The following is a 461,373-nucleotide window of genomic DNA, read 5'->3' as shown; positions in this document are numbered from 1 at the left end:
CGGCCCAGGCCATCACCTGAAAGTGAATCCCCAGCCCCAGCATCGAGCGCACCTGGCACTGCCAGTGCTCACCCGGTACGGCGCAAAGGCCGACCCACTGCGCATCTTCCATCAACCCGTAGCGCACGCCGTAACTGGCAGCCAGCCACAAAGCGAGAAACAGCAAGAGCAGCGCCGCCGGCAAGGTACGAGACATCCCGTTCTCCAATAGCAGTAATCGAAACAAGCCATGATCGCCCAAGGCCCGTTGTAAGGCAAAATCACAATCCTGCAGCTATGTTGCAGATAACAAGCACACCAAAGGCCACCGCACTTGGCAACTTTGCCAAGGCACTTGTGGTCCTAGCCTGCGTAGCGCAGTACCTTGCTCGCGTTCTTTCTGGGGGATTACATGCTTCGATATTGGCGCCTAGCCGCCCTTCTTGGCGGCCTGCTCATGACTGTGGCCGCTTCTGCGCGCGACATCGACGCCGCAACCTACGGCTTCCCCTTGACCAACCCGTTCGAGGCGACGATCGCCACGACGCCGCCCGATCAGCGCCCAACGCTGCCCAGCGACGACGAGATCGACCAGAGCGACTACAGCCTCAATTTGCGCCCGGAGCGTGAATTCACCCTGCCCGACAACTTCTGGGCAGTGAAAAAGCTCAAGTACCGCCTGGCTCGCCAGGACCATGAAGCGCCGCTGATCTTCATCATCGCCGGCACCGGCGCGCCGTATTCGAGCACCATCAACGAATACCTGAAAAAACTGTTCTACCAGGCCGGTTACCACGTGGTTCAGCTGTCGTCGCCGACCAGCTACGACTTCATGAGCGCCGCCTCGCGCTTCGCCACCCCGGGCATCAGCCGGGAAGACGCCGAAGACATGTACCGGGTGATGCAAGCCGTACGTGCCCAGCACCCGCGCCTGCCGATCAGCGAGTACTACCTCACCGGGTACAGCCTGGGCGCGCTGGACGCGGCGTTCGTCAGCCACCTGGATGAAACCCGTCGCAGCTTCAACTTCAAGCGTGTGCTGCTGCTCAACCCGCCGGTCAACCTGTACACCTCGATCAACAACCTCGACAAACTGGTGCAGACCCAGGTCAAAGGCATCGACCGCAGCACCACGTTCTATGAGCTTATGCTGGAAAAGCTCACCCGCTATTTCCAGGACAAGGGCTACATCGACCTCAACGAGGCCCTGCTGTATGACTTCCAGCAGTCGCGTCAGCACCTGTCCAACGAACAGATGGCAATGCTGATCGGCACCTCGTTCCGCTTCTCGGCGGCCGATATCGCCTTCACGTCGGACCTGATCAACCGGCGTGGCCTGATCATCCCGCCGAAGTACCCGATCACCGAGGGCAGCAGCCTCACGCCGTTCTTCAAGCGTGCCCTGCAGTGCGACTTCGACTGTTACATGACCGAGCAGGTGATCCCGATGTGGCGCGCCCGCACCGACGGCAACAGCATCCTGCAACTGGTCAACCAGGTGAGCCTGTACGCGCTGGAGGACTACCTGCGCGACAGCCCGAAAATCGCCGTGATGCACAATGCCGATGATGTCATCCTCGGCCCGGGCGATATCGGCTTCCTGCGCAAGGTGTTCGGCGAGCGCCTGACCCTTTACCCCCATGGCGGCCATTGCGGCAACCTCAACTACCGCGTCAACAGCGACGCCATGCTGGAGTTCTTCCGTGGTTAACAAATTCCTCTTCGCCACCGCCCTGCTGTTTGCCGGCAATGCCCTGGCCGCGGAAACCGCGCCGCGCACCAGCGTGATCGAGTCCGACCCTCAGGTAACCGCCGAACCCTTGGCCCCCGAAGCCGACGGCTTCATCGACCCGCTGCGCGAACTGAAATTCAACCCAGGCCTGGACCAGCGCGAATTCGAGCGCTCCACCCTGGCGGCGCTCAACATATACGACCCGCTGGAGTCGCTGAACCGGCGCATCTACCACTTCAATTACCGCCTGGACCAGTGGGTGCTGCTGCCGCTGGTGGATGGCTACCAGTACGTCACACCCAGGTTCGTGCGCACCGGGGTGAGCAATTTCTTCAATAACCTGGGCGATGTGCCGAACCTGTTCAACAGCGTGCTGCAGCTAAAGGCAAAGCGTTCGGCAGAGATCACCGCACGGCTGATGTTCAATACCATCATCGGTGTGGGTGGGCTATGGGACCCGGCGACCAAGATGGGCCTGCCGCGCCAGAGCGAGGATTTTGGCCAGACATTGGGGTTCTATGGCGTGCCTGATGGGCCGTACATCATGCTGCCGGTACTGGGGCCATCCAACTTGCGCGATACCACCGGGGTGGTGGTGGATTACGCCGGCGAACAGGCGATCAATTACCTGAATATGGCCGAGGTCAGCACCGATCATCCGGAAATTTTCCTGCTGCGCGCGGTGGACAAGCGCTACACCACCAAATTCCGCTACGGCCAGCTCAACTCGCCGTTCGAGTACGAGAAGGTTCGGTATGTGTATACCCAGTCGCGCAAGTTGCAGATTGCCGAATAATTTACTGCCTGCACAACCGCTGTAGGAGCGGCCTCGTGTCGCGAAAGGGCCGCACAGCGGCCCCAGGTTTTCAGCGGCGCTGCAACTATCGATGGGGCCGCTTTGCGGCCCTTTCGCGACACAAGGCCGCTCCTACGCGCCGTTCGCGTAGGTTCGGTTACACCCCCAGAAACTGCTCCAGCTCCCGCCGCTTGGCCAGCGCATCCCGCCGCCCCAGCTCGATCAGCTCGCTGCAATAGCTGGCTTCGAACAGCAAGTAGCTCAACACCCCAGCCCCGCTGGTCCGCGTCGCCCCCGGCCCGCGCAGGAACAAGCGCAGCGCCGCCGGCAGCTCGCGCCGATGCCGCGCGGCAATTTCGTCCAGCGGCTGGCTGGGCGCCACCACCAGCACCTCGATCGGCGCCAGGCCCAGGCGTCGCGCATCCAGGTGGGCCGGCAGCAGGCGGCTGAGGTGGTTCAAACGCTGCAACAGCTCGATATCGCCTTCCAGGCTGTCGATGAACGTGCTGTTAAGCATATGCCCAGCGATCTGCGCCAGGCTTGGCTGATGGCCACTGAACACGCGCTGGGTCGGCAGCGGCGGCGCTGGCCGCTGCGGGTTGCCGCTGACGCCGACCACCAGCACGCGGCTGGCCCCCAGGTGCAGGGCCGGGCTGATCGGCGCCGACTGGCGTACCGCGCCGTCGCCGTAATACTCGTCGCCGAGCCGAACCGGGGCGAACAGCAGCGGGATAGCCGAGCTGGCCAACAAGTGGTCAACGGTCAACGGCGTGGGCACGCCGAGGCGGCGGTGGCGTAGCCAGGCGTCAATGGTGCCGCGGCCCTGATAGAAGGTCACTGCCTGGCCAGACTCGTAGCCGAATGCGGTAACCGCCACCGCGCGCAGTTGCTCGCTGGCCAGGGCATGGGTAATGCCATCGAGGTCAATGTGCGACTGCAGCAAGCCGCGCAGCGGGCTGCTGTCGAGCAGGGCAACCGGTGCCTGGCCACCCAGCCCCAGCAGGCTGTGGCCGACAAAGCGGCTGGCCTGGCGGATTACACCGGGCCAGTCGCTGCGCAACACCAGGTGGCTGCCCAGGTTCTGCCAGAAGGTGGTGAGCCGTTGCACCGCCTCGCTGAAGCGCATTGCGCCACTGGCCAGGGTCACGGCATTGATGGCGCCGGCCGAGGTACCGACAATCACCGGGAAGGGGTTGGCAGCGCCGGCAGGCAGCAGCTCGGCGATGCCGGCCAGAACGCCAACCTGATAGGCGGCGCGGGCACCGCCGCCAGAGAGGATCAGGCCGGTGGTGGGGGGTGGGGCCATGTCTTGCTCCCTGCATCTTTTACTGCCAGTGCTGGCCTCATCGCCGGCAGGCCGGCGCCCACATGATCAGCGTTTTTTCTTTTCATACAGCCGCGGCGCACCTTCAGGCCGCGACTTGAAGCGCCGGTGCGCCCACAGGTATTGCTCGGGGCACTCGCGCAACACGCCTTCGATCCACTGGTTGATGCGCAGGCAATCGGCCTCTTCGCTTTCACCGGGGAAGCTCTCCAGCGGCGGGTGGATCACCAGGCGATAGCCACTGCCATCCTCCAGGCGCTTCTGGGTGAAGGGAATGACCTGTGCCTTGCCCAGGCGGGCGAACTTGGTGGTGGCGGTAACCGTCGCCGCCTGGATGCCGAACAACGGCACGAACAGGCTCTGCTTGGCGCCGTAGTCCTGGTCGGGCGCATACCAGATGGCGCGGCCGGCGCGCAGCAGTTTAAGCATGCCGCGCACGTCTTCACGCTCCACCGCCAGCGAATCGAGGTTGTGGCGCTCACGGCCGCTGCGCTGGATGAAGTCGAACAGCGGATTGCCATGCTCGCGGTACATGCCGTCGATGGTGTGCACCTGGCCCAGCAACGCGGCGCCGATCTCCAGGGTGGTGAAATGCACAGCCATGAGGATCGCGCCCTGCCCGGCCTGTTGCGCGGCTTGCAGGTGCTCGAGGCCCTCGATGTGCGCCAGGCGCGCCAGCCTGGCCTTGGGCCACCACCAGCTCATGGCCATTTCGAAGAAAGCGATGCCGGTGGAGGCGAAATTCGCCTTCAGCAAACGGCGCCGTTCGTCGACGGACATCTCGGGGAAACACAGTTCCAGGTTGCGTGCAGCGATGCGTCGGCGCTCACCGGCCACCCGGTACATCAGCGCGCCCAGGGCAGCGCCAAGCCACAACAGGGCGCGGTAGGGCAATTGCACCACCAGCCACAGCAGGCCCAGGCCCAGCCACAGGCCCCAGAACCTGGGGTGAAGGAAATAGGGACGAAAACGCGGGCGTTCCATTGAAGCTTCCGGTAAGTCAAAGGCCGAGCATTCTACATCGGATCGGCGCCGGTTGCGGCCAACCGGTCTTATCGTTATAAGTCAGGGCACTTTTTTCGCAACAAGCCGTCTATGCAGACCATGAGCCCAAACCACACACCCGACACCGCCTCCGTGTTCCAGCTCAAGGGCAGCATGCTCGCCATCACTGTGCTGGAGCTGGGGCGCAACGACCTTGAAGCCCTCGACCGCCAGCTGGCGGCGAAAGTGGCCCAAGCCCCCAATTTTTTCAGCAACACACCGTTGGTGCTGGCGCTGGACAAGCTGCCGGCCGACGAAGGGGCGATCGACCTGCCCGGGCTGATGCGCATCTGCCGTCACCACGGCCTGCGGACCCTGGCGATCCGTGCCAGCCGCATCGAGGACATCGCTGCCGCGATCGCCATCGACCTGCCGGTATTGCCGCCCTCCGGCGCCCGTGAGCGGCCGCTGGAGCCGGAGCCGGAAGTGAAAAAGCCCGAGCCGGCGCCCGCCGCAGAGCCGCAAATCCGCCCGACCCGGATCATCACCTCGCCTGTGCGTGGCGGCCAGCAGATCTATGCTCAGGGTGGCGACCTGGTGGTCACAGCCTCAGTCAGCCCGGGTGCGGAACTTCTTGCCGATGGCAACATCCATGTGTACGGCGCCATGCGCGGCCGCGCCCTGGCCGGCATCAAAGGCAACACCAAGGCCCGTATCTTCTGCCAGCAGATGACCGCCGAAATGGTCTCAATCGCTGGTCAGTACAAGGTCTGCGAGGACCTGCGCCGCGACCCGCTGTGGGGCGGCGGCGTGCAAGTCAGCCTGTCCGGTGACGTGTTGAACATCACCCGTCTTTAACGGATACTTGCGGTCATTTTTAGAGCAACTTTTTTACCTGTTGCCGTTTTTTGCATTTTGCTGGGACGCCTGTCCCGACTTATTTAGGGGTGAAACACCTTGGCCAAGATTCTCGTCGTTACTTCCGGCAAGGGGGGGGTGGGCAAGACCACCACCAGCGCCGCCATCGGCACCGGCCTCGCTCTGCGCGGCCACAAGACGGTCATCGTCGACTTCGACGTGGGGCTGCGTAACCTCGACCTGATCATGGGCTGCGAGCGCCGCGTGGTTTACGACTTCGTCAACGTGGTCAACGGTGAAGCCAACCTGCAGCAGGCCCTGATCAAGGACAAGCGCCTGGAGAACCTGTACGTGCTGGCCGCCAGCCAGACCCGCGACAAGGACGCGCTGACCCAGGAAGGCGTCGAAAAGGTACTGATGGACCTGAAAGAACAGTTCGAGTACGTCATCTGCGACTCGCCGGCGGGTATCGAGAAAGGCGCGCACCTGGCCATGTACTTCGCCGACGAAGCCATCGTCGTGACCAACCCTGAAGTGTCTTCGGTACGTGACTCCGACCGTATGCTGGGTATCCTGTCGAGCAAGTCGCGCCGCTCTGAAAACGGCGAAGAGCCGATCAAGGAGCACCTGCTGATCACCCGTTACCACCCCGAGCGTGTCGTCAAGGGCGAAATGCTGAGCGTGGCCGACGTGGAAGAGATCCTGTCGATCAAGCTCAAGGGTGTGATCCCGGAGTCGCAGGCGGTACTCAAGGCGTCCAACCAAGGTATCCCGGTCATTCTCGATGATCAGAGCGATGCGGGCCAAGCCTACAGCGATGCGGTCGACCGCCTGCTGGGCAAAGAGAAGCCGATGCGCTTCATCGATGTACAGAAGAAGGGATTCTTCGAGCGCATTTTCGGGAGCAAATAAACCATGAACCTTTTTGACTTCTTTCGTGGCAGACAGAAACAGACCAGTGCGTCGGTGGCGAAAGAGCGTCTACAGATCATCGTGGCGCATGAGCGCGGCCAGCGCAGCGAACCGGACTACCTGCCGGCACTGCAGAAAGAGCTGCTCGAGGTGATCCGCAAGTATGTGAACATCGGCAGCGATGATGTGCACATCGAACTGGAAAACCAGGGCAGTTGCTCGATCCTGGAGCTGAACATCACCCTGCCCGATCGCTGATACAGCGAACTGGCTTGATCATTGGGGCTGCTTTGCAGCCCGTTCGCGACACAAGGCCGCTCCTACAGAGAGCGGCCTTGTGTCGGGATCGGGCCGCAACGCGGCCCCAATGGTTTTCCCCGATTTGACCGAGAACCCGCAATGCCGCTGTCGAACGTCCAGATCCTTCATGAAGACGCCGCCATCCTGGTGGTCAACAAGCCGACCCTGCTGCTGTCGGTGCCAGGCCGCGCCGATGACAACAAGGACTGCCTGATCACCCGCCTGCAGGAAAACGGCTACCCGGATGCGCTGATCGTCCACCGCCTGGACTGGGAAACCTCCGGCATCATCCTGCTGGCCCGCGATGCCGACAGCCACCGCGAGCTGTCGCGCCAGTTCCACGACCGCGAGACCGAGAAGGCCTACACCGCCCTGTGCTGGGGCCAGCCGGCGCTGGACAGCGGCAGCATCGACCTGCCCCTGCGCTATGACCCGCCCACCAAGCCACGCCATGTGGTGGACCACGAGCAAGGCAAACACGCCCTGACCTTCTGGCGCATCCTCGAGCGTTGCGGCGACCACTGCCGGGTTGAGTTGACGCCGATCACCGGCCGTTCGCACCAGTTGCGCGTGCACATGCTGTCGATCGGGCACCCGCTGCTCGGTGACCGTTTGTATGCCAACCCCGAGGCACTGGCGGCACATGAGCGGTTGTGCCTGCATGCGGCAATGTTGAGCTTCACCCACCCGGTTTCCGGGGAGCGGCTGAAGTTCGAGTGCCCTGCACCTTTTTAAGCTGCAAGCTTCAAGCGACAAGCTGCAAGAAAAGCCAGAACAGACCGCGTTGCAGCTTGCTACGCGGCCTGCTCTTGCTTGAAGCTTGCAGCTTGCGGCTTGAAGCTCGAATTGGAGTGAGTTATGCGCGAAGCACTGAACACCGGCCTGATCGATTTTCTCAAGGCCTCCCCTACGCCCTTCCACGCCACCGCCAGCCTGGCCCTGCGCCTGGAGGCGGCCGGCTACCAGCGCCTGGACGAGCGTGACAGTTGGGCCACGGTGCCTGGCGGCCGCTACTACGTCACCCGCAACGACTCTTCGATCATCGCCATCAACCTGGGCAAACAAGCGCCGCTGCAGGGTGGCATTCGCATGGTCGGTGCGCACACCGACAGCCCGTGCCTGCGGGTCAAGCCGCAGCCGGAGCTGCAGCGCCAGGGTTTCCTGCAGTTGGGTGTGGAAGTCTACGGCGGCGCCCTGCTGGCGCCGTGGTTCGACCGTGACCTGTCGCTGGCCGGCCGCGTGACCTTCCGGCGTGATGGCAAGGTCGAAAGCCAGCTGATCGACTTCAAGCTGCCGATCGCTATCATTCCCAACCTGGCGATCCACCTCAACCGCACCGCCAACGAAGGCTGGCAGATCAACCCGCAGAACGAACTGCCGCCGATCCTGGCCCAGGTGGCCGGCGATGAGCGCATCGACTTCCGCGCCCTGCTCACCGAGCAGCTTGCCCGTGAACACCAGCTCAACGCCGACGTGGTGCTGGACTACGAGCTGAGCTTCTACGATACCCAGGACGCCGCACTGATCGGCCTGAACAGTGACTTCATCGCCGGGGCGCGCCTGGACAACCTGCTGTCGTGCTACGCCGGCCTGCAGGCGCTGCTGGCCGCTGACAGTGACGAAACCTGTGTGCTGGTGTGCAACGACCACGAAGAAGTCGGCAGCTGCTCGGCCTGTGGCGCCGACGGCCCGATGCTCGAGCAGACCCTGCAGCGCCTGCTGCCGGACGGCGACACTTATGTGCGCACCATCCAGCGTTCGCTCATGGTCTCGGCCGACAATGCCCACGGGGTGCACCCCAACTACGCCGACAAGCATGACGGCAACCACGGGCCCAAGCTCAATGCAGGGCCGGTGATCAAGGTCAACAACAACCAGCGCTACGCTACCAACAGCGAAACCGCGGGCTTCTTCCGCCACCTGTGCATGGCCGAAGAAGTGCCGGTGCAGAGCTTCGTGGTGCGCAGCGACATGGGTTGCGGCTCGACCATCGGTCCGATCACCGCTAGCCACCTGGGCGTGCGCACGGTCGATATCGGCCTGCCGACCTTTGCCATGCACTCGATCCGTGAGCTGTGCGGCAGCCATGATCTGGCGCACCTGGTGAAGGTATTGACCGCGTTCTACCGCAGCCGCGAACTGCCCTGACCGCCGGCAGTGCCCGCCCCTTCAGTGGGGGCGGGCGTTGCCGACTAAGACGCGGGGTTCAGCAGCGCTTCGAGGTCGAGGCGGCCTTCAGGGGCCCAGTTCATGTATTGCCAGAGGGAGAAGCCTTCGGGGAGGCTGCCAGATTCGCTTTGCGCACGAGCTAAAAGACCGGCTACCCGTTCACGTTCATCGGCTGGAAAATTGAGGCGTTCGACGTCGGTCAAGTTATCCAGATACTCAAGATATCCCTTGAACACGGGTCTTAGGTCGCCTGTGTTATAGGCATGGTCGCTGAGACGTGTGAAGAAAATATTGTCCAATGCTGTTTTTGCTCTAGCTGCCGCATAACGTTCCACTTCGGTATAACTGTTTTCATCCTGCTCGATTGCCACTAGATGAGCGCGGTCCAACCCCCAAAACGGGTTTTCCTCAAACTGAGTCTCCACCCCTGAGAGCTTTTCGATACCTACCAGATAATCCAGGGCTTGCCGGTGGCGTTCAGCCTGTTCAGGCGTGTAATTTTCTGGAGGCGGCTCATTCTTGAATTTTTCTTCTCCCCGTGTTCGATAGCTATAACTGATTCGATCCCCGAGCGACGGTGTTCCATAGATCCGTGCATGAAGTGCTCGAACCTCGTCCTTGTTTCTGGCGTCGTTAAGGGCCTCATCAGACAAACTCACCTTGCACCCTGGTTGTGCAGTACCCTCCTCCGACTTTGTGGGCGGTAGCAGAATGTTTTCCTGGCGTACGACAGGCGTGGCATTAACGCTGAAAATTTTCATGGGCGTTCCTCGGTGCTCATCGAGGGGCACCTTCACTGGCGCCCCGCGAGGTTCATTGAATAGTGAACCTCACCGTGTAGTGATAAGGCATTTGCGTTCCTATCCTTTCCATCTTCACCGTACAAGTTGCGCGCGATGACCCGATCGAAACAGCATCCTTTTTCCAGGTGGGTATATAGCGTGGTGGTGGCGCAGTATGCGATACGGAGAAACGACACTTTTTACTACCGGATGCGTACACAAAGCGCATGCCCGAAATTGAATCAGCAAAGCTTGTAACTAAAAACACTCTGTTCTGGCGGGCATTCACTTCACCCATGACCGGCTGTGACGTACCCGACATGTGCTCATAGGTGTAACTGGCTGCGGCACTTGTTTTATTATCGACAATCACCGTTGCCAAGTTATTCTCGGCATGGGCAGTAATGCTCAACCCTGCCACCGCCAACAACGATAAACTGTTGCGTACTGATTTTGCACTCATCGTCGAACCTTCTAAAAACCCCCACACGCCGTGGTGAATCTTATATCGGCCAAGGGATGCATTCCTGTGTAGGAAACTGGTCTGATAGACGCGTAGGAAATATGAACTTTTAACCCCACCGATTAAACATTATGTGATACAAGTCATTCCGCTTCGCCAGCTAGCCACTATGCTTAAAGCATCCCCCCGCACGTGCAGAAGGATCGCCCGTCATGTCCCCTTTCCTGTCCCTGTTCGTCCCCGTGTTCGGTTTCCTGATGCTGCTGACCATCGGCTTCAGCCTGCGTGAGCGCGACGTCGGTGTGCTGATGATGTGGATCGGCACCTTGGGCATCTTCGGCCTCACCTGCTGGAAGATCCTGGAGAAACTCCCCACATAAACCTCTACACTCGGCCAATCGTTTGACCTGAGGTAGATTTCCCGGTGCCAGCCCTCCTGCGTTGCCTTGCCCTGCTGCTGTTTCTGTTCATCTCCCCGGTACAAGCCGCCGGCCTGCCTGGCCTGCTTGGCTCCAGTGCGCCGGCCCAGCCAGAAGCCACCGAGCCCTTGGGCAAATCGCTGGACGAGGTGATCAAGAACCTGGAGAACGACCAGCAACGCGCCAAGCTGCTGGCCGACCTGAAAAAGCTGCGTGACGCCACCAAGCAGTCGCAACCTACCGCCGAACAGGGCGTGCTGGGCCTGATCGGCGGTGCGCTGCATGATTTCGAGAAGCAGTTCAGCGGCGACGCCAGCCCGTTCCAGCGGTGGGCGCTGGAAATCGACCAGGCCCAGGCGGAGCTGGCTGAACTGGTGGTGCCCGTGCACCAGTGGCCGGCGATCCTGTTCGGCTTTGCCGCGATCATCGCCGTGTGGAGCCTGCTGGCCTATGCATTCAACTGGATCGGCCACCGGGTGCGTGTGCGCTTCGGCCTGACAGAGGAGTTGCCGCAGCACCCGCGCACCTGGGACCTGGTGCGCTTCGCCCTGCGCAAGCTGGGGCCGTGGCTGGTGGCGCTGGTGTTCACGGTGTACCTGAGCTTTGCCCTGCCCTCCTCGCTCGGCAAGTCCATGGCCATGGTGTTGGCCTATGCGCTGGTGGTGGGCACCTGCTTCTCAGCCATCTGCGTGATCGCCTTCTCGCTGCTCGACGGCCCGCACCGCCACCGCGCGCTGCACATCCTGCGCCACCAGGCATTTCGGCCGCTGTGGCTGATCGGCAGCTTCGCCGCCTTTGGCGAAGCGATGAGCGACCCGCGCCTGACCGTCGCCCTTGGTACACACCTGGCGCACGCCCTGGCCACCCTGGCCAATGTGATTGCCGCGCTGTGCACCGGGCTGTTCATCCTGCGTTTCCGCCGCCCGATCGCCCACCTGATCCGCAACCAGCCCCTGTCGCGGCGCCTGACCCGGCGCACCCTGAGCGACACCATCGAAATCCTCGGCAGCTTCTGGTACATACCGGCGATGATCCTGGTGGCGATCTCGCTGTTCGCCACTTTCGTGTCGGCCGGCGACACCAGCACCGCGCTGCGCCAGTCACTGATGTGCACGGTGCTGGTGGTGGTGTGCATGGTGCTCAATGGCCTGGTGCGCCGCCACGCCGCCAACCCCAAGCGCGCCAACAAGCGGCAGGCGGTATACACAGAGCGCCTGCGCAACTTCGGTTATGTGCTGGTGCACCTGTTCATCTGGCTGGTGTTCATCGAACTGGGGCTGCGCGTTTGGGGCCAGTCGATGATCAGCTTCGCCGAAGGTGAGGGCCATGAAGTCAGCCTGCGCCTGCTGGGCCTGGCCGGCACGCTGATTGTCGCCTGGCTGGTGTGGATACTGGCCGACACGGCCGTGCACCACGCACTGGTGCGTTCACGCCGGGGCCTTGCCAATGCCCGGGCGCAAACCATGATGCCGCTGATCCGCAACGTGATGTTCGTGGTGATCTTCATCATTGCGCTGATCGTCGCCCTGGCCAACATGGGCATGAACGTCACGCCGCTGCTGGCCGGTGCCGGTGTGATCGGCCTGGCCATCGGTTTTGGCGCGCAGTCGCTGGTGGCCGACCTGATCACGGGCCTGTTCATCATCATCGAAGACTCCCTGGCCATCGACGACTATGTCGATGTGGGCGGCCACCTGGGCACCGTCGAAGGCCTGACCATCCGCACCGTGCGCCTGCGCGACATCGATGGCATCGTGCATACCATCCCGTTCAGCGAGATCAAGAGCATCAAGAACTACTCGCGCGAGTTCGGCTATGCGATCTTCCGTGTTGCCATCCCGCACAGCATGAACATCGACCAGGCCATCACGCTGATCCGCGAAGTGGGACAGAAACTGCGCAACGATCCACTGATGCGCCGCAATATCTGGTCACCCCTTGAGCTGCAAGGGGTGGAAAGTTTCGAGTCTGGTTCGGCGATTCTGCGGGCGCGCTTCAAGACCGCACCCATCAAGCAATGGGAAGTGTCGCGGGCGTTCAACCTGGCTTTGAAGCGCCAACTGGATGCAGCAGGGCTGGACCTGGCGACGCCACGCTTGTCGGTGCAGGTGGTGACGGCGGGCGGCGGCGCGATGGCAGAAGCCGGCGGGACTGCCGATTAGGCCCCAGCGATGGGCTGCACAGCAGCCCTTATCCCGCCTGGGCGCGGATGCGGATCGCATCATGCCGCCAATACTCAAGGTCACAGTCGATCAGGTGCCCATGCTGGTCACTGTTGACCCGGGTGATATGCAGCCCCGGGCTGCCGGTGGACACTTTCAAGGCTGCGGCCGCAGCCAAGGGTAACGCCGTGGGCAGGATTTCAAAGCATACCTGCCCATAGCGGATGCCATAGACCCGCCCATAAATCTCGGTCAACGACTGCGCAAGGTCATGTTCGAGGATGTCGGGGAAGTAGCGCGGGTTGAGGTAGTGCTCGGCATACAGCACCGCCCGCCCATCGATACGCCGCAACCGGCAGATGCGTATCACGCTGGACAGCGCCGGCAGGTGCAGACGCGCGCAAATGGCCGCCGATGCCGGTTGCAACCGGGCCGAAAGCAGTTCGGTACTGGCCTCCCGCCCCTGGTCCCGCACCATCGCGTGAAAGTGGCTACGCTCGATCAGGTCGTAGGTCAGCCGCTCGGGGGCGACGAACCAGCCGCGCCGCTCTTCGCGGTAGATCAGCCCTTGGGCTTCCAGTTGCACCAGGGCCTCGCGCAGGGTGATCCGCGTGGTATCGAACACCTCGCTGAGTTTGCGCTCGGCCGGCAGCTTGCCGCCCGGTGCCAGCAGGCCGTGCTCGATCTGCTCCTGCAAGGCATGGCAGATGGCTGTTACCGCACGCGGTGGCGTCGACTGCATCAAGGGTTACCTATCTGGACTAGTCCAGCCCCAGAACAGGGCACTTGGAGAATAGTGCAAGCCTAGGCAGGGCTGATGAACATGCTGTGACAAAGCAGCTGTACACACTTCATCAGAGCACTGCCAGATTCGGGCCAGGCCTTGGGAATCGGGGCTTGCGATCTGGTCTACGCTGTATTCGCAGGAGATGGCAGCACCTGCTTCAACCCTTCCCTTACATCAAATTGTCACGCAACCGGCCTACCTTGGCGCAAGGTTTGCTGACCTAGACCAAAGGTTCGCCAAGCAAGGCTTCACTCATAACAACGATCGCGCAAGGCACCCACCCAAAGGAGCTTCGGATGAAAAAGTTGTTCATGGCGTCACTGCTCGGTTCGGCCATGGCCCTGTGTACCTCGGCCATGGCCGCCGGCACCGACCTCAAGGCCCTGGAAGACGCTGCCCGCAAAGAAGGCACGATCAACAGCGTGGGCATGCCCGATGCCTGGGCCAACTGGAAAGGCACCTGGGAAGACCTGGCCAGCAAGTACGGCCTCAAGCACACCGACACCGACATGAGCTCGGCCCAGGAAATCGCCAAGTTCGATGCCGAGAAGGACAACGCCAGCGCCGATATCGGTGACGTCGGTGCCGCCTTCGGCCCGATTGCCGTGGCCAAGGGCGTGAGCCAGCCGTACAAGCCGAGCACCTGGGACCAGGTGCCGGACTGGGCCAAGGACAAGGATGGTCACTGGGCGCTGGCCTATACCGGCACCATCGCCTTCATCATCAACAAGGACCTGGTGAAGGAAGAAGAACGCCCTAAAACCTGGCACGACCTGGAAAAAGGCAAGTACAAGGTCGCCATCGGCGATGTCAGTACTGCGGCCCAGGCCGCCAACGGCGTGCTGGCCGCAGCCATCGCCTACAAGGGCGATGAGGGCAACGTCGCCCCGGGCCTTCATCTCTTCACCAAGCTGGCCCAGCAGAAGCGCCTGTCGCTTGCCAACCCGACCATCCAGACCCTGGAGAAAGGCGAGGTCGAAGTGGGCGTGGTATGGGACTTCAATGGCCTGAGCTACCGCGACCAGATCGACCCGAAACGCTTCGAAGTGCTGATCCCGTCGGACGGGTCGGTCATCTCCGGCTACACCACCATCATCAACAAATACGCCAAAAACCCCAATGCAGCGAAGCTTGCGCGTGAGTACATCTTCAGCGATGCCGGGCAGATCAACCTGGCCAAGGGGCATGCCCGGCCGATCCGCGCCGAGCACCTGAAACTGCCCGCAGACGTGCAGGCCAAGCTGCTGCCCAACGAGCAGTACGGCGCTGCACAGCCGATCAAGAACCCCGAGGTGTGGGAAGCGACCTCGAAAAAGCTGCCGCAGATGTGGCAGGAGCAAGTCATCATCGAGATGGAATGAAGAAGCTTCAAGTTTCAAGCTGCAAGCTGCAGGTACAAGCAGGTGATCGACATGCCGGCTTCTTCTTGCAGCTTGTAGCTTGAAGCTTGCAGCTCCACTGGGAGCCACCATGCAACACAACGTCATCCTGGTCCTGCTCGACGGCCTCAACCACCAGGTCGCGCATCACGCCATGGGCCACCTGCACGCTTACGTCGAAGCCGACCGTGCCGCGCTGTACCGCGTGGAATGCGAGCTGCCGTCGCTGTCCCGGCCGCTGTACGAGTGCATCCTCACCGGCGTGGCGCCGATCGACAGCGGTATCGTGCACAACAACATCAACCGCCTGTCCAACCAGCGCAGTGTGTTCCACTACGCCCGCGAGGCCAACCTGGGCACGGCTGCGGCGGCTTATCACTGGATGAGCGAGTTGTACAACCGCTCGCCCTTCGACCCGCAGCGCGACCGCCATACCCACGCGCCGAAGCTGCCGATCCAGCACGGCCTGTTCTATTGGGACGACCGCTACCCCGACTCGCACCTGCTGGCCGACGCCGAATACCTGCGCCGCCGCCATGCGCCGAACTTTTTGCTGGTGCACCCGATGAGCATCGACGACACCGGCCACCGCCACGGCCTGGACAGCAGCCAGTACCGCAACGCTGCGCGCAGCGCCGACATCCTGTTGGCCGACTACCTGCCGCGCTGGCTCGAAGAGGGCTACCAGGTACTGGTCACCGCCGACCACGGCATGAACAATGACCGTTCGCACAACGGCCTGCTGGCCGAAGAGCGCGAAGTGCCGCTGTTCGTGTTTGGCGACGCCTTCAGCCTCGACCCGGCCGCCAAGCCGCTGCAAACCGAGCTGTGTGGCACTATCTGCGAGTTGCTTGGCGCTGCCCACGACAAAACCGTCTGCCGGGAGTTGCTCAAGTGAATGCCGGCGCCCGCGGGCGCTACCTGGCCCTGCTCTGCCTGCTGCCGTTTGCTGTCTTCTTCATCATCTTCCAGATCGCCCCGCTGGCATGGGTGGCCATCAACAGCGTGCAGTCGGAAGCAGGCTGGGGGCTGGCCAACTTCAGCAAGGTGTTCGCCTCGAAGTTCTACCTGCAGGCATTGCAACGCAGCCTGGAAATCAGCTTCTGGTCGAGCCTGTTCGGCATCATCATCGCCACCCTCGGTGCTTACTCGCTGCGCCAGGTGGATTCGCGCCTGCGCGATTTCGTCAGCGCTTTCGCCAACATGACCAGCAATTTCGCCGGCGTGCCGCTGGCCTTCGCGTTCATCATCCTGCTCGGTTTCAACGGGGCGCTGACCCTGCTGCTCAAGCAGGTTGGCCTGCTGGAAGACTTCAGCATCTACTCCAAAAGCGGCCTGATCCTGGTCTACACCTACTTCCAGATCCCCCTGGGCGTACTGTTGCTCTACCCGGCCTTCGATGCCCTGCGCGAAGACTGGCGCGAATCGGCCGCGTTGCTGGGCGCCAGCCACTGGCAATACTGGCGGCACATCGGCCTGCCGGTGCTGACCCCGGCTCTGCTCGGCACCTTCGTGATTCTGCTGGCCAATGCCCTGGGCGCGTATGCCACGGTGTATGCCCTGACCACCGGCAACTTCAACGTGCTGCCGATCCGCATCGCCGGCCTGGTGGCCGGTGACATCAGCCTGGACCCCAACCTGGCCAGCGCGCTGGCCATGGTGCTGGTGGGCTTGATGACGGTGGTCACGGTCGTCCATCAATGGCTGCTGAAACGGAGCTACCATGCACGCTAACCGCTCAACCAGGCCCAGCGCCGGCAGCCTCTACCACCGCGCTGTGGTGTACCTGCTGTTTCTCATTCTGCTGCTACCACTGGCCGGCACCCTGCTCTACTCGCTGGCCACCAGCTGGTCAGCCAGCCTGCTGCCCAGCGGCCTGACCCTCAAGTGGTACGTGGCGCTGTGGGGCGAGCCGCGCTTTCTCGCGGCCTTCGGCCAGTCGCTGCTGGTATGCGTGGGCGCACTGCTGCTGTCGGTGGTGCTGATCCTGCCGCTGCTGTTCGTGGTGCACTACCACTTCCCCAAGCTCGACGCGCTGATGAACATCCTCATCCTGCTGCCGTTCGCGGTACCGCCGGTGGTGTCCTCGGTGGGCCTGCTGCAGCTTTACGGCAGCGGCCCTATGGCCATGGTCGGCACGCCGTGGATCCTGATCGGCTGCTACTTCACCATCGCCCTGCCGTTCATGTACCGGGCGATCACCAACAACCTGCAGGCGATCAACCTGCGCGACCTGATGGACGCCGCCCAGTTGCTCGGCGCCAGCACCTGGCAGGCGGCATTCCTGGTGGTGCTGCCCAACCTGCGCAAAGGCCTGATGGTGGCGCTGCTGCTGTCGTTCTCGTTCCTGTTCGGCGAGTTCGTGTTCGCCAACCTGCTGGTCGGCACGCGTTACGAGACCCTGCAGGTGTACCTGAACAACATGCGCAACAGCAGCGGCCACTTCAACAGCGCGCTGGTGATCTCGTACTTCGCCTTCGTGCTGGTACTGACCTGGGTCGCCAACCGCCTGAACAAGGACAAGACCTGACATGAGCTTCGTCAGCGTACAGAAACTGCACAAACGCTATGCCGGCACCCCCGTGTTCGAAAATATCGACTGCCAGATCGAGCGCGGCGAATTCGTCACCTTGCTCGGCCCTTCCGGCTGCGGCAAGTCCACCCTGCTGCGCTGCATCGCCGGGCTGACCCCGGTGGACGGCGGGCAGATTCTGCTCGACGGCCAGGACATCGTGCCGCTGAGCCCGCAAAAGCGCGGCATCGGCATGGTGTTCCAGAGCTATGCGCTGTTCCCCAACATGACAGTGGAGCAGAATGTCGCCTTTGGCCTGCGCATGCAGAAGGTCAAGGCCAGTGACATTCAAGTACGCGTGCGCGAGGCGCTGGAACTGGTGGAACTGGGCAGTTTTGCCGGGCGCTACCCGCACCAGCTGTCCGGCGGCCAGTGCCAGCGTGTGGCCCTGGCCCGCTCGCTGGTCACCCGCCCGCGCCTGCTGCTGCTCGACGAGCCGCTGTCGGCGCTGGATGCGCGTATTCGCAAGCACCTGCGCGAGCAGATCCGCGCCATCCAGCGCGAACTGGGGCTGACCACCATCTTCGTTACCCATGACCAGGAAGAGGCGCTGACGATGTCTGATCGCATCTTCCTGATGAACCAGGGGCGCATCGTGCAGAGCGGCGACGCCGAAACCCTGTACACGGCCCCGGTGGACCTGTTTGCCGCCGGTTTCATCGGCAACTACAACCTGCTCGACCCGGACAGTGCCAGCCGCCTGCTGCAACGCCCGGTGGCCAACCGCCTGGCGATTCGCCCCGAGTCGATCACCTTGAGCCGCAATGGCGAACTGGACGGGGAAGTGCGCAGTCACAGCCTGCTCGGCAATGTGATCCGCTACCGGGTACGGGTACGTGAAGTGGAGCTGGTGGTGGATGTGCTCAATCGCTCATCGGCCGACCTGCACGCGGACGGCCAGCGGGTATCCTTGTCGATCGACCCCACGGCGCTACGGGAAGTGGCCTAAGGAGATTCAACGCATGGCACTGGCAATTTTCGATCTCGACGAAACCCTGATCCATGGTGACTGCGCGTCGCTGTGGAGCGAGCAGATGGCAAGGCTGGGCTGGGTCGACGGCAAGGAGTTCCTGCGCCGCGACCATGCCCTGATGGAGGCCTACGGCAAAGGCCACTTGCAGATGGAAGAGTACATGGCCTTCAGCCTGGAACCGATTGCCGGGCGTACGCTGGAAGAGGTCGAGCACCTGGTCGAACCATGGGTGGAAGACGTCATCGAGCCGATCATTTTCGGTGATGCCTGCCGCTGCATCGCCGAACATCGCAAGCGTGGCGACCGCATCCTGATCATTTCCGCCTCGGGCACTCACCTGGTCGGGCCGATTGCGGCGCGGTTAGGGGTGGACGAGTACCTGGCGATCGAGCTGGAGGCTGTGAACGGGGTGTATACCGGGAAGACTCATGGGGTGCTGACTTACCGGGAGGGCAAGATCACCCGCCTGCTGGAATGGCTGGACCAGGAGCAGGAGAACCTGGAGGGGGCGAGCTTCTATTCCGATTCGCGCAACGACCTGCCGTTGTTGCTGAAGGTGGATCATCCGCATGTGGTGAACCCGGATGCGGTGTTGCGCGAGCATGCCGAGAAGAATGGCTGGCCGATACTGAGCTGGTCTTGAGGGCCATGGGGGCGCTTTGCGCCCCTTTCGCGACACAAGGCCGCTCCTACGGTAGGAGCGGCCTTGTGTCGCGATGGGCTGCAACGCAGCCCCGGCAATCTCACGCCAGGCTAGCGTCGATCACCATCACCAGCTTGCCCGACACCTGATTGCTCTCAAGCTCGGCATACGCTGCCTGGGCGAACTCGACCGGGTAGGTGTCCACCAACTGCGGCGACAAGCGCTTTTCGGTAAACAGCGGCCACACCTGCTGCTGCAGCTCGCGCAACAGCTCGGCCTTGAACCCGTCGTCACGGTTGCGCAAGGTGGAACCGGTGATTTCCAGGCGCTTGCCCAGCACCTGCGCCAGGTCCAGTTCAACCGTGCGCCCGCCCATCAGGCCGATGATCACCCAACGCCCGTCGCGTGCCAGCAGCTTGAGGTTGAGCTGCCCGTAACTGGCGCCCACCGGGTCAAGAATCACGTCGAACGGGCCCATGCCCTCCAGCGCTTCCAGGTTTTCGTTGCGCACCACTCCGCCCGTAGCGCCCAGGGCCTGGCAGTACGCCAGGCGCTCCTGCGAACCAACGCTGACGTACACCGGGTTGCCGAACGCCTTGCACAACTGAATGGCTGCCGAGCCGACACCGCTGGCACCGGCGTGTACCAGCACCTTCTCGCCGGCCTTCACCGCACCGAGCTGGAAAATGTTCAACCACGCGGTGGCGTAGACCTCGGGCAGTGCTGCTGCCTCGTGCAGGCTCAGGCCCTCGGGCACCGGCAGCACATGGCGGGCATCGACCACCACTTCCTCGGCCATGGCCCCGCTGGCCAGCAGCGCGCACACTCGGTCGCCTACCCGCCAGTCGGCGCCCGGCCCCACTTCTTCCACTACCCCGGCGCATTCCAGGCCCATGTATGGGCTGGCACCGGGTGGTGGCGGATAAAGACCCTTCATTTGCAACAGATCGGCCCGGTTCAGGCCCGCCGCAGCCACGCGAATGCGTACCTGGCCGGCATCCAGGGCCGGGCGCTCGGCCTCGACCCACTCCACATGTCCGTCTTCGCCTTGCAATGCCTTCACAGTGCCTCCATAGTTGATTGACATGACTGAGCCTGGGGTATCCACGCCCCTGGCTTTTTGCAGTATTTGTCCGGCTCCATGGAACCGGCAACGGAAAAGACGGCCTACTATGCGTGATCAATTGCCTCCACGTCGAATCAGCATGAAGCATTTCCTCCCAAGCACCGCCCTGGCCCTGATGATCGGCCTGGGCAGCCTCACGCTCGGCGGCAATGCGGCGGCCGCCAACAAATGGGACAGCCTGCAGCCGGACCGTGACGAAATCGTCGCCAGCCTCAACGTGGTTGAGTTGCTCAAACGTCACCATTACAGCAAGCCGCCGCTCGATGACGCCCGTTCGGTGATCATCTACGACAGCTACATCAAGCTGCTCGACCCAGCGCGCAGCTACTTCACTGCGGCCGACATCGCCGAGTTCGACAAGTGGAAGAGGCAGTTCGACGACTTCCTCAAAAGCGGCAACCTCGACCCTGGCTTCACCATCTACAAGCGCTACCTGGACCGCGTCAAGCAACGCCTGGACTTCGCCCTGGCCGAGCTGAACAAGGGCGTCGACAAGATGGACTTCACCGCCAAGGAAACCTTGCTGATCGACCGCAAGGACGCTCCGTGGCTGAAGAACCAGGCCGAGCTGGACGACCTGTGGCGCAAGCGCGTCAAGGACGAGGTGCTGCGCCAGAAGATCGCCGGCAAAGAGCCCAAGCAGATTCAGGAAACCCTGACCAAGCGTTACAAGAACCAGCTGTCGCGCCTGGACCAGACCCGTGCCGAAGACATCTTCCAGGCCTACATCAATACCTTCGCCCAGTCCTACGACCCGCACACCAACTACCTGTCGCCGGACAACGCCGAGAACTTCGACATCAACATGAGCCTGTCGCTCGAAGGCATCGGCGCGGTGCTGCAGAGCGACAATGATCAGGTCAAGATCGTGCGTCTGGTGCCAGCGGGCCCTGCGGCCAAGACCAAGCAGGTGGCCCCGGCCGACAAGATCATCGGCGTCGCCCAAGGCAACAAAGAAATGGTCGACGTGGTCGGCTGGCGCCTGGACGAAGTGGTCAAGCTGATTCGTGGCCCGAAAGGCTCGGTTGTGCGCCTGGAAATCATCCCGGCCAGCAATGCCCCGAGCGACCAGACCAGCAAAGTGGTGTCGATCACCCGTGAGGCGGTCAAGCTCGAAGAGCAGGCGGCCAAGAAGTCGGTGCTCAAGCTCAAGCAGGCTGGCCGTGACTACAAGCTGGGCATCATTGAAATCCCTGCCTTCTATCTGGACTTCAAGGCTTACCGGGCCGGGGACCCTGAGTACAAGAGCACCACGCGCGACGTGAAAAAGCTGCTCACCGAACTGCAAAAGGAAAAAGTCGACGGCGTGGTCATCGACCTGCGCAACAACGGCGGCGGTTCCCTGCAGGAAGCCACCGAGCTGACCAGCCTGTTCATCGAGAAGGGCCCCACGGTTCTGGTTCGCAACAGCGATGGCCGGGTTGACGTGCTAGAAGACGAAAATCCTGGCGCCTTCTACAAAGGCCCCTTGGTACTGCTGGTCAACCGCCTCTCGGCCTCGGCCTCGGAAATCTTCGCAGGCGCCATGCAGGATTACCACCGCGCCCTGATCATAGGCGGCCAGACCTTCGGCAAGGGCACCGTGCAAACCATCCAGCCGCTCAACCATGGCGAGCTGAAACTGACCCTGGCCAAGTTCTACCGGGTGTCCGGGCAGAGCACCCAGCATCAGGGCGTACTGCCAGACATCGATTACCCGTCGATCATCGACACCAAGGAAATCGGTGAAAGCGCCCTGCCCGAGGCCATGCCGTGGGACACCATCCGCCCGGTGGTCAAGCCGGCGGCCGACCCGTTCAAGCCCTTCCTGGCGCAGCTCAAGGCCCAGCATGAAGCGCGCAGCGACAAGGACGCGGAGTTCACCTATATCCGTGACCGCCTGGCACTGACCCAGAAGCTGATGAACGAGAAGACCGTCAGCCTCAACGAGCAGGACCGCCGTGCCCGCCATGATGAGATCGAGGCCAAACAGCTGGCGCTGGAAAACATCCGCCGCAAGGCCAAGGGTGAAGAGCCGCTGAAGGAACTGAAGAAAGAGGACGAGGACGCCCTGCCGACCGAGGATGAAAACACCAAGCCCGAAGACGACGCTTATCTGTCCGAGACGGGTCGCATCCTGATCGACTACCTGAGTGCCAGCACCAAGGTGGCCAAGCAGTAATCAGTCAGCGCTGATGTGAAACAGAAAGGGCCGGGCACCTCAGTGCCCGGCCCTTTCTGTTTCCGGAATATGGCGTTGTTGGAAGTTTGGCGGGGCAGCTCTATCGGCCTGCGACCGCCAACCACGGCGCCATCATCAGCCTGTCAGGCAATCTCCGGGTAGGCATACTCAAATACCCGCACCACTTCCGAAGCATGCCACGACGCTGCCTCCATGCCGTCGACCGGCCCGGAGAAGCGCCCAAGGCGCTCCACGCATTCGAAGAAACCGGTACGCGGCAGGCGGCTGGCGCCCTGGCTGATCACCAGCGAGCTGCGCAGCGGCTGCTCGGCACGGGCATCGAGCACCGCCAGGTATTCAAGCGCCGCAGTCAGCGTCTGCATGGCCGGGCTGGGCAATTGCAAACGCTCGATCAGCGCGCGGTAAGTCAGCAAATGCCGTTGACGGCGGGCCAGGTCAAGCTCATCCAGCAAGCTTTGCCAATGCTGACGACTGATCCTGACCTGGCTCATGACGGCTCGCTCCAGCCCGCCACACCCAAGTGCCAGGCCAGGGCACGGCGGATCGCCGCATCCGGCTGGCGTTCACCCGACTCGATCATCGCCAGGTAGGCGGGGCTGACACCCACATTTCGCGCCAATTGCTCTGGTGCGATGCCTTTGGCCTGACGCAGCTGCGCCACTTCGCTGAAGGCGGGCAAACTGGCACTTGTCGCACTGTGATCGTTGGTTTCGCCAAGCGCCTCGGCAGGCGCCTGACCGGCCGCCTTGAGCAGCGCCTGATACTGCTCCCAGGGAACGACTGCGTACTCGGGCTGACCGTCCCGGCTAATGACCTGAATACCCATTACAACCCCCTTACGTAGGATTACCGCATGTAATCCGTAGGCATAACCCTTATGCCAATTATATTACCAAGCCCGGGGGTCTGTGGGGATCTGCTCGGTTTCAGTGCGTTTTACGCTCCAGGCGCAAAGCTTCAGGGGTGTCGGGCAAGCGCTCGACCACGCGCAGGCGCTCGGGTGCCTGGCTGTCGCGCCAGGCCTTGAACCGTGCCAGCTCATCGGAGACGGTCTTCAGCACCCAGCCGAGCACGGCGATATCATCGAGAAAGCCTACACCCAACAGCCAGTCGGGGATCGCATCGATGGGGCTGACGAAGTACAGCAGGCCGGCGACGATGGTCACCAGTGCCTTGGGGCTGATCGCCCGGTACTCGCCACGCCACCAGGCCAGGCACAACGACTGCAAAAGCTTGATGTCTTCACGCAACTGGCCCAGGCGCGGGCCTTTGCGGGCCACGGCGAACAGCAAAGCCGGCAGGCGGCCACGGCTCAGCAGGCGCTCGGCCAAGGGCAGGAAGCGGGCGAAATTCCAGGGTGCGCTCATGTAGCCTCCAGCAGGGAGAGGTTATCCACATTTATTGTGGATAACCTTGTGAACAGGGCGAATTTTCTGACGGCAGGTGCCTGTAAAGCAAGGGCCCCGGTCAGATCGGGCGTTTTTTACACAGTCGTTTCAGAACCGCGAACGATTTGCGTCAGAAGCCTCCTGCTTCTTCACACTGCCCTTTCTCGGACAGCCTCCTGCCCACGAGGTTCGGCCCGATGCCTGATGCACAAACGACAACGCCCCGTTTAGACGGGGCGTTGTGCATTCCCAACCAGTATTACTTGGCTGGTGCTTCAGCCGGAGCTTCGGCAGGTGCCTGAGCTTCAGGCGCGTCGCCCTGCAGCTGGGCCGGGTCTTTGATGGCGATCAGTTCCAGGTCGAACACCAGGACCGAGTTGGCCGGGATCAGCGGGCTTGGGCTCTGTGCGCCATAGGCCAGCTCAGCCGGGATGAACAGTTTGTACTTCTCGCCAACGTGCATCAGTTGCAGGCCTTCAACCCAGCCTGGGATGACACCGCTGACCGGCAGGTCGATCGGGCTGCCACGCTCTACCGAGCTGTCGAACACCTTGCCATCGATCAGCTTGCCTTCGTAGTGGACAGTGACCACGTCGGTCGGTTTGGGCTGTGGGCCGTCGGCCTTCTTGACCACTTCGTACTGCAGGCCCGAAGCGGTGGTGACCACGCCTGGCTTCTTGGCGTTTTCTTCGAGGAACTTCTTGCCGGCGGAGGCGGCTTCTTCGCTGGCCTTGGCCAGGCGCTCCTCGGCGCGCTTCTGCAGCGAGGTGAAGGCTTCTACCAACTCTTCGTCCTTGATGCGCTGTTCTTTCTTGCCAACGGCGTCTTCGATGCCGAGGGCAACGGCTTTGGAATCAAGGTCTTCCATGCCTTCCTGAGCCAGGCTCTTGCCCATGTTCAGGCCGATACCGTAGGAGGCTTTCTGTGCCGGAGTTTTCAGCTCGGGGCTGCTGGCTTGTTGATCACAGCCAGCCAGTACCAGGCCTACCAGGGCAACCGCAGCCGCCAAACGATGCTGTTTCATGCTATTTCCTTGTTCATGCGCCATGTGGGCAATCAGGGTAAAGCCGCGAGCTTATCAGGCGGCCATTACCAATGGCTACCGGCATAAGAGCGGGTTTCATGGAGTAAGTTCACTCGACAACGCGCTGGCACACAACCTTACGGGCCTTTGGCCAGTATTGGCCACACGCACAGCCAGCGCCCCGGCAAAACTGGCTCTGCCAGCAACCAGCCCCACCCTGGCATTTCTGCCAGTAGCGCCCGACTTGAGCCTGGATTCCAATGAGCATCCGACGCGCAATGGCTGACAACGACGTAAGCCGCACGGCCCTGCGTTTACTCATTACCAAGGAAGAGTCATGAACATTTCACGAAAGCGTGTCCGTTCAACCCGTGAATCCCGTGAATCCCCAAGCTTGGCCTGCACATCCGTTGAGTTGCCGAAGGCCCCCATCGATCGTGACTACGGCATCGATGGGCTTGCCCACATCCTTGAAAAAATCGCCGGGTCACGGGCCGACAGCACTGCAATCATCAAAAGCATGGTCAGCGGTGGCCGCAGTTATGTAATTGGTGAAAGTTACAACCCCAACACAGAGGACGCCAAGGTTTTCGTGGCTTGCCTGAAAGACGACGGCATGCTGGATAATAGTTTCAACAACGATGGAATCTTCGATTTCAACAAAACTGCCAGCGCTGCCTACAAGTCCATCGAAAGCATCGTGGAGGATGATGAGGGCAATTTGCTGATTGCTGTTCTGATGAAGGGGCAATCAGCCAGCCACCTTTGGAAACTGAGTGCCAAGGGGCAACCGGACCTGACATTCGGGGAGGGCAAAGGTTACGTAGATACCCACGACTTGATCGATGGAGATTTGCTGCTGGAGCACCTGGCATTGGCGAAAGACCGCATTTTCGTCACAGCTTTGCGTCGCGGGCCGCAGATATTCGAACCGGTGGTGATTGGGCTGAACAGTAACGGCGCATTGCGCGAGGATTTTGGCGTCGGTGGCTTCCTTGACGTCAGCAAGCTGATTCCCCAGACCGACTCACACATCATCGACGGCATTGCCAGTTTCACGCCCCCCTCAGGTGCGCAGCACCTTGTATTGGCCTGGTATCTGGTGCGGGAGGACGATGCGTATAGCGTTACCACAGCCTTGACCACCGAAGGGAAAGTGGATAATGCCTTTGGCAAAAATGGCCACCACTGGTCCGATCCCTGGATCATCAATAATGGTTTTTCCGTAGACCGCGTTGCTAACCGGATCACTTTTTACGGGGAACTGTACGACCTCGATGAAGAAATCAGCCACCCGACTGTTTACCGAATCGACTATTCGGGCATGCCGGCCAAAGAGTTCAACGGCGGCGAAGCGTTGAAATTTGACCAGCCGGGCGGTTGGTATGCAGGAGTAGAGACAGGCGATGGCCTGGTCGGTTACGGTAGTTTCTACACTTATATGCTTGCCTTTAGCTTGACCTCGGCTGGCAAGTTTGACACCCGCTTCGTCCCTCCCTTCGGTTATGGCCAGGTGGGCGCTCAACCACCAGACGACGGCTTCTATACATCTAAATCGACGGTCACGCTCGATCCAGGCAATAAGCGCTTGTTGATCAATGGCCGTGACGAAGAGGCGCGAGGCTCAACTGTTCCTTCGGTGATCGCGGTGTCCTTGCGAACCGCTTGAGAACAGTTTGGGCATGAACCACACGAGCGTTTCTGGGCCAGGAACGCTCGCCTACAACGAAGCTTACGGGTACAACCGCTCGCGATATTGCCCCGCCACTTCCCGCAACACATCGCACACCCACTGCCCCGGCAGGCTCAGCGCCAACGCGGCATTGCGGCAGATGCCCACAGACCCGCCCGGTTCCCGCACCCCCAGATCAAGCTCGGCAAGTTCGCCGCGACGCAGGTCAAGCAGCACCGCATCACGCGGCGCCACCCACACGGCATCACTGCCCAGCAGGTAGCGCCGGCTCAAGGCCAGTGAAAGGGTCTCAAGGCGCTGTGCCGGCAGTTGAATGCCGCATTGCACGAACAGGCTGTCGGCGTGCTGGCGAATGGTAGTGCCCGGTGGTGGGAGCACCAGTGGATAACGGCCAACGCGGGCTCGGTCTACTTGCATGTTGGCCAGCAATGGGTGACCTGGGCGCACGACCAAAGCCATCGACTCGCTGTACAGATGTTCGAACGACAAACCCTGGATCTGCGGGCTATCGGTCATGCGCCCGACCACCAGTTCCAGTTCGCCCAGGCGCAACTGCCCGAGCAACTGTGCACTGGCGCCGGTCACCACGCTGATCAACAACGCCTCATGGCGTTGATGCAGGCGGCACAGCACCTCGGGCATCAGCAGGCCTTCGACGGTGGACAGCACGCCGATGCGCACCTGCGACGGTGCGCGCGCTTCACCGCGCAAGCTGCTCACGCCGTCGCGCAGGGCCTGTACGCTGGGCCCGGCGTAATGCATGAAGCGAGTTCCGGCCGGGGTCAGCTCGACGCCCTGGCGGCTGCGCTCGAACAAGCGCGTCTCGAGCAGGTCTTCAAGCTCCTTGAGGGTTTTGGAAATTGCCGGCTGGCTGATCGCCAGAATGTCGGCGGCCCTGGCCAGGCTGCCCTGCCGGGCAATCTCCAGGAAGCACAGCAGGTGGCGGTACTTGATGCGGGTGTCGAGGTTCATGCGCCAAGCTTACCGCATCGCCACCTGTGGCGTATCCGGGTCGCGCTGCTGGCGGCTGCTGCTGGCAGCTTGCGGCTTGCGGCTTGCGGCTTGCGGCTTTCAGATCGGGTGAATATCCATTCGCCATGGAGGCGCTGATTCACCTTTCCGCCATTACGGCGGGTTACTTTGGTCGTGGCCAAAGTAACCAAAACCGTCGGCTCCCATCATCCGGCCCCTACGCTGCGCTCCGGGGTTCCCTCGCTCCGGCCTTGCTCCCGGGAGGACCGCGCTGACGGCCCATCCATGGGCCGCAGCGCTTGACGGGCATCCATGCCCGTCACCTCCCTCCGCAAGACCTGCGCTCGGCCTCCTGAAGTCGCAATCGGCGGCGCCTGAGCTATCGCGCGCTTAGAAGCAAAAGCAAAAGCAAAGCAAGAGCAAGCGCAAGAGACAGGTAAGAGCCGGGATCAGGCCACTGCCACTTCCACAGCATCCCCGCTCATTCGTACCGGCCAGACACGTAACTGCTGGCCCGGATCTTCCAGGCACGCACCGCTGTGCAGGCTGAAGTGCTGTTTGTACAGCGGTGCTGCCACCACCAGCTCGCCTTGCAGGCTGCCCACCAGCCCGCGGCCAATGATGTTGGCTCCAGAGCGTGGGTCGCGGTTGTCGACCGCGTACAGGCTCTGCACCTGCCCAGGCAGGTAGAACAAGGCGACCTGGGTGCCATCGAGCCACACCACCACACCAGAGTCGGCGACCAGGTCATCGGTGTTGCAGACCGCTTGCCAGTTGGGTTGCTTTGCCACAGCAGCATTGGACAGGTTCATCACACAGCCTCCTCAATGGTAGGGATCAGGTGCAGGGGTGCAGCGGGGCGACGCTGTTCACGCTCGCGGACGAAGTGCACGTCCGGGTCGGCGCGTCGATCGTTGACGAACGTACGGAAGCGCTTGAGCTTTTCCGGGTCGTTGAGGGCGTTGGCCCATTCGCATTCGTACTGCTCGACCACATGCTGCATCTGCGCTTCCAGCTCGGCAGCCAGGCCCAGGCTGTCGTCGAGGATCACCTGCTTGAGGTAGTCCAGGCCGCCGTCCAGGCTTTCGCGCCATACCGACGTGCGCTGCAACTTGTCGGCGGTGCGGATGTAGAACATCAGCACGCGGTCGATCAGGCGCACCAGGGTCTCATCGTCCAGATCGGTGGCGAACAGTTCGGCATGCCGTGGGCGCATGCCGCCATTGCCACAGACGTAGAGGTTCCAGCCTTTGTCGGTGGCGATCACGCCGATGTCCTTGCTTTGCGCCTCGGCACATTCGCGGGTGCAGCCAGAGACCGCGAACTTGAGCTTGTGCGGGCTGCGCAGGCCCTTGTAGCGATCCTCCAGGCGCAGCGCCATGGCTACGCTGTCCTGCACACCGTAGCGGCACCAGGTGCTGCCTACGCAGGACTTCACCGTGCGGGTCGATTTGCCGTACGCGTGGCCAGTCTCGAAGCCGGCCTCGATCAGCTCGCCCCAGATCAGCGGCAGCTCGTGCAACTGGGCGCCGAACAGGTCGATGCGCTGGCCGCCGGTGATCTTGGTGTAAAGATCGTACTTCTTGGCCACCTGGCCGATCACGATCAGTTTGTCCGGGGTGATTTCACCGCCGGGAATGCGCGGCACCACCGAGTAGGTACCGTTTTTCTGCATGTTGGCCATGAAGGTGTCGTTGGTGTCCTGCAGCGGCACCAGCGCTGGGTCCATGATCGGCTGGTTCCAGCACGAAGCGAGGATGTTGCCCACCGCCGGCTTGCAGATGTCGCAGCCGACATGGCCCTTGCCATGGCGCGCCAGCAAATCGTTGAAGGTGCGTATGCCCCCCACCCGCACCAGCCCGTAAAGCTCCTGGCGGGTGTAGGCGAAGTGCTCGCACAGGCTCTTGTCCACGGTCACGCCACGGGCGGTGAGTTCATGCTCGAACACTTGCTTGAGCAGCGCCGCGCAGCCACCACAGCCGGTGGCCGCCTTGGTGCAGCCTTTGACCGCGGCAAGGTCGGCGCAACCACTGTCGATCGCTGCGCACACTGCGCCCTTGCTGACGTTGTGGCACGAGCAGATGGTCGCGCTGTCAGGCAGCGCATCGGCGCCCAGGGCCGGTGCGCCACCGCCTTGCGGCAAGATCAGCGCCGCCGGGTCGGCAGGCAGGGCGATGCCGTTCTGGGCGTATTGCAGCAGTGTGTCGTAGTAGCTGTTGTCGCCCACCAGCACCGCACCGAGCACGTGCTTGCCGCTGGCATCGACCACCAGCCGGCGATAGGCGGCGTTGGCCTCGTCGATGAAGCGGTAGCTGCGCGAGCCGGGCGTGGCGCCATGGGCGTCGCCGATGGAGCCGACATCGACGCCCAGCAGCTTGAGCTTGGTCGACATGTCGGCCCCGGTGAATTCCCCGGCCGCCTCGCCCAACAACAGCGCCGCCAGGTTGCGCGCCATGCTGTAGCCCGGAGCAACCAGGCCGAACACGCTGCCGTTCCACGAGGCGCATTCACCGATAGCGAAGATGCGTGGGTCGCTGGAGCGGCAGTGATTGTCGATCACCACGCCACCGCGCGCGGCGATCTCCAGGCCGCAGGCACGGCCCAGGGCGTCCTGCGGGCGGATGCCGGCAGAGAACACGACCAGGTCGGTTTCCAGGTGTTCGCCACCGTCGAAATTCATCCGGTAACGGTAGGCCTCACCATCGCTGATCGACTGGGTGGCTCGTGACAGATGCACGCCTACACCCAGGGCTTCGATCTGCGCCTTGAGCGCGGCGCCGCCTTCAGCATCCAGCTGCACCGGCATCAGCCGTGGGGCGAACTCCACCACGTGCGCTTGAAGGCCCAGGGACTTGAGGGCATTGGCCGCCTCAAGGCCCAGCAGACCGCCGCCAACCACTACTCCGCGGGTGGCATCAACGGCAGCGGCGCGTATGGCGTCGAGGTCATCGAGGTTGCGATAGACCAGTCGCGCGTTGCCGCTGGAACCCTCGATCGGGGGCACGAAGGGGTAGGAGCCGGTGGCCAGGATCAGATGGTCATACCCGTAGCGGCCTTCGGCGGTAACCACCTCACAGCGCTCGCGGTCGATTTGCAGCACCGCTTCACCCAGGTGCAGGTGCACCCCGTTGGCGCCATAGAAACCCTGCTCGCACAGGGCCAGGGTTTCGGCACAGCTGCCGCTGAAGTATTCAGACAGGTGCACGCGGTCGTAGGCGCGCTGGCGCTCCTCGCCGAACACGCGCAGCTCAAAGCGCGCCAGCGCGCCGCGCTCGACCAGTTGCTCGACGCAATGGTGGCCCACCATGCCGTTGCCGACGATGACCAGTCGCTCTCGTTGCCCGCTGCTCGCTGTTGCCTTCATAAGCCGATCCTCGATCAAAAAAAAAGCGCCTGGAGCCGAAGCTCCAGGCGCCTTTGCCTGTATTCATCACGGTGTGCCCCCGGTTGATCGCCGTTGATCAGTGGGGCTTGTTGTGTTGGAGATAAAGCACGGAATGTGCCAGTTATGTTGCCTGTTCCGGCCCTATCGCCGGCAAGCCGGCTCCCACAGGTGCAGCACAGGGATCGAGAGCAGCGGAGCCCTTGCAGGAGCCGGCTTGCCGGCGATAGGGCCAGCCCAAACCATGCACATTCAAGGTGCATTGCTCCCCATCCTGGAGCACTTCAGTAAACGTCGCGCCGATAACGCTTGGCCTTGCTCAACGCCTGCACATACGCATCGGCATCCACGCCCCCATGCTCGGCAATAATCTCGCGCAGCACCGCATCCACATCCTTGGCCATGCGCTGAGCATCACCACAGACATAGAAGTACGCCCCCGCCTCCAGCCACTGCCACACCTGCGCGCCCTGCTCACGCATCCGCTGCTGCACATAGATTTTTTCTGCCTGGTCGCGGGAAAACGCTGTATCCAGGCGCAGGTGTCCGCTCGCTTGCCAGGCCTGCAACTGCTCCTGGTAGTAAAAGTCGGTGGCTGCATATTGCTCGCCGAAGAACAGCCAGTTTTCCCCTTTTGCACCCCGCGCTTCACGCTCTTCGAGGAACGCACGAAACGGTGCGATGCCTGTACCGGGGCCAATCATGATCAGCGGTACATCATCGTCATCAGGCAGGCGGAAATGCCTGGAGGCCTGGGGGAAGATCGCCACCTTTACAGCCTGCCCCCGGTCAGCGAGGAAGCTTGAGCACACCCCTTTTCGCTGGCCATAACGCACGGTAGAGACGGTCAAATGCACCTGGCCAGGGTGGGCCAATGGGCTTGAGCTGATCGAGTACAGCCGCGGTTGCAAGGGTTTGAGCAGGTCGAGCCAGGTTGCCAGCGGAAGGTCCTGTGGGAACGCGCGCAGAACGTCAACCAACTGCCGGCCCCACAGCCAGTCCTGCAGTGCGGCCTTGCGTTCAGGCTGCAACAGGTGCCGCAGGTCCTCAGCCTGCAGGCTGAACACCTGCAGTTGCTGTGGGGTGACCCTGGCAATTTCCAGGTGCGACGCCAAGGCCTGAGCCAACGGCATGGGCGGCTGGCCCTTGAGTTCGACCTGGGCCTGGCCGTCCTGCTGCATGAGCGCCAGCAATTCCTCCACCAGCGCCGGGCAGTTGCGGGGCCACACGCCCAGCGCATCGCCCGCTGCATAGGTGAAGCCGCTGCCTGGAAGGTCGAACACCAGCTGGCGGGTTTCCTTGCTTGACCCGGGGCCACTGAGCAAGTTGTTTTCCAGCAGGGTGGCCGCCCACGGCCGTTGCTTGCTGTAGGGCGCAGCGAGTGCGGGCTCGTTGACCGGTAGCGCCACGGCAGCGCTGCCCAGCTCAGGCAACAGCGCGTCGAGCCAAGCGGCAAAGGCCTCATCGAAATCCGGTTCGCAATCGACGCGCGGCAGCAGGCGGCGCCCCCCCAATTCGGCCAGGCGCTGGTCGAGCTTGCGACCAAACCCACAGAACTGGGCGTAACTGGAGTCGCCCAGGGCCAGCACGGCATAAGGCAGCTCGGCGCAGTGGGCGCCCTCCTCGCCCTGCAGCGCCCGCCAGAACGCGGTGGCGCTGTCGGGCGCATCACCATCGCCGAAGGTGCTGGCAATCAGCAGCACACTGGCAGCACCTTGCAGCTGGCTTGGGCTGACCGCCTCCATGCAACTGAGCTGTACCTGCAGCCCTGCGCCGTGCAAACGCTCTGCGCAGCGCTCGGCCAGCGCCTCGCCATTGCCGGTCTGCGAGGCCCACAACACCTGATGTCGGGGCGGGCCGGGGGGCATGGCCAGCAGCACGCGGGCAGGCTCCGGGGCAAGGGTGGTGGTGCCAAGGTCGAGGGCATCGATGCGTTCGCCGGCAACCCGCTCAAGGGCCACGGCACAGTGCTTGAGGGCAGGCTGCAGCGACAGCGGGTCGACCGCATCGCAGGTCACGGCATTGATTGCCAGGTGCTCGCCGATCACATCGTTCCAGTGGAACGGCGCGAAGCAGTTGCCCGGCATGACCCGGTCGCTGACCCGCGCCGGCAGCACGGCCCGGCCACGGCGCGAGCGGATCGCCACCTGGTCCTTGTCCTGGATGCCCAGCCGTGCGGCATCCTCGGGATGGAGTTCGACAAAGGGGCCGGGCTCCAGCCTGTTCAGCGCCGGCACCTTGCCGGTCTTGGTCAGGGTATGCCATTGGTGTTGCACGCGGCCGGTATTGAGCACCAGCGGGTAATCGGCGTCCGGCAGCTCCGGCGCGGGCAGCCAGGGCCGGGCGAAGAAGCGGGCCTTGCCACTGGCTGTAGGGAACACCAGGGACGAGGGTGCGCCTTCATCGATGTAACGCACCGGGCTGCGGTCGTCCACGCGGCCCGGCGCGCAAGGCCACTGGTGTGGCTTGTCGCGCAGTTGCGCGTAGCCGACCCCACGCAGGTCGTAGCCGGTGAGCGGGTTGTAGAAGCGGCGGATTTCGTCATACACCGCTTCGGCGTCGGGGTAATCGAAGGCTTCGGCATAACCCATGGCACAGGCGACCCGAGCGATGATCTGCCAGTCCGGCAAGCTCTGGCCCGGTGCTGCCACGGCGCGAGGCATCAGTGTGAGGTTGCGTTCGCTGTTGATCATCACGCCCTCACCTTCAGCCCAGAGTGCGGCGGGCAGGAGAATGTCGGCGTAGGGGTTGGTTTCGGTGTCGAGAAAGGCATCCTGGGTAATCACAAGTTGCGCCTGGCGCAGGCCGTCGATCACCTGCTGGCGGTTGGCAACGCTGGCCACCGGGTTGCTGCAGATGATCCAGCAGGCCTTCACTTCACCCGTTTTCATCTGCTCGAACAGCGCTACCGTGCCCTCGCCGCTTTCTGCACGCAGACTGCCGTGGGCCAGGCCCCATTGCGCTTCGACAAAACTACGGTCGGCGTCGACCAGCGCAGAGCGTTGGCCCGGCAGCCCCGGCCCCATGTAGCCCATTTCACGGCCCCCCATGGCATTGGGCTGGCCGGTCAGCGAGAACGGCCCACTGCCGGGGCGGCAGATGGCGCCGGTGGCCAGGTGCAGGTTGCAGATCGCATTGGTATGCCAGGTGCCGTGCACGCTCTGGTTCAGGCCCATGGTCCAGCAGCTCATCCACTCACCCGCGCTGCCGATCAACGCGGCAGCCTGGCGGATTTCATCTTCTGCAAGGCCGGTGATGGCGGCGACGCGTTCAGGCGCGTAGTCCTCGAGGAAGGCTGCCAGCGCCTCCCAGCCCTCGGTGTGGCGAGCAATGAAAGCAGGGTTTGTCTGGCCATTGCGGTGCAGCAGATGCAGCAGGCCGTTGAGCAGGGCCAGGTCGCTACCGGGGCGCACTTGCAGGAACAGGTCGGCCTTGTCGGCGGTGGCGGTGCGCCGCGGATCGACAACGATCAGTTTCGCCCCCGCCTTTACCCGCTCGAGCAGACGCAGGAAGAGAATGGGGTGGCAGTCGGCCATGTTGGCACCGATCACCAGGAACACATCGGCACGCTCGAAGTCCTGGTAGCTGCCGGGCGGGCCATCGGCACCCAGCGAGAGTTTGTAGCCACTGCCGGCGCTGGCCATGCACAGCCGGGAATTGGACTCGATGTGGCGCGTGCGGATAAAGCCCTTGGCCAGTTTGTTGGCCAGGTACTGGGCCTCCAGCGACATCTGCCCGGAGACGTAAAGCGCTACGGCGTCCGGGCCATGCTGGTCGATGATGCCGCGCAGGCGCTCGGCAGCCTGGGTGATGGCCTGGTCCATGCTGCTGCGCGCCGGTTCATGGTCGCGTTGCTGGCGCACAAAGGCACTTTCCATGCGCCCGGCAGCGGTCAGGGGCAGGTGCGCGGTGAGGCCTTTGGTGCACAGACGGCCGAAGTTGCTCGGGTGCTGCTTGTCACCGCTGATCTTGTTGACCTTGCCGTCGGCCACGCTCATGACGATGCCGCAGCCTACGCCGCAATAGGGGCAGACGCTGCGTACTTCGGTGCTGGCCATGGGGCGGGTCTCCTGGTGCAAACGCAAAAGGCGCCGGCTGCCCCGGCTTGCTTGGCAAGCGAGGGCAACACGGCGCCTTTGTCGTGAAGGGTTGAAGGCGGTCGACGTTGACGGCCTTGATGGAGGTCTTTCAGCAATTGTTGGGCCAGCTGTGCCCTGGGGCCGCTTTGCGGCCCTTTCGCGGCACAAGGCCGCTCCTACATGCGGGGGCTACGTGCCGCGAACGGCGGCACAGCAGCCCCAAAACGGTGATCGACGCACCATCAGGTGGCAGCCGGGCGCCCCATGGCGCTATGCTGAAAGCTTTCCGCCTCAGAGCTACTTTGCACCCACATGTCCCAGGTGATCCTCAAGACCCCCGCCCAACTCGACCTGATGCGCAACGCCGGCCGTTTACTGGCCCAGGTCTTCGCCGACCTCGACACCTTCATCCGCCCCGGCGTGACCACGATGCAGATCAACGACCGTGCCGAGGCTTTCATCGTCGAGACCCTCAAGGCACGCCCGGCGAGCAAGGGCCAGTACGGTTTCCCCTACGCGCTCAATACCTCGGTGGACCACGTGGTCTGCCACGGCATGCCCAAGGCCGATGAGGTGTTGAGTGAAGGGTCGATCATCAACGTCGACATCACGCTGGAACAAGGCGGCTACATCGCCGACTCGTCGAAAATGTATTGCCTGGGCCCGGTCAGCGATGAGGCACGGCGCCTGGTCGACACCACCTATGAGGCTTTGTGGAAGGGGATTGAGCAGGTGCGCCCGGGGGCGACGCTTGGCGACATCGGCCACGCCGTCCAGGTCCATGCCGAGGCGGCGGGCTACAACGTGGTGCGCGAGTACTGCGGCCATGGCATTGGCCAGCAAATGCATGAAGGGCCAGAGGTGCTGCATTACGGCCAGCGCGGCATGGGGATGAAGCTGAAGCCGGGCATGGTGTTTACCATCGAGCCGATGATCAACCAGGGCGGGCGTGGCACGCGGACCTTGAAGGACGGGTGGACGGTGATTACCCGTGACCACACGCTGTCGGCGCAGTGGGAACATACCGTCGCGGTGACCGAGGATGGGGTCGAGGTGCTGACGCTACGCAAGGAAGAGCACGTGGGTTGAGCGCACGGCGCAGACACAAAAAAAGCGACCCTAAGGTCGCTTTTTTGTTACTTCCGGGTGTTCAGTGGGCCCTGGAAGTGGAATATGGCGCAGCGGACGGGACTCGAACCCGCGACCCCCGGCGTGACAGGCCGGTATTCTAACCGACTGAACTACCGCTGCGCTATTCATCGAGTGGTGGGTGATGACGGGATCGAACCGCCGACCCTCTGCTTGTAAGGCAGATGCTCTCCCGGCTGAGCTAATCACCCTTCGTCTCGGTGAGGCGCGCATTCTACGGAGCAAGCGCAAGCGTGGCAAGTCGTTGGGCTGTTTTTTTTAAAAAAAATCGAAAAGATTCAAACAGCACAAACAAAAAAAGCGACCCTAAGGTCGCTTCTTTTGTTACTTCCGGGTGTTCAGTGGGCCCTGGAAGTGGAATATGGCGCAGCGGACGGGACTCGAACCCGCGACCCCCGGCGTGACAGGCCGGTATTCTAACCGACTGAACTACCGCTGCGCTATACATCGAGTGGTGGGTGATGACGGGATCGAACCGCCGACCCTCTGCTTGTAAGGCAGATGCTCTCCCGGCTGAGCTAATCACCCTTCGTCTCGGTGTGGCGCGCATTCTACGGATGGACCGCCACCCTGGCAAGCACATTTTTCAACTTTTCTAAAAAAAATTCTCAGGCCTTTCAAAGACCTAGCGCCGTCTACGGTTTCTTTCTTTTATATGGCTGCTGGCCCAATGACAGGGCTGGCCTGGAACGGCTGCACGGAGAATAATGCCCCCCTTATGCATTAAGGAGAGACTAACCCTCATGTGGTTCAAGAACCTGCTGACCTACCGCCTGACCCAGGATGTCCCGTTCGAGGCTGAAGCACTGGAGGCCGCCCTGGCCAGCAAGCCGGCCCGCCCCTGCGCCAGCCAGGAGCTGACCACTTATGGTTTCGTCGCGCCGTTCGGCAAAGGCGAAGACGCTCCCCTGGTGCACGTCAGCGGCGAGTTCCTGCTGATTGCCGCGCGCAAGGAAGAACGCATCCTGCCAAGCAGCGTCGTAAACGATGCTGTCAAAGAGAAGGTCGAAGAGATCGAGACCGAGCAGATGCGCAAGGTCTATAAAAAGGAACGCGACCAGATCAAGGACGAGATCATCCAGGCCTTCTTGCCACGCGCGTTCATCCGCCGCTCGATGATCTTTGCCGCCATCGCCCCGCGCCTGGGCATGATCCTGGTCAACTCGGCCAGCGCCAAGCGCGCCGAAGACCTGCTGTCGACCCTGCGTGAGGTGATGGGCTCGCTGCCGGTGCGCCCTGCCACGGTGAAGATCGCGCCGACCGCGACCATGACCGACTGGGTCAAGTCGCAACAGGCTGCCGAAGGTTTCTATGTGCTGGATGAGTGCGAGTTGCGCGACACCGCTGAAGATGGCGGTATCGTGCGTTGCAAACGCCAGGATCTGACCGGCGAGGAAATCCAGCTGCACCTGAGCACCGGCAAAGTGGTTACCCAACTGGCCCTGGCCTGGCAGGACAAGCTGTCTTTCGTGCTCGACGACAAGATGGTGATCAAGCGCCTGAAGTTCGAGGAGTTGCTGCAGGAGCAGGCCGAACAGGATGGCGGCGATGAAGCGGCGCAGCAGTTCGATGCCAGCTTCCTGCTGATGATGATGACCTTCAGCGAATTCCTGCCGGTGCTGTTCGAAGCGCTGGGCGGCGAAGAGATTCCGCAAGGGGTCTGACGCAGCTTGGAGCTGCAAGCTGCAAGCTGCAAGAAAAATCAAAAGCGGTACCGCGGCGCCCAACACGACGCCGTACTGCTTGCAGCTTGCAGCTGCACTATCATGCCCACGGTGAGGACGACCTCACGACGCACTGCGTGACCACTCCGGGGACGGCCCCATCATTGAAACGATGGAGACTCACTCATGTCCTGGATCATCCTGTTCTTCGCCGGCCTGTTCGAAGTCGGCTGGGCTGTCGGCCTCAAATACACTGACGGTTTCACCCGCCCGCTTCCCACCGTGCTTACCGTCGGCGCCATGGTCATCAGCCTGGGCCTGCTGGGCCTGGCCATGAAAGAGCTGCCGCTGGGTACCGCCTATGCCATCTGGACCGGCGTTGGTGCCGTCGGCACAGTGATCGCCGGGATCATCCTGTTCGGTGAATCCATGGCCCTGGTGCGGCTGGTCAGTGTGGCGCTGATCGTTACCGGCCTGATCGGCCTGAAAGTCAGCGCCAGCTGACGGCTTACGCCTAACGCAGGTCGCCGCGCAAGCGGCTGACCTGCTCGCGCAGCAACTCAGGCTGCGCCACCTCCACCGGGATGGAAGCTCCGGCGACGATGGTCACCCGCGACCACAAGCGCTTGAAGAACCCCTTGCCCGGATCGCGGCTGAAGAAGCTGCCCCACAGCCCCTGCAGCGCCAAGGGAATCACCGGCACCGGGGTTTCTTGAAGAATGCGGCTGACACCACCGCGGAACACATCGATCTCGCCATCGCCGGTCAGCTTGCCTTCCGGGAAAATGCACACCACCTCCCCCGCCGCCAGGTACTCGGCGATACGGGCGAACGCGCGCTCGTAAGTGGCCTGGTCCTCATTGCGCCCGGCAATCGGGATGGCACCTGCGGTGCGGAACACGAAATTGAGCACCGGCAGGTTGTAGATCTTGTAGTACATCACGAACCGGATCGGGCGGCGGATCGCCCCGCCGAGCAGCAGCGCGTCAACGAATGACACATGGTTGCACACCAGCAGCGCTGCGCCTTCGTCGGGGATGCGTTCGAGGTCGCGATGCTCCACGCGGTACATCGAGTGGCTCAACAACCAGATCAAAAAGCGCATGGTGAACTCAGGCACGATCCTGAAGATATAAGCGTTGACCAGGATATTGAGCAGCGACACCACCAGGAACAGTTGCGGGATGCTCAGGTCCGCAAGGCCCAGCAGGACGATGGTGAGGAGCGCCGACACCACCATGAACAAGGCATTGAGAATATTGTTGGCCGCGATCACCCGGGCACGCTGGTCCTCGGCGGTGCGCGCCTGGATCAGCGCATACAGCGGCACGATATAGAAGCCGCCGAATACCCCAAGGCCGACGATCGACAACAGGATCCACCAGGCCTGGCTCATGCCCAGCAGGGTCAGCCAGTCATGCGGTGCTGCGCCGGCCGGCACATCACCGGAGTGCCACCACCAGAGCAGCCCGAACAACGTCAGGCCGAACGAACCGAAGGGCACCAGGCCGATCTCGACCTTGCGCCCACTGAGCCGCTCACACAATAACGAGCCCAGGGCGATACCCACAGAGAACAGGGTCAGCACTAGGGTCACCACCGTGCCGTCACCATGCAGCCAGTCCTTGGCATAGGCCGGGATCTGGGTCAGGTAAATGGCGCCGACGAACCAGAACCACGAGTTGCCGACGATAGAACGCGACACTGCCGGCGGTTGCCCCAGCCCCATGCGCAGGATCACCCACGACTGCTTGAAGATGTTCCAGTCCAGTGGCATTTGCGGTGACACGGCCGCCGCACGCGGGATCCAGCGGCTGGCCAAGTAACCCAGCACTGCGGTGCCCACCACCCCGCCCGCCACCACCGTGGCATAGCTGTCGCTGGCCATCATCACCCCGGCGCCGATGGTGCCGGCGAGAATGGCGAGGAAGGTGCCCATCTCCACCAGGCCGTTGCCACCCACCAACTCTTCTTCACGCAGGGCCTGGGGCAGGATCGAATACTTCACCGGGCCGAACAGCGCCGAATGAGTGCCCATGCCGAACAGCGCCACCAGCATCAGCAGCAGGTTATCGCTGACGAAGCCGAGCGCGCCGATGGCCATGATGGCAATTTCGGCCAGCTTGATCGCGCGGATCAAGGCGTCCTTGGCGAACTTCTCGCCAAACTGCCCGCCCAGAGCCGAAAACAGGAAGAACGGCAGGATGAACAGCAGCGCGCAGAGATTGACCCAGATCGAGCGGTCCCCGTCGCCAAGGCTGAGCTTGAACAGGATCGCCAGGATCAGCGACTGCTTGAACAGGTTGTCGTTGAAGGCACCCAGCGACTGAGTGATGAAAAACGGCAGGAAGCGCCGCTTGCCGAGCAAGGTGAATTGCGAGGAATGACTCATCGTCCTTGTTCCCTGAGGGGCTTTTGTCATTTGAGGCACGCAGGCCGCAATAAGCCACAAATTTGCACGGGAACGCCTGCTACTGGCAAGCCAGGCACGCCGGCACACCGCCCGCCGCGCCAAATGATGGCATTTTGACGCCAATCTTCTTGATATCAGTGTTCAGATTTTGTTACATCTGCCGATTAAACATATAGATGACTGTATCTAACAGAAGGAATGGACCTCCGGTCTCCTCCAACGCACAAGAAAAGGAGCTCAGCAGCATGCTTACCTGGATAGGCGACCTCAGGATCGCCCACAAACTCTTCCTCGGTTTCGGCCTGGTGCTGGGCCTGACCTTGCTCCAGTCGCTGATCAGCTGGGAAGGCATGGGCAGCCTGGTACGCCGCAGCGAGGTGGTCAGTGAGGTGTCGCGCCTCAACGATGCCTTGGGCGACCTGCGTGAGGCGCGCCTGCGCCACGCCATCGCCAATGGCGCAGAAAACGAAGGCAAGGCGTTACAGGGCGCGCTTGAAGCGTTCCAGACGCCGCTGGCGAAGCTGCGCGGGACCTTGGTCAAGCCACAGAGCCTGGCGTTGATCGACAAGGCCGAGCAGACCCTTCGCGGGTATGCCGCCAACCAGGCGCAGAGCTTCCAGTCGTACCAGAAAATGCGCGCTGCACAAAAGGAAATGGGCGCCCTTGCCACCCGTTCGTTCGCCAGCATCGAGACCATTCGCACCCAGGTACGCGCCCTGCCCGATGCCGAGCAACGCGTTGTACGCAGCGAAGCGATCAACCAGATCCGCGAGAACCTGATCCTGCTTCGCTACCACGTACGCGGCTACACCGGTAACACCAACGCCGACACCGAAAAACTGATGAACGCACAGATCGCCACCACGGTGAACGAGCTGCCAGGCCTGGTGGCGCGTTTCAATGGCAGCTTCGACGCACAGTTCAGCACCCTGAACCAACAGGTTCGCGCCTATGCCGAGGCGGTCGAAGCTTTCCGTGGTGAAGTGAGCAAGCTGGTCGAGTGCCGCAACGCCATGGCCAGCGACATAAACACACTCACAGGCCTGATCGGTGAACTGCTCGACGCCCAGGCAGTGTCGGTGGTCAGTGATAGCCAGTTCGCCAAGAACCTGCAGATCTTCACCACGCTGCTGGCGCTGCTCATGGGCATCTTCGCCGCGCTCATCATCGCCCGCCAGATAAGCGCTCCGCTGCAGCAGGCCTTGCGTGCCATGCAGCAGGTAGCCGCCGGAGACCTCAGCGAGCAACCGCACAGCCACCGCCGCGACGAAGTCGGCCAGTTGCAGAATGCCTTGCAGGGCATGACCGGCAACCTGCGCGATTTGATCGCGCAGGTGCGCGACGGTATTTCGCAGATTGCCAGTGCCACCGAAGAACTCTCGGCCATCACCGAGCAGACCAGCGCCGGCGCCAGCAGCCAGAAAGTGGAAACCGATCAGGTTGCCACGGCCATGCAGGAAATGGCCGCCACCGTACACGAAGTGGCGCGCAATGCCGGTGAGGCCTCGCAGGCCGCCAGTGCCACGGACGAGGAAGCACGCGAAGGGGAAAGTGTGGCCAACCGCGCCGTCGCGCAGATCGGCCGGCTGGCCAACCAGGTGGACGCCACAGGCCAAGCCATGGGCGCGCTACGCAACGAGAGCCAGCGTATCGGCAAGGTCATGGACGTTATCAAGGCAGTGGCGGAGCAGACCAACCTGCTGGCGCTCAATGCTGCGATCGAAGCAGCCCGCGCTGGCGAGGCTGGCCGTGGCTTTGCCGTGGTGGCCGATGAAGTGCGCAGCCTGGCGCAGCGTACCCAGGCGTCGACCCTGGAGATCGAGTCGGCCATCGGTAGCCTGGAGGAAGGCACCCGTTCAGTGAGCGAACTGATGGACGAAAGCCAGAGCCTGACCCAGAGCAGCGTGGCGCTGGTGCGTGAAGCCGGGGTAGCGCTGGAAGGCATAACCCAACGCGTTTCGGGGATTCAATCGATGAACCAGCAGATTGCTGCGGCGTCCGAGCAGCAGAGCGCGGTGGCCGAAGAGATCAGCCGTAGCGTGGTGACGGTGAGAGATATTTCCGAGCAGACGGCGCAGGCCAGCCAGCAGACGTCCGCCTCCAGTGTCGAGCTGGCGCGCCTGGGTGGGCAGTTGCAGCAGATGATCAGCCGGTTCCGGTTCTAGTCACTGCAACGACAGGCATGAAAAAACCGCAGCCAGGCTGCGGTTTTTTTCATGCTTTTGAACGTCAGAGCACGAAGGTCAGCAGCACATTGAACGCCAGCGCCGCCACGAAGCCGATGGGCGCCGCCTTGAACAGCAACTGCGGGAACAGCGACGTGCGGCTCTGCTCATTGTTGCAGGAGCCCAGAATCAGGCTGCCGCCGGAGGAGAACGGCGAGATCGAGGTGGCTTGCGCACCCGCAACGATGGCAATGAACAGGATCATGGGCTCGATACCCATGCTCTGTGCAATCGGCAGCACCATGGGGAACAGGGCCGGCGTCACGACGCCCAGGGTGCTGGAGAAGATGGACATGAATGCCGCCACCGCACCGAATACCACCGGCACCATGATTGGCGGGATGCTGGTGCCGATCCAGGAGGCGAGGATGTCGATGGTGCCGGCCTTGATCGCCACGGAAATCAGCATGCCCACACCACAGATCATGATCAGCGTGCCCCAGGGCACGGTCGCCATGGCCTTGCGTTCGTCACCGAGCTTGAGCAACAGGGCGATCACCGAGAACAGGCTGGCGATCAGGCCGATATCCACCTTGGCGTTGATGAAGGCTACCGTGGCATTGCCCGGCAGGGCGATGCTGGCCACAGGCGCAGCCAGTACCATCAGCATCATCGCCAGGGTCAGCCACAACGTGGTTCGCTGCTGGCTGTTGAGCGCCGCTGGCGCATCAACAGCAACGGCCGAAGCCTTCAACGCGCGGCCATGGCCGGTAAGGAAGACGAATACCCCGATCACCAGCAATGGGATGACCAAGGTGCTGACGAAGATACCGGCAGCGTTGATGAAGGCCTGGTTGTCACTCACGCCGGCGTTGGTCATCAGCCCACGGAAGATGATGCCGCTCTGGCTGGACATGAAGTTGGCCCCGCTGAGCGCGCCATAGTTCACGGCCATGCCGCCGACGATCAGGCTCATGCGGGTACGCTCGCACAGCAGCAGGGTAATCGGCGCCATGAACGCCAGCACGGTGTAGTACCCCGCCCCCATCGCGGCGATCACGGTGGCGGCGAAGAACACGGCGAACGGCAACAACTGCGGCACTGCCCGGCAGCGGTAGATAAGGTGCTCGGCCAGCTTCTCCAAGGTGCCATTGACCGTGGCGAAGCTATAGAACAGGCAGACCGAGAAGATCACGAAGAAGATCTTGAGCGGCCACAGGCCGATGACCTCCGAAGGGCTCAGGCCCATACCGAAACAACCGATCAGATAGGCAAAGGCGATGGCGAAAAGGCCGATGTTGATCTTGGTCTTGTAACCGAGGGCCACGGCGACGACGATGGCCGCGACGACGAGCATGCTCATCATGTTGAAAGTGTCCTGTTGTTATTGTGTAAGTATCAGCGCGAACGGTCGAAGCCGAACAGCTTCGCCGGGTTGATTCTCAGCACCTGGGCACGCTCGCCCGCATCGGGGAGCAGCGCTTCGAAGAAGGCATACTGATCGGCGTAGCTGGTCTGGCATTCGAACTGGGTATTGGGCCAGTCGCTACCCCACAGCAAGCGATCCAGGCCACCCGCCGCTTGCCGTATCCGCGCCAGCAGTACCTGCGCTTTGGCCAGATCGGTCTGGCTGCGATAACCGGCAGACAGTTTCAGCCACAGCTTCGGTTCGCCGAGCAGGTGAAGGAAGGTGCGGTGGCTGTCCTTTCGCGGGTCGATCCCTTCGCCAGGCAGACCAAAATGATCGACCACCACATCCACGCCACAGGCGAGGATCGCCGGCACGATCAATGCCAGGTCATCGAAACCACGCTGGATTTCCACCTGCCAGCCGCGCGCAGCCAGGCGTTTGAACAATGCGGTCCACTCGGGCCCGGCATAGTCTGCCAGGTGCTTGCCGATCAGGTTCAGGCGGATGCCCACCACCCCAACGTCACCCAGCGCATCCAGCTGCTGATCGCTGACCGTCGCATCGACGACCGCCACAGCGCGCAGGCGCTCAGGAAAACGGCGCAGGGCCTGGACCATGAAGCTGTTGTCGGTACCCAGAAAACTGGGCTGGATGAGGACGCCATGGGACAGGCCGTGCTGATCCAGGTGATCGAGGTACTGTTCGATCAGTGCATCGTAGTGCGGGCTATAGCGACGGTTGGCCACCATCGGCAAGTCTTGGCGAAAGATATGGGCATGGGTATCGACGCCGGTGATGGCGGGCAGAAAGGGGTTGGTCATGAAGCGAACCCTGGTCGATTGTTATGGCAGCTGAAGCGCTGTGTTGTTATACAAACATGCAGTCATATATATGAATATATGACCATATCTTCAGTCGACCGACTCTGTCAATCGAGCCCCGGGTGGTAAAGTAGTGCCAACTCATCAGCCATGGACCCTTCGCACAATGAGTAACGGGATTCTCGGACAAGACCCGCGCCTACCGCTTTATCAGCAAGTACGGGAAGAAATCCTCGCCAGGATCGCCGCCGGGCAATGGCTACCGGGTGCACCGATACCTACTGAAACGGAGCTGACCCGCCTCTACGGTGTCGCCATCGGCACTGTGCGCAAGGCGGTCGACACCTTGGTCAATGAAGGTCTGTTGTTGCGCAGCCAGGGCCGAGGCACCTTCGTGAGACGCCCTGACTTCGAGGGTTCACTGTTTCGGTTTTTCCGACAGGTGGATTCGACCGGCCAGCGCCTGGTGCCGATCAGCCGCATACTGGACAGGCAGTTGCGCGAGCCGCCGGCTGAAGTCAGCGCAGGCCTCGGGCTGGACAACGCAGAACAGGTCATCTGGCTCGAGCGCCTGCGCCTGGTAGATGGCCGCCCGCTGTTCCATGAGCAGATCTGGCTACCGGCTGCGCGTTTCATGGCCCTGCTGGATATTGATGCAGACGCCTTCGGCGACCTGCTCTACCCTTTCTACGAGTCCCACTGTGGCCAGTGCGTAGCCTCGGCCAAGGAAACACTGACAGTCGGTACTGCCGATTCCGCCAGTGCCGGCCACCTGGCAATCAGGGAAGGTGCGCCCGTGGTGGTCATTCAGCGCACGGCCCTGGGTTACGACCGCAACCCGCTGGAGTACCGCGTTTCCCAGGCAGCAGCAGAAGGCTTCCGCTACCAGATCGATATTTCGTGAGGCGATGCCGGGCATCGGCAAAGGTTCATGTGCCCTGGCCTGCGACGACGCGCCACTGCGACCATCGTCGGCGCTGACGAACCCCCGCCTGCGTGCCAGACTGACTGATCGGGACCGCGTTACTTTTTTTGCTCCGGAGTCTTCATGTCGTTGTCCAGCGGGCTGATCGCCCTGGTCGCCCTGGCCTACATGGCCGTCATGTTCGCCATCGCCTTCTACGGCGACCGCCGCAGCACACCATTGCCGCCTCGGCTGCGCGCCTGGGTGTATAGCCTGTCACTGGCGGTGTACTGCACCAGCTGGACTTTCTTCGGTGCGGTCGGCCAGGCGGCCGAGCAACTTTGGGCGTTCCTGCCGATCTACCTGGGCCCGATCCTGCTGCTGATCTTCGCACCCTGGGTGCTGCAGAAGATGGTGCTGATCAGCAAGCAGCAGAACATCACCTCGATCGCCGACTTCATCGCTGCGCGCTACGGCAAGTCGCAGACCCTGGCCGTAGTGGTGGCGCTGATCTGCCTGGTCGGGGTGCTGCCCTACATCGCTTTGCAGCTCAAAGGCATCGTGCTCGGTGTCAACCTGCTGATCGGCGCGAATGCCGACGCCACCGGCACCCGCGTACAGGACACCGCGCTGGTGGTGTCGCTGGTACTGGCGCTGTTCGCCATCGTCTTTGGCACGCGCAGCCTCGACGTGACCGAACACCACCGCGGCATGGTCCTTGCCATCGCGTTCGAGTCGCTGATCAAGTTGCTGGCCTTCCTCGCCGTCGGCGTGTTCGTGGTGTTCAACCTTTACGACGGGTTTGACGACCTGTTCACCCAGGCACGCCAGTCGGTGCTGCTGGACAGCTACTGGCAGGAGACGATCAACTGGCCATCGATGGTGGTGCAGACCGCCGTGGCGATGATGGCGATCATCTGCCTGCCCCGGCAGTTCCACGTGACCGTGGTGGAGAACATCGAGCCACAGGACATGCGCCTGGCGCGCTGGGTGTTCCCGATGTACCTGGCCCTGGCCGCGCTGTTCGTGGTGCCCATTGCCTTGGCCGGGCAAATGCTGCTGCCAGGTGCGGTGATTTCCGACTCCTTCGTGATCAGCCTGCCGTTGGCCGAAGCGCACCCGAGCCTGGCCTTGCTGGCCTTCATCGGCGGTGCCTCAGCCGCCACCGGCATGGTCATCGTCGAGGCCGTGGCGTTGTCGACCATGGTTTCCAATGACATGCTGCTGCCGTGGCTGTTGCGCCGCAATAACGCCGAGCGGCCCTTCGAGGTATTCCGCCACTGGATGCTGTCGGTGCGCCGGGTGACCATCGTGGTCATCCTGCTGCTGGCCTATGTCAGCTATCGCCTGCTTGGCTCTACCGCGAGCCTTGCAACCATCGGCCAGATTGCCTTCGCCGCCGTGACTCAACTCACTCCAGCCATGCTCGGTGCGCTGTACTGGAAGCAAGCCAACCGCCGTGGCGTGTTCGCCGGCCTCGCAGCGGGTATCTTCCTGTGGTTCTACACCCTGGTGCTGCCGATCGCCGCCCACAGCCTGGGCTGGTCGCTGCAGCTGTTCCCGGGCCTGGCGTGGCTGCACGGCAACCCGCTGGGCCTGCCGATCACGCCGCTCACACAGGGGGTGGTGCTGTCACTGGCGGGCAACTTCACCTTGTTCGCCTGGGTCTCGATGCTGTCACGCACGCGCGTGTCGGAACACTGGCAGGCCGGGCGCTTCATCGGCCAGCAGACCAGTGCCCGCCCCAACGGCAAACCGCTGCTGGCGGTGCAAATCGATGACCTGCTGACGCTGGCCTCACGCTTTGTCGGTGAGGAACGTGCCCGGCAAAGCTTCATCCGCTTTGCCTATCGCCAGGGCAAAGGCTTCAACCCCAACCAGAACGCTGACGGCGACTGGATCGAACACACCGAGCGCCTGCTCGCCGGGGTGCTCGGCAGCTCCTCGACCCGCGCAGTGGTCAAAGCGGCCATCGAAGGCCGCGACATGCAGCTTGAAGACGTCGTGCGAATCGCCGACGAAGCCAGCGAAGTGCTGCAGTTCAACCGCGCGCTGCTACAAGGCGCCATCGAGAACATCAACCAGGGCATCAGTGTGGTCGACCAGAACCTGCATCTGGTGGCCTGGAACCGCCGCTACCTGGAGCTGTTCAACTACCCCGACGGATTGATCAGCGTGGGCCGGCCGATCGCCGACATCATCCGCTACAACGCTGAACGCGGCCTGTGCGGCCCTGGCGAGGCACAGGTGCATGTGGCGCGGCGCCTGCACTGGATGCGCCAAGGCCGTGCGCATTCGTCCGAGCGGCTGTTCCCCAATGGCCGGGTGATTGAGCTGATCGGCAACCCGATGCCCGGGGGCGGTTTTGTCATGAGCTTCACCGACATCACCCCGTTCCGCGAGGCCGAACAGGCGTTGCGCGATGCCAACGAGCGCCTTGAACAACGGGTGGCCGAACGCACCCACGAGCTGTCGCAACTGAACCAGGCCCTGTCGGAGGCCAAAAGCCAGGCCGAAGCGGTCAGCAAGTCCAAGACCCGCTTCCTGGCAGCGGTCAGCCATGACCTGATGCAACCGCTCAACGCCGCGCGGCTGTTCTCCGCCGCCTTGTCGCAGCAGGCCGAGGGCATGAACGACGAGGCCCAACAGTTGGTGCAGCACATGGACAGCTCGCTGCGCTCGGCCGAAGAGCTGATCAGCGACCTGCTGGATATCTCGCGCCTGGAAAACGGCAAGATCACCCCGGACACCAAGCCGTTTGCCCTGAACGAGCTGTTCGATACGCTGGGTGCCGAGTTCAAGGTCCTGGCCGCCGAGAAGGGGCTGGAGTTCCGCCTGCGCGGTAGCCGCCTGCGCATCGACAGTGACATGAAACTGTTGCGCAGGGTGCTGCAGAACTTCCTTACCAATGCGCTGCGTTACGGCAAGAGCCCGATCCTGCTGGGCGCCCGGCGCCAGGGCGAACAGCTGTGGCTGGAAGTCTGGGACCGCGGCCCGGGCATCGCCGACGACAAGCTGCAGGTCATCTTCCAGGAATTCAAGCGCCTGGACAGCCACCAGACCCGCGCCGAAAAGGGCCTGGGGCTGGGCCTGGCGATTGCCGATGGCCTGTGCCGGGTGCTCGGCCACACGCTGCAGGTGCGCTCATGGCCCGGCAAAGGCACCGTGTTCCGCGTCAACGTACCGATCGCCCGCCAGGCGGTAACCGCGCCGAGCGCGCCGGTGGAGCAAGTCAGCCAGCCCCTGGCCGGGCTACAGGTACTGTGCATCGACAACGAAGACAGCATCCTGATCGGCATGAACAGCCTGCTCAGCCGTTGGGGCTGCCAGGTGTGGACAGCGCGCAACCGCGCCGACTGCGAGGCATTGCTGGCGCAGGGCATGCGCCCGCATCTGGCGCTGGTGGACTATCACCTGGATGACGGCGAAACCGGAACCGGGCTGATGGGCTGGCTACGCGCCCGCCTGGGCGAGCCGGTGCCTGGGGTGGTGATCAGCGCCGACGGCAGCAAGGAAACCTTGGCCACGGTTCATGCCGCCGGCCTCGATTACCTGGCCAAGCCGGTCAAGCCCGCGGCCTTGCGCGCACTGCTCAATCGCCATCTGAGCCTGGTTCAGTAACCGCCTCGTCCGGCAACCTTTCATCCGTCAGCGCCCGCTCCAGCAAGTCGGCCGGCAGGCTCTTGCTGGCACGGGCGCCGAGCAGCTTGAGCTGCTCACTGCGGCTGACCAGATTGCCACGCCCTTCACAGAGTTTGTTGCGCGCTGCGGCATAGGCCTTGTCGACCTGCTGCAGGCGATTGCCCAGCTCGTCAAGGTCCTGGATGAACAGCACGAACTTGTCATACAGCCAACCGGCGCGTTCGGCGATCTCGCGGGCGTTCTGCCCCTGGCGTTCTTGCTTCCATAAGCTGTCGATGACCCTCAGGGTAGCGAGCAAAGTGGTCGGGCTGACGATCACGATCTGCCGGTCGAAGGCCTCCTGGAACAGGTTCGGCTCGGCCTGCAGGGCTGCCGAGAACGCGGCCTCGATGGGCACGAACAACAGCACGAAATCCAGGCTGTGCAGGCCTTCCAGGCGGCTGTAGTCCTTGCTCGACAGCCCTTTCACGTGGCTGCGCAGCGACTGTACGTGCTGCTTGAGCGCGCTTTCATCATTGCTGCTGACGAACTGCTGGTAGGCAGTGAGGCTGACCTTGGCATCGACCACCACCTGCTTGTCACCCGGCAACATGATCAGTACGTCTGGCTGGAAGCGCTCGCCATCGGCGCTCTTGAGGCTGACCTGGGTCTGGTACTCGCGGCCCTTTTCCAGCCCGGCATGCTCCAGCACACGTTCGAGAATCAACTCACCCCAGTTGCCCTGGGTTTTCTGGCCCTTGAGCGCCTGGGTAAGGTTGGTGGCTTCGTCGGACAGGCGCAGGTTGAGTTGCTGCAGGCGCTCCAGTTCCTTGCCCAGCGAAAAGCGCTCACGGGCTTCCTGCTGGTAGCTTTCCTCGACACGCTTTTCGAAGGCCTGGATGCGCTCCTTGAGCGGGTCGAGCAACTGACCCAGGTGCTGCTGGCTGGTCTGGGCAAAACGCTGCTCGCGTTCGTCGAAGATCTTCGTGGCCAGCTCGGCGAACTGCGCACGCAGGGTATCGCGGGCTTCCTGCAGGTCTTCAAGGCGCTGCTGATGGCTATCCTGCTGCTCACGCAGCTCAGCTTCCAGGCGTGCTGCCTGGGCCTCCAGGCGACGCAGTTCAGCTTCCCGGTTGACGCGCTCGAGGTGCCAGGCGTGGGCGGCGTCACGGGCATTGTCGCGGTCAATCTGCAGCAGCTCGAGTTCGCGGCCCTGGGCGGCCAGTTGGGCCTGCTTGAGCGTGTTGGCTTCGCTCAGGTCACTGACCTCGTCCCGGCTGGCATCCAGTTGCGCCTGTAGGCCCGCCTGCGCCAGCAGGGCCCCATTGAGGCGCTCTTCTAGCAAGGCCCGCTCGCCTTGGCGGGCAGCCTGGCGGCGCTGCACATGCATGACCCAAACAAGGCAAGGCAAGGCGCCTGCCACCAAGCCCAGCACAATGCTGGTCAGATCCACTGCCATGCTTACCCCGAACAGTCTGTCGCAAATGAGGTGCAGCTTAACAGTCCGTTTGTTCCTGCGCCTGCCCAGGCTCACTGGCCTGGCAGAGCCGCGCATACTCCAGTTGCGCACGGCGGTCGCCGGCGCGCGCCGCCTGGCGCAGCAGTTCATGACCGATGCGCCTGTCACGGGAATTGCCGCAATCGCGGCAGAGCATCTGCCCCAACCGGCTCTGGGCCACTACCACGCCCTCCCGAGCCGGCTGTTTGAGCAGGCGTCCGGCCAGATGCTTGACCTGAGGCTTCTCGCCCAGGCGCGGGTTGTCCAGCAGCCATAGGGCCACTTTCAATGAAAAGCCTTTGGACGAAGGGGCTGATGAAGAAACAGCGGGTTCGGTGGGGGATTTACCGCGAAATTTCATGACAAACAGAGAAGGCAATTCGAAAGGCGCGTCACTCTACCCTTTTTTTCATGTCGTGGCCCGACGATTTTCTGAGTCCGGAAAGAAATTTCGATGATCTTTTCTTGACGTTCCCAAGTGGATGACCGGCGGGTCTGCCGCTGCCTGATGATTGTCGGACAGTTCTGTAATTTGCTGGCACTACCGTCCTAGAGCAAGCGCTCGGGACAATCCACAGTTCCTGTGGATAACTCGGTGGACAACCCCCCAAACCACCCCGCAAACCCGCGTGAAACGGGGCTTGCAGTCAAACTGACGATTTTTTCACCAGCAAAAAATAGTGTTTTTTTTCATTGACTTAAGGTACCAGTCAAGGCATTGGCAGGCTTAGCGGGGGGTGTCGCCAAGCTGTTACAAGTCACGCCTCGTATGTGAACAAGTGCACCGAAAACCTGCATTTGAATGCACGAAATTGGTACATCCAGCCGGTTGTGGGCCATTTGCCCCCTCTTCACACAACGCAAAAGAAACGCCATACTGCACGGCTTACCTGAAGAAATGTGACAAAGCTTGCAAAGTACCCAAGCTTCCGGTAAGGTGCGCCTCGTTAGTACCAAGCTGAAAGTCAATTCTGGCCAGAAGCGTCCTTGCAGGCCTGCTCCCCCCAAGAGCAACACTGCTGAAACCAGGACCGGCCCTTTCGATGATTCACTCACCAGCCTTGCGCTGTTCAGCACGAATCACGTGACAGATTGATCAGGATTCCATACCGATGGCCTAGAACCTTGGCCCCGGCATGCTGCCTGCCCTCTGAAGTACCTACCAGTCAGCCCAAGCGCCCACTTTATGATTGCGCCCCCTCTGGCTGCCCTGTTCCAGTCAGGTTCGTTCGTCCCTTAATAAAGGCGTCACTGGAACGTTTCTATCATGCACGGATCATAATCCCCGTGTTTAAAGCAGGAACATCCAACAATATGCAAACTCATCATCAAATTCAGGCTGCCATTGGCACCCTTTCCCAGGCCTTCTCGCCGTTGAAGTGCCTTATCACTGCCCCACGCAAGGGCAACTTCAGCTTCACCCTGGTGGACGAGCACGGCGTTGCCTGCCACACCGAACGCCTGTACCCAGAACAGTACAGCCGCTCGGAACCGCTGCAGGCCGTCATTGCCCGGACGCGCCAGTCGCTCACTGCGTGAGCGGCGAATACCGTAGCATTCAGCTGTTGAATGCAGTAAACGGTAAGCTACCTGATCGTTCTTGGCCTAATTGCCGCAGGGCATATAGCGCCGAACGTCAGGCAGCAATCGATTTAAAAACAGCCCTTTACACCACGATTATCACACTACACTTCAACTCGAGCGGCCCTTGCCGCTTCCGGCGGGCCTGATCACTCACCAGCTGCCAAGCTCCCACGCCCGTCGGCCCCTTACTGCTCGAGGGCATCATGGGTATTGCGGCGAATGAATTGTGTCAGTATGTGATTCGACCAACCTTGGTCTACCTCAATCGTCATTGCGCCAGTGCCGAAGCCCTTTTGCTGGGCATCGCGGCCAGCCAGTCGGCACTCGGTTCGGCGTTGCATGATCGCCGCGGCCATGGCCTGTACCGTATTGGCGAGCATCGCCATCGGGCGGTCTGGGACGATTTTCTCGCCCGTGACCCTGAGCTGGCCAGCCTGGTTCGCGGCCTGGCGAGCCAGCATGCCTTCCTGGGCGGCCCGCACCTGGAACTGGCAGTCAACCTGCGCTACTCCACCGCCATTGCCTGGATGCTGATCGAGGCTCAAGCCACACCCCTGCCTGCCGTTGACGACCTGCTAGGCCAGGCGCGAATCTGGCGCCAGATTTTTCACCCCCAAGGTCGTCTGCGCGACTTCACTCAGGCCTGGCATCTGTGTATTGCTCAGAAATTGCCGCAGGCATCTTAAGAAACGTCCTACAGCATTGCCGGAAAAAATGGAATTTTGGTCGGATTGTCCTACAAAACCGCTCTATCTCCTGCGATACAGGCTATGGCGCGGCGCGTGAATTGTTGGTAGCTTTTCGCCCCGGAGATCCCAAGGAGTTTCTAATAATGAAAAAAGTAATGCTCAAAACCTCCCTCGGCTTGGCCGTGGCTTTCGCTTCCAGCCATCTGTTCGCTGCCGGCTTTGCCCTCAATGAACAGAGCATCAGCAGCATGGGGACAGGTTTCGCGGGACGTTCTTCTTCTGCCGAAGATGCCAGTACCGTGTTTGGCAACCCGGCAGGCATGTCACGCCTCAAGCGCGAACAGTTCACCGTGGGCGGCGCAGCCGTCATCGCCAAAACCGATATCTCGGGCCCTGGAAGCAACCTCGGGGGGGAAACCGATGGTGACATGGTGCCTGTAGTCGGCGTGCCGATGGGTTACTACGTCAAACCCATCGATGATCACTGGAGCGTCGGTTTCGGCGTTTATGTACCGTTTGGCCTGGTAACCGACTACGGTAGCGACGATGCCGCGCGCTACTGGGGTAAAAAGAGCCACGTCGAAGTCGTCACCTTCCAGCCCACCGTCAGCTACGCCTTCAACGATAAAGTTTCGATCGGTTTCGGCCCGACCATCAACCGCATCAAGGGCGAACTGGGCTCGAGCCTGATCAACCCGTTCACCCCGGGCAGCAATGACGGTGAAGTGAAGATCAAGGGCGACGATACCGCCATCGGTTACAACATCGGTATCCTGGTGCAAGCCACAGACCGCACCCGCGTAGGCCTGACCTACCACTCCATGGTCGACTACAAGCTCGAAGGCAAGACCCGTGTCAGCACACCATTGATCGGCCCCTTCAACGGCGACAAGTTCGACGCCAGCCTTAAGATCAAGACACCGGAATCGGTCGACCTTTCGGTCACCCATGAGCTCGACGACCAATGGACCCTCTACGCGGGCAGCACCTGGACCCGCTGGAGCCGCCTGGAAGACATCACCGTGCAGAACGATGTTCCGGCACCGCTGGCAGGTTCGGCGTTCGAGACCATCAGCGAAGAGCAGAACTGGCATGACACCTGGGCCCACGCCATTGGCGCGTCCTACAAGGTGAACAAGGAGTGGGTGCTGCGCACCGGCTTTACCGTCGACCAGTCGCCAACCAACAACCACGACCGTTCACCACGCATCCCGACCGGCGATCGCAAGGTGTTCAGCCTGGGTGCGGGCTGGAGCCCGAACGACGACATGACCATCGACGTGGCCTACTCCTACCTGTGGGAGGAAGACACCAAGGTCAACCAGGTCAGCGCCAGCAAAGGCAGCTACCAGGCCAAGTACGAGAACAGCGCTCACGGTGTGGGTGCCTCCCTCACCTACCGCTTCTGATACGTACGGCTGTGTGAACGCCGCCCTTGTGGCTGATGCCAGTCAGTTAGCTTAATCAGGGCTGCTACGCAGCCCATCGCCGGCAAGCCAGCTCCCACAGGGGCCGCGCAGTTCTTGAGGTCTGCGCGGCCCCTGTGGGAGCTGGCTTGCCGGCGATGGCTGCAAATCACAAGCAAAGCAAAAACAAGAGCGCGGGGTTATGGCTGCGATGCAATCGCCTTCTCGATCGCCGCCTTGAACTCAGGATCATCCGGCTTGGTCAGGCTGGAGAAGTTGGCAATCACCTTGCCCTTGCGGTCAACCACGTACTTGTAAAAATTCCACTTCGGAGCACTGCTCTGCTCCGCCAGCCCCACGAACAGCGGGATCGCATCTTTGCCCCGTACCGACTGGGTCTTGGTCATGGTGAACGTCACGCCATAATTGGCATAACAGACCTTGGCCGTCTTCTCGCTGTCGGCATCTTCCTGCTTGAAATCGTTGGACGGTACGCCGAGCATTTCCAGCCCCTGCTCGTTGTACTCTTTGTAGGTACTCTCGAGCCCCTCGAACTGCGGCGCAAACCCGCAATAACTGGCTGTGTTGATCACCACCAACGGCTTGCCGCCAAAACGCTGGCAAAGGTCGACCTCACCCTTGCCACGCAACTCCGGCAGGCTGCCCTGCAGCAATGCCGGGCAATCCGCCGCCCAGGCAGAACCGGCAGCGAACATAACCAGCAACGGCATCATCAACCCATATGCACGCATCAAAAGACTCCTATGCAAGACGATCCTCGAACTTGCAGAGTAGCGCTTAACAAACACCCATGCCCAGTTGCATGAGGGCCATACCGCCCCGATGCCAGCCCCACCACGCCAGCACCAGCAGCAGCGCGCCCCCCAGGGCCAGCAACCCGCCAGCCAGGTAGCGGTTCATGCCGCGCGGGCCTGCAGACGGGCAACAGGCCGCTCACTCACCGGCCAATTGAGTGCTGCAGCCAGCAGACTGAGCAATATCGAAATCTGCCAGACAAGATCGTAATTGCCGGTACGGTCGTACACCACACCCCCAAGCCAACCGCCGAGGAAGGCACCCAGCTGATGGAACAGGAAGACAATGCCGCCCAGCATCGACAGGTTACGCACACCAAATAGCGTGGCCACGGTGCCGTTGGTCAACGGTACGGTCGAAAGCCACAGCAGGCCCATGGCAATGCCGAACAGATAGGCGCTGAACTGGGTCACCGGTGCCCAGAGGAACAGCACGATCACTATCGCACGCAACAGGTACAACGCCGTGAGCAGCCGCGGCTTGGACATGCGTCCACCCAGCCAGCCCGCCGTATAGGTACCTACGATGTTGAACAGCCCGACCAGCGCTAGCACGGTAGTACCGGTGGTTGCCGCCAGGTGCTGGTCGACCAGATAGGCTGGCAAGTGCACGCCGATGAATACCACCTGGAAGCCGCAGACGAAAAAGCCCAGCGCCAGCAGCCAGAAACCAGAGTGCGAGCAGGCTTCATGCAACGCCTGGCCCAACGTCTGTTCGCCACCGTGGGCAGGCAACGGGCGGTCACGCAGCAGCCCGACAAAGGGCACGATCAATGCCACCAGCAGGCCAAGCACCAGCAGCGCTGCCGACCAGCCAAGCCATTCGATCAGGCCCAGAGTGCCGGGCAGCATGGCAAACTGGCCGAACGAGCCTGCTGCGCTGGCAATGCCCATGGCCATGCTGCGTTTTTCAGCCGGTACCGCCCGGCCGACCACGCCCAGAATGACCGAGAACGAGGTGCCCGACAGGCCGATACCAATCAGCAGACCGGCACTGAGTGACAGCGACCAGGCCGAGTCGGCCGTACTCATCAGCAGCAAACCGGCGGTATACAAAATGCCGCCGATGATGACCACCCGCGCCGCGCCCAAGCGGTCGGCCAACGCGCCGGCAAACGGCTGCGCCAACCCCCAGATCAGGTTCTGCAGGGCGATGGCGAACGCGAATACCTCACGGCCCCAACCGAAATCGGCACTCATCGGCGCCAGGAACAAGCCGAAACCGTGCCGGACACCGAGGGACAACGCCAAGATCAACGCCGCCCCCGCCAGTACCCACCCGCTGGTTCGCCAAACCGAAGTCATTGTCGTTATCTCCAGCACATCATAAGGTTATGCGGGTATATACCCGCTTTGAATCAAACTGGATCAAGCCAGTTGCGCCAGCAAGCGCACCAACTGGTCGCGCTGCCCTTCACCCAATCGCTGCACCAACGCCTGCTGTGCCAGCTCCCAGGCTGGGTAAGCTGCTTGCAGGCGGCTCGCCCCCGCGTCCGTCAACAGCACAACACGGTTGCGCTGGTCGTCCCCCTCAGCCAAGGCCACCAAGCCTTCGGCCTCCAGCACCCTCAGGTTGCGGCCAAGGGTGCTACGCTCCAGGCCCATGGCTTCAGCCAGGGTGGTGATACTCGGCCGGTCGAGGCGCTGCAGATGGCGCAGCAGGGAAAACTGGGCGACATTAATGCCAAAACCAACGAGGGCTTCGTCGTAATGCCGGCTCACCCCACGGGCGGCGCGACGCAGATGGGTGCAGATGCATTCACTGGTCAACATGATTACGTGTATATACCCGCACTATGGATGTTGCAAGAAGTTTCAATTGTGCCAAGCAGCCACTCAAGTCGCTAACGCCAGCCCCAACACCACGGTGAGCTCCAGCAACTCCAGCATCGCCCCGGCAGTATCGCCGGTTGTCCCGCCCAACCGCTGACACATCAATCGTCGCAACCACAAGAACACGCCAAGCGCCAGCGCCATCGGCCAGATCGCGCTCCAGCCGCCCAGCAGCAGGCACAGCAGCAGACTGCCCAGCAGCACCCAGCCAGCAGTCTGGCGCGGCAGGTGCTCGGCCAGCGCCTGCCCCAGGCCGCCCGGGCGCACGTAGGGCGTACCAAGGAACAGGCCAAGCATCGCCGCACGCCCCACCACCGGCGCCAGCACCAGCAGCGCACCTGCGCCGCGCTCGACCAGCACCCACAACGCACAGAACTTGAGCAGCAACACCAGCACCAGGGTCACCACCGCAATCGGCCCGCTGCGCGGATCCTTCATGATCTTGAGCGTACGCTCGCGATCGCCGAACCCACCTAGCCAGGCATCAGCACTGTCTGCCAGGCCGTCCAGGTGCAGCGCACCGCTGAGCAGTACCCACAGCGTCAACAGCAACGCCGCGTGCAAAGGTGCCGGCGCGCCTTGCAACAGATGGCTGGCAAGCCACAGCAGCAGGCCGAACAGCAGGCCGACCAGTGGGTAGCACAGCAGTGAGCGCCCCATTTCGCGTGGTTCGGGCATCCCCGACAAGCGTACCGGCAGGCTGCTGAGGAACTGCAGGGCAATCCAGAACGGCAGCATCTCAGCCCACCTCTTCCAGTTGCCCATCTTCATGCAGCCGCAGGCCCATCAGCGCGCCGTGCCCCACTTCGACCTGCAGCAATTGCTCTTTGGGCAGACCACGGGCACGTGCCAACAGCAAGCGCATGACGCCACCGTGGGTGACCAGCAACACCCGCTTGCCGGCATGCTGCTGGTGCAGGCGGGCGACAGCACCCAGCACCCGCTCAGCGAAGGCACTGACGGCCTCACCGCCGGGCGGCGTGTAGCTGTAAGGATCGGCCCAGAAACGCCCGAGCTCATCCGCTTGCGTCTGCATGATCTGCAAGGCGCTGCGCCCTTCCCACTCACCGAAATGCAACTCTTGCAGATCGGCCTCGCGCTGCACCATCAAACCCAGCCGTTCACCCAGCTCATCGGCAAACCGCGCACAGCGCTGCAAGGGTGAGCTGACCAGTACGTCCCAAGCGGCGCGATCACCCAAGGCACTGCGCATCTGCGCCCAGCCCAGCTCGGTGAGAGCATCGTCCAGGCTGCCGCGCAAGCCGCCACCCTGTTCGGTTTCGCCGTGGCGCAGCAAGTCGAGGATCATACCGGGCGGTCCGCTACGGCTGCTTCGGCAAAGGTCGCCATCTGCCCGTGCAGCACGCAGGCCAGGCGCAACAGTGGCACCGCCAGCGCCGCACCGCTGCCCTCGCCCAGGCGCAGACCCAGGGCCAGCAGCGGCTCGGCCTGCAAGGCATCGAGCAACGCCTTGTGCCCTGGCTCGGCACCTTGGTGGGCAAACAGCAACCAGGCCCGGCACTGCGGGTTGAGGCGCACGGCTACCAGCGCGGCGACGCTGCAGATGAAACCGTCCACCAGCACTGCAATGCCCTGCTGTGCACAGGCCAGATAGGCGCCGGCCAGAGCGGCGATCTCAAAACCACCCACACAGCCCAGCGCCTGCAGCGGGTCGTCGGCACGCAGGCCATGCAGCACCAGGGCACGCTCGATCACTTCAGCCTTGTGGCGTACGCCAGCGGTGTCCAGGCCAGTGCCCGGGCCACTCAGCTCGCGCGCCGGGCAGCCCAGCAGCGTGCTGGCCAGCGCCGCAGCAGCCGTGGTGTTGCCGATGCCCATCTCGCCACCGATGAACAGCTGCGCGCCGCTCTGGGCAGCGCGCAGGACGCTGTCTCGGCCGGCTTGCAGGGCTGAGCGCAGCTGCACCTCGGTCATCGCCGGCTGGCGGGCGAAGTTGGCGGTACCGCTCCCCAGGCGCAGGTGGCGAACACCCGGCAATTCCAGATGTGGGTCGATGGTGCCGAGATCGACCACTTCCAGGCTTGCCTGCAGTTGGCGCGCCAGCACGCTGATCGCCGCGCCGCCGCCGACGAAATTGCGCAGCATCTGCCCGGTCACCGCCTGCGGATAGGCCGAAATACCCTCCTCGACCACGCCATGATCACCGGCGAAAATAGTGATGGCGACCTGATCCAGGTTCGGTCGTTCAACCCCCTGCAGCCCGGCCAGGTGCACTGCCAGGGCTTCCAGCTGGCCGAGCGATCCGGCAGGTTTGGTCAGCTGCTGTTGACGGGCGCGGGCCTGGTCCATGGCGGCGGTATCGAGAGGTTGGCAGGCGTCACGCCACCAGGTCGGGTTCATAGAGCAGGTCCTTTGAGCATCAGGGGCAGGCCGGCGACGGTGAATACCACCCGCTGGCAACGTTCGGCGACGGCCTGGTGCAGCCAGCCGGCCTGGTCGACATAGCGCCGGGTCAGCTCGCCCATGGGCACTACGCCCAGGCCGGTTTCATTGCTGACCAGAATGATCACGCCGGGCAATTGCACCAGGCAGTCGAGCAATGCATCGCGCTCTTGGGCCAGGCGCTGAACGTCATCGAGCATCAGCAGATTGGTCAGCCACAGGGTCAGGCAGTCCACCAGCAGGCAGCGCCCCTCAGCCGCTTCGGCACGCAGCACGCCAGCCAGGGCGAGCGGCTCTTCGATCAGCGCCCAATCGCTTGGCCGGCGCTGGCGGTGCAGGCGTACCCGTTCGTTCATTTCGCCATCCAGGGGTTCGCTGGTGGCGATATAGGTCACCGGCAGGCCGCTGTCGGCTGCCAATTGCTCGGCCAGGCGGCTCTTGCCCGAGCGGGCACCGCCGAGGATCAGGTTGCGCATGTCAGGCGACCCCACAAAGTTTTCGCAGATGCGCGGTGTCCAGGTGCTTTTCCACCAGGTCGGCCAGGCGCTCGATATCCCGCTCGCGCAGGGCCTCATAATCGATCTGCTGCACGTCCGCCAGGCCCGCCCAGCGCAGCAGCGCTGCGCACGACTGGCTGCCTTCGAACAGGCCATGCAGGTAAGTGGCGAGGATCTGCCCGTCGGCACTGATGGCGCCGTCGCTGCGGCCATCGGCCAGTTGCACGGCAGGGCGCTGCAGCGCAGGGCCTTGCGTGACGCCGGCATGGATCTCGTAACCGGCCACGGGCGACTGTTCGAGGCTCAAAGCCCCCGCCACGTTGCGCAACTGCTTCTGGGCCTCAAGCACCGTGGCGTAATCGAGCAGGCCCAGCCCCGGGCTGGACCCGGCAGGCCCCTCGAGGCCGAGCGGATCATGCACCTCACGGCCCAGCATCTGCAGGCCACCACAGATACCGATGAGCTTACCGCCGTAGCGCAGGTGCCGGGCGATGGCGGTGTCCCAACCGCGCTCGCGCAGTTGCGCCAGATCGCCACGCACGCTTTTGGAGCCAGGCAGGATGATCAGGTCGGCAGGCGGAATCGGCTGGCCAGGGCCGATGAACTGCAGGTCCACCTGGGGGTGCAGGCGCAACGGGTCGAAGTCGGTGTGGTTGCTGATGCGCGGCAGCACCGGCACGATCACCTTGAGCACGCGCTCATCCTTGGCCCCCTGGCGTACATCGATGCCGTCTTCGGCCTCCAGGTGCAGGTCGGTGACATAAGGCAGCACACCCAACACCGGCTTGCCCGTGCGCTGCTCCAGCCAGTCCAGGCCTGGCTGCAGCAGGGCGATGTCGCCACGGAAACGGTTGATGACGAAGCCCTTGACCCGGGCCTGCTCGGTCGGCGACAGCAGTTCCAGGGTACCGACCAGGTGGGCGAAGACGCCGCCGCGATTGATGTCGGCAACCAGAATCACCGGGCAGTCGACCGCTTCGGCAAAACCCATGTTGGCGATGTCACCCGCACGCAGGTTGATCTCGGCAGGCGAGCCCGCACCTTCGACCATCACCACCGGGTACTCGCCACTGAGGCGCTGATGGGAAGCCAGCACCGCCTGCATGGCGATAGCCTTGTAGTCGTGATAGGCCACCGCGTTCATGCTGGTGACCGCGCGGCCATGGATGATGACCTGGGCGCCGGTGTCACTGTTGGGCTTGAGCAGCACCGGGTTCATGTCGGTGTGCGGCGCCAGCCGGCAAGCCTGGGCCTGCACCGCCTGGGCGCGACCGATCTCGCCGCCGTCGGCAGTCACCGCGCTGTTGAGTGCCATGTTCTGCGGTTTGAACGGCACCACGGCCACCCCCTGGCGCAGCAGCCAACGGCACAGGGCGGTAACCAGCGTGCTCTTGCCGGCATCGGAGGTGGTGCCTTGCACCATGAGGGTGGTCATGCCGTTTCCTTCTGATAATCGGCCAGGGCCTGGGCCAGGCGCTGCTCTTCAGCGGCGCTGGCGGGCAGGCCCAGGCGCACGGCAGGTGGCTGTTCGAACAGGCGCACCAGGATGCCGCGGCGGGCAAGAAAGTCATGCAAGTGCGCTGCGTGCTCACAGCGTACGTACTGGAACAGGTCGCAACCACCCGCGGGTGTCAGGCCGGTGCTTTCCAGCAGCGTGGCAAGCCGTTGGCTGGCGTGGGCACAGCGCTCGATCTGCAGCGGGTGCGCTGCCAGGTTGGCGAAACACGCCTGGGCCAGCACCCGGGTCGGGCCGCTGACGGTCCATGGGCCAAGCAGGTCGGCCAGGCGCCGCAACAACGGCAGTTCGGCCGCCACGCAGCCCAGCCGCACACCCGCCAGGCCAAAGAACTTGCCGAACGAGCGCAGCACAATCAGCCCCGGCCGGTCGGCACAACCGACCACGCTGTGCTCGGGCGTGTTGTCCATGAAGGCTTCATCGACCACCAACCAGCCGCCACGCTCGGCCAAGCGGGCATGCCATGCAAGCAGGCGGTTGGGGGGCACGCGATGACCGGTCGGGTTGTTCGGGTTGACCAGCACCAGCACATCGAGGCTGTCCAGATACGCCTCGACCAGGCTTTCATCCAGCTCGATCAGCTGATGCCTGGCCCGTTGCCAGGCCTGCGGATGCTCGGCATAACACGGCGACAGCACCCCCACGCGACCGCTCGGGCGCAGATGCGGCAGGGCCTGGATCGCTGCTTGCGAGCCCGCTACCGGCAGCAACTGGCCAACACCGTAATACTGTCGGGCCGCCTCTTCGAGACCGTCTTCGGTCTCGGGCAGTCGCGCCCAGGCGTGCGCCGGGATCGGCGGCACCGGGTAAGCCCACGGCGCAATACCGCTGGACAGGTCGAGCCAGTCCTCCCGTGCAATCCCGTATTGCCGTACTGCCTTGAGCAGTCGGCCGCCATGTTCAAGCATTGCAGTAGGCTCCCACGCAGATCACCAGCAACCACAACCACACGCCACGCTGCACCAGGGCCCAGCCGCGCTCGATGGCACCGGCATCGGCCATCGGCCCTTCGCCCAGGCGCGGGCGCTCGTGCAGCTCGCCGTGATACACCGCCGGGCCACCGAGTTCGACACCCAGCGCACCGGCACCGGCCGCCATCACCGGCCCGGCGTTGGGGCTGTCCCACAACGGCCCCTGGTTGCGCCAGCAGGCCAGGGCCAGGCGGGTTTTGCCGAGCAAGGCGTAGGTCAGTGCCACCAGCCTTGCGGGAACATAGTTGAGTACATCGTCGATGCGCGCCGCGCACCACCCGAAGCGTTCAAAACGTTCATTGCGGTAGCCCCACATGGCATCCAGAGTATTGCTCAGGCGGTACAGGACCACGCCCGGAGCGCCGGCCACGATGAACCAGAACAGCGCGGCGAACACCGCATCGCTGCCGTTCTCCAGCACCGATTCGGTTGCGGCCCTGGCCACGGCCGGCTCATCGAGCTCGCGGGTCTCGCGGCTGACCAGGTAACCGACGCGGCGCCTCGCCTCCTCCAGATCACCCTGGCGCAAGGCACTGGCTACCGGCAGCACATGCTCGCCAAGGCTGCGCAGGCCCAGCGCGCAATACAGCGCCAGCACGTCTACCAGCCAGCCAATATAGGGCAGCCAGGAGAGAATCAGCGCCACCAGAGTCAAGGGCACCACTGCCAGGAACCAGGCACTCACGCCATGGCTGCGCCAACCGCGCCCACCGGCATTCAGGCGCTGCTCCAGGCTCGACGCCAGGTTACCGAAGGCCACCAGCGGATGGCGCCGCTGCGGCTCGCCGAACAATGCATCCAGGGCCACGCCGGCCACGGTCAGCAAGGCGACGCTCATGGGCGCTCTCCCCATTGGTTTTCATAGAGCATGTCGCTCAGGGGCCGTGCTTCGGCCCAGTTTTCCATCACCAGCATGGGTGCCGGATAGAATTCGGCGACAGGCCCCAGGCACAGCACCGCCACCGGTTTGGCACCGGCAGGCATCCCCAGCAGCGCGGCCAGTGCCTGTGGGTCGAACAGCGAGACCCAGCCCAGCCCCAGCCCTTCAGCGCGGGCCGCCAGCCACAGGTTCTGAATAGCGCAGGCGAGCGAGGCGAGGTCCATTTCGGGCAAGGTCCGGCGGCCGAAAATGTGAGGCTCGCGGTTATCCATCAACGCCGCCACCAACACTTCGGCGCAGTCGTTGATGCCTTCTACCTTGAGCTTCATGAAATCGCCGGTGCGCTCGCCCAAGGCGTGTGCAGTGCGCACCCGCTCCTCCTCCACCAACGCCTGAATACGCCCGCGCAGCTCACTCTGACTGATGCGAATGAAACGCCAAGGCTGCATCAGGCCAACGCTGGGGGCCTGGTGCGCGGCAGCGAGCAGGCGGCCGAGCACTTCAGGCGCAACGCTGCCGCCGGCGAAGTGGCGCATGTCGCGGCGCTCGCCGATTGCCCGGTAGACGGCCGCGCGTTCGGCATCACTGAAGGCGTGCTCGCTCATGGCCGCAACAGCGCTGCCGCCGCCTCAGGGTTGGAGGGGAAATAGAAGTGCACATAGGATGCAGTGAGCCGCCCAAGGCGATAGACCGCCTCGTTGCCGCGCCCGCCGTTGGGGCTCAGGCCGCGGGCAATGGGCTGCAGTTCGGTGCTGGTCAGCGAGTGGTGGTAGGTGTGGCCGCGCAGGGTGCCTTCGGGCAGTTCCACAGCCTGCAGGGCCAGCGCCGCCAGGCGTTTCTGCATGGTCGCCTCGCCGGGCAGCAGGCCAAGTAGCGCTGCACGCTCACCGGCCACATCGGTCAGGGCATCGAGCAGGTAAAGCATGCCGCCGCACTCGGCCAGCAACGGCTTGCCTGCCCCGTGGTGCGCACGGATCGCGGCGCACATCGGTGCGTTGGCGGCCAGCGCATGGTGATGCAGCTCAGGGTAGCCGCCCGGCAGGTACAGGCTGTCCACGACGGGCAGCTCGCGGTCGTGCAGCGGCGAGAAGAACGCCAGCTGTGCGCCCAGGTTGCGCAGCAGGTCGAGGTTGGCGCCGTAGGTGAAGGCAAACGCTTCGTCCCGGGCGATGCCAATGCGCACACCCGCCAGCGAGGCGGTGCAGGACGGTACGTCCGGCGCGGCGAATGCCACCGGCGGCGGCAATGCGGCATCGCAGCTGCTGCCCAGTGCTTGGGCGGCAGCGTCCAGGCGCGCATCCAGGTCATTCAGCTCGCTGGCCTGAACCAACCCCAAGTGGCGGCTGGGCAGCTCGATACCGCGCTCGCGCGACAGCCCGCCGTACCAGCGCAGGCCTTCGGTCAGGCTACCTTCGAGCAACTGCGCATGGCGCAGGCTGCCGACACGGTTGGCTAGCACGCCAGCGAACGGCAGGTCGGCCTGGTAGCGCGCCAGCCCCAGGGCCAGTGCACCAAAGGTCTGGGCCATGGCCGTACCATCGATCACGGCAAGAACCGGCACGCCGAAGTGGCGCGCCAGGTCGGCACTGGAAGGAGTGCCGTCGAACAGGCCCATAACGCCCTCGATCAGGATGAGGTCGGCCTCACCCGCAGCGTCCCACAGCAGGCGCCGGCTTTCCTGCGCACCGATCATCCACAAGTCGAGCTGGTACACCGGCGCCCCGCTGGCACGCTCGAGGATCATCGGGTCGAGAAAATCAGGCCCGCATTTGAATACACGGACCTTGCGCCCCAGGTTACGGTGCAAGCGGGCCAGAGCCGCGGTCACGGTGGTCTTGCCCTGGCCAGATGCCGGTGCTGCGATCAGAACGGCTGGGCAGTGGCGCGCCTGACTCACAGTTCGACGCCCTTCTGCGCGCGAATACCCGCCTGGAAGGCATGCTTGAGCATGCCCATCTCGGTGACGGTGTCGGCCAGCTCGACCATTTCGGGCTTGGCCGCGCGGCCAGTGACGATCACATGCTGCATGGGGGGACGCGCCTGGATGTCGCCTAGCACCTGATCGAGGTCGAGGTAGCCGTGCTTGAGGGCGATGTTCAGCTCGTCGAGCACCACGAACTGGACGCTCGGGTCCTGCAGCAGCTGGCGCGAAACCGCCCAGGCTGCCTCAGCAGCGGCGATGTCGCGCTGGCGGTCCTGGGTTTCCCAGGTAAAGCCTTCGCCCATCACGTGGTAGCGCACCTGCTCGGGGAAGCGCCGGAAGAACAGCTCCTCGCCGGTGCTGTTGCGGCCCTTGATGAACTGCACCACACCACACTGCATGCCATGGCCCAGGGCGCGGGCGAGCATGCCGAACGCCGAGCTGCTCTTGCCCTTGCCATTGCCGGTCAGCACCAGCAGCAGGCCGCACTCATTAGGGGAATTGGCGATGCGCTCGTCGATGATCGCCTTCTTGCGCTGCATGCGCGCCAGGTGGCGTTCGTCGCGTTCGGTGGTTTCGCTCATGGGGGTCTCCGCAGGCTGTCGCCCCGCAAAATACGGCGACAGGTCGATAGGCGGGCAGACGGAGAACGCGCAGGAGCCGTGGCCAGACGCCACGGTGCACCGCGCATCACCCTCCGTGATGCCGTTGGCAGTGACAGGCCGGTCTCCGGGCTCGTGAGCGGGCGTTAGCCCGGGCCTGCGCGCCTTCCCGGATACTGTCACCCAGTGGCCGTGCGCGGCTTTTGACTCACCTACCGTTGCGGGGGCAGCGCCGGACTCGCACCTTGCAGGCGCACACCGGCTTCCCAGTTTCACCCTGCCCAGACGGGCTGGCAGGGCACCTGAAACACGCGCGAAGGTTAGAGTGTTGCATCGGGAGCGTCAATCGAAGGGGGGGATTTGGCGGCGATCTTGTGTCGGTTTCATTGGGCCCATCGCCGGCAAACCGGCAATGGGGCCCTCAGCCTCAGCGACGAATCAGCGCCAGCACCGCATCGGTCACCTCGCGAGTGGTCGCCTTGCCTCCCAGGTCCGGGGTGTGCACACCACTTTCGGTCACGGCCTCGATGGCCGCCATCAGTTCACGAGCGGCGCCCTGCTCACCGAGGTGCTCAAGCATCATGACCGCCGTCCAGAAGGTCGCGATGGGGTTGGCCACGCCCTTGCCGGTGATATCGAACGCCGAACCGTGGATGGGCTCGAACATCGACGGGAAGTCACGGTTCGGGTTGAGGTTGGCTGTAGGCGCGATGCCCAGGCTGCCGGATAACGCGGCGGCCAGGTCCGAAAGAATGTCGGCATGCAGGTTGGTGGCAACCACGACATCCAGTTGCTCCGGCTTGAGGACCATGGTTGTGGTCACAGCGTCCACCAGCTCGCGAGTGGTGCGCACATCCGGATAGTCCTTGGCCACCTCTTCGAACACTTCATCCCACAGCACCATACCGTGGCGCTGTGCGTTGGACTTGGTCACCAGCGTCAGGTGCTTCGCCGGCCGCGTGCGGGCCAGATCGAAAGCAAAGCGGTGAATGCGCTCGATACCGACACGCGTGAACGTCGAGACCTCGGTCGCTACTTCGATCGGCAGGCCTTGATGGACACGACCGCCACTGCCGGAGTATTCCCCTTCGGAGTTCTCGCGCACGATCACCCAGTCGATAGCCTTACCCTTGGCCAATGGGCTGCTCACCCCTGGCAGCACGCGGGCGGGGCGCACATTGGCATACTGATCGAAGCCTTGGCAGATCGGCAGGCGCAGGCCCCACAGTGACACATGGTCCGGCACAGCCTGGCTGCCCACGGCACCGAAGAAAATCGCGTCGAAGCGCTTGAGTTGCTCCAGCCCGTCTTCTGGAATGTACTGACCTTCACGCAAGTAGCGTTCCGAGCCCCAATCGAAATGCTCGAAATCAATGGCGAAATTACCCCGTTTGGCAGCAAGCGCCTGTAGCACCTCGACCCCCGCCGCGATGACCTCGACGCCGATGCCATCACCCGCAATTGCCGCAATCTTGTAGCTGCTCATGTCTGGACTCCATTTCTTGTTGTGGCCCGCCGGGGTTGTGCTGGCGGGGATGAGCCGAGTATATGTAGTGAAGCCAGGGCAGCAGTTAACCCTGATTTACCTCTTAAGTAACCATGGGTTAATGATGAATCCGACACAGGACCTGGGCTTCTTCCACCTGTTGGCCAAGCAAGGCAGCCTGGCCGCAACCGCGCGTGAACTGGGCGTTACACCGCCAGCGGTGAGTAAACGTCTGGCTGCGCTGGAGGCACGCCTGGGGGTGCGCCTGGTCAACCGCACTACCCGCTCGATGAGCCTGACCGCCGAGGGTGAGCTGTACGTTGCCCACGCGGCGCGCATTCTTGCTCAGGTCGACGAAGTGGAGCAGCTGATCGGCAGGCACCGCGCCGAGCCCAAAGGCTTGATTCGGGTGAACGCCTCGCTGGGGTTCGGCCGCCGTTACATTGGCCCGGCATTGGCCGACTTCTATGCCCGCTACCCGGACATCGAAGTGCAGCTGGAGATCAGCGACCACCCGCTGGACCTGGCCAGCCACGGCTTTGACCTGGGGATTCGCTTCGGCACCTTGCCTGATGCATCCTTTCATGCCCGCAAGATCGCCTCCAACCGCCGCCTGCTGTGCGCCTCGCCGCTGTACCTGGAGAAGCACGGGGCGCCAACCAAGCTGTCGGACCTGGCCCGGCACAACTGCATTTTCCTGCGCCAGAACGAGTCGCCCTATGGGGTATGGACCTTCACCAATGGCGGCCGCACCCAGAACATCAAAGTACAGGGCGCACTCAGCTGCAACGACGGTGAAGTAGCACTGAACTGGGCACTGCAGGGCCATGGCATCCTGCTGCGCGCCGAGTGGGACATCGCCCGCTATGTGCGTAGCGGGCGTCTGAGGCTTTTACTGGAAGACCAGACCCCCACCCGCGCCGACGTCTATGCGGTTTACCCGCAGCAACTGCACTTGTCGGCACGGGTAAGGCGCCTGATCGACTTTCTGATCGAGCGGTTCGAGCGTATCGACCACCTTGAGCTGGAAGAGGTCAGCTGAACCGACTGCACAGGATTCATGGGCGACCTGATAGCGGTACGCAGGGTGCGAAGGCACCTTCGCACCTGGCCCAGATCAAGGGTTATGCGCCAGATGCCCTTGAGTGATCACCCGTTTTGCCTGCAGGTAGGCCTTGGACCAGTAACTGTTGGACAGGTAATCCAGACGTACAGTGCCGCCGGTGGACGGAGCATGCACGAAACGCCCTTCGCCCACGTAGATACCGGCGTGGCTCACCTGCGAGCCACCGCTGGTAGCGAAGAACACCAGGTCGCCCGACTGCAGTGAGTGGACATCCACGGTCGGAGCACGCATGACGATCATTTCTCGCGTGGAGCGAGGCAGGCTGATACCCGCCGCATCCCGGTAGACGTAGTTGATCAAGCCACTGCAATCGAAACCGGAATCGGGTGTGTTACCCCCCCAGCGATACGGCGTACCCACCAGGCCAATTGCGCGGATCAGCACGTCGTCGGCAACCGGGGACGCAGAGGGTTGGCTGTACGAGATCTGTGGCTGTACCACAGGCGCCGGTGCCGGGGCACGGCCGGAGCAGGCGGCAAGCAATGCCACCAGGGAAAGGAGTGCGAAGCGCGCCATCATCACCATGGCCAGAACGTCCTGTCTGAGATCGCTGGGCTGCAACCGAAAAGTGTTGAGAATTTAGATTAGACGCATTCTGTAAATGCGCACGGCGACAAGCTTTTTAAGCATCGTCGCCGCGGCAGGGTACATCATTTTGATATCAGTTGCGTGCGATATTGCTCGCTGGCGCCATGGCCAAGGCGCGCTTGGCTTCGATGAAGGTCTTGCTCCAGTAGCGATCACCGAGGTTGTCGATGCGCACACCACCGCTGCGGCGGCTGCTGGAGTGGATGAACTGGTTGTCACCCAGATAGATGCCGGCATGGCTGACACGGCCACGGCCATTGGTGCTGAAGAACAGCAGATCACCCGGCTTGAGCTTGTTGCGGGCAACCTTGGGCGCATCGACGTTGATCATTTCGCGGGTCGAGCGCGGCAGGTTCATGCCGGCCTCTTCGCGGAACAGATAGCCGATGAAACCGCTGCAATCGAAGCCGGACGCCTGCGAGGTACCCCCGAAGCGGTAACGGGTGCCGATCAGCGACATGCCGCGCTCAAGGATGCTGTCGGCCAATACTGGCAACTGGTAAGGCTTGCTGTTGCTGGAGAACGCCTGAAGGTCATCTTCAGTGGCCAGCTCTTCCTGCTCGCCGAAGACGGACGATACCGAAGCCTTGGCCTTGGGCGCCGACTGGGAGGCGACCGGGGTGTGATCCTGGGGCTGGGAAACAGGGCCTTGGGCCGCGCAACCAATCAGCAGGGTCACGAGTGCGAGGGGCACGAGGGGTGCGAAGCGCTTGAGCATGGGCACGACCGTGTCTGTAGTCCTTTAGAAGGGGGAAACTATGCCTTCTATCAGGATCATTTGCAAATTTTATCGAAGAAGATGTGACTTTTTCGTTTTGCCGCTCAAAGCCCCGTATTTACGGGCTTACCAGCCGAGCGTTTCTTTCAGGAACGGGATGGTCAGCTTGCGCTGCGCTTGCAACGAAGCCTGATCGAGCCGCTCGAGCAGGTCGAACAGTGCACTCATGCTGCGCGTACCCCGGGTGAGGATGAAATGGCCGACTTCGTCGGTCAGGTGCAGGCCACGGCGCGAGGCGCGCAATTGCAGCGCGCGCAACTTGTCTTCGTCAGACAGGCCGCGCATCTGGAACACCAGCGCAAGGGTCAGGCGGGACTTGAGGTCGGGCAGTCTGATCGGCAGCTCGCGCGGCGAAGCCGATGCCGCCAGCAGCAGGCGCCGGCCGCTGTCGCGCAGGCGGTTGAACAGATGGAACATCGCCTCTTCCCACTCCGCCTTGCCGGCAATCACGTGCAAGTCGTCGATGCACACCAGTTCGTACTGCGCCAGGTAATCGAGCAACCCGATGCCCCGTTCGAGCAACTGCGCCAGCGGCAGGTACACAGCGGCTTCGCCACGCTGCTGGAAGCGGTGTGTGGCGGCCTGCAACAGATGGCTACGGCCGACACCCTGCTTGCCCCACAGGTAGATGAGGCTCTCGGTCCAGCCGGCGTCGGCTTCGCACAGCCGCTCGACGTAGCCCAATGCCGCTGCATTGGCGCCCGGATAGTAGTTGATGAAGGTGGCGTCATCGCGCAGGCGCACACCCAGGGGCAACTGGATCGGTGGTTTCATGCTCGCGGGCGGTCGGGAGACCACAGGGGGCCTAGGGTGATCGGTGTGCAAAGTCTATACCCGCAACGCGGGGGGCACAATCGCGAAGGCACGGAGCACAAGCAAAATCAACGAGTTGCAAGGCAGTCTGGCCTAAAGATCCGGGTCGACCTCCCCCGCGTACATGTCCGAGTCCTTGTACAAGTCATGCACATGGCGCAGCAGCACCATGATCACTGCTGCCACCGGCAAGGCCAGCAGCACGCCGGTAAAGCCGAACAGTTCGCCCCCGGCAAGGATGGCGAAGATCACCGCCACCGGATGCAGGCCGATCCGGTCCCCCACCAGTAACGGTGTCAGCACCATGCCTTCCAGCGCCTGGCCGACCATGAACACTGCAACGATGCCCAGCATCGGGTACAGATCACCGCCAAACTGGAACAGCCCGGCCACCAGCGCCGCACCGATGCCAATGATGAAGCCCATGTAGGGCACGATGGCTGCCAGGCCGGCCAGCATGCCGATCAGCAGCCCCAGCTCCAGCCCCACCAGCATCAGCCCGGCGGAATAGATCACGCCGAGCGCCAGCATGACCATCAGTTGGCCACGCACGAAGGCCCCCAAGACCTCATGGCACTCTGCGGCCAGCCCGACCACCTGCGACTCGCGCTGGCGCGGCAGCAGGCTGCGCAACTTGGCCATCATCAGGTCCCAGTCGCGCAACAGATAGAAGCCCACCACCGGGATCAGCACGAAGTTCGCCAGCCAGGCCAGCAGCGCCAGGCTCGACGCGGTGGCTTGGGACAGCAGCATGCCGACGATGTCGGTGGTCTGGCCCATGTGCTCACTGACGGCGGCCTTGATCTTGTCGAACTTCCAGAACCCGTCGGCAAGGCCCAGGCGGCTCTGCACCCAGGGCAGCGCCACATGCTGCAACCAGTCGAGCATCTGCGGCGTCAGTTCGTACAGGCGCACCAGCTGCTTGGCCAGCATCGGGATCAGGATGAGCAGCAGAACCAGCAGGATCAAGGTAAACAGGCTGAATACCACCACTACTCCCCAAGTCCGCGACAGCCCCATACGCTCCAGGCGGTCGACCAGCGGATCGGCCAGATAGGCCAGCAGGATACCCACCAGGAAGGGTGAGAGGATGTTGTGCAAACCATAAAGAAGCAGGGCAATCAGTAGCGCGGCACCCAGCCAGATCCAACGGCGCATATCAGTCATGGTCGCTCTTCCTTACCAGCTAAAACGCAGGCCGTCGAACGGTTTGGGGGCTACGGCAGCCGTTGCAGGTTGCCCTGCCGCAGCCTCGGTTCCGACTGCAGGCGTAGCCGGGGACGGGACAGGAGGCGCCTGTTCAGCCGGGACCTCCTGCAACTTGGCCAGGCCCAGCTGCGCGCGCAACTGCTCAGCGTTGGCAGTGACGCCGTAGGTCAACGTCTTGCCATCGGCCATTTGCAGGCGTGGGCCGTAAGGTTCGAGAACGCGGTTCAGCTCGGCGTAGCGCTGCAGGTTCACGCCTTGCACCTGCACTTGCAACTGGCTGCTGGCGCCTGGCCGGGTCACGTAACGTGGCGCCAGGCGATTGCTGACGGCCAGCATCACGGCATCGGCCAATGCAGCCTGGTCGGCGCCTTCGGCGCTGCCTTGCTCGCGCTTGTCGCCCAGCCACAACTGCCATTTGCCTTGCCACTTGCCGTCGGCTTCAAGGGCGTGCACTGCCAACAGTGCGTCGGCGCCATAGCGCTCGGAGGCTTCGCGCAGTGGCGCCGGGTCGTTGCCTTCGAGCTGCTTGGCGTTGGCCACCAGTTGCTCCTGCAGGTCGGCCAGCGGCAGGCGCAATGGCAGGCCGCGGTGTTGGGCGGCACGGCGCAGGGACTGGGCGCTGGTCTGGCCATCGCCGACCAGACTGCTACCCTCGACACTGTCGTTGAGCCACCAGCCGAGGATCGACGGCCGGTTGCTGCCCCACAGCGCCAACCCGGCCTTGCGCAATGCCCGCTCGGTGCTGCCCGGGTCGAACTCGACCATCACCGACTCAGGCGGGCCGGCCTCGGTACCGACCTGGTTGATGATCTGTTGCGGGTCCTTGCGCAGTTCGGCCAGCGCAGGGGTTTGCGGCGCCTTGGGGTCGCCGGTCAGGCGCAGCACCAACGTATCGAGCGCCTTGGTGGTAGCTGCAGTGCGGGCTTCAGCGCCCTGCCCTTCGAGCGGTTCGCGCACCTGATAGAGCCCGGCAACGTTTTCGGCCTGGGCGGCAATACTGACCAAGGCAAGGCAGCCGGCTGACAGATAATTGAGAAGACGCATTGAGGATTCCTGTCCAGTCGAGCTTCAAGCTGCAAGCTTCAAGCTGTAAGAAAAAGCAGTCAGAACCCAAGCGCTTTCGCTTGCGACTTGGGGCTCGCTGCTTGCAGCTTATACAGAAGGAACTGCATCAACCACCCGCGAGCCTTTTTCAGCAATTTACTGCCCTGCCCGTCGGCCTGAGGATGGCCGCTGCACGGCAACCCTGATAAAATCGCGCGCCTTCACAGACCTCTGACGTTTCAGGCAGCCGCCGCTCCCCAGCCGGCCTTGGCCGTCACGGTCGTTTTTACGAATCCCTCCCTCTTAAAGGCCTGGATCAATGAGCAAGCAACCCTCCCTGAGCTACAAGGACGCCGGTGTAGACATCGACGCCGGCGAAGCACTGGTCGAACGCATCAAGGGCGTGGCAAAACGCACCGCACGCCCTGAAGTCATGGGTGGCCTGGGTGGCTTCGGCGCCCTCTGCGAGATCCCGGCCGGCTACAAGCAGCCGGTGCTGGTCTCCGGCACCGACGGCGTCGGCACCAAGCTGCGCCTGGCGCTGAACCTGAACAAGCACGACAGCATCGGCCAGGACCTGGTCGCCATGTGCGTCAATGACTTGGTGGTCTGCGGTGCCGAGCCGCTGTTCTTCCTCGACTATTACGCCACCGGCAAGCTCAACGTCGACGTCGCCGCGACCGTGGTCACCGGCATCGGCGCCGGCTGTGAACTGGCCGGCTGCTCCCTGGTTGGCGGCGAAACCGCCGAAATGCCGGGCATGTACGAAGGCGAAGACTACGACCTGGCCGGTTTCTGCGTCGGCGTGGTTGAAAAGGCCGAGATCATCGACGGCTCCAAGGTCGCTACAGGCGACGCGCTGATCGCCCTGCCGTCTTCCGGCCCGCACTCCAACGGCTACTCGCTGATCCGCAAGATCCTCGAAGTGTCGGCGACCGACATCGAGAACACCCAGCTCGACGGTAAGCCGCTGACCGACCTGCTGATGGCGCCGACCCGCATCTACGTCAAGCCACTGCTGCAACTGATCAAGCAGACCGGCGCAGTCAAGGCCATGGCCCACATCACCGGTGGCGGCCTGCTGGACAACATCCCGCGCGTTCTGCCGAAAAACGCCCAGGCCGTGGTTGACGTGGCCAGCTGGCAGCGCCCTGCGGTATTCGACTTCCTGCAGGAAAAAGGCAACGTCGATGAGCACGAGATGCACCGTGTACTGAACTGCGGCGTGGGCATGGTCATCTGCGTGGCGCAGGACCAGGTCGAAGCAGCACTGAATGTTCTGCGTGCAGAAGGCGAGCAGCCTTGGGTCATCGGCCGCATCGAACAAGCCGCTGAAGGCGCTGCCCAGGTCGAGCTGCAAAATCTCAAGGCACACTGATGCCGAGCAAGCCCTGCAATGTAGTGGTACTGCTGTCGGGTTCCGGCAGCAACCTGCAAGCCTTGATCGACAGCAGCCGTGGTGAACACAGCCCGGTACGCATCGCTGCGGTGATTTCCAACCGTGCCGACGCCTACGGCCTGCAACGCGCGGCGGCGGCGGGTATCGCCACCGCCGTACTGGACCACACCGGCTTCGACGGCCGTGAAGCCTTCGATGCGGCGCTGATGGCGCGCATCGACGGCTTCGCGCCCGACCTGGTGGTGCTGGCTGGTTTCATGCGTATCCTCAGTGGCGGCTTTGTGCGCCACTACCAGGGCCGCCTGCTCAACATCCACCCGTCGCTGCTGCCCAAATACAAGGGCCTGCATACCCACCGACGGGCCTTGGAGGCAGGCGATGCCGAGCACGGCTGCAGCGTACACTTCGTCACCGAGGAACTCGATGGCGGCCCTCTGGTCGTACAGGCTGTGGTACCGGTATCGTCAGGCGATAGTGCTGAAAGCCTGGCCCAGCGGGTACACCAACAGGAACACCAGATCTACCCGCTGGCAGTGCACTGGTTTGCCGAGGGGCGCTTGCGCCTGGGCGAACAGGGTGCATTACTGGACGGCCAGCCACTGCCGGCCAGTGGTCATTTGATCCGACCCTAGGAGAATTTATGCGTCGCGCCCTGCTCTTGGCTCTCGCCGTGCTCGCCCTGCCCCTCCAGGCAGCCGACCTCAAACCCTTCTCGGCCAGCTACACCGCTGACTGGAAGCAACTCCCCATGAGCGGCACTGCCGAGCGCAGCCTGGTCAAGAATGCCAACGGTACATGGGACCTTAATTTCAAGGCCTCCATGATGATCGCCAGCCTGACCGAGCAAAGCACCCTGCGCATGGACAACGACACCCTCCTGCCGCAGAAGTATCACTTCGAGCGTGGCGGCCTGGGCAAAGCCAAGAAAGTCGACCTCACCTTCGACTGGAACGGCAAGAAAGTCACCGGCAGCGATCGGGGCGATGCCGTCAGCCTGCCGCTCAACCGCGGCGTGCTGGACAAGTCCTCCTATCAGCTGGCGCTGCAGCATGATGTGGCAGCCGGCAAGAAAAGCATGACCTACCAGGTGGTCGATGGTGACGAGATCGACACCTACGACTTCCGCGTGCTGGGCACCGAGAAAGTCACCACCAAGACCGGCCAGGTCGAGGCGGTCAAGGTCGAGCGCGTGCGCGACCCGAGCCAGAGCAAGCGCATCACCGAGCTGTGGTTCGCCAAGGACTGGGACTACCTGCTGGTACAGCTGCGCCAGGTCGAGACCGATGGCAAGGAGTATGTGATCGTGCTGCAGGATGGTACGGTCGATGGCAAGTCGGTCAAAGGCAACTAAGCCGCAGCCCGTAAGATCCGTAGCCCCGCCCTGTGCGGGGCTTCTTTTTGTCTGGGCAACATGAAACTTGTTTCATGGCCATTTTATTTACTTAGGCTGCTAACAAACTCTATAAAAGAAGTGCGCGACATAATGTCGCAACCAACTGAACAGTGGAGTTTAACGATGACAGTCCAAGTAACCGAACGCGACGAATCGAAAATGTCCCACGAAGGCCTGGCCGCTGGCGTGCGGATCTGGGATGTGCACCAGCAAGGCGAATTGGTGGGGATGTTCCACAACGAACACGAAGCCCACCAGTACCGGGTAGAGCTTGAAGTGCTGGAAACCCAGCGCGCTGCGCAATGACCCACACAGTCTTTTGCTTTGGGGCCGCTTTGCGGCCCATCGCCGGCAAGCCAGCTCCTACAGGTACCGCGCAGGCCTCCAGTACTGCGAAATCCCTGTGGGAGTTGGCTTGCCGGCGGTCGACTGCGTAGCAGCCCCAATAGGCGTTACCGCTTAGGCGGGTTTCTTCATGCTTACCACATCAAGTCGTCAGGGATCTTGTACGCAGCGTACGGATCGTCCTCATCCGCTTCCTCGACATGGGTGTTGAGCAGCAAGATGCGATGAGGGTCGCGTTCCTGGATCTTCACCGCCGCCTCGCGTGGGATGACTTCGTACCCCCCACCAAACGACACGATCGCCAGCGCACCATTGCTCAGCTTGCTGCGCATCAGGGCGTTCACCGCAATGCGTTTGACCTTCTTGTCGTCGACGAAGTTGTAGTAGTCCTCGGTCGTGAGCTTGGGCAGACGGGTCGCCTCGATCAACTGCTTGATCTGCGCGGCACGGGCCTTCTGTTCGGCCTTTTCCTGCTGCTGACGGTTCAGTTCCTGGTCACGCTTGGCCTTCTCGGCCATGGCTTCCTTGGCCAGGCGCTGCTGGGTATCGTCGACTTCGACCTGGCCCTTGTGCTCCAGGCGTTTTTGTTTCTTTTGGGCCTTGTTGGCCTGGGAGACCTGCTTCTGGTTTACCAGACCGGCCTTGAGCAATTGATCGCGAAGGGAAAGACTCATGGATGTTCACTCACTTATTCAGCCACTCAGCCGCAGCTGGGCAGGTTCTTTTCCTGACGTTTGGCTTCCCCCCAAAGGGCGTCCAGTTCGTCAAGGTTACACGATTCGATGGGGCGACCGCTGTCGCGCAATGCCTGTTCGATAAAGCGGAAACGCCGTTCGAACTTGCGGTTGGCGCGACGCAGCGCATTTTCCGGGTCTTGCTTGAGATGGCGGGCCAAGTTGACGGCGGCGAACAGCAGGTCGCCGACTTCGTCCTCGAGTGCTTCGGCATCACCGTCGGCCATAGCCTGCAGCACTTCGTCGAGCTCCTCGCGAACCTTGTCCAGCACCGGCAATGCGTCTGGCCAGTCGAAACCGACTGTGGCGGCACGCTTTTGCAGTTTGGCCGCCCGCGACAGGGCAGGAAGTGCAGCCGGCACATCATCGAGCAGCGACAGCTGTTCGGGCTCGCTTTTCTCGGCACGCTCCTGGGCCTTGATTTCTTCCCAGCGTGACTTGACCTGGGCCTCGCTAAGACTGGGCGTATCCAGCGGTGCGTACAACTCGCCGGTGGGGAATACATGAGGGTGGCGGCGGATCAGCTTGCGGGTAATGGCATCGACCACACCGTCGAACTCGAAACGCCCCTCCTCCCGGGCCAGCTGGCTGTAGTAGACCACCTGGAACAGCAGATCACCCAGCTCACCCTGCAAGTGCTCGAAATCCCCGCGCTCGATGGTGTCGGCAACTTCGTAGGCCTCTTCGATGGTGTGTGCCACGATGCTGGCGTAGTTCTGCTTGAGGTCCCACGGGCAACCGTACTGCGGGTCGCGCAGCCGGGCCATGAGGTGCAGCAGGTCTTCGAGGGAATAGGTCATGTAAGCAGGTCCTTCGGCGGTGACTTCGTCGCGGGCGAGCCCACAAAGAAGCCACCGCAGTTTCAAGGGGTACGATTACGCCGCGTCTCGATGATGTTCGGCAACTGCGAAATCCTGCCCAACAGACGCCCCAGCGCATCCAGGCCCGGAATCTCGATGGTCAGCGACATCAACGCGGTGTTGTCTTCCTTGTTCGAGCGGGTGTTGACTGCCAGCACATTGATTTTCTCGTTGAGCAGCACCTGCGACACGTCACGCAGCAAACCTGGGCGGTCGTAGGCACGGATAACGATATCGACCGGGTAGGTCTGCACCGGTATCGGCCCCCAGCTGACCTGAATCATCCGCTCCGGCTCACGCCCAGCCAGCTGCAGCACCGAGGCACAGTCCTGGCGGTGAATGCTCACGCCGCGGCCCTGAGTGATGTAGCCGACGATGGCGTCGCCCGGTAGCGGCTGGCAGCAGCCGGCCATCTGTGTGAGCAGGTTACCGACGCCCTGGATCTGAATGTCGCCACGCTTGCCATTGCGCGGGCCGGTAGGCTTGCGCGGTACCAGCTCGATCTGCTCTATACGCTCGGGTTCGAGCAACTGCTGGGCAGCGTTGACCAAGTGCGCCAGGCGCAGGTCACCGGCACCGAGCGAGGCGAACATGTCCTCGGCGGTCTTGACGTTGGTCTTCTCGGCCAGGCGTTCGAAGTCTACCTGCGGCAGGCCCAGGCGGCTGAGTTCGCGCTCGAGCAGGGTCTTGCCGGCGGCGACGTTCTGATCGCGCGCCTGCAGCTTGAACCAGTGGACGATCTTGGCCCGGGCCCGTGACGTGGTGACATATCCCAGGTTGGAGTTCAGCCAGTCCCGGCTGGGGTTGCCGTGCTTGCTGGTGATGATCTCCACCTGCTCGCCGGTCTGCAGGCTGTAGTTGAGCGGCACGATGCGCCCATTGATTTTGGCGCCACGGCAGTTGTGGCCGATCTCGGTGTGCACGCGGTAGGCGAAGTCCAGCGGCGTGGCCCCCTTGGGCAGGTCGATGGCATGGCCGTCGGGGGTGAATACGTAGACCCGGTCCGGTTCGATATCGACCCGCAACTGCTCGGCCAGGCCACCGATGTCGCCCAGCTCCTCGTGCCATTCGAGCACCTGGCGCAGCCAGGAGATCTTTTCTTCGTAGTGATTGGAGCTGGGCTTGACGTCGGTGCCCTTATAGCGCCAGTGGGCGCAGACGCCAAGTTCGGCCTCTTCGTGCATGCCGTGGGTACGGATCTGCACTTCCAGTACCTTACCCTCGGGGCCGATCACGGCGGTGTGAAGCGAACGGTAGCCGTTCTCCTTGGGGTTGGCGATGTAGTCGTCGAACTCTTTGGGAATGTGCCGCCACAGGGTATGGACGATACCCAGCGCGGTATAACAGTCGCGCACTTCCGGTACCAGCACGCGCACCGCACGCACGTCGTAGATCTGGCTGAACTCCAGGCCTTTGCGCTGCATCTTGCGCCAGATCGAATAAATGTGTTTCGCCCGCCCGCTGATGTCGGCGTTGACCCCGGTGGCAAGCAGCTCGTTCTGCAGCTGGTTCATCACGTCACTGATGAAGCGCTCACGGTCCAGCCGGCGCTCGTGCAAAAGCTTGGCGATCTGCTTGTACTGATCGGGCTCCAGGTAGCGGAAGGACAGGTCTTCCAGCTCCCACTTGATGTGGCCGATGCCCAGACGATGGGCCAGCGGTGCATAGATGTCGAACACCTCACGCGCCACCCGCAGGCGTTTCTCGTCATCGGCGGACTTCACCGCACGGATCGCGCAGGTCCGCTCGGCAAGCTTGATCAGCGCCACGCGCACATCGTCGACCATCGCCACCAGCATCTTGCGCAGGTTCTCGACCTGCGCCTGCGAGCCCAGCACCAGCGACTGGCGGGGGCTGAGGCTGGCACTGATGGCAGCCATGCGCAGCACGCCGTCGATCAGCTTGGACACCACCGGGCCGAAACGCTGCCCGACCTCGGCCAGAGTCACCTTACCCTCACGCACGGAGCGGTAGATCACCGCCGCCACCAGCGAATCCTGATCGAGCTTGAGGTCGGCAAGGATTTCGGCGATTTCCAGGCCTGCCTGGAAACTGGAGGTACCATCGGCCCAGGAATGCTTGGCCGGGTTGCCCTTTTTCTCGATTTCCTGGGCGAACTCGCAGGCCTCTTCGAGTGCCACGCGATCCAATGCCGAATCGACGCTCACCACATGATCCAGCCATGCTTCGAGATTGATACTGCCGTCCGTATTGACCGGCTGGTGCACTCTCACCTGTACCATCTTTGTTTTACCTTTCCATACAGCGCGCCAATCGGAGCGCTGGCTATCACCGTGTGGCTCCCAGTCCATGGAAACCGCACCAAGGGGCCAGGTTTGCTAGCCCGCTTCGAATAACGCCATGGCCTCGACATGCGCCGTCTGAGGAAACATGTCGAGAATCCCGGCCCTTTTTAACCGGTACCCTTGGCCAACCAGTACCTGGGCGTCTCGCGCCAGCGTGGCCGGGTTGCATGATACATAAACCAGCCGCTTGGCCTTGAGGCGTGCGATGCCTTGCACCACCTCGAAAGCACCGTCGCGCGGTGGATCCAAGAGTACCGCAGAAAAGCCCTCGGCGGCCCATCCGGCGCCTGCCAAAGGCTGCGATAAATCGGCCTGAAAAAACCGTGCGTTATGCACATTGTTGTTTCTGGCATTGGCCGCAGCACGATCAACCATCGCCTGCACTCCTTCGACCGCCACCACTTCCCGCGCTTGGCGGGCCAGCGGCAGGGCGAAATTGCCCAGGCCACAGAACAGGTCGAGCACTCGCTCATCGGCCTGCGGAGCGAGCCAGGCCAGAGCCTGCTCGATCATTGCGGTGTTGACCTGGGCGTTGACCTGAACGAAATCGCCCGGGCGCCAGGCCAGCTCCAACTGCCAAGGCTGCAAGGTGAAGCCCAGCTTCGTGCCAGCATCCACCGGCGCCGGTTCACCTTCACCCTGCAGCCACAGCTGCGCCTTGGCCTCGTTGCAGAATGCCTGCAGACGCGCCAGGTCATCGGCCGGCAACGGTGCCACGTGGCGTACCAGTAGCGCTTCGGCCGTGCCGCTGAACAGCTCGACGTGGCCGATGGCCTGGGGCTTGCCCAACGAACGCAGCACGGTAGGCAGATGCCGCAGAATCGACTGCAAAGGCTGTACCAGCACGGCGCAGTCGTCGATGGCGACGATGTCCTGGCTGGCCTCGGCACGGAACCCTACCTCCAGCTGACGCGCTTTCACATCCCAGCGCACGGCTACACGTGCCCGACGCCGATAGCCGAATTCCGGCCCGCTCAATGGCGCCGCCCATTCTTGCGGTTGCACACCGGCAACCCGTTGCAGCTGTTCGGCCAGGGTACGTTGCTTGAGCGCCAGCTGCGCCTCATGCGGCAGGTGCTGCAAGTTGCAACCACCACAACGTTCGTAATGGCGGCACGGCGCCTGGCGGCGCTCGGGGCTGGCCTGCAGCACACGCTCCAGGCGAGCCTCGACTACCTTGCCACGGGCATTGAGCACCCGCGCCTCCACCGCCTCACCGGCCAGGGCGCCGCTGACGAACCAGGTGCGCCCGTCGTGGAAAGCGATGCCGCGGCCGTCACCGGCCAGGCGCTCGATCTCCAGGCGCTGCTTTTTGCCCACGGGGACCTGGGGCGTGCGGTTACCGCCGGCCGGCTGAAAGCGCAGGCCGCTGTTACTTTTCTTTCTGGACATTTAGCTCGGGTCGAACAGGCCGGTGGACAGGTAACGGTCGCCACGGTCGCAAATGATCGCGACCATTACCGCGTTTTCCACTTCACGGGACAGGCGCAGCATGGCTGCCACCGCACCACCGGAAGACACGCCGCAGAAAATGCCCTCTTCACGGGCAAGGCGACGCATGGTGTCCTCAGCTTCGTGTTGGGACATATCCATGACGCGGTCAACGCGGGTGGCATCGAAGATTTTCGGAAGGTACTGCTCGGGCCAGCGGCGAATGCCCGGAATGGCCGAGCCTTCCATCGGTTGCAGGCCAACGATCTGCACCGCCGGGTTCTGCTCCTTGAGGTACTGCGAGCAGCCCATGATGGTGCCGGTGGTGCCCATGGAACTGACGAAATGGGTAATGGTGCCTTGGGTCTGCTGCCAGATTTCCGGGCCGGTGCTGTTGTAGTGGGCAATCGGGTTGTCGCCGTTGGCGAACTGGTCCAGAACCAGGCCGCGCCCTTCGGCCTGCAGCCTCTCGGCCAGGTCGCGGGCGCCTTCCATCCCCTCTTCCTTCGTCACAAGGATCAACTCGGCACCGTAGGCAGTCATCGCTGCCTTGCGCTCTGCGGTGGAGTTGTCGGGCATGATCAGGATCATCTTGTAGCCCTTGATCGCTGCCGCCATGGCCAGGGCAATACCGGTATTGCCGGAGGTGGCTTCGATCAAGGTGTCGCCGGGCTTGATCTGACCGCGCAGCTCGGCACGGGCGATCATCGACAGGGCCGGGCGGTCCTTCACGGAGCCTGCTGGATTGTTACCTTCGAGCTTGAGCAGGAGGGTATTGCTGGTTTCTCCAGCGATGCGCTGCAGGCGAACCAGGGGCGTATTGCCGACGCAATCGGCGATGGTTGGGTACTGCAAGGTCATGGCGTATTTCACAATCCGGACGGCAGGGGCGCCTATCATACCGGCAAACCCTTCGCGGCCATATCACGCAATCTGTGGTGGGTATAGCTACAAGCTATAAGCGGCAAGCTTCAAGCAGTAGGTAGCGCCTGTGGCTGCGGGGTTTCCCGCGAGGGAGCGGGCAGATGTAGCGGCAAGCGCATGCAGAGCTTCAACCCGCGTTTGCCGTTCTCTGCCCACAGGGTTCCACCCTGGCGCTGGATCGCACTGCGGGCGATGCTCAGGCCCAGGCCGAAACCGCCGTCACCGGGGCGCGAGCCATCTAGCCGGGTGAAGGGGGCAAATATTCGCTCCAGATCATCGTTAGCCACGCCACCGCCTTGATCTTCCAGCCACAGGCGCCAATAGCCACCTTCACGCTGCCCGGCCAAGTGCACCAAGCCGTTTTCCGGGGAATGCCGGATGGCATTGCGCAGCATGTTTTCCAGCGCCTGGGCCAGATGATTCAGATTGCCCTGCACCCAGCAGTCGACTGGCAGCTCGCAGCGCAAGCGCTCGGGCGACCAGCCGCTTTCGTAACTGGCATCCTCCGCCAGCAGGTCCCACAGCGCCTGCACCTGGATCGGCTCAAGGTTCATCGGCGCACGCTCGGCATCCTGCCAGGCAAGCTGCAAGGTGTCCTCGACCAACTGCTGCATGCAGTCCACCTCGCGCCCAAGCCGCTCGCGCAGGCGCTGCAGGTCGGTTTCACCGTCGCAGGCCACGCGCAACCGGCTCAACGGTGTGCGCATTTCATGGGACAAGTCCCGCAGCAACTGCTGTTGCATCGCCACCGTGCCCTGCAGCCGCTCGGCCATCTGGTCGAAGGCCCGGGCCAACTCGCCCAGTTCGTCATGCCGGGCGATGGTGCGCGAATCCAGCCGTGCCGAGAGCTGGTCGGCACGCCAGGCATTGGCCTGCTCGCGCAACTGGTTGAGCGGCACGATCAGCATGCGGTACAGGCCGACGCACAGCAGCAAGGTGAACAAACCTGGAATGACACCGTTGGTCAACACCCGCCACAGCACCCGGTACTGGCCAGGGTTGAAACGCTCGGGCAACTCCATCACCAGCATGCCCTGCTCCGGCGCCCCCGGGAACGGTATGCGCAACCAGGGCTGGTCGATACTGCGCCGGCTCATGGGCCAGTCGACACCGCGCAGGCGCGTGAGGCGGTGCATGACATCGGGGCCGAGCGTGGCGCTGGCCAGGGGCTGCAGATTGATGTCGAGCACGCCTATCCAGCCACGCTCACGCCGGTGCATGGCCGCAACCCACTGGTCCAGGCCGGTGCGGCCACCACTGCGCCAGGCCGCTTCGGCCTCGCCGGCATAGTTGCGCAGCACTTGCCGGGCAGGCTCATCGAGAAAGGCATTCTGGGTTTCCATATGGCGGCCCCAGGTGTAACTCAGGCCGATCATCAGCAGGCAGAAGCCCACCAGCAGGATGGCCAGCTTCCAGAACAGCGAGTGACGGTCCAGCATGGCTTACTCTGCCTCGCCGGCGCTGAGCACGTAACCCTTGCCCCACACGGTGCGGATCTGCCGGTCCAGGTAGCCGATGCCCTTGAGCTTGCGGCGGATCTGGCTGACATGCATGTCCAGGCTGCGGTCATGCCGCGAATAGCCGCGTTGCAGCACCTGCTGGTAGAGAAAAGGCTTGCTCAGCACCTCGTCGACGTTACGGTTGAGGATATCGAACAGGCGATATTCGCTAGGGGTAAGGCCTGCCTGGCGGCCGCCGAAGCTGACATCGCAAAGGGTCTCGTCGAACCGCAGCTCGCCACAGGCAACACCCAAGGGCGGCTGATGGCGACGCTCAAGGGCGACACGGCGCAGGATGGCCTCGATGCGCACCTGCAGCTCGACTATGCTGAAAGGCTTGGGCAGGTAATCGTCGGCACCGAGCTGGAAGCCATTGATACGGTCCGCCTCGGCGCCCAGCGCCGACATCAGGATAACCGGCGTGGCGCTGCGTCGACGCAACTGGGCCAAGGCATCCAGGCCGTTGAGCCCAGGCAGCAGAATATCCATCAGGACCACGTCGAAGGCTTGGCGACCAGCGGTTTCCAAACCTTCCGCGCCGTTGCGGCACCAGGTCACCTGAAAGCCGCCTCGCTGCAGTTCTTCGTGCAGATAGGCACCCAGCACCGGATCATCCTCGATGGCGAGGATGCTGGAAGCATTAATAGTTACGGGATTCATTGGCAACTGCCACATATTCTCAATTACGCGATTATTGAGCATGCGTACGCCATAGGCAACTGCCCTGCGATCAGCGCCAGCGACCTGGCTGAAAACAGCTATATAAAGGGTGCATTAGGCAGGCAGGCGGAGTAACTTTCCGCTTTGGTCCGTTACCCCGGTAACGGCGTCCAGGCACATCACAGGAGGCGAGTGTGCTCGATCGTTTGGGAATCAGAAGCCGGGTACTGCTGCTGGCACTGCTGCCTGCCAGCTTGATGGCTCTGGTGCTGGGCAGCTATTTCACGTGGCTGCAGCAAGACCAGTTGCGCACTCAACTGCTGCAACGCGGCAAGATGATTGCCGAACAACTGGCACCCCTGGCAGCGCCCGCCATGGCCCGGCAGACGCCTGCGCAACTGGAGCGGATCGCTGCGCAAACGCTGGAGCAGGCCGATGTTCGCGCAGTGGCCTTCCTCGCTCCGGACCGCTCCCGCCTGGCCCACGCCGGCCCCAGCATGATCAACCAGGCGCCCAGCGGCGGCACGGGTACTCAACTGCTGGAACGCAGCGGCAACGATGCCACCCGCTACCTGATGCCGGTGTTCGGCCACCACCGCGACCTGGCCACCGAGGCCGTCCCGGCGGAAGCCGAGCGCCTGCTAGGTTGGGTCGAGATCGAGCTGTCGCACGATGGCATGCTGCTGCGCGGCTACCGCAACCTGTTCACCAGCATGCTGCTGATACTCGCTTGCCTGGTGCTCAGCGGCCTGTTGGCGATGCGCATGAGCCGCACCATCAATGACCCGATCGCGCGCATCAAGCATGCAGTCAACCAGCTCAAGGACGGCCACCTCGAAGAACGTCTTCCCGCCATGGGCAGCCACGAGCTGGACGAACTGGCCCGGGGCATCAACCGCATGGCAGAAACCCTGCACAGCGCCCATGAAGAACTACAGCACAGCATCGATCAGGCCACCGAGGATGTACGCCAGAACCTGGAAACCATCGAGATCCAGAACATCGAGCTGGACATGGCGCGCAAGGAGGCCCTGGAGGCGAGCCGCATCAAATCGGAATTCCTGGCCAACATGAGCCATGAGATCCGCACTCCGCTCAACGGTATCCTCGGCTTCACCCACCTGCTGCAGAAAAGCGAGCTGACCCCGCGCCAGCTGGACTATCTGAGCACCATCGAAAAATCGGCCGACAACCTGCTGGGGATCATCAACGAGATCCTCGACTTTTCCAAGATCGAGGCCGGCAAGCTGGTGCTCGACAGCATTCCGTTCAACCTGCGCGACTTGGTCCAGGACACCCTCACCATCTTGGCGCCCGCCGCCCACGCCAAGCAGCTGGAACTGCTCAGCCTGATCTACCGCGACACCCCGTCATCGCTGGTTGGCGACCCCCTGCGGCTCAAGCAGATCCTTACCAACCTGGTGAGCAATGCCATCAAGTTCACCCGCGAGGGCACCATCGTCGTGCGGGCGATGCTCGAGGACGAGCAACAAGACAACGCGCAATTGCGTATCAGCGTGCAGGACACCGGCATTGGCCTGTCGCCTCAAGATGTGCGCACGTTGTTCCAGGCGTTCAGCCAGGCCGACAATTCGCTGGCCCGCCAGCCGGGCGGCACCGGCCTGGGGCTGGTGATCTCCAAGCGCCTGATCGAGCAGATGGGCGGCGAGATCGGGGTCGATAGCACACCGGGCGAGGGTTCGCAGTTCTGGATCAGCCTGAGCCTGCCCAAGGCCCACGACGACAGCGAGGCGCAGTCGTCGCAGCCGCTGCTGGGGCGTCGTGCGGCGATCGTCGACGGGCATGACCTGGCACGCCAGGCTCTGGAGCACCAGTTGCAGGATTGCGGCCTGAGCGTGAGCCTGTTCGCCTCATATGAGCAACTGCTACAGGGTGTACAGGCGGGCTTCCAGGCCGGCATGCCCTTCGAGTTCGCGGTGTTGGGTGCCAACCTGGGCAATCTCACGCCCGAACAGCTGGGCCAATACCACCAGCAGCTGGAGCGTTACCACTGCCATTGCGTGGTTCTTTGCCCGACTACCGAGCAGGCGCTGTACCACCCTCACCTGCCTAATGGACACGGCCAACTGCTGTCCAAGCCGACCTGCACGCGCAAGCTGCGCCGCCTGCTGCTGGAGCTGCTGCAACCGCGCCGTACGCGGGGCGAACTGGCCCCGCCAACGCGCGGCCAGCGCCAGCCGAAAATCCTCTGCGTCGACGACAATGCGGCCAACCTGCTGCTGGTACAGACCCTGCTGGAAGACCTCGGCGCCGATGTGCTGGCGCTCGACAACGGCCATGCTGCGGTGCGGGCGGTACAGAGCGAACACTTCGACCTGGTGCTGATGGACGTGCAGATGCCAGGCATGGATGGCCGTGCCTGCACCGAGCAGATCCGCTTGTGGGAAAACACCCAGAGCGGCAGCCCTCTGCCGATCGTCGCCCTTACCGCTCACGCCATGGCCAACGAGAAACGTGCACTGCTGCACAGCGGCATGGACGACTACCTGACCAAACCGATCAGCGAGCGCCAGCTGGCCCAGGTGGTGATGAAATGGACCGGCCTGAGCCTGGGTGTCGGGCCACTGGAGCGCCTGGAGGAACAACAGGCCGAGGGCCAGGATCTACCGGTGCTCGACCCTGAGGAAGGCTTGCGCCTGGCGGCAGGCAAGCCGGATCTGGCGGCAGACATGCTGACCATGTTGCTGGCGTCGCTAGCGTCGGACCGTGAAGCCATTCGTGCTGCACGGGAGGCGCAGGACCACGGCGTACTGATCGAGCAGGTGCATCGGCTCAACGGTGCCTCGCGCTATTGCGGCGTGCCGCAGTTGCGTGCAGCCTGCCAGCGCAGCGAGACCTTGCTTAAACAGGAGCATCCGCAAGCGCAGCAGGCGCTCGACGAGCTGGATGGCGCAATTGTCCGGCTGGCGGAGCAGGCACGCCAGAACGCCTGACTTTCAGGGCCTCATCGCCGGCAAGCCGGCTCCCACAGGGTTCAGCAGCGCTGCGGATTGGGAGCCGGCTTGCCGGCGATGAGGCCGGTGCAGATCAACTTCCCTGTCCGCGCAGGTGGCTACAATCCCCCAACCACGATAAAGGAAGCCCGAGCATGCGCGCCCTGTTGTTCAGCAGCCAGCACTATGACCAGGAAAGCTTCACGCGGACCACTTGCGATAGCGCGCTGGAGCTGCACTTCCAGCCCGCCCGCCTGACCCTCGACACCGCAGCCCTGGCCCAAGGTTTCGAGGTGGTTTGCGCATTCATCAACGATGAGCTCGACGCCCAGGTATTGCAACGCCTTTGCGCTGGCGGGACGCGCCTGATCGCCCTGCGTTCGGCCGGCTACAACCATGTCGACCTGGCCGCCGCCAAAGCCCTGGGCCTGGCAGTGGTGCGCGTACCCGCGTATTCACCGTATGCCGTGGCCGAACATGCCGTGGCGCTGATCCTGGCCCTCAACCGGCGCCTGCACCGGGCCTACAACCGTACCCGCGAGGGCGACTTCACCCTGCATGGTCTGACCGGCTTCGACCTGCACGGCAAGACCGTCGGCGTGGTCGGTACCGGCCAGATCGGCGCCGCCTTCGCCCGGATCATGGCTGGCTTCGGTTGCCAGTTGCTGGCCTACGACCCCTACCCCAACCCTCAACTGCTGGCGCTGGGGGCGCGCTACGTTGAGCTGCCCGAACTGCTGCGTGAGGCGCGGATCATCAGCCTGCACTGCCCGCTCACCGAGCACACCCGGCACCTGATCAACCCGCAAAGCCTGGCCCAGTTGCAGCCCGGCGCCATGCTGATCAACACCGGTCGTGGAGCGCTGGTCGACACACCGGCCCTGATCGACGCCTTGAAAAGCGGCCAGCTCGGGTACCTGGGGCTGGATGTGTATGAAGAAGAAGCCCAGCTGTTCTTCGAGGACCGTTCTGACCTGCCGTTGCAGGATGATGTGCTGGCGCGGCTGCTCACGTTCCCCAACGTGATCGTCACTGCGCATCAGGCGTTCCTTACCCGCGAAGCGCTGGACGCCATTGCCGCGACCACGCTGGACAACATCAACCGCTGGGCGGCGGGTAATGCGCAGAATCTGGTCACAGGTTGATGCTAGGATACGCGGCATTTCTGGAGGACCCATGGTCGAGCACGATTTCCGCTACACACTTTTCAACCCGCAACACACTTTGATCGAGTGCCGCGCCTTGGTACCGGGCCGCTATCAGGTGACCGGTAACGGTGGCTCGATGCACAAGGGCGACACCCTGCTGGTCACCCTCAAGGGCAGCAAGGACTTGTCCATGCGCCTGACCGTAGAGAGCGTGCGCCACCTGATCAACCCGCGTGGCCAATGGGTGGCCGTGGCCAGCGGCCCGCTGTTCAACGAGCTGGAAATCCTCAACTGGCAGGCTGAGTGCGACAGCTGCGACGCCGTACTGGACTTCGAATTCGCCGTGGACGCCAAGTTGGGCAAGAAAGCCCGCCAGCCTGCTGCCAGTGCGCGCATCGCCGAGCTGGGCTGGGCCAGTCGTGGCGACAAGCACGTGTGCCCGCGTTGCCAGGAGAGCGCCGAGTGAAGAATCTGCTCACCGGCGCCCTGATTGCCACCGGCCTGCTCGGCTGCGCCGCCGAACCGTCGAAGCTGCAACTGGAACGCAGCTATGTGCTGGAGTGGATCGGTGAACGCCCGCTGATCGACTACAGCCACCTGACACTGACGCTGGCCAGCGATGGCCGCGCCTATGGCAATGCGGGCTGCAACCATTGGTTTGCACCGTACGCGCTGGACGGCGAGCACCTGAGCTTCGGCAAGGTCGGCAAGACCCGCAAGTTGTGCGCGCCGGCGTTGATGGAGCAGGAAAAGCGCTTCCTGCAGGCGCTGGAGACGGTGCAGCGCTGGGATGTTTCGCCCGTCGAGCAGATGCGCTTCTGGCCGGCCGAGGGCAAGCCGCTGCGGTTCTGGCCTGAGGAGGGCTAGCTGCAAGCTGCAAGAAAAAGCGGATCGGTGCACGGCCAGCTTGTTCTTGTAGCTTGAGGCTTGCAGCTTGCAGCTTGCAGCTTTCAAGCCCCCTTGAGCGCCTTGATCTTGGCTTGCAGCCCTTCGAGGGTCTGCTCACCCAGCAGCTGCTCACGCACCTTGCCCTTGTCATCGATGATGTAGGTCACCGGCAACGCCTCGCTGCGTGGCAGGTCATAGCGCTCGGCCGGGTCCTGCGCCAGCACGGTAAAGCCGATGCCCAAGGTATCGGCCGCCTGCTTCAACTCCTGCCCCTGCAGGCCATCGAAGTTCACCCCCACCACCTTGATGCCATCGGCCGCCCACTGCTTGGCTGCGGTGTTCAGTTCAGGCACCTCTGTACGGCACGGGCCGCACCATTCAGCCCAATAGTTGAGCACCAGCCAGTGCCCGTCGATCTGCTCTGCCTTCACCGTGTTGCCGTGCTGGTCCACGCCGTAGTCGGCACCGCAGCCACCGAGCAAAAGGCCTGCGGTGATGGCCAATACTGCTGCCAAACGCCTTGCCATGGGTCAATCCTTCTCGAAGTTTCAAGCGAATGGGTCAGTTCCTGCGGTTAGAATAGCCGCCACACCCAGCTGGATGCGACCCGACATGACTGACTTGACGCTCTATCATAACCCGCGCTGCTCGAAATCCCGCGCCGCACTGGAACTGCTCGAACAACGCGGCCTGACACCGACCATCGTGCGGTACCTCGAAACCCCGCCCGACGCTGCCACCCTCAAGGCTCTGCTTGGCAAGCTGGGCATCGGCCCGCGCCAACTGCTGCGCACCGGTGAAGACGAATACAAGGCACTCGAGCTGGCCAACCCGGCCTTGAGCGATGCGCAACTGATCGACGCCATGGCGCAGCACCCAAAGCTCATCGAGCGCCCCATCCTGGTTGCCGGTGACAAGGCGGTGATCGGCCGACCACCAGAGAAAGTGCTGGAGATCCTGCCGTGAGCGCGCCCTACATCCTGGTGCTGTATTACAGCCGACATGGCTCGACCAGCGAAATGGCCCGGCATATCGCCCGCGGCATCGAGCTGGCCGGCATGGAAGCGCGCCTGCGCACGGTGCCGGCGATTTCCACCGAGTGCGAAGCCGTGGCGCCAGACATTCCGGCCAGCGGCGCGCTGTACGCCACCCTGGACGACTTGCGCCACTGCGCAGGCCTGGTGCTGGGCAGCCCAACCCGCTTCGGCAACATGGCCGCACCGCTCAAGTACTTCCTCGATGGCACCAGCAGCCTGTGGCTGGGTGGTGAACTGGTTGGCAAGCCGGCTGGCGTGTTCACCTCCACCGCCAGCCTGCATGGCGGCCAGGAAACCACCCTGCTGTCGATGATGCTGCCCCTGATGCACCACGGCATGCTGGTAATGGGCCTGCCCTACAGCGAATCGGCGCTGCTCGAAACCCGCGGCGGCGGCACGCCTTACGGCGCCAGCCACCACGCCGGCGCAGACGGCAAACGTGAGCTGGATCAACACGAGATCACCCTTTGCCGCGCCTTGGGCCAACGCCTGGCAACCACGGCCAAGGCGCTGGAGGCCTCGCGTGGCTAAGAAGCCGAAGGTGTTGCCACAACTGGAGTGGCTGGCACCGCGCCTGCGCCTCACACGCGCCTTGAGCCTGGCGTTCTTTTTTGGCCTGATCGCATTGCTGGTGGTGAACAACCTGTGGTTCGCCAACCTGCACGGGGCGCGGGTCGAAGTGATCCTGGCGATCGAGCTTGTGCCACTGCTTTTGCTGCTGCCAGGCATGTTGCTGGGCAGCGCCCGGGCGCATGCCTGGACCTGCTTTGTGGTGAATATCTATTTCATCAAAGGGGTGCTGGCGGCGTTCGACCCGTCACGGGCAGTGTTCGGCTGGGTTGAGGTGCTGCTGAGCCTTGGGCTGTTCGTCAGCGGGCTGCTGTTCGTGCGATGGAAGTTCCAGCATGAACGGCGCATGGCAGGTGAAGGGCGTTGATTCCGGGGGCTGCTATCGCAGCCCCGGGCTTTTCAATGGTTGACGGTATGCGCCAGCATCACCGACAACTGGCACAGCGGCCGCCCGCTTTCGGCATGCCACTGGTTGAACGTCTGCTGCACCAGCGCCAGGTCGCGCTGGCTGGTCGGCTGCTTGTCGATCACCTTCTGTGCAATCAGCGCAGCGGCCATATCATCGGTGGGGATGAACGTGTCCTTGCCGACCATGCGCAAAAAGCGTGGTGCAGATAGCCCGCCCAGCTGGTTGCCATGCTTGGCCAGGTACTTCCACAACCCGACGATATCGGTCACCGGCCAATCGGCGATGAACGCACCAAAGCTGCCCTTCTCCTTCGCCACATCCAAGATCATCTGCGCATTGCGCGGCACGCTCTTGAGCTTGCCCAGGTGGCGGATGATGCGCTCGTCCTGCATCAACCGCTCCAGGTGCTCTGCGCCCATCAGTACGACCTTCTCCGGGTCGAAGCCGAAGAACACCTGCTCGAACGCCGGCCATTTGGCATCTACCAGGCTGTGCTTGAGCCCGGCGCGGAACACGCGCAAGGCCAGGGTCGACAGGTAGCGGTCGTTGCTGATGTCGCGCAGCTGCGCCGGCGTGCGCGGCTGCGGCAGGAAGGCCTCCAGGGCTTGGGCCGAGCCGAAGCGGTTCAGGCAATACTCATGCAACCACTGGTAATCGCGCATGGATCAGATGTTCAGTACATCGAGGAAACGCGGAGTGGCGCTTTCGTCGATCTTGAGGCTGGTGAAGTCGAACAGGTTGCGGTCGGCCAGCTGCGACGGGGCAACGTTCTGCAGGGCGCGGAAGATGCTCTCGGTACGGCCCGGGTGCTTGCGCTCCCACTCCACCAGCATGTCCTTGACCACCTGGCGCTGCAGGTTCTCCTGCGAACCGCACAGGTTGCAAGGGATGATGGGGAATTCCTTCATGTCCGAGTAGGCCTGGATGTCCTTTTCGCTGCAGTAGGCCAGCGGGCGGATAACCACGTTACGGCCGTCGTCGGCGCGCAGCTTGGGCGGCATGCCCTTGAGCGAGCCGTTGAAGAACATGTTGAGGAAGAAGGTCTCGACGATATCGTCGCGATGGTGCCCAAGGGCCATCTTGGTTGCGCCGATTTCGTCAGCGAAGGTGTACAGGGTACCTCGGCGCAGGCGCGAGCACAGCGAGCAGGTGGTTTTGCCCTCTGGCACCAGTTCCTTGACTACCGAGTAGGTGTCCTTCTCGACGATGTGGTACTCGACGCCCAGTTCTTTCAGGTAGGCCGGCAGCACATGCTCGGGGAAGCCCGGCTGCTTCTGGTCCATGTTCACCGCGACGATCTCGAACTTGATCGGCGCCACCTTCTGCAGGTGCAACAGAACATCGAGCATGGTGTAGCTGTCCTTGCCGCCGGACAGGCAGACCATGACCTTGTCGCCATCCTCGATCATGTTGTAGTCGGTGATAGCTTCGCCGGCGAGACGACGCAGGCGTTTTTGCAGTTTGTTCTGGTTGACCGAGAGGGTGCCCATAGCGCTTGGATCCGCGAGGTGTGACAAAAGCCGGCTATTTTACGCACAAACTACGCGCACCTGTAGGGATTCCGATAAAGACTTCAAGGGAATCAGCAGCCCTCCTTACAGCGCAATTTGCTCTAAAAAGCACAGTTTGTGCAGGGAACGGCTTCCTATACTGCGACATAAGGCCACATTACCGCTTGCATCGGTGCCCTGGCCTCGGGCCGCTTGCGCTCCATCTGGGGGGCGATTGGCAACAACGAGAGGAGTAACCGGCATGATTCATCACGTTGTGGGGCTGTTTACCCACCCCGACCAGGAATGGCGGGAGATACGCGGGGAAGACGAAAGCATAAGCCACATGTACCTGACGCACACGCTGATCCTGGCGGCGATACCCGCCGTTTCGGCATTCATTGGCACTACCCAGGTCGGCTGGGTGATCGGCGACCGGCCAGCGGTAATGTTGACGATGGAAAGCGCACTTTGGATGAGCATCATGTCCTACCTGGCGATGCTCGCCGGGGTCGCGGTAATGGGCGCTTTCATTCACTGGATGGCACGCACCTACGACGCCAACCCGTCCATGGCGCAATGCATCGCCTTTGCCACCTATACCGCCACCCCGCTGTTCCTCGGCGGCCTGGCAGCGCTTTACCCGCACCTGTGGCTGGGCATGCTGGTAGGGACCGCGGCCATTTGCTACACCGTTTACCTGCTGTACGTCGGTTTGCCGACATTCATGAACATACCGACCGATGAAGGCTTCCTGTTCTCCAGCTCGGTGCTGGCAGTGGGCCTGGTGGTACTGGTAGCGATCATGGCTGCGACCGTGATCATCTGGGGACTGGGCGTGGGGCCCGTCTATACCAACTAGCTTCGAAAACACCTAGATCCAACACTGGGGCATCAAACCGGAGGCCGCCGCAAGGCGGCTTCCGGCTGTGTGCTGACCGGTGGGCTCGGCAGCCTGCCGGTGCTTGCGGCATAATGCCCGGTCAGGAGAATTACCCCGCCATGCCCGAGCTGCTCAAACAACGCGTCGAAACCTGTTACCAGCAAGCCGAAACCTTTTTCAAGCGCCCCTTCCCGCGCCCGGAAGTCAGCTTCAAGCTGCGCGGGCAGAAGGCTGGCGTCGCCCACCTGCATGAGAACCTGCTGCGCTTCAACTTGCAGCTGTACCGCGAAAACCAGGAAGACTTTTTGCGCCAGACCGTGGCCCATGAAGTGGCGCACCTGGTGGCTCACCAACTGTTCGGGGACCGCATTCAGGCCCATGGCGAAGAGTGGCAGCTTATCATGCGCGGGGTGTATGAACTGCCGCCCAATCGCTGCCACAACTACGAAGTGCAGCGGCGGGTCGCGACCCGGTACATCTATCGCTGCCCATGCCCACAAGGTGAGTTTGCGTTTACCGCGCAGCGGCACAAGCTGGTGAGGCAGGGGCGGCGATACCTGTGCAAGCGGTGCAGGGAGACGCTGGTGTACAGCGGTGAGACTCGAGTTGAATGACAGCGAGCGCACCGATAGACCAGGCACAAAAAAGGCGACCCGAAGGTCGCCTTTCGCTTTACTGCATCAGGCTCAACGAGCCACGCCTTCAGCCACGCCCAGGTCGTCGGTCGGGCGGGTGTCAGCCAGCGGCGCACCACCGGAGGCCAGCTCCGACGCCAGCTTGTCGTTGTCCATCTCCTTGACCCACTTGGCCACCACCACGGTAGCAACAGCGTTGCCCACCAGGTTGGTCAGGGCGCGGGCTTCGGACATGAAGCGGTCGATACCCAGGATCAGCGCCAGGCCGGCAACCGGCAGATGGCCGACAGCCGACAGGGTAGCGGCGAGTACGATGAAGCCAGAACCGGTAACGCCGGCAGCACCTTTGGAAGCCACCAGCAGCACCAGCAGCAGGGTGATCTGGTGGGTGATGTCCATGGTGGTGTCGGTGGCCTGGGCGATGAACACTGCGGCCATGGTCAGGTAGATCGAGGTACCGTCCAGGTTGAACGAGTAACCGGTCGGGATCACCAGGCCAACCACCGACTTCTTGGCACCCAGGCGCTCCATCTTGGCCAGCATGCGTGGCAGCGCAGATTCCGAGGACGAGGTGCCCAGTACGATCAGCAGCTCTTCACGGATGTAGCGGATCAGCTTGAGCACGCTGAAGCCGTGCGCGCGGCAGATACCGCCCAGCACTACCAGCACGAACAGCAGGCAGGTGATGTAGAAGCAGGCCATCAGGTAGCCCAGCTGTACCAGCGAGCCAACACCGTACTGGCCGATGGTGAAGGCCATCGCACCGAAGGCACCGACCGGGGCCAGTTTCATGATCATGTTGATGATGTTGAACATGACATGGGCGAAGCGGTCGATCAGGTCCAGCAGCGGTTTGCCGTAGCTGCCCAGACGGTGCAGGGCAAAGCCGAAGATCACCGAGAACATCAGCACCTGCAGGATGTCGCCGTTGGCGAAGGCACCTACCACGGTGTTAGGGATGATGTTGAGCAGGAAACCGACGGTAGTCTGCTGCGCACCGGCGGCGGCGTAGGCGGCCACGCTGCTGGCGTTCAGAGTGCTGACGTCGATGTGCATGCCAGCGCCCGGTTTGACCACGTTGACGACGACAAGGCCGATGATCAGGGCGATGGTGGAAACGATCTCGAAATACAGAAGCGCGTAGCCGCCGGTCTTGCCGACCGACTTCATGTTCTGCATGCCGGCAATGCCGCTGACCACGGTACAGAAGATGATGGGCGCGATGACCATCTTGATCAGTTTGACGAAACCATCACCCAACGGCTTGAGGGCGACGCCGGTTTCTGGATAGAAGTGGCCGAGCAGGATGCCGATGGTGATGGCAACGATCACCTGGACATACAGAGATTTGTACAGCGGCTGACGTGTCGTCATGGCTAAATTTCCTCAAGTGTGCCTGCTTCACCCTTCCCAGGATGTCGGGGCACCTGAATCGCTAACCCTCCTGCACCCGGAGGGATTTGTCGTTGTGTTCGAGCTGCCTGGGCAGGCCTCTGCCAAGTCAGATAGCAAGGGCGATGCCAAAACGCCCATGAAGGGTGCAAAGGCCGTATTTGCTAGCGGGAAATGCCCAACGACAGGGCGAATTGCCTGAGGAAAGATGGCGGATTTCCGCCCGATGGCGGGATTTGTACAGGCACCTTGGCGGGAATCCGCCCTGCTTGTTGCGAGCGATGAGGCAGGAGCTGCCTGAACATCAATCAAGGTGAAAGGTGATCCGGAATGCCGCCCCGCCCAGCGGCGAATCACCCAGGCTCAGTTCAGCGTCATAGCTGTCGACGATATCTTTGACCACCGCAAGGCCAATCCCCTGCCCCGGATGCTGGCGGTCCAGGCGCTCGCCCCGCTCGAGAATCCGCTCACGCTGATCCGCCGGCACACCCGGCCCGTCATCTTCGATGCACAACGTCAGCCGCCCGGGAGCTTCCTGCAAGCTCACCCGCACCTGCCCCAGGCTCAGCCGGAAGGCGTTTTCCAAGAGGTTGCCCAACAACTCCAGCAGCGCGCCCTGCTCCATCGGCACTTGCGCCTGCGCCGGCACTTCAAGCAGCACCTCGACGCGCTTGTCGCGGTACACCTTGGCCAGGGTGCTGCACAGGCTGTCCAGCACCGGAAGCAACTGCACGCTGTGGCGCACCAGGCCACTCTTGCGCAGGCTGGCACGCTGCAACTGGTAGTCGATCTGCTGGCTCATGCGCTCGATCTGGCTCTGCAGCACCCGCGCCTGCTCGCGCTCGCTGACACGCTGCTGCATGCTCTCCCCCAAGCCCTGCAGCACCGCCAGCGGGGTCTTGAGGCTGTGCGCCAGGTCACCCAGCGAGTCACGGTAACGCTGGCGCTGTTCCCGCTCGCTGCGCAGCAGGCGGTTGAGCGAGCCGGTGAGGCGCAACAGCTCACGCGGGTGCTCGGCACTCAGCCCATCGCGCGCACCGGCCTCCACCTCGTCCAGCTCGCGGCTCAGCCGTCGCAACGAACGCAGGCCCCAGGTCAGGCCGGCCCAAAGCAGCACCAGCAACGCCAGCAAGGCCGCACCAAAGCCGAGGTAGAGCTTTTCTCGCAGGCCATCGAGGGTTTGCTGGTACTCACGCACCGGCTGCAGGGCAACGATGCTGTAGGCGGCGCTCTGGCCACCCAGCAGCTTTATTTCGACGTCGTAGACAAAGAATTCCTCGCCGTCATCCTGGTGCATGCGGGCGAACTCATTGCCGCGCCCATCGTAGCGCGGCTGGTAGTTGATGTGCTGGTCGGCGGTGGCCCGGGAACGCCAGACCAGCTTCCCTTCGCGGTTGAAGATGTAACCGAGCAAACCGGTATAAGGCAGGTTGTAACGCTCGTCCGGCAGCAGTGCGGGCATCTGCAGCTGGCCATGCTCGATGCGCGCCGACGAAATCAGCGTGGTCACGTCAGAAGCCAGGCGCTGCTCGATCGATTCCTGCAAGGCCAGGCTGAAGGCCTTCTGCAGGGCGGGCAGCAGCGCCAGCATGAACAGCACTGCCAGCACCGCTGCCGCGAGCATCAAGCGCACCCGCAGCGAACGAATCATCGGCAGCGCTCGGTGAACAGGTAGCCGAGCCCACGCACAGTGTCGATCGGCTTGAACCCGCGCGCACCTTCGAGCTTGCGACGCAGACGACCGACCAGCACCTCGATGACGTTGGGGTCACGCTCCTCATCGCCTGGATACAACTGTTCCATCAGGCGCTCCTTGGCCACCACCTGCTGGTGATGACGCATCAGATACTCAAGGATGCGGTATTCGTAGGCGGTCAGCGCCAGCGGCTGCTCATCCAGGGTCGCCTGCTTGCGGTTGAGGTCCAGCACCAAGGGGCCGGCGGCGATGGTCGACTGGGTGAAGCCGCTGGAGCGGCGCAGCAAGGCATTGAGGCGTGCCTCAAGCTCTTCGAACTGGAACGGCTTGACCAGGTAATCGTCGGCACCGGCGGCCAGGCCTTCGACCTTGTCCTGCCAGTTGCCGCGGGCGGTGAGAATCAGAATGGGAAAGGTCTTGGCCTGGGTACGCAGGCGGCCGATCAGCTCCAGGCCGCTCATGCCGGGCAGGCCGAGATCGATCACGGCCAGGTCGAAGTGGAATTGCTCGGCCTGGTACAGCGCTTCTTCGGCGTCAGCCACAGCCTGGACCACATGGCCGCTTTCGCCCAGGCGTGTATAGAGGTGGTGCCTTAACAGGGCTTCGTCCTCGACCACCAGCAGTTTCATGTGACGCTCCTTTCATGTATTGGCTGTACCGGCCTCATCGCCGGCAAGCCGGTTCCCACAGTGAACTCCACACACCTGAAAGCAGTGGAGACCCCGTGGAAAACGGCTTGCCGGCGATGAGGCCAGTAGAGGATAACTCGGCTCGCAGATCAGAACTTGTAGTTCGCCGACAGGTAAGTCTGAGCACTGCTGGTCAGGCGCAGGGTACCCTCTTTCGGCCCGCCGCTCGCCCCCACCTCGGTCGCTGCGTTGGTGCGCAGATAACGGTAACCCAGCTCAACCGAAGCTCGGTCGGTGATCTCCTGGATTACGCCGGCCTGCAGGCCGACTGCGTAGCCATAGTCGGTATCACGGCTGGCCCCTGGCGAGTCCTGGGTCAGCTTGGTCATGCCCAGGCTGCCACCACCGAACAGTTTGGTGGTATCGCCTACCGGCAGGAACAGGTCGTAGCTGCCCAGCAGGTTCTCCTGGCGCAGCTTCAGGCCGCTGTGGTCGCCCGAGACATTGTCGTAGGTCATGTAGTAGCGACCCTGGTCGTTGATCTTGCCCAGGCGCACGCCCCAGGTGTCATCCTTGCCGATGATGCCGTCGGCGTTCAGGTGGTCGGTGTTGCGTTGCAGCAGCCCGGACTTGCGTACCTTGTCGCTGGTCTGGCCGTAGGTCAGGCTGGCGAAGTTGTCGTCGGCGGCCTGGGCGGTGGTGATGCCAGCGGCACAGACGGCCATGGCGGCCAGCAGGGTATTGAAGGTTTTCATGGCGTTATACTCCAGTTGAATGCGCTGTTTCGGTCTGGAAGCTAGAGTAAGCAGAACGCCCTGAACCGCGGCTGAACCCTGGCTGAACCTGGGCTGAACGATACGTTTGCAAAACAAGGAGTAGTGAACATGCGTGCCCTGCTGGTTTTGACCCTGATGTGCAGCGCCGCTCTTGCCCAGGCGGCAGTAGTGACCCGCGAGATCCCCTACCAGGACGACGATGGCAACCGCCTGGTCGGCTACTACGCCTATGACGATGCACTGGAGGGCAAACGCCCGGGCATTGTCGTGGTGCATGAATGGTGGGGGCTTAACGACTACGCCAAGCGCCGTGCCCGTGACCTCGCGGCACTGGGCTACAAAGCGCTGGCCATCGACATGTACGGCGACGGCAAGCACACCGAGCACCCGCAGGATGCCCAGGCATTCATGGCCCAAGCGCTGAAGGACCCGGCCGCGGCGGCCGCACGCTTCGACGCAGGCCTTGAATTGCTGAAAAAGCAGCCGAACGTCAACAAGCACAAACTGGGTGCCGTAGGTTACTGCTTCGGTGGCAAGGTGGTACTGGACGCGGCACGGCGCGGCGAAAAGCTGGACGGCGTGGTGAGCTTCCATGGTGCGCTGGCCACCCAGACGCCGGCCAAGCCTGGCGTGGTAAGGGCCGACATCCTGGTGGAGCACGGTGCGGCGGACAGCATGGTCACTGATGAGCAGGTCGCCGCGTTCAAGGCTGAAATGGATGCGGCCAAGGTCAATTATCAGTTCGTCAGCATTGCCGGCGCCAAGCATGGCTTCACCAACCCGGATGCCGACCGCTTGAGCCACGGCGCCCATGGTGGGCCGGACATTGGCTACAACAAGGCCGCGGACGAGAGTTCGTGGGCGGACATGCAGGCGTTCTTCAAGAAAGCATTCGACTGAAGATTGCCGGGGCCGCTTCGCGGCCCATCTCCCACACAGCCACATCGGCTGGCACAATACCGCCATGAACAGATTGCCTTCCTGCTGTGCCCCGCTCCAGCACCACTGGCCCCTGCCCCGCCCGTTGCCCGGCGCGGTGCTGGTCAGTTGCGCCTTCGACCCCAGCCGCCTGGCCGCCGACGACTTCCAGCGTGCCGGTATCGAACCCAGCCCCAGCCTGCAACGCTCGGTGGCCAAGCGCCAGGCCGAGTATCTGGCCGGCCGGGTGTGCGCGCGCGCCGCGCTGCAACGCCTGAATGGCAGCGACCATGTGCCCGGCACCCATGAGGACCGCTCACCGATCTGGCCCCCGGGCATCCACGGTTCGATCACCCACGGCAAAGGCTGGGCCGCCGCCGTGGTTGCCGCGCAAGGCAGCTGTCGCGGCCTGGGGCTGGACCAGGAAGCACTGCTCGACGACGAGCGTGCCGAACGGCTGATGGGCGAAATCCTCACCCAGGCAGAGCTCGAGCGCCTGGACCGCAGCCAGTTGGGGCTGGCGGTTACCCTGACCTTTTCACTCAAGGAAAGCCTGTTCAAGACCCTCTACCCACTGACCCGGCAGCGCTTTTACTTCGAGCACGCCGAGATACTGCAGTGGTCACCTGAAGGCCTGGCACGCCTGCGTCTGCTCATCGACCTGTCGCCAGAATGGCGCCATGGCGCCGAGCTGGAAGGCCAATTCTGCATGCAGGACGGCCATCTGCTCAGCCTGGTCAGCGTCTAAGCCTTACAGCGGCGCCTGCTCGCGTGGCCAGTTGAGGCTGAAGCAGGCACCGCCCAGCGCTTCACTGCGCCCTACCGTGGCCCGGCCGGCGTGCCAGTAGATGATGCGCCGCACGATCGACAGGCCCAGGCCATGCCCTCCCGAAGCCCGGGTGCGGCTGTCATCGAGCCGGGTGAACGGCGTGAAGATACGGTCCCAGTAACCTTCGGGGATGCCCGGCCCGTCATCTTCCACTTCGATGCGGCAGCGCTGCTGGCCCAGCTGATAGCTCAGCCGTACTTCAGTCCGGGCATGGCGCAAGGCATTGCTGACCAGGTTCTGCAGCGCCCGATGCAGATAGCGCGGCTCGGCCTCGACCCAGGCATCTTCGCCATCCTGAAGCTCACAGGTACCGCGCACCAGCCTGACGCCGGCATTGAGCGGGGCCAGCTCTTCGATCACCCGGTCAAGCAAGGCATCCAGGTCGACGCGCTGGAACTGCAGGGCCGGCGCGCCCTGCTCCAAGCGGGCGTAGGTCAGCATCTCGTCGACCAGCTTGTCCAGGTCCTGGATATCGCCGTCCATGCCCGCCAGGTGCTTGGCCCGGGCCTGTTCGTTCGGCGCGCTTTCAATCATTTCCAGGCCAAAGCGCAAACGGGCCACCGGCGTGCGCAGCTCATGGGACACCGCCCGCACCAGTTCGCGCTGCATGTTCAACGAACGCTGCAGGTGTTCGGCCATGCCGTTGAACGCCGCCGCCAGGCGCCCCACCGAATCGGCATCGCCGGCGGGCACACGGGTTTCCAGGCTGCCCTGGGCGATGCGCGTGGCGGCCATTTCCAGGCCAGACACCCGCCGCTCCAGCTGACGCACCAGCAGATAGACCACCAGGCCAATCAGGCACAGGCCGAGGAACGCGATCAACACCAGCAATTGCGGCGGGTAGGGGTTGAGCTGGTACAGCGGGCCAATCTCCAGCACCCAGGGCGAGCCCGGCAAGCCTGCGAACACACGGATCGAATCGCCATCCTTGCCCAGCGCCATGACCGTGTCGCCCTCCTCAACCCGGCGCCGCTGGTCATCGTCCAGGCCGACCCGCTCCAGGCGCTGCAGGGCGATACCAAAACCGAACCCCTTGCTCTGCCTGATCTGCGCCAGGCGCTGTTGCTGTTCAGTGACGGGGTAACGCACCAGTTCATCAGCGAGCAAATAGAGCGTGGCCCGCGCCAGCTGCTCGCTGACCTGCTTGACCTCGGCCACCAGCAGCAGGTTTTCCTGGCCCACCTTGCGCAGCACCTGGGCGGCGTGCGGGCCGGTTTTCTGCACCACCACCAGGGCGCGATTGAGCCGCGCGCGCTGGCCGCCATCAAGGGTGCGCGCCGACAGGGGCAGCAAGTCCAGCGGCACGCCCAGCAAGCGCTCCCACATCAACAACGAGCGTTTGCGTTCGGTTTCATTCTGCTGAGCGAGGTTGTCAGCCATCAGGCTGAACGTGCCTTGGGCCAGGCGCTCGCGGTGCTGGGCGGCGCGCACTTCGTTGACCAGGTGCAGGCTGAGCACACCAAGCAGGGCCACCAGCACCAGCACCGCAAGCATGCCGCCGTAAATGCGCAGGAAGATCGAGTTGTTCATGGTGCATCGCCGACGAACAGGTAGCCTTTGCTGCGCAGGGTCTTGATAAGACGGGGGTGGATCGGATCGTCGCCGATCTTGGGGCGGATCTTGGAGATGCGCACGTCGATGGAGCGGTCCTGACCGTCGTAACCGACACCGCGCAAGGCGGTGAAGATCTGCTCACGCGACAGTACCCGCCCGGCGTTGCTGGCCAGCAGCCAGAGCAGGTCGAACTCGGCACCGGTAAGTTCGATCAGCTGTTCGCCGAGCCGGGCTTCGCGCAGGCGGTTGTCGATGCTCAGGGCACCAAAGGCCAGCTCTTGGGTTTTGCCTTGTGCCGGCTCGCTGCGCCGCAGCAGGGCCTGGATGCGTGCCAACAGCAAGCGTGGGCGCACCGGCTTGCACACGTAATCGTCAGCGCCAAGGTCCAGGCCCTGGACCTGGTCGAGCTCGTCGCTGCGGGCAGTGAGCATGAGGATGGGCCCTGCGTACTGGCCACGTACGCGGCGGCAGATGCTCAGGCCGTCTTCACCGGGCAGCATCAGGTCGAGGATGACCATGTCTGGCTGGCTGTCGACGATACGCCGGGCGGCGCGCGCACCATCGCCCTCCACTGCCACATCGAAACCGTTGGCCTGCAAGTATTCAGCCGTAAGCTCGGCGAGGCGCTGGTCGTCTTCGACGATCAGGATGCGGGGTACGGGTTGGTCCATGGCGTTTGCCTTGATTGTTGTTTTTGCGTTGCCTGTTCCGGCCCCATTGCCGGCATTGCCATCTTAACCAAAAGGCAACATCCCCTGCCGATACTACGTCCCGCGCCCGGCACTGCCAACATCACCGGAAACACCCCTGGACTGAACCGTTTTTTGTGCTAGGGTTCGCGCCCTGAAAAATCTGCACCGGGGCAACGAGCCGCAGAAAAATACTGCAAACCACTTGGTACAAGGCCTACAGCCAATACCCACTATTCACTCACAAAGTACGCACAACTTATCCACAGGCGCTCGCCTTGCAAAGCCCCCGATACCGCATTATCTTGTATCCCCAGCGCAGCGAACCACTAGATGTTGGGTTTCACACACCAACGCCAAGCATGAGTCAGCAGACAAATTCAAGCGATTTTTCTGCCTGAACTTATTGTGGTTTCAACAACCAAACCGCTCCAGCGGAGATGGAGAGCAACAGCTTTTGGGCTAGCCCCATAGCCTTTGACTTCGGCCAGGGAGCGGCATGTTCTTTGCCCCTTATTCCTGAGTCTGTCCCGAAGTCGGTACGCCCGAGCGGGCGGATGCGCGCGCATGACGCATCCCCGCCAGGGCCGTCGAACAAGTGGACGGAACGGTGGGCGCCCAAAAGGCGCCTGAACATATAGAAACTGTGGAGACACCCACCCATGCAAACCGACACAACTCGCGAGAACCCGCAGGCTTTGGCGCCGCAGGCCGCCGATTCCAACCAGGATCTGGCCGCGACCGCTCCGGGCCAGCTGCGCGTGATCAAGCGCAACGGCACTGTCGTCCCTTACACCGACGACAAGATCACCGTGGCCATCACCAAGGCGTTCCTCGCAGTTGAAGGTGGCACCGCCGCTGCCTCGTCGCGCATCCACGACACCGTCGCGCGCCTGACCGAGCAGGTCACCGCCACGTTCAAGCGTCGCATGCCATCGGGTGGCACCATTCACATCGAAGAAATCCAGGACCAGGTCGAACTGGCCCTGATGCGTGCCGGCGAGCAGAAAGTCGCCCGTGACTACGTGATCTACCGCGACCAGCGTGCCAAAGAGCGCGCTACCCGCGCCAACACCGACGCCGCAGTCGAGCCGCACCCAAGCATCCGCATCACCCTGGCCGACGGCAGCCTGGCGCCGCTGGACATGGCGCGCCTGAACACCATCATCAGCGAAGCCTGCGAAGGCCTGGCCGAAGTCGATGGCGACCTGATCCAGCGCGAAACCCTGAAGAACCTGTACGACGGCGTGGCCATCAAGGACGTCAACACCGCCCTGGTGATGACTGCCCGTACCCTGGTAGAGCGCGAGCCGAACTACTCGTTCGTCACTGCCCGCCTGCTGATGGACACCCTGCGTGCCGAAGGCCTGGGCTTCCTGAACGTTGCCGACAGCGCCACCCACCACGAGATGGCCGACCTGTACGCCAAGGCCCTGCCGGCCTACATCGCCAAGGGTGTCGAATTCGAGCTGCTGAACCCGGCCCTGGCCGACTTCGACCTGGAAAAACTGGGCAAGGCGATCAACCACGAGCGCGACCAGCAGTTCACCTACCTGGGCCTGCAGACCCTGTACGACCGCTACTTCATCCATAAGGATGGCGTACGCTTCGAACTACCGCAGGTGTTCTTCATGCGTGTGGCCATGGGCCTGGCGCTGGAAGAGAAAGACAAGGAAGCCCGTGCGATCGAGTTCTACAACCTGTTGTCGTCCTTCGACTACATGGCCTCGACCCCGACCTTGTTCAACGCCGGCACCCTGCGCCCGCAGCTGTCGAGCTGCTACCTGACCACCGTGCCGGACGACCTTTCGGGCATCTATCACGCGATCCACGACAACGCCATGCTGTCGAAATTCGCCGGTGGCCTGGGCAACGACTGGACTCCTGTGCGCGCACTGGGCTCCTACATCAAAGGCACCAACGGCAAATCCCAGGGTGTCGTACCCTTCCTGAAAGTGGTCAACGACACCGCTGTCGCCGTGAACCAGGGTGGCAAGCGCAAAGGCGCTGTCTGCGCCTACCTGGAAACCTGGCACCTGGACATCGAAGAATTCATCGAGCTGCGCAAGAACACCGGTGATGACCGTCGTCGTACCCACGACATGAACACCGCCAACTGGATCCCTGACCTGTTCATGAAGCGCGTCTTCGATGACGGCAAGTGGACCCTGTTCTCGCCATCGGAAGTGCCAGACCTGCACGACCTGACCGGCAAGGCCTTCGAAGAGCGCTACGAGTACTACGAAGCCCTGACCGAGTACAACAAGATCAAGGTGTTCAAGACCATCCAGGCCAAAGACCTGTGGCGCAAGATGCTGTCGATGCTGTTCGAGACCGGCCACCCATGGCTGACCTTCAAGGACCCGTGCAACCTGCGCTCGCCGCAGCAGCACGTGGGCGTGGTCCACAGCTCGAACCTGTGCACCGAGATCACCCTGAACACCAACAAGGACGAGATCGCGGTCTGCAACCTGGGCTCGATCAACCTGCCGAACCACATTGTCGACGGCAAGCTGGACACCGCCAAGCTGCAACGCACCGTGAACACCGCCGTGCGCATGCTCGACAACGTGATCGACATCAACTACTACTCGGTGCCGCAAGCGCGCAACTCGAACTTCAAGCACCGCCCGGTCGGCCTGGGCATCATGGGCTTCCAGGACGCGCTGTACCTGCAGCACATCCCGTACGGCTCCGACGCTGCCGTCGAGTTCGCCGACAAGTCGATGGAAGCGGTCAGCTACTTCGCGATCCAGGCGTCCTGCGACCTGGCCGATGAGCGTGGCGCGTACGAGACCTTCCAGGGTTCGCTGTGGTCCAAAGGCATCCTGCCGCTGGATTCGCAACAGATCCTGATCGAGGCCCGTGGCCAGAAGTACATCGACGTCAACCTGGAAGAAACCCTGGACTGGGCGCCGGTACGGGCCCGCGTACAGAAAGGCATCCGTAACTCGAACATCATGGCCATCGCGCCGACCGCGACCATCGCCAACATTACCGGCGTGTCGCAGTCCATCGAGCCGACCTACCAGAACCTGTACGTGAAATCGAACCTGTCGGGCGAGTTCACCGTGATCAACCCGTACCTGGTCCGCGACCTGAAAGCCCGCGGCCTGTGGGACTCGGTCATGATCAACGACCTGAAGTACTACGACGGTTCGGTGCAGCAGATCGAGCGTATTCCGCAGGAACTCAAAGACCTGTACGCCACCGCGTTCGAAGTCGAGACCAAGTGGATCGTCGATGCCGCCTCCCGTCGCCAGAAGTGGATCGACCAGGCGCAGTCGCTGAACCTGTACATCGCCGGCGCTTCGGGCAAGAAGCTGGACGTGACCTACCGCATGGCCTGGTACCGTGGCCTGAAAACCACCTACTACCTCCGTGCCCTGGCCGCGACCAGCACCGAGAAGTCGACCATCAACACCGGCAAGCTCAACGCCGTTTCCAGCGGCGGCGACAGCGCCCCGGCCCAGGCCGCAGGCCCGGCGCCAGTGCCGAAGGCTTGCGCGATCGACGAGCCGGACTGCGAAGCCTGCCAGTAAGGCCTGCTGATGCCGCAAGGGGTGCCCCAACGGGTGCTCCTCGCGGCATTTTCTTATCTGCGCAAGCGCAGCTTTTGTAGGAGCGGCCTTGTGTCGCGAAGGGGCTGCAAAGCAGTCCCGGAATCCTTGTAAAAATATTGGATTCCAGGGGCCGCCTTGCGGCCCTTTCGCGACACAAGGCCGCTCCTACAAAAATCGCGCCAACCCAACATCATGTATCGATAAAATAAAAAACCACAACATGTAGTGCCTCGCGCTATTTGCCGCTAAACTCCCTTCCCGTAAAAGACGACACGAGATACCGTGAACGGACGCGCGTAAAACCGGTCGAAAAATTACCCTCGCCCGCAAGACGCGCACCCCGATCGAAAGCGAATTCCGGTATACTCCGCCCCCTCTGAAAAGGGCACCTATTCAAGTCCCTGGCCCCTCCCCGAGGCCTGGCCAGGCACGAATCCAGATGTAACGAGAGTCAGCCTCTCGAGCTGTCCATTCGCCGTTACGGCCTTGCGTCAGGCATCACATTTTTAAAATCCAACCGGTTGCCCCAGGGCGACCCTCAAGCAGGAGCCAAACCATGCTGAGCTGGGACGAATTCGACAAAGAAGACGGCGAAGTAGCCGCCAAAGGCAACACCCCTGCGCAGGCCAACGCCGCCGCCACACTCGACAAGCTCGACAGCGCCGGCGGTGCCGCCGCCCTGGAAGCCCGTGCTGCCACCGCCGCCGACTCCGACGCAGTGAAGCGCGCCAAGGCCGCGCTGGACGCCCTAGACATCGCCGAAGGCCTGGCCGAGCTGGAAGGCTCCTCGGCCCGCGTCGCCGTTGACGAAAAGCGCATGATCAACTGCCGCGCCGACCTCAACCAGCTGGTGCCGTTCAAGTACGACTGGGCCTGGCAGAAGTACCTCGACGGCTGCGCCAACCACTGGATGCCGCAAGAGGTCAACATGACCGCCGACATCGCCCTGTGGAAGAGCCAGGACGGCCTGACCGAAGACGAGCGCCGCATCGTGATGCGCAACCTCGGCTTCTTCTCCACCGCCGACTCGCTGGTTGCCAACAACCTGGCCCTGGCCGTGTACCGCCTGATCACCAACCCGGAGTGCCGCCAGTACATCCTGCGCCAGGCGTTCGAAGAGGCGATCCACACCCACGCCTACCAGTACTGCATCGAATCGCTGGGCATGGATGAAGGCGAGATCTTCAACATGTACCACGAGATCCCGTCGGTCGCGAAGAAAGCCGCCTGGGGCCTGAAGTACACCCGCGCCATCTCCGACCCGGAGTTCAACACCGGCACCGTCGAAACCGACAAAGAGCTGCTGCGCAACCTGATCGCCTACTACTGCGTGCTGGAAGGCATCTTCTTCTATTGCGGCTTCACCCAGATCCTGTCCATGGGCCGCCGCAACAAGATGACCGGCGTAGCAGAGCAGTTCCAGTACATCCTGCGTGACGAGTCGATGCACCTGAACTTCGGTATCGACGTGATCAACCAGATCAAGATCGAAAACCCGCACCTGTGGGACGCGGCGATGAAGGAAGAAGCGACCCAGATGATCCTGCAAGGGACCCAGCTGGAGATCGAATACGCCCGTGACACCATGCCACGCGGCGTACTGGGCATGAACGCGGCGATGATGGAGGACTACCTCAAGTTCATCGCCAACCGTCGTTTGACCCAGATTGGTTTGAAGGAAGAGTACCCAGGGACTACCAACCCGTTCCCGTGGATGAGCGAGATCATGGACTTGAAGAAAGAGAAGAACTTCTTCGAGACCCGCGTGATCGAGTATCAGACTGGTGGGGCGTTGAGCTGGGACTGATTGTCCGGGCTGAACATGGAAAAGGCTGCCAATTGGCAGCCTTTTTTTTTACTAAGAGCTCTTGCGAAAGATTGCAGCCTGGGGAATGCGCGGTTCTTGAGGTCTGCGCTGGATCTGTGGAAGCTGGGTTGCCGGCGATGGGCTGCACAGCAGCCCTGATACGCTAACTGACTGGCATCAGCCTCCGGCCTGTCGACAGCTACCTGAGCAAAATCGAAGCCGGTACTCCAGCGTGGAGAAGCACAGCTATTTGACCGCACATCCCTTAGAACTCCCCAGCGCCCTACACCACGGAGTGTGGGTGCGGCTCAAGCGTATGTCACGGGGACGTCTGGAAAATGTGGTCGAAGCATACGCCTCTAAGCGACTTTAGTCGTAGTACCTCCTTAAGAAAATGTTGATGCCCGAGCTAGAGCGGCTATTACTTGAAACGCGCTGGTCAAGGCTGCCATTTCCCGAATTCATTGCGCCAGCAAGCGTTGACATCCCCACCGTCGCTTGATAAAAACCGATGACGTTGTACGACAACACATAACAAAAACAACAATCAGTGGACAGTCTCCCCATGTCGACCCCCATCGCGCTACACCCCAGCCTCTCGCCGCCCCTCATTCCAGCATGCACGGCCACCTAGTGCCGTAACCCTGTTTCACCCTACCCGGCCTTCACCGGCCCGTACCCACCCGCCCCTGCCGCAGGCCGCTTGCGCGTGCCCGGTGGACGGGCTGCCGCACCCTTTTGTGGAGCACAACAATAATGAAAATCTGCCATACCCTTCCCTTTGCCCTGCTGGGCGCCGGCATGATCGGGAGCTTGCCGGGCACCAGCGTGGCCGCAGGCTTCATCGAAGATTCCAAAGCCACGCTTGGCCTGCGCAACTTCTATATCAACCGCAACTTCACCAACCCCAGTAACCCGCAGAGCAAGGCCGAGGAGTGGACGCAAAGCTTCATCCTCGATGCACGCTCTGGGTTCACCGAAGGGCCGATCGGCTTCGGCGTGGATGTGCTGGGGATGTGGTCGGTGAAACTCGATGGCGGTGGCGGCACCTATGGCACTGCCCTGCTGCCGCGCCATGACGATGGGCGGCCGGCGGATGACTTCGGGCGCCTGGCTGTGGCGGGCAAGGCGCGGATTTCCAAGACTGAACTGAAAGTCGGCGAGTGGATGCCGGTGCTGCCGATCCTGCGTTCCGACGATGGCCGCTCGTTGCCACAGACCTTCCGCGGTGGGCAGGTCACCTCTAACGAAATCGCCGGGCTGACGCTGTACGGCGGGCAGTTCCGCGGCAACAGCCCGCGCAACGACGCCAGCATGGACGACATGAGCTACGGCGGCGGCCTGTCGGACCGTTTCAACTTCGTCGGTGGCGAATACAAGTTCAACCAGGACCGCACGCTGGTCGGGCTGTGGAACGCAGTGCTCAAGGACGTCTATGAGCAGCAGTACCTGCAACTGAGCCACAGCCAGCCGGTCGGCAGCTGGACCTTTGGCGCCAACCTCGGTTACTTCCATGGTGGCGAAGACGGCTCCGAAAAGGCCGGGCAGCTGGACAACAAGACCTATTCGGGGATGTTCTCGGCCAAGTATGGCGGCAACACGTTCTGGGTGGGCCTGCAGAAGGTCGATGGCGATACCTGGATGCGGGTCAACGGCACCAGCGGCGGCACCTTGGCCAACGACAGCTACAACTCCAGCTTCGACAATGCCAATGAGCGCTCCTGGCAGGTGCGTCATGACTTCAACTTCGTCACCGTTGGCGTGCCGGGGCTGACGCTGATGAACCGCTACATCAGCGGGCAGGACGTGCATACCGGGGCGGTGACCGACGGCAAGGAGTGGGTGCGGGAAACGGAGCTGGCCTATGTGATCCAGAGCGGGGCGTTCAAGGATTTGAGCGTCAAATGGCGCAACTCGTCGATTCGGCGCGACTACAGCAACAACGAATTCGATGAGAACCGGTTGATCTTCAACTACCCGCTGTCGCTGTTGTAACCCAGGCTGAGCCGTTCCCTGGAGCAACGGCCTTGTGTGGCAATTGCCTTGTGTAGGAGCGGCCTTGTGTCGCGAAAGGGCTGCGCAGCGGCCCCCGGCAATGGGGCCGCCTGCGAAGTTCTTGGGGCCGCTGCGCGCCCCTTTCGCGACACATGGCCGCTCCTACAGTTGACCACCAAACCAGGCGAAAGCCGCACACGCCTCATTGACAACTGCCAACCCCACTGCCAATAATCAACGCAGTCATACGACAACCTACAACAATTAACAAATAGAGCCGGCCATGACCACTACCCCCCTCAATCGCCTGCTGCTCACCGGAGCTGCAGGCGGCCTGGGCAAGGTCCTTCGCGAACGCCTGCAAGGCTACGCCGAGGTCCTGCGCCTTTCCGATATCAGCCCGATGGCACCTGCCGCGGGTCCGCATGAAGAGGTCGTGACCTGCGACCTGGCCGACAAGGCCGCCGTCCACGCACTGGTAGAAGGCGTCGACGCCATCCTCCATTTCGGCGGCGTATCCACCGAGCACTCCTTCGAGGACATCCTCGGCCCTAACATTTGCGGTGTGTTCCACGTTTACGAGGCGGCGCGCAAGCATGGGGTCAAGCGCATCATCTTCGCCAGCTCCAACCACACCATCGGTTTCTACCGCCAGGACGAGCGCATTGACGCTCACGCTCCACGCCGGCCCGACAGCTACTACGGGTTGTCCAAATGCTACGGCGAGGATATGGCCAGCTTTTACTTCGACCGCTATGGCATCGAGACCGTCAGCATCCGCATTGGCTCGTCCTTCCCCCAGCCACAGAACCCACGCATGTTGTGCACCTGGCTGAGCTACGACGACCTGGTCCAGCTCATCGAACGTGGGCTGAACACCCCAAACGTGGGCCACACCATTGTCTACGGCGCCTCCGACAACCGCACCGTATGGTGGGACAACCGCTATGCCGCGCACTTGGGCTACGTGCCTAAAGACACCTCCGAGGTGTTTCGCGAAGTGGTAGAGGCCCAGCCGGCACCTGCCGCCGATGACCCGAGCATGGTCTATCAGGGCGGCGCCTTCGCCGTTGCCGGACCGTTCAACTGATCCCCAGTGCTCCAGGAGGCCCGGCCATGAACTGCGAACTGATCGTCGACGCCCGCAACGGCACCGGCGAAAGCCCCGTGTGGCACCCCACCGAACAAGCCCTGTACTGGGTCGACATTCCTGCACGCCAGCTGCATCGCTGGCAGCCTGATGGTGACCATCAGACCTGGCAAGGCGACGAGATGCTCGCCTGCATCGCGCGCACTGAGCGGGGCTGGATCGCCGGCATGGAAAGCGGCATCTTCCAGCTTGAAACCAGGGCCGATGGCAGCCTTGCCAGCCACTTGCTCAGCACCGTCGACCATGCCCAGAGCGGCATGCGTTTCAACGATGGGCGCTGTGATCGCCAGGGCCGCTTCTGGGCCGGCACCATGTTGATGGACATGCAGCAAGGCGCCACGGTCGGCGCGCTGTACCGGCATGACGGCGAGGGCCAGTTACACCTGCAGCAGGACGGCATGATCGTGCCCAATGGCCTGGCCTTCAGCCCCGACGGCACACGCATGTACCTGTCGGACTCGCACCCCGACGTGCAGAAGATCTGGGTGTTCGACTACGACATCGACAGTGGCATACCCCACAACAAGCGGCTGTTCGTCGATATGCGCGCCTTCCCCGGTCGCCCGGACGGCGCTGCCATCGACCAGGACGGCTGCTACTGGATCTGCGGCAACGATGCCGGTCAGATACACCGGTTCACGCCGGATGGCCGCCTTGACCGCTCACTCAACGTGCCGGTGAAAAAGCCGGCGATGTGCGCCTTCGGCGGCGCCAACCTGGACACCTTGTTCGTCACCTCGATCCGCCCCGCAGGCATCGACCTCTGCGACCAGCCGCTGGCTGGTGGGGTATTTGCCTTCGAACTCGGCGTCAAAGGCCTGGAGGAACCTGCCTGCCGGGGCTGAACACCCGTACTGCCAACCACACTCGTACGCCCGAAACCGGATAATAAAAACCACGGAGTTTCATCATGACTTTCAAACGCAAGCTGCTTCTTGCTGCACTCCCGTTCGCCTTCAGCCTCTCCCTGCCAGCCCATGCGCTGGATATCAAATTCGCCGAGATCCACCCGGCCGGCTACCCGACCGTGGTCGCCGAGCAGAACATGGGCAAGAAGATCGAAGCCGCCAGCAATGGCGAGATCACCTTCAAGATGTTCCCCGGCGGCGTCCTGGGCTCGGAAAAGGAAGTCATCGAGCAGGCGCAGATCGGTGCCGTGCAGATGACCCGCGTCAGCCTGGGGATCGTGGGCCCGGTGGTGCCGGACGTGAACGTGTTCAACATGCCGTTCGTGTTCCGCGACCATGACCACATGCGCAAGATCATCGACGGCGATATCGGCCAGGAGATCCTCGACAAGATCACCAACTCCGAATTCAACCTGGTAGCCCTGGCGTGGATGGACGGCGGCTCGCGCAGCATCTACACCAAGAAGCCGGTGCGCAGCCTGGAAGACCTCAAGGGCATGAAGATCCGCGTGCAGGGCAACCCGCTGTTCATCGACATGATGAATGCCATGGGCGGCAACGGCATCGCCATGGATACCGGCGAGATCTTCAGCGCCCTGCAGACAGGGGTGATCGACGGCGCCGAAAACAACCCGCCAACACTGCTCGAGCACAACCACTACCAGAGCGCCAAGTACTTCACCCTCACCGGCCACCTGATCCTGCCGGAGCCGGTGGTGATGTCCAAGACCACTTGGAACAAGCTCACGCCTGAGCAGCAGGCGCTGGTGAAAAAGGTCGCGCGCGAAGCGCAGATGGAAGAGCGCGCGCTGTGGGATGCCAAGACTGCCGCCAGCGAAGAGAAGCTCAAGGCCGCTGGCGTGGAGTTCATCAGCGTCGACAAGAAACCGTTCTTCGAGGCTACCGCTTCGGTACGCGAGAAGTACGGTGCGCCGTACGCGGACCTGATGAAGCGTATCGACGCCGTCCAGTAATACCGGCCCCCTTCCAAGTTTGACCTCGGCAGTGCGGCGCCCGCCGCCCTGCCGCTTTGGTGATGCCTATGAAATCGCTTTTCCTTAGCGTGAACGACACGCTCTACCGCAGCTGCATCTGGGTCGCCGGCCTGTCGATCCTGGCCATGTCGCTGATCATTCCCTGGGGCATCTTTGCACGCTACGTGCTGGGTACGGGCTCCAACTGGCCTGAGCCGGTGTCGATCCTGCTGATGGTGGTGTTCACCTTCGTCGGTGCCGCCGCCAGCTACCGGGCCGGCGCGCACATGGCGGTGGGGATGATCACCGACCGCTTGCCACCGCTGCAGCGCCAACTGGTTGCACTGCTGGTGCAGCTGCTGATGGTCCTGGTGTGCGTGTTCATGACTTACTACGGCATCAAGCTGTGTATCACCACGTGGAACCAGTCGCTGGCTTCTTTGCCTGGGGTACGGGTGGGCATGACCTACGCGCCGATCCCGGTCGGTGGCGTGCTGACACTGATTTTTGTACTGGAAAAACTCCTGCTGGGCGATCAGAGCAACCGCAAGGCGGTTCGTTACGATCTGGCGGAAGAAAACGAAGGAGCTGCGTAAATGGATGCGTTCATTCTGTTGGGCAGTTTCATCGTGCTCATCCTGATCGGTATGCCGGTGGCCTTCGCCCTGGGCCTGTCGGCGCTGATCGGCGCCTGGTGGATCGACATTCCGCTGCAGGCGATGATGATTCAGATCGCCAGTGGGGTTAACAAGTTTTCACTGCTGGCCATTCCGTTCTTCGTGCTGGCTGGCGCAATCATGGCCGAAGGTGGCATGTCACGGCGGTTGGTGGCCTTCGCCGGGGTACTGGTGGGCTTCGTACGGGGCGGGTTGTCGCTGGTCAATATCATGGCCTCGACCTTCTTCGGCGCCATTTCCGGCTCGTCGGTGGCTGACACCGCGTCTGTAGGCTCGGTACTGATCCCCGAGATGGAGCGCAAGGGCTACCCGCGCGAGTTCTCCACGGCAGTGACCGTCAGCGGCTCGGTGCAGGCACTGCTCACACCACCCAGCCACAACTCGGTGCTGTACTCGCTGGCGGCGGGCGGCACAGTGTCGATCGGCTCGCTGTTCATTGCGGGGATCATGCCCGGCTTGCTGCTGAGCGCGGTGATGATGGGCCTGTGCCTGATTTTCGCCAAGAAACGCAACTACCCCAAAGGTGAAGTGATCCCGCTGCGTCAAGCGTTGAAGATCGCCGGCGAAGCACTGTGGGGCCTGATGGCGATGGTCATCATCCTCGGCGGTATTCTCTCGGGCGTGTTCACCGCCACCGAGTCAGCTGCCGTGGCAGTGGTCTGGTCGTTCTTCGTGACCATGTTCATTTACCGTGACTACAAGTGGCGGGACCTGCCCAAGCTGATGCACCGTACGGTACGGACCATCTCGATCGTGATGATCCTGATCGGCTTTGCCGCCAGCTTCGGCTACGTGATGACGCTGATGCAGATCCCGTCGAAGATCACCACAGTGTTCCTGACCCTGTCGGACAACCGCTACGTGATCCTGATGTGCATCAACTTCATGCTGTTGCTGCTGGGCACGGTGATGGACATGGCACCGCTGATCCTGATCCTGACGCCGATCCTGCTGCCAGTGATCACCGGCATAGGTGTGGACCCGGTGCACTTCGGCATGATCATGCTGGTGAACCTGGGTATCGGGTTGATCACCCCACCGGTGGGTGCGGTGCTGTTCGTCGGCTCGGCCATCGGCAAGGTGAGCATCGAATCGACGGTGAAGGCGCTGCTGCCGTTCTACCTGGCGCTGTTCCTGGTGCTCATTGCGGTCACCTACATTCCGGCCATCTCGCTGTGGCTGCCGAGCGTCGTGCTGTAACAGCGCTCATCCGGGGCCGCTGTGCGGCCCATCGCCGGCAAGCCGGTTGCCACAGGGACAGCGCCAATCCGAAGGCCAATGCCAAACCTGTGGGAGCTGGCTTGCCAGCGCTGGGCTGCGCAACAGCCCCCTGAACACACCTGCAAATGGATCATGCACATGGCTGTCGCTGCTTCTGTCTCCCTTTTCCCGCGCAAGCTGGCGGTCGCGCTACTGGCGCTGCTGGCCTGCTCGTTCGCCGGCAACCACATTGCCGCGCGCATCGCCTTCGATGACGACACCGGCGTACTGTTGGCCATCCTCTGTCGTTCCGGCATCACCTTCCTGGTGCTGGCCAGCCTGGTGCTGTGGCAGCGCCAGCCGTTGAGCCTGCCGGCTGGCACACGGCACTGGCAACTGCTGCTGGGCCTGCTGATCGCCACCCAGAGCCTGTGCCTGTACTCGGCCGTGGCGCGCATTCCGGTCGCCTTGGCGCTGCTGGTAGGCAACACCTTTCCGATGCTGCTGGCGCTGCTCACCTGGGCACTGGGTGGCGCTCGTCCGACCGGCCGCACCGTGCTGTTCATGGGGCTGATCCTGTGTGGCCTGGTGCTGGCGCTGGATGTGCCTGGGCGCCTGGCCGATAACGGTGAGGCCAACCCGCACTGGTTACTGGGCGTGGGCCTTTCGTTCTGCGCCGCCTGCGTGTTCGCCTGTGCGTTGTGGATCACCGACCACAAACTGGCTGCCGTTCGCGGCCCGGTGCGCAGCTTGCTGACCCTGCTGATCGTGTTCGCCAGCATGCTGGTGGCGGGGGCCAGCGGAGTGATGCCATCAGGGTTGTCGCTGCCGGCCAGCGCCAGCGGCTGGGCAGCCTTGGCCAGCCTGGTAGTGCTGTATGGCGTGGCCTTCACCTTGCTGTTCGTCTGCGTGCCACGGCTGAACATGGCGCAGAACGCGCCAGTGATGAATATCGAGCCGATCGCCACGTTGCTGCTGGGCTGGGCGTTGCTGGACCAGCGCCTGGGCACCTGGCAATTGATCGGCGCCGCCGTGGTGGTGTGCGGCATCGTGCTGCTGACCTACCGTCGGGCCAGCTGACCCGCTTTGTGAAAGGAGCCGCTGATGGCTGTCACCGAACTGCAGCTGCAAGACCGCCTGACCCGCCTGACCCTGGCGCCCGAGCTGGGCGCCAGCCTGATCAACTGGGAAGTGAAGGCGACCGGGCAGGCGCTGCTGCGCCATACCGATCAGGCAGCGCTGGCCAGCGGTACACCGCGCCAGCTGGGGTGCTACCCGTTGGCGCCCTGGTCCAACCGTATTGCCGAGGGTGGTTTTGCAAGGCCCGAGGGTTGGCTGGCCCTGACGCCCAACACCGCACACGACCCGTATCCGATTCATGGCACCGCCTGGCAGCAGGCCTGGCAGGTGGCCCATCACAGTGAGCGAAGTGCAAGGCTGACACTCCAGAGCAGCGTGCCGTTCGCCTATCGGGCGGTACTGGATGTGCATTTGCATGAAGGCTGCCTGAGGCTTGACCTGCATGTAACGCATCTGGATGAGCCCGCTACCTGGTACGGACTGGGGTTGCATCCTTACTTCCCGCGCTACCCTGACACCCGCTTGCAGGCAGCAGCGCAGCATGTGTGGCTGGCCGAAGATGGACGGTTGCCGTCGTACACGGCAGCGGTGCCTCAAGACTGGCGCTTCGATGCGCCGGCCTGCCTACCGAGCACCGTGGTCGACCATGCGTTCGGCGGGTGGGCCGGGAACTGCGTGATCGAACAGCCCAGCGCCGGTTATCGCCTGGCATGCAGCGCCAGCGGTGCCGAGCATTTCCTGCTGTTCTGCCCCCAGGACAAGCCGTTCTTCTGCTTTGAACCGGTCAGCCATCCGATCAATGCCCATCACCTGCCGGGGCAACCGGGTTTGCGCTTGTTGCGCCAGGGTGAAGCAATGAGCCTGGGGTTCAGCCTGGAGTACCAGGCGATCCAGACGGTTGTCAGCGAGCAACCGCAACCAGGCGAACCGAAGGCAGGATGACTTCAGTCGAGCCCTTGGGCCCGCAGCTCATGCGCCAGCATGTCGACGAACATGCGCACCTTGGCCGAGCCGTGCTTGCTTTCGCGGTGTAGCACATGGATCGGCCATGGGGCTTCCTCATAGTCGGCAAGGATCACCTGCAACTGCCCGCTGGCGATCTCGTCCACCACTTGGTAGGACAGCAGCCGGGCAATCCCCAGCCCGCCCAGCGCCGCTGCGATCGCACCGTCGTTGCTGGTCACGGTGAGCCTGGGTTTGATGCGCACCATGGTCGGTTCGTCCGTCACTCCGAAGCGCCAGCCGGCGCGCGGCGAGAGGTTGGTGGTGGCTATCACCGCATGCGCCGGCAAGTCCGAGGGGTGCTGCGGCACGCCTTGGCGTGCCAGGTATTCCGGCGAGGCGCAGAGCATGCGCCTGACCCTGCCCACGCGCAGGGCCTTGAGGCCGGAGTCAGGCAGCGGACCAATACGCACGGCAACGTCCATGCCCTCCTCGACCAAGTTGACGATGCGGTCGAGGAAGTAGGCGGATACGTCCACCTCGGGGTACTGCTGCAGATAACGCACGATGCTCGGCATGACGAATTTCTTGCCGAACAGGATGGGCGCGGTGACGGCCAGCTCGCCTTTGGGCGTGGCGTTGATGCCGGCGGCGGCTTCGTTGGCCTCAAAGATGCTGGCGAGGATGTGGCGGGTGTCCTCAAGATAGCGGCCACCCGCCTGGGTCAGGCGCACGCTGCGCGTGGTACGTAGCAGCAGTTTGACGCCGAGCATGTCCTCAAGCGCGCTGACAGCGCGGGTCACTGCAGCGGGCGAGATGTCCAGACGGCGGGCGGCAGCAGCGAAGCTTTCCAGCTCTCCTACCGCGACGAACACCTTCATCAGGTGAATCTGGTCCATGCCGGCTCCTGGGTACGGGGGTCGAGTGATTATCAGCCATCTGCAGGCAACATCAAATGTCCAGTACCAACGCCTGCCCGCCCTCCTGCGCTTTGCCCGGCACCGCGCAGCAGATCAGCACTGTCCCTGCTTCCGGCATCTCGGCAGGCGGGTTCGGGTAATGCACCTGCCCGCTCACCACCTTGGTCTTGCAGGTGCCGCACGAACCGCCCCGGCAGCTGAAGTCCGGCGACAACCCACGGGCTTCGGCAAGTTCCAGCAAGGTTCCACCGCCCGGTGCCCAGCGCGCCTCCTTGGCCGAGCTGGCAAAGTATACCGGCACTGGCTCGCTGGCAGCCGGTGGCTGCTGCAGCGTCGGCTGGTCGTCATCGGTATGACGCCTGAGTGTCGACGGGCCGAAGGCTTCTGCATGAATGCGCTTGTCCGGCACGTGTATGGCGCGTAACCCTTCATACAGGTCCTGGGTAAAGCTGGCCGGCCCACACAGGTAGAAGTCATAGTCATCCAGCGCCAGCTTCGCTTTCACCTGCTCGATCGCCAGGCGCCCGGCATGTTCATAGTCGCGTCCTGGTACTGCGTCGTCCTCCGGCTGGCTAAGGGAGCGATGCACACTCAACAGGCCACCTGCCCGCTCGGACAACGCGGCCAGCTCCTGCTGAAATGGCAAGTCAGCGAGGCGGCGGGCGCCGTGGAACAGATGAATTCGCCGCGACTGCTGCCGGGCCAACTGCTCGCGCAACATGGCGATCAGCGGGGTAATGCCCACGCCTGCACCAATCAGCACGATGGGCCTTGTACTGTCGCCGTCCAGGGTAAAACTGCCCATGGGCAGCCGCACGTCGAGCAGGTCGCCAACGCCGACCTGTTCGTGCAGATACCGCGAAGCCGCACCCTGGGCCTTGACGCTAATGCGCAGGTGGCCGTCCGATGGCGCGCAGGACAGGCTGTAGGTGCGAATCAACGGCGTGTCGCCACCCAGCGGGAGACGCACAGGAATGTGCTGGCCTGGGGCGAACGTTACCGGCCTGTCTGGCGCAAGGTAGAACGAGCGGATGTCTCGGCTCTCCTGCTCTACCCGCTCCACACGCCAGGTCAGCCATTGGCGCTGCCGTTCGCGCTGCTGCTGGCGCTGCTCGGCCTCAGCCCAGGTACCGGTCATCAGGCTGGTCGGTGCGTACTCCTGGAAGGCCCAGCGCAACGACACGCCAGCCCGGCGCAGCACGACCTGTTCGACCTGAAGCGTCCATAGCCGCTCGGCGCCCTCGAAGTCTTTGATCAGCGGGCTGTCGAGCAAAATATCAGTGCGCCCCGTCACTTGCAGCACGTTGCCGTTGCTGAAATCGACGAACAACAACCCTGCCTGCGGATTTTCCAACAGGTTGCCGAGGGTATTGAAGTGCAAGTTGCCGGCATAGTCGGGGATGGTCAGGCGGTTGCCGTCGACCTTGACGAACCCGGCACGGCCGCCGCGGTGCGAGACATCCACAGCGCGGTGGCCGTCTTCGTGGTCGATGTAGCTGGCGACAAAGAAGGTGTCTGCCTGCTCGATCATCGTCACTGCGTGGGCATCCAGTACGCTGGAGTCCAGCCTGCTCTGCGGCGGCTCATCGACACGCGTGTAAGCGCGCAACTGGATGTACTGGGGACAATTGCCGAAGGCATGCTCCACCGTCACCGCCAGCGGGCCACCGCCCCCTTGCTGGATAAGCCCGTTGATGCGGTTGCGCCGGCGGCTGTGCAGCTCGATGCCGAGCAGGCCGACAGCACCACCTGCGCCCAGGCCTGGCGTTGCCGGGTCGTCGCTGGCGAGGTGGGTGTCGATCAACAATTGCCGTGGGTCGGGCGAGCTGACGAACCCTTCGGGGCCTTCAAACAGCGTCGCCCAGGGTTTACCGTGGGCGTCCACGGCGCCAGCGACCAGGAAAGGCAATTGTCGGTAAAACTCGCGGTGCTGGTCGGGCATGTAGTCACGAATGACCTTCTGCCCGAACGCCTCCATGCGCTGCGCCACACCGGCCTGCTCCTGCAGCCGTTTTTCGCCAACGTGCCAGGGCGAGGGTCGAGGGTCAGGGGTTTGTTGCATGGCGGCGTTCCTCGGTTGGATTGCGGCTCAGACGTTGGCTTGCAGGCCCACGGCGGTACGTGGCATGGCAACGAAGCCGGGCAGCGCTTCGATGCGTGCCAGCCAGGCGCGTACGTTGGGGTACGGCTCCAGCGAGACGTTGCCCTCAGGGGCGTGGGCGATGTAGGAGTAGTTGGCCACATCAGCGATGGTCGGCTGGTCGCCCACCAGGAATGGCGACTCGGCCAGTTCGCGGTCCATCACCTTGAGCAAGGCGTGGGCGCGACCGATGACTTCGTCGGTATTGAATGAGGCGCCAAACACTGTAACCAGACGGGCAGCGGCCGGGCCGAAGGCGAGCGGCCCTGCGGCGGTGGTAAGCCAGCGTTGCACACGAGCGGCGCTGACCGGGTCATGGGGCAGCCAATGGCCGGCTTTGTCGTACGTGCTGGCCAGGTAGACGAGGATGGCGTTGGAGTCGGCAATGACAGTACCGTTGTCATCGATCACCGGTACCTGGCCGAGGGGGTTGAGGGCGAGGAATTCGGGCTGCTTGTGCGCGCCCTTGGCCAGATCCACGAACACCAGTTCGGTGGGCAGGTTCAGCAGCGACAGCATCAGCTCGATGCGATGGGCATGGCCGGACTTTGGGAAGTTGTAGAGTTTGATCATGGTCTGTGCTCCAGGGTCGGCACCGGCGTGGTGCTGGTGGAGCACATGCTGCGCTGAATCACTGAGTTGCAGAATCAGTGCTGGGGGAAGATCATAATTTCGCTATGCGAAATAATCGCTGGATTCCCAAGGGCCCTTGGGCGGGGCAGACCCAAAAGGGCCAGCCCCATCGGGTCAGTGGCGCTGCTGCTTCTGATACCGATACAAGCCCTTCGCAGCAGCAATCACGTGTGGCACGCAGGCCTGCAGCTCATCGAAACTCATGGTATCGAGCAGCTCAAAGTTATCCTCCAGCCCGTGCAGCGAAATAGCCTTGAGCAATTGATCCTGCTCCGGCGGAAGGTCGCTCCATTGCGCGATCTGGGTAGCGCGCATGTAGCCAAAGCACCATTCTTCCATGATGATCGCCGGCCCTTCCTCGCTTTCACTTTCTTCGAACACCGGCTCAAAGCCGTCGACATTTTCCGCAAGCTGTTCCGCCACCTGGTGGGCATAGCGCAGCATCAGTGCCGTATAGGCTTCTTCATGGGCAGGCTTCTTGAACTTCGGCACCTTGCCACCGGCGACCGCAGGCAACCACTGCTCGGGATTGATCCGGGAGGGCGAGCTGGCCAGGCCGGTGAAAAAGCCGTTGAGCTCGGCAAGGTTGAGGACCGAATAGTCGTTGCCGTAGGTGATCAGCAGGTCTTCGAGGCGGTCGAGTTCTTTTTCGCTGAGGGGGGGGAGCATGGTTGCACATCCTGAAAAGCAAAAGTGTGTGCACCCTATCACAGCGACGGGTCAAGGGCTGCCCACAGCCACAGAGCTGCGGGCATTTACCCTATCGGGGTAGCCAGGTGCACAGCGACGACTGTTGCCCCGTGCCGAGTAGCAACCACAACAATATTCGACACTTGCGCGGACAGAGTTGTCCGGCCATGTGTACGCCTTTGGACTGCAAGTCGATCTCGGCCCCCGCAAAACCGTAGGTGGCCCGAGCGGTGGTCCCACTTCCGGTGCGGGTAGCGACAATCACCGGCAGGTTCGGCGCCAGCTCACCCAACACATCGGACCAGGCGCTGGAAACGTGCCCGGCACCAAACCCGGATATGACCAGCCCCTCGAACCCAAAGGCCGCAACAGCCTGCAGCAAGGTTGTATCTGCATCCAGGCAAGCTTCCAGCAGCGCAACCCGATGCCCGACGCGTTCGGGGAGCGGTAGCACCATGCGCGGGCAAGGCGGTTGACGATAAACCGCCAAGCCTTCTACGAGTTCACCAACGGAACCACTGCCAGGCGACTCGAACGCGGCCATCGACAGGCTGGCAGTCTTGCGTACCCGTGTTGCGCAGTGGATCTGGTCGTTGATCACTACCAGCGCACCTCTTCCCCTGCTAGCGTGAGCCAGAGCTACCTGCGTCGCCGCCAGCAAATTGGCCGGCCCATCGCTCCCCGGCTGGCTGGGCGGGCGCATTGCACCGGTGAGCACAAGCGGTGCGTCGAAAGGCCAGAGCAGGTTGAAGAAGTACGCCGTCTCCTCCAGCGTATCAGTCCCCTGAGTGAGTATCACTGCCTGCGAGCCACCTTCAATTTCAGCGCGAGCCCAGGCCAGCACATCCAGAAGCATCACGAAGCTCAGTGAGGCACTAGGGACCAGACACAGCGTGGCCACTTCAAGGTGCGCCATTTCGCGCAAGTGAGGTAACAAGGCCAATTGCCTCTCACAGTCGAGACTTGGCGTCACCCCCCGCCCCGGTTCACCAGCCTGCATGCTGGCTGTTCCTCCCAGGCTGGCAATCGACAAGCGAGGCAAATTTTTAAACTCCGTCATACGCCAACCCCTGTAACAAGCCCGACCAGCGGCACGATACCTAATGTACTGATGGCCATGGACAGAACATTACCGATATAGCCATGCATATGACTCGGTAACCGTTGGCTGATGGCCACAGCCAACGGCGGTGCGATCAGCGCGCCCAATATTGCGCTGAGCATGACCACCTGCCAGCTACCGCCATGGGTCAGCACTGCGGCAGGAACAACCGACACAATGGGAATGTAGGTGGGATACCAGCCACGCGCTTGCCACTGACGACGCCACATCACTACACCAACCAATGAAGACAACCCCTGCCCGGCCACCAACTGAACAACCAGGTGCGAGCCATAGGCGGGTGCAGCGGGCGCTAGCATGTAGGCGGCCAGGACACCCAGCAAGAGCCCCAGACTGGCCAGTTCATTTCCGAAAAATGGCCCTTCGCTGAAATCGGCCAGAACTCGCCTGAGTGACCAGACCACGCCATAGTCCGGGTTTGGCGCAACAGCCTGCAACGTCTCGGGCCTGCGGCCGCGCTCGACCAGCGATGGAAAGCGCCTGCACAGCATGAAAGCCATCACGCTTGCTACAGCCATCCCGCTGACATTGCCGATCACAGTAGGCAACTGCAGGGGGTAGCACAGGTAATTGACCAGCAACAGGCTGGCTGGTGCTACCAGCAGTGCGCCCAGCACCGCACCGGTGATCGTCACCTGCCAGCCGCCACCAAACAGCAGAACCATGGCAGCAGGCAGCGAGACGAAGGCGACGAACGTGGGTTGCCAGGCGCCACTGGCCAAGGTCCAGCCCCACAAGGCATGACTGAGCAGCAAGCCAAGCAGCGAGCTGATGAAAACCCAGGGCCACAAGCCACTGCCATAACAGATGGCGAAGCCCTGGCAACGGTAGCCACGGATATAGGCCCAATGCGCGAGGCAAGCGCCGAGCAGCAAGCCGAGGGCGGGTAGTTCATGCTTGTAAAAAGTGACTTCGCTGATGTCTGCGACTATCCAGCGTAGGCGGCTCAGTGGCTGATCCAGTGTCGAGGTCCACTGTGCATAATCCGGCCATTGACCGAGCACCAGGCTGGCAGCCAGCAATACTGTCAGGCTGGCCAGCATCAACGCTGGGATCAATTGCTGAGGCGGAATGAGTTTAACCTTCATTTCCATCTCCTCAGCGTGGCATCGGTGCATGCATGCGATAGCCGAGCGTGGCGTCGTAAAGATCTGTACGCCGGTCTCGCGGCAAATCGTTGAGGCTGTTCCAGATTGGCGCCGAACGGGCTGCGCTGAGATCGACATCGGCATAGAGGATGGTTTCGTGATCTGCGCTGGCCGTTTCACCGATGGGCCATCCGTTGGTCCCGGCGATCAGCGAACAGCCCAGAAAACGGCCTCCCCGCTCGCTACCGATTCGGTTGGCGGCGGCGATATAGACATTGTTGACGTGTGCTGCCGTCATGGTGAGGTATGAAGCCATGCAACGTCCGGCAGCATCGAACAGCGGCGGTGGCGTCCATACCCAGTTGTTCAGGCTGCAGAGGATGTCGGCACCTTGCGCCGCCATCAGGCGTGGGACCTCGGGAAACCAGATATCCCAACAGATCAACAAACCTATACGTCCGATGGGCGTTTCGAAGACAGGGAAGCCCAGGTCGCCTGGGGTGAACCACAGCTTTTCGTGATTCCACAGGTGGGCCTTGCGATAATGCCCAAGCATCCCTTCAGGCCCGAGCAGCACTGCACTGTCATAGAGTTTCAGACCATCGCGTTCCGCGAAGCCTGCGGCCAGATAAACCTGATGTTCCTGCGCAAAGTCCGCCCACGCCTGGAGGCTGGGCCCGTCCTGTAGCGTCTGGGCATGAGCATAGGCTTCGGCACGCGACTGAAAGGTATAACCGGTGTTTGCCAGTTCAGGCAGCACAATCAGGTTGGCACCTTCGCGAGCAGCTCGCCGGGCCAGGGCCAACCCGTGTTTCAGGTTGCCATCGCGATTGTCTAGCCCAACCTGAGGGTCGTACTGAATGACGGCGATTTTTACCGGGCTTATGGGGAGGCATAGTTCGGACATGGCGGCTTCCTTTTTTGGTTGTTGTGGAAGAGCGCCAGTAAAACGGGGCCAGGCTGGGGAGCGACAGTCAGCGCACTCCCACAGACCTGTAGGAAAAACGAAGAATTTGGGTAAGAAGCGCGCTATGCGAGGGCCTTCAACCCCTTTGTCTACCGGACCTGGTAATGCGGGTAGTCATCAAGGGTGAAGCCACCATGGAACTTGGCTGATGTGCGATCACAGATGTTTATGACCGTATCGATCGCCGTGCGCAGACATGGCTCCGTCCAACCGGCATCAACAGAGAAGGACTCTCCAGCCAGATAAAGTCCCGAGGAGGTACTCAGTTCACGGTTGTATTTCATCAAGCCAACAGCGTCGTAATAGGTGCCTGCTCGATAAAGCTTTGCGCAGCCCAAGGCGTTTCTATCAGTCATCCATCGCTGTATACGAATGTTTCGAGTATCGATGTAAGGCGATATGGCTTCACCGATGTTGGAACAGCGCAACAGGATCCGATCAAGCTCGGTGATGCACTTTTGTACTAGCTCCTCATCAGAGAATGCTGCCAGTTTGGTGGCGTCGTCTTCCCAGGTGTAGCTGAGAAGGATGCAATCATCGGTGTAGCTATCGTTGTAGCGGTAGGCATATACATCGTGAACAAAGCTGTCGGTGATCAGGATTTGTGGCAAAGGAAATTGGCGATCGAGGAAGGCTTTCTTGAGCGGCGCGTAGACTTTGCAGCTGGTCTCCCAATGGGCATGCTTCCAGGCATCCATGATCGGTTGTGGCAAAGACTCCCGGCTGAAATCACTAAGCCGGATCTGAGTTTCAATCAACCAGGACGGCGTGGTCAGAATAACGCTGTCGAAATCATCGTGCAGCAACTGCTCTCGCTGTGAGTTGCTCCACTGCCAACGGTATTGGACTCGAATACGACCATCTGGCAGTTTCTGAAGACCGCACACCGAACTGTCAGTCAGCAGACCGTCATCACGTTGAGCAAGATGGTTATACAGTGACGCACCCCGAGTATCGATATCCATGAACAGCAGGCAGTCATCCATTGCTGCCAGACCAAGATAGGCCGGTGCCTGGAACATGAGCCCCTTGCTGTCAGGTACCGTCTCGACTCCCAGATACGGTGCGCCGAAAGGTTTGCCCTCCTGATCCACACGCCCATGAACCAACTGTAAGTGGCTGCTGAAGCCAAAGATTGCAGTACGCAGAGGGTACAGACAGCAGACATCATAGAATGCACCCCAGCTGCCATCACCGATACCTATCGCATAAAAGATCGCCGACTCATCCCTATCCATACCTAACCCGCCAAAGTCACCCGGGTTTGCTGGATCCCAGTGATCAAGAACAGGTTGATGGACCAATTCCCGAAATGAGAGCCGGTGATACCTTTCTACAATCGCAGACCACATCGACTCCCAACTTTGCGTGCCGTAGAAAGTGGCAACCTTTTCGGCGAACAGCTCTGCAAAGCGTGTCCATTTACCGTGAATGCGCTGCAGGGTGGCCGTAGGAGGAGGAGTATCTCCTTCTGGATTGCGCCAGATCAGAAGGGCCGGATCACTTTTTTCGTCAAGCTGACCTTCCCGCAGGTAGATCCCTGTGGCATTCACCCAAGGTGTACCAGGATTAGGAAAGTCTGAGAGGCGCAAATCGAATAAGTTGGCGTAGTAGGCCATCAGCGAACGTCCGTCCTTGGCAGGTTCTCCCGTCCTGTTGAAGAAAGGCATGCGCATTGCCCCCATTTCAAAAGGGGTAGTAGGCTGCTTGTAATTGCCGAGGTTATTCACCACTGTCAGGTGGCGGCCGCCAATACGCCGGGATTGCTCGATCAAGGTGATTTGGGTGAAGCCGCAACGCAGGAGCTCACGGGCAGCGGTCAAACCGGTAACACCAGCGCCGATGATGCAGATTCGATGGTCCGGTTGGACGGTACGCGCGATACCACCTTTTTGCTCAATCAGCCGGCGATAGTCAAAGCAAAGGTCTGGTGGATTCGGGAAGCGCGCAGCCCAAGGTTGCAAGGTTGAAAGAGGCTCAATGGCCAGGTTGGCGGGGTGATTGTATGACGATCCGATGGTCATGTTCTCGTGTTCTCCATGGGGGCTGAGAACCTGAGAATGGTGAATCGTGAGATCTGAGCGGTGGTTAATATATACGCCCCAACGAGCGCAGGCCCTGCTCTGTAGAGCCTTATCGCCGACAAACGCCCCACGTGCCAATCACTGGCCAAAGAGACCAGTGATATTCCCGTGGGAGCCGGCTTGCCGGCGATTGGGCCTTAAGGCTTACACCGCCAGCGCGCGCTCACGCAGCTCGCTGTTGAGAATGCGGTCGTTCTCGCTGTAGTCGACCGGGCAGTCGATCACGTGCACGCCCGGGGTCTTGATGCAGTGCTCGAGCAGCGGCAGCAAACCTTCGGCGCTTTCCACGCGGTGGCCATTGGCACCGTAGGCTTCGGCGTACTTGACGAAGTCCGGGTTGCCGTAGTCCAGGCCGAAATCGGTGAAGCCCATGTTGGCCTGCTTCCAGCGGATCATGCCGTAGCCGTCGTCACGCAGGATTACCACGGTAACGTGCATGCCCAGACGGACTGCGGTTTCCAGCTCTTGGCTGTTCATCATGAAGCCGCCGTCGCCACATACCGAGATCACCGGGCGGTCCGGGTACACCAGGTGCGCTGCCATGGCCGACGGCAGGCCGGCGCCCATGGTCGCCAGAGCGTTGTCGAGCAGTACGGTGTTGGGTTTGTGAGCCTTGTAGTTGCGCGCGAACCAGATCTTGTAGATGCCGTTGTCCAGGGCGACGATGCCTTCGGACGGCAGTACACGACGGATATCGGCAACCAGGCGCTGAGGGTAGACCGGGAAGCGGTCATCGTCGGCGCCTTCGGCGATCTGGGCCTCGTTGGCTTCACGAATCGCCATGAGGCGGGTGAAGTCCCAGTGCGAGGTGTCGCCCAGGCCTTCAGCGATCTGCCAGACGGCGTTGGCGATGTCGCCGATCACTTCAACCTGCGGGAAGTACACGGCGTCGACTTCGGCGGAACGGAAGTTGATATGGATGACTTCGGTGCCGCCACGGACCATGAAGAACGGCGGCTTCTCGATCACATCGTGGCCGATGTTGACGATCAGGTCGGCCGCTTCGATCGCACGGTGTACGAAATCACCGGACGACAGCGCAGCATTACCCAGGAAGCGCGGGCTGCGCTCGTCAACCACACCCTTGCCCAGCTGGGTGGTGACGAACGGGATACCGGTCTTATCGACCAGTTGCTTGAGGACCTTGGCGGTCATCTTGCGGTTGGCACCGGCACCGATCACCAGGATAGGGCTGCGTGCGGTGCGCAGTTTCTCGATGGCAGCTTCAATGGCCACGTGCTCGGCCAGCGGACGGCGGTGCAGGCTGCGCGGGATCGGCATGGCATCGGTCTGCTCGGCGGCGATGTCTTCCGGCAGCTCCAGGTGCACGGCGCCCGGTTTTTCTTCTTCGGCCAGGCGGAACGCTTCACGCATGCGCGAAGGGATGTTGTCGGCCGAGGCGAACTGGTGGGTGTACTTGGTGATGGGGTCCATCATGCCGCACACATCGATGATCTGGAAGCGGCCCTGCTTGGACTTCTTGATCGGCTTCTGGCCGGTAATCATCATCATCGGCATGCCGCCCAGGTAGGCGTACGCACTGGCAGTTACCAGGTTGGTAGCGCCGGGGCCCAGGGTCGACAGGCTTACGCCGGTCTTGCCGGTCAGGCGGCCATAGGTGGCTGCCATGAAGCCCGCAGACTGCTCATGGCGAGTCAGTACCAGCTTGATCTTCGACTTGCGCAGGGATTCCAGCAGGTCGAGGTTTTCCTCACCAGGAATGCCGAACACATACTCGACACCTTCGTTTTCCAGGCATTGCACAACGACATCGGCGGCCTTGGCCATCTTGCTTGTAACCTCAGTTGTATAGGACGGTGAAGGTCCAGAAATGCGCAGCACGGCACGCTGGCATCGCTATGTCCGGGCGCGAGGATGCCCCGAACCTAAGCCTTGACGCAGCTTGGGCAGGGCAAAGTCACGTAAATGAACAGGATTAATTGTCGCACCCTTCGGCGCGTTTGCGCAGGTGCGAGACGGACAAAACATCTTTGCCTGGAGAAAGGTGTGCGAATATCGGAAAGACAAAACCCCTACCTGCTCGCGCAGATAGGGGTTTTGCGAAATGAATCTTGACGATGACCTACTCTCACATGGGGAAACCCCACACTACCATCGGCGATGCATCGTTTCACTACTGAGTTCGGGATGGGATCAGGTGGTTCCAATGCTCTATGGTCGTCAAGAAATTCTGTAGCCAGAATGTCCAGATGGACAGCCCAGCGAATTCGGATATGCGATAGTTGTGAAGTTGCGAACTTTCGGTTCTTTCGTCTTCACCACCACAATCTGCAGAAGCAAATTGCTTGGGTGTTATATGGTCAAGCCTCACGGGCAATTAGTATTGGTTAGCTCAACGCCTCACAGCGCTTACACACCCAACCTATCAACGTCGTAGTCTTCGACGGCCCTTTAGGGGATTCAAGATCCCAGTGAGATCTCATCTTGAGGCAAGTTTCCCGCTTAGATGCTTTCAGCGGTTATCTCTTCCGAACATAGCTACCCGGCAATGCCACTGGCGTGACAACCGGAACACCAGAGGTTCGTCCACTCCGGTCCTCTCGTACTAGGAGCAGCCCCTCTCAAATCTCAAACGTCCACGGCAGATAGGGACCGAACTGTCTCACGACGTTCTAAACCCAGCTCGCGTACCACTTTAAATGGCGAACAGCCATACCCTTGGGACCGGCTTCAGCCCCAGGATGTGATGAGCCGACATCGAGGTGCCAAACACCGCCGTCGATATGAACTCTTGGGCGGTATCAGCCTGTTATCCCCGGAGTACCTTTTATCCGTTGAGCGATGGCCCTTCCATACAGAACCACCGGATCACTAAGACCTACTTTCGTACCTGCTCGACGTGTTTGTCTCGCAGTCAAGCGCGCTTTTGCCTTTATACTCTACGACCGATTTCCGACCGGTCTGAGCGCACCTTCGTACTCCTCCGTTACTCTTTGGGAGGAGACCGCCCCAGTCAAACTACCCACCATACACTGTCCTCGATCCGGATAACGGACCTGAGTTAGAACCTCAAAGTTGCCAGGGTGGTATTTCAAGGATGGCTCCATGAGAACTGGCGTCCCCACTTCAAAGCCTCCCACCTATCCTACACAAGCAAATTCAAAGTCCAGTGCAAAGCTATAGTAAAGGTTCACGGGGTCTTTCCGTCTAGCCGCGGATACACTGCATCTTCACAGCGATTTCAATTTCACTGAGTCTCGGGTGGAGACAGCGCCGCCATCGTTACGCCATTCGTGCAGGTCGGAACTTACCCGACAAGGAATTTCGCTACCTTAGGACCGTTATAGTTACGGCCGCCGTTTACCGGGGCTTCGATCAAGAGCTTCGCTTGCGCTAACCCCATCAATTAACCTTCCGGCACCGGGCAGGCGTCACACCCTATACGTCCACTTTCGTGTTTGCAGAGTGCTGTGTTTTTAATAAACAGTCGCAGCGGCCTGGTATCTTCGACCGGCATGAGCTTACGGAGCAAGTCCTTCACCCTCACCGGCGCACCTTCTCCCGAAGTTACGGTGCCATTTTGCCTAGTTCCTTCACCCGAGTTCTCTCAAGCGCCTTGGTATTCTCTACCTAACCACCTGTGTCGGTTTGGGGTACGGTTCCCAGTTATCTGAAGCTTAGGAGCTTTTCTTGGAAGCATGGCATCAACCACTTCGTCGCCTAAAGGCAACTCGTCATCAGCTCTCGGCCTTGAGATCCCGGATTTGCCTAAGATCTCGGCCTACCACCTTAAACTTGGACAACCAACGCCAAGCTGGCCTAGCCTTCTCCGTCCCTCCATCGCAATAACTGGAAGTACAGGAATATTAACCTGTTTTCCATCGACTACGCTTTTCAGCCTCGCCTTAGGGACCGACTAACCCTGCGTCGATTAACGTTGCGCAGGAAACCTTGGTCTTTCGGCGTGCGAGTTTTTCACTCGCATTGTCGTTACTCATGTCAGCATTCGCACTTCTGATACCTCCAGCAAGCTTCTCAACTCACCTTCACAGGCTTACAGAACGCTCCTCTACCGCATCACCAAAGGTGATACCCGTAGCTTCGGTGCATGGTTTGAGCCCCGTTACATCTTCCGCGCAGGCCGACTCGACTAGTGAGCTATTACGCTTTCTTTAAAGGGTGGCTGCTTCTAAGCCAACCTCCTAGCTGTCTAAGCCTTCCCACATCGTTTCCCACTTAACCATGACTTTGGGACCTTAGCTGACGGTCTGGGTTGTTTCCCTTTTCACGACGGACGTTAGCACCCGCCGTGTGTCTCCCATGCTCGGCACTTGTAGGTATTCGGAGTTTGCATCGGTTTGGTAAGTCGGGATGACCCCCTAGCCGAAACAGTGCTCTACCCCCTACAGTGATACATGAGGCGCTACCTAAATAGCTTTCGAGGAGAACCAGCTATCTCCGAGCTTGATTAGCCTTTCACTCCGATCCACAGGTCATCCGCTAACTTTTCAACGGTAGTCGGTTCGGTCCTCCAGTCAGTGTTACCTAACCTTCAACCTGCCCATGGATAGATCGCCCGGTTTCGGGTCTATACCCAGCGACTAAACGCCCTATTAAGACTCGCTTTCGCTACGCCTCCCCTATTCGGTTAAGCTCGCCACTGAATATAAGTCGCTGACCCATTATACAAAAGGTACGCAGTCACCTAACAAAGTAGGCTCCCACTGCTTGTACGCATACGGTTTCAGGTTCTATTTCACTCCCCTCTCCGGGGTTCTTTTCGCCTTTCCCTCACGGTACTGGTTCACTATCGGTCAGTCAGTAGTATTTAGCCTTGGAGGATGGTCCCCCCATATTCAGACAAAGTTTCTCGTGCTCCGTCCTACTCGATTTCATTGATAAGAGATTTTCGTGTACGGGGCTATCACCCACTATGGCCGCACTTTCCAGAGCGTTCCACTAATCTCAAACCAACTTAAGGGCTGGTCCCCGTTCGCTCGCCACTACTAAGGGAATCTCGGTTGATTTCTTTTCCTCAGGGTACTTAGATGTTTCAGTTCCCCTGGTTCGCCTCTTGCACCTATGTATTCAGTACAAGATACTCAGCTTATGCTGAGTGGGTTCCCCCATTCAGAGATCTCTGGATCACAGTCTGTTTGCCGACTCCCCAAAGCTTATCGCAGGCTACCACGTCTTTCATCGCCTCTGACTGCCAAGGCATCCACCGTATGCGCTTCTTCACTTGACCATATAACCCCAAGCAATCTGGTTATACTGTGAAGACGACATTCGCCGAAAATTCGCATGTTGCTCTTTCGAGCAGAACTCACAAATTTTACCTTAGCCTGATCACACACCAGTGAAAGTGCATGTCAGTCTATTTCTATCACATATCCGAATTTTTAAAGAACGATCTGACAAAAGTCAGAAATCAACATTCGATGCGAATGCTCATTTCTGAGTTTGATCAAGGTACAGCAGAAGTGGTGGAGCCAAGCGGGATCGAACCGCTGACCTCCTGCGTGCAAGGCAGGCGCTCTCCCAGCTGAGCTATGGCCCCGCATATTGGTAGGTCTGGGCAGATTTGAACTGCCGACCTCACCCTTATCAGGGGTGCGCTCTAACCAACTGAGCTACAGACCTATATAGGGTCTTGATCGTCTTCGACAATGAATCAAGCAATTCGTGTGGGAGCTCATCAGCAGGCTGATGTCGTCGATTAAGGAGGTGATCCAGCCGCAGGTTCCCCTACGGCTACCTTGTTACGACTTCACCCCAGTCATGAATCACACCGTGGTAACCGTCCTCCCGAAGGTTAGACTAGCTACTTCTGGTGCAACCCACTCCCATGGTGTGACGGGCGGTGTGTACAAGGCCCGGGAACGTATTCACCGCGACATTCTGATTCGCGATTACTAGCGATTCCGACTTCACGCAGTCGAGTTGCAGACTGCGATCCGGACTACGATCGGTTTTGTGAGATTAGCTCCACCTCGCGGCTTGGCAACCCTCTGTACCGACCATTGTAGCACGTGTGTAGCCCAGGCCGTAAGGGCCATGATGACTTGACGTCATCCCCACCTTCCTCCGGTTTGTCACCGGCAGTCTCCTTAGAGTGCCCACCATAACGTGCTGGTAACTAAGGACAAGGGTTGCGCTCGTTACGGGACTTAACCCAACATCTCACGACACGAGCTGACGACAGCCATGCAGCACCTGTGTCAGAGTTCCCGAAGGCACCAATCCATCTCTGGAAAGTTCTCTGCATGTCAAGGCCTGGTAAGGTTCTTCGCGTTGCTTCGAATTAAACCACATGCTCCACCGCTTGTGCGGGCCCCCGTCAATTCATTTGAGTTTTAACCTTGCGGCCGTACTCCCCAGGCGGTCAACTTAATGCGTTAGCTGCGCCACTAAAATCTCAAGGATTCCAACGGCTAGTTGACATCGTTTACGGCGTGGACTACCAGGGTATCTAATCCTGTTTGCTCCCCACGCTTTCGCACCTCAGTGTCAGTATCAGTCCAGGTGGTCGCCTTCGCCACTGGTGTTCCTTCCTATATCTACGCATTTCACCGCTACACAGGAAATTCCACCACCCTCTACCGTACTCTAGCTTGCCAGTTTTGGATGCAGTTCCCAGGTTGAGCCCGGGGCTTTCACATCCAACTTAACAAACCACCTACGCGCGCTTTACGCCCAGTAATTCCGATTAACGCTTGCACCCTCTGTATTACCGCGGCTGCTGGCACAGAGTTAGCCGGTGCTTATTCTGTCGGTAACGTCAAAACACTAACGTATTAGGTTAATGCCCTTCCTCCCAACTTAAAGTGCTTTACAATCCGAAGACCTTCTTCACACACGCGGCATGGCTGGATCAGGCTTTCGCCCATTGTCCAATATTCCCCACTGCTGCCTCCCGTAGGAGTCTGGACCGTGTCTCAGTTCCAGTGTGACTGATCATCCTCTCAGACCAGTTACGGATCGTCGCCTTGGTGAGCCATTACCTCACCAACTAGCTAATCCGACCTAGGCTCATCTGATAGCGCAAGGCCCGAAGGTCCCCTGCTTTCTCCCGTAGGACGTATGCGGTATTAGCGTTCCTTTCGAAACGTTGTCCCCCACTACCAGGCAGATTCCTAGGCATTACTCACCCGTCCGCCGCTGAATCAAGGAGCAAGCTCCCGTCATCCGCTCGACTTGCATGTGTTAGGCCTGCCGCCAGCGTTCAATCTGAGCCATGATCAAACTCTTCAGTTCAATACTGCTTGGGTTTTTAAGAAACCCTAAACTTGGCTCAGCAATCTCAAATGACTATGTGATTTCTCGCATGGTCACTTGTGATGCTGATAATCTTTATGACTATCAGTCCGTACTCACAAGCACCCACACGAATTGCTTGATTCGATTTGTTAAAGAGCGTTTGGTTAAGAGCTTTTCGTCTCAACCGAGGCGCGCATTCTACGCTTTCCTCATTTGCTGTCAAGCGTTTGTTTTGAAGTTTTTTTGAATCTGCTTTCTTTCAAAAGCCTTGAACTTCAACAACTTACCGCCTGCCTCGTTGCGTTCAACGCTGCGAGGAGGCGAATAATACGCGGTTTGAAATTGGAGTCAACACCTTGATCTAAAAAAACTTCAAGATGCATTTTGCAGCCGCCCGGCAACTTAATGCATGAACCATCGCTCTGTAGATAAACACTCCGTGGAGGGCAATGGCATGAGCGATGCGCAGAGCGAGAAGACCCCTGGCCTGTCGGCTGATGAAGAGAAAGAAGTCAGCCATAACCAACCCCCGAGGGCGGCGGTTCTGCACGAGATCATTCGCTACCAGGGCGACCAGGAACTGGAGCGCACCCTAGCGGCGCTTTGGTGGTCGGCCTTGGCTGCTGGCCTGACCATGGGCCTTTCATTCATGGCCATGGGGCTGTTCTACGCTCGCCTGCCGGAAGGTGAGAGTGCCCAGGTTGTAGCCAGCATTGGCTACAGCGCAGGCTTTCTTGCGGTGATCCTGGCGCGTCAACAACTGTTTACTGAAAACACCATCACAGCGGTGCTGCCGATCATGACAACGCCGACCTTCGCCAACCTCGGGCGCCTTTTGCGGCTGTGGGGCGTGGTGCTGGTCGGCAACCTGGCAGGCACATTGCTGGTCGCCTGGGTCATGCTCGAACTACCCATTTTCGACAGCAAGACGGATGTCGCCTTCCTCGAGATCGGCCGCAAGGTGATGGAGAACGATATCAGCCAGATGTTTGCCAAGGGCATTGTATCGGGTTGGATGATAGCGACCATGGTGTGGATGATCCCGTCCATGGAGCACGCCAAGATCTGGATCATCCTGATGATCACCTACCTAATGGCGCTGGGCGACTTCACTCACATCGTCGTAGGCTCGGTGGAGGTGTCCTATCTGGTCTGGGCAGGAGACGAAACCTGGCGCAGCTTCTGGCTTGAGTTTGCCCTGCCGACCTTGGCCGGGAATATCATTGGTGGCAGCTTCATTTTTGCCCTGATCAGCCACGCCCAGGTGCGCAGCGACAGCGGCAAGCCACCTTCGCAGCTATTGAAGGATGAAAAAAAGTCTTCATTCGGCAAGCAGGACAACAAGCAATGACCTTCAGCGCACCGCCGCAGCAGGTTCAGGCCCGCCAATGGAATCCACCATGAGCATCGTGAGAGGCAAGCCCACAGGCACAAAAAAACACGCGGTCATCCATAGGGGCCGCATCAACCGTGAATTGGCTTGCAAGGTCATTTTTCGTCAATGGCAGACTGTTGAACACTATTGACGTGAGTTGTGCGATAAACGGCGACTCAGCACAAGAACGACCACCATCATGGACAACCGCAGCGGCAAGGGACTTTCTTTCGTCAGGCGTATCTATCTGCCACGGGTGATCGGCCTTGGCATTGGGCTGTTCAGCGTCGCCGCAGCGGTCGCGCCACTTTCGCCCCCCACCTGGGCATGGTTGCTGCTGCTCTTCAACGGATTGCTCTGGCCCCATTTGGCCTATCAATGGGCACGGCGCTCGATTGCACCGTACCAGGCGGAACAGCGCAATCTGTTGCTGGACTCACTGATGGGTGGCTTCTGGACCGCAGCCATGCATTTCAACCCCCTGCCCTGCGTCACTGTGCTCTCGATGATGACCATGAACAATGTGGCCGCTGGCGGCAAGCGCTTGGTCCTGCGAGGGCTAATGGCACAACTGGTCGGTGTGCTGCTAGCCAGCGCATTGCTGGGCACAGGGTTACAGCTCGACGCTACACCACTGCAGATCTATGCCTGCCTGCCAATGCTGACACTCTATCCACTGGCCCTGGGTTGGGTGTGTTACCGCCTGGCGATCAAGCTCGCCGAGCACAAGCGCCGCCTTCGCGACCTGAGCCTGACCGACAGTCTGACCGGGCTGCTCAATCACGGTGCCTGGAAGGACCTGCTCCTGCTGCGCTTCCAGGCTTGCCAGAACTTGCAGATGCCATCAGTGATTGCCCTGATCGATATCGACCATTTCAAGACCATCAATGACACGTTCGGCCACGTGGTCGGCGATTGCGTGCTGCGAAAGATGAGCGATGAGCTCAGACGCAACCTGCGGGCGGGCGACCTGGCGGGGCGCTATGGTGGCGACGAATTTTGCGTGATTCTGCCCGATACCAGTGAGAGTGAGGCCAGGCAGGCCATGGAGCGTCTGCGCGAGCGCATCGTTTGCTACCGTGACCCACAACTGCCGCATTTGAAAATCAGCCTGAGTATCGGCATGTCATCCTTCCGGGCAGACCTCCAATCCCCCGAACACTGGCTGGAAAAGGCCGACAAGGCACTCTATTGCGCCAAGCGACGCGGTCGCGATCAGGTCAATTTCGAACATGACGAGACCACAACGCTTCAGCCCGCATCCCTGGCAGAATATCCTCGCTGACCGCCGTTGCGCTGTCAGCAGCGCAACGAGCGCTGCGCCAGAATTTCCGGCAGGTCAGTGCGCCGCAGATACTGGCGCAACGGTTCGCCAATATTCAGCCGATCGTCCACATGCTGCTCCAGCAGCAGCGACAGGCGCTGCCGACACAGCGCCATGCGCGCGTCCTGCTCCGACCGCCAGACGAATTCACTGCACGGGATGATGCTCTCGTCAGCCACGTCCATACCGAACGCGTCTTCGGAGAAACGCACGATATGGACGCCGCGTTTGCCATGAAAGCCGACAAAGCCTTTGAGCTGGTCGGCAGCACTGCAGATGTCCTGGGATGTGATGGCCATGTCGAAACCTCGCAAATGATTGGAAGTGACGCACGCCAGGCAGGCAACGGTCGCCTCTACTGGGCGACGCGCCAGGCCAGCCTAGCTCAATCGCAGGCTGTTTTGCCAAGGTTTTTCGCCACTGGCCCGAGCACCCCGCTAGACTGACGCCCTACCCTTTTCCGTCGCCAATTTTGGGACCGTTCATGACCAACGCCATCAGCACCGATATCGCCACTATCGGCCGCATCAGTGCGGTGCCCGCCATCCTTCAGGTCATCTGCGAATCCAGCGGCATGCGTTTCGCCGCCGTGGCACGGGTTACCGAATGCAACTGGACTGCCTGCGCCGTACTCGACAACCTGGGCTTTGGTCTTGAGGTGGGCGGAGAGCTTGAGGTGGCAACCACCCTGTGCCATGAGATTCGCAGCTCTCACCAGACCATCGTGATCGACAAAGCCAGCGAAGATGAGCGCTACTGCCAGCACCAGACGCCGCAGCGCTATCGCTTCGAAAGCTACATATCCGTGCCGGTGTTCCGAACAGATGGCCGCTTCTTCGGCACCATCTGTGCCCTGGACCCGAATCCGGCCTCGCTCAAAGGCCAAGCGATCCAGCCCATGATGGAGTCATTCGCCCGCTTGCTGGCCATCCAGATCGAGAGTGAGGAGAGCGTCCAGCACACCGAGCGCGCCCTGCGCGAGGAACGGGCGATGGCTGAAGTGCGCGAACAGTTCATCGCAGTGCTCGGCCATGATCTGCGCAATCCGCTGTTCGCCATCACCGCAGGCGCCGAACTGTTGACTCAGCGCCTGGACGACGACAAGAACCGCGCGATCGCCCGCCACATTCACACTTGCGGGCAGCGGGCTTCACAGCTGGTGCGCGACGTGCTGGATTTCGCCCGAGGCCGGCTCGGCAGCGGCATCCCATTGAACCTGCAGCCCTGCCCGGACCTGTCCGAAGGCCTCATGCATGTCGCTGCAGAACTGCAGCACGTACACCCACGGCGGCAGATCCTCCTTCAGGTCGATGATATCGGCGGCCTGTACTGTGACCGCGAACGGGTGACCCAGCTACTCTCCAACCTTATCGCCAACGCGCTGACCCATGGTGCGCCTGACGGGCCAGTGACGGTCAGGGCGGCGATTGCCGATGAGGAGTTCGTGCTTAGCGTGCACAACAACGGGCACCCCATCGCCCCACAAACCCTGAACCAATTGTTCCAGCCCTTCACCAGGCCGCTGTCTGCGGCGCCAAGACAGGGGCTTGGCCTTGGCCTTTATATAGCCAATCAGATTGCCCTGGCCCATGGCGGACGCATGGAGGTCATCTCCGATGAGCAGCGCGGTACGCTGTTCAGCTTTCACTTGCCGGCCGATGCACTGAGGCAGATGCCGGGGCCGTCGACAATCAGCCTGTAACGCATCGCCCATGATCACTCGGGCGAATCCTCGTGAACCTGCACACTGGCCGTCATCCCCGCGCTGAGGTTCATGCCTTCGGGAATGTCGTCCAGCCTGATGCGCACAGGTATCCGCTGGGCCAGCCTTACCCAGTTGAAGGTTGGCTCAACCTCCGGCAACAACTGGCTGTCCGGGTTACTGTTACTGTCGGTGATACCCCGGCTGATGCTTTCCACATGCCCCTGCATGGCCTCTCCTGCCCCCATCAGCCAGACCTTCACCGAATCGCCCACACGTATGCGCGGTAATTTGGTTTCCTCGAAATAGGCCTGAATAAAAAAGGTCGAGTCATCCACCAGGGCCATTACCGACTGGCCGGCGTTCACATAGTTGCCCTGAGCCAGGCGCAAATTTGTGATGTGCCCACTGCGGGGGGCTCGCACTTCGCTGCGCGCAAGGTTGATTTTCGCCACCTGTAACTGAGCTTGCGCTTCATGCAACTCACCGCGGGCAATGGCGGCATTGATTTGCGCGTTTTCGCGCAGCTCGGCGCTGATCGCCCCGGGCCCCAGAGCCGTGCGCCGCGCAGCTTCGCGCTCGCGCAGGTGCAACTGCTGGGTACGCGTTTCTGCCACCGCGGTGGCCTGATCGAATGCAGCCTGAAAGCGCTCACGATCTATGCTCATCAACAGGTCGCCAGCCTTGACCCGCTGGTTGTCCTGCACCTTGAGCTCACGCACCCAGCCGGACACGTCGGGCGCGATGACCACCACGTCGGCCCGCACCCGTGCATCACGCGTCCATGGGGTGAGCATGTAGTACTGCCAGAGCTTATAGCCGGCCAGAACGGCGATGGCGACCACGCAGAGGGTCACCAGGGTACGGACGACAGCACGCATCGAATCACTCCTTACAAAGGCCCCAGCAGGCGGACTACCAGGTAGAGCACACAAACGAACAGCGCTGTGTCGAACAGCGCTTCATGCCAGATCCAGCGCCCCAATGGCGTTGCTTGCACGACAAAGCGCAACAAACCGGTAAGCACCAGAGCCATCAACACGTAGATCAGAAAAGGGCTGAGCAGCACGCCGCCCAATGCCCACTCACGCAACCCCATGGGTTTCCTCCTGCCAGCGGCACCATTTGCTCCAGCTTTTCTGCAGCTGCAACACTGCCCCTTCGGCCAGGCGTAACGGATCACTGGACGGCAGGCGTTGCAGCGCCGCGATAAATCGCTCGCTGGCGGCATCCAGGCGCTGCCCTCGCCCGGCTGCAGGCCCGCTGGCCAAGACTGTTTCCAGTTGCTGCAGATATTCACGTTCGGCATCACCCAGCGGCGCCTGGGCGACTGCCAGGCACATGCGCAAATGCACCAGTTCGTCGCCGATGTCCAGGCCATGCAGGCCGTCGTCCCAACGCTTGCGTTCGGCCTCGCGCAGCTCGCCGGCGTGCCGTGCCAGTTGCATAAGACGGTCGGCCATGCGCCCGCCAAACCAGCTGTCGGCACCACGCAGGTCACGCCGGGTCAGGCGCACCAGGTCGCTTTGGGTCGCCGCGCGCAGGCGCCGGCCAAGCCAGGCAGGGTGGCGGAACACCAGCAGGCGAAACGCCATGACCGCCGCACCTACACCCACCAGCATGGCCAGGGCACTGTTGAGCATGCTCGCCACACCGAACTGCATGGCATTGAGCGGCGACACCAGTACGATGAAGTGCAGGCAATAAGAAGTCGCCGTGGCCCCGGTGCGCGGGTGAGCCATACCCAGAGCCCCAAAGAACAGAGGTACGCCCATGCCCAGGCAAAGCATGGCAAAACTGCTCCACTGCGGCAGGATGATCTGCCCCACCAGCAATGCCGTCGGGATCGCCAGCAGGATGCCACGCAAGAAGCTGAGCCCGATCTGCGCACCGTTTTCACGGCTGGCGAACAGGCTGCAGACCACACACGTCAACACCAGGCCACCGGGCGCAGAGGGCCAGGCGGTGGCAAGCCAGAAACCACTCATCACCAGAAATGCCAGCGCACTGCGTGAACCGAACAGCAACGCCAGCGACCAGTCGCGGTGGGCAGCCAGCCCCTGCGCAACATCCTTCGGCGCCCTGCCCACTTCGACATCATCGAGTGCCTGGGTGGCAGCCATGGCGTAGTCCAGTAGCAGGGTCATGCGCGCCAGGCAAAAATGCTCGGCAGAGCTGATCTGCTCATCATGCGCGGCGTCCCAGATGCGCTGACGCAACAACAACAGGCTCGGCTGATCGGGCTTGACCAACAGGGCGCGCACTTCTTCCAGCCATGGGCCAAGACGCAGGGCTTGCTGCTCATCCAGTTGCCGCCACTGGCGACGCACCGAGCGAGAGATCCGCAGCAGCACCATCAGTTTCTGGCTCAGGCCACGAATGGCCCTTGCCCGCTGGCGCCCACGCGGGCCCTCGAACCAGGCATGTTCGCGCTGGGTATCGATGGCAACGATACGCCCCAGGATCTCCAGCAGGCCTTCGCGCGCTTGGTCTTCACCGCCCAGCATGGCGCTGGCCGTCTGGAAGCCGCTGTGCCAGGCCTGGCGCGCCTGCCCGGCAAGTTGCTGCTCCACGCGCATCGGCCAGAGCAACGCGCTGGTGGCCGTTGCACAGAAGATCCCCAGGCAGATCTCGGTACAGCGCGCCACCGCCTGATCGAATACTTGCAGGGGCTTGTCGATTGCGGGCAAGGCAATGATTGCAGCGGTGTAGCCGGCCAGCACGAAGGCATAGGCCCAGGCGCTGCGCAGTTGGGTCGAGGCCGCGGTGCACAGGGCCAGCCACAACGCCAGCGTGATGAGAAAAAGCCATGGTGTCTGCGCGAAAAGGCCGATGAACAGCACTGACATGACGGTGCCGACCAAGGTCCCGGCCAAGCGAGCAAGGCCCTTCTGTATCACCATGCCCGACAGGGGTTGGGCCACGATGAACGCGGTCATCAGCGCCCAGGAGGGCTGCTCCAGCCCCCAGCGCATGGCCAGCCACAGGGCAAGGCCGCCGCCAAGCAGGGTTTTGATGGCGAATTTGATGGCGAGGCTGCCGGGTGCGAACAGGGCCTGGAGGGTGATGGGCACGAAACGGACCTTGCGGGGGATGATCTGGTAAACGATAGACAATGAAGGGAAGGATAATGCTGAAACAAGTAATTAGCTAGCTAATCATCTTTAGGCGCTGTCATATCAACCAATCAAGGCAAAAAAAATGGGCGACCGAAGTCGCCCTAAATGCCTTGCGTGCCCGTGAACCTGGAAGGTCAGCGCGGCTTGCGCTTGTTCGAGTCCTTCCAGATGAAAATGCCCAGACCGGCAAAGAACGCGAACATCAACCCGACCGTTACCACACCAGCGATAACCACATTGTCGAAGAACATGTTGGCCTCCCGATTCGTTTGCCGTTGTCCGATGGATGCAAGGTAACGAATACGGGGGACGGGGAAATTGATCGAGGTCAATGGTGCCCGGAGCCGGGCACGCGAGGCGGGTGCAGGGTTGACCTGCGTCAAGTTTCAGCGCTTCTTGGGCTTGCTCTTGGGCTTCTTTTTCTTCGCCTTGCCCAGCGGCATGGCTTGCTCGAACGCCTGACGCACTTCGTTCAGGCGCTTCTCCTTGAGGTCGTGCACACGCTTGGCACGTTCGGCATCGAAGTCGATGAGGTTGTCTTGGCTCATGGGTGGGCTCGAGGATCAACAGAGAATTGCATGATGCAGCCAGGCGTTGCTGATGACCAGCCCTGCGGCACAGGGCACCTAGACTTCGATATCCACCAGCAGGCCCTGGCGCGGCTGCTCGCCCATGAGCGGGGCCACAGGTACGGTGTTGTCGCCGTTGACTTCTTCACCCGGCAAGGCACTGTAGCGCTCGTCGTCACCCTGTTTATTACGCCGCTGCTGCCGGCGCTGCTCCTCACGCAGCAGCAAGACCTGCTCCTGCGGATCGCGTTGCTGCTTGAGGTCAATGGCGCTCTCGCCTGAGGCAGGCTGCGTGGGGACTACGGGCTTGATGTCCGGGGTCGGTTTGACCGGATCCTGTTGCGAGGTCACCGGGGCAGCACTGAGCGGAATGATCGGTGGCAGCATGAGAATTCTCCTGTGCCCACTGTATCGGCCGGTTGTCAGCCGCCTTGAGCTTTGGCGAGCAAGGTAGTGCGGCCGGCATCGGCGACGTCATGCCAGTATAGACAGCGGCTATGGGACTTCGTCGTCAGGGTCGCCATCACTTGGCGGGCTGGCCTCGCTCCAAGGGCGCTTGAAGACCTGCTGCCAGACCGCATTCATATGCTCGCGCAGCACTGGTGCCGCGTTCTTCAGCGAGGCACTGTCCTCGCGCTCACCGCCGATCGGCTCTTCGCCAGCCGGGGTGATCAGCGACTGCCCGGTGATGGTGTAACTGGCCTGGGCCTCACGCATCTCGATGGCAATGTCATGCGGATCGATGCCACCGCCACAGAACGAATGGCTGGCCACCGTCACCTCGGCGATGCCGTCCTTGTTCAGGTCACCTACATCGCTGACATCGTTGTAGAAATCGACATCGAGGTCCAGGCCAGGGCAGGTGGTTTCCTGCTCGATCTGCCAGCGCGGCTTGAACCCGTCGCCCTCGGTGGCTCGCCCGTACAGCGTGGCCTTGAGCACTACCTTGTCCACTTCCTGCTCGGACTCGGCATCCACCGCCTGGCCATCGCTGCGGCTGAGCACCAGCAGGCCTTCGCCGTCCCGGTCACGGAAATGCACGCTCTTGATCGGCGTCTGCACACCCAGCACCTCGAGCTGCTCGACCGGGATCGCCGGCAGGCTTTCGAAGTTTTTCTGCTCGCAAGCGGCCAGCAGCACGAGGCTACCCGCGGCCAAAGAGACGTTCAACCAGCGGTGCTTGAGCGGCATGGCGTGCGTAGCCCTCATCGGCAAGACAGTGTTCTGCGACGAAACAGCTAGACTCTTGGACTTCAACTCTATGGTCCGCCGGGCCTATCCGTTAACATAGCCGGCTTTTCATCGCGGGAGTTCAGGCAGTATGGCGCAGCAGTATCAACCGGGGCAACGCTGGATCAGTGACAGCGAAGCGGAGCTCGGCCTGGGGACCATTCTGGCCCAGGATGGCCGCTTGCTGACCGTGCTCTACCCGGCCACTGGCGACACCCGCCAGTATTCCCTGCGCAACGCGCCGCTGACCCGCGTGCGCTTCTCGCCAGGTGACCAGATCACCCACTTCGAAGGCTGGAAGCTGACGGTACGCGAAGTCGAGGACATCGACGGGCTGATGGTCTACCACGGCCTCGACGGCCAGAACCAGCCACGCACCCTGCCGGAAACCCAGCTGTCGAACTTCATCCAGTTCCGCCTGGCCAGCGACCGCCTGTTCGCCGGTCAGATCGACCCGCTGTCCTGGTTCAGCCTGCGGTACAACACGCTGCAGCACACCAGCAAGCAGGTACAGTCGTCGCTGTGGGGCCTGGGTGGCTGCCGCGCGCAGCCGATCGCCCACCAGTTGCACATCGCCCGTGAAGTAGCGGACCGCAGCGCACCTCGTGTACTGCTGGCCGACGAAGTGGGCCTGGGCAAAACCATCGAGGCTGGCCTGGTGATCCATCGCCAGTTGCTGACCGGGCGTGCCAACCGCGTGCTGATCCTGGTACCGGAAAACCTCCAGCATCAATGGCTGGTGGAAATGCGTCGGCGTTTCAACCTGCAGGTGGCACTGTTCGACGCCGAACGTTTCATTGAAAGCGACGCCAGCAACCCGTTCGAGGACGCCCAGTTGGCTCTGGTCGCCCTGGAGTGGCTGGTCGAGGATGAAAAGGCCCAGGACGCGCTGTTCGCCGCAGGCTGGGACCTGATGGTAGTCGATGAAGCCCACCACCTGGTGTGGCATGAAGACAAGGCCAGCACCGAATACAGCCTGGTCGAGCAACTGGCCCAGGTCATCCCGGGCGTACTGTTGCTCACCGCCACCCCCGAGCAGCTTGGTCAGGACAGTCACTTCGCGCGCCTGCGCCTGCTCGACCCCAATCGCTTCCACGACCTGGCAGCCTTCCGCGCCGAAAGCGAGCACTATCGCCCGGTGGCTGAAGCCGTACAGGAACTGCTTGACGAAGGGCGCCTGTCACCCAAGGCCCACGCCACCATTCAAGGTTTCCTGGGTGCCGAGGGCGAAGCCCTGCTGGCTGCAGTCAGCGATGGCGACAGCCAGGCCAGCGCCCGCCTGATCCGCGAACTGCTCGACCGCCATGGCACTGGCCGCGTCCTGTTCCGCAACACCCGAGCGGCCATCCAGGGTTTCCCGGAGCGCGAACTGCACCCTTACCCGCTGCCAATGCCGGAACAGTACCGCGACCTGCCAGCCGGCGAGCACGCCGAGCTGTATCCGGAAGTCGCGTTCCAGGCACAAGGTGAAGTCAGCGACGACGAGCGCTGGTGGCGTTTCGACCCTCGCGTCGACTGGCTGATCGACACCCTGAAGATGCTCAAGCGCACCAAGGTCCTGGTGATCTGCGCCCACGCCGAAACCGCCATGGACCTGGAGGACGCCCTGCGCGTGCGCTCCGGCATTCCAGCCTCGGTGTTCCATGAAGGCATGAGCATCCTGGAGCGCGACCGCGCCGCAGCCTACTTCGCCGACGAAGAGTTCGGCGCCCAGGTGCTTATCTGCTCCGAGATCGGCAGCGAAGGGCGCAACTTCCAGTTCGCCCACCACCTGGTGATGTTCGACCTGCCGGCCCACCCCGACCTGCTTGAGCAGCGCATCGGCCGCCTCGACCGGATCGGTCAGAAACACGTCATCCAGTTGCACATCCCCTACCTGCAGGAAGGCCCGCAAGAGCGCCTTTTCCAGTGGTACCACGAAGCACTCAACGCCTTCCTCAACACCTGCCCGACCGGCAACGCCCTGCAGCACCAGTTTGGCCCACGCCTGCTGCCGATGCTCGAAGGCGGGGACAGCAAGGCCTGGGATGCCCTGGTAGCAGAAGCCAAAGGCGAGCGTGAACGCCTGGAAGCAGAACTGCACAGCGGTCGCGACCGCCTGCTGGAGCTCAACTCCGGCGGTGCTGGCGAAGGCCAGGCGCTGGTCGAGGACATTCTTGAGCAGGACGACCAGTTCGCTCTGCCGATCTACATGGAAACCCTGTTCGATGCCTTCGGCATCGACAGCGAAGACCACTCGGAAAACGCCCTCATCCTCAAACCGAGCGAGAAGATGCTCGATGCCAGCTTCCCGCTGGGCGATGACGAAGGCGTCACCATCACCTACGACCGCGGCCAGGCGCTGTCGCGCGAAGACATGCAGTTCCTCACCTGGGAACACCCGATGGTGCAGGGCGGCATGGACTTGGTACTGTCCGGCTCGATGGGCAATACCGCCGTCGCGCTGATCAAGAACAAGGCGCTCAAGCCTGGCACCGTACTGCTTGAACTGCTGTTCGTCAGCGAGGTGGTGGCGCCGCGCAGCCTGCAATTAGGCCGCTACCTGCCGCCTGCGGCGCTGCGCTGCCTGCTCGATGCCAACGGCAACGACCTGGCCTCGCGCGTGGCCTTCGAAACGCTCAACGAGCAGCTCGAAAGCGTGCCTCGGGCCAGTGCCAACAAGTTCGTGCAGGCCCAGCGTGACGTGCTGGCCAAGCGCATCAGTGGCGGTGAAGCCAAGATCATGCCGACCCACGTCGAGCGTGTGGCAGAGGCGCAACGCCGCTTGGCCGCCGAAGCCGACGAAGAACTGGCGCGTCTGACCGCTCTGAAAGCCGTCAACCCGAGCGTACGCGACAGCGAAATCGACGCCCTGCGCAAGCAACGCGAAGATGGCCTGGCGATGCTCGAAAAGGCCGCCCTGCGCCTGGAGGCAATCCGCGTGCTGGTGGCTGGCTGAGACTCAATTGCAGCCATTGGGGAGGTGCTCAAGCACCTTCCCTCTCCTTTATGCTTCTGCGTTATCACCCCAATAACCAAATCGTTGCAATCAAAGAGCCATTACCCCGGAAGGTTTAAACACCCGTTCCTATACTCCTTTCTGGATAGTCTCCTTGGGGCTTGATTGGAGACCAGTGCGAACTCGACCATGGGGCAAGCAATGGAATGGCTGGGACTGCAACTGTTCTCCGATGTGCCGGCTAGCGGTAGCATCGTTATCGACTGCCGTCATGAACCACTACTGATACTGATCGCCTTCGCCGTGGCCAGCGCTGCCTGCTTTGCCACTCTGGACATGGCCGAGCGCCAATCCCATAGCGAACAACCGGCTGCACAGAGGCAATGGCGCATGCTGGGTGCCTGCTGTCTGGCCGGGGGGATCTGGGCGATGCATTTCATCAGCATGCTGGCGTTCAGGGCACCGCTGGAAATGCACTACGACGCCTCGCTGAGCGGCCTTTCGCTGCTGATTGCACTGGGTGTGGCCTGGATGGCGATGACCAGCCTCGATCGCGAGCGCATGGGGCCGCAACATTACCTGCAAAGCGCCATGCTGATCGGCCTGGGTATCATCCTCATGCATTTTGTCGGCATGGCGGCGCTGCAGACCGGGGCCAAGCAGTACTACCAAACCGAGCTGTTGCTGGCCAGCACGGCCATCGCCCTGCTGACCAGCCTGGCCGCACTGCTGATGGCCCGCTACTTCAGCAACGGAAGCGGCACTGTGCATCAAGCCCTGAAATATGGCGCGAGCCTGCTCATGGCAGGTGGCATCGTTGCCACCCATTTCACCGCAATGGCCGCGATGACGCTGGTCATTCCTGCCGACACCGCCCTGCGCTTGCCCTCAGCCGACAACAGCCTGCAACTGGGCCTGACCGTCGCCTTCATCACCCTACTGATCAGTGCAAGCAGCATCAGCGCTGCTTTGGCCGACAAAAAGCTGCAGAGCAAGGAACACGACCTGCGCAGGGTGAATATGCTGCTCAGCCAACTGGACCAGGCCCGCGCCTCTTTGCAGCAAGCCGCTCACTACGATGCACTGACCAGCCTGGTCAACCGTCGAGGTTTCAACCAGGTGTTCGCCGAACGTCTGGCCGAACAGAACCCCGAAGTGCACCGCCTGGCGGTGATGTTCCTAGACATCGACCATTTCAAACGGATCAACGACAGTCTCGGCCATGACGCCGGTGACCAACTGCTCAAGGTGATCGCCAGCCATATCAAAGCGGCCACACGCAGCCACGACCTGGTGGCACGCTTCGGCGGGGACGAGTTCTGCGTGGTTACCAGCCTCAATGGGCCTGACGAAGCTCGCCATCTGGCACAGCGCATCATGCAGCGCATGAAGGACCCCATCGACCTGGGCGGGCGGCGCATGGTCATGACCACCAGCATCGGCGTCAGCATTTACCCCGACGACGGCCTTACCGCTGAAGAGCTGCTCAAGCACGCCGACCTTGCCCTCTATCAATCCAAGGGCAGCGGGCGCAACAGCCTGCACTTTTTCAACAGCGGCCTGAAAAATCGCGCCACCCTTGAACTGCAACTGGAAGAAGAACTGCGCATCGCCTTGCTTGAAGAGCGTGGGCTGCGCGTGCATTACCAGCCCATCTACGATCTGCGTACCGGACAGGTAGCCAAGCTTGAAGCGCTGGTACGCTGGCAGCACCCGCAGCATGGGCTGCTGAGCCCGGACCGGTTCATCGGCATTGCCGAAGCCAACGGCCTGATCGTCGACCTGGACCTGTGGGTGTTGCGCCACGCCTGTGATGACCTGGCGCAGTTGCATCGCCATGGCTTCGCCGACCTCAAGCTCACGGTCAACTGCTCAGCGGTGACACTGGGCCATGACGGGTTGCCCAAAGAAGTGGAAATGGCACTGTTCCAAGCGGGCCTGGCACCTAGACACCTGGAACTTGAGGTCACCGAGAATGCCCTGATGGGTGACATCCAGCGCACGCTCAGCCTGCTCAAGCGAATTCGTGGCCAAGGTGTCAGCCTTTCGATCGATGACTTCGGCACAGGGTACTCGTCACTGGCTTACCTCAAGCGCCTGCCTCTGGACGTCCTCAAGATCGACCGTAGCTTCCTTCAGGACGTACCTGCCAGCCTGAAGGACCGTGAGATCGTGCAGGCGATCATCGCAATGGCCCATACCCTGCATCTTCAGGTGGTCAGCGAGGGTGTAGAAACTGTCGAGCAACATGAGTTTCTGGCCGCCAACGGCTGCGACTACCTGCAGGGCTACCTGCTTAGCCGGCCGGTACCGCTGGCGGACCTGCGGCCGATCCTGGAGCGGCTCGACCGCCAGGAAGAAGCCTTCAGTGCTTGTTGCGATACAGCTCTACCAGGGTCGCCGGATCTTTTTGCAGATAACCCTGGCTACCGTGCAGGCGCATCAATTGCGCGGCGAGACCACTGAGAGGGGTCGCCGTGCCCTGTTCGCGGGAGAACTTGACCGCACCGTCGAGGTCCTTGAGCAGCGTGCGTACGTGCCATTTCACCGGTTCGAAACGGCTTTCGGCCATCTGCGGTGCCAGGATCTGCAGCGGCCTGGAGTCGGCAAAACCACCGGCCAGGGCTTCGGCGATGAGTGTTGCGTCCACACCTGACTGCTCGGCCAACGCCACGACTTCAGCAATCACCAAGGCATTGCAGGCCACGATCATCTGATTGCAGGCCTTGGTCACCTGCCCCGCCCCCACCCCGCCCATGTGCGTGACCCGCTGGCCAAGGGTAAGCAACACCGGGCGCGCTCGCTCCAGGTCGGCAGCCTCGCCGCCGACCATGATCGCCAGGGTGCCGGCCTCGGCGCCTGGCGTGCCACCGGAGACGGGTGCATCCAGCCAAGCCATGCCACACAGGGCGGCCAGTTCGGCAGCCATCTCGCGGGTGGCGGTCGGTTCAAGGCTGGACAAGTCGACAAGCAGTTGCCCGCTGCGCCCTCCCTGGGCGATACCTTGCTCGCCGAAAACCACCTCGCGTACCACCGCCGTATCGGCCAGGCACAGCAGCACCATGTCGCTGCCACGGCACAACTCGGCAGGATCGGCAGCCAGCCGCGCGCCAGCCGCCACCAGCTCGGCACACTTGTCCGGGCTTCGGTTCCAGACGGTCAGCGGGTAACCTGCGGCCAGCAGGCGCCGACACATCGGCAGCCCCATCAGGCCAATCCCGGCGAATCCAAGCGAAGGCAGTTCAGTGCTCATAACGACTCCTGGCAAATCCGATAGTTATCCGGGCCGTACTACGGCCCCATTACGCATCCCGTAAACTGTTACCGCCACGCCGAATTGTTACCTACCTCTACCCCAGCTGAACGCCAGCGAGCACCACAAGGGTGCAGCTGCGCATTTTCGCGCACCAAAATCAAGCGGCGGGTTTAGCGCTCTTCACCTGAATCACGATGAACGGTGATACCACCACTGCCCAGATCTCTGGATCGCGGGTTTGCAGGTCGAGCGCCTGCTCGGCAGAGACCGGGCCGACGATGCCATCATTACGCCACTTGGCGAAGATTTCGCCGCGATTCTCGGCCATTACCTCGGCAACCGCGATCAGGTCCAGGCTGGGGTCGACCCAAATCAGGTCACCCTTTGCCCAGAAACGCTCCAATGCCTTCCACTCGATAGTTGCCGTCTCGCCGAGCAATTTGGCATAGAGGGTGCTTGTTTGATCAGTCATGGGTTTTTACCGCAATTATCGGCCAATAAAAATGGCCGGCATTTTTGCAGAAAAACCCGGTTTCAAATATGTAATTTGGTCGATTGGCCCAGAACTTGTGGGGTGGAGCCGAAGATGCAGGCAATCTAATGGCGCCTTTCTGTATCTTTGTGTCGATCATGCGACAACCCTTGAAACAGGCGCTTTTCGCCCGCTTTTCAAGCGCTCGGGCAGCGCTCTACACTGTACCGGTACAGTTCCGGGACATGTTCCGGGGGAAGGTGGGCATGCAGTGTGGCGTGGCCATACCGCACATCCCGCCCGGTCTGTAGCCCTGGCCGCCAGGACTATAAGAATTACAACAGAATGAGTGGAGCACTATGATCAAGATTTCCAAGCTGTTCGCCGCAATGGTACTGGCCGGGGTAGCCAGCCATTCGTTTGCCGCCGATACCATCAAGATCGGCATTGCCGGTCCGAAAACCGGTCCTGTGACCCAGTACGGCGACATGCAGTTCATCGGCGCAAAACAGGCCATCAAGGACATCAACGCCAAGGGCGGCGTCGATGGTAAAATGCTTGAAGCCAAGGAATACGACGACGCGTGCGACCCTAAACAGGCCGTGGCAGTCGCCAACAAAGTGGTCAACGACGGCGTCAAGTTCGTCATCGGCCACCTGTGCTCCAGCTCCACCCAGCCAGCGTCCGACATCTACGAAGACGAAGGCGTGATCATGATCACCCCGGCCGCCACCAGCCCGGAAATCACCGCCCGTGGCTACAAGCTGATCTTCCGCACCATCGGTCTGGACAGCGCCCAAGGCCCTGCGGCCGGCAACTACATCGCCGACCACGTCAAACCGAAGGTCGTTGCAGTGCTGCACGACAAGCAGCAGTACGGTGAAGGCATCGCCACCGCCGTCAAGCAGACCCTGGAAGGCAAAGGCACCAAGGTTGCCGTCTTCGAAGGCCTGAACGCCGGTGACAAGGACTTCTCCTCGATCATCCAGAAGCTCAAGCAAAACAACGTCGACTTCGTCTACTACGGCGGCTACCACCCAGAGCTGGGCCTGATCCTGCGCCAGGCTCAGGAAAAAGGCCTGAAAGCCAAGTTCATGGGGCCAGAAGGTGTAGGCAACGACTCGATCTCGCAGATCGCCCAGAACGCCTCCGAAGGCCTGCTGGTCACCCTGCCGAAGTCGTTCGACGCCGACCCTGAAAACAAGGCCATCGTCGATGCCATCAAGGCTGACGGCAAGGACCCGAGCGGTCCGTTCGTGTTCCCGGCCTACTCCGCCGTGGAGTTGATCGCCAAAGGCATCGAGGCCGCCAAGTCCGAAGACACCGACAAGGTGGCAGCCGCCATCCATGCCGGCTCCTTCAAGACCCCTACCGGCACGCTGTCGTACGACGAAAAAGGCGACCTCAAAGACTTCAAGTTCGTGGTCTACGAATGGCACTTCGGCAAGCCGAAGACCGAAGTCTCCCCTCAGTAACTGCGTGACTAAATAGCTGACCGTAAAAGCCCACTGTGCGAGCAGTGGGCTTTGTTTTACGAGGTTCATGGACCTGATTCCCGCGATCCGGGGGCCGGTCCACCTGAAAATCTTAAAACCGTCACCCGCGGTTTCCTGGCCTACCCCCGCCAGCGAAATGCAAATCAGGTTTTTAGGAGCGCTGTAATGCCTGAGATCTACCATTTCTTCCAACAACTGGTTAATGGATTGACCATCGGCAGCACCTATGCCTTGATCGCCATCGGTTACACGATGGTGTACGGCATTATTGGCATGATCAACTTCGCCCATGGCGAGGTGTACATGATCGGTTCCTACGTGGCCTTCATCGCCCTCGCGGGCCTGGCCATGATGGGTATCCATTCGCTGCCGATCCTGATGACCGTTGCCTTCGTCGCGACGATCTTCGTCACCAGCGCCTATGGCTACAGCATCGAACGGGTTGCCTACCGCCCCCTGCGCAACAGCAACCGTCTGATCCCGCTGATTTCCGCCATCGGCATGTCGATTTTCCTGCAGAACACCGTACTGCTGTCGCAGGATTCCAAGGACAAATCCATCCCCAACCTGATCCCCGGGAGCTTCTCCTTCGGGCCGGGCGGTGCTGAAGAAGTCCTGATCAGCTACATGCAGATCCTGGTGTTCGTGGTCACCCTGGTGGCCATGACCCTGCTGACCCTGTTCATCTCCCGCTCTCGCCTGGGGCGCGCCTGCCGCGCCTGCGCCGAGGACATCAAGATGGCCAACCTGCTGGGCATCAACACCAATAACATCATCGCCCTGACCTTCGTCATCGGTGCCGCGCTGGCGGCGGTGGCGGCTGTGCTGCTGAGCATGCAGTACGGCGTGATCAACCCCAACGCCGGTTTCCTGGTGGGCCTCAAGGCCTTCACGGCGGCGGTACTGGGCGGCATCGGCAGCATTCCGGGCGCGATGCTCGGTGGTCTGGTGCTGGGCGTGGCCGAAGCCTTTGGCGCCGACATCTTCGGCGACCAGTACAAGGACGTAGTGGCATTCGGCTTGTTGGTTCTTGTCCTGCTGTTCCGGCCGACCGGCATCCTCGGCCGCCCGGAGGTTGAAAAAGTATGAACAGAAATCTCAAACAGGCGTTTTTCAGCGCCTTGCTGGTGTGGGCCGTGGCCTTCCCGGTGCTGGGGCTGAAACTGAGCATCGATGGCATCAGCCTGGTGGTGCACAGCCAAGGCTCGTTCACCATCGGCATCATCGCCGCCTGCTCGGTGCTGATGTTCCTGCGCGTGCTGTTCGACAGGCAGTGGAGCTCGGTTATGGGCCGCCGCTCGGATCGCAAGCTGATCTCGCCTGCGGTAAGCAATTACCTGACCCTGCCCAAGACACAGCGCTGGATCATCATCGGGCTGATCGTGGTGGCGCTGGTGTGGCCGTTCTTCGGTTCACGCGGCGCGGTCGACATCGCCACGCTGATCCTGATCTACGTGTTGCTGGGCCTGGGCCTGAACATCGTGGTCGGCCTGGCTGGCCTGCTGGACCTGGGTTACGTCGGCTTCTACGCTGTCGGCGCTTACAGCTACGCGATGCTGTCGCACTACCTGGGCTGGAGCTTCTGGGTATGCCTGCCGATCGCCGGCCTGATGGCCGCCACCTTCGGCTTCCTGCTCGGCTTCCCGGTGCTGCGCCTGCGCGGTGACTACCTGGCGATCGTGACCCTGGGCTTCGGCGAGATCATCCGCCTGTTCCTGCGTAACCTGACCGACTGGACCGGCGGCCCCAACGGCATCAGCAACATCCCCAAACCGGAGCTCTTCGGCCTGACCTTCGAGCGTCGTGCTGCCGAGGGGATGCAAACCTTCCACGAGTACTTCGGGCTGCCGTACAACTCGATCAACAAGGTCATCTTCCTCTACCTGGTGGCCCTGCTGCTGGCACTGCTGGCGCTGTTCGTCATCAATCGCCTGCTGCGCATGCCGATCGGGCGAGCCTGGGAAGCGCTGCGTGAAGACGAGATCGCCTGCCGCGCGCTGGGTCTGAACCCGACCGTGATCAAGCTCTCGGCATTCACCCTGGGCGCCTGCTTCGCCGGTTTCGCCGGCAGCTTCTTCGCCGCCCGCCAAGGGTTGGTGACACCCGAGTCGTTCACTTTCATCGAGTCGGCGATCATCCTCGCCATCGTCGTGCTTGGCGGCATGGGCTCACAACTGGGCGTGATCCTCGCGGCCATCGTGATGATCCTGCTACCTGAGCTGATGCGTGAGTTCAGCGAATACCGGATGTTGATGTTCGGTGCGCTGATGGTGTTGATGATGATCTGGCGTCCGCAAGGCCTGCTGCCTATGCAACGACCACACATGGAGCTGCGTCGATGAGCCGCGAAATTCTGCAAGTCAGCGGCCTGAGCATGCGCTTCGGCGGCTTGTTGGCGGTCAACGGCGTGGCCCTGACCGTCAAGGAAAAACAGGTGGTGGCACTGATCGGCCCGAACGGCGCCGGCAAGACCACCGTGTTCAACTGCCTGACTGGTTTCTACAAACCCAGCGGCGGCACCATTCTGCTCGATGGCCAGCCTATCCAGGGCCTGGCTGGCCACCAGATCGCCCGCAAGGGCGTGGTGCGGACCTTCCAGAACGTGCGCCTGTTCAAAGAGATGACCGCGCTGGAAAACCTGCTGATCGCCCAGCACCGCCACCTCAACACCAACTTCTTCGCTGGCCTGTTCAAGACCCCAAGCTTCCGCCGCAGCGAGAAAGAGGCCTTGGAGCGTGCGCAGTACTGGCTGGATAAGGTCAACCTGACCGAGTTCGCCAACCGTACCGCCGGCACCCTCGCCTACGGCCAGCAACGCCGCCTGGAAATCGCCCGCTGCATGATGACCCAGCCGCGGATCATCATGCTGGACGAGCCGGCAGCGGGCCTGAACCCCAAAGAAACCGAGGACCTCAAGGCGTTGATCGCCTATCTGCGTGAGTCGCACAACGTCACCGTTCTGTTGATCGAACACGACATGAAGCTGGTGATGAGCATTTCCGACCATATCGTCGTCATCAACCAGGGCACGCCCCTGGCAAACGGCACACCGGAGGAAATTCGCGACAACCCTGACGTGATCAAAGCCTACCTGGGGGAAGCGTAAATGCTGAAGTTCGAGAACGTCTCCACCTTCTACGGCAAGATCCAGGCGTTGCACAGCGTCAACGTCGAGATCAATCAGGGTGAAATCGTCACCCTGATCGGCGCCAACGGTGCGGGCAAGTCAACCTTGCTGATGACCCTGTGCGGCTCGCCGCAGGCGCACAGCGGCAGCATCAAGTACCTGGGTGAAGAGCTGGTCGGCCAGCCTTCTTCGCACATCATGCGCAAGAGCATCGCCGTGGTCCCCGAAGGCCGCCGAGTGTTCGCCCGCTTGACCGTCGAGGAAAACCTCGCCATGGGCGGCTTCTTCACCGACAAGGGCGACTATCAAGAGCAACTGGACAAGGTCCTGCAGCTGTTCCCGAGGCTGAAAGAGCGTTATGTCCAGCGCGGCGGCACCATGTCCGGCGGCGAGCAGCAGATGCTGGCGATCGGCCGGGCGCTGATGAGCAAGCCCAAGCTGCTGCTGCTCGACGAGCCGTCGCTTGGCCTGGCGCCGATCATCATCCAGCAGATCTTCGACATCATCGAACAGTTACGCCGCGATGGCGTGACAGTGTTCCTGGTGGAACAGAACGCCAACCAGGCGTTGAAAGTCGCTGATCGGGCCTATGTGCTGGAGAATGGCCGGGTTGTAATGCAGGGCACGGGGGAGGCACTGCTGACCGACCCGAAAGTGCGTGACGCCTACCTGGGCGGTTGACTGGCAAAGGGCCTCGGGCTCATGCCAGTCAGTAAGCTTTACCAGGGCTGCTGCGCAGCCCATCGCCGGCAAGCCGGCTCCTGCAGGGTCTGCACTCTGACCTGTAGGAGCCGGCTTGCCGGCGATGGGCCGCAAAGCGGCCCCAAATCGCTTTCTCTTGTGATCAGCGCCTGGCATGGGTACCGTGACCTGCACTTCATGCAAGCATCCCGGAGCCCCGCCCCATGCGTCTCAGCCCTTCCCTGCTAATCACCGCCCTGCTGCCCCTGTTCGCCGGCTGCCAGATGCTGGCCGCCCCACCAAGCGATCCGAACATCGGCACTGTGCGCATGCAGGGCGAATTGAGCGCCGGCGGCGGCCAGTTGCTGTTCAAACCCTGCAACGAGTCCCGTCGCTTCGTGATCAAGGATGTGGCCGGCACCGGCATTTTGCAGGAAGCCGCGAATCTGGCCGACGACGCCGGTGACAAATTGTTCGCCGATGTGCGGGGGCGCCTGACCGGCAGCAAGCAGGCCGACAACGACGGCCAGCTCGAGGTACGCCGCCTGTACCGTCTGGAACCGTCCACCCGCGCCTGCGAAGACCCTAACTTCAAGCAACTGACCCTGCGCGCCAGCGGTCATGAGCCCGAGTGGGACGTCAAGGCCAGCGGCAAAGGCATGGTGCTCAACCGCATTGGCAAGGAACCATTGCCGCTGCCCTTTCTGGAAGAGGAAGTGCCCGGCGGCGGCCTGACCTTGACCAGCGAAGCCAACGGGCAGCATGTGGAACTGTGGGTTGCCCCGCAGCGTTGCGTCGATACTGCCACCGGTGCCGTGCGCCACCTGCGCGCCGAGCTGCGCATCGATGGCCAGACCCTGCAGGGCTGCGGCTACTACGGCGGTGCACGCGACAACTGATCGCCGGGCACTTTTATCCTGCCAGTCAGGGCGGCGAACAGCTTATACTTGGCGGTTTGTGTAAAGCCGCCGGCCGCCCATGGCCGGGATACTGGACCCTGCCATGCTACGAATCACCGAACTGAAGCTGCCCCTGGACCATCCCGACGAAGCGCTGCGCGAAGCCATTGTCCAGCGCCTGGGCATCCGCGATGAGCAACTGCTCAGCTTCAACCTGTTCAAGCGCAGCTACGATGCGCGCAAGAAGAACAGCGAACTGCTGTTCATCTACACCATCGACCTTGAAGCCAGCAACGAAGCAGAGCTACTAGGCAAGTTCGCTGACGATCGCAACATCAGCGTCGCGCCGGATGTCACCTACAAGTACGTTGGCCACGCCCCTGCCGACCTGCAAGAGCGCCCGATCGTGGTCGGTTTCGGCCCGTGTGGCATCTTCGCCGGCCTGCTGCTGGCTCAGATGGGCTTCAAGCCGATCATCCTCGAGCGTGGCAAGGAAGTGCGCCAGCGCACCAAGGACACCTGGGGCCTGTGGCGCAAGAGCGTGCTCAACCCCGAGTCCAACGTGCAGTTTGGCGAAGGCGGTGCCGGGACCTTCTCCGACGGCAAGCTGTACAGCCAGATCAAGGACCCGCTTCACCATGGCCGCAAAGTGCTCGAAGAGTTCGTCAAGGCCGGTGCACCGGACGAGATCCTCTACATCAACAAGCCGCACATCGGTACCTTCCGCCTGACCGGCATGGTCGAGCAAATGCGCCAGGACATCATCGCCATGGGCGGTGAAGTGCGCTTTCAGGAGAAGGTCACCGACCTGCTGATCGACGATGGCCAACTGAGCGGTGTGGTGTTGGAGAGCGGCGAGCAGCTGCAGTCGCGCCACGTGGTGCTTGCCCTGGGCCACAGCGCCCGTGACACCTTCCGCATGCTTCATGGTAAGGGCGTGTTCATGGAAGCCAAGCCGTTCTCGGTGGGCTTCCGTATCGAGCACCCACAAACGTTGATCGACAAGGCACGCCTTGGCAAGTATGCCGGCCACCCGAAACTGGGTGCCGCTGACTACAAGCTGGTGTACCACGCCAAGAATGGCCGCTCTGTGTACAGCTTCTGCATGTGCCCCGGCGGTACCGTGGTCGCTGCCACCAGCGAACCTGGCCGCGTCGTTACCAATGGCATGAGCCAGTATTCGCGTAACGAGCGCAACGCCAACTCCGGCATCGTGGTCGGTATCGACCCTGAGCGCGATTACCCGGGGGGCCCGCTGGCGGGTATCGAACTGCAGGAGCGCCTGGAGGCGCACGCCTATGTGATGGGCGGCAGCAACTACCAGGCACCTGCGCAGCTGGTCGGTGACTTCGTGGCCGGCAAACCGTCCACAGCGCTAGGCAGCGTCGAGCCGTCGTACAAGCCGGGCGTCACCCTGGGTGACCTGGCACCGAGCTTGCCGGACTTCGCCATCGAGGCCATCCGCGAGGCGCTGCCAGCCTTCGATCGACAGATCAAAGGCTACAACCTGCATGATGCAGTGCTGACCGGCATCGAAACACGCACCTCCTCGCCGCTGCGCATCACCCGCGGCGAGGATTACCAGAGCCTGAACGTGAAGGGGCTGTTCCCTGCAGGTGAAGGTGCCGGGTACGCCGGGGGCATTCTCTCGGCGGGTGTTGATGGCATTCGCATTGCAGAGGCCGTGGCGCGGGATATGCTCGGGCTGTAAGCCGGTCCCCGCAGAGACAGCGCTGAACCTGTGAACAGCGCTGCCCCGGGAGCCGGATTACCGGCGACAGGGCCAGGACAGGCAAATAAAAAACCCCGAACGGGCATGGCCAGTTCGGGGTTTTGTTTTTGCCGCGATCAGTGCGTAACGCGGCTGGTACCGTCGACAGTCATGATGCGCACACGCTCACCGACGCGGAAGATTTCGTTCTCCTGCACGGCCTGCACATAGGCGCGCATGCTGCCATCGTCCTCACGCACGGTGATTTCGACACCTTGGGTGCGGGTGATGCCTTCCTCGGCAGCTGAACCCGCCAGGCCACCGGCCACTGCACCGATTACCGCTGCAACGATACTGCCGCGGCCACCACCAATGGCGCTGCCGGCAACACCACCGACGATTGCGCCTGCACCGCCGCCGATAGGGGTTTTGGTGCCTTCGATCTTGACCGGACGCAGGGACTCGATAGTACCCATGCGCACGGTCTGCACGCGACGGGCTTCATCACGGGAGTAGCTGTCGCCGGTCAGGCTCGAAGCACAGCCGCCCAACAACAACGACATGGTGGTAAAGGTCGCCACCAGCAAAGCGGATTTACGCATGGGTAAAGTCTCCATAAGTCAGGTGTCCATTAGACGCTGCACCTCGACGGCTGTCACGGTAGCAAAGCCATAAAATTATTTCCGTTCAGCTACGGTACAGTCTCCGAGCCGGGCCTGGAAATCTAGACAGAGGATAGTCAGGGTTTACTGCATTGAAGTGGTGACAGCATGCACGGGGCTACCGAGCAGCCCCATGAACGTCAGGGAGCCAGGCGCTCGCGTGCCCATTGGCCATCGACCCACCGATAGTTCAGCCGGTCATGCAACCGGCTCGCCCGCCCTTGCCAGAACTCGATGCGCTCCGGCAGCAGGCGGTAACCTCCCCAATGCTCGGGGCAGTGGGGCTGGGTATCGGAGAACCGGGCCTCAGTGGCCTTCACCAGCCCTTCGAGCGCCTCACGGCTGGCAATCACCCGGCTTTGCGGGGAAGCCCAGGCCCCAAGGCGGCTACCCAGCGGGCGGACCTGGTAATAGTCATCCGACTCTTGGGGCGTAACCTTTTCCACACGCCCCTCAATGCGCACCTGACGCTCCAGCGCCGGCCAAAAGAAGGTCATGGCAGCGTAGGGGTTGGCCTGGAGTTGCTGGCCCTTGGCGCTGTCGTAGTTGGTGAAGAAGGTGAAACCTCGGTCGTCGAGCCCTTTGAGCAACAAGACGCGGCAATGGGGACGGCCATCACCGTCGACCGTGGCGAGGGTCATGGCATTGGCCTCCACCGGTGGCTGCTCGGTCTTTACCGCATCGGCGAACCATTGATGGAACAGAGCGAACGGCTCGCCCGGCGCCTGGGCTTCAGCCAGGCCATCACGGGTGTAGTCGCGGCGCATATCGGCCAGGGATTGGGTCATGGCTGCGTTTCCTTGACGATCAGTTGGTCTTCGCAGGGCTATTGGCGGCTACTTTTTTCTCGGCGGTAGCTTTCTTGGCTGCGGGCTTGGCCGGCGCAGCTTTCTTTTTGGCGGTGGTTTTAGCAGGTGCCTTGGCTTTGGCTACAGGCTTTTTGGCAGCAGGTTTGGCCGCAGCCTTGGCGGCTGGCTTGGTATCAGCTGCCTTGGTAGCGGGTGCCTTGGTGTCCTGGACAGCAACCATCGAGGCAGGTGCCGGCGCTGGCCGCTGATATTTAGCCATCAGGGCAAGCATGGTGTTCTGCGGTGTCAGCAGCATCTCCACGCGACGGTTCAGGGCACGGCCTTCAACGCTGTCGTTCGCTGCGCGTGGCATTTCCGAGCCCATGCCTTTGAGCGACAGGCGGTCACGCTTCAAGCCGCTCAAGCGGAAGATCGCCGACACGGAAGCGGCGCGCTCCAGGCTGAGCTTCTGGTTGGTAGCAGCAGCGCCGCTGGTGTCGGCGTGGCCCAGCACCAGCACGGCAGTCTTGGGGTCGCCTTCGACGGCTTTGGCCACACGGGTAATCGGGCCCAGGCTCATAGGCAGCAGCATGTTAGGACGATCAGGGTTGTAGGAGCTGTCAGCCGGGATGGTCACAACCAACACATTCTCACGGCGCTCCAACTCCAATTTGCTGTCCTTGATCGCTTCACGCAGTTTTGGCTCGTACTGGTCGAGCCAGGCCTGGGTGGCCTTTTCGTCGATTTTTGGTACAACCGGGCCCTTGGCCTGCTTGTCGTCACCGCCAAAGGGCCACCACCACCGGCTGGCGCTCTCGGACTTGGCATCGGCCTTGGCGACTTTTTCGGTGACGGCCTGCTTCACTTCCTGCTCGGCGACCTCGTCCGAACCGAATGGCCACCAGCTGCTGAGGCCGCCCTTCGAGGCATCTTGGGAATGGCTGGCGCAGCCGGTCATAGCGGTCAGGCACAGGGCGAGAGCTAAGGTTTTATGTGAAGACATCAGCGATACACCATGAAATAGAAAGAGATTTTGCCCACACACTTGAGGCGTTGGCATTGAGGATAGTCAAAGGGGTTGCGCAATACCCGCGTTACCCGATCAAAGGCAAGTACCAAGGACACGCACCAGTTGCTGGGCTCTTGGGTCCATGAGCACGTAAGGGCCGAGGGTATTGACCACGAAACCGAAAGCAACGTCGTGCTCGGGGTCGGCAAAACCGACCGAACCACCTGCGCCGGGATGCCCAAAGGCCCGCGCACCCAGGCCGAATGTGGCGTTGGCCACTGCGGGCTGGTCAAGCATGCAGCCAAGGCCGAAACGGGTCTGGGTCAGCAGGGTACGATCCTCGCCGATGCTGTGTTCACGCGTCAGTTCATCGAGCAATTCAGACTCGAGCAGGCTGCCGTCGAGCAGGCCGGCATAGAAACCCGCCAGGCTACGGGCATTGCCGTGACCGTTGGCCGCCGGTTGCTGCATGCGGCGCCACTCAGGCTTGTTGGTACTGGTGAGGATGGCCGGCGGGTTGGTGAACGCACGGGTAGACAACGCTTCGGGCTCACGCATGGTCACCTGCAGCAAGCGCTGGGCGGCAGCATCGCCGGCGTTGCCCTTGCCGCGTGCGATATGGGCCACGCGATGGAATTCTTCGTCTGCCAGGCCTACATGGAAGTCCAGCCCCAGCGGCCGCGCGGTACGCGCCACAATCGACTCCCCAGGGCCACGGCCATCGGCGCGACGGATCAACTCGCCGATCAGCCAGCCGTAGGTGATGGCGGCATAGCCGTGCGCTGTACCAGGCGTCCACCAAGGTGTCTCGGCGGCCAGCGCATCGACCATGGCTTGCCAGTCATACAGGGCCTCTGCTGGCAGCAGTTCGCGGATGGCGGGCAAACCCGCTCTGTGGCTGAGCAGTTGGCGCAGGGTGACGCTCTCTTTGCCTGCCTGGGCAAACTCGGGCCAGTAGCGCGCCACCGGAGCATCCAGCGCCAGCTTGCCTTCACCGACCAGCTGCAGCGCCGTGACGGCAGTGAAGGTCTTTGTGCAGGAGAAGAGATTGGCGATGGTATCGCTGTGCCAGGCCTGCTGGCCGTCTTTGTCGGCGCTGCCCGCCCAAAGGTCGATTACAGTCTCGCCACCGACCTGGATGCACAGCGCCGCGCCGCGCTCCTGGGGATCATCGAACAATGCCGCAAACGCTTCACGCACTGCCTCGAACTTCAGCTCATAGTGACCCTGGATCTGCACCCGCCCGTTCTCCGTTCGACCTTGCTGAAAAAGGGGTGCATTGTTTCAGTAGTTGGCGGTTTTGCCTACTGGGCAAGGCTGGATGATCACGCAGAAAAGCGCCCTTTTCAGGGCGCCTCGTCGGTTGGCGCCCCCGTGGTAGAGCCCCCTTCGTGCAACAGGCTGCTCAACTGACCAACGGCCTTCCGGTTACTCTTGCGCACCGCCTCGACAAAATCCGGATACGGCGTATCGGTGATCGCCACCAACCCAAGGTGCCCGTTTTCGCCATCGAGCAAACGCCCGCTGGCAGGCTGGTCGAGATATTGGAACCAGTGAGCGCCGACGATCATCGGCTGCGCCAATGCCGCCTTGAGGAAGTTGCCGTAGGCCGGGCCACGATCCTCTTCACGCGCCACTTCCACCGGCCCCGGCCAGAAAGGCCCACGGTCACGAGAACCGAACTGGAATTCGGACACCAGCACCGGCTTGTCCAGCTCCGCCAGCTGGGCGAAGTCGTAGCCGTCATCGGGTTTGAGGGTATAGAAGTTGAAGCTCAGCACATCGCAGAACTCGGCGCAGGCCTTGACCGCTTCGGGTGTGCTGACGGCAAAGCGCCCGCCCAGCAGAAGGTGGTTGGGCGCATGCCAGTTCAGCGAATCGGCGATGGTCTTGAAATAGGTTTCGGCGAACACCTGCTGGAAGTGCTGGTAATCGCGTTCGATCTCAGGGTGCTCGGGGTTGGGCAGCGGCGCCTCGAAGCCTGGGTCTTCCATCAATTCCCAGGCTTGCAGGTCAATGCCCCAGGCCTTGGACAGCCCCTGCTGGTTACGGTACTTGTCGCGCAGTTGCTTGAGGAAGGCACGCTTGGCCGGCACATCGGTTGTCAGACGCAGGGTGCCATAGGCAAGGCCGTAACGGGCCTTGGGGTCATTACCAGGCGCAGCCCAGGCCAGCTCGTTATCGGCAAAGTAACCGATCAGCCAAGGATCATCCCGGTGGTCACGGGCGGCGATGGCCACAGCACGCTCGGTGGCCATGGCGAAACGCGGATCGAACGGGTCGGGCATGCGCCCCCACCAGTCCATGCCTGTGCTGATGCTGGCATAGTCACCGACGATCGACAGCGGCAGGGTATAGGGCATGCGTTTGGCCTGGCCGAGTTCAGGGTCGCTCCAGTTGCCCAGGGTATTGAAGCCCCAGGCCTGCAAACGATCGAGCGTATGTGCCTGCCAACGAGCGGTATCCAGCGAAGGCGGCGGACAGGGCGCGGCAGGTTGCACCTCCCCCCCTGCCGGGCAAGGCTTGCCATGGGCGCGGTGGATGTTGGCCGCATAGAAGTCGAACCAGCGCCCCTTCTTGAAGTTGCGCCCCTGCGACGATGCATTGCCATCATCGTTGTTGCCCTCGCCATAAAAGGCGCCAAGTGCGTCACCTTCGCCCGGTAGCACACCAAACATCCCTTCGCGGCCGGCGACATAGGTACGCCCGCCATCGGCAGCCACTGCATTGACGCCCAACGAGTAAAACGGATGGCCATCGGGGGTTACCAGGTGCCAGCGGCCGTCACGTTTTTCCGTACGGAAGAAACCCTTGGCCTCGAACGCCGGCCCGGCAAGCAGGCCGCCGTAGCTGTCCAGCTGTTGCTTGTGATGCTCGGCCAGCCAGGCCTTGAGCTGTTGCAGCTCACGGTTGTCAGCAGCCTTCAGTTGTTCATCGTTGACCACCTTCTCGGGCCAGCGGCCGCGAGTGGACTGGCCGTAAGCGTCGATCAGTGCGTGGTAGGCCGCCTGGTAGGCAAGGTCATCGTCCTGGATACCGACCTTTTCGATCAGCAGGTTCTGCGCAACCTTGGGGCCGGGAATGCTCAAGCTGACGGATACCACCTGCTTGAGATCGACCTCACCGGCGCTGCTGGTCAGCAGCAACCGTTGCCCTTCATGGTTCCAGGGCATCGGTGGGCCGGCGCGCATGCCCTGGCTCAGAGGGGAGCTGGCCTTGAGCGGCACCATGACCGTCTGCGCAGGCCCTGCAGGCAGGTCGATACGGCTGGTCAGAGTACGGCCATCGCTGCCCAGCACCGTGACATCGACGGTCAGTGCCCAGTCCATGGCACTTTGCAGGCGCAAGGTCAGAAACTGCCCGGCCGACCAATCCCATGCACCACTCTGTGGGCTCAGCCGCAGGGTCGGCCGTTCAACCGGGTTGAACACCACCCGCCGCAACACCTCGCCTTCTGCGGTCTGTTCGGCGTTGTACTGCGGCATGCCGGCCCCTTCGGTCGCCACGTTGACGACCGAAGCCGGGCGCACGAAGCTGAACAGCGTCTGCTGCCCGGCCATTGCAGGCGTGCTGAGCAACAGGGTGAGAACAGCAGGCAAGGTGCGGCGGATCATAGGGCTCAGGCTCTCCTTCCAGGCCCTCATGGGCCCGCGACAGAGTGGTGGACAACGGGCCGGCACATCATGCTCCGGCCTTCAGGAAATCTCCCGCCGGAAGGGCGGCAGCGCATTGAGAATAGCCTTGCCGTAGCGTTGAGTGACCAGACGCCGGTCAAGCAAGGTAATGACGCCCCGGTCCTGCTCGGTACGCAGCAGGCGACCGCAGGCCTGAATCAGCTTCAACGATGCATCGGGCACGGCAATTTCCATGAAGGGGTTGCCACCGCGGGCCTCGATCCACTCGGCCAGTGCCGCCTCGACCGGATCGTCAGGCACGGCAAAGGGGATCTTGGCGATCACCACATGCTCGCAATAGGCACCAGGCAGGTCGACGCCCTCGGCGAAGCTGGCCAGACCGAACAGCACACTGTGCTGGCCATCATCGACCCGCGCCTTGTGCTTGTTCAGGGTTTCCTGCTTGGACAGGTTGCCCTGAATCAGCACCAGCTTGCGCCAGTCGCGGTCCAGGCCGTCGAAGACTTCCTGCATCTGTTTGCGCGAGGAGAACAGCACCAGCGCACCGCGGGCGTCTTCGACGATGTTCGGCAGCTCGCGGATGATCGCAGCGGTATGCGCCGCAGCATCGCGCGGGTCAGCCTTGAGGTCGGGCACCCGCAGCAGGCCGGCATCGCCATGCACGAACGGGCTGGGCACCACGCAGGTCACCGCATCGCGCGGTAGCCCCGAGCGCATGCGGAAGCGGTCGAACTTGCCCAGCGCGGTAAGCGTCGCCGAGGTTACCAGCGCGCCATGGGCAACGCTCCACAGGCTACGCCGCAGCATTTCGGCAGCCAGAATGGGGCTGGCGTTGACCTCGATGTCGAACAGCGCGCCGCTTTCGGCCAGGGTCAACCAGCGGGCCATGGGCGGGCTGTCTTGCGGGTCCTCGGCAGTGAAGGCGGTCCACAGCTCCCAATTGCCTTGGGCGCGGGTGACCAGGCTGCCGAACAAGGGGTACCACTCTTCGGCCTGATGGCTGGCAATACCGATGTTGACCTCGCCGTCCATGCCTTCCTTGAGCAGGTCGGCCAGACGGGTGAACAGGTCGTTGAGGCGAGCGAAGCCCTTTTTCAGCTCGATGCCGACTTCGCGGATCTGCTCGGGTACCACGCCGCCTTCGAAGCGATAGCGCGGGCGCTCTCGCCCCTCCACGTCTTCGCTGGGGCGAAAGTCGGCGACTTGCTCGCACAAGGTGAACATGAACTGTTGCTGGGTGCGGATTTCCCGCGCCAGCTCCGGCACCTGCTCGATCAGCTTGCCCAGATCGCCCGGCAACGGGTGCTGGGCCAGCAGTTTGGTCAGGTTCTTGGCAGTCTGCTCCAGCCAGTCGGCAGTGGAGCGCAAGCGCGAAAAGTGGGCGAAGTGGCCGATGGCCTTGTCGGGCAGGTGGTGACCTTCGTCGAACACATACATCGTGTCACGCGGGTCAGGCAGTACCGCGCCGCCACCCAGGGCCAGGTCGGCCAGGACCATGTCGTGGTTGGTGACGATCACATCGACCTTGCCCATGCCTTCGCGGGCCTTGTAGAACACGCACTGCTGGAAGTTCGGACAGTGGCGGCCTGTACATTGGCTGTGGTCGGTAGTCAGCCGCGCCCAGTCCTGGTCTTCCAGGGCCTCGGGCCAGCTGTCACGGTCGCCGTCCCAGCGATTGCCGGCGAGCTTCTCGATCATGCTGTTGAACAGCTTCTGGCTGCGCTCGTCGACCTCGATGTGAAAGCCCTCTTCCTCGAACAGCTGCGCAGTGGCCGATTGCGCATGGCCCTCCTGCAGCAGGATGTCGAGCTTGGACAGGCACAGGTAGCGGCCGCGGCCCTTGGCCAGGGCGAAGCTGAAGTTCAGGCCGCTGCTGCGCATGAGGTCGGGCAGGTCCTTGAAGACGATCTGCTCCTGCAGGGCCACGGTCGCGGTGGCGATTACCAGGCGCTTGCCAGCAGCCTTGGCGGCGGGGATTGCGGCCAGGCTATAGGCGACCGTCTTGCCGGTACCGGTACCCGCCTCGACCGCGACCACGGCAGGCTCGCCCGCGCGGCGGCCTTCATCGTCGCAGGCAATGTCGCCCAGGACCTTGGCCACTTCGGCGATCATCAGGCGCTGGCCATAACGCGGCTTGAGGCTCTTGGCTTCGAGAAAACGCGAGTAGGCGCCCTGGATGGTGGCTTTGAGTTCGTTGCTGATCATGGTCTGCAGGCGCCCGAAGGGCTGGATATATTTTCAGTGTTTCGCATGGGGCGGCTATCATACCCCGCTATTGCCCATTGTGCCGCATGGAGATCCGGATGCTTGCCTTTGCCCTCCCCTACACACTGCATGTACTGGCCGCCCTTGTGTGGGTCGGCGGCATGTTCTTCGCCTGGCTGGTGCTGCGCCCGGCAACGGTTGCAGCCCTTGAGGGGCCTGCCCGGCTTCGGCTCTGGGTGGAAGTTTTCCGACGCTTCTTCAGATGGGTCTGGCTGGCAGTAGCCATTCTGGCGATAAGTGGTATCGGCATGTTGCACATGCGCTTCAACGGTTTCGAGACAGCCCCCAGGTATGTACAGGTGATGATGGGGGGCGGGATCGCCATGTTCGCGCTGTTCATGCGTATCCAGGCGCTGTTGCTGCCTGAGCTGAAGGCTGCGGTGCAAGCCGAAGACTGGGCCGCAGGCGCCGCGGCGCTAGGCCGGATCCGGCGCATGGTGGGGGCCAACCTCCTGCTGGGGCTGGCGGTGGTGGCGGTAGCCAGTTCGCGGTTACCGGCATAGCAGCGCAGCGCCGTGGTCAGCCACGGCGCGTCAGCTCTGCCTGCCGCGGTATGGACATCACATGGAAAATACCCGTCAGCAGTATCTGCAAACGATCGAACCAGCGGTGGCTGCGCCCACGCAAGCTGCCGTTGAAAAACAGCACTTCCAGAACGTGCAGCCCCAGCAAGGCAATACCCGCAGCATTGATCAACAGATTGAACGGCAGGGGCTGTGGCAGCATCTGGTTGAACAGCACCACGCCCCAGAAAGCGATGGTCAGGGTTTTACCCACTCCCAAAATGAATTTCATCTGCCGCTCCCATCGCTGCTCAGTTAAGGTGCAGGTCCACCCGCCGGTTTTGCGCACGGCCTTGTTCGGTGTCGTTTTCTGCCACCGGCTCGCTAGCCCCGCGCCCCTCGCTCGTCACCTTCTGCGGTGCCAGGCCCTGGCTGATCAAATACTGTGCGACGCTGGCAGCGCGCCGCTCGGAGAGTGCCTGGTTGTAACTGTCGGACCCGACATTGTCGGTATGGCCGACTACCTTGATCCGCGATACACCCAGCTCGTTGAGCCTGGGCAACAGGCTTTGCAGCCGTTGCTGGCTACCCGCCGTCAAGTCGGCAGAGTCGAATGCGAACATCACCTGGCCCTGGTCGTCGAGGGAGATCACCTGGGGCTGGGGGTCGGGTGCAGGTTGGCTGGGCGGATACTGCGGCAGCGGGCAGCCCATGTGGTCGACCGCCGTGCCAGCAGGCGTGTCAGGGCAACGGTCACGGCGATCGAAGACACCATCCTCATCTTCATCCCCATCCTGGGCGTAACAGATCAGGCCGCCGGCGATCGCCCCCAGGGCGCCACCGCCTGCAGCCCAGCTCGAGCTTTCGATAGCGCCCAGGCCACCGCCGGCCAGCCCACCGAGCAGGCTGCAGATGGGCCAGGTCCGTTGATTGAGGGGCGCACTGCCGTCACTGTGGGTGGCGCAGCCTGCCAGCAGGCTGGAAACCACCAGCAACGGCAGCGCCGCCTTTGACATGACACTCATGATGAATGCTCCTGTGTCGTTGGCCGCAACCGGCCTACAGGAGTAAAGACGCGCCCGCGCCACTTCTCAAGGCGCGGGCGCACGCCGTCAGCGCTCGATCTTGATCTCGGTGCGACGGTTCATCGAACGCCCATCGGCTGTGGCGTTGTCCGCTACAGGCTGGGTTTCGCCGGCACCGACCACCGACACGAAGCTGGCGCGTGGTACACCGCTCTCGACCAGGTAATCGGTCACCGAGTGGGCACGGCGCTCGGACAGGTTCTGGTTGTAACTGTCGGAGCCAACGCTGTCGGTGTGGCCGGTGACGCTCAGACGAGCGCTCGGCGCTTCCTGCTTCAGGCGTGTGGAAATGGTGTTCAGGCGTTCCTTGTCGGCTGGGGTCAGGCGCGCAGAGTCGAACTCGAAGTGTACGTCTCGGATGACGATGACTTCCTCCTTCTGTACCACGACTTCCTCGACCACAGGCGCCGGCTCGGGCGGACAGCCATTGGCATCGACCTGCACACCACGCGGAGTACCTGGGCACTTGTCACGGCTGTCCGGCACGCCATCACCATCCTCGTCACCATCGCCGTTGGCCCAGCAATAACCAGCTGCCAGGCCACCACCCAGCAACGCACCCCAGCCAGCCCAGCTGGAGCTTTCGATGGCGCCCAGGGCAGCGCCGCCCACGCCCCCGACGGCAGCACACTTCGGCCAGTCGGTTTTCTGCAAACCTGCACAACCAGTCAACACACTGGTGAGCAGTACCAGGGGTATCGCTGTGCGTACTATGCTCATTTCGTAGCTTCTCCTAGGGGGAATCGGCATAAGGCCGATCCATGGGAGTAAAGACCGCGCTTCTCATCCCTGCCAGCAATAAGCCACGACACGGTCATACGGCGCTTTGCCCACGGCCGACAGCCCGTTAGTCTTGGAAGACCTGAACGAGGATTGGCAATGACCGACGGTTTTTCCCAACGTACACCCCAGCAGGCCCTGGCGGCCCTGCTGGAGCGTTTCACCCCGCAACGTCTGCTGCTGGTAGGCACGCGCTTTCCTGCCTTGGATGCGTTTGCCCAAGCACACCCGCAGGTGACGATCGAGACCTGCCAGCCAGGCGCGCTTGCAGCGCATGTTGCCGCACAGCGCTTCGACCTGGCATTGCTGGTGGATTGCCTGGAGCACTTGCCCAAACGCGCTGGCCTGGAACTGCTTGGCGGCATCCGCAACCTCAACGCCAGCCGTGTCGCCGTGCTGGCCGACATGCGCGCCTGTGGCTGGCAGGAGACCGATTTTTTTGCCCTGGCCCTGTCGGCCAGCGAGAAATTCCGCCGCGACGAGCAGGTCTTGAGCCTGTTCACCTATGATCTACATGACTACAAGCAGGTCCCCGACTGGCTCAACGCCAGGTTCTGGGCCAACCCTGAAAACTTCGGCAAGTACTGGTGGTGATGAATGAGTGTCTCGGTTTGCCCTTGTGGCAGCGGTAACCTGCTGGACGCCTGCTGCGGGCACTACCACGCCGGCACCCCGGCCCCGGATGCCCAGGCACTGATGCGCTCGCGCTACAGCGCCTACGTGCTCGGCCTGATCGATTACCTGGTAGCTACCACCTTGCCAGCCCAGCAGGCTGGCCTGGATCGTAACGCAATTGCGGCCTGGAGCGCCCAGAGCACCTGGCTTGGCCTGGAGGTGGAGAACGCCGAGGTGCTCGGTGGCCAGCCTGAACATGCCTTTGTCACGTTCACTGCGCGCTGGCACGATCTGGAGGGTGATCACCAGCACCGCGAGCGCTCCGCCTTCGTGCAGCATGACGGGCGCTGGTACTTCATCGACCCGACCGTCGAACTCAAGGCTGGCCGCAACGACCCCTGCCCCTGCAACAGCGGTCAGAAATTCAAGAAGTGCTGCGCCAGTTATTGGGGCAACCGAGCGTGATCGCCCTGGCCCGCCTGTTCCTGCTCAGCGCTCTGCTGACGTTGCTGGCGGGCTGCGCGATATGGGGTGACGATGACTGGCGCGCCCCGCAGGTGCACCTGGTCAAGGTCGAAACAGTCAAGGCACGCTTGCTGGAGCAGGAGTTCGTCTTGCACCTGCGTGTCGACAACCCTAATGACAGCCGCCTGTTCATTCGTAACCTGGCTTATTCGGTCTGGCTCAACGACCTGATGCTGGTGGAGGATCAGGCCAGTGTCTGGCGCAGCGTCGGCGGACATGCCCGGCGCACCTTCAAGATCACCGCGCGGACCAATCTTTGGCGCCAGCTCAAGCCGTTGGCCAAACTGCTCAAGAGCGAGCAGCCGCTGCACTACCGCCTGCAGGGCGAGCTCGAGACCGGGCTGCTTATCCACCGGGACCTGCACTTATCGCGCAGTGGTGAGATAATCCCCGGTGATTTCATACCGGAGTAACCCTGCAATGACTCAACAACCCCATGTTCATGGCCCCGACTGCAACCACGGACACGATCATCACCACGATCACGACCACGGCCATGTGCACGGCCCGCATTGCAATCACGGCCATCAGGAGCCGGTTCGCAATGCGTTGAAAGACGTCGGCCGCAACGACCCGTGCCCGTGTGGCAGCGAGAAGAAATTCAAGAAGTGCCACGGGGCCTGATCAAGCCGTAAACGGCAAGCTTCAAGCTGCAGGAAAAAGCAGGCCCGCACCTCATGCAGCTTGAAGCTACCGACCGCTGGTAAATAAAGCTTCACGGCACCTTGCACGGCGCCTGCGCGCTCACTACCTTAGCGCCATTCAAACCCCGCCACGCCTTGCAGGAGCCCTTGTCATGGCCGCCCCCGTCCTTCCTCCCTTCCGCCCGCGGTTCGCCACCGCTGCCACCCTGCTTGGCATGCTCGGGCTTGCCGGTTGCCAGATGGGCGGCTATCAGGACAGTGTGCCACCGACAACAGGCGTGCAGCCGCTCAAAGGCCTGGCGCAGAATGTTTCGGTACGCCGCAACGCCATGGGCGCACCGTTGATTGAAAGCAGTAGCTTCCATGATGCACTGTTCAGCCTCGGCTACGTCCACGCCGGCGACCGTATCGAGCAAATGCTCGCCATGCGCCTGCTGGCCCAGGGCCGCCTGGCGGAACTGGCTGGAAGCGAGGCGCTGGACATCGACCGCCTGATGCGCGCCGCCAACCTCAAGCACAGCGCCACCCAGCTGTACGCCGATGCTTCGCCCCGGCTCAAGCGCTTCTTCGAGGTCTACGCCCGCGGGGTCAACGCCTACCTGTTCCGCTACCGCGAAAAACTGCCGGGCAACCTCGCCAGCAGTGGCTACCGCCCGGAATACTGGAAGCCCGAAGATTCGGCGCTGATCTTCAGCCTGTATGCCTTCAGCCAGTCGGTGAACCTGCAGGAAGAACTCAGCGCCCTGACCCTGGCGCAAAAGGTCGGCAGCGATAAGCTGCCTTGGCTGCTGCCTGGCGCGCCAGACGACCCCCTTGCTGAAGCTGAGGCGGAAAAGCTGAAGGGTCTGAACCTGAGCAGCCAACTGCCGGGCCTGACTGCGCTGGCAGCCGCCAGCCAGAAACTCGCCGACCTCAACCTGCTCGGCAACCCCGGGTCGGCCAACCTGGCCCTGGGCCCGCAACGCAGCCGCAGCGGCAAAAGCCTGTTGGCCAGCGACAGCCGCGCAGCCTGGGCCCTGAGCCCGGTGCAGATCCACACCAGTAAGTACCAGGTTGCGGGCCTGTCGTTGCCAGGCCTTCCCATCGTCCTGGCCGGCTACAACGGCAAGCTGGCGTGGAGCAGCAGCGCGGTAATGGCCGACAACCAGGACCTGTTCCTTGAACGGCTGCGCCATCAGGGCAGCCAGGTCAGCTACCTGGCCGACGGCAAGTGGTTACCCGCTCGCGCACGCAGCGAAACCTTCTTCGTCCGTGGCCAACGCCCGCTGCGCGAAGTGATGTACGACACACGCCATGGCACCCTGCTCGCCCAGACCGGCAGCCCCAGCCTTGGTCTGGCCCTTAACTTACCGCAGCCCAAGGCTGATCGCAGCCTGGATGCGCTGTTCGACCTGACCCGAGCGCAAACTGTGGAACGCGCGTTTGACAGCACCCGCGAGGTCGCGGTTGCCGCACTCAACTTCGTGTTTGCCGAACCTGAGCATATTGGCTGGCAGGTCAGTGGCCGCTACCCGAACCGCCGTGAGGGCCAGGGCCTGCTGCCATCCCCGGGCTGGGAGGGTCGCTACGACTGGGACGGTTACGCCGACCCGATGCTGCACCCCTACGACCAGGACCCGCCGGCCGGCTGGATCGCCCATGCCAACCAGCGCAGCTTGCCACGCGGCTACGGCATGCAGCTGTCCAACACCTGGTATTACCCCGAACGCGCCGAACGCCTGGGCGAGCTGGCCGACAATGGCCGTCACGACAGCCGCAGCCTGATGGCCCTGCAGAACGACCAACAGACACCCCTGGCCGACAAGCTCAAGCAGATGTTCGACGCCCCTGGCATGGCCCAACCGCTCAAGCAAGCGATCGACACCCTGCCAGCCGCCCAGCGCGACAAGGCCCGCGACGCGCTGGCCCGCCTCAAGGCGTTCGATGGCCGCCTGAGCCCGGTATCAGCGGATGCCGCGCTGTATGAACTGTTCCTCCAGGAAGTGGCGCGCCAGACCTTCCTCGACGACCTCGGCCCGCAATCCAGCACTGCCTGGCAGGCGTTCGTCAGCAATGCGCGCCTGTCTTACTCGGCCCAGGCCGACCATCTGCTTGGCCGCGAAGACAGCCCGTTCTGGGATGACCGCACCACCGCGCAGAAGGAAGACAAACCGGCCATCCTGGCCCGGAGTCTGGCCGCTGCCGTGGATGCTGGTACAACCCAGCTAGGTACCGACCGCCGCGCCTGGCAATGGGGCAAATTGCACCAATATCGTTGGCCTGCCCCTGCTTACCACGGCCTGGGCGATGTGCTCAGCAGATCGCCACAGGCGGCTGGCGGTGACTTCAGCACCCTTGCCCTGACGCCTTATGCGTCGGGCAGCGATTTCGACACCCGCCTGCCGGCCTCGGCACGCATGATCGTCGACTTTGGCCAGGCAGAACCACTACAGGTACTGACCAGTACTGGACAATCCGGTAACCCGGCCAGTGCCCATTACAGCGATGGGCTCGATGCCTGGTTCAAGGGTCGGTTCATGAGCCTGCCAATACAGCCGCAGCATTTTACCCGGGCCTATGGCAACCAGCGGCTGACCCTGGTACCAGGACGATAGGTCCAGGGTTTCCATCTGCATCCCTTCAGCCTCGGCGCTTAGCATCCTTTCTTGCCGCGCTCGCTCAGACAGCGAGTGCGGTCAACCCATCAAAAAAGGATGTTCAGCATGAGCAAAGAAACCCTCACGATCGAAGTATCCTGGCCTGCATCGCTGGCCGTGCCGGAGGGCAGCACCATTGATATTCAGCTGTGGGTCGGTAACGACAAGGCAGGCTACAGCATGATCGACGGCGATTTCTCGACGCCAGCAAACGCGTCGCCAGCCACCCTCGAAATCGCTTACGACAGTGAAGACCTGCAGAGCCACGACGGCACCACCACCTGGGACTACTTCCATACCTCCCCACGGCTGGTGCATGGCGGCTTCATCAAGAACATCGCCTACGCCGAAAAAATCAGCGTGGCGCAGACCAAAGGCGCGGCCTGGAAAATGGCCCTGCGCTGAATAGCCCGCAGCCAGCCCTGACGTGCAGGGCTGGCTGCCAACACCACGCGAACTTCCACACCCCGCTGATGCTCTGAGCCTGTAAGCCCTCTTGCCAGGCATCACCATGGATCTCGTCATCGCCCGCCCCGAAGGCCTGTACTGCCCGCCCGGTGATTTTTACATCGACCCTTGGCGACCCGTTGAGCGCGCCATCATCACCCACGGCCATGGCGATCATGCCCGTCGTGGCAACACTCATTACCTGACCGCCGCCCCGGGGGCCGGCATCCTGCGCAGCCGCCTGGGCCAGGATATCGACCTACTGGCCCTGCCCTACGGCGAGCGTATCCGCCACCACGGCGTCACCCTGAGCCTGCACCCGGCCGGGCACGTACTGGGCTCGGCACAGGTGCGCCTGGAACATGAGGGCGAAGTCTGGGTTGCCTCCGGGGACTACAAAGTCGAGCCGGATGGCACCTGTACTCCGTTCGAGCCAGTGCGCTGTCACACATTCATCACCGAGTCGACCTTCGGCCTGCCCATCTACCGCTGGCCCAGCCAGGCACAGGTATTTGCGGGGGTGAATGAATGGTGGCGGGCCAATCGCGACCAAGGCAAGGCCAGCGTGCTGTTCTGCTATGCCTTCGGCAAGGCCCAACGAATACTTCATGGCCTGGATCCGAGCATCGGGCCGATCCTGGTACATGGCGCAGTAGAGCCGCTGAACCAGGTATACCGAGAGGGCGGAGTACACCTGCCACAAACCCTTTATGCCGGTGATATTCCCCGTAATGACCCGCTCATTCGCCAGGCCATCGTGTTGGCGCCCCCCTCTGCCGCCGGCAGCAGCTGGATGCGTCGCTTCGGCGATTACAGCGATGCCTTCGCCAGTGGCTGGATGCTGCTGCGCGGCACGCGACGCCGGCGCGGCGTAGACCGCGGCTTCGTCCTCTCCGACCATGCAGACTGGCCTGGGCTGCTATGGGCCATTGACCAGACCGGTGCCGAGCGGGTCATGGTCACCCACGGTTCGGTCAACGTGCTGGTACGCTACCTCAGCGAGCGTGGCCTCGATGCCCGTGCGTTCGTTACCGAGTACGGTGACGAAGACGACACACCAGCAACGGAGGCTGAGGCATGAAGGCCTTTGCCCAGCTCTACCTGCGCCTGGATGCCACCACCTCCAGCAATGGCAAACTGCAAGCATTGCGCGACTACTTTGCCGCAGCCCCCGCCGAGGATGCCGCCTGGGCTGTCTATTTCCTCTCCGGTGGCCGACCACGGCAGTTGGTGCCCACCCGGGTGCTACGCGAACTGGCAACGGCATTGGCCGGACTGCCGGGCTGGTTATTCGACGAAAGCTATCAGGCCGTGGGCGACCTGGCGGAGACCATCTCTCTGTTGCTGCCTGAAAACCAGCAAGGTAGCAAGAGCGGGCTGGCCCATTGGGTCGAAACCCATCTGCTCCCACTGCGTGGGCTGCCCGCCGAAGAGGTCCAGCAGCGCCTGCCGCCACTGTGGGCAGAGTTGGATCGCCCCAGCCTGATGCTGTGCCTGAAGCTGATCACCGGCAGCTTTCGCGTGGGCGTGTCCAAGCTGCTGGTCACCCGGGCACTGGCGCAGCTGGCCGGGCTGGATGCCAAACGCATAGCTCAGCGCCTGGTCGGCTATACCGACATCAGCCATCGCCCGACAGCCAACAGTTACCACAAGCTGATCGCCGCTGAATCGGCCGATGAACATAGCCAGCGCGGTGGCCAACCTTACCCGTTCTTCCTGGCGCATGCCCTGCAGGCCCCCCTCGAACAGTTCGACGCCCTGCTCGGCCCGCCCAGCGCCTGGCAGATCGAATGGAAGTGGGATGGCATCCGCGCACAAGTGGTCAAGCGCGATGGCCAGGTGTGGGTGTGGTCACGCGGCGAAGAGCTGGTCACCGACCGCTTCCCGGAGCTGCACGGCCTGGCGCAGAACCTTCCCGACGGCGTCGTGCTCGACGGTGAGATCCTGGTCTGGAAGCCTGATTCGGGCAACGACCAGGCACTGGCCGTACAACCTTTCGCGCTACTGCAGCAGCGCATTGGCCGCAAGACGCTGGGCAAGAAGCTGCTGGCCGATGCTCCGGTGGTACTACAGGCCTACGACTTGTTGGAGTGGCAAGGCGAGGACTGGCGTAATCACCCCCAACATGAGCGACGCCAGCAATTGCAGCGGCTCGTCGAAGACTACCCCTTGGCCCCAATACTGCTATCGCCTCTACTCGAAGGGAAGGATTGGCACGCGCTTGCCATCCAGCGCGACCGATCGCGCAGCCTGGGGGTCGAGGGTCTGATGCTCAAGCAGCGCGATGCGTTGTACGGGGTGGGCCGGACCAAGGACATGGGGGTGTGGTGGAAGTGGAAGATCGACCCGTTCAGCGTGGATGCGGTGCTGATCTATGCCCAGCGCGGCCACGGCCGGCGTGCCAGTCTTTACAGTGACTACACCTTCGCGGTCTGGAACGCGCCACCCGGCGCCCCCGAGCGTGCCTTGGTACCTTTTGCCAAGGCCTACTCGGGCCTGAGCGATGAAGAAATGCGCAAGGTCGATGCAATCATTCGCAAGACCACGGTGGAGACCTTCGGACCGGTGCGCAGCGTCAAGCCAACGCTGGTGTTCGAACTGGGGTTCGAGGGCATCGCCCTGTCAAAACGGCACAAGAGCGGGATAGCCGTGCGTTTTCCGCGCATGCTGCGCTGGCGCCTGGATAAGCCTGTGGAGGAGGCCGATGACCTGGCGACCTTGCAGGCGCTGCTCGCCTGAAGAAGTCAACACGGTGAAGCATACTGGCTAAAATTATGCTTCTATCTTTGTGCCGACCCGTGTCGCAGACCGTTTTCGCCACGCAGCCAGGATCACCATGCACCATTCGACACACGACCTGCTCTCGCCCGTACCAGGCATCATTCGCCAACTCCACAGCTTTCACTTCGGCCCGCGCGGTGGCGCCAAAGTGTATATACAGGCCTCGCTGCATGCCGATGAGCTGCCCGGCATGCTGGTGGCTTGGCACCTCAAGCGTCGCCTGGCCGAACTGGAGCAGCAAGGGCGCCTGCGCCGCGAAATAGTCCTGGTGCCGGTGGCCAATCCGGTAGGCCTCGAGCAAGTGATGCTGGACGCACCGCTGGGTCGTTTCGAATTACAGAGCGGCGAGAACTTCAACCGTAACTTCGTCGACCTTTCCGACACCATAGGCGATCAGGTAGAGGGCCATCTGAACCAGGACGCCGACCACAACCTTGAATTGATTCGCGAATACCTGCGCCGTGGCCTGGACGCACATCCGGCACACACCCCCCTGCAGTCTCAGCGCCTGACCCTGCAGCGGCTGGCCTGCGATGCCGACCTGATCCTGGACCTGCACTGCGACTTCGAGGCGGTAGAACACCTCTACACCACCCCGGAAGCCTGGCCTCAGGTAGAGCCGCTGGCCCGCTACCTTGGTGCGCAGGCCAGTTTGCTGGCCACCGACTCAGGCGGGCAGTCGTTCGACGAATGCTTCAGCCTGGTCTGGTGGCAGTTGCAGCAACGCTTCGGCAAGCGTTTCCCGATCCCTTTGGGTAGCGTGTCGGTAACTGTCGAGTTGCGAGGCCAGGCCGATGTCAGCCATGACCTGGCCAGCCATGACTGCCAGGCTATCCTCGATTACCTGATTCACGCCGGAGTAATCGAAGGCCCAGCAGTGCCCTTGCCACCCCTGCCCCGGGCTGCGACCCCGTTGGCCGCCGTCGAGCCGATATCGGCCCCGCTGGGCGGGCTGCTGGTGTATCACGCCCGCCCCGGTCAGTATCTGGAAGCCGGGCAACTGGTCGCTGAAGTCATCGACCCGCTCAGCGACCGGGTGACTGCCGTGCACAACCGTCAGCCTGGTCTGCTGTATGCCCGCAGCGTTCGGCGCATGGCCACGACGGGCATGGTCATCGCACATGTCGCCGGTGAACAGGTGTGTCGCAGCGGCTACCTGCTGGCCAACTGACCCAGTAAAACCAAACCACCGGGCCGGTGGTCAGTAGAAGCACAACCTTCGAAGGACCCGACGGCCCCATGCCAAGCCCTCCTGACATCGCCAATGCCTGGTTTCGCATGCGCGGCTGGAAGCCCTTCGCCTTCCAGCGCCAAGCCTGGGCCGCGGTCGGACGTGGCGAATCGGGGCTGCTACATGCCAGTACCGGCGCAGGCAAGACCTACGCACTCTGGCTGGCCGCACTGCGCACCTTCGCCAAGCCGGGCGCAGGGCGGCAGCCGGCGCCATTGCAGGTCTTGTGGATTACCCCCATGCGCGCGCTGGCGGCCGACACTGCACGTGCATTGCAAGCTCCGCTGGACGACCTTGGCCTGAACTGGAGTGTCGGCGTACGCAGCGGCGACACTGGCAGCGCCGAGCGCGCCCGGCAGGCCCGGCGCCTGCCGAGTACATTGATCACCACACCCGAGAGCCTGACCCTGCTATTGACGCGGGCGAAAGCCTGCGATGATTTCGCCAGCCTGCGCATGGTCGTGGTGGATGAATGGCACGAACTGCTCGGCAACAAACGCGGCGTACAGCTGCAATTGGCCCTGGCACGCTTGCGTCGCTGGCATCCGCAGCTAGTGACCTGGGGGCTATCTGCCACCTTGGGCAACCTGCCGCATGCGCTCGAGGTACTGGTGCCCAAGGGCGGCCGACTGATAAAGGGCCGCCAGGACAAGCGTCTGGTCGTCGATACGCTCCTGCCCGAGGCCATCGAACGTTTTCCCTGGGCCGGGCACATGGGGCTGAAGATGCTCGCTCAGGTTGCCCGTGAGCTCGACACCAGCGCCAGCAGCCTGGTATTCACCAACACCCGTGCCCAAGCCGAACTGTGGTACCAGGCCCTGCTGGACGCCCGTCCCGACTGGGCTGGGCAGATTGCCCTGCACCACGCCTCGCTGGCCCGCGCAACCCGCGACTGGGTGGAACTGAGCCTCAAGCAGGGCACGCTCAAGGCAGTGATCTGTACCTCCAGCCTGGACCTGGGTGTGGACTTTTTGCCTGTGGAACGGGTGTTGCAAATTGGCTCGGCCAAGGGCGTCGCCCGCCTGATGCAACGGGCCGGGCGCTCCGGGCACGCCCCGGGGCGCCAGTCACGGGTCACCCTGGTGCCGACTCACAGCCTGGAGCTGGTCGAGGCAGCAGCCGCTCGCAGTGCACTTACGGCGGGCCATATCGAGGCCCGTCGCTCCCCGCGGCTGTGCATGGATGTGCTGGTCCAGCACCTGGTCAGCATGGCGTTGGGCTGCGGCTTTCGCCCCGCTGAGCTACTCACCGAGGTACGCAGCACATGGGCTTTCTGCGATTTGCGCGACAGCCAGTGGCAGTGGGCACTGGACTTTGTTTGCCACGGCGGCAGCTCGCTCAGTGCCTACCCCGATTACCAGCGCGTCGAGGCCCACAGCGATGGCGTATGGCGGGTCGTCAGCGAGCGCTTGGCGCGGCGCCACCGCATGGGCATCGGCACCATCGTCAGCGACGCCAGCCTGCAGCTCAAGTATTGGAGCAAAGGCGGCGGCGGCAAGCATCTGGGCAGTGTCGAGGAAGCGTTTATCGCCCGCCTGCGTCCAGGCGACACCCTGGTATTCGCGGGCCGGATACTGGAGCTTGTGAGGGTGGAAAACATGACCGCCTATGTACGCCGAAGCAACGCCCGCAAAGCCGCCGTAGCCCGCTGGAATGGCGGGCGCATGCCGCTATCCAGCGAACTGGCCGATGCCCTGGTGGAAAAACTCGACGCCGCAGCCCGCGGCCATTTCGACGATCCGGAAATGCGCACGGTGCGGCCCTTGCTCGCACTCCAAGGCCAGTGGTCGGCCTTGCCTACCACGCAGACGCTGCTGGCCGAAACCCTTGTCACACGCCAAGGTTCACACTTGTTTGTCTACCCGTTTGCCGGGCGCATGGCCAATCTTGGTCTGGCCAACCTGATTGCCTGGCGGGTCAGCCGCAACCAGCCGCTATCGGTATCCATTGCCGTCAGCGACTACGGCTTCGAACTGCTTAGTCCAACCCCTGTCGACTGGGCAAGGTACCTGCCCGCAGCGATGTCCACCGAGCACTTGCTGGAAGATGTACTGGCCAGCCTGAACGCTAGTGAGATGGCCTTGCGGCGCTTTCGCGAAATCGCGCAGATCTCGGGGCTGGTGTTCGGCGGATACCCGGGCGCGCAGAAAAGCACCCGGCAGATCCAGGCTTCCAGCGGGCTGTTCTACGAGGTGTTTCGCAAGCATGACGCCGATAACCTACTGCTTGGCCAGGCGCGGGATGAGGTGCTGCGTGAGGAACTGGAGATCGAACGCTTGCAAGATCAACTGGCCAAGATGAGCAGGCTGCGCCTGGATGTGCGTGAACTGCAACGGCCCGGGCCACTGGCTTTCACGCTACTGGTCGAGGGCATGCGTGAGACCCTGACCACAGAGAAACTGGCCGATCGCATTGCGCGCATGGTCGCGGACCTTGAAAAAGCAGCGAGCAGGAAGGCATGAGTACGCACATCGCCATCGAGCATTGCGGGCAAACACTGTGGTTGATGCCGGACCGCGCGCTGTATTGGCCTGCCCGCCGCGCATTGCTGATCGCTGACGTGCATATCGGCAAAGCCGCCAGTTACCGCGCGCTGCATCAACCCGTGCCGCACGGCACCACCGAAACCACGCTCAAGCGCCTGGACGCCCTGCTGGCAGCCTGTGAGTGCGAGCAATTGATCATTCTTGGCGACTTCCTGCACGCCCGAACAGCACACGCGCCTGCCACGATGGCTCAGTTACAGGCCTGGAGAGAACAGCACGGCAGTTTGCGCATCGTGCTGGTACGCGGCAACCATGACCGCCATGCCGGTGATCCACCAGCCCAACTGGATGTTGAGGTTGAGGAAGAACCTTGGCTGTTGGCACCGTTCGCGCTCCAGCACGAACCGGTCGCCCACCCAGATCACCCCGTGCTCTGCGGCCATGTGCACCCGGTATTCATCCTGCGCGGCCGCGCTCGCCAGCGGCTCAGGCTGCCCTGCTTCGTGATGGACCAGCAAGTCAGCCTGTTACCGGCGTTCGGTGAGTTCACCGGAGGATGGAATGTCGAACCCAGGCAAGAGAGTCGCATCTACCTTGCGGGCACAGATCAAGTCTGGGCCCTGCAAGTCTGATCTCATCAAGCGTTCATGCCACCGGCGCAGGCGGAGGCTCGTCGGGCAGGGTTGGCTCACCCGGTTCCATGGGCGGCGTGTCGCCAGGTTGGGCCGGTTGCGGGGTGTCTGGGTCGGGCTGACCTGGTACGCCACCCAGATGCATCGGAGCAGGATGGGCCAGCAGGGACCACGCCAGCAAGCCGATCTGGTTGGGCTGCAGGACAGCCAGCTTCGCACTGATTGCGGGATCGAGTTTCATGGGCAACTCCTGACGAGGGCCGTCACACTTCATGCATGGCGGCACTGTTCACTAGCTTGGAGTACCAGAGCGAAAACTAATTCCCCGCGCTCGTCGGCTCAGGTGCGAGGCAGGGTGACGCCGCGCTGCCCCTGATACTTACCGCCACGGTCTTTGTAAGACACTTCGCATTCTTCATCGGATTCGAGGAAGAGCATCTGCGCCACGCCTTCGTTGGCATAGATCTTGGCCGGCAAGGTGGTGGTGTTGGAGAACTCCAGCGTCACATGGCCTTCCCACTCTGGCTCGAGCGGGGTGACGTTGACGATGATGCCGCAACGGGCATAGGTGCTCTTGCCCAGACAGATGGTCAGGACGTTGCGCGGAATGCGGAAGTATTCGACGGTGCGGGCCAGGGCAAAGGAGTTCGGCGGGATGATGCAGACATCGCTCTTGACGTCGACGAAGCTGCCGGCGTCAAAGTTCTTCGGGTCGACGGTGGCCGAATTGATGTTGGTGAACACCTTGAATTCGTCGGCGCAGCGCACGTCGTAACCGTAGCTGGAGACGCCGAACGAGATCACCCGGCTGTCGTGCTCGCCGCGCACCTGGCGCTCGACGAACGGTTCGATCATGCCGTGTTCCTGCGCCATGCGGCGAATCCACTTGTCCGATTTGATGCTCATGGCGGGGGTGTCCTGAGAGTTGCGAGGTGAAAAAACGAGAAGCGCATATTACCGGTCCCGGCGCTCAGGTTAAAGTTCCATGCCGCATCCCGCGTCAGATGGGGCTTGGCGTCCGCCGCCGATCTGAATTTCATCAAAGGCCATCTTGGTGATTGGCAGGTTGCGGAAAGTGGGTTAAGGTGACACCACTGTGCTGCACGTGACACCGAGAATCTCTAGTTTGATGCACGATCCTGATCGGCCCAACGCTGAATTTTCTGCTCTCTTTGCGCTCAGTCCCGGGCAGGGTTTTTCCTGACCGTTATCAACTTTGTCCAAGGAGACAGAAAAATGTCCAACCGTCAAAACGGTACTGTTAAGTGGTTCAACGACGAGAAAGGCTACGGCTTCATCACCCCTCAGTCGGGTGACGATCTGTTCGTACATTTCAAAGCCATCCAAGCTGACGGCTTCAAAACCCTGAAAGAAGGCCAGGCTGTTACTTTCGTCGCTACCCGCGGCCAGAAAGGCATGCAGGCTGAAGAAGTTCAAATCGCCTAAGTCGATTTAGCTTCCTCGCTTTCAAAAAAACCCGCCTTCCGGCGGGTTTTTTTATGGCCGCTTGCAGGAGCGCCCTTGCGGGACCGGCCGGAAAGGGCCGCAAAGCGGCCCCGGCATTTCATGCGGCGGGCCATGTCGCCCTTGGAGCTGCACCATCGCCAACATGCAGGCTGCGCAGGCTCCCCCCACTTATTCAATCCTCGCTGATGGTAATGCTCGGCATTGCCGGTGCTGCCGCTTCCTGCAGCACGATCCGCGCGCCAACCTGACGGGCGAGCTCCTGGTAAACCATGGCGATCTGGCTTTCCGGCTCGGCAATCGCCGTCGGCTTGCCGCTGTCAGCCTGCTCACGGATCAACATCGACAATGGTAGCGAGGCCAGCAATTCAACGCCGTACTGCGCAGCCAGCTTTTCGCCACCGCCTTCACCGAACAAATGTTCAGCATGGCCGCAGTTCGAGCAGATGTGCACCGCCATGTTCTCCACCACGCCGAGCACCGGGATGTTGACCTTGCGGAACATCTCCACACCCTTTTTGGCATCCAGCAGCGCCAGGTCCTGCGGCGTGGTGACGATCACAGAACCTGCGACCGGCACCTTCTGCGCCAGGGTCAGCTGGATATCACCGGTTCCAGGCGGCATGTCGATCACCAGGTAATCGAGGTCATCCCAGGCCGTCTGGGTCACCAGTTGCAGCAGCGCGCCGGACACCATCGGGCCACGCCAGACCATCGGCGTGTTGTCGTCGGTGAGGAACGCCATCGACATGACCTCCACGCCGTGCGCCTTGATCGGTACAAACCATTTCTGCTCGCGGATCTGCGGGCGCGTTCCTTCAGCGATACCGAACATCACCCCTTGGCTTGGGCCGTAGATATCCGCATCGAGAATGCCCACCCTCGCACCTTCGCGAGCCAGGGCCAGCGCCAGGTTGGCGGCCGTGGTCGACTTACCGACGCCCCCCTTGCCTGAAGCCACCGCAATGACGTTCTTGACGTTGGCCATGGCCGGCACCTGGGCCTGCGCCTTGTGCGCGGCGACCATGCAGTCGATCGTTACCTGGGCCGAGCTGACACCGTCAAGGTTCTCGATCGCGGTCTGCAGGACCTGCGCCCAGCCATTTTTGAACAAGCCGGCGGCATACCCCAGTTGCAGCTGCACAGCGACCTGCCCACCCTGGATGTCGATGGCACGCACACAGCCGGCGCTGACCGGGTCCTGGTTCAGATATGGGTCGGTGTACTGACGAAGCACGCCTTCGACGGCGGCACGGGTGACGGCACTCATGGAGGCTCCCATTGGCATACGATTAGTCGAACAGGCGCCTATCCTAACCCGTCAATCGTCAGCCGTTGCGTCCATGGGGTGAAATATATTCGCCAGCCCTTTATAGTGGCCGATCACCTTCAATTTACCCCGAGCCAGATAAGTAGCCGAGCCACCATGTCCGAGCCACGTCAGATTCTCGTCACCAGCGCCCTGCCCTATGCCAATGGGTCCATCCACCTTGGCCATATGCTCGAGTACATCCAGACGGATATGTGGGTACGTTTCCAGAAATTGCGCGGCAACCAGTGCATCTACGTCTGCGCCGATGACGCCCACGGTTCGGCCATCATGCTGCGCGCCGAAAAAGAAGGCATTACCCCCGAACAACTGATCGCCAACGTGCAGGCCGAGCACAGCAGCGACTTCGCCGATTTCCTGGTGGATTTCGACAATTTCCACTCCACCCACAGCGAAGAAAACCGCGAGCTCTCCAGCCTGATCTACTCGCGTTTGCGCGACGCCGGTCACATTGCCACACGCTCAGTCACCCAGTACTTCGACCCTGAAAAGGGCATGTTCCTGGCCGACCGCTTCATCAAGGGCACTTGCCCCAAGTGCGCGGCCGAAGACCAGTACGGCGACAACTGCGAGAAATGTGGCGCCACCTACGCCCCGACCGAACTGAAAAACCCGAAGTCGGCCATCTCCGGTGCCACCCCGGTGCTGCGCGACTCGCAGCATTTCTTCTTCAAGCTGCCGGACTTCCAGGCCATGCTGCAGCAGTGGACCCGCAGCGGCACCTTGCAGGATGCGGTGGCCAACAAGCTCGCCGAATGGCTGGACTCCGGGCTGCAGGAGTGGGACATCTCGCGTGATGCGCCGTACTTCGGTTTCGAGATCCCGGGCGAGCCTGGCAAGTACTTCTACGTCTGGCTGGATGCGCCGATCGGCTACATGGCCAGCTTCAAGAACCTGTGCGCGCGCCGCCCGGAGCTGGACTTCGATGCGTTCTGGAACAAAGACTCCAAGGCCGAGCTGTACCATTTCATCGGCAAGGACATCGTCAACTTCCATGCCCTGTTCTGGCCAGCCATGCTCGAAGGCGCGGGCCTGCGCAAGCCGACAGCGGTCAACGTGCACGGCTACCTGACCGTCAACGGCGCGAAGATGTCGAAATCGCGCGGCACATTCATCAAGGCCCGCACCTACCTGGATCACCTGCAGCCTGAATACCTACGCTACTACTACGCCGCCAAGCTCGGGCGCGGCGTCGATGACCTCGACCTGAACCTTGAGGACTTCGTGCAAAAGGTCAACTCAGACCTGGTCGGCAAAGTGGTCAACATCGCCAGCCGCTGCGCAGGCTTCATCCACAAAGGTAATGATGGAGTGATGGTTGCCGGCGACGCAGCCCCGGAGCTGACCGAGGCATTTCTGGCTGCTGCCCCGGGCATCGCCGAAGCCTACGAGGCCCGCGACTTTGGCCGTGCCATGCGCGAGATCATGGCCCTGGCTGACCGTGCCAATGCCTGGATCGCCGACAAAGCCCCCTGGTCGCTGGCCAAGCAGGAAGGCAAGCAGGACGAAGTACAGGCGATCTGCGCCCAGGGCATCAACTTGTTCCGCCAACTGATGATCTTCCTCAAACCGGTACTGCCGGTACTGGCTGCAGACGCCGAAGCATTCCTGAATGTCGCGCCGCTGACCTGGAGCGACCACCTTTCGCGCCTGGAAAACCACAAGCTCAACCCGTTCAAGCCCCTGATGAGCCGTATCGAACCGGCCAGGGTCGAGGCCATGATTGCCGCCAGCAAGGAAGACCTGCTGGCAGCCGAAGGCCAGGCCCAGGCGCCGGTCGGCAATGGCGAGCTGGCCAAGGACCCGCTGTCAGCAGAGATCGAATTCGACACCTTCGCTGCCGTCGACCTGCGCGTGGCGCTGATCGTCAAGGCCGAAGCGGTGCCGGGTGCCGACAAGCTGCTGCAACTGACCCTGGATATCGGTGACGAACAGCGCAATGTGTTCTCGGGCATCAAGTCGGCCTACCCCGATCCATCCAGGCTCGAAGGCCGCCTGACCATGATGGTTGCCAACCTCAAGCCACGGAAGATGCGCTTTGGTGTTTCCGAAGGCATGGTCATGGCAGCAGGCCCTGGCGGTGAAGAAATCTACCTGCTCAGCCCTGACAGTGGCGCAAAGCCAGGCCAGCGTATCAAGTAACCTCCCTCAGCCCCGGCCTCACCGCCGGGGCTTTTTCATCCCCCTTGCGCATTGCCGGACAGCGCAGGCGATTCACGGCTATCGTCATTTGCATGAACGACTATGTCCTGATTCTGATCAGCGCCGCACTGGTCAGCCACCTGCTTTTGCAAGAACAGGCTGCCTCCCGGCTGCGCGTACATGTGTGCGGCCTGGCCTGCGCGTTGTCGATAATGCTGGCAGTCACCGGCGGCCAACTGCTCGAACACCTGATCGTGGCGCCTTGGCAACTGCAGGACCTGCGCATGTTCCTGCTGCTGCCCTGGCAGGGGCTACTCGCGTGGGGCATCCCCCAGACGCTTGCCAGGCTGCGGCCGGAGTGGCCCACGCAGAGCCTCACGTGGCCGATACTGGGGAATGCCATGGTACTGGGCCTGACACTTCAGGTAATAGGTGAACAGGGTAAATGGCTGGCCACGCTGAGCTGGGGTGTTCTGGCCGGGCTTGGCTTCTGGCTGGCCTTGGAGTTGTTTGACGACCTCAGTCAGCGCAGCGGACACGCACAGGTGCCAGAAGCACTGCGCGGCCTACCCATCGCGCTGCTTGGTGCCGGTGTGATGGTTATGGCGCTCTCTGGCCTCAACGGAATATTCACGCAATGAGCCGGAACACGGCATCACCTGACCCGCGCCTGCGCGATGCCATGGGCCTGGTCCTGTTGGCCTGCCTGCCTGGCCTGGCGATTTCGTTCTGGCTGCTGGGTTGGGGCCTGCTCTGGAGCTTGGGGCTATGCGCATTCACTGCTGCTTGCTGCGAGGCGGCGGCACTGGCATTGCGCAAACAACCGGTCACAGCAGCACTAAGCGATGGTAGCGCCTTGGTCACCGCAGTGCTCCTGGCCCTCGCCCTGCCCACTGCGGCGCCCTGGTGGTTGCCGATGATCGCAGCAGGGATTGCCATAGGCTTGGGCAAGCAAGCCTTCGGTGGGGCCGGCCGTAACGTGTTCAACCCGGCGATGGTTGGGTACGCCTTCGTGCTGCTGAGCTTCCCATTGCAGATGAACCACTGGCCGGCGCAAGCGCCAGGCTTCAGCGATAGCCTGCAGTTGGTCTTTGCCAATGGCGAGCAGATCGATGCGTGGGCTGGACCTACCGTACTCGACGGCCTCAGGCACAACCATAGCCTGACCATAGATGAGCTGTTCGCCAGCCACCCAGGCTTCGGCAACTTTGGCGGCCACGGCGTCGAATGGGTCAATCTGGCGTTCCTGTCGGGTGGGCTATTTCTGTTGCAGCGCAAGGTGTTCAGTTGGCACGCGCCTGCAGGTTTGCTGGCGGGATTGTTTCTGTTCAGCCTGCTGGCCTGGAATGGCTCCGGCTCGGATTCCAATGGCTCACCGCTGCTGCACCTGCTCAGCGGCTCGACCATGCTGGCGGCATTTTTCATCGCCACGGAGCCTGTTTCCGGCCCAAAGACCGATGTAGCCAGGCTGCTGTTCGGGCTGAGCGCAGGGGCCTTGATCTACCTGATCCGGACTTGGGGTAGTTACCCCGACGGTACCGCTTTCGCCATCCTGCTGATGAACCTTGCGGTACCCTTTCTGGACCGTCTAGCCTTGAGGTATCGGCAGGTGAGGCCATGAGGCGCTCTGTGCGCAGCGCATTGCTACTGCTGGTAGTGGGCAGCCTGGCACTGGCGAGCACGCTGGCCTGGCAGCGCTGGACCCGCGCCCCTATCGCCGAGGCCGAGCAACAGTTTTACGCACGCCAGTTTATCTCGGTGCTGGCACCCCAGAGCTATGACAATCAGCCACTGAGCACCCCTGTGTCACTCCCCGCAGAGCAGCCGCCGCATAGCCGCATCATGGCCGCCTACCGTGCCAACCGCGGCACGACCGCCGTAGCCATTGTCCTGGTTAGCCAGGTACAGGGGTACGCCGCACCAATCCGGTTGACCATTGCCATAAGTGCGCAAGGTCGACTGATCGGCACGCAAGTGATCGAACAACAGGAAAGCCCCGGGCTGGGAGGACGCATCAGCGACCCACAAGTTAACTGGCTCGCGCAATTCGCCAACCGTCGCCTGGAGGATCGCTGGGCAATCAAGCGCGACCAGGGTGATTTCGACCAACTGGCCGGCGCGACGGTCACTTCGCGTGCGGTGATCGAGGCACAACAGGATGCCCTGCGCTACTTCGACCAACATCGCGCACTTCTGCTCGGAACACTCACCCATGACTAGGTTCTGGCTGCTGGTGGCAGGCCTTGCGCCTGTCCTCGGCGCCACACGCACGCTCACACAAGCCGCCGCCATCGGCGCCAGCATGCTGGTGCTAACAGTGCTTCACCAAGCCTTGCTGTCTCTTGTGCGCCCAAGGCTTGGCGGCGCCCTGTACACGCTGGCAAGCCTGTTACTGCTAGCGGCCCTTGCCAGCTGCCTGCAGATGGCATTGCGGGCCTGGGCGTTGCCGCTTGCCCTGGCGCTGGGTTACTTCCCGGTGCTGATTTGCCTGCAGTGCCTGGTTACAGACCACCTGTTGGTAGACAAGGACCGCTGGCGTCAACTTTGCCTACAGATGACCGGCCTGCTGGGCCTGTGCCTGTTGCTCGGCGTTATTCGTCAGTGGCTGACCGAGGGGCTGGGCATACCGCTGGCCAGTCTTGCTCCCGGCGTATTGATACTGCTCGGCGTGCTGCTGGCTTTGTACAATCGTCTACGCCCGGGCCCCGCCCCCTCACGTCGTCAAGGAAAGCGTTGACCCCATGAATGCCGCAAAACGCCTGGAGATCTTTCGCAGGCTGCACGAAGACAATCCCGACCCCAAGACAGAGCTGGCTTACACCACCCCTTTCGAATTACTCGTGGCCGTGACACTGTCGGCACAGTCCACCGACGTCGGCGTCAACAAGGCCACTGCCCGCCTGTTCCCCGTCGCTAACACCCCACACGCCATCCACGCACTCGGGGTAGAAGGCCTGAGCGAGTACATCAAGACCATCGGGCTGTATAACAGCAAGGCCAGGAATGTGATCGAAGCCTGTCGCTTGCTGATCGAACGGCATGGAGGCGAAGTTCCGCAAAACCGTGAAGCGCTAGAGGCACTGCCCGGTGTTGGCCGCAAGACCGCCAACGTGGTGCTCAATACAGCCTTCCGCCAGCCCACCATGGCGGTCGACACGCATATTTTCAGGGTCAGCAATCGCACCGGTATCGCACCGGGCAAGACGGTACTGGAAGTCGAGAAAAAACTGCTCAAGTTCGTACCCAAGGATTATCTGCTCGATGCCCATCACTGGCTCATCCTGCATGGGCGTTACGTATGCCAGGCACGCAAGCCACGTTGCGGCAGTTGCCGGATCGAGGATCTGTGCGAGTTCAAGCAGAAGACCTCGGACGATTGATTCAATAGCGACTTAATGCACGTCCCGATTGAAAAAATCTTTTTTACCAAACTTCGCTTTCTCGCTATAAGGACGGCCAACGGCCCTTGGCTTGGAGCGACTCATGAGTACCGATAAAGACGAACTGTCGATCGAAGAAGACTTTGCCACAGCTGAAGAAGACACCGAACCTCTGGTTGAAACCGCAAAGACCAACCTGAGCAAGCGTCGCACCATTGACAACCTCCTCGAAGAGCGGCGCCTCCAACGGCAACTCGCTGATTTCGACTACGATCTGTAACGACTGCCAGAAGCCTCCCGCAAGGAGGCTATCTGTATTGAGGGTCACGTAAGGCCATGCCGCCGGGCCAATTCGATCAAGTCCACCAACGAGTGGGCATTAAGCTTGAGCAGCAGGCGGGTCTTGTAGGTACTGACCGTCTTGTTGCTTAGGAACATGCTGTCCGCTATCTCCTTGTTGGACCTGCCCCGCGCCAGCTGCTGTAGCACCATCATTTCGCGTGCCGACAGGCGATCGACCATCTCCGTCTCGCTGGCTCCCCCAACCCGGCCGCGCGACTTGTGCAATGCCTGGTTGGGAAAATAACTGTAACCAGACAGCACAGCTTTGATCGCACTAAGCAGCTCGGTGAGCTCCTGTTGCTTGCACACGTACCCAGAAGCCCCTGCCTGCATGCAACGCATCGAGAAATGCCCCGGCGCCTGCGAGGTAAGCACCAGCACCCGACTGCCCGGGCTTGCCGAAGCCATACGGGCAATGACTTCCAACCCATCGAGCTTGGGAATGCCAATATCCAGCACCACGATATCGGGCAGGTACTCCCTGGTTAGCTGCAAAGCTGCCACGCCGTTGTCGGTTTCCGCGACCACATCGTATCCATGCCGCTCCATCAGCATGCGCACTGCCAAGCGTATGACAGGATGATCATCCACGATAAGGACTTTATTCATGCGATATCCATTCATTCATTATTTGCTTTGACGACGCGCCACAATAACCGAGCAGCAAGCATTGTGGCGCGCCCATTTCCCGCGCAAACACATGAATAGATGAACCTTACGTCGGTTTAGGAATTTTCCTACAACACGCAACTAATCATCCAATATGAATACCTGATTAGCCGCAGAAGCGCATTCCCACTTCCTCAAAACAGAGATAAAGATCTGCAGAAATCAAAAAACAATCCAATAGCCAAATAAAATCAGTTTCAGACATTCCGACATGCCGGGATCAATTTCACCCCCCGGAAACGGTGCATAATTTGGTTGAGCGGCTCGGTAGGGTATTGATTGGAAAAACGCAGGAGGCCAACATCATGGCTGCAAACCAACCCACCGCCCCAATGACGATCATCGCCATCTTTGCAGGCATCATCGAGGCCTCTGCACTGGCGACACTTCCGTTTCTCAGCGAAAAAAGCCAGAGCCTCTATACCTGGTTTTTAGTGGGCTTTCCGTTTTTTCTGACAGGCCTATTTTTCCTGACGCTCAACTTCAACTACAAATCACTTTACAAACCCGAAAGCACTTCCGGTGACGGTGCAACCAGTACGCCGCAGCCAACAACTACTGTTTTACCTGTTACCGTCCCGTCGGCCGGCCCCGTGCAAAACGCTCGACAACCATCATCCGAAGCAGAACCTGTAACTGTCATGCTCTCGGGCCCTGATGCGCAAAGAATGATCGAGCAACATGTAATGAGGACGCTTGCACAACCTCAAATTACAGGGGGCACCTGGATATACTGCAATCTGGACAAGCAGCAGTGTTTTCGCGTGTCGGTCTGTGAGTTACCGGAAAACGCGACACATCTGAGGAATTAACCGGCACACGATCTTGCAGACACCGGAAAACTTTTTCACGGATTGTCGGGCAGGTGGGTATTGGGAAGCGCATACAAAAACCCCGGCCAGAGCCGGGGTTCATGCAATACGCTTGAAGGCTTAGAGCAACGCGCGGCCTTTGTTGGCAGCGATTCGCATGCGCAGTGCATTGAGCTTGATGAAGCCCGCAGCATCGGCCTGGTTGTAGGCGCCGCCATCTTCTTCAAAGGTCGCGATGTTGGCATCGAACAGCGAGTCGTCCGACTTGCGGCCGACTACGGTGACATTGCCCTTGTACAGTTTCAGGCGCACAACGCCGTTCACGTTGACCTGCGAAGCGTCGATCATCTGCTGAAGCATCAGGCGCTCCGGGCTCCACCAGTAGCCGGTGTAGATCAGGCTGGCGTACTTGGGCATCAGCTCGTCTTTCAGGTGAGCGACTTCGCGGTCCAGGGTGATCGACTCGATGGCACGGTGAGCCCTGAGCATGATGGTACCGCCGGGGGTCTCGTAGCAACCGCGCGACTTCATGCCCACATAACGGTTTTCGACGATGTCCAGACGGCCGATACCGTTCGCACCGCCAATGCGGTTCAGGTCTGCCAGGACAGTGGCCGGGCTCTTCTCCACGCCATCGATGGCGACGATGTCACCATTGCGGTAGGTCAGTTCGATGTAGGTCGCCTGGTCCGGAGCATTCTCCGGCGAGACGCTCCAGCGCCACATGTCTTCTTCGTGCTCGGTCCAGGTATCTTCCAGCACACCGCCTTCGTAGGAGATATGCAGCAGGTTGGCATCCATCGAGTACGGCGACTTCTTCTTGCCGTGACGCTCGATCGGGATACCGTGCTTCTCGGCGTAGTCCATCAGCTTCTCGCGGGACAGCAGGTCCCACTCACGCCATGGGGCGATGACCTTGACGCCCGGCTTCAGTGCATAGGCACCCAGCTCGAAACGAACCTGGTCGTTGCCTTTGCCGGTGGCGCCGTGAGAAATGGCGTCAGCGCCGGTTTCGTTGGCGATTTCGATCAGGCGCTTGGCGATCAGCGGACGGGCGATGGAAGTACCCAGCAGGTACTCGCCTTCGTAGACGGTGTTGGCGCGGAACATCGGGAAGACGAAGTCACGCACGAATTCTTCACGCAGGTCGTCGATGTAGATCTCTTTGACGCCCATTGCCTGGGCTTTGGCGCGAGCCGGCTCGACTTCTTCGCCCTGACCCAGGTCAGCGGTGAACGTTACCACTTCGCAGTCGTAGGTATCCTGCAGCCACTTGAGAATCACCGAAGTATCAAGGCCGCCGGAATACGCCAGTACGACCTTTTTTACGTCCGCCATGCCATTACTCCACGGGGTTGTACGGAAAGGGATCGATTCTACCGGCGTTGCGGATAAATTTACAGTGGGGCGACAGCTTCTGACGACAAAGCGACAGTAACTGTCAAAGGGGCGACGCTCTGCAGCTTCAGGAAGACTTAGCGGCAGACGGCACAGGAGCTGCGCTAGCGGGGCCTGGCGCCGGCACCGTAGCGGGTGCGGTTGTGGGGGCCGGGTGCTGGGCAGGTTGGGCCGCAGGCTTCTCGATCGGCGCGACACGATCCAGTTCGATATTGACGCGCCGGTTGCGTGCGCGGTTTGCGGCGCTGTTGTTCTTCGCCAGAGGATAACGTTCGCCATGGAAGCGCACGGTAATCTGCTCTTCCGGCACCCCATGGGCCTTGAGGTAATCAGCAACGGCCAACGCACGGCGCCGCGAAGTATCACGGTTGGTCAAACGATTGCCACTGTTGTCCGAGTGGCCATTGAGCTCGATATGGTTGACCGTCGGATCGGCCTGCAAGTAATCCAGGATCACATCCAGTCGCGCCCGCGCCGCGGCATCCAGGTCGATACCTCCCCCTGGGAACCCCACCTGCGTCTGACGCACCTGGTCGTAGTTCATCGCCAACATCTTGCCAGCACACGCCTGATAATCACTCCACGCCTTGGCAAAGCTCACCGGCAGCACACGTACTTCGATCGGTCGCCCCGCCTCCCCGGTGTAGCTTCGCACCACCGTACTGCGGCCATCGAGCAGCCCATTGATCAAGCGGCTGGCCTGGCTTTGGGATGAACTGAACAACACACCATTGCGCGCCAGCCGCACCGCCCCCAGGTTGATATCGCCACGCCCCGGCTGCCAAGGGGCCGCAGCCGCCAGCAGCGTGGCGGAACCTGCGCCCAGCACATTACTACCAGAACGCAGCTGGAACACTGGTTGTTCACCCGCCCGGCGCACGAACTCACCACTGCCGAAACCGTCGATCGGCTGAATCAGGCGGCATTCGAACTGATCACCCTCGACTTTCCAGGCGATGTTTTCCATGCGGGTCTGGAAGGTCAATGCACCGGCCGGCAGGCTGGCGAACAGGGTCAACAGGGCTAGGTAACGCTGGCGCACGGGAGGCTCCACTAATTCTGACGGCTTACAGGCAGGCTATCGGACGCTTGCCGGAAAACTTGATAGCCGTGCTCGGGCGAGGGTTTTCCGGTAGCATTGGGGCCTGAGTTCGACCCGCCTGGAATCCCCAATGTCCGATCGCCTGACCCTCCTGCGTCCCGACGACTGGCACATCCATCTGCGCGATGGTGCCGTCCTGCCCCATACCGTTGGCGATGTGGCGCGTACTTTCGCCCGTGCCATCATCATGCCCAACCTGGTTCCACCGGTACGCAATGCCGACGAAGCCGGGGCCTACCGTGAGCGCATCCTCAATGCCCGTCCGGCCGGTAGCCGCTTCGAGCCATTGATGGTGCTTTACCTCACCGACCGCACCAGCCCCGAGGACATCCGCGCGGCCAAGGCCAGCGGCATCGTGTACGCCGCCAAGCTGTATCCGGCCGGCGCCACCACCAACTCCGATTCCGGCGTGACCAGCATCGACAATATCTTCCCGGCTATCGAAGCGCTGGCTGAGGTCGGCATGCCGTTGCTGGTGCATGGTGAAGTGACCCGCAGCGAGATCGACGTGTTCGACCGCGAAAAGCGCTTCATCGACGAACACATGCGTCGCCTGGTAGAGCGCTTCCCAACGCTGAAAGTGGTGTTCGAGCACATCACCACCGCCGATGCAGCTCAATTCGTCACCGAGGCGCCTGCCAACGTCGGTGCGACCATCACCGCACAGCATCTTTTGTACAACCGTAACCACATGCTGGTCGGCGGCATTCGACCGCACTTTTACTGCCTGCCGATTCTCAAGCGCAACACCCACCAGGTGGCGCTGCTGGACGCGGCCACCAGTGGCAACCCGAAGTTCTTCCTCGGCACTGACTCGGCACCCCACGCCCGCCACGCCAAAGAAGCCGCCTGTGGTTGTGCCGGTTGCTACACCGCGTACGCGGCCATCGAGATGTACGCCGAAGCCTTCGAACAGCGCAATGCGCTGGACAAACTGGAAGGTTTCGCCAGCCTGCATGGTCCGGCCTTCTACGGCCTGCCAGCAAATACCGACACGATAACCCTTGTCCGTGAAGAATGGACGGCCCCGGACAGCCTGCCGTTTGGCGAGCAGACCGTGATCCCGCTGCGCGCCGGTGAAAAACTGCGTTGGCGCCTGCTGGAGGACAACGCGTGAGCGAAGACCTCTACGAAGACGATCAGGACGGTCAAGCCGGCAGCGGCTCGCGCCACCCGATGGCCGAGCGCTTCCGTGGCTACCTGCCGGTAGTGGTGGATGTCGAGACCGGCGGCTTCAACAGCGCCACCGATGCCCTGCTGGAAATCGCTGCGGTGACGATCGGTATGGACGAGAAGGGTTTCCTGTTCCCGGAGCACACCTACTTCTACCGTGTGGAGCCGTTCGAGGGCGCCAATATCGAGGCTGCCGCGCTGGAGTTCACTGGTATCAAGCTGGACCACCCGCTGCGTATGGCGGTAAGCGAAGAAAACGCGCTGACCGACATCTTCCGCGGCGTGCGCAAGGCATTGAAAGCCAACGGCTGCAAGCGGGCGATCCTGGTCGGCCACAACAGCAGCTTCGACCTGGGCTTCCTGAATGCGGCGGTGACGCGCAACGATCTGAAGCGCAACCCGTTCCACCCGTTCTCCAGCTTCGACACCGCCACCCTGGCTGGCCTGGCGTACGGCCAGACCGTGCTCGCCAGGGCCTGCCAGAGCGCAGACATCGACTTCGACGGCCGTGAGGCGCACTCGGCACGTTACGACACCGAGAAGACAGCCGAACTCTTCTGCGGCATCGTCAACCGCTGGAAAGAGATGGGCGGCTGGCGCGATTTCAACGATTGAGGCGCCGCAGCTTCAAGCTTCAAGCTAAAAAAAACCGGCCACGAAGGCCGGTTTTTTTATGCGCTCGGCAATTACAGCTTGCCAGCGTTCTCGCTCAGGTAAGCAGCAACGCCTTCAGGCGAAGCGTTCATGCCCTTGTCGCCTTTCTTCCAGTTGGCCGGGCAGACTTCACCGTGCTCTTCGTGGAATTGCAGGGCATCGACCAGACGCAGAAGCTCGTCCATGTTACGGCCCAGCGGCAGGTCGTTGATGATCTGCGAACGGACAACGCCGTTGGTGTCGATCAGGAAGGCGCCACGGAAAGCCACGCCACCTTCGGACTCGACGTCGTAGGCCTTGCAGATTTCGTGGGTCATGTCGGCTGCCAGGGTGTATTTGACCTGGCCGATACCGCCATTGTTGACCGGGGTGTTACGCCAGGCGTTGTGGGTGAAGTGCGAGTCGATCGAAACGCCGATCACTTCAACATTGCGAGCCTGGAAATCCGGAATGCGGTTGTCCAGGGCGATCAGCTCGGACGGGCATACGAAGGTGAAGTCCAATGGGTAGAAGAACACCAGGCCGTACTTGCCCTTGATGGCCGAGGCCAGGTTGAAGCTGTCGACGATTTCGCCATTGCCCAGTACAGCCGGGACGGTGAAGTCGGGGGCTTTTTTGCCAACGAGTACGCTCATTGTAATCTCCTGATGAGGGTGAAGAACCGTTTGCCAGGCCAAGGCGGGCTTGCCCGACATCCAACAAAGGCCGACCATCATACACGGCTTCTGATGACAGGCCGAATCCAACCGCCGGTCGCTCAAGCACGGCACTTACAGAAAGTGTTTTGACAAGCATTCTCATTACCATTACTCTCCACCCATCGACTCAACCAGCGATGGTCCGACTTTATGTATGTGTGTCTTTGTGTCGGCGTGACCGACGGACAGATCCGCGATGCGATCTATGAAGGATGCTGCAGCTACAAGGACGTCAGAGCTGCGACCAATGTCGCCAGCCAATGTGGCAAATGCGCCTGCCTGGCCAAGCAGGTAGTCCGGGAGACCCTGACCGAGCTTCAGGTGAGCCAGCAAGCCACCCTGCCCTATCCGGTGGAATTTACTGCCGCCTGATATCGCCCTATTCGAAGAACCGGACCTCGTGTCCGGTTTTTTTATGCCTACAATTCAATAAGTTAGCGCCCCAACGCGGTTCACAAACATTCTTATTCCTATTAATTTTCACTTATTATTCAAGAACTTAGGTTTGACAGCCCTACTTATCAGGCTCAAACTTCCCTGTATTGGCACACTTCTCAGGGCAGGAACCCGCATGAAAGGCGACGTAAGCGTCATCCAGCATCTCAACAAGATCCTCGGAAACGAGCTGGTCGCGATCAACCAGTACTTCCTGCACGCGCGCATGTACGAAGATTGGGGCCTGAACAAACTCGGCAAGCACGAGTACAAGGAATCCATCGATGAGATGAAACACGCTGACAAGTTGATCAAGCGTATTCTCTTTCTCGAGGGCATCCCGAACGTACAGGACCTGGGCAAGCTGCTGATCGGCGAGCACACCAAGGAAATGCTTGAGTGCGACCTGAAGATCGAGCAGAAAGGCCTGATCGATCTCAAAGCCGCCATCGCCCACTGCGAAACTGTCGGCGACTTCGGCTCGCGTGAACTGCTTGAAGACATTCTCGAATCCGAAGAAGAACACATTGACTGGCTGGAAACTCAATTGAGCCTGATCGACAAGATCACCATCGAGAACTACCTGCAGTCTCAGATGGGCGAAGAGTAAATTTCGGCCCATAAAAAAACCCGCCATGAGCGGGTTTTTTTATGCTTGCCGAAAGATCAGGCTTCGGAAGCCTTGGCCTTGGCAGCGGCGTCCTTGATCAGCGTCTGCAGCTCACCGTTCTCGAACATCTCCAGCATGATATCGCTACCGCCGACCAGCTCGCCGGCTACCCACAGTTGCGGGAAGGTCGGCCAGTTGGCGTATTTGGGCAGGTTGGCGCGGATTTCCGGGTTCTGCAGGATATCCACGTAAGCAAACTTTTCGCCACAACCCATCACAGCTTGCGATGCCTTGGCCGAGAACCCGCATTGCGGGGCATTCGGCGAGCCCTTCATGTAAAGCAGAATGGTGTTGTTGGCAATCTGCTCTTTGATCGTTTCGATGATATCCATGGAACACCTCGTCTGAACTTTCCGACTCGATGGTCGGCACGGTGACGCATTGTATCGGAAACCTGAGCCTTGTGCTCGGCCTTGCCAGAGCTCACGCGGCGCTTACTTGTACGGGCACGCCATTGAGCGCCGCATTCCCGGAAACAGCATCACGCAGGCGCTCATCAGTCAGGTCGTTGGCACTGATGCCGGGTTGCGCCTGGGCGATCTGCATGTTGACGCCCCCGCGACCATGACCGAAGCCATGGGGCAGGCTGACCACGCCAGGCATCATGTCCTCGCAGGCCTGGACCTCGACTTCCAGGTCACCGGTGCGCGAGCGGATTCGTACCTGCTGGCCATCCTCCAACTGCCGCTGACGCATATCCTGCGGATGCATCAATAACTGATGACGTGGCTTGCCTTTGACCAAGCGATGGTAGTTGTGCATCCACGAATTGTTGCTGCGTACATGACGGCGGCCGATAAGCAGCAAATCACCCGTTACTGCCGGTACGAATTCGGCCAGACGGCGCAAGTCGTCCAGCACGACCTGGGGCGCCGCTTCCACGGCTTTGCTGGCAGTCGCCAAACGCCCTCGCAGGTTAGCGCCCAGGGGGCCCAGATCGAGGCCGTGCGGGTATTGATCAAGCGTTTCAAGCGACAGGTTGATGGGACTTTCGTCGCCATAGCGGCCCTTGCGCAAAGCCAGGTCGATCATCTGCGCAGGTGGGATGGTCGGTTTCAGTTCCAGTTCTGCACGCTTGGCAAAGGCTTGCGCCAGGCCAACGAAAATTTCCCAGTCGTGCAGGGCGCCTGCAGGCTTGGCCAGTATGGCCCGGTTGAAGCGGGTGACATTGCGCACAGCCAACAGGTTGAAGGTGCTGTCGTAATGGTCGTTTTCCAGTGCTGAAGTGGATGGCAGGATCAGATGGGCGTGACGGGTCGTCTCGTTGATGTACAGGTCGATGCTGAGCATGAACTCCAGCCCCTGCAGCGCCACATCCACCTGCCTGCCATTGGGTGTGGACAGCACCGGGTTACCAGCGACGGTGACCAGGGCCCGCACCTGCCCCTCGCCCGGCGTGAGCATTTCCTCGGCCATGGCCACAACGGGCAGCTCACCACCGTATTCGGGCAACCCCGACACGCGGCTCTGCCAGACATTGAAATGACCGCCCGAGGTGCTCGCGACCAGATCCACAGCAGGCTCGGTGCACAGCGCACCACCTTGACGATCCAGGTTGCCGGTTACCAGATTGATCACTTGCACCAGCCAGTGGCACAGGGTGCCGAAAGCTTGTGTCGATACGCCCATGCGGCCATAACAGACCGCCTTGTCTGCAGCGGCGAAATCCCGTGCCAACTGGCGAATGCTGGCAGCGTCGATCCCGCACTGGGCGCTCATGGCCTCGGCGGTGAACGGCTTGATCGCCGTGCGCACCTGCTCCAGGCCGCTGACCGGCAAATGCGAACCACGCGCCAGGCCTTCGTCGAATAGGGTATTGAGCAAACCGCACAGCAACGCTGCATCGCCGCCGGGGCGCACGAACAGGTGCCGGTCTGCCATGGCCGCGGTTTCACTGCGCCGCGGGTCCACCACAACCAGTTGCCCACCTCTCGCTTTCAAGGCCTTGAGGCGCTTTTCCACATCCGGCACGGTCATAATGCTGCCATTGGAGGCTAAAGGGTTGCCACCGAGGATCAGCATGAAATCGGTATGGTCGATGTCCGGGATCGGCAACAGCAGGCCATGGCCATACATCAGGTAGCTGGTCAGGTGCTGGGGCAACTGGTCCACCGAGGTGGCGGAAAAGCGGTTACGCGTCTTGAGCAGTCCCAGGAAGTAGTTGCTGTGGGTCATCAAGCCGTAGTTGTGCACGCTCGGGTTACCTTGGTAAACCGCCACCGCGTTGCGCCCATGTGCCTGCTGTATCGACCACAGCTTGTCAGCGGCCAGGGCAAAAGCCTCCTCCCAGCTGATGGCCTCCCATCGTTCACCAACCCGTCGATGCGGTTGGCGCAGACGGTCCGGGTCATCCTGGATATCCTGCAAAGCCACGGCCTTGGGGCAGATGTGACCACGGCTGAACGGGTCCTGGGGGTCGCCCTTGATTGCGCTGATGCGCGCGCCCCCGTCGATTTCATGACTAACTTCGATATTCAGCCCGCAGATCGCCTCACACAGGTGGCAGGCACGGTGATGCAGGGTCTTGGTCATGGCTGCCTCTGCCTCGCAATTGTCGAGCGTCGACTATGCCCCCTGCCCCCTGCACCCTGCCAGCGCGCTTCGCAGCGTGAATCTCCCGACATCAGGCGCACGATTTGCGACAGCCATTTGCCAAATTGCCAGCAAGCCGTGTACAACCTCTGTAGCAAATAAAAAACAGCGCAGGCTCAAGGGGTAATGACACCCTTTGCAACAGAGCCGCTGTTCCCCCTCTTGGTTTCAGGCGACATTTAATTATAGTATTGCGCCTTTCCCTATTTCGTCCGCCCCGTGCGGCTTACGCCGCAGGTCACTCCCGTTGTCAAAAAAACCATACGGTCGACCTGCATACCGTTGCAGATAAGGTAGTCAATCATGAGCGCTAGGCACTTTCTCTCCCTGCTGGATTTCACCACCGACGAATTGCTCGGTGTGATCCGCCGAGGCATCGAGCTGAAGGACCTGCGTAAGCGCGGCGTGCTGTTCGAACCGCTGAAAAACCGTGTCCTGGGCATGATCTTCGAGAAATCCTCCACCCGGACCCGGGTGTCGTTCGAAGCCGGCATGATCCAGCTCGGTGGCCAGGCTATCTTCCTGTCGCCACGCGACACACAACTGGGCCGGGGCGAACCGATCAGCGACAGCGCCATCGTGCTGTCGAGCATGGTCGATGCGGTGATGATCCGCACCCACGCGCACAGCACCCTCACCGAGTTCGCCGCCAATTCACGCGTACCGCTGATCAATGGCCTGTCCGATGAGTCGCACCCCTGCCAATTGCTGGCCGACATGCAGACGTTCCACGAGCACCGTGGCGCTATCCAGGGCAAGACCGTGGCCTGGATCGGCGATGGTTTCAATATGTGCAATTCGTACATCGAGGCTGCCCGCCAGTTCGATTTCCAACTGCGCATCGCCTGCCCGGAAGGTTATGACCCGGACCCACGCTTCATGGCACTGGGCGCAGATCGCGTACAGATCATCCGCGATCCGCGTGAAGCCGTACGTGGTGCGCACCTGGTGACCACCGATGTCTGGACTTCCATGGGCCAAGAAGAGGAAACTGCACGGCGTCTGGCGCATTTCGCGCCTTACCAGGTCAACCGCGAACTGCTTGACCTGGCGGCACCCGATGCCCTGTTCATGCACTGCCTGCCCGCCCATCGCGGCGAGGAAATCAGCCATGACCTGCTCGACGACCCCCGTTCGGTCGCGTGGGACCAGGCTGAAAACCGCCTGCATGCACAGAAGGCCCTACTCGAATTCCTTGTCGAACCGGCTTACCACCACGCATGAGTCCACCCCTACTGCTAAACCTGCGCAACCTCGCCTGCGGCTACGGCGACCAGCGCATCGTCCAGAACCTCAACCTGCACCTGAACGCAGGCGACATCGGTTGCCTGCTGGGTTCTTCGGGGTGCGGCAAGACCACCACCCTGCGCGCCATCGCCGGCTTCGAGCCGGTACACGAAGGTGAGATCCAGCTCGCGGGCGAAGTCATTTCCCGCGCCGGTTTCACCCTGTCCCCGGAGAAACGCCGCATAGGCATGGTGTTCCAGGACTATGCGCTTTTCCCGCACCTGACCGTGGCGCAAAACATCGCCTTCGGCATCGCCAAGCACCCATCCCAAGGGCATGTGGTCGAAGAAATGCTCGAGCTGGTCAAGCTCGGTGGCCTCGGCGGGCGGTATCCGCACGAGCTCTCAGGCGGCCAGCAACAGCGCGTGGCCCTGGCCCGGGCGCTGGCGCCCGAGCCACAATTGCTGCTGCTGGACGAGCCTTTTTCCAACCTGGACGTCGAATTGCGCCGCCGCCTGAGCCACGAGGTCCGTGACATCCTCAAAAGCCGGGGTACCAGTGCGATTCTGGTTACCCATGACCAGGAAGAAGCCTTCGCGGTCAGCGACCATGTGGGTGTGTTCAAGGAAGGCCGCCTGGAACAATGGGACACGCCCTACAACCTCTACCATGAGCCGCAGACACCATTCGTTGCCAGTTTCATCGGCCAGGGTTATTTCATCCGTGGTCAGATGAGCAGCCATGAGTCAGTCAACACCGAGCTCGGTGAACTGCGGGGTAACCGCGCCTACACCATGGCCCCCGGCAGCTCGGTAGACGTGCTGCTGCGCCCTGACGATATCGTTCCTGACGCGGACAGCGCACTGCGCGCAAACATCGTCGGCAAGAGTTTCCTGGGCGCATCGACACTGTATCGCCTGCAGTTGCCGACAGGCAGCCAGCTGGAAGCGATCTTCCCGAGCCATATCGATCATCAGGTAGGCGAGCAGGTCGGTATTACCGTCAAAGCTGACCACCTGGTGTTGTTCCCGGTACCCGGCAGCGTCGCGGCGCAGTTGCCGCGGCAGGAAAACGGGGTGCGCCGCTTCAGCTCGGCAACCTGATTCGGCAATGTGGGGCCGCAAGTCGGCCCCATGCCGGTCAACCCCGACCGATACCGGCGAAAGTGCCCTGGGTCTGCTCGGCAAGTACAGCTGCAGCCAGTTCCACTTCCAACCCCCGCCGCCCGGCACTGACATGGATGGTTGCAAAATTCCGCGCCGAATCGTCGATGAAGGTGCGCAGACGCTTTTTCTGTCCAAGCGGACTGATTCCACCCACCAGATAGCCTGTGGCACGCTGAGCTGCCGCGGGGTCAGCCATCTCGCATTTCTTCACGCCTGCGGCATGGGCAAGCGCCTTGAGGTCCAGCGTCCCCACAACAGGCACCACGGCAACCAACAACTCGCCCTTCTCACTGCTGGCCAACAAGGTCTTGAACACCTGCTGCGGTTCCAGCCCCAGTTTTTCAGCCGCCTCCAGCCCATAAGACGCCGATTTTGGATCGTGTTCATAACTGTGCACGCGATGTTGCGCGCGCGCCTTTTTCAAAAGATCGAGGGCCGGGGTCATGCAGTGCTCCGCTCCGAGACAATTCGGCGGCTACTTTAGGGCAAATCCTACACTCCAGCCAGTTCGCAGCTGACACGCCGCTCTAGCTCGGGATTCACACCCGCATTCAATGCTCAGATCGTGACCGACCGTTCACTTTCGACCTTTGACATAAGCGTTTCTTGTCTATATTTTTTCGTTTCTGAATAAATGGTGCACTTTTTAAGTGCATTCCTACCTGCGCCCGAAGTCAATGGGGATGGACGCCGGGCTTTGCTGTCGAGCGCTTAGCGCCTCACAACAAAAAAAAAGAGGTCATACATGACGACTGCTCTACGCGAACCTACGCTGTCCAGCCAGTGCCTGGCCGAATTCCTCGGCACGGCGCTGCTCATCTTTTTCGGCACAGGATGCGTCGCCGCCCTCAAGGTCGCGGGCGCCAGCTTTGGACTGTGGGAAATCAGCATCATCTGGGGCGTCGGCGTGAGCATGGCGATCTACCTCACCGCCGGTGTATCCGGTGCGCACCTGAACCCGGCCGTCAGCATCGCCCTTACCCTGTTCGCAAGCTTCGACAAACGCAAACTGCCGTTCTACATGCTGGCCCAGGTTTGCGGCGCCTTCTGCGGCGCGGCGCTGGTCTACACCCTCTATAGCAGCCTGTTCTTCGATTTCGAACAAGCCCACGCCATGCTGCGCGGCAGCAGCGAAAGCCTGGAACTGGCGGCGGTGTTCTCCACCTACCCGCACCCTTCGCTTTCCATCGCACAGGCGTTCCTGGTCGAAGTGGTGATCACTGCAATCTTGATGGCGGTCATCATGGCCCTGACCGACGACAACAACGGCCTGCCCCGTGGTGCGATGGCACCGCTGCTGATCGGCCTGTTGATCGCCGTGATCGGTAGCGCCATGGGCCCGCTGACCGGCTTTGCGATGAACCCGGCCCGCGATTTCGGGCCCAAACTGATGACCTTCCTGGCCGGCTGGGGCGAAATCGCCTTCACTGGCGGTCGGGACATCCCTTATTTCCTGGTTCCGGTGTTCGCACCGATCTTCGGCGCTTGCCTGGGTGCTGCGACCTATCGTGGCTTGATCGCCCGCAACCTGCCGACGGCGCAAAGCGCGAACCCAGAGACAAACGGCAATCGCCAGGGCGATACTCAAGCCAACTGATGCTGGCGCCCTGACCTCCTCATTTTGCAAGGCCTATGACCATGACAGATACCCAGGACAAGAACTACATCATCGCCCTGGACCAGGGCACCACTAGCTCGCGGGCCATCATCTTTGACCGCGACGCCAATGTGGTTGGCACCTCCCAGCGCGAGTTCGCCCAGCATTATCCGCAAGCCGGCTGGGTCGAGCATGACCCCATGGAGATCTTCGCCACACAGAGCGCGACTATGGTCGAAGCCTTGGCGCAGGCCGGCATCAGCCATGCGCAGGTTGCCGCACTGGGCATCACCAACCAGCGTGAAACTACAGTGGTGTGGGACAAGGAAACCGGGCGCCCGGTATACAACGCCATCGTCTGGCAGTGCCGCCGCAGTACAGAGATCTGCGCACAACTCAAGCGCGACGGGCATGAACAATACATTCGCGAGACCACCGGCCTGGTCACCGATCCGTATTTCTCCGGCACCAAGCTCAAGTGGATCCTCGACAATGTGGAGGGCGTACGTGAACGGGCCGAACGCGGCGAACTGTTGTTCGGTACCGTGGATACCTGGCTTATCTGGAAGTTTTCCGGCGGCAAGGTACACGTCACCGACTACACCAATGCCTCGCGCACGCTGATGTTCAACATCCACAGCCTGCAGTGGGATGAAACGCTGCTCGGCATTCTCGGCATCCCGCGCCAGATGCTGCCACAGGTCCGCCCCTCCTCCGAAGTCTACGGCCACACCAAGAGCGGCATAGCCATTGCCGGCATTGCCGGTGACCAGCAGTCCGCGCTGTTCGGCCAGATGTGCGTGGAACCCGGCCAGGCCAAGAACACCTACGGCACGGGTTGTTTCCTGTTGATGAACACGGGCGACAAAGCCGTAACCTCGTCCCACGGCCTGCTCACCACCATTGCCTGCGGACCACGTGGCGAAGTGGCCTATGCCCTGGAAGGCGCGGTGTTCAACGGTGGTTCCACCGTGCAATGGCTGCGCGACGAACTCAAGATCGTCAACGACGCCCTGGACACCGAGTACTTCGCCAGCAAGGTCAAGGACAGCAACGGGGTTTACCTGGTGCCCGCCTTCACCGGCCTGGGCGCACCGTACTGGGACCCTTACGCCCGCGGCGCGCTGTTCGGCCTGACGCGCGGCGTGAAAGTCGACCACATCATCCGCGCAGCGCTGGAGTCAATCGCCTACCAGACCCGCGACGTGCTGGACGCGATGCAGCAGGACTGCGGCCAACGCCTGTCCGAGTTGCGTGTCGACGGTGGCGCGGTGGCCAACAATTTCCTCATGCAGTTCCAGGCGGACATCCTCGGCACCTGCGTGGAGCGCCCGAAAATGCGCGAAACTACAGCTCTTGGCGCCGCTTACCTGGCCGGCCTGGCCTGTGGTTTCTGGAGTGGCCTGGACGAGTTGCGTGACAAGGCGATCATCGAGCGCGAATTCAGCCCGCAACTCGAGCAAGCGCAGAAGGAAAAACTGTACGCCGGCTGGCGCAAAGCCGTCGAGCGTACCCGCGACTGGGAAGATCACGAGGCCTGATCGCACTGGACAGGGGCTGCTTCGCGGCCCCCGTCAGCCCATGGCCCACTGGCCGTAGTCCCTTTCGTACGGCATCATTGCAGAATTTGTCCGGCAGCCCATAAGGACCGCCCATGAATCTGCCCCCACGCCAACAACAAATCCTCGAGCTGGTCCGCGAACGCGGCTACGTCAGCATCGAAGAAATGGCACAGTTGTTCGTCGTCACCCCGCAAACCATCCGTCGCGACATCAACCAGCTCGCCGAACTCAATCTGCTGCGCCGCTACCACGGTGGCGCCGCCTATGACTCGAGCATCGAGAACACTGCTTACGCCATGCGCGCCGACCAGATGCGTGATGAAAAACAGCGCATTGCCGACGCCGTGGCCCGGCAAATTCCCGACCATGCCTCGCTGTTCATCAACATCGGCACCACCACCGAATCCATTGCCCGGGCGCTGCTCAACCATAGCCACCTGAAGGTCATCACCAACAACCTGCACGTTGCTGCGATCCTTGCCGCCAAGGATGATTTCGAAGTATTGGTCGCAGGTGGCACTGTACGCCGTGACGGGGGCGTGGTCGGCCAGGCCAGCGTCGATTTCATCAGCCAGTTCAAGGTCGACTTCGCCTTGGTCGGCATCAGCGGTATCGATGAAGACGGCAGCCTGCTGGATTTCGACTACCAGGAAGTACGCGTTTCTCAGGCAATCATCGCCAACGCCCGTCAGGTCATCCTGGCTGCCGACTCCAGCAAATTCGGGCGCAACGCCATGGTACGGCTGGGCTCGATCAGCTTGGTCGACTGCCTGGTGACCGATCAGCCTCCATCACCTGCACTGGGTGAGCTGCTCAATCAGTACAAGATCCGGCTCGACGTGGTTTGAAACGCCAGCGGGTCTACAAGGGCCCGCCATTTTCGATATTGTTCACTTTCGTGCCATCTCATCAGTTTTTTCTATGAAGAGCGACTGGCGATGGGCGTTCTGTTGCGCTAGTATTTTCGGAAACGAACATTAATGTTCATATTCGCTGTGAACAGCCTCAGGAGGCCTTGCCCGTGTCCCAGCCCGTTTCGTCCCAGCCCCTACTTGCCGATTGCTATGATCTTGCCGTGATCGGCGGTGGCATCAATGGCGTGGGCATTGCTGCCGACGCCGCCGGGCGTGGCCTCAAGGTCTTCCTCTGCGAAAAGGACGACTTGGCCCAGCACACCTCCTCGGCCAGCAGCAAGCTGATCCATGGCGGCTTGCGCTACCTGGAACACTATGAATTCCGCCTTGTACGCGAGGCTCTGGCCGAGCGCGAAGTGCTATTGGCCAAGGCACCGCACATCGTCAAACCGATGCGTTTCGTGCTGCCGCACCGTCCGCACCTGCGCCCGGCCTGGATGATCCGTGCCGGCTTGTTCCTCTACGACCACCTGGGCAAGCGCAAGCGCCTGGGCGCGTCGCGCAGCCTGCGCTTTGGCCCGGGCTACCCGCTCAAGCCGGCCATCACCCGCGGTTTCGAATATGCAGACTGCGCGGTAGACGACGCCCGCCTGGTGGTGCTCAATGCCATGGCTGCACGCGAGCAAGGCGCGCACATTCATACCCGCACCCGCTGCCTGCGCGCAGAACGCGTCGATGGCCTGTGGCAGGTAGAGCTGCAGCATGCCGACGGCAGCCTGCAGACGATTCGCGCCCGTGCCTTGGTCAACGCCGCCGGTCCATGGGTCGCCAAGTTCATCAAGGATGACCTCAAACTCGATGCACCATACGGCATACGATTGATCCAGGGCAGCCACCTCATCGTGCCGCGCCTGTACGAGGGGGATCACGCCTACATCCTCCAGAACGAGGACCAACGCATTGTCTTCTGCATCCCGTACCTGGACCGCTTCACCCTGATCGGCACCACCGATCGCGAATACAGCGGCGATCCGGCCAAGGTGGCGATCACCGAGCAGGAAACCGACTATCTGCTCAAAGTGGTCAACGCACATTTCAATCATCAGTTGAGCGCCAGCGATATCCTGCACACCTACTCCGGCGTGCGTCCGCTGTGCAACGACGAATCGGACAACCCGTCTGCAGTCACGCGTGACTACACCCTCGCGCTGTCCGCAACCCAAGGCGAGGCGCCGTTGCTGTCGGTGTTTGGCGGCAAACTGACCACATACCGCAAACTTGCCGAGTCGGCCATGGCAGAGCTCAAACCGTTCTTCAGCCAAATGGGCCAGAGCTGGACTGCCAGTTCAGCGCTGCCCGGCGGTGAAGGCATGAGCACGCCCCAGAACCTGGTCGCCGAGCTGCTCTCCCAGCATCAATGGCTTGCACCGGATATCGCCAAGCGCTGGGCAGTGACCTACGGCAGCCGCACCTGGCAGCTGCTGAAGGGCGTTAATGGCCCTGACGATCTGGGCCAGGCGATCGGCGGTGGCTTGTTCACCCGTGAAGTTGATTACCTGCGCGAAACCGAGTGGGCCTTCAGTGCACAGGACATACTCTGGCGGCGTACCAAACTGGGCTTGTTCACCAGCGAGGGCGAGCAACGGGCACTGGCCGATTACCTTGCGCAAAGCGACGTTCGCAGCGACGCCGCCTGAATCTTGCACGGCGACCGCCTGGCGGTCGCCGGCTCTCAGACTTCCCGCTCGTATGCCTCTCTGGCCAGCTCCAGGTAAAGCGCACGCTCTTCGGCATTGAGGGCTGCCATCAATACGTCGGCACGTTCAAGGTAAAGCTGCTCGCCAGACTCGCCCGCCTCGCGCTCATACCCCTCCAGCTGCTCATGAAAAGGCGCAGCGAGCGCTTCAAAACGCTCTGGATAGCGATTGCGTGCATACCCTTGCCAAAACTCCCGCTGTGCCAGCGCATTGCTCAATACCTCGATATTCTCACCGGCAAGGACCTCCGCGCGGGCGCGCAGTATGCGTGTTCCTGTTACGCCGCTATGCTCGGGGTAATTCATATGCCGTGGCTGGGCCGGCAAGCCGAGCCTGTCAGCCAGGTTGACCCGATAGGCAAGGTAAACCTCAATGTCATCCACCACCGCGTAAGGATTCTGGCGCATTTCCTCAATATGCCGGGCGGCGATACTGTCTACCTGATCCAGACGATAGAGTGAGCGCCCCAACCGTAACAAGGTTGCTTCGGCGCGCTCTGTGCTGGCGTCTGCGCTATGCAAGGCGATGTGCGTTCTGACTTCCAGTTGGCTGAGTATGAGCAGCAGCTGATCCTCACAGGTTCTGGGGCCTCGCACTTGCCAGAAAACTGCCTCACGCACGTCGGTGTTGTCTGCGCAAAGTTCGAGGACCCGCCATACCCTGGCACGGTAGTAGCGCGGGTGGTCTTGAAAATCGTCAGAACCGGCAAAATCCGCCAGAAATCTGAACAGGTCTGCCGATTGCGGTTCCTCGGACAACCTCGTCCAGAGTTCTCTGCGCTGCGCTAGCAAGTCACCGGAAACGCTGCCCATCCATTGATTTTGCAGGTTGGTATCTGCGATGGCGTGGTGGTAAGAGCTGCGCCGATTCGCTGGGTAGTCATCACTGCTGCTGCGCGAAAGCAGTGACTCGCTTGCCTCGTCCAGCGGGTTGTCGTGTAACGACAGGCGCTGCAATCGACCATTCAGGCTGCGCAAATCACCGGTGACCTGGCGGATCTGGTTTTCACGAATATCCACAAGGCCCCTCCACGGCATCACGGCAGCTTCAGGCAAGGCTTGTAGCCCAGTGGCGCGTAACGATACTTCGCGCAAGTGGCGTAACCCGGAAAGGTCGGGGACCAGGCCCAGCGGGTTATAGGTCAGATCAAGCTGCTGCAGCATGGAAAGGCTTGCCAGCCGGAGGTTGCCCTGAGCATCGAAGGCTATCCGATTTCCTGCAAGATGCAGCCTGCGCAGACCGGTCAGGCGCTCCAGGCCCTCCGGTATGGTGATCAACTGATTGTCGCGTAGGTCGAGTTCACGAAGGCCGGTGAACCTGAGCAGGAAATCTTCATCAACTCGGTCAAGGCTCATGTTGCGCAACGTCAACCGCTGCACATGGGCGAACTCGAGGCCTGCTGGTAAATTCGGCAGGCTGCCTACCAACTCACCCTCGATATGCAGGCTGAAATCGTCACCTGCCAGGCCTGCCGTCTTGCGGCGCCAGGCGCGACGGATCTGGCTGGCCACGCGCTGTCGCCTGCGCCCATCCATGAAGCTCACGCGCTCACGCTGCCAGGCATCCAGCGCTTCGCGCAAGCTATCCAGCTGCTGCCGCAGCCTGCTGAGGTGGTCCCAGAGTCCGATGCGGCGCTCCATCAGGTCGCCCAGGTAAGCGTCAAGTTGCGCGTCCGTCAGGGTTGGGAAAATTTCATGTATCCCGCGGCGAATAGCCTGACGGCTACTTTCTCCACCTCCACTGAGTGCATAGCCGACACGGCCGTCGGCGAGGCGCTGCGGCGGGCGAAAGCGTTCTCCGATCGGCCGCAATCCCAGCAACTGCGCTGTCTTTTGCCGGTCAGCGCTAGCCACTTGAGCAACCCTGTTGCCTAGAGTGCGGGCATCTATCAGGCCATCCCCGAGCGCCACTTTCTGGCCCTCCTCAAGTGTCTGGATCAGGCAGGACAATAATCCTTGTCCAATTGTTGGTTGCGTAGCATCACTCAACTGGTAGCCCTGCTCGGTCTGAACAAGGCACCGGATCCGTGTCGCAGTGTTGCTCCCTACCGATGCAACCAACCGCCCCTTCGCTTCGCCCAGCCGCAGTTCAATGCGAACTGAAGCCGGCCAGGGCGCGAGCTCGTTGACCCACTTCAGAACCAGCCGCTGAGTAGCATCATTGATCGCGCCTTCGTGCTCGAACCCCAACAACGCACGATCCAGGCGACTCTCGCGCAAGATCCAACGAGCTCGCTCAGCCATTTCCAAAGGTATACGGCTGCTGGTCAGCAGCGCCTTGATCTGCTCACCACTGGCCTGTTCCAGGACGCTTTCAGCGCCGCGAACGGAAAGGCCGGGGAATGCCCTGATCAGCAACGCGCCAGCAGCAGAGGGCTGGTCTTGCCGAGCTGCCAGCTCACGCTCCAAGGCGGCCCCCTGCAGGTGCGGCTCCAGAGCATGGAGTTCGTGGCGCTCATGGGCATCGAGCAGGCGAGCGGGGGGAGCATCCCCCTGCAGATGCAGGTTGCGCAAGTGATCCTGCTCAAGCCCGGTGACGCGCAGTACAGTTTCGGCAGCTTGGTCTGATGTTTGCGCCCAGCGCCCACCAAAGCGTCGCAAAAGTGCCCCTCCACCGTCGATGTGGTGAGCCGAAGCGGGCCAGTCCGCCAGCCGGTATCGGCCCTCGCCCTCGTACAAGGGGGTGAGCGCATCGACAAAGGGGACGCGCTCCAGCACCCGGCCCACGCCTATCTGTGCGGCGCCGACCACCGTACCGACCGCCAGGTTCTCTGCCACACCGAACAGGTGATCCAATGCCCCCTGGCGGTCGCCAATGCGCCAATCGGCATAGCCTTTATACACTTCACTGACAACGTCCACCGCTGCCACTGCGAACATCACCTCGCCCAGTACCGGAACGAAAAGCGCAGCCAGGTTGAGCAGATCGAAGCCAGCGCTCTTGAGCACTTCCAGCCGCTGATGCCGCTCGATCGCAGTCTCGTCAGCGGTGGGCACTGCCAGGACTCTTGCGTCATCGAGCATCTTGTCGACCTGCTGGCCCCGCAGATAGGCGAACAAGGACGTATCGATCGAGAAATTGCGCCCATCCAGATCAACCGGCACCTTCGCAGTGCTCGCCCGGATCAGGCGCTCGAGGGTTGCCGTAAAGGTCGGTTTATCACGCTCACTGATGAATCGACGGAAAAAAGAACGGTAATGAGGCGCACGCAGCTGTTTGGCCAACGACTGATAGAAGGCAGCCCAGGTAGCGTACCTGGCGATCTGCCGATAGGGATCTTGCGGTATCCAGCTGATGATCCCCGACAGCGGCCCTCCGGCACTGTCGCGCATTTCGAAGACAATGGGCCCATGGATGCGTTTGCCCAACAGGTACAGTTGGCGAGGCGTGGCAATACCTGAGACCGCCGGCACGATGGGTTTGCTTGCGCACACAGGCAACAAACGCAGGTAGTCGGCATCGTCCAGCTCGGACTTGATCCTTGCCATACGCACCGCAACTTCCATCTTCGCGCGCAGATTTTCTTCGAGCAAGCGCTCCACCCCTGCGCGGGCAAAACCCTCTGGCGCGGGGGGTCTGCTTTTCGGAAACAGCCGCGCGCGCAACACTTGCTGATAGCGCCCTCCTATATCCAGCGTTCTGCAACAGCTGGCAAATGCTTCAAATGCCAGCGGCAGCTTACTGCCGTCAGCATTCTGCAGATGAGCACGGCGATGAATGGAGGGGAGCGTCTCGTCCTCGTGAAAGTTGTGCAGTGCCGCCGTCAGCAAGGGCTGCACGCTATGTAGCGTCCTCCACGGTGTATGCAGACGTGGCGCGGCACTAGGCAAAGGCACATCGTCCTCAATGTAGACTTGCATGTTGCGCACGTCTGCGTCGGCCAGGCCACTTTCTCGCAGCGCGCTCTCGAGCAGCGGCGTGGCAAAGGCCTCAAGGCTTGGCGTCTGCGCCAACATGTTTCTGACGCCTTCAGCAGCGGCCTGCTGATGACGCAACGCTCTGTGCAGGGTCAGAAGCAGGTCGACATCGGCAGACCTCAACCAGCCTGACAGCTGGCCAGCGATGAAGGCATCGACGGAATCGGAAGGAATCGAAATGGCGGACACGGTATGAGCTCCTGGTGATTAGCCAGCGAGCTCATCATTTGCTCCGCGCCCTTAGGTATTACTTAAATCTGGCGACAGGAGACTGCGGGAGCAATCGTTCGGATTGCCGAACACCATCCACCAACTCATTCGGCGTTCCGACCGATGGATAATGCGGAAAAACCTTCACAGAGGGTTCATGCCCAGGCTTTGCGCGGGGTTATGATCATTCGCAGAGCTTGGCACGACTCATGCTCTACACTTGGTAGCCGAATGCACTCGCTTCTTGCTGTATTCGTTGAACGAAAGAGTCCGCCAACGGCTCCATAAAAAAAACAAACACGTCGAGGAAAATTTGATGCGTATCGTTCGTCAATTGCTGGGCGCCGCCATCGCGGCTGCTGTGATCGCTTCGCCGGCCATGGCCGAAGAACTCACAGGCACCCTGAAGAAGATCAAGGAATCGGGCACCATCACCCTGGGCCACCGCGACTCCTCCATCCCGTTTTCCTACCTGGCCGGCAAACCCGAGCCCGTGGGCTACTCGCATGACATCCAGCTGGCTGTCGTCGAAGCCCTGAAGAAGCAACTGGGTACTGACATCAAAGTCCGTTACAACCTGGTCACTTCGCAAACCCGTATCCCGCTGGTGCAGAACGGCACCGTAGACCTGGAGTGCGGCTCCACCACCAACAACGTCGAGCGCCAGCAGCAGGTCGCCTTCTCGGTAGGTATCTTCGAAGTCGGCACGCGCCTGCTGACCAAGGTCAAGGATGGTCAACCCTCCTACAAAGACTTTACGGACCTGGGTGGCAAGAACGTGGTAACCACGGCCGGCACTACCTCCGAGCGTATCCTCAAGGCAATGAACGCCGACAAGCAGATGAAGATGAACGTGATTTCCGCCAAGGACCACGGTGAAGCCTTCAACATGCTCGAAAGCGGCCGTGCCGTGGCCTTCATGATGGACGACGCCCTGCTGGCCGGTGAGATGGCCAAAGCGCGCAAGCCTGCGGACTGGGTCATCACTGGCACACCACAATCTTACGAGATCTATGGCTGCATGATGCGCAAGGGTGACGATACCTTCAAGAAAGCCGTCGACGATGCCATCGTGGGCTATTTCAAGTCGGGCGAAGTCAACAAGAGCTACGACAAGTGGTTCCAGCAGCCGATTCCGCCAAAAGGCCTGAACCTTCAGTTCCCGATGAGCGATGAACTGAAAAAGCTGATCGCCGAGCCGACCGACAAGGCCGCAGACGAGAAGAAATCCTGATCCTCAGTTAGTGGCTTGGTGCGCAAGCGCACAAATCAACGCTGCAAGCCGCTCATTAGTGTCTAACCTTTGGTCCGAGGGCGCCAAGCGCCCCCGGATGCTCGAAGGTGCCCGTGAAACAACCGTCTGAGGGGAAATCCCGATGAATTACAACTGGGACTGGGGCGTGTTCTTCAAGTCCACCGGCGTGGGCAGCGAAACCTATCTGGACTGGTACATCACCGGCCTGGGCTGGACCATTGCCATCGCCATTGCCGCCTGGATCATCGCGCTGCTGCTGGGCTCGCTCCTTGGTGTCATGCGTACCGTGCCGAACCGCCTGGTATCGGGTATCGCCACCGCCTACGTGGAGCTGTTCCGCAACGTGCCTCTGCTGGTGCAACTGTTCATCTGGTACTTCCTGGTACCAGACCTGCTGCCTGAAGGCCTGCAGGAATGGTTCAAGCAGGACCTCAACCCGACCACCTCGGCATTGATCAGCGTGGTCATCTGCCTGGGCCTGTTCACCGCTGCGCGCGTCTGCGAACAGGTGCGCACCGGCATCCAGGCATTGCCGCGCGGCCAGGAAGCTGCAGCGCGCGCCATGGGCTTCAGCCTGCCACAGATCTATAACAACGTGCTCTTGCCACAAGCGTACCGGATCATCATCCCGCCGCTCACCTCCGAGTTCCTCAACGTGTTCAAGAACTCTTCGGTAGCCTCGCTGATCGGCCTGATGGAGCTGCTGGCACAGACCAAACAGACCGCAGAGTTTTCCGCCAACCTGTTCGAGGCGTTCACCCTGGCCACGCTGATCTACTTCACCCTGAATATGGGCTTGATGCTGCTAATGCGCCTGGTCGAGAAAAAAGTCGCCGTGCCTGGCCTGATTTCCGTGGGGGGCAAGTAAATGGAAATGGATTTCAGCGAAATCATCCCGGCCCTGCCCGCCCTCTGGGAAGGTATGGTCATGACCCTCAAGCTGATGGTCATGGGCGTGATCGGCGGTATCGTGCTGGGCACCCTCCTGGCATTGATGCGCTTGTCGTCGAACAAGTTGCTTTCGAACATCGCCGGTGCCTACGTCAACTACTTCCGCTCGATCCCGCTGCTGCTGGTGATCACATGGTTCTATCTGGCGGTGCCGTTCGTGCTGCGCTGGATCACCGGCGAGGACACCCCGGTGGGTGCCTTCACCTCCTGCGTGGTCGCCTTCATGATGTTCGAGGCCGCGTACTTCTGCGAAATCGTCCGCGCCGGCGTACAGTCGATCTCCAAAGGTCAGATGGGCGCGGCACAGGCACTGGGCATGAACTACGCCCAGACCATGCGCCTGATCATTCTGCCCCAGGCCTTCCGCAAGATGACCCCGCTGCTGCTGCAGCAGAGCATCATCCTGTTCCAGGACACCTCGCTGGTCTACACCGTGGGCCTGGTGGACTTCCTCAACTCGGCACGCTCCAACGGCGATATCATCGGGCGCTCCCATGAGTTCCTGATCTTCGCCGGGGTCGTCTACTTCCTCATCAGCTTCTCCGCTTCGTGGCTGGTCAAGCGCCTGCAAAAAAGGATCACCGTATGATTTCCATCAAGAACGTCAACAAGTGGTACGGCGACTTCCAGGTACTGACCGACTGCAGCACCGAGGTCAAGAAAGGTGAAGTGGTAGTGGTATGCGGCCCCTCGGGCTCGGGTAAATCAACGCTGATCAAGTGCGTAAATGCCTTGGAACCGTTCCAGAAAGGTGACGTCGTGGTCGATGGCACCTCGATTGCCGACCCCAAGACCAACCTGCCCAAGTTGCGTTCGCGGGTCGGTATGGTGTTCCAGCACTTCGAGCTGTTCCCGCACCTGACCATCACCGAGAACCTGACCATCGCCCAGCGCAAGGTACTGGGCCGCAGCGAAGCAGAGGCCACCAAGAAGGGCCTGGCCTTGCTCGAGCGGGTTGGTCTGAGCGCCCATGCCAAGAAGCACCCCGGCCAGCTCTCAGGTGGCCAGCAGCAACGTGTGGCGATCGCCCGCGCCCTGGCCATGGACCCGATTGTCATGCTGTTCGACGAACCGACCTCGGCGCTGGACCCGGAAATGGTCAGCGAGGTGCTGGATGTAATGGTGCAATTGGCCAACGAAGGCATGACCATGATGTGCGTGACCCACGAGATGGGCTTTGCCCGCAAGGTCGCCAACCGGGTCATCTTCATGGACAAGGGCAGCATCATCGAAGACTGCACCAAGGAAGAGTTCTTCGGTGACCAAGGTGCCCGCGACCAACGCACCCAGCACTTCCTCAGCAAGATCCTGCAACACTAAGCCGGCCACAGTATCCGCTGCCCCAGGCCCCACCGGGCAGCGGATGCTGGTCGTGACAAGGCCACTGTGATGAAATGCGACCCCTCGCTACTTCTCCCTGCCAAGCCTGCCGTGAAATCCCGCCTGATCCGCCAATTGCTGCTGCCGCCCCTGATCATCCTGCTGATGGTCGGGCTGGGCCTGGCTGGCTACCTGATCAGCGAAAGCAACGGCATACGCGCCCTGAGTGAAAACGGTGAGCGGCAGCTGGAGTTGCACGCGCGTACGGTCGAGAGCGAAATCAGCAAGTACACCTACCTGCCAAGCCTGCTGGAGTTGGAAGACAGCGTCTCGCACCTGCTCACCGACCCAGACGGCGGCTCACGCCAGGCCGTCAACGAATACCTCGAAGGCCTCAACCGCCGCAGCCGCAGCCGGGCTATCTTCGTCCTCGATACCAATGGCAGGGTACAGGCCACCAGCAACTGGCGCGATGCCGACTCGTTCCTCGGTGAAGACCTGTCCTTCCGCGCCTATTTCCAGACCGCAGTGCGCGGCGAGCCGGGCCGTTTCTACGGCATTGGCAGCACCACCGGCGAGGCCGGCTATTACCTGGCCCATGGCCTGGAAGAGCACGGCAAGATCATCGGCGTGGCGGTGATCAAGGTGCGCCTGGACACCTTGGAAGAGCGCTGGCAACGCGCCCGCCTGGAAGCGTTCGTCAGCGACGAAAACGGCATCATCATCCTCTCCAGCGACCCGGCGCGGCGCCTGAAGTCGGTGCGCCCCATGACACCGCAGATCAAGGAGCGCCTGGCGCGCAGCCTGCAATATTACTGGTGGCCGCTGAACGAGCTGCAACCGCTGGCCCGTGAGACGCTGGCCGATGGCGTAGAGAAGCTGACCTTCCCGGCCAACAGTGAAACCGCCCACGGCAAACCTCATGAGGTGGCCTACCTTGCGCAAACCCGGCGCCTGGTGGATACCCCCTGGCATTTCACCCTGCTCACTCCCCTGCAGGACCTGCGTCGCGAGTCGATGGTGCAAGGCATTCTGGTAGGCGTCGCGTTCGCCCTGCTGGCGATCCTGGGTATCGCCTGGAATGAGCGACGCAAGGTGATCGCGACCCGACTGGCTGCACGCGAAGCGCTCGAAGAAGCCAACAGTCAGTTGGAGCGGCGCATTGCCGAGCGCACCGCCGACCTGCGTGCCAGCAACGAAAGGCTCAAGGGGCAGATCCGCGAACGCCGTCACGCCGAACAGACCCTGCGCCACGCCCAGGACGAACTGGTTCAGGCCGGCAAATTGGCAGCCATCGGGCAGATGTCCACCAGCATCGCCCACGAGCTCAACCAGCCGCTAGCGGCGCTGCGGACACTGTCCGGCAACACCGTGCGCTTTCTCGAACGAGGCGCGCTGGACACCGCCAGTACCAACCTGCGCACCATGAACGAACTGATCGACCGCATGGGCCGCATCACCGCCAGCCTGCGTTCGTTCGCCCGGCGTGGCGACGACCACGGCCAGGCATCGCTGGCCAAGGCAGTAGAGGCCACCTTGCAGGTGCTGGCCACTCGCATCAGTGGCTGCCACCTGAAGCTGCACAGCCAGTTTGAAGACCTGCAACTGGCCATTGACCAGACCCGCCTGGAGCAGATTCTGGTCAACCTGATCGGTAACGCCCTGGACGCCATGGCTAGCCAGCCAGCACCTGAGCTGTGGCTGGAAGGCGAATTGCAGGGCGACAAGTATCGCCTGCGGGTACGCGACAATGGTCACGGCATTGATGACGAGGCGCGCAAGCACCTGTTCGAACCCTTCTTCACCACCAAACCGGGCGAACACGGCCTGGGCCTGGGCCTGACCCTGTCGGCGAGCCTTGCCGCCGCCGCCAAGGGCAGCCTCAACGTCGAGCACCCTGCCAGCGGCGGAACGGCCTTTGTTCTAGCCCTGCCGCTGGTGTCCCCCCCTAATGAATCGGCAGAGCTCCCATGAACCAAGCGCCTCTAACCGTCCTGATCGTCGAAGACGACCCGCATGTGCTGCTCGGCTGCCAGCAGGCGCTGGCCCTGGAAGACATCGCCTGCGAGGGTGTCGGTAGCGCCGAACAGGCGCTGGAACGGATCGGTGATGACTTCGCCGGTATCGTCGTCAGTGACATCCGCCTGCCGGGCATCGACGGCCTGGAACTGCTCAACCGCCTCAAGGCGCGCGACCGCAGCCTGCCGGTGGTACTGATTACCGGCCATGGCGATATCGACATGGCCGTCGGCGCCATGCGCAATGGTGCCTACGACTTCATGGAGAAACCCTTTTCGCCGGAACGCCTGGTCGACGTGGTGCGCCGCGCACTCGAACAGCGCGGGCTATCGCGCGAAGTGCTGGCCCTGCGCCGCCAGCTGGCCGAACAGAGCAGCCTGGAGGGCCGCATCATCGGCCGCTCGCCTGCCATGGAGCAACTGCGTGAGCTGATTGCCAACGTTGCCGACACCTCGGCAAACGTGCTGATCGAAGGCGAGACCGGCACTGGCAAAGAGCTGGTCGCCCGTTGCCTGCACGATTTCAGCCGGCGCCAGGGCCAGCCTTTTGTGGCGCTCAATTGTGGCGGCCTGCCGGAAAACCTGTTCGAAAGCGAGATCTTCGGCCACGAGGCCAATGCTTTCACCGGCGCGGGCAAGCGTCGTATCGGCAAGATCGAGCACGCCAACGGCGGTACCCTGTTCCTCGATGAAGTCGAGAGCATGCCGATCAACCTGCAGATCAAACTGCTGCGGGTATTACAGGAGCGCACCCTGGAACGCCTGGGCTCAAACCAGAGCATTGCAGTGGACTGCCGCGTGATCGCTGCGACCAAGGCCGACCTCGATTCGCTTGGCAAAAGCGGGCAGTTTCGCAGCGACTTGTACTACCGCCTTAACGTGGTGACCCTGGAGTTACCACCGTTGCGCGAACGCCGTGAAGACGTCCTGCAGCTGTTCGAACACTTCCTGCAGCAATCGGCACTACGCTTCGACCGTGAAGTGCCGACACTCGACAGCCAGACACTGTCGCGCCTGATGGCCCATGACTGGCCCGGCAATGTGCGTGAACTGCGCAACGTTGCAGAGCGCTATGCCCTGGGCCTGCCAGCGTTCAAGAAAGGCCCGAGCGGTGGCGCCAGCCAAGGGCTGGGCTTTGCCGAAGCGGTGGAGGCGTTCGAGCGCAACCTGCTCAGCGACGCCCTGCAACGCACGGGCGGCAACCTGAGCCAGGCCAGCCAGGAGCTGGGCATGGCCAAGACCACGCTGTTCGACAAAGTGAAAAAATACGGGCTGGGCTGAAAGGCTGTGAGAGGGGGCCTACGCCACTTTCATAACCCTGCGATATGTGTCACGCCCTCGCGATGTGATTGCAGGTAAGGCAGCACGGCCCCCAGCAACGGTGCCTTGAATGGCTCCTGGAAACGATGCGCCAGCCCCGGAATCAACCGCAGCTGACTACCGCGGATATGCGCCGCCAAGTGCACCCCATGCATCACCGGCAACAAAGGGTCAGCCGTACCATGCACCACCAATGTCGGTACGCGCAGCTGGTTGAGCAGTGCTACCCGGCTTGGCTCGGCCAGGATCGCCATGATCTGACGCTTGGCACCTTCAGGGTTGAACGCTCGGTCATAGGCCTGCGCAGCCTGCTGCAACAAAGCGGCCCGATCATCACGCACCTGGGGGCTGCCCAACGCCGCCAGCAGGTCGGCCTGCTGCTCGATGGCCACTTCCCGATTGGGCGCACTGCGCCGGGCCAGCAGTTGCACCAGCGCTGGGGCTGGCGCCGGCAGGCCGGCAGCGCCAGAGCTGGACATGACCAGTGTCAGGCTGCGCACCCGCTCCGGCGCCATCGCCGCCATGTGCTGAGCGATCATCCCGCCCATGCTGACCCCCAGAACATGGAATTGACCAATGCCTAACGCGTCCATCAGGCGCAGCCCGTCATCCGCCATGTCAGGCAGCGTATAGGGCGCGGCAACCGGCAGGCCGAACTTGTAGCGCAACAGCTCGATCGTGAGGTTGGCCGAGGGTGGCTGTTGGTTCCAGCGCGACAGGCCAACGTCACGGTTGTCATAGCGAATGACCCGAAAGCCTTGTCGACACAACGCCTCGACCACATCATCCGGCCAGTGGATCAGTTGCCCACCCAGGCCCATGACCAGCAGCAAAGCCGGGTCCCGTGGCGCGCCGACACTTTGGTAAACCAGGCTCAGATCGCCTGCTTCGGCCCGTTGAACCGGCACATGAGCATCACAACGCTGATCGGCGAAGCTCGCCGGCACGCTGACAAGGAACAAGAAAAAAAGCAAAAAAGCCCGCATGAAAGAAACACCAGAATGCAGATCCCCAGTAGAGCGCGAGTCTGATGAAATTCGTTCGGGCGCGCTGCCACAGTTCCGTGACAGTTTGATGAAGCCTGCCCAGTGGTCCGGCGCAAGGTCCAGTCGACAGCGGGACCAACATGAGAGAAACTCAACTCATTCGCTATTCACTCAAATTATGCTCTCGGAGTCAGCCGTGCTGGAGATCCGCCACCTGAAAACCCTTCATGCCCTGCGCGAGGCTGATAGCCTGGTGGAGGCCGCCGAACGTCTGCACCTGACCCAGTCGGCGCTGTCGCATCAGTTCAAGGAACTTGAAGAACGCCTGGGCCTGCCGCTGTTCGCACGCAAGACCAAACCTATCCGCTTCACCAGCGCCGGCCTGCGCTTGCTGCAACTGGCAGATGCCACCCTACCGCTGCTGCGCGGCGCAGAGCGTGACATCGCCCGCCTGGCCGGTGGTACTGCCGGGCGCCTGCACATGGCCATCGAATGCCATAGCTGCTTCCAATGGCTGATGCCCACCATCGACCAGTTCCGTGATGCCTGGCCGGAAGTGGAGCTGGACCTGGCTTCGGGCTTCGCATTCGCGCCGCTGCCCGCCCTCGCCCGTGGCGACCTGGACCTGGTAGTGACCTCCGACCCACTGGACCTTGCCGGCATCACTTACGTGCCGCTGTTCACCTACGAAGCCATGCTCGCCGTGGCCAACCAGCACCCACTGGCCAGCAAGCCTTACATCGTGCCCCAGGACCTGCTCGACCAGACGCTGATCACCTACCCAGTGGAGCGCGACCGGCTGGACATCTTCACCCGCTTCCTGGAGCCGGCCGACATCGAGCCGGCGGCCGTACGCACCTCGGAGCTGACCGTGATGATGATGCAACTGGTGGCCAGCGGCCGCGGTGTGTGTGGCATGCCGCACTGGGCGCTGCACGAGTACAGTTCGCGCGGTTATGTGAAGGGCAAGCGCCTGGGCGAGAAAGGCCTGTTCGCCACGCTCTATGCGGGAGTGCGCACCGACATGCTCGATGCCCCCTACATGCGCGACTTCCTGCTCACCGCCAAGGACACCTCGTTCGCCACACTCGATGGGGTCAGCGCGGTACGCTGAGGGCCTTGCGGTAGAGCGGCAGTATCAGGTCACGGGTCAGCGGCGCCAACTCAGGCATCGGAGCCTGGTCAGCGGCCAGCCAGATCACTTCCTCGATTTCCGCCGCCGGGACCACGGCCTCGGCGCTGTCGACCCGGAACAGCTCGGCCTGCACCTCAAAGCCGGGCTCGTTGGCGGCCGGTGCGGTGAAACGGCCCAGCGGGATGGCCCGAGCAGGGTCAATGCGCAACCCTAATTCCTCATGCAGTTCGCGCACCAGTGCGTCAAGCGGCGTTTCACCCGCATCGATCTTGCCCCCAGGCTGCATGAACGCCTGGGTACCACGTTTGCGTACCAGCAGGGTTCGACCCAGTGGGTCGATCAACAGGGCAGCGGCAATGCGGATAACGTTGGGCATGGTCAGGCTCACTCAGAAAAGCCCGTGAGGATCCCATGGAGCCCTGTCGCCGGCAAGCCGGCTTCACAGACGAACGGTCCCTTGCCAATCTGCCAGCGACCCTCCATAACCTTCTCATGAACCTGCCTGCCCATCAGCACCCGGTGCTGGAGCTGTTCCACCCCGCCATCGGCACCTGGTTCCGTCGCCATTTCGCCACGGTCACCGACGCCCAGGCCCGCGCCTGGCCGTTGATTCACGCACGCCAATCGATGCTGCTGGCCGCGCCCACCGGCTCGGGCAAAACCTTGAGCGCCTTTCTCGCGGTGCTCGACGAACTGTTCCGTCAAGGCCTTGAGCACGACGGCGAACTGCCCGCGCAAACCCAGATAGTCTACGTTTCACCGCTCAAGGCTCTGTCCAATGATATCCGCCTGAACCTGCAGGCGCCGCTCGAAGGCATCAGCCAGGCGCTGTTAGACCAGGGGCTGACGCCACCTCGTATCACTACTGCCGTGCGCACCGGCGATACGCCGCAAAAAGAACGCGCGGCCATGCGCAAGTTGGCCCCGCACATCCTCGTTACCACGCCTGAGTCGCTTTATGTGCTGATGGGGTCTGCCTCGGGCCGTGCTGGCCTGAGCGGCGTGCACACGGTGATCGTCGATGAGATTCACGCCTTGGCCGGCAACAAGCGCGGCGCCCACTTGGCACTGACGCTGGAGCGCCTCCAAGCGCTCACCGGGCAAGGGCTGCGGCGCATCGGCCTGTCCGCGACCCAGCGCCCGGTGGAGCGCGTGGCCGCGTTCCTGGCCGGTCACCAACGCCCTTGCGCAATCGTCGATATCGGCCACACCCGCCAGCGCGACCTTGCCCTTGAAGTGCCCCCCGTGCCCTTGGGCGCGGTCATGGCTACGGATGTGTGGAACCTGGTCTACGATCGCCTTGCAATTCTGGCCCGCGAACACCGCACCACGTTGGTGTTCGTCAACACTCGGCGCCTGGCCGAGCGCCTCACCCGCCACCTCAGCGACCGCCTTGGCAAAGAGGCCGTGGCCGCACACCACGGCAGCCTGGCCAAGGAGCTGCGCCTGGATGCGGAGCAGCGCCTGAAAAACGGCCAGTTGCAGGTGCTGGTAGCCACGGCTTCACTGGAGCTGGGCATCGATGTCGGTGATGTCGATCTGGTTTGCCAGATCGCCTCCCCAGGCTCCATCGCCGCCTTCTTGCAGCGGGTCGGCCGCTCCGGGCACCAGGTCGAAGGCATCCCCAAAGGGCGCCTGTTCGCCACCTCGCGGGATGATCTGATCGAGTGCACGGCACTGCTCGACTGTGTTCACCAGGGCGAGCTCGACCAGTTGCACATACCCCATGCGCCACTGGACGTACTGGCCCAGCAGATCGTCGCTGAAACCAGCAACCAGCCGTGGCAGGAACAGGCATTGTTCGACTGCCTGCGCCAGGCAACGCCCTACACCGAACTGGACACCAGGCATTACCAAGCCCTGCTAAGCATGCTCGCCGAGGGCTACAACGGGCGCCAAGGCATCCGCAGCGCCTACCTGCACCGCGACGCGGTGAGCGGTACCTTGCGCGGGCGCCGCGGTAGCCAACTGACCGCGCTCACCAGCGGCGGGACCATCCCCGAGACCGCCGACTATGCTGTGCTGCTGGAGCCGCAGGCGCTGAACATCGGAAGCGTCAACGAAGACTTTGCCGTGGAGAGCATTGCTGGCGACATCTTTCAGTTGGGCAACGCGTCCTATCGCATCATGCGGGTGGAACCCGGCCGGGTAAGGGTCGAAGACGCCCACGGCCTGCCGCCGACCATTCCATTCTGGCTCGGAGAAGCGCCGGGACGCAGTGATGAATTGTCCGCTGCCGTTGCCCGCCTGCAGGCACGTATCGATGAGCAACTGGGGCTTGGTAACGGCGCTTTCGCCCCAGTGCTGTCATGGCTGCAGAATACCTATGCGCTGGACGAGGCCTGCGCCAGCCAACTGCTCGATTACCTGGGGCGTACCCGTGAAGTGCTGGGCGCCCTGCCCTCGCAAGACACGCTGGTGATGGAGCGCTTCTTCGACGAGTCCGGCGGCACCCAGTTGATCATCCATTCACCCTACGGCAGCCGCATCAACCGCGCCTGGGGCCTGGCGCTGCGCAAACGCTTCTGCCGCACGTTCAATTTCGAATTGCAGGCGGCAGCCAGCGAGGACGCCATCGTGTTGTCACTGTCGACCAGCCACAGTTTCGAGCTGGACGAAGTCTGGCGCTACCTGTCCAGCCGCAACGCCGAGCACATTCTCATCCAGGCCCTGCTCGATGCGCCCTTGTTCGGGGTGCGCTGGCGTTGGAACGCCGCAGTGGCAATGGCCTTGCCTCGCTACGTCGGGGGACGCAAGGTCGCGCCGCAGATCCAGCGCATGAAAAGCGAAGACCTGATTGCCGCCGTGTTCCCCGACCAGATCGCCTGCCTGGAAAACATCGCCGGTGAACGGCAAATCCCGGATCACCCGCTGATCGAGCAGACCCTCGACGACTGCCTGCACGAAGCCATGGACAGCGAGGGCTGGCTGGCGCTGTTGAGGCGCATGGAAAGTGACCAGGTGCGCTTGCTGAGCCGCGACCTGCCGGCCCCCTCGCCGCTGGCCTCTGCCATCCTCAACGCCAGGCCTTACGCGTTCCTTGACGATGCCCCGCTGGAGGAGCGCCGAACCCAGGCGGTACTCAACCGACGCTGGAACGAGGTGCACAGTGGCGATGACCTGGGCGCGCTGGACGCCGATGCCATCAGCGCTGTCCAGGCAGAGGCCTGGCCGCAACCCGGCAACGCCGACGAGATGCACGAAGCCTTGATGACCCTGGGCGCGATCAGCCAGCACGAAGCCCAGGCGAACCCAACCTGGGGCTTGCTGCTCAGGCAACTGGCCAAGGCAGGCCGAGCGGCGCGCTTGCCCGACGAACACCTGTGGCTGGCCCGCGAGCGCCTGAGCCTGCTAAAAGCGCTGTATCCGGATGCACGCCTGGAGCCCGACCTCCACGTGCTCCCCGGCTTCGAACAGACCCTGGACCCGGACAGCGCTCTGAGCGAGCTGCTGCGCGCCCGCCTGAGCGGCCACGGCCCGCTGACCCTGGCGCAGATCGCCGCTCCACTGGGCAAGCCGCAGCCTGCCATCGAACAGGCACTGGCCCGCCTGGAAGCAGAGGGCTACGTGCTGCGTGGCCAGTTCAGCCCAGGTGAGGTCCAACGCCAATGGTGCGAACGCCACCTGTTGGCGCGCATCCATCGCTACACAGTCAAGCGCCTGCGCCGGGAGATCGAGCCGGTAAGCCTGCAGGACTTCATGCGCTTTATGTTTGACTGGCAGCACCTGGCGGCCGACGAAAAACTGCGTGGGCCGCAAGCCGTAGCTGAAGTGCTTGAGCAGTTGCAGGGGTTCCCTGCCGCGGCCGGCGCCTGGGAGGCAGAACTGCTGCCGGCACGGATCAAGGACTACAGCACTCACTGGCTCGACGAGGCGTGCCGCAGCGGGCAGTTCGCCTGGAGCCGCCTGGCGGGCAAGGTGTCGAGCAGTACGCTGGCGAGCACGCCACTGGTGCTGTTGCCACGTCAACACCTGGGCCTGTGGCGCAGCCTTGTGCCTGCGCCGGCTCTGGACGAGCTGAGCCCGCGTGCGCAACGTGTGCATGAAGTACTGCAGGCGCATGGCGCACTGTTCTTCGACGAACTGACCCAGCAAGCCCACTTGTTGCCCAGCGAGCTGGAAACGGCGTTACAGGAATTGGTCGGTTCCGGCCTTGCAAGTGCCGACAGCTTTACAGGGCTGCGTAGCCTGATCACCCCGGCGGCGAAACGCTCATCGCGCAACAGCCGGCGCGGCCATGCGCCGATTTCCACCAGCATGGCGCATGCCGGGCGCTGGGCGCTGTTACGCAGGGGCAATGCCGAAGTAGACGACGTGCAACGGCTGGAACACGTCGCCCGCACCCTGCTAAGACGCTACGGTGTGATCTGCTGGCGGCTGCTGGAGCGCGAAAGTGATGTGCTGCCACCTTGGCGTGAGCTGCTGCGCTGCTGCCACCGGCTTGAGGCACGCGGCGAGATTCGCGGCGGGCGCTTCATCGCCGGCTTGGCTGGGGAGCAGTTCGCCCTGCCGGAAGCGGTCGGGCTGCTGCGCCAGGTGCGCCGGCGCGAGATGGAGGGCGCGCTGGTGGTGGTCAGCGCCAGTGACCCGCTGAACCTGATCGGGTCGCTGCTGCCCGGAGCGAAGGTGCCGGCGGCCGGTGGCAATCGTGTGTTGTACCACGATGGCGTGCCGGTGGCAGTGCGAATTGCCAACCGGTACACCTACCTGGTGCAAGCGACGAATGAAGAGCAGCAACGGTGGCGGCAGAAACTGCTGCGCGAATGATTTTCGATACCCCGATTTTCATGTTCAGCGCCGCGCAACCGGGCTATGGTCGGGGTTTGCCCCAGGCCCTGAGCCTGACCGCGCCATCGTAAGGACCCCGTATGAGCCTGTCACTTCTCAGTCGCTATGCCGTGTTTGCCGCCTGTGTTCTGTTCACCGTGGCGAGCCTGCCGTTCCTGAACCATGAATGGCTGTGGCCGTTCACACTGATTACGGCCGTGCTCAGCCTGATCGGCTTGTTCGACCTGCTGCAGCAACGCCACGCGGTACGCCGCAACTACCCGATACTGGGCAACATCCGCTACCTGGTCGAGGGTATTCGCCCGGAGATCCGCCAGTACCTGCTGGAAGCCGACAGCGATGCCCTGCCCTTCTCCCGCGCCCAGCGCTCGCTGGTGTACGCGCGGGCCAAGAACGAAGCGTCGGACAAGCCCTTCGGTACGCTGATCGACGTGTACGAGTCTGGCTTCGAGTTCATCGGCCACTCCATGCGCCCGGCGCCGCTGGCCGACCCCGCAAGCTTCCGGATCATCATTGGCGGACCGCAGTGCAGCCAGCCCTATTCGGCATCGATCTTCAACATTTCCGCCATGAGCTTTGGCTCGCTGAGTGCCAATGCCATCCGCGCGCTCAACCAAGGGGCCAAGCTGGGCAACTTCCACCATGACACCGGCGAAGGCAGCATCAGCCCCTACCACCGCGAACACGGCGGCGACCTGGTGTGGGAGCTGGGCAGCGGCTACTTCGGCTGCCGCACAGCGGACGGGCGCTTCGACCCCGAACGTTTTGCCGCCCAGGCGCGCAGCCCGCAGGTGCGGATGATCGAGATCAAGATGAGCCAGGGCGCCAAGCCCGGCCACGGCGGCATCCTGCCCAAGCACAAGGTTACCCGGGAAATTGCCGAGACCCGCGGCATTCTCATGGGTGAGGACTGCATCTCGCCCTCTCGCCACAGCGCGTTCTCCAACCCCATCGAGATGATGCAGTTCATCGCCAGGCTGCGTGAGCTGTCGGGCGGCAAGCCGGTGGGCTTCAAGTTCTGCCTGGGCCACCCGTGGGAATTCATGGGCATCGCCAAGGCCATGCTGGAAACAGGCATCCTGCCCGACTTCATCGTGGTCGATGGCAAGGAAGGTGGTACCGGTGCCGCACCGGTGGAGTTCACCGACCATATCGGTGTGCCGCTACGCGAAGGGCTGCTGTTCGTGCACAACACCCTGGTCGGCCTGAACCTGCGCGACAAGATCAAGCTCGGCGCCAGCGGCAAGATCGTCAGCGCCTTCGACATCGCCAGCGTGCTGGCCATCGGTGCCGACTGGGCCAACTCTGCTCGCGGCTTCATGTTCGCCATCGGCTGCATCCAGTCGCAGAGTTGCCATACCAACAAATGCCCTACTGGCGTGGCCACACAAGACCCGTTGCGCCAGCGTGCGCTGGTGGTCCCGGACAAAGCCCAGCGGGTCGTGAACTTCCACCACAACACCTTGCGCGCCCTGGCAGAAATGCTCGCAGCCGCCGGCCTGGAACACCCCGCGCAACTGGAAGCCAAGCACTTGGTGCGGCGCGTGTCGGCTACCGAAATCAAGCTGTTCTCGCAGATGCATGTGTTTTTGAAACCGGGGGAGTTGCTGACTGGCGAGGTGGACGGGCAGTTCTATTCGCGGATGTGGCAGCTGGCGCGGGCGGACAGCTTTGAGCCGCACAGTGAGGTGGCGGCCTGATAGAACCCTGGGGCTGCTGCGCAGCCCTTTCGCGACACAAGGCCGCTCCTACCGGGATACGCTATCTGCTGTTGTGTCGCGAAAGGGCCGCAAAGCGGCCCCGACTATCTCACATCAGGAAGCGTTACCGGCTACACCCTGTAGTTCTTTCGGCGCCAGGCGGAACGCGTAGTACAGCACCGTCAGCAGCACCAGGAACGCCGGGCCAATATACAGAGCCACACGGGTATCCTCGAAGTACGCCATCAAGCCAACCACCAGCACCAGGAAGCCCAGCGCCAGGTAGGAGCTGAGCGGCCACAGCCACATGCGGTACTTCAAGCCCTTGCGCTCGGTGGCCGACAGCCCGGCGCGGAACTTGAGCTGCGCCAGCAGGATCATCACCCAGGTCCAGATCGCGCCGAAGGTAGCGATCGACGTCACCCAGACAAACACCTTCTCTGGCACCAGGTAGTTGGCCAGCACACCCAGCAGCAAGGCACCGATGGACAGCAGCAGCGCATTGCGTGGCACACCGTTTTTCGAAGTACGGGCAAAGACGGCCGGCGCCTGGCCATTTTGCGCCAGGCTGTAGAGCATGCGCCCGGTGCTGAAGATACCGCCGTTGCAGGACGACAGGGCGGCAGTGATCACCACGAAATTGATGATGCCGGCGGCAGTCTTGATACCCAGGCGCTCGAAGGTCATGACGAACGGGCTACCCTGGCTGCCGATTTCATTCCACGGGTAGATCGACAGGATCACGAACAAGGCACCTACGTAGAACAGCAGAATGCGCCAGAACACCGAGCCAATGGCCTGCGGGATGGTTTTTTGCGGGTTGCGGGCTTCGCCGGCAGTCAGGCCGATCATTTCCACGCCCAGGTAGGCGAACATCACCATCTGCAGCGACATCAGCACACCGGTCACGCCATTGGGCATGAACCCGCCATTGCTCCATAGGTTGGAGATACCGACTGCCACACCGTCGTTGCCCAGGCCGAAGGCGATGATGCCGATGCCGCCCAGGACCATGGCGATGATGGTGACGATCTTGATCAGGGCAAACCAGAATTCGAACTCGCCGAAAGCCTTGACCGCAACCAGGTTCACCGCGCCCATGCTGCCCAGCGCCGCCAGCGCCCAGATCCAGCGTGGCACGTCCGGGAACCAGATGCCCATGTAGATAGCCACGGCGGTGATTTCCGCGACGCAGGTCACCAGCCACAGGAACCAGTAGTTCCAACCGGTCAGAAAACCCGCCAACGGGCCAAGGTAGTCCTGGGCATAGCGGCTGAATGACCCGGCGACAGGGTTGTGCACGGCCATCTCGCCGAGGGCACGCATGATCACCAGGATCGCCAGGCCACCGATGATGTAGGAAAGCATGATCGCGGGGCCGGCCATCTCAATGGCTTTGGCCGAACCGAGGAAAAGACCGACGCCGATACAGGCGCCCAGCGCCATCAGACGAATGTGCCGTTCGCCCAGTTCACGCTTGAGCGGGCCGCCTTGTGCGGTCTCGCCATGGGCAGGGTGGTTGCCGACGGGCATAGCAATACAACCTCATTTTGTTATTGGATTAGACCTTCGTGCAGCGCCGGCCATGCCGATAGGCGTGGCGTTGGCTTGCCAGGCTGGCCTTGTGGGCCGGCCCGTGTGCCGGTGTAGAGCGGCCCGGCAGGGCGAAGGGGCCGAGCAGTATAGGAAGCTCGCTGTAGGGCTTTTCACTATAAATAACCAAAAATTTGGAGAGAAACCCGCAGGCCTATCGCTATCTCCTGCCTCACCCCAGCTACCCTAGCAACTTAGTTGTCCGAAGAAACCCACACCAAAGGCGCATATCCCACATGAGGTTTCTGCACTTTCTACAAATTTTTCACCTACTGCCTTCAACGTCTAAGCTTCAGACAAGCAAGACGAAAATACCTGGCCGGATTGAAGACTATGGGCGCACTGTGGCAATCGGAACCATCCAGAACGGAAGCACCCGAAACACCTCTGGCCGACACGCCGCAGCCAAAGTCCCCACGTCAGCGTCGGCTTTGGTGGCGGCTGATCCTGCTGATCCTGCTGGTGGCGATAATCGCCATCGGCTTTGCCGCCTATGACGAGTTCCGTACGTCCGACCTGCAGTCCCGCGAGTTCAGCAAGCTGGCAAGCACCCTTACCTATTCACTGCAGCCGGGGCCCAGTGACTCCATCGTCTACCCTGGCGAGGGACCGTTCGACAAACGCCTGGGCTATAGCGCGCTGGGCGAGTTCCTGCCGCGCCTGCTCAAGCGCGACTACCTGATCAGCGAGCAGGTAAGGTTTTCGCCTGCCTTGATGAACTACGTGGATCACGGCCTGTTCGCGCCCTACATCGAGAAAATCCAGGCCGGATTGTCGATCACCGATTGCCGCGGCGACACGCTGTACCAGTACAACTATCCGCAATATCTGTATCCGAACTTCGCCGCAATCCCTCCGGTGATGGTCAACAGCCTGCTGTTCATCGAAAACCGCGACCTGCTGGACCCGAAGGATCCGAAAAACAACCCGGCAGTCGATTGGCCGCGCTTCGCCAAGGCCGCCTACAGCCAGGTGGCCAAATACCTGGCCTTGCCCGGCCAGTCCGCCGGTGGCAGCACGCTGGCCACGCAGCTGGAGAAATACCGCCATTCACCGGACGGCCTGACTGTTTCCGGTACCGAAAAGATCCGCCAGATGATTTCCGCCAGCGTGCGCGCCTACCAGGGCGGGCCAGATACCACCGAGGCACGCCAGCGCATCGTGCGCGACTACCTCAACAGCGTGCCGCTGTCGGCGGTGCCCGGCCATGGTGAAGTGCATGGCATGGCCGAAGGCCTGCGTGTGTGGTACGGCGCCGATTTCGACCAGGTCAACCAGGCCCTCACCTCGACCGCGACAGACCCCGAAAGCATGGCCGCACGTGGTTTGGCATTGCGCCAAGTGCTGTCGTTGATGATCGCCCAGCGCCGCCCCTCGCATTATCTGACCAAGGGCCGCGTCGAACTGGCCGAGCTCACTGATTCGCACATCCGCGTGCTCGCTGCCAACGGCATCATCGAGCGCGCCCTGGCCGACGCGGCGTTGGCCAGCAAGGCGCTGTACCGCGACTGGGTGGCACAGCCAACCATCGTTCCGATCATCACCAACAAAGGCATCAGCCTGGCCCGCAACCGCCTGTCAGGCATGCTCAACCGCCCGCTGTATGACCTGGACCGCCTCGACCTCTCGGCAACGAGCACCTTGCAGGCCGATCTTCAGCTTCAGGTCAGCCAGTACCTGAAGAACCTCTCCGACCCTGAATTCGCTGCGCAGATCGGCCTGATCGGTGAGCGCCTGCTGACCAGCAAGACCACCGACCAGGTGCGCTACAGCTTCACCTTGTTCGAACGCACCGCCGATGGCTCAAGGGTGCGGGTGCAGACTGACAGCACCGACCAGCCCTTCGACATCAACGAAGGCAGCAAGCTTGAGCTGGGCTCAACGGCCAAGCTGCGAGTGCTCACCACCTATCTGCAGATCATCGCCGAACTGCACGACAAGTACGCCGGCATGCCAGCCGCAGAGCTGAAGAAGGTCGAGGTCGCCGAGCTCGATCGCATCACCCAATGGTCACTGGAATGGCTGGCGCTGAACAGCAAGAACCAGAGCCTGGATGCCATGCTCGACGCAGCCCTGGAGCGCAAGTACTCGGCCAATACCGGCGAAGCATTCTTCACCGGCGGCGGCATGCACGTGTTCAACAACTTCCGCAAGGAGGACAACAGCCGCAACCCGACCCTCAAGGAAGCCCTGCGCGAGTCGATAAACCTGCCCTTCATTCGCCTGATGCGCGACGTGGTGCGCTATGTGACCTACCAGCAGCCATTCAACCGCGTGCCGCTGCTCAAGGACGATTCGGACCCGCGCCGCCAGGAGTACCTGGCACGTTTTGCCGACAAGGAAGGCACCAGCTACCTGATGCGCTTCTGGCGGAAGTACCAGCGCAAAACCTCGCAGCAACGCCTGGATACCTTCCTCGACAGCATGCGCGTCACACCGCAGCGCCTGGCCGCAGTTCACCGCTATCTGTTCCCGGCAGCTGGCCAGGAAACCTTCAATGCATTTGTCCGCGCGCACATCAAGGAAGACAAGATCGCCCTGAGCAGACTTACCGATGGCCGTCTGGCAGAGATGTACGAGGCCTACGGCCCAGGCAAATATGACCTGCCTGATCAAGGCTATATCGCCAAGGTTCACCCGCTGGACCTGTGGCTGCTCGGCTACCTGCTGAAGAACCCGAGCGCCTCACTCACAGAGATGGTCAATGCCAGCCGCTTCGAGCGTCAGGAAGTCTATGGCTGGCTGTTCAAGAGCCGCCACCAGGGTGCCCGGGACAGCCGTATCCGCACCATGGTGGAAATCGAAGCCTTCCTCGATATCCACCAGCGCTGGAAGAGCGTGGGTTACCCCTTCGATCACCTGGTGCCGTCGCTGGCCACCGCCATCGGCAGCTCCGGCGACCGTCCTGCGGCTCTTTCCGAACTGGTCGGCATCATTCAGAACGACGGTGTGCGCCTGCCCACGCTGCGCATCGATACGCTGCACTTCGCCGCCGATACGCCCTACGAAACCAGGCTGAACAGCGACCCCGACCGTGGCCAGCGAATTCTTCCGGTAGCAGTGGCCCGGGCACTCAAAGGTGCCATGTCGCAAGTGGTCGACGCAGGTACGGCGCGGCGTATTTCCGGCAGCTTCAAGCTGCAGGACGGCACCCCGCTGGTGATGGGCGGCAAGACCGGCACAGGCGACAACCGCATCGAAAGCTTCGGCGCAGGTGGCCGGTTGATCGGCTCGCGCTCGCTGAACCGCACCGCCACCTTCGTGTTCTTCCTCGGCGACAACCACTTCGGCACGCTGACCGCCTTCGTGCCCGGGCGCTCCGCGGAGGCGTTCAAGTTCACCTCGGCGCTGCCTGTGCAGGTGCTCAAGGGGATGGCGCCCATCCTCATGCCGTACCTTGAACCTGGCAATCCGAACGCGTGCAAACCGCCGCAGGTTGCGATGCTCCCAAGTGACCCATCTAAAATTTAAATGATAATCATCGGCATTTGACCGCTTGTGTTTAGATATATCTTGAGTAATATCTTGCGATATATCTAAACACACGGAGCCTCACTGCCATGCGTGAACATTCCGCCCACGACCCTTTCGAACGCCGCCCCGGCCGGGGTGAACGCGGACCAAGGGTATTCGCTCCCGGCGACCTCAAACTGTTGATGCTGTCGCTGCTGGCCGAGCAACCTGGCCACGGCTATGACCTGATCCGCCAGATCGAGAACCTGTTCGATGGCAGCTACACGCCCAGCCCCGGGGTCATCTACCCCACCCTCAACTTTCTCGAGGAAGCAGAGCTGATCAGCGGCCAGGTGCAAGGTAGCAAACGCCTCTACGCCATTACCCAGGCCGGCCGTACCGCCTTGGCTGAACAAGCCGTGGCGCTGGACGGCGTGCGCATGCGCATCGAAGTCAGCAAGCGCGCCCTGCGTGGCCACGACCGTCCGCCAGAAATTCACGAAGCGGTCGGCAACCTGCGCCATGCCCTGCACATGCACAGCGGCCGCTGGGCGCCGGACGAAATCGAACGGGTCCGCACCCTGCTCAACGACACTGCCAAGGCCATCGCCGCCGGGCCGGCCGCCCCTGCTAAGGAGAACCTCCATGAGTGACACCATCCACCGCGTCAATCACGAAATCCGCCAGCGCCGCCTGCAGGTACTGCGGGTTACCGACCTCACCCCGCGCATGCGCCGCATCACCCTCGCGGGCTCCGAGCTGGAAGGCTTCACCAGCCTGGGCAGTGACGACCACATCAAACTGCTGTTCGCCGAAACCGCCGAACAACAGCAGGCCATCGACGCCCGCAATATGGGCCGCGACGGCGGAGCGCGGCCTACCATGCGCGAATACACGCCGCGGCGCATCGACCTGGTCAACCAAGAACTGGACATCGATTTCGTCCTGCACGGCGATGGCCCTGCATCAACCTGGGCTGCACAGGCTGAACCGGGGCAGACGCTGATCATTGCCGGGCCACGGGCTTCGATGGTGGTCCCGGATATCTTCGACAGCTACCTGCTCATTGGTGACGAAACAGCCATTCCGGCCATCGGGCGACGCCTTGAAGAACTGCCGGCAGGCCGGCGGGTGCTGGCGGTCATCCAGATCGAGGATGAGCAGGAGCGCCAACCTCTGCCGAGCAAGGCTGAAGTGGAAGTCATCTGGGTGAAGCGGGATGAGGATTTACTGGCGCTGGTGCAGGGGTTGAACTTGCCTGAGGGCAAGCTGTACAGCTGGGTGGCACTGGAGAAATCGCTGACCCGGCAGACCAAGGCGCTGCTGCTGGAGAAAGGTGCGCCGGAAGATGCCCTCAAAGCGGCTGCCTACTGGCGGGCAGAAGGGACAGCGGACGACGAGTGATGTGCGTCGTCAGGCCCGGTCCTTTCGCGGTTTTACCCGCGAAGGGGCCTGTACAGGCCGAGCAAGCCGCCGCCCGCGCCAGCGATCGAGCCCAAGTAGTACCAGCGCAATTGCCCAGAACCCCGCCAGTACGCCCAAGGCATTGAGCATGACCTGCCCGTAGCCAAGGCTTGCAACGTCGATGAACGGATACGGGTAGACCCCGATCTCACTCCCCCGCCACAGTGCGTAGCCGAAATACACCGCCGGGTACAGCGCCCACGGCCCCAGATGCCAGAGCCGCAAATGCCCCTTGGGCACGGCGAACCACCAATACACAACGTAAAGGGCCGGCATCACGTCGTGCAGCAGTTCGTCCGCCAGCCATTGCCAACCCTCGGGTTGCCACAGATGCCGCAGCAGCACGCTGTAGGCCAGTGCCACCAGCACGATGCTGGCGGCCACAGCGGAACTTACCGAGGGCGAAAGGAAGAAGCGTTTCGCGCCCGATTCTCGCCCGAACGCCGCATAGCTGAGCACCGTCGCCACCAAGGTATTGGTCAACACCGTGAAATAGCCGAACACATTGATCAGCCCGCCAATCAGGCTCGCCGCTTCCTGCCAGCGCGCCAGCAGCACCAGGTACACCTGCACAGCAAGGCCCAACCAGCCAAGCACTGCGGCCAGGGTCAGCCAGGGATGACGCGGCATCTCAGGCGTTGCGCTGCAGTTTCACGTAGAGCTGCTCGACTTTCTCCCGAGCCCAGGGCGTCTTGCGCAGGAAGGTCAGGCTCGACTTGATGCTCGGGTCGCTCTTGAAGCAGCGCACATCCACGCGCTCGGCCAGGCCCTGCCATTGGTAGTGCGCCACCAGCTCGGTGAGGATCTGCTCGAGGGTCTTGCCGTGCAGCGCGTTGTGGTTGGCCGTGCTCATGCCAGTACTCCCGCGGATAAAAAGATGCGCACATTACACGAGTGTAGTGAGGAAGGGGACGCAGCAGCACCAATACAAAAACCGCTGGCAAACGGTGAAACCTCTGTGCTGAAATAGTGATGTTATATAGTAACAATACAAAAGCCTCTGCCAAGGACCGCCACTCTCCATGTTGTGCTCTCCCCTACGCCTCTCCCCCCTCGCCGTCGCCCTCTGGCTAGCCTCATCACCCAGCCAGGCTGTGGAACTCGAACCCCAGATCATCACCGCCAACCCACTGGGCAACCGCGAGCTGGCTGCCCCCAGCACCGTGCTCGAAGGCGACGAGCTGCTGCAGCAACAGCACGGTAGCCTGGGCGAAACCCTCAACAAACAGCCCGGCGTCGCCTCCACCTGGTTTGGCCCAGGCGCCAGCCGCCCGGTGATTCGCGGCCTGGACGGTGACCGTATCCGCATCCTGCGTAACGGCGTCGGCGCCCTCGACGCCTCGGCGCTGTCGTACGACCATGCCGTGCCACTGGACCCGGTAACCGTCGAGCGCGTCGAAATCGTCCGTGGCCCCGCCGCCTTGCTCTACGGCGGCAACGCCATCGGTGGGGTGGTCAATACCTTCGACAACCGCATCCCCGACGCGCCCATCGAGGGCATTCACGGTGCCGGTGAACTGCGTTACGGCGGTGCCGATACCACGCGCAGCAGTGCCGGCAAGCTGGAAGCCGGTGACGGCACCTTCGCCCTGCACCTGGATGCCAACAGCCGCCAGTTCAACGACCTGCGCATCCCAGGCTACGCCCGCAGCTCGAAAGTGCGCGACGCTGATGAGCCCGGCAGCAAACACCGCCTGGAAAACAGCGACGGTCGCCAGGATGGCGGCGCAGTGGGCGGTTCCTACCATTGGGATCACGGCTATGCGGGCCTGTCCTACAGCCGCTACGACAGTAACTACGGCTCAGTGGCCGAGTCCGGTGTGCGCCTGGACATGAAGCAGGATCACTACGGCTTCGCCTCCGAACTGCGTGACCTCGAGGGCCCCTTCAGCTCGGTCAAGGTCGATGCCGGTTACACCGATTACGAGCACAGCGAAATCGAAGAAGGCGAAGTGCACACCACCTTCAAGAACAAGGGCTATGAGGCGCGTATCGAGGCCAGGCACCAACCGATCGGCCCGCTGGAAGGCGTGATCGGCGCCCAGGTCAGCCGCAACGAATTCTCGGCACTGGGTGAAGAAGCCTTCGTACCGCACACCGATACCGATAGCCTGGCGTTGTTCATGCTTGAGCAATGGCAGGCCACCGAACGCCTCAACCTGAGCCTGGGTGCGCGCCTGGAACACACCCGCGTCGACCCGGATGCCAAAGGCAACGAAAACTTCGTCGATGCCGACAGCGCCAGCAGCTTCAATGCCTTGAGCCTGTCTTCGGGGGCGGTGTACCAACTCGACCCGGTCTGGGCGCTCGCTGCCAACGTCGGTTACACCGAGCAAATTTGTGCCCCGACCTTCTACGAGCTTTACGCCAACGGCGCCCACGTCGCCACCGGGGCTTATGAAGTCGGTGATGCCAGCCTGAACAAGGAAAAAGCCATCTCCGCCGACCTGGCACTGCGCTTCGACAATGGCACCCACAAGGGCAGCGTCGGGGTGTTCTACAGCCATTTTCGCAACTACATCGGCCTGATCGGCACGGGCAACATGCGAGAGGGCCATGACCACGACCATGGCGACGATGATCATGACCACGATCACGACGATGGGGGTTTCCCTGAGTATCAGTACCAGGGTGTGCGGGCGCGTTTCTACGGCATCGAAGCCCAGGACCGTTGGCAGTTGGTCGAGAACCGCTACGGCAGTTTCGCTCTCGAGCTTTCGGGCGACTACACCCGAGCCAAGAACCTCGACAGCGGCGAGCCGCTGCCGCGCATTGCGCCTTTGCGGCTGAACAGCGGACTGGTCTGGGAGCTGGACCGCTGGCAGGCGCGCGTTGATGTGCAGCATGCCGCGTCGCAGCATCGCAAGCCGGCGAATGAAACCAGTACTGATGGTTACACCACCCTGGGAGCGAGTGTGGGGTATCGCTTCGATATCGGGCAGAGCCAGTGGCTGGCGTTCGTGCGCGGTGAGAACCTGACGGATCAGACCGTGCGTTACGCCAGTTCGATTCTGCGCGATATAGCACCGGCGCCGGGGCGTAGTGTGGAAGTAGGCCTGCGCACGACCTTCTGATCATCAAGGGGGCGCTGTGCGCCCCATTCGCCGGCAAGCCGGCTCCTACAAGGACCGTGCAGAGCTCAAGGGCACCGCTGAACCTGTGGGAGTCAGCTTAACGGCGACGGGCTGCAGAGCAACCCAACTCCCGCACTGTTACCCAGGCTGTAACAATCAACTGCGACAATTTGTCTTTTTTTCTTACAAGTTCCCCTATATCCTCCCCGCCGCAAGCTGAATCGCTTCACTCACCTTACCTGTCGCCATTTCCATCGAAGAGCTAGCTCATCGGTGCGCTTGCCGTTCTTTCGACAATCAAAAGATAGCGCTATCTCATGTTCTCACTGCCCAACATTCGCTACACCGGCACCGCTCTGATTGCCTTGACCGCCTGTTTTTCGTCCACAGCCAGCGCCAGTGAAATGTTCGCCAGCGACTCGCCATGGATGCTTGGTGACTGGGGCGGCACCCGCAGCGAGCTGCTGGAAAAAGGCTACGACTTCACCCTCGGCTACACCGGCGAGATGGGCAGCAACCTGCACGGCGGTTACGACCATGACCGCACCGCGCGGTACAGCGACCAGTTCACCTTCGGCAGCCACCTGGACCTGGAAAAAATCCTGGGCTGGCAAGACACCGAACTGCAGCTGACCATCACCGAACGCCATGGGGACAACATCAGCAACGACCGCATCAACGACCCGCGGGTCGGCGGCTTCACTTCGGCCCAGGAAGTCTGGGGCCGGGGTGAAACCTGGCGGCTGACCCAGATGTGGATCAGGCAGAAATACTTCGATGGCGCCCTGGACGTGAAATTCGGCCGCTTCGGTGAAGGCGAGGACTTCAACAGTTTCCCCTGCGACTTCCAGAACCTGGCCTTCTGCGGCTCGCAAGTAGGCAACTGGGTCGGAGGCATCTGGTACAACTGGCCCGTCAGCCAGTGGGCGCTACGTGTGCGCTACAACATCAACGACGCCCTCTATGCTCAGGTCGGGGTGTTCGAGCAGAACCCCTCCAACCTCGAATCCGGCAACGGTTTCAAACTCAGCGGCAGCGGTACCCAGGGTGCCGTAATACCGGTCGAACTGGTGTGGAGTCCGCAGGTCAATGGCCTGAAAGGGGAATATCGCGCCGGGTACTACTACAGTAATGCCAAGGCACAGGATGTTCTCAAGGACAGCAACGGCCAGCCGGCAGCCATCAGTGGCGCCGCCTACCGCAGCAGTTCGAGCAAGCACGGCCTTTGGATCGGCGCCCAGCAGCAGGTTACCTCGCTGGCCTCCGACCAGTCGCGCGGCCTGAGCCTGTTCGCCAATGCCACAGTGCACGACAAGAAGACCAATGCCATCGACAACTATGTGCAGGCAGGACTGGTATACAAGGGCCCCTTCGATGCCCGCGCCAAGGACGACATCGGTTTCGCCCTCGCTCGCGTGCACGTCAACCCCGCCTACCGCAAGAACGCCCGCCTGGCCAACCAGGCGGCAGGCCACTACGACTACGACAATCCGGGTTTCCTGCCCGTGCAGGACACCGAGTACAGCGCTGAACTCTATTACGGCATTCACCTGGCCGACTGGCTCACGGTGCGCCCGAACCTGCAGTACATCCGCCATCCGGGCGGGGTGTCGCAGGTGGACGACGCCCTGATCGGTGGCCTGAAGATCCAAAGCACTTTCTGACAACCCTTCACCTAACGGAGAACATACGATGAGCACTGACGGTGCCAAGAATGGAAGCCGCTGGCTACCGCGCCTGATGGGCGTACTGCTGTTGCTGATGGGCCTGGCCTTGCTGGCGGGCGGCATCAAGCTCAGCCAGCTCGGCGGGTCGCTGTATTACCTGATTGCCGGTATCGGCTTTGCCGTTTCGGGCGCACTGCTGCTGGCTCAGCGCCGACTTGCCCTGGGCCTGTACGGCCTTGTGCTGCTGGGCAGCACGGTATGGGCACTGCTGGAGGTGGGCCTGGACTGGTGGCAACTGGTGCCGCGCCTGGCCATCTGGTTCGCCATTGGCGTGGTACTGCTGCTGCCGTGGGCACGCCGCCCGCTGACCGGCCCGGCCAACAAGGCCAATACCGCCCTGCTCAGCCTTGCCGTGCTCGCCTCTGGCGCTTGCGCGCTGGGCAGCCAGTTCACCCACCCGGGCGAAGTGTTTGGCGAACTGGGCCGCGACAACAGCGAAATGGGCAGTGCCGCACCCGCCATGCCCGACGGCGACTGGCAAGCCTATGGCCGCACCGAGCATGGTGACCGTTATTCGCCGCTGCGCCAGATCACCCCGCAGAATGCCTACCGCCTGGAAGAAGCCTGGCGCATCCGCACCGGTGACCTGCCAACGGACAACGACCCGGTCGAGTTGACCAACGAAAACACCCCGCTGAAGGCCAACGGCATGCTCTACGCCTGCACCGCCCACAGCAAGGTGCTGGCCCTGGACCCGGACACCGGTGCCGAGATCTGGCGCTACGACCCGCAGATCAAGACCCCGGTGGGTACGTTCAAGGGCTTCGCCCACATGACCTGCCGCGGCGTTTCGTACTATGACGAGAACAGCTACGTCAGCCGCGATGGCAGCCCGGCGCCGAAGGTATCCGACGCAGGCCAAGCTGTCGCCCAAGCCTGCCCGCGCCGCCTCTACCTGCCGACCGCAGACGCCCGCCTGATCGCCATCAATGCCGACAACGGCAAAGTCTGCGAAGGCTTCGCCAACCAGGGCGCGATCGACCTGACTACCGGTATTGGCCCGTTCACAGCCGGCGGTTATTACTCCACCTCGCCGGTGGCGGTCACCCGCAGCCTGGTGATCATCGGCGGCCATGTCACCGACAACGAGTCGACCAACGAGCCTTCCGGCGTGATCCGCGCCTATGACGTGCACGATGGCCACCTGGTCTGGAACTGGGATAGCAACAACCCCGATGACACCCAGCCACTGGCCCCGGGCAAGACCTACAGCCGCAACTCGGCCAACATGTGGTCGTTGGCCAGTGTCGATGAAGACCTGGGCATGGTCTACCTGCCGCTGGGCAACCAGACACCCGACCAGTATGGCGCCAACCGTACCCCGGGTGCGGAGAAGTACAGCGCTGGCGTGGTCGCACTGGACCTTGCCACCGGCAAGGCGCGCTGGAACTACCAGTTCACCCACCACGACCTGTGGGACATGGACGTCGGCAGCCAGCCAACCTTGGTTCACCTGAAGACCAAGGAAGGCGTCAAGCCTGCGATCATCGTACCGACAAAGCAGGGCAGCCTGTACGTGCTCGACCGCCGCGACGGTAGCCCCATCGTGCCGATCCGTGAGATCCCGGTACCGCAAGGTGCGGTCAAGGGTGACCACACTGCACCGACCCAGGCCCGCTCCGACCTCAACCTGCTCGGCCCGGACCTGACCGAACAGGCCATGTGGGGTGCCACACCGTTCGACCAGATGCTGTGCCGCATCCAGTTCCGCGAACTGCGCTATGAGGGCCAGTACACTCCACCGTCCGAGCAAGGCTCGCTGGTCTACCCGGGCAACGTAGGTGTGTTCAACTGGGGCAGCGTCTCGGTCGACCCGGTGCGCCAACTGCTGTTCACCTCGCCCAACTACATGGCCTTCGTGTCGAAGATGGTACCGCGCGAACAGGTTGCCGCCGGCAGCAAGCGCGAAAGCGAAACCAGCGGCGTGCAGCCCAACACTGGCGCGCCTTACGCCGTGATCATGCACCCGTTCATGTCGCCGCTGGGCGTGCCGTGCCAGGCACCGGCCTGGGGTTACGTGGCGGCCATCGACCTGTTCACCAACAAAGTGGTGTGGAAGCGCAAGAACGGCACCACCCGTGACAGCACTCCGATACCGATCGGCATGCCGGTAGGTGTGCCGAGCATGGGCGGCTCGATCGTCACTGCTGGTGGTGTCGGCTTCCTCAGCGGCACTCTGGACCAGTACCTGCGCGCTTATGACGTGAACAACGGCAAGGAACTGTGGAAAGCCCGCCTGCCAGCGGGTGGCCAGGCCACGCCGATGACCTACACCGGCAAGGACGGCAAGCAGTACGTGCTGATCGTCGCCGGCGGCCACGGTTCGCTGGGCACCAAAATGGGCGATTACATCATCGCTTACAAACTCGCCGACTAAGCTACAAGCGGCAAGCTACAAGCTACAAGCGAAAGCGGGGCCTGAGAGGTCCCGCTTTTTTCTTGCAGCTTGAAGCTTGCGACTTGCAGCTTCTAGCTTGAAGCTTGAAACCCATTCCCCCGCGCCCCATCTAAGCACCATAGCCATTCACGCAGGTGCCCCATGAGCGACCAGCAGGATTTTCCGGAACAACCCGACGACAACAGCGATATCGAACACCTTGATGGTCAGGCCCAAACCGGCCATGGCCATGCCCTCGCCCTGCCCGGCCAACAATTGCCGGACAAGGTCTACGTGATTCCGATCCACAACCGCCCGTTCTTCCCAGCACAAGTCCTGCCGGTCATCGTCAACGAAGAGCCTTGGGCCGAGACCCTCGACCTGGTGGCCAAGACACCGGATCACTGCCTGGCGCTGTTCTTCATGGACACCCCCCCCGAAGATCACCGCCATTTCGACACCGCGGCCTTGCCGGAGTACGGCACCCTGGTCAAGGTGCACCATGCCAGCCGCGAAAACGGCAAACTGCAGTTCGTCGCCCAGGGCCTGACTCGGGTACGCATCCGCACCTGGCTCAAGCATCATCGCCCGCCCTATCTGGTCGAAGTCGAATACCCACGCCAGCCAAGCGAGCCGACCGACGAGGTCAAGGCCTACGGTATGGCCCTGATCAATGCGATCAAGGAACTGCTGCCGCTCAACCCGCTGTACAGCGAGGAGCTGAAGAACTACCTCAACCGCTTCAGTCCCAACGACCCATCGCCACTTACCGACTTTGCCGCCGCACTCACCTCGGCCACCGGCAACCAGTTGCAGGAAGTGCTCGATTGCGTGCCCATGCTCAAGCGTATGGAAAAAGTCCTGCCGATGCTGCGCAAAGAAGTCGAAGTCGCGCGCCTGCAGAATGAGATTTCGGCCGAGGTCAACCGGCAGATCGGCGAGCACCAGCGCGAATTCTTCCTCAAGGAACAACTCAAGGTCATCCAGCAGGAGCTTGGCCTGACCAAGGACGACCGCAGTGCCGACCTCGAACAGTTCCAACAGCGCCTGCAAGGCAAGACCCTGCCGGAGCAGGCAAAAAAACGCATCGATGAAGAAATGGCCAAGCTGGCCATTCTTGAAACCGGCTCTCCCGAATACGCCGTCACCCGCAACTATCTGGATTGGGCCAGTGCCCTGCCCTGGGGCGTGTATGGCAAGGACAAGCTCGACCTGAAGCATGCGCGCAAGGTGCTCGACCAGCATCACGCGGGCCTCGATGACATCAAGGAACGCATCTTGGAGTTCCTCGCCGTGGGCGCCTGGAAGGGCGAGATCAGTGGTTCGATCGTACTGCTGGTGGGCCCGCCTGGCGTGGGCAAGACCAGCATCGGCAAGTCCATCGCCGAATCGCTCGGCCGCCCGTTCTACCGGTTCAGCGTTGGCGGCATGCGCGACGAGGCCGAGATCAAGGGGCACCGACGCACCTATATCGGCGCCCAACCAGGCAAGCTGGTGCAGGCCCTGAAGGATGTCGAGGTGATGAACCCGGTGATCATGCTCGACGAGATCGACAAGATGGGCCAGAGCTATCAGGGCGACCCTGCCTCGGCGCTGCTGGAAACGCTGGACCCTGAACAGAACGTCGACTTCCTCGACCATTACCTGGACCTGCGCCTGGACTTGTCCAAGGTGCTGTTCGTGTGTACCGCCAACACGCTGGATTCGATCCCCGGCCCACTGCTCGACCGTATGGAAGTGATCCGCCTGTCCGGCTACATCACCGAAGAGAAACTGGCCATCGCCAAGCGTCACCTGTGGCCCAAACAGCTGGAAAAGGCCGGCGTGGCCAAGACGAGCCTGGCCATCAGCGATAGCGCCCTGCGCGCAGTGATCGAGGGCTATGCCCGCGAAGCCGGCGTACGCCAGCTGGAAAAACAGCTGGGCAAACTGGTGCGCAAGGCCGTGGTCAAGCTCTTGGAAGCCCCGGATGCCAAGCTCAAGATCGGCACCAAAGACCTGGAGGCCGCGCTCGGCATACCAGTGTTCCGCAGTGAACAGGTGCTGGCAGGCAAAGGCGTGATTACCGGCCTTGCCTGGACCAGCATGGGCGGCGCGACATTGCCGATCGAGGCAACCCGCATCCACACCCTGAATCGCGGCTTCAAGCTCACCGGCAAGCTGGGTGACGTGATGAAGGAATCTGCCGAAATCGCCTACAGCTACGTCAGCTCCAACCTCAAGCAATTTGGTGGTGATCCGGCTTTCTTCAACGAAGCCTTCATTCACCTGCACGTGCCAGAAGGCGCCACGCCCAAGGATGGTCCGAGCGCCGGTATCACCATGGCCAGCGCACTGCTGTCGCTGGCCCGTGACCAGGCACCGAAAAAAGGGGTGGCCATGACCGGCGAGCTGACCCTGACCGGGCAGGTGCTGCCGATTGGTGGCGTGCGGGAGAAGGTGATCGCAGCGCGGCGGCAGAAGATCTTCGAACTGATCCTGCCAGAGCCCAACCGCGGGGACTTCGAAGAATTGCCTGAGTACTTGCGTGAAGGGCTGACCGTGCACTTTGCCAAGCGCTTTGCCGACGTGGCTAAAGTGCTGTTCTGACCCGCAAAGGCCTCATCGCCGGCAAGCCGGCGATGAGGCCGGCACTGATAACACAAAACCCGTCTATCATCGGTTATCCTCAGGCCTTCGCCAGCCTCTGGAGCTACCATGACTGTCCCTCGTCTGCTCGTTCCCCTGAGCCTCGTCCTGCTTTCCGCTTGCGCCCAGCAGCCCAGGCAAACCGTCGAACTTGACGCTGAAAGCGAATGCCCCAAGCACCTTCAGGTCGGCCAGCCGCTCACCCTGACCCTGCCCAGTAATCCCTCTACCGGCTACCGCTGGCTGGTGCAGAACCCGGCCTCGAACATCTTGCGCAGCCTCGGCCCCGAGGTCTACAGCGCCCCCGAAGAAGCCGGCATCGTCGGCAGCGCGGGCATGTCCACCTGGCGCTTTGAAGCCCGTGCCGCAGGCGAAGGCCATCTGGTGCTGGTCTATCAGCAGCCTTGGGCCCCGGAAGTTCGGCCGGTACAGACCTTCGATTGCGCGGTTCGGGTCAACTGAACGCACAGCGCTGGTCAGCCGACCATGCATCCTTGGCGCGGTTTGGCTAGAATGCCGGCCCTGCCAATTGTCAGCCGCCTGGATTCACCGTGAGCAAACAACCCGACCGCCTTTTCGCCCAGCCTCTGGAGCAAGTTCCCGACTTCGTGTTCAACGAAGACGTGGTGCGCGTATTCCCGGACATGATCAAGCGCTCGGTGCCCGGTTACCCGACCATCGTCGAGAACCTTGGTGTGCTCGCGGCGCGCTTCGCCCAGCCCAATACCGCCCTGTATGACCTCGGCGCGTCGCTGGGCGCCGTTACCCAGTCGCTGCGCCGCCATGTGCGCAGCGAGGGCTGCCGGGTGATCGCGGTGGACAACTCCGCGGCCATGGTCGAACGTTGCCGCCAGTACCTCACCGCGCAGGACTCGATGTTCCAGGAACTGCTGCCGGTTCAGGTACTGGACGCCGACATACTGGCCCTGCCCTTCGAGCCCGCCTCGGTAGTGGCGATGAACTTCACCCTGCAGTTCATCGCCCCTGAACAGCGCCTGGCGTTGCTCAGCCGCATCCGTCAGGCATTGCTGCCCGGTGGCGCGCTGATCCTCTCGGAAAAACTGCATTTCGCCGATGACCAGGAGCAGAATCTGCTCAATGAACTGCACCTGGACTTCAAGCGTGCCAATGGCTACAGCGAACTGGAAATCGCCCAGAAGCGCAGCGCCATCGAAAACGTGATGAAGCCAGACACCCTGCACACCCACACCGAGCGCCTGCGCGCGGCGGGCTTCAGCAAGGTGGTGCCTTGGTTCCAATGCCTTAATTTCGCCTCGCTGATAGCCCTGCCATGATCGATCTGTCCCCCCTCGTCCGCCGCCTGGCGGGCACCCCACTGGCTTGCTGGTCGCAAGGCCTGCAAGCACAACTTCAAGCCAAGCTGGAGAAAGGCCACGGCGATCTCGAGCGCTGGCGCGGTGCGCTGGACGCCCTGCCGGCACTGCTTCCAAGCGAAATCGACCTGGTCGACGGCCTGCGCCTGGACTGTGACTGCGACGACGGCACCCGCGCGCAGATGCGCCAGGCCCTGATGGGCCTGTCGCCCTGGCGCAAAGGGCCGTTCGACCTGTTCGGCGTACATGTAGACACTGAATGGCGCTCGGACTGGAAGTGGTCGCGCGTGGCTCCGCACCTGGACCTGCAGGGCAAGCGTGTGCTCGATGTCGGTTGCGGCAACGGCTATTACCAATGGCGCATGCTCGGTGCAGGCGCCGACATGGTCATCGGGGTTGACCCCAACTGGCTGTTCTTCTGCCAGTTCCAGGCCGTGCAGCGGTATCTGCCCGACTTGCCGGCCTGGCACCTGCCGTTTGCACTGGAAGAGCTGCCAGCCAACCTGGAAGGTTTCGACACAGTGTTTTCCATGGGGGTGTTCTACCATCGCCGCTCCCCCATCGAGCACCTGCTGGCGCTCAAGGATTGCCTGGTCAAAGGGGGTGAGCTGGTACTGGAGACGCTGGTGGTCGAGGGCGACGAGCAGCAGGTACTGGTGCCCGAAGACCGCTACGCGCAGATGCGCAACGTCTGGTACCTGCCGTCTGTCCCGGCGTTGGAGCGCTGGTTGCGCCGTGCGGGTTTCAGCGATGTGCGCTGCGTGGATGTCAGTGTGACCAGCGTCGAGGAGCAGCGCAGCACCGAATGGATGCGCTACCAATCGCTGGGGGACTTCCTAGACCCGAACGACCACAGCAAGACCATTGAAGGGTTGCCCGCCCCACGCCGCGCAACGCTGTTAGCACGCAAATGAAAAGACCCCACCGGGACTGCGCAGCTCTTGAGGCCTGCGCTGTACCTGTGGGAGCCGGCTTGCCGGCGATGGGCCGCAAAGCGGCCCCAAATCGCATAACTGAATGGCATTAACCCATGGGCCGCCTGCGTACAGCAGCGCAGATGATCAGCGCGAAGCTGCGACGATCAGCGCTTTCATCTCTGCCACCGCCGCCTTGAAACCTACGAACAGCGCATGGGCCACCAAGGCATGGCCAATGTTCAATTCATTGATGCCCTTGATTGCCGCCACCGCCTCGACGTTGTGGTAATGCAGGCCATGGCCGGCATTGACAATCAGCCCCTGAGCAACGCCAAAAGCGACGCCATCGACGATCCGCTTGAGCTCCTCGGCAACTTCAGTCGGCGTTTGGGCATCAGCATAACGGCCGGTGTGCAGCTCGATGGCAGGGGCACCCACGCGGCGGGAGGCTTCGATCTGCCGCTCGTCGGCGTCGATGAACAGCGACACTTCAGCACCAGTGCGCGACAGGCGCTCTACCGCAGCCTTGATCCGTGCCTCCTGGCCAGCCACATCGAGGCCGCCCTCGGTGGTCAGTTCCTGGCGTGTTTCAGGTACCAGACAGATATGCGCCGGGCGAATCTTCTCGGCGAACGCCATCATCTCTTCAGTGACGCCCATCTCGAAGTTCATGCGGGTTTGCAGCACGTCCTTGAGCAGCACCACATCGCGCTCCTGGATGTGCCGGCGGTCTTCGCGCAAGTGCACGGTGATGCCATCGGCGCCTGCCTCTTCGGCATCCAGCGCGGCCTTGACCGGGTCCGGATAGCGTGTGCCACGGGCCTGGCGCAAGGTAGCCACGTGGTCGATGTTGACGCCGAGAAGCATGCGGTTGCTGTGAGTCACGAAAGGCTCTCCTGAAGATTTAGCCCCACAGCATACGACGTGCTCAGCGCTTGCGAAACAGTTCCCGGCTGACCAGCGGTTTTGGCCCCAGATGGACCGCCAACGCCTGACGCATCAGGCGCTTGGCCGCGAGCAGGGCACCAGGCGCATCCCAGTCGGCCTGGGCAAGGGCCAACAGTTCGGCACCATTGAACAAGCCGGGCTGAACCAGGTAAACGCGTTCAAGGCCGGCATCGACCTGCAAGCGGTACAGCCCGTCGGCTTCGATCGGCTCGTCGCTGACGTCGTGGTCAAGCGCAAAGGCGTAACCCAGGTCTTCCAGCAGGCGCCATTCGAAGGAGCGCAGCAGTGGCTCCAGAGGGCGCCCGGCCGCCAGGGCCTGCAAGGTCAGGGCGTAATGCTCGAAAAGTTCGGGTTGTGGTGCTTCGGCAGGTAGCAGGCGCATCAGCAGCTCATTGAGGTAAAGGCCGCTAAACAGTGCATCGCCGTGCAGCCAGGCGGCGATGCCCATGCTGTCCAGACGCCCGACGTTCTTAAGCTCACTGCGTCCTCGCAGTTCCACTTCCAGCGGCACGAACGGCCGCACCAGGCTGCCACCCTTGCCCCGTGCTCGGCGCAACACCGCGCGCACGCGCCCCTGCGGCGTGAAGAAGTCCACCAGCGCGCTGGTTTCCTTGTAGGCACGGCTATGCAGCACGTAGGCCGGCTGACCGACAGGTTGTTCCATGAAGTGTGGCCTGAAAGCAGAGCGGCCCGGAGAGATCCGGGCCGCTGGAAGGGTTACAGGTCGCCGTAGCCCAGCGAGCGCAGTGCGCGCTCGTCATCGGACCAGCCGCCTTTGACCTTGACCCAGAGGTTGAGCATGACCTTGGCGTCGAACAGGGTTTCCATGTCCTTGCGCGCATCGGAGCCAATGCGTTTGATGCGCTCGCCCTTGTCGCCAATGATGATCTTCTTCTGGCCGTCACGCTCGACCAGGATCAGCGCATGGATATGCAGCACATGGCCCTGCTGCTTGAACTCCTCGATCTCCACGGTGATCTGGTATGGCAACTCAGCACCCAGCTGGCGCATGATTTTCTCACGCACCAGTTCAGCGGCCAGGAAGCGGCTGCTGCGGTCGGTGATCTGGTCTTCCGGGAAGAAGTGATCGTTTTCCGGCAGGTGCTTGGCAATCAGCGCCTCGAGCGCTTCGAGGTTGTGCCCCTGCTGGGCAGAGATGGGTACGACTTCGGCATTGGGCAGTTGCTCCTGCAGCCACTGCAGGTGCGGGATCAGCTCTGCTTTCTCGTCCATGCGGTCGGTTTTGTTGACTGCAATGATCAGCGGGCCGGTCACGTACTGAACGCGTTCGAGCACCAGTTGGTCCTCATCGGTCCAGCGCGTACGGTCGACCACGAAGATCACCACATCGACGTCTTTCAGGGCCGCCGAGGCATTGCGGTTCATGTAGCGGTTCAAGGCCTTGTCGTTGGCCTTGTGCATGCCGGGGGTGTCGACGTAGATGGCCTGAACATCACCCTCGGTCTTGATGCCGAGCATGTTGTGGCGGGTAGTTTGTGGCTTGCGCGAGGTGATCGCCAGCTTCTGGCCTAGGATATGGTTGAGCAAGGTCGACTTGCCCACGTTGGGGCGGCCGACGATGGCCACGTAACCGCAGCGGGTCGGATTGTTCTCAGTCATTGCCATTCTCCACGCCCAGGGCGATCAATGCGGCGGCGGCGGCGACTTGCTCGGCAATACGCCGGCTAACGCCCTGGCCACGGCTCTTGTTGTTCAGCAGCACCACTTCGCATTCGACGAAGAAGGTACGGCAGTGCGGTTCGCCCTGGATGTCCACCACCTCGTAACGAGGCAGCTCACAGCTACGCGACTGCAGGAACTCCTGCAGGCGGGTTTTCGGGTCTTTGTTGGTGTCGACCAGGGTCAGGCTTTCGAACTCGTCAGTCAGCCAGGCCAACACACGCTCGCGAGCGGTCTGCATGTCGGCATCAAGGTAGATGGCGCCGATCAGGGCTTCGAGGGCATCGGCCAGGATCGACTCGCGGCGGAAACCGCCGCTCTTGAGTTCACCGGAACCCAGGCGCAGGTACTCACCCAGGTCGAAACCGCGAGCGAGCCGGGCCAGGGTCTCGCCCTTGACCAAGCGGGCACGCAAGCGCGACAGCTGGCCTTCGCGGGCCTGCGGGAAGCGCTCGAACAGCGCCTCGCCGGCCACGAAGTTGAGAATGGCATCACCGAGAAACTCCAGGCGCTCATTGTTGCGCCCGGCGTAGCTGCGATGGGTCAGGGCCAGCACCATCTGGTCCTGGTCTTTGAAGGTGTAACCGAGCTTGCGCTCGAGACGGGCAAGGGAAGCACTCATGCAGCCACCCGTTGGTTGTTCAACGCGTTGTTCAAATCAACATCCTGAAAGACTGTTTGGCTGTGGCCCGTCGCGGCGAGCAACGAATCTCTCGATCCCTGAGAACACAGCCTATGTCAGAAATGCATTCGGCGCTGTCTGCTGGACAGCGCCGAAGGGTATCAATGGATCAGGCCGACCCGCGACAGGTTGGGCAAGTGGCTGAGCTTTGGCTCTGGCCAGCTCATCCAGACCGCGAAGGCCTTGCCGACGATGTTCCGGTCCGGAACCATGCCGTGCAGTTCCTTAGGAATGTTCGGGTCATCCCAGTAACGGCTGTCGTTGGAGTTGTCGCGGTTATCGCCCATCATGAAGTAATGGCCGGCCGGCACGGTCCACTGCTGGTCCGGCGGCATGCGATAACGGGTCATTTCCTTGCGGATCAGGTGCTCGGCTTCGCCGAGTTTTTCCTTGAACAGTTCGGCGCTGCCCAGGGTACCTGGCTCGGCGCCAACCAGTTGCTCGGCAACCGGCTGGCCATTGACGAACAGCCGCTTGTCGCTGGTGTAGCGGATCTGGTCGCCAGGCAGGCCCACCACACGCTTGATGTAATTGACGTTCGGGTCGCTTGGGTAGCGGAACACCATCACATCACCGCGTTGCGGGTCACCCACCTCGATGACCTTCTTGTCGATCACCGGCAGGCGAATGCCGTACGAGAACTTGTTCACCAGGATGAAATCGCCCACTTCCAGGGTCGGTTTCATCGACCCCGAGGGGATCTGGAACGGCTCTACCAGGAACGAGCGCAGCACCAGTACGATGAACAGCACCGGGAAGAACGACTTACCGTACTCGACCAGCAGCGGTTCCTTGTTCAGGCGCTCGACCACGGCCATTTCTGGCTGAGTGACGCTACCCTGGTAGTTGGCGACTGCCGCTCGCCGGCGCGGGGCCAGGAACAGCAGGTCGATCAAGCCCAACAGACCGCAAACGGCTACGGCGATGACTAGCAACAGCGGAAAATTTAGCGACATAGGACCTAGCTATCCAACCTGAGCACGGCGAGGAAGGCTTCTTGTGGAATCTCCACGTTGCCCACCTGTTTCATGCGTTTCTTACCGGCCTTCTGCTTCTCCAGCAGCTTTTTCTTACGGCTGACGTCACCACCGTAGCACTTGGCCAGTACGTTCTTTCTGAGCGCCTTGACGGTTGTCCGCGCAATGATCTGGCCGCCAATGGCTGCCTGGATCGCCACATCGAACATCTGCCGAGGGATCAGTTCCTTCATCTTCTCGGTCAACGCACGGCCTTTGTAGGCCGCGTTGTCGCGGTGCACGATCAATGCCAGGGCATCGACCTTGTCGCCGTTGATCAGTACATCCAGCTTGACCAGGTTGGCCGACTGATAGCGATCGAAATGATAGTCCAGCGAAGCATAGCCGCGGCTGGTCGACTTGAGGCGGTCGAAGAAGTCCAGCACCACTTCGTTCATCGGCATGTCATAACGCACCTGCACCTGGCTGCCGAGGAACTGCATGTCGCGCTGTACGCCACGCTTCTCGATGCACAGGGTGATGACGTTGCCCAGATGTTCCTGCGGCACCAGGATGGTCGCGGTGACGATCGGCTCGCGGAAGTCGGTGACAGACGAAACATCAGGCAGCTTCGACGGGTTGTCGACAACGATGGTTTCGCCGGTCTTGAGTTCCAGCTCGTAGATCACGCTCGGAGCCGTGGTGATCAGGTCCAGGTCGTATTCGCGCTCCAGGCGCTCCTGGATGATCTCCATGTGCAGCATGCCCAGGAAGCCGCAACGGAAGCCGAAGCCCAGTGCATCGGAGCTTTCGGGCATGTACTGCAGCGACGAGTCGTTCAGGGTCAGCTTCTGCAGGGCGTCGCGGAAGTCCTCGAAATCGTCGGAGCTGACCGGGAACAGGCCGGCATAAACCTGCGGCTGGATCTTCTTGAAACCTGCCAGCATTTCGACTTCTGGGGTCGAGGACAGGGTCAGTGTGTCACCGACCGGCGCACCATGGATGTCCTTGATGCTGGCAATGATGAAACCTACTTCACCGGCTTTCAGATCAGCGGTCTGGGTATGTTTCGGGGTGAAGACACCCACGCTGTCGACCAGGTGCACCTTGCCGGTGGACTTGACCAGGATCTTGTCGCCCTTCTTGACGCGGCCCTGACGCACGCGCACCAACGAAACCACGCCCAGGTAGTTGTCGAACCAGGAGTCGATGATCAACGCCTGCAGCGGGGCATCGATCTCGCCCACAGGCGCCGGAATGGTGTGGACCAGGCGTTCAAGCACCTCGTCGACGCCCATGCCGCTCTTGGCACTGCACGCCACCGCGTCGGTGGCGTCGATGCCGATGATCTTCTCGATCTCGTCCTTGACCCGATCAGGGTCGGCCTGGGGCAGGTCCATCTTGTTCAGGACCGGCATGACCTCAAGGCCCTGCTCGATGGCGGTATAGCAGTTGGCCACGGACTGGGCTTCGACGCCCTGGCCTGCGTCCACCACCAGCAGCGCACCTTCACAGGCCGCCAGCGAACGCGAGACTTCATAGGTGAAGTCGACGTGGCCGGGGGTATCGATGAAGTTCAGCTGGTAGGTCTTGCCGTCCAGCGCCTTGTAGTGAAGCGTGACGCTGTGGGCCTTGATGGTGATCCCGCGTTCGCGCTCCAGGTCCATGGAATCCAGAACCTGAGCTTCCATTTCGCGTGCCGACAGGCCACCGCACATCTGGATGAAACGGTCGGCCAGCGTCGACTTGCCATGGTCGATGTGGGCGATGATGGAGAAATTGCGGATATGACTCAAATCACTCACGGGTCAACACTCGAAAAGGCTGCGAGCCGGACGCCCGCCGAAAAATAGCCGGGAATTGTACCTCAACCAGCAGGGATATGGGAGATTCCTCTGACGCACGATACAGGCTGACTCCCGCCAAGAATTGTGAACTCTCATGAAAAAGGGCAGCCGAAGCTGCCCTTTGCGACTGGCAAGCCGGCTTATTCAGCAAGCTTGAAGGTGATGAAGCTCGCCCGGCCCTGGCGCAGCACGCGCATGGAGACCGAACGGTTCTTCGGCAGGTCCTTGGCAATTTCGGTGAACTGCTTGGCCGAGGCGATCGCCTGGTTGTTCAAGTGGCTGATAACGTCACCCGGACGCAGGCCAATCATGGCTGCCGGGCCATCCTGGACTTCCTTGATGACAACGCCACCCTTGAGCTCCAGCGACTTCTTCTGCTCGGCGGTCAGGTCAGAGACGGAAACACCCAGGCGGTTGCTGCTGCGCTCTGCGCTGCCATCGGCACCCGTACCGGTACCGATATCGGCATCGTCATCAGGCATCGCACCAATGGTCACATCCAGGTTCTGGCGCTTGCCATTACGGATGATCTCAAGCTTGGCCTTGGCGCCAGCCTTCAGGGTACCTACCAGATGCGGCAGGTCGGCCGACATGACGATCGGCTGGCCGTTCATGCTCAGGATCACGTCGCCCACCTGCAGGCCGCTCTTGGCTGCTGGGCCATCTTCCAGCACCTGCGCCACCAGGGCGCCGGCCGGCTTGTCGAGGCCGAAGGATTCAGCCAGGTCCTTGTTGACCTCCTGAATGACCACGCCCAGCCAGCCGCGGCTGACCTTGCCGTCCTTCTTCAACTGGTTGGAGACATCGATCGCGACATCGATCGGGATGGCGAACGACAGCCCCATGAAACCACCCGAACGGGTGAAGATCTGCGAGTTGATACCCACTACTTCGCCATTCATGTTGAACAGCGGCCCGCCGGAGTTGCCCGGGTTGATGGCCACGTCGGTCTGAATGAAGGGCACGTAGGTGTCATTGGGCAGGGTGCGGCCCTTGGCACTGACGATACCCTTGGTCACCGAATGATCGAAACCGAACGGCGAACCGATGGCCAGTACCCACTCACCTACCTTGAGCTTCTCGGAGTCGCCCAGTTTGACGGTGGGCAGGTTCTTGCCGTCGACCTTGAGCAGGGCCACGTCGGTGCGTGGGTCGGTGCCGACCAGTTTGGCCTGCAGTTCGCTGCGATCCGACAGACGGACGATGATCTCGTCGGCATCGGCAACCACGTGATTGTTGGTCAGCACATAGCCGTCACTGGAAATGATGAAGCCTGAGCCCAGCGACTGGGCCTCGCGCTGGCGGTCACCACGGGGCGAACGCGGCTGTTGCGGCATGTTGCGCTCGAAGAACTCGCGGAACATCGGCGGCAAGCCTTCGAGGTCCGGCATCTGACCGGCAGCAATACGGCGGTCAGGCAGCTTTTGCTTGGTACTGATGTTGACGACGGCCGGCGAGGCCTGCTCGACCAAGGTGGTGAAGTCCGGCAGGGCCTCCTCGGCCTGGGCGCTCAGCACCTGGCCGAGCATCAGCACGGCGGCGAACATCGATAAGTAGGATTTCAAGCGTGGTATTGACATACGGCTCCCGTCACAACGAGCGTAGTTAGCGTAAGACCGCCTGCAAAAGCAGGAAAGGCCAGACTCCAAGAAGCCTGACCTATAGAAAATTTACAGATGGATTGCAAATGACAATGCTTTAATTTCATTTCAGCCGCATGTCCGTGCGCCTTGGCATGAGCCGAAAAAGGGCGCCATTACTGGCGCGCCTGAGCATCCTGTGGCCGCATCGACAATGCGACGCGCTCTGCAGTACCCAGCGGAATTTCGCCGACCACGGTGACCATCACCTTGCCCTTGGGCGTGTTCAGGCGACGTGAAACGGCCGAGGTAGGGCCCAGTTGAGTACGCACATCTGCACTGGCATCTTCCGTGACCGGCTCCAGAAATACCGAGAAGCGCGCCAGCCCGTCGTCGTACATCAGACTGCTGATAGTGCTATTGCGAGAAGGGTCACGCCGTACGGTACTGTTGATCAGCTCGAAACCCGGCGGCAACCAGTCCGAGCGCCAGCCTGCAACGGCCTCGGTCTTGGTGCTGGCCACACGCTCCACCGGTTTACAGGCGGCACTGGCCTTCAAATCGGCATCGGTAGGCAGGTCATCGGTATCAAGGCGCGTCATCTGGAAGCGTTCGAGCAACTGCCCCTTATCGTTGAGCATCAACGAGCGCAGCGGCAGACCGGTCTTGCTGTCCAAGTGCAATTCGAAAGCGTAGCGATGCTGGTCGCGAGGGGTAAGCGTGACAATGACCGCGTCGCGTCCGGCGACCCGTGCCTTGCCTGCTACAGCCAAATCGTACCAGCTCATCAATTTGAGGGGGTCAAGCATGCGCGGTGCGGCATCAGGCAAGTTGCTCACGCCACTAGCCAATGCACCACTGACACATTGCACCTTGCCGTCCACGCGCACGATTTCCTGGGCGGCACCGTCAAGCTGGAGCAGCCGCTCGCTGACCTTGCCGTCCTGAACCCGATGCCAGATGTCGTGGGAGGAAAAGCTGCCGTTTCGTTCGTAAACGAAGGAGCCCTGGTAACTCTGCTTTTGTTCGGCCTGTGCCAGCTTGTTCAACCATTCGCTTGCCTCAGGCGACGAATTGGCTGCCAACGCTGGCACCGTCATGCAACTGCCTACAAGCAGCGACAAGAGAGGTAGCGCGCGCATGATCCTCCTTACTTAGCGGTTTTCCAGGCTGGCGGCGCGGGCATACGGCAGGGCAGTTTCAGTACCCTTGAGCGCGGATTCCTGCGCATGCTGACGCAGGTACCCCGGCAGACGCTGATCCCAGCCAGCCTGGTTCTGCAGCACGCCATTGGCCATCGGCCCGGTCGGTTGCTCACTGCTTTCACTATAGCCTGCCAAAACAGCCGGGCCCTGAGTTTGTGGCATGCTCAGGCCTTGCTGGGCAGGTTGTTGCGCAGCCAGCTCAGCGCCGGTGATCTCGTCCTGGTTGTACATGCGCACGCCAGCCAGCACAGCAACGGTGACCGAGGCGGCAACGGCCAGGCGGCCAATACTGCGCCACGGGCCTTGCTTGACCTTGGCCGGTACGGCTTCGTCAGCCAGGGCGGCAGACACCGCCGAGGCGATATCCAGTTTCGGCAGCAACAGCTCCTTGTGCATCGCTGCGCGGGCAACCTGGTAACGCGACCAGGTGGCACGGGTTTCGGCATCGTCGACGGCGCTCAGCACCCGTCGCAATTCCAGTTCGTCCGCTTCGTTATCCATTACCGCGGACAGCGATTCCTGCAAAGCTTCACGACTCATGGCGGTTCCTCTCTTGGCTGTCGCCGCTGTCTCAGGTTTCCTGCAACAACGGCTGCAGGGCTTTGTCTATGGCCTCCCGAGCGCGGAAGATTCGAGAGCGCACGGTACCCACCGGACATTGCATGACACTGGCAATGTCTTCGTAACTCAACCCGTCGAACTCACGCAGGGTCAATGCCGTGCGCAAATCTTCAGGGAGTTGCTGGATTGTGCGATGGACTGTGCCTTCGATTTCATCCCGCAACAGGGAGCGCTCTGGGGACTCGAGATCCTTGAGACCATGATCGCCGTCGTAAAACTCCGCATCCTCGGAGCTCACATCGCTGTCTGGCGGCCGTCTTCCACGGGACACCAGATAGTTCTTCGCCGTGTTGATGGCGATGCGGTACAGCCAGGTATAAAACGCACTGTCACCGCGAAAATTGCCGAGCGCACGGTAGGCCTTGATAAAGGCTTCCTGCGCCACATCCTGGGCCTCGTGGGTATCGTGAACGAACCGCACGATCAACCCGAGAATCTTGTGCTGATACTTCAGCACCAACAGATCGAACGCTCGCCTGTCACCGCGCTGCACGCGCTCTACAAGCTGCTGATCCTCTTCCTGGGTTAGCATGAACACTCCTCAGTGAACTCGAAGGAGCGTTGCATCAGCCATCGTTCAGGCTTGCAAACATAGACTCGGGCTTTTCGCAAAAGTTCTCTCCTCCAAGCAAGTTTCCTGCGGCCCTTGACTGGCTCGCACGGAAGACGCGGCGCGGGCAAGGCCGGCAGCGTCGATAATCAGGTTTCGGATACGCAGGTGTCAGCCCGGATAGAGCCGCCGCCACGCGTCGCCGCGCGAAATGATGGCGCACGGGCAGCCTTCATAGGATTTCCAGCCATGTAGGAAAGTTCCCACGAAGATTGCCCTCACGTCGCAAGTGGCATGGAAATTGGCCACCGCAGGCTGCTATAAAGGCAACCCGGCCTCTATTCACGATAGTTTCACAATGCCATCTACGCGTGACTATTGTGCCGTGCCCCCTCTAAAGATTACTAGTGTCCCGACATGAGCCAACAATTCCAACATGATGTCCTGGTGATCGGCAGCGGCGCAGCCGGTCTCAGCCTGGCACTCAACCTTCCCGCCCACCTGCGCATCGCCGTACTGAGCAAGGGCGACCTGGCCAATGGCTCGACCTTCTGGGCCCAAGGTGGCGTGGCCGCGGTGCTGGACGACACCGATACCGTGCAGTCCCATGTCGAGGACACACTCAACGCCGGTGGCGGCCTTTGCCACGAAGACGCCGTGCGATTCACCGTCGAGCACAGCCGCGAAGCCATTGAGTGGCTGATCGAACAGGGCGTGCCCTTTACCCGCGATGAGCACTCCAGCGTTGACGATGGCGGGTTCGAATTTCACCTGACCCGTGAAGGCGGGCACAGCCACCGACGCATCATCCATGCTGCCGATGCCACGGGCGCGGCCATTTTCACCACGTTGCTTGAGCAAGCCCGCAAACGCCCTAACATCGAACTGCTTGAGCAACGTGTAGCGGTCGACCTGATTACCGAGCGGCGCCTGGGCTTGCCCGGCGAGCGATGCCTGGGCGCCTATGTGCTGAACCGCAACAGTGGTGAGGTGGATACCTTCGGAGCGCGCTTTACAGTGCTTGCCACCGGCGGTGCCGCCAAGGTCTACCTGTATACCAGCAACCCCGATGGCGCCTGCGGCGATGGCATCGCCATGGCCTGGCGCGCCGGCTGTCGGGTTGCCAATCTGGAATTCAACCAGTTCCATCCGACCTGCCTCTACCATCCGCAGGCCAAGAGTTTCCTCATCACTGAAGCCCTGCGCGGCGAAGGCGCCCTGCTGCGCCTGCCCAATGGTGAACGCTTCATGCCGCGCTTCGACCCACGCGAAGAACTCGCACCGCGCGACATCGTGGCCCGGGCCATCGACCATGAGATGAAGCGCCTGGGTGTGGACTGCGTCTACCTGGACATCACGCACAAGCCGGCTGACTTCATAAAAAGCCATTTCCCGACCGTCTATGAGCGCTGCCTGACCTTCGGTATCGACATCACCCGCCAGCCGATCCCGGTAGTGCCCGCCGCCCACTACACCTGTGGCGGGGTGGTGGTCGACGATCGCGGCCATACCGACGTACCGGGCCTGTACGCCATCGGCGAGACCAGCTTCACCGGCCTGCACGGCGCCAATCGCATGGCCAGCAACTCGCTGCTCGAGTGTTTCGTCTACGGCCGTTCCGCTGCCGCGGACATCGAGGCCCGTCTGGCGCAGATTGCCATGCCCAAAGCCCTGCCATGCTGGGATGCCAGCCAGGTCACCGACTCGGATGAGGATGTGATCATCGCGCACAACTGGGACGAACTGCGGCGGTTCATGTGGGACTACGTGGGCATCGTGCGCACGAGCAAGCGCCTGCAGCGTGCCGAGCATCGCGTGCGCCTGCTACTGGACGAAATCGACGAGTTCTACAGCAACTACAAGGTCAGCCGCGACCTGATCGAGCTGCGCAACCTGGCACAGGTGGCGGAGTTGATGATCCGCTCGGCGATGCAGCGCAAGGAAAGCCGCGGGTTGCATTACACCCTGGATTACCCCGGCATGTTGGCTGAGGCCAAGGACACCATACTGAGTCCGGCCTGAAGATCGGTACCCCTTCGCGGTTAAAACCGCAAAGGGGCGACCCGGCACCTGCCTAGCGGGTCGCGACCTCAGCCCACCTGCGCCGGCTGAATTTGAGCCGTACCCGCAGACGCCGATGCTGATCCGCCCCCAGGGCATCCCCGGCAACGCATTGGCTCTCGCACAGCCAGTGCCCAGGCCTTGCGAACCGCACTACCACCAGGCCCGGCAGCGCCACGCTGTCGCGACACAGTCGCACCGCCTGCCAGCCCCCCGCACGGCTGAAAAGCTGCCAGCCAGAAGCATCCCGACGCAGGCCAGTGACGGCTTGAGCATGGGTCAGCAGTATGCGTCGGGGGATCACCCACCCGGCATGGGCCAGACAAGCGACTGAGGCAGGAAGGGAAAACCACCAAGGCAGTGCACCCAGCCACAAGGCAAGCAACGCCAGCACATGGCAGATCAGGTAGGCCGTCAGCAGCAGGCGCGAGCCCTGCCAACGGCACTCGAAACACTCACTTGGGCTGGACACGGTCCAGAATGATGCGGACCATGCGCTGTAGCTCCGGGTCTTCGGACTCGGTACGCTCCATGAACCAGCCGAACATGTCCTGATCCTCACAGCTCAACAGGCGAACGTAGAGTTCGCGGTCGGCTTCGCTCAGGGTCGGGTAGACCTCCTGGGTGAAAGGCACCAGCAGTACGTCGAGTTCAAGCATGCCGCGGCGGCTGTGCCAGAAAAGCCGGTTGAGTTCAGTTTGTTCGACCATGGGGCCCTCCTCAAATGGGCGGCCAGTATACAGCCAGGCGCACGAAGCGGCACGAGGCGTTGGTCTAGTCACCTACCTATTTTGTTACTGGCGTTCTATGATGGCCGCCAGTCTTTAGCCACCGCGATCCCCCATGGCCGATTCCGCTTTCTACAGCCCTCTGTCCCACGAGGGCATCCTCGCCGTCCGCGGCTCCGACGCCGGCAAGTTCCTGCAGGGCCAGTTGACCTGCAACATCAACTACCTCAGCCCCGAGCAAGCAAGCCTGGGCGCCCGCTGCATGGTCAAGGGGCGCATGCAGTCGAGCTTCCGCATCCTGCCCGAAGGCAACGGCTACCTGCTGGCCATGGCCAGAGAACTGCTCGAGGCACAGCTGGCCGACCTGAAAAAATACGCCGTGTTTTCCAAGGCCACGCTCAGCGACGAAAGCGCCGCCTGGGCGCGTTTCGGCCTGCAGGGCGGTGATGCGGCGCTGCGGGCCTTGGGTTTGAAGGTGCCGACCAGCGCTGGCGCCACCGAACGCCATGAAGGCCTGATCGCCGTGGCCGTTTCTGAGGGTCGCGTGGAACTTTGGGTTCCGGCGGACGCCGCCGCCAGCGTGCGTGAAAAACTGGCAACCGCATTGCCTGAAGGGCCTCTCAACGACTGGCTGCTGGGGCAGATCCGTGCTGGCATCGGCCAGGTCATGGGCCCGACCCGTGAGCTGTTCATCCCGCAGATGATCAATTTGCAGGCGCTCGATGGCGTGAGTTTCAAAAAGGGCTGTTACACCGGCCAGGAAATCGTTGCGCGCATGCAGTACCTGGGCAAGCTCAAGCGACGTCAGTACCGCTTGCTGCTGGACCAGCAGGATATTCCTGCCCCGGGTGCGCAAATCTTCTCGCCGACCCATGGTTCATCGGTTGGCGAAGTGGTCATTGCGGCCACCACGGGCCAGAGCTGCGAACTGCTTGCGGTACTCGGTGCCGAGGCCGTGGAAGACGACAACCTGCACCTGGGCAGCCTGCAAGGCCCACGCCTGAGGGTTTCGAGCCTGCCTTACGAACTGGATCGCGACCGGGAAATCCAGCGCTGACCAGCCCGCCACCCCTGCTGTAGAGAAGTACATGAACAAGCTGGCCGAGATGGTTCAAGCACAGTTGCTGGCTGCCATCGCCAACGATGACCTGGTTCTGCCTACCCTTCCGGAAGTTGCCCTGAGCATCCGCGAGGCCGCCGAGGACACGGAAATCAGCGTTGCTGCCCTGAGCAAGGTGATTGGCCGCGATGCGGCCCTCTCCGCCCGCCTGATCAAGGTGGTGAACAGCCCACTGCTGCGGGCGGCGATCGAGGTCACCGACCTGCACACGGCCATCACCCGCCTGGGTATCAACTACAGCTGCAACCTGGCCATCGGCCTGGTGATTGAGCAGATCTTCCATGCACGCTCACCGGCAGTTGAGCAAAAATTAAGGGATATCTGGGCAAACAGCCTCGAAGTTGCGGGCATCAGCTATGAAATCTGCCGCCGCTTTACTCACCTCAAGCCTGACCAGGCCACCCTCGGCGGCCTGGTCAACCAGATCGGCGCGCTGCCAGTACTGATCTACGCCGAAGAGCACAATGAACTGCTCTCCGACCCGGTCTGCCTGCACTACGTGATCGAGCAGATCCAGCCTGTGCTGGGCGACAAGATCCTTTCGTCATGGGAATTCCCCGAGCAACTGGTGAATTTGCCAAGCCAGGTGCAGGACCTGGACCGGCGCACTGACAAAGTCGACTACATCGACGTGGTGCAGATTGCCCGCTGCCTAAGCCAGCGCGGACGCAGCAGACCGTTGGCGGCATTGCCCGCCTACCGGCACCTGGGGTTGCCGTTTGGCACGGAGCTGGAGATTGGCGAACTGCTGGAAGCGCGGAGCATGCTGCGCTAGCCAGCGCCCTGCCCGCCAAAGGTTCTACGCAGGCAAGAACTCAGTCAGCGATAAAACTCACACGTACTTTCAACCCCCCATTCTCACCGTCATGCAGACTGATCTGCGCCAGGTGCGCGCGACAGATCTCACCGACAATCGCCAACCCCAAGCCAGTCCCCTGGGCACTGCGGCGATAGAAACGCTCGAACACCCGTTCGCGCTCATCTTCGGGAATACCGGAACCATCATCTTCGACCTCCAGTACCGCTGGCGCCAAGACCCGCAAGATCACATTACCGCCCGCGGGAGTATGTGCCAGAGCGTTGTCCACCAGGTTGCTGAGCAACTCATTGAGCAAGGTCGGCTCCCCCTTGAGCCATACCGGCGCCGTGGCCTCCAGCGCCAAGGCCACACCCCGTTTATGTGCCAGGGGTGCCATGGCCATGCCCAGCTCGCGGGCCAGCTGGCTGAGGTCCAGGCGCTGAGCGCCACCTTCGGCGATTGCCCGAGCGCCATTCTCCACCCGTGCCAACGATAAAAGCTGGTTGGCCAGATGGGTCAGCCTGTCAGTGCCTTGGGCGGCAGACTCCAGCGTCTGGTGCCACTCTTCGGGCTGCTTCGAGCGCAAGCCCAATTCGACCCGTGCCTTGAGCGCTGCCAAAGGCGTGCGCAGTTCGTGGGCGGCCTCGGCAATGAACTGCGCCTGGCGCTCGAACTGCCCTCGCAAGCGTTCGGTGAAGTGATTCAAGGCACGCACCAGCGGGTCAAGCTCACGCTGCACCTGCACCAGCGGCAGCGCGCGCAGGTCATCCGGCTGGCGATCTTCCACGGCTTTGCGCAGACGCTCCAGCGGGCGCAGCGCCGCACTCACTGCGAACCAGACCATCCCCAATGCCCCCAGCGCCAGCATGCCCAGGCGCAGCAGGGTATCGGCCATCAGCCCGCGGGCCATCCTCACCCGCGCCTCCTCCGTCTCGGCCACACGAATTTCAGCCATGCCGTTCATGTTCGGCTCGCTGACCGCCTTGAGCAGACTGACCACGCGCACGTCCTGCCCGAGGTAGGTGGCGTTGTAGAAGCGCGCCAGCGCCGGGTAATCGTCGGTACGCGGTGTGCCCGGCGGGGGTGGCGGCAGGTTCTCGTAGCCCGAGATCAGTTTCTGGTTTATGTCCAGCACCTGGTAGTAAATGCGCCCGGCACTGTCGTAGGCAAACGTGTCCAGCGCCACGTAGGGCACGTCCGCGCTGAGCGTGCCGTCTCGCTGGGACAGGCCGGCAGCGATGGTCCGCGCCGATGCCAGCAAGGTCCGGTCATAGGCGGTATCGGCAGCCTCGCGGCCATTCCAGTAGGCGCTCAGGCCGCTGGCCAGCATCAGCACTACCAGCAACAGCGCCAGGTTGCCCAGCAAGCGCCCGCGCAGGCTGCCATTGTCACGCATCACGGTGCTCGAGCAGGTAGCCCAGGCCGCGGAACGTGACAATGGCCACCGACTGGCCGTCGAGCTTCTTGCGCAGGCGGTGGATGTAGATTTCGATGGCGTCGGGGCTGGCCTCTTCGTCCAGGCCGAAGACCTGGGCGGCCAATTGCTCCTTGCTCATCACTCGGCCGGGGCGTGCGATCAGCGCCTCGAGTACGCTCTGCTCACGGGAGGTCAGGGTCAGGTTGTCCTCGCCCAGGGCGAACCGCCGGGTATCAAGGTCATACACCAGCGGGCCGCAGCGCTGCTGGCGCTCACCACCGAGCACGCTACGCCGCAGCAAGGCCTTGACCCGTGCTTCCAGTTCGGTCAGCTCAAAGGGTTTCGCCAGATAATCATCGGCGCCAAGGTTCAGGCCATGCACCCGGTCCTTCACATCGCTGCGTGCAGTCAGCATCAGCACCGGCAGGGTCTTGCCGCGCCCGCGCAGGCGGGCCAGCACTTCAAAGCCGTCCATGCGTGGCAGGCCCACATCGAGCACGGCAACAGCATACTCCTCGCTGGCCAGGGCCAGATCGGCGGCCACGCCGTCATGCAGCACATCCACGGTCAAACCATGGCTCTTCAGGGCCTGGGCCACGCTTTCGGCCAGTTGTACGTGGTCTTCGACCAGCAGCACACGCATCGGATTCTCCCTGCTCGGGTGGGGCGGTGGCGCGGAGTGTACCGCTGTAGCCCGGTCTGTGAAGCCCCTTGTAACAAACCTTTCAGGCTGAAAGGTTAGCGAAAGGTTCGTTACCTAGCATCGCACCACGGTCGCCCCACGCGCCGAAATAAAGCACCAGCAAGGTGCAACGAATAAGAACAATAACGGAGTCATCCTTGATGCTGTCATCGCAGCCGCAGGCGTTCGCGCCTACCCGTTCCCTTTCCGCACGCCCGTACGCATACGCTTGCGCCTTTGCGCTTGCCGGCGTCGCCCCGATGAGCCAGGCCGCCTTCTTCGAAGACAGCACGGCAACCTTCGAAACCCGCAACATGTACTTCAACCGCGACTTCCGCGACGGCACCAGTGCGCAGCAATCCAAGCGCGAAGAGTGGGCTCAGGGCTTGATGCTCAACTTCGAGTCCGGCTACACCGACGGCCCCGTGGGCTTTGGCCTGGACGCGCTGGGCATGCTCGGCATCAAGCTCGATTCCAGTCCCGACCGCGCCGATACCGGCCTGCTGCCGACCCACGATGATGGCAAGGCCGCCGATGAGTACTCCAAGCTCGGCCTGACCGGCAAAGTGAAAGTGTCCGAGACCGAACTGAAAATCGGCACACTGATCCCCGAACTGCCGACCCTGCAGCCCAACGACGGGCGCATCCTGCCGCAGACCTTCGAGGGCGGCCTGGTCACGTCAAAAGAGATCAACAACCTCACCTTCACCGGCGGGCGCCTGGAGAAGGCCAAAGATCGCAATGACACCAACTGGGAAGACCTCGCTCTGAACAACAAGAATGGTCGCTTCGGCGGCACGTTCTCGGCAGACAACCTAGACCTGGCGGGCGTCGACTACCAGTTCACCGACCGCATCACCGGCAGCTACCACTTCGCCCAACTCGACGATATCTACCGCCAGCACTTCCTCGGCATGATCGCCACCCAGCCTTGGGGCCCAGGCACCTTCGGTGCCGACCTGCGCCTGGCAGTGAGCGACGATCAGGGCCAGGCCAAGGCCGGCAACATCGACAACACCACCGTCAACGGCATGTTCAGCTATGCCTTGGGCGGGCACAAGGTGAGCGCCGCCTACCAACACCTGTCAGGTGACAGCGCCTTCCCTTATGTCGATGGTGCCGACCCGTACCTGGTCAACTTCGTGCAGATCAACGACTTCGCCGGTGCCGACGAGCGCTCCTGGCAAGTGCGCTACGACTACAACTTCGCGGCGTTGGGCGTCCCCGGCCTGACCTTCATGACCCGCTACATCAACGGCGACAACGTCAGCCGCGCCGATGGCAGCGAGGGCAAGGAGTGGGAGCGCAATACCGAGTTCAAGTACGTGGTACAAAGCGGCCCGTTGAAAAACGTCGCCGTGCGCCTGCGCAACGCCACCTTCCGTTCGAACTTCGCCCGCGATGCCGACGAAGTGCGGCTGCTGGTGAGCTACAGCGTCGCCCTGTGGTAACCCATAACAACAACGCTCACGGAGATAGACGATGACCTTTTCACTGCGCCGCCTCGCCCTGGCTACCGGCTGCCTGCTGCTGGCCGGCAATGCCCTCGCCGCCGAACCCAAACGCCCCGAATGCATCGCCCCGGCCTCGCCCGGCGGCGGTTTCGACCTGACCTGCAAATTGGTGCAAAGCGCCCTTGTGCAGGAAAAGATCCTCAGCAAACCGATGCGCGTCACCTACATGCCAGGCGGTGTCGGCGCAGTGGCCTACAACGCCGTGGTAGCGCAGCGCCCGGGCGATGCCGGCACGCTGGTGGCGTGGTCCAGCGGCTCCTTGCTCAACCTGGCCCAGGGCAAGTTCGGCCGCTTCGACGAAAATGCCGTGAAATGGCTGGCGGCGGTCGGCACCAGCTACGGCGCCATTGCCGTGAAAAGCGATTCGCCCTACAAGACCCTCGATGACCTGGTCGCAGCGCTGAAGAAAGACCCGAGCAAGGTGGTGATCGGCTCCGGTGGCACCGTCGGTAGCCAGGACTGGATGCAGACTGCCCTGATCGCCAAGGCCGCCGGCATCAACCCCCGCGACCTGCGCTACGTGGCCCTGGAAGGGGGCGGTGAAATCGCCACCGCGCTGCTAGGTGGCCACATCCAGGTCGGCTCCACCGACATCTCCGACTCCATGCCACACATCCAGAGCGGCAACATGCGCATCCTTGCGGTGTTCTCGGAAAACCGCCTGGACGAGCCGGAGATGAAAGACATCCCCACCGCCAAGGAACAGGGTTACGACATCGTCTGGCCGGTGGTGCGCGGTTTCTACCTTGGGCCGAAAGTGAGCGATGAAGAGTACGCCTGGTGGAAGGACTCCTTCGACAAGATGCTTGCCTCTGAAGACTTCGCCAAGCTGCGTGACCAGCGCGAGCTGTTCCCGTTCGCCATGACAGGTGACGAACTGGACGGCTATGTGAAGAAGCAAGTGGCGGACTACAAGGCACTGGCCAAGGAATTCGGCCTGGTTCAGTAAGCCTGGGTGCCGATACTGGCCCCATCGCCGGCAAGCCGGCTCCCACAGCTACAGCGTTGCTCACACCGTGGGAGCCGGCTTACCGGCGAATAGGCCTGCACGGCCACTGCAACCTCAATGAGGATTCCCAATGATCCTGCAACGTATCTTCGCCCTGGCTTTGCTGGCGGTGTGCGCCGCCCTGGCCGTGATGGCCTGGCCCTACCAGGCGGCCTTTTCCTACGAACCGGTCGGCCCACGTGCCTACCCGCTGTTGATGCTTGGCCTGATGAGCCTGGGCCTGCTCTATCTCGCCATACGCCCCACGCCCATCGTGCACAAGGACGACGAGCCTGCGCTGGACCGCGCAACCCTGACCAAGATTACCGGCTGCGTCGGCCTGCTGCTGGTCTTCGCCAGCACCTTTGAAGCCTTGGGCTTCATCATCAGCGCCATCTTGGTTGGCATCCCTATGGCCCGCTTGTACGGCGGCCGCTGGTTGCACAGCACCCTGGTGGTGGTGGGCATGAGCCTGTTCCTCTACTGGCTGTTCGACCGCGTGATGGATGTGCCCCTGCCCCTCGGCCTGCTGAGCGTACTGGAGAACTGACAGATGGATACCTTGAGCTACCTGGGCCAGGGCTTCGGCGTCGCCCTGACCCCCTACAACCTGGTTACCGCCCTTTCGGGCACCCTCATCGGCACCGTGGTCGGCCTGCTGCCGGGCCTGGGCCCGATCAACGGCGTGGCGCTGCTGATCCCGATCGCATTCGCCCTCGGCCTGCCCCCAGAGTCGGCACTGATCCTGTTGGCAGCGGTGTACCTGGGCTGCGAATACGGCGGGCGGATTAGCTCGATCCTGCTGAATATCCCGGGCGAGGCCTCGACCGTGATGACCACCCTCGACGGCTACCCGATGGCCCGCAACGGCCTGGCTGGCGTTGCCCTGTCGCTGTCGGCGTGGAGTTCGTTCATTGGCGCACTCATCGCCACCTGCGGCATGGTGCTGTTCGCCCCGCTGCTGGCGAAATGGGCGATTGCCTTCGGGCCGGCGGAGTACTTCGTGCTGATGGTGTTCGCTATCGTTGCTTTGGGCGGCATGGCCGGGGACAAACCGCTGAAGACCTTCATCGCCGCACTGATCGGCCTGTTCCTGTCAGCGGTCGGTATCGACGCCAACAGCGGCGTATACCGCTTCACCGGTGATAGCGTGCATCTGGCCGACGGTATCCAGTTCGTGGTGCTGGTGCTGGGCCTGTTCTCGATCAGCGAAATCCTGCTGCTGCTGGAGAAGACTCATCATGGGCATCAAGCGGTCAAGGCCACAGGGCGCATGCTGTTCAACTTCAAGGAAGCGGCCTCGGTGTTCGTCGTCAACATCCGCTGCGGCCTGCTTGGGTTCATCATGGGCGTGCTGCCAGGTGCGGGAGCGACCTTGGCCAGCGCCGTGGCCTACATGAGCGAGAAGCGCATCGCTGGGGAAAGCGGCAAGTTCGGCAAGGGCGATGCCCGTGGCCTGGCTGCCCCGGAAACAGCCATCGGCGCATCCTGCTGCGGCGCGCTGGTACCAATGCTGACCTTGGGTGTTCCCGGGTCGGGCACCACGGCGGTGATGATCGGTGCACTGACCCTGTACAACATCACCCCCGGCCCCCTGCTGTTCGAACAGCAACCTGACATTGTCTGGGGGCTGATCGCTTCGCTGTTCGTCGCCAACATCATGCTGGTGATCCTGAACATCCCGATGATCCGCATCTTCACTCGCATCCTCGCCGTGCCGAACTGGGCGCTGGTGCCGGTAATCGCGATCATCACCGCGATCGGTGTATACGCGGTGCACGCCACCACCTTCGACCTGTTCCTGATGGTCGGCATCGGCATCATGGGCTACATCCTGCGCAAGCTGGACTTCCCGCTGTCGCCTATCCTGCTCGGCTTCATCCTGGGCGGCCTGATGGAGCAGAACCTGCGCCGTGCGCTGTCGATTTCCAATGGCGAGCTGGGCATTCTGTGGTCGAGCTCGATCAGCATGGGCATCTGGGTACTGGTGGTGTGCATGCTCTGCCTGCCGCTGTTGCGCATCTGGCGCAAGCGTAGCCTGCAGCGTCGGGCGATGGCCGATGCCTGATCGGTCGTTGCCGCTGTACTGGGCGACAGGGCTGGTCGGCCTGGCGGGCGGGTATCTCGCCAGCCTGGTCGGCTGGCCCTTGCCCTGGATGGTCGGCTCCTTGCTGGCGATCATCCTGGTGCGCTGCCTGACGCCCTGGCAACTTTCAGAAATCCCCAATGGCCGCAAATGCGGCCAATGCATCATCGGCTTGGGTATTGGCCTGCACTTCACCCCTGCCGTGATCGAACAGGTCGCAAGCCACTTCGTGCTGATCTTCTTTGCCGCATTGCTGACCACCGTTTCCAGCGTGGTTGGCGTGTGGTTGCTGCGGCGTACCGGCGAAGACCGTGCCACGGCATTTTTTGCCAGCATGCCCGGCGGCTCCGGGGAGATGGTCAACCTCGGCGCGCGTAACGGCGCGGTGCTCAGCCAGGTGGCTGCGGCGCAGAGCCTGCGTGTGCTGGCAGTGGTGCTGTGCGTACCGGCGCTGTTCAAATTCCTGATCGGCGACGGCGTGCCGCTCAATCATGCCGGCAGCGTGAGCTGGGGCTGGCTGGCGCTGATCGCACCGCTGGGTGTGGCGGTCGGTTTCGCCTGGCAGCGCTTGCGCCAGCCTAACCCCTGGCTGTTCGGGCCGTTGCTGGTAGCCTCCACGGTAAGCCTGGCGGGCAACCTGCAGATCGCCCTGCCCGACGGTGCCAGCCAGATCGGCCAATGGTTGATCGGCAGTGGCCTGGCCTGCCACTTCAATCGCGCATTCTTCCGCCGTGCTCCGTCGTTCTTGCTGCGCACGTTGCTCGCCACTGCGCTATGCATGCTGATCGCGGGCACTGCCGCCTGGGGGTTGAGCGTGATGACTGCGCTGGATCTGCGCTCGCTGACGCTGGGCATGATGCCGGGCGGCATTGCCGAGATGAGCCTGACCGCAGAGACATTGCAGCTGTCGGTGCCGTTGGTGACGGCGTTGCAGGTGATGCGCTTGCTGTTCGTGCTGTTTCTGGCCGAACCGCTGTTCAGATGCTGGGTGAAAGGCCAGCACTGAAAGCTTTGCAGGTGATCGCCGGCAAGCCGGCCACTGAGCACCGGCTCGCCCCTTAAAGCGGCGGTAACGCCCAGTTGATCGGCGCCAGGCCACGCTGTTCGAGGAAGCCGTTGGTCCGGCTGAAATGCCCGCAACCCAGGAACCCGCGGTACGCAGACAGTGGCGACGGGTGCACCGATTTCAGCACCAGGTGCTTGGTGCCATCGATCAGTTTCTGCTTGCTCTGGGCATGTGCGCCCCACAGCAGGAACACCACATTCGGGCACTGCTCGCTGACCACCTGGATGATCCGGTCGGTAAAGAATTCCCAGCCTTTCTTGGCATGCGAAGCGGCATTGGCGCGTTCGACGGTCATGGTCGTGTTGAGCAGCAGCACACCCTGCTCCGCCCAGCTCTGCAGATAACCATGGCTGGCAATGGGAATGTTCAGGTCGCGATGCAGTTCCTTGTAGATGTTGACCAGCGATGGCGGCGTCGGCACACCCGGCTGCACCGAAAAGCACAGGCCGTGTGCCTGGCCCGGACCGTGATAGGGGTCCTGGCCGAGGATGACGACTTTCACCTGCTCAAGCGGCGTGGAGTTGAGCGCATTGAAGATCATCGGGCCTGGCGGGTAGATTTCCTTGCCGGCGGCGTACTCCTGGCGCAGAAACTCACGCAGCTGGTGCATGTAGGGCTGGTCGAACTCGGCACGCAGGGCGTTTTTCCAGCCGGGTTCAAGTTTGATGCGATCGTCGTCAGTCATGAGGCCATCCGTAAACAATGGCGCGACACTAGGTAAGCCATCCCCCCTTGTCAATCGGTCCGACCTATGGCCTGCATGATCGCCCAGGCAAGCCATACTTGAGCGATGACTTGAACGAGGTAGTCCATGGCCATTCATTGCGAGGTACTCACCGGCGCCGATGGCGCCCGCATCGGCATTGCCACACTGGATGCGCCCAAGGCGCTCAATGCCCTGAACCTGCCGATGATCGAAGTGCTCGGCGAATACCTGCAAGACTGGGCCCGCGACCCGGGCGTTGTCTGTGTATTGCTGCGTGGCAACGGCGCCAAGGCCTTCTGCGCCGGTGGCGATGTACGGGCACTGGCCCAGGCCTGCCGCGATCACCCCGGCAGCGTGCCACCGCTGGCAGCCACGTTCTTTGCCGCCGAATACCGCCTCGACTATCTCCTGCACACCTACCCCAAGCCGGTGCTGTGCTGGGGCCACGGCCATGTGCTGGGGGGCGGCATGGGGCTGTTGCAGGGGGCCGGGGTACGCATAGTCACGCCTAGCAGCCGCCTGGCAATGCCAGAAATCAGCATTGGCCTCTACCCCGACGTGGGCGCCAGCTGGTTTCTTGCGCGCCTGCCGGGCAAGCTCGGGCTGTTTCTGGGGCTGACCGGCGCCCCCATCAATGCCCGGGACGCAATCGACCTGGGCCTGGCAGACCGCTTCTTTGGCGAGCATCAACAAGAAGGGCTTATCGAAGAATTGTTGCAACTGAACTGGCAAGAGCAGACCGACCTGCAGCTGAACAGCCTGCTCAAGGCGGAGCAGCACCGCGCCTATGCCGAACTGCCGGAGGCGCAATGGCTGCCTCGGCGCCAGATGATCGATGCGCTGCTCGATGTTGCAGACCCGGCGGCCGCGTGGCGTGCGCTGGAAGGGCTCAAGCAGCATGACGACCCATTGTTGGCTGATGCAGGCCAACGCCTGCAGGAGGGCTGCCCGCTCACGGCGCACCTGGTCTGGGAACAGATCCGTCGGGCCCGGCATCTGTCATTGGCCCAGGTATTCCAGATGGAATACAGCATGAGCCTCAATTGCTGCCGTCATCCCGAATTCAGCGAAGGCGTGCGCGCCCGCCTGCTGGACAAGGACAACCAACCACGCTGGCACTGGCCGGATGTTGCGCAAGTGCCGGCCGCCGTGGTCGAGGCCCATTTTGCGAAGGTATGGGAGGGGCGCCACCCCTTGGCCGATCTTGCCTGACCTGCGCCGCTCTGCGCCCCCGTCACCCGTTACCGTTGCCAGTTGCGATCACCACCGCGCCCACCATCCGGGCGGCGATCACGATCACCCCGTCCATTGGAGTGCCAACGGTCATTCTGGTACCGCCGGCTGTCATTGCGGTAATCATGCCGGTCGCGATCACGGCCGTAGTCATAACGCTGGCGATTGCCATAATCATGACGCGGGTTGCCATGCCACTGCTTCATCCCCGGCTGCGGGTGCGGACGGTATTGCGGCACGGGCGCAGGCCGGTAGTAACGCGGTGCCGGCTGGTAGTAATAGCGCGGTTGGGGGGCTACGTAATAGCGGTCATGGCGGTAATAACCCGGCGAGGCATACCGGTCAGCGGTGTAGTAATCGGTACGATAGTAACGGCCTCCCTCGTGGTAGGGCACGCAGGCGGTTGTCATCAGGCCCAACAGGGCGATCAACAGAATTCGATAGGACATGGCGGCCTCCTGGACCGCTGGGGTGCCCGTACAGCGGCGCTGCCGAGCGTCGAAGCCAAAGCGAACATCGACAAGGATTCAGACATTGCCGCCATCGTGCAGTGCCATTTGCGCAATAATTTGAAATAGCTTCGATACCCCAATAAACCTGCAGTCTTTTCCCGGCCATATCACTAGAATGAGCACCTCGATGATGCAAGCAGGCCGGCCGCAACCGTGCCTGCATTGAACACCCCGGACTAGTGTATGAATGACAGCCAGCGCTGCCCTGCCTGCGGCGCCCTCAACCAATGCACCCTGGCCGACCCGCGCACTGCGGCAGCAGCCTGCTGGTGCTACGCCGTGAGCATTGACCCCGCAGTTCTGAAGGCCCTGCCAACCGAGCTGCGCGACAAAGCCTGCCTCTGCCCGCGCTGCGCCGCAGGGGCGGCTCTGCCCGAGAACGCGCCCGCCCAGGTCGAGGCAGAAAAGCGCTAGACTGCGCGCCCCTCCCCTCGACGTCCTCGATGCCATGCGCCTTGACCGCTTCCTCGCCAACCTGCCCAGCTATAACCGCCAGCAAGTACGCCTGCTGCTGGTGCAGCGCCGCGTGCGGGTGGATGGCGAAACGGTAGCCGACCCACGGGCGGAAGTCCGCGAATTCAGTCGAATCGAGGTGGATGATCAACTGCTCCAGGCGGGGCGCCCGGCGCGCTACCTGATGCTGCACAAACCGGTCGGCTGCGTCAGCGCCACTCACGATTCACAGCATCGCACTGTACTCGACCTGCTGCCTGAGCCGTTGCGCGCGGACCTGCACATTGCCGGGCGGCTCGACTACAACACCACCGGGCTGATGATCCTGACCAACGACGGCCAATGGTCGCGGCGACTGACCCAGCCGGCGACCAAGCTGCCCAAGCACTATCTGGTGGAAACGGAAGATGAAATCGGCGCGCATTACATCGAAAAGTTTCGCGCAGGCTTCTATTTCGCCTTCGAAGACCTGACCACCCTCCCCGCGCAACTGGACATCCTCGGCCCGCGCACGGCGAGGCTGGCCATCATTGAAGGGCGGTATCACCAGGTCAAGCGCATGTTCGGGTACTTCGACAATAAGGTTGTAGGGTTGCACAGGGAAACCATGGGTGCGATACAGCTCGATCCAGGCTTGGCGCCAGGTGAGTTCCGGGCGCTAACGGCTGCGGAAATCGCCTCGGTCCAGACCGGTTGAGGCGCTGTACGGACGTCATACGACCGCCCGGCGACAAAAGTCACAATTTCACCCAGCCGGCACTTGCGTGATCCCCAACCCACTGCTTGACTCCTAACTTGTCGGTCCGCGCGTGACTCGTCAGTCACGCTGCGCGCCAAGACATCTTTTTGCCGGCTACCCAAGGCCTCGATGCCTTGGAGCACGGCAAATTGCCCGCCAAAAACAATACCGTCGACACATGTGCCAAGGATCGACACAGGGCCCGGTAATTCCTTCAGGCAAATGCCTACCTGTCATAAAGAACGTGCACCCTAGGTGACGCGAACACCCTTTTTGCGCCAGGAGTCGATGACATGAGGCCAGAAATCGCTGTACTTGATATCCAAGGTCAGTATCGGGTTTACACGGAGTTCCATCGCGCGGATGCAGCCGAGAAGACGATCATCCTGATCAATGGCTCGCTGGCCACCACGGCTTCGTTCGCCCAGACGGTGCGTAACCTGCACCCACAATTCAACGTCGTGCTGTACGACCAGCCCTACTCGGGCAAGTCCAAGGCGCACAACCGCCAGGAACGCCTGATCAGCAAAGAAGACGAGGCGCATATCCTGCTTGAGCTGATCGAGCACTTCCAGGCCGACCACGTGATGTCGTTCTCCTGGGGCGGTGCCTGCACCCTGCTGGCGCTGGCGCACCAGCCTCGTATAGTGAAAAAGGCGGTGGTCAGCTCGTTCTCGCCGGTGATCAACGAACCGATGCGCGACTACCTGAACCGTGGTTGCCAGTACCTGGCTGCCTGCGATCGCTACCAGGTCGGCAACCTGGTCAACGACACCATCGGCAAGCACCTGCCATCGCTGTTCAAGCGTTTCAACTACCGGCATGTCAGCAGCCTGGACAGCCACGAGTATGCGCAGATGCACTTCCACATCAACCAGGTGCTGCAGCATGACCTGGAACGGGCACTGCGAGGCGCGCGCAACATCGACATCCCGGTGCTGTTCATCAACGGCGACCGTGACGAGTACACCACCGCAGAAGACGCTCGCCAGTTCGGCAACCATGTCGGCAAGAGCCACTTCACGGTGATCCGTGATGCCGGGCACTTCCTGGACATGGAGAACAAGACGGCCTGCGAAGCCACCCGCAGCGCGTTGCTCGGCTTCCTCAAGCCGACCGTGCGCCAGGCACGGGCACGCACCCCGTTCAACGCCAGCCAAGAGCAGCATGCATGGGCCATCTGAGTGCATCGGCGCCCTGTAGCCATGGCCTGCAGGCTACGGGCGCCGACAGTTTTTTTCACCGGTTTATAACGAGGGCTTCTAATTCCGGGCAGGTTCTGGTAAAAAGTCGGGCGCAGACGCGGGTATAGTTTAATGGTAGAACAGTAGCTTCCCAAGCTTCCGACGAGGGTTCGATTCCCTCTACCCGCTCCACACCGCATTCTCGCATGGCGTTCAACCAACGTCATCGCTGCCCTTGAGGCGAAGATCATCCGCAAGCCGCCCTGCTTGCCGCCTTCAACAGCTCAGTACCCCAGCCTTTTCAGCAAACCCGACTCGCTTTCAGCCGGGCGATCATAAAAGCGCAGTAGCGCACCCGCCCTGTTGGTAAAGATCCCATCCACCCCTGCCTTCATGCTTGCGGCGAAGTCCTGCGCGTCATCGAGCGTATAGACGTGCACCAGCAGCCCGCGCTCATGGCTGGCCTGGTTCATCCATGGCTGAATGAGATCGGCATAGCTCTGTTCGCCCAGCTTGCTGCGCTTGGCAGAAGGCCCGGTACCGATCGCACCGCCCTGCTTGGCGAAATCCAGCCAGCGCAGGAACTCAGCCCGGCTCTTCGGTTGCTGGCGTGCATAAAAGGCGGCCTTGTCGCTTTCGCCTGAATCCGCGAAATCTTGTCCCGAGGCCGGTGCGATGGCCTTGGTACCCACCCACAGCAGCAGAATCTTCGGTACCTGCGGCATCGCCTCGTGCAGCAACGCCAGGCTGTTGCGATCGAATGTCTGCAGCACCACGCGCCCAGGCCGGTCGAGCCAGCCACGGGCCTCCAAGCGCTCTTCGAGCTGCTGTTCAATGCCTGGAAACTGGCTGGGAACCTTGGTCTCGATGTACAGACCGGGCTGGCGCTGCGGGTTGCCTTCGGCAATATCGATGACTTCGTCAAGGGTAAGGATCGAGAGTTTGGCGAACGATGCCCTGGCACGTGCCGGGTAGGCGCTGTTGAACCAGCTGCCGGCGTCCAGGGACTTGAGCTCGGCGAGGGTAAACGCACTCACCGGGCTGTGTTTGCGCTCGGGGAAACGCTCGGCGACATCGCTAGTACGTGACAGCTCATCATCGTGGACCACAACCAGCACGCCGTCACGCGTGCGCTGCAGGTCCAGTTCCAGGTAGTCGGCGCCCAACTCGCGGGCCAACAGGTAGGCGGGCCTGGTTGATTCCGGTGCGTGGTAAGAGGCGCCGCGGTGAGCGATCACGGCCGGGTATGGTATGTCGTGGGCTCCGGCGAGGGCTTTGCCGTCCGCTGCCAGGGCCACTGAGGCCGGCCCCAGAGATGCCAAGGCCAGCATCCCGATCAAACAATTGCGCATGTGAAGTCCTCTTTCATTCTGCGAACCTTGTCGTGGCTGTGGCGCAACCCTCGCACACATTGCATGACATGCTAAAGTCGCCACCGTTTCCCGCTCCAGCGAATGGACCCATCATGCCCGCACTAGACGCCCACCTCGCCACCTGGCAGGAACTCGCCCAACGCCACCCCTGCGATGCCCTGCTACTGGGCAACGGCGCCAGCCGCATGCTGTGGAAAACATTCGGCTATTTCTCGCTGTTCGAGGAGGCCCAGCGCGCCGGCCGCAAGAAAGGCCTGGCGATCAGCGACCAGGCCTTGTTCAAGTCCTTGGGCACCGAATTGTTCGAGCCGGTGCTGAGCACGCTGAACCAGACTGTGCGCGCCAATGCCGCCCTGGCGATCAACTCTACTGCGCCGCTGAACCGCTACTACTCGATCAAGGAAGCGCTGATCCACGCCGTGCGTACCGTGCACCTGCCATGGCCAAAGATGCCAGCGACAACCTTGGCATCGATCAACCAAGCCTTGCGCGGCTACCGCAGTGTCTATACCAGCAACTACGACCTGATCCTGCCTTGGGCAGTGCAGTACGCACCCCAGGGCTTCGCCACGCTGTTCGATGAACAAGGCTTCTTCGACGTACGCCGCACCCGCAGCGAAGGGACGCGTGTGCTGCATTTGCACGGCGGCCTGCACCTGCTCAAGCTGCCCGACGGTACCACCCGTCAGCGCAGCGCCGAAAGCGCCGAGCTGCTGGACGGCTTCGCCGTGAACATTCCGGGTGAAGTACCGCTGTTCGTCAACGAAGACCGTAGTGACGAAAAACTGCGCGCCATCCGCAACTCGGATTACCTGGCTTGGTGTCTGGGCCAGTTGGCACAGGAAAACCAGGGGCTATGCCTGTTCGGGCAGCACCTGGACAGCAGCGACCAGCATCTGCTCGACGCCATTCGCCAGGCGCGGCCGCGCCATCTTTCGATTGCCATAAGGCCGTTGAGCGAGGCTTCGGTGGTCAATCAGAAGCAGCACTTTGTGGACCGCTTTGGTGATCTGGCGGGGACAGCGCTGCATTTCTTTGATGCGGGTACGCATCCGTTGGGGTTGGCGGAGTACGCGGTTAAGATGCCAGTGCATGCAGAACACTGACAGGCGCTCGGGGACGAGCGCCACAGCCGACTTACGCTGAGATGGGGGGAATCAACCCGTCGTTGCGCAACAACGTCTCCAGGCAATGCTCCTGCACCCCATAAAACGCTTTCAGTTGCGCAATCTTCTCCAGCAGCGCTTGCGCCGCTACGGGCTGCTTGCGCTTCACCGCAAGAATCATCTTGTTCTTGTTGGTGTGCTCAAGCGAGATGAACTCGAACACCTTGGTCTCGTAACCACAGGCTTCCAGATACAGCGCGCGCAAGCTGTCGGTGAGCATCTCCGCCTGCTGCCCCAGATGCAGGCCATATTGCAGCATCGGCTGTAGCAAGCCCGGGCTGTGCAGTTGCGGGCGAATCTGCTTGTGACAGCACGGCGAGCACATGATGATCGCGGCGTTGCAACGGATTCCGGTGTGGATCGCGTAATCGGTAGCAATGTCGCAGGCATGCAGGGCGATCATCACCTCGATGGCCTCGGGTACTACGCTGCGTACGTCACCGCATTGAAACTCCAGGCCTGGGTGCTGCAGACGCGAAGCCGCTGCATTGCACAAATCGACCATGTCCTGACGCAGCTCCACCCCTGTCACCTGCGCTGCGCGGCCCAGGCTGTTGCTCAGATAGTCGTGCATGGCGAAGGTCAGGTAGCCCTTGCCTGAACCGAAATCGGCTACCCGAAGCACCTGGTCAGGCGGCACCGGCGCATTGGCCAGTGCGTGATCGAACACTTCCACGAATTTGTTGATCTGCTTCCACTTGCGCGACATGGACGGTATCAGGGCGCCTTGCGCGTCAGTCACGCCCAGATCGCGCAGGAAGGGCCGCGACAGTTCCAGGTAGCGCTTCTTCTCGCGGTCGTGGCCCGTGCCGGCAGCAGCCTCGCGCGGCGCCTGGGCACCGTGGCGCTGGAGCATCGGTTTGCCCTTCTTGCTGAAGGTCAGTTGCACTTCGCCGTCGGCGTCGAACAGGTGGGCGTTGCGAAAGCTCTGCCCCAGCAGCTCGGCGATCAGTGCCTGGGCCTGGTCCAGCGGCACGTTACGGGTGATGTCGCGGGTCTGGTGGCGGTAGACCAGCGACAGGTTGGGCTGCCCTTTTACCTGCACCGGCTTGGCGATGATCCGCTGCAGGGTCTGGTCGGCGCCGACATGGCGCGCCAGCACCAGTTTGACCAAAGTGTTGCCGTGCAAGACAGCGCTCAGCAGGTCGAGAAACTGGGCGCGCGCATCCGGCGCGGTAGAAGCGGAAGTACTGGCGGACATGGAAAACAGGTGCCTCGGATAGCGGTGAGCGCGTTGCGCAATGCCGCGCATTCTACGTTGATGCCTGGCTCAGGCGAAGGTTTTCGCGATGGGCGTGGTTCACTCTAGAATCACCAGACGGTTCGGCAGCTCGTTGCGTGCGTGGGTGCGCGGCACGTGCTCGCACAGCCGTTCACCGCAGGCGTCGATGCACTCGACAAAACCCTCCACGGTGCGGCCCTGGCGCACCTGCTCGGCAAAGCGGGCGCCAATCACTGCACGTGTGTCAGCATCGAGATAGCAATCGATACCTTGATCGACCAGGATCTCCACATGCAGCTCCACCTCGGCCACGAAGATCAGCACCCCGGCCCCCTTGGCCGTGCAATGCAGGTTCTGCTCGCGAAACTGTTGCCGGGCCAGGCGCGATGCCTGCCAGCGGCGCAGCGCAGGGGGGATCAACCAAGCGTTCAAGCGTGGGGCGCGTAGCAGCACACACAGGCCGATGAACAGCAGCACGTTGGCCACCAGCAGCCCGTGCCCTCCGGGCCAACCCAGCAGCAGTTGCATCAGGCCCGGCAACACCAGCGCCAGCACCGCGGCCCAGAACAGCGGAAGGTAAGCGTAATCATCGGCACGCCGAGCCAGCATGGTCACCAGCTCGGCATCGGTGCGCCGTTCCACGCGCGCTATGGCCTCAGCGATCTGGCGCTGCTCGTATTCGTCGAGGGGAGTCATGCCTTCGGTCTCTGATCGTTTTTATAGTTGTTGTCCCGGCACTCGGGTGATCCTCAGCGAGCGACATAATCAGGCATAATCCGCCGCTGGAATTAATGCCGGTAAATCGTACAACAATAGCCGCCTGAAAACTTCGGCCGCGCACGTATCACCGTGGATACGGCACAGGCCTCGACAACGGAATTCATGATGAAACTGTCTTTGCTGGGCCTGGCCTTGGGCCTTGCCAGTCAGGCGGCCCTCGCCGCCCCCACCGCCCCGCCCCTGCAGGACAAGCAGGCATTCATCGAGCATCTGATCAGCCAGATGACCGAGGCTGAAAAGATCGGCCAGCTGCGCCTGATCAGCATCGGCCCGGAGATGCCACGCGACAAGATCCGTGAAGAAATCGCGGCAGGCCGTATCGGCGGTACCTTCAACTCGCGCACAGCCCCTGAGAACCGGCCCATGCAGGACGCAGCCATGCGCAGCCGCCTGAAGATTCCGATGTTCTTCGCCTACGACACCATCCACGGCGAGCGCACCATTTTCCCGATCGGCCTGGGGCTGGCTGCCACCTGGGACATGGACGCCATCGCCAAGGTCGGCCGCACTTCAGCCATCGAAGCCGCCGCCGACGCTCTGGACATGACCTTTGCGCCCATGGTCGACATCGCCCGCGACCCTCGCTGGGGCCGCACCAGCGAGGGCTTCGGTGAGGACACCTACCTGACCTCGAGGATCGGCCAGGCGATGGTCCGCTCGTTCCAGGGCAGCAGCCCGGCCAACGCCGACAGCATCATGGCCATCGTCAAGCACTTCGCCCTGTATGGCGCGGTGGAAGGCGGGCGCGACTACAACACGGTCGATATGAGCCTGCCGAAGATGTACAACGACTACCTGCCGCCCTACCGCGCCGCGCTCGACGCCGGTGCCGGCGGGGTGATGGTGGCGCTGAACTCGATCAACGGCGTGCCGGCCACCTCCAATACCTGGCTGATGAACGACCTGTTGCGCAAGGAGTGGGGCTTCAAGGGCGTTACCATCAGTGACCACGGCGCCATCCAGGAGCTGATCCGCCACGGCGTGGCCCATGATGGTCGCGAAGCGGCCAAACTGGCGATCAAGGCCGGCATCGACATGAGCATGAACGACACCCTGTACGGCGAAGAGCTGCCCGGGCTGCTCAAGTCAGGCGAGGTCACCCAAGCCGAACTGGACCAGGCCGTGCGCGAAGTACTGGGCGCCAAGTACGAAATGGGCCTGTTCAAGGACCCGTACGTGCGTATCGGCAAGGCCGAAACCGACCTGAAGGATTACTACGGCGAAGACCGATTGCACCGTGACGCCGCGCGCGACGTGGCGCGCCGCAGCCTGGTGCTGCTGGAAAACCGCAAGCAGACCCTTCCGCTGAAAAAAGCCGGCACCATTGCCTTGGTCGGCCCGTTAGCCGATGCGCCGATCGACATGATGGGCAGCTGGGCTGCCGACGGTAAGCCGATGCACTCGGTCACCGTGCGCGAAGGCCTGCGCCGCGCCGTCGAGGGCAAGGCCAAGCTGGTCTATGCCAAAGGCTCCAACGTCACTGGCGACAAGGCGATCGTTGATTACTTGAACTTCCTCAACTTCGATGCCCCGGAAATCGTCGACGATCCGCGCCCGGCCGCGGTGCTGATCGATGAAGCGGTCAAGGCAGCGAAGCAGTCCGATGTAGTGGTGGCGGTGGTGGGTGAATCCCGTGGCATGTCCCACGAGTCGTCCAGCCGCACCACCCTGGAGATCCCGGCCAGCCAGCGCGAGCTGATCAAGGCCCTGAAAGCCACTGGCAAGCCGCTGGTACTGGTGCTGATGAACGGCCGGCCGCTTTCGATCGCCTGGGAACGCGAACAGGCCGATGCCATCCTGGAAACCTGGTTCGCTGGCACCGAGGGCGGCAATGCCATCGCCGACGTGCTATTCGGTGACTACAACCCTTCGGGCAAGCTGGCCATCACCTTCCCGCGTTCAGTCGGGCAGATCCCGATGTACTACAACCACACGCGCATTGGCCGCCCGTTCACCCCTGGCAAGCCGGGCAACTACACCTCACAGTACTTCGAAGAGCCAAACGGCCCGCTGTACCCGTTCGGTTACGGCTTGAGCTACAGCACCTTCGAGCTGTCGGGGCTCAACCTGTCACACAAGGACCTCAAGCGTGGCGAGACGCTGGAGGCCAAGGTGACGGTGAAGAACACCGGCAAAGTTGATGGCGAGACCGTGGTCCAGTTGTACCTGCAGGACGTAGCGGCATCCATGAGCCGCCCGGTCAAGGAACTTAAAAACTTCCAGAAAGTGATGCTCAAGGCAGGTGAGTCGCGGACCTTGGCCTTCCGCATCAGCGAAGAAGACCTGAAGTTCTTCAATGGGCAGCTGCAGCGGGTGGCTGAGCCTGGCGCGTTCAATGTCCAGGTCGGGCTGGACTCAGAGGCCGTGCAGCAAAAGAGCTTCGAACTGCTGTAACCGGTCTGCAAGCCTTACCGCCCTATCGCTGGCTTGACGGCGATAGGGCGGTACTTATACCCCCTTCATCCGGACCTGCCCCATGCAATTTTCCTTTCGCGCCCTGCGTTTGGGGCTGATCACCCTGCTGATCCTGGCCGGCACCGCGCTCAGTGCCGGCTGGGCCATGCAGCAGGCCAAGCGTCAAGCCATGGAGGATGACGCCCGCCGCGCCAGCCAACAGTTGGGGCTGTACGCTACGTCGCTGCATACCCTCATCGAACGCTATCGCGCCCTGCCCGCCGTCCTGGCGCTGGACCCGGAACTGATCCAGGCACTGCGCGGCCCGATCAGCGAGCAGGTACAGGATGCGCTCAACCGCAAGCTCGAACGAATCAATGGTGCAGCCAATTCCTCCACCCTGGAGCTGCTCGACCACACCGGGCTGGCCGTGGCGGCCAGCAACTGGCGCTTGCCCACCACCTACGTAGGCTCCAACTACGGCTTTCGTCCGTATTTCAAGCAAACCCGCAGCCAGGGCAGCGGCCGCTTCTATGCCGTGGGCGTGACCAGCGGCGTGCCGGGGTATTTCCTGTCCAGTGCAGTCACCGACGAACAAGGGCGCTTTCTCGGAGCCATGGTGGTCAAGCTGGAGTTTCCCGAACTTGAACGCGAGTGGCGCCAGGGCAGCGACATCCTGCTGGTCAGCGACGCACGCGGCATCACCTTCATCGCCAACCAGGACGGCTGGCGTTACCGCGAGCTGCAACCGCTCAGCGGGCCCGATCGGGCAGAGCTCGCCGAGACCCGCCAGTACGACAAGCAGCCGCTGGTACCGCTGCAGCATCAGGTGCTGACCCGTTTCGCCAGCAACAGCACCCTCAGCCGCGTGCAGGGGCCTGATGGGCCTGCCGAGTACCTGTGGGAAAGCCTGCCGCTGGAAAGTGAAAACTGGACCTTGCACCTGCTGCGCAAACCACAACTGGCCGCTGATGGCCGTAACGCAGCTTTGGGCGCAGCTGCCGCGTGGCTGAGTTTGGTGTTCGCCGCGCTGTTCGTCAGCCAGCGCCTGCGCCTGGCCCGCTTGCGCCAGCGCAGCCGCGAAGAGCTCAAGCGCCAGGTCGAGGAGCGCACCCGCGAACTGCGTACCGCCCAGGAGGGCCTGGTGCAGTCGGCCAAGCTGGCCGCACTGGGGCAGATGTCAGCGGCCATGGCCCACGAGATCAACCAGCCGCTGACGACCCAGCGCATGCAGCTGGAAACCCTGCGCCTGCTGCTTGATCACGGCCGCTACGACGAGGCACGCGCGGCGCTTGAACCGCTGGAACAGATGCTCACGCGCATGGCCGCGCTCACCAGCCATCTGAAAACCTTCGCCCGCAACAGCCCGGTCGGCCTGCGCGAGCGGCTGGACCTGGCGACCGTTGTCGATCAGGCCCTCCATCTGCTGGACACACGCATCCGCAGCGACGAGGTTGAAGTGGCCCTCTACCTGGCGCGCCCGGCATGGGTACGCGGCGATGCGATCCGCCTTGAGCAAGTGTTGATCAACCTGCTGCGCAACGCCCTCGACGCCATGGCCGACAAACGTTACAAACGCCTGGAAATCCGCATCGAACCCGAGCACGATCAATGGCGATTGAGCGTGCTCGACTCAGGCGGCGGGATTGCCGAGACCGACCTGGCCAGGGTGTTTGACCCCTTCTTCACCACCAAACCGGTGGGTGAAGGGCTCGGCCTGGGCCTGGCGATTTCCTATGGCATCATCCATGAGGCCGGCGGCCAGTTGCAGGCCGAAAACCTGCCAGGCGGTGCGCGCCTGAGCCTTACCCTGCCCCGCGACCTGGAGCCTGTATGTTGAATTCAGTGATCGTTGTCGATGATGAAGCCAGTATTCGCAGCGCCGTCGAGCAATGGTTGAACCTGTCCGGTTTCAACGTGCAGTTGTTCGCCCGCGCCGAGGACTGCCTGGCTCAGTTGCCCTGTCATTTTCCAGGGGTTGTCATCAGTGACGTGCGCATGCCGGGCATGGGCGGCTTGCAGCTGCTCGAGCGCCTGCAGGCCGATGATCCGGACCTGCCGGTCATTCTTCTGACCGGGCATGGCGATGTGCCGATGGCGGTCGAAGCCATGCGCAACGGCGCCTACGATTTCCTGGAAAAACCCTTCACCCCACAGCACCTGCTCGGGAGCCTGCGCCGCGCGCTGGAGAAGCGCCAGCTGGTGCTGGAGAACCGCCGCCTGCATGAGCAGGCAGACCTCAAATCGCGCCTGGAATCCACGCTTCTGGGTATGTCACAGGGCCTGCAGCTATTGCGTCGGCAGGTACTGGACCTGGCCAGCCTGCCGGTCAATGTACTTATCCGCGGCGAAACCGGCAGCGGCAAGGAACGCGTGGCCCGCTGCCTGCACGACTTCGGCCCGCGTGCCAGCAAGCCCTTCGTGGCGCTCAACTGTGCAGCCATCCCTGAATCGCTGTTCGAAGCCGAACTGTTCGGCCACGAAAGCGGTGCCTTTACCGGCGCCCAAGGCAAGCGCATCGGCAAGCTCGAATATGCCCACGGCGGCACGGTTTTCCTCGATGAAATCGAGAGCATGCCACTGGCCCAGCAGGCCAAGCTGCTGCGGGTGATCCAGGAGCAGAAGCTGGAAAGGCTGGGGGCCAATCAGAGCATCAGCGTCGACCTGCGAATTATCGCTGCCACCAAGCCCGACCTGCTCGAAGAGGCACGCGCCGGGCGTTTTCGCGAAGACCTGGCCTATCGCCTGAATGTCGCCGAACTACGCCTGGCACCGTTGCGCGAGCGGCGCGAGGACATCCCGCTGCTTTTCGAGCATTTCGCTCATGCCGCAGCACAGAAGCTCGGCCGCTCAGCCCCGCCGTTGTCGGGTATGCAACTGGCGCAGCTGCTGTCACATGACTGGCCGGGCAACGTGCGGGAGCTGGCCAATGCCGCCGAACGCCACGCGCTGGGCTTGGGTTCGCCGAGCCTTGACAGCTTGCCTGCAGGCCAGTCTTTGGTTGAGCAGATGGAAGCGTTCGAGGCGCAATGCCTGCGAGCGGCATTGCGCCTGCACAAAGGCGAAATCAAAGGCGTGATGCAAGACTTGCAACTGCCCAGGCGCACCCTCAACGAAAAGATGCAGCGCCATGGGCTGGTACGCGAGGATTTCGTTGTAAGGGAATGAGCGGAAATCCGCCTATTGGCTTATCTCAATAAGCAAAAATCCGCTCACTTTCACTCTTTTTCATAAGCTGCCCCTGCAGTTCATCACGTGCAAGCCCACGCCGATGAAACTGCGGGCGGCCAGCGGCAGCGCGGTTCCCATGGGCACGGCACGCCCGCGAAGGGCGCGACGCGCCCTCAAATGAATCACAACGCACCCGTTTGGCACACCTTCTGCAATCTCGCTGGCAAGCTGCGCTTCAGCGCGCTCCACAAAAACAACGAGAAGGTATCCCTGATGGATAACGCCACCTCCCTGCCAACCGGGGCAGCCGTCGCGCCCGCCGCAGAAAGAACCACCGCCAGCCGCCTCAAGTCGATTTTCAGCGGTTCCATCGGCAACATGGTCGAATGGTACGACTGGTACGTGTACGCCGCATTCTCGCTGTATTTCGCCAAGGCCTTCTTCCCGGCCGGCGATTCAACCGCACAACTGCTCAACACGGCCGCCATTTTCGCCGTGGGCTTCCTCATGCGCCCGATCGGTGGCTGGCTGATGGGCCTTTACGCCGACCGCAAGGGGCGCAAAGCCGCGCTGATGGCGTCTGTGCTGCTCATGTGCGCAGGCTCCCTGGTCATCGCCCTGACCCCGGGTTACGAAACCATCGGCGTCGCCGCCCCCGTCCTGCTGGTCATCGCCCGCCTGCTGCAGGGCCTGTCGGTAGGGGGTGAATATGGCACCTCGGCTACCTACCTCAGCGAAATGGCCAGCAAGGAGCGCCGTGGTTTCTTCTCCAGCTTCCAGTACGTGACCCTGATCTCCGGCCAGCTCATCGCCCTGGCGGTGCTGATCGTTCTGCAGCAGACGCTGACCACCGAGCAACTGTATGCCTGGGGCTGGCGCGTACCGTTCGTGATTGGCGCGCTGTGCGCGGTGGTCGCGCTGTACCTGCGCCGTGGCATGGAAGAAACCGCCTCGTTCACCAAGAAGGAAAAGGCCAAGGAAAGCCTGATGCGCACCCTGATGCGCCACCCCAAGGAACTGATGACCGTGGTCGGCCTGACCATGGGCGGCACCCTGGCCTTCTATACCTACACCACCTACATGCAGAAGTACCTGGTCAACACCGTAGGCATGAGCATCAGTGATTCGACCACCATCTCGGCGGCCACACTGTTCCTGTTCATGTGCCTGCAGCCGATCATCGGCGGCCTGTCGGACAAGATCGGCCGTCGCCCGATCCTGATTGCCTTCGGCGTGCTGGGCACCCTGTTCACCGTACCGATCCTCAGCACCCTGCACACCATTCAGACCTGGTGGGGCGCGTTCTTCCTGATCATGGCTGCGTTGATCATCGTCAGCGGTTACACCTCGATCAACGCCGTGGTCAAGGCCGAACTGTTCCCCACCGAGATTCGCGCCCTGGGCGTTGGTCTGCCTTACGCCCTGACCGTCTCGATCTTCGGCGGCACCGCAGAATACGTAGCCCTGTGGTTCAAGAGCGCCGGCATGGAGAGCGGTTTCTACTGGTACGTCACGGCGTGCATCGCTTGTTCACTGTTGGTGTATGCGACCATGAAGGACACCAAGCAGCATTCGCGGATTACTACTGACTGACAGTGATCCTGCGGTTTGAAAAGGGGCGCCCCAGTAACTGGGCGCCCCTTTTTTTTGGTTGCTCGCAAAGCCTTTGTGATGTCGCTGGTTGCATGGCTTGAGTGTTCTGGCGCCCTTGACACTCACCCGACAGCCCACCAAATCCCCGCCTTAACCCCGAATTAATACCGCTGCTGCATCCTGCGTAGGCTGGAGAGCCCAATTGCACTCCGGAACGCATCCCTGGCGTTGCCGGGCCGTACCAAGTGCGAAGTGACAATCGGCGCGCCAAGAAACATCTGATAATTCGATTATTTAACGCCAACTTTTGCGCTTTTTAATCAAATTGATCGGAGTAGCATTGGACTCATAGAAACAAACAACCTCTTGAACCCACCGGAGCAACCATCATGAAAAACAAACTGATCCTCACCCTGGCCCTCTCGGTTTTCGCCACTGGCGCCTTCGCCGAAGATGGCTTCGACCGCACCAACGCCCACAGCTTCGCAGCGGCCCAGAGCCAAGCAGCCACTTACGCTGAAGACGGTTTCGACCGTACCGGTGCACAACGCTTCGCCGAAGACGGCTTCGACCGCACTGGCGCACAACGCTTCGCCGAAGACGGCTTCGACCGCACTGGCGCACAACGCTTCGCCGAAGACGGCTTCGACCGCACCGGCGCACAACGCTTCGCCGAAGACGGCTTCGACCGCACCAACGCCCACCGCATCAGCTGATCCCTGATGCGTGCAACCAGCCCGGCCTCGGTCGGGCTTGATCATTTCCAGGCGGGCACAAGCTTGGCACACTAGGCGCCTCGTCCCCTCTGGAGGTAGGGCCACAAGCCCGACAGATGTACTACTACGAACCTGCCCAAGGCCACGGCCTGCCCCACGACCCGTTCAATGCCATCGTCGGCCCACGCCCGATCGGCTGGATCTCCTCCCAGGACCGCGAAGGCCGCTTGAACCTCGCGCCCTACAGTTTCTTCAACGCCTTCAACTACATCCCCCCGATCATCGGTTTCTGCAGCGTCGGGCGCAAAGACAGCCTGAACAATATCGAGCAGACCGGCGAGTTCGTCTGGAACCTGGCCACCCGCCCGCTGGCCGAAGCCATGAACCAGAGCTGCGCAGCCGTACCGGCAGAGGTGAACGAGTTCGACTTGAGCGGGTTGACGGCAACCCCGTCGAGCCTGGTGAAGGTACCCCGCGTGGGCGAAACCCCGGTGGCCTTCGAATGCAAGGTGAGCCAGATCGTCCAGCTCAAGCGGGCTGACCAGGAACATGTGCCGAGCTGGCTGATCCTCGGCGAGGTGGTGGCGGTGCACATCGCTGAGCACCTGCTCAAGGACGGTATCTACGACACCGCGGCCGCCGAGCCGATCTTGCGAGGCGGTGGCCCGGCGGACTACTTCGAGCTGGGCAACCTTTTCAAGATGAGAAGGCCGCAGGCCTGATCACCAGACCAACTCGCCTTCTTCACCAACGCCCTTGAGGCGTTCGAGCTCGGCGCAGGCGGCCTCGTCGGCCGCCATGGCGCTCTTGAACACCTGACCGCCGAGCACCTTGTGAAAACGCGGCGCACCGCCCATGCCCAGCGCCTTGACCGCGATGGCGGCGTGGTAACCGCCGCCTTCCACCGGGACCATCGCCGAAACCGCTTCGAAATGCGGGAACTCTTTACGTGCCATGTTGCAATCCGCGTCGTTGATCGAGGGGCGGCATTCTACCCCGCGCGGCGCGGCATTCAACCGAAGGTATGCAGATCCAGGCTGCTGACCACCTGGGCCTGCACCAGCTCGCCAAACACCTGCAAAGTCGGCGACTCGAAATAACCTGTCATCGCCTGCTGGTCACGCCAACTCCCGCTGAGCAGCCACAGATCGGCATCGGCCTGCGAGCGCTGTACGGTAAAGCTTAGGCAGCCAGGCGCGCTCAGCGACGGTTCGAGCAGGTCCCGCAGACGCGCGCCGAGCTCCGCCGAACGACCGCTGCTGGCACGGATGAAAGCCAAATGGGTGACCGGTTGTAGAAGGGCCATTGCACGATCTCCTTGGAGCAGACGGACGGGAAAACCAGGCTGCCAAGGTTAGTGGCGCGCCCGCGCGGCGCGTTAGGCCATTACTGCACGTCGATTGCCTGATCCTGCCGTGCGGCAGGATCAGGCAATCGACGTGCAGCTTTGGACTAGCGCCCGCCATTGCCCAAACCTATGCTGCGTCGGTCAGCAGAGGAAAGCCATCATGACCACCGCCCCGTCCATTGATCCGACCCTGGAAGTGCAGCGCCAGGAACTGGCCGAGCTGATCGGGCGCCATGCCGGCGAAGCCCACGGCCCCGCGTCGGCCATCGATGATCTGTACCTGGTGCGCTACACCGAGAACGTGCGCTCGGTGCCAACCCTGGCCCAGCCTGCCCTGTGCGTCCTCGCCCAAGGCAGCAAAAGCCTGTTTCTGGGCGACGAGCAGTATGCCTACGACCCGCTGCATTACATGGTGGTGTCGGTGACCCTGCCGCTCAGCGGTGCCAAGCTCGATGCCAGCCCGGAAAACCCCAGCCTGGGCCTGCGCCTGGACCTTGACCCGGCCGAGATCAGCCAGTTGATTGCCGAAAGCGGGCCGATGCTGGTACCCAATCTGCCCTCAGGTCGCGGCCTGTATGTGGAAAGGACAGATCCGCAACTGCTCGACGCACTGCTGCGCCTGATTCGCCTGCTGGACTCCCCGCGTGACATTGCCATGCTCGCGCCGCTGATCCGCCGGGAAATCCTTTACCGACTGCTGCGTGGTTCTCAGGGCTACCGCCTGTATGAAATTGCCCTGGCCAACAGCCAGACGCACCGGGTGTGCCAAGCCATCACCTGGCTCAATCAGAATTACCAGCAACCGCTGCGCATCGAGGATCTGGCTCGGGAGGTCAACCTCAGCACCTCGACCTTGCACCACAGGTTCAAGGCCGTGACCTCCATGAGCCCATTGCAGTACCAGAAGCAGTTGCGCCTGCAAGAGGCCCGCCGGCTGATGCTCAACGATGGGCTGGAGGCAGCGGTGGCGGGTTATCGGGTGGGTTATGAAAGCCCGTCGCAGTTCAGCCGCGAGTACAGCCGGCTGTATGGCGCGCCACCGATCCGGGATGTAGCGCGGTTGCGGGCTAGTGCCGGCTGATTGTTTGAATGGTCAGCCCTCTACCACTGCCTGCCACTGGTTCTGATCGACCTGGATCAACGTCGGCCCCTTGCGCTCTACAGCACGCCCCAGGGCCGCCTGCAGCTGCTGCACATCACCAACCTGTTCCGCTTCAGCCCCCAAAGCACGAGCCACGCCGATGAAGTCCGGGGTATGGATATCCACCCCGACCGGCTCGATGGCACGATTGACCATGTATTTCTTGATCTCTTCATAGCCCTGGTTATTCCACAGCAGCACGATCAGCGGCACCTGCGCCTCCACTGCACTGGCCAGCTCCGGCAAGGTGAACTGCAGCCCACCGTCCCCGATGAGGCAAACCGCCGGAGCACGCGCGGCCGGTTGCTCGGCGCTGCCCAGCCACGCCCCCATCGCCGCCGGCAGTGCATAACCCAAGGTGCCGTAACCGGTCGAGGCATTGAACCAGCGGCGTGGCTGATCCATATCCAAGGTCAGGTTGCCGGTGTACACAGGCTGAGTCGAATCGCCCACCAGGATGGCGTTGGGCAAGCGTTCCAGAATGCTGGTCAGCAGGCGGGTCTGGCTCAGGGTTGGCTGGTCCCAGGTAGCCCGCAGTGACGTGCGCAGGCGCTGCGCGCGTGCCGCCCCCCACGTGCCATCGCGGGCAGGCTGTGGCAGGTCGTGCAAGGCATCGAGCAATGCCTGTGCTGCCAGCTCGGCATCGGCGACCAGCGCCAGCTCCGGCAGGTAATTGCGCACGGTCTGGTCCGGATCGATGTCGATGCGCAGCAGTGCGCCGGGGATATCAAAGCCGCCCTTGAACGTCACGTCGTAGTCGGTTTCAGCCAGCTCGGTGCCAATCGCCAGCACTACATCAGCCTCAGCCACCAGCGCACGGGTGGCGACCAGCGACTGGGTCGACCCGATCTGCAACGGATGGTCAGAGGGCAGCAGGCCCTTGGCATTGATGGTCAGAGCCACAGGGGCCTGCAGGTACTCGGCCATGCGTGCCAGCGCAGAGCCAGCAGCCAATGCACCGCCGCCTGCCAGGATCAAAGGCTTGCGTGCCTTGGCCAGGCGTTCGGCCATCTGTGCCACAGCCTGCGGCGCGGCGCCCGCACGGCTGCTGCGTACAGGGCGCCCCGGTAGCAGGTGGTCAGCAGGTTCGACCAGCACATCCAGCGGAATCTCGATATGTACCGGACGCGGCCGGGCGCCATCGAACACCGCAAACGCGCGCGCCAGTAACTGCGGCAAGTCATCAGCACTCATCAAGGTTTGCGAGAAGGCGGCCACCCCAGCCACCAGGGCACTCTGGTTGGGTAGCTCGTGCAGCTTGCCACGGCCACCACCCAGCTGGCTTCGCGACTGCACGCTGGAAATCACCAGCATCGGGATCGAATCAGCGTAAGCCTGGCCCATGGCAGTGGTGATGTTGGTCATGCCCGGGCCGGTGATGATGAAACATACACCCGGCTTGCCACGGGTACGCGAGTAGCCATCAGCCATGAAGCCAGCGCCCTGCTCGTGACGTGGCGTGATATGACGGATGGACGAGCCCGCCAGCCCTCGGTAGAGCTCCACGGTATGTACGCCGGGGATGCCGAAGACATGGTCCACGCCATAACCTTCGAGGAGTTTGACCAGTACTTCGCCGCACGTTGCCATCGGTTTCACCTTGGATCTTGTTGGAATCTGTGCGTATTGGACCCAACCCAAGGCTATCGCCACAAGGCAAAAAAACACATACTAGCCATGTCCTTTAATCATGGCTTGCGACGATGAAACGCCTTCCGCCCCTCCCAGCCCTGCACACCTTTCTGGTCACCGCGCAGCATTGCAACTTCACCCGTGCCGCACAGCAGCTGCATATCACCCAGGGCGCCGTCAGCCGGCAGATCGCCGGGCTCGAAGAACACCTGGGTTATGCCTTGTTCCAGCGTCAGGCCCGCGGCCTGAGCCTGACGCGTGAAGGGCAGGACTGGCTGCCGCGCGTGCAACAGGTGTTCGCCTTGATCGAACAGGGTGTGCGCGAGGTGGGCGGGCGCAGCGCGACCTTGCAGCTCAAGGCGCCGACCTGCGTGATGCGCTGGCTGTTGCCGCGCCTGATGGAATGGCAGGCACTGCGCCCGGATGTGCCGGTAGAGCTGACCACCACGGTGCAACATGGCGTGGATTTTCGGCGCGAAGGGTTCGATGCGGCGGTGGTCTATGGCAGCTTGCCCAATCATGGGCTGCGGGTGCGCAAGCTGTTCGATGAGCAACTCACGCCGGTCTGCGCGCCATCGTTACTGGCTGGGCCTTTGCCACTGAAGCAGGTCGAGGACCTGGCGCGCCATATGCTGCTGCACCCATCGCGGGATGAGCACGACTGGCGCCTGTGGCTGCAAGCGGCCGGTGCGTCACTCGACCTGCACGGGCCGAAGCAGCACTTCGAGACGCTGGACATGGCCATGGCCATGGCATCCCAGGGCACTGGGGTTGCCATTGGCGATTGGGCATTGATTGGCGATGACCTGCGCGGCGGGCGTTTGTGCATGCCCTTCGGGTTGAAGGTGACCACCGGCAAAGCCTATTACCTGGCCTGCCAGTCCAAAAGCTTGCCAGCAGGGCTGGCCGAGCTGATGGACTGGCTGGAGGGCCGTGCCGAGGCTCAGTAACCGACGGTAAACCGCTGCCGCGAATGCGCCGGTTTCTCCAGCTCATCAAGCATGGCAATGGCGTAGTCGGCAAAGGTAATCCAGCTCTTGCCATCGGCGCCGATCAGCAGGTGGTCCTTGCCCAAGGTGTAATGCCCTGTCCGCTCCCCTTCGACGAACTCAGCCGACGGCGACAGGAAGGTCCAGTCCAGGTTCTGTTCCTGGCGCAGCACCTCAAGAAAGCGTACACCGGCGCTGGCCTCGGCCTTGTAAGCCTCCGGAAAGTCCGGGCTGTCGATGACCCGATGCCCGGAAGGCAACAGCAGGCTGCCGGCGCCCCCGACTACCAACAGGCGTTTGACGCCCGCACGCTTGACCGGCTCGATGATCGCATGCGGCTCGATGGTCGAAAAATGCGCAGCGCTCAGCACCGCATCCACACCCGCCAGCGCCTTCTGCAGCGCCGCGCTGTCCTTGACGTCGAGCGCCTGCACGGTCACGCCCGCGCGCCCCTGCAGTGTCGAAGGGTCGCGGGCAATGGCGAGCACACTGTGCCCGCGGCGCAACGCCTCTTCCAGCAGTTGGCTGCCAGCGCGGCCAGTAGCACCGATGATTGCGATCTTGCTCATGAGGAACACTCCTTCAGTTGAATGGAATTACCACTTCATCTCGCCCTTGGCGACCTTGGCACCGAGCTCCAGCGAGCTCTCGTCGGCCAGGCCCGGGTAACGCTTCTTCATTGCGGCGATCAGCCCATCGGCGTCTTTGGCCTTGGCCGCTTCAACATCGAACGCCTGGATGTAGCTCGCCGTGAAATGCACGGCATCGAGCGAATGATCGCTCTGCCCCAAGTAGTGGCCGGGCACGACAGTACGCGGTGACAGCTGCTCGATATGCTTGAGCGTGCCAAGCCAATCCGCATGCGACTTGGCTGACTGGGTATCGGCCATCCACACATGGATGTTTTCGGAGACCACCACCCCACCCACCACCGCCTTGATCGACGGAATCCAGACAAAACTGCGTTCACGTTGCGGGCCATCCAGCCCCATGACTTCGAGCGGCTGCCCCTCCAGCATCAGGCGATTGCCATCGAGCACCTGTGGCACCACCAGCCGCGCCGGTTTGTCGGAGCCCATCTGCGGCCCCCAGTAAGCCAGCTTGGCATCCATGGTCTGGCGGATATGGGCAACGGTGGCGGCCGAAGCAACCACGCTGGCCTCAGGGAAGGCCTGGGTCAGGGTGTCGAGGCCGAAGTAGTAGTCCGGGTCGCCATGGCTGATGTAGATGGTCGTCAGGTGTTTGCCGCCAGCACGCAGGCGTTGCACCAGCTGTTCGGCCTGGGCCTTGCCGAACTGGGCGTCGACCAGGATGGCGTCCTTTTCGCCACTGACGATTACCGAGCTGACCGGGAAGATGGCCTCATGGCCTGGGTTGTAAATGTCCAGTTGCAACGGCTCGGCAGCCTGGGCCTGGCCAGCCAGGGCGACACATGCCAGCACCAGGCTGCGCAAGGGAGTGAATATCGACATGCTCTTTGACCGTCCTCGAGAAGAATGATCAACAGCTTAATTGCCCGATCCGTGACAAAAAATGCGATGCTCGAACATAGTTTGTTTCTGAAATCGGGCAAATTATGGACCGTCTGAACGCGATGCGCGTTTTTGTCACCGTCGTCGACCTGGGCAGCCAGTCGGCTGCGGCCGATCAACTGCAGCTGTCCCGCCCTGTGGTCTCGCGCTACCTCGCCGAGCTGGAGGACTGGGTTGGCGCACGCTTGATGCAGCGCACCACGCGCAAATTGAGCCTGACCGCCGCTGGCCTGGAGACCCTGCCCCGCTGCCGGCATCTGCTGGAACTGGCCGGCGACCTGCAGGCCGCCGTGCAGCAACCGGCGGATGCGCCCCGTGGCGCCCTGCGCATCAGCGTCAGTACCTCATTCGGCCAGGCACAACTGGTGGATGCGGTAGCCGCGTATGTGCGCCGCTACCCTGGGGTGAAAGTCGAGCTGCAGATGCTTGATCGCACGGTCAACCTGGTGGACGAGCGCATCGACCTGGCCATCCGCACCAGCAACGACCTGGACCCTAACCTCATCGCCCGGCGCCTCACTGTATGCCGCTCAGTCGTCTGCGCGGCACCCGCCTACTTGCATGAGCATGGCACCCCGCAACGGGTCGAGGAGCTGAGCCAGCACAATTGCCTGACTCATGCCTACTTCGGCCACAGCGTCTGGCATTTCGAAGTGGGCGGCCAGCCGATCACTGTGCCGGTCGAAGGTAATATCAGTGCCAACGAGGCCATGACCCTGCAGAAGGCGGCACTGGCCGGTGCAGGGGTCGCCATGCTGCCGACTTACCAGGCTGCCGCGGCCATGCGTACAGGCGAGCTGGTGCGCCTGCTGCCTTATGCACGCCCGCAGGAGCTGAACCTGAATGCGGTGTACACATCACGCAAGCATATGCCGGCGACCTTGCGCACCATGCTGGATTTTCTGGCGCAGCGGTTCAGGGACGAACCGGAGTGGGATAAAGATTTGTTGTGAACTGCCGCGCAACCGGGCTGTTGCGTCAAGCGTCCACCGGTGATTGACCTATGCTTGAGGTATCACCTGTTTTTGCAACAGGAGGTGAGCACCATGGGCATCAAATCAAGAAGAGTCGCCCTTGTCATGGCATTGACTGCAGTCGCAGGGCTGTACGGCTCAGCCTGCTGGCGCGCAGAACTGCTACGCAACCAGCCAAGCTCGGCGGCCAGTTGCGAGCAGGCGCACTGCGTGCCGCATACGGCAACCTTGAGCGCCGTCCGTTAGGTTGAACGGCGCCAGGCCGGTCACTCATCAACGCTCATGTATTCCTTGGCCCAGCGGATGTAGTCCTCAGGCTGGGTGTAGGTGTGAGAGAGTTCGGTGGCCGTGAGGTTCTCCGACTTGTTCTGCTGGCCGCGCTGCAGGCGCAGGCAGTCATAAGTGGCCTTGATCGCGGCAAAGTAGGCGGCATGTCCATCGACCACGATCCGCACGCCAAGGCGCGCCAGGCGCTCATCGTCGTGCAGGTTGGGGTTGGCGTAGGTCACCAGCATCAGGGGCACGCTCAGGTGCCCGGCAATCTGCTCGAGTTGCTCGAAGTCTTTGACGCCCACCATGCAGATCGCGTCGGCACCGGCCTTCTGGTAGCTCTGGGTGCGCACGATGATTTCTTCGGTGCTGAGTACGCCAGCGTTGGTGCGGGCGATGATCGACAGCGACGAGTCGACCCGGGCCTCCAGCGCCGCACGGATCTTGCCAACCCCCTCCTCGACCGGGATCAGGTCGGTGGACTTGCGCCCGAACTGGGCCGGCAACAGCGTGTCTTCGATGGTCAGCGCAGCCACACCGGCGCGTTCCAGTTCGATGACCGTGCGCATGACATTCAGCGCATTGCCATAACCGTGGTCGGCATCGGCGAGCACCGGCAGCTGGGCCACACGGCCGATGCGGGTAGCCTGCTCGACGAACTCACTGAGTGTGATAAGGGCGAAGTCTGGTGCAGCCAGCACCTGCAGCGAAGCGACCGACCCGCCGAGAATGCCGACTTCGAAGCCCAGGTCAGCGGCAATACGCGCCGACATTGGGTCGAACACGGAGGCCGTGTGATAGCAGGAACCTGAAGCGAGCAGCTCGCGGAAGGCAAAACGCAAATCTTGATGGGAAGCCTTGGGCATGATCACTCCGCTTATACGTGAAATTGAACGGTTGCTACCGACCCCTGAATCGGGTCTACCTGACCTGTTCCAACCGTCGCCATCTGGGCGGTCATGCTCGACATGCAGGCAGAGGAATAAAAGGTGTGGGATACAGCGGCACTGGAATCCTGCGACATCATGCTGCACCAAGCTGGTGCAACCCGCGGATTCAAGGCTCTGCGGCACATGCACGATATCACGCGGCCATGCAGCACTGGATGAATGCGCCAATGCCGATCTTGCATGGGCGATGCAGATAGTACATAGGTAGCTACCTAAGTCGGGTTACACTCGCAGCATTGATGCCGACCCGTCCGCGGGCCAGCAAAGTCACCGCCGTCGCAAACAAGGTGCCCCCGTGACCGCCGCCCTCCCCCAGACCGCCCTGCGCAACGTACTCACCGCGTTGATGCTGGCCATTTTCCTTGGTGCCCTTGACCAGACCATCGTCGCGGTCTCACTGCCCGCCATCTCCGCCCAGTTCAATGACGTCGGGCTGCTGGCCTGGGTAATTTCGGGCTACATGGTGGCGATGACCGTGGCGGTCCCTATCTATGGCAAGCTGGGGGACCTGTATGGCCGCCGGCGCATGATACTTACCGGCATCAGCCTGTTCACACTGGCCTCCATCGCCTGCGCACTGGCCCAGGACATGCAGCAGCTGGTGCTGGCGCGGGTGCTGCAGGGCATCGGTGCGGGCGGAATGGTCTCGGTGAGCCAGGCGATCATCGGCGACTTCGTGCCGCCGCGCGAGCGTGGGCGCTATCAGGGCTATTTCAGCAGCATGTACGCCGCAGCCAGTGTTGCCGGGCCGGTACTGGGTGGGTGGCTGACCGAATACCTGTCGTGGCGCTGGGTGTTCTGGATCAACCTGCCCTTGGGCCTGGTCGCCCTGTGGGCCATCCATCGCGCCTTGGAGGGTATGCCCGTGCAACGCCGTCAGGCCCAGGTGGACTATCTGGGGGCGGTGTTGCTGATCCTTGGCCTGGGCAGCCTGCTGTTGGGCATTACCCTGGTCGGCCAAGGACATGCCTGGACTGCGCCTGCCGTAGTGGCCCTGTTCGCCTGTGCCGGGCTTGGCACAGCCTTGTTCATCGGGCATGAACGTCGTTGCCAGGAGCCGTTGCTGCCACTCGGACTGTTCGGTAACCGGGTTGCCGTGCTGTGCTGGGCGGTGATTTTCTTCGCCAGTTTCCAATCGATCTCTCTGACCATGCTGATGCCCCTGCGCTACCAGGGCATCACCGGGGCCGGGGCCGACAGCGCCGCGCTGCACCTGCTGCCCTTGGCCATCGGCCTGCCCATCGGTGCATTCACCGGCGGGCGCATGACCAGCTTCACTGGCCGCTATAAGCCGCAGATCCTCGCCGGTGCGTTGCTGATGCCGGTGGCGATCTTCGCCATGGCCATCACCCCACCGCAGTCGGGCGTACTCAGTGCGCTTTTCATGTTGTTCACAGGCATCGCCTGCGGGCTGCAGTTCCCGACATCGCTGGTAGGCACCCAGAGCGCAGTCGATAGCAAGGACATCGGCGTGGCCACCAGCACGACCAACCTGTTCCGCTCACTTGGCGGCGCCATGGGCGTGGCATGCATGTCCAGCGTACTGCTGGCACTGCTGCATCAGGGCGGGTTCGAATTGCTGGGTAATCCGTTGCTGGGGAGCCTGCAGGCGGGCGAAGCTAATCCTGCTACCCAGGCACGATTGCTGGAGACCTTCAGGCACCTGTTGCTGGGCAGCGCCACGGTGGCGCTGCTGGGGCTGGTGGCGGCAGTGGCATTGCCAGACCGGCAGTTGCGCGGGCGCTAGCGGAGCACCTTAGGTTTTAATCATCCCTTAATGCTCAGGGAAAACACTCCCTCACAATCCTTAACAAAGTGTCATTTGCGCAAAGCAGGGCTCAAGCGCAGCATATCCAGCCCGGTGTCCACCCATTTTTCGGCATCGCGCAGCAAATCGAAGCTGTCTGGCAGTAGCAACCAGCGCCCGATCAGGCCATCGACATAGGCAAACAGGGCCACGGCTGCCCGCTCTACATCAAGCCCGGCCGGCAACTGTTCACGGCGCACGGCATTGGCCAACGCCAGGGTAATGCCCTCGTGGCAATCCAGCACCGCGCTTTGGCGCTGCTGGCGAATTTCACACATGTCATCGGTGAACTCGCACTTGTGATGCAAGATCTCATTGATACGCCGGGTCCGGGCGTCGAGCACAAGCTCATTGAACACTTGCAGCAGCAGCTTGCGCATGCAGCCAAGCGGGTCCAGTTCGTCCTCGCTTTCACTGGCACGCGCCAAGTGGTCATGGGTCTCGTGCAGACTGTCGAGCAGCGCCTGCACCAACTCCGCCTTATTGTTGAAATGCCAGTAGATAGCACCGCGGGTCACGCCCGCCAGTTCGGCGATGTCAGCCAGGGTGGTTCGAGCAACCCCACGCTTGTAGAAAGCCTTTTCCGCCGCCTCGATGATCTGGGTTCGGGTTTCCTGGGCTTCTTCTTTGGTTCGACGGACCATGGCAGTACAACCTCATCTGGGCCCACAGGCACATTGCCTGTGGGGAATCCGCCGGGGTCACCTCTGAAGGGTGCCTCCGGATGGGCTAATCAAGGGGCCGGATAGTAGCCAAGTACTACCCAACGGTATTTACAAACAACCATGAATGTAAGTATATTCGTTAGTAAGCTATTTATCCACCTGATAGCATTTTTTCTGACAAGACTCTTCCATTACTCTTGAGCGTCTCCCTGCTCTAGCGACCCGAGGATCCTCATGCAATTCAAGCCAGCCGTTACCGCTCTGGTTTCCGCCGTCGCCCTGGCAACTCTGCTAAGTGGCTGTAAGAAAGAAGAAGCCGCGCCCGCAGCACAGGCTCCTCTGGTCGGCGTCGTGACAATCCAGCCCCAAGCCTTCACCCTGACGTCCGAGCTGCCGGGGCGCACCAGCGCCTATCGCGTGGCCGAAGTGCGCCCACAGGTCAATGGCATCATTCTCAAGCGCCTATTCAAAGAGGGCAGCGACGTCAAGGCCGGTCAGCAGCTGTACCAGATCGACCCTGCCGTATACGAGGCCACCCTGGCCAACGCCCAGGCCAACCTTCAGGCTACCCGCTCGCTGGCCGAGCGCTACAAGCAACTGATCGACGAACAGGCGGTGTCCAAGCAGGAATACGACGACGCCAATGCCAAACGATTGCAGGCCGAGGCCGCGCTCAAGAGTGCGCAGATCGATCTGCGCTATACCAAGGTACTGGCACCGATCAGTGGTCGTATCGGTCGCTCTTCGTTCACTGAAGGTGCACTGGTGAGCAATGGCCAGACCAATGCCATGGCCACCATCCAGCAACTCGACCCGATCTACGTCGATGTCACCCAGTCCACCGCCGAGTTGCTCAAACTGCGCCGTGACCTGGAAAGTGGCCAGCTGCAGAAGTCCGGCGACAACGCCGCGTCCGTCCAGCTGGTGCTGGAAGACGGCAGCCTGTTCAAGCAGGAAGGTCGCCTGGAGTTCTCCGAAGTGGCGGTCGACGAGACCACAGGTTCGGTGACCCTGCGCGCCATCTTCCCCAATCCTGACCACACCCTGCTGCCCGGCATGTTCGTGCACGCGCGGCTCAAGGCCGGGGTCAACAGCAATGCCATCCTGGCCCCGCAGCAAGGCGTGACCCGTGACCTCAAGGGTGCCCCCACCGCGCTGGTAGTCAACCAGGAGAATAAGGTCGAACTGCGCCAGCTCAAGGCCAGCCGCACCCTGGGTAGCGACTGGCTGATCGAGGAAGGCCTGAACCCGGGCGACCGCCTGATCACCGAGGGCCTGCAGTACGTGCGCCCGGGTGTCGAGGTCAAGGTCAGCGATGCCACCAACGTCAAGAAACCGGGCAGCCCTGATCAGGCCAGCGCGGCCAAAGCAGACGCCAAAGCGGAGTAAACCATGTCGAAGTTCTTTATCGATCGCCCGATCTTCGCCTGGGTGATCGCCTTGGTGATCATGCTGGTCGGCGCTCTGTCGATCCTGAAGCTGCCGATCAACCAGTACCCAAGCATCGCGCCGCCGGCCATCGCCATCTCCGTGACTTACCCGGGCGCCTCGGCGCAAACCGTGCAGGACACCGTGGTGCAGGTGATCGAGCAGCAGCTCAACGGTATCGACAACCTGCGTTATGTGTCCTCGGAGAGCAACTCCGACGGCAGCATGACCATCACCGCCACCTTCGAGCAGGGCACCAACCCTGATACCGCACAGGTCCAGGTACAGAACAAGCTGAACCTGGCCACCCCACTGCTGCCGCAGGAAGTGCAGCAGCAAGGTATCCGCGTCACCAAGGCAGTGAAGAACTTCCTGATGGTGATCGGCCTGGTGTCCGAAGACGGCAGCATGACCAAGGATGACCTGGCCAACTACATCGTTTCCAACATGCAGGACTCGATTTCGCGCACGGCAGGTGTCGGTGACTTCCAGGTGTTCGGTGCACAGTACGCCATGCGTATCTGGCTCGATCCGGCCAAGCTGAACAAGTTCCAGCTGACCCCGGTCGACGTCAGAACCGCGGTCGCCGCGCAGAACGTGCAGGTCTCGTCCGGCCAGCTCGGTGGCCTGCCTGCCATGCCGGGCACCCAGCTGAACGCCACCATCATCGGCAAGACCCGCCTGCAGACCGCCGAGCAGTTCGAAAATATCCTGCTCAAGGTCAACAGCGACGGTTCGCAGGTTCGCCTGCGCGATGTTGCCCAGGTCGGCCTGGGCGGCGAAAACTACGCCATCAGCGCCCAGTTCAACGGCAAGCCGGCCTCGGGCCTTGCGGTCAAGCTGGCGACCGGCGCCAACGCCCTGGATACCGCCACGGCCCTGCGCAAGACCATCAGCGACCTGGAGCCGTTCTTCCCGCCAGGGGTCAAGGCGGTGTTCCCGTATGACACCACGCCGGTGGTCACCGAATCGATCAGCGGGGTTATCCACACCCTGATCGAAGCCGTGGTCCTGGTATTCCTGGTGATGTACCTGTTCCTGCAGAACTTCCGCGCCACCATCATTACCACCATGACCGTACCGGTGGTATTGCTGGGTACCTTCGGCATCCTTGCCGCAGCGGGCTTCAGCATCAACACCCTGACCATGTTCGCCATGGTCCTGGCCATCGGCTTGCTGGTGGACGACGCCATCGTCGTGGTGGAGAACGTCGAACGGGTCATGTCCGAGGAAGGCTTGCCGCCCAAAGAGGCGACCAAGCGGTCGATGGAGCAGATCCAGGGCGCGCTGGTGGGTATCGCCCTGGTACTGTCGGCAGTGCTGCTGCCGATGGCCTTCTTCGGCGGCTCCACGGGTGTGATCTACCGTCAATTCTCCATCACCATCGTCTCGGCCATGGGCCTGTCGGTGCTGGTGGCGCTGATCTTCACCCCGGCGCTTTGCGCCACCATGCTCAAGCCACTTAAAAAGGGCGAGCACCATGTGGCCAAAAGTGGCTTCTTCGGCTGGTTCAACCGCAACTTCGACCGCAGCGTAAACGGCTACGAGCGCAGCGTTGGTACCATCCTGCGCAACAAGGTGCCGTTCCTGCTGGGCTACGCCTTGATTGTCGTGGGCATGATCTGGCTGTTCACCCGCATCCCTACCGCGTTCCTGCCTGAGGAAGACCAGGGCGTATTGTTCGCCCAGGTTCAGACCCCGGCCGGTTCCAGTGCCGAGCGCACCCAGGTGGTGATTGACCAGATGCGTGAGTACCTGCTCGAGGACGAAGCCGATACCGTATCGTCGGTGTTCACCGTCAACGGCTTCAACTTCGCCGGTCGCGGGCAAAGTTCGGGCATGGCGTTCATCATGCTCAAGCCGTGGGACGAACGCTCCAAGGAGAACAGCGTGTTCGGCCTGGCCGAGCGTGCCCAGCAGCACTTCTTCAGCTTCCGTGATGCGATGGTGTTCGCCTTTGCTCCACCTGCGGTACTGGAGTTGGGTAACGCCACCGGCTTCGACGTATTCCTCCAGGACCGTGGCGGTGTCGGCCATGCAAAACTGATGGAAGCGCGCAACCAGTTCCTGGCCAAGGCTGCCCAGAGCAAGGTGCTCAGCGCCGTGCGTCCGAACGGCCTGAACGATGAGCCGCAGTACCAGCTGACCATTGATGACGAACGTGCCAGCGCCCTGGGCGTGACCATCTCCGACATCAACAACACCCTGTCGATTGCCTTGGGTGCCAGCTACGTCAACGACTTCATCGACCGCGGCCGGGTCAAGAAGGTGTACATCCAGGGTGAACCAAACGCCCGGATGAGCCCGGAAGACCTGCAGAAGTGGTACGTGCGCAACGGTGCAGGCGAGATGGTACCGTTCTCCTCCTTCGCCACCGGTGAATGGACCTACGGTTCGCCCAAGCTGTCGCGCTACAACGGTGTCGAGGCGATGGAAATCCTCGGTGCACCGGCCCCAGGCTACAGTACCGGTGAAGCCATGGCCGAGGTGGAGCGTATCGCTGGCGAACTGCCGGACGGCATCGGCTACTCCTGGACCGGCATGTCCTACGAGGAAAAGCTCTCCGGCTCGCAAATGCCGGCACTGTTCGCCCTCTCGGTCCTGTTCGTGTTCCTGTGCCTGGCAGCACTGTATGAAAGCTGGTCGATCCCGATCGCCGTGGTGCTGGTAGTACCACTGGGCATCATCGGTGCATTGATCGCCACCAGCCTGCGTGGCCTGTCCAATGACGTGTACTTCCTGGTCGGTCTGTTGACCACCATCGGCCTGGCGGCGAAGAACGCGATCCTGATCGTGGAATTCGCCAAGGAACTGCACGAACAAGGCAAAAGCCTGTATGACGCAGCGATCGAGGCATGCCGCATGCGTCTGCGCCCGATCATCATGACCTCGCTGGCATTCATCCTCGGCGTGGTACCGTTGACCATTTCCAGCGGCGCTGGCGCGGGCAGCCAGCATGCCATCGGTACTGGGGTAATCGGCGGCATGATCAGTGCGACCGTGCTGGCCATCTTCTGGGTACCGTTGTTCTTCGTCGCAGTGTCGTCGCTGTTCGGCAGCAAAAAGCCGGAAAAGGACGCCACCCCTGAAACTCCACGCTATGAGGCTGGGCAATGACCAAGTCTTTGTTGTCCCTTGCAGTAACCGCTTTCATTCTCGGCGGCTGCTCGCTGATCCCTGACTACCAGACGCCGGAAGCACCGGTGGCTGCGCAGTGGCCGCAAGGCCCTGCGTACTCGCCGACCGAGTCGGCCGACGTGGCCGCCGCCGAACAGGGCTGGCGCCAGTTCTTCCACGACCCGGCACTGCAGCAGTTGATCCAGACTTCGCTGGTGAACAACCGCGACCTGCGCGTGGCGGCACTGAATCTTGACGCTTACCGCGCGCAGTACCGCATCCAGCGCGCCGACCTGTTCCCGGCGGTTTCGGCCACTGGCAGCGGCAGCCGCCAGCGCGTCCCGGCTGACATGTCGACCACCGGCGAAGCCAACATCACCAGCCAGTACTCGGCCACGCTAGGCGTCAGCGCCTATGAGCTGGACCTGTTCGGCCGCGTACGCAGCCTGACCGAGCAGGCCTTGGAAACCTACCTGTCCAGTGAGCAGGCGCGTCGCTCCACGCAGATCGCCCTGGTGGCCAGCGTGGCCAACGCCTACTACACCTGGCAGGCCGACCAGGCACTGTTCAAGCTGACCGAAGAGACGCTCAAGACCTACGAGGAAAGCTACAACCTGACCCGCCGCAGCAACGAAGTCGGTGTGGCTTCGGCGCTCGACCTCAGCCAGGCGCGCACCGCAGTGGAAGGGGCACGGGTCAAGTATTCGCAGTATCAGCGCCTTGTTGCCCAAGACCTCAACAGCCTGGCCGTGCTGGTGGGTACCGGCATCCCGGCCAACCTGCCCAAGCCGCTGGAGCTTGATGCCGACCAGCTGGCGGAAGTGCCGGCTGGCCTGCCGTCGGACATCCTCCAGCGCCGCCCTGACATCCAGGAGGCCGAACACCTGCTCAAGGCCGCCAACGCCAACATTGGCGCAGCGCGAGCAGCGTTCTTCCCGAGCATCAGCCTGACCGCCAACGCCGGCACCCTGAGCCCGGACATGGACGGGCTGTTCAAGGGGGGGTCGGGGACCTGGCTGTTCCAGCCGCAGATCAACCTGCCGATCTTCAACGCCGGCAGTCTGAAGGCGAGCCTGGACTACTCGAAGATTCAGAAAGACATCAACGTCGCCAAGTACGAAAAAACCATCCAGACCGCCTTCCAGGAAGTCTCCGATGGCCTGGCGGCACGCAAGACCTTCGAAGAGCAGTTGCAGGCGCAACGTGACCTGGTGCAGGCGAACCAGGATTACTACCGCCTGGCCGAACGCCGTTACCGCATCGGTATCGACAGCAACCTGACCTTCCTCGATGCCCAGCGCAACTTGTTCAGTGCACAGCAGTCACTGATCACCGATCGCCTGTCGCAGCTGACCAGCGAGGTCAACCTGTACAAAGCGCTCGGCGGTGGCTGGTACGAGCAGACCGGGCAGGCCAATCAGCAGGCATCGGCGGCAACACCGAAGAGCTGACTGTTCAGGTAAAAACAAAAAACCCACCCCTTGCGGTGGGTTTTTTGTTGCGCACGACACTGCCTGACAAACAATTAACCAACTGGAACATTCCGTTCGATTATCGCCCGCTTCCGCTTGCGACGAATTGCCTCACTGCCGCCCTCCCCGCACCATCCTCTCCAGCAACACGTTGCCAATTTGATCAAAAAACCCGCCCTGCAGGCCGCACTTTGCAGCGCACCGGTTCGCCAATAAAAACAAGAGATCCACGACAGATGAGCATTTCGCACCCCGCACGCCAGCTGCTGCCCGGCCTGTTGGCCATGTCCTGCGCCCTCCCCGCATTGGCCGCCGAAGGCGGTTTCATGGAGGACGCCAAGGCCACCCTCAACCTGCGCAACTTCTACATCAACCGCAACTTCGTCGACCCGGCTCACTCCCAGGCCAAGGGAGAGGAATGGACGCAAAGCTTCATCCTCGATGCCCGCTCCGGCTTCACCCAGGGCGTCGTAGGTTTCGGCGTGGATGTACTGGGCATGTATTCGGTCAAGCTCGACGGCGGAAAAGGCACCACCAATACCCACCTGCTACCGGTCCACGATGACGGCCGGCCCGCCGACGACTTCGGCCGCCTGGGCGTCGCACTAAAAGCCAAGCTGTCGGAAACCGAACTGAAAGTCGGCGAATGGATGCCCGTGCTGCCGATCCTGCGCTCGGATGACGGCCGCTCGCTGCCGCAGACCTTCCGCGGTGGCCAGCTCACCTCGAAAGAAATCGAGGGCCTGACCCTGTACGCCGGTCAGTTCCGCGCCAACAGCCCGCGCAACGACGCCAGCATGGAAGACATGTCGCTCAATGGCCGAGCGGCGTTCACCTCCGATCGTTTCAACTTCGGTGGTGGCGAATATACCTTCAACGACAAGCGCACGATGATCGGCCTGTGGGATGCCCAGCTCAAGGACATCTACCGTCAGCAATACATCAACCTGGTGCATAGCCAGCCCCTGGGCGAATGGACCCTGGGCGCCAACCTCGGCTATTTCATCGGCAAGGAAGACGGCGCCGAACGCGCAGGCCAGCTAGACAACCGCACGGCCTCGGCGATGCTCTCTGCACGCTACAAGGGCAACACCTTCTACGTCGGCCTGCAGAAAGTCAGCGGCGACGATGCCTGGTTGCGGGTCAACGGCACCAGCGGTGGCACCCTGGCCAACGACAGCTACAACTCCAGCTTCGACAATGCCAAGGAACGTTCCTGGCAGGTGCGCCATGACTTCAACTTCGTCACCGTCGGTATCCCCGGCCTGACCCTGATGAACCGCTACATCAAGGGTGACAATGTCACCTCTGGCAGCATCGACGACGGCAAGGAATGGGCGCGAGAAACCGAACTGGCCTACGTGGTGCAGTCGGGGTCATTCAAGGACCTTTCGGTGAAATGGCGCAACTCGACCATGCGCAGGGACTTCAGCACCAACGCGTTCGATGAGAACCGGTTGATCGTGAGTTACCCGCTGAACCTGTTGTGATCTCTTGGGCCATCAGCCATGCGGACTGGCACCATTCGCTAAGCTGATGATGGTGGTGCGCCAAAGGCTATCCTGAGCAGTATGAGTGGCCTGTGCCCGCCAACAGGGCGGCACAGGCTACCCCATGCAAACAGGCCACCCAGGGAGGAACAACAATGAAAAACCTCGTCGAACACCTGAGCCAATACGCCAGCTACCATCGCGACCCACGCAATATCGCTACCCACTTTGTCGGCATTCCGCTGATCGTGCTGGCCGTGACCATCCTGCTGTCGCGCCCGGGCTGGGACGTCGCCGGGGTCTGGCTGTCCCCTGCCCTGCTGGCAGCTGCGGCGTCGGTGTGGTTCTACCTGCGCCTGGACCTGCGTTTCGGGCTGGTGATGGGCTTGCTGCTGGGGCTGTGCCTATGGGTTGGGCAAGCACTGGCGCTGCAAAGCACCGCGCTGTGGCTCAGTGCTGGGGCAGGAGCATTTGTGGTGGGCTGGATCATCCAGTTCGTCGGGCATTATTACGAAGGCCGCAAGCCGGCGTTCGTCGACGATATCAGTGGGCTGATCATAGGGCCGCTGTTCGTGGTGGCGGAGGCGGCGTTCATGCTGGGAATGTGCCCGGCGCTCAAGCATGCAGTTGAGGCCAATGCCGGGCCGGTGGCGCTGCGCTCTGCGTAGGAGTGGCCTTGTGTCGCGAAAGGGCCGCAAAGCGGCCCCATCAATTTCAGCGACGCTGCAACCATCCTGGGGCCGCTTCGCAGCCCTTTCGCGACACAAGGCCGCTCCTACAGGTGCGTGAGCTTCACGACTGTTGGCGAGACTCTACACCCAACTCATCCCACACCGATTCTGCCAGGTGGAAGGTGGCATTGGCTGCTGGAATACCACAGTAGATAGCGCTCTGCATCAGCACTTCCTTGATCTCTTCACGGGTCACGCCGTTGTTGGCCGCCGCGCGCAGGTGCAACTTCAATTCATCGTTACGATTCATGCCGATCAACATTGCGATGGTGATCAGGCTGCGCGTATGCCGTGGCAGGCCCGGGCGTGTCCAGATATCACCCCAGGCATGGCGAGTGATCATTTCCTGGAACTCGCCATTGAAGTCGTTGAGTTTCTCCAGGCTGCGATCCACGTGGGCATCGCCGAGTACTGCGCGGCGTACTTGCATGCCGGCGTCGTAACGTTGTTTCTCATCCATGGCAGATTCCTCAGCGAGCCAGCAGGAAGTCAAGCACGCGAAGGCTGAACGCCTCGCCGATCTCGACATTGGACAGGTGCGCTGCCGGGAATTCGGCATAGGTGGCACCGATGATCGCGGCCTGCATGAAGCGGCCATGTTCCGGCGTGGTCACCACGTCCTCGGTACCGGCAACGACCAGCGTAGGCACCTGGATACGGCCGAGTTGCTCACGGTAATCGGCGTCGCGTACTGCCGCGCAGTTGGCTGCATAGCCCTGTGGAGAGGTCTGTGCGAGCATCTGGCAGATGCGCTGCGCCTGCTCAGGTTGAGCCTGGGCAAACGCGGGAGTAAACCAGCGAGCGATCGAGGCGTCGCGCAGGTCGGCCATGGCCTGCTGGCCGCCTTTGAGCACCATGTCGATGCGGGTATTCCACACTTCGTCATTGGCGATCTTGGCCGCGGTATTGCACAGGATCAGGCTGTGCAGACGCTCGCCCGCATTGATACCCAGCCACTGGCCGATCAGGCCACCCATGGACAGGCCGACGAAGTGGGCATGCCGGATATCCAGTGCATCGAGCAGTGCCAGCACATCGCCGCCCAGTTGCTCGATGCTGTATGGGCCGTCGGTGACCAGCGAAGCGCCGTGACCGCGAGTGTCGTAACGCAGTACACGCAAGTGCTCGCTCCACAGCGGAATCTGGCTGTCCCACATGCCCAGGTCGGTCCCCAGGGAGTTGGACAGCACCAGCACCGGGGCATCGTCCGGGCCATCGAGTCGATAGTTCAGTACGCCATCGGCCAGTTGCAAATGCGCCACAGCGGTCTCCTTCAGGCAGTGAAACGTTGATGTTCAGCCACGGCGCGCGCCACCCAGACGCGGGCCTGGCCAAGGTAATGGGCAGGGTCGAGCAGACGGTCTAGCTCTTGTTCAGTCAGTTCGGCAGTCACCTGCGGCTCGTCGCCCAGCACAGCGCGCAGATGTCGCTGTTCGGCCACGGCGCGCTGGCAGCATTGCTCGAGCAAGTGATGGGCGCGGTCGCGGCCAAGGCGCTGGGCCAGAACGATGCTCACCGCCTCGGCCAGCACCAGGCCTTGGGTCAGGTCGAGGTTGCGGCGCATGCGCTCGGCGTCCACCTCCATGCCTTCGACGATCACCTGGGCCTGACGCAAGGCGCCTGAAACCAGGCAGCAGATCTCCGGCAGTGTTTCCCACTCGGCATGCCACAGGCCGAGACTGCGCTCGTGCTCCTGGGGCATGGCTGCATAAAGTGTCGATAGCAGCCCCGGCACACGGGTGGCGGCACCGATCAGCACTGCTGCGCCCACCGGGTTGCGCTTGTGCGGCATGGTCGACGACCCACCCTTGCCAGGCGCGGAAGGCTCGAACACCTCGCCCGCCTCGGTCTGCATCAGCAGGCTGACATCGCGCCCCAACTTGCCCAGGCTACCGGCAATAAGGCCCAGCACCGAGGCGAATTCCACCAGGCGGTCGCGCTGGGTGTGCCAGGGTTGCTCGGGCAAGGTCAGTTCCAACTGTGCGGCCAGGCCCTCGGCGACCGGTAGTGCTTTGCTGCCCAAGGCCGCCAAGCTGCCGGAGGCGCCACCGAACTGCAGTACCAACAAGCGCGGACGCAGCTCCTGCAGCCGTTGACGGTGGCGCGTAACGGCGCCCAGTATGCCGGCCAGCTTCATGCCCAGAGTCACCGGGGTGGCGTGCTGCAGCCATGTACGTCCCACCAGCGGTGTGTCGGCGTGCAGCAGGGCCTGGCGCGACAAGGTTTCGGCCAGCGTGGCGAGGTCAGCCTCGATCAGCGCCAGTGCATCACGCAACTGCAGCACCAGCCCGGTATCCATCGCGTCCTGGCTGGTGGCGCCCAAGTGCACATAGCGTTCGGCCTCAGGAACACCACTGGCGATCACCTTGCCCAGCGCCTTGACCAGCGGGATTGCCGAGTTGCCTGCCGTGGCAATGGCATCGGCGAGCGCGCGAACGTCAAAGCGCTCGGCCTGGCAGGCCGCCTCGATGGCCGCTACCGCGCTGTGCGGCACCAGGCCGGCAGCAGCCTCGGCACGGGCCAGGGCAGCTTCGAAATCGAGCATGCCCTGCAGACGGCCGCGGTCAGAAAAGATCTCGCGCATGGCCGGGGCGGTGAAATAGGCGTCGAACAGTAGGTTGCTCATGCAACGTCCTTAATCATCATGGTGCAGGTACGCCGCCTGTTTAGGCAGACGCAGGCTGAACAGGAACGCGATTGCCATCATCGCCGTCACGTACCAGTAAAAGGTGTTCTCCATACCCAGGCTTTTCAAGCCCAGGGCCACATACTCGGCCGAGCCGCCGAACATTGCGTTGGCTACCGCGTAAGCCAGGCCTACACCAAGCGCACGCACCTGCGGCGGGAACATCTCGGCCTTCACCAGGCCACTGATCGAGGTGTAGAAACTGACGATGCACAGTGCCAGGGTCACCAGTACGAAGGCCATGAACGGGCTGCTGACGGTCTTCAACGCCATCAGCAACGGCACGGTGAACAGCGTCCCCAAGGCACCGAACAGCAGCATCGAGTTACGTCGCCCGATACGGTCGGAGAGCATGCCGAAGAACGGCTGCATCACCATGTACAGGAACAAGGCGCCGGTCATCACGAAGCTGGCGTTCTTCGCGGTCATGCCCGCAGTGTTGACCAGGTACTTCTGCATGTACGTAGTGAAGGTATAGAAGATCAGCGAGCCACCGGCGGTATAGCCGAGCACGGTGATGAAGGCAGCCGTGTGGTTGCGGAACAGGCCTTTGATGGAGCCAGCGTCCTTGTCCTTGCGGGTTTCGGCGCTGCTGGTCTCGTGCAGCGAGCGGCGCAGCATCAGCGAGATCAGCGCAGCAATGGAACCGACCACGAACGGAATGCGCCAGCCCCAGGCGCGCAGTTCGTCTTCGGTCAGCAATTGTTGGAGGATCACCACCACCAGCACGGCAAGCAGTTGGCCACCGATCAGCGTGACGTACTGGAAGGAAGCAAAGAAGCCGCGCTGGCCGCGCAGCGCTACTTCACTCATGTAGGTCGCGGTAGTGCCGTACTCACCGCCTACCGACAGGCCCTGGATCAAACGGGCCAGCAACAGCAGCGCCGGGGCCCAGGTGCCAATGCTCGAGTAGGTGGGTAAACAGGCAATCATCAAGGAGCCGAAGCACATCATCAGCACCGAGATCATCAGGGAATTCTTGCGGCCATGGCGGTCCGCCAGGCGACCGAAGATCCAGCCACCGATAGGCCGCATCAGGAAGCCAGCGGCGAACACGCCAGCGGTATTGAGCAATTGAACAGTGGGGTCGTCAGAGGGGAAGAAGGCCGGGGCAAAATAGATTGCACAGAAGGCGTAGACATAGAAGTCGAACCATTCCACCAGGTTGCCTGAAGAGGCACCGACGATGGCGAAGATGCGCTTACTGCGCTCTTCGCCGGTGTAATAGGTTGAGGTCATGACGGCTTTACTCCTGGAGTGTGCTAAGTAGGTCTAGACATACTTAGTAACACACTCGTTCCGCTTCTGGGCTGGCTATTGGCCTTGTGTCTCATAAGTCCGGCCTCTTCGCGGGACAAGCCCGCTCTCACAAGAGAGGCGTGGTCCCCTGTGGGAACGGGCTTGTCCCGCGAAAAGGCCGGGACAGGTCAAACCCGCTCGATGGCCAACGCCAGACCTTGGCCAACACCGACACACATGGTCGCCAAGCCCTTGCGCCCACCGCTCTTCTCCAGTTGGTGCAGTGCGGTCAGCACCAGGCGCGCACCACTCATGCCCAGCGGGTGGCCCAGGGCAATTGCACCGCCGTTGGGGTTCACCTGCGGCGCATCATCGGCCACGCCCAGCTCACGCAGCACCGCCAGGCCTTGGCTGGCAAACGCTTCGTTGAGCTCGATCACATCGAAATCGCTCATGGCCACACCCAGGCGCTCGGTCAGCTTGCGCACCGCCGGTACCGGGCCAATGCCCATTACCCGTGGTGCGACACCGCCGCTGGCCATCCCCAGAACACGGGCACGCGGGGTCAGGCCGTGCTTCTTCACCGCTTCAGCCGAGGCCAGGATCAGTGCAGCAGCACCGTCGTTCACGCCCGAGGCATTGCCAGCGGTGACCGTCTTATCCGGGCCGTTGACCGGCCTGAGCTTGGTCAGTGCCTCGAGGGTGGTTTCCGGGCGCAGATGCTCATCTCGCTCGACGATGGTTTCGCCCTTCTTGTGGGCGATACGCACAGGCACGATTTCTTCGGCGAAGAAGCCGGCAGCCTGTGCTGCTGCGGCCTTCTGTTGGCTGCGCAGGGCGAATGCATCCTGGTCGGCACGCGAAACCTGGTAATCGTCTGCGACGTTATCAGCGGTTTCAGGCATGGAATCCACACCGTACTGGCTCTTCATCAGCGGGTTGATGAAGCGCCAGCCGATGGTCGTGTCTTCAAGCTTCATGTTGCGCGAGTAAGCGCTCTCGGCTTTGCCCATGACAAACGGCGCGCGCGACATGGACTCGACGCCGCCGGCAATGGCCAGCTCCATCTCGCCGCTGGCAATGGCACGGAATGCAGTACCGATGGCGTCCATACCCGAGGCGCACAGCCGGTTCAGGGTAACGCCCGGAATACTCTCGGGCAGGCCCGCCAGCAGAAGGGCCATGCGTGCCACGTTGCGGTTATCTTCACCGGCCTGGTTGGCACAGCCAAAAAACACTTCGTCGACCTGATCCCACTGCACACCCGGGTTGCGCTCGATCAGCGCCTTGAGCGGTACAGCGGCCAGATCATCGGCACGCACGCCGGCCAGGGCGCCGCCGAAGCGGCCGATGGGGGTGCGGATAGCGTCACAGATAAATACGTCGCGCATCAAGCTTCTCCTGCCAGTGGGCCATGGGCCTCGGCGGTGCGGGTTTCAAAGTCACGCAGCGCACCCAGGTCGACCTCGGTTCAGGGTGCTACGTTGGGCTCAGATTAAGGAGAGTGGCGGGTCGCTGACAATCCGATAATCGACTATCCGTGCGTTTATCGAACATATTGTCACCTAGCCATCCCTTTCCCAAGGGGCCGCAACGCGGCCCGTCAGCGCAGGCTCAGGTCGCGTCGGCGTGGCTCACCAGGCCTTTCACGATCACGCCTACCGTGGCCAGCGCAGCTGGCACCAGCAATGCCGTCAGCACCTGCTCGAAGTTCCAGCCCAGGCCAAGCAGGGTCGCACCACTCCAGGCGCCGAGGATCGCGCCAAAGCGGCCGATGCCGAGCATCCAGGAAACACCGGTGGCACGCGCTTGGGTCGGATAGAACCGCGCCGCCAGCGAAGGCATGGCCGATTGCGCGCCGTTCACACACATCCCGGCTACCAGCACCAGAGTGGCAAGCACGGTAATGTTGCCCAGGCTCTGCCCTACCGCATAAGCGAACACGCCAGCCAGCAAGTAGAAGATACCGATGACCTTGTGCGGGTTGTAACGGTCCATGGCCCAGCCTACTGCCACGGCACTGAGTACGCCACCGAACTGGAACAGCGCACCGATGAACGCGGCCTGCTCCATGCTTGCGCCGCTGTCACGCATCAGCGTCGGCAGCCAGCTGGTCAGCAGGTAGACGATGACCAGGCCCATGAAGTAGGTCAGCCACAGCAGCATCGTCCCCAGGCCATAGGCGCCGGAGAAGATCACTGCGAACACGTTGCGCGCGGCCACAGCCTTCTGTTCCGGCACACTGAAGCTGGCTGCCTGCGCAACGACGGCCGGTGCAATCGGCGCCAGGGTCTTGCGCACCTTGTCGGTACCGCGGTTGCGTACAACCAGAAAGCGTGCCGACTCAGGCAGCCAGACCATCAGCACCACAACCAGCAGCAGCGGCAGCACACCGCCCACCACCAACAGGCTATGCCAGCCGTAGGCCGGGATCATCTTCGCGGAAATGAACCCACCACCGGCCATGCCCAGGTTGAAACCGCAGAACATGCTGGTCACCAACAGCGACTTGAGGCGCTCCGGGGTGTATTCGGAAAGCAGCGTGGTGGCATTGGGCATGCCGGCACCCAGCCCGAGGCCGGTCAGAAAGCGCAGCATCAGCAACTGGTCGACGTTGCTGGCGTAGGCCGAGGCCAGGCTGAAACCACCGAACACCAATACCGCACCTACCAGCACGACCTTGCGGCCAAAGCGGTCGGCCAGCGGCCCAGACCCCAAGGCACCGAACACCATCCCGATCAATGCGGCGCTCATCACCGGGCCAAGGCTGGCGCGGTCGATGCCCCATTCCTGGGACAATGCCGGAGCGATAAAGCCCATGGCCGCAGTATCCAGACCATCGAGGAAGACAATCAGGAAGCAAAGGATCACCGCGCGCCATTGATAGCGCGACAGCGGTTGTTCATTGATGAATGATTGAACGTCGAGGCAGTTCCCGACAGATTGTGGCTTGTTCATTGTTGTTATCCAGAAATTGGGCACAGTCGAGCCACTGCACAAGGGCAACCGGTACAGGGTTCAAAGTCGATGAAATGCGGCCTGATTCAGCCTGGATACAACGGAACTGCGTGCGGGTGCGGCCGCAGCAGCAAAGTGACAGTGGTCATGGTGTGCGCCTCTTGTGTTTTTCTTGTTCGGTCGGCACAGCCGACCGCTGCGAGAGACATTAATCAGCCAATGGAGGGCGCGCAATTCGTCCAGAGCGACACTGTGCGTTTATCGAACAGGAAACGGTTGGCATGTTCGATAACAGTGCACAGCGGCACGACGGGCTGTACGTGTTTCAGCCAAACAACTGATGGCAAAGATCGCGACTGGATGCCAGCAGGATCGGTAAGAACCGCTGTTCCAGCTCGCTTCGGCTCACACGCCCCACATGGGTACTGACATTCAACGCCGCAAGTACCTGCCCGGAAGCATCATAGATCGGCACAGCAATCGAGCGCAGCCCCTGCTCCAGTTCCTGGTCGACTACGCACCAGCCCTGCTCACGCACCTGCTGAATACAAGCGAACAGCGACTCCGGATCATGCAAGGTACGGCTGGTGCGAGCCTTGAGGTCGGCGCGGTCGAGGTACTCGCGCAAGCTGGTGTCGTCCATCGCTGCCAACAGAATGCGCCCCATCGACGTGCAGTAGGCCGGCAGCCGCCCACCGACTGACAGATCGACCGATATCAACCGCTCCACAGTGGCCGAGCGGGCTATATAAAGAATATCGTCGCCTTCGAGGGTGGCCATGTTGGCAGCCTCGTGCAATTGATCGCTGATGCGGTCCAGATAGGGCTGGGCCGACATCGCCAGGGGCGTCGACGAAAGGTAGGCATGGCCGAGGGTCAGCACCTTGGGCAGCAGCGAATAGGTACGCCCGTCGGTCGTGGCGTAGCCGAGCTTGATCAGCGTATGCAGGCAACGACGCACCGCCGCTCGTGGGATCTCGGTGCGGTGGCTGATCTGAGCGATGGTCAGATGGCGCTTGCGCTCCTGAAATGCCTGGATCACGGCAAGGCCCCGCGCCAGCGAGGTCATGAAGTCCGGGTCACCAGTAAATGCCTGAATACGCTTGGCTGGGGAGGCCACGATCGGCGGCGCCAAGGCAGGGGCGCTCGGGCGTACCGACTCCGGGCTGGCAGATTCGTTGGCCGGGATTTCGTCACTCATCGCTCACCTCAAAAAATTCGCTGCTTCGTGCGATTATCGAACAAACGGCCGATAATCGCAATTGACCGCTGACACGTTTACTTATACCTTTCTACTGCCACTTGTGGCTTCTTTGGAGAGACTGGTCAGGTACCCACCGTAGAAGTCCCCAGGCAACGGCCTCGTCTTTGTGCGAGGCCGTTTTTATTTCCCTGCCTGGTATCTGAACAGCAGCGAACTTTCCATGCGCCGGCCGTTCAAACTTTGCACAAGCAGCCATTACCTGCAACTTGAACGACGGTTGTAAGGGCTGGGTAAATAACACTGTCTGGCGTTTTATCGATTGCTATAATCCAGTCGGCTGGCCCGGATCCGCATTCGGGCAAGGCACTTACGGCCTGACCCTTATCCGACGACCAGCACGCCCTGTGCATGGGCAACGTGCACGTGCACGCACTACCGGCCACTTTTTACATTCAGGTACTACTGTGACGAAAGATGAACTGCGCGCGGAACTGGAGCGCCAGGCTGAACGTTACAAGGAAGTTTACGGTGGTGAAGTCACCACTTACGCCGCTCAACCGGAACCGGAGCGCAAACCTTGGCGCAAACGGGCCACGGTCCAGGATCAGGCCTTCAACCAGGAACTGGAAAAGATGGAGAAAGAGTTGCGCAACGAAGACACCTGAGCCGTTTGCCGCGGGCAATTGCATTGGCGGTCGAGGCCGGCGCTCGCGGGACCGATCGTTACCGACAGGCCGAGTATGAAATGGAATTACACAAATTTCATACAGTCGTTTGAATCATGAATAGCCATTCCCGTTTACAGGAATACGGCGAAATTCGGCGTTTTTTGTGATTTTTAGCGAAACCTTCTACGCATTACTCCGTGGACGACAACGCTTGGAAGTCGATCAAAAGACTGCCATCGGTCAGCTGCGGGTGCATCGATTGCCAAGGTTTTCTGGCATAATCCCGCCCCCCAAATGACCGCCAGACAACCTTCATGATCGATTTATTCAGCGGACTGGATGCCTGGGTATTGGTGAGCCTGCTGCTCGCCCTGACCTTCGTGCTCGCATTCGAGTTCATCAATGGCTTTCATGACACCGCCAACGCGGTAGCCACCGTCATCTATACCAAAGCCATGCCACCACACCTGGCCGTGTTCTTCTCCGGGGTGTTCAACTTCCTTGGCGTTCTGCTGGGCGGTGTCGGGGTGGCTTACGCCATCGTTCACCTGCTGCCGGTCGAGCTGCTGATCAATGTGAACACCGGGCATGGCCTGGCCATGGTCTTCTCGTTGCTGGCTGCGGCCATCACCTGGAACCTGGGCACCTGGTATTTCGGCATCCCGGCCTCGAGTTCGCACACCCTGATCGGTTCGATCCTTGGCGTGGGCCTGGCCAATGCCCTGATCAGCGACATTCCCTTGGGTGACGGCGTCAACTGGCAGAAGGCGATCGACATCGCCATGTCACTGGTCATTTCGCCCATGGCCGGCTTTGCTGTCGCTGCGCTGTTGCTGCTCGGCCTGAAATGGTGGCGCCCGCTGTCGAAGATGCACAAGACACCGGAACAGCGCCGCAAGCTCGACGACAAGAAGCATCCACCCTTCTGGAACCGCCTGGTGTTGGTGATTTCGGCAATGGGCGTGAGCTTCGTACACGGCTCCAACGATGGCCAGAAAGGCATCGGCCTGATCATGCTGGTACTGATCGGCATTGTTCCGGCCAAGTTCGTGCTCGACCTGAACAGCACTACCTACCAGATCGAGCGCACCCGCGACGCAACGATGCACCTGAGCCAGTTCTACCAGCGCAACGCCGCCACCCTGGGCGAGTTCCTGGCACTGGGCAAGGCACAGGCCAGCGACCTCCCGGAGCAGTTCAGTTGCAACCCGCAGCAGACCGAGCCCACCATCGCAGCATTGCAATCCTCGCTGCAGGGCGTGACCGATTACCGTGCCCTGGAAGCCGACAAGCGCGTGGAAGTGCGCCGCTACCTGCTCTGCCTGGATGACACGGCGAAAAAGGTCGGCAAGCTGCCGGGGCTGGATGCACGTGAAAAGGCCGACCTCGACAAGTTGCGCAAGGACCTCACCGCCACCACCGAATATGCCCCGTTCTGGGTAATCGTTGCCGTCGCCCTGGCTCTGGGCCTGGGCACCATGGTCGGCTGGAAACGCGTGGTACTGACCGTAGGCGAGAAGATCGGCAAACAGGGCATGACCTATGCCCAGGGCATGTCGGCCCAGATCACCGCAGCATGCGCCATTGGCATGGCCAACGTGTTCGCCCTGCCGGTTTCGACCACCCACGTGCTGTCGTCCGGCGTGGCCGGCACCATGGTTGCCAACAAGAGCGGCCTGCAAGGCGGCACAGTAAAAACCATCCTGCTGGCCTGGGTATTGACCCTGCCGGCGACGATGGGCCTGGCGGCTGGCTTGTTCTGGCTGGCATCCAAGGCTATCGGCTGAGCCATAACAGTGCCGTGAAAAGGGCCGCTTTGCGGCCCATCGCCGGCAAGCCGACTCCCACAGGTACAGCGCAGCCCTCAAGAGCTGCGCGGTCCCTGTGAATGCTAACGCTTCTTGCCCCCGAGCAACGACCCCATCAACCCCCGCACCAGTTGGCGCCCCAACTGATTGGCCGCCTGACGAACCGCGGACTTGATCGCCTGCCCCGCCGCGCTCTGCAAGAAATCCCCGGCCTTGTCGACCAAGCTGTCTTCATCCGCCTTGGGCACCGGTACCGGCTCTACCGCCTCACCTTTGCGCCGGGCCAGCATTTCATACGCCGACTCCCGGTCAATCGGCTTGTCATAGCGCCCCGCCAGCGGTGACGCTGCTATCAGCGCACTACGCTCGGCCACACTCAACGGCCCGATTCGCGATTGCGGCGGCGCAATCAACACCCGCTGAACCATCGCCGGCGTCCCCCTTTCTTCAAGCGTACCCACCAGAGCCTCGCCAATCCCCAGCTCGGTCAGCACTGCCAGAGTGTCGAATGCCGGATTGGGGCGGAAGCCGTCTGCCACGGCCCGCAGCGATTTTTGCTCTTTGGCGGTAAAGGCCCGTAGCCCATGCTGTATGCGCAACCCCAATTGGGCCAGAACGCTGTCGGGCAGATCGCCCGGCGACTGGGTGACAAAGAATACCCCCACGCCCTTGGAGCGAATGAGCCTAACCACCTGTTCCAAGCGATCCTGCAGAGCTTTCGGGGTACCGTTGAACAGTAGGTGCGCTTCGTCGAAAAACAGCGCAAGCACCGGCTTGTCGGCATCGCCTCGCTCCGGCAATTGCTCGAACAGCTCGGCCAGCAGCCACAGCAGGAAGGTGGCGTATACCTTCGGGGCCTCATGCACCAACCGGCTGGCATCGAGCAGATGAATTCGCCCACGACCATCAGCGTCCGTGCGCAATAGGTCCTCCAGTTGCAATGCCGGCTCACCGAACAGCGCTTCGGCGCCCTGCTGCTCCAGCGTTGCCAAACGACGCAAGAGTGCCTGGGTCGAGGCCGTGGTCATAAGCGCACTGTCTTCGCCCAGCAACTGGGGATTGTCTTTAAGGTGTGCCAGCAGCGCCTTGAGGTCCTTGAGATCGAGCAGCAGCAACCCGTCACGGTCGGCCACCTTGAATGCGGCATACAACGCAGCCTGCTGGCTGTCGGTCAGCTCTAGCAGATTGCCAAGCAACAGCGGCCCCATCTCACTAAGAGTAGTGCGCAGCGGGTGGCCGGACTGCCCGGCGATATCCCATAGGCTCAACGGATAGGCCTGCGCCTTGTACCCCAACCAGGGCATGCCGGCGATGCGCTCGGCCACCTTGCCCTGGGGCGCTCCAGCCGCACCGACACCGCACAGGTCTCCTTTGACATCGGCAGCGAACACTGCCACGCCGGCATCACTGAATATTTCCGCCAGGTGCTGCAAGGTTACGGTCTTGCCGGTACCGGTGGCACCGGCGACCAACCCATGGCGGTTAGCCAGGCGCATGGCTTGATGCACAGGCTGGCCATCTGGGCCGGCACCTAAAACTATGGTCGAAGTTTCCGACATCTTTTTAATCCTCTGCTCAAGCTTGCCCACCCACCAGCCGATAGCTCTGGATGATATTCGCCTTTGAAGACAGAACACCCCTGAAAGGACTTTCGGGATGTTGCACTGTTTTAAGCGGTACTCGTGCGAACGCCCGATAAAAACCTTAGCGGAACCGATCACGCCATGAACAAAAGCCTTCGTTTCAGCCACAAGATTCTTTTGGCCGCATCACTGATCGTGATACTCGCCTTCAGCCTGTTCACGCTCTACAACGACTATCTCCAGCGTAATGCCATCCGTGAAAACCTGGAGAATTATCTTGCTGAAATGGGCACATCCACTTCGAACAACATTCGCAACCTGTTCGAAGGCCGTATCAAACTGGTTGAAAACCTGGCGCAAAACATCGCCCAGCAACCTGCCATCGCAGAAACGCTGATGGGCCAAAGCGCCCTGACTTCAAGCTTCCTGACCGTCTACCTGGGCAAGGTCGACGGTGGCTTCAGCGTGCGCCCCGACTCGAAGATGCCTGATGGCTACGACCCACGCACTCGCCCCTGGTACAAGGATGGCATGAGCGCCCCGGGCGCCATCCTCACCGAGCCCTACATCGACATGACCACCAACCAGATGGTCATCGGCATCCTCAGCAAAGTGTCCACGAGTGTCGGCGTGGTCGGTGGCGACCTGGCCCTGGACGGCCTGGTGCAGATCATCAACTCGCTGAATTTCGGCGGCATGGGCTACGCCTTTTTGGTCAACGACCAAGGCAAGATTCTGGTGCACCCGGACAAGTCGCTGGTCATGAAATCGTTGTCGGACCTGTTCCCGCAGCACACGCCGAAACTGACCGGCGAGCTCACTGAAATCGAGGCCGATGGCCAGACCCGCCTGCTGTCCTTCACCCCGATCAAGGGCCTGCCATCGGCCAACTGGCACATCGGCCTGTCGGTGGACAAGGACAAAGCCTTTGCCATGCTCAGCAACTTCCGTACTTCGGCGGTCATCGCCACTGTGGTGGCGGTTGTGATCATCATCGGTTTGCTGGGCCTGCTGATCCGCGTGCTGATGCAACCCTTGCTCACCATGACCCGCGCCATGGAAGACATCGCCGAAGGTGAAGGCGATCTGACCAAACGCCTGAAAATCCACCAACATGATGAGTTCGGCATCCTCGGCACCGCCTTCAACCGCTTCGTCGAGCGCATCCACGGCTCGATCCGTGAGGTGTCCTCGGCCACCGAGCAGGTCAACGAAGTGGCGCTACGCGTGATCAGCGCCTCCAACTCGTCGATGACCAACTCGGACGAGCAGTCCAACCGCACCAACAGCGTTGCCGCGGCCATCAATGAACTGGGTGCCGCCGCCCAGGAAATCGCCGGCAATGCCGCCCAGGCCTCGCAGCATGCAAGCTCTGCACGGCTGCTGGCTGAAGAAGGTCAGCAGGTAGTGACGCGCAATATCGAGGCGATGAATCGCCTGTCGGACCTGATCGTCACCTCCAGCGCGCACATCGAGACGCTCAACAGCAAGACGGTGAACATCGGCCAGATCCTCGAAGTGATCACCAGTATCTCCCAGCAGACCAACCTGCTGGCGCTGAACGCCGCCATCGAAGCCGCACGGGCTGGAGAAGCCGGGCGCGGTTTTGCCGTGGTCGCAGACGAAGTGCGTAACCTGGCGCACCGTACCCAGGAGTCGGCGCAACAGGTACAGGCGATGATCGAGGAACTGCAGGTTGGTGCGCGCGAGTCGGTCGATACCATGGGCCAGAGCCAGCGCCACAGCCAAGACAGCATGGCGATCGCCAACCAGGCGGGTGAGCGACTGGACAGCGTGACCGTGCGCATCGGTGAAATCGACGGCATGAACCAGTCGGTGGCCACTGCAACCGAAGAGCAGACAGCCGTGGTCGACTCGATCAACATGGACATCAATGAGATCAACATGCTCAACCAGGAAGGGGTCGAGAACCTGCAAGCTACCCTGCGTGCGTGCTCGGACCTGGAGCAGCAGGCCACCCGCCTCAAACAGCTGGTAGGCAGCTTCCGCATCTAGCCGCAAGCTGCAAGCTGCAAGTAAAAGCGGGTATGGCGCCACCTTTTGCTTGTAGCTTGTAGCTTGCAGCTCCCACCCAACCCAACCGAACAAACTATCCTTCAGGTAGGTCAACCTTAGGCGCGTCATCCCCGGCCTGTTACAGCCCGATGACGGACCAAAAGTCGATCCCGGAGGGATGCTGATCGTGCACATCGCTGACATCACCATGTTCTACGCCCCGGCCAGCGGCGGCGTACGCACTTATCTTGATGCCAAACACCACCGTCTCGACGCCATTGAGGGCGTACGCCACAGCCTGTTGATTCCCGGAGCCAGCGCTCGCCAGGAAGACGGCATCTATCAGGTTCCGGCTCCACCCCTGCCGTTCGGCAAAGGCTACCGCTTCCCGGTGCGGCTGGCCCCCTGGTGCAATGTACTGCGCGGCCTCAAGCCCGACCTCATCGAGGTGGGTGACCCCTACCTGACCGCCTGGGCGGCCCTTGAGGCGCGGCGTCAGCTGGATGTACCCGTGATCGGTTTCTATCACTCCGACTTGCCGCTGCTGGTCAGCAACCGTATGGGCAACTGGTTCACGCCAAATGTCGAAGCCTATGTCAGCAAGCTGTACGGAAATTTCGACCGAGTGCTGGCGCCCAGCCAGGTGATGGCCGACAAACTTCGCCGCCTGGGCGTGCGCGATGTCCATGTGCAGCGCCTGGGCGTCGATCTGGCCACGTTCAACCCGCAACACCGTGACCCGCAACTGCGCGCCGAACTGGGTATCCCCGATACCACCCGCCTGCTGATCTTCGCCGGCCGTGGCTCGCGGGAAAAAAACCTGCCCGTGCTACTCGATTGCATACAGCGCCTTGGCCGCCCTTACCACCTGTTGCTGGTGGGCTCGAACATGCCAGCCAACGTCCCTGACAACGTCAGCGTGATCAATCACTTCTGCGCGCCACAGGACGTCGCCAGGCTGGTGGCCAGCGCAGACCTGCTGGTGCATGCCGGCGACCAGGAAACCTTCGGCCTGGTCATCCTTGAAGCAATGGCCAGCGCCACTCCCGTGGTGGCCGTGCACGCCGGGGCCTTCGGCGAGATCGTCAATGAGCAGTGCGGGCGCCTGTGCCGGGCAAACGATGGGCAGGCCATGGCCACTGCAGTGCGTGAGGTGTTCGAAGCCGGCGTGCGCAAGCTCGGGGCCCAGGCCCGCTGCCATGTGGAGCAGCATTATTCATGGGATAATGTCGTCGCCGGTCTGCTGCAGCACTATCAAGCGGTGCTTGGCCATCAACCGCAGGTACGCGCCCATGCTTGAGCCCAGCGCCGCGCCGGGCAGCCTGATGCTTGTGCTGCACGACATCTCGCCCGAGACCTGGCCGGACTACCAGCCCTTCGTTCAGGCGGTCGATGAAATGGGCCATGTACCCATGACCTGGCTGGTAGTGCCGAACTTCCATCACCGCAACCCGCTGGCAGGCTCCCCCGCATTCTGCCGCTTGCTCGAACGACGCCTGGCGCGTGGCGATGAACTTGCGCTGCATGGCTTGTATCACACCGACGATGGGCCATCGCCGAGCAGCCTGCGTGAGTACTTCATGCGCCGCCTGTACACCCATGAAGGCGAGTTCTATGCCTTGAACCAAGCGCAGGCCATGCAACGCCTGGAGGCCGGCCTTGAAGTCTTCGCCCGGCAAGGCTGGCCCGTCGCCGGTTTCGTCGCCCCGGCCTGGCTGATGAGCCAAGGGACCCGCCAGGCCCTGAGCCAACTGCCGTTGCGCTACACCAGCACCCCGCAGCACCTCTATCGTTTGCCCGACTTCGCCGCGTTCAATGCCCCTGGCTTGGTCTGGAGTGCCCGTAGCGCCTGGCGCCGCCGTGTGTCGCAGACGGTCTGTGACTGGCAGTGCAGGCGCTGGCGCAACGCTGAAACCCTTCGCCTTGGGCTGCATCCGGTGGATATGCGCCACCGCTCGTCACGAGATTACTGGCTGCGAACGCTGGACAAGCTGCTGATGCAAGGGCGCGAACCCCTGACCAAGTCGGCCTGGCTACAGCGCCAGGCAAACGGATGAACCGTCTGGGCTGGCTGGCCATGGCTCTGGTGATGGCCATGGTGATACCGGCCCTGCTGGGGGGGAGCGAAATGCTGCCCAGGATCAAGGCCTTCGACCTCGGCCTGATGCTGACTCTGCTGGGCATAATCCTGCTGTGCTGGGTAATCAATGCCGTGCGCCTGCGTCTGCTGCTTGGCCAGCAGGGAACAAAGCTTGGACATCTACGCAGCCTCGGCGTAGTGATGGCCACCGAATTCGCCATTTGCACCACCCCAGGCGGCAGCGGTGGGCCGCTGACACTCATGGCGTTGCTGGCGCGTGACCGTATCGGCCCGGCACGCAGCGGCGCGGTGTTTGCCATGGATCAGTTGAACGACCTGCTGTTCTTCTTCTGTGCCATGCTGGCAATAGCCGGTTATGCACTGTTCCACACCCTTGGCCGCAGCCAGCAGGACATGCTGCTGGGCAGCGCCCTGCTGCTGTGCTCGGCACTGGTGGCAATTTTGGCGCTGCTACGTTATCGACGGACGGTGATGCGCTTCAATGGGCGGCTTTTGCAGCGCATGAGGATAGCGCCGGCGCGCAAACGGCGCTGGGCACGCAAGGTGTTGCATTTCATCGATGCCTTGGCACAGACCTGGCGGCTCCCCAAAAGCACACTAGCGTTTGTGTTTACCCTCACCTGCGCGCACTGGAGCCTGCGCTACAGCGTGCTGTACCTGGTATTGCGAGGCTTGGGCGTGGAGTTGTCGTGGATTCCGAGCTTTCTGGTGCAGATGCTCTCGCTCAGCGCCGGGCAGTTCAGCCTGCTGCCGGGCGGAGCCGGGGCCGCCGAGCTGACATCGGCCAGCCTGTTGACGCCCTTGGTGGGCAGCTCCACAGCTGCCGCAGCGATCCTGATCTGGCGAGCGGTCACTTTCTATTTTTATCTGCTGGCCGGTGGGCCGGTGTTTGTCTGCCTGCTAGCGCGCCCCCTGCTGGAGCGCTGGCGGCGTCAGGCGGGTTGAGTTGGCGCCAGAGCTCGGCGGCGCCGGGGAAATCGGTGCCGTCCTGTTCGCTCAGGGCGTCGGGGTCGTAGCGGGAAAGGCAGCCTTCACCGAGGATGGGCGGTGCTGATGCGGTGGGTTTGTTGCGTGCGCTGGGCATGTGAGATCCCCTGCATAGCCGGGGCTGCGCTGCAGCCCCAAAGCCGGTATCAATCGAACACGACAGTCTTGTTGCCGTGCACCAGCACGCGGTCTTCCAAGTGATAGCGCAGGCCACGGGCAAGCACCATCTTCTCGACGTCGCGGCCGAAGCGGACCATGTCCTCGATGCTGTCGGCATGGCTCACGCGTACCACGTCCTGCTCGATGATCGGGCCGGCGTCCAGCTCTTCAGTCACGTAGTGGCAAGTCGCACCAATCAGCTTCACCCCACGCAGGGCGGCCTGATGGTAAGGCTTGGCGCCGACGAACGACGGCAGGAAGCTGTGGTGGATGTTGATGACTTTTTCGGCGTAATCCTGGCACAGCTGCGGTGGCAGGATTTGCATGTAACGCGCAAGCACCACCACATCAGCCGCATGCTCCTGAACCAGGCGCGACACTTCAGCAAACGCAGGCGCCTTGTCTTTCGGGTCGACCGGTACATGGAAGAACGGGATGCCGTGCCACTCGACCATGCTGCGCAGGTCGTTGTGGTTGGAAATCACGCAAGGGATCTCGCAATCCAGTTCATCGGTGTGCCAGCGATGCAACAGATCAGCCAGGCAGTGGGATTCGCGGCTCGCCATCAGCACCACACGCTTTTTCTGAGCCGAGTCAGTAATGCGCCAGGCCATGGAAAACTCTTCGGCGATGGGCGAGAAGGCTTCACGGAAAGCCTCGATACCGAATGGCAGCGATTCGGCGCGGATTTCATGGCGCATGAAGAACCAGCCGCTCTGCTCATCGGAGTGGTGGCTCGCTTCGTTGATCCAGCCATTGTACAAAGCCAGGAAATTACTGACTTTCGCCACGATACCAACACGGTCGGGGCAAGCGATCACCAGACGATAGGTGCGCATGAATAAGACTCCAGAACTTCGCAAAGGCGCTCATTCTAGCGGCACGCCCGGAAAAACGCAGTAATCATTGCACCCCGCCACCGCCGCCTCCTCGCTTACACGCAAGCAGCGGCACGCAGCAACAGCGAGGGCGAAACATGACGAATTACGGGGGCTAATGTAAATATTTTTTTAACCTTGAGATATTTTGTCACAGCCACATAAACAGTTGACGAACTGATTAATAGGTTTACTTGAGAGTTTCGCCTGTCTATTATTGCTCCACACATTCCGAACACGCATTAAGGAACACTCCATGTCCCTGATCAACGAATACCGCGCCACCGAAGAAGCCATCAAGGAACTTCAGGCCCGCCTGGCCAACCTGTCGCAGGATGACAAGCTGAAAAAAGAACTGGAGTTCGAAGGCAAACTGCGCACACTGATGGGCGAATACTCCAAATCGCTGCGCGACGTCATTGCCCTGCTCGACCCAGAATCGAAACTGAGCAAAGGGCCACGTGGCGCAGTCAAGACCACCGCCACCAAACGTGCGCGCAAGGTCAAGCAATACAAGAACCCGCACAATGGTGAAGTGATCGAAACCAAAGGCGGCAACCACAAAACCCTGAAAGAGTGGAAAGCCAAATGGGGTGGCGACGTGGTTGAAAGCTGGGCGACCCTGCTGGACTGATTGTCCGCTTGATCGCTGTACTGCTTAAAACAAGAACGCCGGCACGATGCCGGCGTTTTTGTTTACCTGTACAAAACCACTCAAAAATTGATGGCAAATTGCTCGGCCAGTTGTCGGGCATGCGCCTGCCAGGCATCCAATACCTGCCGCCCTGCCTCGTCCGCGTTGGCCCAGGCGCTTTGGCGTGCCTGCTCGAAGTCACCAAGCGTGTTCGGCGCACCCCATTGCGGATCGCTCAATCGCTGCTGGCAGAAACCATACCAGCGTTGCCGCTCTTCGCTATTCAAGGTCTCCGGGAAGTTGCGCGCCCGATACCGGAATAACAACTCGGGCATGCGCGGGTCATCGAACATCCAGTGGCCTTGCCCCAACTGTGCAGGGTCCAGCGTTCTTACTTGTTCGCACAGCCGGCGATCGCGGTCGCCGAGAAACCCTTCATACAATTGCTGTTCCGGATCTTCACTCGGGACAAAGTCTTCCTTGCCGTAAATGTGTTCCAGCTTGTGTTGCCAAGCGTTCTGTTGATTGGCCAACTCTTCAGCGCGTGATTGTACGAGCGCCAAATCGATACCGAGCCGTTGCTGATCGGCCGCGCGCAATACCGAGAGCGGGGCCACTACCGGGCAGCGATTGATCTGCACCAACTTCAGCGGTATGGGTAATTGCCCGTCAGACAATTCCTCACGGCGGGTGTACAAGCGTTCCCGAATTACCTCGGCACTTTCCCTTAATAAGGGTAGGGTTTCCTGTTGCAGGTCGCACACAATCAGCGCGTTGCGATTACGTGGGTGCCAGGCCAAAGGCAAGACCACCCCCAGATAACTGCGCGCCGCCGAGAAGCGCCCCGATATATGCACCAACGGCTGCAGCAGACGGATTTGCTCCATCACTTTGTGCTTGCTGCGCAACTGGAACAGCCACTCATACAACTTGGGTTGCTTGTGCCGGATCAAGCGTGCCAGAGCGATGGTAGCCCGCACGTCGGAAAGTGCCTCGTGTGCATGCCCATGATCGATGCCATTGGCCTTGCTGAGCAGTTCAAGACGCAGGCTGGTGCGCCCGTCCTGTTGCGGCCAGACGATGCCTTCAGGGCGAAGGGCATAAGCAGTGCGTACCACATCGATCAAGTCCCAGCGGCTATTGCCGCCCTGCCACTCCCGGGCATACGGGTCGAAGAAGTTGCGGTACAGGCTGTAGCGGGTAACTTCGTCGTCGAAGCGCAAGGTGTTGTAACCGGCGCCGCAGGTCCCGGGGAGGGCCAGTTGCGCATGCACCCGAGTCATGAACTCGGCTTCGCCCAGGCCTTGGCTGGCCAGTTGCTGCGGGGTGATGCCTGTAACCAGGCAGGCCGCCGGGTGCGGCAGGATATCGTCGCTAGGGCGGCAATAAAGACTGATCGGCTCGTCGATCTCATTGAGCTCGAAGTCGGTGCGCACACCGGCAACCTGCAACGGCCTGTCGCAGCGGGGGTTGATACCGGTGGTTTCGTAGTCGTGCCAGAAAATGCTTGAGGTCACGGGGACGTCCTGATCAAAGGTCGCCCCGATTCTAACGGACGCGGCCTCAGACGGAAGCGTTGGCCGGATGGAAACTGAAATAGACGCGCAATGAACGCACGAAATCATCGTACTCGCGCGGCGCCTGCAGCAGCATGAAGCCCGAATCGTAATGGCCTGGCGTCTGGTCCTCACGGCACCACAGGCAACTGGCGGTCAGGTTGATGAACTGAACGCCGCCACCGGGCAGCGGCAGGCGTAACTGTAGCTCGAAGTCGGGCCCCACCAGCACCGGCAGCTGGCTGATCAACATCAAGCCATCTTCCGAGGCATTGCCCAACTGCCCGATCGGCTGATCGGTAAAGCGGTTGAAGACCCTCAGTACGCAAGGTAACTGATGGCGTTCGATATGACGCTGATTGAACATGGTCACAATTGCAGTCCGTACCCGATGCCAGGAATACGAGGTACTGGCGGTTGTTGTAACAACTGAGTTACAGGTTAGCGCAGCGCATGCGGCAAATCCCGTGAAATAAACGATACCTTCGTGTTAACGCCAAGGAGAGGTACTCACCGGGTTGGCCATCGCAGCCTCGCCAGCGCGGTAGTGGCCCAGCTTCTCCAGGGTCTGCAGTCGCGCCTTGGCCCGGTATGCATACTCGTTGCGCGGATATTGCTGGATCAGGTACTCATAGGTCTGCGCAGCGTCCACGAAAAGCTTCTGGCGCTCCAGGCACTGGCCACGCAGCAACGACACTTCCGGATGGATGAACGGCCGCGCGCGGCTGGTACGGTCGACTTGTGACAGCTCGAGCATGACCCGTTGGCAATCGCCACGGTCGTACGCACGATAGGCGTTGTTCAGATGGTGGTCCATGGACCAGCGGGTACAGCCGACGGCGCTGGCCGCCAGGGCGAAAACGATCAGGGCTCGCATGGGGATCTCCTTTAATAAAGAGTATATCGGCGTGCCGGTATATTTCTTCAGCTTGCAACTTGCAGCTTGCAACTGCCCTACCTTACCCGCCTGCAGGTAGTGCAACGGAACAATGACTACAGCGCGATTCAGGAGTAGCCTTTCGCTGCGCTTCACTATAGGAGTCTGTGCATGACCATCCGCCGTACCAAAATCGTCGCCACCCTCGGCCCCGCCAGCAACTCGCCGCAAGTGATCGAACAGCTGATCCTCGCCGGCCTGGACGTGGCACGCCTGAACTTTTCCCACGGCACCCCGGACGAGCACAAGGCGCGCGCCCGCCTGATCCGTGAAATCGCTGCCAAGAACGGCCGCCATGTCGCATTGCTGGGCGACCTGCAGGGTCCGAAGATCCGCATCGCCAAGTTCAGCAACAAGCGCATCGAACTGAAAATCGGTGACAAGTTCACCTTCTCCACCGCCCACCCGCTCACCGAAGGCAACCAGGACATCGTCGGTATCGACTATCCCGACCTGGTCAAGGACTGCGGCGTTGGCGACGAACTGCTGCTCGACGACGGCCGTGTGGTCATGCGCGTCGAGACCGCTACCGCTGATGCGCTGCACTGCGTGGTGATCATCGGTGGCCCGCTGTCAGACCACAAAGGCATCAACCGCAAAGGTGGCGGCCTGACCGCGCCGGCCCTGACCGAGAAAGACAAGGCCGACATCAAGCTGGCCGCGGAAATGGACCTGGACTACCTGGCCGTGTCCTTCCCGCGTGACGCCAGCGACATGGAGTATGCCCGCAAGCTACGCGACGAGTCCGGCGGCAGCGCCTGGCTGGTGGCCAAGATCGAGCGTGCCGAAGCCGTTGCCGACGACGAAACCCTCGACAAGCTGATCGCCGCCTCCGATGCCGTGATGGTTGCCCGTGGCGACCTGGGCGTGGAAATCGGCGACGCTGAGCTGATCGCTATCCAGAAGAAGATCATTCAGCACGCTCGCCGCAACAACAAGGCGGTGATCGTGGCGACCCAGATGATGGAGTCGATGATCCAGAACCCGATGCCGACCCGCGCCGAAGTGTCCGACGTGGCCAACGCCGTGCTGGACAACACCGATGCGGTGATGCTGTCGGCCGAAAGCGCCGCCGGTTCCTACCCGATCGAAGCGGTCCAAGCCATGGCGCGCATCTGCTTGGGCGCTGAAAAGCACCCGACCAGCCAGAAGTCCAGCCACCGTCTGCACACCACCTTCGAGCGCTGCGACGAGAGCATCGCCCTGGCGGCAATGTACACTGCCAACCACTTCCCCGGCGTCAAGGCGATCATCGCCCTCACCGAAAGTGGCTACACCCCGCTGATCATGTCGCGCCTGCGCTCGCACGTACCGATCTACGCACTGTCGCCGCACCGCGCTACCCAGGCACGTGCGTCGATGTTCCGCGGCGTCTACCCGATCGCGTTCGACCCGGCTTCGCTGCCGGCCGACAAGGTCAGCCAGGCGGCAGTCGACGAACTGCTCAAGCGTGGCCTGGTGGAGCAAGGCGACTGGGTGATCCTGACCAAGGGCGACAGCTACCACACCATCGGTGGTACCAACGGCATGAAGATCCTGCATGTCGGTGATCCGCTGGTCGGCTGATCTGCCTCAACCGGCGCCGCTCTGCGGCGCCGGTTCAATCACTGCACACCGTCTTCAGGCATGCTCGACGAACACATCGGCAAATACCTGATTCCTCGGTACCCCCGCAATGAAAAGCCGCCGCGCGAAACGCTCTACACTTCCCGGCGAGCCACACACCAACGCGATAGTCTGCCGCGATGATGGCCGCAATGTCGCCAGCGCTGCATCCAGCTGATCCGCCAGTACCTGCTCGACACTCACGCCTTCGATGTGCATCAACGGCTCAGCCAGGTAATGCCCTGCGTTATCATGCGCCACATGCATCACTCTGATTTCCCCCCGATGCCCCTGCCGCAACGCCTCGCGCAAGATGCCCCACAACGGTGCAAGCCCGGTACCTGCCGCCAGCAGCCACAGCGCTTGCGCCTGCCAGTCCAGGTCGTAATACAGCGCCCCACCCCGCAGTTCCCCCAAGCGCAACGTATCGCCAACCTGCAGCCCACGGGCCTTGTCGCAAAAGGCGCCCGGGCGCTGGCAGTCGATATGGAACTCCAGGAACTCATCTTCGCCCGGCAGGCTTGCCAAGGAATAGGGCCGGGCCACCGGACCGTTCCACAGCACCACATGCTGACCGGCCTGATAACGCAATGCCCGCTCCGGCCGCAGGCGCAAGCGCAGCACATCACCCGACCAGTCCAGCGCACAGACCTGTGCAGGAATGCCGTCCTGCAGAGGGTCGAACACCGCTACGCGCAGGTCGTCAATCACCCGGCACTGGCATGCCAGCCGCCAGCCCTGTGCGTGTTTTTCCAGCGCCAGGGCCTCGGGCATTGCATCGGCGGGTTGCCCGTCCAGGCAATGCACCAGGCAGGCGTGACAGCTACCTGCACGGCAGCTGTAGGGCACATTCAGCCCCGCGTCGTTCAGGGCATCGAGCAGATTGCTGCCGGTGGGCACCGTCCAGCGGCGCTCGCCCACACAGAGTTCAGGCATGGTCATCACTTCTCCGGCTATACATCGCCACTCTAAGGCAAGCCGGCATCGGCAGCAAAAAGGATGCCCATCGCCTGCCGACCATGGTCCAGACCACACGCAGGTGTTTCGCAGGCACAGGCGCGCTATACTGCCGCGCCTTTTTGCGTCGGCCTGACCTGTCGACGCCTTGCCAGGCGTTTCGACACGCAGGTGTGCAGTGTCGGAAGGCCTTTACGAATGTTCCCGTCTTTAAGAGGAGCGCGCTGCATGACCGTGATCAAGCAAGACGACCTGATTCAGAGCGTCGCCGACGCCCTGCAATTCATTTCGTACTACCACCCCGTCGATTTCATCCAGGCGATGCACGAGGCCTACCTGCGTGAAGAGTCGCCTGCCGCGCGCGACTCCATCGCCCAGATCCTGATCAACTCGCGCATGTGCGCCACCGGCCACCGCCCGATCTGCCAGGATACCGGTATCGTCACCGTATTCGTGCGCGTCGGCATGGACGTGCGCTGGGACGGCGCCACCCTGAGCGTCGACGACATGATCAACGAAGGTGTGCGTCGCGCCTACAACCTGCCTGAAAACGTTCTGCGTGCCTCGATCCTGGCCGACCCGGCCGGTGCCCGCAAGAACACCAAGGACAACACTCCAGCCGTCATCCACTACTCGATCGTCCCAGGCGACAAGGTCGAAGTCGATGTGGCAGCCAAAGGCGGCGGCTCGGAAAACAAGTCGAAGATGGCCATGCTCAACCCGTCCGACTCGATCGTCGACTGGGTCCTGAAGACCGTCCCGACCATGGGTGCCGGCTGGTGCCCGCCTGGCATGCTCGGCATCGGCATCGGCGGTACCGCCGAAAAAGCCGCGGTCATGGCCAAGGAAGTGTTGATGGAGTCCATCGACATCCATGAACTCAAAGCCCGTGGCCCGCAGAACCGCCTCGAAGAGATCCGCCTGGAGCTGTTCGAGAAGGTCAACCAGCTGGGTATCGGCGCCCAGGGTCTTGGTGGCCTGACCACCGTGCTCGACGTCAAGATCATGGACTACCCGACCCACGCCGCATCCCTGCCGGTGTGCATGATCCCCAACTGCGCCGCCACCCGTCACGCGCACTTCGTGCTCGACGGTTCCGGCCCGGCCGAGCTGGAAGCCCCGTCGCTGGACGCCTACCCGGAAATCGTCTGGGAAGCCGGCCCGAGTGCCCGCCGCGTCAACCTCGACGACATCACCCCGGAAGAAGTGGCCAGCTGGAAGCCGGGCGAGACCATCCTGCTCAACGGCAAGATGCTCACCGGCCGCGATGCCGCGCACAAGCGCATGGTCGAGATGCTCAACCGTGGTGAAACACTGCCGGTTGACCTGAAAGGCCGCTTCATCTACTACGTCGGCCCGGTCGACCCGGTCGGTGACGAAGTGGTAGGCCCGGCTGGCCCGACCACCGCCACCCGGATGGACAAGTTCACCCGCCAGATCCTTGAACAAACCGGCCTGCTGGGCATGATCGGCAAGTCCGAACGTGGCCCGACCGCCATTGAAGCGATCAAGGACAACAAGGCCGTGTACCTGATGGCCGTCGGTGGCGCTGCCTACCTGGTGGCCCAGGCGATCCGCAAGTCCAAGGTTCTGGCCTTCGCCGAACTGGGCATGGAAGCGATCTACGAGTTCGAAGTCAAAGACATGCCAGTCACCGTCGCGGTGGACAGCAACGGTGAGTCGGTGCACATCACCGGCCCTGCGCTGTGGCAGAGCAAGATCGCCGAAAGCCTGGCGGTAGAAGTCAAGTAATCGGTATTGGGGCCGCTTTGCGGCCCCATTCACGCAATCCGCTCGAACTGCTCAGGCCAATCGCGCCTGGTAAATACCTGCCCCTGCTCCCTCACCCGCCGGACCGCTCCCAGATCCACATCGCATACCAGCCACTGGCTGCCCGCAAGGCTCAGCGTTTCACTTTCACAAACCACCCCATTGCCCGGCATGCCATGATCCGGCGGCACGAACAATCCCGCACGCCCAATGTTCTCATCCAGCGCCGGTGACCACTGTGCCAACCCCACGGTCGGGCTCTGTAACACCGCAATCTGGTTTTCCAGCGCACGCGCCTGAATTCCGATGCGCACGCGGTGGTAGCCGGCCTCGGTATCGGTACAACTGGGTGCCAGAATCAGGTCGGCACCCGCTTCGGCCAAGTGCCGCGCCAGCATCGGGAACTCATTGTCATAGCAGATCAGGATGCCCAGGCGACCGAGGCCCGTATCGAACACCCTCAGCCCCTGGCCCGCGGTAATGCCCCATTGTTCACGCTCGAAACGGGTCATCATGAGTTTGTCCTGATGCCCCAGCACACCCTCAGGGCCGAATAGCCAGGCTCGGTTGCGGTAGTGCCCATCATTGTCCAGTACCGGTAGGCTACCCGGCTGCAGGTAGACACCCAAGCGCCGGGCGATATCTTCGCACAGCTCCAACCAGGGCTCGATCAACGGCTGGACACCGGCAATGGAGGCTTTGAGGTCGCCGCGCTGGTCGGCAGGCAACTGGCCACTGAGCACCAGGCCGGCGTATTCGGGCAACAACAACAGTTGAGCGCCCGCCTCCGCCGCCTCGGCGCATACGCGTTGCAGGTGCCCGGCATAAGCATCCCAGGTTTCATGCAACTCGATGGCGTACTGGCAGGCCGCCACACGGATCATATCGGCAGTTCCTTGAGCCAGAACGACATGATCTTGTTGCTGCTTTCCGGCTCGTCCAGGTCGCGCCAGGCGTAATGAGTGCGCAGGGACGGGTCATGCAGGAAGCCCCGGTTTCGCCAAAACCCGTGCAATGGCTTGTAGTTGGCAGGCCGCCTGGGATGCACGCCAGGGCGCTCGACGGTGCAGAACGCGCAATAATCGAATTCGGCCAGCTTGTGCGCATAGGACTCGCGCTCGATGAAGAAGCGTACACCCAGGCCTTGGCCACGGTATTCGGGCAGTACCAGCGATTCGCCAAAGTAGTACACACTGGCGGGGTCGCGCCCCTGCGCCAGGAACGGCTGCTGGAACTGGGACGCAACATCCACCAGCGGCACGCCGGTCGAGGCGCCAACCACCTGGCCCTTGTCCAGGGCCAGCACTACCAGGCTGCGGCCCGAGCGAGCATAGGCTGCCAGGTACTCGGATTCATACTCCAGCGTGCCGTCATAGAGATAGGGGAACTCGCGGAAAACGGTCAGGCGCAGGCGAGCGAGGTCATCGATGTAAGGCGCGATAGCGGCGCCGTGCAACAGGCGTATTTCCATGCTTGGCGGTCGTTTTGTCGATGTGGATGACGCGCTCGGCTAAGCCGGGCTTGAGGGGAAACCCTATCATCCGAACCAATGCTCCACCTTTTCCCTACACGACAGGAACTGTTCCATGACCGCTACCGAACTGGTAAATGCTTACTACGCAGCCTTCAATGCCGGGGACATGCCTGCCTTCCTTTCATTGCTCAGCGAAGACGTGATTCACGACATCAACCAGGGCGAGCGGCAAATGGGCAAGGCCAGGTTTGCCGCGTTCATGCACAAGATGAACCGCTGCTACCGCGAGCGCCTGGCCGATATTGTGGTGATGCAGAATACCGACGGCAGCCGGGCGGCGGCCGAGTTCACCGTACATGGCGAGTACCTGGCCGATGATGAGGGGTTGCCAGCGGCCAACGGGCAGACCTACGTGCTACCGGCAGGCGCCTTCTTCTACATTCACTGCGGGAAAATTGCCCGGGTAAGCAACTACTACAACCTCAATGACTGGGTTGAGCAGGTGGGTTGAACCCACTGGCCCTAGCGCCGGCAAGCCGGCGACGAGGCCAGCTCAGCTGATACGCGTCCCCAGCACCTTGAGGAAGGCCGCAAGCCATGCCGGGTGTGCCGGCCACGCTGGAGCTGTCACCAGGTTGCCATCCACGTGAGCCTGGTCCACGGCGATGTCGATGAACTTCCCCCCTGCCAGACGTACCTCCGGCGCACACGCCGGATACGCACTGCACTCACGCCCTTCCAGCACGCCAGCCGCCGCCAGCAACTGCGCACCATGGCAAACCGCCGCAATCGGCTTGCCGGCCTGGTCGAAAGCTTTGACCAGCGCCAGCACACGCTCATCCAGGCGCAAGTACTCCGGAGCTCGGCCACCAGGGATCAGCAAGGCGTCGTAGCTTTCGGCACGGACCTGGACGAAATCATGGTTCAGGGCAAAGTTGTGTCCAGGCTTCTCGCTGTAGGTCTGCTCGCCTTCAAAATCGTGGATCGCCGTGCGCACCGTCTGGCCCGCGATTTTCTCCGGGCACACCGCATGCACCGTGTGGCCCACCATGCTCAAGGCCTGGAAAGGCACCATCGCCTCGTAGTCCTCGACGTAGTCGCCCACCAGCATGAGAATCTTTTTCGCGGTCATCGCATCCACTCCTTCGGTAGTTTGGGGAACAACCACTGCACGATAGTCTGCTTCAGTCACGACGGTCGAGCAGGTTGACCACCAGGCGGTCCATCCAGCCCCACATCCGCTGCTTCAAACGACGCCACAGTGGCCGTGCGTGCCAGTGGTCAAGATCGACTTCTTCACTGAGGGCGAAATCGCGCTCGAAGCTGGCGATCACGGCCGCGGTCAGCGGCGGGTCTAATGCCTCGACATTGGCCTCTAGGTTGAAGCGCAGGTTCCAGTGATCGAAGTTGCAGGAGCCGACGCTGACCCAATCATCCACCAGCGCCATCTTCAGATGCAGGAAGCAGGGTTGGTATTCGTAGATCCGTACGCCGGCGCGCAACAATCGAGGGTAGTAGCGATGGCCAGCGTAACGCACAGACGGATGATCGGTTCGCGGACCGGTGAGCAGCAGGCGTACATCGACACCCTTGCCTGCCGCCCGGCGCAGCGAACGGCGCACGCTCCAGGTTGGCAGAAAGTAAGGTGTGGCCAGCCAGACCCGCTGTTTACCGCTGTTGAGCGCGCGCACCAGCGAATGCAAGATGTCACGGTGCTGGCGGGCGTCGGCATAGGCCACGCGGCCCATGCCCTGGCCTTGCACCGGCACCTTGGGCAGGCGCGGCAGGCCGAAGCCTTCAGCGGGGCGCCAGGCAGTACGGCGGTTGTTGGCCTGCCACTGGCGGTTGAACAGCAGCTGCCAATCGCTGACCACCGGGCCTTGCATCTGCACCATCACCTCATGCCACTCGCTGGTCGCTTCACCCGGCGTCCAGAACTCATCGGTGACACCGGTACCACCTACCACCGCCAAGCGTTCGTCAACCAGCAGCAGCTTGCGATGGTCGCGATACAGATTACGCAGGCCGCGGCGCCAGCGCAGGCGGTTGTACCAGCGCAGGTACACACCGGCATCCAGCAGGCGTTGGCGCAAAACCGAATTGAAAGCGAGCGAGCCGTAGTCATCGAACAGGCACCGCACGCGTACACCGCGCCGGGCCGCCTGCTCCAGTGCCTCGACCACAGCCTCGGCGCAGGCACCGGCCTCGACCAGGTACAACTCAAGATCGACCTGGGCTTGAGCACCCACGATCGCCTGGAGCATGCGTGGAAAGAATGCGGGGCCGTCGATCAGCAGTTCGAACTGGTTGCCATCGCGCCAGGGAAAGACCGGCCCCGGCATGTCAGCGGGCGTTGAAAATCAGCACCGCATTGACCGGTACCGTCGGGTTGATGGATTTGAGCTTGGCGAACTTGCGCAAGGTTTCCAAGCCGGGCAGCAGGCCGAAATCGTGGGCGTGCAGTATCAACGGCTCAAGGGTCACCACCTGGAAGCGCCGCGCATCGAGGCGGGTTGCCAGCAACAAGGCGTTGTAGCTGTGCGACTGGCCATGCAACGTAACGGTCAGCGGCAGGCGCAATTCGATCTGCGCGCCGTCGGCCAGGTCGTTTATCGGCCGCAGGTCGAGCTGGGCCTTGACCGTCGCTTCGGCAAAGCGACCGACCTCGAACAGGTCCTCACGCATGCGCTCGTCCCGTAGCGGGATACCACTGCTCACCGAATCCATCTCGATACGCAGCCCGGCTGCGCCTTTGCGGTCGACGGTGCCATGCAGTACCAGAAAACGATGGACCTCGGCCGTATCGCCGTTCTTGCCGGTGACGAATGAAAGGCGTGAGGATTCACCATCGAGGTGCCAATTGGCGTGGGCGGGCAGGCACAGAGCCAGCAATAGGACGGGTAAAAGACGGGGCAGCTTGAACATGAGAGATCTCGTGAAACCAGACCGCCAACCTTACCCGGCCGTCTTCATGGCAGCAAGCGGCAGCCAACCTGCGCGCCCTGCCATGCCGCCTGATTGCGCTGGCCCAGCCCTGCAGCACTGACCAGACGCTGCTGGCTATCCTCCTCCAGCATGCTCAACGGCAACCACTGCGCTACATAACCCCGACAATAGGCGCGGTCCAAGCCCATGACAAAACGGCAGGAGCAATACTCCTTGGCCGAATAAGCCGAAAGAATACCCGGGAAATCCGCCAATGCCTGGCGTTCCAGCCAGGCCCAGCCCAGTAAGGCAACCATCACCAGCCCCAGCAGGCGCTTCATGCACCCTCCTTGGCCAGCGCTGTCAGCACACGCTTTAGCAGTTCGTTATGGCTGTAACTGCCATCACGGTCATCGGCGTAGCGGACGATGACCAGCTTGCGGGTCGGCAGTATGTAAAGGGCCTGGCCCCAGTGGCCGAGGGCGGCATAGGTGTCTGCCGGCGCGTCAGGCCAAGGCAAAGTACTGCCCGGCAGTGGCTGGTTGAGCCACCAGTGGCCACCCGGGTTGGCTTCGCCGGGCAGCGGTGTGGCCTGCCTGAACAGGGTACGATTGAAGGCAACCCAGCTTGCCGGCAGCAACTGACGGGCACCCCAGCGCCCTTCACGCTGCATCAACAGGCCGATGCGCGCCAGGTCGCGGGCACTGAGGTAGAGGTAGGAGGAGCCAACGAAGGTGCCACGGCCATCGCGCTCCCAAACGGCGCTGTGAATGCCCAGCGGGGTGAACAGCGCCTGCCAGGGGTAGTCAGGGTAAGAACTGCCCTTGAGCATGCCGCGCAATGCGGCGGCCAGGACATTGCTGTCGCCACTCGAATAAATGAATCGCTGCCCGGGCTTTTCGGCAACGGGCCTTGCAGCAGTATAAGCCGCCATGTCATGGCGCCCGCGGGTATAGAGCATGGCCACCACCGAGGATTTCAGCGGTGCGTATTCGTAGTCCTCCTGCCAGGCCAGGCCACTGGCCCAATGCAACAGATCGGCCAGACGCACGTCGGGGTGTGCTTGCATGGGTGGGTAAAAGCGGGCCGCAGGGTCCTGCAGCTGAAAACGGCCCTCACCTTGGGCCACGCCCAGCACTGTCGCCAGCACGCTTTTGCTCACCGACCAAGTCAGGTGGGCGGTTTTCGCGGTGGTAGGCGCGGCATACCGTTCGTGCAGGATACGGCCGTCGCGAATGATCAGCAGGGCGTCGCTGCGAATGCCGCTGCGCTTGGTGGCGTTGCGTTCAGGGAAGGCATAGCTGTCGACAGCCTGCCAGTCGATGGCCGTGATGTCGGCCTGCCAATCCGGTAGGGGCCAATCCTCAGCCCTGGCCGAACCGACGGCCACCGCCAGGATCATCAACCCTGTCTTCAACATAAACGCCTCTTGGGGTCGCAAGGCGACCCGGGTTTTCAACGGATCAGGCGATCCTGGCAGGCGTTCATGACAATCCGGCAGCCTCCCAAGCCTTGGCCAAGCGCTTTTCCCGAGCAGCCGTCGCCAGCGCCATCACCCCTTGATCCCGCTGCCATAGCTGCGCCCATTGCGCCGGTCCGGCCGACAGCGCTTTGTCGATGGCCCCCTTCAGTGCCTGAAACTGCGCAAACAAGCCCCCCAGCAACAAATGGCAGCCGACACTGTCGGCGCACTGGCGGCTGGCCTCGGCGCAGCCGGCCAACAAGGCAATCAGGCGCAACCGCAGTTCCTGTTGCCAGGTGCATTCCTGCGCTACGCCATACAACCAGGCAACCATCGCCGCCAGCACGTACAAATCTTCCAGTGAGCGAAACGGTTTAACGTACGCATCCCAACCATCACCGGCCAACAACTCGCAGGCAGCCTGGCGCAGCTGCAGGCGCCCGTGGCCGACCTCAGGCATCAATGGCAGGGTCGGCAACGCCTCCAGAGTCACCCCTGGCTCACCCGGATAAACCACCCCCAGGCTCAGGCGCGGTGCTTCACCCTGCCCTTCGCTGCGCGCCGCCACCAGCAGCCATTCGGCGTCAAGCCCGGCGGTCACGAAGTCCTTGCTGCCGGTCAGGCGCAAACCCTCCAGGCGCGTCTGCATGTCCGCAGGGCGCACGCTACGCCGCTCGGTGGCGCATAACGCGCCGAGACTGGCAGGGGCGCTAGGCCACAGCATGCGAAAGGCGGCCTGGTAGCCAATGAGAAACGCCAGGCCGGGTGTGGCCATGGCGCGCCCAGCCAGCACCGCCAGCTCGAACGGGGCGCACCCACCGAGGCGCTCGAGCTGCGCGGCATATGTCTCACCCAAAGTACCGGCCAGAGGCTGGCGAAAAGGATCGTTGAGTCGTTGCAACCAGGCCATCGGACGCTCCTCTCATAAGCGCTTTTCAGGGCGTGTCACGCAAGCATCACCAAAGGTTCACAGGGGTGACACCGCGGCTACCTAGGCTGACTTTGCACAACAAAGCCGGCCGGCCGCAACCCTTCATGGCTGGCTTAGGGAGACTCGCAATGACTCGGACAGCTCGCTCTGGCGACAACAGCACTGAACGCCGTCTGCAAGCCGAACGCCTGGTCGGCGCCGCGGCCCTGCAGGAAGCACAGGCCCTGCGCTACAAAGTGTTCAGCGCAGAATTCAAGGCCAGGCTCAAGGGCGCTGAACTGGGCCTGGACATGGATGACTACGACGTACATTGCCAGCACATCGGTGTACGCGACCTGAGCACCGGCGAACTGGTCGCCACCACCCGTCTACTCGATCATGAGGCCGCCAGCAGCCTGGGGCGCTTCTACAGCGAAGAAGAATTCAGCCTGCATGGCCTGCTGCAACTGCAGGGCCCAATCCTCGAACTGGGCCGCACCTGCGTCGACCCCGACTACCGCAACGGCGGCACCATCGCCGTGCTCTGGGGCGAGCTGGCCGAAGTACTCAACGAGGGCCGCTACAGCTACCTGATGGGCTGCGCGAGCATCCCCATGCAGGATGGCGGGGTCCAGGCTCATGCCATCATGCAACGCCTGCGTGAGCGCTACCTGTGCAACGAACACCTGCGTGCGGAGCCGAAGAACCCGCTGCCCACTCTGGCCCTCCCGAACAATGTCATCGCCGAAATGCCGCCGCTGCTGAAGGCCTACATGCGCCTGGGTGCGAAGATCTGCGGTGAACCCTGTTGGGATGAGGACTTCCAGGTTGCCGACGTGTTCATCCTGCTCAAGCGTGATGACCTCTGCCCACGTTACGCCCGCCACTTCAAGGCAGCGGTCTGATGCGTAAACTGCGGGTGTTCGCCCGCCTCGCAAGGCTGTTGCTGGTGCTGCTCTTCGGCATGCTCATGGCCAGCGTGATCGCCATCGGTGAACGCATGGGCATGAAGGCCTCCAGCGAGCGTCGCCAGCGCTGGACCTGCCTGTTCATGAAACGCCTGGTCGCTGCCCTGCCCTTCGACGTGCGGGTAATCGGTGAACTGCCCAAACGGCCGATGTTGTGGGTCAGCAACCACGTGTCCTGGACCGATATCCCGCTGCTCGGCATGCTGCTGCCGCTGTCGTTTCTGTCCAAGGCCGAAGTCCGCCACTGGCCCGTGGCTGGCTGGCTGGCAGAGAAAGCCGGCACATTGTTCATCCGTCGCGGCGGCGGCGACAGCCAGCGCTTGCGTGAACAGATCAGCGCACAACTGGGCGACGCCAGGCCGCTGCTGATCTTCCCCGAGGGCACCACTACCGACGGGCGCCAGTTGCGGACCTTCCATGGGCGTTTGCTGGCAGGCGCCATCGATCAAGGTGTGGCGGTGCAGCCTGTTGCCATTGAGTACCTGCGCAACGGCGAGGCTGACCTGGTTGCGCCGTTCATTGGTGATGATGACCTCGTGTCACACCTGATGCGGCTATTCGCCGAGCCGCGGGCTGAGGTGTGCATCCACCTGTTGCAGCCGATCAGCAGCGTGGAAAAAGAACGCGCAGCGTTGGCATTTCAGGCGCAGCAGGCTATCCACATGGCGTTGTTCGGGGTTGGCGAAGTCGAGGTAGCGGCGCGCCGGCAGGCCCGGGCTGCTTGATGCTTGATTGGCAGCACACCGCTATCTGCCAGACCTCTGTGCCGCGGCAAACGTCTGCAACTGCGGATAGAACTCACGGAAATCAGCCAGCAACGGCTCGTACAAGTGCTCAAGCTCCGCCATCACTCCCATCATGCCCTCAGGTCGGGACAAGCGTCGCCCAATGCCGTTGAAGACCTGCTCCAGGGTGGAAAAATTGCCATACGCCCCCAGCCAGTCATCTGCGGCCATCAAGGGCGCAATGCGTGCCAGCCGCCCTGGCAACTCGGGCTCGGCCAGCAACACGCGATAGAACGCACCGGTAAACTGCTCCAGCGACTGTTCGGCATAGTCGCCCCAGTGCTGCGCCAGGCAATGGTCGAAGAACACATCCACAATGATCCCGGCATAGCGGCGCCGCTCCCGGGGGAACCGCGCCAGCGCCGCCAACACCAACGGGTGCTGATCGGTATAGCTGTCGATGTGCCGATGCAGCCGAATGGCGGCCTCCAGCGTCGGCGCAAAGCGCCCCTCCAGCGAGCCTTTGACAAAATCGCCATACAGGCTGCCAAGCAGTTGTTGCGGCGCCGGGCCGCCCAGGTGCAGGTGTGCGAGGTAGTTCATGGGCGCAGTTTAGCACTGCTCATACGTATATCGTTATAACGCGATATAACGATTCGCGCTCAGCTCAGAACCACTTCATATTTCTATATCGCGAAATACCGATTTATATTTCGCCATATCGCGATATACCGCTACACCACGAGCCCCACACCATGCCTCTCGATCTCGACGACATAATAAAAGCCCTGGCCCACCCGGTCCGGCGAGAAATCCTCAACTGGCTCAAAGACCCGGCAGCGCACTTTCCCGCCCAGCATCACAGCACCGAACACGGTGTCTGTGCCGGGCAGATCGATCAACGCTGCGGCCTGTCGCAGTCGACCGTTTCTGCCCACCTGGCGACGTTGCAGCGCGCAGGCCTGATCAGCAGCCAGAAGGTCGGCCAGTGGCATTTTTTCAAACGCAACGAAGCCACCATCCAGGCGTTCCTCGAACAACTGCGCCAAGCGCTTTGACAAGGCAGGTAACCCGTTATGACCACGCTTTTCGATCCGATCACACTGGGCGATGTGCAACTGCCCAACCGCATCATCATGGCGCCGCTGACCCGCTGCCGCGCCGACGAAGGCCGGGTGCCCAACGCGCTGATGGCCGAGTACTACGTGCAGCGCGCCAGCGCCGGGCTGATCCTCAGTGAAGCGACCTCGGTCACTCCCATGGGCGTGGGCTACCCTGATACGCCAGGCATCTGGAACGACCAGCAGGTACGCGGCTGGAACAACGTGACCAAGGCCGTGCATGGCGCGGGCGGTCGTATATTCTTGCAACTCTGGCATGTCGGCCGCATTTCCCACCCCAGCTATTTGAACGGTGAACTGCCGGTGGCTCCCAGCGCCATCCAGCCCAAGGGCCATGTCAGCCTGGTGCGCCCGATCACCGAATACCCGACTCCACGGGCCTTGGAAAGCGAAGAGATCGCCGACATCGTCGAGGCTTACCGCAGTGGCGCAGAGAACGCCAAGGCTGCCGGTTTCGATGGCGTGGAAATCCACGGTGCCAACGGCTATCTGCTCGACCAGTTCCTGCAGAGCAGCACCAACAAGCGCACCGACCGCTACGGTGGTTCACTGGAAAACCGTGCCCGCCTGCTGCTGGAAGTGACAGACGCAGCCATCGGCGTGTGGGGCGCAGGCCGTGTCGGCGTGCACCTTGCGCCGCGCGCAGACTCCCATGACATGGGTGATGCCGACCGCGCCGAGACCTTCTCCTATGTAGCGCGGGAACTGGGCAAGCGGGGTATCGCCTTCATCTGCTCTCGGGAGAAGGAAGCCGATGACAGTATCGGCCCGCTGATCAAAGCAGCGTTTGGTGGCCCTTACATCGTCAACGAGCGGTTCGACAAGGCCAGTGCCAATGCCGCGCTGGCCAGTGGCAAGGCGGATGCGGTGGCGTTCGGTGTGCCGTTCATTGCCAACCCGGACCTGCCGGCACGGCTGGCGGCCGATGCGCCGCTGAACCAAGCGCACCCGGAAACCTTCTATGCAAAAGGGCCGGTGGGGTACATCGATTACCCGCGGTTGTAAGTAAGATCGCCGGGGCCGCTTTGCGGCCCTTCGCGACACAAGGCCGCCCCGACAGTCGACCGCTCAATTTCGTGTAGGAGCGGCCTTGTGTCGCGAAAGGAGGGCGAAGCCCTCCCCAAAGGCCCTAAGGCCTCAAGGCCGAGCATTGATCTGCTGCTGCAAATTCTGAATCTGGCTCTGCAGAGTATTGAAATTACGCGTGGTCTGCCCACGAAACGCATCGAACTCCTGCACCGAAGCGCCACTTGCTGCCGCCGTAGCCGGGCGATTGTCTACCTGGCTCTTCAACACCAGCACGTCCTGCTCCAGGCTCTCGATCGCCGCTTTCGGGTTGCCCTGCTTCTTCAGAGCGGCCACCTCCTCACTAAGGCTCTTGAGCTGCCCATCAAGCTTGCCGCCATCCACCTGGCCCGACTTCAACGCCGCCAGCTCCGCATTCACCGCCTTCAACTGCGCCTGTAACTGGGTTTGCAGTTCAGTTACCGCCTTTTGCTGCTCGCGGGTATCGGCCAGCACCTGCTCCAGACGTTTGCCCAGATCACCCGCCTGCCCGGCTACTCCCTGCTGCTGCTTGCTCTGCTCGGCCAGGCTGGCCTGCAGTTGGCGGATCTGCAGCTTGAGCGCCTCGCTGCCGGTGCTGGTAGAGCTCTCAGTGGCAGCGACCTTGCCACTGATCGCCTGCAAGCGTCCCGCTGCTTCCTCGCTGATGCGCGCAAAGCTTTCCTGAGTGGCCACCAGTTGCTGCTCCATCAGCGAGATTTGCTGAAAGCTCCACCAGCCGAGCCCGGCCAGCGCTATGAACGCAGCACCCAGCAATGCCCACAGAGGGCCCGTACTGGCGGGCCTGACGGCCTTCTGGCGGTTGCGCGACACACGCGCCGGCAACAGTTCGTCATCATCCGGAGTGCCGGCACGCAGGGTTGGCACATCATCAAAATCGTCGTGGGCATCGTTACGCATGGATAGTTTCAACCGCGGTAGTAGCAAAGAGGCATGAGTATAAACCGCTCAAGCGGCGCACTGATGACCATCATCCTGGCGCCTGGTTCACTGGCCAATGGGCTGGTGCTTCCACCACGCGCAAAATTCATCCAGCGCCGTCCACAGGCTGACCTTGGGCTGATAGTCCAGATACTGCCGGGCGCGGCTGATATCCAGGGTGAAATCGCGGTTCATCACTTGCATCCCCAAGCGCGTGAGGGTGGGCTGGGGTCGCCCGGGCCAGAGCATGCAAGCGGCCTCGTTCAGCGCCGCCATGCTGTAGGCCAGGCCGTAGGCGCGATAACGGGTTACCTGCGGCAACTGCATCTGGCGCATTACGTAATTGACCACATCCCACAATGGCAACGGTTGGCCATTACTGATGTTGTAAGCCTGCCCTAACGCGCGATCATCGGCGAACAGCGCGCCAAGCAGTGCCTCATTGAGATTGTGCACGCTGGTGAAATCGACTTTGTTCAGGCCGTTGCCGATGATCGCCACACGGCCCTTGCGCTGCATCTGCATCAGCCGCGGGAAAATACTGGCATCACCGGCTCCTGTTACAAAGCGCGGGCGCAGCGCCAGAACTTCAAGCCCGAACTCCTGGGCGCCGAAGACCTTTTGTTCAGCAAGGTGTTTGGTCTGCGCGTAATGATGGTGAAAGCGGCGCGGCACCTGGTCTTCGCGGATATCCAGGCGCGAACGGCCATTGAAGTAGATCGAGGGCGACGAAAGGTGCACCAGGCGACGAACATGCTCCTTCAGGCAGCCCTCGACCACGTTCTCGGTGACCACCACATTGCCCTGGTAAAAATCCTGATAGCGCCCCCAGGTGCCCACCGCCCCCGCGCAATGCACCACCGCCTCCACGCCCTGGCACAGGCGCCGGGCCAGTTCGGCGTCACCGAGGTCGCCGGGGATGAACTGCGCACCGCGCTTGACCAGGTGCTCGACGCCCTCGGCGCGTCGGCCGCTGACCCGCACATCCAGGCCTTGCTCCAGGGCAAAGCGCGCAAAGCGCCCGCCGATGAAGCCGCTCGCGCCAGTGACCAGAATTCGCATGTAACACTCCGCCTCAGATTTCAGATGCAACAGACGCCGGCCGTCACTACAAGGGCACCAGCCAACGCTGTGCCGTGTGCCGCAGGTGTTCGGTCAGTTGCGCGAGCAGTTGCCCGCCGTTGCGCCAATGATGCCAGTACAGCGGCACGTCGATGGGGGTATCGGCACAAATTTCCACCAGTCGCCCACCGCTCAACTGCTCACGGGCCTGCAACTCAGGCACCAGGCCCCAGCCCAGGCCGGCTTCGGTCATGCGCAGGAAGCCTTCGGACGACGGGCAAAGGTGGTGCAGGAAGCCATCCTCGATGCCTAGAGAAGCAAGGTATCGGTGCTGCAGAAAATCGTCCGGGCCGTAGACGATAGCCGGCGTGCGGGCCAGGCGCCGGGCCTCGAAGCCCAGTGGGAAATAACGTGCCATGAATGCAGGGCTGGCCAGCGCCCGGTAGCGCATGGCGCCCAGCGGCATGCTGCGGGCGCCGGCCACCGGCCGCTCACTGCCGCACAGGCAGGCCGCCACCTCCCCGGCACGCATGCGCTTCAGGCCGACTTCCTGGTCTTCCACCACAAGGTCCGTGAGTACCTGCTGCTCGGCGCAGAACGAACCCACCGCGCCTGCCCACCAGGTCGCGAGGCTATCAGCGTTGAGCGCAATGCGCAGACGCTCTGGCATGCCTTCCTCATCCAGTGCCGGTACCTGGCGCTGCAGGTCACGTTCGAGCAGCCGCACCTGCTGCACATGGTTGAGCAACTGGCGCCCTACCTCGGTCGGGTTCGGTGGCGCGGCGCGCACCAGCACCGGCTGGCCGACCCGCGCTTCGAGCAGCTTGATGCGCTGTGAAATAGCCGATTGCGACAGCCCCAGCACCTGCGCTGCACGTTCGAAACCACCTTGCTCGATCACTGCAGCGAGCGCGGCCAGCAGCTTATAGTCGAACATCGATTTTCCTAATGACGGATCAGCATTATTTGTTTTTCTTATACAGGGTCGCTCCCCACAATAGCCAGCATCTTCTCTGGAGTATCTGCCATGTGGCAAAGCTATCTGAACGGCATGCTGGTGGCCTTCGGCCTGATCATGGCCATTGGCGCACAGAACGCCTTCGTCCTGGCGCAGAGCCTGCGTCGTGAACACCACCTCCCGGTGGCAGCACTGTGCATCGTCTGCGACGCATTGCTGGTAGCCGCCGGGGTGTTCGGCCTGGCCACGGTGCTGGCGCATAATCCGACGCTGCTGGCGATTGCTCGCTGGGGTGGCGCGGTGTTTCTGCTCTGGTATGGCGCCAAGGCGCTGCGCAGTGCATGCTCCAAACAGAGCCTGCAGCATCAGCAAGGCCAAGGCATGCGCTCGCGGCGTGCGGTGCTGCTCAGTGCACTGGCCGTTACCCTCCTGAACCCGCATGTGTACCTGGACACTGTGTTGCTGATCGGCTCCCTAGGCGCCCAGCAGACAGTGCCGGGCGCCTATGTGGCAGGGGCCGCCAGCGCTTCGCTGCTATGGTTCTCGACTTTGGCGATCGGTGCTGCATGGCTGGCGCCCTGGCTGGCCCGCCCGGCCACTTGGCGGATGCTCGACCTGATGGTGGCAGTGATGATGTTCGCCGTGGCGGCGCAGTTGATCTTTACTTGAGCTGCAAGCTTGAAGCTTGCATCGGAGCGCCACCCGTCGGCGGCAGGCAACCGCTCTGGAACCTCTATTCCCTATCTTTGTTGCGTGGTTATGCGTCGGGGCTGGTGCTATGATCCAGCCCTTGCGTCGCAAAGAGTACAAACTCGCTGACGCACATAGGGCCGCCCGTGATCGGCCTTGCGCAAACCGCGAACTAGACCTGAATCAGGAGATCCACCATGGCTTTTGAATTGCCGCCGCTGCCGTACGCCCACGATGCCCTGCAGCCGCACATCTCCAAGGAAACCCTGGAGTATCACCACGACAAGCACCACAACACCTACGTCGTGAACCTGAACAACCTGGTCCCAGGCACCGAATTCGAAGGCAAGACCCTGGAAGAGATCGTCAAGAGCTCTTCGGGCGGCATCTTCAACAACGCCGCTCAAGTCTGGAACCACACCTTCTACTGGAACTGCCTGTCGCCAAACGGCGGTGGCCAGCCTACCGGTGCACTGGCTGAAGCCATCAACGCCGCGTTCGGTTCCTTCGACAAGTTCAAGGAAGAGTTCACCAAGACTTCGGTTGGCACCTTCGGTTCCGGCTGGGGCTGGCTGGTCAAGAAAGCCGACGGCTCCCTGGCCCTGGCCAGCACCATCGGTGCCGGCTGCCCGCTGACCAGCGGCGACACCCCGCTGCTGACCTGCGACGTCTGGGAACATGCTTACTACATCGACTACCGCAACCTGCGTCCGAAGTACGTCGAAGCATTCTGGAACCTGGTCAACTGGGCCTTCGTTGCCGAGCAGTTCGAAGGCAAGACCTTCAAGGCCTGATTGCTGGCGCCTTGAACAAGAAACCCGGCCATGCGCCGGGTTTTTTTATGGCCAGTGACGACATCACAGACTCCCAATGAACAGTTTTCCCGGCGGCTCTTGCTCCCCCCGCATAGCGCGCTAACATCAAACGTCTGAAAGTTCGCTACAGCGCACTCAAGTTGCAGGGTCAGGCAACCGATACATTGCTCAGGGCAGCCCCATCGGCCGATAGTGTATCGCCAAGGTTAATGGCAAAATGATGTCATGCGCATGGATTAAGGAAACCCCCATTGAAGCTGGAATTGCGGAACAGCTTATCGGTCAAGTTGCTCAGGGTCGTGCTCCTTTCGGCGCTGGCGGTCGGTGTCGTTCTTAGCTGCGCGCAGATCGTTTATGACACCTACAAGACCCGCCAGACTGTCGACAGCGACGCCCAGCGCATCCTCGATATGTTCCGCGACCCCTCGACCCAGGCGGTCTACAGCCTTGACCGGGAAATGGGCATGCAGGTCATGGAAGGCCTGTTCCAGGACGAGTCTGTTCGCCAGGCTTCCATCGGCCACCCCAATGAAACCATGCTCGCCGAGAAGTCCCGCCCGCTGCAGGACTCTCCCGTACGCTGGCTAACCGACCTGCTCCTTGGCCAGGAACGCACCTACACCACTCAATTGGTCGGCCGCGGCCCCTACAGCGAGTACTACGGTGACCTGAGCATCACCCTGGACACTGCCGCCTACGGTGAAGGATTCCTGCTCAACGCCATCATCATCTTCATTTCCGGCGTGCTGCGCGCCTTGGCCATGGGCCTGGTGCTGTACCTGGTCTACCACTGGCTGCTGACCAAACCGCTGTCGAAAATCATCGAGCACCTCACCCAGATCAACCCTGACCGCCCCAGCCAGCACCAGATCCCGCTACTCAAAGGCCATGAAAAAAACGAACTGGGCATCTGGGTCAATACAGCCAACCAGTTGCTGGCCTCGATCGAGCGCAATACCCATCTGCGCCACGAAGCCGAAAACAGCCTGCAACGCATGGCCCAATACGACTTCCTGACCGGCCTGCCGAACCGCCAGCAGCTACAGGCACAGCTCGACAAGATCCTTACAGACGGCTGCCGCCTGCAGCATCGCGTCGCCGTACTGTGCGTGGGCCTGGATGACTTCAAAGGCATAAACGAGCAGTTCAGCTATCAGGTCGGCGACCAATTGCTGCTCGCCCTGGCTGACCGCCTGCGCGCCCACAGTGGCCGCCTGGGGGCGCTGGCGCGCCTGGGAGGCGACCAGTTCGCCCTGGTGCAGGCCAATATCGAACAGCCCTACGAGGCCGCAGAACTGGCGCAGAGCATCCTCGATGACCTGGAGGCGCCGTTCGACCTGGATCACCAGCAGATTCGCCTGCGCGCCACCATCGGCATCACACTATTCCCCGAAGACGGCGACAGCACCGAGAAGCTGCTGCAAAAGGCTGAGCAGACCATGACCTTGGCCAAGGCCCGCTCGCGCAACCGCTATCAGTTCTACATCGCCAGCGTCGACAGCGAGATGCGTCGGCGCCGTGAACTGGAAAAGGACCTGCGCGAGGCGCTGTCGCGCAACCAGCTATTCCTTGTCTACCAGCCGCAGATCAGCTACCGCGATCACCGCGTGGTCGGTGTCGAAGCCTTGCTGCGCTGGCAGCATCCTGAACTTGGCATGGTCCCGCCGGACCAGTTCATCCCGCTGGCCGAACAGAACGGCAACATCATCCCCATCGGCGAGTGGGTACTCGACCAGGCCTGCAGGCAACTGCGCGAATGGCACGATCTTGGCTTCAGCGAACTGCGCATGGCAGTCAACCTGTCCACCGTGCAACTGCATCACAACGAACTTCCGCGTGTGGTCAACAATCTGCTGCAGGCTTACCGTCTGCCACCGCGCAGCCTGGAACTGGAGGTGACCGAAACCGGCCTGATGGAAGATATCAGCACCGCCGCCCAGCATCTGCTCAGCCTGCGCCGCTCCGGGGCGATGATCGCCATTGACGACTTTGGCACCGGTTACTCGTCGCTCAGTTACCTCAAGTCGCTGCCACTGGACAAGATCAAGATCGACAAGAGCTTCGTCCAGGACCTGTTGGATGACGATGATGATGCCACCATCGTTCGGGCAATTATCCAGTTGGGCAAGAGCCTGGGCATGCAGGTGATCGCCGAGGGCGTAGAGACGTCCGAGCAGGAAGCCTACATCATCGCCCAAGGCTGCCACGAAGGTCAGGGCTATCACTACAGCAAGCCACTGTCGGCACGCGAGCTGACCAGTTTCCTGCGTCAGGCCCAGCGCAATCAGGTTTCTGCGTTATAACCCCTGCCCCTGCTGGTTCCAGGCCGTTGCCGGCAATTACATAATTGCGCCCCCACCCCTTTACAGCAAATGCAAATCTTTCGCATGATGTTGTAGTTTTACGTGCCACGGCGCACTGTCCAACCACACGACGCAGGGAAACCAATAATGATTCGTATGCCTCTGGCCTCCGCCAGTCTGCTGGCCATCGCCATCGCTCTCGCCGGTTGCGGTGAAAGCAAGGACGACAAGGCCGCCGCACCGCAAGCTGCGGCACCTGCTGCTGCGAGCACCGCGGCCGCAGCACCGGCTGCTGTCGACGAAGCGGCCGGCAAGGCCGTGGTCAAGCATTACACCGAGATGGTCTACGCCGTTTACAGCGACTCGCTGAGCACCGCCAAGTCCCTGCAAAGCGCCATCGATGCATTCCTCGCCAAGCCCAACGACGACACCCTCAAAGCTGCCAAAGAAGCCTGGGCTGCAGCACGCGTACCGTACCTGCAGAGCGAAGCCTTCCGCTTCGGCAACACCATCATCGACGACTGGGAAGGCCAGGTGAACGCCTGGCCGCTTGACGAAGGCCTGATCGACTACGTCGACAAGAGTTACGAACATGCTCTGGGCAACCCGGCTGCAAGCTCCAACATCATCGCCAACACCGAGATCCAGGTCGGTGAGGAGAAGGTCGACGTCAAGGACATCACCCCTGAGAAGCTGGCCAGCCTGAATGAACTGGGCGGCTCCGAAGCCAACGTCGCCACTGGCTACCACGCCATCGAATTCCTGCTCTGGGGCCAGGACCTCAACGGTACCGGCCCGGGCGCAGGCAACCGCCCTGCTTCCGACTACCTCGAGGGTAAAGGCGCCACCGGCGGCCACAACGAGCGTCGCCGCGCCTACCTGAAGTCGGTCACCGAGCTGCTGGTCAAAGACCTTGAAGAAATGGTCGGCAACTGGGCCCCGAACGTAGCCGACAACTACCGCGCCACGCTGGAAGCCGAGCCCGCCACCGACGGCCTGCGCAAGATGCTGTTCGGTATGGGCAGCCTGTCGCTGGGCGAACTGGCTGGCGAGCGCATGAAGGTCTCGCTGGAAGCCAACTCGCCGGAAGACGAGCAGGACTGTTTCAGCGACAACACCCACTACTCGCACTTCTACGACGCCAAGGGCATCCGCAACGTCTACCTGGGCGAGTATACCCGCGCCGACGGTACCAAGCTGACCGGCCCGAGCCTGTCGTCGCTGGTGGCCAAGGCCGACCCGGCTGCCGACGCTACCCTCAAGGCCGACCTGGAAGCGACCGAGGCGAAGCTTCAGGTAATTGTCGACCACGCGCTCAAAGGCGAGCACTACGACCAACTGATCGCTGCCGACAACGCGGCCGGCAACCAGGTCGTGCGTGATGCCATTGCCTCCCTGGTCAAGCAGACCGGCGCGATCGAGCAGGCTGCGGGCAAGCTGGGCATTGCCAACCTGAACCCGGACACTGCCGATCACGAGTTCTGATTCGGCATTGGCAGGCAAAAGGCTAACGCCAGTCAGTTAGCGTTAGTAGGGCTGCTACGCAGCCCATCGCCGGCGAGCCAGCTCCTACCGGGACCGCGCAGTTCTTGAGTTCTGCGCTGTACCTGTGGGAGCTGGCTTGCCTGCGGCAGGGCCGAAACTGACACCAGTTTCATCCAGCAATTGCAAATTCCTCTTATTCAAACATTCTCAGCCTGCTAAGCTTGCACGCCGGTTTTTCGCCCAAGCCCAGGATTTTTCATGTCCTTGTCGCTGTCCCGACTCTCCCCTCTGCTGCTGGCCCTTGCCCTTGCCGCCTGTGACGACGCCCCGCGTTTCACTCAGGCAGAGCCTGGCGAAGCGCTGTCCGGTGGCCAGGCGACTGTCCAGCGCAGTGACCGCAATGCCTTTTCCCTGCCCTCGGCCAACCTGTCGCCCGAGCGCCGCCTGGACTTTGCCGTAGGCAACAGCTTTTTCCGCAACCCCTGGGTGATCGCTCCGTCCACCACCACTGCACGCGATGGCCTGGGCCCACTGTTCAATACCAACGCCTGCCAGAACTGCCACGTACGCGATGGCCGCGGCCATCCGCCAGAGCCTGGCGACAGCAATGCGGTGTCGATGCTGGTGCGGCTGTCGATCCCTGACCAGCCTTATCTGGCAAAAGAAATCGAGCGCCTGGGCGTGGTTCCGGAGCCTGTCTATGGCACCCAGTTACAGGACATGGCCAACCCTGGCGTGGCCCCGGAGGGCAAGGTGCGCGTGACTTACGATAATCAGACCGTCACCTTCAGGGACGGCCATCAGGTCGAACTGCGTCGCCCTACCCTGCAAATCACCCAGCTCGGCTATGGGCCGATGCACCCTGACACCCGGTTCTCTGCACGCGTGGCACCGCCCATGATCGGCCTGGGCCTGCTCGAAGCCATTCCCGAAGCTCAGATTCTGGCCAACGAAGACCCCGACGATCGCAACCGCGACGGTATTCGCGGCCGGGCCAACCGGGTTTGGGACGACGCCCAGGGCAAGACAGTGGTCGGTCGCTTCGGCTGGAAGGCCGGGCAACCGAACGTCAAACAGCAGAACGTGCACGCCTTTGCCGGTGACATGGGTTTGACCAGCACCCTGCAACCCCGGGACGACTGCACCCCGGCGCAGCTCGATTGCCTTGCAGCCCCCAATGGCGACGGCGCCGAGGGCGAAAAGGAAGTCAGCGACAACATCCTGCGCCTGGTCACTTTTTACACCCGCAACCTGGGCGTGCCAGCCCGGCGCGATGTCGGCGCCCCGCAAGTGCTGGCCGGCAAGAGCCTGTTCTACCAGGCCGGCTGCCAGGGTTGCCACACCCCGAAGTTCACCACTGCCGCCGACGCCACCGAGCCAGAGCTGGCCGGGCAAGTGATCCGCCCCTACAGCGACCTACTGCTGCACGACATGGGCCCGGGCCTTGCCGACGATCGCACCGAATTTGCCGCCAACGGCCAGGACTGGCGAACCCCACCGCTGTGGGGCATCGGCCTGAGTCCAGCGGTCAGTGGCCACACCCAGTACTTGCATGATGGCCGCGCCCGCAACCTGCTCGAGGCTGTGCTCTGGCACGGCGGCGAAGCGCAGGCAGCGCGCGATCATGTTTTGACCTTCAATGCCGAGCAGCGCGCTGCGTTGCTGGCCTTCCTGAACTCACTTTAAAGCGCAAGGAGCCGGGCATGTTCCGACCCAAACTGTTGTTCACCAGCCTCGCCGCACTCGCTCTCGGTGCCTGCTCGCCGCAGGACCCGCAGGCGGTGACGTCCGCCGCCATCGCCAAGCAGGTGATCCTGCCGACCTACAGCCGCTGGGTCGAAGCCGACCGGCAACTCGCCGCCAGCGCCCTGGCCTACTGCGAGGGCAAAGAGAGCCTGGACACCGCGCGCGCTGATTTCCTCAACGCGCAAAAAGCCTGGGCCGAGCTGCAGCCGCTGCTGGTCGGTCCGCTGGCCGAGGGCAACCGCGCCTGGCAGGTGCAGTTCTGGCCCGACAAGAAGAACCTGGTCGGTCGCCAGGTCGAGCAGTTGGTCAATGGCGACAAGCCGATCGACGCCCAAACCCTGGGCAAGTCCAGCGTCGTGGTCCGCGGCCTGTCGGCCTACGAATACATCCTGTTCGACAGCAAGCCGGATGTCGCCACCGCCGAACAGAAAGCCCGCTACTGCCCGCTGCTGGTTGCCATTGGTGAGCACCAGAAGGCCTTGGCTGAAGAGATCCTGAAAGGCTGGAACAGCACCGACGGCATGCTCTCGCAAATGACCAAGTTCCCCAACCAGCGCTATGCCGACTCGCACGAGGCGATCGCCGACCTGCTACGTGCACAGGTGACTGCGCTGGATACCCTCAAGAAGAAGCTCGGCGCACCGATGGGCCGCCAGAGCAAAGGCATTGCGCAGCCACTGCAGGCCGAAGCCTGGCGCAGCCACGCCTCGCTGAGAAGCCTGGAAGCCAGCCTCAAGGCCGCCCAGGCGGTCTGGGTCGGGGTCGACAACCAGGGCCTGCGCGGCTTGCTGGGCAGCGACCAGAAAGCCCTGGCGCAAAAGATCGACGACGCCTACGCTACCTCGCTGAAACTGCTGACCGATAACCAGAAGACCCTGGGCGAGTTGCTGGCTGACGAAGATGGCATGCAGCGCCTCAACCAGATCTACGACAGCCTCAACGTCGTTCACCGCCTGCACGAAGGCGAACTGGCCAAGGCGTTGAACATCCAGCTGGGCTTCAATGCCAACGACGGTGACTGATCATGCTGCGACGCCAGGCACTCAAAATCGGTAGCGTTCTGCTCAGCGCCCTGACCTTGGGAGGCTGGAGCCTGATGCGCAACAAAGGCAGCGATCCTTTGCTGCTGTCGGCGCGTGACGATGGCGACGGCAAGCACTATGCCGTCGGCTTCCGTCTGGACGGCACCCAGGTGTTCAGCACCCAGGTGGCCCAGCGTTGCCATGCCATCATCAACCATCCAGAACTGCCGATCGCCCTGTTCGTCGCCCGCCGTCCCGGTACCGAAAGCTACCTGATCAACCTGCGCGACGGGCGCTTGTTGCAGACCGTCTCGTCGCAGCCTGACCGGCATTTTTACGGCCACGCCGTGATTCATAAAGGCGGCGAATGGCTGTACGCCACCGAGAATGACACTACAGATCCCGGGCGTGGCGTACTAGGCGTGTACCGCTTCGAAGGTGAACGCCTGGTACATACCGGCGAGATCCCCACCCACGGCGTCGGCCCTCATGAAGTGGCATGGCTGCCCGATGGCGAGACCCTGATCGTGGCCAATGGCGGTATCCGGACCGAGGCCGAAAGCCGGGTCGAGATGAACCTCAACGCCATGGAGCCGAGCCTGGTGTTGATGCGTCGCGACGGCACCTTGATCAGCAAGGAAACCCTGGCCCAGCAGATGAACAGCGTGCGCCACCTGGCAGTGGGTAGCGATGGCACCATCGCCGCATGCCAGCAGTTCATGGGCGATGCCGATGAAACTGCCGAGCTGCTGGCAATCAAGCGCCCAGGCGAGCCGTTCAAGGCTTTCCCGGTGCCAGAGCGCCAGTTGCAAGCCATGGCCCAGTACACTGCCAGCGTCGCCATCCACAGCGACCTGCGCCTGGTGGCACTGACGGCGCCGCGGGCCAACCGCCTGTTCGTCTGGGACCTGGACAGTGGCGCAGTCAGGCTGGATGCGCCGATGCCGGACTGTGCCGGGGTCGGGGCGGTGAAGGATGGTTTTGTCGTGACGTCCGGGCAGGGACGTTGCCGTTTCTATGATTTTCGCAAGCAGGAACTGATCGGCCAGCCGATGGATTTGCCTTCCGGTTTCTGGGACAACCACCTGCACCTGGTCTGATCAAGACTGCGCGCTCCTACGGGGGCGCAATCCATTTCCCCTCAATCGAAAAACAGTCAATACTTCCCCCATCCGCACGTGGGCAGGACTGCCCGTTGTCGTGTCAAAACCAATAACAACCTCGCATCCAAGGAACCGGACTTATGCTGCGCCGCCGCATGCTCATCATGTTGGCCGTCGTTCTGCTGATCGTGTTGGCCCTGGGGGGCTACAAGGCCTTCTCGATCTACCAGCAGATCCAGATGTTCACTGCCCCCAAGCCCCCCATCACCGTGGCGGCGGCCATGGCCGAGCAACGCCCGTGGCAGCAGCGCCTGCCCGCGGTCGGCAGCCTCAAGGCCCTGCAGGGTGTCGAGTTGAGCCTCGAGGTGGAAGGCATCGTCCAATCCCTGCACTTCGACTCCGGTCAGAAGGTCAAAGCCGGGCAACTGCTGCTCAAGCTCAATGACGATCAGGAAACAGCCCTGCTGGGGACCGCCCAAGCCGACCTGGGGTTGGCCAAAGTGGACTTCGGCCGCGGCAGTCAGCTGGTGGGGGATTCGGCCATTTCTCGTGGTGAATATGACCGCCTTACCGCGCAATACCGGCGCAACCAGGCAGTGGTCGACCAGCTCAAGGCCTCGAAAACCAAGAAGAGCATCAGTGCCCCGTTCAGCGGCACGATCGGCATCCGCCAGGTGGATGTGGGTGATTACCTGGCGGCCGGCTCGGTGATCGCTACCCTGCAGGACCTTTCCAGCCTTTACGTCGATTTCAACGTACCGGAGCAGGCACTGCCCCAGCTGAGCCTCGGCCAGCAGGTACAGGTGCAGGTGGCGGCCTACCCTGGCCAGACCTTCCCTGCCAGCCTCAGCGCCATCAACCCCAAGGTTGAAGAGAGCACGCGCAACCTGCTGGTGCGCGCGACCATGGCCAATCCCGATGGCAAGCTGTTGCCGGGCATGTTCGCCAACCTGCTGGTCCTCCTGCCTGACCCGCGCCCACAGGTGGTGGTCCCCGAAAGCGCCATCACCTACACGCTGTATGGCAATTCCGTGTATGTCGCCACGCCGAAGAAAGACAAGGACGGTAACCCCGAGCGGGACGACAGTGGCCAGCCGCAGCTCAGCGCCGAACAGCGCAGCGTGCAGACTGGCGAGCGACGCGATGGTGTGGTGGTAATCAGCAAAGGGCTCGCAGCGGGCGAACAGGTGGTCACCGCCGGCCAACTAAAGCTGAGCCCTGGCGCGGTTATCCGCATCGGCCAGGACGCAGCGCTCGAGCCCGAACAAGGCGCCCCGCGCGCGGACTGACCAGGAGGCAGGCATGGCGTTCACCGACCCGTTCATCCGCCGCCCGGTGCTGGCCAGCGTGGTCAGCCTGCTGATCCTCCTGCTGGGTTTTCAGGCCTGGAACAAGCTGCAGATCCGCCAGTACCCGCAGATGGAAAACGCCCTGATCACGGTGACCACCGCCTACCCGGGAGCCAATGCCGAAACCATCCAGGGCTACATCACCCAACCGCTGCAGCAGAGCCTTGCCAGCGCCGAAGGCATCGACTACATGACCTCGGTGAGCCGGCAGAACTTCTCGATCATCTCCATCTATGCGCGTATCGGCGCCGACAGCGACCGCCTGTTCACCGAATTGCTGGCCAAGGCCAACGAAGTACGCAACCAGCTGCCGCAAGACGCAGAAGACCCGGTATTGAGCAAAGAAGCCGCAGATGCCTCGGCGCTGATGTACATCAGCTTTTACAGCAAGGAAATGAGCAACCCGCAGATCACCGACTACCTGTCACGGGTCATCCAGCCGAAACTTGCAACCTTGCCGGGCATGGCCGAGGCCGAGATCCTCGGCAACCAGGTGTTCGCCATGCGCATCTGGATCGACCCGGTCAAACTGGCAGCATTCGGCCTTGCCGCCACTGACGTGACCAGCGCCGTACGCCGCTACAACTTTCTCGCCGCCGCTGGTGAGGTGAAGGGCGAATACGTGGTCACCAGCATCAACGCCAACACCGAACTGAAGTCGGCCGAGGCTTTTGCCGCATTGCCCCTCAAGACCTCCGGCGACAGCCGGGTCTTGCTCGGTGATGTGGCACGGGTCGAGATGGGAGCGGAAAATTACGACACCGTCAGCTCGTTCGATGGCACGCCTTCGGTCTACATCGGCATCAAGGCCACCCCGGCCGCCAACCCGCTGGAGGTGATCAAGGAAGTACGCCGCATCATGCCGGAGCTGGAAAGCCAGTTGCCGTCCGCGCTCAAGGGGTCGATTGCCTATGACGCCACGCTGTTCATCCAGGCCTCGATCGACGAAGTGGTCAAGACCCTTGGCGAAGCGGTGCTGATCGTCATCGTGGTGGTATTTTTATTCCTCGGCGCACTGCGCTCGGTACTGATCCCGGTGGTGACCATCCCACTGTCGATGATCGGGGTGCTGTTCTTCATGCAGATGATGGGCTATTCGCTCAACCTGCTAACCCTGCTGGCAATGGTACTGGCCATCGGCCTGGTAGTGGACGATGCCATCGTCGTGGTGGAAAACATCCACCGGCACATGGAAGAAGGCAAATCGCCGTTGGACGCCGCGCTGGAAGGTGCGCGAGAAATCGCCATGCCAGTGGTGTCGATGACCATCACCCTGGCCGCGGTTTACGCACCTATCGGCTTCCTGACCGGGCTCACCGGCGCCTTGTTCAAGGAGTTCGCCCTGACCCTGGCAGGGGCGGTGATCATCTCTGGCGTCGTCGCCCTTACCCTGTCGCCGATGATGTGTGCCCTGCTGTTGCGTCGGGAGCACAATGCCAGCGGGCTGGCCCATCGCCTTGACGTGCTGTTCGAGCGGATCAAGGGCCGCTACCAGCGCCTGCTGCACAGCACCCTGAACAGCCGCCCGGTGGTGCTGGTTTTCGCTGTGATCATCCTGTGCCTGATCCCGGTGCTGCTCAAGTTCACCCAGAACGAGCTGGCACCGAACGAGGATCAGGGGGTCATCTTCATGATCAGCAGCTCGCCACAACCAGCCAACCTCGACTACCTCAATGCCTACACCGACCAGTTCACCCCACTGTTCAAGGCGTTCCCCGAATACTACTCGTCGTTCCAGATCAACGGATTCAGCGGCGTGCAGAGCGGCATCGGAGGTTTCCTGCTCAAGCCTTGGAACGAGCGCGACCGCACGCAAATGGAGTTGCTGCCCCTGGTACAGGCCAAACTCGACAACATCAGCGGCCTGCAGATCTTCGGGTTCAACCTGCCGTCACTGCCAGGCACCGGCGAAGGCCTGCCGTTCCAGTTCGTCATCAATACCGCAGGTGGTTACCCGGCGCTGCTGGAGGTTGCCCAGCGGGTCAAGGAACGCGCCCAGGCATCGGGCAAATTTGCCTTCCTCGACATCGACCTGGCGTTCGACAAGCCCGAGGTGGTGGTCGACATCGACCGCGCCAAGGCTGCGCAGATGGGTGTATCCATGGACGTCCTTGGCGGCACCTTGGCGACCTTGCTGGGCGAGGGGGAAATCAACCGTTTCACTCTCGAAGGCCGCAGCTACAAAGTCATCGCCCAGGTCGAACGGCCCTACCGCGACAACGCCGGCTGGCTCAACAGCTATTACGTCAAGAACGACCAGGGCCAACTGCTGCCACTGTCGACCCTGATCACCCTTAGCGACCGAGCACGCCCGCGCCAGCTCAACCAGTTCCAGCAACTGAATTCGGCGATCATCCAAGGTGTGCCTTTGGTCAGTATCGGCGAGGCCTTGCAGACGGTACGGGATATTGCTGCCGAGCAGGCGCCGGAAGGTTTCTCCTTCGACTATGCCGGCGCGGCACGGCAGTACATACAGGAAGGCAGTGCGCTGTGGGTGACTTTCGGCCTGGCGCTGGCGATCATCTTCCTGGTACTGGCGGCACAGTTTGAAAGCTTCCGCGACCCGCTGGTGATTCTGGTGACGGTACCGCTGTCGATCTGCGGGGCGCTGTTGCCGCTGTTCCTAGGTGTCTCCAGCATGAACATCTACACCCAGGTCGGGTTGGTGACGCTGATCGGGCTGATCAGCAAGCACGGTATCCTGATCGTCGAGTTCGCCAACCAGTTGCGTGAGGAAAAAGGGCTGAGCGCAAGGGACGCTATCGAGGAAGCTGCGGCCATTCGCCTACGCCCGGTGCTGATGACCACCGCCGCAATGGTATTTGGCATGGTGCCGCTGATTCTGGCGACCGGGGCCGGGGCGGTGAGCCGTTTTGACATCGGTACGGTGATTGCGACGGGAATGTCGATCGGGACCTTGTTTACCTTGTTTGTGCTGCCGTGTATTTACACCCTGTTGGCGCACAAGACAGCGCCGACGGAACCTGTTGTTGCATGAGCTGGCCAACTCGAGAAAGCAAAGGCCCCGCAATAGCGGGGCCTCTTGGTCTAAAAGCAGGCTTAGCCTACAGGCCGCAAGCCTTGCCGCAGCCCGAACAGAAGCAACAGCAAATCTTGGTCCGGCTGGGCCTGAATCTGCTGCTTCACGTCCCTGGGCAACGCGCATTGTTCTGCCTGTTCAGCCTTGCTGAACACCACGGGCCGCGGCTCTTCCCAGGCAGCGACCGCCACGGTGGTCACAGCCAAGCCGGCTATCAGAAACAAAGCTCGAGCGATTTCTAGTTTCATTACCCTAACCCTTTGACAGCGCTGCCAAACGCCATCTGGTAAAAGTAGAGCAATGATTGCCATTCCGCGTCATTTAGCGACGAATGGCGGCGCAACTGACGCAGGTCATTACCCGCCGCGCGCTGGCAGCTGATACGGCGGCGGCACTTCTCCAGATCGAGCAATGCCACTTCAACACTAGCCTGTTCGCCCTCGCCGATCACCTTGACGAAGACGTGCTTGCCATACAGGCAACCATGCTGCCAATGGCCCAGGTGCATGCGTGCCAGGTTGTCAGCCAACTCCTTGAGCATGCGTTCATGCACCACTTGCGGGTAATGCTCGCGCGCCCCTTGGGCATGCCAGGCATCGAGTTCGATGAAACCATCGAGCGCTTCGCTGACCAGCAGTGCACGCCATTGGCGGTCGGCATCGCGCTCGGCCCCGCAAAATACAATGCGCGGGACACGCACGCCCAATTGCTCGAAGCTGTTCAGCGCGTCGAGCTCACGCAGCACCGTCGGCCTGCCGAATGGGTGCAACAGGCTGCGGTAGATGTGCCCGACCTGGCGCTTGGCATACAGCAACTTGCCATCGGCATCGTTAAGGCGTTGCACGCCACTTTCACCACCACGGCGCTGATTCGGTTCCTCGACCCATTCGCCCTGCTGACGCCAGTAATAATCGAAGCGTGACTCCCCGCTTTGGGCTACAGCCATCAAACACTACCCCTTACGCAATACATAGACCCGCCACATGGCATAGAACGGCAGGAAATCGAGGCGTTCCTGGATTCTGAAGCCGGCGGCCTTGAATTCTTCTTCGACTGTCTCTGCCGGTAACACGAAACGATTCTGGTAGCTGCCCGGCTCCGCTTTGGCACTGCGCCGTAGCTCGAGCTTTTGACGCCGCCAGGCCTTGAAGTTTCCATCCACCCACAATGACAGGATTACGCTGTCCCGGCTAACCCTTTGAAACTCCGAAAGAATCGTTTTCCTGTGGACCGCCTCGCCGATATGGTGAAACAAGCGCATGCAGAAAATGCTGTCGACCGAGTTGTCCGGCAAGTCGATGGCGAACGCTGACGTTTGCAAAGGGCGTACCCGCGCTACCACCTCTGGCGGTTGTGCCGCACAGGCTGTCTCGATCATTGCCTCGGAATTGTCGGCACCGATGATCACCCTGTTGGGTTTTTCTGCCAGCAGCGGCCAGAAACGGCCCGCGCCGCAAGGCAGGTCCAGCACCAACCCCGGTTCTCCGGCCAGCGCCAAGGCGCGACGGGCCAATTGCTCATCGCGCTTATGGGAAAGGCGACGTGCCAGACCATCTTGGTGCTTGAGAAAATACTCCCGAGCATGCTGCTGGTCGTACTTCTTGGAAAATTCGAGTTTGATAGGGCTACGCATTGGGCATCTCCTGGCTCCATTGCAAGCACCTTAAGGAACACGGCGTAGGAAACAGGTCATACCAATGTGAAAAAAGTGTTATCCCTAAAGGAATATAGCCCAGCAATTTACTCGCACAGCTTTGACGGATCGGACTTTTCAGCGCTTTGGCTCAAGTCCACCTGAAAGCGGCAACCATGGGGGGCTGTAGAGGTCAGCGTAACGCGCCATCCCTGATCGTCACAGATCCGTTGTACCAGCGATAAGCCAAGGCCCAGACCTTCGCCACGTCGCTCATCACCACGCACGAAGGGTTTGAACATCGCTTCGCGCTGCTCCTCCGGAATGCCGACCCCGCTGTCTTCGACGCTGAACCCATTGGCTTCAAGACTCAGGCGGATGTAACCACTGTCGGTGTAGTGCGCAGCGTTGCGCAAAAGGTTGCCCATCACCGATTGCAGGAACGTCGCGTTATACAGCAGCGGTCCTGCACTGACGCGGCCATCGAAGTACAGCGTCAGCCCTTTCTGCTCGATGGTATCGCGCCATACGCCAATCAGATCGTCGGCCACCTCGCGCAGCGTCGCTTGGGAGGCCACGGCACCCTGGTCACGCTGGGCACGGGCGAGCATCAGGAAGGTTTTGACCAACTCACGCATTTCTTCGGTAGCCCGGGCGATGCGCTCAACCTGGCTACGTGAGCGGCTATCCAGACTGGGGTTTTCGATCAACAGCTCGCAGGAGGTGGCCAGAACCATCAGCGGCGTGCGCAATTCGTGGCTGACATCACTGGTGAACAGACGCTCGCGGGTCAGTGCATCGCGCAAACGGCCAAGCGTATCGTCGAAGGCCACTGCTAGCTGGCCGACTTCATCGGCTGCGTAATCGGGTGCCAAGGGCGGTGCCAGGCCAAGCAGCTGATCACGATGGCGTACTTGCCGCGCCAGGCGGATCACCGGTGCCATCACTCGTCGCGCCAGCAGCCAGCCGAGAAACACTGCCAGGACCAGGCTGAGCACAAAACCCACCACGACGACGGCGAACAGTACCCGTTCGCGCTCTTCGAAATCGCTCTGGTCCTGCAGCAATACGTAATGTCGGCCGTCTACGATTTCCACCATTGCGTGGTAGGAAAGCTGGTCACGGAATACCTCATGAAAGCCTGCATCGAGGTGGCGCAAGTCTTTTGGCAGCTCGAAGTCATCGCGCCCACCGCTGAAGTAGAACAACTGGTCAGGGCGCGGCCGATGGCTCCAGTCACTGATGCTGTCCATACGCAACAGACGCTGCAGGTCGCCGCCCAGCACCGAGGAGATCAAGCGCTCTTCAACCAGATGGACAGTGGCGACGATACCGAAGGCGAACGCCCCAGCCACCAGCGCGCTCATCAGCGCAAACGCGATGATGATGCGCTGCGCCAGGCTTTGCTTAAACTCCATCGCGACCCTCGGCGAGGCGATAGCCGACGCCATGGACGGTATGCAGCAACGGCTTTTCGAACGGTTTGTCGATTACTTGGCGCAGCTGGTGTACATGGCTGCGCAAGCTGTCGCTGTCGGGGCAATCATCACCCCACAACGCCTCTTCCAGTACCTCGCGGCGCAACACGTGGGGGCTTTTCTGCATCAGCACGGCGAGCAGCTTGAGGCCGACAGGGTTGAGCTTGAGCAAGCGCCCCTGGCGGGTGACTTCGAGGGTATCAAGGTCGTAGCTCAGGTCGGCAACCTGCAGGGTGCGCCGCCCGCCACCCTGGGCGCGACGCAGCACGGCTTCGATGCGCGCGGCGAGTTCGGACAGGGCGAACGGTTTGAGCAGGTAATCGTCGGCGCCGGAGCGGAAGCCCTGCAGGCGGTCGTCGAGTTGGTCGCGGGCGGTCAGCATGATCACTGGCGTATCGCGACGGGCATCCTCGCGCAGGCGCTTGCACAGGGTGTAACCGTCGATTCCAGGCAGCATGATATCGAGCACGATAAGGTCGTAATGCTCGGTGGCAGCCAGGTGCAAACCTGACAGGCCGTCCTGGGCGCAGTCGACGGTGTAGCCCTTCATGCCCAGATAATCAGCCAGGTTGGCAAGGATATCGCGGTTGTCTTCAACCAAAAGAATGCGCATCGGGTTCTCCTGTGCGGCGCTTCGCTGTGGTGCGCGGCAGGCGCAGCTTAAGGCCATCGCCCGGACAGTGCCAGTGCTGGTAGAAATTCAGCGAAGTTGACGCAAACGAAAAAGCCCCGATTCTCACGAATCGGGGCTTTTTCCTGTTACAGGGGGGTGAGGCTGGCTTACATCATGCCGCCCATACCGCCCATGCCGCCCATGTCTGGCATGCCGCCAGCTGGCTTGTCTTCCGGCAGATCTGCAACCATGGCTTCGGTGGTGATCATCAGACCGCCGATCGAAGCAGCTGCTTGCAGGGCCGAACGGGTGACCTTGGCTGGGTCAAGGATACCCATCTCGATCATGTCGCCGTATTCGCCGGTAGCAGCGTTGTAGCCGTAGTTACCCGAACCTTGCTTGACCTTGTCGGCCACAACGCTTGGCTCATCGCCGGCGTTGGCAGTGATCTGGCGCAGCGGCGCTTCAACAGCGCGACGCAGCAGGGCGATACCGACGTTCTGGTCTTCGTTGTCGCCTTTGAGGTCGACAATGGCGGCCAGAGCGCGAACCAGGGCAACACCACCGCCAGGCACCACGCCTTCTTCGACGGCTGCACGGGTAGCGTGCAGGGCGTCTTCAACGCGGGCTTTCTTCTCTTTCATTTCAACTTCGGTGCCAGCACCGACCTTGATCACGGCAACACCGCCAGCCAGCTTAGCCAGGCGCTCTTGCAGCTTCTCACGGTCGTAGTCCGAAGAGGTTTCTTCGATCTGGGCACGGATCTGCTTGACGCGTGCTTCGATGTCGGCGTCAACGCCAGCACCGTCGATGATGGTGGTGTTTTCCTTGGACAGGATAACGCGCTTGGCGTTACCCAGGTGCTCCAGGGTAGTGGTTTCCAGGGTCAGGCCGATTTCTTCGGAGATCACCTGGCCGCCGGTCAGGACGGCGATGTCCTGCAGCATGGCCTTGCGACGGTCGCCAAAACCTGGTGCCTTGACTGCAGCAACCTTGACGATACCGCGCATGTTGTTGACGACCAGGGTAGCCAGAGCTTCGCCTTCGACGTCTTCAGCAACGATCAGCAGTGGGCGGCCGGCCTTGGCAACGGCTTCCAGAACTGGCAGCAGCTCACGAATGTTGGAGATTTTCTTGTCAACCAGCAGCAGCAGCGGGCTTTCCAGCTCGGCAACCATGGTGTCCGGCTTGTTGACGAAGTAAGGCGACAGGTAGCCGCGATCGAACTGCATGCCTTCTACGACGGACAGTTCGTTTTCCAGGCCCGAGCCTTCTTCAACGGTGATCACGCCTTCTTTGCCGACTTTTTCCATGGCTTCAGCGATGATTTCGCCGATGGAGTTGTCGGAGTTGGCGGAGATGGTGCCAACCTGAGCGATTGCCTTGGAGTCGGCGCATGGCTTGGACAGGTTTTTCAGCTCGGCGACGACGGCAGCGGTGGCCTTGTCGATGCCGCGCTTGAGGTCCATCGGGTTCATGCCGGCAGCGACGGCCTTCAGGCCTTCGTTGACGATGGCCTGAGCCAGAACGGTCGCGGTGGTGGTGCCGTCACCGGCAGCATCGTTGGCCTTGGAAGCGACTTCCTTGACCAACTGGGCGCCCATGTTCTCGAAGGCGTCTTTGAGCTCGATTTCTTTGGCGACGGAAACGCCGTCCTTGGTGATGGTCGGCGCGCCGAAGCTCTTGGCCAGAACCACGTTGCGGCCTTTCGGGCCCAGGGTCGCTTTTACCGCGTCAGCCAGAACGTTGACGCCAACCAGCATTTTTTTACGGGCGGAATCGCCGAATTTTACGTCTTTAGCAGCCATGATCGTTTAATCCTTGAAATTCTTTGGAGTAACGGGAAGTCGGGGAAATCAGCCTTCGACAACGGCGAGGATTTCGTTCTCGCTCATTACCAGCAGGTCTTCGCCATCGACTTTCACGGTGTTGCTGCCCGAGTAAGGGCCGAAAACCACTTTGTCACCCACTTTGACGGCCAGCGCACGTACTTCGCCGTTGTCCAGGATGCGACCGGTGCCGACGGCGACAACTTCGCCACGGTTTGGTTTTTCAGCGGCCGAACCCGGCAGGACGATACCGCCAGCGGTTTTCGATTCTTCTTCGCTGCGACGGATGACTACGCGGTCATGCAGAGGACGAAGCTTCATTGTCGATCTCTCCCAATTTGTGGTTTTCATCGGCCGGTGTCGACACCGGCGGGTTGATGCTGTCCGGCGTTGCCGGGGGTGGCCCGCGACGGGCGAACCACCTGTGTATTGTCTGGTGTTGCCACCAGAAACCTTGCGGTGACCACATACATGAGGCCGGCATGATCAATTACAAGGCTTGCTACAGAAATTTTTTCAACGAGCAGAAAAGCTTGGGGCCGCAAAGCGGCCCCAGGATGTCTACTTGTCGCGACGCTCGTATTCGCCTTCGATCACATTGGGCCGGTGGCCGCTGTCGCGCGGCTGTGCCTGAAAGGGGTCATCCTGAAACGCCCGCTGGCGCATGGCCTGGGCCTCGGCACGCTGACGCATCTTGCGCGCGGCAAGGTGGCGGGTGAAGGGCAGCAGGCAGAGCAGGCCCAGCACGTCACTGATGAAGCCCGGGAGCAGCAGCAGGCCACCACCCACCGCCAGCATCAGGCCCTGGAACATGTCCTCGGCGGGCAGTTCGCCACGCTGCAGGCTCTCACGGGCACGCAAGGCGGTGGCCAGGCCAGCCACACGCATTACCAGCACACCCAAAGCGGAACCTGCGATGATCAACAGCAACGCCGGGAAGAAACCGATGGCTGCGCTGACCTTGACGAAGACGAACAACTCCAGCACAGGGAAAAGCAGAAACAGCAGTAGAAAAACACGCATCAAGGATTCCTCGACGGAAGACTATCTTCCTTTAAGACCATCAGATGGATGCGTGCGCTCGGTTTTTCAAGCTTCGATTTCTGTCGCGGCCGGCCATTGGTCGGCGCGCGCCAGCAAAACCAAGGCTTCGCGAACTTGTGTCGGCGTATTGCAATTGCTTGGGAAAGCTAGCCAATGGATACCTTGGCCTATGCGCAGGTGCATGCCTTCGCTGTCGATGCCAACCATCTGTGCTGGCGCGCTGCACGGCAAGTCGCTCAGTTCGACGTAGTGAGCGATGGCGTTGGCATGGTCGCTGTTCATGTGCTCGATCATGCTGGCCTCCGCCTTGCCGGCGAAGGGGTTGGCCAACGTCACCTGGTCGAGCCAGTGGATCGCACCGAAGCCACCTATGTAACGATGGCGCACCGGCTGAAGCACCCAGAAATCGAAATCGTGCGCCTTGTGATAGTTGGCGGCATCGGGGAAGTAACGGTAATAGCGTTCGGCAGCGGCGTCGACGGTAGCCTCATCGACCAGTTTGTGGGCCTCGGCCATGATGGTCAGGCGGCCAACGGCCTGCACATCCTCGGCTTCCCGCTCCCCCACCAGCAAGGAGCACTTCGGGTCTTTCTGCAGGTTGTGGGTGTGCTGGGCGATGCGACTGATGAGGATCAGCGGGTTGCCCTCGGCATCCAGGCAGTAAGGTACCACCGACCCGAACGGGAAGCCGGGCATGGACTTGGAATGGGTCGAGAGTACACCGCGGTACTCCTTGAGCAGCAGTTCCCGGGCGGGGCGGATGGCCTTTTGACTCACGTCTGACTCCTCGACAGGTAGCTATTGGGTTGCAAGCTACCTGTTAGCTTCAAGCTTCAAGCTGCAAGCTGCAAGCTGCAAGAAAAAGCAGGAGCGAGGCGCCCTGCCACTAGCTTTCGCTTGCAGCTTGAAGCTGACCTATCACCAGGTCACACCGAAGCCTGCGGTATAGCGCGTTTTGTCCAGGTCACTCTCACGCGTGCCAGTGATGATGTCTTTTTCTGCCTTGAGGTTGAGCGAGGCCCATTCGGTCACTTTGTAGCGCAGGCCCACCTCGGCATCCAGCGAATAGTCGGCAACGCCCCCCAAAGGCTTGGCGAACTCGCCATTGGTGAACAGCTGGACATTCTTGCCGATCAGGTAACGGGTGTAGTCCCACTTCACAGCTGCCGAGTAGAAGTTGTCCTTGCCGCCATCCTGGTATTCGAAGTCGGTGCGGTTGATCAGTGAGCCAAGCGAGAACGCGCCCAGTTCGTCATCCCAGAACTGGTAACCGGGGCCGGTACCCACGGTGCGCTGGCGCGCCAGATCCTCGATGTGATCACGCTTGTACTCAAGACGCCCCTGCCAGAACCACTTCTCGGTGATGAAGCGATCGAGCGCGTACTCTGCGCTCCAGTTGTTGGCCGTGGTGACGTCGTCCTTGGTCTCGCGGTTGTACTCACCTTCAGCGTTGTGCCGCCAGCGGCCATGGCGGGCCGTGGTCTTGAAGCCGATGTCATAGTCGTCGGTATCGTTCTCGGCACGTTTGTAGTCCAGCGCGGCATCGACATTACCTTTCCACACCAGGTCCTCGACCACAGGCTTGGGCTTCATGATCTGCTCGATGCTGGCAAGTTCTACAGTCTTGGGCGTCTCACCGTTGGCCAGGGTCACCTTGCCAGGCTCGGCGGCCTTCAACGACTTGGCCCGTTCGCCGTTGTAGGCGTCCTGCTTGACCAGCAGCTCCTGGTCGCTCTCCAGGGTCTGGACCTGTTTCCAGTCCAGCGAGACAGAACCACCGTATGGGGTCTCCAGCAGCAGCTTGCCACCGTCAAAGACGCGAATCTTACCGCTCAACCGGTCCCCGTTCTTCATCCACACGGTGTCGGCGAACGCAGGAGCAGCGCACAGGGAAGCGGTCAACAGGCACAACAAGGATCTAGAATGCATAAGCGGGGTACGGGTTCGATTAGACGAAAAAGCCGGGCATTATCCGGATGCCGACGACCAGAGCAAGGAATGACCCACCATAATGCTGTTGAGTTCAATACACATTTGCCGTGACCACTGGTCCGGTTTCACTAGAGGCCAGGGCTGCCGGGATGTCTGAGGGACATGGGCACGCGCTGGAAACGCCCGAGGCCCGACGAACGGCGCTGTATTCCGTGCTGGGCCAGGTGCCAGAAGGCAAGGTGGTCAGCTACGGCCAGCTCGCCGAATTGGCAGGGCTTGGCCGAGCGGCACGTTGGGTTGGAAAGACCCTTGGTCAGCTCCCTGCGGACACCCGTCTACCGTGGCACCGTGTACTGGGTGCCGGCGGTCGTCTGAGCCTGGCGCTGGGGACTCCTTCGGGTGATGAACAAAGGGCGCGACTGCGTGCGGAGGGCGTGAATGTAGCCAATAATCGTGTGGATATGATGCGTCATGGCTGGCGCCCAATGGAGCACAGCGGTTAGAGTGCGCGTTTTGTTTTCGCAAACTTGAGGCAGATGTTGGCCCATGCCCCGTAAAACCTGGCGCGCTGCGCTCGCTGCCTATGCCAGCCCGTCAACCCTGGTGCTTCTGCTGCTCGGCTTTGCTGCCGGTCTGCCCTATATGCTGGTGTTTTCGACCCTGTCGGTGTGGCTGCGCGAAGCTGGCGTGGCGCGCGAAACCATTGGCTATGCCAGCCTGATCGGCCTTGCCTATGCCTTCAAATGGGTATGGTCGCCGCTGCTCGATCAGTGGCGGTTGCCACTGCTGGGTGGGCTGGGTCGCCGGCGCTCGTGGCTGTTGCTGTCACAGGCACTGGTGGTGATCGGCCTGGTGGGCATGAGCCTGTGTGACCCTCAGCAACATCTGTCGTGGCTGATCGCTTTGGCCGTGCTGGTCGCGTTCGCGTCTGCCACCCAGGACATCGCCGTCGATGCCTATCGCCTGGAGATCGCCGACGATCAACGCCAGGCCGCCCTGGCCGCAAGCTACATGGCCGGTTACCGGATCGCTGCGCTGCTCGCCACCGCTGGCGCTCTGTTCTTTGCCGAATGGTTCGGCTCCACCGGTTTCAGCTACTTGCACAAAGCCTGGGCCGGCACTTACGTACTGTTCGGCGTGATGATGCTGCCTGCGCTGTTTACCACGCTGGTGATGCGCGAACCTCCCGTGCCATTGCGCACCCAGTTGTCGGCAGCGCGCTACGGGCTTATTCACCAGCTGGCCTCGGTGTTTGTGCTTATCATCCTGCTGGTGTCGGTACCGGCAAGCTTCACCCAGCTGTTCAACACCGACTGGGCCAGCGTCATCTTCGGCAATGCCACACCACTGGACCTGCTGCTCGAAGACCGCGCCTTCCTGCGTCTTATCCTCTATGTGCTGCTGAGCTGGGCGTGCCTGTCGAGCATGGGCCGTCGCGGCCTGGCGCCAGTGCTGACGCCAGTCAACGACTTCATCACCCGCTATCGCTGGCAGGCCCTGCTGCTGCTGGGCCTGATCGCCACCTATCGGATGTCGGACACGGTGATGGGCGTCATGGCCAACGTGTTCTACATCGACATGGGCTTCACCAAGGATCAGATTGCCAGCGTCAGCAAGATCTTCGGCCTGATCATGACCTTGGTGGGCGCAGGTGCAGGTGGGCTGCTGATCGTGCGTTTCGGCATACTGCCGATACTGTTCATCGGCGGGGCGGCCTCGGCGGGCACCAACATCCTTTTCCTGATGCTGGCCGACATGGGTCCGAACCTTCAAATGCTGGTGGTGACCATTTCGCTGGACAACTTCAGCTCGGGCCTGGCGACATCGGCATTCGTCGCCTACCTGTCGAGCCTGACCAACCTGAAGTTCTCGGCCACGCAATATGCCCTTCTAAGCTCGATCATGCTGCTGTTGCCACGCCTGATCGGCGGCTATTCGGGGGTGATTGTCGAGAAGTTCGGTTATCACGACTTCTTCCTGATCACGGCACTGCTGGGTGTACCGACCTTGATCCTGATCGCCTTGCAATGGCGACAGGAAGCGGGCCGCGGGAAACAGGCACCGGTGGAGAACTCGGCGACCGAGCAGCCCTGAGGGGGCCAGTACAATCGCTACTGAGCGACAGCCCCCTCATCAGGCCGGCTACCTACCACAAACCACAGCGGCCAGAGCGCCAGCGCCCCCGCTACGCCTGCCGCCAGGGCAAAGTGCATCAAGCTCGCACCTGCTCCGATCATCGCCATCAGCGCTCCACCCAAACCCAGCAAGGCAATGGTGATCATCCCCAGCATCGCAGACACCAAACCTTTGCTCTGATCGCTGGAGAACAGCGTCATGCGGTACAGCACCGCATTGGCTACGCCCAGGCCCAGGGCATACAGCGACATGCCCGCCACCACGCTGGTCACGGTGGGCCAGTACCAGGTGGCAAGCACCATCAGGCACAAACCTGCCAGGTATGGCCACAGCGCACCGCGCACCAGCGCCGGCAACGGATAGCGGTCAGCGATACGGTTGATGATCAGGTTGCCGAGGATCAGCCCTCCGAATACCGGCAACTGCCACAGGGCGTATTCCATCGTGCTGAGCCCCTCATCGTGGATAAGCAACACGGGTGAGAGGCCGATCCAGCCGATCAGCGGCAGCCCCACCAGGCCCAAAGCCGCGCTGCCGGCGACGAAACGCCGGTTGGCCAGCAGCTGGCCATAGCCCGCCAGTAGCGGCAGCAGCTGGATCGGCGTGAACGCCAGGCGTGAGCCGTCACGCCGCTCCACGCCCAAGGTCTCGGGCATCAAGCGGTAGAGCAGGCCCCACACCAACACAGCGCCAACGGCGAACGCCACGAACAGCCAGCGCCAGTCCAGCCATTGCAACATCAGGGTACCCACCAGCGGGCCGAGCAGTGGCGACAGCAAGGCAATATTGGCCAGCAATGCCATCATCCGCACCGCATCGGCCTCGCTGAACGCTTCGTTCAAGGCCGGGTAGCTGACTGTCACCACAAAACCCAGGCCGATACCCTGCAATAGCCGCAGCAGGTTGAAAAGGCCAATGTCCTGCACCCAATAGGTGGCCAGGCAAGCCGCACCAAAGAGCGCGCAACCGGCCAGCAGCAGCGGACGACGGCCATAACGGTCGGCCAGCGGGCCGATCAGCCACTGCAGTACCACACCACCGAGCAGGTACAGGTTCAACGCGTGCGGGATGTATTCGGGGCTGGCGTTCAGATGGTCGACCACCACCGGCATGGCCGGCATGACGGCGTCGCTGGCCAGGTAGGTCAGCAGTTCGAACAAGGCCAGGGTCAGGCCGAACAACAGGGCTCTGAGAGGGGTGATGTACAGCAATGGTTTCATGGTGGATATCGGTGCTGAGGCAGGTGGGGTCAGGCTATATGCCAGAAATGACGCGGCTTGGCTGTGAACAAGTGTAACGACAAGGGGCCGCTGCGCGCCCCAATCGCCGGCATGCCGGCTCTCACAAGCTCACTGCAAGCATCAGGCGCAGTGCATTACCTGTGGGAGCCGGCTTGCCGGCGATTGGGCCGCACAGCGGCCCCCATGTTGCAACCCCAGCGTTACTGCGCGGCAGGCTCCTGAACCACACGAATCACCCGCTGCGGGAAAGGAATGTCGATTCCTTCAGCCTTCAGGCGATCACGCGCATGTTCATTGAGCATGAACATCACATCCCAGTAATCGCTGGTCTTGGTCCACAGGCGCAGCGAGACGGTGATCGAACTGTCCCCCAGGGTCGACACCACGGCCTGCGGCGCCGGGTCAGGCAGCACGCGAGGGTCCTGCGCAAGCTCCAGCAATACGTTGCGCGCCTTCTGCAGGTCGGCCTCGTAATCCACCCCCACGTCGAACACCACCTTGCGCGTCGGCTGGCGGTTGGTGTTGGTGATGATGCCGTTGGACAGGCTGCCGTTAGGCATGATCACTGTCTTGTTGTCACCAGTGCGCAACACAGTATGGAAGATCTGAATGCTGTCTACTGTTCCCGCCACACCCTGCGCCTCGATCCAGTCGCCGATGCGGAACGGGCGGAACATCAGGATCAGCACGCCGCCGGCGAAATTCGCCAGGCTGCCCTGCAAGGCCAGGCCGATGGCCAGGCCGGCGGCACCAATGGCAGCGACGAAAGAGGTGGTTTCGATGCCGATCATCGACGCCACGCTGACCAGCAGCAGCACCTTCAGCACGATGTTGGCCAAGGTGCTGATGAAGCCCTGCAGCGCCAGGTCGGCGTTACGCAGACCCACCAGTTTGCCCAGGCGGGCGCTGACCTTGTTGATGATCCACCAGCCGACCGCCAGGGTCAGCAGTGCCAGCAGCACACGGCTGCCGTACTCCATGATCAAAGGGATCCAGGTCTGCGATTGGCGGACCAGCTGATCGACTTCAGCGTTCAAATCCATGTTCATCTCCTGATGCCGAACGGCAAGTACGCGGTAAAACCGGCCACCAAAATATCAGCGGCCATGGCCCCCATGGACATCATTGCGCCATCGGGGTTCCTGGCAACACCAGGATCAGTCGCGGAAGTTGTTGAACTGCAGCGGCATGTCGAACTCTTTGGCGCGCAAGGCAGCAATGGCCTCTTGCAGGTCATCACGCTTCTTGCCGGTCACGCGCACCTGCTCACCCTGGATGGCAGCCTGGACCTTGAGCTTGGCATCCTTGATGTGGGCGACGATCTTCTTGGCCAGCTCTTTGTCGATGCCTTCGCGGAACTTGGCTTCCTGCTTCATTTCCTTGCCCGAGGCGTAGGCGTCTTTGGTTTCCAGGCATTTCACGTCGATCTTGCGCTTGACCAGCGCCAGGCGCAGGATCTCGATCATCGCTTCGAGCTGGAACTCAGCCTCGGCAGTCAGCAGCACGGTCTGTTCCTTTTCCTTGAACTCGAAGCTGCCCTTGCCTTTGAGGTCGTAACGACGGTCGAGCTCCTTGATGGCGTTTTCGACGGCGTTCTGCACTTCGTGCTTGTCCAGTTCCGATACCACGTCGAACGAAGGCATGGTTGTTCTCCATAAAATAAAAGCGCGCTCAGTCTGAAGATGGAGCGCGTCGGGGTTTGAAGGTTAAAATGCGGGCTTATTATAACGGGTTGCGAAACGCAGATGAGCAGCACCTGGCATATTCTCGGCGCCGGTAGCCTCGGCACCCTCTGGGCTTGCCGGCTGGCACGTGCCGGTAAGGCGGTGCGCCTGATTCTGCGCGATCGTCAGCGGTTGCAGGCCTATGAACAGGCTGGCGGCGTGACACTGGTCGAACAGGATCACGCCAACCTTTACGCGATCCCTGCCGAAACAGCCGATTCCAACGGGCCGGTGCACCGCCTGCTGGTGGCTTGCAAGGCCTACGACGCAGCACCTGCGATAGCACGGCTGGCCCCGCGCCTGGCCGCTGGCGCCGAACTCGTGCTGCTGCAGAACGGGCTGGGTAGCCAGGACGAAGTCGCCGATCAGGTACCGCAGGCCCGCTGCATCTTCGCCTCCAGCACCGAGGGCGCGTTCCGCGAGGATGACTGGCGGGTACGCTTTGCCGGCCATGGTTTCAACTGGCTGGGCGACCCGGCCAACCCCGCGGCACCAGAGTGGTTCGACGAGCTCCATGACGCCAGCATCCCGGCTGAGTGGACCGTGGACATACTCACCCGCCTGTGGCGCAAGCTTGCGCTCAATTGCGCGATCAATCCGCTGACCGTGCTGCACGACTGCCAGAACGGCGGGCTGCTGGGGCATCTGAGCGAAGTCGATGGATTGATTGCAGAACTCGGCGCACTGCTGGGCCGGTGTGGCCAACCCGAAGCCGCCGATAATCTGGGCGAAGAAGTACAACGGGTGATTCTCGCCACGTCAGCCAACTACTCTTCCATGTATCAGGATGTGCGCGCAGGCCGGCGTACGGAGGTGCATTACCTGCTAGGCCATGCCTGCCGCGCAGCCGCGCGCCATGGCATGGTGCTGCCTGGGCTGGAACGCCTGCACCAGCGGCTGGTCGATAACCTGCGTGCACGTGGCTTGCCAAGCGCCTGACGCGCCCTTTCAACCGGATACGGACATTGCCTAGCCCATGACCTTGCGCCAACGCCTGGAAAACCTCCCGGTCGGGCAGAAGCTGCTGGCCGCCCTGATGGTGCTGCTGGTGACCATCCTGCTGGTGGCCAACCTGACGTTCATCAGTGCCGCCTACTGGATCACCCAGGAGAGCATGGCGCCGCAAGCGTTGCAGACCATCGGCCGCCTGGTCGCCAACCCTCAGCTGGCAGCACGCGCCGGCGAATCCCAGGACACTGCCACGGCGCTACTCAAAGAGCTGGACAGCTATACGCCACTGCGCGCTGCGGCGGTCTATGGTGGCGATGGTCGCATGCTGGCCCAGTTGCAACATGGCGACCCGCTGGCCCTGCCCAAGCGCTATCGAAACATCGACGGCTGGCGCTTGATGGAATTTCGCAGCACCCTACTGATCCGCATCCCCCGTGATGCCCGCCCGCCTGCACACCTGCTGCTGGTGGCCAGCAGCGAGCTGCCAACCGCGTTCTATACCGGGACCCTGAGCGCCAGCCTGGCGATTCTGGTGTTCAGCATCCTGCTATGGCTGGTCATCGCCCGGCAGATCAAGCGTCTGATCACGCAGCCGATCAATCAGCTCGAAGAGCTCAGCCGCCAGGTCACCCGCGAAGAAAGCTACGCGCTGCGAGCCAAAAAGGGCAACGACGATGAGATCGGCAGCCTCGCCGACGCCTTCAACACCATGCTTTCGCGCATCGAGGCGCGCGAGCAGCAACTCAAGCGCACCCGCGACGAATTCCAGGACGCTTACGATCAGGCCCAGGGCCTGGCAGAGGAAACTCGCCATACCAACCGCAAGCTGGAACTGGAAGTCCAGGTGCGCAGCAAGATCGAAAAAAAGCTCACGGGCTTTCAGAATTACCTCAACAGCATCATCGACTCCATGCCCTCGGCTCTGATTGCCCTCGACGAGCAGCTCTATGTCACACAGTGGAATCACGAAGCCACGGTGCTCTCCGGCACGCCGCTGGACGAAGCGCTGAACCAGCCGATCTTCATCGCTTTCGAACCGCTCAAGCCGTTTCTGCCGCAGCTAAAGGAAACCGTGGAGAAACACCGCGTCGCCAAGATCGAGCGGGTGACCTGGGCCAAAGGCGAGGACCTGCGCCATTACGCCCTGACGTTCTATCCACTGATGGGTGGCGGTGGCCGCGGCGTGGTCATCCGCATCGACGACATCACCCAGCGCCTGTCGCTGGAGGAGATGATGGTGCAATCTGAGAAGATGCTCTCGGTAGGAGGCTTGGCGGCCGGCATGGCGCACGAAATCAACAACCCGCTGGGCGCGATCCTGCACAACGTGCAGAACATCCGCAGGCGACTGTCGCCGGAGCTGCCACGCAATCAGGAGCAAGCCGACGAGCTAGGCATCGACCTGCCCAGCGTCAATCGCTACCTGGAAAGCCGTGAAGTACCGCAACTGCTCGACGGCATTCAGCAGGCCGGCGCCCGGGCGGCCAAGATCGTCACCCATATGCTCAGTTTCAGCCGCCGCAGCAACCGCCAACTGGCGCCATGCGACCTGCCGGCATTGATCGACCAGGCCGTGGAAATCGCCGGTAACGACTTTGACCTGACCATCGGTTTCGATTTCAAGGGCCAAGCCATTGTCCGCCAGTTCGATCCCAACCTGGGGCCGGTGCCGTGCACCGCCAACGAGCTGGAGCAAGTGCTGCTGAACCTGCTGAAAAATGCCGCCCAGGCCATTCACCAACGGCCGCAGCCCAGCGAGCCAGGGCGGATCACCCTGCGTACCCGGCTCAGCCCGCCATGGGCCGAAATCCAGGTGGAGGACAACGGCGTCGGGATGCCCGAAGCGGTCCGCAAGCGCACCTTCGAGCCCTTCTTCACCACCAAGGAAATCGGCCAGGGCACCGGGCTCGGGTTGTCGGTTTCATACTTCATCATCACCAATAACCACAAGGGGCAGATGGAAGTGCAGTCCACGCCCGGCCAGGGCACCTGCTTCACCCTGCGCCTGCCCCTCGGCCAGCCGTCGGCAACGGCCGTGAACCAGACGGAGACATGACATGGGCTATCGCCTGTCGAAGATTTACACCCGCACCGGCGACACAGGTGAAACCGGCCTGGGCGATGGGCGCAGAGTGCCCAAGGACCATCCGCGGATCGAGGCAATTGGCGAGGTGGACAGCCTCAACAGCCAGCTTGGGCTGTTGCTGGCCGGCCTTGCAGAGCAAGGCCTGGATGAGGTCAGCGAGGTTCTGGCGCCTTGCCAACACCGCCTGTTCGACCTCGGTGGCGAGCTGGCGATGCCCAGTTACAAGGCATTGAACGAGGCCGAGGTGGAACGGCTTGAGGCCGCCATCGATGGGTGGAACGAGGAACTGGGGCCGTTGACGAACTTTATCCTGCCCAGTGGATCTGCGCTGATCGCCCAAGCGCACGTCTGCAGAAGCCTGGCGCGCAGTGCGGAGCGCCGCTGCCAACAACTGAATGCAGTTGAGCCCCTGGAAGGTGTGGGGCTGGCGTATATCAATCGCCTTTCCGATCTGCTGTTTGTGGCGGCGCGGATCATCGGGCGGCGGCAGGGGATTGCCGAAGTGTTGTGGCAGGCTGCGCCCAAGCCAGCAGGCTGACCGCAAGGGGCTGCTTGGCAGCCCCCTCCGACAGCCGCGTCAGGCCTCAGGCCAAAAGGCCCGAATCCCGGCAACACCTTGCGCCCCGGCTTTCCAAGCACGCTCACGCTCGTCTGGCCCAATGCCACCGAGCAGGAACACCGGCTTGCCGAACCCGGCAATCAAGCGCTGTGCCTCATCCCAACCCAGCGGCGAGGCCTCAGGATGCGTCTGCGTCAGTTGCACTGGCGAGAGCGTCACGAAATCCACGCCCATCTGCTCAGCCAGTGCCAGCTCTTCAGCACTGTGACAGGACGCTGCCAGCCAACGATCTTTAGGGAAAGGCCGGCCCTTGGCGGCGTATTTGCGCAGTTGCGCAGCCGTCAGGTGCCAGCCTGCTGCGGGGAAGTCGCCCAACCACTCCAGCGGCCCCTTTAGCATCAACTGTGCCTTGCCCGCACATAGCCCCACCGCATCCACCGCCACATCGCGGTACTTGGGATCGTACATGTCCGGCGCGCGCAACTGGATCAGGCGGATGCCGCCGGCGACAGCCCTCTGGATGCCCTTGAGCATCTCGGGCACGTCCAGGCCCTCCGGGGTGATCAGGTACTGATCAGGCAGGCGCGCGGCGGCCACGATCGGCTTGTTGGCCTCGGGGAACTCATACTGTGGCAAGTCCCTCGGCGACACCCAGGCCAGCGGCTGGCCTTCAGCGCCGTGGGGCTCACCGGCGAACGCTTCGACCTCACGGACATCGAGCAACACCTGTTTGTCCGGGTAGTCGTGGCTGACCTTGATCAGCGCCCGTGAACGGGTCACTTCGATACCCAGCTCTTCGCGAAGCTCCCTAGCCAGCGCCGCTTCGACGCTTTCGCCCTCCTCCACCTTGCCGCCAGGGAATTCCCACAGGCCACCCTGATGCTGGCTGTCGGCCCGTCGGGCAATGAGGATACGGCCGTCTGTACCGCGAATGACCGCTGCTGCTACATGAATCCGTTTCACCCTTCACGCTCCGCCAGGCCTGCTTGCTGCCAGGCCTTGAAGGCCGGCCATTGGTAAATGGTTTCGATATAGCTCGCAGCCTGCGCTGGCACCTCTACACGGTAAGTACGCAGGCGCACGGCAACCGGGGCAAAGAAGGCATCGACCAGGGTCGGCTTGCCGAACAGGAACGGACCGCTGTCCTTGGCCACCAGACGGCATTCGGACCATAGCGCGACGATACGGTCGATATCCACCTGCACATCCAGCGGGATGTTTTCCAGCGCCTCGTCCCGGGACAGATCGAACGGCATGGCGCCACGCAGGGCGAAGAAACCGCTGTGCATCTGCGCGCAGGCCGAGCGGGCCTGGGCACGGGCTGCAACATCGACAGGCCACAGGTGGGCCTCGGGGTGGCGCTCGTTAAGGTATTCAGCGATGGCCAGGGAGTCGGCGATAACCCCGTGCTCGGTCTTGAGCAGCGGCACCTTGCCGGTGGAGGAGAATGCGAGAAGGCGCTGACGGGTGTCGGGCTGCTTGAGTTTGATCAGGGTTTCTTCATAGGGAACGCCAGCCAGCTCAAGGGCCAGGGCGCCGCGTAGCGACCAGGAAGAATACAGCTTGTCGCCGATGATCAGGTGATAGCTCATGGGTCGGCTCCGATGATGTGACAATGTCGGTGGCCTTGGGGCTGCTGTGCAGCCCATCGCCGGCAAGCCGGCTCACACAGATGGCTGCGAGCAGGCTTTTCGGCGATTAGGCCATTGGATCAGGTACGGTATTCGGCGTTGATTTTCACGTATTCGTGGGACAGGTCGGTGGTCCAGATGGTTTCGCTGCACTGGCCACGGCCCAGTTCGATACGGATGGTGATCTCCTCCTGAGCCATCACTGCCGAGCCCTGCTCTTCGGTATAACTCGGGCTGCGGCCACCTTTGCTGGCGATACACACATTGTCGAGGTACACGTCGATCAGGCTGACATCCAGCGCAGGCACCCCTGCGCGCCCTACGGCAGCAAGGATACGGCCCCAGTTCGGGTCTGAGGCGAACAGCGCGGTCTTGATCAGAGGCGAGTGAGCGACAGCGTAACCGACATCCAGGCACTCCTGATGGTTGCCACCGCCATTGACCTGCACGGTCACGAACTTGGTAGCGCCTTCGCCGTCGCGGACGATGGCCTGGGCCACTTCCATGCACACTTCGAACACCGCCTTTTTCAGCGCTTCGAACAGCGCGCCGCTGGCCTCGGTGACTTCCGGCAGGCCCGCTTTGCCGGTGGCGATCAGCATGCAGCAGTCGTTGGTCGAGGTGTCGCCATCGATGGTAATGCGGTTGAACGACTTGTTGGCGCCGTCGAGCATCAGGTCCTTGAGCACGGCCGGAGCGACTTTGGCGTCGGTAGCAATGTAGCCGAGCATGGTGGCCATGTTCGGGCGGATCATGCCGGCGCCTTTGCTGATGCCGGTAACGGTGACGGTCACGCCTTCGTGCTGGAACTGCCGGCTGGCGCCCTTGGGCAGTGTGTCGGTGGTCATGATGCCGGTAGCGGCTTCAGCCCAGTTGTTTTCCGACAGGTTGTCCAAAGCGGCCTGCAGAGCGCCTTCGATCTTCTCGACCGGCAGCGGTTCACCGATCACACCAGTGGAGAATGGCAACACCGAGTCGGCCGGCACGCCGGCCAGTTCCGCCAGCTTGGCACAGGTGCGCTCAGCGGCGGCCAGCCCCGGCGCGCCGGTGCCCGCGTTGGCGTTGCCAGTGTTGGTCAGCAGGTAACGCACGGTGCCCTGAACGCGCTGCTTGGAGAGGATCACCGGTGCTGCGCAAAAGGCGTTGAGGGTGAATACGCCTGCCACGCTAGAGCCTTCGGCGCAGCGCATGACCACTACATCCTTGCGCCCTGGGCGCTTGATGCCGGCAGAAGCGATGCCGAGTTCAAAACCCGGAACCGGGTGCAGGGTGGGCAAAGGACCAAGACCAACAGCCATTAGAGCGCTCCTAGAAAAACGGTGAAGAGATGAGGGAAGGGCGGGGCCGCTTCGCGCCCCATTCGCGGCACAAGGCCGCTCCTACAGGGACCGCGCGAGCCTGTAGACGAGCGCGGTATCTGTGGGAGCGGCCTTGGGTCGGGAAAGGGCCGCAATGCGGCCCCAGGCTTTTACAAACGTCAGTTCAGATCACTCGATCTGACCATGGCAATGCTTGAACTTCTTGCCCGAACCACACCAGCACGGCTCGTTGCGGCCCAGCTTCTGATCGTTGCGTACTGGAGCCACGGCGACCGCCACTTCGGCGCCTTCTTCGCTCAGTTGCTCGCTCTCAAGACCTGGCGCAGGGGCGTGCTGGAACTGCATGCGGCTGGCCAGTTCTTCGGCTTCGCGGCGCAGGCGGGCTTCTTCTTCGACCGGGTCTTCGCGGCGTACCTGAACGTGCGACAGCACGCGGATAGTGTCGCGCTTGATCGATTCGAGCAATTCCTGGAACAGGGTGAAGGATTCGCGCTTGTACTCCTGCTTCGGGTTCTTCTGCGCGTAACCACGCAGGTGAATGCCGTGGCGCAGGTGGTCCATGGTCGACAGGTGGTCTTTCCACAGGTCATCCAGCACGCGCAGCAGGATCTGCTTCTCGAACGTACGCAGGGCGTCGATGCCGGCCTGGTCTTCCTTCTCGTTGTAGGCGTCGGTAATTTCCTTCAGCAGCTTCTCGCGCAGGGTCTCCTCGTAGAGGTGATCGTCCTCGTCGAGCCACTGCTGGATCGGCAGCTTGATGGCGAAGTCGCTGGCCAGCGAAGCCTCCAGGCCGGCCACGTCCCACTGTTCGGGCAGCGACTGCGGCGGGATGTGCTGGTTGATAGTGGCATCGAGCACTTCCTGACGGAACTCGGCGATGGTGTCACCGATGTTCTCGGCAGCCAGCAGGCTGTTGCGCATGTGGTAGATCACCTTGCGCTGTTCGTTGGCAACGTCATCGTATTCGAGCAGTTGCTTACGAATATCGAAGTTGCGGCCTTCGACCTTGCGCTGCGCCTTTTCAATGGCGTTGGTGACCATACGGTGTTCGATGGCCTCACCGGACTGCATGCCCAGTGCTTTCATGAAGTTCTTCACCCGATCGGAGGCGAAGATACGCATCAGGCTGTCTTCCAGCGACAGGTAGAAGCGGCTGGAACCCGGGTCGCCCTGACGGCCGGAACGGCCACGCAGCTGGTTGTCGATACGACGCGATTCATGGCGTTCGGAGGCGATCACATGCAGGCCACCGGACTCGATCACCTGCTGGTGACGCTTCTGCCAGTCGGCCTTGATCTGAGCGATCTGCTCGGGGCTCGGGTTCTCCAGGGCAGCCACCTCGGCTTCCCAGTTACCGCCCAGAAGAATGTCGGTACCACGACCGGCCATGTTGGTGGCAATGGTCAGTGCACCCGGAGCCCCCGCTTGCGCGATGATCTCGGCTTCCTTTTCGTGGTACTTGGCGTTCAGGACCTTGTGCTCGATGCCTTCCTGCTTCAGCAAGTTCGACATGTGCTCGGAGGTTTCAATGGTCGCAGTACCCACCAGAACCGGACGGCCCTGGGTCATGCTTTCCTTGATGTCGGCAATGATCGCAGCGTACTTCTCGTCTGCGGTCAGGTACACCAGGTCGTTGAAGTCCTTACGCGCCAGCGGCTTGTTCGGCGGGATCACCATCACGTTGAGGCCGTAGATCGACTGGAACTCGAACGCTTCGGTGTCGGCGGTACCGGTCATGCCGGACAGCTTGGTGTACAGACGGAAATAGTTCTGGAAGGTGGTCGAAGCCAGGGTCTGGCTCTCGGCCTGGATGTTCAGGTTCTCTTTCGCCTCGATGGCCTGGTGCAGGCCTTCGGACAGGCGACGGCCAGGCATGGTACGGCCGGTGTGCTCGTCGATAAGCAGGACCTGACCGTCCTGAACGATGTACTCGACGTTGCGGTGGAACAGTTTGTGCGCACGCAGGCCGGCATAAACATGGGTCAGCAGGCCAAGGTTGTGCGACGAGTAGAGGCTCTCGCCTTCAGCCAGCAGGCCGGACTGGGTGAGCATCTCTTCGATGAACTGGTGACCGGCTTCGTTGAGCTCGACCTGGCGGCTCTTTTCGTCGATGGTGAAGTGGCCTTCCTGGGTGACCTGGCCTTCGACTTCTTCGATGTGCTGGGTCAGGCGCGGGATCAGGCGGTTGATCTCGATGTACAGCTTGGAACTGTCTTCGGCCTGGCCTGAGATGATCAGCGGCGTACGGGCTTCGTCGATGAGGATCGAGTCGACTTCGTCGATCACGGCGAAATTCAGTTCACGCTGGAACTTCTCTTCCAGGCTGAAAGCCATGTTGTCGCGCAGGTAGTCGAAACCGAATTCGTTGTTGGTGCCGTAGGTGATATCGGACGCATACGCAGCGCGTTTTTCCTCTGGCGGCTGGAAGGCCGAGACGATGCCTACGGACAGACCGAGGAATTCGTACAGAGGGCGCATCCAGTTGGCGTCGCGGCGGGCCAGGTAGTCGTTGACCGTGACCACGTGCACCCCTTTACCGGATAGAGCGTTGAGGTATACGGCCAGGGTACCGACCAAGGTCTTGCCTTCACCGGTGCGCATTTCTGCGATCATGCCCTCATGCAGGGTCATGCCGCCGATCAGCTGCACATCGAAGTGGCGCATGCCCATCACGCGCTTGCCGGCTTCACGGGCCACGGCGAAGGCTTCAGGCAGCAGTTGGTCCAGTGTCTCGCCTTTGGCCAGACGCTCCTTGAACTCTGCGGTTTTGGCGCGCAGTTGCTCATCGGAGAGGGCGACCATTTTCTCTTCGAAGGCATTGACGATGTTCACCGTCTTGAGCATGCGTTTGACTTCACGCTCGTTCTTGCTTCCAAAAAGTTTCTTTAACAAAGGCGCAAACATATCGGCAGGATCTTCCACACGTAGGGATGGAGGGCGGCCCCATGAGTCGCCCGTGCAGCCCTTGGGCCGCATGCGAACGAGCATTCTACCCGGAAACGATGGTGAGGAAAGTGGTGGATTTCCACGATGCTGGCACAGCGCTTTGGCGGGGGCGTTTCTAAGATAAGGGCATTTTCGCGGAGTTCAACCCGGAGCATCATGAAACGTATCGAGAATGACTCGTATCCTGCCTGTGGGCGATGTCCCTGAAGCCGGTAGTGAGGCCGATAGAGGTGTTAGAATGCCAATCTTGTAACCTCATGCGACCCCCCATGGCCTACAAACCCTCCCCCGCCCAGCCGCCTTCTGCGCTACTGCGCCAAGTGCGCCCGCTGCGCCTGTTGCTGAATCAGGCCGAACGCCTGGCGCACCTGCAGCGCCTGCTCGAAAGCCAGTTGCAACCGGCAGCCCGCGAGCACTGCCACGTGGCTTCGTGGCGTGATGGCACGCTGCTGCTGGTGGTCACGGACGGGCACTGGGCCACCCGCCTGCGCTATCAGCAGAAGCGCCTGATGCGTCAGCTGCAAGCGCTGGAAGCGTTCGGCAACCTCCAGCGCATCCTTTACAAGGTGCAGCCGCCGCTGGTGCCGGCCAAGCGCGGCGGCAACATGACCGAGCTGTCCAACAATGCCGCCGAAGGCATTCGGGGTTCCGCCGAGGGCATCACCGATCCCAAGCTGCGTGAAGCACTGGAACGCCTGGCCAGTCACGCCAAGGGCAAGGGTTGAGTCTGCGGGCCTGAGAACAACCCATAAAAAAGGCCACCCGAAGGTGGCCTTAATCACTAGAGAGAGTGTTCGAACTTACACGGCCGCAACAGGGCGCATATAAGAGATCGGTGCCGTACTGGCATCTTCGAAGGTGACCACTTCCCAGGCATCGGTTTCGGCAATGAGCTTGCGCAGCAGCTGGTTGTTCAGCGCGTGCCCGGACTTGTAGCCCTTGAACTCGCCAATCAGGCTGTTGCCCAGCAGATACAGGTCGCCGATGGCGTCGAGGATCTTGTGCTTGACGAATTCGTCTTCGGAACGAAGGCCGTCTTCGTTAAGCACGCCGGTCTCATCGACAACAATGGCGTTCTCGACACTGCCGCCCAACGCAAGGTTGTGCTTGCGCAGGTACTCGATGTCACGCATGAAACCGAAGGTGCGGGCGCGGCTGACTTCCTTCACGAACGAGGTGCTGGAGAAGTCGACGACTGCGCTCTGGGTCTGGCCCTTGAGGACCGGGTGATCGAAGTCGATCTCGAAGCTCACCTTGAAGCCTTCGAAAGGCAGGAAAGTGGCGCGCTTGTCGCCCTCTTCCACTGTTACTTCACGCAGGATGCGGATGAACTTCTTGGCTGCGTCCTGCTCTTCCAGGCCGGCAGACTGAATCAGGAATACGAAGGGACCGGCGCTGCCATCCATGATCGGAACTTCCGAGGCGGAGAGCTCGACGTAGGCGTTATCGATGCCCAACCCCGCCATGGCGGAAAGCAGGTGCTCGACGGTATCGACCTTGACGTCACCGTTGACCAGCGTGGTGGACATGGTGGTCTCACCGACGTTGGCCGCACGTGCCGGGATCTCGACCACAGGGTCGAGGTCGGCGCGACGGAAGACGATGCCGGTATCGACAGGCGCAGGCTTGAGGGTCAGATAGACCTTCTCCCCGGAGTGCAGGCCGACGCCTGTGGCACGGATGGTATTCTTCAGGGTGCGTTGTCTAATCATGGCATTGGCCGCTTCAGCGCAAATTGCGAACAGGTATCAACAAAGGCTGAGGATGATAACAGACCCGGCCTTTGCTGAACACCAATCACCCTTATACCCCTGATAAATTCCATTAATCGGCCTGACGACGCAGGAAGGCCGGGATATCCAGGTAGTCCAAGTCATCCTGAGGGTTGAGTTTAGCTGCTGCGGCAGCGCCTGCGTGGGCCTGGTTGCGCATCACGGTCGGACGCTCCAGGTCACGGTAGTTGACCGCTGGCTGCTCCTGACGAACAGGGGCAGGGTTAGAAGCCTCGTACGCCTGCTGAGCTGTCTGCAGGGTGTTGTCGACCACCTTGACCGGTTTCTCGATGCGCGCGCCCAGGCCAGTGGCCACCACGGTCACGTGCAGCTCATCGCGCATGTCCGGGTCGATCACGGTGCCGACCTTGACCATCGCGTGGTCGGAGGCGAAGGCTTCGATGATGCTACCCACATCGGAGTACTCGCCCAGCGACAGGTCAGGGCCTGCGGTGATGTTCACCAGGATGCCGCGGGCGCCCTGCAGGTTGACGTCTTCGAGCAGCGGGTTGCGGATTGCCGCCTCGGTGGCTTCGCGAGCACGGTTCGGGCCGCTGGCGCAACCGGTACCCATCATCGCCATACCCATCTCACCCATCACGGTGCGCACGTCGGCGAAGTCGACGTTGATCATGCCCGGGCGCTTGATGATGTCGGAAATACCGCGAACGGCACCGGCCAGTACATCGTCAGCCTTGGCAAAGGCGGACAGCAGGCTGGCATCCTTGCCCAGGATGGTCAGCAGCTTCTCGTTGGGAATGGTGATCAGCGAGTCGACGCTCTCGGCCAGCATGCGGATGCCTTCATCGGCGATCTGCATACGTTTGCGACCTTCGAACGGGAACGGACGGGTCACCACGGCAACCGTGAGAATGCCCATTTCCTTCGCCACTTCGGCGATGATCGGCGCTGCACCGGTACCGGTACCGCCGCCCATGCCGGTAGTGATGAATACCATGTTGGTGCCCTGCAGCACCTCGGCGATGCGCTCACGGTCTTCCAGAGCAGCCTGACGGCCGACTTCCGGATTGGCACCTGCACCAAGGCCCTTGGTGACCCCGGTACCCAGTTGCAGGATGGTGCGCGCGCCGATGTTTTTCAGCGCCTGAGCATCGGTGTTGGCGCAGATGAACTCGACGCCTTCGATGCTGCTTTTCACCATGTGGTTGACGGCGTTGCCGCCGCCACCGCCGACACCGATCACTTTGATGACCGGGCTTTGCGGGACGTTGTCTACGAGCTCGAACATTTTCCCTCTCCTTTCAGTTCTCTAGTTGTCGCGCCTACCACTACTGCTTTGAAACTTAGAAGTTGCCCTGAACCCACCGCTTGAAGCGCTCAAGCACTGGGGCCTTCGGTTCATCGCCATAGCTGTTGCTGCTGCTGTTACCGGTCAGGGGCAAGTCTTCGGACTGCTTCTGCAGGCCGTAAGCGAGCAAGCCCACGCCGGTGGAATAGATCGGGTTGCGCACCACGTCGCTCAACCCCCGAACGCTGTGCGGTACGCCCAGGCGTACCGGCATGTGGAAAATTTCCTCGGCCAGTTCCACGGCGCCTTCCATCTTCGCGGTGCCGCCGGTGAGGACGATGCCGGCCGGCACTAGGTCCTCGTAGCCGCTGCGGCGCAGCTCGGCCTGGATCAGCGTGAAAAGCTCGTCGTAACGGGGCTCCACGACCTCAGCCAAGGCCTGGCGCGACAGTTCGCGCGGTGGGCGGTCGCCCACGCTCGGTACCTTGATGGTCTCGCCGGCGCCGGCCAGTTTGGCCAAGGCGCAGGCGTAACGGATCTTGATTTCTTCGGCGTACTGGGTGGGTGTACGCAGGGCCATGGCGATGTCGTTGGTGACCTGGTCGCCGGCAATCGGAATGACCGCAGTGTGACGGATCGCGCCCTCGGTGAAGATGGCGATGTCGGTGGTGCCGCCGCCGATGTCGACCAGGCACACGCCGAGCTCTTTCTCATCGTCGGTCAGCACCGAGTAGGCCGACGCCAGTTGTTCGAGGATGATGTCGTCGATTTCCAGACCACAACGGCGCACGCACTTCTCGATGTTCTGCGCAGCGTTGACCGCGCAGGTGACCACGTGAACCTTGGCTTCCAGGCGCACACCAGACATGCCCAGCGGCTCGCGCACACCTTCCTGGTTATCGATCACGTAGTCTTGCGGCAGGGTGTGCAGCACGCGCTGGTCAGCCGGAATGGCCACGGCCTGGGCAGCGTCAAGCACACGTTCGAGGTCGGCAAGGCTGACCTCGCGGTCGCGAATGGCGACGATGCCGTGGGAGTTCAGGCTGCGGATATGGTTGCCGGCCACGCCGACGAACGCCGAGTGGATGCGGCAGCCAGCCATCAGCTGCGCTTCTTCCACAGCGCGCTGGATCGACTGCACGGTGGACTCGATGTTCACCACCACGCCCTTCTTCAGGCCGCGGGAAGGGTGAGTACCGATCCCGACGATCTCCAGGGTACCGTCTTCGCCAACTTCACCGACCAGCGCCACCACCTTGGAGGTGCCAATGTCCAGCCCGACGATCATTTTGCCGCTATGCGCGTTTGCCATGGTCCTGCCTCTCTCTAATTCTTCGCAACGGCGGGTTGGGCCGTCGTCGGTGCGTTCGGTTCCCGCCAACCAACGGCAAGTCCGTTGGAATAACGCAGATCAATGCGGGCGATGTTGGTGATCTGCTCTTTGAGTGTCTTGTCGTAAATGGCAATGAAACGGCGCATCTTCTCCACCAGATGATCGCGCCCCAGCAGCAGCTCGACGCCCTGCCCGGTGCTGCCGGCACCGGTGGTCAGGAACCAGCTGCCACGCTCGCGCAGCTCCAGGCGAGCGATGGAAAAGCCCAAGGGGCGCAGCATCTGGCTCAATACCTGATACTGCTGCATGACTTGCTGCTGGGCACGCTGCGGCCCGGCCAACTGCGGCAGATGCTCATAGTTGGCCAGCTCGCGCGGGGTGAAGGCCTGGCCCTGGTTGTTGAGCAAGGCTTCCTCACCCCAGCGTGCGACCGGCAACTGTTCTTCCAGGCGAATTACCACCTCGTCCGGCCAAACCCGGCGTACTTCGGCATGGGCGATCCATGGCATCTGCTCGAGCTCAGCTCGCATCGCCGTGAGGTCGACGCTGAAGAAGCTCGCTGCCACGTACGGCGCGATCCGCTGCTGCACCGACTGCTGACTGATGTAACTGAGGTCGCCCTGCACGTCGATCTTGGTAATCGGCCGGTCGGCGTAGGGCATCAGGCGAATGGCGCCCTCGTAGGCGCCAAAACCTGCGGCCACCAGCAGCACCGGCCACAGCAGGCGCTTGAGGCCGCCAAGGCTGGGCCGCGGCAGGCGCGCCGATACGGGCTCGTCGGCCACCAGTCGGCTGGCACCACGTGGCACCGGCTTGCTACGGCCGGTAACGGGTTGCTGCTGACGTATCATTGCGCCTTGCATGGTGGGTTAACCTCGCGTCGCTACGCTGTCGGCCAGGATCGCCAGCACCAGCTGCTGGAAGTCCAGACCGGCCGCGCGGGCCGCCATGGGCACCAGGCTATGATCAGTCATGCCCGGTGCGGTGTTTACTTCGAGCAGCCAGAATCGGCCCTGCTCATCCTGCATCACGTCCAGACGGCCCCAGCCTTCGATGCCGATGGCATCGCAGGCGCGCGCGGTCAGGTCGATAAGCTCCTGCTCCTTGGCACTGTCCAGGCCGCACGGGATGCGGTACTGGGTGTCATTGGCGATGTACTTGGCGTCGTAGTCGTAGAACACGTGCGGAGTACCCAGGGCGATCGGCGGCAGCACCTGGCCACGCAGAACAGCGATGGTGAACTCCGGGCCGTGAATCCATTGCTCGACCAGCACCTGAGAATCGTATTTGGCGGCGTCTTGCCAGGCAGCAACCAGTTCCCGCTCGCTGTTCACCTTGGCCATGCCGATGCTAGAGCCTTCATGGGCAGGTTTGACGATCAGCGGGAAGCCCAGTTCCGTACCGGCTACAACACAATCTTCTTCGCTGGCCAGCACGGCGTGACGCGGTGTCGGAATGCCCAAGCTTTGCCATACCTGCTTGGTCCGCAGCTTGTCCATGGCCAGAGCCGAGGCGAGGATGCCACTGCCGGTGTAGGGAATGCCCAGGCACTCCAGCAGGCCTTGCATGCTGCCGTCCTCACCGCCGCGGCCGTGCAGGATGATGAAGGCACGGTCGATCTTCTCGCTTTGCAGGCGGGCCAGCAGGTCATCGCCCACGTCTATGGCGACCACGTCGACACCGGCGCTGCTCAGCGCCTCGATCACGGCAGCGCCCGACTTGAGCGAGACTTCACGCTCGGCGCTCTTGCCGCCGTAAAGTACAGCGACACGGCCGAACGCTTTGACGTCCAGGGTTGAATGCAACTTCTCGTAGGCGCTGGTCATTTCGACTTCTCCTGCTTGGCGCCAGCGAACAGCGGGCTTTTCATCAATTGCGGGGCCAGGCCACCGACATCGCCGGCACCCTGGCACAGCAGGATGTCACCGGCACGCAGCAGCGGCTTGACCAGCGGCGCCAGCTCAGCGCCGCGTTCGATGTAGATCGGGTCCAGCTTGCCGCGCTGGCGGATGCTGTGGCACAACTGACGGCTGTCGGCACCGGGTATCGGCTCTTCACCGGCCGGGTACACCTCCATCAGCAGCAGCACGTTGGCATCGCCCAGCACCTGCACGAAGTCGTCGTACAGGTCACGGGTGCGACTGTAACGGTGTGGCTGGTAGACGATGACCAGGCGACGGCTTGGCCAGCCACCGCGCACGGCCTTGATCACCGCCGCCACTTCGGTCGGGTGGTGGCCGTAGTCATCGACCAGCATCACGCTGCCGCCCTCGACCGGCAGTTCGCCGTATACCTGGAAGCGTCGCCCGACGCCCTGGAAGCCGGACAGCCCCTGCACGATGGCTTCGTCGCTGATACCTTCGTCAGTGGCGATGGCAATGGTGGCCAGGGCATTGAGCACATTGTGGTTGCCCGGCATGTTGACCGAGACTTCCAACGGCTCACGATCACGGCGAAGCACTGTGAAGTGGGTCTGCATGCCCTTCTGGCTGACGTTGATAGCGCGGATGTCGGCCTCTTCGCAGAAACCGTAGGTCACGGTCGGGCGCTTGACCTGGGGCAGGATCTCACGCACCACAGGGTCATCCAGGCACATCACGGCCAGGCCGTAGAACGGCAGGTTGTGCAAGAACTCGACGAAGGTTTTCTTCAGTTTATTGAAGTCACCCTCGTAGGTGGCCATGTGGTCGGCGTCGATATTGGTGACCACAGCTACCATCGGCTGCAGGTGCAGGAAGCTGGCGTCGCTTTCGTCGGCTTCGGCGATCAGGTAGCGGCTGGTACCCAACTGCGCATTGGTGCCGGCAGCGGTCAGGCGGCCACCGATGACGAACGTCGGGTCCAGGCCACCTGCGGCAAATACCGAGGCCAACAGGCTGGTGGTGGTAGTTTTGCCATGGGTACCGGCAACCGCCACTCCATGGCGGTAGCGCATCAGCTCAGCGAGCATTTCGGCACGCGGCACCACTGGAATACGCCGTTCAAGCGCAGTGGCGACTTCCGGGTTGGCCGGGTTGATGGCGCTGGACACTACCAGCACATCAGCATGGGCGGCGTTTTCGGCACGGTGGCCGACGAAGATTTCGGCACCGAACGACTCCAGGCGCTGGGTAACCGGCGACACCTTGAGGTCGGAGCCGGACACTTCATAGCCCAGGTTCAGCAGCACTTCGGCAATACCGCACATGCCAACGCCGCCGATACCGACGAAGTGGATGCGATGAATACGGCCCATCTTCGGCTGGGGCATGGCTTTCTGGCTTTCAACCATGGGCCACCTCCAGGCAGATATCGACCACGGTGCTGGTTGCGGAAGGTTTGGCAAGGCGCCGTGCGGTGCGTGCCATGGTGTTGAGTTTCTCGGGTTGCATCAGCACCTCGTTCAGGCGTTCAGCGAGTTGCGCTGCGCCAGTTGTCGCTTGTGGCATGAGGAAGGCGGCGCCTTCCCGAGCCAGATATTGGGCGTTATGGGTCTGGTGGTCGTCGATGGCATGGGGCAGAGGCACCAGCATCGAAGGCAGGCCGGCCGCCGCGAGCTCGCTGACGGTCAGGGCACCGGCCCGGCACACCACCAGGTCGGCCCAGCCGTAGGCGTGGGCCATGTCCTTGATGAACGGCTCTACCTGAGCCTCGACACCCGCCTCTTGATAACGCTCGGCGGTGATCGGCGCGTGGTGTTTGCCGGCCTGATGGAACACCTCGGGCCGCAGGTCAGCGGGCACCTCGGACAGGGCCTTAGGCAACAATTTGTTCAATGGTTCCGCACCCAGGCTGCCACCCATGACCAACAGGCGGGCACGGCGCTCGCCCAAGGGCGCACGCTGCGCGTCCATGAACAGCTCAGGGCGCACCGGATTGCCGGTGGTACGCAGCTTCTCGCCGGCTTCAAACGTGCCTGGGAACGCCTCGCAAACACGCGCAGACAACGGCACCAGCAAGCGATTGGCGGTACCGGCGCGGGCGTTCTGTTCGTGAATCACCAGTGGCACACCGCACAGGCGCGCTGCGACGCCGCCAGGGCCGGTCACATAGCCACCGAAGCCGATCACGCAGACCGGCTTGAGCTGGCCAATGATACGACGCGCCTGAAGCACGGCCTTGACCAGGGTGAACGGCGCCTTGAGCAGCGACAGCTTGCCCTTGCCACGCAAGCCGCTGACCTGGATCAGGTGCAGCGAAAGGCCGGCCTGGGGCACCAGCTCATTCTCGATGCCACGGGGGGTGCCCAGCCAGTGCACGGTATAGCCGCGCGCCTGGAACTCGCGTGCGCAGGCCAGGGCCGGGAACACATGGCCTCCGGTACCTCCCGCCATGATCAGTACGTTCTTGCCGTCAGCGGCCATGACTGGTCTCCTCGGCAAAATCGCTTTCGCTGAATTCGTGTTCCTCGCTGCCCAGGTGCGTGCGGCTTTCCCATTCGATACGCAGCAACAAGCCGACGCAGGCACAGCAGATCACCAGGGAACTGCCCCCGTAGCTGAGGAAAGGCAAGGTCAGGCCCTTGGTCGGCAGCAAGCCGACGTTCACGCCAATGTTGATCAGGAACTGGCCAATCCACAGGAACGCCAGGCCAAATGCCATGTAGGCGGCAAAGTACTGCTTGGCCTTCTCGGCCCACAGGCCGATGTAGAGGGCGCGCACGGTCACGAATACGAACAGCGCGATGGTCACCAGCGAACCAACCACGCCCAACTCCTCAGCAAGTACCGAGAACACGAAGTCAGTGTGCGCCTCAGGCAGGTAGAACTGCTTTTGTACACTGTTGCCCAGCCCTACGCCCAGCCACTCACCGCGGCCAAAGGCGATCAATGCCTGGGTCAACTGGTAGCCAGAGCCGAACTGGTCGGACCAAGGGTCGGTAAAGGTGATCAGGCGCGCCATCCGGTAGGGCTGCGCCTGCACCAGCACGAACACTGCGACCACCGCCAGCACCACCATCAGGCTGAAGCGGAACAACCCTACTCCGCCGAGGAACAGCATGGCTGCGGCAGCGCCCATCATGACCACGGTGGCACCGAAGTCCGGCTCCATCAGCAGCAGGCCGGCCATTGGCAGCAGCACGATGAACGGTTTGAAAAAGCCCATCCAGCTTTCGCGCACTTCGGTCTGCCGACGTACCAGGTAGCCAGCGAGATAAATGACCACGAAGACTTTGGCGATCTCCGAAGGCTGGACGTTGAAGAAGCTGAAGCCGATCCAGCGCATCGAGCCGTTCACTTCACGACCGATACCAGGCACCAGCACCAGTACCAGCAGACCGAAGGCGCCAATCAGCATCATGAAGCCCATTCGTTGCCACGTGGCGATCGGCACCAACAGGGTCGCACCACATGCGACCAAGCCAATGGCCACGTAAACCAGATGGCGGAACATGTGGTACAGCGGGTTGCCTGACTGTACTGCGGCCACTTCCGACGACGCCGAGGTGATCATCACCAGGCCCAGGCCAAGCAGCGCCAGGCAGCCGGCCAGGAAGGCGAAGTCGAGGTCGATGCCACGGCCGCTGATAAGCGGCGACGGATACGGCTTGAGGATGCCGAAGATCATGCCAGCCCCCCCGCCGCCTGGGCGAACAGCCGCCCGCGTTCTTCAAAGTTCTTGAACATGTCGAGGCTGGCGCAGGCCGGCGACAACAACACAGCGTCACCCGGCACGGCCAGCTCGGCGCACTGCTGCACGGCCTCGTCCAGCGTTTTGACCCGCACCAGCGGCACGGCATCACCGAGCGCCTCGGCCAGGCGGTCGGCATCACGGCCGAGCAACACCACAGCGCGGCAGAAGCGTGCCACCGGCTCACGCAGGGCGGCAAAATCGGCACCCTTGCCGTCGCCACCGGCGATCAGCACCAGCTTGCCGTCGATATCCGCGCCCAGGCCTTCGATAGCGGCCAGGGCCGCTCCGACGTTGGTCGCTTTGGAGTCGTCGTACCAGTTCACACCGCTGCGCGCGCGCACCCACTGGCAACGATGGGCCAGGCCGCCGAATTCGCGCAGAGCCTCGAGCATCGGCTCGAACGGCAGACCGGCGGCATGCCCCAGGGCCAGGGCCGCCAAGGCGTTGCTCTGATTGTGGGCACCCCGAATTTTCAGCTCACGGGCCGGCATCAGTGCCTGGAACTCGAAAGCCAGGTACTTCTCACCATCGACTTCACGCAGGCCGAAGGCTTTGAAGTCCGGCTGATTCAGGCCGAAACTCCAGCACGGGCGACCTTCGACCGGCAAAGGACGGCTAAGGGCATCCTGGCGGTTCACCACCACTTGGCGGGCGCCACGGAATATCCGGTGCTTGGCCAAGTGATAAGCCGGCAGGCCGCTGTAGCGGTCCATATGGTCTTCGCTGATGTTCAGCACGGTGGCGACTTCGGCGTTGAGCTGGTCGGTGGTTTCCAGCTGGAAGCTGGACAGCTCCATGACATACAGCTCGACGTCGTCACTGAGCAGGTCCAGGGCCGGTGTACCCAGATTGCCGCCGACGGCCACGTGTTTGCCGGCCTTGGCAGCCATCTCGCCGACCAGGGTGGTTACTGTGCTTTTCGCATTGGAGCCACTGATCGCCACGATCGGCGCCTTGGCATGGCGTGCGAACAGCTCGATATCACCGGACAGTTTCACGCCACGCGCCGCTGCCTGCTGCAGGGCCGGCGTGGCCAGTGCCAGGCCCGGGCTCACGTACAACTCGTTGGCGCGGCACAGGAAATCCACGTCCAGTTCGCCACAGCGTACTTCCACCTGCGGGTAATCACGGCGCAGGGTGTCCAGTTCCGGCGGTTGCTCGCGGGTGTCGGCGACCGCAAAGGCAATGCCCCGGTTCGCCAGGAAGCGAACCAGGGACATGCCGCTCTTGCCGAGGCCGACAACGATGCGGAATTGGTCGGAAGCGATCAGTGACACGCTCGTCTACCTCAGTTTCAGGGTTGCAAGGCCGATCAGCACCAGAATCACGGTGATGATCCAGAAACGGACAATCACCCGTGGCTCAGGCCAACCCTTGAGTTCAAAGTGGTGGTGGATCGGTGCCATGCGGAACACGCGCTTGCCGGTCAGCTTGAAAGAAGCGACCTGGATCACCACCGACAGGGTTTCCATCACGAAGATGCCCCCCATGATGAACAGCACGATTTCCTGGCGCACGATCACGGCGATGGTGCCCAGCGCAGCGCCCAGCGCCAGCGCGCCGACGTCACCCATGAACACCTGGGCCGGATACGTGTTGAACCACAGGAAGCCCAGGCCGGCGCCGATCAGCGCGCCGCAGAACACGATGAGCTCACCCGAGCCCGGCACATAAGGAATGAGCAAATACTCAGCGAACTTCACGTTACCCGACAGGTAACAGAAGATGCCCAGCGCACCGCCGACCATCACCGTCGGCATGATCGCCAAGCCATCGAGACCATCGGTCAGGTTGACCGCATTGCTCGAGCCGACGATGACGAAGTAGGTGAGGACGACGAAGCCGATGCCCAGCGGGATGGTGACGTCCTTTAGGAACGGTACGATCAGGGTGGTTTCGACTGTGGTCGGGGCCGTCTGGTACAGGAAGATCGCCGCCGTCAGGCCGAACACCGACTGCCAGAAGTACTTCCAGCGGCTAGGCAGGCCGCGCGAGTTCTTTTCGATCACCTTGCGGTAATCGTCGACCCATCCGATGGCGCCGAACAGCAGCGTGACGATCAGTACCGTCCACACATAGCGGTTCGACAGGTCGGCCCACAGCAAGGTGCTGATGCCGATGGCGGACAGGATCAAGGCACCACCCATGGTTGGCGTGCCGGATTTGGACAAGTGCGATTGCGGGCCGTCATTACGGACGGCCTGACCGATCTGGCGGATCTGCAGGGTACGGATCATCCACGGGCCCAGCCACAGCGCCAGCGACAACGCGGTCAGTACGCCAAGGATCCCGCGCAGGGACAGGTACTGGAAGACCGCGAAGCCTTTGTGGAACTGTTGCAGATACTCAGCCAACAGCAGCAGCATTAATGTTTCTCCCCGCTGGCACCGCACAATGCAGCCACGACGTTTTCCATCGCAGCGCTGCGCGAGCCCTTGATCAAGATAGTGGTGTTGCTGGCAGTTTCGGCACGAACGGCCTCGATCAGCTCAGCTTGAGTTGCGAAATGACGGCCATTGGCGCCGAACGCCTTGACCGCATGTGTCATGTTGGTACCCACTGCATACAGGGCATCGACCTTACCGCGCGCGTAATCGCCCACCTGACGGTGGCCTTCTTCCGCCCACTGCCCCAGCTCGCCGATATCCCCCAGCACCAGAACGGTGCGACCGGAAAAGCCGGCGAGTATATCAATGGCCGCGCACATCGAGGTGGGATTTGCGTTGTAACTGTCATCAATCACGCGCACGCCACTCGGGGCGATTTGCGCCACGGTACGGCCCTTGACCGGCTGCATGGCGTTCAGGCCGGCGGCAATACCGCTCAGGCTCAGACCAACGGCATGGGCGGCGGCGGCGGCGGCCAAGGCGTTGCTGACGTTATGCTCACCGAGCACATTGAGCTGCACGGCCACCGATGCGCCGGCGCCATGCAGTGTGAACGACGGGCAACCCCGCGCGTCGCGCCCAATGTCGGTGGCATGGAAGTCGGCGCGGGCGTCGCTGCGGGCAAAACTGATGACCTTGTGGGCAGCCGCGCGCGCCTTCCAGATGGCAAAGGCCTTGTCATCCAGGTTGAGGATGGCCGTGCCACCCTCGCCCAGCCCTTCGAGAATCTCGCCCTTGGCTTCAACGATCTTCTCTGGCCCGCCGAACTCGCCGACGTGGGCAGTACCGGCGTTGTTGATGATGACCACCTGGGGTTGGGTGAGGCCCACGGTATAGCGGATCTCGCCAATGCGCGAGGCGCCCAGCTCAATGACGGCGGCGCTGTGCTGCGGGGCAATCTCCAGCAGGGTCAGCGGTGCTCCCAGGTCGTTGTTCAGGTTGCCACGGGTGGCATGAACAGGGCCACGGGTACGCAGGATGCAGGCAAGCATCTCTTTGACCGTGGTCTTGCCGCTGGAGCCGGTAATCGCTACCACAGGTTTGTCGTAGCCGGCACGGTTCAGCGCACCGAGCTGGCCGAGGGCCAGACGGCTGTCGGCAACCACCAGTTGCGGCAGGTCGACATTGGCCACTTCACGCTCCACCAGCGCTGCTACAGCGCCCTTGGCCTGCACATCGGCCAGGTAGTCATGGCCATCGAAACGCGGCCCCGCCAAGGCGACGAACAACTCCCCGGCGCCGACGCTGCGGCTGTCGATGCTGACACCGCTGAAGCTGGCATCTGCGCCGACCAGGCGAGCGCTCAGTGCTGCGGTCAGTTGGCTGAGTGTCATGGGCTTAAGCATGTGGAGCCTCCCAGGCTGCAAGTGCCTTTTCGGCTTCGACCAGGTCGGAGAAGTCATGGCGCTGGCCATTGATTTCCTGGTAATCCTCGTGCCCCTTGCCCGCCAGGACGATGACGTCCGAGGCGGCAGCAGAAGCGATCAGGTGTGCAATGGCCTCGCCACGGCCGGCGATGAACTCGACGTCGGCGGGCCGGGCAAAACCAGGACGAATGTCGTTGAAGATGGCCTGCGGATCTTCGGTACGGGGGTTATCGTCAGTGACCAGTACACGATCAGCCAGGCGCTCGGCCACCTCGGCCATCAGCGGACGCTTGCCACGATCGCGATCGCCGCCACAACCGAACAGGCACAGCAACTGGCCGTGGGCGTGCGGGCGCAGGGCCTGGAGTACTTTTTCCAGGGCGTCAGGAGTGTGCGCGTAGTCGACCACCACCAACGGCTTCTCACCACCGCCAAGGCGCTGCATGCGGCCCACCGGGCCCTGCAATTGCGGGGTGACCTTGAGGATTTCATCCAGCGAATAATCCAGAGCCATCAGAGTGGCCACGGCCGCGAGCATGTTGCTCAAGTTGAAGCGGCCCAGCAGCTGACTGCGCAAGGTGCGCTCACCCTGGGCAGTGACGATGATGGCGCGTACGCCATCGTCATCGAATTTGGCTTCACGGCAATACAAGGAAGCGTCAGAGTTTTCCAGGCTATAGCTGAGCAACCGGGTCTCGATATGATCGACACTCGGACGACGGGCAAAATCAGCCGCCAGGCGACGCCCGAATCCGTCATCCAGGTTGACCACCTGGCAACGCAGGCCAGGCCAGGCGAAAAGCTTGGCCTTCGCGGCCTCATAGGCCTCCATGCTGCCGTGATAGTCCAGATGATCACGGGACAGGTTGGTCATCACCGCGATATCGAATTCCAGTGCAGCAACACGACCCTGCTCCAGGGCGTGCGAGGACACTTCCATTGCCACGGCCTTGGCGCCGGCCTTTTTCAGGTCGTACAAAGTCGACTGCACTGCAATCGGGTCTGGCGTGGTCAGCCGGCCGCTCTGCAACTCACCATGAAACCCGGTACCCAGGGTACCGATCAGGCCGCACCGCTGGCCAAGCGCATCAAGCGCCTGGGCCACCAGTTGAGTGACGCTGGTCTTGCCGTTGGTGCCGGTAACTCCGACCAGGTTCAACTGCCGGCTCGGCTCGCCATAGAAGCGGCCGGCAATATCCGACAGCTGGGCGATCAGGCCTTTGACCGGGATCAGCGGCACATCGGTGATCGGCAGCACATGGGTGCCCTGCTGTTCGTAAGCGACTGCGGCGGCACCACGGGCCAGCGCGTCGCTGATATGGTCACGGCCATCGACCTTGGCCCCCGGCACGGCCAGGAACAGGTCACCTGCGCGCACAGCACGGCTGTCCAAGGTCAGCTCACGGATCAGCGGATCGCGACTGGCGTGGGCGAAAAGCTTGCTCAATGGCATTGTCATCATCCACGCCCTCCCTTGGCGGGTACTGCATTGACTTGTTGCGGGTCGGCAGGCGGTGGCAGGTTGTCTGGCGGTACATTCATCAGCCGCAGGGTGCCCGACATGACGTTGCTGAACACCGGCGCCGATACCAGGCCACCGAAATAACCGCCTTTCCTCGGCTCGTCGATGACCACGACAATGGCATAACGCGGGTCGCTCATCGGGCCGAAGCCGGCGAACAGCGAGCGGTAGGCGTTTTCGGTGTAGCCCTTGGAGCCCACCGTAGCTTTACGCGCGGTACCGGACTTGCCGGCCACGTGATAGAACGGCACCTGGGCGCGGAACACCCCGCGCGGCGCCTCGATCACTTGCTGCAACATGCCTTGCACGGTTTCGGCGGTGTCCTTTGGAATGGCCTGGACTGCCTCGGGCGTTTTGTCGACCTTGAGGATCGACAGCGGCACCATCTTGCCGTCGTTGGCCAGTGCCGCGTAGGCATGCACCAGCTGCAGGGCGGTAACCGAGACGCCGTAGCCATAGGACAAGGTCGCGGTTTCGGCCTTGCGCCACTCACGATGGTTGGGCAGGTTGCCAACGCGCTCGCCCGGGAACCCAAGACCGGTGTACTGGCCAAGGCCGACCTGGGACATGACCCGGTAGATGGCTTCGCCGCCGATATCGAAGGCGATCTTGCTCATGCCGACGTTACTGGAGTTGATCAGGATGCCGGTCAGGTCGAGGATCGGGCCCTCGCTCCTGGACACGTCCTTGATGGTGTAACGCCCGATCTGCAGGCTGCCCGGGTACACCTCGACCTTGTCGGTGGGCTTCCAGCGCCCGCTCTCCAATGCGGCGCTCATGGAGATCGGTTTGACCGTGGAGCCTGGCTCGAACACGTCAATGATCGCCCGGTTACGCATCGCCGCCGGGAACATGGTGCGGCGGTTGTTCGGGTTGTAGGTCGGCTGGTTGACCATTGCCAGGACCTCACCGGTCTTGACGTCCATGATTACCAGGCTGCCGGCCTTGGCGTCCTGTTCGGCGATCGCGTTACGCAGCTCGCGAGTGGCCAGGTACTGCAGGCGCAGGTCGATGGACAACGCCAAGGTCTTGCCGGCCTTGGCGTTCTTGGTTACCTGAATGTCCTTGATCAAGCGGCCGCGCCGGTCCTTGATCACTTGCCGCTTGCCGGGCACCCCGGCCAGCCACTCATCGTAGGCCAGCTCCACCCCTTCGCGGCCATGGTCATCCAGGTCGGTGAAACCGACCATGTGCGCGGTGACATCACCGGCGGGATAGAAACGGCGGAATTCTTCAAGGCCATAAACACCCGGCACTTTCAGGTCCAGCACATGCTGCCCCTGCTCAGGGGTCAGGCCGCGGACCAGGTAGATGAATTCTTTGCTGGCCTGCTGGGTGAGGCGCTCGTTCAGTTGTTGGGCGTTTTGCCCCAATGCAGCAGCCAGTTGCGGCCAGCGCTCCTTGGAGGCTTGCATTTCCTTGGGGTTGGCCCACAAGGTGGTGACAGGCGTACTGACGGCCAGAGGCTCACCATTGCGATCGGTAATCAGACCACGGTGTGCCGGAATAGGGATATGACGCAGGCTGCGGGCATCGCCCTGGCCCTTGAGGAAGTCACGGTCGACCACCTGCAGGTCGATGATGCGCCAGCAGATGGCGCCGACCATCAACGCCAGCAAGCCGATCACCACGCGGAAGCGCCAGGGGTAGAGCGCGCCTTCGAGCTTCATCATGGCGCCACCATCCGTACTTCGTCAGCGGCAGGCACGTGCATCTTCAACTGCTCGGAAGCCAGGTTCTCGATGCGACTGGCAGCGGTCCAGGTGCTTTGCTCGAGGATCAGCCGGCCCCACTCGGCCTGGGCCTTGTCGCGCTCATTCAACTCGCCGTACAGGGTGTTGAGCAACTGGCGATTCCAGTGGGCGCTGTACGATACGGCAATGGCCGAAACAAGCACGCCAACGAACAGCAGAAGCATCAGGAAGCTTCCGCCTGGCAAAGGCTTGGCAAATAGCCGGCTCACCGAAGCTTCTCCGCCACCCGCATCACGGCGCTGCGCGACCGCGGATTGGCCTTGAGCTCGGCTTCGGAAGCAAACTGGGCCTTGCCGATCAGACGGATTTTCGGCTCGAAGACTTTGTGCTGAACCGGCAGGTTGCGCGGCAGGTTGTCCGCTTCACCCTTGACCAGTTTGCGCATGAACAGCTTGACGATACGGTCTTCCAGCGAGTGGAAGCTGATCACCGCCAAACGGCCGCCGACTTCCAGCGCATCGAGCGCGGCTTCAAGGCCGGCCTCAAGATCGCCCAGCTCGTTGTTGACGTGAATGCGCAGGCCCTGGAAGGCACGGGTAGCCGGGTTCTTACCCTTTTCCCAGGCAGGGTTTGCGACCTTGAGCACCTCGGCCAGGTCCGCAGTACGCGTGAACGGCTGCTTTTCGCGGCGTTCTACCACGGCACGCGCCATGCGCCCGGCAAAACGCTCCTCGCCGTACTCTTTGAAAACGCGGGCAATTTCCTCAACCGGCGCCGTGGCGATGAACTCGGCAGCACTGATGCCCTGGTCGGGGTTCATGCGCATGTCCAGCGGGCCGTCATTGAGGAAACTGAAACCGCGCTCGGGGTCGTCCAGCTGGGGCGAGGATACGCCCAGATCAAGCAGGATACCGCTGACCTTGCCAGCCAGCCCGCGCTCGGCCACTTCCGCGCCCAGCTCGGCAAAACTGCGCTGCACAATGACAAAGCGGCCGTCTTCGGCCGCCAGCGCTTGCCCCGTGGCAATCGCTTGAGGATCTTTGTCGAAGCCCAGCAGCCGCCCTTGCGGCCCGAGCTTGCTGAGGATCAGACGGCTGTGCCCGCCGCGGCCGAAGGTGCCGTCGAGATAGCAACCGTCGGCGCGCAGGGCCAATGCCTCGACAGCTTCGTCGAGCAGGACGGTGATGTGGTTGAAGCCGCTATCTATGGTCACAGGATCAGGTCACGTAAATCGTCGGGCATGGCGCCCGGTTGTTGGATAGCTGCAAGGTCGGCTGCCGAAACTGCGTTCCAGGCATCCTCATCCCACAGCTGGAATTTGTTCAACTGCCCCACCAGCATCGCCTTCTTGTCCAGCTTGGCGTACTCCCGCAGGCGGGGCGGTACCAGGAAACGGCCACTGCCGTCGAGCTCCAGGTCAACCGCATTACCGATCAGCAAACGCTGCAGGCGGCGGTTTTCCTCACGCAACGACGGCAAGGCACGCAACTTGGCTTCAATCTGTTCCCACTCATCGAGGGGATAAACACACAAGCAGGGGTCGACGGCGTCGATGGTCACGATCAGCTGACCATTGCAACGCGAATCGAGCTCGTCACGGTACCGGCTCGGCATGGCGAGACGTCCCTTGGCATCGAGGCTGACGGCGTTGGCTCCGCGGAACACGGCTGCGATTCCCCACAATGGTAGCTTTTTTGTGCCAGAAAACCCACTTCATCCCACTTTCTGCCACTTGCGCACACTATAGGAATCCGTCCGCTGCACCGTCAAGGCGCGTTCATAGGGAAAACCCTTACAGGACCGAGATTTAGCTCAATAAAGGAAGAAGGAAGGAGTACTGGAGGTAAAAAAAATCGTGAAAAATCAAACCCGCCCAAACGGATACCGCTTGAACTTAAAGTAATTTATTAAGAGTAAGATCTTTTCGGTATTACAAACGCGCTCTGCTGTCGATCAAGCAGAAGGGAGAAGGGGTGGAGAGTCGATCTGTAAGCCGGGTTTTGTCGAGGACAGTCATTCCTCTACGACGGCCATCACTGGACGCCTCTAGCAACCTACCCGGTTCCGACGCGGGCCACGCCTGATGGAACCCTATTTGGTCTTGCTCCGAGTGGGGTTTACCTAGCCACGAACTGTTGCCAGACGTGCGGTGCGCTCTTACCGCACCTTTTCACCCTTACCGGCACCGAAGTGCTTAGGCGGTTATTTTCTGTGGCACTTTCCGTAGGCTCGCGCCTCCCAGGCGTTACCTGGCACTCTGCCCTATGGAGCCCGGACTTTCCTCCCCCCGCCGTTACGCAACAAAAGTTGCGGAACAAAAGCAGGCAGCGACTGTCCGATCGACTCTCCGGCGCCAAGGTTAACGGCAGCTGCGCTCAAGAACAAGCAATACCGCAATTATATCAAATTGCCACTACTGAGCTTTCTGCTTTTCCAGTGCTACCTGATACAACAGGTTCTTGCGTACGCCGGTAATCTCAGCCGCCAAGGCCGCTGCACGCTTGAGCGGCAACTCGGCCAGCAGCAGGTCCAGCACACGCTGCGCTTCGACACTGATCGCCGCCTCACCCTGCGGCGCACTCCAGCCACCGACCAACACTACGCACTCGCCGCGCTGCTGGTTACTGTCACCCGCCACGAACTCGCGCAACTCCCCGAGCGGCAAACCTTTGAGGGTCTCGAAGGTTTTGGTCAGCTCACGCGCGAGCAACGCCGGGCGCTCGGCACCGAACACCAGCTCCATATCCTCCAGACACTCAAGAATACGATGAGGCGCTTCATAGAAAATCAACGTTCGCGGCTCCTCTTTCACCTGTTCGAGCCGGGCACGGCGGCCGGCGCTCTTGGCGGGGAGGAAACCCTCGAAAATGAACCGATCGGAGGGCAGCCCGGCCGCCGAAAGCGCGGCAATCAGCGCGCAGGCGCCAGGCACAGGCACCACATCGACGCCCGCGGCTCGCGCCTGACGCACCAAGTGGTAGCCAGGATCGGAAATCAACGGCGTACCGGCATCGGAGACCAGCGCCACATCTTCACCGGCCATCAGCTTGGTGATGAAACGCCCGCCTTCGTCCCGTTCATTGTGCTCGTGACAGGCTGCCAGCGGCGTATCGATACCGAAATGCTGCAGCAGGCGGATGGAGTGCCGGGTGTCCTCGGCGGCGATCAAGGCGACATTAGCCAGCACCTTCAATGCCCTGGCGCTCATGTCGTCGAGGTTGCCAATGGGGGTTGCGACCACATACAGCGTCCCCACGGTGGATTTCGAAGCCCCTGCCACATCAGTCACTGCGCACACCTGCCTTTCGGATCAAAGGCGCCATTGTAGCCCGAGCGCCGGTAACAGGGCGCAAAGAACTTCACCTGCAGCCACCTCAAGTACACCTATAGTGAAGGTTCCCGTTCAGCAACATCGCGCCCCGGCCAACGCTTGGGTACAATTGCCGGCCAACTTGATCGAGTAACAGGACCTTTACATGATCGCTTGCCTGCGGCTGCTCACAGCCCTCTGCCTCGCTGCCCTGCTGGCAGCCTGCGCCAGCTCGCCCTCATCCAGCCTCGGAGAGCTGCCACGCACGCCGGACGCCAGCATCGAGCAGCTGCTCGAAAAAGCGGCGGCCAGCACGTCTGCCGAAGATGCCGCCCTGCTGCGCCTGAGCGCTGCCGACCTGGCCTACAAGCAGAAGGACTACCCGCGCGCCGCACGCATTCTCGAGCAGGTCCCCATGGATACGCTCAAGCCCGCCCAACAGATCTTCGCCGCCACACTTGGCGCCGAACTGGCCATGAGCCGCAACCAGCCCAAAGCCGCCCTTAGCGCCCTCTCGCACACCAGCCTGCAGCACCTCGCCCAATTGCCGGCAGAGCAGCAAGTGCGCACCTATGGCGTCCACGCCGCCGCTCTTGAAGCCGACGGTCAGGCCCTGGCCGCAGCACAACAGCGCGTAATGCTGACCCCGCTGCTCAGCGGCCAGGCTGCCAGCGCCAACAATGACGCGATCTGGGCCTTGGTCGCCTCGCTGCCGGCAGAGCAACTGCAGCAGCCAGCTGACAACCAGACCCTGGCCGGCTGGACGAGCCTGGCCTTGGCCGTAAAAAGCGCCGGCACTCTGGAGCAGCAGCAGGCCGCCATCGAAACCTGGCGCAAACAGCACCCCGACCACCCCGCAGCACAGCAGCTGCCATCGGCCTTGGTCAAGCTCAAGGAACTGGCAAGCCAACCGCTGACCAAGATCGGCCTGCTGCTGCCCCAGGAAGGCCCGCTCGCCGGTGTTGCCCGTGCCCTGCGTGACGGCTTCATGGCCGCGCACTTCCAGGCCCAGCAAGCCGGCCAGCAAGCGCCGGCCGTACAGGTATACGACAGCTCACGCATCGGCTCGCTGGACGACTTCTATCGTCAGGCCCAGGCCGATGGCGTACAACTGGTAGTCGGCCCGCTGGAAAAAGCGCTGGTAAAAAAACTGGCCGCCAATGCGCAGCTGCCTATCACGACTCTCGCCCTGAATTACGCCGACGCCGGCCAGAACGCCCCGCCACAACTGTTCCAGTTCGGCCTGGCGGCCGAAGACGAAGCCCGCGAAGTCTCGCGCCGCGCCCGCGCCGACGGCATGGTTCGCGCGGTGGCCCTGGTGCCGAGCGGTGAATGGGGCGACCGCGTGCTTGCCGCGTTCCGCCAGGACTGGGAAGGCAATGGCGGCACCATCATCGCCGCGGAACGCATCGCCCAGCCGGTCGCCCTGGCCCAGCAGATCGCCAACCTGTTCCAGCTGCGCCAGAGCGAAGGCCGCGCACAGAGCCTGCAGAGCACCGTGGGCGGCACCATTGCCGCACAACCATCGCGTCGCCAGGACATCGACTTCATCTTCCTCGCCTCGACCCCGCAACAGGCGCAGCAGATCAAACCGACCCTGAACTTCCAGTACGCTGGCGACGTTCCGGTCTACGCCACCTCGAACCTCTACAGCGCCAGCGGTGACGTCAACCAGTACAACGACATGAACGGCATTCGTTTCTGCGAAACCCCGTGGCTGCTCGACACCACCAACAACCTGCGCCAGCAGGTGGTTCAGCAGTGGCCACAAGCCGCTGGCAGTCTCGGCCGCCTGTATGCCATGGGTGTAGACGCCTATAGCCTGGCGCCTCGCCTGGGTCAGCTCAAAGCATTGCCGGACAACCGTGTACAGGGCCTTTCCGGCAGCCTGAGCATGAGCGCCAGCCAGCGCATCGAGCGCCAGCTGCCGTGGGCTGAATTCTCTGGCGGCCAGGTCAAGCGCCTGCCCGATACCATCCGCTGATGCCCCAAGCATCACCAACCAGCGCCGGCCATGCCGCAGAAAACCAAGCCCTTGAATTTCTTCAAGGGCAAGGCCTGCGACTGCTGACGCGCAATTGGCGATGCAAAGGCGGCGAGCTTGATCTGGTCATGCTCGACACCGATACAGTAGTATTCGTCGAAGTCCGCTATCGGTTGCACGCGGGCTTCGGTGGCGCCCTTGGCAGTATCGACGGGCGCAAGCAGAAGCGACTGGTGCATGCCGCCAGCCTTTTTCTGCTGAAGGAGTCATGCTGGGCCAATCACCCTTGCCGCTTCGATGTTGTCGCCTTGCAGGGTAGCCACCACGCAGGCAGGCCGCTTCAATGGCTGAAAAACGCCTTCGAATGCTGAACCCACTCCCCTTTTTATGCTCTATGTTTCGCGGGCTGGTCCCTGTTGCGCGTAGCAAAGGCCACCGCCCCACTTAAGGTCACCAGATGGACATGCAATCCCGAATTCGCCGGCTGTTCCAGGCCAGCATCGATACCAAGCAACAGGCAATGGACATCCTGGCACCGCACATCGAGCAGGCCAGCCTGGTCATGGTCAATGCGCTACTCAACGAGGGCAAGATGCTCGCCTGCGGCAATGGCGGCTCGGCCGGCGACGCCCAGCATTTCTCTTCGGAGCTGCTAAACCGCTTTGAGCGTGAGCGCCCGAGCCTGCCGGCAATCGCACTGACCACCGACAGCTCGACACTGACCTCGATTGCCAATGACTACAGCTACAACGAAATCTTTTCCAAGCAGATTCGCGCCCTGGGCCAGCCCGGCGACGTCCTGCTGGCGATTTCGACCAGCGGCAACTCGGCAAACGTGATTCAAGCGATCCAGGCGGCACATGATCGCGAAATGATTGTCGTAGCATTGACCGGGCGTGACGGTGGCGGCATGGCTTCGCTGCTGCTGCCCGAGGACGTGGAGATCCGCGTACCCTCGACGGTCACTGCACGCATCCAGGAAGTCCACCTGCTGGCGATCCACTGCCTGTGTGATCTGATCGACAGCCAACTGTTCGGGAGTGAAGAATGATCCCCAAGCGCCTCGGCCTGATGGCCCTGACCCTGTGCCTGAGCGTCACCGGCTGCAGCTCGGTACTGACCTCGACCCGAAATTCGCCGATCGAGGATGATCGCGGCACTCGCACCATCGGCAGCAAGATCGACGACTCGCTGATCGAAACCAAGGCTGCTGTAAACATCTCCAAGGCCAATCCTGATCTGGACAAGGGTTCGCACATCGTCGTCAGCAGCTACAACGGCATTGTCCTGCTCGCCGGCCAAACCCCGCGCGCCGACCTCAAGAGCCTGGCCGAGCAGACTGCCAGCCAGGTGCAGCGTGTCAAGCGGGTGCATAACGAGCTGCAGGTTATGCAACCCTCCTCCATCCTTGCACGCAATAACGACGCCTGGCTGACCACCAAGATCAAGACCCAGATGCTCACCGACAATGCCGTGCCCAGCTCGCGCATCAAGGTGATCACCGAGAACGGTATCGTCTACCTGCTCGGCCTGGTTACCCAGCAGGAGGCAAACTCTGCCACTGCCGTGGTACAGGGCGTGTCGGGCGTGCAAAAGATCGTCAAGCTGTTCGAGTACATCGACTGATACCCTTGCCTGTACCAGCCCTTGCACGCTGGTACAGGTAACCTAATGGCTCCACCTTCGGAACTTCAGGAAACACCGTATGAAAAAGCTTCTGCTGCCCGCCCTGCTGATCGGCGCCTTCGCCACCCTGGCCGGCTGCTCCACACCTAGCCTGATTACCCTGAACGACGGTCGCGAGTTCCAGACCGTTGACGAGCCGAAGTTCGATCAGGATTCAGGCTTCTACGAATTCCAGCAGCTCGACGGTAAACAGACCCGCGTTAACCGTGACCAGATTCGCACCATCAGCGACCTGTAACCACCACCGTGCATCAAAGAAAAAGGCGATCCAAACGGATCGCCTTTTTGTTACTTGACCACCTTCAGGCTCGGCCGACCAGTCGGACGCGGCGGCTGACCACCCCCTTCCGGCGGGCCATCGTCATCCGGCTCAACCCCCTCCTCTTCCAGCTCTTCACCTTCCATCAACGGAGGCTCCAGCTCGAAGACCATGCCTTGACCGTTCTCGCGAGCATAAATACCCAGAATCGCGCCGACTGGCACGAACAACGAATGGGCAATGCCACCGAAGCGCCCCTCGAAGCTCACCGCGTCGTTGTCCATGTGCAGGCTGCGCACGGCACTCGGGGAAATGTTCAGGACGATCTGGCCGTCACTGGCGAAACCTTGCGGCACCTGGACTGCCGGATATTCGGCGTTGACCAGCATATGGGGCGTGCAATCGTTGTCGACGATCCACTCGTACAGTGCTCGAACCAGATAGGGGCGACTGGAGTTCATCAACGGCTCCTTAAAGCTTGCGCATTTCACGTTCAACGGAAGACAGGCTCGCCAGGAAAGGCTCGCGGGCGAACTGTCGCTCCATGTAATCCAGCAGCGGCTTTGCTTGCCGCGGCAACTCGATACCCAGTACCGGCAAACGCCAGAGTATGGGCAATAGACAACAATCGACCAGGCTTTGCTCATCGCTCATGAAACAAGCGAACTCGTTGAACAATGGCGAGACGCCCGTCAGGCTCTCACGCAGCGCCTTGCGGGCCTCGGCACGAGCGGCATCACTGCTGCGCGAGTCGAGCACGGTATCGGCCAGCGTGCACCAGTCACGCTGAATGCGATGCATCAACAAGCGGGTGTTACCACGCGCCACCGGATACACCGGCATCAGGGGCGGATGCGGATAACGCTCCTCGAGGTACTCCATCACCACGGTCGACTCATACAACGCAAGATCGCGATCGACCAGGGTCGGCACGCTGCCGTAAGGGTTCACTTCACCCAGCTTGTGTGGCAGACGACCGGGATCGACGTCGATGATCTGCACGCTGACACCTTTCTCGGCGAGAACCAGGCGTACCCGATGAGAATAATGGTCAGCGGGATCGGAATAGCAGGCTAACCTGATGGTCGCGCCCATGTAGCGCCTCCTCGCATGGGGATGCTTGTGAAACTGCAAATGCAAACGCGCCCTGGAGGCCCCTTCGCATGCACGAGGGAGCGCCCAGGGCGCGTTCAACTACCAGAAACTACTGCGTGATCAGTGCACGTCCTTCCAGTATTCGCGCTTGAGCAAGTAGGCGAACACGAAGAAGAAGGCCAGGTACAGCAACACATACGTGCCGATGCGCTGGCTTTCCAGTTTGACCGGGTTGGCCGAATAGGCCAGGAAGGTCACCAGGTTCTTGACCTTCTCGTCGAACTGCTCAGGCGTCAGGGTACCGGAATTCGGCGTGATGGTCAGCTGGTCACACGCTTCATGGGTCAAAGGGCTGCCGGTCAAGGGATCGAATTGCTTCTTGCCATCGACCACCATCTGCACCTGCTTGCACCCGATCACCTGATTACCCTGCAGCCCGACCAGCACATTGGGCATACCGACATTCGGGAATACCTTGTTGTTAACCCCGTAAGGTCGCGACTTGTCCTCATAGAAGCTGCGCAGGTAGGTATACAGCCAGTCGGTACCACGCACACGGGCAACCAGGGTAAGGTCAGGTGGCGCAGCACCGAACCAGGTCTTGGCGTCATCGGGCTTCATGCCGATGTTCATGTGGTCGCCGATTTTGGCCCCCGTGAACACCAGCTTTTCGAGCATCAACTCATGGGGTATTCCCAAGTCATCGGCTACGCGCTCGTAACGCTGGAACTTGGCGCTATGGCACCCCATGCAATAGTTGGCAAACGTCCGCGCACCGTCCTGCATCGCGGCCTTGTCAGTCAGGTCGATATCGACCTTGTCCAGCTCCAGCCCCGGTCCGGCAGCAAAGGAAAAGGCAGGCATCACTGCCAGCAAAAATACTGCAATCAACTTTTTCATCAGCCAGTCACCCTTTCCGGAACCGGTTTGGTCTTCTCAAGCCTTGTGTAGAACGGCATCAACAGGAAGTAGGCGAAGTACAGCACGGTGCACACCTGCGACAGCAGAGTCCGACCCGGCGTAGGTGCCAGCACCCCCAAAATGCCGAGGATGACGAATGAAATACAGAACACCAGTAGGAAGACCTTGCTGATCCAGCCCTTGTAGCGCATGGAGCGTACCGGGCTTCGGTCGAGCCACGGCAAGACGAACAGCACGGCGATCGCCGCCCCCATGGCGATTACTCCCATAAGCTTGTCGGGCACCGCACGCAGAATCGCGTAGAACGGCGTGAAGTACCAGACCGGGGCAATATGCTCAGGCGTCTTGAACGCATTGGCCTGTTCGAAGTTGGGTTTTTCCAGGAAGTAACCGCCCATTTCCGGGAAGAAGAACACCACTGCACAGAACACGAACAGGAACACCACCACGCCGACAATATCCTTGACGGTGTAATACGGGTGGAACGGAATACCATCCAGCGGGATACCGTTTTCGTCCTTTTTCTTCTTGATATCGACCCCGTCCGGGTTGTTCGAACCCACCTCGTGCAAGGCCAGGATGTGCAGCACGACCAGCCCGAGAATGACGATCGGCAGGGCCACTACGTGCAGCGCGAAGAAACGGTTCAGGGTAATGCCGGAAATCAGATAGTCACCGCGAATCCACTGGGTGAGATCGTCGCCGATCACCGGGATGGCACCGAACAGCGAGATGATCACCTGCGCCCCCCAGTATGACATCTGCCCCCACGGCAGCAGATAGCCCATGAAGGCCTCAGCCATCAGCGCCAGGTAGATCAGCATGCCGAACAGCCAGACCAGTTCACGTGGCTTCTGGTAGGAGCCATAGAGCAGGCCACGGAACATGTGCAGGTAGACCACGACAAAGAACGCCGAAGCACCGGTGGAGTGCAGGTAGCGCAGGATCCAGCCGTACTCCACGTCACGCATGATGTACTCGACCGAAGCGAAGGCCTCCTCCGCCGAGGGCGTGAAACTCATGGTCAGCCATACACCGGTGACAATCTGGTTGACCAGCACCAGCAGGGCCAGCGAGCCGAAGAAATACAGGAAATTGAAGTTCTTGGGCGCGTAATACTTGCTCAGGTGCTCTTCCCACATCTTGGTGGCGGGGAAGCGAGCATCAATCCAGTCCATGAACTTGCTCATCATGCTTTCTCCTCGTCGACGCCGATGACGACGATGTCATCCGACTCGTAAGAGTGCGGCGGCACTGGCAGGTTGAGAGGCGCTGGCTGCGATTTGTAGACACGCCCCGCAAGGTCGTAGTGGGAACCATGGCAGGGGCAGAAATATCCGCCCACCCACTTGGGCCCCAGATCGGCAGGCGCGACTTCCGGGCGGAAGGTGGGCGAGCAGCCGAGGTGAGTGCACAGCCCTACGAGAATGAGGATTTCCGGTTTGATCGAGCGCACCTGGGGGTCGACGTACTCCGGCTGCACGGAGGCCTTCGATTCAGGGTCGGCGAGCTCGGCAGTGACTTTTTTGAGGTTACCGAGGATCTCATCCGTTCGCCGCACGATGAACACTGGTTGACCACGCCACTCCGCAACCATCTGCTGCCCAGGCTCAACCTTGGCGATGTTGACCTTCACCGGTGCCCCGGCCGCCTTCGCCTTGGCACTGGGAAACCATGACCCTACGAACGGTACCGCAGCCCCCACTGCCCCCGCTGCCCCGACCACGGATGTCGCGGCTACGAGGAAGCGGCGCCGGCCTGCGTTGACGCCGTCATTGCTCATTCAGTCCTCTCCCATCAGCTTGCTTGGCCTGTTGGATCAGGCCTGTACTTAGGTAATGTCTGTGGCACCCAAATTTGGCCGCCATGGTAAGAAACAAATCCACACAGTGACAAGGTGATTAACCCGGGTATGGGCTATAACCCTCGCTTTGCTTGATCTGCGTCTATGCGGCAGGACACCACGGACATGCTGACAGGTTAGTTCAAGACATAAAAAAAGCCCGGTTCCAAGGAACCGGGCTTTTTTCGACTGCCGAAGCGGTATTAACGCTTGGAGTACTGAGGACGCTTACGCGCTTTACGCAGACCCACTTTCTTACGCTCGACTTCACGAGCGTCGCGGGTGACGTAGCCAGCACGACGCAGAGCGCCACGCAGGGTTTCGTCGTATTCCATCAGAGCGCGGGTGATACCGTGACGGATCGCACCGGCTTGACCGCTGACACCACCACCGGCAACGGTGACGTAGATGTCGAACTTCTCAGTGCTCTCGGTCAGCTCCAGCGGCTGGCGAACAACCATACGAGCGGTTTCGCGGCCGAAGAAGGTGTCCAGAGGACGGTTGTTGATGGAAATGTTACCAGTACCCGGACGCAGGAAAACGCGAGCGGTTGCGGTCTTGCGACGGCCAGTGCCGTAATTTTGAGTCGCCGACATAATGAACTATCCCGTTAGATCTTCAGTTCTTGAGGCTGCTGAGCAGTGTGTGGGTGAGCAGCACCCGCGTACACTTTCAGCTTACGGTACATGTCGCGACCCAGCGGGTTCTTCGGCAGCATGCCTTTGACCGCGGTTTCGATAACACGCTCAGGGGCCTTGGCGATCAACTTCTCGAAGTTGATTTCCTTGATACCGCCCGGGAAGCCGGAGTGGGAGTAGTACATCTTGTCGGAAGACTTGGCGCCAGTTACACGGATTTGCTCGGCGTTGATGACGACGATGTAGTCGCCGGTGTCAACGTGAGGGGTGTATTCTGGTTTGTGCTTGCCACGCAGACGGCTAGCGATTTCGGTAGCCAGACGACCCAGGGTCTGGCCAGCGGCGTCGACTACGAACCACTCGCGCTTTACTGTTTCCGGTTTAGCAGTAAAAGTTTTCATTCTCTAAAGCCTCAGAGGCCGCCCAGCGAAAAATAGACGGCGAATCTTACTGGATAGTGCACAGCTTGCCAAGGGCAAGCGCGCAGCCGAACACAGACGCTTTTGGGGGCTCGGGTCGGGCACGCCAATGTTCGACGGGGTTCTTCCTGCGTGGTGGTGCATCACTTCCGCCACACGGAGAGGTGCCGAATTATCCAGATTGCGCGAAAAATTTCAACCTGCTTTTATGGGTGTTTTTGCCAAGGAGTGTTTTCCCGATGGAATACCGCAAGCTCGGCCGTACCGATCTCGATGTCAGCGCCCTGTGCCTGGGCACCATGACCTGGGGCGAGCAAAACGACGAGGCCGAGGCCTTCGCCCAGATCAGACTGGCCAAAAACAGCGGGATCAACTTCATCGACACTGCCGAAATGTATCCGGTGCCGCCACGCCCCGAGACCTATGCCGCCACCGAGCGCATCATCGGCAACTGGTTCCGCCAGCACGGCGACCGCGATGACTGGATCCTCGCCAGCAAGGTCGCCGGCCCCGGCAACGGTATCAGCCACATCCGCGACGGCCAGCTCAAGCACAACCGCCAGCACATCATCGCGGCGCTGGATGCGAGCCTTGAACGCCTGCAAACCGACCGTATCGACCTTTACCAGCTGCACTGGCCAGAGCGCAGCACCAACTTCTTCGGCAAGCTCGGCTACCAGCACCTGCCGCACGACCTGTTCACCCCATTGGAAGAAACCCTCGAGGTGCTCGACGAGCAGGTGCGGGCAGGCAAGATCCGCCACATTGGCCTTTCCAACGAAACGCCGTGGGGCACCATGAAGTTCTTGCAACTGGCCGAAACCCGAGGCTGGCCCCGTGCGGTGTCGATCCAGAACCCGTACAACCTGCTCAACCGCAGCTTCGAAGTGGGCCTGGCGGAAGTGGCCATCCGCGAGCAGTGCGGCTTGCTGGCCTACTCGCCGCTGGCCTTCGGCATGCTGTCGGGCAAATACGAGAACGGCGCCCGGCCGGAAAAAGGCCGCCTGACCCTGTTCAGCCGCTTCGCCCGTTACTCCAACCCGCAGACCGTGGCGGCCTGCAGCCGCTATGTGCAACTGGCCCAGGCACACGGGCTGGACCCGGCGCAAATGGCCCTGGCATTCGTCACCCGCCAGCCGTTCGTGACCAGCAACATCATCGGTGCCACGGATCTGGTACAACTTCAGAGCAACCTCAAAAGCCTGGAGCTGAACCTGAGTGATGAGCTACTGGCGGCGATCGAGGCGGTTCATCAGGAGCAACCCAACCCGGCACCTTGATCAAAGCGGCAGCAAGAAAAAAGCAGAGCGATGTCGCATCCTCTGCTTTTTTCTTGCCGCTTGCAGCTTGAAGCTTGCAGCTCGACAAAAAACATAAGACGATCCAGCCGGTGATTGACCACTCTACCCTATAAGAACAATGACAATGATGTTTACCCAACCCTCCGCGTCGCTGCGGCGCGTCAGCATCCTGGCCATTGACAAGGTGTTCGCTTCGACCTTGATGCAAGCCAAGGACTTTTTCCACCTCGCCAGCCTGCGCTACAGCAAACAGCTGGGCCTGGGCCTGCAGCCCATGTTCGAGATCTGCCTGGTGAGCCCCGACGGCCAGCCGGTGGACAGCTTCAGCAATGTGCAGCTACCGGTCGATGGCGGCCTGGACGACGCCGATGTGATCATCCTCCCAGCCTTCTGGGAAGACTTCGACAACCTGCTGCAACGTTATCCGCAAGTGCTGCCCTGGTTGCGCGAGCAGCATGCCCGCGGCGCCGTACTCTGCGCTGAAGCCAGCGGGGTATTCTGGCTGGCCGAGTCCGGCCTGCTCGACGGCAAGGAGGCGACCACCTACTGGCGCTTCTTCACCAGCTTCGCCGAGCGCTACCCGAAGATCCGGCTGAACCAGGACAAGCACCTGACCGACGCCGACAACCTTTACTGCGCCGGCGGCACCACCTCGGCCTGCGACCTGTACATCTACCTGATCGAACGCTTCTGCGGGGCAAATGTGGCCCGCGCCGTGGCCCGCGACATCCTCTACGAAGTGCAGCGCAACTACACCCCCGGGCGCATGGGTTTCGGTGGCCAGAAGCTGCACCAGGACCTGATAATCCTGCAGATTCAGCACTGGCTCGAGGAGCACTTTGCCGACAAGTTCCGCTTCGAGGATGTGGCCCGCAACCACGGCATGAGCATCCGCAACTTCATGCGGCGCTTCCAGGGAGCGACCGGCGACAAGCCGCTGCACTACCTGCAGCGGCTACGTATCGAAACGGCCAAGGGGCTGCTGTCGAGCACGCGCAAGAGCATCAAGACCATCAGCTATGAAGTCGGCTATGACGATGCGAGTTTCTTTGCGCGGCTGTTCCGCCAGCACACGGAGTTGTCGCCGAACCAGTATCGGCAGCAGTTTATGCAGGAAGCTTGATTCAGCCCTAGCGACCGTCTGTAGGAGCGGCCTTGCGTCGCGAAAGGGTCGCGCAGCGGCCCCAGGTTCTGTGGCGCAACAAAAAACATCGGTGCCGCTGCGCGACCCTTTCCGACCGGTCCGGCGCCCCGGCAAGGCCGCTCCTACAGCGCAAGGACCTCAGGGCTTGTGTGCGCGCGCCAGGAATTCGTGCGACTGCATCTCCAGCAACCGGCTCAAGGTGCGCTGGAACTCGAAGCTCAGGCGCCCACCGGTGTACAGGTCCTTGAGCTCCACCTCGGCCGAAATGATCAGCTTGACGTTGCGGTCGTAGAACTCGTCCACCATGTTGATGAAGCGCCGGGCGATGTCGTCGGTGGTGACGCCCATCTGCTCGACGTTGCTCAACAGCACGGCATGGAAAATCTTGCCCAGTTCAATGTAGTCGTTCTGGCTGCGCGGCCCGTCGCACAGGGCGCGGAAGTCGAACCAGGCGACATCGTCACAGGTACGCAGGGCATGGATCGGTCGGTTCTCGATCATCAGCACGTCATTGTCGACAGCCTGGGTGCACTCAGGTGTCAGAGCCTTGAAGCTCGCACGCATGCTCTGCTCGGCAGCCTCGTCGAGCGGGAAGTGGAACAGTTCGGCCTGCTCCAGGTGACGCAGCCGGTAGTCGACCCCGCTGTCGACGTTCACCACGTCGGTGTACTGCTTGATCATGGCGATGGCAGGCAGGAAGCGCGCACGCTGCAGGCCATCCTTGTACAGGCCATCGGGGACGATGTTGGAGGTCGCCACCAGCGATACGCCGTTCTTGAACAGCTCTTCCATCAGAGTACCGAGGATCATGGCATCGGTGATGTCGGAGACGAAGAATTCGTCGAAACAGATCACCTTGGCTTCATCGCTGAAGCGCTTGGCGATGATGGTCAGCGGGTTCTTCTCGCCCTTGAGGGTTTTCATTTCCTCGTGAACGCGCTTCATGAAGCGGTGGAAGTGCGTACGCATCTTCTGCTTGAACGGCAGCGCTTCATAGAAGGTATCGACCAAGTAGGTCTTGCCCCGCCCTACCCCGCCCCAGAAATACAGGCCTTTGACCGGCGTCTGCTCCTTCTTGCCGAACAGCTTGCCGAACATGCCCGGCTTGTTGTTCTGCGCGTGCACCAGGTCGTCGTACAGGCGCTGCAAGTGACGCACCGCAGTTTCCTGCGCCGCATCATGGAAGAAGTCGGGACGTTTCAGATCTGCTTGATATCGTTCTAGGGGCGTCATGATTTCGTTAGCGAGGCAACAAAAAACGGGCCGTCACTGTAGCGACCGGCCCGCCTAATGGCAATCAGACTTGCGTCAAACTGTCTCAGTCCTGCTGCGGCGCCAGGGCCTCACGCAGGCTTTGAACGGCCACGTCACGGGCTTGGGCACTGGCAAACTGCGGCCCGTCGGCAACCTGCTCGCCGTTCAGCCACAAGCTGAAGCCCAGGCCTTCGACACGTACGTCGGCGTCGCCACCCTGCTGCAACTGCTTGCTCACCGCGCCCGCGCTCTTGCCGTCGGCGAAGCTGCGAGACAACAGCAGTTGCTCGCCATCAGCGGCCAACAGGCGGAAGCGGAAGCTGCCGTCCTCGTCACGGAAGCTGACGAAGCGTGCGCTCTTGACGGCCTTCTTCTTCACCTCTGTAGTGGCCTGCACGCTGCTACGGAACGAGCGCAGGCCAACGGCCTCGCGAAGTTGCTCGAGGAACGGCGTGGCGGTCTTGCGGGCCTTGGCGGCGCCGGCCAGCAGGATGTCTTCCAGGTCCGACGGGCGGGAAATAAGTTGGTGATAGTGCTCACGCTTCTCGGCCAGTTGCCCGTCAAGCAGCTGGAACAGGCGCTGCTTGGCCTCGCCCCAGCCCAGGCCCTGCAGCAATTCTTCGCGGAACTCGGCGCATTGCACCGGCGTCGAGAAGGCCTGGAACAGGGTGAACAGGTGCGCGTTGTCCGGGTCTTTCGCTTCGCCAGGTGCGCGCGAGTCGGTGACGATGCGCGAAATGGCGTCTTTCATGTCCTTGGCGCTGGAGAAAAGCGGGATGGTGTTGTCATAGCTCTTGGACATCTTGCGCCCGTCCAGGCCAGGCAATGTCGCCACACTTTCTTCGATAACCGCCTCTGGCAAGGCGAAGAAGTCCTTGCCTTGGCCGAACAGGTGGTTGAAGCGCTGGCCGATGTCACGGGCCATTTCCACGTGCTGGATCTGGTCACGACCGACCGGCACCTTGTGCGCGTTGAACATCAGGATGTCCGCCGCCATCAGCACCGGGTAGCTGTAAAGGCCCATGGTCACGCCGGCGTCCGGGTCTTCGCCATTCTCGAGATTCTTGTCCACCGAAGCCTTGTAGGCGTGCGCACGGTTGAGCAGGCCCTTGGCCGCAACGCAGGTGAGCAGCCAGGTCAGCTCGGGAATCTCGGGAATATCGGACTGACGGTAGAAGGTCACTTTGTCCGGGTCGAGGCCGCCGGCCAGCCAGGTAGCAGCGATTTCCAGACGCGAGCGCTGAATGCGCAGCGGGTCATCGCACTTGATCAGGGCGTGGTAGTCGGCCAAAAAGTAGAACGAGTCGGCACCCGGCTGCTGGCTGGCGACGATTGCCGGGCGAATGGCACCGGCGTAGTTGCCCAGGTGTGGGGTACCGGTGGTGGTGATACCAGTGAGAATGCGCGTGGTCATGGGTGTTCGCTTATTCAGGCTTGGCTCAATTCGAAAGGCGCGGCAGCAGCAGATCCTTCAGATCGGTCAGCTTGCCATGGAAGAAGTGTCCGCATTCTGCCACTTTCAGCAGCTCATGGGGGCGCGACAGCGCGTCAGACCATTCGTAAACGAGCTGCGGTGCAACCACTTCGTCGGCATCTGGCTGCACCACGGTGATCGGGCAGCGCTGCGGCAAGGGGAACTCTGCAGTCAGACGCATCACGGCCGGGGCAATCATGAACAGGTGCTGCAGCGTAACGTCGGCGCTCTCAAGGCGCCCGGCCAGGCTGGTGGCGACAAAGCCGCCGAACGAGAAGCCCATCAGCACCAGCGGCAGGTGCGGGTGTTTTTCGCGCAACCAGGCTGCGGCAGCTTGTGCATCGGCCACTTCACCGGCGCCCATGTCATGGCTGCCCGCGCTCTGGCCAACACCGCGGTAATTGAAACGCAATGTCACGTAGCCAGCGTCGCGTGCCGTGCGTTGCAGGGTCGAGACCACCTTGTTGAGCATGGTGCCACCCTGAACCGGATTGGGGTGGCAGATCAGCACCGCGCCACGGGCGTCGGCCACGTCCAGGTACAAGGATTCCAGCTGGCCGACGGGGCCATCGATGAACAAGGGGGTTTCGCGGACAAGCAAGGCACTCACTCCGTGACCTCGAAGGGGGTCGATTCGTCTAGGGTAGGAATTCTGTTCTGATTTGCGATCGCTCGCGGTATACAGCGCAGGTCTGAGCCGTTAACGTAAAGCAAAGCCGTTTATAGAGGAAGGACTCGTGGAACTCTCGCTCCTTGTTTGGTTGTTGCCAACCCTGGCCCTGGTCATCGGTGTGGCGGTCGGTTTCATCGTGGCCCGCCTGCTGCCCAATGCTGCGCCGACCAACACCCAGCGCCAACTGGACGACATCCAGAAGCGCTTCGACAGCTACCAGAACGAAGTGGTCACCCACTTCAACAGCACCGCAATGCTGGTCAAGAAACTGACCCAGAGCTACCAGGATGTCCAGGATCACCTGGCCGAAGGCGCCAATAGCCTGGCCCTTGATGAAGTCACTCGCCAGCGCCTGCTGGCTGCACTGCACTCCGAGTCGGCCCAGGCACCACGTGACCGCCTGACGCCGCCGAAGGACACCGCCGAAGTACCGCGCGACTATGCGCCAAAAGCGCCGAACTCGCCGGGCATGCTTGACGAGAGCTACGGGCTCAAGCGTTGATCTGCTGAACACGTAAAAGGCCTCGTAAGAGGCCTTTTTTGTGGATGCCGTTTTCCTGCCCGTGCACGACCCCGTGTAGGAGCGGCCTCGCGCCGCGAACGGGCTGCAAAGCAGCCCCGGCAATCTTGCACGATGGCTGAAATCCGGGGGTCGCTGCGCGCCCCTTTCGCGGCACAAGGCCGCTCCTACAGATGCCCCAGCGCCTGCTCGATGTCCGCCAGCAGGTCTTGCACATCCTCCAGCCCCACCGACAACCGCACCAACCCTTCCGATATCCCATGATGGGCCCGCTCCTGCGGCGTGTAACTGGAGTGCGTCATGCTCGCCGGGTGCTGCGCCAGCGACTCGGCATCCCCCAGGCTTACCGCACGGGCAAACAGTTGCAGCGCATTCATGAAGCGTCGCCCGGCCTCGATCCCGCCCTTAAGCTCAAAGGCAATCATCCCGCCCGGCAAACACATCTGCCGCTGTGCCAGTTCGTACTGGGCAAACGACGGCAACCCCGGGTAGTGAATCAGCTCCACCTGCGGCTGCCGAGCCAGGAACTGCGCCACCTGCAGTGCATTGGCGCAGTGCCGGTCCATGCGCACTGCAAGGGTCTTGATACCGCGCATCAATAGCGAAGCGTCATGCGGCGAAAGTACAGCCCCGGTCATGTCTTTCAGCCCTTCCAGGCGAATGCGGTCGACCAGCGCCTTGCGCCCCACCACCAGGCCGGCGGTAATGTCGCCATGGCCACTGAGGTACTTGGTCGCCGAATGCACCACCAAGTCCGCCCCGAGCTCCAGCGGCCGCTGCAGATAAGGCGTGCAGTAGGTGTTGTCGACCACCACAAGCACATCACTGCCTCGCACTGCCTCGACGACCGCCGCTATATCCACCAGTTGCATGTTGGGGTTGGCCGGCGTTTCGAAGTAGATCATCCGCGTTTTGCCGTTGATCGCCGCTTTCAGGGCCTTGGCATCGTTAAGGTCGACATGGTGAATCTTGACCCCGAACTCGCCGATGCCATGGTGCAGGAACGCGAAGGTGCAGCCATACAAGGTGCGCCCGACGATCAGTTCATCGCCAGGCCGCAGCAGGGTCCAGATGGTCGAAGTGATGGCGCCCATCCCCGACGCCAGCGCCAATCCCGCCTCACCGCCCTCCAGCGAGGCCATGCGCTGCTCAAGCAAGGCCAGGGTGGGGTTGGAGATGCGGCTGTAGAAGTGCCCCGCCTCCTCCCCGGCGAAGCAGGCAGCACCGTATTCGACGGTCGGGAAGGCATAGGTAGCGGTCTGGTACACCGGCGGCACCAGCGCGCCACCGTGGGAAAGCGGATCGTAGCCATGGTGAATGGCACGTGTGGAAAAACCGGTGTTGTTATGGGAGTCGCGCATGGCAACAGCCTCTTGTGGTTTGTTATAAGCTTATGCCACCGAGCTGCCTGATTTTTTCCAAAATAGCCCACCCATGTGCGTGCTTGCTGGAACAAAGACAACAATTAACGGACCAGGAGGGCAAAATATGCCTTCAAGCCTCGACCGCACTGACCGCGCCCTACTCGCCGCCTTGCAGGACAACGCCCGCCTCACCGTCGCCGAACTCGCCGACCAGGTAGCACTGACCACCTCGCCCTGCTGGCGGCGGGTGAAGCTGCTGGAGGACAACGGCTACATCACAGGCTACCAGGCCATTCTGTCGCCCAAATCGCTGGGGTTCGGGGTGACTGCCTTCGTCAGCATCATGATGGATTCACACACAAAGGGCATGGCCCTGGCGTTCGAACAGCGGCTGATGGAAATCCCCGAAATCGTCGCCTGCCACAACATCTCCGGGCGCTATGACTTCTTGCTGGAAATCCTCGCACGGGATCTGGAGTCGTTCGGTGAATTTACCCGCGAAGTGCTGCAGCGCTTGCCCGGGGTGAAGGAGATCTATTCGAGTTTTTCCTACAAGGCAGTTAAGGAAAAACGCGTGATCCCCGTGTCGGAAACGCATATCTGAATGAGATCTTTCAAGCCGGAAGTAGGTCTAGCTTTCCCCATTTCCTCCAATGAGCAGCTGCTCAATAACACAATCAGTCAAAAAGTCACCTAAGGGCGCGCTAAAATCTAAATCCACATAAAACCACCAAGCCTATTAAGTTTGGTGGTCTACATTCAGCGAAACGCGATTATGCATCACGGATAGTCATGTGGAATCTTAATGAGTGGCCGAGGGATTGGTGGATAGACTTGCGGATAAATTTTCGTTCTACGCGGCAGCCGTCCAGGCACATAGCCATAGCGCGCCCATCGCACCTCCCCATTACGACCATCAAAGATCAGGATATTTCCCGTATCAGTCAACGCAAGATAGTTGTTTTCCCAGTAGGACCTATCCAGTGTTTCAGTGGACTGAGCGGACCAGATCCGTAGTCGGACAGGATCATATAAAAATCCGGAGTTACTGACAACGAACTGGAGTGACTCGCGAGTTCGTAACCGAAATGTAGAGCTATGAGGTTGACTCTCGTCTGCCACCCATACGACGGTCCCCCCATCTTCCAACACAAGATTTCCATCATTTCGGAGACGCAGAATAAACCGGCCATTCTCTGATTTTATAAAATGTCCAGCCTGCATGGCTTGATTAGGAGGTAGCAATATCCCACCAGAACCAAGGAAAGGTTGATAGCGTATTTTCCGATACTTACTTCGTCCCATTGCACACCTCATTCCTATTGATACACATGGAGCGCTCAAGCAGCGCTCCATGGCCATCATGGGTACATAGCGCACAACACAACACAACACATAGAATTACTCCCCACCAAATCCGGAACAAATTCCTACGCATCAAGGCGGAATTGCCTACACCTATTGCGCCATATTAATTCTCGAAAACAAGGCATAATTCAAGAACAAACCGCTCACCCAGTCCCTGCACAGCAACGCGTACCCCCTCGAGCAAATAATTACATTAACGAACTCTACCCATGAAAAAGCTAGCGATCACCACCCTATTATTCCTAAGTGGATGCACCGGCGAAATGCCTATGCTTCTCCCTGACAAACAAGAAATCCACTTCAAGTGCGACATGGATCCCTACAAGCAGGGTTGCGAACGACAGAAGGATTACCAAGAACACTTCCGATGGATAGACAACACAAAACAAAACAACCATACGGAGTAATTACTCGAAATTCGAAATGCATGTGCTTGCTTCGCGACAACACAGAACTGCAGCAGCCTCATGCAGACCTGCCAAAGGCAATCGAGCGCAGGATCCGGCAGATAAAATCGGAGCAGCAGATCTGTTTCGACTGTCTGCCTAACTTCGTACAGCATCAGGTGGTTCAGGCCACGTCCATTCAGGATACCGATACCCTGCCCAGCGGCTGTCGGCATACTTGAATGCCGCCAACGGTCTGATTGAGGCCAAAAAGGCGCAAGGACCGGCATTCAGCGAATCCAACCCGAACATCATCGGGCCACTGTCCAAGCCGCAAACCGAAGCCTTGCAACATTTGGTCGATGAGCAGGCCACACGTCGAGCCGGACAACTGTGGGCGGACTACCATCGCGCACTCGCGCTGACAGAATCCATTCGCTACCTGCAAGGGTTCAGCGCTGCGATGGGCAACCTGGCTCAGCGCGCCATTGAGGCGGAGCAACTTCAAGCCAGGCACGCGGCAGAACAGGCTGCGGCCCAGGAAGCTGCACGACTGAAGGCCGAAACGCAACGTTTGGCTGCCGAAGAGGCTGCACGAAAACAGGCAGAAGCCGAACGACTGGCAGCACACGCTGAACGTCAGCGGCAAGAAGCGGCACGCCAACGCATCAGCTACATCAGCGATGCCCGAACCGCATCCTCAGTACCCACCATCACTCCGATCGGCGCGGCAACGTTCGCACTAGCGGAAAGTGCGTCCACTGTAATGCTGGAGGCTATCAAAGCAGCAGTAGCTGGCATGGGGACGGTGGCCGTTGCGGCTGGTCTTCAGTTCATCGTCACCGCTCTGGCAGCAGCTTGGCCATCAACACTCGGTAGTGCTGATCGGCGCTACCTTGTCAGCACCCCACTCTCCAGACCCAAGCCTTCTTGGCACTTTCGGCGCCTTGGCCATCATCTTTTCCACCGGATGTAGCGGATTAGCCATGCGCCCTCCAATAAACAAAAAACCCGCCGAAGCGGGTTTTTTGATGCAGCAACCAGGGCTTAGATCGCGCCGCGCTGACGCAGCACGTCCAGCACCTGTTTCACACCTTCGTCCACGCTAGTGGCCTGGGTATCGATCACAAGGTCAGCATCCAGCGGCACATCGAACGGGAAGCTTTCGCCCGGGATGTTGTCGCCACCGGCAGCGTACAGGCCCTGCGGGTCACGCTCGCGGCAAGCCAGTGGCGAGGCCTGAACGTAAACTGTCACCAGGCGCTCTTTGCCGATCAGGGCTTTGGCCTGTTCGCGGCCTTCGGCATCCGGGGCCACGAACGCAGCCAGGGTCAGCAGGCCGGCTTCGTTGAACTGGCGCGCCACATGGGCGGCGCGGCGCCAGTTTTCGGTGCGGCCGGCGCGGTCCTGCGGCAGGCCCTTGTTCAGGTCGTGGCGCAGGTTCTGGCCGTCGAGCACGTAAACTGCACGGCCCATGTCGAACAGCTTGCGCTCAACGGCATAAGCCAAGGTGCTCTTGCCAGCGCCAGACAGGCCGCTGAACAGCACGGTGGCCGGCTGCTGGCCGAAGCGCAGGGCGCGCTCTTCGGTGGACACGTGGGCCTGCTTGCCATGCTGACCGGTGCTGCCGTGCGGCAGAACAGGCGGAGCGATGATCATGCCAGCGCCGACGGTGCCGTTGGTCAGGCGGTCGATGACGATGAACGCACCTGTGGTGCGGTTGCTGTCATAGCCGTCCAGGGCGATGGCGCTGTCCAACGACACCTTGACGCGACCGATCTCGTTCAGTTGTAGCGCGCTGGCAGCGTCCTTCTCGAGGGTGTTCACATCGACCTTGTGGGTGATGCTGGCAATCGAGCCCGGCACGTAGCTGGTGGCGCGCTTGATGTCGTACTTCTTGCCCGGGAGCATCGGCTCTTCGGCCATCCACACCAGCATTGCGTCGAACTGGTCGGTCACCGGCGGGACGTTGTCGGCATGCACCAGCAGGTCGCCACGGGAGATGTCGATCTCGTCTTCCATGGTGAGGGTCACAGCCTGGCCTGGGCCGGCGTGCTCCAGTTCACCTTCGTAGGTGACGATGGACTTGACCCGGCTGCTCTTGCCCGAGGGCAGTACGACGATTTCGTCACCCTTGTGCACCACGCCGCTGGCGAGGGTGCCGGCGAAGCCGCGGAAGTTCAGGTTCGGGCGGTTGACGTATTGCACCGGGAACCGCAGGTCGGTGAAGTTGCGGTCGGCCGCCACTTCCACGGTTTCGAGGATTTCCATCAGCGCAGGGCCGGTGTACCAAGGCGAACGCTCGCTGCGGTTGACCACGTTGTCACCCTTGAGCGCCGACATCGGCACGAAGTGCAGGCTGCTCGGGGTCAGGTTGATGGCGTCGGCGAACTTCAGGTAGTCGGCCTTGATTTCCTCGAAGACGCCTTCGTCGAAGCCCTTGAGGTCCATCTTGTTGACCGCGACGACGATGTGCTTGATGCCCAGCAACGAAGCGATGTAGCTGTGGCGACGGGTCTGGGTCTGCACGCCGTAGCGGGCATCGACCAGAATGATCGCCAGGTCACAGGTGGACGCGCCGGTGGCCATGTTGCGGGTGTACTGCTCGTGGCCCGGGGTGTCGGCGATGATGAACTTGCGCTTGGCAGTGGAGAAGTAGCGGTAGGCGACATCGATGGTGATGCCCTGCTCACGCTCGGCCTGCAGGCCATCCACCAGCAGCGCCAAGTCGACTTCTTCACCGGTGGTACCGGACTTCTTCGAATCACGGGTGATGGCCTCGAGGTGGTCCTCGTAGATCATCTTGGAGTCGTGCAGCAGGCGCCCGATCAGGGTGCTCTTGCCGTCGTCGACGTTGCCGCAGGTCAGGAAACGCAGCAGTTCCTTGCGCTCGTGCTGGGCCAGGTAGGCGAGGATGTCCTCGCTGATCAGATCAGATTGGTGCGACATGGAGTAACCCTGAAATTAGAAGTAGCCTTGGCGTTTCTTGTCTTCCATGGAACCGGCGCCATCGTGGTCGATGACACGGCCCTGCCGTTCGGACGTTCGGGTCAGGAGCATTTCCTGAATGATGTCCGTCAGGGTCTCGGCTTCCGACTCGACAGCACCCGTGAGCGGGTAGCAGCCCAGGGTACGGAAACGCACCTTCTTCTTGACGATGCGCGCTTTCTCTTCCTCGGAGAGGTGCTCGAGGATGCGCTCGTCATCGATCATGATCAGGGTGCCGTTCTTCTCGATGACTTCACGCTCGGCGGCGAAGTACAGCGGCACGATCGGGATGCCTTCAAGGTAGATGTACTGCCAGATGTCCAGCTCGGTCCAGTTCGACAGCGGGAACACGCGGATCGACTCGCCCTTGTTGACCTTGCCGTTGTAGACGTTCCACAGTTCCGGGCGCTGGTTCTTCGGGTCCCAGCGGTGCTTGCTGTCACGGAACGAGTAGACGCGCTCTTTGGCACGCGATTTCTCTTCATCGCGGCGGGCACCACCGAAAGCGGCGTCGAAACCATGCTTGTCCAGTGCCTGCTTGAGGCCCTGGGTTTTCATGATGTCGGTGTGCTTGGAGCTGCCATGGGTGAACGGGTTGATGCCCTGCGCCACACCTTCGGGGTTGACGTGGGTGATCAGCTCCAGGCCCATTTCCTCGACCATCTTGTCGCGGAAGCGGTACATCTCCTGGAATTTCCACTGGGTGTCGACGTGCATCACCGGGAACGGCAGTTTGCCTGGGAAGAAGGCTTTGCGCGCCAGGTGCAGCATCACGGCGGAATCCTTGCCGATCGAGTACAGCATCACCGGGTTGTCGAACTCGGCGGCCACCTCGCGGATGATGTGGATGCTTTCCGCCTCCAGCTGTTTCAAGTGCGTCAGTTTGTCGACCATGGCTACTCACGTAAAACGATCTTATGGACGGCCTTCGGGCCGTGTTCGAGCGAGCCACTTTATCACAGCGGCTGATTCTATTTAGGCGCCGGACTAGATCGAAAAGGTCTAACGATATGACTGGGGGTTTGGCTATCAAAGGGCCGCTCTGCGGCCCAATCGCCGCCAAGCCGGCTCCTACAGACCTGTAGGGGCTGCCCTGCCAGCAATGAGGACGAAGATGGCCTCAGATCGGGTTCGGGCAATCGATGAACAGGTGCTCCAAGGCAAAGCGCCGCGCCAGATAGTCGCCCAGCGCCTGCACACCATAACGCTCGGTGGCATGATGCCCGGCGGCAATGAAGCTCACACCATTCTCGCGGGCACTGTGGTAGGTCTGCTCGGACGCCTCACCACTGATGAACAAGTCCACCCCGGCAGCAATCGCCGTATCGATGTAGCCCTGACCACCGCCCGTACACCAGCCGACGCGACGGATCACCTGGTCACCTTCGACCAGCAGCGGCTCACGCCCCATGACCTCCTGCACACGGCGGGCGAAATCGCGCGCCGTCACAGGCTCGGCCAGCGAGCCGACCAGCCCCACCACCTTCGGGTCGCTTGGGTCCAGCGGCCCTTCGACAGTGATATCCAGCTGGCGGGCCAGTTGCACGTTGTTGCCGACCTCAGGGTGCACATCCAGCGGCAAGTGGAAGGCCAGCAGGCTGATGTCGTGCTTGAGCAGGGTTTTCAAGCGCCGCTGCTTGATCCCGGTAATGCACGGGTTCTCGCCCTTCCAGAAATAACCGTGGTGCACCAGCACCAGGTCGGCCTGTGCCTCGACCGCCGCATCCAGCAATGCCTGGCTGGCGGTGACGCCGCTGACGATGCGGCTGACCTGCGGGCGGCCTTCGACCTGCAGGCCGTTGGGGCAGTAATCCTGGATTTTCGCGCTACCCAGGTAACGCTCGGCTTCTTCAACCAGGGTGTCAAGGGCGACGGCCATGGAAAATCTCCTCGAAATCTGCACGTTCAACGGGAACAACGCCCGTATAATGGCCGCCATTATGGGCCGTCGCCGGCGTTGGGGAAACCGGTGTATGATCGCGCGCGTTCGCGCCCCGCCGCGCCACCATGGCCCTCGCCCACTCCCAGGATTCGTTCATGTTCAAGGCTTTGCGTTATTTTGGCTGGCCCCTGCTTACCGGCATACTGATCGCCATGCTGATCATCCAGCGCTTCCCGCAGTGGGTCGGCCTGCCCAGCCAGGATGTAAACCTGCAACAAGCGCCACAGACTACGCAGATCATGCAAGGCCCGGTGTCCTATGCCGATGCCGTCACGCTCGCCGCCCCTGCCGTAGTCAACCTGTACACCACCAAGGTGGTGAACAAGAGCGCCCACCCGCTGTTCGAAGACCCGCAGTTCCGCCGCTTCTTCGGCGACAACCTGCCCAAGCAACGGCGCTGGGAGTCGAGCCTGGGCTCGGCGGTGATCATGAGCCCCGAGGGCTATCTGCTGACCAACAACCACGTCACCAGCGGCGCCGACCAGATCGTCGTGGCGCTCAAAGACGGCCGCGAAACCTTGGCACGTGTGATCGGCAGCGACCCCGAAACCGATCTGGCGGTATTGAAGATCGACCTCAAGAACCTGCCGGCCATCACCATCGGCCGCTCCGACACCATCCACATCGGTGACGTCACCTTGGCAATCGGCAACCCCTTCGGCGTCGGCCAGACCGTTACCATGGGCATCATCAGCGCCACTGGCCGCAACCAGCTGGGCCTGAACAACTACGAAGACTTCATCCAGACCGACGCCGCGATCAACCCGGGCAACTCCGGCGGCGCGCTGGTCGATGCCAGCGGCAACCTGGTCGGCATCAATACGGCGATCTTCTCCAAATCGGGCGGTTCGCAGGGCATCGGCTTCGCCATACCGGTCAAACTGGCGCTGGAAGTGATGAAGTCGATCGTCGAGCATGGCCAGGTGATTCGTGGCTGGCTGGGTATCGAAGTTCAGCCGCTGAGCCAGGAACTGGCCGAATCGTTCGGCATGCAAGGGCGCCCCGGCATCGTTGTGGCGGGCATTTTCCGCGATGGCCCGGCGCAGAAGGCCGGGTTGCAACTGGGTGACGTGATCCTGAGCATCAATGGCGAGCCGGCCGGTGACGGGCGCAAGTCGATGAACCAGGTGGCGCGGATCAAGCCCAACGAGAAGATCACCATCGAGGTGATGCGCAACGGGCAGCAGTTGAAACTGATCGCCGAAGTGGGGCTACGGCCGCCGCCTGCGCCGGCTGCGACTCAGGAAGAGAAGTAAGGCTTCAAGATCCGGGGCTGCTTTGCAGCCCTTTCGCGACACAAGGCCGCTCCTACAGGCAAAACGCGTACCCCTGCAGGAGCGGCCCTGTGCCCCGCATCAGTGCAGGATCTGGCTGAGGAACAACTTGGTCCGGTCACTGCGCGGCCGGTCGAAGAAATCATCCGGCGCAGCCTGCTCCACGATCTCCCCCTTATCCATGAAGATCACCCGGTTCGCCACGGTTCGGGCAAAGCCCATTTCGTGGGTCACGCAGAGCATGGTCATGCCGTCCTCGGCTAGGCCAACCATGGTATCGAGCACTTCCTTGACCATTTCCGGGTCGAGCGCCGACGTCGGCTCGTCGAACAGCATGATCTTCGGCTTCATGCACAGCGCCCGGGCAATCGCCACGCGCTGCTGCTGGCCACCGGACAACTGCCCCGGGTACTTGTGCGCCTGCTCCGGGATGCGTACCCGCTCCAGATAGTGCATGGCGATTTCCTCGGCCTTGCGCCGCGGCATCTTGCGTACCCACATGGGCGCTAGGGTGCAGTTTTCAAGGATGGTCAGGTGCGGGAACAGGTTGAAGTGCTGGAATACCATGCCCACCTCACGGCGAATCGCCTCGATCTGTTTGAGATCGTTGGTCAGCTCCACACCATCAACCACGATGCGCCCCTGCTGGTGTTCTTCCAGACGGTTGAGACAGCGGATGGTGGTGGACTTGCCCGAACCGGACGGCCCGCACAGCACGATACGCTCACCCTGGCGCACGTTCAGGTTGATGTCCTTCAGTACATGGAACTGGCCGTACCACTTGTTGACGCCCTGCATCTGGATGATGCCTTCGGGGCCGGCAGGCTGCTTGATCGCTTCACTCATTTCGAAACTCCTAACGCTTGTGGCCAGTGTCCAGCTTGCGCTCCAGGTGCATGGAGTAGCGGGACATACCGAAACAGAAGATCCAGAACACCAGGGCTGCGAACACATAGCCCTCGGTGGCCATGCCCAGCCAGGCCGGGTCGGCGGCAGCCTGCTTGACGCTGTTGAGCAGGTCGAACAGGCCGATGATGATCACCAGACTGGTGTCCTTGAACAGCGCGATAAAGGTGTTGACGATGCCGGGGATCACCAGCTTCAAGGCCTGCGGCAGAATCACCAGGCCCATCGAACGCCAGTAGCCCAGGCCCATCGCGGCAGCGGCTTCATATTGCCCCTTGGGGATGGCCTGCAGGCCGCCGCGCACCACCTCGGCGATGTACGCCGACTGGAACAGGATCACGCCGATCATTGCCCGCAGCAGCTTGTCGAAGCTCATGCCTTCGGGCAGGAACAACGGCAGCATCACCGATGACATGAACAGCACGGTGATCAACGGCACGCCACGCCAGAACTCGATGAAGGTCACGCAGACCACCTTCACCGCAGGCATGTTTGAACGCCGCCCCAGGGCCAGCAATATGCCCAGCGGCAAGGCGCCCACGATACCCACCGTGGCGATCACCAAGGTCAGCATCAGCCCGCCCCACTGGCTGGTCGGCACGCTTTCCAGGCCCAGGTAGCCGCCATGCAGCAGCGTGTAGGCCAGGATCGGGTACACCACCAGAAAGCCCAGGCCGTAAACGGCCTTGCGCGGGAAACGCTTGATGAACAGCGGCGCAGCGCCAAGCACGGCAAGCCATACGGTCAGGTCCACGCGCCAGCGCAACTCAGCCGGGTAATAGCCGTACATGAACTGGCCAAAGCGCTGCTGGATGAACACCCAGCAGGCACCTTCCTTGGTGCAGTCGGCGCGGGTGGTGCCAACCCAGTTGGCGTCGATCAGCGCCCACTGCAGCAGCGGCGGTACGATCAGCCATACCAGGTACACGGCGAACAGGGTCAACAGGGTGTTGAGCCAGCTGGAGAACAGGTTTACCCGCATCCATGCGAGCACGCCGACGGTCTTGACCGGTGGCGGCATGTCAGGTTTGAAAACATGAGCATTCACGGGCGTATCCTCACCGCTCGATCAGCGCAATGCGCTTGTTGTACCAGTTCATCAGCAGCGAAATGCTGATGCTGATGGCGAGATAGACACTCATGGTGATGGCGATCACCTCGATGGCCTGGCCGGTCTGATTGAGCACGGTACCGGCGAACAGCGAGACCATCTCCGGGTAGCCGATGCCGGCCGCCAGCGACGAGTTCTTCGCCAGGTTCAGGTACTGGCTGGTCAGCGGCGGAATGATCACCCGCAGTGCCTGGGGGATGATCACCTTGCGCAGCGTCGGGCCTTCGCGCAGCCCGAGCGAACGGGCGGCCTCAGTCTGGCCATGGCTGACCGAACGGATGCCCGAACGCACGATTTCGGCGATGAACGCGGCGGTATAGATGGTCAGCGCCAAGGTCAGCGCCAGCAGTTCCGGGATCAGTACCCAGCCGCCAACGAAGTTGAAACCTTTGAGCTGCGGGACTTCCCAGTGCACAGGGCTGCCGAACAGCAATGCACAGAGGCCTGGAATCACCACCAACAGGGCAAGCCCTGCCCAGAACTTGTGGAACGGCTCGCCGGTTTCGTTGAAGCGTTTGTTGGCGTAACGCACCATCGCCATGATTGCCACGATAGCCAGGACCACGGCAGCGACGAAAGGCCAGAAGCCTTCGGCCATGGTGGCGCCGGGCATGTTCAGGCCACGATTGCTGATGAAGAAGGCATCGTCGAAGTTGATGCTGCCCCGTGGCCCCGGCAGGGTCAGGAACACGGCGAAATACCAGAAGAGGATCTGCAGCAGCGGCGGGATGTTGCGGAACGTCTCGACATATACGGTCGCCAGCTTGTTGATCATCCAGTTCGGTGAAAGGCGAGCCACACCGATGATGAACCCCAGGATCGTTGCCAGAATGACGCCGATGAAGGTGACCAGCAGGGTATTGAGCAAGCCGATCACGAACACCCGCGCATAGCTGTCGGACTCCACATAGGGAATCAGATGCTGCGCGATGCCAAAGCCGGCACTGCGGTCGAGGAAGTCGAAGCCGGACGTAATGCCCCGGTGTTGCAGGTTGGTTTGAGTATTGTGGAACAGGTACCAGCCCAGACCCACCACGAAGATGATCGTGAGAATCTGGAACAACCACGCGCGCACACGTGGATCGCTCAGGGTCAGCCCCTTTTGTGCGCCGATTCGATTTTGCATGAAGTGCCCCGGACAGTAGGGATTCGAACAGCCTGCGGCGGCGGAATGCCGCCGCAGGGTGCAGCCATCAGCGCACAGGTGGCGCGTACTGGATGCCGCCGTTGTTCCACAGGGCGTTCATGCCACGGTCGATCTTCAGGTCAGTGCTCTGGCCCAGGTTCTTCTCGAACACCTCGCCATAGTTACCCACTTGCTTGACGATCTGCACTACCCAGTCCTTGGGCAGCTTCAGGTCCTTGCCATACTCACCGTCAGCGCCAAGCAGGCGGGCGGTGTCCGGGTTCTTGGTGGACTTGGCCTCGGCTTCGACGTTCTTCGAAGTGACGCCAGCCTCTTCGGCATTGAGCATGGCGAACAGGGTCCATTTGACGATGCTGAACCACTCCTCGTCGCCCTTGCGTACCACCGGGCCCAGCGGCTCCTTGGAGATGGTTTCCGGCAGTACCACGTAGTCGGTTGGACCGGCCAGTTTGGACCGCTGGGCGAACAACTGCGACTTGTCCGAGGTCAGCACGTCGCAACGGCCCGACTCCAGCGATTTGGCGCTCTCGTCGGAGGTATCGAAGGTGATCGGGGTGTACTTCAGGCCGTTGGCGCGGAAGTAGTCGGACACGTTCAGCTCGGTGGTGGTGCCTGCCTGGATGCAGATGGTCGCGCCATCGAGCTCCTTGGCACTGGAAACACCCAGCTTCTTGTTGACCAGGAAGCCGACGCCGTCATAGTAAGTGACGCCTGCGAACACCAGGCCCATGCCGGCATCGCGCGAGCTGGTCCAGGTGGTGTTGCGCGACAGCACGTCGACTTCGCCGGACTGCAGCGCAGTGAAGCGCTCCTTGGCGTTGAGCTGGCTGAACTTGACCTTGGTGGCATCGCCGAACACGGCGGCGGCCACGGCGCGGCAGACATCAGCGTCGATACCGACGATCTTGCCCTGCGCATCAGGTACCGAGAAGCCTGGAAGACCGTCGCTCACGCCACACTGGACGAAGCCCTTCTTCTTGACCGCATCGAGGGTGGCGCCGGCCTGGGCAGTGCTCACGGCGCCCAGCGCGGCGGCAGCGGTGAGGACTGCCAGGGTGGTTTTCAACATCTTCATTCACAACCTCCAAATCGCTCTTGTTGTACGAGCCGGAATTGCACCGCACCCTTATGAGGCGCATCCGACCCTTGTTGGCTTGTTATTGGGTCAATGGCGCAATGGGCTGTTCTATGACAGCCTTCGCGTGGCAAGGGTGTTACCGTACCGGCCCGACCCTTGCATCGAAGGTTTCATAGCAAGGGGCGTACCACAGTTGGCGGCTAAAGCGTTTAAGCGCTCGTCAAGTAGGGAAAGTTGTATCGTTGCGACATTCTTTTTCCGACAATCATTTCCAGCGCCTTCTTTTTGCGCATGCCTTCATACGATTCGCACACTTTCGGAGCAGTCATGACCCACCCGTTGATTCTCGAACCCCAGAAAACCGCAGACGCCTGTGTGATCTGGTTGCACGGCCTGGGCGCCGACCGTTACGACTTCCTACCGGTTGCCGAATTCATGCAGGAGCGTCTGCTGAGCACGCGGTTCGTCATGCCGCAGGCGCCGACCCGGCCCGTCACCATCAACGGCGGCTATGCCATGCCCAGCTGGTACGACATCAAGGCCATGACCCCGGCCCGCGCCATCGACGAAGCGCAGCTGGAAGAATCGGCTGACCAGATCATTGCCCTGATCGAGGCCCAGCGGGCCCAAGGCATCGACCTGACGCGGATCATCCTGGCCGGCTTCTCCCAGGGCGGTGCCGTGGTGCTGCACACCGCCTATATAAAGTGGCAAGAAGCACTGGGCGGTGTGATCGCACTGTCCACCTACGCACCGACCTTCAACGACAACCATCAGCTGAGCGCCTGTCAGCAACGCACCCCGGCCCTGTGCCTGCACGGGGTGCACGACCCAGTGGTGATCCCAGCCATGGGCCGCACCGCCTTCGAGTACCTGAACACCTGGGGCGTGGCCGCGCGGTGGCAGGAATACCCAATGGAGCACGAGGTGGTGGTGGCAGAGCTGAGCGATATCCACGACTGGCTGAGCAAGCAACTGCAATAGGCAGGCTCTCTTGTAGTTGTGGGCGCATTCCGCTACGCCGCGCCCAGATCTTGCATTACACTGCCCGGCGTACATTCCTTAATCAGTTGATGAGACGATCGTGCTCAAGGCACTCAAGAAAATATTCGGCAAGGGAGACGCGGCACCTCAGGCCGCCGCTCCTGCTGCCAGCATCACGCCGGCTGCGGCACCCGTGGCTCAGCCCGAGCCGCAGCCCTCCACGCCGCGCACCAAACCCGCCGCCAAGGCCCCGATGCCTGGCGCCGTGCCCGTAGCCGAGCAACCGGCCAAGGACAAACCGCGCCGCGAACGCAAGCCCAAACCCCAGGCCAGCCTGTGGAAGCCGGAAGATTTCGTGGTCGAGCCGCAAGAAGGCAAGACCCGCTTCCACGATTTCAAGCTCTCCAACGAGCTGATGCACGCCATCCATGACCTGGGGTTCCCTTACTGCACGCCGATTCAGGCTCAGGTATTGGGTTACACCCTGCGTGGCAAGGACGCCATCGGGCGCGCCCAGACCGGCACCGGCAAGACCGCCGCGTTCCTCATCTCGATCATTTCCCAGCTGCAGCAGACGCCGCCGCCCAAAGAGCGCTACATGGGCGAGCCCCGTGCACTGATCATCGCGCCAACCCGCGAGCTGGTGGTACAGATCGCCAAGGACGCCGCCGCGCTGACCAAATACACCGGCCTGAACGTCATGACCTTCGTCGGCGGCATGGACTTCGACAAGCAGCTCAAGACGCTCGAAGCACGCCATTGCGACATCCTGGTGGCTACCCCAGGCCGCCTGCTGGACTTCAACCAGCGCGGCGATGTGCACCTGGACATGGTCGAGGTGATGGTGCTGGACGAAGCCGACCGTATGCTCGACATGGGCTTCATCCCGCAGGTGCGGCAGATCATCCGCCAGACCCCGCCCAAGAGCGAGCGCCAGACCCTGCTGTTCTCTGCCACCTTCACCGACGATGTGATGAACCTGGCCAAGCAGTGGACTACCGACCCTGCGATCGTCGAGATCGAGCCGGAGAATGTCGCCAGCGAAACCGTCGAACAGCATGTGTTCGCAGTGGCGGGCAGCGACAAGTACAAGCTGCTGTACAACCTGGTCACCCAGAACAAGTGGGAACGGGTGATGGTGTTCGCCAACCGCAAGGACGAAGTGCGGCGTATCGAGGAAAAACTGGTACGCGACGGTATCAATGCAGCCCAGCTGTCGGGCGATGTGCCGCAGCACAAACGCATACGTACCCTGGAAAGCTTCCGCGAAGGCCGGATTACCGTGCTGGTTGCCACCGACGTGGCGGGGCGAGGTATTCACATTGACGGCATCAGCCATGTGATCAACTTCACCCTGCCGGAAGACCCGGATGACTACGTGCACCGCATCGGTCGTACGGGCCGTGCCGGCACCAGTGGCGTGTCGATCAGCTTTGCCGGCGAGGATGACTCCTACCAGTTGCCGGCGATCGAAGAGTTGCTGGGGCGCAAGATCAAGTGCGAGATGCCACCGGACGAGCTGCTCACGCCGGTGCCGCGCAAACACCATTGATACAGGGCTGCTTTGCAGCCCAATCGCCGGCAAGCCGGCTCACACTGGGTTTGCGCTGAGTTTGAGAGCGGCGGTGTACCTGTAGGAGCCGGCTTGCCGGCGATCCGGGGCAAAGCCCCGGCCAATCGATCAGACCTTACCAGCGCCCCGCCGCATCCTGATCACTCTGCCTGCCTTCGACCCAGCGCGGGCCCTCCTGGGTATTTTCCTTCTTCCAGAACGGCGCACGGGTCTTCAGGTAGTCCATGATGAAATTGCAGGCATCGAATGCCGCCTGCCGATGGGCACTGGCCACGCCGACGAACACGATCGGCTCCCCAGGCTCCAGCGCACCAATGCGATGCAGCACTTCAACCTTCAGCAACGGCCAGCGCTGCTCGGCCTCGACCACGATCTTCGCCAAAGCCTTCTCGGTCATGCCAGGGTAATGCTCCAGGAACATCCCGGCCACGTCCCGGCCATCATTGAAATCGCGCACGTAACCAACGAACCCGACCACCGCGCCCACGCCGACATTGGCGGCATGCATGGCATTGACCTCGAACCCGGGGTCGAACGCGCCATCCTGCACTCGCACTGCCATGCTCAGCCTCCGGTCACCGGTGGGAAGAACGCCACCTCATCGCCCGCTTCCAGCGGCTCATCGAGCCTGCACAGCTCTTCGTTGCGCGCGCACATCAGGTTCTGCTCGGCCAGCACCTGGTACTGCCCACCCTTGGCCACCAGGGCCTGGCGCACATCGTCGAGCACCTTGAAGTCACCTTCCAGGCGCTCGGCATCCACACCGAGCAACTCGCGGTAACGGGCGAAATACATCACTTTCACGTTCATCACGCATCCACCTTGTAGTGGCCACTCTTGCCACCGAGCTTTTCCAGCAGGCGCACCTGCTCGATGACCATACCCTTGTCCACGGCCTTGCACATGTCATAGATCGTCAGCGCCGCGACGCTGGCAGCGGTCAATGCTTCCATCTCCACACCGGTCTGTCCGGCCAGCTTGCAGCGCGCGACGATGCGCACCGCATCCGTGCCTTCTGCGCTGAGTTCGACCTTGACGCTGGTGAGCATCAGCGGATGGCACAGCGGGATCAGGTCGCTGGTCTTCTTCGCCGCCTGAATGCCGGCGATACGCGCCACGGCGAACACATCGCCCTTGGGGTGCTCACCCTCGACGATCATCTGCAAGGTCTGCGGCAACATCCGCACGCGCGCCTCAGCGGTGGCTTCGCGCTCGGTCACGGCCTTTTCAGTGACGTCGACCATGTTGGCCCGCCCCTGGGAATCAAGATGTGTCAGCACTGCTCTGCTCCTGTGAAGGGAACACAGAGTGTAAACCTGTGGGTCAGGTTTGAGCAGTGGAAAAAAACGGGCGGCGCACCGCCCGGTTCGAGAGGTTACAGATGCGACTCGGCGTACTCGGCCAGCACCGAGCGCGGCACACCTTGCAGGGTGATGTGCACGCCATGGGGGAAGTCCTTGAAGCGTTCGGTCAGGTAGGTCAGGCCCGAACTGGTCGCGGACAGGTAGGGGGTGTCGATCTGCGCCAGGTTGCCCAGGCAGACCACCTTGGAACCGGAGCCGGCACGGGTGATGATGGTTTTCATCTGGTGCGGCGTCAGGTTCTGGCACTCGTCGATCAGGATCAGGCTCTGCTGGAAGCTGCGGCCCCGGATGTAGTTCAGCGATTTGAACTGTAGCGGGACCCGCTCGAGGATGTACTCGACACTGCCGTGGGTGCTCTCGTCATCCATGTGCAACGCTTCGAGGTTATCGGTGATCGCACCCAGCCAAGGCTCCATTTTCTCGGCTTCAGTCCCCGGCAGGAAACCGATTTCCTGGTCCAGCCCCTGCACGCTGCGAGTGGCGATGATACGGCGGTAACGCTTGCTGACCATGGTCTGCTCGATGGCCGCCGCCAACGCCAGGATGGTTTTGCCAGAGCCGGCGGCGCCGGTCAGGTTGACCAGGTGGATATCCGGGTCGAGCAACGCGAACAGCGCCAGGCTTTGATGGATATCCCGCGGTTTGAGGCCCCAGGCCTCCTGGTGCAGCAGTGGCTCCTGGTGCAGGTCGAGCAGCAGCAGTTCATCGTCGCGGATGCCCTTGATCCAGCCAACGAAACCTTGCTCATCGATGATGAACTCGTTGACATGAACTGCCGGCAGGTTGTCGATCAATTGCACTCGGTGCCAGGTTCGGCCCCTCTCCTGACGGGTATCGACCTTGCTGACACGGTCCCAGAACGAACCGGTGACCGAGTGGTAGCCTTTGGAAAGCAGCGACACGTCATCGACCAGTTGGTCAGTGCTGTAATCTTCGGCCGCGATACCGCAGGCCCGCGCCTTCAGGCGCATGTTGATGTCTTTGGTTACCAGCACAACGTCCAGGTCGGCACGTTTGGCCCGAAGTTCCAGCAACTGGTTGATGATGATGTTGTCGTTGAGGTTCTCCGGCAGCAGCCGATTGGGTTCGTTGCGCGGGCTCATCAGGATCGAAAGGAAGCCCTTGGGCCCGCTCTTGCCACGCTGTATGGGTACGCCCTGCTCGACATCGCTAGGCGATGCGTCACCGAGGGTCTGGTCGATCAGGCGGATGGCCTGGCGACATTCGGCGGCGATGGTCTGTTTACCGGTCTTGAGCTTGTCGAGTTCCTCCAGCACCGTCATCGGAAGGGCGACGTGGTGCTCCTCGAAGTTGAGAAGTGCGTTGGGGTCGTGAATCAGGACGTTGGTATCGAGCACATAGAGGATTGGCTTGCTGGAGGAAGGGTTGCGTCCTTGGTCATCCATACTCGGTCACCTTATGTCGAAGCCACACGGCGCGGTCTGCTGCGCCGCAGAGTGACTGCCGTTCTCCCCGTATCCGCGTTGCTACGGGCGGGAAGTGAACCTGGCAAGGTGGGCTCGGATGACGCCACCTGTGCTGCAGGAATCGGCTGTCTGGTTTCTTCATACCGCAAAAAGCATGACTAAAAAAAGCATTTTTACGTGTTGGTGAAGTTTATTTTTCCGATTGACGAACAGGACTTGGCGATGGACCCAGACGGGACTACAGTCAGAAGTCAGACCCGTTATTCCTGATAGCCGTATTCACGGCAATCCTCCCAGCCAATGCCGCTTTGCGCGGTATGTTCCAGCAACCATTGCACCGCCGGCTGCGCTTTGGGCAGGCTGTCATGGAACTGGATCACGCCCTTGCGCCACAGCAGCATCAAGGTCACCACCCGCTGGGCCGAAGCTTGGGCTGTCAACGGGCCGTCATCCTGTGCATCGATATCCCACAGCGACACCCGCAACTGCTGGCTGGCCATGAATGCCTCGCCATCGGCGCGGCGCTGACCATAGGGGGGGCGGAACAACGGCACATACTGCTCAGGCAGGTCGGCCTGGACCCGCGCTTGGCTGCGCCTGAGCGAATCCTGCCAGCCATTCCACTGGGCATGCGAGCGATACTCCCACCCCTGAAGCCCCACGCACTGGCCATCATAGAGCTGCGCCAGCGCATTGGCCGCTCCAGCGTCACGGCGCTGCTGCAAGCGGTTGCCCAATACAAAGAAGGTGCCCTGCATCTTCTGTTTGCGCAGGTAAGCGGTCAGCATGTCGGTCGTGCTGCCCTGGGGGCCGGGGCCACCCACGAAGGTCAGCAGGAACATGCGGTCGTTCAGCTCATCGCCGCTGCGCTCACGATCGGACAGGCGTTCGACCTCGCTGGTGATCTGCGGCAACAGCGCCGCCTTGCGCAACTGCTCATCCAGGTAGCGCACATGGAACTGGTGGCTTGGTTCGACCCAACCGGTATAGAAGGTGCCGACATCGGTAGCGAACGTCGCAGCCCTTGTGCGCAAATCGGCCATGGACTCCACCACGTAGCAGAACGAGGCATCCTGCTCGCAGCTGCGCTGGGCCTGCTGGTAGCCCTGCCACAAACGCTGCCACATGCGCGCACGCAGCGCCCGGACTTTCTGCAGGTTGATCTGCCGCAACCCAAGGCGCGCGCCCAGCGCCCCATCGTCGAGCAGCTCACTTTCGTGCAGCACCTGGGCAAACGACAGGATCTCTGCGCGCGAGGCGACATCGAACAATGCTGGGCTGTCCAACTGTTCGGGCCACAGGCTGCGGTCCAGGCTGGCGGGGGGGATAGGGGCGGCTTGGGCGGCCAGGCTCAGGAGTGAGGCCAGCAAGGCACCGGCAATGCGCACGATCGGTCTCTCCGTCACAGCGAAACGCGCACTATAGCGCCTGCTCATCCGATGGTCTGTGACTATTGTCGCCATAGTTTGGCGTTCCCCCCTTCAATCCGTAGAATCCCCGGCAACGATTTCAGGAGCCGACCCGATGCTGACGGTGATTTCCCCCGCCAAGACCCTCGATTACGACACCCCACCGGTGACCGAGCGTTTTACACTGCCCCAGTACCTGGACGACTCCCAGGAACTGATCGTGCAACTGCGTGAGCTGTCACCGGCGCAGATCAGCGAGCTGATGCACCTGTCGGACAAACTCGCCGGTCTCAACGCCGCCCGCTTTGGCAGCTGGACGCCAGACTTCACGCCGGCAAACGCCAAGCAGGCCCTGCTGGCCTTCAAGGGTGACGTGTATACCGGGCTGGACGCCGAAACCCTGAGCGAAGACGACTTCACCTACGCCCAGCAGCACCTGCGCATGCTTTCCGGCCTGTACGGCCTGCTGCGCCCGCTCGACCTGATGCAGCCTTACCGCCTGGAAATGGGTACCAAGCTGGCGAATGCCCGTGGCAAGGACCTGTACGCCTTCTGGGGCACGCGTATCAGCCAATGGCTGAACCAGGCGCTGACCGAGCAGGGCGATGACCTGCTGTTGAACCTGGCCAGCAACGAGTATTTCAGCGCGGTGAAACGCAGCGCCCTGAAAGGCCGGGTAATCAACGTCGACTTCAAGGACCTGAAGAACGGTCAGTACAAGATCATCAGTTTCTACGCCAAGAAAGCCCGCGGCATGATGAGCCGCTTCGTGATCCAGGAACGGGTCAATGACCCGCAGCAGCTCAAGCAGTTCGATGTACAGGGCTACTACTACAGCGCCGAACAGTCCAAGCCTGATCACCTGGTGTTCTTGCGCGATCATCCGGCCGAGTGAGTGCCTGCACCACCGCCAAGCCCTGATCCCTGGATCTGTGACAACCGACCGGGCCGCACAGCGGCCCTTTACGGAATTTGCACATAACCCGCCGATAGCCCCAGCACCTCGACCCCCTGCGCTACCGCGACACCTGCCGTGACCGGTACCTTGCGCCCCTGTCGATCTCCCATAGCCCGGTAAACCACGTAAGCCTGCCCCGCCTCACCCACCTGCAGCGCCTCTGCCGGTACCGCAATGCCCTGTTCCGTTCTGTGCGCGATCACTGTCAACTGCGCCGTCATCCCAAGGCGCAACAACGGTGTCGACGGCTCCCTCGGCATCTCCAAGGCCACCCGCACGTCGTACCAGGCCCCCTGCCCTTCATCGTTCCTGGCCTGAAGGGCAACGCGTTGGACCTGGCCGGCAAGTGGCTGACCGGCGATGATGACCTCGACCTCCAGCCCTTCGCGCAGCCTGTCCAGATCATGCTCCTGGACTGCGGCAAGCACCTGCAGCTGGCTCAGGTCGACCAGCGTCAGCAAAGGCGCCCCCTGGCTCACCTGCTGGCCCGGTTGCAGGTGCCGTGAGGCACCGCCACCGGCGTTGTCGGCACGCACCACCAAGGCCGCAAAAGGCGCCTTGACTATCCTGCGTTCACGCTGCGCCAGCCTGGCCTGCCAGCGGGCGTGGGTATTAGCCAGCTCCATCTGGGCAATGCGCAGCTCATCGACTTGCCCGCGTTCGCGCACCAGGTTCAGTTCCTGTTCGGCATCTCGCAGGGCCTCGCGCTGAGCGACTACCTGCTGCGCCAGGCCGTCGACCTCGATGCGGGCGACGATCCCCCGCTCGAACAGGCGCCGGGTGTCTGCCAGCGCGGCCTGGCTGGTTGCCAAAGCCGCCCGGGCACCGAGCATCGCGCGGCGCGCACGGGCCACCTGTGGCCCGGTTTGCCAACCCTGTAGCACGCGTAAGCTTGCCCGCGCCTTGAGCCATTCGGCCTCAGCCTGGCGTATCTGTACATCCAGTTGTGCGGTATCGAGCCTGAACAGTGGCTGATCTGGAGCCACCCGCTGCCCTGGCTCCACCTCCACTTCGGCGACCACCCCGTCGAATGGCGCAGCCTGGATCTGCTGGCGGACCGCCTGTACCCTGCCGACCAGGCCCACCCGGCTTTCCAGCCGCTGCGGCTCAACCCACAACCAGCGCGCCTCTACAACCTGTCCCTGGCTAGCAGGCCAGGCTTGCCACAGGAGCAACGCTGCCGACCACGCCAGCAGCCACAACAGCAACCGCCACCTAATCATTGAGCGCCACAGCCCAGCTTTCCAGCGTGGTACCCAGTGTCCGGTCGAGTTCAGCCTGGCCATTGAGGTAGGCAATTCTGGCATCCAGTTCGACGCTCTGTGCATGGCGCAAATCGCTTTCGAAGCTGAGCACCTGGAAATTGCTCGAGCGTCCGACGGCGAGCTTTTCCTGCTCTATCTCCAGTTTGCGCCGCGATAGCGCCAGCGCCCGTGCGGCAATTTCCAGCTGGCGCCAACGCACCTGGGAATCGCGCACTGCAGTCAACACATCTCGCTGGAGTTGCTGGCGCGCCTCGGCCAGGCTGACCTGCTGCCTTTCGACCGCCACACGGGCACGTACCTCGGCCTGACGCCGGCTCAGGTCTCCAAGCGGTATTTCCAGCTCCAGCCCTACATAGTGCTCCCAGCCGGCCTGGTTGCCAGGGCGCTGGCGCGTCTGGCTGGCCCCGCCGACCAGCGACACGTCCCACCATTGCTCATTGCGTGCCACCTGCAGCTCAATCAACGCCTGCTCACCCGTGATCACTTGCATCAGATACGCAGGCTGCAGCGCTTCGGCTTGGGTCAGTGCCTGCGCAGTATCGACCCGCAAGCGCTGGACGTGGGCCTTTTCCACTGCTCGCAAAGGGGTGGCTAGGTCCACTGCCAACACCTGGGCCAACGCCAGCCGGCTTGCGTGGAGCTGATTACGGCTGCTTTCCAGCGCCAACTCCTGCCCAGCCACCTCGGCTTCGGCCTGAACCTTGTCGAATGCGGCCATGCGCCCGGCAGCGATCAGCGCCTGGTTCACCTCTACCAACTGCTGGGCCCGGGCCAGTGCCTGCTGGGCAATGTGCAACTGCTCCTGGGCGTGAAGCAGTTCGCGATATTGCAGGATGGTGCGCGTGATCACTTCAGCCACGCGGTCTTTGAGCACCAGCCGGTTGAGCTGCTCGGCCAGTAGCGCCTGGCGTAGCGGTGCACTGGCCACCTCGCGCCCGGCACCGCGCAGCAGCGGCTGTATCACCATCAGGTTGGCGCCATCGCGGTAATGTACGCCAGCCCTGTCGGCGCGTGTCTGGCCGTACGCCCAGTCCAGGCTCAGCCGTGTGCCGTAGGGCGTGAGCAGGCTCGCCGCCGGAGCGAGCTGGACTTCGCGGTAGTGGTCATCACTGTTGCGATTGCCAAGGTAGCGTGCCTTGAATGACAGCTGCGGGGCATAGTGATCACGCGCCACGCGCAGGTCGAATTTCTGCGCGATGCGCTCAAGATAAGCACTGCGGATGGCGCGGTTGTCGCGCAGGGCCAAGGCAACGGCATCGGCCAGCTCCAGCGATACCTCGGCACCCCCGCTGGCCGCCCAGGCAGTGGCCGACACCGCAAAGCCCTGGTCCGCACGAGGCGGCTGCAGCGGATCAGCAGCCAGTACGGCAACGCCCAGCAGCGCCGAGCACAGAAAAACGAGCCATCTAGTCATCGCGTAACGCCAATACAGGTTGCAGGTGCGCCGCAGCCAGCGCCGGTTGCAAGCCGAAGAACAGGCCGAGCGCCATCGCGCTGCCCATGCCCAGCGCTATCGATGACGCATCCAGCGCATAGCGCCAGCCTGACACCAAGGCAAAGCCCCAGCTAGCCGCTAGCCCCACAAGTGTTCCGAGCAACGCTCCGCCACCCGCCAGCAAAAGCGCTTCGAGCAGGAACAACCAGGCAATATCGCGGGTGCGTGCGCCCAGCGCCAAGCGCACGCCGATCTCGCGACGGCGCTGCGCTACGCTCATCAGCATCACATTCATCACCCCGACCCCACCCAACAGCAATGCGATACCGACAAACCCGGCGAGCACCCACGTGAACATCCGTGACTGGTTGGCCATCCCTTCCAGCAGCTGCTGTGGCAGTTGCACGTCGACCTCGTAACCTGGCAATCGTGCAACCAGGTAGTCAGTCAGCGCCTGCGCCGTGCCCGTTAACACCGCGACATCATGCCCGCGTGCAAGCACCGTCCCCACCTCGGGCGCAGCGCCCAGGCGGCGCATACCCGGCAAGGGCATCAACAGAACATCGTCGACCTGTATTGGCAGCATCGGGTTGTAACCCCGCTGCGCAAGCACGCCAATCACCTCGAACAGGTAGCGGCCCGACTGCAGACGATCGCCCACACGCGCACCCAGTTGCCGGGCCAGTGTGGCCCCCAGCAATACGTGAGTGGTGTCATCGTCGTAGGCGGACAACAAGCGGCCCTGGCTGGCTTGCAGGTCCAGCACTTGCGCCAGTTGCAGCGTGCTTGCGCCGACCAGGGTCTCATGGCGCTTGCTTGCCAATTGCACTGTGGCCACAGAAACCAGCAATGGCGCAGCGGCACGAATGGACGCTGGCAGTACTGACAGGTCCAGTGCCACTGGTGCTGCAACTTCAGCGGGGCGTTGCAGATTGGCGACCAGCAGTTCACTGCCCATGCCTCGATACAGCTGCCGAGCATGCTGCGTGGCGCTGTGGCCGATATTGAGCAAGGCCACCAGCGCAGCGCATCCCACAGCGATGCCGATCAGCGCCAGCCAGGCGCGGGGGCCCGCCTGACGCAAGCTGGCCAACGCCTCGCTCAAGCGCTGTGGCCACGAAGGGCCATAGGCCTCAGGCATCAAAGGCCCCACCGTTGCGCACCTCGATGCAACGGTCCATGCGCCGCGCCATGGCAGGGTCGTGGGTGACCATCAGCAAGGTCACGCCCCGCTCACGATTGAGCGCCAGTAACAGCGCTGCAATACCCTCGGCCGTGGCGCCATCGAGATTACCGGTCGGCTCATCGGCCAGCAGCAACGCAGGCTCTGTCACCAGCGCCCGGGCGATGGCGACCCGTTGCCGCTGGCCACCGGACAAGTCGGCAGGCAGATGCTGCGCCCGCTGACCTAGCCCGACCGCCTCCAGTTGCTGTTGCGCCGCCTGGCGTGCCGCTACCCGCCCGATGCCCCGGTAACTCAATGGCAAAGCGACGTTGTCCAGCGCAGTCAGGCGCGGCAGCAGGTTGAAGCTCTGGAAGATGAAACCCAGCAGGCGATTACGCATGATTGCCCGCTGGTCGGCGGTGGCGGCGGTCATGTCCCGGCCAGCCAGCACTACCTGGCCACGGCAAGGCTGGTCGAGCAGGCCGATCAGGTTGAGCAAGGTACTTTTGCCCGAGCCGGAAGGGCCGATGATGACGCAGGTCTGGCCGCGGGGGATGGACAAAGAGACATCTTGCAGCACTGGCTGGCAGCCCAAGATGCGCGCGATACCGTGTACGCAGACTATCGGGTTCATGCCTTGCCCCCCCCATTCTCACCCTGAAAAGCAGAGTCGCTCTGCGACTCGAGTGCTTTCTCTTGATCGCTTCGAGCCGATTTCCACTCCTTTGCCAGCATGTCGATCAACGAAATATCAAACTCAGCCTGCGGCACTTCATGCTGCGACAACTGCATCATGATATTGGCCTCATAGTTTCCATATTCGGCGACCTCAATAGGCGGTAGAGCATTATAAAATTCCAGAATCTCATGCAACCCTTCATCAATTCGGCCCGTTCGCTGATACTCAGCATTCATCTTGCCGCTTATTGTTTGTGCCCACTGGTTATGCTGGTCTGTTTTTTCGAACATTGCAGCGCGCCGTTCACTCACCGTGAAAGCCCCGCTTTCATCGTAAATAATCAGGCTTAGTTGCTCGCGACTAAAACCCTTGAATGGATTGCTACCTTTGCCACTTGCAAAATCATTGGCTTGGCGCGCACGCGCCAGCAACTCGGCATTATCCGTATCCGGTAACTGTGAATCATAAAAGTCTTTCGCCAAGGAGTACGATAGCCCCCCCAACCGGTCCAGAATGCTAGCTGCAAGGTCTGCCAGCTCGCTACGGGAGAGTTGGCTATCACGCAACGCCGCACGCTCGGCAGCAGCACTCAACTGCTTAGCCAGGCTCGAAATTTTTTCTTCGCCATTCCCCTTGTCACTGTCTACTTTCTGCGCGTCTAGAAGGGCAGATTCTTCTACACGACTGGTAGTTACAGCGGTACCAACCTGGCTTTTATATACCCCGAAACTACTGACTCCATCCATATACGCAACTCCTGGCGGGCTGATGCAGCACACGCACTTCGCACAAATATTCCAATTACACTTCGCCGGCACACACCGGCGAAGCGCAGACTTTTAGAAGCAGACTGGAACGCCACTCACCTCATGGTGAATTCGACTTTCCACGCGTAGTCAGCGGATGTACTCGTAATATTCGCCGTGCACGTTGCCCCGCCACTTGGCGTTGCGGTTTTGGTCCACTGGGGCTGCTTTATTCCACCCGGTAGCATGCGCATCTGAAAAGTGGTGCCAAAAGCACACGTCTTGCTGCCAATGGTGTAGCGCACCATCGCACCATTTACGTCCGGGCTTACCAACCGCTGCACACGCATGAAGGTAGAAGAGGAGGCTGGAATCGTATTAGCGGGTTGAGGGTTGGCGATCTGATAGGTACTGGTCTCATTTGAGGTCACCAGTTTCATGACTGCGGGCTGAGCGCCGAGATTCTTGATGGTCACTTCAACGGGCGGCCCCGCCTGCGCCAGGCCGGCAGCAAGCAGCGACACGGTGGCAAGCACAATCTGCGATGTCTTTTTCATTAGCGTGATCTCGTCTCTTCCATGTGATTAAGGATGAGACGCCCCTGATGGCCAGTGGCCTCAGGCTGCCCAAGACGCTCCGTCGTTCATGGACAGCTCCGAATAGGGGCGTCCAAGGGTGTTAACGACCTGCCCCGGAAAAACCTTAGCTTTTGCGTGGCTTTGAGTATTTCTGAATGTGATCCCGCACCACACTGAAGCAGGCATCACTCAGCTACTGCGCCAACAAACCAGCGTCAAAAACCAGGCACACAAGCCGCTATCGCCAACCGTCATAAGACCATTCGTAGTTTTTTGACGAATTTTGAAAAAATTTTTCCGATGCTGGCACAAAAATATCGCACACGGATTTCGCCCTTTATATACAGGGGTGCGCCTGAGACGTGCTATCAGTTTGAAAGTATTCGCCATTGAAGAATTATTTAGAAATCTTTCATCGAGGCGAAACCCACCCAGGAACTTCTTCTGTGACGCATAGCTCATAGTGCCGTAACGAATTTCATGCCTGTGCGGTGTGAGAGATGACTTACAGATGACAAGCAGCCTCGAACCAATAGCGGCTCCGGAACTTTTAACAGATGCCACGGGTACTCCCGTAGGCCCTGCCCAGCAGGAGAGACGCGCCCCTAAAGAATCGTCCTAGTGGTTGATTTCAAAGGATTTTTCCACTTGAAAGAACAAGCACAGCAACGCGCCAAGTAGCGCTTTGCAATAAAGACGGCTGCATTTCAGGGCACGCCTATTAATTACTGGCCTTTGACTGCCAACTTTGAGTGCACAACTTTGTGCGCTCCGGATTTGTTCATGCCTGCGCTCGGTGAAGTGTGCATTCGCCATGGGATCCGTGCGCCCTAAAACTGTTGTTAATCAACCCGGTCCGGCTCTTCCCGGAGGAGCTGGCGTGATAAACACATGAGGTGATAGCGATGCGTATCAGCATCTTTGGTTTGGGTTATGTGGGTGCGGTCTGTGCAGGTTGCCTGACGGCGCGAGGCCATGACGTGATTGGTGTGGACGTGTCCAGCACCAAGATCGACCTGATCAACCAGGGCAAGTCGCCCATCGTCGAACCTGGCCTGGAAGCACTGCTGCAGCAGGGCATCGCCAACGGCCGCCTGCGTGGCACCACCGACTTCGCCGAGGCCATCCGCGCCAGCGACGTGTCGATGATCTGCGTCGGTACCCCAAGCAAGAAAAATGGCGACCTGGGCCTGGAATACATCGAGTCGGTCTGCCGCGAAATCGGCTACGTCCTGCGCGATACCACTCGCCGCCACACCATCGTGGTGCGCAGCACGGTGCTGCCAGGCACGGTCAAGAACGTGGTCATCCCGATTCTCGAAGACTGCTCGGGCAAGAAAGCCGGCGTCGACTTCGGCGTCGCGGTCAACCCCGAGTTCCTGCGTGAAAGCACCGCGATCAAGGACTACGACCACCCACCGATGACTGTCATCGGCGAACTGGACAGCGCCAGCGGCGACGTCCTGCAAAGCCTGTACGAAGAACTCGATGCACCGATCATCCGCAAGCCGATCGAAGTCGCCGAGATGATCAAGTACACCTGCAACGTCTGGCACGCCACCAAGGTCACCTTCGCCAACGAAATCGGCAACATCGCCAAGGCCGTCGGCGTCGATGGCCGCGACGTGATGGACGTGGTCTGCCAGGACAAGGTGCTGAACCTGTCGCAGTACTACATGCGCCCCGGCTTCGCCTTCGGCGGCTCGTGCCTGCCCAAGGACGTGCGCGCCCTCACCTACCGTGCCGCCAGCCTCGACGTACGGGCGCCACTGCTCGACTCGCTGATGCGCAGCAACGAATCTCAGGTGCAGAACGCCTTCGAACTGATCGAAGCCCACGACAAGCGCAAGGTCGCCTTGCTGGGCCTGAGCTTCAAGGCCGGTACCGACGACCTGCGTGAAAGCCCGCTGGTCGAGTTGGCCGAGCGCCTGATCGGCAAAGGCTACCAACTGGACATCTACGACGAGAACGTCGAGTACGCCCGGGTTCACGGCGCGAACAAAGAGTACATCGAGTCGAAGATCCCGCACGTCTCGTCGCTGCTCAACGCCAACTTCCAGAAGGTCATCGACAACGCCGACATCATCGTCCTGGGTAACCGTGACGAGCAGTTCCGCGCCCTGGCCGAACAGGCACCGGCTGGCAAGCAAGTGATCGACCTGGTCGGTTTCATGAGCAAGCCAACCTGCACTACCCGCGGTACAGAAGGCATCTGCTGGTAAGCCAGCGGCCCGGCAGCGCAGGCCTCCTGCGCTGCCCTTTTCCCAGAATTCTCGACGGATGCTGAACATGCAAAGGCTACAGACAGTGCTGCTGCAGTGCGCCGGTTGGCTGCTCTACATGAGCCTGCTCATGTTGATCGCCCTGGCCTTGCCGGCCGAAATCTTCGACTCGCAGTCCAAGCACTTCATCTTCCTGGTCGGCGCAGTCGGCATCTGGCGCTACTCCATGGGCGCCACCCATTTCATTCGCGGCATGATCTTCCTTTACGGCGTGTACCCCTACCTGCGCCGCAAGGTGCAGAAGATGGGCAGCGCGGCCGACCCGTCGCACGTGTACCTGATGGTCACCAGCTTTCGCATCGAAGCGTTGACCACTGCCCAGGTGTACAGCTCGGTGATCCGTGAAGCGATCGATTGCGGCTTCCCCACCACCGTGGTCTGTTCGCTGGTGGAAATGTCCGATGAGCTGCTGGTAAAGAGCCTGTGGGCCAAATACAACCCGCCCGCCCACGTGAAGCTGGACATCGTGCGCATCGCCGGGACCGGCAAGCGTGATGGCCTGGCGTACGGTTTTCGCGCTATCTCGCGGATGCTGCCGGATGAGAACGCCGTTGTCGCGGTGATCGACGGCGACACCGTGCTGGCCGAAGGCGTGGTTCGCAAGACCGTACCCTGGTTCAAGCTGTACCCGAACGTCGGTGGCCTGACCACCAACGAGTTCTGCGAAGTGCGCGGTGGCTACATCATGAGCGAGTGGCACAAGCTGCGCTTCGCCCAGCGCCACATCAACATGTGCTCGATGGCCCTGAGCAAGCGCGTGCTGACCATGACCGGGCGCATGTCGATGTTCCGTGCCAGCGTGGTGACCAACCCCGAGTTCATCGCCGACGTCGAAAGCGACTCGCTGATGCACTGGCGCCTGGGCCGCTTCAAGTTCCTCACCGGTGACGACAAGTCCAGCTGGTTCAGCCTGATGCGCCTTGGCTACGACACCTTCTACGTGCCGGACGCCGCCATCAACACGGTCGAGCACCCGCCGGAGAAGAGCTTCCTCAAGGCCAGCCGCAAACTGATGTACCGCTGGTACGGCAACAACCTGCGGCAGAACTCCCGCGCGCTGGGCTTGGGCATGCGCCGCCTGGGGCTGTTCACCAGCATCGTGCTGTTCGACCAGCGCGTGTCGATGTGGACCAGCCTCTTGGGCCTGACCGTGGCCGTGATCGCCAGCCTCAAGTTCGGCCTCGGCTTCCTGCTGGTGTACCTGCTGTGGATCGGCATCACCCGCCTGATCCTCACCATCATGCTGCTGTGCTCGGGGCATAACGTCGGCCCGGCCTATCCGCTGATCCTCTATTACAACCAGATCGTCGGCGCGCTGATGAAGATCTACGTCTTCTTCCGCCTCGACAAGCAGTCCTGGACCCGTCAACCGACTGCCCTGAAACGTGACCTCGCCAGTTTTCAACAATGGTTCAACACCTGGTCCTCGCGGACTATGACCTTCTCGGCTGCCAGCATCTTCGTCGCTGTGCTGTTCATGGTCGTGTGAGCCCAACCCGGATCGGAACTAACAGGAACAAACCACCATGAATACCGCCGTGAACGTCAATGTCGTGCATGAGTCCGAAGCCCAGCGCCAGCACGCCCGGGTGCGCATCCCGGCCAAGCTGCGCTATCTGGATGGCGAACGCCAGACCCATGAGGTCAAGGTCGAAGACCTGTCCGCTGGCGGCTTGAGTTTTTACGCCAAGCAGCCGCTGAAGGTCGGTCAGGTACTGCGCGGGCGCTTGCAGTTCGTGGTCGACAACCTGGGCTTGTCGATGGACATCGAGTTTCAGATGCGCTCCTGCAACCCGAGCGATGGCCGTACCGGTGCGCAGTTCCAGAACCTCGAACCCCGTGACATCGCCACCCTGCGCCATATCATCACCAGCCACCTTTCGGGTGAACTGATCAGCGTCGGCGACGTGCTCAGCACCCTGCAGCGCGACAATTTCACCAAGGCGCGCAAACAGAAGGACGGCGGCTCTGGCCTGTCCGCTTTCGGCCGCCTCAAGGCAGTGACCGTGACCCTCGGGGTATTTGTCGTCGGTGTAGCCGCTTTCGGCTTCGTCGCCAAATCGCTGTACGGCATGTACTTCGTCAGCCACGCCGAAGCCGGCGTGGTCGCGGTGCCGACCACCAACATCACCATGCCGCGTGACGGCACCGTCAACAGCCTGGTCGAGCCCGGTGGCATGGTGGTCAAGGGCGCGCCGCTGGCAAGCTTCAGCACCAGCATGCTGGACATGCTCAAAGGCCACCTGGACGACTCGCAGCTGGAGCCGGCCAAGGTCGAGGAACTGTTCGGCAAGCAACTCTCCGGCACCCTCACCAGCCCATGCGATTGCGTAGTCGCCCGCCAGCTGGTGGACGATGGCCAGTATGCCGCCAAGGGCCAGCCGATCTTCCAGCTGATCCCGCGTACCAGCAACCCGATGGTCGAGGCACGCTTCAGCTACCGCCAGTTCGACGAAGTCAAGCCAGGTACCCGCGTCAACTTCCAGGTGGCAGGCGAAACCGAAGTGCGCACCGGCCAGATCGTCAGCAGCTCCAGCCTCGACAGCGAAAACCTGGCCTCCGACATCCGCGTGCAGATCAAACCAGACGGCGGCCTGCCTGCCGAGCTGGCCGGGCGCCCGGCATCGGTCAGCAGCGACCGTGGCCCTTCGCTCAACTGGCTGATCGACAAAGCCGTGGCCCGTGGGCTGTAAGAGGATCAAGCGATGATTCCCCACAAGAAAAGCGCAAGCCGGGGCCTCTGCGCCCTGGCCGCGGCGATCGCCTTGGCAGGCTGTGCGGGCCTGCCCGACCAGCGCCTGGCCAACGAAGCCCTCAAGCGCGGTGACACCGCGCTGGCCGAGCGCAACTACAAGGCCCTGGCTGACCTGGGCTACAGCGACGCACAAGTAGGCCTGGCCGACATCAAGGTCGCTACCCGCGACCCCTCGCAGCTCAAGGAAGCTGAGGCCACTTATCGCGCTGCGGCGGCAACCTCGCCACGCGCCCAGGCACGCCTCGGCCGCCTGCTGGTGGCCAAGCCCGACAGCACCCAGGCCGAACGCGAAGAAGCTCAGACCCTGCTCAAGCTCGCCGCCAAGCAGGGCCAAGGCAATACCCTGATCCCGCTGGCGATGCTTTACCTGACCTACCCGCAGAGTTTCCCCAACATCAATGCCCAGCAGCAGATCGACCAGTGGCGCGCTGCCGGCAACCCGGAAGCGGGCCTGGCCCAGGTGCTGCTGTATCGCACCCAGGGCACCTACGACCAGCACCTGGGTGAAGTCGAGAAGATCTGCAAGGCGGCGCTGAACACCAGCGACATCTGCTACGTCGAGCTGGCCACCGTGTACCAGAAACGCGGCCAGGCCGACCAGCAAGCCGCCCTGCTCGGCCAGCTCAAATCCGCTTATGCCCGCGGTGCGGTGCCTGCCACTCGGGTCGACAGCGTTGCCCGTGTACTGGCCGACCGTAGCCTGGGCCAGACCGACGAAAAAACCGCCAAAGCGCTGCTGGAACAGGTCGCCCCGGCCAATCCGGCTTCCTGGGTGAGCCTGGCGCAACTGGTCTACGACTTCCCGGAGCTGGGCGACACCGACCAGCTGATGGCCTACATCGACAAGGGCCGCGAAGCCGAACAGCCGCGTGCCGAACTGCTGCTCGGGCGCCTGTACTACGAAGGCAAGACCCTGCCAGCGGATGCCGAAAAGGCCGAACACCACCTGCAGGCAGCTGCCGAGGCCGGCGAAGTCAGCGCCCACTACTACCTTGGCCAGCTGTATCGCCGTGGCTACCTGGGCAACGTCGAGCCGCAAAAGGCCGTCGACCACCTGCTCAGCGCAGCCCGCGGTGGCCAGAACAGTGCCGACTATGCCCTTGCCCAGCTGTTCAGCGAAGGCCATGGCATTCGCCCACAACCTGGCAACGCCTGGGTATTCGCCCAGCTTTCGCAGGCCAACCCGACGCCGCAGTCCAGCGAACTGCTGCAGCAACTTGACCAGCAACTCACACCAGACCAGCGCAGCCAGGCACAGAGCCTGCTGGCGCAGGAAAAGCAAGCTCGCGGCAGCATGGCCCAAGGTAGCAATAGCACCCTGGCCCTCGAGGCCCTGCAAGAAGACGAAAAAGAAGTAGACGGTGAGGACTCGCTATGACGCTCAATCCCTTCGTGAAAGCCGGCATCGGCCTGAGCTTCGCCCTGCTGTGGTCCTGCCCGACCCTGGCCGACATGACCGCCCAGAAAAACTTCGGCCTGGATGTGAAGATCACCGGCCAGTCGGAAGACGATCGCGACCTGGGCACCCGCTCCGGTGGTGACGTCAACGGCCTGGGCCTTGACCTGCGCCCTTGGGTGTACGGCGAGCGCGGCAACTGGAGTGCCTACGCCATGGGCCAGGCCGTTGCCGCCACCGACACCATCGAAACCGACACCCTGCGCCAGAACGATGACGGCACCACCACCGACACCGGTGACGACAGCCGCCAACCCGACAAAAGCTACCTGGCCATGCGCGAGTTCTGGGTCGGCTACAGCGGCCTCACGGCTTACCCGGGCGAGCAGCTGCGCCTTGGTCGCCAACGCCTGCGCAGCGACGACGGCATGTGGCGCGACACCAACATCGAAGCGTTGAACTGGACCTTCGACACCACCTTGCTCAAGGCTGACCTGGGTGTGGCCCAACGCTTCAGCGAATACCGCACCGACCTGACCGAGCTGGCCCCGGAAGACGAAGACCGTACGCACGTATACGGTAACGTCGCCACGCAGTGGACTCCCGGCCACTGGGTTGGCCTGCGCGCCCACCACACCCATGACAGCGGCAGCCTGAAAAGCCCGGGCGAAACCATCGACGCACTGGACAAGACCCGCACCGGCGACCTCACCTGGCTGGGCCTGGAAGCCAACAGCGACGCCTACAACTGGCGCAACGACCACACCGTCAACTACTGGGGCAGCCTGACCTGGCTGACCGGTGATCGCGACAAGCTCAACAGCCAGCTGGTCGGTGACGACCAGGTCGTTGTCGGCAAGCAGAGCGGCGACGTCAACGCCTGGGCCACCGACCTGGGCATCCGCCTGCGCCTGGACCCGAACTGGCAAGTTGGCGCGGCCTATGCCCGCGGCAGCGGCGGTGGTGGCGACGACGGTTCGAGCAACTTCGAGCAGACCGGCCTTGAGAGCAACCGCTCCAACTTCACCGGTACCCGTTCGCGCGTGCACCGCTTCGGCGAGGCCTTCCGCGGCGAGCTGGGCAACCTGCAGGCGGCCACCCTGTTCGCCTCCTGGCAACTGCGCGAGGACTACGACGCCAGCTTCATCTACCACAAGTTCTGGCGTGTCGATGGCTCGCAAAACATTGGCTCCAGCGGTATCAACGCCGCGGTTAACGACAACGGCGTGAGCCGCCCGCTGGTCAACGGCGAGAAAGACTTGGGTCAGGAAATGGACGTGGTCGTCACCAAGTACTTCAAGCAGGGCCTGCTGCCTGCTTCGATGAGCCAGGCGATCGACGAGCCGTCCGCTCTGGTGCGCCTGCGTGCCGGTGTGTTCAAGCCCGGCGATGCCTATGGCAAGGAAGCGGACTCTTATATGCACCGCGCCTTCGTCGACGTGATCTGGCGCTTCTAAGGCCGGTAGAGGACCTGCAATGAACCTTCACCCGCACTTACGTCACAGCCTTCTGGCCAGCGCTTTGCTGCTGGCCACAGGCCTGGCCGTCGCCGCAGAACCTGCGGTGATTGCCAAGGAACTGCAGCAGGCCAAGACCTACACCGTGTCCAGCGCACCGACCGAGCCGCTGCACATGGACCCGCCCAAGCTGCCCGATCTGAGCGGTTACACCGCCGCCGCCGTGCAGAAGAAGATCGACCGCAGCCACAAGGGCAAGGTCAGCGTGCGCCGCATGCTGCAGGAAGAATCGCTCAAGGAATTCATCGGCGGCGACAACAAGGCTGCCGAGTGGGTACAACGCCAGCACGGCATCCCCCAGGCGATCTTTGTCGATGACGGCCATGTCGACCTGGTCGAACTGAGCAAGAAGGTGCCAAAGCAGTACCTCAGCGAAGTCGAGCCAGGTGTTTACCTGGCGCGCTTGCCGATCGTGGTCGGGCAGAAGGGCATCCTCGAGATCGACGGCAAGGTCAAGCAACTGCGCCTGTCCCAGGAGGGCGGCGCGTTCCTGGTCAATGACGGCAAACTGTTTGTCAGCGACACCCAGGTCACTGGCTGGCGCGAGAAGGACAACGGCCCGGCGACCTTCCGCTCGCCCAATGAATTCCGCCCGTTTCTGCTGTCGTGGGGCGGCACCGAGACGTACATCGTCAACACCAAGATGGCCAGTTTTGGCTACGCCAAGTCCAAGTCGTACGGTGTGAGCATCTCGCAGTACACCCCGAACATGGCCAAACGCATGGGCCGCCCGGAGCCCACCGGCTGGATCATCGGCTCGGAATTCAGCGACATGTGGTACGGGTTCTACTGCTACGAGACCCAGGACTTCGTGGTCAAGGACAGCACCTACCGCGACAACATCGTCTACGGGATCGACCCGCACGACCGTTCGCACCGCCTGATCATCGCCGGCAACACGGTTTATGGCACCAAGAAAAAGCACGGGATCATCGTCTCGCGTGAGGTCAACGACAGCTGGATCATCAACAACAAGAGCTACGACAACAAGCTCTCGGGTGTGGTGATCGACCGTAACAGCGTCAACAACCTGATCGCCTACAACGAGATCTACCGCAACCACACCGACGGCATCACCTTGTACGAAAGCGGTGACAACCTGATCTGGGGCAACAAGCTGATCAACAACCGTCGCCACGGCATCCGTGTGCGCAACAGCGTGAACATCCGGCTGTACGAAAACGTCGCCGTTGCCAACGGCCTGGTGGGTGTCTACGGGCACATCAAGGATCTGTCCGACACTGACCGTGACATCGCCCTCGACCCGTTCGACACCAAGGTCTCGCTGATCGTGGTCGGCGGTGAGCTGGCGGCCAACGGCTCGGGGCCTCTTTCGATCGACTCGCCGCTGTCGGTGGAGCTGTACAAAGTCTCCATGCTCGCCCCGCGCAAAGCCAACGGCATCAGCCTCAACGGCATCCTGGGTGAGCGCCAGGAAGAAATCCTCGACCTGCTGGTGCGCCAGCAGAAGGCCGTGCTGATCGACCCGGTCGAACGCCAGACCGAAATGATCGATTAAGGAAGCCCAGACCATGACCCCACATTTGATGAAACTGCTGGGCCTGTCCGCCGCCCTCCTGGCCATCAGCCAGGGCGTGCGCGCCGACGAGGTCAAGGCGCCGACCTTCACTGCCGAGCCTTGCTGCCAGCTGTGCCCCGAGGCACACGACGCCAGCCGCTACACCACACGCTACCAGCAGAACTTCACCACGCTGGTACAAGCCAAGGGCGACTGGCTGTTCCGTACCCGCGAAGACCTGCGTACCGAGTTCAGCACCACACCTGCAGGCTACAAGCGCCTGCAGCAAGTGCACGACGCGTTCAAGAAGCGTGGCGTGGAACTGGTGGTGGTGTACCAGCCAACCCGAGGCCTGGTGAACCGCAACATGCTCAACCCGGCCGAGAAAGCTGCCTTCGACTACCAGAAGGCCCTGGGCAACTACCAGGCCATGCTCAAGCGATTCGCCAGCATGGGCTACAACGTGCCGGACCTGTCGCCGCTGACCAACGAACAGTTGGCGGCCGCCGAGCAGGGCAAGGACTTCTACTTCCGTGGTGACCAGCACTGGACACCTTACGGTGCTGAGCGTGCAGCCAAGATCGTGGCCGACACCGTCCACAAGATGCCGGCCTTCGAAGGTATCCCGCGCAAGGAATTCGAGACCCACAAGTCCGGGCGCATGGGCAAGACCGGCACCCTGCACAACGTTGCCGGGCAGCTGTGCGGCACCAGCTACGCCGTACAGTACATGGACCAGTTCGCCACCGAACCGAAAGGCGCCAGCGGCGGCGACGATCTGTTCGGTGACAGCGGTAACGCCCAGATCACCTTGGTCGGCACCAGCCACAGCGGCAAGAACTACAACTTCTCGGGCTTCCTCGAGCAGTACATCGGTGCCGACGTGCTCAACGTCGCCTTCCCTGGCGGCGGCCTGGAAGGCTCGATGATCGAGTACCTGGGCAGTGAGGAATTCCAGAACAATCCACCGAAGATCCTCATCTGGGAATTCTCGCCGCTGTATCGCCTGGACCAGGAAACCATCTGGCGGCAGATCCTCGGTCTGCTCGACGATGGCTGTGACGCGCGCCCGGCGCTGATGAGCGCCAGCAGCACCCTCAAGCCCGGCAAGAACGAGCTGATGGTCAACGGCAAGGGCGGCGTGATCAAAGACCTGATCAACCGCAACCTGCAGATGGACATCAAGTTCGAAGACCCTTCGGTGAAGGTGCTGCAAGCCACCCTCTGGTACCTCAATGGGCGCCACGAGGACATCAAGATCGAGAAGCCGGAAACCTCCGACACCAATGGCCGCTTCGTCTTCCAGATGCGTGAAGACGAGGACTGGGCCAGCCAGAACCTGCTGGCCCTGGAAGTCCAGGGGCCAGAAAGCGGCACCCAGAAGGTCGAGGCCAAGCTCTGCAAACGCAACAACTACGCCGTGCCCGCGCAAACCGCGCAGGCCGGCCAGTGAGGCGACCATGACTGCATTCAAGCGAATCTTCAGCCCCGCCCTGCTCGTTCTGGCCCTGTACGGAGGTGCCGCGCATGCCGCGCTGGTACCCCCCCAGGGTTATTACGAGGGGATTGAAAAAATCAAGACCAGCGACGGCAACTTCCGCTGCGAATCGGCGCCCAAACCTTTCACCGGCGCACTGCAATTCCGCAGCAAGTACGAAGGCTCGGACAAGGCTCGGGCGACCCTGAACCGGGACTCGGAACAAGCCTTCCGCGACTCCACCAAAGACATCACAACCCTTGAGCGTGGTGTCGCCAAGATGGTCAACCAGTACATGCGTGACGGCCGTCCGGCGCAGCTGGACTGCACCCTGACCTGGCTGGGTACATGGGCGCGCGCTGATGCGTTGATGTCCACCAACTACAACCACACCGGCAAGTCCATGCGCAAATGGGCGCTGGGCAGCATGAGCGGCTCGTGGCTGCGCCTGAAGTTCTCCAACTCGCAACCATTGGCCGCACACCAGGCCGAGGCCGAGCTCATCGAGAAGTGGTTCGCCCGCCTCGCCGAGCAGACCGTACGCGACTGGAGCAACCTGCCGCTGGAGAAGATCAACAACCACAGCTACTGGGCGGCCTGGTCGGTGATGGCTACCGCCGTGGCCACCGACCGCCGTGACCTGTTCGACTGGGCGGTGAAGGAATACAAGGTCGGCGCCAACCAGATCGACGACCAAGGCTTCCTGCCCAACGAAATCAAACGCAAGCAGCGTGCCCTGGCATATCACAACTACGCCCTGCCACCACTGGCGATGATCGCAAGCTTTGCCAAGGCCAACGGCGTGGACCTGCGCAGCGAAAACAACTTTGCCCTGCAGCGCCTGGGCGAAGGCGTGCTGTACGGCGCCCGCGATCCGCGCCACTTCGCCGAGCGCGCGGGTGAGAAACAGGACATGAAGGACCTCAAGGTCGACGGCAAGTACGCATGGCTCGAGCCTTGGTGCGCGCTGTACCAGTGCGTGGGCGACACGCTTGAGCGCAAACACCGGATGCAGCCGTTCGACAGCTTCCGGCTCGGCGGCAACCTGACCCGGGTCTATGACCCGAGCGCGCAATCCAAGAAATAAGCGTTGCCTGAATGGGGGCCGCTTTGCGGCCCATCGCGACGCAAGGCCGCTCCTACAAGGACGGCGCTGAATCTGTAGGAGCGGCCTTGCGTCGCGAAACGAGGGCCAAGCCCTCGCCAGCGGTATTGAAGCAACAAAGGTTTCCTCCAGTTTCTCACTGGGGGGTTTGGGGGGCGCTTTGCCCTGGATGCTGTGAACAATTTAGGAGAACCGGGATGGTCTTCTCGTCCAACGTGTTCCTGTTCCTGTTCTTGCCGATATTCCTCGGCCTGTACTACCTGAGCGGGCAACGCTATCGCAACCTGCTGCTGCTGGTCGCCAGCTACATCTTCTACGCCTGGTGGCGGGTGGACTTCCTCGCCCTGTTCGCCGGTGTCACCCTGTGGAACTACTGGATCGGCCTGAAAGTCGGCGCCGCTGGCGTGCGCACCAAGCCTGCACAGCGTTGGCTGCTGCTGGGCGTAGGCGTGGACCTGGCGATCCTCGGCTACTTCAAGTACGCCAACTTCGGCGTCGACAGCCTCAACGCGATCATCAGCTCGTTCGGCCTTGAGCCCTTCATCCTCACCCATGTGCTGCTGCCGATCGGTATCTCGTTCTACATCTTCGAATCGATCAGCTACATCATCGACGTGTACCGCGGCGATACCCCGGCCACCCGCAACCTGATCGACTTCGCGGCGTTCGTGGCGATATTCCCGCACCTGATCGCCGGCCCCGTGCTGCGTTTCAAGGACCTGGTCGACCAGTTCAACAACCGCACCCACACCCTGGACAAGTTCTCCGAAGGCTGCACCCGCTTCATGCAGGGCTTCATCAAGAAAGTGTTCATCGCCGATACCCTGGCGGTGGTCGCCGACCATTGCTTCGCCCTGCAGAACCCTACCACCGGTGACGCCTGGCTGGGCGCTCTGGCCTACACCGCGCAGCTGTACTTCGACTTCTCCGGCTATAGCGACATGGCCATCGGCCTGGGGCTGATGATGGGCTTCCGCTTCATGGAGAACTTCAAGCAGCCTTACATCAGCCAGTCGATAACCGAGTTCTGGCGCCGCTGGCACATCAGCCTGTCGACCTGGCTGCGCGACTACCTGTACATCACCCTGGGCGGCAACCGCAAAGGCACCTTCAACACCTACCGCAACCTGTTCCTGACCATGCTGCTGGGCGGGCTGTGGCACGGCGCCAACTTCACCTACATCATCTGGGGCGCCTGGCACGGCATGTGGCTGGCAATCGAGCGCGCACTGGGCCTGGACACCAACCCGCAGCGCTTCAACCCGGTCAAGTGGGCGTTCACCTTCCTGCTGGTGGTGGTCGGCTGGGTGATCTTCCGCGCCGAAAACCTCGAAGTGGCCGGCCGCATGTACGGCGCCATGTTCAGCTTCGGCGAGTGGCAGCTGTCCGAACTCAACCGCGCCCAGCTCACCGGGCTGCAGGTGGCGACGCTGGTCATCGCCTACATCACCCTGGCGTTCTTCGGCCTGCGTGATTTCTACCGCAATGCCACCCCGCCGGCAGCCATGCGCACTCCGGCACAGGTCAATGCCGACGGCTCGCTGGGCCTGGACTGGACCCGGGTGATGACCCGCGCCCTGATCCTGCTGCTGTTCGTGGCCTCGATCCTCAAGCTTTCGGCGCAGAGCTACTCGCCGTTCCTTTACTTCCAGTTCTGAGGTTGATGACCATGACCCGGACATTACGCATCACCTATTCCCTGTCGTTCATCGGCCTGCTGGTAGGCATGGGCGCCTGGTCCACCGGTGGCCTGCAAAGCTTCCAGCGCACCGAACAGATGACCGTGCTCAACGGCAAGCTGGCCAAGGCCGCCGAGACGCACTACGACGACGAGTTCCCGATCAAGCGCCTGGGCACCAACCTCTGGGCCGCGCTGGATTACAAGCTGTTCAACGAAGGCCGCCCGGGCGTGGTGCTGGGCCGTGACCAGTGGCTGTTCAGCGACGAAGAGTTCAAACCGACTGCCGGTGCCGACCAGCTCATGCAGGAAAACCTGGCGCTGATCCGCGGTGTGCGCGACACCCTGCAACAGCACGGCAGCCAGCTGGTGCTGGCGATCGTGCCGGCCAAAGCGCGGGTCTACTCGGAGTATCTGGGCAAGGAGACGCCAGCCAGCCTGCATGACGACCTGTACAACCAGTTCCATGCCCAGGTCCGTCAGGCCAACGTGTTCGCCCCTGACCTGATGGCCCCGATGGAACAGGCCAAGGCCCGCGGCCAAGTATTCCTGCGTACAGATACCCACTGGACACCGATGGGCGCTGAAGTCGCCGCACAGGCAGTGGCCGAGGCGGTCAACCGCCAGAGCCTGCTCAATGGCGACCCACAGACGTTCATCACCGAGGCTGGCAGCACTGCCCCGTACAAGGGCGACCTGACCAACTTCCTGCCACTGGACCCGCTGTTCAGCAACCTGCTGCCCAACCCGGACACCCTGCAGCAACGCAGCACGCGCCCGGTCGAGGCAGAAGGTGATGCGGGCGATGCCCTGTTCGCCGACAGCCAGATCCCAGTCGCCCTGGTCGGCACCAGCTACAGCGCCAACCCGCACTGGAACTTCCTCGGCGCGCTGCAGCAGGCCCTGCACAGCGATGTCGCCAACTATGCCGAAGACGGCCACGGCCCGCTGCTGCCAATGCTCAAGTACCTGCAAAGCGATGCCTTCAAGAACGCCGCGCCACAGGTTGTGGTGTGGGAATTCCCCGAACGTTATCTGCCAATGAAAAACGACCTCAGCAGCTTCGATCCACAGTGGATCGCGCAACTGAAGAACACCCGCAAATCCGAAGAAAACCTGGCCCTGTCGTCCAACCGGACGGACCACTGATAGATAGAGAGGAACACGCACATGACTACCAAGACTTCCATTGCCAAAGCCCTCACCCTCGCAGCAGGCCTGTCGTTGGCTTCGATGCAGGCATTCGCCGGCGCCGACGCTGCCCTGTATGGCCCCACCGCACCGAAAGGCTCGACCTTCGTGCGCCTGTACAACGCCTCGCCTGCACCGGCTGCCGCCAGCGTCGGCAACACCCAGATCAAACAGGTCGGCGCCCAGGCCAGCAGCGACTTCAGCTTCCTCCCGGGCGGTGACTACACCGCGCAGGTCGCAGGCAAGAGCGTCCCGGTCAAGCTGGCCGCAGACAAGTACTACACCCTGGTCAACAACGGCAGCGGCAACCCGCAGCTGATTGAAGAACCGCCTTTCAAGAACAAGCAGAAAGCCCTGGTACGTGTGCAGAACCTGAGCGACCAGCCGTTGGCCCTGAAGACCGCCGATGGCAAGACCGAGGTGGTTACTCCGGTGGCTGCCAAAGGCCGTGGCGAGCGTGAGATCAACCCGGTCAAGGTGAACCTGGCTCTGTTTGCAGGAGACAAGAAAGTCAGCGACGTCAAACCCGTCGCCCTGGAGCGCGGCGAAGCCGCCGTGCTGTACGTCACCGGCTCCGGCAGCAGCCTGTCGCCGGTCTGGGTCACCCGCCCAGTGTCCACCAACTGATCCTCTGCCTCATTAACGACCTTATTGGAGAAACAACATGATCCCGGTAATTCTTTCTGGTGGTAGCGGTTCGCGTCTGTGGCCTTTGTCGCGCAAGCAGTTCCCCAAGCAGTTCCTCGCCCTGACCGGTGAGCACACGCTGTTCCAGCAAACCCTCGAGCGCCTGGTGTTCGAAGGCATGGATGCACCGATCGTGGTCTGCAACAAGGACCACAAGTTCATCGTCCAGGAACAGCTCGCAGCGCTGAAACTGCAAACCCAGGGCATCCTGATGGAACCCTTCGGCCGCAACACGGCCCCTGCGGTAGCGATGGCCGCCATGAAGCTGGCCAACGAGGGGCGCGATGACTTGATGCTGGTGCTTCCGGCCGACCACGTGATCGACGACCAGAAAGCCCTGCAGCGTGCCCTGGCCCTGGCTACCGTAGCCGCCGAGCGTGGCGAAATGGTGCTGTTCGGCGTACCGGCGACCAGGCCCGAGACAGGCTATGGCTACATCCGCTCCAGCCAGGACGCCCTGCTGCCCGAAGGCGTGGCCCGGGTGGCGCAGTTCGTCGAAAAACCCGACGAAAAGCGCGCCGCCGAATTCGTCCAGTCCGGAGGCTACTTCTGGAACAGCGGCATGTTCCTGTTCCGCGCCAGCCGCTTCCTTGAAGAGCTGAAAAAGCACGACCCTGACATCTATGACACCTGCGTGCTGGCCCTGGAGCGCAGCGACGAAACAGATGATGTGCTGAGCATCGACGAAGCGACATTCGCCTGCTGCCCGGACAACTCCATCGACTATGCGGTGATGGAAAAGACCCAGCGCGCCTGCGTGGTACCGATGTCGGCTGGCTGGAGCGACGTCGGCTGCTGGTCGTCGCTGTGGGAAGTGCATGACAAGGACGCCAATGGCAACGTCACCAAGGGTGATGTGGTGGTGCAGGACAGCCGCAATTGCATGATCCATGGCAATGGCAAGCTGGTGTCGGTGATCGGCCTGGAAAATATCGTCGTGGTCGAGACCAAGGACGCGATGATGATCGCCCACAAGGACAAGGTCCAGGGCGTCAAGCAGATGGTCAAGACCCTCGACGAGCAAGGCCGTAGCGAAACCCAGAACCATCTCGAAGTGTACCGCCCGTGGGGCTCTTACGATTCGGTGGACATGGGCGGCCGCTTCCAGGTCAAGCACATCACCGTCAAGCCGGGCGCCAGCCTGTCGCTGCAGATGCACCACCACCGGGCCGAGCACTGGATCGTGGTATCGGGCACCGCCGAAGTGACGTGCGATGAAAACGTGTTCCTGCTCACCGAAAACCAGTCGACCTACATCCCGATCGCTTCGGTCCACCGCCTGCGCAACCCGGGCAAGATCCCGCTGGAGATCATCGAAGTGCAGTCCGGCAGTTACCTGGGCGAGGATGATATCGAGCGCTTCGAAGATGTGTATGGGCGCACGTCCACTCCCGTCGAACGGGGCGTATCGGTGAAGACCATCGCGCAGTAAGCGGCAAGCGGCAAGCTACAGCGGGTCGACGGTGTGCCTACAGATGTGGGGCCACCGCCGACCCGCTTTTCTCTTGCCGCTTGCAGCTTGGAGCTGGCAGCTCCAAGATGTCCGAAGACTCGAACGGGACTCGGACCACATGATCATCGGCGCCTTCCTCATCCTCACCTGGCTGGTACTGCTCCTGCGTTACCCGGCCAAGGCCTTGCCGATCTCGCTAGCCGCTGTCTGCGGCCTCGGGCTGGTCGCGCTGTTCGTCGTCTGGCAGGACACACGCGAAGCTTCGCAACTGGCACGTCTTGACCTGCGCCTGACCTACGCCCCGGATCAATGCCCCGCCGACCGTGCCTTAAAGGTACAGATGAAAAACGGCAACAAGGCTCCGCTGACCGAACTGCGCTGGCGGGTCGGTGCCTATGCCCCGGGCGATACCATCAACCTGGCCGAAAACACCTACAGCGCACCGCGTTATCGTGGGCCGGGTGAAC

General features: G+C 61.9%; 411 protein-coding genes, 7 tRNA genes, 3 rRNA genes, 1 other RNA gene, 3 pseudogenes and 1 riboswitch (2 of these 426 running past the window's edge). Of the genes and pseudogenes, 201 read left to right on the top strand and 224 right to left on the bottom strand.

Annotated elements, in window-relative coordinates; translation table 11 throughout:
• Positions 1 to 196, bottom strand: the 5' portion of a protein-coding gene (locus JET17_RS06545) for a hypothetical protein (RefSeq protein WP_012313204.1). It extends 173 nt beyond the left edge of the window; 196 of the gene's 369 nt are visible here — the first part of the coding sequence; the start codon lies at positions 194 to 196; the stop codon falls past the left edge of the window.
• Positions 197 to 391: 195 nt separating this feature from the next.
• Here JET17_RS06545 and JET17_RS06540 point away from each other — a divergent pair, with 195 nt between their 5' ends.
• On the top strand, positions 392 to 1,690 hold the full coding sequence (locus JET17_RS06540) for a serine protein kinase PrkA (protein WP_012313203.1): 1,299 nt from the start codon (positions 392 to 394) through the stop codon (positions 1,688 to 1,690).
• Positions 1,683 to 2,507, top strand: a complete 825-nt coding sequence (locus JET17_RS06535; RefSeq protein WP_012313202.1) for a VacJ family lipoprotein — start codon at positions 1,683 to 1,685, stop codon at positions 2,505 to 2,507. The genes JET17_RS06540 and JET17_RS06535 overlap by 8 nt, the downstream gene beginning before the upstream one ends.
• Before the next feature lie 157 nt (positions 2,508 to 2,664).
• Here JET17_RS06535 and JET17_RS06530 read toward each other — a convergent pair whose 3' ends face one another.
• Entirely contained in the window at positions 2,665 to 3,813 is a 1,149-nt protein-coding gene (locus JET17_RS06530; protein ID WP_012313201.1) for a patatin-like phospholipase family protein, read from the bottom strand.
• A 66-nt stretch (positions 3,814 to 3,879) separates the two neighbouring features.
• Positions 3,880 to 4,815: a lipid A biosynthesis lauroyl acyltransferase gene (locus JET17_RS06525; RefSeq protein ID WP_012313200.1), complete on the bottom strand. Its 936-nt coding sequence runs from the start codon at positions 4,813 to 4,815 to the stop codon at positions 3,880 to 3,882.
• Positions 4,816 to 4,926: 111 nt separating this feature from the next.
• On the opposite strand from JET17_RS06525, the gene minC reads away from it, so the two are divergent.
• The 5 genes from minC (at position 4,927) to JET17_RS06500 (ending at position 9,033) form a co-directional block, all read left to right on the top strand.
• Positions 4,927 to 5,673 (top strand): septum site-determining protein MinC, encoded by a 747-nt coding sequence (gene minC / locus JET17_RS06520; protein WP_012313199.1) that lies wholly within the window; start codon positions 4,927 to 4,929, stop codon positions 5,671 to 5,673.
• A gap of 99 nt (positions 5,674 to 5,772) precedes the next feature.
• Complete coding sequence (gene minD, locus JET17_RS06515) at positions 5,773 to 6,585, top strand: septum site-determining protein MinD (protein ID WP_012313198.1); 813 nt, start codon at positions 5,773 to 5,775, stop codon at positions 6,583 to 6,585.
• A 3-nt stretch (positions 6,586 to 6,588) separates the two neighbouring features.
• Positions 6,589 to 6,843, top strand: a complete 255-nt coding sequence (gene minE, locus JET17_RS06510) for a cell division topological specificity factor MinE (protein WP_012313197.1) — start codon at positions 6,589 to 6,591, stop codon at positions 6,841 to 6,843.
• Between the two features lie 141 nt (positions 6,844 to 6,984).
• On the top strand, positions 6,985 to 7,620 hold the full coding sequence (locus tag JET17_RS06505; RefSeq protein ID WP_012313196.1) for an RluA family pseudouridine synthase: 636 nt from the start codon (positions 6,985 to 6,987) through the stop codon (positions 7,618 to 7,620).
• 123 nt (positions 7,621 to 7,743) lie between these two features.
• Positions 7,744 to 9,033, top strand: a complete 1,290-nt coding sequence (locus JET17_RS06500; RefSeq protein ID WP_012313195.1) for a M18 family aminopeptidase — start codon at positions 7,744 to 7,746, stop codon at positions 9,031 to 9,033.
• A 44-nt stretch (positions 9,034 to 9,077) separates the two neighbouring features.
• On the opposite strand, the gene JET17_RS06495 is transcribed toward JET17_RS06500, so the two are convergent.
• Both JET17_RS06495 and JET17_RS06490 read right to left on the bottom strand, forming a co-directional pair.
• Complete coding sequence (locus JET17_RS06495; protein ID WP_012313194.1) at positions 9,078 to 9,815, bottom strand: hypothetical protein; 738 nt, start codon at positions 9,813 to 9,815, stop codon at positions 9,078 to 9,080.
• Positions 9,816 to 9,867: 52 nt separating this feature from the next.
• The gene (locus JET17_RS06490; protein ID WP_148708292.1) at positions 9,868 to 10,299 is read right to left on the bottom strand and encodes a hypothetical protein; all 432 of its coding nucleotides are present in this window, start codon (positions 10,297 to 10,299) and stop codon (positions 9,868 to 9,870) included.
• A gap of 212 nt (positions 10,300 to 10,511) precedes the next feature.
• Between JET17_RS06490 and JET17_RS06485 the strand changes: the two genes are divergently transcribed.
• Complete coding sequence (locus tag JET17_RS06485; RefSeq protein WP_012313193.1) at positions 10,512 to 10,679, top strand: hypothetical protein; 168 nt, start codon at positions 10,512 to 10,514, stop codon at positions 10,677 to 10,679.
• 44 nt (positions 10,680 to 10,723) lie between these two features.
• Complete coding sequence (locus JET17_RS06480; protein WP_012313192.1) at positions 10,724 to 12,880, top strand: mechanosensitive ion channel family protein; 2,157 nt, start codon at positions 10,724 to 10,726, stop codon at positions 12,878 to 12,880.
• A 28-nt stretch (positions 12,881 to 12,908) separates the two neighbouring features.
• Here the strand turns inward: JET17_RS06480 and JET17_RS06475 are convergent, their stop codons facing one another.
• Entirely contained in the window at positions 12,909 to 13,622 is a 714-nt protein-coding gene (locus JET17_RS06475; protein WP_012313191.1) for a UTRA domain-containing protein, read from the bottom strand.
• 341 nt (positions 13,623 to 13,963) lie between these two features.
• Between JET17_RS06475 and JET17_RS06470 the strand changes: the two genes are divergently transcribed.
• The 6 genes from JET17_RS06470 to JET17_RS06445 all read left to right on the top strand — a co-directional run bounded on the left by JET17_RS06470 (position 13,964) and on the right by JET17_RS06445 (position 19,234).
• Entirely contained in the window at positions 13,964 to 15,028 is a 1,065-nt protein-coding gene (locus JET17_RS06470; protein ID WP_012313190.1) for an ABC transporter substrate-binding protein, read from the top strand.
• Between the two features lie 109 nt (positions 15,029 to 15,137).
• Positions 15,138 to 15,944 (top strand): alkaline phosphatase family protein, encoded by an 807-nt coding sequence (locus JET17_RS06465; protein ID WP_012313189.1) that lies wholly within the window; start codon positions 15,138 to 15,140, stop codon positions 15,942 to 15,944.
• A complete protein-coding gene (locus JET17_RS06460; protein WP_012313188.1) occupies positions 15,941 to 16,780 on the top strand; it encodes an ABC transporter permease in 840 nt (279 codons plus the stop codon). Before JET17_RS06465 ends, JET17_RS06460 begins: the two co-directional genes overlap by 4 nt.
• Entirely contained in the window at positions 16,770 to 17,576 is an 807-nt protein-coding gene (locus JET17_RS06455; protein ID WP_012313187.1) for an ABC transporter permease, read from the top strand. Before JET17_RS06460 ends, JET17_RS06455 begins: the two co-directional genes overlap by 11 nt.
• Before the next feature lies 1 nt (position 17,577).
• Positions 17,578 to 18,567, top strand: a complete 990-nt coding sequence (locus JET17_RS06450) for an ABC transporter ATP-binding protein (RefSeq protein ID WP_012313186.1) — start codon at positions 17,578 to 17,580, stop codon at positions 18,565 to 18,567.
• Between the two features lie 13 nt (positions 18,568 to 18,580).
• Positions 18,581 to 19,234, top strand: coding sequence for an HAD family hydrolase (locus JET17_RS06445; protein ID WP_012313185.1), 654 nt, complete (start codon positions 18,581 to 18,583; stop codon positions 19,232 to 19,234).
• Positions 19,235 to 19,334: 100 nt separating this feature from the next.
• Here JET17_RS06445 and JET17_RS06440 read toward each other — a convergent pair whose 3' ends face one another.
• Complete coding sequence (locus tag JET17_RS06440) at positions 19,335 to 20,297, bottom strand: NAD(P)H-quinone oxidoreductase (RefSeq protein WP_012313184.1); 963 nt, start codon at positions 20,295 to 20,297, stop codon at positions 19,335 to 19,337.
• Positions 20,298 to 20,439: 142 nt separating this feature from the next.
• On the opposite strand from JET17_RS06440, the gene JET17_RS06435 reads away from it, so the two are divergent.
• Positions 20,440 to 22,521 (top strand): carboxy terminal-processing peptidase, encoded by a 2,082-nt coding sequence (locus tag JET17_RS06435; RefSeq protein ID WP_012313183.1) that lies wholly within the window; start codon positions 20,440 to 20,442, stop codon positions 22,519 to 22,521.
• A 143-nt stretch (positions 22,522 to 22,664) separates the two neighbouring features.
• Here the strand turns inward: JET17_RS06435 and JET17_RS06430 are convergent, their stop codons facing one another.
• The 4 genes from JET17_RS06430 to JET17_RS06415 form a co-directional block, all read right to left on the bottom strand.
• On the bottom strand, positions 22,665 to 23,033 hold the full coding sequence (locus tag JET17_RS06430) for a hypothetical protein (RefSeq protein ID WP_012313182.1): 369 nt from the start codon (positions 23,031 to 23,033) through the stop codon (positions 22,665 to 22,667).
• The gene (locus tag JET17_RS06425) at positions 23,030 to 23,368 is read right to left on the bottom strand and encodes a helix-turn-helix domain-containing protein (protein WP_012313181.1); all 339 of its coding nucleotides are present in this window, start codon (positions 23,366 to 23,368) and stop codon (positions 23,030 to 23,032) included. Before JET17_RS06425 ends, JET17_RS06430 begins: the two co-directional genes overlap by 4 nt.
• Positions 23,369 to 23,468: 100 nt before the next feature.
• Complete coding sequence (locus JET17_RS06420; RefSeq protein WP_012313180.1) at positions 23,469 to 23,909, bottom strand: YkvA family protein; 441 nt, start codon at positions 23,907 to 23,909, stop codon at positions 23,469 to 23,471.
• Positions 23,910 to 24,189: 280 nt separating this feature from the next.
• Positions 24,190 to 24,954 (bottom strand): FKBP-type peptidyl-prolyl cis-trans isomerase, encoded by a 765-nt coding sequence (locus tag JET17_RS06415; protein WP_012313179.1) that lies wholly within the window; start codon positions 24,952 to 24,954, stop codon positions 24,190 to 24,192.
• 337 nt (positions 24,955 to 25,291) lie between these two features.
• Here JET17_RS06415 and JET17_RS06410 point away from each other — a divergent pair, with 337 nt between their 5' ends.
• A complete protein-coding gene (locus tag JET17_RS06410; RefSeq protein ID WP_012313178.1) occupies positions 25,292 to 26,623 on the top strand; it encodes a hypothetical protein in 1,332 nt (443 codons plus the stop codon).
• Positions 26,624 to 26,686: 63 nt separating this feature from the next.
• Here JET17_RS06410 and pcaQ read toward each other — a convergent pair whose 3' ends face one another.
• The 4 genes from pcaQ to JET17_RS06390 all read right to left on the bottom strand — a co-directional run bounded on the left by pcaQ (position 26,687) and on the right by JET17_RS06390 (position 35,059).
• A complete protein-coding gene (pcaQ, locus tag JET17_RS06405) occupies positions 26,687 to 27,619 on the bottom strand; it encodes a pca operon transcription factor PcaQ (RefSeq protein ID WP_012313177.1) in 933 nt (310 codons plus the stop codon).
• Positions 27,620 to 28,068: 449 nt separating this feature from the next.
• Entirely contained in the window at positions 28,069 to 28,431 is a 363-nt protein-coding gene (gene nirD / locus JET17_RS06400) for a nitrite reductase small subunit NirD (RefSeq protein WP_012313176.1), read from the bottom strand.
• Positions 28,431 to 30,983, bottom strand: coding sequence for a nitrite reductase large subunit NirB (gene nirB / locus JET17_RS06395; RefSeq protein WP_012313175.1), 2,553 nt, complete (start codon positions 30,981 to 30,983; stop codon positions 28,431 to 28,433). The genes nirD and nirB overlap by 1 nt, the downstream gene beginning before the upstream one ends.
• Positions 30,984 to 31,285: 302 nt before the next feature.
• Complete coding sequence (locus JET17_RS06390) at positions 31,286 to 35,059, bottom strand: bifunctional nitrate reductase/sulfite reductase flavoprotein subunit alpha (protein WP_012313174.1); 3,774 nt, start codon at positions 35,057 to 35,059, stop codon at positions 31,286 to 31,288.
• Between the two features lie 333 nt (positions 35,060 to 35,392).
• Between JET17_RS06390 and map the strand changes: the two genes are divergently transcribed.
• Positions 35,393 to 36,169 carry a type I methionyl aminopeptidase gene (gene map / locus JET17_RS06385; protein WP_012313173.1) on the top strand — a complete coding sequence of 259 codons (777 nt, stop codon included), beginning with the start codon at positions 35,393 to 35,395 and terminating at the stop codon, positions 36,167 to 36,169.
• A gap of 85 nt (positions 36,170 to 36,254) precedes the next feature.
• On the opposite strand, the gene JET17_RS06380 is transcribed toward map, so the two are convergent.
• The 4 genes from JET17_RS06380 to JET17_RS06365 all read right to left on the bottom strand — a co-directional run bounded on the left by JET17_RS06380 (position 36,255) and on the right by JET17_RS06365 (position 36,757).
• A tRNA-Asp gene (locus JET17_RS06380) sits at positions 36,255 to 36,331 on the bottom strand.
• A 13-nt stretch (positions 36,332 to 36,344) separates the two neighbouring features.
• Positions 36,345 to 36,420: transfer RNA gene (locus tag JET17_RS06375), tRNA-Val, on the bottom strand.
• 171 nt (positions 36,421 to 36,591) lie between these two features.
• Positions 36,592 to 36,668: transfer RNA gene (locus JET17_RS06370), tRNA-Asp, on the bottom strand.
• A gap of 13 nt (positions 36,669 to 36,681) precedes the next feature.
• Positions 36,682 to 36,757 (bottom strand) — tRNA-Val (locus JET17_RS06365).
• 215 nt (positions 36,758 to 36,972) lie between these two features.
• On the opposite strand from JET17_RS06365, the gene rdgC reads away from it, so the two are divergent.
• Entirely contained in the window at positions 36,973 to 37,893 is a 921-nt protein-coding gene (gene rdgC / locus JET17_RS06360) for a recombination-associated protein RdgC (RefSeq protein WP_008098477.1), read from the top strand.
• Positions 37,894 to 38,079: 186 nt separating this feature from the next.
• Positions 38,080 to 38,397, top strand: coding sequence for a quaternary ammonium compound efflux SMR transporter SugE (gene sugE, locus JET17_RS06355; RefSeq protein ID WP_012313171.1), 318 nt, complete (start codon positions 38,080 to 38,082; stop codon positions 38,395 to 38,397).
• Positions 38,398 to 38,407: 10 nt separating this feature from the next.
• Here sugE and JET17_RS06350 read toward each other — a convergent pair whose 3' ends face one another.
• The gene (locus tag JET17_RS06350) at positions 38,408 to 40,285 is read right to left on the bottom strand and encodes a 1-acyl-sn-glycerol-3-phosphate acyltransferase (RefSeq protein WP_012313170.1); all 1,878 of its coding nucleotides are present in this window, start codon (positions 40,283 to 40,285) and stop codon (positions 38,408 to 38,410) included.
• Between the two features lie 197 nt (positions 40,286 to 40,482).
• On the opposite strand from JET17_RS06350, the pseudogene JET17_RS27700 reads away from it, so the two are divergent.
• Both JET17_RS27700 and JET17_RS27695 read left to right on the top strand, forming a co-directional pair.
• Positions 40,483 to 41,616 (top strand): annotated as a pseudogene (locus tag JET17_RS27700) (methyl-accepting chemotaxis protein); the annotation flags it as partial.
• Positions 41,608 to 42,471: a methyl-accepting chemotaxis protein gene (locus tag JET17_RS27695; RefSeq protein ID WP_371926624.1), complete on the top strand. Its 864-nt coding sequence runs from the start codon at positions 41,608 to 41,610 to the stop codon at positions 42,469 to 42,471. The pseudogene JET17_RS27700 and the gene JET17_RS27695, both read left to right, overlap by 9 nt.
• A gap of 64 nt (positions 42,472 to 42,535) precedes the next feature.
• Here JET17_RS27695 and JET17_RS06340 read toward each other — a convergent pair whose 3' ends face one another.
• On the bottom strand, positions 42,536 to 43,837 hold the full coding sequence (locus JET17_RS06340; RefSeq protein WP_012313168.1) for an SLC13 family permease: 1,302 nt from the start codon (positions 43,835 to 43,837) through the stop codon (positions 42,536 to 42,538).
• A gap of 32 nt (positions 43,838 to 43,869) precedes the next feature.
• Positions 43,870 to 44,703: an amidohydrolase family protein gene (locus JET17_RS06335; protein WP_012313167.1), complete on the bottom strand. Its 834-nt coding sequence runs from the start codon at positions 44,701 to 44,703 to the stop codon at positions 43,870 to 43,872.
• 166 nt (positions 44,704 to 44,869) lie between these two features.
• Here JET17_RS06335 and JET17_RS06330 point away from each other — a divergent pair, with 166 nt between their 5' ends.
• Both JET17_RS06330 and JET17_RS06325 read left to right on the top strand, forming a co-directional pair.
• A complete protein-coding gene (locus JET17_RS06330) occupies positions 44,870 to 45,607 on the top strand; it encodes a GntR family transcriptional regulator (RefSeq protein WP_012313166.1) in 738 nt (245 codons plus the stop codon).
• Between the two features lie 144 nt (positions 45,608 to 45,751).
• Positions 45,752 to 49,228, top strand: coding sequence for a hybrid sensor histidine kinase/response regulator (locus JET17_RS06325; protein ID WP_012313165.1), 3,477 nt, complete (start codon positions 45,752 to 45,754; stop codon positions 49,226 to 49,228).
• Here the strand turns inward: JET17_RS06325 and rmuC are convergent.
• Both rmuC and JET17_RS06315 read right to left on the bottom strand, forming a co-directional pair.
• Entirely contained in the window at positions 49,200 to 50,573 is a 1,374-nt protein-coding gene (rmuC, locus tag JET17_RS06320; RefSeq protein WP_190273330.1) for a DNA recombination protein RmuC, read from the bottom strand. The two genes, JET17_RS06325 and rmuC, sit on opposite strands and share 29 nt — an antisense overlap.
• Before the next feature lie 169 nt (positions 50,574 to 50,742).
• Positions 50,743 to 51,087, bottom strand: a pseudogene (locus JET17_RS06315) (sel1 repeat family protein); the annotation flags it as partial.
• A 953-nt stretch (positions 51,088 to 52,040) separates the two neighbouring features.
• Between JET17_RS06315 and JET17_RS06310 the strand changes: the two are divergent.
• From JET17_RS06310 to JET17_RS06300, 3 genes are all read left to right on the top strand, one after another.
• Positions 52,041 to 52,265 carry a hypothetical protein gene (locus JET17_RS06310; RefSeq protein ID WP_012313162.1) on the top strand — a complete coding sequence of 75 codons (225 nt, stop codon included), beginning with the start codon at positions 52,041 to 52,043 and terminating at the stop codon, positions 52,263 to 52,265.
• A gap of 248 nt (positions 52,266 to 52,513) precedes the next feature.
• Entirely contained in the window at positions 52,514 to 52,996 is a 483-nt protein-coding gene (locus tag JET17_RS06305) for a hypothetical protein (protein WP_012313161.1), read from the top strand.
• A gap of 146 nt (positions 52,997 to 53,142) precedes the next feature.
• Positions 53,143 to 54,408, top strand: a complete 1,266-nt coding sequence (locus JET17_RS06300; RefSeq protein ID WP_012313160.1) for an OmpP1/FadL family transporter — start codon at positions 53,143 to 53,145, stop codon at positions 54,406 to 54,408.
• Positions 54,409 to 54,605: 197 nt separating this feature from the next.
• Here the strand turns inward: JET17_RS06300 and JET17_RS06295 are convergent, their stop codons facing one another.
• The 15 genes from JET17_RS06295 to JET17_RS06230 form a co-directional block, all read right to left on the bottom strand.
• On the bottom strand, positions 54,606 to 55,157 hold the full coding sequence (locus JET17_RS06295; protein WP_042111225.1) for a glutathione peroxidase: 552 nt from the start codon (positions 55,155 to 55,157) through the stop codon (positions 54,606 to 54,608).
• A 46-nt stretch (positions 55,158 to 55,203) separates the two neighbouring features.
• The gene (locus JET17_RS27500) at positions 55,204 to 55,326 is read right to left on the bottom strand and encodes a hypothetical protein (RefSeq protein ID WP_012313158.1); all 123 of its coding nucleotides are present in this window, start codon (positions 55,324 to 55,326) and stop codon (positions 55,204 to 55,206) included.
• Positions 55,323 to 56,525, bottom strand: a complete 1,203-nt coding sequence (locus tag JET17_RS06290) for an MFS transporter (protein WP_012313157.1) — start codon at positions 56,523 to 56,525, stop codon at positions 55,323 to 55,325. The genes JET17_RS27500 and JET17_RS06290 overlap by 4 nt, the downstream gene beginning before the upstream one ends.
• Positions 56,526 to 56,588: 63 nt before the next feature.
• Entirely contained in the window at positions 56,589 to 56,993 is a 405-nt protein-coding gene (locus tag JET17_RS06285; protein WP_012313156.1) for a MarR family winged helix-turn-helix transcriptional regulator, read from the bottom strand.
• A gap of 63 nt (positions 56,994 to 57,056) precedes the next feature.
• Positions 57,057 to 57,791 carry an adenosylcobinamide-GDP ribazoletransferase gene (locus JET17_RS06280; RefSeq protein ID WP_012313155.1) on the bottom strand — a complete coding sequence of 245 codons (735 nt, stop codon included), beginning with the start codon at positions 57,789 to 57,791 and terminating at the stop codon, positions 57,057 to 57,059.
• A 1-nt stretch (position 57,792) separates the two neighbouring features.
• Entirely contained in the window at positions 57,793 to 58,362 is a 570-nt protein-coding gene (cobC, locus tag JET17_RS06275; protein WP_012313154.1) for an alpha-ribazole phosphatase family protein, read from the bottom strand.
• A complete protein-coding gene (cobT, locus tag JET17_RS06270) occupies positions 58,359 to 59,414 on the bottom strand; it encodes a nicotinate-nucleotide--dimethylbenzimidazole phosphoribosyltransferase (RefSeq protein ID WP_012313153.1) in 1,056 nt (351 codons plus the stop codon). The genes cobC and cobT overlap by 4 nt, the downstream gene beginning before the upstream one ends.
• Positions 59,411 to 59,932, bottom strand: a complete 522-nt coding sequence (gene cobU, locus JET17_RS06265) for a bifunctional adenosylcobinamide kinase/adenosylcobinamide-phosphate guanylyltransferase (RefSeq protein WP_012313152.1) — start codon at positions 59,930 to 59,932, stop codon at positions 59,411 to 59,413. The genes cobT and cobU overlap by 4 nt, the downstream gene beginning before the upstream one ends.
• 1 nt (position 59,933) lies before the next feature.
• The gene (locus tag JET17_RS06260) at positions 59,934 to 61,388 is read right to left on the bottom strand and encodes a cobyric acid synthase (protein ID WP_012313151.1); all 1,455 of its coding nucleotides are present in this window, start codon (positions 61,386 to 61,388) and stop codon (positions 59,934 to 59,936) included.
• A complete protein-coding gene (gene cobD, locus JET17_RS06255; RefSeq protein ID WP_012313150.1) occupies positions 61,385 to 62,377 on the bottom strand; it encodes a threonine-phosphate decarboxylase CobD in 993 nt (330 codons plus the stop codon). Before cobD ends, JET17_RS06260 begins: the two co-directional genes overlap by 4 nt.
• Positions 62,370 to 63,278, bottom strand: coding sequence for an adenosylcobinamide-phosphate synthase CbiB (gene cbiB, locus JET17_RS06250; protein ID WP_012313149.1), 909 nt, complete (start codon positions 63,276 to 63,278; stop codon positions 62,370 to 62,372). The genes cobD and cbiB overlap by 8 nt, the downstream gene beginning before the upstream one ends.
• Positions 63,275 to 63,925: a 5,6-dimethylbenzimidazole synthase gene (gene bluB / locus JET17_RS06245; protein ID WP_012313148.1), complete on the bottom strand. Its 651-nt coding sequence runs from the start codon at positions 63,923 to 63,925 to the stop codon at positions 63,275 to 63,277. Before bluB ends, cbiB begins: the two co-directional genes overlap by 4 nt.
• The gene (locus JET17_RS06240) at positions 63,922 to 65,217 is read right to left on the bottom strand and encodes a cobyrinate a,c-diamide synthase (protein ID WP_012313147.1); all 1,296 of its coding nucleotides are present in this window, start codon (positions 65,215 to 65,217) and stop codon (positions 63,922 to 63,924) included. The genes bluB and JET17_RS06240 overlap by 4 nt, the downstream gene beginning before the upstream one ends.
• Positions 65,214 to 65,825 (bottom strand): cob(I)yrinic acid a,c-diamide adenosyltransferase, encoded by a 612-nt coding sequence (cobO, locus tag JET17_RS06235; protein ID WP_012313146.1) that lies wholly within the window; start codon positions 65,823 to 65,825, stop codon positions 65,214 to 65,216. Before cobO ends, JET17_RS06240 begins: the two co-directional genes overlap by 4 nt.
• 118 nt (positions 65,826 to 65,943) lie before the next feature.
• Positions 65,944 to 66,164: riboswitch (cobalamin riboswitch) on the bottom strand.
• A gap of 106 nt (positions 66,165 to 66,270) precedes the next feature.
• The gene (locus JET17_RS06230; RefSeq protein ID WP_012313145.1) at positions 66,271 to 67,329 is read right to left on the bottom strand and encodes a tartrate dehydrogenase; all 1,059 of its coding nucleotides are present in this window, start codon (positions 67,327 to 67,329) and stop codon (positions 66,271 to 66,273) included.
• Positions 67,330 to 67,453: 124 nt separating this feature from the next.
• Between JET17_RS06230 and JET17_RS06225 the strand changes: the two genes are divergently transcribed.
• Positions 67,454 to 68,371, top strand: a complete 918-nt coding sequence (locus tag JET17_RS06225; protein ID WP_012313144.1) for a LysR family transcriptional regulator — start codon at positions 67,454 to 67,456, stop codon at positions 68,369 to 68,371.
• Between the two features lie 75 nt (positions 68,372 to 68,446).
• On the opposite strand, the gene JET17_RS06220 is transcribed toward JET17_RS06225, so the two are convergent.
• The 5 genes from JET17_RS06220 to JET17_RS06200 all read right to left on the bottom strand — a co-directional run bounded on the left by JET17_RS06220 (position 68,447) and on the right by JET17_RS06200 (position 72,887).
• A complete protein-coding gene (locus tag JET17_RS06220) occupies positions 68,447 to 68,980 on the bottom strand; it encodes a C40 family peptidase (RefSeq protein ID WP_012313143.1) in 534 nt (177 codons plus the stop codon).
• A gap of 136 nt (positions 68,981 to 69,116) precedes the next feature.
• Positions 69,117 to 69,761 carry a C40 family peptidase gene (locus JET17_RS06215; RefSeq protein ID WP_012313142.1) on the bottom strand — a complete coding sequence of 215 codons (645 nt, stop codon included), beginning with the start codon at positions 69,759 to 69,761 and terminating at the stop codon, positions 69,117 to 69,119.
• A gap of 126 nt (positions 69,762 to 69,887) precedes the next feature.
• Positions 69,888 to 70,595: a DnaA regulatory inactivator Hda gene (gene hda / locus JET17_RS06210; RefSeq protein WP_012313141.1), complete on the bottom strand. Its 708-nt coding sequence runs from the start codon at positions 70,593 to 70,595 to the stop codon at positions 69,888 to 69,890.
• Positions 70,596 to 70,727: 132 nt separating this feature from the next.
• Positions 70,728 to 71,801, bottom strand: coding sequence for an AI-2E family transporter (locus JET17_RS06205; RefSeq protein ID WP_012313140.1), 1,074 nt, complete (start codon positions 71,799 to 71,801; stop codon positions 70,728 to 70,730).
• Between the two features lie 12 nt (positions 71,802 to 71,813).
• The gene (locus JET17_RS06200) at positions 71,814 to 72,887 is read right to left on the bottom strand and encodes a DUF2066 domain-containing protein (RefSeq protein WP_012313139.1); all 1,074 of its coding nucleotides are present in this window, start codon (positions 72,885 to 72,887) and stop codon (positions 71,814 to 71,816) included.
• Positions 72,888 to 73,206: 319 nt separating this feature from the next.
• On the opposite strand from JET17_RS06200, the gene purM reads away from it, so the two are divergent.
• From purM to JET17_RS06180, 4 genes are all read left to right on the top strand, one after another.
• Positions 73,207 to 74,265: a phosphoribosylformylglycinamidine cyclo-ligase gene (gene purM / locus JET17_RS06195; RefSeq protein ID WP_012313138.1), complete on the top strand. Its 1,059-nt coding sequence runs from the start codon at positions 73,207 to 73,209 to the stop codon at positions 74,263 to 74,265.
• Positions 74,265 to 74,918 (top strand): phosphoribosylglycinamide formyltransferase, encoded by a 654-nt coding sequence (gene purN / locus JET17_RS06190; RefSeq protein ID WP_012313137.1) that lies wholly within the window; start codon positions 74,265 to 74,267, stop codon positions 74,916 to 74,918. The genes purM and purN overlap by 1 nt, the downstream gene beginning before the upstream one ends.
• An 8-nt stretch (positions 74,919 to 74,926) precedes the next feature.
• Positions 74,927 to 75,637 (top strand): DUF3108 domain-containing protein, encoded by a 711-nt coding sequence (locus tag JET17_RS06185; protein WP_012313136.1) that lies wholly within the window; start codon positions 74,927 to 74,929, stop codon positions 75,635 to 75,637.
• Between the two features lie 165 nt (positions 75,638 to 75,802).
• Entirely contained in the window at positions 75,803 to 75,985 is a 183-nt protein-coding gene (locus JET17_RS06180; RefSeq protein ID WP_012313135.1) for a hypothetical protein, read from the top strand.
• A 173-nt stretch (positions 75,986 to 76,158) separates the two neighbouring features.
• Here JET17_RS06180 and JET17_RS06175 read toward each other — a convergent pair whose 3' ends face one another.
• The 7 genes from JET17_RS06175 to JET17_RS06145 all read right to left on the bottom strand — a co-directional run bounded on the left by JET17_RS06175 (position 76,159) and on the right by JET17_RS06145 (position 84,438).
• Complete coding sequence (locus JET17_RS06175; RefSeq protein WP_012313134.1) at positions 76,159 to 76,698, bottom strand: DUF2058 domain-containing protein; 540 nt, start codon at positions 76,696 to 76,698, stop codon at positions 76,159 to 76,161.
• A gap of 26 nt (positions 76,699 to 76,724) precedes the next feature.
• A complete protein-coding gene (mazG, locus tag JET17_RS06170; protein ID WP_012313133.1) occupies positions 76,725 to 77,558 on the bottom strand; it encodes a nucleoside triphosphate pyrophosphohydrolase in 834 nt (277 codons plus the stop codon).
• A 62-nt stretch (positions 77,559 to 77,620) separates the two neighbouring features.
• Positions 77,621 to 79,861: a GTP diphosphokinase gene (gene relA / locus JET17_RS06165; protein ID WP_012313132.1), complete on the bottom strand. Its 2,241-nt coding sequence runs from the start codon at positions 79,859 to 79,861 to the stop codon at positions 77,621 to 77,623.
• Positions 79,862 to 79,957: 96 nt separating this feature from the next.
• Positions 79,958 to 81,316, bottom strand: coding sequence for a 23S rRNA (uracil(1939)-C(5))-methyltransferase RlmD (gene rlmD / locus JET17_RS06160; protein WP_012313131.1), 1,359 nt, complete (start codon positions 81,314 to 81,316; stop codon positions 79,958 to 79,960).
• On the bottom strand, positions 81,317 to 82,216 hold the full coding sequence (gene cysM / locus JET17_RS06155; protein WP_042111224.1) for a cysteine synthase CysM: 900 nt from the start codon (positions 82,214 to 82,216) through the stop codon (positions 81,317 to 81,319).
• A gap of 110 nt (positions 82,217 to 82,326) precedes the next feature.
• Complete coding sequence (locus JET17_RS06150) at positions 82,327 to 83,718, bottom strand: sensor histidine kinase (RefSeq protein WP_012313129.1); 1,392 nt, start codon at positions 83,716 to 83,718, stop codon at positions 82,327 to 82,329.
• Between the two features lie 3 nt (positions 83,719 to 83,721).
• Complete coding sequence (locus JET17_RS06145) at positions 83,722 to 84,438, bottom strand: response regulator transcription factor (protein WP_042111223.1); 717 nt, start codon at positions 84,436 to 84,438, stop codon at positions 83,722 to 83,724.
• Positions 84,439 to 84,632: 194 nt separating this feature from the next.
• Between JET17_RS06145 and JET17_RS06140 the strand changes: the two genes are divergently transcribed.
• The 4 genes from JET17_RS06140 to JET17_RS06125 all read left to right on the top strand — a co-directional run bounded on the left by JET17_RS06140 (position 84,633) and on the right by JET17_RS06125 (position 89,407).
• The gene (locus JET17_RS06140; RefSeq protein ID WP_012313127.1) at positions 84,633 to 87,392 is read left to right on the top strand and encodes a response regulator; all 2,760 of its coding nucleotides are present in this window, start codon (positions 84,633 to 84,635) and stop codon (positions 87,390 to 87,392) included.
• 155 nt (positions 87,393 to 87,547) lie between these two features.
• Positions 87,548 to 88,537 (top strand): 2-hydroxyacid dehydrogenase, encoded by a 990-nt coding sequence (locus JET17_RS06135; protein ID WP_012313126.1) that lies wholly within the window; start codon positions 87,548 to 87,550, stop codon positions 88,535 to 88,537.
• A 31-nt stretch (positions 88,538 to 88,568) separates the two neighbouring features.
• On the top strand, positions 88,569 to 89,006 hold the full coding sequence (locus JET17_RS06130) for a hypothetical protein (RefSeq protein ID WP_012313125.1): 438 nt from the start codon (positions 88,569 to 88,571) through the stop codon (positions 89,004 to 89,006).
• Entirely contained in the window at positions 89,003 to 89,407 is a 405-nt protein-coding gene (locus JET17_RS06125; RefSeq protein WP_012313124.1) for an META domain-containing protein, read from the top strand. The genes JET17_RS06130 and JET17_RS06125 overlap by 4 nt, the downstream gene beginning before the upstream one ends.
• Before the next feature lie 83 nt (positions 89,408 to 89,490).
• Here JET17_RS06125 and JET17_RS06120 read toward each other — a convergent pair whose 3' ends face one another.
• On the bottom strand, positions 89,491 to 89,955 hold the full coding sequence (locus JET17_RS06120; protein WP_012313123.1) for a TlpA disulfide reductase family protein: 465 nt from the start codon (positions 89,953 to 89,955) through the stop codon (positions 89,491 to 89,493).
• Between the two features lie 85 nt (positions 89,956 to 90,040).
• Between JET17_RS06120 and arsC the strand changes: the two genes are divergently transcribed.
• From arsC to JET17_RS06105, 3 genes are read left to right on the top strand one after another with little or no spacing between them, the layout of a single operon-like run.
• Positions 90,041 to 90,394 (top strand): arsenate reductase (glutaredoxin), encoded by a 354-nt coding sequence (arsC, locus tag JET17_RS06115; protein ID WP_012313122.1) that lies wholly within the window; start codon positions 90,041 to 90,043, stop codon positions 90,392 to 90,394.
• The gene (wrbA, locus tag JET17_RS06110; protein ID WP_012313121.1) at positions 90,391 to 90,996 is read left to right on the top strand and encodes an NAD(P)H:quinone oxidoreductase; all 606 of its coding nucleotides are present in this window, start codon (positions 90,391 to 90,393) and stop codon (positions 90,994 to 90,996) included. The genes arsC and wrbA overlap by 4 nt, the downstream gene beginning before the upstream one ends.
• Entirely contained in the window at positions 90,989 to 91,402 is a 414-nt protein-coding gene (locus JET17_RS06105; RefSeq protein ID WP_012313120.1) for a DUF2069 domain-containing protein, read from the top strand. Before wrbA ends, JET17_RS06105 begins: the two co-directional genes overlap by 8 nt.
• Positions 91,403 to 91,434: 32 nt before the next feature.
• Here the strand turns inward: JET17_RS06105 and JET17_RS06100 are convergent, their stop codons facing one another.
• Complete coding sequence (locus JET17_RS06100) at positions 91,435 to 92,106, bottom strand: DNA-3-methyladenine glycosylase I (protein ID WP_012313119.1); 672 nt, start codon at positions 92,104 to 92,106, stop codon at positions 91,435 to 91,437.
• A gap of 3 nt (positions 92,107 to 92,109) precedes the next feature.
• Entirely contained in the window at positions 92,110 to 92,934 is an 825-nt protein-coding gene (gene ttcA, locus JET17_RS06095; protein WP_012313118.1) for a tRNA 2-thiocytidine(32) synthetase TtcA, read from the bottom strand.
• 262 nt (positions 92,935 to 93,196) lie between these two features.
• Between ttcA and JET17_RS06090 the strand changes: the two genes are divergently transcribed.
• The gene (locus JET17_RS06090; RefSeq protein WP_012313117.1) at positions 93,197 to 93,796 is read left to right on the top strand and encodes a Yip1 family protein; all 600 of its coding nucleotides are present in this window, start codon (positions 93,197 to 93,199) and stop codon (positions 93,794 to 93,796) included.
• 140 nt (positions 93,797 to 93,936) lie between these two features.
• The gene (locus JET17_RS06085) at positions 93,937 to 94,431 is read left to right on the top strand and encodes a SprT family zinc-dependent metalloprotease (RefSeq protein ID WP_012313116.1); all 495 of its coding nucleotides are present in this window, start codon (positions 93,937 to 93,939) and stop codon (positions 94,429 to 94,431) included.
• Positions 94,432 to 94,503: 72 nt separating this feature from the next.
• Here JET17_RS06085 and JET17_RS06080 read toward each other — a convergent pair whose 3' ends face one another.
• The 4 genes from JET17_RS06080 to JET17_RS06065 all read right to left on the bottom strand — a co-directional run bounded on the left by JET17_RS06080 (position 94,504) and on the right by JET17_RS06065 (position 98,924).
• Complete coding sequence (locus JET17_RS06080) at positions 94,504 to 95,826, bottom strand: dicarboxylate/amino acid:cation symporter (protein WP_012313115.1); 1,323 nt, start codon at positions 95,824 to 95,826, stop codon at positions 94,504 to 94,506.
• Between the two features lie 322 nt (positions 95,827 to 96,148).
• Positions 96,149 to 97,495: an ATP-binding protein gene (locus JET17_RS06075; RefSeq protein ID WP_012313114.1), complete on the bottom strand. Its 1,347-nt coding sequence runs from the start codon at positions 97,493 to 97,495 to the stop codon at positions 96,149 to 96,151.
• The gene (locus tag JET17_RS06070; protein ID WP_012313113.1) at positions 97,492 to 98,169 is read right to left on the bottom strand and encodes a response regulator; all 678 of its coding nucleotides are present in this window, start codon (positions 98,167 to 98,169) and stop codon (positions 97,492 to 97,494) included. Before JET17_RS06070 ends, JET17_RS06075 begins: the two co-directional genes overlap by 4 nt.
• Before the next feature lie 149 nt (positions 98,170 to 98,318).
• Positions 98,319 to 98,924 (bottom strand): outer membrane beta-barrel protein, encoded by a 606-nt coding sequence (locus tag JET17_RS06065; protein WP_012313112.1) that lies wholly within the window; start codon positions 98,922 to 98,924, stop codon positions 98,319 to 98,321.
• Between the two features lie 129 nt (positions 98,925 to 99,053).
• Here JET17_RS06065 and JET17_RS06060 point away from each other — a divergent pair, with 129 nt between their 5' ends.
• Complete coding sequence (locus JET17_RS06060; RefSeq protein ID WP_012313111.1) at positions 99,054 to 99,845, top strand: dienelactone hydrolase family protein; 792 nt, start codon at positions 99,054 to 99,056, stop codon at positions 99,843 to 99,845.
• A 64-nt stretch (positions 99,846 to 99,909) separates the two neighbouring features.
• On the top strand, positions 99,910 to 100,611 hold the full coding sequence (locus JET17_RS06055) for a 4'-phosphopantetheinyl transferase family protein (RefSeq protein ID WP_012313110.1): 702 nt from the start codon (positions 99,910 to 99,912) through the stop codon (positions 100,609 to 100,611).
• A gap of 3 nt (positions 100,612 to 100,614) precedes the next feature.
• Here JET17_RS06055 and JET17_RS06050 read toward each other — a convergent pair whose 3' ends face one another.
• Both JET17_RS06050 and JET17_RS06045 read right to left on the bottom strand, forming a co-directional pair.
• Positions 100,615 to 102,222, bottom strand: a complete 1,608-nt coding sequence (locus JET17_RS06050; RefSeq protein WP_012313109.1) for an ATP-binding protein — start codon at positions 102,220 to 102,222, stop codon at positions 100,615 to 100,617.
• The gene (locus JET17_RS06045) at positions 102,219 to 102,917 is read right to left on the bottom strand and encodes a response regulator transcription factor (protein ID WP_012313108.1); all 699 of its coding nucleotides are present in this window, start codon (positions 102,915 to 102,917) and stop codon (positions 102,219 to 102,221) included. Before JET17_RS06045 ends, JET17_RS06050 begins: the two co-directional genes overlap by 4 nt.
• Positions 102,918 to 103,597: 680 nt before the next feature.
• Here JET17_RS06045 and JET17_RS06040 point away from each other — a divergent pair.
• The 10 genes from JET17_RS06040 to JET17_RS05995 all read left to right on the top strand — a co-directional run bounded on the left by JET17_RS06040 (position 103,598) and on the right by JET17_RS05995 (position 117,231).
• Positions 103,598 to 106,477, top strand: coding sequence for a ribonucleoside-diphosphate reductase subunit alpha (locus tag JET17_RS06040; protein ID WP_012313107.1), 2,880 nt, complete (start codon positions 103,598 to 103,600; stop codon positions 106,475 to 106,477).
• 577 nt (positions 106,478 to 107,054) lie between these two features.
• Complete coding sequence (locus tag JET17_RS06035; protein WP_012313106.1) at positions 107,055 to 108,305, top strand: ribonucleotide-diphosphate reductase subunit beta; 1,251 nt, start codon at positions 107,055 to 107,057, stop codon at positions 108,303 to 108,305.
• A gap of 756 nt (positions 108,306 to 109,061) precedes the next feature.
• Positions 109,062 to 110,300, top strand: a complete 1,239-nt coding sequence (locus tag JET17_RS06030) for an OprD family porin (RefSeq protein WP_012313105.1) — start codon at positions 109,062 to 109,064, stop codon at positions 110,298 to 110,300.
• Positions 110,301 to 110,583: 283 nt separating this feature from the next.
• A complete protein-coding gene (locus tag JET17_RS06025) occupies positions 110,584 to 111,390 on the top strand; it encodes an NAD-dependent epimerase/dehydratase family protein (protein WP_012313104.1) in 807 nt (268 codons plus the stop codon).
• Between the two features lie 26 nt (positions 111,391 to 111,416).
• The gene (locus JET17_RS06020; protein WP_012313103.1) at positions 111,417 to 112,295 is read left to right on the top strand and encodes a glucurono-1,5-lactonase; all 879 of its coding nucleotides are present in this window, start codon (positions 111,417 to 111,419) and stop codon (positions 112,293 to 112,295) included.
• Positions 112,296 to 112,360: 65 nt separating this feature from the next.
• The gene (locus JET17_RS06015; protein ID WP_012313102.1) at positions 112,361 to 113,332 is read left to right on the top strand and encodes a TRAP transporter substrate-binding protein; all 972 of its coding nucleotides are present in this window, start codon (positions 112,361 to 112,363) and stop codon (positions 113,330 to 113,332) included.
• A 68-nt stretch (positions 113,333 to 113,400) separates the two neighbouring features.
• Positions 113,401 to 113,928 carry a TRAP transporter small permease gene (locus JET17_RS06010; RefSeq protein ID WP_012313101.1) on the top strand — a complete coding sequence of 176 codons (528 nt, stop codon included), beginning with the start codon at positions 113,401 to 113,403 and terminating at the stop codon, positions 113,926 to 113,928.
• The gene (locus JET17_RS06005; RefSeq protein ID WP_012313100.1) at positions 113,929 to 115,209 is read left to right on the top strand and encodes a TRAP transporter large permease; all 1,281 of its coding nucleotides are present in this window, start codon (positions 113,929 to 113,931) and stop codon (positions 115,207 to 115,209) included.
• A 159-nt stretch (positions 115,210 to 115,368) separates the two neighbouring features.
• Complete coding sequence (locus JET17_RS06000; RefSeq protein WP_012313099.1) at positions 115,369 to 116,289, top strand: EamA family transporter; 921 nt, start codon at positions 115,369 to 115,371, stop codon at positions 116,287 to 116,289.
• Between the two features lie 24 nt (positions 116,290 to 116,313).
• Positions 116,314 to 117,231: an aldose 1-epimerase gene (locus JET17_RS05995; RefSeq protein WP_012313098.1), complete on the top strand. Its 918-nt coding sequence runs from the start codon at positions 116,314 to 116,316 to the stop codon at positions 117,229 to 117,231.
• A 2-nt stretch (positions 117,232 to 117,233) separates the two neighbouring features.
• Here the strand turns inward: JET17_RS05995 and JET17_RS05990 are convergent, their stop codons facing one another.
• The 14 genes from JET17_RS05990 to JET17_RS05925 form a co-directional block, all read right to left on the bottom strand.
• Entirely contained in the window at positions 117,234 to 118,130 is an 897-nt protein-coding gene (locus tag JET17_RS05990; RefSeq protein ID WP_012313097.1) for a LysR family transcriptional regulator, read from the bottom strand.
• Positions 118,131 to 118,182: 52 nt separating this feature from the next.
• Positions 118,183 to 120,213, bottom strand: coding sequence for a pyridoxamine 5'-phosphate oxidase family protein (locus JET17_RS05985; protein WP_012313096.1), 2,031 nt, complete (start codon positions 120,211 to 120,213; stop codon positions 118,183 to 118,185).
• Positions 120,214 to 120,240: 27 nt separating this feature from the next.
• The gene (locus JET17_RS05980) at positions 120,241 to 120,864 is read right to left on the bottom strand and encodes a glutathione S-transferase family protein (RefSeq protein WP_012313095.1); all 624 of its coding nucleotides are present in this window, start codon (positions 120,862 to 120,864) and stop codon (positions 120,241 to 120,243) included.
• 174 nt (positions 120,865 to 121,038) lie between these two features.
• Positions 121,039 to 121,593, bottom strand: a complete 555-nt coding sequence (locus tag JET17_RS05975) for a UPF0149 family protein (RefSeq protein ID WP_012313094.1) — start codon at positions 121,591 to 121,593, stop codon at positions 121,039 to 121,041.
• A gap of 91 nt (positions 121,594 to 121,684) precedes the next feature.
• Positions 121,685 to 122,674: an asparaginase gene (locus tag JET17_RS05970; protein WP_012313093.1), complete on the bottom strand. Its 990-nt coding sequence runs from the start codon at positions 122,672 to 122,674 to the stop codon at positions 121,685 to 121,687.
• Complete coding sequence (locus JET17_RS05965; RefSeq protein ID WP_012313092.1) at positions 122,671 to 123,825, bottom strand: hypothetical protein; 1,155 nt, start codon at positions 123,823 to 123,825, stop codon at positions 122,671 to 122,673. The genes JET17_RS05970 and JET17_RS05965 overlap by 4 nt, the downstream gene beginning before the upstream one ends.
• Positions 123,826 to 123,835: 10 nt before the next feature.
• Entirely contained in the window at positions 123,836 to 124,732 is an 897-nt protein-coding gene (locus JET17_RS05960) for a nitrilase family protein (protein ID WP_012313091.1), read from the bottom strand.
• Positions 124,733 to 124,881: 149 nt separating this feature from the next.
• A complete protein-coding gene (locus JET17_RS05955; RefSeq protein WP_012313090.1) occupies positions 124,882 to 126,816 on the bottom strand; it encodes a flavin monoamine oxidase family protein in 1,935 nt (644 codons plus the stop codon).
• A 204-nt stretch (positions 126,817 to 127,020) separates the two neighbouring features.
• Positions 127,021 to 128,664 carry an acetolactate synthase large subunit gene (locus JET17_RS05950; protein WP_012313089.1) on the bottom strand — a complete coding sequence of 548 codons (1,644 nt, stop codon included), beginning with the start codon at positions 128,662 to 128,664 and terminating at the stop codon, positions 127,021 to 127,023.
• A gap of 282 nt (positions 128,665 to 128,946) precedes the next feature.
• Positions 128,947 to 129,062, bottom strand: a 5S ribosomal RNA gene (gene rrf / locus JET17_RS05945).
• Positions 129,063 to 129,193: 131 nt separating this feature from the next.
• Positions 129,194 to 132,085, bottom strand: a 23S ribosomal RNA gene (locus tag JET17_RS05940).
• Positions 132,086 to 132,321: 236 nt separating this feature from the next.
• Positions 132,322 to 132,397: transfer RNA gene (locus JET17_RS05935), tRNA-Ala, on the bottom strand.
• 6 nt (positions 132,398 to 132,403) lie between these two features.
• Positions 132,404 to 132,480 (bottom strand) — tRNA-Ile (locus JET17_RS05930).
• A gap of 77 nt (positions 132,481 to 132,557) precedes the next feature.
• Positions 132,558 to 134,094 (bottom strand): 16S ribosomal RNA (locus tag JET17_RS05925).
• The 16S, 23S and 5S rRNA genes sit together here with 2 tRNA genes alongside, the layout of an rRNA operon.
• Positions 134,095 to 134,551: 457 nt before the next feature.
• Between JET17_RS05925 and JET17_RS05920 the strand changes: the two genes are divergently transcribed.
• Positions 134,552 to 135,448, top strand: a complete 897-nt coding sequence (locus tag JET17_RS05920) for a formate/nitrite transporter family protein (RefSeq protein ID WP_012313088.1) — start codon at positions 134,552 to 134,554, stop codon at positions 135,446 to 135,448.
• A gap of 223 nt (positions 135,449 to 135,671) precedes the next feature.
• Positions 135,672 to 136,757: a diguanylate cyclase gene (locus JET17_RS05915; RefSeq protein WP_012313087.1), complete on the top strand. Its 1,086-nt coding sequence runs from the start codon at positions 135,672 to 135,674 to the stop codon at positions 136,755 to 136,757.
• Positions 136,758 to 136,771: 14 nt separating this feature from the next.
• Here JET17_RS05915 and JET17_RS05910 read toward each other — a convergent pair whose 3' ends face one another.
• Entirely contained in the window at positions 136,772 to 137,095 is a 324-nt protein-coding gene (locus JET17_RS05910) for a DUF2025 family protein (RefSeq protein ID WP_012313086.1), read from the bottom strand.
• A gap of 185 nt (positions 137,096 to 137,280) precedes the next feature.
• Between JET17_RS05910 and JET17_RS05905 the strand changes: the two genes are divergently transcribed.
• Entirely contained in the window at positions 137,281 to 138,498 is a 1,218-nt protein-coding gene (locus tag JET17_RS05905; RefSeq protein WP_012313085.1) for a GAF domain-containing sensor histidine kinase, read from the top strand.
• Between the two features lie 14 nt (positions 138,499 to 138,512).
• Here the strand turns inward: JET17_RS05905 and JET17_RS05900 are convergent, their stop codons facing one another.
• The 7 genes from JET17_RS05900 to JET17_RS05875 form a co-directional block, all read right to left on the bottom strand.
• The gene (locus JET17_RS05900; protein WP_012313084.1) at positions 138,513 to 139,379 is read right to left on the bottom strand and encodes an HlyD family secretion protein; all 867 of its coding nucleotides are present in this window, start codon (positions 139,377 to 139,379) and stop codon (positions 138,513 to 138,515) included.
• Positions 139,380 to 139,390: 11 nt separating this feature from the next.
• Entirely contained in the window at positions 139,391 to 139,597 is a 207-nt protein-coding gene (locus JET17_RS05895) for a DUF1656 domain-containing protein (protein ID WP_012313083.1), read from the bottom strand.
• Positions 139,584 to 141,572, bottom strand: a complete 1,989-nt coding sequence (locus JET17_RS05890) for an FUSC family protein (protein ID WP_042111221.1) — start codon at positions 141,570 to 141,572, stop codon at positions 139,584 to 139,586. Before JET17_RS05890 ends, JET17_RS05895 begins: the two co-directional genes overlap by 14 nt.
• A 179-nt stretch (positions 141,573 to 141,751) precedes the next feature.
• Entirely contained in the window at positions 141,752 to 141,868 is a 117-nt protein-coding gene (gene ccoM / locus JET17_RS27555) for a cytochrome c oxidase subunit CcoM (RefSeq protein ID WP_008097462.1), read from the bottom strand.
• Between the two features lie 135 nt (positions 141,869 to 142,003).
• Complete coding sequence (locus tag JET17_RS05885; RefSeq protein ID WP_012313081.1) at positions 142,004 to 142,165, bottom strand: hypothetical protein; 162 nt, start codon at positions 142,163 to 142,165, stop codon at positions 142,004 to 142,006.
• Positions 142,166 to 142,243: 78 nt separating this feature from the next.
• On the bottom strand, positions 142,244 to 142,573 hold the full coding sequence (locus tag JET17_RS05880) for a hypothetical protein (RefSeq protein ID WP_012313080.1): 330 nt from the start codon (positions 142,571 to 142,573) through the stop codon (positions 142,244 to 142,246).
• 108 nt (positions 142,574 to 142,681) lie between these two features.
• The gene (locus JET17_RS05875; protein ID WP_012313079.1) at positions 142,682 to 143,377 is read right to left on the bottom strand and encodes a M949_RS01915 family surface polysaccharide biosynthesis protein; all 696 of its coding nucleotides are present in this window, start codon (positions 143,375 to 143,377) and stop codon (positions 142,682 to 142,684) included.
• 130 nt (positions 143,378 to 143,507) lie between these two features.
• On the opposite strand from JET17_RS05875, the gene rapA reads away from it, so the two are divergent.
• Both rapA and JET17_RS05865 read left to right on the top strand, forming a co-directional pair.
• On the top strand, positions 143,508 to 146,354 hold the full coding sequence (rapA, locus tag JET17_RS05870; RefSeq protein ID WP_012313078.1) for an RNA polymerase-associated protein RapA: 2,847 nt from the start codon (positions 143,508 to 143,510) through the stop codon (positions 146,352 to 146,354).
• 201 nt (positions 146,355 to 146,555) lie between these two features.
• Entirely contained in the window at positions 146,556 to 148,820 is a 2,265-nt protein-coding gene (locus JET17_RS05865; RefSeq protein ID WP_012313077.1) for a putative bifunctional diguanylate cyclase/phosphodiesterase, read from the top strand.
• Here the strand turns inward: JET17_RS05865 and JET17_RS05860 are convergent.
• Both JET17_RS05860 and JET17_RS05855 read right to left on the bottom strand, forming a co-directional pair.
• Complete coding sequence (locus JET17_RS05860; protein ID WP_012313076.1) at positions 148,720 to 149,607, bottom strand: NAD(P)-dependent oxidoreductase; 888 nt, start codon at positions 149,605 to 149,607, stop codon at positions 148,720 to 148,722. The genes JET17_RS05865 and JET17_RS05860 overlap by 101 nt on opposite strands.
• A 160-nt stretch (positions 149,608 to 149,767) precedes the next feature.
• On the bottom strand, positions 149,768 to 150,082 hold the full coding sequence (locus JET17_RS05855) for a DUF2288 domain-containing protein (protein WP_012313075.1): 315 nt from the start codon (positions 150,080 to 150,082) through the stop codon (positions 149,768 to 149,770).
• 359 nt (positions 150,083 to 150,441) lie between these two features.
• Here JET17_RS05855 and JET17_RS05850 point away from each other — a divergent pair, with 359 nt between their 5' ends.
• The 7 genes from JET17_RS05850 (at position 150,442) to JET17_RS05820 (ending at position 157,996) form a co-directional block, all read left to right on the top strand.
• Positions 150,442 to 151,557 (top strand): branched-chain amino acid ABC transporter substrate-binding protein, encoded by a 1,116-nt coding sequence (locus tag JET17_RS05850; protein ID WP_012313074.1) that lies wholly within the window; start codon positions 150,442 to 150,444, stop codon positions 151,555 to 151,557.
• Between the two features lie 186 nt (positions 151,558 to 151,743).
• Complete coding sequence (livH, locus tag JET17_RS05845) at positions 151,744 to 152,667, top strand: high-affinity branched-chain amino acid ABC transporter permease LivH (RefSeq protein WP_008097482.1); 924 nt, start codon at positions 151,744 to 151,746, stop codon at positions 152,665 to 152,667.
• A complete protein-coding gene (locus JET17_RS05840; RefSeq protein WP_012313073.1) occupies positions 152,664 to 153,920 on the top strand; it encodes a high-affinity branched-chain amino acid ABC transporter permease LivM in 1,257 nt (418 codons plus the stop codon). The genes livH and JET17_RS05840 overlap by 4 nt, the downstream gene beginning before the upstream one ends.
• Entirely contained in the window at positions 153,917 to 154,684 is a 768-nt protein-coding gene (gene livG, locus JET17_RS05835; protein WP_012313072.1) for a high-affinity branched-chain amino acid ABC transporter ATP-binding protein LivG, read from the top strand. Before JET17_RS05840 ends, livG begins: the two co-directional genes overlap by 4 nt.
• On the top strand, positions 154,685 to 155,386 hold the full coding sequence (locus tag JET17_RS05830; RefSeq protein WP_012313071.1) for an ABC transporter ATP-binding protein: 702 nt from the start codon (positions 154,685 to 154,687) through the stop codon (positions 155,384 to 155,386).
• 224 nt (positions 155,387 to 155,610) lie between these two features.
• Entirely contained in the window at positions 155,611 to 156,285 is a 675-nt protein-coding gene (locus tag JET17_RS05825; protein WP_012313070.1) for a COG3650 family protein, read from the top strand.
• 103 nt (positions 156,286 to 156,388) lie between these two features.
• Positions 156,389 to 157,996: an NAD(P)/FAD-dependent oxidoreductase gene (locus JET17_RS05820; protein ID WP_012313069.1), complete on the top strand. Its 1,608-nt coding sequence runs from the start codon at positions 156,389 to 156,391 to the stop codon at positions 157,994 to 157,996.
• Between the two features lie 137 nt (positions 157,997 to 158,133).
• On the opposite strand, the gene JET17_RS05815 is transcribed toward JET17_RS05820, so the two are convergent.
• The 6 genes from JET17_RS05815 to dinG form a co-directional block, all read right to left on the bottom strand.
• Positions 158,134 to 158,598: a glycine zipper 2TM domain-containing protein gene (locus JET17_RS05815; RefSeq protein WP_012313068.1), complete on the bottom strand. Its 465-nt coding sequence runs from the start codon at positions 158,596 to 158,598 to the stop codon at positions 158,134 to 158,136.
• Between the two features lie 200 nt (positions 158,599 to 158,798).
• Positions 158,799 to 159,446: a pyridoxamine 5'-phosphate oxidase gene (gene pdxH / locus JET17_RS05810; RefSeq protein ID WP_012313067.1), complete on the bottom strand. Its 648-nt coding sequence runs from the start codon at positions 159,444 to 159,446 to the stop codon at positions 158,799 to 158,801.
• A 19-nt stretch (positions 159,447 to 159,465) separates the two neighbouring features.
• Positions 159,466 to 160,449: an OmpA family protein gene (locus JET17_RS05805; protein WP_012313066.1), complete on the bottom strand. Its 984-nt coding sequence runs from the start codon at positions 160,447 to 160,449 to the stop codon at positions 159,466 to 159,468.
• 99 nt (positions 160,450 to 160,548) lie between these two features.
• Positions 160,549 to 161,694 (bottom strand): EstA family serine hydrolase, encoded by a 1,146-nt coding sequence (locus JET17_RS05800; RefSeq protein ID WP_012313065.1) that lies wholly within the window; start codon positions 161,692 to 161,694, stop codon positions 160,549 to 160,551.
• A 107-nt stretch (positions 161,695 to 161,801) separates the two neighbouring features.
• Entirely contained in the window at positions 161,802 to 164,069 is a 2,268-nt protein-coding gene (locus tag JET17_RS05795) for a beta-galactosidase (protein ID WP_012313064.1), read from the bottom strand.
• A gap of 81 nt (positions 164,070 to 164,150) precedes the next feature.
• Entirely contained in the window at positions 164,151 to 166,295 is a 2,145-nt protein-coding gene (gene dinG, locus JET17_RS05790) for an ATP-dependent DNA helicase DinG (protein ID WP_012313063.1), read from the bottom strand.
• 98 nt (positions 166,296 to 166,393) lie between these two features.
• Between dinG and JET17_RS05785 the strand changes: the two genes are divergently transcribed.
• A complete protein-coding gene (locus JET17_RS05785) occupies positions 166,394 to 166,858 on the top strand; it encodes a CopD family protein (RefSeq protein WP_012313062.1) in 465 nt (154 codons plus the stop codon).
• A gap of 16 nt (positions 166,859 to 166,874) precedes the next feature.
• Here JET17_RS05785 and JET17_RS05780 read toward each other — a convergent pair whose 3' ends face one another.
• The 3 genes from JET17_RS05780 to JET17_RS05770 all read right to left on the bottom strand — a co-directional run bounded on the left by JET17_RS05780 (position 166,875) and on the right by JET17_RS05770 (position 168,663).
• The gene (locus JET17_RS05780) at positions 166,875 to 167,150 is read right to left on the bottom strand and encodes a DUF1145 domain-containing protein (RefSeq protein ID WP_012313061.1); all 276 of its coding nucleotides are present in this window, start codon (positions 167,148 to 167,150) and stop codon (positions 166,875 to 166,877) included.
• Positions 167,151 to 167,169: 19 nt separating this feature from the next.
• Positions 167,170 to 167,883 (bottom strand): OmpA family protein, encoded by a 714-nt coding sequence (locus JET17_RS05775; RefSeq protein ID WP_012313060.1) that lies wholly within the window; start codon positions 167,881 to 167,883, stop codon positions 167,170 to 167,172.
• Between the two features lie 87 nt (positions 167,884 to 167,970).
• A complete protein-coding gene (locus tag JET17_RS05770) occupies positions 167,971 to 168,663 on the bottom strand; it encodes an OmpA family protein (protein ID WP_012313059.1) in 693 nt (230 codons plus the stop codon).
• Positions 168,664 to 168,822: 159 nt separating this feature from the next.
• On the opposite strand from JET17_RS05770, the gene JET17_RS05765 reads away from it, so the two are divergent.
• The 11 genes from JET17_RS05765 to pdeM all read left to right on the top strand — a co-directional run bounded on the left by JET17_RS05765 (position 168,823) and on the right by pdeM (position 180,720).
• The gene (locus JET17_RS05765; protein ID WP_012313058.1) at positions 168,823 to 169,317 is read left to right on the top strand and encodes a DUF6231 family protein; all 495 of its coding nucleotides are present in this window, start codon (positions 168,823 to 168,825) and stop codon (positions 169,315 to 169,317) included.
• Between the two features lie 3 nt (positions 169,318 to 169,320).
• Positions 169,321 to 169,803, top strand: a complete 483-nt coding sequence (locus tag JET17_RS05760; protein WP_012313057.1) for a YchJ family protein — start codon at positions 169,321 to 169,323, stop codon at positions 169,801 to 169,803.
• On the top strand, positions 169,800 to 170,276 hold the full coding sequence (locus JET17_RS05755) for an LEA type 2 family protein (RefSeq protein WP_012313056.1): 477 nt from the start codon (positions 169,800 to 169,802) through the stop codon (positions 170,274 to 170,276). Before JET17_RS05760 ends, JET17_RS05755 begins: the two co-directional genes overlap by 4 nt.
• A 7-nt stretch (positions 170,277 to 170,283) precedes the next feature.
• Positions 170,284 to 170,487, top strand: a complete 204-nt coding sequence (locus JET17_RS05750; RefSeq protein ID WP_012313055.1) for an SEC-C metal-binding domain-containing protein — start codon at positions 170,284 to 170,286, stop codon at positions 170,485 to 170,487.
• A gap of 172 nt (positions 170,488 to 170,659) precedes the next feature.
• Positions 170,660 to 173,101, top strand: coding sequence for a penicillin acylase family protein (locus JET17_RS05745; protein ID WP_012313054.1), 2,442 nt, complete (start codon positions 170,660 to 170,662; stop codon positions 173,099 to 173,101).
• A 108-nt stretch (positions 173,102 to 173,209) separates the two neighbouring features.
• The gene (locus tag JET17_RS05740; RefSeq protein WP_012313053.1) at positions 173,210 to 173,548 is read left to right on the top strand and encodes a hypothetical protein; all 339 of its coding nucleotides are present in this window, start codon (positions 173,210 to 173,212) and stop codon (positions 173,546 to 173,548) included.
• A 106-nt stretch (positions 173,549 to 173,654) separates the two neighbouring features.
• The gene (locus tag JET17_RS05735; protein WP_012313052.1) at positions 173,655 to 174,671 is read left to right on the top strand and encodes a ligase-associated DNA damage response exonuclease; all 1,017 of its coding nucleotides are present in this window, start codon (positions 173,655 to 173,657) and stop codon (positions 174,669 to 174,671) included.
• Entirely contained in the window at positions 174,668 to 176,329 is a 1,662-nt protein-coding gene (locus JET17_RS05730) for an ATP-dependent DNA ligase (RefSeq protein ID WP_012313051.1), read from the top strand. Before JET17_RS05735 ends, JET17_RS05730 begins: the two co-directional genes overlap by 4 nt.
• A gap of 97 nt (positions 176,330 to 176,426) precedes the next feature.
• On the top strand, positions 176,427 to 177,542 hold the full coding sequence (locus tag JET17_RS05725) for a succinylglutamate desuccinylase/aspartoacylase family protein (RefSeq protein WP_012313050.1): 1,116 nt from the start codon (positions 176,427 to 176,429) through the stop codon (positions 177,540 to 177,542).
• A gap of 68 nt (positions 177,543 to 177,610) precedes the next feature.
• Positions 177,611 to 180,064, top strand: a complete 2,454-nt coding sequence (locus JET17_RS05720) for a ligase-associated DNA damage response DEXH box helicase (protein ID WP_012313049.1) — start codon at positions 177,611 to 177,613, stop codon at positions 180,062 to 180,064.
• On the top strand, positions 180,061 to 180,720 hold the full coding sequence (pdeM, locus tag JET17_RS05715) for a ligase-associated DNA damage response endonuclease PdeM (protein WP_012313048.1): 660 nt from the start codon (positions 180,061 to 180,063) through the stop codon (positions 180,718 to 180,720). Before JET17_RS05720 ends, pdeM begins: the two co-directional genes overlap by 4 nt.
• Before the next feature lie 13 nt (positions 180,721 to 180,733).
• Here pdeM and JET17_RS05710 read toward each other — a convergent pair whose 3' ends face one another.
• Together JET17_RS05710 and dcd are read right to left on the bottom strand one after the other, a co-directional pair.
• Positions 180,734 to 180,961, bottom strand: a complete 228-nt coding sequence (locus JET17_RS05710; protein ID WP_012313047.1) for a hypothetical protein — start codon at positions 180,959 to 180,961, stop codon at positions 180,734 to 180,736.
• A gap of 98 nt (positions 180,962 to 181,059) precedes the next feature.
• On the bottom strand, positions 181,060 to 181,626 hold the full coding sequence (gene dcd, locus JET17_RS05705) for a dCTP deaminase (RefSeq protein WP_012313046.1): 567 nt from the start codon (positions 181,624 to 181,626) through the stop codon (positions 181,060 to 181,062).
• 330 nt (positions 181,627 to 181,956) lie between these two features.
• On the opposite strand from dcd, the gene JET17_RS05700 reads away from it, so the two are divergent.
• Entirely contained in the window at positions 181,957 to 182,166 is a 210-nt protein-coding gene (locus tag JET17_RS05700; protein ID WP_012273869.1) for a cold-shock protein, read from the top strand.
• A gap of 193 nt (positions 182,167 to 182,359) precedes the next feature.
• Here JET17_RS05700 and apbC read toward each other — a convergent pair whose 3' ends face one another.
• Positions 182,360 to 183,454 carry an iron-sulfur cluster carrier protein ApbC gene (gene apbC, locus JET17_RS05695; RefSeq protein WP_012313045.1) on the bottom strand — a complete coding sequence of 365 codons (1,095 nt, stop codon included), beginning with the start codon at positions 183,452 to 183,454 and terminating at the stop codon, positions 182,360 to 182,362.
• Positions 183,455 to 183,610: 156 nt separating this feature from the next.
• Between apbC and metG the strand changes: the two genes are divergently transcribed.
• The 7 genes from metG (at position 183,611) to JET17_RS05660 (ending at position 189,316) form a co-directional block, all read left to right on the top strand.
• Positions 183,611 to 185,656 (top strand): methionine--tRNA ligase, encoded by a 2,046-nt coding sequence (gene metG / locus JET17_RS05690; protein ID WP_012313044.1) that lies wholly within the window; start codon positions 183,611 to 183,613, stop codon positions 185,654 to 185,656.
• Between the two features lie 92 nt (positions 185,657 to 185,748).
• Entirely contained in the window at positions 185,749 to 186,297 is a 549-nt protein-coding gene (locus tag JET17_RS05685) for an Rnf-Nqr domain containing protein (RefSeq protein ID WP_012313043.1), read from the top strand.
• Positions 186,294 to 187,277 carry an RnfABCDGE type electron transport complex subunit D gene (locus tag JET17_RS05680; RefSeq protein WP_012313042.1) on the top strand — a complete coding sequence of 328 codons (984 nt, stop codon included), beginning with the start codon at positions 186,294 to 186,296 and terminating at the stop codon, positions 187,275 to 187,277. The genes JET17_RS05685 and JET17_RS05680 overlap by 4 nt, the downstream gene beginning before the upstream one ends.
• Positions 187,274 to 187,876 (top strand): RnfABCDGE type electron transport complex subunit G, encoded by a 603-nt coding sequence (locus JET17_RS05675; RefSeq protein ID WP_012313041.1) that lies wholly within the window; start codon positions 187,274 to 187,276, stop codon positions 187,874 to 187,876. Before JET17_RS05680 ends, JET17_RS05675 begins: the two co-directional genes overlap by 4 nt.
• The gene (locus JET17_RS05670) at positions 187,869 to 188,393 is read left to right on the top strand and encodes an Rnf-Nqr domain containing protein (RefSeq protein WP_012313040.1); all 525 of its coding nucleotides are present in this window, start codon (positions 187,869 to 187,871) and stop codon (positions 188,391 to 188,393) included. Before JET17_RS05675 ends, JET17_RS05670 begins: the two co-directional genes overlap by 8 nt.
• 4 nt (positions 188,394 to 188,397) lie before the next feature.
• Positions 188,398 to 189,036 carry an endonuclease III gene (gene nth / locus JET17_RS05665; RefSeq protein ID WP_012313039.1) on the top strand — a complete coding sequence of 213 codons (639 nt, stop codon included), beginning with the start codon at positions 188,398 to 188,400 and terminating at the stop codon, positions 189,034 to 189,036.
• A 103-nt stretch (positions 189,037 to 189,139) separates the two neighbouring features.
• The gene (locus tag JET17_RS05660) at positions 189,140 to 189,316 is read left to right on the top strand and encodes a PA3496 family putative envelope integrity protein (RefSeq protein WP_012313038.1); all 177 of its coding nucleotides are present in this window, start codon (positions 189,140 to 189,142) and stop codon (positions 189,314 to 189,316) included.
• A gap of 44 nt (positions 189,317 to 189,360) precedes the next feature.
• On the opposite strand, the gene JET17_RS05655 is transcribed toward JET17_RS05660, so the two are convergent.
• On the bottom strand, positions 189,361 to 189,987 hold the full coding sequence (locus JET17_RS05655; protein ID WP_012313037.1) for a response regulator transcription factor: 627 nt from the start codon (positions 189,985 to 189,987) through the stop codon (positions 189,361 to 189,363).
• Between the two features lie 365 nt (positions 189,988 to 190,352).
• On the opposite strand from JET17_RS05655, the gene JET17_RS05650 reads away from it, so the two are divergent.
• The gene (locus JET17_RS05650) at positions 190,353 to 190,859 is read left to right on the top strand and encodes a hypothetical protein (protein WP_012313036.1); all 507 of its coding nucleotides are present in this window, start codon (positions 190,353 to 190,355) and stop codon (positions 190,857 to 190,859) included.
• A 120-nt stretch (positions 190,860 to 190,979) separates the two neighbouring features.
• Here the strand turns inward: JET17_RS05650 and JET17_RS05645 are convergent, their stop codons facing one another.
• A complete protein-coding gene (locus tag JET17_RS05645; RefSeq protein WP_012313035.1) occupies positions 190,980 to 192,197 on the bottom strand; it encodes an argininosuccinate synthase in 1,218 nt (405 codons plus the stop codon).
• Positions 192,198 to 192,324: 127 nt separating this feature from the next.
• Positions 192,325 to 193,299 carry a flagellar protein MotY gene (locus tag JET17_RS05640; protein WP_012313034.1) on the bottom strand — a complete coding sequence of 325 codons (975 nt, stop codon included), beginning with the start codon at positions 193,297 to 193,299 and terminating at the stop codon, positions 192,325 to 192,327.
• A gap of 130 nt (positions 193,300 to 193,429) precedes the next feature.
• On the opposite strand from JET17_RS05640, the gene pyrC reads away from it, so the two are divergent.
• Together pyrC and rnt are read left to right on the top strand one after the other, a co-directional pair.
• Positions 193,430 to 194,476, top strand: a complete 1,047-nt coding sequence (gene pyrC / locus JET17_RS05635) for a dihydroorotase (protein ID WP_012313033.1) — start codon at positions 193,430 to 193,432, stop codon at positions 194,474 to 194,476.
• Positions 194,477 to 194,535: 59 nt separating this feature from the next.
• Entirely contained in the window at positions 194,536 to 195,147 is a 612-nt protein-coding gene (rnt, locus tag JET17_RS05630) for a ribonuclease T (protein WP_420094546.1), read from the top strand.
• A 71-nt stretch (positions 195,148 to 195,218) separates the two neighbouring features.
• On the opposite strand, the gene JET17_RS05625 is transcribed toward rnt, so the two are convergent.
• On the bottom strand, positions 195,219 to 195,821 hold the full coding sequence (locus JET17_RS05625; protein ID WP_012273884.1) for a peroxiredoxin: 603 nt from the start codon (positions 195,819 to 195,821) through the stop codon (positions 195,219 to 195,221).
• A gap of 213 nt (positions 195,822 to 196,034) precedes the next feature.
• Between JET17_RS05625 and JET17_RS05620 the strand changes: the two genes are divergently transcribed.
• Together JET17_RS05620 and bfr are read left to right on the top strand one after the other, a co-directional pair.
• Positions 196,035 to 196,256, top strand: a complete 222-nt coding sequence (locus tag JET17_RS05620) for a bacterioferritin-associated ferredoxin (RefSeq protein WP_012313031.1) — start codon at positions 196,035 to 196,037, stop codon at positions 196,254 to 196,256.
• A gap of 199 nt (positions 196,257 to 196,455) precedes the next feature.
• On the top strand, positions 196,456 to 196,929 hold the full coding sequence (bfr, locus tag JET17_RS05615; RefSeq protein ID WP_012313030.1) for a bacterioferritin: 474 nt from the start codon (positions 196,456 to 196,458) through the stop codon (positions 196,927 to 196,929).
• 56 nt (positions 196,930 to 196,985) lie between these two features.
• Here bfr and grxD read toward each other — a convergent pair whose 3' ends face one another.
• Positions 196,986 to 197,321 (bottom strand): Grx4 family monothiol glutaredoxin, encoded by a 336-nt coding sequence (gene grxD, locus JET17_RS05610; protein ID WP_012313029.1) that lies wholly within the window; start codon positions 197,319 to 197,321, stop codon positions 196,986 to 196,988.
• A 91-nt stretch (positions 197,322 to 197,412) separates the two neighbouring features.
• Entirely contained in the window at positions 197,413 to 199,521 is a 2,109-nt protein-coding gene (locus JET17_RS05605; RefSeq protein ID WP_012313028.1) for a molybdopterin oxidoreductase family protein, read from the bottom strand.
• A 363-nt stretch (positions 199,522 to 199,884) separates the two neighbouring features.
• On the opposite strand from JET17_RS05605, the gene argF reads away from it, so the two are divergent.
• Together argF and JET17_RS05595 are read left to right on the top strand one after the other, a co-directional pair.
• Complete coding sequence (gene argF / locus JET17_RS05600) at positions 199,885 to 200,805, top strand: ornithine carbamoyltransferase (RefSeq protein WP_012313027.1); 921 nt, start codon at positions 199,885 to 199,887, stop codon at positions 200,803 to 200,805.
• A complete protein-coding gene (locus JET17_RS05595) occupies positions 200,802 to 201,911 on the top strand; it encodes an ABC transporter ATP-binding protein (RefSeq protein WP_012313026.1) in 1,110 nt (369 codons plus the stop codon). The genes argF and JET17_RS05595 overlap by 4 nt, the downstream gene beginning before the upstream one ends.
• Before the next feature lie 37 nt (positions 201,912 to 201,948).
• Here the strand turns inward: JET17_RS05595 and ybaK are convergent, their stop codons facing one another.
• On the bottom strand, positions 201,949 to 202,419 hold the full coding sequence (gene ybaK, locus JET17_RS05590) for a Cys-tRNA(Pro) deacylase (RefSeq protein WP_012313025.1): 471 nt from the start codon (positions 202,417 to 202,419) through the stop codon (positions 201,949 to 201,951).
• Between the two features lie 300 nt (positions 202,420 to 202,719).
• Here ybaK and JET17_RS05585 point away from each other — a divergent pair, with 300 nt between their 5' ends.
• From JET17_RS05585 to glpD, 4 genes are all read left to right on the top strand, one after another.
• A complete protein-coding gene (locus tag JET17_RS05585) occupies positions 202,720 to 203,571 on the top strand; it encodes an MIP/aquaporin family protein (protein ID WP_012313024.1) in 852 nt (283 codons plus the stop codon).
• Between the two features lie 41 nt (positions 203,572 to 203,612).
• Complete coding sequence (gene glpK, locus JET17_RS05580) at positions 203,613 to 205,112, top strand: glycerol kinase GlpK (protein ID WP_042111211.1); 1,500 nt, start codon at positions 203,613 to 203,615, stop codon at positions 205,110 to 205,112.
• 113 nt (positions 205,113 to 205,225) lie between these two features.
• A complete protein-coding gene (gene glpR / locus JET17_RS05575) occupies positions 205,226 to 205,981 on the top strand; it encodes a DNA-binding transcriptional repressor GlpR (protein ID WP_012313022.1) in 756 nt (251 codons plus the stop codon).
• Positions 205,982 to 206,154: 173 nt separating this feature from the next.
• Positions 206,155 to 207,684 (top strand): glycerol-3-phosphate dehydrogenase, encoded by a 1,530-nt coding sequence (glpD, locus tag JET17_RS05570; RefSeq protein WP_012313021.1) that lies wholly within the window; start codon positions 206,155 to 206,157, stop codon positions 207,682 to 207,684.
• A 35-nt stretch (positions 207,685 to 207,719) separates the two neighbouring features.
• On the opposite strand, the gene JET17_RS05565 is transcribed toward glpD, so the two are convergent.
• Positions 207,720 to 211,850, bottom strand: coding sequence for an NEL-type E3 ubiquitin ligase domain-containing protein (locus JET17_RS05565; RefSeq protein WP_012313020.1), 4,131 nt, complete (start codon positions 211,848 to 211,850; stop codon positions 207,720 to 207,722).
• Between the two features lie 337 nt (positions 211,851 to 212,187).
• Between JET17_RS05565 and JET17_RS05560 the strand changes: the two genes are divergently transcribed.
• The 6 genes from JET17_RS05560 to JET17_RS05535 all read left to right on the top strand — a co-directional run bounded on the left by JET17_RS05560 (position 212,188) and on the right by JET17_RS05535 (position 218,696).
• Positions 212,188 to 213,105 (top strand): glutamate/aspartate ABC transporter substrate-binding protein, encoded by a 918-nt coding sequence (locus tag JET17_RS05560; protein WP_012313019.1) that lies wholly within the window; start codon positions 212,188 to 212,190, stop codon positions 213,103 to 213,105.
• A 142-nt stretch (positions 213,106 to 213,247) separates the two neighbouring features.
• Complete coding sequence (locus tag JET17_RS05555; RefSeq protein WP_012313018.1) at positions 213,248 to 213,994, top strand: amino acid ABC transporter permease; 747 nt, start codon at positions 213,248 to 213,250, stop codon at positions 213,992 to 213,994.
• The gene (locus tag JET17_RS05550) at positions 213,995 to 214,666 is read left to right on the top strand and encodes an amino acid ABC transporter permease (RefSeq protein ID WP_012313017.1); all 672 of its coding nucleotides are present in this window, start codon (positions 213,995 to 213,997) and stop codon (positions 214,664 to 214,666) included.
• A complete protein-coding gene (locus tag JET17_RS05545) occupies positions 214,663 to 215,397 on the top strand; it encodes an amino acid ABC transporter ATP-binding protein (protein WP_012313016.1) in 735 nt (244 codons plus the stop codon). Before JET17_RS05550 ends, JET17_RS05545 begins: the two co-directional genes overlap by 4 nt.
• Before the next feature lie 69 nt (positions 215,398 to 215,466).
• Positions 215,467 to 217,371: a sensor histidine kinase gene (locus tag JET17_RS05540; RefSeq protein ID WP_012313015.1), complete on the top strand. Its 1,905-nt coding sequence runs from the start codon at positions 215,467 to 215,469 to the stop codon at positions 217,369 to 217,371.
• The gene (locus JET17_RS05535) at positions 217,368 to 218,696 is read left to right on the top strand and encodes a sigma-54-dependent transcriptional regulator (RefSeq protein ID WP_012313014.1); all 1,329 of its coding nucleotides are present in this window, start codon (positions 217,368 to 217,370) and stop codon (positions 218,694 to 218,696) included. Before JET17_RS05540 ends, JET17_RS05535 begins: the two co-directional genes overlap by 4 nt.
• Positions 218,697 to 218,725: 29 nt before the next feature.
• On the opposite strand, the gene JET17_RS05530 is transcribed toward JET17_RS05535, so the two are convergent.
• A complete protein-coding gene (locus JET17_RS05530; RefSeq protein WP_012313013.1) occupies positions 218,726 to 219,721 on the bottom strand; it encodes an alpha/beta fold hydrolase in 996 nt (331 codons plus the stop codon).
• Between the two features lie 196 nt (positions 219,722 to 219,917).
• Between JET17_RS05530 and metR the strand changes: the two genes are divergently transcribed.
• Positions 219,918 to 220,835 (top strand): transcriptional regulator MetR, encoded by a 918-nt coding sequence (gene metR, locus JET17_RS05525; RefSeq protein ID WP_012313012.1) that lies wholly within the window; start codon positions 219,918 to 219,920, stop codon positions 220,833 to 220,835.
• On the opposite strand, the gene JET17_RS05520 is transcribed toward metR, so the two are convergent.
• Positions 220,819 to 221,232 carry an NUDIX hydrolase gene (locus tag JET17_RS05520; RefSeq protein ID WP_012313011.1) on the bottom strand — a complete coding sequence of 138 codons (414 nt, stop codon included), beginning with the start codon at positions 221,230 to 221,232 and terminating at the stop codon, positions 220,819 to 220,821. The two genes, metR and JET17_RS05520, sit on opposite strands and share 17 nt — an antisense overlap.
• Before the next feature lie 116 nt (positions 221,233 to 221,348).
• Here JET17_RS05520 and JET17_RS05515 point away from each other — a divergent pair, with 116 nt between their 5' ends.
• Both JET17_RS05515 and JET17_RS05510 read left to right on the top strand, forming a co-directional pair.
• The gene (locus JET17_RS05515) at positions 221,349 to 225,623 is read left to right on the top strand and encodes a DEAD/DEAH box helicase (RefSeq protein WP_042111209.1); all 4,275 of its coding nucleotides are present in this window, start codon (positions 221,349 to 221,351) and stop codon (positions 225,621 to 225,623) included.
• Positions 225,624 to 225,724: 101 nt separating this feature from the next.
• Positions 225,725 to 227,344, top strand: coding sequence for an FMN-binding glutamate synthase family protein (locus JET17_RS05510; protein ID WP_012313009.1), 1,620 nt, complete (start codon positions 225,725 to 225,727; stop codon positions 227,342 to 227,344).
• 114 nt (positions 227,345 to 227,458) lie between these two features.
• On the opposite strand, the gene JET17_RS05505 is transcribed toward JET17_RS05510, so the two are convergent.
• Positions 227,459 to 228,877 carry an amino acid permease gene (locus JET17_RS05505; RefSeq protein WP_012313008.1) on the bottom strand — a complete coding sequence of 473 codons (1,419 nt, stop codon included), beginning with the start codon at positions 228,875 to 228,877 and terminating at the stop codon, positions 227,459 to 227,461.
• A 393-nt stretch (positions 228,878 to 229,270) separates the two neighbouring features.
• On the opposite strand from JET17_RS05505, the gene JET17_RS05500 reads away from it, so the two are divergent.
• From JET17_RS05500 to JET17_RS05490, 3 genes are all read left to right on the top strand, one after another.
• Positions 229,271 to 232,408, top strand: coding sequence for a transglycosylase domain-containing protein (locus JET17_RS05500; RefSeq protein WP_012313007.1), 3,138 nt, complete (start codon positions 229,271 to 229,273; stop codon positions 232,406 to 232,408).
• Positions 232,409 to 232,497: 89 nt separating this feature from the next.
• The gene (locus tag JET17_RS05495; RefSeq protein ID WP_012313006.1) at positions 232,498 to 233,043 is read left to right on the top strand and encodes a PadR family transcriptional regulator; all 546 of its coding nucleotides are present in this window, start codon (positions 232,498 to 232,500) and stop codon (positions 233,041 to 233,043) included.
• A complete protein-coding gene (locus JET17_RS05490) occupies positions 233,036 to 233,794 on the top strand; it encodes a siderophore-interacting protein (RefSeq protein ID WP_012313005.1) in 759 nt (252 codons plus the stop codon). The genes JET17_RS05495 and JET17_RS05490 overlap by 8 nt, the downstream gene beginning before the upstream one ends.
• Before the next feature lie 9 nt (positions 233,795 to 233,803).
• Here JET17_RS05490 and JET17_RS05485 read toward each other — a convergent pair whose 3' ends face one another.
• Together JET17_RS05485 and JET17_RS05480 are read right to left on the bottom strand one after the other, a co-directional pair.
• Positions 233,804 to 234,484, bottom strand: a complete 681-nt coding sequence (locus tag JET17_RS05485) for a Pr6Pr family membrane protein (RefSeq protein WP_012313004.1) — start codon at positions 234,482 to 234,484, stop codon at positions 233,804 to 233,806.
• 1 nt (position 234,485) lies between these two features.
• Positions 234,486 to 234,707 (bottom strand): VF530 family DNA-binding protein, encoded by a 222-nt coding sequence (locus JET17_RS05480; protein ID WP_012313003.1) that lies wholly within the window; start codon positions 234,705 to 234,707, stop codon positions 234,486 to 234,488.
• 169 nt (positions 234,708 to 234,876) lie between these two features.
• On the opposite strand from JET17_RS05480, the gene JET17_RS05475 reads away from it, so the two are divergent.
• The 7 genes from JET17_RS05475 to cmoB all read left to right on the top strand — a co-directional run bounded on the left by JET17_RS05475 (position 234,877) and on the right by cmoB (position 245,908).
• A complete protein-coding gene (locus tag JET17_RS05475) occupies positions 234,877 to 236,928 on the top strand; it encodes a TonB-dependent receptor (RefSeq protein WP_198823190.1) in 2,052 nt (683 codons plus the stop codon).
• Positions 236,929 to 237,245: 317 nt separating this feature from the next.
• Positions 237,246 to 238,592, top strand: coding sequence for a carbohydrate porin (locus JET17_RS05470; RefSeq protein ID WP_012313001.1), 1,347 nt, complete (start codon positions 237,246 to 237,248; stop codon positions 238,590 to 238,592).
• Positions 238,593 to 238,620: 28 nt separating this feature from the next.
• Positions 238,621 to 241,032: a glucose/quinate/shikimate family membrane-bound PQQ-dependent dehydrogenase gene (locus JET17_RS05465; protein ID WP_012313000.1), complete on the top strand. Its 2,412-nt coding sequence runs from the start codon at positions 238,621 to 238,623 to the stop codon at positions 241,030 to 241,032.
• Between the two features lie 162 nt (positions 241,033 to 241,194).
• Positions 241,195 to 243,621: an endopeptidase La gene (gene lon / locus JET17_RS05460; protein WP_012312999.1), complete on the top strand. Its 2,427-nt coding sequence runs from the start codon at positions 241,195 to 241,197 to the stop codon at positions 243,619 to 243,621.
• 108 nt (positions 243,622 to 243,729) lie between these two features.
• On the top strand, positions 243,730 to 244,122 hold the full coding sequence (locus JET17_RS05455) for a protease inhibitor I42 family protein (protein ID WP_012312998.1): 393 nt from the start codon (positions 243,730 to 243,732) through the stop codon (positions 244,120 to 244,122).
• An 89-nt stretch (positions 244,123 to 244,211) separates the two neighbouring features.
• Positions 244,212 to 244,955, top strand: coding sequence for a carboxy-S-adenosyl-L-methionine synthase CmoA (gene cmoA / locus JET17_RS05450; protein WP_012312997.1), 744 nt, complete (start codon positions 244,212 to 244,214; stop codon positions 244,953 to 244,955).
• Positions 244,952 to 245,908 (top strand): tRNA 5-methoxyuridine(34)/uridine 5-oxyacetic acid(34) synthase CmoB, encoded by a 957-nt coding sequence (gene cmoB, locus JET17_RS05445; RefSeq protein WP_012312996.1) that lies wholly within the window; start codon positions 244,952 to 244,954, stop codon positions 245,906 to 245,908. The genes cmoA and cmoB overlap by 4 nt, the downstream gene beginning before the upstream one ends.
• Positions 245,909 to 246,055: 147 nt before the next feature.
• Here cmoB and pdxJ read toward each other — a convergent pair whose 3' ends face one another.
• The 10 genes from pdxJ to rpoE all read right to left on the bottom strand — a co-directional run bounded on the left by pdxJ (position 246,056) and on the right by rpoE (position 255,962).
• Positions 246,056 to 246,778, bottom strand: a complete 723-nt coding sequence (gene pdxJ / locus JET17_RS05440; RefSeq protein ID WP_420094545.1) for a pyridoxine 5'-phosphate synthase — start codon at positions 246,776 to 246,778, stop codon at positions 246,056 to 246,058.
• 61 nt (positions 246,779 to 246,839) lie between these two features.
• Positions 246,840 to 247,523, bottom strand: a complete 684-nt coding sequence (gene recO, locus JET17_RS05435) for a DNA repair protein RecO (RefSeq protein WP_012312994.1) — start codon at positions 247,521 to 247,523, stop codon at positions 246,840 to 246,842.
• Between the two features lie 53 nt (positions 247,524 to 247,576).
• Positions 247,577 to 248,479: a GTPase Era gene (gene era, locus JET17_RS05430; RefSeq protein WP_012312993.1), complete on the bottom strand. Its 903-nt coding sequence runs from the start codon at positions 248,477 to 248,479 to the stop codon at positions 247,577 to 247,579.
• Positions 248,472 to 249,161, bottom strand: a complete 690-nt coding sequence (gene rnc, locus JET17_RS05425) for a ribonuclease III (RefSeq protein ID WP_012312992.1) — start codon at positions 249,159 to 249,161, stop codon at positions 248,472 to 248,474. The genes era and rnc overlap by 8 nt, the downstream gene beginning before the upstream one ends.
• A gap of 161 nt (positions 249,162 to 249,322) precedes the next feature.
• Positions 249,323 to 250,177, bottom strand: a complete 855-nt coding sequence (gene lepB / locus JET17_RS05420) for a signal peptidase I (protein ID WP_012312991.1) — start codon at positions 250,175 to 250,177, stop codon at positions 249,323 to 249,325.
• Between the two features lie 5 nt (positions 250,178 to 250,182).
• A complete protein-coding gene (gene lepA, locus JET17_RS05415) occupies positions 250,183 to 251,982 on the bottom strand; it encodes a translation elongation factor 4 (protein WP_012312990.1) in 1,800 nt (599 codons plus the stop codon).
• A 182-nt stretch (positions 251,983 to 252,164) separates the two neighbouring features.
• Positions 252,165 to 253,571: a DegQ family serine endoprotease gene (locus tag JET17_RS05410; protein ID WP_420094544.1), complete on the bottom strand. Its 1,407-nt coding sequence runs from the start codon at positions 253,569 to 253,571 to the stop codon at positions 252,165 to 252,167.
• Between the two features lie 209 nt (positions 253,572 to 253,780).
• Positions 253,781 to 254,746: a MucB/RseB C-terminal domain-containing protein gene (locus tag JET17_RS05405; protein ID WP_012312988.1), complete on the bottom strand. Its 966-nt coding sequence runs from the start codon at positions 254,744 to 254,746 to the stop codon at positions 253,781 to 253,783.
• A 12-nt stretch (positions 254,747 to 254,758) separates the two neighbouring features.
• A complete protein-coding gene (locus tag JET17_RS05400) occupies positions 254,759 to 255,349 on the bottom strand; it encodes a sigma-E factor negative regulatory protein (protein WP_012312987.1) in 591 nt (196 codons plus the stop codon).
• Positions 255,350 to 255,380: 31 nt separating this feature from the next.
• A complete protein-coding gene (rpoE, locus tag JET17_RS05395) occupies positions 255,381 to 255,962 on the bottom strand; it encodes an RNA polymerase sigma factor RpoE (protein WP_003252049.1) in 582 nt (193 codons plus the stop codon).
• Positions 255,963 to 256,397: 435 nt separating this feature from the next.
• On the opposite strand from rpoE, the gene nadB reads away from it, so the two are divergent.
• Positions 256,398 to 258,002 carry an L-aspartate oxidase gene (gene nadB, locus JET17_RS05390; protein WP_012312986.1) on the top strand — a complete coding sequence of 535 codons (1,605 nt, stop codon included), beginning with the start codon at positions 256,398 to 256,400 and terminating at the stop codon, positions 258,000 to 258,002.
• 52 nt (positions 258,003 to 258,054) lie between these two features.
• Here the strand turns inward: nadB and JET17_RS05385 are convergent, their stop codons facing one another.
• Both JET17_RS05385 and JET17_RS05380 read right to left on the bottom strand, forming a co-directional pair.
• Complete coding sequence (locus JET17_RS05385; protein ID WP_012312985.1) at positions 258,055 to 258,513, bottom strand: protein YgfX; 459 nt, start codon at positions 258,511 to 258,513, stop codon at positions 258,055 to 258,057.
• Complete coding sequence (locus JET17_RS05380; RefSeq protein WP_008094993.1) at positions 258,497 to 258,751, bottom strand: succinate dehydrogenase assembly factor 2; 255 nt, start codon at positions 258,749 to 258,751, stop codon at positions 258,497 to 258,499. Before JET17_RS05380 ends, JET17_RS05385 begins: the two co-directional genes overlap by 17 nt.
• 133 nt (positions 258,752 to 258,884) lie before the next feature.
• Between JET17_RS05380 and JET17_RS05375 the strand changes: the two genes are divergently transcribed.
• Together JET17_RS05375 and JET17_RS05370 are read left to right on the top strand one after the other, a co-directional pair.
• The gene (locus JET17_RS05375) at positions 258,885 to 259,826 is read left to right on the top strand and encodes a YgfZ/GcvT domain-containing protein (protein WP_012312984.1); all 942 of its coding nucleotides are present in this window, start codon (positions 258,885 to 258,887) and stop codon (positions 259,824 to 259,826) included.
• 31 nt (positions 259,827 to 259,857) lie between these two features.
• Positions 259,858 to 260,664, top strand: a complete 807-nt coding sequence (locus JET17_RS05370) for an HDOD domain-containing protein (protein WP_012312983.1) — start codon at positions 259,858 to 259,860, stop codon at positions 260,662 to 260,664.
• A 40-nt stretch (positions 260,665 to 260,704) separates the two neighbouring features.
• Here the strand turns inward: JET17_RS05370 and JET17_RS05365 are convergent, their stop codons facing one another.
• Entirely contained in the window at positions 260,705 to 262,084 is a 1,380-nt protein-coding gene (locus tag JET17_RS05365) for a sensor histidine kinase (RefSeq protein ID WP_012312982.1), read from the bottom strand.
• Positions 262,077 to 262,748 carry a response regulator gene (locus JET17_RS05360; RefSeq protein ID WP_012312981.1) on the bottom strand — a complete coding sequence of 224 codons (672 nt, stop codon included), beginning with the start codon at positions 262,746 to 262,748 and terminating at the stop codon, positions 262,077 to 262,079. The genes JET17_RS05365 and JET17_RS05360 overlap by 8 nt, the downstream gene beginning before the upstream one ends.
• 200 nt (positions 262,749 to 262,948) lie before the next feature.
• Here JET17_RS05360 and JET17_RS05355 point away from each other — a divergent pair, with 200 nt between their 5' ends.
• From JET17_RS05355 to JET17_RS05335, 5 genes are all read left to right on the top strand, one after another.
• Entirely contained in the window at positions 262,949 to 264,238 is a 1,290-nt protein-coding gene (locus JET17_RS05355; protein WP_012312980.1) for an OprD family porin, read from the top strand.
• A 31-nt stretch (positions 264,239 to 264,269) separates the two neighbouring features.
• On the top strand, positions 264,270 to 265,250 hold the full coding sequence (locus tag JET17_RS05350; RefSeq protein ID WP_012312979.1) for a Bug family tripartite tricarboxylate transporter substrate binding protein: 981 nt from the start codon (positions 264,270 to 264,272) through the stop codon (positions 265,248 to 265,250).
• Positions 265,251 to 265,380: 130 nt separating this feature from the next.
• Positions 265,381 to 265,839: a tripartite tricarboxylate transporter TctB family protein gene (locus JET17_RS05345; protein ID WP_012312978.1), complete on the top strand. Its 459-nt coding sequence runs from the start codon at positions 265,381 to 265,383 to the stop codon at positions 265,837 to 265,839.
• Positions 265,840 to 265,842: 3 nt separating this feature from the next.
• A complete protein-coding gene (locus JET17_RS05340; RefSeq protein WP_012312977.1) occupies positions 265,843 to 267,357 on the top strand; it encodes a tripartite tricarboxylate transporter permease in 1,515 nt (504 codons plus the stop codon).
• Positions 267,350 to 268,381: an AbrB family transcriptional regulator gene (locus JET17_RS05335; RefSeq protein ID WP_012312976.1), complete on the top strand. Its 1,032-nt coding sequence runs from the start codon at positions 267,350 to 267,352 to the stop codon at positions 268,379 to 268,381. The genes JET17_RS05340 and JET17_RS05335 overlap by 8 nt, the downstream gene beginning before the upstream one ends.
• Positions 268,382 to 268,433: 52 nt before the next feature.
• Here JET17_RS05335 and ung read toward each other — a convergent pair whose 3' ends face one another.
• Positions 268,434 to 269,126, bottom strand: coding sequence for a uracil-DNA glycosylase (gene ung / locus JET17_RS05330; protein WP_012312975.1), 693 nt, complete (start codon positions 269,124 to 269,126; stop codon positions 268,434 to 268,436).
• Positions 269,127 to 269,252: 126 nt separating this feature from the next.
• Here ung and JET17_RS05325 point away from each other — a divergent pair, with 126 nt between their 5' ends.
• Positions 269,253 to 270,359, top strand: coding sequence for an enoyl-CoA hydratase/isomerase family protein (locus JET17_RS05325; RefSeq protein ID WP_012312974.1), 1,107 nt, complete (start codon positions 269,253 to 269,255; stop codon positions 270,357 to 270,359).
• Between the two features lie 29 nt (positions 270,360 to 270,388).
• Here JET17_RS05325 and JET17_RS05320 read toward each other — a convergent pair whose 3' ends face one another.
• Positions 270,389 to 270,829, bottom strand: coding sequence for a hypothetical protein (locus JET17_RS05320; RefSeq protein ID WP_012312973.1), 441 nt, complete (start codon positions 270,827 to 270,829; stop codon positions 270,389 to 270,391).
• A 246-nt stretch (positions 270,830 to 271,075) separates the two neighbouring features.
• On the opposite strand from JET17_RS05320, the gene JET17_RS05315 reads away from it, so the two are divergent.
• The 4 genes from JET17_RS05315 to JET17_RS05300 all read left to right on the top strand — a co-directional run bounded on the left by JET17_RS05315 (position 271,076) and on the right by JET17_RS05300 (position 273,460).
• Positions 271,076 to 271,306 carry a cysteine-rich CWC family protein gene (locus JET17_RS05315; RefSeq protein WP_012312972.1) on the top strand — a complete coding sequence of 77 codons (231 nt, stop codon included), beginning with the start codon at positions 271,076 to 271,078 and terminating at the stop codon, positions 271,304 to 271,306.
• 34 nt (positions 271,307 to 271,340) lie between these two features.
• Positions 271,341 to 272,042, top strand: a complete 702-nt coding sequence (locus JET17_RS05310) for a pseudouridine synthase (protein ID WP_012312971.1) — start codon at positions 271,341 to 271,343, stop codon at positions 272,040 to 272,042.
• Positions 272,043 to 272,377: 335 nt separating this feature from the next.
• Positions 272,378 to 273,268 carry an alpha/beta fold hydrolase gene (locus tag JET17_RS05305; RefSeq protein WP_012312970.1) on the top strand — a complete coding sequence of 297 codons (891 nt, stop codon included), beginning with the start codon at positions 272,378 to 272,380 and terminating at the stop codon, positions 273,266 to 273,268.
• A gap of 118 nt (positions 273,269 to 273,386) precedes the next feature.
• A tRNA-Gly gene (locus tag JET17_RS05300) sits at positions 273,387 to 273,460 on the top strand.
• Between the two features lie 92 nt (positions 273,461 to 273,552).
• Here JET17_RS05300 and JET17_RS05295 read toward each other — a convergent pair.
• Entirely contained in the window at positions 273,553 to 274,620 is a 1,068-nt protein-coding gene (locus JET17_RS05295; RefSeq protein WP_012312969.1) for a glycerophosphodiester phosphodiesterase, read from the bottom strand.
• Positions 274,621 to 274,733: 113 nt separating this feature from the next.
• Between JET17_RS05295 and JET17_RS05290 the strand changes: the two genes are divergently transcribed.
• A complete protein-coding gene (locus JET17_RS05290) occupies positions 274,734 to 275,747 on the top strand; it encodes a DUF4917 family protein (protein ID WP_012312968.1) in 1,014 nt (337 codons plus the stop codon).
• A 31-nt stretch (positions 275,748 to 275,778) separates the two neighbouring features.
• Here the strand turns inward: JET17_RS05290 and JET17_RS05285 are convergent, their stop codons facing one another.
• Both JET17_RS05285 and JET17_RS05280 read right to left on the bottom strand, forming a co-directional pair.
• The gene (locus tag JET17_RS05285; protein WP_012312967.1) at positions 275,779 to 277,008 is read right to left on the bottom strand and encodes a class I SAM-dependent methyltransferase; all 1,230 of its coding nucleotides are present in this window, start codon (positions 277,006 to 277,008) and stop codon (positions 275,779 to 275,781) included.
• A 99-nt stretch (positions 277,009 to 277,107) separates the two neighbouring features.
• Positions 277,108 to 277,725: a TPM domain-containing protein gene (locus JET17_RS05280; protein ID WP_012312966.1), complete on the bottom strand. Its 618-nt coding sequence runs from the start codon at positions 277,723 to 277,725 to the stop codon at positions 277,108 to 277,110.
• A 186-nt stretch (positions 277,726 to 277,911) separates the two neighbouring features.
• On the opposite strand from JET17_RS05280, the gene bglX reads away from it, so the two are divergent.
• From bglX to JET17_RS05250, 6 genes are all read left to right on the top strand, one after another.
• Positions 277,912 to 280,203: a beta-glucosidase BglX gene (gene bglX / locus JET17_RS05275; protein WP_012312965.1), complete on the top strand. Its 2,292-nt coding sequence runs from the start codon at positions 277,912 to 277,914 to the stop codon at positions 280,201 to 280,203.
• Positions 280,204 to 280,285: 82 nt separating this feature from the next.
• The gene (locus tag JET17_RS05270; RefSeq protein ID WP_012312964.1) at positions 280,286 to 282,043 is read left to right on the top strand and encodes an ATP-binding protein; all 1,758 of its coding nucleotides are present in this window, start codon (positions 280,286 to 280,288) and stop codon (positions 282,041 to 282,043) included.
• Positions 282,037 to 283,371 (top strand): sigma-54-dependent transcriptional regulator, encoded by a 1,335-nt coding sequence (locus tag JET17_RS05265; RefSeq protein WP_012312963.1) that lies wholly within the window; start codon positions 282,037 to 282,039, stop codon positions 283,369 to 283,371. The genes JET17_RS05270 and JET17_RS05265 overlap by 7 nt, the downstream gene beginning before the upstream one ends.
• Before the next feature lie 276 nt (positions 283,372 to 283,647).
• Positions 283,648 to 284,967: an MFS transporter gene (locus tag JET17_RS05260; RefSeq protein WP_042111891.1), complete on the top strand. Its 1,320-nt coding sequence runs from the start codon at positions 283,648 to 283,650 to the stop codon at positions 284,965 to 284,967.
• A gap of 389 nt (positions 284,968 to 285,356) precedes the next feature.
• Entirely contained in the window at positions 285,357 to 285,683 is a 327-nt protein-coding gene (locus JET17_RS05255; protein WP_012312961.1) for a hypothetical protein, read from the top strand.
• Positions 285,684 to 285,799: 116 nt separating this feature from the next.
• Positions 285,800 to 286,405 carry a flavin reductase family protein gene (locus tag JET17_RS05250; protein ID WP_012312960.1) on the top strand — a complete coding sequence of 202 codons (606 nt, stop codon included), beginning with the start codon at positions 285,800 to 285,802 and terminating at the stop codon, positions 286,403 to 286,405.
• Here the strand turns inward: JET17_RS05250 and JET17_RS05245 are convergent, their stop codons facing one another.
• Both JET17_RS05245 and JET17_RS05240 read right to left on the bottom strand, forming a co-directional pair.
• Complete coding sequence (locus tag JET17_RS05245) at positions 286,406 to 286,639, bottom strand: hypothetical protein (RefSeq protein ID WP_012312959.1); 234 nt, start codon at positions 286,637 to 286,639, stop codon at positions 286,406 to 286,408.
• A 56-nt stretch (positions 286,640 to 286,695) separates the two neighbouring features.
• Complete coding sequence (locus JET17_RS05240) at positions 286,696 to 286,989, bottom strand: putative quinol monooxygenase (RefSeq protein ID WP_012312958.1); 294 nt, start codon at positions 286,987 to 286,989, stop codon at positions 286,696 to 286,698.
• 202 nt (positions 286,990 to 287,191) lie between these two features.
• On the opposite strand from JET17_RS05240, the gene JET17_RS05235 reads away from it, so the two are divergent.
• Complete coding sequence (locus tag JET17_RS05235) at positions 287,192 to 288,112, top strand: AraC family transcriptional regulator (protein WP_012312957.1); 921 nt, start codon at positions 287,192 to 287,194, stop codon at positions 288,110 to 288,112.
• A 12-nt stretch (positions 288,113 to 288,124) separates the two neighbouring features.
• Here JET17_RS05235 and JET17_RS05230 read toward each other — a convergent pair whose 3' ends face one another.
• Positions 288,125 to 289,762 carry a 5-guanidino-2-oxopentanoate decarboxylase gene (locus tag JET17_RS05230; RefSeq protein ID WP_012312956.1) on the bottom strand — a complete coding sequence of 546 codons (1,638 nt, stop codon included), beginning with the start codon at positions 289,760 to 289,762 and terminating at the stop codon, positions 288,125 to 288,127.
• A 113-nt stretch (positions 289,763 to 289,875) separates the two neighbouring features.
• Here JET17_RS05230 and JET17_RS05225 point away from each other — a divergent pair, with 113 nt between their 5' ends.
• Positions 289,876 to 290,754, top strand: a complete 879-nt coding sequence (locus tag JET17_RS05225; RefSeq protein ID WP_012312955.1) for a LysR substrate-binding domain-containing protein — start codon at positions 289,876 to 289,878, stop codon at positions 290,752 to 290,754.
• Here JET17_RS05225 and JET17_RS05220 read toward each other — a convergent pair.
• Together JET17_RS05220 and JET17_RS05215 are read right to left on the bottom strand one after the other, a co-directional pair.
• Positions 290,748 to 291,362 (bottom strand): NAD(P)-dependent oxidoreductase, encoded by a 615-nt coding sequence (locus JET17_RS05220; protein WP_012312954.1) that lies wholly within the window; start codon positions 291,360 to 291,362, stop codon positions 290,748 to 290,750. The genes JET17_RS05225 and JET17_RS05220 overlap by 7 nt on opposite strands.
• A 27-nt stretch (positions 291,363 to 291,389) precedes the next feature.
• A complete protein-coding gene (locus JET17_RS05215) occupies positions 291,390 to 292,265 on the bottom strand; it encodes an MBL fold metallo-hydrolase (protein WP_012312953.1) in 876 nt (291 codons plus the stop codon).
• Between the two features lie 104 nt (positions 292,266 to 292,369).
• Between JET17_RS05215 and JET17_RS05210 the strand changes: the two genes are divergently transcribed.
• On the top strand, positions 292,370 to 293,278 hold the full coding sequence (locus JET17_RS05210) for a LysR family transcriptional regulator (protein WP_012312952.1): 909 nt from the start codon (positions 292,370 to 292,372) through the stop codon (positions 293,276 to 293,278).
• Positions 293,279 to 293,565: 287 nt separating this feature from the next.
• Here JET17_RS05210 and JET17_RS05205 read toward each other — a convergent pair whose 3' ends face one another.
• Positions 293,566 to 294,435: an isocitrate lyase/PEP mutase family protein gene (locus JET17_RS05205; RefSeq protein ID WP_012312950.1), complete on the bottom strand. Its 870-nt coding sequence runs from the start codon at positions 294,433 to 294,435 to the stop codon at positions 293,566 to 293,568.
• Between the two features lie 379 nt (positions 294,436 to 294,814).
• Here JET17_RS05205 and JET17_RS05200 point away from each other — a divergent pair, with 379 nt between their 5' ends.
• A complete protein-coding gene (locus JET17_RS05200; RefSeq protein WP_012312949.1) occupies positions 294,815 to 296,266 on the top strand; it encodes an MDR family MFS transporter in 1,452 nt (483 codons plus the stop codon).
• A 71-nt stretch (positions 296,267 to 296,337) separates the two neighbouring features.
• Here JET17_RS05200 and ttgR read toward each other — a convergent pair whose 3' ends face one another.
• Positions 296,338 to 296,970 (bottom strand): efflux transport transcriptional regulator TtgR, encoded by a 633-nt coding sequence (gene ttgR / locus JET17_RS05195; RefSeq protein ID WP_012312948.1) that lies wholly within the window; start codon positions 296,968 to 296,970, stop codon positions 296,338 to 296,340.
• A gap of 255 nt (positions 296,971 to 297,225) precedes the next feature.
• Between ttgR and ttgA the strand changes: the two genes are divergently transcribed.
• The 5 genes from ttgA to JET17_RS05170 all read left to right on the top strand — a co-directional run bounded on the left by ttgA (position 297,226) and on the right by JET17_RS05170 (position 305,166).
• On the top strand, positions 297,226 to 298,380 hold the full coding sequence (gene ttgA / locus JET17_RS05190; protein ID WP_012312947.1) for a toluene efflux RND transporter periplasmic adaptor subunit TtgA: 1,155 nt from the start codon (positions 297,226 to 297,228) through the stop codon (positions 298,378 to 298,380).
• Between the two features lie 3 nt (positions 298,381 to 298,383).
• Positions 298,384 to 301,536: a multidrug efflux RND transporter permease subunit TtgB gene (ttgB, locus tag JET17_RS05185; RefSeq protein WP_012312946.1), complete on the top strand. Its 3,153-nt coding sequence runs from the start codon at positions 298,384 to 298,386 to the stop codon at positions 301,534 to 301,536.
• The gene (locus JET17_RS05180; protein WP_012312945.1) at positions 301,533 to 302,987 is read left to right on the top strand and encodes an AdeC/AdeK/OprM family multidrug efflux complex outer membrane factor; all 1,455 of its coding nucleotides are present in this window, start codon (positions 301,533 to 301,535) and stop codon (positions 302,985 to 302,987) included. Before ttgB ends, JET17_RS05180 begins: the two co-directional genes overlap by 4 nt.
• A 257-nt stretch (positions 302,988 to 303,244) precedes the next feature.
• Entirely contained in the window at positions 303,245 to 304,498 is a 1,254-nt protein-coding gene (locus JET17_RS05175) for an OprD family porin (RefSeq protein WP_012312944.1), read from the top strand.
• A gap of 155 nt (positions 304,499 to 304,653) precedes the next feature.
• Positions 304,654 to 305,166, top strand: a complete 513-nt coding sequence (locus JET17_RS05170; RefSeq protein ID WP_012312943.1) for a DUF962 domain-containing protein — start codon at positions 304,654 to 304,656, stop codon at positions 305,164 to 305,166.
• A gap of 124 nt (positions 305,167 to 305,290) precedes the next feature.
• On the opposite strand, the gene pcaC is transcribed toward JET17_RS05170, so the two are convergent.
• From pcaC to pcaR, 7 genes are all read right to left on the bottom strand, one after another.
• Positions 305,291 to 305,689, bottom strand: coding sequence for a 4-carboxymuconolactone decarboxylase (gene pcaC / locus JET17_RS05165; protein WP_012312942.1), 399 nt, complete (start codon positions 305,687 to 305,689; stop codon positions 305,291 to 305,293).
• 10 nt (positions 305,690 to 305,699) lie between these two features.
• Positions 305,700 to 306,491 (bottom strand): 3-oxoadipate enol-lactonase, encoded by a 792-nt coding sequence (gene pcaD / locus JET17_RS05160; protein WP_012312941.1) that lies wholly within the window; start codon positions 306,489 to 306,491, stop codon positions 305,700 to 305,702.
• Between the two features lie 11 nt (positions 306,492 to 306,502).
• A complete protein-coding gene (locus tag JET17_RS05155; RefSeq protein ID WP_012312940.1) occupies positions 306,503 to 307,855 on the bottom strand; it encodes a 3-carboxy-cis,cis-muconate cycloisomerase in 1,353 nt (450 codons plus the stop codon).
• 9 nt (positions 307,856 to 307,864) lie between these two features.
• A complete protein-coding gene (locus JET17_RS05150) occupies positions 307,865 to 309,154 on the bottom strand; it encodes an MFS family transporter (RefSeq protein ID WP_012312939.1) in 1,290 nt (429 codons plus the stop codon).
• A gap of 188 nt (positions 309,155 to 309,342) precedes the next feature.
• Positions 309,343 to 310,548: a 3-oxoadipyl-CoA thiolase gene (gene pcaF / locus JET17_RS05145; protein WP_190273319.1), complete on the bottom strand. Its 1,206-nt coding sequence runs from the start codon at positions 310,546 to 310,548 to the stop codon at positions 309,343 to 309,345.
• 220 nt (positions 310,549 to 310,768) lie between these two features.
• The gene (locus tag JET17_RS05140; protein WP_012312937.1) at positions 310,769 to 312,112 is read right to left on the bottom strand and encodes an MFS transporter; all 1,344 of its coding nucleotides are present in this window, start codon (positions 312,110 to 312,112) and stop codon (positions 310,769 to 310,771) included.
• A gap of 325 nt (positions 312,113 to 312,437) precedes the next feature.
• Positions 312,438 to 313,313, bottom strand: a complete 876-nt coding sequence (gene pcaR / locus JET17_RS05135; RefSeq protein ID WP_012312936.1) for a pca regulon transcriptional regulator PcaR — start codon at positions 313,311 to 313,313, stop codon at positions 312,438 to 312,440.
• A 467-nt stretch (positions 313,314 to 313,780) separates the two neighbouring features.
• On the opposite strand from pcaR, the gene JET17_RS05130 reads away from it, so the two are divergent.
• The gene (locus JET17_RS05130) at positions 313,781 to 313,981 is read left to right on the top strand and encodes a hypothetical protein (RefSeq protein WP_012312935.1); all 201 of its coding nucleotides are present in this window, start codon (positions 313,781 to 313,783) and stop codon (positions 313,979 to 313,981) included.
• Positions 313,982 to 314,298: 317 nt separating this feature from the next.
• The gene (locus JET17_RS05125; protein WP_012312934.1) at positions 314,299 to 315,771 is read left to right on the top strand and encodes an inorganic phosphate transporter; all 1,473 of its coding nucleotides are present in this window, start codon (positions 314,299 to 314,301) and stop codon (positions 315,769 to 315,771) included.
• Between the two features lie 104 nt (positions 315,772 to 315,875).
• On the opposite strand, the gene JET17_RS05120 is transcribed toward JET17_RS05125, so the two are convergent.
• Positions 315,876 to 317,351 carry a helicase HerA-like domain-containing protein gene (locus JET17_RS05120; protein WP_012312933.1) on the bottom strand — a complete coding sequence of 492 codons (1,476 nt, stop codon included), beginning with the start codon at positions 317,349 to 317,351 and terminating at the stop codon, positions 315,876 to 315,878.
• 165 nt (positions 317,352 to 317,516) lie between these two features.
• Here JET17_RS05120 and JET17_RS27690 point away from each other — a divergent pair.
• From JET17_RS27690 to JET17_RS05100, 5 genes and pseudogenes are all read left to right on the top strand, one after another.
• Positions 317,517 to 318,533: pseudogene (locus JET17_RS27690) on the top strand (cache domain-containing protein); the annotation flags it as partial.
• 93 nt (positions 318,534 to 318,626) lie between these two features.
• Positions 318,627 to 319,391 (top strand): methyl-accepting chemotaxis protein, encoded by a 765-nt coding sequence (locus JET17_RS27685; protein WP_420094543.1) that lies wholly within the window; start codon positions 318,627 to 318,629, stop codon positions 319,389 to 319,391.
• A 178-nt stretch (positions 319,392 to 319,569) separates the two neighbouring features.
• Positions 319,570 to 320,691 carry a glycosyltransferase family 4 protein gene (locus tag JET17_RS05110; protein ID WP_042111194.1) on the top strand — a complete coding sequence of 374 codons (1,122 nt, stop codon included), beginning with the start codon at positions 319,570 to 319,572 and terminating at the stop codon, positions 320,689 to 320,691.
• Positions 320,684 to 321,448 carry a DUF2334 domain-containing protein gene (locus JET17_RS05105; protein ID WP_012312930.1) on the top strand — a complete coding sequence of 255 codons (765 nt, stop codon included), beginning with the start codon at positions 320,684 to 320,686 and terminating at the stop codon, positions 321,446 to 321,448. Before JET17_RS05110 ends, JET17_RS05105 begins: the two co-directional genes overlap by 8 nt.
• Positions 321,445 to 322,437 (top strand): lysylphosphatidylglycerol synthase transmembrane domain-containing protein, encoded by a 993-nt coding sequence (locus tag JET17_RS05100; RefSeq protein WP_012312929.1) that lies wholly within the window; start codon positions 321,445 to 321,447, stop codon positions 322,435 to 322,437. The genes JET17_RS05105 and JET17_RS05100 overlap by 4 nt, the downstream gene beginning before the upstream one ends.
• 188 nt (positions 322,438 to 322,625) lie before the next feature.
• Here the strand turns inward: JET17_RS05100 and purU are convergent, their stop codons facing one another.
• Positions 322,626 to 323,477 (bottom strand): formyltetrahydrofolate deformylase, encoded by an 852-nt coding sequence (gene purU / locus JET17_RS05095; RefSeq protein ID WP_012312928.1) that lies wholly within the window; start codon positions 323,475 to 323,477, stop codon positions 322,626 to 322,628.
• A 295-nt stretch (positions 323,478 to 323,772) separates the two neighbouring features.
• Between purU and mvaT the strand changes: the two genes are divergently transcribed.
• Complete coding sequence (gene mvaT, locus JET17_RS05090) at positions 323,773 to 324,150, top strand: histone-like nucleoid-structuring protein MvaT (protein ID WP_012312927.1); 378 nt, start codon at positions 323,773 to 323,775, stop codon at positions 324,148 to 324,150.
• An 80-nt stretch (positions 324,151 to 324,230) separates the two neighbouring features.
• Here the strand turns inward: mvaT and sbcB are convergent, their stop codons facing one another.
• From sbcB to JET17_RS05075, 3 genes are all read right to left on the bottom strand, one after another.
• Entirely contained in the window at positions 324,231 to 325,667 is a 1,437-nt protein-coding gene (sbcB, locus tag JET17_RS05085) for an exodeoxyribonuclease I (RefSeq protein ID WP_012312926.1), read from the bottom strand.
• A gap of 46 nt (positions 325,668 to 325,713) precedes the next feature.
• Positions 325,714 to 326,073: a PilZ domain-containing protein gene (locus tag JET17_RS05080; protein WP_012312925.1), complete on the bottom strand. Its 360-nt coding sequence runs from the start codon at positions 326,071 to 326,073 to the stop codon at positions 325,714 to 325,716.
• A gap of 123 nt (positions 326,074 to 326,196) precedes the next feature.
• Entirely contained in the window at positions 326,197 to 326,583 is a 387-nt protein-coding gene (locus tag JET17_RS05075; protein ID WP_012312924.1) for a hypothetical protein, read from the bottom strand.
• Between the two features lie 171 nt (positions 326,584 to 326,754).
• Between JET17_RS05075 and pyk the strand changes: the two genes are divergently transcribed.
• Positions 326,755 to 328,209, top strand: coding sequence for a pyruvate kinase (gene pyk, locus JET17_RS05070; protein ID WP_012312923.1), 1,455 nt, complete (start codon positions 326,755 to 326,757; stop codon positions 328,207 to 328,209).
• 54 nt (positions 328,210 to 328,263) lie between these two features.
• On the opposite strand, the gene JET17_RS05065 is transcribed toward pyk, so the two are convergent.
• Positions 328,264 to 329,184, bottom strand: a complete 921-nt coding sequence (locus tag JET17_RS05065; protein WP_042111889.1) for an iron-sulfur-binding ferredoxin reductase — start codon at positions 329,182 to 329,184, stop codon at positions 328,264 to 328,266.
• A gap of 249 nt (positions 329,185 to 329,433) precedes the next feature.
• Between JET17_RS05065 and JET17_RS05060 the strand changes: the two genes are divergently transcribed.
• Positions 329,434 to 330,957: a fumarate hydratase gene (locus tag JET17_RS05060; RefSeq protein ID WP_012312921.1), complete on the top strand. Its 1,524-nt coding sequence runs from the start codon at positions 329,434 to 329,436 to the stop codon at positions 330,955 to 330,957.
• Between the two features lie 29 nt (positions 330,958 to 330,986).
• Here the strand turns inward: JET17_RS05060 and JET17_RS05055 are convergent, their stop codons facing one another.
• Complete coding sequence (locus JET17_RS05055) at positions 330,987 to 331,859, bottom strand: carbon-nitrogen hydrolase family protein (protein ID WP_012312920.1); 873 nt, start codon at positions 331,857 to 331,859, stop codon at positions 330,987 to 330,989.
• Positions 331,856 to 332,446 carry a GNAT family N-acetyltransferase gene (locus tag JET17_RS05050; RefSeq protein ID WP_012312919.1) on the bottom strand — a complete coding sequence of 197 codons (591 nt, stop codon included), beginning with the start codon at positions 332,444 to 332,446 and terminating at the stop codon, positions 331,856 to 331,858. Before JET17_RS05050 ends, JET17_RS05055 begins: the two co-directional genes overlap by 4 nt.
• A gap of 115 nt (positions 332,447 to 332,561) precedes the next feature.
• On the opposite strand from JET17_RS05050, the gene JET17_RS05045 reads away from it, so the two are divergent.
• A complete protein-coding gene (locus JET17_RS05045; RefSeq protein ID WP_012312918.1) occupies positions 332,562 to 332,960 on the top strand; it encodes a nuclear transport factor 2 family protein in 399 nt (132 codons plus the stop codon).
• 42 nt (positions 332,961 to 333,002) lie between these two features.
• Here the strand turns inward: JET17_RS05045 and JET17_RS05040 are convergent, their stop codons facing one another.
• From JET17_RS05040 to JET17_RS05015, 6 genes are all read right to left on the bottom strand, one after another.
• On the bottom strand, positions 333,003 to 333,581 hold the full coding sequence (locus tag JET17_RS05040) for a DJ-1/PfpI family protein (protein ID WP_012312917.1): 579 nt from the start codon (positions 333,579 to 333,581) through the stop codon (positions 333,003 to 333,005).
• A gap of 52 nt (positions 333,582 to 333,633) precedes the next feature.
• Positions 333,634 to 334,791 (bottom strand): phospholipase D-like domain-containing protein, encoded by a 1,158-nt coding sequence (locus tag JET17_RS05035; RefSeq protein WP_012312916.1) that lies wholly within the window; start codon positions 334,789 to 334,791, stop codon positions 333,634 to 333,636.
• A gap of 1 nt (position 334,792) precedes the next feature.
• A complete protein-coding gene (locus JET17_RS05030; protein ID WP_012312915.1) occupies positions 334,793 to 335,374 on the bottom strand; it encodes a YceI family protein in 582 nt (193 codons plus the stop codon).
• 44 nt (positions 335,375 to 335,418) lie between these two features.
• Positions 335,419 to 335,715 carry a hypothetical protein gene (locus JET17_RS05025; protein ID WP_012312914.1) on the bottom strand — a complete coding sequence of 99 codons (297 nt, stop codon included), beginning with the start codon at positions 335,713 to 335,715 and terminating at the stop codon, positions 335,419 to 335,421.
• The gene (locus tag JET17_RS05020; RefSeq protein ID WP_012312913.1) at positions 335,712 to 336,794 is read right to left on the bottom strand and encodes a serine hydrolase domain-containing protein; all 1,083 of its coding nucleotides are present in this window, start codon (positions 336,792 to 336,794) and stop codon (positions 335,712 to 335,714) included. The genes JET17_RS05025 and JET17_RS05020 overlap by 4 nt, the downstream gene beginning before the upstream one ends.
• 64 nt (positions 336,795 to 336,858) lie before the next feature.
• Positions 336,859 to 337,746: a hypothetical protein gene (locus tag JET17_RS05015; RefSeq protein ID WP_012312912.1), complete on the bottom strand. Its 888-nt coding sequence runs from the start codon at positions 337,744 to 337,746 to the stop codon at positions 336,859 to 336,861.
• A 149-nt stretch (positions 337,747 to 337,895) separates the two neighbouring features.
• Here JET17_RS05015 and olsB point away from each other — a divergent pair, with 149 nt between their 5' ends.
• Complete coding sequence (olsB, locus tag JET17_RS05010; protein ID WP_012312911.1) at positions 337,896 to 338,651, top strand: L-ornithine N(alpha)-acyltransferase; 756 nt, start codon at positions 337,896 to 337,898, stop codon at positions 338,649 to 338,651.
• A complete protein-coding gene (locus JET17_RS05005; RefSeq protein WP_012312910.1) occupies positions 338,651 to 339,439 on the top strand; it encodes a lysophospholipid acyltransferase family protein in 789 nt (262 codons plus the stop codon). The genes olsB and JET17_RS05005 overlap by 1 nt, the downstream gene beginning before the upstream one ends.
• A 21-nt stretch (positions 339,440 to 339,460) precedes the next feature.
• Here JET17_RS05005 and JET17_RS05000 read toward each other — a convergent pair whose 3' ends face one another.
• Complete coding sequence (locus JET17_RS05000; protein WP_012312909.1) at positions 339,461 to 340,042, bottom strand: ACP phosphodiesterase; 582 nt, start codon at positions 340,040 to 340,042, stop codon at positions 339,461 to 339,463.
• Between the two features lie 152 nt (positions 340,043 to 340,194).
• On the opposite strand from JET17_RS05000, the gene JET17_RS04995 reads away from it, so the two are divergent.
• Together JET17_RS04995 and JET17_RS04990 are read left to right on the top strand one after the other, a co-directional pair.
• Positions 340,195 to 340,497 (top strand): ArsR/SmtB family transcription factor, encoded by a 303-nt coding sequence (locus JET17_RS04995; protein ID WP_012312908.1) that lies wholly within the window; start codon positions 340,195 to 340,197, stop codon positions 340,495 to 340,497.
• Positions 340,498 to 340,515: 18 nt separating this feature from the next.
• Positions 340,516 to 341,565: an alkene reductase gene (locus JET17_RS04990; protein ID WP_012312907.1), complete on the top strand. Its 1,050-nt coding sequence runs from the start codon at positions 340,516 to 340,518 to the stop codon at positions 341,563 to 341,565.
• 132 nt (positions 341,566 to 341,697) lie between these two features.
• Here the strand turns inward: JET17_RS04990 and JET17_RS04985 are convergent, their stop codons facing one another.
• The 3 genes from JET17_RS04985 to JET17_RS04975 all read right to left on the bottom strand — a co-directional run bounded on the left by JET17_RS04985 (position 341,698) and on the right by JET17_RS04975 (position 344,545).
• On the bottom strand, positions 341,698 to 342,525 hold the full coding sequence (locus JET17_RS04985) for a hypothetical protein (RefSeq protein ID WP_012312906.1): 828 nt from the start codon (positions 342,523 to 342,525) through the stop codon (positions 341,698 to 341,700).
• Between the two features lie 87 nt (positions 342,526 to 342,612).
• Entirely contained in the window at positions 342,613 to 343,608 is a 996-nt protein-coding gene (locus JET17_RS04980) for an NAD-dependent epimerase/dehydratase family protein (protein ID WP_012312905.1), read from the bottom strand.
• Positions 343,609 to 343,654: 46 nt separating this feature from the next.
• Entirely contained in the window at positions 343,655 to 344,545 is an 891-nt protein-coding gene (locus tag JET17_RS04975) for a LysR family transcriptional regulator ArgP (RefSeq protein ID WP_012312904.1), read from the bottom strand.
• Between the two features lie 90 nt (positions 344,546 to 344,635).
• On the opposite strand from JET17_RS04975, the gene JET17_RS04970 reads away from it, so the two are divergent.
• From JET17_RS04970 to JET17_RS04930, 9 genes are all read left to right on the top strand, one after another.
• Positions 344,636 to 345,235: a LysE/ArgO family amino acid transporter gene (locus JET17_RS04970; RefSeq protein WP_012312903.1), complete on the top strand. Its 600-nt coding sequence runs from the start codon at positions 344,636 to 344,638 to the stop codon at positions 345,233 to 345,235.
• A gap of 218 nt (positions 345,236 to 345,453) precedes the next feature.
• On the top strand, positions 345,454 to 346,050 hold the full coding sequence (locus JET17_RS04965; RefSeq protein WP_012312902.1) for a superoxide dismutase: 597 nt from the start codon (positions 345,454 to 345,456) through the stop codon (positions 346,048 to 346,050).
• A gap of 272 nt (positions 346,051 to 346,322) precedes the next feature.
• Complete coding sequence (locus tag JET17_RS04960; RefSeq protein WP_012312901.1) at positions 346,323 to 348,374, top strand: putative bifunctional diguanylate cyclase/phosphodiesterase; 2,052 nt, start codon at positions 346,323 to 346,325, stop codon at positions 348,372 to 348,374.
• 147 nt (positions 348,375 to 348,521) lie between these two features.
• Positions 348,522 to 349,859: an imelysin family protein gene (locus JET17_RS04955; RefSeq protein ID WP_012312900.1), complete on the top strand. Its 1,338-nt coding sequence runs from the start codon at positions 348,522 to 348,524 to the stop codon at positions 349,857 to 349,859.
• Between the two features lie 258 nt (positions 349,860 to 350,117).
• The gene (locus tag JET17_RS04950) at positions 350,118 to 351,545 is read left to right on the top strand and encodes a di-heme oxidoredictase family protein (RefSeq protein WP_012312899.1); all 1,428 of its coding nucleotides are present in this window, start codon (positions 350,118 to 350,120) and stop codon (positions 351,543 to 351,545) included.
• Positions 351,546 to 351,562: 17 nt separating this feature from the next.
• Positions 351,563 to 352,627, top strand: a complete 1,065-nt coding sequence (locus JET17_RS04945; protein ID WP_012312898.1) for an imelysin family protein — start codon at positions 351,563 to 351,565, stop codon at positions 352,625 to 352,627.
• Positions 352,628 to 352,629: 2 nt separating this feature from the next.
• Positions 352,630 to 353,727 (top strand): DUF1513 domain-containing protein, encoded by a 1,098-nt coding sequence (locus JET17_RS04940; protein WP_012312897.1) that lies wholly within the window; start codon positions 352,630 to 352,632, stop codon positions 353,725 to 353,727.
• 143 nt (positions 353,728 to 353,870) lie between these two features.
• Positions 353,871 to 355,019: an efflux RND transporter periplasmic adaptor subunit gene (locus JET17_RS04935; protein ID WP_012312896.1), complete on the top strand. Its 1,149-nt coding sequence runs from the start codon at positions 353,871 to 353,873 to the stop codon at positions 355,017 to 355,019.
• Between the two features lie 13 nt (positions 355,020 to 355,032).
• Entirely contained in the window at positions 355,033 to 358,077 is a 3,045-nt protein-coding gene (locus JET17_RS04930; protein ID WP_012312895.1) for a multidrug efflux RND transporter permease subunit, read from the top strand.
• Positions 358,078 to 358,139: 62 nt separating this feature from the next.
• On the opposite strand, the gene JET17_RS04925 is transcribed toward JET17_RS04930, so the two are convergent.
• The 10 genes from JET17_RS04925 to JET17_RS04880 all read right to left on the bottom strand — a co-directional run bounded on the left by JET17_RS04925 (position 358,140) and on the right by JET17_RS04880 (position 366,645).
• Positions 358,140 to 358,367 (bottom strand): hypothetical protein, encoded by a 228-nt coding sequence (locus JET17_RS04925; RefSeq protein ID WP_012312894.1) that lies wholly within the window; start codon positions 358,365 to 358,367, stop codon positions 358,140 to 358,142.
• A complete protein-coding gene (locus tag JET17_RS04920; protein WP_012312893.1) occupies positions 358,367 to 359,065 on the bottom strand; it encodes a lipopolysaccharide kinase InaA family protein in 699 nt (232 codons plus the stop codon). The genes JET17_RS04925 and JET17_RS04920 overlap by 1 nt, the downstream gene beginning before the upstream one ends.
• Positions 359,066 to 359,071: 6 nt before the next feature.
• Positions 359,072 to 359,752, bottom strand: coding sequence for a class I SAM-dependent methyltransferase (locus tag JET17_RS04915; RefSeq protein ID WP_012312892.1), 681 nt, complete (start codon positions 359,750 to 359,752; stop codon positions 359,072 to 359,074).
• A 107-nt stretch (positions 359,753 to 359,859) separates the two neighbouring features.
• Positions 359,860 to 361,170 (bottom strand): sensor histidine kinase, encoded by a 1,311-nt coding sequence (locus JET17_RS04910; protein ID WP_012312891.1) that lies wholly within the window; start codon positions 361,168 to 361,170, stop codon positions 359,860 to 359,862.
• On the bottom strand, positions 361,160 to 361,843 hold the full coding sequence (gene colR / locus JET17_RS04905) for a two-component system response regulator ColR (RefSeq protein WP_003255215.1): 684 nt from the start codon (positions 361,841 to 361,843) through the stop codon (positions 361,160 to 361,162). Before colR ends, JET17_RS04910 begins: the two co-directional genes overlap by 11 nt.
• 167 nt (positions 361,844 to 362,010) lie before the next feature.
• On the bottom strand, positions 362,011 to 363,651 hold the full coding sequence (gene groL / locus JET17_RS04900; RefSeq protein WP_012312890.1) for a chaperonin GroEL: 1,641 nt from the start codon (positions 363,649 to 363,651) through the stop codon (positions 362,011 to 362,013).
• Between the two features lie 48 nt (positions 363,652 to 363,699).
• Entirely contained in the window at positions 363,700 to 363,993 is a 294-nt protein-coding gene (locus tag JET17_RS04895; RefSeq protein WP_009395550.1) for a co-chaperone GroES, read from the bottom strand.
• 240 nt (positions 363,994 to 364,233) lie between these two features.
• Positions 364,234 to 364,695, bottom strand: coding sequence for an FxsA family protein (locus JET17_RS04890; protein ID WP_012312889.1), 462 nt, complete (start codon positions 364,693 to 364,695; stop codon positions 364,234 to 364,236).
• Positions 364,696 to 364,761: 66 nt separating this feature from the next.
• A complete protein-coding gene (locus JET17_RS04885) occupies positions 364,762 to 365,493 on the bottom strand; it encodes a HugZ family protein (RefSeq protein WP_012312888.1) in 732 nt (243 codons plus the stop codon).
• A 141-nt stretch (positions 365,494 to 365,634) separates the two neighbouring features.
• Positions 365,635 to 366,645 (bottom strand): DUF481 domain-containing protein, encoded by a 1,011-nt coding sequence (locus JET17_RS04880; RefSeq protein ID WP_012312887.1) that lies wholly within the window; start codon positions 366,643 to 366,645, stop codon positions 365,635 to 365,637.
• A gap of 152 nt (positions 366,646 to 366,797) precedes the next feature.
• On the opposite strand from JET17_RS04880, the gene JET17_RS04875 reads away from it, so the two are divergent.
• Positions 366,798 to 367,151, top strand: coding sequence for an MGMT family protein (locus tag JET17_RS04875; protein WP_012312886.1), 354 nt, complete (start codon positions 366,798 to 366,800; stop codon positions 367,149 to 367,151).
• A gap of 43 nt (positions 367,152 to 367,194) precedes the next feature.
• Positions 367,195 to 368,742: an AmpG family muropeptide MFS transporter gene (locus JET17_RS04870; RefSeq protein WP_012312885.1), complete on the top strand. Its 1,548-nt coding sequence runs from the start codon at positions 367,195 to 367,197 to the stop codon at positions 368,740 to 368,742.
• Positions 368,743 to 368,759: 17 nt separating this feature from the next.
• On the opposite strand, the gene JET17_RS04865 is transcribed toward JET17_RS04870, so the two are convergent.
• The 3 genes from JET17_RS04865 to JET17_RS04855 form a co-directional block, all read right to left on the bottom strand.
• Complete coding sequence (locus JET17_RS04865) at positions 368,760 to 370,004, bottom strand: MFS transporter (RefSeq protein WP_012312884.1); 1,245 nt, start codon at positions 370,002 to 370,004, stop codon at positions 368,760 to 368,762.
• 221 nt (positions 370,005 to 370,225) lie between these two features.
• The gene (locus JET17_RS04860) at positions 370,226 to 371,068 is read right to left on the bottom strand and encodes a mechanosensitive ion channel family protein (protein ID WP_012312883.1); all 843 of its coding nucleotides are present in this window, start codon (positions 371,066 to 371,068) and stop codon (positions 370,226 to 370,228) included.
• A gap of 114 nt (positions 371,069 to 371,182) precedes the next feature.
• On the bottom strand, positions 371,183 to 371,668 hold the full coding sequence (locus tag JET17_RS04855) for a YajQ family cyclic di-GMP-binding protein (RefSeq protein WP_012312882.1): 486 nt from the start codon (positions 371,666 to 371,668) through the stop codon (positions 371,183 to 371,185).
• A 102-nt stretch (positions 371,669 to 371,770) separates the two neighbouring features.
• On the opposite strand from JET17_RS04855, the gene JET17_RS04850 reads away from it, so the two are divergent.
• The 3 genes from JET17_RS04850 to JET17_RS04840 are packed head-to-tail and all read left to right on the top strand — an operon-like array spanning position 371,771 to position 375,324.
• Complete coding sequence (locus JET17_RS04850) at positions 371,771 to 372,688, top strand: putative 2-dehydropantoate 2-reductase (protein ID WP_012312881.1); 918 nt, start codon at positions 371,771 to 371,773, stop codon at positions 372,686 to 372,688.
• Positions 372,689 to 372,725: 37 nt separating this feature from the next.
• On the top strand, positions 372,726 to 374,756 hold the full coding sequence (locus JET17_RS04845) for a sensor histidine kinase (protein WP_012312880.1): 2,031 nt from the start codon (positions 372,726 to 372,728) through the stop codon (positions 374,754 to 374,756).
• A gap of 1 nt (position 374,757) precedes the next feature.
• Positions 374,758 to 375,324 (top strand): cob(I)yrinic acid a,c-diamide adenosyltransferase, encoded by a 567-nt coding sequence (locus JET17_RS04840; RefSeq protein WP_012312879.1) that lies wholly within the window; start codon positions 374,758 to 374,760, stop codon positions 375,322 to 375,324.
• Positions 375,325 to 375,363: 39 nt separating this feature from the next.
• Here the strand turns inward: JET17_RS04840 and JET17_RS04835 are convergent, their stop codons facing one another.
• The 4 genes from JET17_RS04835 to secA all read right to left on the bottom strand — a co-directional run bounded on the left by JET17_RS04835 (position 375,364) and on the right by secA (position 381,199).
• On the bottom strand, positions 375,364 to 376,308 hold the full coding sequence (locus JET17_RS04835; RefSeq protein WP_012312878.1) for a Nudix family hydrolase: 945 nt from the start codon (positions 376,306 to 376,308) through the stop codon (positions 375,364 to 375,366).
• Complete coding sequence (locus JET17_RS04830) at positions 376,305 to 376,937, bottom strand: glutathione S-transferase family protein (RefSeq protein ID WP_012312877.1); 633 nt, start codon at positions 376,935 to 376,937, stop codon at positions 376,305 to 376,307. The genes JET17_RS04835 and JET17_RS04830 overlap by 4 nt, the downstream gene beginning before the upstream one ends.
• Positions 376,938 to 377,056: 119 nt before the next feature.
• Positions 377,057 to 378,274, bottom strand: coding sequence for a bifunctional glutamate N-acetyltransferase/amino-acid acetyltransferase ArgJ (gene argJ / locus JET17_RS04825; protein WP_012312876.1), 1,218 nt, complete (start codon positions 378,272 to 378,274; stop codon positions 377,057 to 377,059).
• Positions 378,275 to 378,463: 189 nt separating this feature from the next.
• Complete coding sequence (gene secA / locus JET17_RS04820; RefSeq protein WP_012312875.1) at positions 378,464 to 381,199, bottom strand: preprotein translocase subunit SecA; 2,736 nt, start codon at positions 381,197 to 381,199, stop codon at positions 378,464 to 378,466.
• Positions 381,200 to 381,510: 311 nt separating this feature from the next.
• Between secA and JET17_RS04815 the strand changes: the two genes are divergently transcribed.
• Entirely contained in the window at positions 381,511 to 381,966 is a 456-nt protein-coding gene (locus JET17_RS04815) for a DUF721 domain-containing protein (protein WP_012312874.1), read from the top strand.
• A 75-nt stretch (positions 381,967 to 382,041) separates the two neighbouring features.
• Here the strand turns inward: JET17_RS04815 and lpxC are convergent, their stop codons facing one another.
• From lpxC to rsmI, 18 genes are all read right to left on the bottom strand, one after another.
• The gene (gene lpxC / locus JET17_RS04810) at positions 382,042 to 382,953 is read right to left on the bottom strand and encodes a UDP-3-O-acyl-N-acetylglucosamine deacetylase (RefSeq protein WP_012312873.1); all 912 of its coding nucleotides are present in this window, start codon (positions 382,951 to 382,953) and stop codon (positions 382,042 to 382,044) included.
• 112 nt (positions 382,954 to 383,065) lie between these two features.
• The gene (ftsZ, locus tag JET17_RS04805) at positions 383,066 to 384,262 is read right to left on the bottom strand and encodes a cell division protein FtsZ (RefSeq protein ID WP_003251871.1); all 1,197 of its coding nucleotides are present in this window, start codon (positions 384,260 to 384,262) and stop codon (positions 383,066 to 383,068) included.
• 55 nt (positions 384,263 to 384,317) lie between these two features.
• Positions 384,318 to 385,574, bottom strand: coding sequence for a cell division protein FtsA (gene ftsA, locus JET17_RS04800; protein WP_012312872.1), 1,257 nt, complete (start codon positions 385,572 to 385,574; stop codon positions 384,318 to 384,320).
• Positions 385,575 to 385,588: 14 nt separating this feature from the next.
• Complete coding sequence (locus tag JET17_RS04795) at positions 385,589 to 386,458, bottom strand: cell division protein FtsQ/DivIB (protein ID WP_012312871.1); 870 nt, start codon at positions 386,456 to 386,458, stop codon at positions 385,589 to 385,591.
• Positions 386,459 to 386,464: 6 nt separating this feature from the next.
• On the bottom strand, positions 386,465 to 387,421 hold the full coding sequence (locus tag JET17_RS04790) for a D-alanine--D-alanine ligase (RefSeq protein WP_012312870.1): 957 nt from the start codon (positions 387,419 to 387,421) through the stop codon (positions 386,465 to 386,467).
• Entirely contained in the window at positions 387,418 to 388,866 is a 1,449-nt protein-coding gene (gene murC / locus JET17_RS04785; protein WP_012312869.1) for a UDP-N-acetylmuramate--L-alanine ligase, read from the bottom strand. Before murC ends, JET17_RS04790 begins: the two co-directional genes overlap by 4 nt.
• The gene (gene murG, locus JET17_RS04780; RefSeq protein WP_012312868.1) at positions 388,859 to 389,938 is read right to left on the bottom strand and encodes an undecaprenyldiphospho-muramoylpentapeptide beta-N-acetylglucosaminyltransferase; all 1,080 of its coding nucleotides are present in this window, start codon (positions 389,936 to 389,938) and stop codon (positions 388,859 to 388,861) included. The genes murC and murG overlap by 8 nt, the downstream gene beginning before the upstream one ends.
• The gene (gene ftsW / locus JET17_RS04775) at positions 389,928 to 391,142 is read right to left on the bottom strand and encodes a putative lipid II flippase FtsW (RefSeq protein ID WP_012312867.1); all 1,215 of its coding nucleotides are present in this window, start codon (positions 391,140 to 391,142) and stop codon (positions 389,928 to 389,930) included. Before ftsW ends, murG begins: the two co-directional genes overlap by 11 nt.
• Positions 391,139 to 392,485 (bottom strand): UDP-N-acetylmuramoyl-L-alanine--D-glutamate ligase, encoded by a 1,347-nt coding sequence (gene murD / locus JET17_RS04770; RefSeq protein WP_012312866.1) that lies wholly within the window; start codon positions 392,483 to 392,485, stop codon positions 391,139 to 391,141. The genes ftsW and murD overlap by 4 nt, the downstream gene beginning before the upstream one ends.
• A gap of 6 nt (positions 392,486 to 392,491) precedes the next feature.
• On the bottom strand, positions 392,492 to 393,574 hold the full coding sequence (gene mraY / locus JET17_RS04765; protein WP_012312865.1) for a phospho-N-acetylmuramoyl-pentapeptide-transferase: 1,083 nt from the start codon (positions 393,572 to 393,574) through the stop codon (positions 392,492 to 392,494).
• Positions 393,574 to 394,941: a UDP-N-acetylmuramoyl-tripeptide--D-alanyl-D-alanine ligase gene (locus JET17_RS04760; protein WP_012312864.1), complete on the bottom strand. Its 1,368-nt coding sequence runs from the start codon at positions 394,939 to 394,941 to the stop codon at positions 393,574 to 393,576. The genes mraY and JET17_RS04760 overlap by 1 nt, the downstream gene beginning before the upstream one ends.
• Complete coding sequence (gene murE, locus JET17_RS04755; RefSeq protein WP_012312863.1) at positions 394,934 to 396,424, bottom strand: UDP-N-acetylmuramoyl-L-alanyl-D-glutamate--2,6-diaminopimelate ligase; 1,491 nt, start codon at positions 396,422 to 396,424, stop codon at positions 394,934 to 394,936. The genes JET17_RS04760 and murE overlap by 8 nt, the downstream gene beginning before the upstream one ends.
• Positions 396,421 to 398,154: a peptidoglycan D,D-transpeptidase FtsI family protein gene (locus JET17_RS04750; RefSeq protein ID WP_190273326.1), complete on the bottom strand. Its 1,734-nt coding sequence runs from the start codon at positions 398,152 to 398,154 to the stop codon at positions 396,421 to 396,423. The genes murE and JET17_RS04750 overlap by 4 nt, the downstream gene beginning before the upstream one ends.
• Positions 398,154 to 398,447, bottom strand: coding sequence for a cell division protein FtsL (ftsL, locus tag JET17_RS04745; RefSeq protein WP_012312861.1), 294 nt, complete (start codon positions 398,445 to 398,447; stop codon positions 398,154 to 398,156). The genes JET17_RS04750 and ftsL overlap by 1 nt, the downstream gene beginning before the upstream one ends.
• On the bottom strand, positions 398,444 to 399,391 hold the full coding sequence (gene rsmH, locus JET17_RS04740) for a 16S rRNA (cytosine(1402)-N(4))-methyltransferase RsmH (protein WP_012312860.1): 948 nt from the start codon (positions 399,389 to 399,391) through the stop codon (positions 398,444 to 398,446). The genes ftsL and rsmH overlap by 4 nt, the downstream gene beginning before the upstream one ends.
• Complete coding sequence (gene mraZ, locus JET17_RS04735) at positions 399,388 to 399,843, bottom strand: division/cell wall cluster transcriptional repressor MraZ (protein ID WP_011535546.1); 456 nt, start codon at positions 399,841 to 399,843, stop codon at positions 399,388 to 399,390. The genes rsmH and mraZ overlap by 4 nt, the downstream gene beginning before the upstream one ends.
• Positions 399,844 to 400,151: 308 nt before the next feature.
• Positions 400,152 to 400,525, bottom strand: an RNA gene (gene rnpB, locus JET17_RS04730) — RNase P RNA component class A.
• A gap of 66 nt (positions 400,526 to 400,591) precedes the next feature.
• Positions 400,592 to 401,467 (bottom strand): 16S rRNA (cytidine(1402)-2'-O)-methyltransferase, encoded by an 876-nt coding sequence (rsmI, locus tag JET17_RS04725; protein WP_012312859.1) that lies wholly within the window; start codon positions 401,465 to 401,467, stop codon positions 400,592 to 400,594.
• Positions 401,468 to 401,654: 187 nt separating this feature from the next.
• On the opposite strand from rsmI, the gene JET17_RS04720 reads away from it, so the two are divergent.
• The 5 genes from JET17_RS04720 to JET17_RS04700 all read left to right on the top strand — a co-directional run bounded on the left by JET17_RS04720 (position 401,655) and on the right by JET17_RS04700 (position 405,396).
• Positions 401,655 to 403,472, top strand: coding sequence for a penicillin-binding protein activator (locus JET17_RS04720; protein WP_012312858.1), 1,818 nt, complete (start codon positions 401,655 to 401,657; stop codon positions 403,470 to 403,472).
• Positions 403,472 to 403,843: a YraN family protein gene (locus tag JET17_RS04715; RefSeq protein ID WP_012312857.1), complete on the top strand. Its 372-nt coding sequence runs from the start codon at positions 403,472 to 403,474 to the stop codon at positions 403,841 to 403,843. The genes JET17_RS04720 and JET17_RS04715 overlap by 1 nt, the downstream gene beginning before the upstream one ends.
• Positions 403,844 to 403,929: 86 nt before the next feature.
• Entirely contained in the window at positions 403,930 to 404,523 is a 594-nt protein-coding gene (locus JET17_RS04710) for a phosphoheptose isomerase (RefSeq protein WP_008097558.1), read from the top strand.
• A complete protein-coding gene (locus JET17_RS04705; protein WP_012312856.1) occupies positions 404,520 to 405,098 on the top strand; it encodes a BON domain-containing protein in 579 nt (192 codons plus the stop codon). Before JET17_RS04710 ends, JET17_RS04705 begins: the two co-directional genes overlap by 4 nt.
• A 79-nt stretch (positions 405,099 to 405,177) precedes the next feature.
• Entirely contained in the window at positions 405,178 to 405,396 is a 219-nt protein-coding gene (locus JET17_RS04700) for a YgdI/YgdR family lipoprotein (RefSeq protein ID WP_012312855.1), read from the top strand.
• A gap of 50 nt (positions 405,397 to 405,446) precedes the next feature.
• Here JET17_RS04700 and JET17_RS04695 read toward each other — a convergent pair whose 3' ends face one another.
• From JET17_RS04695 to rplM, 7 genes are all read right to left on the bottom strand, one after another.
• Positions 405,447 to 405,878 (bottom strand): ClpXP protease specificity-enhancing factor, encoded by a 432-nt coding sequence (locus JET17_RS04695; RefSeq protein ID WP_012312854.1) that lies wholly within the window; start codon positions 405,876 to 405,878, stop codon positions 405,447 to 405,449.
• A 10-nt stretch (positions 405,879 to 405,888) separates the two neighbouring features.
• Positions 405,889 to 406,512: a glutathione S-transferase N-terminal domain-containing protein gene (locus JET17_RS04690; protein ID WP_012312853.1), complete on the bottom strand. Its 624-nt coding sequence runs from the start codon at positions 406,510 to 406,512 to the stop codon at positions 405,889 to 405,891.
• Between the two features lie 120 nt (positions 406,513 to 406,632).
• Positions 406,633 to 407,412 carry a cytochrome c1 gene (locus JET17_RS04685; RefSeq protein WP_012312852.1) on the bottom strand — a complete coding sequence of 260 codons (780 nt, stop codon included), beginning with the start codon at positions 407,410 to 407,412 and terminating at the stop codon, positions 406,633 to 406,635.
• The gene (locus tag JET17_RS04680) at positions 407,412 to 408,623 is read right to left on the bottom strand and encodes a cytochrome b (protein ID WP_042111179.1); all 1,212 of its coding nucleotides are present in this window, start codon (positions 408,621 to 408,623) and stop codon (positions 407,412 to 407,414) included. The genes JET17_RS04685 and JET17_RS04680 overlap by 1 nt, the downstream gene beginning before the upstream one ends.
• A complete protein-coding gene (petA, locus tag JET17_RS04675; protein WP_012312850.1) occupies positions 408,623 to 409,216 on the bottom strand; it encodes a ubiquinol-cytochrome c reductase iron-sulfur subunit in 594 nt (197 codons plus the stop codon). Before petA ends, JET17_RS04680 begins: the two co-directional genes overlap by 1 nt.
• 263 nt (positions 409,217 to 409,479) lie before the next feature.
• Positions 409,480 to 409,872: a 30S ribosomal protein S9 gene (rpsI, locus tag JET17_RS04670; protein ID WP_012312849.1), complete on the bottom strand. Its 393-nt coding sequence runs from the start codon at positions 409,870 to 409,872 to the stop codon at positions 409,480 to 409,482.
• Between the two features lie 14 nt (positions 409,873 to 409,886).
• Complete coding sequence (gene rplM, locus JET17_RS04665; RefSeq protein ID WP_008097538.1) at positions 409,887 to 410,315, bottom strand: 50S ribosomal protein L13; 429 nt, start codon at positions 410,313 to 410,315, stop codon at positions 409,887 to 409,889.
• Positions 410,316 to 410,572: 257 nt separating this feature from the next.
• Here rplM and JET17_RS04660 point away from each other — a divergent pair, with 257 nt between their 5' ends.
• Positions 410,573 to 411,613 (top strand): NADP(H)-dependent aldo-keto reductase, encoded by a 1,041-nt coding sequence (locus tag JET17_RS04660; RefSeq protein WP_012312848.1) that lies wholly within the window; start codon positions 410,573 to 410,575, stop codon positions 411,611 to 411,613.
• Positions 411,614 to 411,836: 223 nt separating this feature from the next.
• Positions 411,837 to 412,757: a GlxA family transcriptional regulator gene (locus JET17_RS04655; RefSeq protein ID WP_172655354.1), complete on the top strand. Its 921-nt coding sequence runs from the start codon at positions 411,837 to 411,839 to the stop codon at positions 412,755 to 412,757.
• A gap of 159 nt (positions 412,758 to 412,916) precedes the next feature.
• On the opposite strand, the gene zapE is transcribed toward JET17_RS04655, so the two are convergent.
• The 3 genes from zapE to JET17_RS04640 form a co-directional block, all read right to left on the bottom strand.
• Positions 412,917 to 414,011 (bottom strand): cell division protein ZapE, encoded by a 1,095-nt coding sequence (gene zapE / locus JET17_RS04650; protein WP_042111177.1) that lies wholly within the window; start codon positions 414,009 to 414,011, stop codon positions 412,917 to 412,919.
• An 85-nt stretch (positions 414,012 to 414,096) separates the two neighbouring features.
• Positions 414,097 to 415,446, bottom strand: coding sequence for a tryptophan--tRNA ligase (locus tag JET17_RS04645; protein WP_012312845.1), 1,350 nt, complete (start codon positions 415,444 to 415,446; stop codon positions 414,097 to 414,099).
• A gap of 25 nt (positions 415,447 to 415,471) precedes the next feature.
• Positions 415,472 to 416,107 (bottom strand): alpha/beta hydrolase, encoded by a 636-nt coding sequence (locus JET17_RS04640; protein ID WP_042111174.1) that lies wholly within the window; start codon positions 416,105 to 416,107, stop codon positions 415,472 to 415,474.
• A gap of 136 nt (positions 416,108 to 416,243) precedes the next feature.
• Between JET17_RS04640 and JET17_RS04635 the strand changes: the two genes are divergently transcribed.
• Positions 416,244 to 416,681, top strand: a complete 438-nt coding sequence (locus JET17_RS04635; protein WP_012312843.1) for a YhcB family protein — start codon at positions 416,244 to 416,246, stop codon at positions 416,679 to 416,681.
• Positions 416,682 to 416,866: 185 nt separating this feature from the next.
• Here JET17_RS04635 and JET17_RS04630 read toward each other — a convergent pair whose 3' ends face one another.
• Positions 416,867 to 418,060 carry a methionine gamma-lyase gene (locus tag JET17_RS04630; protein WP_012312842.1) on the bottom strand — a complete coding sequence of 398 codons (1,194 nt, stop codon included), beginning with the start codon at positions 418,058 to 418,060 and terminating at the stop codon, positions 416,867 to 416,869.
• Between the two features lie 127 nt (positions 418,061 to 418,187).
• On the opposite strand from JET17_RS04630, the gene JET17_RS04625 reads away from it, so the two are divergent.
• Both JET17_RS04625 and JET17_RS04620 read left to right on the top strand, forming a co-directional pair.
• A complete protein-coding gene (locus JET17_RS04625; protein ID WP_012312841.1) occupies positions 418,188 to 418,667 on the top strand; it encodes an Lrp/AsnC family transcriptional regulator in 480 nt (159 codons plus the stop codon).
• Between the two features lie 1,388 nt (positions 418,668 to 420,055).
• Complete coding sequence (locus JET17_RS04620; protein WP_012312839.1) at positions 420,056 to 420,793, top strand: hypothetical protein; 738 nt, start codon at positions 420,056 to 420,058, stop codon at positions 420,791 to 420,793.
• 71 nt (positions 420,794 to 420,864) lie between these two features.
• On the opposite strand, the gene cysN is transcribed toward JET17_RS04620, so the two are convergent.
• From cysN to JET17_RS04605, 3 genes are all read right to left on the bottom strand, one after another.
• Positions 420,865 to 422,766 (bottom strand): sulfate adenylyltransferase subunit CysN, encoded by a 1,902-nt coding sequence (cysN, locus tag JET17_RS04615; RefSeq protein WP_012312838.1) that lies wholly within the window; start codon positions 422,764 to 422,766, stop codon positions 420,865 to 420,867.
• Positions 422,767 to 422,781: 15 nt separating this feature from the next.
• On the bottom strand, positions 422,782 to 423,699 hold the full coding sequence (gene cysD, locus JET17_RS04610) for a sulfate adenylyltransferase subunit CysD (RefSeq protein WP_009684445.1): 918 nt from the start codon (positions 423,697 to 423,699) through the stop codon (positions 422,782 to 422,784).
• A gap of 226 nt (positions 423,700 to 423,925) precedes the next feature.
• A complete protein-coding gene (locus JET17_RS04605) occupies positions 423,926 to 424,684 on the bottom strand; it encodes a Nif3-like dinuclear metal center hexameric protein (protein ID WP_012312837.1) in 759 nt (252 codons plus the stop codon).
• A 158-nt stretch (positions 424,685 to 424,842) separates the two neighbouring features.
• Between JET17_RS04605 and algW the strand changes: the two genes are divergently transcribed.
• Positions 424,843 to 426,003 carry a Do family serine endopeptidase AlgW gene (algW, locus tag JET17_RS04600; protein WP_012312836.1) on the top strand — a complete coding sequence of 387 codons (1,161 nt, stop codon included), beginning with the start codon at positions 424,843 to 424,845 and terminating at the stop codon, positions 426,001 to 426,003.
• Positions 426,004 to 426,102: 99 nt separating this feature from the next.
• Here the strand turns inward: algW and JET17_RS04595 are convergent, their stop codons facing one another.
• From JET17_RS04595 to JET17_RS04580, 4 genes are all read right to left on the bottom strand, one after another.
• Positions 426,103 to 426,867: an amino acid ABC transporter ATP-binding protein gene (locus JET17_RS04595; protein ID WP_012312835.1), complete on the bottom strand. Its 765-nt coding sequence runs from the start codon at positions 426,865 to 426,867 to the stop codon at positions 426,103 to 426,105.
• Positions 426,868 to 426,877: 10 nt separating this feature from the next.
• Complete coding sequence (locus JET17_RS04590; RefSeq protein ID WP_012312834.1) at positions 426,878 to 427,975, bottom strand: amino acid ABC transporter permease; 1,098 nt, start codon at positions 427,973 to 427,975, stop codon at positions 426,878 to 426,880.
• A 10-nt stretch (positions 427,976 to 427,985) separates the two neighbouring features.
• Positions 427,986 to 429,164 (bottom strand): amino acid ABC transporter permease, encoded by a 1,179-nt coding sequence (locus JET17_RS04585; RefSeq protein WP_012312833.1) that lies wholly within the window; start codon positions 429,162 to 429,164, stop codon positions 427,986 to 427,988.
• A gap of 67 nt (positions 429,165 to 429,231) precedes the next feature.
• Positions 429,232 to 430,260, bottom strand: a complete 1,029-nt coding sequence (locus JET17_RS04580) for an amino acid ABC transporter substrate-binding protein (RefSeq protein ID WP_012312832.1) — start codon at positions 430,258 to 430,260, stop codon at positions 429,232 to 429,234.
• Positions 430,261 to 430,590: 330 nt separating this feature from the next.
• Here JET17_RS04580 and JET17_RS04575 point away from each other — a divergent pair, with 330 nt between their 5' ends.
• Both JET17_RS04575 and rhlB read left to right on the top strand, forming a co-directional pair.
• On the top strand, positions 430,591 to 431,247 hold the full coding sequence (locus tag JET17_RS04575) for an alpha/beta hydrolase (protein WP_012312831.1): 657 nt from the start codon (positions 430,591 to 430,593) through the stop codon (positions 431,245 to 431,247).
• Between the two features lie 100 nt (positions 431,248 to 431,347).
• The gene (gene rhlB / locus JET17_RS04570; RefSeq protein ID WP_012312830.1) at positions 431,348 to 432,799 is read left to right on the top strand and encodes an ATP-dependent RNA helicase RhlB; all 1,452 of its coding nucleotides are present in this window, start codon (positions 431,348 to 431,350) and stop codon (positions 432,797 to 432,799) included.
• Between the two features lie 136 nt (positions 432,800 to 432,935).
• Here the strand turns inward: rhlB and moaE are convergent, their stop codons facing one another.
• The 5 genes from moaE to JET17_RS04545 all read right to left on the bottom strand — a co-directional run bounded on the left by moaE (position 432,936) and on the right by JET17_RS04545 (position 436,999).
• Entirely contained in the window at positions 432,936 to 433,382 is a 447-nt protein-coding gene (gene moaE, locus JET17_RS04565; RefSeq protein ID WP_012312829.1) for a molybdopterin synthase catalytic subunit MoaE, read from the bottom strand.
• A gap of 2 nt (positions 433,383 to 433,384) precedes the next feature.
• Entirely contained in the window at positions 433,385 to 433,630 is a 246-nt protein-coding gene (gene moaD / locus JET17_RS04560) for a molybdopterin converting factor subunit 1 (RefSeq protein ID WP_012312828.1), read from the bottom strand.
• On the bottom strand, positions 433,630 to 434,100 hold the full coding sequence (moaC, locus tag JET17_RS04555) for a cyclic pyranopterin monophosphate synthase MoaC (RefSeq protein WP_012312827.1): 471 nt from the start codon (positions 434,098 to 434,100) through the stop codon (positions 433,630 to 433,632). Before moaC ends, moaD begins: the two co-directional genes overlap by 1 nt.
• Positions 434,101 to 434,195: 95 nt before the next feature.
• The gene (locus JET17_RS04550; RefSeq protein ID WP_012312826.1) at positions 434,196 to 435,590 is read right to left on the bottom strand and encodes a PhoH family protein; all 1,395 of its coding nucleotides are present in this window, start codon (positions 435,588 to 435,590) and stop codon (positions 434,196 to 434,198) included.
• Positions 435,591 to 435,871: 281 nt separating this feature from the next.
• The gene (locus JET17_RS04545; protein WP_012312825.1) at positions 435,872 to 436,999 is read right to left on the bottom strand and encodes a polysaccharide deacetylase family protein; all 1,128 of its coding nucleotides are present in this window, start codon (positions 436,997 to 436,999) and stop codon (positions 435,872 to 435,874) included.
• Positions 437,000 to 437,135: 136 nt separating this feature from the next.
• Here JET17_RS04545 and yaaA point away from each other — a divergent pair, with 136 nt between their 5' ends.
• A complete protein-coding gene (yaaA, locus tag JET17_RS04540) occupies positions 437,136 to 437,915 on the top strand; it encodes a peroxide stress protein YaaA (protein WP_012312824.1) in 780 nt (259 codons plus the stop codon).
• Positions 437,916 to 437,983: 68 nt separating this feature from the next.
• Here yaaA and JET17_RS04535 read toward each other — a convergent pair whose 3' ends face one another.
• The 6 genes from JET17_RS04535 to JET17_RS04510 form a co-directional block, all read right to left on the bottom strand.
• Entirely contained in the window at positions 437,984 to 439,201 is a 1,218-nt protein-coding gene (locus JET17_RS04535) for an efflux RND transporter periplasmic adaptor subunit (RefSeq protein WP_012312823.1), read from the bottom strand.
• Positions 439,194 to 440,657 carry a TolC family protein gene (locus JET17_RS04530; RefSeq protein ID WP_012312822.1) on the bottom strand — a complete coding sequence of 488 codons (1,464 nt, stop codon included), beginning with the start codon at positions 440,655 to 440,657 and terminating at the stop codon, positions 439,194 to 439,196. Before JET17_RS04530 ends, JET17_RS04535 begins: the two co-directional genes overlap by 8 nt.
• Positions 440,650 to 441,819, bottom strand: a complete 1,170-nt coding sequence (locus JET17_RS04525; protein WP_012312821.1) for an ABC transporter permease — start codon at positions 441,817 to 441,819, stop codon at positions 440,650 to 440,652. Before JET17_RS04525 ends, JET17_RS04530 begins: the two co-directional genes overlap by 8 nt.
• Complete coding sequence (locus JET17_RS04520) at positions 441,812 to 442,477, bottom strand: ABC transporter ATP-binding protein (RefSeq protein WP_012312820.1); 666 nt, start codon at positions 442,475 to 442,477, stop codon at positions 441,812 to 441,814. The genes JET17_RS04525 and JET17_RS04520 overlap by 8 nt, the downstream gene beginning before the upstream one ends.
• Entirely contained in the window at positions 442,474 to 443,268 is a 795-nt protein-coding gene (locus tag JET17_RS04515; RefSeq protein WP_012312819.1) for a hypothetical protein, read from the bottom strand. The genes JET17_RS04520 and JET17_RS04515 overlap by 4 nt, the downstream gene beginning before the upstream one ends.
• Positions 443,269 to 443,384: 116 nt before the next feature.
• Positions 443,385 to 443,825, bottom strand: a complete 441-nt coding sequence (locus tag JET17_RS04510; protein ID WP_012312818.1) for a hypothetical protein — start codon at positions 443,823 to 443,825, stop codon at positions 443,385 to 443,387.
• Between the two features lie 926 nt (positions 443,826 to 444,751).
• Between JET17_RS04510 and JET17_RS04505 the strand changes: the two genes are divergently transcribed.
• The 13 genes from JET17_RS04505 to JET17_RS04445 form a co-directional block, all read left to right on the top strand.
• A complete protein-coding gene (locus tag JET17_RS04505) occupies positions 444,752 to 446,068 on the top strand; it encodes a nucleotide sugar dehydrogenase (protein ID WP_012312817.1) in 1,317 nt (438 codons plus the stop codon).
• Between the two features lie 67 nt (positions 446,069 to 446,135).
• Positions 446,136 to 447,617 carry a mannuronan synthase gene (gene alg8, locus JET17_RS04500; protein WP_174142263.1) on the top strand — a complete coding sequence of 494 codons (1,482 nt, stop codon included), beginning with the start codon at positions 446,136 to 446,138 and terminating at the stop codon, positions 447,615 to 447,617.
• Between the two features lie 37 nt (positions 447,618 to 447,654).
• Entirely contained in the window at positions 447,655 to 448,821 is a 1,167-nt protein-coding gene (locus JET17_RS04495) for a PilZ domain-containing protein (protein ID WP_012312815.1), read from the top strand.
• 12 nt (positions 448,822 to 448,833) lie between these two features.
• On the top strand, positions 448,834 to 450,261 hold the full coding sequence (algK, locus tag JET17_RS04490; protein WP_012312814.1) for an alginate biosynthesis TPR repeat lipoprotein AlgK: 1,428 nt from the start codon (positions 448,834 to 448,836) through the stop codon (positions 450,259 to 450,261).
• Positions 450,258 to 451,736 carry an alginate export family protein gene (locus JET17_RS04485; protein WP_012312813.1) on the top strand — a complete coding sequence of 493 codons (1,479 nt, stop codon included), beginning with the start codon at positions 450,258 to 450,260 and terminating at the stop codon, positions 451,734 to 451,736. The genes algK and JET17_RS04485 overlap by 4 nt, the downstream gene beginning before the upstream one ends.
• A gap of 19 nt (positions 451,737 to 451,755) precedes the next feature.
• The gene (gene algG, locus JET17_RS04480) at positions 451,756 to 453,315 is read left to right on the top strand and encodes a mannuronan 5-epimerase AlgG (RefSeq protein ID WP_012312812.1); all 1,560 of its coding nucleotides are present in this window, start codon (positions 451,756 to 451,758) and stop codon (positions 453,313 to 453,315) included.
• A gap of 13 nt (positions 453,316 to 453,328) precedes the next feature.
• Positions 453,329 to 454,768 carry an alginate O-acetyltransferase gene (locus JET17_RS04475; protein ID WP_012312811.1) on the top strand — a complete coding sequence of 480 codons (1,440 nt, stop codon included), beginning with the start codon at positions 453,329 to 453,331 and terminating at the stop codon, positions 454,766 to 454,768.
• 7 nt (positions 454,769 to 454,775) lie between these two features.
• Positions 454,776 to 455,879, top strand: a complete 1,104-nt coding sequence (locus JET17_RS04470; RefSeq protein ID WP_012312810.1) for a mannuronate-specific alginate lyase — start codon at positions 454,776 to 454,778, stop codon at positions 455,877 to 455,879.
• 215 nt (positions 455,880 to 456,094) lie between these two features.
• Positions 456,095 to 457,555: an MBOAT family O-acyltransferase gene (locus tag JET17_RS04465; RefSeq protein WP_012312809.1), complete on the top strand. Its 1,461-nt coding sequence runs from the start codon at positions 456,095 to 456,097 to the stop codon at positions 457,553 to 457,555.
• 11 nt (positions 457,556 to 457,566) lie between these two features.
• Entirely contained in the window at positions 457,567 to 458,724 is a 1,158-nt protein-coding gene (locus JET17_RS04460) for an alginate O-acetyltransferase (RefSeq protein ID WP_012312808.1), read from the top strand.
• A gap of 21 nt (positions 458,725 to 458,745) precedes the next feature.
• Entirely contained in the window at positions 458,746 to 459,393 is a 648-nt protein-coding gene (locus tag JET17_RS04455; RefSeq protein ID WP_012312807.1) for an alginate O-acetyltransferase AlgF, read from the top strand.
• A 37-nt stretch (positions 459,394 to 459,430) separates the two neighbouring features.
• Positions 459,431 to 460,885 (top strand): mannose-1-phosphate guanylyltransferase/mannose-6-phosphate isomerase, encoded by a 1,455-nt coding sequence (locus tag JET17_RS04450; protein ID WP_012312806.1) that lies wholly within the window; start codon positions 459,431 to 459,433, stop codon positions 460,883 to 460,885.
• A 139-nt stretch (positions 460,886 to 461,024) separates the two neighbouring features.
• Positions 461,025 to 461,373 carry the 5' portion of a hypothetical protein gene (locus JET17_RS04445; RefSeq protein WP_012312805.1) on the top strand. The gene runs 116 nt beyond the window's last position, so 349 of the gene's 465 nt are visible here — the first part of the coding sequence; it begins with the start codon at positions 461,025 to 461,027; its stop codon lies beyond the right edge, outside the window.

Origin of the sequence: Pseudomonas putida (genome assembly GCF_016406145.1) — a bacterium.
Classification (GTDB): domain Bacteria; phylum Pseudomonadota; class Gammaproteobacteria; order Pseudomonadales; family Pseudomonadaceae; genus Aquipseudomonas; species Aquipseudomonas putida_E.
The sequence above is the reverse complement of the archived record's forward strand: the minus strand, read 5'-3'. Positions and strand labels throughout refer to the sequence as shown.

Coding starts and splice junctions, on each gene's coding strand:
- JET17_RS06540 (WP_012313203.1), top strand. CDS start 392: ATGCTTCGATATTGGCGCCTAGCCGCCCTTCTTGGCGGCCTGCTCATG.
- JET17_RS06530 (WP_012313201.1), bottom strand. CDS start 3,813: ATGGCCCCACCCCCCACCACCGGCCTGATCCTCTCTGGCGGCGGTGCC.
- JET17_RS06525 (WP_012313200.1), bottom strand. CDS start 4,815: ATGGAACGCCCGCGTTTTCGTCCCTATTTCCTTCACCCCAGGTTCTGG.
- minC (WP_012313199.1), top strand. CDS start 4,927: ATGCAGACCATGAGCCCAAACCACACACCCGACACCGCCTCCGTGTTC.
- minE (WP_012313197.1), top strand. CDS start 6,589: ATGAACCTTTTTGACTTCTTTCGTGGCAGACAGAAACAGACCAGTGCG.
- JET17_RS06505 (WP_012313196.1), top strand. CDS start 6,985: ATGCCGCTGTCGAACGTCCAGATCCTTCATGAAGACGCCGCCATCCTG.
- JET17_RS06500 (WP_012313195.1), top strand. CDS start 7,744: ATGCGCGAAGCACTGAACACCGGCCTGATCGATTTTCTCAAGGCCTCC.
- JET17_RS06495 (WP_012313194.1), bottom strand. CDS start 9,815: ATGAAAATTTTCAGCGTTAATGCCACGCCTGTCGTACGCCAGGAAAAC.
- JET17_RS06490 (WP_148708292.1), bottom strand. CDS start 10,299: ATGAGTGCAAAATCAGTACGCAACAGTTTATCGTTGTTGGCGGTGGCA.
- JET17_RS06485 (WP_012313193.1), top strand. CDS start 10,512: ATGTCCCCTTTCCTGTCCCTGTTCGTCCCCGTGTTCGGTTTCCTGATG.
- JET17_RS06475 (WP_012313191.1), bottom strand. CDS start 13,622: ATGCAGTCGACGCCACCGCGTGCGGTAACAGCCATCTGCCATGCCTTG.
- JET17_RS06470 (WP_012313190.1), top strand. CDS start 13,964: ATGAAAAAGTTGTTCATGGCGTCACTGCTCGGTTCGGCCATGGCCCTG.
- JET17_RS06465 (WP_012313189.1), top strand. CDS start 15,138: ATGCAACACAACGTCATCCTGGTCCTGCTCGACGGCCTCAACCACCAG.
- JET17_RS06455 (WP_012313187.1), top strand. CDS start 16,770: ATGCACGCTAACCGCTCAACCAGGCCCAGCGCCGGCAGCCTCTACCAC.
- JET17_RS06450 (WP_012313186.1), top strand. CDS start 17,578: ATGAGCTTCGTCAGCGTACAGAAACTGCACAAACGCTATGCCGGCACC.
- JET17_RS06445 (WP_012313185.1), top strand. CDS start 18,581: ATGGCACTGGCAATTTTCGATCTCGACGAAACCCTGATCCATGGTGAC.
- JET17_RS06435 (WP_012313183.1), top strand. CDS start 20,440: ATGAAGCATTTCCTCCCAAGCACCGCCCTGGCCCTGATGATCGGCCTG.
- JET17_RS06430 (WP_012313182.1), bottom strand. CDS start 23,033: ATGAGCCAGGTCAGGATCAGTCGTCAGCATTGGCAAAGCTTGCTGGAT.
- JET17_RS06425 (WP_012313181.1), bottom strand. CDS start 23,368: ATGGGTATTCAGGTCATTAGCCGGGACGGTCAGCCCGAGTACGCAGTC.
- JET17_RS06420 (WP_012313180.1), bottom strand. CDS start 23,909: ATGAGCGCACCCTGGAATTTCGCCCGCTTCCTGCCCTTGGCCGAGCGC.
- JET17_RS06415 (WP_012313179.1), bottom strand. CDS start 24,954: ATGAAACAGCATCGTTTGGCGGCTGCGGTTGCCCTGGTAGGCCTGGTA.
- JET17_RS06410 (WP_012313178.1), top strand. CDS start 25,292: ATGAACATTTCACGAAAGCGTGTCCGTTCAACCCGTGAATCCCGTGAA.
- pcaQ (WP_012313177.1), bottom strand. CDS start 27,619: ATGAACCTCGACACCCGCATCAAGTACCGCCACCTGCTGTGCTTCCTG.
- nirD (WP_012313176.1), bottom strand. CDS start 28,431: ATGAACCTGTCCAATGCTGCTGTGGCAAAGCAACCCAACTGGCAAGCG.
- nirB (WP_012313175.1), bottom strand. CDS start 30,983: ATGAAGGCAACAGCGAGCAGCGGGCAACGAGAGCGACTGGTCATCGTC.
- JET17_RS06390 (WP_012313174.1), bottom strand. CDS start 35,059: ATGGCCAGCACCGAAGTACGCAGCGTCTGCCCCTATTGCGGCGTAGGC.
- map (WP_012313173.1), top strand. CDS start 35,393: ATGTCCCAGGTGATCCTCAAGACCCCCGCCCAACTCGACCTGATGCGC.
- rdgC (WP_008098477.1), top strand. CDS start 36,973: ATGTGGTTCAAGAACCTGCTGACCTACCGCCTGACCCAGGATGTCCCG.
- sugE (WP_012313171.1), top strand. CDS start 38,080: ATGTCCTGGATCATCCTGTTCTTCGCCGGCCTGTTCGAAGTCGGCTGG.
- JET17_RS06350 (WP_012313170.1), bottom strand. CDS start 40,285: ATGAGTCATTCCTCGCAATTCACCTTGCTCGGCAAGCGGCGCTTCCTG.
- JET17_RS27695 (WP_371926624.1), top strand. CDS start 41,608: ATGACCGGCAACCTGCGCGATTTGATCGCGCAGGTGCGCGACGGTATT.
- JET17_RS06340 (WP_012313168.1), bottom strand. CDS start 43,837: ATGATGAGCATGCTCGTCGTCGCGGCCATCGTCGTCGCCGTGGCCCTC.
- JET17_RS06335 (WP_012313167.1), bottom strand. CDS start 44,703: ATGACCAACCCCTTTCTGCCCGCCATCACCGGCGTCGATACCCATGCC.
- JET17_RS06330 (WP_012313166.1), top strand. CDS start 44,870: ATGAGTAACGGGATTCTCGGACAAGACCCGCGCCTACCGCTTTATCAG.
- JET17_RS06325 (WP_012313165.1), top strand. CDS start 45,752: ATGTCGTTGTCCAGCGGGCTGATCGCCCTGGTCGCCCTGGCCTACATG.
- JET17_RS06310 (WP_012313162.1), top strand. CDS start 52,041: ATGCAAACTCATCATCAAATTCAGGCTGCCATTGGCACCCTTTCCCAG.
- JET17_RS06305 (WP_012313161.1), top strand. CDS start 52,514: ATGGGTATTGCGGCGAATGAATTGTGTCAGTATGTGATTCGACCAACC.
- JET17_RS06300 (WP_012313160.1), top strand. CDS start 53,143: ATGAAAAAAGTAATGCTCAAAACCTCCCTCGGCTTGGCCGTGGCTTTC.
- JET17_RS06295 (WP_042111225.1), bottom strand. CDS start 55,157: ATGCGTGCATATGGGTTGATGATGCCGTTGCTGGTTATGTTCGCTGCC.
- JET17_RS27500 (WP_012313158.1), bottom strand. CDS start 55,326: ATGAACCGCTACCTGGCTGGCGGGTTGCTGGCCCTGGGGGGCGCGCTG.
- JET17_RS06290 (WP_012313157.1), bottom strand. CDS start 56,525: ATGACTTCGGTTTGGCGAACCAGCGGGTGGGTACTGGCGGGGGCGGCG.
- JET17_RS06285 (WP_012313156.1), bottom strand. CDS start 56,993: ATGTTGACCAGTGAATGCATCTGCACCCATCTGCGTCGCGCCGCCCGT.
- JET17_RS06280 (WP_012313155.1), bottom strand. CDS start 57,791: ATGCTGCCGTTCTGGATTGCCCTGCAGTTCCTCAGCAGCCTGCCGGTA.
- cobC (WP_012313154.1), bottom strand. CDS start 58,362: ATGATCCTCGACTTGCTGCGCCACGGCGAAACCGAACAGGGTGGCGGC.
- cobT (WP_012313153.1), bottom strand. CDS start 59,414: ATGAACCCGACCTGGTGGCGTGACGCCTGCCAACCTCTCGATACCGCC.
- cobU (WP_012313152.1), bottom strand. CDS start 59,932: ATGCGCAACCTGATCCTCGGCGGTGCCCGCTCGGGCAAGAGCCGCCTG.
- JET17_RS06260 (WP_012313151.1), bottom strand. CDS start 61,388: ATGACCACCCTCATGGTGCAAGGCACCACCTCCGATGCCGGCAAGAGC.
- cobD (WP_012313150.1), bottom strand. CDS start 62,377: ATGCTTGAACATGGCGGCCGACTGCTCAAGGCAGTACGGCAATACGGG.
- cbiB (WP_012313149.1), bottom strand. CDS start 63,278: ATGAGCGTCGCCTTGCTGACCGTGGCCGGCGTGGCCCTGGATGCATTG.
- bluB (WP_012313148.1), bottom strand. CDS start 63,925: ATGAGCGAGCACGCCTTCAGTGATGCCGAACGCGCGGCCGTCTACCGG.
- cobO (WP_012313146.1), bottom strand. CDS start 65,825: ATGAGCGAAACCACCGAACGCGACGAACGCCACCTGGCGCGCATGCAG.
- JET17_RS06230 (WP_012313145.1), bottom strand. CDS start 67,329: ATGAGCAGCTACAAGATTGCGGCAATTGCGGGTGATGGCATCGGCGTC.
- JET17_RS06225 (WP_012313144.1), top strand. CDS start 67,454: ATGAATCCGACACAGGACCTGGGCTTCTTCCACCTGTTGGCCAAGCAA.
- JET17_RS06220 (WP_012313143.1), bottom strand. CDS start 68,980: ATGGTGATGATGGCGCGCTTCGCACTCCTTTCCCTGGTGGCATTGCTT.
- JET17_RS06215 (WP_012313142.1), bottom strand. CDS start 69,761: ATGCTCAAGCGCTTCGCACCCCTCGTGCCCCTCGCACTCGTGACCCTG.
- hda (WP_012313141.1), bottom strand. CDS start 70,595: ATGAAACCACCGATCCAGTTGCCCCTGGGTGTGCGCCTGCGCGATGAC.
- JET17_RS06205 (WP_012313140.1), bottom strand. CDS start 71,801: ATGACTGATATGCGCCGTTGGATCTGGCTGGGTGCCGCGCTACTGATT.
- JET17_RS06200 (WP_012313139.1), bottom strand. CDS start 72,887: ATGCGTCTTCTCAATTATCTGTCAGCCGGCTGCCTTGCCTTGGTCAGT.
- purM (WP_012313138.1), top strand. CDS start 73,207: ATGAGCAAGCAACCCTCCCTGAGCTACAAGGACGCCGGTGTAGACATC.
- purN (WP_012313137.1), top strand. CDS start 74,265: ATGCCGAGCAAGCCCTGCAATGTAGTGGTACTGCTGTCGGGTTCCGGC.
- JET17_RS06185 (WP_012313136.1), top strand. CDS start 74,927: ATGCGTCGCGCCCTGCTCTTGGCTCTCGCCGTGCTCGCCCTGCCCCTC.
- JET17_RS06180 (WP_012313135.1), top strand. CDS start 75,803: ATGACAGTCCAAGTAACCGAACGCGACGAATCGAAAATGTCCCACGAA.
- JET17_RS06175 (WP_012313134.1), bottom strand. CDS start 76,698: ATGAGTCTTTCCCTTCGCGATCAATTGCTCAAGGCCGGTCTGGTAAAC.
- mazG (WP_012313133.1), bottom strand. CDS start 77,558: ATGACCTATTCCCTCGAAGACCTGCTGCACCTCATGGCCCGGCTGCGC.
- relA (WP_012313132.1), bottom strand. CDS start 79,861: ATGGTACAGGTGAGAGTGCACCAGCCGGTCAATACGGACGGCAGTATC.
- rlmD (WP_012313131.1), bottom strand. CDS start 81,316: ATGTCCAGAAAGAAAAGTAACAGCGGCCTGCGCTTTCAGCCGGCCGGC.
- cysM (WP_042111224.1), bottom strand. CDS start 82,216: ATGACCTTGCAGTACCCAACCATCGCCGATTGCGTCGGCAATACGCCC.
- JET17_RS06150 (WP_012313129.1), bottom strand. CDS start 83,718: ATGCTGGACCGTCACTCGCTGTTCTGGAAGCTGGCCATCCTGCTGGTG.
- JET17_RS06145 (WP_042111223.1), bottom strand. CDS start 84,438: ATGAATCCCGTAACTATTAATGCTTCCAGCATCCTCGCCATCGAGGAT.
- JET17_RS06135 (WP_012313126.1), top strand. CDS start 87,548: ATGCGCGCCCTGTTGTTCAGCAGCCAGCACTATGACCAGGAAAGCTTC.
- JET17_RS06130 (WP_012313125.1), top strand. CDS start 88,569: ATGGTCGAGCACGATTTCCGCTACACACTTTTCAACCCGCAACACACT.
- JET17_RS06120 (WP_012313123.1), bottom strand. CDS start 89,955: ATGGCAAGGCGTTTGGCAGCAGTATTGGCCATCACCGCAGGCCTTTTG.
- arsC (WP_012313122.1), top strand. CDS start 90,041: ATGACTGACTTGACGCTCTATCATAACCCGCGCTGCTCGAAATCCCGC.
- JET17_RS06100 (WP_012313119.1), bottom strand. CDS start 92,106: ATGCGCGATTACCAGTGGTTGCATGAGTATTGCCTGAACCGCTTCGGC.
- ttcA (WP_012313118.1), bottom strand. CDS start 92,934: ATGGGCACCCTCTCGGTCAACCAGAACAAACTGCAAAAACGCCTGCGT.
- JET17_RS06090 (WP_012313117.1), top strand. CDS start 93,197: ATGATTCATCACGTTGTGGGGCTGTTTACCCACCCCGACCAGGAATGG.
- JET17_RS06085 (WP_012313116.1), top strand. CDS start 93,937: ATGCCCGAGCTGCTCAAACAACGCGTCGAAACCTGTTACCAGCAAGCC.
- JET17_RS06080 (WP_012313115.1), bottom strand. CDS start 95,826: ATGACGACACGTCAGCCGCTGTACAAATCTCTGTATGTCCAGGTGATC.
- JET17_RS06075 (WP_012313114.1), bottom strand. CDS start 97,495: ATGATTCGTTCGCTGCGGGTGCGCTTGATGCTCGCGGCAGCGGTGCTG.
- JET17_RS06070 (WP_012313113.1), bottom strand. CDS start 98,169: ATGAAACTGCTGGTGGTCGAGGACGAAGCCCTGTTAAGGCACCACCTC.
- JET17_RS06065 (WP_012313112.1), bottom strand. CDS start 98,924: ATGAAAACCTTCAATACCCTGCTGGCCGCCATGGCCGTCTGTGCCGCT.
- JET17_RS06060 (WP_012313111.1), top strand. CDS start 99,054: ATGCGTGCCCTGCTGGTTTTGACCCTGATGTGCAGCGCCGCTCTTGCC.
- JET17_RS06055 (WP_012313110.1), top strand. CDS start 99,910: ATGAACAGATTGCCTTCCTGCTGTGCCCCGCTCCAGCACCACTGGCCC.
- JET17_RS06050 (WP_012313109.1), bottom strand. CDS start 102,222: ATGAACAACTCGATCTTCCTGCGCATTTACGGCGGCATGCTTGCGGTG.
- JET17_RS06045 (WP_012313108.1), bottom strand. CDS start 102,917: ATGGACCAACCCGTACCCCGCATCCTGATCGTCGAAGACGACCAGCGC.
- JET17_RS06040 (WP_012313107.1), top strand. CDS start 103,598: ATGCAAACCGACACAACTCGCGAGAACCCGCAGGCTTTGGCGCCGCAG.
- JET17_RS06035 (WP_012313106.1), top strand. CDS start 107,055: ATGCTGAGCTGGGACGAATTCGACAAAGAAGACGGCGAAGTAGCCGCC.
- JET17_RS06030 (WP_012313105.1), top strand. CDS start 109,062: ATGAAAATCTGCCATACCCTTCCCTTTGCCCTGCTGGGCGCCGGCATG.
- JET17_RS06025 (WP_012313104.1), top strand. CDS start 110,584: ATGACCACTACCCCCCTCAATCGCCTGCTGCTCACCGGAGCTGCAGGC.
- JET17_RS06020 (WP_012313103.1), top strand. CDS start 111,417: ATGAACTGCGAACTGATCGTCGACGCCCGCAACGGCACCGGCGAAAGC.
- JET17_RS06015 (WP_012313102.1), top strand. CDS start 112,361: ATGACTTTCAAACGCAAGCTGCTTCTTGCTGCACTCCCGTTCGCCTTC.
- JET17_RS06010 (WP_012313101.1), top strand. CDS start 113,401: ATGAAATCGCTTTTCCTTAGCGTGAACGACACGCTCTACCGCAGCTGC.
- JET17_RS06005 (WP_012313100.1), top strand. CDS start 113,929: ATGGATGCGTTCATTCTGTTGGGCAGTTTCATCGTGCTCATCCTGATC.
- JET17_RS06000 (WP_012313099.1), top strand. CDS start 115,369: ATGGCTGTCGCTGCTTCTGTCTCCCTTTTCCCGCGCAAGCTGGCGGTC.
- JET17_RS05995 (WP_012313098.1), top strand. CDS start 116,314: ATGGCTGTCACCGAACTGCAGCTGCAAGACCGCCTGACCCGCCTGACC.
- JET17_RS05990 (WP_012313097.1), bottom strand. CDS start 118,130: ATGGACCAGATTCACCTGATGAAGGTGTTCGTCGCGGTAGGAGAGCTG.
- JET17_RS05985 (WP_012313096.1), bottom strand. CDS start 120,213: ATGCAACAAACCCCTGACCCTCGACCCTCGCCCTGGCACGTTGGCGAA.
- JET17_RS05980 (WP_012313095.1), bottom strand. CDS start 120,864: ATGATCAAACTCTACAACTTCCCAAAGTCCGGCCATGCCCATCGCATC.
- JET17_RS05975 (WP_012313094.1), bottom strand. CDS start 121,593: ATGCTCCCCCCCCTCAGCGAAAAAGAACTCGACCGCCTCGAAGACCTG.
- JET17_RS05970 (WP_012313093.1), bottom strand. CDS start 122,674: ATGACGGAGTTTAAAAATTTGCCTCGCTTGTCGATTGCCAGCCTGGGA.
- JET17_RS05965 (WP_012313092.1), bottom strand. CDS start 123,825: ATGAAGGTTAAACTCATTCCGCCTCAGCAATTGATCCCAGCGTTGATG.
- JET17_RS05960 (WP_012313091.1), bottom strand. CDS start 124,732: ATGTCCGAACTATGCCTCCCCATAAGCCCGGTAAAAATCGCCGTCATT.
- JET17_RS05955 (WP_012313090.1), bottom strand. CDS start 126,816: ATGACCATCGGATCGTCATACAATCACCCCGCCAACCTGGCCATTGAG.
- JET17_RS05950 (WP_012313089.1), bottom strand. CDS start 128,664: ATGGCCAAGGCCGCCGATGTCGTTGTGCAATGCCTGGAAAACGAAGGT.
- JET17_RS05920 (WP_012313088.1), top strand. CDS start 134,552: ATGAGCGATGCGCAGAGCGAGAAGACCCCTGGCCTGTCGGCTGATGAA.
- JET17_RS05915 (WP_012313087.1), top strand. CDS start 135,672: ATGGACAACCGCAGCGGCAAGGGACTTTCTTTCGTCAGGCGTATCTAT.
- JET17_RS05910 (WP_012313086.1), bottom strand. CDS start 137,095: ATGGCCATCACATCCCAGGACATCTGCAGTGCTGCCGACCAGCTCAAA.
- JET17_RS05905 (WP_012313085.1), top strand. CDS start 137,281: ATGACCAACGCCATCAGCACCGATATCGCCACTATCGGCCGCATCAGT.
- JET17_RS05900 (WP_012313084.1), bottom strand. CDS start 139,379: ATGCGTGCTGTCGTCCGTACCCTGGTGACCCTCTGCGTGGTCGCCATC.
- JET17_RS05895 (WP_012313083.1), bottom strand. CDS start 139,597: ATGGGGTTGCGTGAGTGGGCATTGGGCGGCGTGCTGCTCAGCCCTTTT.
- ccoM (WP_008097462.1), bottom strand. CDS start 141,868: ATGTTCTTCGACAATGTGGTTATCGCTGGTGTGGTAACGGTCGGGTTG.
- JET17_RS05885 (WP_012313081.1), bottom strand. CDS start 142,165: ATGAGCCAAGACAACCTCATCGACTTCGATGCCGAACGTGCCAAGCGT.
- JET17_RS05880 (WP_012313080.1), bottom strand. CDS start 142,573: ATGCTGCCACCGATCATTCCGCTCAGTGCTGCCCCGGTGACCTCGCAA.
- JET17_RS05875 (WP_012313079.1), bottom strand. CDS start 143,377: ATGCCGCTCAAGCACCGCTGGTTGAACGTCTCTTTGGCCGCGGGTAGC.
- rapA (WP_012313078.1), top strand. CDS start 143,508: ATGGCGCAGCAGTATCAACCGGGGCAACGCTGGATCAGTGACAGCGAA.
- JET17_RS05865 (WP_012313077.1), top strand. CDS start 146,556: ATGGAATGGCTGGGACTGCAACTGTTCTCCGATGTGCCGGCTAGCGGT.
- JET17_RS05860 (WP_012313076.1), bottom strand. CDS start 149,607: ATGAGCACTGAACTGCCTTCGCTTGGATTCGCCGGGATTGGCCTGATG.
- JET17_RS05855 (WP_012313075.1), bottom strand. CDS start 150,082: ATGACTGATCAAACAAGCACCCTCTATGCCAAATTGCTCGGCGAGACG.
- JET17_RS05850 (WP_012313074.1), top strand. CDS start 150,442: ATGATCAAGATTTCCAAGCTGTTCGCCGCAATGGTACTGGCCGGGGTA.
- livH (WP_008097482.1), top strand. CDS start 151,744: ATGCCTGAGATCTACCATTTCTTCCAACAACTGGTTAATGGATTGACC.
- JET17_RS05840 (WP_012313073.1), top strand. CDS start 152,664: ATGAACAGAAATCTCAAACAGGCGTTTTTCAGCGCCTTGCTGGTGTGG.
- livG (WP_012313072.1), top strand. CDS start 153,917: ATGAGCCGCGAAATTCTGCAAGTCAGCGGCCTGAGCATGCGCTTCGGC.
- JET17_RS05830 (WP_012313071.1), top strand. CDS start 154,685: ATGCTGAAGTTCGAGAACGTCTCCACCTTCTACGGCAAGATCCAGGCG.
- JET17_RS05825 (WP_012313070.1), top strand. CDS start 155,611: ATGCGTCTCAGCCCTTCCCTGCTAATCACCGCCCTGCTGCCCCTGTTC.
- JET17_RS05820 (WP_012313069.1), top strand. CDS start 156,389: ATGCTACGAATCACCGAACTGAAGCTGCCCCTGGACCATCCCGACGAA.
- JET17_RS05815 (WP_012313068.1), bottom strand. CDS start 158,598: ATGCGTAAATCCGCTTTGCTGGTGGCGACCTTTACCACCATGTCGTTG.
- pdxH (WP_012313067.1), bottom strand. CDS start 159,446: ATGACCCAATCCCTGGCCGATATGCGCCGCGACTACACCCGTGATGGC.
- JET17_RS05805 (WP_012313066.1), bottom strand. CDS start 160,449: ATGTCTTCACATAAAACCTTAGCTCTCGCCCTGTGCCTGACCGCTATG.
- JET17_RS05795 (WP_012313064.1), bottom strand. CDS start 164,069: ATGATCCGCCGCACCTTGCCTGCTGTTCTCACCCTGTTGCTCAGCACG.
- dinG (WP_012313063.1), bottom strand. CDS start 166,295: ATGATCAGCAACGAACTCAAAGCCACCATCCAGGGCGCCTACTCGCGT.
- JET17_RS05785 (WP_012313062.1), top strand. CDS start 166,394: ATGCTTGCCTTTGCCCTCCCCTACACACTGCATGTACTGGCCGCCCTT.
- JET17_RS05780 (WP_012313061.1), bottom strand. CDS start 167,150: ATGAAATTCATTTTGGGAGTGGGTAAAACCCTGACCATCGCTTTCTGG.
- JET17_RS05775 (WP_012313060.1), bottom strand. CDS start 167,883: ATGAGTGTCATGTCAAAGGCGGCGCTGCCGTTGCTGGTGGTTTCCAGC.
- JET17_RS05770 (WP_012313059.1), bottom strand. CDS start 168,663: ATGAGCATAGTACGCACAGCGATACCCCTGGTACTGCTCACCAGTGTG.
- JET17_RS05765 (WP_012313058.1), top strand. CDS start 168,823: ATGACCGACGGTTTTTCCCAACGTACACCCCAGCAGGCCCTGGCGGCC.
- JET17_RS05760 (WP_012313057.1), top strand. CDS start 169,321: ATGAGTGTCTCGGTTTGCCCTTGTGGCAGCGGTAACCTGCTGGACGCC.
- JET17_RS05750 (WP_012313055.1), top strand. CDS start 170,284: ATGACTCAACAACCCCATGTTCATGGCCCCGACTGCAACCACGGACAC.
- JET17_RS05745 (WP_012313054.1), top strand. CDS start 170,660: ATGGCCGCCCCCGTCCTTCCTCCCTTCCGCCCGCGGTTCGCCACCGCT.
- JET17_RS05740 (WP_012313053.1), top strand. CDS start 173,210: ATGAGCAAAGAAACCCTCACGATCGAAGTATCCTGGCCTGCATCGCTG.
- JET17_RS05735 (WP_012313052.1), top strand. CDS start 173,655: ATGGATCTCGTCATCGCCCGCCCCGAAGGCCTGTACTGCCCGCCCGGT.
- JET17_RS05730 (WP_012313051.1), top strand. CDS start 174,668: ATGAAGGCCTTTGCCCAGCTCTACCTGCGCCTGGATGCCACCACCTCC.
- JET17_RS05725 (WP_012313050.1), top strand. CDS start 176,427: ATGCACCATTCGACACACGACCTGCTCTCGCCCGTACCAGGCATCATT.
- JET17_RS05720 (WP_012313049.1), top strand. CDS start 177,611: ATGCCAAGCCCTCCTGACATCGCCAATGCCTGGTTTCGCATGCGCGGC.
- pdeM (WP_012313048.1), top strand. CDS start 180,061: ATGAGTACGCACATCGCCATCGAGCATTGCGGGCAAACACTGTGGTTG.
- JET17_RS05710 (WP_012313047.1), bottom strand. CDS start 180,961: ATGAAACTCGATCCCGCAATCAGTGCGAAGCTGGCTGTCCTGCAGCCC.
- dcd (WP_012313046.1), bottom strand. CDS start 181,626: ATGAGCATCAAATCGGACAAGTGGATTCGCCGCATGGCGCAGGAACAC.
- JET17_RS05700 (WP_012273869.1), top strand. CDS start 181,957: ATGTCCAACCGTCAAAACGGTACTGTTAAGTGGTTCAACGACGAGAAA.
- apbC (WP_012313045.1), bottom strand. CDS start 183,454: ATGAGTGCCGTCACCCGTGCCGCCGTCGAAGGCGTGCTTCGTCAGTAC.
- metG (WP_012313044.1), top strand. CDS start 183,611: ATGTCCGAGCCACGTCAGATTCTCGTCACCAGCGCCCTGCCCTATGCC.
- JET17_RS05685 (WP_012313043.1), top strand. CDS start 185,749: ATGAACGACTATGTCCTGATTCTGATCAGCGCCGCACTGGTCAGCCAC.
- JET17_RS05680 (WP_012313042.1), top strand. CDS start 186,294: ATGAGCCGGAACACGGCATCACCTGACCCGCGCCTGCGCGATGCCATG.
- JET17_RS05675 (WP_012313041.1), top strand. CDS start 187,274: ATGAGGCGCTCTGTGCGCAGCGCATTGCTACTGCTGGTAGTGGGCAGC.
- JET17_RS05670 (WP_012313040.1), top strand. CDS start 187,869: ATGACTAGGTTCTGGCTGCTGGTGGCAGGCCTTGCGCCTGTCCTCGGC.
- nth (WP_012313039.1), top strand. CDS start 188,398: ATGAATGCCGCAAAACGCCTGGAGATCTTTCGCAGGCTGCACGAAGAC.
- JET17_RS05660 (WP_012313038.1), top strand. CDS start 189,140: ATGAGTACCGATAAAGACGAACTGTCGATCGAAGAAGACTTTGCCACA.
- JET17_RS05655 (WP_012313037.1), bottom strand. CDS start 189,987: ATGAATAAAGTCCTTATCGTGGATGATCATCCTGTCATACGCTTGGCA.
- JET17_RS05650 (WP_012313036.1), top strand. CDS start 190,353: ATGGCTGCAAACCAACCCACCGCCCCAATGACGATCATCGCCATCTTT.
- JET17_RS05645 (WP_012313035.1), bottom strand. CDS start 192,197: ATGGCGGACGTAAAAAAGGTCGTACTGGCGTATTCCGGCGGCCTTGAT.
- pyrC (WP_012313033.1), top strand. CDS start 193,430: ATGTCCGATCGCCTGACCCTCCTGCGTCCCGACGACTGGCACATCCAT.
- rnt (WP_420094546.1), top strand. CDS start 194,536: ATGGCCGAGCGCTTCCGTGGCTACCTGCCGGTAGTGGTGGATGTCGAG.
- JET17_RS05625 (WP_012273884.1), bottom strand. CDS start 195,821: ATGAGCGTACTCGTTGGCAAAAAAGCCCCCGACTTCACCGTCCCGGCT.
- JET17_RS05620 (WP_012313031.1), top strand. CDS start 196,035: ATGTATGTGTGTCTTTGTGTCGGCGTGACCGACGGACAGATCCGCGAT.
- bfr (WP_012313030.1), top strand. CDS start 196,456: ATGAAAGGCGACGTAAGCGTCATCCAGCATCTCAACAAGATCCTCGGA.
- grxD (WP_012313029.1), bottom strand. CDS start 197,321: ATGGATATCATCGAAACGATCAAAGAGCAGATTGCCAACAACACCATT.
- JET17_RS05605 (WP_012313028.1), bottom strand. CDS start 199,521: ATGACCAAGACCCTGCATCACCGTGCCTGCCACCTGTGTGAGGCGATC.
- argF (WP_012313027.1), top strand. CDS start 199,885: ATGAGCGCTAGGCACTTTCTCTCCCTGCTGGATTTCACCACCGACGAA.
- JET17_RS05595 (WP_012313026.1), top strand. CDS start 200,802: ATGAGTCCACCCCTACTGCTAAACCTGCGCAACCTCGCCTGCGGCTAC.
- ybaK (WP_012313025.1), bottom strand. CDS start 202,419: ATGACCCCGGCCCTCGATCTTTTGAAAAAGGCGCGCGCGCAACATCGC.
- JET17_RS05585 (WP_012313024.1), top strand. CDS start 202,720: ATGACGACTGCTCTACGCGAACCTACGCTGTCCAGCCAGTGCCTGGCC.
- glpK (WP_042111211.1), top strand. CDS start 203,613: ATGACAGATACCCAGGACAAGAACTACATCATCGCCCTGGACCAGGGC.
- glpR (WP_012313022.1), top strand. CDS start 205,226: ATGAATCTGCCCCCACGCCAACAACAAATCCTCGAGCTGGTCCGCGAA.
- JET17_RS05560 (WP_012313019.1), top strand. CDS start 212,188: ATGCGTATCGTTCGTCAATTGCTGGGCGCCGCCATCGCGGCTGCTGTG.
- JET17_RS05555 (WP_012313018.1), top strand. CDS start 213,248: ATGAATTACAACTGGGACTGGGGCGTGTTCTTCAAGTCCACCGGCGTG.
- JET17_RS05550 (WP_012313017.1), top strand. CDS start 213,995: ATGGAAATGGATTTCAGCGAAATCATCCCGGCCCTGCCCGCCCTCTGG.
- JET17_RS05545 (WP_012313016.1), top strand. CDS start 214,663: ATGATTTCCATCAAGAACGTCAACAAGTGGTACGGCGACTTCCAGGTA.
- JET17_RS05540 (WP_012313015.1), top strand. CDS start 215,467: ATGAAATGCGACCCCTCGCTACTTCTCCCTGCCAAGCCTGCCGTGAAA.
- JET17_RS05535 (WP_012313014.1), top strand. CDS start 217,368: ATGAACCAAGCGCCTCTAACCGTCCTGATCGTCGAAGACGACCCGCAT.
- JET17_RS05530 (WP_012313013.1), bottom strand. CDS start 219,721: ATGCGGGCTTTTTTGCTTTTTTTCTTGTTCCTTGTCAGCGTGCCGGCG.
- JET17_RS05520 (WP_012313011.1), bottom strand. CDS start 221,232: ATGCCCAACGTTATCCGCATTGCCGCTGCCCTGTTGATCGACCCACTG.
- JET17_RS05515 (WP_042111209.1), top strand. CDS start 221,349: ATGAACCTGCCTGCCCATCAGCACCCGGTGCTGGAGCTGTTCCACCCC.
- JET17_RS05510 (WP_012313009.1), top strand. CDS start 225,725: ATGAGCCTGTCACTTCTCAGTCGCTATGCCGTGTTTGCCGCCTGTGTT.
- JET17_RS05505 (WP_012313008.1), bottom strand. CDS start 228,877: ATGCCCGTCGGCAACCACCCTGCCCATGGCGAGACCGCACAAGGCGGC.
- JET17_RS05500 (WP_012313007.1), top strand. CDS start 229,271: ATGGGCGCACTGTGGCAATCGGAACCATCCAGAACGGAAGCACCCGAA.
- JET17_RS05495 (WP_012313006.1), top strand. CDS start 232,498: ATGCGTGAACATTCCGCCCACGACCCTTTCGAACGCCGCCCCGGCCGG.
- JET17_RS05490 (WP_012313005.1), top strand. CDS start 233,036: ATGAGTGACACCATCCACCGCGTCAATCACGAAATCCGCCAGCGCCGC.
- JET17_RS05485 (WP_012313004.1), bottom strand. CDS start 234,484: ATGCCGCGTCATCCCTGGCTGACCCTGGCCGCAGTGCTTGGCTGGTTG.
- JET17_RS05480 (WP_012313003.1), bottom strand. CDS start 234,707: ATGAGCACGGCCAACCACAACGCGCTGCACGGCAAGACCCTCGAGCAG.
- JET17_RS05475 (WP_198823190.1), top strand. CDS start 234,877: ATGTTGTGCTCTCCCCTACGCCTCTCCCCCCTCGCCGTCGCCCTCTGG.
- JET17_RS05470 (WP_012313001.1), top strand. CDS start 237,246: ATGTTCTCACTGCCCAACATTCGCTACACCGGCACCGCTCTGATTGCC.
- JET17_RS05465 (WP_012313000.1), top strand. CDS start 238,621: ATGAGCACTGACGGTGCCAAGAATGGAAGCCGCTGGCTACCGCGCCTG.
- lon (WP_012312999.1), top strand. CDS start 241,195: ATGAGCGACCAGCAGGATTTTCCGGAACAACCCGACGACAACAGCGAT.
- JET17_RS05455 (WP_012312998.1), top strand. CDS start 243,730: ATGACTGTCCCTCGTCTGCTCGTTCCCCTGAGCCTCGTCCTGCTTTCC.
- cmoB (WP_012312996.1), top strand. CDS start 244,952: ATGATCGATCTGTCCCCCCTCGTCCGCCGCCTGGCGGGCACCCCACTG.
- pdxJ (WP_420094545.1), bottom strand. CDS start 246,778: ATGCTTCTCGGCGTCAACATCGACCACGTGGCTACCTTGCGCCAGGCC.
- recO (WP_012312994.1), bottom strand. CDS start 247,523: ATGGAACAACCTGTCGGTCAGCCGGCCTACGTGCTGCATAGCCGTGCC.
- era (WP_012312993.1), bottom strand. CDS start 248,479: ATGACTGAGAACAATCCGACCCGCTGCGGTTACGTGGCCATCGTCGGC.
- rnc (WP_012312992.1), bottom strand. CDS start 249,161: ATGAGTGCTTCCCTTGCCCGTCTCGAGCGCAAGCTCGGTTACACCTTC.
- lepB (WP_012312991.1), bottom strand. CDS start 250,177: ATGTCGCTAAATTTTCCGCTGTTGCTAGTCATCGCCGTAGCCGTTTGC.
- JET17_RS05410 (WP_420094544.1), bottom strand. CDS start 253,571: ATGTTCGCCGCCGTGCTGATGCTCGGCCAGGTGCTGAGCGCCCAGGCC.
- JET17_RS05405 (WP_012312988.1), bottom strand. CDS start 254,746: ATGCGCGCGCTACCTCTCTTGTCGCTGCTTGTAGGCAGTTGCATGACG.
- JET17_RS05400 (WP_012312987.1), bottom strand. CDS start 255,349: ATGAGTCGTGAAGCTTTGCAGGAATCGCTGTCCGCGGTAATGGATAAC.
- rpoE (WP_003252049.1), bottom strand. CDS start 255,962: ATGCTAACCCAGGAAGAGGATCAGCAGCTTGTAGAGCGCGTGCAGCGC.
- nadB (WP_012312986.1), top strand. CDS start 256,398: ATGAGCCAACAATTCCAACATGATGTCCTGGTGATCGGCAGCGGCGCA.
- JET17_RS05380 (WP_008094993.1), bottom strand. CDS start 258,751: ATGGTCGAACAAACTGAACTCAACCGGCTTTTCTGGCACAGCCGCCGC.
- JET17_RS05375 (WP_012312984.1), top strand. CDS start 258,885: ATGGCCGATTCCGCTTTCTACAGCCCTCTGTCCCACGAGGGCATCCTC.
- JET17_RS05370 (WP_012312983.1), top strand. CDS start 259,858: ATGAACAAGCTGGCCGAGATGGTTCAAGCACAGTTGCTGGCTGCCATC.
- JET17_RS05365 (WP_012312982.1), bottom strand. CDS start 262,084: ATGCGTGACAATGGCAGCCTGCGCGGGCGCTTGCTGGGCAACCTGGCG.
- JET17_RS05360 (WP_012312981.1), bottom strand. CDS start 262,748: ATGCGTGTGCTGCTGGTCGAAGACCACGTACAACTGGCCGAAAGCGTG.
- JET17_RS05355 (WP_012312980.1), top strand. CDS start 262,949: ATGCTGTCATCGCAGCCGCAGGCGTTCGCGCCTACCCGTTCCCTTTCC.
- JET17_RS05350 (WP_012312979.1), top strand. CDS start 264,270: ATGACCTTTTCACTGCGCCGCCTCGCCCTGGCTACCGGCTGCCTGCTG.
- JET17_RS05345 (WP_012312978.1), top strand. CDS start 265,381: ATGATCCTGCAACGTATCTTCGCCCTGGCTTTGCTGGCGGTGTGCGCC.
- JET17_RS05340 (WP_012312977.1), top strand. CDS start 265,843: ATGGATACCTTGAGCTACCTGGGCCAGGGCTTCGGCGTCGCCCTGACC.
- JET17_RS05335 (WP_012312976.1), top strand. CDS start 267,350: ATGCCTGATCGGTCGTTGCCGCTGTACTGGGCGACAGGGCTGGTCGGC.
- ung (WP_012312975.1), bottom strand. CDS start 269,126: ATGACTGACGACGATCGCATCAAACTTGAACCCGGCTGGAAAAACGCC.
- JET17_RS05325 (WP_012312974.1), top strand. CDS start 269,253: ATGGCCATTCATTGCGAGGTACTCACCGGCGCCGATGGCGCCCGCATC.
- JET17_RS05320 (WP_012312973.1), bottom strand. CDS start 270,829: ATGTCCTATCGAATTCTGTTGATCGCCCTGTTGGGCCTGATGACAACC.
- JET17_RS05315 (WP_012312972.1), top strand. CDS start 271,076: ATGAATGACAGCCAGCGCTGCCCTGCCTGCGGCGCCCTCAACCAATGC.
- JET17_RS05310 (WP_012312971.1), top strand. CDS start 271,341: ATGCGCCTTGACCGCTTCCTCGCCAACCTGCCCAGCTATAACCGCCAG.
- JET17_RS05305 (WP_012312970.1), top strand. CDS start 272,378: ATGAGGCCAGAAATCGCTGTACTTGATATCCAAGGTCAGTATCGGGTT.
- JET17_RS05295 (WP_012312969.1), bottom strand. CDS start 274,620: ATGCGCAATTGTTTGATCGGGATGCTGGCCTTGGCATCTCTGGGGCCG.
- JET17_RS05290 (WP_012312968.1), top strand. CDS start 274,734: ATGCCCGCACTAGACGCCCACCTCGCCACCTGGCAGGAACTCGCCCAA.
- JET17_RS05285 (WP_012312967.1), bottom strand. CDS start 277,008: ATGTCCGCCAGTACTTCCGCTTCTACCGCGCCGGATGCGCGCGCCCAG.
- JET17_RS05280 (WP_012312966.1), bottom strand. CDS start 277,725: ATGACTCCCCTCGACGAATACGAGCAGCGCCAGATCGCTGAGGCCATA.
- bglX (WP_012312965.1), top strand. CDS start 277,912: ATGATGAAACTGTCTTTGCTGGGCCTGGCCTTGGGCCTTGCCAGTCAG.
- JET17_RS05270 (WP_012312964.1), top strand. CDS start 280,286: ATGCAATTTTCCTTTCGCGCCCTGCGTTTGGGGCTGATCACCCTGCTG.
- JET17_RS05265 (WP_012312963.1), top strand. CDS start 282,037: ATGTTGAATTCAGTGATCGTTGTCGATGATGAAGCCAGTATTCGCAGC.
- JET17_RS05260 (WP_042111891.1), top strand. CDS start 283,648: ATGGATAACGCCACCTCCCTGCCAACCGGGGCAGCCGTCGCGCCCGCC.
- JET17_RS05255 (WP_012312961.1), top strand. CDS start 285,357: ATGAAAAACAAACTGATCCTCACCCTGGCCCTCTCGGTTTTCGCCACT.
- JET17_RS05250 (WP_012312960.1), top strand. CDS start 285,800: ATGTACTACTACGAACCTGCCCAAGGCCACGGCCTGCCCCACGACCCG.
- JET17_RS05245 (WP_012312959.1), bottom strand. CDS start 286,639: ATGGCACGTAAAGAGTTCCCGCATTTCGAAGCGGTTTCGGCGATGGTC.
- JET17_RS05240 (WP_012312958.1), bottom strand. CDS start 286,989: ATGGCCCTTCTACAACCGGTCACCCATTTGGCTTTCATCCGTGCCAGC.
- JET17_RS05235 (WP_012312957.1), top strand. CDS start 287,192: ATGACCACCGCCCCGTCCATTGATCCGACCCTGGAAGTGCAGCGCCAG.
- JET17_RS05230 (WP_012312956.1), bottom strand. CDS start 289,762: ATGGCAACGTGCGGCGAAGTACTGGTCAAACTCCTCGAAGGTTATGGC.
- JET17_RS05225 (WP_012312955.1), top strand. CDS start 289,876: ATGAAACGCCTTCCGCCCCTCCCAGCCCTGCACACCTTTCTGGTCACC.
- JET17_RS05220 (WP_012312954.1), bottom strand. CDS start 291,362: ATGAGCAAGATCGCAATCATCGGTGCTACTGGCCGCGCTGGCAGCCAA.
- JET17_RS05215 (WP_012312953.1), bottom strand. CDS start 292,265: ATGTCGATATTCACTCCCTTGCGCAGCCTGGTGCTGGCATGTGTCGCC.
- JET17_RS05210 (WP_012312952.1), top strand. CDS start 292,370: ATGGACCGTCTGAACGCGATGCGCGTTTTTGTCACCGTCGTCGACCTG.
- JET17_RS05205 (WP_012312950.1), bottom strand. CDS start 294,435: ATGCCCAAGGCTTCCCATCAAGATTTGCGTTTTGCCTTCCGCGAGCTG.
- ttgR (WP_012312948.1), bottom strand. CDS start 296,970: ATGGTCCGTCGAACCAAAGAAGAAGCCCAGGAAACCCGAACCCAGATC.
- ttgA (WP_012312947.1), top strand. CDS start 297,226: ATGCAATTCAAGCCAGCCGTTACCGCTCTGGTTTCCGCCGTCGCCCTG.
- ttgB (WP_012312946.1), top strand. CDS start 298,384: ATGTCGAAGTTCTTTATCGATCGCCCGATCTTCGCCTGGGTGATCGCC.
- JET17_RS05180 (WP_012312945.1), top strand. CDS start 301,533: ATGACCAAGTCTTTGTTGTCCCTTGCAGTAACCGCTTTCATTCTCGGC.
- JET17_RS05175 (WP_012312944.1), top strand. CDS start 303,245: ATGAGCATTTCGCACCCCGCACGCCAGCTGCTGCCCGGCCTGTTGGCC.
- JET17_RS05170 (WP_012312943.1), top strand. CDS start 304,654: ATGAAAAACCTCGTCGAACACCTGAGCCAATACGCCAGCTACCATCGC.
- pcaC (WP_012312942.1), bottom strand. CDS start 305,689: ATGGATGAGAAACAACGTTACGACGCCGGCATGCAAGTACGCCGCGCA.
- JET17_RS05155 (WP_012312940.1), bottom strand. CDS start 307,855: ATGAGCAACCTACTGTTCGACGCCTATTTCACCGCCCCGGCCATGCGC.
- JET17_RS05150 (WP_012312939.1), bottom strand. CDS start 309,154: ATGACCTCAACCTATTACACCGGCGAAGAGCGCAGTAAGCGCATCTTC.
- JET17_RS05140 (WP_012312937.1), bottom strand. CDS start 312,112: ATGAACAAGCCACAATCTGTCGGGAACTGCCTCGACGTTCAATCATTC.
- pcaR (WP_012312936.1), bottom strand. CDS start 313,313: ATGAGTGACGAAATCCCGGCCAACGAATCTGCCAGCCCGGAGTCGGTA.
- JET17_RS05125 (WP_012312934.1), top strand. CDS start 314,299: ATGATCGATTTATTCAGCGGACTGGATGCCTGGGTATTGGTGAGCCTG.
- JET17_RS05120 (WP_012312933.1), bottom strand. CDS start 317,351: ATGTCGGAAACTTCGACCATAGTTTTAGGTGCCGGCCCAGATGGCCAG.
- JET17_RS27685 (WP_420094543.1), top strand. CDS start 318,627: ATGACCAACTCGGACGAGCAGTCCAACCGCACCAACAGCGTTGCCGCG.
- JET17_RS05110 (WP_042111194.1), top strand. CDS start 319,570: ATGCTGATCGTGCACATCGCTGACATCACCATGTTCTACGCCCCGGCC.
- JET17_RS05105 (WP_012312930.1), top strand. CDS start 320,684: ATGCTTGAGCCCAGCGCCGCGCCGGGCAGCCTGATGCTTGTGCTGCAC.
- JET17_RS05100 (WP_012312929.1), top strand. CDS start 321,445: ATGAACCGTCTGGGCTGGCTGGCCATGGCTCTGGTGATGGCCATGGTG.
- purU (WP_012312928.1), bottom strand. CDS start 323,477: ATGCGCACCTATCGTCTGGTGATCGCTTGCCCCGACCGTGTTGGTATC.
- mvaT (WP_012312927.1), top strand. CDS start 323,773: ATGTCCCTGATCAACGAATACCGCGCCACCGAAGAAGCCATCAAGGAA.
- JET17_RS05080 (WP_012312925.1), bottom strand. CDS start 326,073: ATGTTCAATCAGCGTCATATCGAACGCCATCAGTTACCTTGCGTACTG.
- JET17_RS05075 (WP_012312924.1), bottom strand. CDS start 326,583: ATGCGAGCCCTGATCGTTTTCGCCCTGGCGGCCAGCGCCGTCGGCTGT.
- pyk (WP_012312923.1), top strand. CDS start 326,755: ATGACCATCCGCCGTACCAAAATCGTCGCCACCCTCGGCCCCGCCAGC.
- JET17_RS05065 (WP_042111889.1), bottom strand. CDS start 329,184: ATGCCTGAACTCTGTGTGGGCGAGCGCCGCTGGACGGTGCCCACCGGC.
- JET17_RS05060 (WP_012312921.1), top strand. CDS start 329,434: ATGACCGTGATCAAGCAAGACGACCTGATTCAGAGCGTCGCCGACGCC.
- JET17_RS05055 (WP_012312920.1), bottom strand. CDS start 331,859: ATGATCCGTGTGGCGGCCTGCCAGTACGCCATCGAGTTGCATGAAACC.
- JET17_RS05050 (WP_012312919.1), bottom strand. CDS start 332,446: ATGGAAATACGCCTGTTGCACGGCGCCGCTATCGCGCCTTACATCGAT.
- JET17_RS05045 (WP_012312918.1), top strand. CDS start 332,562: ATGACCGCTACCGAACTGGTAAATGCTTACTACGCAGCCTTCAATGCC.
- JET17_RS05040 (WP_012312917.1), bottom strand. CDS start 333,581: ATGACCGCGAAAAAGATTCTCATGCTGGTGGGCGACTACGTCGAGGAC.
- JET17_RS05035 (WP_012312916.1), bottom strand. CDS start 334,791: ATGCCGGGGCCGGTCTTTCCCTGGCGCGATGGCAACCAGTTCGAACTG.
- JET17_RS05030 (WP_012312915.1), bottom strand. CDS start 335,374: ATGTTCAAGCTGCCCCGTCTTTTACCCGTCCTATTGCTGGCTCTGTGC.
- JET17_RS05025 (WP_012312914.1), bottom strand. CDS start 335,715: ATGAAGCGCCTGCTGGGGCTGGTGATGGTTGCCTTACTGGGCTGGGCC.
- JET17_RS05020 (WP_012312913.1), bottom strand. CDS start 336,794: ATGTTGAAGACAGGGTTGATGATCCTGGCGGTGGCCGTCGGTTCGGCC.
- JET17_RS05015 (WP_012312912.1), bottom strand. CDS start 337,746: ATGGCCTGGTTGCAACGACTCAACGATCCTTTTCGCCAGCCTCTGGCC.
- olsB (WP_012312911.1), top strand. CDS start 337,896: ATGACTCGGACAGCTCGCTCTGGCGACAACAGCACTGAACGCCGTCTG.
- JET17_RS05005 (WP_012312910.1), top strand. CDS start 338,651: ATGCGTAAACTGCGGGTGTTCGCCCGCCTCGCAAGGCTGTTGCTGGTG.
- JET17_RS05000 (WP_012312909.1), bottom strand. CDS start 340,042: ATGAACTACCTCGCACACCTGCACCTGGGCGGCCCGGCGCCGCAACAA.
- JET17_RS04995 (WP_012312908.1), top strand. CDS start 340,195: ATGCCTCTCGATCTCGACGACATAATAAAAGCCCTGGCCCACCCGGTC.
- JET17_RS04990 (WP_012312907.1), top strand. CDS start 340,516: ATGACCACGCTTTTCGATCCGATCACACTGGGCGATGTGCAACTGCCC.
- JET17_RS04985 (WP_012312906.1), bottom strand. CDS start 342,525: ATGCGTAACGATGCCCACGACGATTTTGATGATGTGCCAACCCTGCGT.
- JET17_RS04980 (WP_012312905.1), bottom strand. CDS start 343,608: ATGCGAATTCTGGTCACTGGCGCGAGCGGCTTCATCGGCGGGCGCTTT.
- JET17_RS04975 (WP_012312904.1), bottom strand. CDS start 344,545: ATGTTCGACTATAAGCTGCTGGCCGCGCTCGCTGCAGTGATCGAGCAA.
- JET17_RS04970 (WP_012312903.1), top strand. CDS start 344,636: ATGTGGCAAAGCTATCTGAACGGCATGCTGGTGGCCTTCGGCCTGATC.
- JET17_RS04965 (WP_012312902.1), top strand. CDS start 345,454: ATGGCTTTTGAATTGCCGCCGCTGCCGTACGCCCACGATGCCCTGCAG.
- JET17_RS04955 (WP_012312900.1), top strand. CDS start 348,522: ATGATTCGTATGCCTCTGGCCTCCGCCAGTCTGCTGGCCATCGCCATC.
- JET17_RS04950 (WP_012312899.1), top strand. CDS start 350,118: ATGTCCTTGTCGCTGTCCCGACTCTCCCCTCTGCTGCTGGCCCTTGCC.
- JET17_RS04945 (WP_012312898.1), top strand. CDS start 351,563: ATGTTCCGACCCAAACTGTTGTTCACCAGCCTCGCCGCACTCGCTCTC.
- JET17_RS04940 (WP_012312897.1), top strand. CDS start 352,630: ATGCTGCGACGCCAGGCACTCAAAATCGGTAGCGTTCTGCTCAGCGCC.
- JET17_RS04935 (WP_012312896.1), top strand. CDS start 353,871: ATGCTGCGCCGCCGCATGCTCATCATGTTGGCCGTCGTTCTGCTGATC.
- JET17_RS04930 (WP_012312895.1), top strand. CDS start 355,033: ATGGCGTTCACCGACCCGTTCATCCGCCGCCCGGTGCTGGCCAGCGTG.
- JET17_RS04925 (WP_012312894.1), bottom strand. CDS start 358,367: ATGAAACTAGAAATCGCTCGAGCTTTGTTTCTGATAGCCGGCTTGGCT.
- JET17_RS04920 (WP_012312893.1), bottom strand. CDS start 359,065: ATGGCTGTAGCCCAAAGCGGGGAGTCACGCTTCGATTATTACTGGCGT.
- JET17_RS04915 (WP_012312892.1), bottom strand. CDS start 359,752: ATGCGTAGCCCTATCAAACTCGAATTTTCCAAGAAGTACGACCAGCAG.
- JET17_RS04910 (WP_012312891.1), bottom strand. CDS start 361,170: ATGGAGTTTAAGCAAAGCCTGGCGCAGCGCATCATCATCGCGTTTGCG.
- colR (WP_003255215.1), bottom strand. CDS start 361,843: ATGCGCATTCTTTTGGTTGAAGACAACCGCGATATCCTTGCCAACCTG.
- groL (WP_012312890.1), bottom strand. CDS start 363,651: ATGGCTGCTAAAGACGTAAAATTCGGCGATTCCGCCCGTAAAAAAATG.
- JET17_RS04895 (WP_009395550.1), bottom strand. CDS start 363,993: ATGAAGCTTCGTCCTCTGCATGACCGCGTAGTCATCCGTCGCAGCGAA.
- JET17_RS04890 (WP_012312889.1), bottom strand. CDS start 364,695: ATGCGTGTTTTTCTACTGCTGTTTCTGCTTTTCCCTGTGCTGGAGTTG.
- JET17_RS04880 (WP_012312887.1), bottom strand. CDS start 366,645: ATGCATTCTAGATCCTTGTTGTGCCTGTTGACCGCTTCCCTGTGCGCT.
- JET17_RS04875 (WP_012312886.1), top strand. CDS start 366,798: ATGTCTGAGGGACATGGGCACGCGCTGGAAACGCCCGAGGCCCGACGA.
- JET17_RS04870 (WP_012312885.1), top strand. CDS start 367,195: ATGCCCCGTAAAACCTGGCGCGCTGCGCTCGCTGCCTATGCCAGCCCG.
- JET17_RS04865 (WP_012312884.1), bottom strand. CDS start 370,004: ATGAAACCATTGCTGTACATCACCCCTCTCAGAGCCCTGTTGTTCGGC.
- JET17_RS04860 (WP_012312883.1), bottom strand. CDS start 371,068: ATGGATTTGAACGCTGAAGTCGATCAGCTGGTCCGCCAATCGCAGACC.
- JET17_RS04855 (WP_012312882.1), bottom strand. CDS start 371,668: ATGCCTTCGTTCGACGTGGTATCGGAACTGGACAAGCACGAAGTGCAG.
- JET17_RS04850 (WP_012312881.1), top strand. CDS start 371,771: ATGAGCAGCACCTGGCATATTCTCGGCGCCGGTAGCCTCGGCACCCTC.
- JET17_RS04845 (WP_012312880.1), top strand. CDS start 372,726: ATGACCTTGCGCCAACGCCTGGAAAACCTCCCGGTCGGGCAGAAGCTG.
- JET17_RS04840 (WP_012312879.1), top strand. CDS start 374,758: ATGGGCTATCGCCTGTCGAAGATTTACACCCGCACCGGCGACACAGGT.
- JET17_RS04830 (WP_012312877.1), bottom strand. CDS start 376,937: ATGAGCTATCACCTGATCATCGGCGACAAGCTGTATTCTTCCTGGTCG.
- argJ (WP_012312876.1), bottom strand. CDS start 378,274: ATGGCTGTTGGTCTTGGTCCTTTGCCCACCCTGCACCCGGTTCCGGGT.
- secA (WP_012312875.1), bottom strand. CDS start 381,199: ATGTTTGCGCCTTTGTTAAAGAAACTTTTTGGAAGCAAGAACGAGCGT.
- JET17_RS04815 (WP_012312874.1), top strand. CDS start 381,511: ATGGCCTACAAACCCTCCCCCGCCCAGCCGCCTTCTGCGCTACTGCGC.
- lpxC (WP_012312873.1), bottom strand. CDS start 382,953: ATGATTAGACAACGCACCCTGAAGAATACCATCCGTGCCACAGGCGTC.
- ftsZ (WP_003251871.1), bottom strand. CDS start 384,262: ATGTTCGAGCTCGTAGACAACGTCCCGCAAAGCCCGGTCATCAAAGTG.
- ftsA (WP_012312872.1), bottom strand. CDS start 385,574: ATGGCAAACGCGCATAGCGGCAAAATGATCGTCGGGCTGGACATTGGC.
- JET17_RS04795 (WP_012312871.1), bottom strand. CDS start 386,458: ATGCAAGGCGCAATGATACGTCAGCAGCAACCCGTTACCGGCCGTAGC.
- JET17_RS04790 (WP_012312870.1), bottom strand. CDS start 387,421: ATGACCAGCGCCTACGAGAAGTTGCATTCAACCCTGGACGTCAAAGCG.
- murC (WP_012312869.1), bottom strand. CDS start 388,866: ATGGTTGAAAGCCAGAAAGCCATGCCCCAGCCGAAGATGGGCCGTATT.
- murG (WP_012312868.1), bottom strand. CDS start 389,938: ATGGCCGCTGACGGCAAGAACGTACTGATCATGGCGGGAGGTACCGGA.
- ftsW (WP_012312867.1), bottom strand. CDS start 391,142: ATGATCTTCGGCATCCTCAAGCCGTATCCGTCGCCGCTTATCAGCGGC.
- mraY (WP_012312865.1), bottom strand. CDS start 393,574: ATGCTGCTGCTGTTGGCTGAGTATCTGCAACAGTTCCACAAAGGCTTC.
- JET17_RS04760 (WP_012312864.1), bottom strand. CDS start 394,941: ATGCTTAAGCCCATGACACTCAGCCAACTGACCGCAGCACTGAGCGCT.
- murE (WP_012312863.1), bottom strand. CDS start 396,424: ATGATGACAATGCCATTGAGCAAGCTTTTCGCCCACGCCAGTCGCGAT.
- JET17_RS04750 (WP_190273326.1), bottom strand. CDS start 398,154: ATGAAGCTCGAAGGCGCGCTCTACCCCTGGCGCTTCCGCGTGGTGATC.
- JET17_RS04720 (WP_012312858.1), top strand. CDS start 401,655: ATGATCGCTTGCCTGCGGCTGCTCACAGCCCTCTGCCTCGCTGCCCTG.
- JET17_RS04715 (WP_012312857.1), top strand. CDS start 403,472: ATGCCCCAAGCATCACCAACCAGCGCCGGCCATGCCGCAGAAAACCAA.
- JET17_RS04710 (WP_008097558.1), top strand. CDS start 403,930: ATGGACATGCAATCCCGAATTCGCCGGCTGTTCCAGGCCAGCATCGAT.
- JET17_RS04705 (WP_012312856.1), top strand. CDS start 404,520: ATGATCCCCAAGCGCCTCGGCCTGATGGCCCTGACCCTGTGCCTGAGC.
- JET17_RS04700 (WP_012312855.1), top strand. CDS start 405,178: ATGAAAAAGCTTCTGCTGCCCGCCCTGCTGATCGGCGCCTTCGCCACC.
- JET17_RS04695 (WP_012312854.1), bottom strand. CDS start 405,878: ATGAACTCCAGTCGCCCCTATCTGGTTCGAGCACTGTACGAGTGGATC.
- JET17_RS04690 (WP_012312853.1), bottom strand. CDS start 406,512: ATGGGCGCGACCATCAGGTTAGCCTGCTATTCCGATCCCGCTGACCAT.
- JET17_RS04685 (WP_012312852.1), bottom strand. CDS start 407,412: ATGAAAAAGTTGATTGCAGTATTTTTGCTGGCAGTGATGCCTGCCTTT.
- JET17_RS04680 (WP_042111179.1), bottom strand. CDS start 408,623: ATGAGCAAGTTCATGGACTGGATTGATGCTCGCTTCCCCGCCACCAAG.
- petA (WP_012312850.1), bottom strand. CDS start 409,216: ATGAGCAATGACGGCGTCAACGCAGGCCGGCGCCGCTTCCTCGTAGCC.
- rpsI (WP_012312849.1), bottom strand. CDS start 409,872: ATGTCGGCGACTCAAAATTACGGCACTGGCCGTCGCAAGACCGCAACC.
- rplM (WP_008097538.1), bottom strand. CDS start 410,315: ATGAAAACTTTTACTGCTAAACCGGAAACAGTAAAGCGCGAGTGGTTC.
- JET17_RS04660 (WP_012312848.1), top strand. CDS start 410,573: ATGGAATACCGCAAGCTCGGCCGTACCGATCTCGATGTCAGCGCCCTG.
- JET17_RS04655 (WP_172655354.1), top strand. CDS start 411,837: ATGCAAGCCAAGGACTTTTTCCACCTCGCCAGCCTGCGCTACAGCAAA.
- zapE (WP_042111177.1), bottom strand. CDS start 414,011: ATGACGCCCCTAGAACGATATCAAGCAGATCTGAAACGTCCCGACTTC.
- JET17_RS04645 (WP_012312845.1), bottom strand. CDS start 415,446: ATGACCACGCGCATTCTCACTGGTATCACCACCACCGGTACCCCACAC.
- JET17_RS04630 (WP_012312842.1), bottom strand. CDS start 418,060: ATGCGCGACTCCCATAACAACACCGGTTTTTCCACACGTGCCATTCAC.
- JET17_RS04625 (WP_012312841.1), top strand. CDS start 418,188: ATGCCTTCAAGCCTCGACCGCACTGACCGCGCCCTACTCGCCGCCTTG.
- cysN (WP_012312838.1), bottom strand. CDS start 422,766: ATGTCGCACCAATCTGATCTGATCAGCGAGGACATCCTCGCCTACCTG.
- cysD (WP_009684445.1), bottom strand. CDS start 423,699: ATGGTCGACAAACTGACGCACTTGAAACAGCTGGAGGCGGAAAGCATC.
- JET17_RS04605 (WP_012312837.1), bottom strand. CDS start 424,684: ATGGCCGTCGCCCTTGACACCCTGGTTGAAGAAGCCGAGCGTTACCTG.
- algW (WP_012312836.1), top strand. CDS start 424,843: ATGTTCAAGGCTTTGCGTTATTTTGGCTGGCCCCTGCTTACCGGCATA.
- JET17_RS04595 (WP_012312835.1), bottom strand. CDS start 426,867: ATGAGTGAAGCGATCAAGCAGCCTGCCGGCCCCGAAGGCATCATCCAG.
- JET17_RS04585 (WP_012312833.1), bottom strand. CDS start 429,164: ATGCAAAATCGAATCGGCGCACAAAAGGGGCTGACCCTGAGCGATCCA.
- JET17_RS04580 (WP_012312832.1), bottom strand. CDS start 430,260: ATGAAGATGTTGAAAACCACCCTGGCAGTCCTCACCGCTGCCGCCGCG.
- JET17_RS04575 (WP_012312831.1), top strand. CDS start 430,591: ATGACCCACCCGTTGATTCTCGAACCCCAGAAAACCGCAGACGCCTGT.
- moaE (WP_012312829.1), bottom strand. CDS start 433,382: ATGGCAGTGCGAGTGCAGGATGGCGCGTTCGACCCCGGGTTCGAGGTC.
- moaD (WP_012312828.1), bottom strand. CDS start 433,630: ATGAACGTGAAAGTGATGTATTTCGCCCGTTACCGCGAGTTGCTCGGT.
- JET17_RS04550 (WP_012312826.1), bottom strand. CDS start 435,590: ATGGATGACCAAGGACGCAACCCTTCCTCCAGCAAGCCAATCCTCTAT.
- yaaA (WP_012312824.1), top strand. CDS start 437,136: ATGCTGACGGTGATTTCCCCCGCCAAGACCCTCGATTACGACACCCCA.
- JET17_RS04535 (WP_012312823.1), bottom strand. CDS start 439,201: ATGATTAGGTGGCGGTTGCTGTTGTGGCTGCTGGCGTGGTCGGCAGCG.
- JET17_RS04530 (WP_012312822.1), bottom strand. CDS start 440,657: ATGACTAGATGGCTCGTTTTTCTGTGCTCGGCGCTGCTGGGCGTTGCC.
- JET17_RS04525 (WP_012312821.1), bottom strand. CDS start 441,819: ATGCCTGAGGCCTATGGCCCTTCGTGGCCACAGCGCTTGAGCGAGGCG.
- JET17_RS04520 (WP_012312820.1), bottom strand. CDS start 442,477: ATGAACCCGATAGTCTGCGTACACGGTATCGCGCGCATCTTGGGCTGC.
- JET17_RS04515 (WP_012312819.1), bottom strand. CDS start 443,268: ATGGATGGAGTCAGTAGTTTCGGGGTATATAAAAGCCAGGTTGGTACC.
- JET17_RS04510 (WP_012312818.1), bottom strand. CDS start 443,825: ATGAAAAAGACATCGCAGATTGTGCTTGCCACCGTGTCGCTGCTTGCT.
- JET17_RS04505 (WP_012312817.1), top strand. CDS start 444,752: ATGCGTATCAGCATCTTTGGTTTGGGTTATGTGGGTGCGGTCTGTGCA.
- alg8 (WP_174142263.1), top strand. CDS start 446,136: ATGCAAAGGCTACAGACAGTGCTGCTGCAGTGCGCCGGTTGGCTGCTC.
- JET17_RS04495 (WP_012312815.1), top strand. CDS start 447,655: ATGAATACCGCCGTGAACGTCAATGTCGTGCATGAGTCCGAAGCCCAG.
- algK (WP_012312814.1), top strand. CDS start 448,834: ATGATTCCCCACAAGAAAAGCGCAAGCCGGGGCCTCTGCGCCCTGGCC.
- JET17_RS04485 (WP_012312813.1), top strand. CDS start 450,258: ATGACGCTCAATCCCTTCGTGAAAGCCGGCATCGGCCTGAGCTTCGCC.
- algG (WP_012312812.1), top strand. CDS start 451,756: ATGAACCTTCACCCGCACTTACGTCACAGCCTTCTGGCCAGCGCTTTG.
- JET17_RS04475 (WP_012312811.1), top strand. CDS start 453,329: ATGACCCCACATTTGATGAAACTGCTGGGCCTGTCCGCCGCCCTCCTG.
- JET17_RS04470 (WP_012312810.1), top strand. CDS start 454,776: ATGACTGCATTCAAGCGAATCTTCAGCCCCGCCCTGCTCGTTCTGGCC.
- JET17_RS04465 (WP_012312809.1), top strand. CDS start 456,095: ATGGTCTTCTCGTCCAACGTGTTCCTGTTCCTGTTCTTGCCGATATTC.
- JET17_RS04460 (WP_012312808.1), top strand. CDS start 457,567: ATGACCCGGACATTACGCATCACCTATTCCCTGTCGTTCATCGGCCTG.
- JET17_RS04455 (WP_012312807.1), top strand. CDS start 458,746: ATGACTACCAAGACTTCCATTGCCAAAGCCCTCACCCTCGCAGCAGGC.
- JET17_RS04450 (WP_012312806.1), top strand. CDS start 459,431: ATGATCCCGGTAATTCTTTCTGGTGGTAGCGGTTCGCGTCTGTGGCCT.